The sequence below is a fragment of the Microlunatus parietis genome, assembly GCF_013407955.1.
Lineage (GTDB): Bacteria > Actinomycetota > Actinomycetes > Propionibacteriales > Propionibacteriaceae > Microlunatus > Microlunatus parietis.
The window spans coordinates 4,067,819-4,516,862 of sequence record NZ_JACCBU010000001.1 but is presented as its reverse complement, the minus strand read 5'-3'; the positions used below and the strand labels follow the sequence as shown (position 1 = coordinate 4,516,862).

Below are 449,044 nucleotides of genomic sequence, written 5' to 3'. Positions count from 1 at the left end.
AGATGTCCCTCCAGCGAGTCGCCGGCGATGTGCGGCGTGAGTAGCACGTCCGGTGCGGCGAGCAGCTCCGGCGACAGCCGGGCCGGCTCGGGATCGTAGACGTCCAAGGCGATCCGGAGCCTTCCGGACAAGGCCTCGCGCTCCAGCGCGACCGGGTCGACGGCGCCGGCCCGAGCCGAGTTGATCAAGACCGAACCGTCCGGGATCCGGGCCAGCAGGTCGGCGGTGATCATGCCCTTGGTGGCCGGCAGGTCCGGTACGTGAATCGAGACGACATCGGCGTTCATGGCGGCCGGCAGGTCGACCGGGGTGACGTCCAGCTCGCGGGCCCGCTCCCGATCAAGGTACGGGTCGTACACCAGCACCGTGACGCTGAACGGCGCCAGCAGGCTCCGGAACGCCCGTGCCGTCGACGAGGCGCCGATCAGCGAGACCGTACGCCCGCGCAACTCCCGGCCCCGGAACTCCCCGCCCGGCTTCCAGCCGCCGGCCCGGGTCCGGGCGTCGTAGGACGGCAGCCGGCGGTGCAGCGTGAGGCAGGCGGCCAGACAGTATTCGCCGACCGACCAGGCGATCCGGGTGGCGGCGGAGAAGACGGTCACCCGGTCGCCGACCAGCGCCGCCGGCACCAGCCGCTTCACGCTCCCGGCGGCGTGCCCGACGATCCGCGGCCCGTTGTCGCCGAACAGCTCCGCCGGCAGGGTCGGCGTGCCCCAGCTGGTGATCATGATCTCGGCCCCGTCGGCCAGCCGGGCCACTTCGGCCTGGTCCAGTTGATCACCGGCCCAGCGCACCTCGAACCGCTCCTCGAGCAGGGCTCGCGTCTCGTCGTCGCAGACGTCGGCGGCGCGGGTCGGGGTCATGGCCATGGCCAGAGTGGTCATGCCGGTCAAGGTACGGGTCGACAGCGATACTCGTCCAAGTCAAATTGAGCATCACCCGATACCGTCACGACATGGCGCACTGGAGGTAGCATCCGCGCCGTGGATGCCAAGCCCTCGCCGCGCGGCCCGCGCCAGCGCCTCGGCGAAGATCAACGACGGCAGCAGCTCATGGCAGCAGCCGTCCTCGAGGTCGTCGACCGCGGCTACGAGGGCGCGACGCTGACCCGGATCGCCGCCCGGGCCGACGTCGCCAAGGGCCTGGTCTGGCGCTACTTCTCCGGCAAGGACGACCTGATGGAGGCCACCGCGAAGGCGACGCTGGTGATCATGCGGGAGGCCATCGTCGAGGTGCTCGACCTGGACCAGCCCGTACCGGACATCGTCCGGGCCGCCCTGCGGCTGGCCGCCGCCCAGCTCCGGACCCGCCGCAACGAACTGATCGCCCTGAACCGCATCCTGCCCAACCTGCCCGGCCCCGACGGCACCGAACGCGTGATCACGGACTTCTACGAGGAGTCCTACCAGGGCCAGGAGGCGCTGTTCCGGCGCGGTCAGGAGGAGGGCAGCCTGGGCGACTTCGATCCCAGGGTCATGGCCGTCACGTACCAGGGATCGATCGACGCGATGCTCGCGTACCTCGAATCCCATCCGGAGGTCGATTCGCAGGACTACGCCGACCGGCTCGCCGAGATCCTGCTCGGCGGCATGCAGGCCAGGGCCTGACCGAACCCACCCGACGTTGGATTATTGACCATGCGGTCATTACTATTGACCACATGGTCATTAAAACGGCAACCACGGACCGCGTGCCGAACCCGCAACGCGAGGTCGCCCTGAGCCTTGTCGTCAACGCCGCGGTCCCGATCGCGGTGTTCTACGGCCTGCGCGCACTCGGCGTCGACCCATGGACGGCGCTGCTGCTCGGCCTGGTCGGCCCCGCCGTCATGACGCTCCATTCGGTGATCACGAAGCGCCGGATCGACCAGCTGGCAGCGCTGGTCATGACGGCCCTGCTGCTGAGCGTCGCGCTGTCGTTCCTGACCGGCAGCCCGCGAACGCTGCTGGCGCGCGACGGCTGGGTCACTGCGGTGGTCGGCGGCTGGATCCTGCTCACCCTGCTGCGCACCCCGTACTACTTGTTCGCGCTGCGCACCTTCACCGGCGGCGCGCTGCGGGACGGGATCAACGCCGCCTGGCGGGACATCCCGGCCTTCCGGCGGGTGGTGCGCCGCTGCACGGTGATCTGGGGATCGGCGTTGCTGGCCGACGCGGCGAGCACGGTCGTCCTGGCGTACACGCTGCCGATCGACCTGGTTCCGGTCATCGGCGCGGTCAAGCTGGTCGTGCTGATCGTCCTCGCCGAGGGGTGCAGTCAGCTCTACTTCCGGCGGCGGGGTGTTCCGCTGCTCGGCGACGAACCGACGGAGGAGGACCGGTGACCGGGCGCAGGTACGTCGTCACCGGCTCGGCCTCGGGCATCGGCGCCGCGACCGCGAAGCTCCTCCGGGATCAGGGCGCCACGGTCCTCGGCTGCGACCTCGACGACGCCGACATCATCGCGGACCTGTCGACGCCCACCGGCCGCCGTTCCCTGGTCGACCAGGTGGCCCGCTGGGGACCGATCGACGCGGTGCTGGCGGTCGCCGGCGGCGGCCGGACCGGCCTGCTCGAGACGAACTATTTCGGTACGGTCGCCACGCTCGAGGGGCTCCGCCCGCTGCTGGCCCGCAGCCCGGCCCCGCGCGCCGTGGCCGTGTCCTCGACCTCGTCGCTCGCGCCTGCGGACGAGCGGGTCCTGCGGGCCTGCGCCGCCGGCGACGAGGCCACGGCGACCGCGCTCGTCGGGCGCGACCCGGAGCTCCAGCGCTCCGCGTACGGCCTCGCCAAGCGGGCCCTGAACGCCTGGATCCGGCGGACCGCCCCGACTCCGGAATGGGCCGGCGCCGGCATCCCGCTCAACGCGGTCGCGCCGGGCGTCGTCGACACCCCGGCCGCGGCCTGGATCCTCGCCGACGACGAGGTCCGGCAGGCCGTCGAGTCGGCCGCGCCGCAGCCGCTCGGCTTCCCCGGCCGGCCCGAGTGGATCGCCCATCTGATCGTCTGGCTCGCCGGACCCGAGAACCGGTTCGTCACCGGCCAGGTGATCTTCGCCGACGGCGGCGCCGAGGCGACCCTGGTCGGAGACCGGGCCTGGGCGGCCGGGTGACCAGCAGGGATACCGTCACGGCATGGACTATTCGCTGGCCCAGCTGCGCGGCTTCGTCACCGTGGCCGAGGAGCTCCACTTCGGCCGGGCCGCGGAACGCCTGGCGATGACCCAGCCGCCGCTGACCCGGCAGATCCAGGCGCTGGAGCGGGCGCTGCAGGTGCGGCTGTTCGACCGCGGGCCGCGCGGGGTGAGCCTGACCGCCGCCGGCCGGACCTTCCTGGCCGACGCCCGCCGGGTGCTCACCCTGGTCGAGGCGGCGCCCGAGTCGGCCCGCCGGGTCGCCACGGGTCAGGCCGGCACGCTGCGGCTCGGCTTCACCGCGATCGGGGCCTACGCGGTGCTCGGCGACGTGCTCACCCTGCTCACCCGGGTGCTGCCGGGCGTCAGCGTCGCGCTCGACGAGCAGACCAGCGAGATCCAGTTCCCGGCCCTGATCAGCGGCACCCTCGACCTCGGCCTGGTCCGGCCGCCGGTCCCCGATGAGCTCGCCTCGGTGCCGATCCACACCGAGCAACTCGTGATCGCTGTGCCCGAGGCTCATCCGCTGGCCGCCGTGGACGGGCCGGTCCGGCTGAGCGACGTCTCGGCGGACTACATCGGCTACAGCCCGGAGGGCTCGCGCTACCTGCACGACGTCTGCGCAGCGCTGGTCGGGATGCAGGACTTCCTGCGCGCCCAGATCGCCTCCCAGGTGCCGACCATGCTCGCCCTGGTCCGGGCAGGCCGCGGCTTCGCACTGGTGCCCCGGTCCTGTACGGCGATGCGGGTCGAGGGCGTCGTCTTCCGAGAGTTGGCGGAGGCCCGGACGGTCAGCCTGCACGCCTGCTGGAACCCCGACTCGACCAACCCGGTGCTGGAGCGGCTGCTGCCGCACCTGTGACCGAGATCCAGCGCACTTGGACCGGATCGGCCCAATGCGGCCCGGATCCGCGCGAGTGCGCTGGATTTCGGTCAGCGTCTCAGCTGTAGATGTGCGGGGCGAGGGTCCCGACGCTGCGCAGGTTGCGGTAGCGGCCGTCGAAGTCGAGGCCATAGCCGACGACGAATTCGTTCGGGATGTCGAAGCCGACGTAGGCGACGTCGACGGCGTTGCGGGCGGCCTCGGGCTTGCGGAACATCGTCATGATCCGCAGGCTGGCCGGGTCGCGCGACTGCAGGTTGCTGATCAGGTACGACAGCGTCAGGCCGGTGTCAATGATGTCCTCGACGACGAGCACGTGCTTGCCGCTGATGTCGGTGTTGAGGTCCTTGAGGATCCGCACTACGCCGGACGACTGGGTCCCCGACCCGTACGAGGAGATCGCCATCCAGTCCATCGTGCAGTGACTCCGCAGGGCCCGGGACAGGTCCGCCATCACCATCACGGCCCCGTTCAGCACGCCGACCAGGACCAGCCCCTTGTCGGCGTAGTCGGCGTCGATCTTGGCGCCGAGTTCGGCGATCCGCTCGGCGATGTCCTCGGGCGTGTACAGGACATTCGTCAGGTCGCCGATGATGTCGGTGTCATCCACGATCGCCAAGCCTGCCACACGTGATCAGCCGTCCCTCGCGTCGGGTGACGGTCACCCCGGGCAGGTCGATCCCGGCCTGGCCGTGCCAGTCGGTGACCAGCCGGGTCACCTCCGCCAACCGCTCCGCGGACACCTCCCGGGCGCCCCGTTCCTGCAGCCAGGAGCGCAGCACCCGAGCCCGCAGCGCCGCCGGCAAGGCGAGCGTCCCGGCACACTCCAACCCGTCGCCGGTACGGACCTCGGCCGCCGCCCGCTCGGCCAGCTCGTCCAGCAGGTCGGCGTCGTCGCGGGCCAGCCGGGCGGTCCGGGCCAGCGCGGCCGCGATCCCCGGGCCGAGTTCGGTCTCCAGGACCGGCAGCACCCGGTCGCGGACCCGGACCCGGGCATAGGCCGGGTCGGCGTTGTGCGGGTCCCGCCACGGCGTCAGCCCGGCCTCGGCGCAGGCCTGTTCGGTGGTCGCCCGGGGCAGCTCGAGCAGCGGCCGGACCAGCCTTCCGGATCTCGACGCCATCCCGGCCAGCGACCGGGTGCCGGAGCCGCGGGCCAGGCCGAGCAGCACGGTCTCGGCCTGGTCGTCCCGGGTGTGCCCGAGCAGGATCGTGGTCGCGCCGAGCCGGTCCGCGGCCTCGTCCAGAGCCCGGTAGCGGGCGGTCCGGGCGGCCGCCTCCGGCCCGTCGCCGGAGTCGCGCGCCACCTCGACCTTGATCACCTCGACGGCGGAGAGCCCGTACCCACTGAGTTGATCATGAACGCGCTCGGCGACCTGACCGGAACCGTCCTGCAGCCCGTGATCGATGATCACCGCGGTCAGCGGCCGGCCGGTCCGGCGGGCCACCTGGTGCGCGCCGACGGAGAGGGCGAGCGAGTCCGGACCGCCGGAGCAGGCGACCAGCAGACCATGATCGACGTCGGTCAGCGCCCGGGTGATCGCCTGCACCACCTCGAGCTGCGCCGGCCCGAGCGCCTTCACGGCCATCCGGATCCAGGTCAGGCCGGGGTGCCGTGCACCCGGTTCAGCCACAGGTCGGGGAACGCGATCTCGTCCTTGCTGGGCAGGGTTTCCGGCGAGATCCAGACCTGGTTGAGGCCGTTCATGCCGACCCGGTCCAGCACCCGACGGCAGAACGCCGCGCCGTCGCGGTACTGCCTGATCTTGGCGTCCAGCCCGAGCAGCCGACGGATGATCTTGTCGAACCCGTGGCCCTCGCGGCGGACGTTGAACTTGCGCCGGATCTCGGTGATCGTGCCGATCACGTCGGGGCCGACGCTGTCCATGACGACGTCGGCATGCCCCTCGAGCAGCGACATCACGGCGGTCATGGCGTCCACCGTCTCCCGCTGCTCCGGCGTCTGCACCAGGTCGATGATCGAGATCTCCTCGTCGCCGCGGAGCCCGTCGCCGATCTTGCGCGCGGCGTTCTTGATCATGTCGCCCATCACGCCGGCGTCCAGGTCAGCCGAGGCGACCAGCTTCTCGATCAGGCCGTTCAGGTGGTCCCGCAACCAGGGCACCGCGGTGAACTGGACCCGGTGGGTCTCCTCGTGCAGGCAGACCCAGAGCCGGAAGTCGGCCGGGTCGAGTTGCAGTTCCCGCTCCACGTGCACGATGTTCGGCGCGACCAGCAGCAGCCGGCCGCCCGGCTCGCCGTCGGTCCCCGGATGGAACGGGTCGAACTGGCCGAGCACCTTCGGCGACAGGTAGCTGAGCAGCGCACCGATCTCGACCCCGGTCACCCGGGCGCCGACCTGCGCCATCGTCTGCTGCACCTGGGACGGGTTCTCGGCGAGCCGGTGATCGAACTTGGCCGACAGCGGGGCGACGATGTGCCGGAAACCGTCCAGGTTGGCCTGGATCCAGCCGGGCCGGTCGACCACCAGCACCGGCGCGGTCGGCCCGGGCACCCGGAGGCCGGTCACCTCCGCGACGTACGCCTCCGCCCGCACGGCCGCCTCGCGGAGGGCGGCGACGGCCGACCGGGCACCGGCCCGGGAGATCTCGGGTCCCGGCTTCACCAGCCGGCGTGCGGTCTGGGTCGCGACGTTCCAGTCGACCATCGTGGTAGCCATGCCACGATGCTATGCGCAACCGCAGCGCGCCAGGGCGGTCGAGGCCTTGGCCACCCATTCCCGGGCCAGCCACGGATCCTTCGGCTCGTTGATCACGAAGGCGTACGCCAGCAGGGCGCCGTCCTCGGTGCGCACGATGCCGGCCAGCGAGGAGACCCCGGTCAGGGTCCCGGTCTTGCCGCGCACGACGCCGATCCCGTCCTCCGCCGCCGGGTCGGTGAACCGGCTCCGCAACGTACCCTCGGCACCGGCGACCGGCAGCCCGGTCAGCACCGCCCGGAGTTCCGGATGATCATCGGAGGCGGCGGCCCGGAGCACGGCCACCAGTACCTCGGCCGGCACCCGGTTCTGCCGGGACAGCCCGCTGCCGTCGTACACCTCGGACTCCTTGTCCCAGGCCTTCAGCTCGGTGAGGCTCTCCTCGAGCTGCTGCTGCGCCTCGTCGATCGACCCGGGCCGGTCCGCCGCGACGGCGAGGTGCCGGAACAGCACCTCGGCGCCGTCGTTGTCGCTGGTCAGCAGCACCTGCTCGACGATCCGTTCCAGCGGCATCGACGACACCGAGGCCAGCGGCTTGGCCTTCGCCGCCGCCTTCTGCTCGGTGATCTTGGTGACGGAGATCTTCTGCTGCTTCAACGCCTTGGCGAACGCCGCGGCGGCCGCCTTGGCGGGATCGGTGTCCCGCGGCGCGCCCTGGTGCCGTCCCTCGTTGACCCACAGCGCCGAGGTCGGCGTGACCTGGTCGCGGTAGTTGCCGGGCCAGGTCGCGTTCCAGGCCCGGCCGGTGAACAGGCTCTCGTCGTAGCCGAGCCTGATCGTGGTCTGCCCGCTCTTGCGGAGCTGGCGGGCGGTCTGCGCGGCCAGGACGTCGAGCGAGCCGCGGGCCGGATAGCTGTCCGGGACCGTTGTGTCGGTCAGGTACGGGTCGCCGCCGCCGACCAGGATCACCTGGCCCTTCGCGCCGGCCACCACCTTCGTGCTGAACTCGTGGTCCGGGCCGAGCGCGGCCAGTGCCGCCGCTGAGGTGAGCAGCTTCACCGTCGAGGCGGGCAGCACCGGATCGTCGCCGTTGCGGTCGTACAACGTCTTGCCGGTGAACACCTCCTCGACCACGGCCCCGAGCTCGGCCTTGGGCGAGCCGACCCGCTCGATCGCGCGCTTCACCCGGTCCGGATCCGGGACCGGACCCTTGCCGACCGGCTTCAGGACGGGTGCCGGTGCGGCGGCCGGCTCGGCCGCAACGGTCGGGGTCGGCGTCGGCGGCGCGGTGCTGGCGGGCGGCGGCGTCTGGTCGGTGGCCGAGACCTGCGGGAACGGGCTGCACGCGGAGCCGAGCCCGAGCAGCGCCAAGCCGATCCCGAAGCCGGCGATCGCCGGTCGTCGGCGGCGCCGATCCGTCCGCGACACCCGCATTCGTTCCTCCCGTGGGCCCCCCGCCGGCCTTGGAAGGCGGCTGCGATCAGCCACTATGCTCGGCGTGCCCGGGCCATCCTAATCGGGCGTGCGTGGAGGAGGAGCAGTGAGCGACCGGCTAACGTTCGATGTGACCGTCGAGATCCCGAAGGGACAGAAGAACAAGTACGAAGTCGATCACCAGACCGGCCGGATCCGACTGGACCGGACCCTGTTCACCTCGACCGCCTATCCGGCCGACTACGGCTTCATCGAGGGCACCCTGGGCCAGGACGGCGACCCGCTGGACGCGCTGGTGCTGCTGCCCGAGCCGACGTTCCCCGGCTGCCTGATCGAGTGTCGGGCGGTCGCGATGTTCCGGATGAAGGACGAGGCCGGCGGCGACGACAAGGTGCTGTGCGTGCCGGCCGGCGACGCGCGCAACGACGCGATCTCCGACATTGCGGACATCTCCGACTACCTGCTGCTCGAGGTGGAGCACTTCTTCACCGTCTACAAGGACCTGGAGCCCGGCAAGTCCGTCGAGGGCGCCACCTGGACCGGCGTCGAGGAGGCCGAGAAGGAGGTCCGAGCCTCCTTCGAGCGGGCCAAGGAGCAGCACTTCTGACTCGACGGGTCGGAAGCCGGGAGCTCGGCAGATCGGAAGTGAAAGCCTCGGCAGATCTAAGGTTTCGGGATCGGCAGATCTATGATTCGCGAGTCGGCAGATCTAAAGTGATAGATTCGGCAGATCTCACCCGACAGTCCGCCAGATGGGTGGCCCGTGAGCCAGAACGACAACCGAGGTCTCGTCACCCGCTTCGCCTCCGCGCAACTGCAGGAGTTCACCGAGGCATTCCGTGTCGTCATCGTCAACGGTCCTCGCCAGGCGGGCAAGACCACGCTCCTGCACGAGCACCAGCGGCACCGCGGCGGAGAATACCGAACCCTCGATCTGCCTGCCGTCCGCCGCGTGGCAGAGACCGACCCGGCCACGTTCGCCCAGCCTTCGGAAACGCCACTCATCATCGATGAGGTCCAGCTCGGCGGCGACCGACTGGTTCGGACGATCAAGCAGATCGTCGACTCGAATCGGCAGCCTGGACAGTTCATCCTCTCGGGATCGACCCGGTTCCTCACCACACCGGGGATTTCAGAGTCCCTGGCGGGCCGCGCGGTATTCATCGACCTCTGGCCACTGAGCATGGCCGAGCGGTCGGCGGGGCAGGTGCCGCACCTGATTCAACGCGCACTGGCTGAACCGAGGTCGCTCATCGGACATCACTCGCGGTGGACCAGGGACGCATACCTCGAGGCCATCTGCACCGGCGGATACCCTGAGGCGATTCGGCTTCGCTCGGACCGCCTGCGCGGCAGTTGGTACTCCTCCTACGTTCAGACGATCATTTCCCGGGACATCGACGCCTTCGCCTCGATCCGGGACGTTCGCCTACTGGAGCGGCTGCTGGGCCTGATTGCCGCACGATCAGCAGGCCTTCTGGTCTACAGCGACCTGGCCAGGGAGCTGGACGTTTCGATCCCGACCGCTCAGACCTACCTGGCCCATCTCGACACGGTCTTTCTCACCGCAACTGTTCCGGCGTGGTCGACCAATGCCACGTCCCGACTCACGAAATCGCCGAAGGTGTTCCTGACCGACACCGGCCTGTTGGCGCAGCAGTTGGGTGCGACGCCGGTTTCCCTGCGGAGGCCCGGCGCCCCGGCTCTCGGCGGATTGGTCGAGTCCTTCGTCCTGACCGAGTTGCTCAAGTCGGATGCGGTCGCGGAGGACGTGAGGCTCAGCCACTTCCGAGATCGGGACGGGCGAGAGATCGACTTCATCTGTGAGGGAAGGGACGGACGGATTGTCGCGATCGAGGTCAAAGCCTCGTTGTCACCCCGAGCCGACGCCGACCGACACCTTCGATGGCTGCGCGGCAAACTCGGGGATCGGTTCGCGGCTGGCATCGTGTTCTACCTGGGAGAGCAGGGCTTCTCCATGGGGGATGACATCTACCTGCTTCCGATCTCATCGCTCTGGAACCACGGGATGGTGCGAACGTGACCGAGTACGTGATCTTGCTGGCCCCGTCGGCCAATCGGGTGTACGCCGACCAGGCGGCCCGGCTGGTCGGCGCCGAGCTGGCGATCCTGTTGCACCAGGACGCCGCGCTGGACCGGGTCACCCTGGCCGGCGTCGAGTATCTGGCGGTCCGGGTGGCCGACCCGGCCGAGCTGGCACCGCTGGGCTTCGGCTCGGCGACGCTGGCGCTGTATCGCAAGGACGATGATCATCTGCTGCCGGTCCGGCTGGACCGGCCGGACGAGTTCGACGACGACCTGGTCACGATCCCGAAGTACTCCGGCAAGACCAACGAGCAGTTCACCCGGTTGTTGATCAACGTCACGCTGGCCGCCCGGCCGGCGGCGCGGGCGGACCGGCCGCGGCGCCCGTCGATCCTCGATCCGCTGTGCGGGCGCGGCACCACGCTGAGCACCGGGCTGACGCTCGGCTACGACGTGAACGGCGTCGAGCTGGACCCGGCCGCCTTCGAGGCGTACGCGGCGTTCCTGCGCACCTACCTGCGGCGGAAGCGGATCAAGCACACGCTGACGGTCAACCCGGTCCGCCGGGACGGCCGGCACCTGGGCAGCCGGCTGGAGGCGACGATCGCGCCGCGGCCGGACCGGCAGTTCAAGATCACCGTGTTCACCGGCGACACCCGGCAGTCGGCCGCGCTCTACGGCCAGCGCCGGTTCGACGCGGTGATCACCGACGCGCCGTACGGGGTCGCCCACGGCAGCCACGGTGCCGGCCGCAAGGCGAGCGGACGGGACCGGTCGGCGGCGAACCTGCTGGCCGAGGCGGTGCCGGTCTGGGCCGAGCAGCTGCGCCCCGGCGGCGCGCTCGGGGTCGCCTGGAACACGTACGGGCTGAGCCGGACCGACTTCGCCTCGATCGCCACCCGGGCCGGGTTGATCATGGTCGACGGCGGGCCGTACGCCGAACTCGGCCACCGCGTCGACTCCTCGATCAACCGCGACATCCTGGTCGCGATCAAGCCCCAGTAATCACCCTTCGACAGGCTCAGGGCGCGCGGAACAGCTCGCCGAACCAGTCGAGTTGGGCCGCCGTCTGGTAGATCCCGCCGCCCTCGTGCTCGTTGTGCGAGTAGACGTTGATCGACTTCGTGACGTCCGCGTCGCCGCCGTAGAAGTTGTACGCGGCGTAGACGGTGGACGGCGGGCAGACCGGGTCCATCAGTCCGACCGAGAACAGCGTCGCGGCCCGGGCCCGCCTGCCGAGGTTGACCCCGTCGAAGTAGCTCAGCGTCCGGTAGGCCACGTCGACCCGGTCCCGCCAGCCGGCCAGGTAGTTGGTGATCTCCCCGTACGGGTTCCGGCCGGTGATCTGCAGCGCGCGCTGGAAATGGCACAGGAACGGGACGTCCGGCGCCGCGCCGAGCAGCTCGATGCCGGCCGCGGGGGCCAGCCCGGCCGCGGCGATGGTGATGCCGCCACCCTGGCTGCCGCCGGTGACGATGATCTTGGACGGGTCGGTGGTCGCGTGCCCGCGGACCGCGTCGAGCAGCCGCACCGCGTCCAGGTAGACCCGGCGGTAGTAGTAGTGCTTCGGGTCCTCCAGGCCGGAGGTCATGAAGCCCGGCACGTGGTTGATCCCGGCCTCCGGCGCCAGGTCGGGCGTCTCGGAGTTGCCGCCCGAGGACCAGCCCTGGCCCCGGGTGTCCATCACCCAGTGCGCCCAGCCGGCCTGCGCCCACTGGGTGAACGAGTGCGGGAAGCCGCGGCCGCCGGAGTAGCCGTGGTACTGCACCACGGTCGGCAGCGGGCCGGTCGCGCCGACCGGCAGGTGCAGCCAGGCCTTGACCGGAGTCCCCCCGAAACCCGGGAACGTCACGTCGTAGGTGTCGATCACGGCCAGCTTGTTGTCGATCCTGGTCACCTCGACTCCGGCGGCGGAGCCGGCGGCCCGAGCCTCCTCGATGGATGCGGACCAGAAATCGTCGAAGTCCTCTGGTTCGGACACCTGCGGCCGGTAGTCGCGCAACTCGTCCAGGGACAGATCGAACATCGCCATGGACGGTCATCCTAAACGGGCCGGCCGGCCGCATCGGGTGCGGCCCCGGGCTCGGTTGTTTCCATTCACCGTAATTCCCGAGAAGGTAAAGTGGCCTTACTGACCGGCTATGGAATTCCGGAATTGTCGACGAGGTTCCACGATTGCTCCGATTCCGGTGAATTGTTTCCCTACGTCTAGCGCTTTCCCGAACGGAGGGTATCCTGAGAGTATCCCCAGCCAGGTTGTTCGCAGAGTCGCGAACTGTCGACCGGGGTGCCCTGAGGGAGATCCTCAACGAATCGGGGGAATTTTGCAGCCGAGCTCACAGCGTTTCGGCACCATCTGAACGTTTGCACTGACCGGCTTCGGGGCAGCCGGCAGAGGCAGCAAGCTTCGACGGATTCACGGACCGCGTACGGCGGTCGACGACCATCGCCGGGCATCGAGATCAGCCCCCATCGGTGCCCCGAGCGTCGTCGTCCTCGGGCCTCGACTGCAGCGAGGCCGGCCGTCGTACGCCCTCGAGACCCGCCACCAGACAGGGATTCCGGGTCTTTCGGCCCTGGTCGGGCAGGGCCGAAGCCATCCGTCACAAGCGCGTCGCCACGAATTCACCGGTTCTGCTGGCGGAGCCCCGAAACAGGGGTTACGCTCCAGCTACCTTGAGTCACGGGGGGAGAAATTCGCTCGAGGGGATTGTAGGCGTTCTGCGTCGCGTACCACGCCGCCTACCTATCCTCGGCCAAACCCACGGAGTCTTGGTTATCGACGTGCGCCGTCACGGGGGGTGACGGGCGGTTCTGGGAAAGCCGGGGGCACATGGGGATCGTCAGGAACCTATTTTTGCGTGCGCGAATCAGGGCGCACGAGTTCTACCGGGGCGGCGTCTGATGGCTGCCGTTTCGACGAGGCCGGACAATGTCGCCGGCTCGGCGGCCTACGTCCATCCGAGTGGTCTGTGTGACAGCGACGAGGTGGGCGCCGGGACCCGGGTCTGGGCCTTCGCACACGTCATGGCCGGGGCCCGGGTCGGCCGGGACTGCAACATCGGCGGCGGCGCGTTCGTCGAGCAGGGTGCCGTGATCGGCGACCGGGTCACCGTGAAGAACCAGGTGATGATCTTCGACGGCGTCACCGTCGAGGACGACGTCTTCCTCGGCCCGGGAACGATCTTCACCAACGACCTGCGGCCGCGGGCCCGGATCCGGCGGGACTGGCCGGAGCTGCGGCCGACCCTGGTCCGGACCGGAGCGACCCTCGGCGCTGGCGTGATCGTGGTCTGCGGCATCACCGTGGGCCGCAACGCGTTCGCCGCCGCGGGCGCCGTGCTGACCCGGGACGTCGATGATCATGCGCTGCTGGCCGGCAACCCGGCCCGGCGGATCGGCTGGGTCTGCGGCTGCGGCGAGCGGCTCGATCCGACCCTGGTCTGCCCGGCCTGCGGGACCCGGCACGCGCAGACCGGCGCCGGGCTCGCCGTCGCGGCCGAACCGCGGGTGAGCTAGATGTACGTCACGCTGCGCGAGAACCGGGACCGGCGCACCGCCGCGCCGCCCGCCGAGGTGCCGCGCCGGATCCCGGCGACGGTGCTCGGGCTCGGCATCGTCAGCCTGCTCACCGACATCTCGTCCGAATCGGTGACCGCCGTGCTGCCGCTCTACCTCACCGTGGTGCTCGGCTTCGGCCCGCTGGCGTACGGGTTCGTGGACGGGATCAACCAGGCGGTGTCGGCACTGGTCCGACTGGCCGGCGGCTGGTGGGCGGACACCACCCGGCGGCCCAAACGGATCGCCGTCCTCGGCTACGGCGGCTCGGCGCTGTCTCGGGTCGGTTTCCTGCTGGTGCAGGGGTTCTGGCCGCTCACCGCCATGATCACCCTGGACCGGCTGGGCAAGGGCCTGCGCACCGGCCCGCGGGACGCCATGATCGCCGCCGCCTCCGATCCGCGGGCCCTCGGCCGGAACTTCGGCGTGCACCGGGCCCTGGACACGACCGGTGCCTTGATCGGCCCGCTGCTCGCGTTCGCGATCCTCTTCGCCGTCCCGTACGGCCTCGGCGGCTACCGTTCCGTGTTCGCCGTGTCGGCGGCCTTCGCCGTGATCGGCGTCGCCGTGCTGCTGCTGGCCGTGCCGGCCACCCGGTTCCGCCCGGCCACCGCCCCCGCCCTCACACCCGCCCCCGCCGAGCCTGCCGTTGATCATCGTCCGGCCGGGCGGAGCCGGCGGCTGCCGGTGCCGGGCACGCTGCTGGTCGCCGCCGGCCTGCTCGGCCTGGTCACGATCGGCGACGGGTTCCTCTATCTCGCGCTGTCCGAGGCCGGCTCGGTGCCGCCGCAGTTGTTCCCGCTGCTGTTCGTCGGGACCAGCGTGACCTACCTCGCGCTGGCGGTCCCGTTCGGTCGGCTGGCCGACCGGTTCGGCCGCTGGAAGCTCTTCCTGGCGGGCCATCTGGTGCTGCTCGTCGGTTACCTGACCACCGCGGCCGGTCCGGCCGGGCTGCCCGCCGTGATCGCGGTGGTCGGCCTGCTCGGGGTCTATTACGCGGCCACCGACGGAGTGCTCAGCGCGCTCGCTGCGCAGCTGTCGCCGGAGTCCCGGCGGGCCAGCGGCATCTCCGCCGCCCAGACCGTCGTCGCGGTGTCGCGGTTCGGCAGCGCGGTCGGCTTCGGCCTGCTCTGGCAGCTGACCGACCAGCAGCTCGCGCTGTTCGTCGTCGCCGGCGCGCTCCTGCTCATGGTGCCGGTGGCCGGGCGGCTGCTGGCCACGTCGGTCCGGCGCGGGAGCGTGACGGCATGATCACGACCGGAGCCCGGATCGGTGCCTTGATCGGGATCAGTGTGCTGCTGCTCGGAGCGGCCGGCATCTACCTGGTCCGCAACAGCCTCGGCGCGCCCGTGCCGAGCCGAGCCGGGCCGGCGGGCACCGATCCCGCCGGCCTGCTCGGCGCGCCGCACATCGTGTTCCGCTCCGCCGCCCTCGGCACCGACTACGGCCGGCTCGCCGTGGTCGCGGTCACCGACCCGGGCGGACCAAGGGCCGTGCTGGACGTCGACTGCGAACGGGTCTACGTCACGGCCACGGCCGGCACCTGCGTCGCCGCCCGCCGCGGCATCCCGCCCCGCTACGCACTGGTCCGGCTCGATGATCAACTCCGGCCGGTCGCGGAGCAGGAGCTGGCCGGCCTGCCCAGCCGGGCCCGGATGTCCCGCGACGGCACCCTGGCCGCCACCACCACGTTCGTCACCGGCCATTCCTACGCCGGGTCGTCGTTCTCCACCGAGACCGTGATCTGGCGGGGGGCGCAGCGGATCGGCAATCTGGAGGAGTTCCGGACGACCGTCGACGGACGCCCGCTGACCGCTATCAACCGCAACTTCTGGGGCGTCACGTTCGCCGACGACGGCGACACGTTCTACGCGACCGCGGCCGTCGGCGGCCAGACCTGGCTGGTCCGCGGCTCGCTCTCGGAGCGGACGCTGACCGGGCTCCGCCAGAACGTCGAGTGCCCGTCGCTGTCGCCCGACGGCCGCGCGATCGCGTACAAGAAGCGGCTGTCCTCGACCGGCACCCCGGTCTGGCGGATCGCCGTTCTTGATCTTGCCTCCGGCACCGAGACCATGATCGCCGACGAACGGTCGGTCGATGATCAGGTCGAGTGGCTGGACGACGACCACCTGTTGTACGCGATCTCGCGGCCGGGCGACGAGGCCACGGTCACCGACGTCTGGGTCACCCCGGCCGACGGCAGCGGCATGCCGCGGATCGCCATCCCCGAAGCCGGATCACCGGCTGTGGTACGAGGAGGAACTCGATGACGACCCCGACCCGCACGGACTCGCCGGCCCGCCCGGCCGAGCCCCCGGACGCCCCCGGCCAGCACATCTTGATCATCGTGCAGAACCTGCCGGTCCCGCTGGATCGCCGGGTCTGGCTCGAGTGCCAGGCCCTGGTGGCCGCCGGCTACCGGGTCAGCGTGATCTGCCCGAAGGGTCCCGACGACCCGCCCGAGCAGTGGCTGGACGGGGTGCACCTGTACAAGTACCGGCCGGCGCCGGAGGCCCGCGGCCTGGCCGGTTTCCTGCTGGAGTTCAGCTACAGCTGGCTGCGCACGGCCTGGCTGTCCCGGACCGTCTGGCGGCGGCACCGGTTCACCGCGATCCAGGCGTGCAACCCGCCGGACACGTACTGGCTGCTGGCCTGGTTGTGGCGCCATCGGGGCGTCCGGTTCGTGTTCGACCAGCACGATCTCAATCCCGAGCTCTTCCTGTCCCGCTTCGGGGTTCCGCGATCGGCCCGGGAACGGGCCGAGCTGGCCGGACTCCGTTGGCTGGAACGGATGACGTACAAGATCGCCGACCGGGTGATCGCGACCAACGAGTCGTATCGCAGGATCGCGATCGACCGCGGCCGCCGGCAGTCGTCCGACGTCACGGTGGTCCGCAGCGGACCGGACACCCGGGTGATGCGCCCGGTCTATCCGACCGGCCGCCGCCGGACCCGGTTCAACCTGGTCTACCTCGGCATCATGGGGCCGCAGGACGGCACCGAGTTGATCATCGACGTGATGGACGACCTGGTCCACCGGCGCGGCCGGCAGGACATCCACGCCACTCTGCTCGGCTTCGGCGACTGCCTGGCCGCCCTGCGCCGGCGCACCACCGAGCTGGGGCTGGACGACTATGTGACATTCACCGGCCGGGCCGACCGGTCCATGATCGCCGAGCATCTCAGCGCCGCCGACGTCGGCCTCAGCCCCGACCTCAAGACGCCCCTGAACGACGTCTCGACGATGAACAAGACGATGGAGTACATGGCGTACGCACTCCCGTCGGTCGCCTTCGACCTGGTCGAGACCCGGGTCTCCGGCGGCGAATCGGTGCGCTACGTCGAGTCCGGCGACGGCAAGGCCTTCGCCGACCAGATCCTCGTCCTGCTGGACGATCCGGAGCTCCGCGCCGACCTCGGGGTACGGGCCCGGCGGCGGGTCTCGGCCGCGCTGGACTGGCGGCCGCAGTCGCTCGCGTACGTCGGCGTCTACGACCGGCTGTTCGGCGTCAGCCGGCCGGCCGACGAGGTCCGGGACGAGATCCATCCAGCCCCCTCCTTCGACGAACTGGGCCGGCGTTACGTCGATCTGACCGACGAGACGGAGCTGCGTCGCTTCGTCCGGGAACGGACCGCACCATGATCAACTTCGACGGAGCCGACGACGATCTGGTCCTGTCCGTGATCGGCTGCGGCTACCTGGGTGCCGTGCACGCGGCCTCGATGGTGGCGCTCGGCCACACCGTGGTCGGCATCGACGTCGACCGGGCCAAGATCACCGGGCTCGGCCGGGCCCGGCCGCCGCTGTACGAGCCGCGGCTGGCCGAGTTGCTGTCCGACGGCCTCGGCTCCGGCCGGCTGCGCTTCACCACCGACCCGGCTGCGGCGCACGGCGCGACCGTGCACTTCCTCTGCGTCGGGACGCCGCAGCAGCCGGGCGGCGCGGCGGCCGACCTGCGTCATCTGGACGCTGCGGTCACCGCCCTGCTGCCGTACCTGAAGCCGGGCGATCTCGTGGTGGGCAAGTCGACCGTGCCGGTCGGCACCGCGGCCCGGTTGCGGGCCCGGATCCGGTCGGTCGAGCCGGCCGCCGAACTGGCCTGGAATCCCGAGTTCCTCCGCGAGGGCCATGCGGTGGCCGACACCCTGGCGCCGGACCGGATCGTCTACGGCGTGCCCGGCGGCCCGGCCGGAATCGCCGCCGCGGACCTGCTGAACCGGATCTACGCCAAGGCCGTCGCCGACGGCACGCCGGTGATCAGCACCGACTACGCGACCGCCGAACTGACCAAGGCCGCGGCCAACGCGTTCCTGGCGACCAAGATCAGCTTCATCAACGCGATGGCCGACCTCTGCGACGCGACCGGCGGCGACGTGGTGCGGCTGGCCGACGCGCTCGGCCACGACCGGCGGATCGGCCGCCAGTTCCTCGGCGCCGGTCTCGGGTTCGGCGGCGGCTGCCTGCCCAAGGACATCCGGGCCTTCCTGGCCCGCGCCGAGGAGCTGGGCGCCGGAGCCTCGCTGGCGTTCCTGCGCGAGGTCGACGCGATCAACCTGCACCGCCGGGCCAGGCTGGTCGAGCTCGCCCTGGCGGCCTGCGGCGGGGCGCCGGCGGGCAAGCGGATCGCGGTGCTCGGGGCGGCGTTCAAGCCGGGCAGCGACGACATCCGCGACTCGCCCGCCCTGGAGGTCGCGGAACGGCTGGCGTCGGTCGGCGCGGACGTGGTGATCACCGACCCGCGAGCGTTGGACCGGGTGGTCGAAACCAGACCGCACCTCGCGGTGGCCTGCACCCTCGACGAGGCGATCGGCGGCGCGGAGTTGATCTTGCTGCTGACCGAATGGCCGGAGTACGTCGAGTTGGACCCGGTCGCCTTGCGCGAGGTCGTCGACCGGGCCGTGATCATCGACGGCCGCAACGCACTCGACCCGGCCCGCTGGCGAGCCGCCGGTTGGAGCTACCGCGCGCTCGGCCGGGGTGGATCATGATCACCGGGCTGCCGCTGACCCGGCTGCACCACCTGGTCGAGCACACCGCCGCCGCGCTGCCGGACCGGCCGGCGCTGACGTACGGCGAGGAGACGCAGGCCTACGCCGAGCTGTGGCGGCGGATCGCCGCGGCCGGCGACCTGCTGACCCGGCTCGGCCTGCAGCCCGGCGACCGGGTGGCGGTGTTCGCCGAGAAGCGGCTCGAGACGGTGACGGCGATCTTCGGCTGTTCGGTGGCCGGCGGCGTCTTCGTACCCGTCAATCCGGTGCTCCGCCCGGCCCAGGTCGGGCACATCCTGACCGACTGCGAGGCCCGCTTCCTGATCACCACCGCCGAGCGGCTCGGCACCCTGTGGCCGACGCTCACCTCGTCAACGGTGGAGCACGTGATCGTCATCGGCGCCTCGGCGGCCGAGCCGGCCGAGACCGGCGGGCCGCAGCGGCACGACTGGGCCGCGTCCATGATCACGGATCCGCCGGCCGGACCGACCGGCCACGGTGTCGATCTTGATCCGGCGGCGATCCTCTATACGTCCGGCAGCACCGGCCGGCCGAAGGGGGTGGTGCTGAGCCACCGCAACCTGATCGCCGGCGCGGAGAGCGTCGCCGGCTATCTCGGAAATGATCACCACGACGTGATCCTGGCCGTGCTGCCACTCGGCTTCGACGCCGGCTTCAGCCAGCTGACCACGGCGTTCCGGTCCGGGGCCCGGGTGGTGCTGCTGAACTACCTGCTGCCCCGAGACGTGCCGCGGCTCTGCGAACGGCACGGCGTCACCGGGCTGACCTGCGTGCCGCCGCTCTGGCTGCAGTTGGCCGGGCTCGACTGGCCGGACGCCGCCCGGCAGCGGCTGCGCTACTTCGCCAACACCGGCGGCCGGCTGCCGCGCAGCACGCTGGCGCGGTTGCGCGAGTTGTTCCCGGCGGCGCACCCCTATCTCATGTACGGACTGACGGAGGCCTTCCGCTCCACGTACCTCGATCCGGCTCAGGTGGATCTCCGCCCGGATTCGATCGGGAAGGCCATTCCGAACGCGGAGATCCTCGTGGTCCGTCCGGACGGGTCCCGTTGCGGTCCCGGCGAAGAGGGTGAGCTGGTGCATCGGGGGAGCCTGGTCGCCCTCGGGTACTGGAACGATCCCGTCCGGACGAGTGAACGGTTCCGCCCGGTCCCGGGCCCGACGGCGAGCTGGCGGCAGCCGGAACTCGCGGTCTGGTCCGGGGACCGGGTGGTCGCCGACGCCGACGGCTATCTCTACTTCGTCGGGCGGACCGACGAAATGATCAAGACCTCCGGCTACCGGGTCAGTCCGACCGAGGTCGAGGAGGCCGCGTACGCCACCGGGATGGTCCGGGACGCGGTCGCGCTCGGCGTGCCGGACGACCGGCTCGGTCAACGGATCGTGTTGCTGGCCACGGAGAACGGCCACCCGCTGACGACCTCGGCGCTGCTCGCCGAACTGCGCCGGGAGCTGCCGCACTTCCAGGTGCCGTCCGAGGTGATCGTCCGGGCCGAGCTGCCGCGCTCGGCGAACGGCAAGTACGACCGGGCCCTGCTGCGGACGGAACTCGGATGACCGCGAGTGAGTTGATCATCGGGTCCGGACCGGCCGACTTCGGTACGGTTGCCGGTGAGCTCGCGATCGGCGGGATCGGCCTGTCCCGGCTGGCCGCCCGGATCGGCAGCACGCCGTTCTTCGCCTACGACCGCTCCTTGATCACCGAACGGGTGCAGCTGTTGCGGCAGACGCTGCCGCCGGCGATCCGGCTGCACTACGCGGTCAAGGCGAACCCGATGCCGGCCGTGGTGCAGCACCTGGCCGGGCTGGTCGACGGCCTCGACGTCGCCTCCGCCGGCGAGCTGGCGGTGGCCCTGGACACCGGGATCCGGCCGGACCGGATCGGCTTCGCCGGGCCGGGCAAGGCACCGGCCGAGATCGGGCGGGCGGTGGCCGCCGGGATCACCCTCGAGTTGGAGTCCGAGACTGAGGCGCGCCGGGTCGCCGAGGCCGGGGTCCGGCTGGGCATCCGGCCGCGGGTCGCGATCCGGGTCAATCCCGACTTCGCCGTCCGCGGCTCGGGCATGCGGATGGGCGGCGGCCCGCAACAGTTCGGCGTCGACGCGGAACGGGTGCCGGACCTGCTCCGGCTGATCACCGCCCTCGACCTCGACCTGATCGGCTTCCACGTGTTCGCCGGTTCGCAGAACCTCAACGCCGACATCCTCGGTGAGGCGCAGCGACGTACGGTCGAGTTGATCATCGCCCTGGCCGAGCTCAGCAGCACGCCGGTCCGCTATCTCAATCTGGGCGGGGGTTTCGGGATTCCGTACAGCGAACGGGACCGGCCGCTCGACCTCACTCGAGTCGCCGCGAACCTCGCGGAGTTGATCGACGGGCCGATCGCCAACCGGCTGCCGGAGGCCCGCCCGGTGCTCGAACTGGGCCGCTACCTGGTCGGCGAGAGCGGCGTGTACGTGACCCGGGTGCTGGACCGCAAGCTGTCCCGCGGCGAGCAGTTCCTGGTCGTCGACGGCGGGATGCACCACCAGCTGGCCGCCTCCGGCAACCTGGGCCAGGTGATTCGGCGGAACTACCCGGTCGCGGTCGGGAACAAGATCACCGAGCCGCCGGCCGAGGTGAGCACGGTCGTCGGCCGGCTCTGCACCCCGCTCGACCTGCTGGCCGACAAGGTCGTGCTACCGACCACGGCGGTCGACGACCTGATCGTGATCTTCCAGGCCGGCGCGTACGGCCTGACCGCGAGCCCGACCGCGTTCCTGGGCCACCCGGCCCCGGCCGAAGCCCTGATCTGAAAGGACACCATGACCATCACGTCGACCACCCTGCCCCGGGTCCAGGCGATCATCGCCGAGACGCTCGGCCTGCCCGACGGCGGGCGTGCGCTCACCCCGGGCACCCCGCTCTACGGCGCCTTGCCGGAACTCGACTCGCTCGCCGTCCTCGACCTGTTGGCCGGACTGGAATCCGAGTTCGGTTTCATGATCGATGATCATGAATTCGGCAGTGACTTGTTCGCCTCGGTAGGAACCCTGGTCGCGTTCGTGGACGGCAAGCTCGCCGATGCTGCTTGAAGCCGGGCGCCGTCCATGATCGAGAAAGGCCCGGCCAGGCGCAGACTCGCCGTCGCGGGGATCGTGGCGGCGCTGCTGGCGTCCGCGGGAATCGGCTACGGCGTGGGCCGGCTGCAGTCCGCGATGTCGAGCGCCTTCGAGACGCCCAGCCCCGCGGACAGGTCACCTGCACCCACGGCGACGCCGACCCAGCCGACCGAACCGTCGACCGGTGCCGGCGGGCCTCCGGACGGGCTGCCGAACGAGGACACCACCGGTGTGCCGGCGGGAACGAAGCTCACGGCCTATACGGGACCGGAGACGATCACCGAGAACGGGACGGTGATCGACGGCAAGACCGTCGACGGCGCCTTGATCATCAGAGCCGCGAACGTCACCGTACGCAACTCGATCATCAACGGTTCGATCACCACCGACGAGGATTCGACCGGCTTCTCGTTCACGATCGTCGACTCCGAAGTGCGGATCGGCAACAACGAAGGCACCGGGATCGGTGCCGTCAATTTCACGGTGTTGCGGGTCGAGGTGACCGGCGGGAACCGTTCGATGAACTGCTGGAAGAACTGCGACATCCGCGATTCCTATGTCCACGGCCAGTTCCGGGACGAGACCGGTGTCGCCCACGAGTCCGGTATCCGGATGGGCGCCGGCGGCAAGATCATCGGCAACACGATCATCTGTGACGCCCCCGACGTCCCGCCCGACGCCGGCTGCTCGGCCAGCCTCACCGGGTACGGAGACTTCGCCGCCGTCCGCGACATGGAGATCCGCGGCAACCTGATCGGCGCCACCACCGGCGGCTTCTGCGCCTACGGCGGCAGCTCGGGCGGCAAACCGTTCTCCGACGGCGCCCGGGACATCCGGTTCATCGACAACATCTTCGAACGCGGCCCGGGCGGAAAGTGCGGCTTCTGGGGCGCGATCACCGACTTCGACTCGAACGCTCCCGGCAACATCTGGGAGGGCAACCGCTGGGACGACGGAACCCCCCTCCCACCCGACAACTGACGACCATGATCATCCGGACGGCGGCACCATGAAGGCTCTTCTCGCAGTGACGCTCAGCTCCGACCCCGGCGGGCCGGCGATCGACGAGCGGTCCTTGGCCCAGGCGGTCGGCTGCCTGAACGATTCCCTGCCGGCCGAACCGACGCTCCGGCGTACCGACGACGGCTGGATTGCCTTCGCCGGAACGGATCCCGGCGACCTGACCGACCCGGCCGGCGGGTTCACGGTGCGGCTCGGCCGGGCCGCGCGTACCCGGACTCGTGATGTCGCCACGACCGAACTGCCCGCGATGATCGCCAACGGCGCCGCCCTGACGGACCTACTGCCGCCGTTCGCCGCGGCCCACCGCCCGGCGCCCGGCGCGCCGATCATGATCGCCGGTGACTGGCTGGGCTTCCATCAGCTCTATTGGTGGCGCGGGCCGGGCGTGTCCGCCGTGTCCACCAGCGCCCGCGCCCTGTCGATCCTGGCCGGCGGCGCGCTCGACCCGGCCGGCCTCGGAGCGCAGGCGCTGATCGGCTGGCAGATCGGCGACGCCACCCTGTTCGCCGGCGTACACACGTTCGGCCCGGCGACGATCGCGACGCTGCACCGGGGCGGGCTGGACCTGCGCCGGTACGCCGAGCCGCCGGCCCGACCCGCAACCGCGCCGCAACTCGACGAGGCCGTCGAGGCGATGGCCGCCATCCTGGTCCAGTGGCAGACGGCTTACCTCGATGATCATCCGGACGCCATGCTGCAGCTCACGGGTGGCCACGACTCGCGGATCCTGCTGGCGGCGATCCCGGAGCAGCGTCGGGCCGGGATCCGTGCCCTGACCCTCGGCAACCCGGACAGTCCGGACGTCATGATCGCCGCCCAGCTGGTCGAAAGGTTCGGGATGGCGCACCAGGTGTACCGACTCGACGAACAGCGTCGGCCCACGCCCGCCGAGACCCACGCCCTGGCGCTGGCCGCGGCCCGGGAGCTGGAGTGCGCGGCGAGCCCACTGGCCCTGGCGCCGCTGCTGCTCGCCGAATCCCATCTGGAGCAGGGCCATCGGCTCGGCGGGCTGGGCGGCGAGGTCGCCCGCGGCTTCTACTACGCCGGCCAGCCGGCCCACGCCACCACCTCGCCGCACCTGGTCGATCGGCTGGCTCGCTGGCGACTCTTCAGCAACGAGGCCGTCGAGGCCGACGCCTTCGAGCCGGCCTTCCTCGACCACGCTCGCGCGACCACGCTCGGCACGCTGCACGGGCTCTTCGGGCCCGGCGACTGGCTTCGGTCCACCGACGACTTCTACCTGATGCAGCGGATGCACCGCTGGGCCGGCGTACACGGCACCGTCGCCGCGATCCGGCGGCACTACATCAACCCGATGTTCGACCGGACCTTCGTCGAACTGGCGCTCGCGGTCGCCCCCGGAGACAAGCGCGACTCGATGCTGCTCGGCCGGTTGATGCGGCGGCTCGACCCGGAACTGGCCCGGGTCCCGCTCGACTCCGGTCTGGTGCCGGCCCGGCTCGGCACCCGCTCGGTGTTCACCCGGCTGTCGACCGGCACGGTGACCGCGCGCAAGATGGTACGTAAGGTGCACCAGCGCGTGACCCGGGGCCGGCGGGCCCAACTCGGTGCGGCCGATGCCGCCGCGCTGGTGCTGGAACACTGGCGGGCCGAGCCCGCAGCCTGCGAAGCGCTCTACGGCGTTCCGCTGCTGCGGGCCGGCTGGCTGGACCGGGTGCTCTCCGGGAGCACGCCGGCCCAGCCAACCACCGTGGCCTTCCTGATCAACCTGCTGGCGGCCACGGACCGAACCGCCAGGGCGCCGGTCAGTTCGACGGCTTGACCGGTGTTCCGTCGTCCCAGACGTTGCCCTGCCAGACGTTGCCCGGAGCACCCGAGTCGAAGTCGGTGATCGGGCCCCAGAAGCCGCACTGGCCGGTCTTGCCGCGCTGGAAGGTGTTGTCGATGAACCGGATGTCCCGGGCGCCGTCGGAGTACGGTTTGCCGCCGGAGCTGCCGCCGTAGGCGCAGAAGCCGCCGGTGGTGGCGCCGATCAGGTTGCCGCGGATCTCCATGTCCTGGACGGCGGCGAAGTCTCCGTACCCGGTGAGGCTGGCCGAGCAGCCGGCGTCGGGCGGGACGTCGGGGGCGTCACAGATGATCGTGTTGCCGATGATCTTGCCGCCGGCGCCCATCCGGATGCCCGATTCGTGGGCGACACCGGTCTCGTCCCGGAACTGGCCGTGGACATAGGAATCGCGGATGTCGCAGTTCTTCCAGCAGTTCATCGAACGGTTCCCGCCGGTCACCTCGACCCGCAACACCGTGAAATTGACGGCACCGATCCCGGTCCCCTCCCGGTCCCCGACCCTGACTTCGGAGTCGACGATCGTGAACGAATAGCCGGTGGAGTTCTCGTCGGTGGCGATCGTGCCGTTGATCACCGAGTTGCGTACGGTGACGTTCGCGGCCCGGATGATCAAGGAACCGTTGACGGTCTTGCCGTCGATCACCGTACCGTCCTGCGTGATCGTCTTCGGGCCGGTGTAGGGCTGCAGGTTCGTCCCGGCCGGCACGCCGGTGTTGCCCGCGTTCGGAAACTCCCCGTCGTCGACCGGCGGCTCGGACGGCGCCGGCGTCGGAGTGGGGGTGGGCTTCGGCGTCGGAGCGGGTTCCGGAGTCGGTGTCGGCGTCGGTGTCGGCTTCGGTGACGGAGCCGGGTTCGGCGGCGTCGGCTTCGCGGCGCGGATCAGCGGCTGCACGCCGGACTCGGTCCGGTCGGAGCCGACCGTGCGCCAGTCGCCGCGAAGGCGCAGCACGGCGGCCGCGTTCTCGAGCTTGCCGGTGTCCAGCCGACCATGATCGAACAGCGCCATGACGGCGCTCCGTTCCGCGTCGGTACGGAAGCCGGCGCGGATCGTGGCCAGGAAGGTCTGGCCGGCCCGGACCTTGACGGCCCGGTCGAATTTCGCGTACTGCCAGCCGGACCCGGCGCCGCGGAACTCGACCCGGGCCAGCGGCTTGCCGGACTGGTCGCGGAGGGTGCCGTGCCTGGTCGCGCTCTCCTCGCCGCGGAGGTAGCGCAACCCGACGATCGAGCCGTCGGCCGACACGGTGAACCGGAGTCCGAGATCGAGGTGAGCGAGGCGGCGGCCCGAGCGGTCCCGGTCGGAATGCGACCACTCGGAACGGTCCTGGCCGGCACTCGGCCGTTCGGTCCGCCTGTGGTCCGGCGCCGGCTGGTCGGACTGGTTCCGGTCCGTGTTGCCGGGCAGTCGGTACGGCGGGCGTTCACCCGAGGCGGCATCCGCGACAGCGGGTTCGGCGGCCCGGTCGGCCGGAACGGCCGCGACGGTGCTGGTGATGACGAGACCCGTACTGGCGCCGAACAGAGCGGCGATCGCCAGCAGGGATCGGACGGAGCGACGTTTCCTGACGAAGCGTGCAGATCGAATCTGCATGAGGCCTTCCCCTTCTCGACAGCATGCAGCATCGCCCGGGCGACCCCGGGATCGACACTGAAACTGTCAGTTGTGAAGCCCCCACAACTGCATCTACGAGCCCCGGCGCCGAACGGCTCGTACGCTCAGCACCGGAATATAACGGCACGATAACGGTCCGCGGTGAGCTTGGCAACCGCGGCTCACCACGGCACGCAGGTCAACTCGCTGTAGAGGTAGTCGACCTGCTCCGCGGTCAGGTGGTCCGACCGGAACATCTTGCGCCGGGTCGCCGGCAGATCGACCGCTCCCGGTGGCCGGCCGACCAGGCGCACCTCGGCCAGGGTCGCGATCAGCCGGTCCCGCCGGAGGAAATAGGCACGCAGGTCGGGCAGCGCCCGTCGGAGCAGGTCCGGCCGGCTCGCGTACAGGATCGAGGCGAAGGCGGAGATCCCCTTCCGCCGATCCCGCCGGTAGACGACCAGGCAGTTCTCGCCGCCGTGCGTGATCAGGACCTGCCGGGCGGCGAGGCAATCACGGTGGTCGCGGTAGTAGCGGAGTTCGTCCCCGGTCAGCGCGGCGGTCAGGGCGACCGGCTCGGCGGTGATCGCGATCGAGCGGTTCGCCCGCCACGGAAGGTTGGGCAGCAGCACCGACCGGGTGTCGAACTCGGTGAACTTCAGCCGCTGGTTCACCGCGATCACCGAACCGCTCGGTGACAGGTCGGTGAACGTGTAGCCCGGCTGGGCCAGGGCCGAGCGGAGCAGCCGTACCCCGTGCAGGCGGTAGTCGTCCAGGACGCACCAGGCGGCGAGGTTGCAGAACCGTTCGGCCCGGCCCATGATCATCCGCTCGGAGTAGATCGCGAGCTGGACGCCGACCACCCGCCCCGAGTCGGCCAGCAGGAAGCCGTGATTCGGTGCGGTGACCGGCCAGGGCGGCACGATCGCCGCGGCCCAGGTCTCGGCGGAGAGCCGACTGTTGAGCTCCGCGGCGAGGAACCGTGCGACCTGGTCGACATCCTCCGCGGTGATCGGCCGGACCTCGAGTCCGGTGCCCTCGGCCACGGTTCGACGATACGTCGATCGTCCAGTCCTGGCAGGGATTCCGTGATTTTCGACCGCGCCGCCGAGGACGGCACTATCGTGGTCTCGACGGTGCGTCGCGCTACTCGGGGGGAGGGCCGATGACGACCACGGAGACCTTGATCAGCATCATCGTCGCGGCCCACGACGAGGCGTCGGTGATCGACGCCTGCCTGGCCGCCATCGAGGCGCAGCAGGACGCCCCGCCGTACGAGATCATCGTCGCGGCGAACGGCTGCCACGACGACACCGCCGAGGTCGCCCGCCGCCACCGCGGCGTGACCGTGCTCGACCTGCCGCAGCCCGGCAAGACCGGCGCCCTGAACGCCGCCGACCGGGCGGCCCGCGGCTTCCGCCGGGTCTATCTCGACGCCGACATCCTGCTGCCGCCGGACTACCTGGCACAGCTGGACCGGGCGCTGCCGCCGCAGGGCCCGCCGCGCGCGGCGGTGCCGCACCGGCGGCTCGAGCTGACCGGCCGGCCGTGGCCGGTCCGGTCCTACTTCGCCATCAATCAAAGACTTCCGGTCTACCACCGCGGGCTCTTCGGGCGCGGTGTGATCGCGCTGTCCGGACGAGGCCGGACTCGGTTCGAGCGCTTCCCGGACGTGATCGCCGACGACCTGTTCCTCGATTCGATCTTCGACGACAGCGAGAAGGTGCGGCTCGACACCGTCGTCGAGGTCGCCACCCCGCTGCGGACCGGCCAACTGATCCGGCGGCTGTCCCGGGTCCGCCGCGGCAACAGCGAGCTGCGGCAGTCGGGTCACGATGATCAACTGCCGGTGACGGTACGGCCGGCGGACCGCTGGGCCTGGCTGCGCGAGGTGGTGTTGCCCGAACCGCGGCTGGCCCCGGCCGGCGCGGTCTACGCGGCCGTCACGGTGATCGCCGCCGTGCTCGCCCGGCGCGCCGCGCACGGCACCGCCTGGGACAGCGGGAACGCCCGGTCATGATCATCAACGTGTGCTTCCACGGGATCGGCAACCCGCAACGCGAGCTGGAGCCTGACGAGGCCGGCTACTGGATCGAACCGGAGTTGTACGAGGACGTCCTTGATCGTTTCGGCTCCCGGCCAGATGTGCGGCTCAGCTTCGACGACGGCAACGCCTCCGACCTCGAACTCGGTCTGCCCGGGCTGCTCCGCCGCGGGCTCACCGCCGCGTTCTTCCCGCTGGCCGGTCGGCTCGGCCGGCCGGGCAGCCTGAGCGCGGCCGACGTGGACGCGCTCGGACGGGCCGGAATGATCATCGGCAGTCACGGCCTGACCCATCGCCCGTGGCGGGATCTCGATGATCATGATCTTGATCGGGAGTTGATCGACGCGAGGGAGCTGCTGTCCGACGCCTGCGGCCGCCCGGTGAACGAAGCCGCTCTGCCGCTGGGCCGCTACGACCGGCGGGTGCTCGGCCGACTCCGTACCCTCGGCTATCGCCGGGTCTTCACCAGCGACCGGGCCCCGGCGAGCGCGGGCTCCTGGTTGCAGCCGCGCTACAGCGTGCGGTCCGACGACACCGTCGCCTCCCTGAACCGGGAACTCCTCGGCCCGCGGTCGCTGACCCGGCGAGCACGAAGCCGCGCCGTGACGTTCTACAAGAGCATCCGGCCCGCGCCGCGTTGACCAGGACCGCTAGGCGGCCTCGCCGAGGTCCTGTTGGAGATCGAACAGGACTCGGGCTGCGGCATCAAGATCGAAGCGTTCGCCGTACTGCTTGGGCCTGATCACCAGCGCGTCCGGATGGTCGAGTCGGTCGACATGATCAACGTCGTGCACCCTGGCCAGCCGATAGGTGAGATCCTGCGCCGAGGGCACGGGCCAGTTCGGCCGGTCGACGCGTTCGCCGTTCGGCATCGTGAACAGCCAGGCCGGCGCGCCGGTTGTTGCCCCGGCGAAGGGAACGTCGCCGTTGCGAGTGATCGCGATCCCGCCTTCGTGGACGCACAGGTGGTGGAAGCGGCAGAGCAGGATCAGGTTCTCCAGGTCGGTCGGTCCGCCCCGGGACCAACTGATCACGTGGTGAGCCTGCAGGTGCCGGGTCTGGCTGCACCCGGGGAACTGACACGCCTGATCGCGCAACATGAGCGCCCGCCGCTGCGCCTTCGAGACCAGTCTCCGGCTGCTGCCGAGGGCGAGGACATCGCCTTTCCGATCGATCACGGCACCCAGAAGGCTGCCGGTGCAGCTGAGCCGGCGCGCCGTTTCCGGTTCGATTCCGCCATTTCCGCGGATCGTGCAGGTCTCGGACGCCGCCGGAGGCGTTCCCGCGGGAACGTCTCCCGGCTCCGACGCCGGCTCGATGAGCTGCTCGGCCGCCACCTCGACGACGACGATGCTCCGGTCCTCCCCGGACTCGTCGTCCGCTCCAGCCGTCTCCAGGTAGTGCCGGCAGATGTCCAGAAACCCGTCGACGTCGCGGTAGCGGGGCGTTCCCGCTCCGTCGCCCGCCGGGTCGGAGGGCGGCGGCGCGTTCAGGTCGCGGGCGCGGATCAGTGCGGCACTCACGATCGCCGCTTCCTCGGCGGGCAGGCGACCGGACACGGCCGTCATGCCGTCGCCGGTCCACTGAGCCAGCCGGAACCGCCGCAGCTCCTCCTGCCTGATCCGGGTGCCGCTGGCGGTCCGGTAGGAGGAGATCGTCCGGGCCAGTTGCGAGGCCGATGTCGCCTTGGCCAGCTCACACAGGCCGGCTCGTCGACCAGCCCAACCACTCGGGTCACCTCGCGCATCTTCGAGTACGACAGCTCACCGGCCCGAAACGCCGCCGTGATCGTCGGCATGCGCCGCATGGCCCGGGCGACCCGGACGTGTTCCCGAGCCGCCCCGGGGGACATCGAGCAGGAGAAGGCGACCCAGTGCGCCACCGACTTCACACCGGACATCCAGCCGACGCCACCGCCGGCGTCGAACTCGCCGATCAGTTCGAGCAGCTGGCACGACGCCACCGCCTGCTCCGCCGCCCGCGCGCAGATCCGGCCCGCCAACGCCTCGGCCGCGGCTCGATCCAGCCGCTCCGCCTCATGATCAACAACCGTCATGGTTTCACCCCCGTAGTCAACCGACAACGAGGACCCTAGAAGGCACCACTGACACTGCCGCCCGACCTGCCGCTGCGCCTGTTCTCCCGAATTGTCCGGATACCGCAGATGACGGGAATTTCGGGGTTAGGCTCCGCCTATGGGGGGAGATCGGGGGTATCTGCCGCCGCTCGATGGGATCCGGGCTTTCGCCGTGGTCGCGGTCGTACTGTTCCACACGGTCGTGCCGTGGTTTCCCGGCGGCGGCGTCGGCGTCGACGTGTTCTTCGTCCTGAGCGGATTTCTCATTACCCGGATTCTCGTGGCCGAACTCGACCGCACCGGCCGGATTTCCTTCGGCAGGTTCTATCTGCGTCGGGCCCTCCGGTTGCTTCCCGCACTCTTCGCCCTCGCCATCACGCTGACCGCCGCCTACCTGGTGCTGCAGGACGGGGCGGAGCAGCGGGAAAGCCTGTTCGCGGTGTTCGCCGCGTTGACCTATATCGCCTCGCCCGTGCTGGCCTCGGGACATCACCTCGGGCCGCTCACCCACACCTGGTCGCTGTCGGTCGAGGAGTACTTCTACGTCGTCTGGCCCCTGGTGCTGCTGCTGGTGACCGTCCGGGCCAGGCGGCTCCGGCTTCCGATCATCGCCGCCCTGGCCGCGCTCGCCGTGGTCTATCGGCTCGTGGTGACCCTGGCCGGCTGGCCGGTCGAGCGGGTCCACTACGCCGCGGACACGCGAGCCTCGGATCTCCTGATCGGTTGCGCGCTCGCGCTGGTGCTGGCTCGGCATCGGCTGCCGCTGCGGGATGTCCACGCGGTGCCGGCGGCGTTGTTCCTGGTCGCGTTCGTGGTGCTGCCGGACCCGGTGACCTCGCCGTTCTATCGGTACGGCGGGTTCCTGGCCGTGGCCGTCGCGGCGGCCGTCTTGATCGCGATCGTGGTGCAGAGCCGGCAAGGACCGACCGCCAAGCTGCTCGGCTCCGCGCCGCTGGTCTGGATCGGGAAGCGCTCGTACGGCATCTATCTCTGGAATCCGCCCTTGTCCGCCTTCGCCGGCTTTGCGTTACCCCAAGGGATGCCGGTCGTTGCGGTGGTGCTCGTCCTGAGTTTCGTGGTGCCCGCACTCTCCTATCGCATCGTCGAACAGCCGTTTCTGCGGCTCAAGACGACGCTGGCCGAGAGGACGAAGATTTCACAGCGATGATCGACTTGGTCAGTCCCGCGACGCGCTCGTGCAGAATCTCCGAATCCGGAAGGTAGTGCCGCAATTCCGTGATGCCGATCAGTTCGGTCCACATGACCGAGGATCGCGCGTCGGCGACGGACGTCGACCGCGTGTGGGTGAACGGCCACCAGAGTTCGATCTTGGTCTTGGCGGCGACCGGCAGGAATTGCATGCCGGGGAACAACCAGTGCGGCTCCAACGGGAAATAGCGATAGGGCGTCTGCACCCAGTGGTACGGAGCGAGCTCGCGCACGGCGTCGGCGAGCCGCTGCCGGTTGGCGTGCCCACCGACGTGCTCGATCAGCGAGTTGGAGAACACAAGATCGAATCGCGTGGGACCGACCGCATCCTCGAGCACCCGTACGGCATCGCAGGCGTCGCCGGTCACCGCGGAGATCCGGTCGCTGCTCTCGCCCGGCTCGGACAGGTTCACGACCGTGACGTGGGCGGGTTGGACGGGTGAGCGGAGCCAAGACTCGGCGGTCCCGCCGAGGTCGACCACGTGCATCTCCTCGATCGCGGGGAACCGTTGCCGGAAGAGCTCCCAGCGCCGTTTCCGGGCCCTGGCCCCGAGCGAGGTCGGCGCGTCGACGAACGCGTTGCGCAGCATGCTGGCGACGGACATGATCAGACCTCTCCCAGCATCCGCGGGACAGACCGCGGATCGATCAATCGGCGTACGGCGGCCCGGCTCGTCCGCCGGCCCAGGACGGCGCGGCTAGCCTCCCGGAGCAGGATCGCCAGCCAGAACAGGACCGCCCGGGGCAGCCCGTTGCGGCGACGGAACAGCCGCACCCGGTTCAGCACCAGCAGCGACCACAGCGCCGGCGTCTGCCCGGATCCGCCCTCCAGATGAACGGCCCGCGCGGCCGGGACGTAGCGAACCGCGAAACCATGATCACCGGCGCGAAGATCGAAGTCGGTCTCCTCGGAGTAGAGGAAGAACGACTCGTCCCAGGGACCGCAGCTGCGAAGACACTCGGCACTGATCAACTGGGTCGACCCCTCGGCCCAGTCGAGGTCGGCCTCCCCCTGGTAGCGGGCCGGATCGCTGACCACCTCACCGAACCGCACCGTACGCCCTGCTCGTTCGGCACCGACCAGGGCATCGGCGAAGGCCCGGGCCAGGGTCGGCTCCCGGCGCTGGGACAAGATCAACTTCCCGGCCGCGTCGATCAGCCGCGGCACGGCGATCCCGACTCCGGGCGCCCGCAAGGCCGTCACCAGCGTCGCCAGGCAGCCCGGCTCCAGCCGTACGTCCGGGTTCAGCACCAGCGCGGCGGTGTACGGGGCGGCGGCCGCGAGGGCGGCGTTCACACCGGCCGCATAGCCAGCGTTGCGGCCGAGCTGAACCAGCGTGGCTTCCGGCGCCAGCCGCCGCACCGTCGCCACCGAGTCGTCGGAGGAGGCGTTGTCGGCGACGACGAGGTGCCAGGCCACGCCGCTCGCCCCGGCGGGAAGCGAAGCGAGCAAGCCCGGCAACTGATCCGCACTGTTGTAGCTGACGACGCAGATCGCCACTCGTTCGACGGCATGATCGGTCATGTCCTGGTTCCCACTTCCGTGCCGCGTGGTGACGTCGTGATCACCGTCGGTTCGACCGCCGGATCAGCCCGGCGCCTGGTCAGATTGGCCGCAGCTCCCGCGAGGCCGAAGAGGAGGAAACTGAGCCCGGCGGCGATCGGGAAGCCGAAGGCATCGAAGGTCGCATAGCTCAGGACGACCCCGCAGATCGCGCCGGCCACGGCCAGGGCCAGGTGCCGCAGCGCCGGGTCCGCGGTTCGCCGCCGGGCCAGCAGCGCGCCGCCGAACGCCGAGCCGAAGGCGATCACCAGGGCCAGCAACCCGAACAGACCCAGCTCGATCAAGATCATCAGCAGCTGGTTGTCCAGGATGCGGTAGTACCGCGGCACGAACGTGAACAGGCCGCGCCCGAACCACGGGTTCTCCGCGTACAGCGCCAGCACCACGGCGTAGTCGTCGGTCCGACCCGAGACGCTCGGATCGTTCTGCAGGTTGGCGAACAGCGATCGGATGGTCCCCACCAGGCCCGGGGCGAGCAGTCGCATCCCGACCACAACGAACGGCAAGATCAACAGCGCCCGGATCCGCCACCGCCAGGGCCAGCCGATCAGCAGCACCAGCCCGGCCACCGCGGCGGCCAGGATCGCCGACCGGGACACCGACATCGGCATCGCCGTCCCGATCAGGATCGTCGGCAGCCAGGGGAGGATCCGGCGGCGGCTCGTCTTCCGGGGGAACAGGCTCTGGTGTACGGCGAGCGGCAGCAGTCCCGCCATCACCACGCCGAACTCGATCGGGTGCGTCGCAGTGCCGACCACCCGGTTCAGCACCGATCGGGAGTCGACCGCACCGAACTCGGAGTTCGCGCTCAGCCCGGGCAGCTGGAACAGGCCGGCGATGTTGAACCCGGTGAAGTACTGGATGATCCCGAGCACCGCGATGACCGCACCGAACCGCACCAGCCATCGGATCACCAGATCCAGGTCGTCCCGCGATCGAAGTCCTTCCGCAGTGATCAACAGGATCCCGAGCCAGCCCGCGAAGGCCAGCAGGCCACGGTCGGCGGCGGACATCATCGTCGCGGTCACCTCAGCGACGGTGGACGGCAACAGGGTCCAGAACTCGTCGGTGGACTGGCGGATGCTCGGCGGCGCGTACCAGCCGGTGAGGTGCCCCGCGGCATAGCCGGCCAGTACGGCCAGCGTCAGCAGGCCGAAGCCCAGGCGCAGTCCGGTCAGGCCCCGGACCGGATTGTGCCCGCGCAGCGTGATCAGGATCCACCAGAGCAGCGCGCCCAGACCCCACAGGGATGCCGGAGCGCCGACCGCGCCGAGCGGGCGGATCACCAGTTGTGCCGGGATGCACAGCAGCAGCGCGGCGTAGCCGATGACGAAGATCACCGCCGGCAGAGAGTGGCCGGGGGTGCGGATCTGGACCAGCCAGGTCCGGATCCGGTCGAAGGCCCGCGCGATCATGATCATCAGTGGCGTCCGGCCGGCTCCGGTTCGGCGGGCTCCGGCCGTGCGGCGACGGTCGTCTCGGCGGACCTGCTCGGGCTCGGTCCCGGGACGGGCTCCGGGCGCGGCGGTTCCGCCGATTCGGTTTCGGCAGCCTTCTTCGAGCGTGCCGCGCGGGGCCGGGCCCGGCGGCGGGACGCCATCCGGTCCCAGATCACGACGACCAGCAAGACCGTCAGCAGGCCCGCCGCGGCGACGGCCGCGACCGCCTTGATGCGGTCGCCGGTGAGCACCTCGGCCCCGTTGAACGTGCTGTTGGTCCGGGTGTGGATGAACTGGCGTTTGGGCGCATCCTCCTCCGTCTGGATCCGCTTCAACTCCTCCTGCAGGCGGCGTATCACTTCGTCCCGGGTACCGATCGCCTGTTGCGGGTCCCGGGCCTCGGTGGTGATCACCAGCAGCGGCCCAGTGTCCGGGCTCAACGCGATCGAGTACTCGGCCAGGTAGCCGGCCGACTCCACCGCCCGCTGCGACTCCGGCGCGTTCAGCGTCGAGGCGATCAGGGCGGCCGTGGTGGCCAGACCCGAATCGAGGTTGAGGTACGGATTGATCGGCTGATCACCTCCGGCGGCCTGCGGCGGCAGCAGCAACAGCAATTGGCCGGTGGCCTGGTAGTTGAGCGGCGCCTTCAGGTAGGCCGCGCCGGTCCCGCCCGCGACCAGCAGCAGTCCGACCAGGACCACGTACCAGCGTCGCCGCAGCATGCCCAGTACGTCGCTCAGGTAGATCCCCGTCGCCGGTCGATCAGGTGTCGCCGCACGTTCAGGAGACGAGTTGCCGTCCATAGACTTCCTCCTCCACCACTCGGACCAGATCGGCCTGGGCCGGCCCCCAACCGCGGCGGACCGACGCCGCAGCGGCGGCCGGGCGGTCGGGATCACTGTCGGTGACGATCAGGGACAGGGCATCCGCGATCGCGGCAGGTGTCGGGCTGGACCACCGGGCATGATCATTGACCAGGTCGGCCCGAGCCCGCGGGCTGTCGTTGATCACCGGGATCGTGCCGGCGGCCAGCATCTCCTCGGCCACCAGCGAGATGTTGGTGAAGGACAGCGCCAGACCCGCGATGCAGCTGTTGTACAGCGAGTTCAGCTCGTCCGGGGTGAGCCGGCCGTGCCGGATCGCCTGGAACGGCAGCGAGCGCGGTGTGTCGCCGTAGACGTGGATCGGCACCTCCCGATGCCGGCGCTGGAACTCCGCCAGGGCGAGGCTGCCGAGCCAGAAGCCGCGCCGTGGCGCGCCGGGCCGGGCGTACCAGACGATCCCGGTCCGCGGACCGCTCGGCGCCAGCCGGTAGACGTCGGTATCGCAGCCGAACTGCGTCACGTCGGGCTCGATCCCGACCTCGGTCCGCAGCGCGTCGGCCACCATGTCGCCCAGCGCGATGCACCGGAAGCCGAAGCGGTACGAGTCCTCGGCCAGGGCGTACTCCGGCCCGTGCGCGAAGAAGAACGGCTCGTAGTCCTGGACGAAATAGAGCCGACGCATCGGCCCAGCCCCGTGCCGAGCCAGAGCGTGGGCGGACTCCCACCCGGTCGCGATCGCCGCGTCGACCCCGGTGATGCCGTCCGCGGCGTGGCGGACCTCGGCCTGGACGGTCGGCCAGCCCTGCCGGATGATCGTCCGCTGCTGGTCCAGGTCGCCGCCCCAGCGGTCGTAGAGGAACAGCGTGCAGCGATGCCCGGCCGCCTCCAGGGCGGCGACCATTCGGAACATCGTGGTGTGTCCGCCCGATCCGAGGGCCGGCGGATCTGCCACCCACCCGACGTGGAGGGCACGCCCCCGCGCGGGCGGAGTCGTCGGCACCGGCAGCCGCAGAGTCCGAGAGTCGGCGATGTCGTCGGTGAGCAAGGGCGGGTCACCGGCCCCGATCTGCCGGTACGCGAAGCGCACCATCCGGTCGGCCGCGGCGGAGACGCCGCCGCGACGGACGGCTCGCACCCCCTTGCCGGCGAGCATGATCATCCGCTGGGCGGCGCCGGGCAACCGCGGACCGGTCATCGAAGTGCCTTGATCAGCACGTCGACCACCCGTTCCTGCTGGCCGGCGGTGATGCCGGGGAAGATCGGCAGCGACAGGATCCGCTCGGCCGCCGCCTCCGCCTCCGGGTAGCGCTCGCCGAGAAACCGGTCGGCAAAGGCCTTGATCCGGTGGATCGGCGCCGGGTAGTGGATCCCGGCCCCGATCCCGGCGGCACCCAGCTCGGCCAGCACCCGGTCCCGGTCCGGCACCTTGATCACGAACAAGTGCCAGACATGATCATTGCCGGGCGCGATCTCAGGCAGCTCGATCGCCGGGTGCTCGGACAGCAGCTCCCGGTACCGGGCGGCGGCAGCCTGCCGAGAATCGTTCCAGCCGCGCAGCCGGCGCAACTTGACCGACAGCACGGCCGCCTGGATCGAGTCGAGCCGGGAGTTCCGGCCGAGTTGATCATGCTGGTAGCGCTCGACCCCGCCGTGGTTGCGCAAGGCCCGGAGGTTCGCGGCCAGGTCGGAGCTGTTGGTGGTGACGGCTCCGGCGTCGCCGAACGCACCGAGGTTCTTGCCCGGATAGAAGCTCGTGGCGGCCGCGACTCCGAAGGATCCGGCCGGCCGGCCGAGCCGGGCCGCGCCCTGCGACTGGGCGCCGTCCTCGAACAGCAGCACGTCGTCCGGCACGGCCGCCCGCAGCGTGCCGAAGTCGGCCACCTGGCCGTACAGGTCGACGCCGATCAGGGCCCGGGTGCGCCGGGTCAGCCGGGTCACCACCTGGTACGGATCGATCAGGTGATCACTCCGGCAATCGACGAGCACGATCGTCGCCCCGACCTGGACCACCGCCTCGGCGGTCGCCACGAACGTGTTGGCCGGAATGATCACCTCGTCGCCCGGCCCGATGCCGGCGGCGCGGAGCGCCAGTTCGATCGCGTCGGTCCCGTTGCCGACGCCGACACAGTGCCCGGTGCCGCAGAACGCCGCGTACTCCTCCTCGAACCGGGCCACCTCCGGACCGAGCACGAAGGCGTTGCCGGCCATGATCGCCGCCAGCCGGTCACCGACCTCGGCGACGATCTCGGCGTGGGTCAGGCTCAGGTCGAGGAACGGCACCGGCTGGGCCGGATCGAGGTCCACCGCCGGATCGTCGAGCGGAATGTCCAGAGTCATGAGCGAACGCCTTCCAAGGTACGGATCCGCCGCAGCCACCAGCGGTGCAGCGGTACGACATAGAGCCCGGCGGCAACGGCGAGGCCGAGCGCGAGAACGGCCAGGTCCGGCAGGCCGAGCCCGGCCAGGCCGAGCAGCGCGGCGGCCGTCGGGATGATCACCAACAGCGGGATCAGACAGGACCGCAGAATCGCGGCCGGCCGTACCCCGACCCGGTGCAGACAGACCAGGTAGGCCGGCAGCACGAAGCCCAGCCCGATCACCAGGTGGGCCAGCCCGGCGCCGGCCAGGCCGAGCCAGGAGACGCCCGCGATCATGCCGGGCACCATGATCAGCAGCCAGCCGATCTGGACCAGCAGCACCGGCCGGGTCGCACCGAGCGAGATCAGATAGGTCGCGAACAGATCGAACAGCACCCGGGCCGCGCCGAACAGGGCCAGGCCGGCCAGCGCCGCGGCGGCGGGCCGCCAGCGATCCCCGTACAGCAGGCCGATGGCGGGCTGCGCCAGTGTCGCCAGGCCGACGCCGACCAGCAGCGCGACGGCCCAGACCGGTCCGGTCGCAGCGGTCAGCGCCCGGCCCTGTTCGGCCCGGGTCTCGAGCCTGGCGAACGCGGGCAGCGCCACCACCCGGATCGACTGGCCGATCGCGGTCATCGGCCAGGACGAGACGTTGAACGCGAGCACGTACAGGCCGAGTTCGAACGGGCTGAGCACCCGCGCCACGATCAGGTTGTCCAGGGTGATCAACAACCAGGACAACAGGTTGGCGGACGCCAGGGGCAGGCAGAACGCGGCCGACTCGGCGGCGATCCGGCGGTCGAAGCCGAACCGCGGCCGCAGCCGGGTGGCGAGATACAGCCCGAGTACGGTCACCACCTGCGTGGTCACCTGGCCGATCGCCAGCGCCATCGGCCCGTGGCCGAGCAGGGCGAGCAGGGTCAGGGTCACCGAGGAACAGACCAGGGCGATCCCGTTGATCAGGAACAGAGTGCCCTGCCGGATCGCCCGCTGCAGCATCGCCGCCGGTACGATCCCGAGGCCGAACACGGCCAGCGCCGCCGCCATCACCATGATCACTGGAGCCGAGTCCGGCGACTCGAACGCCGCGGCGAGCGGGCCGGCCAACAGGGCCATTCCGGCGGCCAGGCCACCGCTGGTGAGCAGGCCCATGGTGGCGACGGTCGGAATTCGGCGTTCCGGGTCTCGGGCCCGGACCAGGTCCGAGCCGAGCCCGAACTCGGCCAGCGTGCCGAGCACGCTCCACACCGTGAGCGCCACCGCGAACACGCCGAACTGTTCCGGCGCGATCAATCGGGCCATGATCAAACTCACCGCGAAGTTGCCGACCCGGAGCACCAGATTGCCGGCAGTGCTCCAGCCGAGCCCGCGGCCGATCACGCCGGCCGGTCTGACGTCGGTCTTCAGAGTCGCCATCAGCCGCCCCGCCCCCTGGCCCGCAGCCCGGTGGCCCGCAGCCGACCGACGACGGCCCGGCCGCCGGGACCGGCCAGTTCAGCGGCGGTGCGGTGCAGTGTGGTCCGCAGGACCGCACGGAACCGGTCACCGGGGCCGGCCGCGACCGCGTCCCGGCAGGCCTCCTCCAGCCGGTCGGTGGCCACCCGCAGCCCGTACTCGTCCATGATCATCCGGCGCGACCAGGTGCCGAGTTCGCGGCGCCGGCCGGGGTCGGCGATCAGGCCGGCCAGTTCCTCGGCCAGCGGCCGAGCCTGGTCGAGGCCGACCCCGTAGAAGCCTTGTCGCCGGAAAAGCTCGGCCGATTCCGGCTCGCACAACCGGGCGAAGCCGCGGGTGCCGAGTACCACGAGCGGCTTCGCGTACGCCATGCCGCGCAGTGCCGAGCCGCCCATGCCGAGCAGGAGATCGGCGCCGGCGTAGCAGGGCCGGGGATCGGTCCGGACGCCCACCATGATCACTGCCCCGCGGCCGAGCCGGGCGTTCGCCGCCTCCGCGTGTTCCCGCAGGGTGGCCGCCGACGGGCCGGTCCCGACGATCGCGAGGATCAGCCGGGGGTCGTCGAGTGCGACGACCGCGTCGATCGAACGCCGGATGCCCTCCTCCTTCATGTCGGGTTCCAGCCGGGACACGATCGCGGCCAGAACGCCGCCCGGGCCGGCGCCGCACTCGGACCGGAACGACGCGCCGTCGACGACCGCCGGATCGTCCTGATCGAGATCGACCGGCGGAACGATCAAGGTCGATCGCAGGCCGTACGACCGGGCGACCTCGTGCAGCTCGGCGGTGCCGACGATCACCGGCGCGTTGCGGGGCAGCCAGCGCGGCACACCCATCCCGTACACCGTGCCGAGCACGGGAACTCCGAGCCGGAGACCCGGGCCGTGGGCCGCGTCCAAGATCATCGACCACTCGTACCCGTGCACCAGGTCGGGCCGGAACGCCCTGGCGGCCCGCACCATGGCCCGCCGCACCCGACCCCGGTACGGCGCGGTCGGCGGCACCGCCACGTGATCGTCCTCGACCAGGACCAGCTCCAGGCCTCGCCGCCGGACCAGGTCGGCGACCGGCCCGACCGCCCCGTCGTGGTTCGCGAAGATCAACACCCGATGGCCGCGGCGGGTCAGTTCGGTGGCGAAGTCGACCGCGTTCAACTGGCTGCCGCCGAGCTCCAGATGGTGCAGCGCCACCATGATCCGCAGCCCGTTCCGCCGCGGCGCCGCCGGCACCCCGACCCAGGTCTCGCCGGCCGGCACCTCCCTCAGGACCGCGGCCGACATCCCGACCGTCGCGTCGGGGCCGATGATCACCCGCTCCCGGACCGCCGCGTTCGTGCCGAGATAGGCGCCGGCACCGACCCGCACGCCGCCCGCCAGCGCGACCCCGGCACAGAGCGTCGCGAAGTCATCGACCACGTCGTCGTGGGTCAGCGTGACGTTGGGCATGATCACGACGTGCCGGCCGATCCGGACGTCCGAGGTGAGCACGGTGCCGGCCAGCACGATGCTGCCGGGACCGACCGTGCAGGACTCCGGAACGTCGACTGTCGGGTCGATGATCGTCAGGTAGCGGTCGTCGCCGACGCCGACGTCGGCCAGCTGCTCGACGATCGCCCGCCGGGAACGACCACGCCCGGCCGCCACCACGAGGCCGGCGTCGGGGAAGGCCTTCACTTCCGAGACCGCCCCCAGCACCGGCACCCCGTGGATCGACGTACCGGTGAGCGCCGGGTCGTCGTCCAGGATCCCGTACGGACGGAAGCGGTCGGACCGGCGCAACTGCATGATCACCTCGCGGGCGAGCCCGCCGCCGGCGACGATGATCACGTCCACGGGCGCCGGATCGGTCATCGTGACCTCACCGGCTCGATCAGCGCGCCGATCACCCGATCCTGCTCGGCCTCGGTCAGCCGGTGATACAGCGGCAGGATCAGCGTATTGTCGGTCAGTCGCTCGGTGACCGGCAGCGGGCCGGTGATCAACTCCCGGTGCGGCGGCTGCCGGTGGGCCGCCATGATGCCGCGCCGGGCCGAGATCCCGCGTTCGGCCAGCTTGATCAACACCTCGTCCCGGCTGAGCGGGAAGCCCGGCCCCACCTCGACCCAGTACGACTGGAAGTTGCTGGTCCCCCACTCCGGGTCGGTCACCGGCCGCAGCCCGTCGATCCCGGCCAGCGCGGCGGCGTAACGGGCGGCCAACGCACGGCGGCGCGCGATCAGGTTGTCCAGCCGGCCCAGCTGGACCAGACCGACCGCGGCCTGCAGGTCGGTCATCCGGAAGTTGAAGCCGACGTCGACGTAGCTCTCGGCCGGCGCCAGCACGGACGCATGCCGATCGGCGGCGGACACGTCCATGGCGTGTTCCCTGAGCCGGCGGGCCCGGTCGGCCCAGTCCCGCCGGGGCGTGCTGAGCATGCCACCCTCGCCGGTGGTGATGATCTTGCGCGGATGGAACGACCAGGCGGCGACGACGGCCGACGCACCGACCGGTGCCCCGCGGTAGGTCGAGCCGGCCGCACACGCGGCGTCCTCGACGATGACGATGCCGCGCGGCTCGCAGAGATCGCGGAGTTGATCAAGATCGACGGGAACTCCGCCCTGGTCGACCGCGATGACGGCTCGGGTCCGCGGCGTCAGCACGCGCTCGACCGTCTCCGCGGTGACGTTTCCGGTCCCGGCGTCGACGTCAGCGAAGACCGGCCGGGCGCCGACATAGCGGGGCGCGTTGGTCGTCGCGATGAACGAGAACGACGGCACCACGACGTCGTCGTCCGGACCGATCCCGGCGACGACCAGAGCCAGCTGGAGGGCCGTGGTGCAGGATGACGTGGCCACCGCATGGCTGGCCGAGAACCGTTCCACGAAGGCGTTCTCGAACGCGGCGACCCGTGGGCCCTGGGCCACCCAGCCGGAGTTGATCACGTCGGTGACGGCGTCGATCTCGGCCTGTCCCAGCTCCGGCTGCATGACGTTGATCCGGGACAGCGCGGTCTGCGTCATCTCAGCTCACCGGCACCGGATCGGCGGAGTCGATCTTGGCCTGGTCGGCCCGCCACCAGGCGACCAGCCGGCGGAGGCCGTCGGCCAGGCCGACCTGAGCGCCGAAGCCGAGGTCCTGTGCGGCGGCGACCGTGCTGGCCAGCCGGCGGCGGACGCCGTTCACGGTCCGCTGCGGACCGAACTCGAGTTGCAGGTCCGACCCCATCGCGACCAGCAGCGCCGTCGCCAGGTCCCGCAGCGACGTCTCCGACCCGCTGGCGATGTTGTAGACGCCGGCGTCCACGTCGCTGATCGCCGCCAGCACGTTGGCCCGGGCGATGTCGGTGGTGTAGACGAAGTCCATCGTCTGGCTGCCGTCGCCGAAGATCATCGGCGGCTGACCGGCCTCGATCCGTTCCATCCACCGGACCAGGACCTCCGTGTAGAGACCGTGTACGTCCATCCGCGGGCCGTACACGTTGAAGTAGCGCAGCGCGACGAAGGGCAGCCCGGTCATCGCGTGGTAGCTGCGCAGCAGCCCTTCGTTGTACGTCTTCGCGGCGCCGTACAGCGTGTCGTTGTGGTACGGGTGCTGCGCCTCCGTGGTCGGGAACTCGTCGGCCAGCCCGTAGACCGAGGCCGACGACGCGGCGATGATCTTGCGCACCCGGTGCCGGGCGGCCGCCTCGACCACGTTGAAGGTGCCGTCGACGAGCACCTGGTGGGCCAGCCTCGGCTCCTCGGCGCACTGGGTGATCCGGATCGCCGCCTGGTGGAAGATCAGGTCGCAGCCCCGGGTCGCCGCGTCCACGCAGTCCAGGTCCCGGATGTCGCCGATGATCATGGTCAGTCGAGGGTCCGCCGCCGCGTCGGCGAGGTTGTCCTCGCGCCCGCGGACCAGGTTGTCCAGCACCCGCACCTCGGCCGCGCCCGCCGCCAGCAGCTGGTCCACCAGGGTCGACCCGATCGTCCCGGCGCCGCCGGTGACCAGGGCGACCGATCCCTCGAGCTGGTTGGGGTTGCTCATGCATACTCCTTGATCATCGACGCTGAGTGGTCCTGCACCGGCGCTGGTGCGCCGGCCGCGGCAAGGCTCGCCGACGTCGCCTCCAAGATCGACAACACCCGCAGCCCGGCGGTGCCGTCGGTGCTCGGCTCGCGCCGCTCGGTGATCGCGGCGGCGAACTCGGCCACCATCGCGGCCAGCGCCTCCCGTTCGCCGAGGGCGGGGGCCACCATGTCCCCCATCCGGTACGACACTGCGCGGGCCGTGCGCTCGCCGACGTCGGCCGCCGGCCCGGTCAGGTCGACGCCGCGGTCGTACACGGAGATCCGTTGCTGCGGGTTGAGGTCGTCCCAGATCAGGGTGCGCCGGCTGCCCCCGATCACCACCTGCCTGATCTTGGTCGGGGACAGCCAGTTGACGTTGACGTGGGCCGAACCGCCGGACGGCAGCGGCATCGTCAGATAACCGATGCAGGCCCGGCCGGTGCCCAACGGATCCGCGCCGACCGCGGACACGGCAGCCGGCCGCAGCCCACCCGGCAGCACGAAGTCCAAGATCGACAGGTCGTGCGGGGCGAGGTCCCAGAACACGTCGACGTCGGGCTGGACCAGGCCGAGGTTGATCCGGGTCGAGTCGACGTACAGCACGTCGCCGAGGTCGCCGGCCTCGATCGTGTCCCTGATGTACCGCGCGGCCGGCGTGAAGCAGTACGTGTGATCGATCATCAGCACCCGGCCGGCCCGGCGCGCGCTGTCGATCATGAGTTCCGCGTCCGCCGCGCTCTCGGCCAGCGGCTTCTCCACCAGCACATGCTTTCCGGCCGCGAACGCCGATAGTGCCAGCGAGGCGTGGGTCCGGGCCGGGGTGGCGATGGCGACCGCGTCCAGGTCGGGCCGGGCGAGCAGCCGGTCCACCGAGGTCTCGACGTCGACGGCAGTCCGGTTGCCGATCACCCGGCGGGCCCGTGCCTCGTCGAGATCACAGACGGCGACCAGGTCCCAGTCCGGCGAGGCGAGGAAGTTTCGGATCAGGTTCGGCCCCCAGTAGCCGGCGCCGACGACGGCGACCCTTGGTACGACCCCCGTCATTGCGGGACCACCATGATCACGTCGACCCAGTAGTTCGTGTTCGTGGTCGTGCCCGGGAAGCCGCTGGGATAGCGGTACCCGCCGCCGCCCGCGGGCACGGACAACGGGCCGGACGTGTGGCCGCCGCTGAACTGACCGCCGGTGACTGCATAGCGTCCGACCGCGGCCCGATAGCTGGCGACGTAGAGGGTGTTCGCGGTGATCGGCACCGCCGTGTCGAGCTCGACCTCCCGCCACCCGGTGGTGGTCGTCGCGGTGGCCGTACCCGTCGCGAGCGGCGTGCCGTTGGCCGCCCACAGGGTGACCGTGCTCCCGGTGTTGCCCGGACCGGCATAGAACTTGATCTTGGTCACGACGCCGGCCACCGTGGAGCGGAACCAGACGCCGACCTCGACCGAGTCGGTGTCGTCCCAGGCCGGGGTCTCCGGCGTCGCCGACGCCGGGAACAGGCTCACCTCCTCGCCGGTCGGTGGCGCCGAGGTCGTGCTGAACTTCCAGACGTACGGCGAGGTCATGGCCACGCCGGCCGCGCTGCTCGCGGTGACCGTGGCCGTGTAGGACGTCGCATACGCGAGCGCGGTGGCCGGCCGGAATGTCGCGGTCCGGGTTTCGGCGTCGTACGTCGTCTGGCCGCTCACCGCCGCTCCGCCGGTGGCCGCGAGACCGAAGCGCAGTGTCGCCGGGTCGATCGCACGCCGGAACCGCGCTGTGACCGCGGTGTTGATCTTCGCCGTGGACGAGTCGGCCGCCGGGGCCACGCTGGTCACGGCCGGGCCGGACGTGTCGTCCGTCCGGAACACGACATCGACGAAGTAGTGGCTGTTCTGCCAACTCTCGGACGGGAACCGGTCGGAATCGTACCCGTACACCCCGCCGCCACCGACCGACTCGAGCGGCGGATTGATCACCGGCTGGTCGAAGTAACCGAGGGCAACCGCATAGTGTCCGTTCGGCGCGAAGTAGCTCGCCACGTATTCATCGCCGGCCGTGATCTCCACGCTCGTGTCGAACGAGGCGGTCTGCCAGCCCGGTGGCCCCTCGGCGAACGTGACCGACGCCAGCCGCGCCCCGTCGGCGGTCCAGAGCGATCCGCGGTGGTCGCCGGTGTTGGCCGCCGACCGGTAGTACCGCAGCCCGGACACGTAGCCGTCGACCGTCGCCGTGAACCGCAGCCCGAGGCTGACCGCCCGATCGTCGCCGCTGTCGTCGATCACCGGCACCGTACTGGTGTCGATCAAGGAACAGGGACACGCGCCGGCACCGGAGGTGGTGAACGTCGACGTGTACGACGCAGCCATCGGGACCCCGGACAGGCTGCGGGCTCCGCTCACCGTCACCGTGTAACCGGTACCGGGCTGCAGCGGATCGCTCGGCGTGAACGTCGCCGCCGAGTTCGAGGTCTCGCCCGCCACCGTGCCGGGGACCGTCTGGCCGCCGGCCGTCGTCAGCGTGATCACCGCCGAACCGGGTTGGATCAGGCTCTCGAAGTTCACGGTGACGCGCGTGGTCGTCGGCACGGACCGAGCCTCATCCCCGGGTGCGACCGACTGCACCACCGGCTTGGCGGTCGGATCCGTGGTGAACACCGGATCCACGTAGTAATTGGCGTCCGACGGCGACAGCGGTGCCGCATCGCCATAGTGGAACCGGCCGGCGCGCTCGTCGGAGCGCAACGGTTCTCGGACCCGTGGGGCGGCGAGCCCGTCGGTCTGAGCCGAGTAGACCCCGTTCGGCGACGTGTACGACGCGAGATAGGTGACGTTCTTGGTGACCGGCACCGGGTTGGCGAAGTTCGCCTGCTGCCAGCCGGCCGTGCTCTCGTTCGTGACCACGGCGGTCGCCAGCTTGCTGCCGGTTGCGCTCCACAACGAGACCTGGTGCTGCCCGGCGTTCCCGGGGGCCTTGTAGAACCGCACCCCGGTGATCACGCCGGAAATCGAAGAACGGAAGGCGATGCCGAGCTCCAGCAGTTGCCGATCATTCACCGGCCCGTCGGCCGGCCGGTCGGTGTCGGCGAACAGTGTGCACGGGCAGCTGCCCGTCGGCGGCGGTGCCTGGGCCGTGGTGAAGACCCACTGGTACGGCGCCGGGATCGGTTGTCCGTCCGTGGTCGTGGCGATCACCGACGCCGTCAGCCGGGTGGCCGGCGCCAGGTTCTGCGTTGGCTTGAAGGCGAACCGGCGCGCCGTCTCCCGGGTGACCGTGCCGGTGATCTGACGGTTCTCGCCGTCGAGCAGCGTCACCCGGACCGAGTCGGCGGCGACGTCACGCGAGAAGTCGATCACCAGCGACGTGTCGTACGGTACCGAGGTCTCACCGTCCACCGGCGAGCTGGAGGTGACCCCCAGCGGCGTCGTGTCCGTCGGCGAGAAGATCGCGTCGACGTAGTAGTTCGTCTGCAGATAGCTCTCCCGCGGGAAGCCCTCGCCGCCGACGAATACGCCGTTGGGCGAGTCCGGCCCGCCGGGCGCCGTCATCACCCCCGACGTGTGACCCCGGTAGGAGAAGAAGCGGGTGTCCGCGGCGTAGCCGCCGTTCGGCGCCAGGTACGCGGCGACCAGTTCCTGCCCGGCGGTGACCGGCACCGCGGACGAGAAGAGCACCGTCTGCCAGCCGGTCTGACTTTCGTTCTTGAACGTCGCCGTGGCGAGCACGGCGCCCGCCTTGTCGTACAGCGTGCCGGTGTGGGTGCCGGTGTTGCGCTGCCCCTTGTAGAACCGGATCCCGGTGATGAAGCCGCCCTGGTTGACGGTGAACCGGGTGCCCAGCGTGACCGGGGTGGCGTCCTCGGTGCTCGGCGTGGTCGGGGTCAGGGCGCCGAACAGCGTGCAGGGGCAATCCGATCGCACCGTGATCTTGGTCGGCGTGGCCTGCAGGTTGCCCGAGTCGTCGACGGCGCGGACCTGAACCGCCCCGGCGCCGCGTCCGATCAGGATCCCGGAATAGCTGTAATCCTCCCGACCCTCGGCCGGGTGCCAGGTGGCGCCGCCGTCCACCGAGACCTCGACACCGCCGATCCGGCCGCCCACGTCGGACGCCTTGCCCTTGACGGTGATCATGGTCCCGGACGGGATCGAGGCGTTGTCGGCGGGCGCCGTGATCGTGCTGGTCGGCTTGGTCGTGTCGGTCGACTTGGTGGACCGGACCAGATCGGGAGCGATCGTCCCAGCCAGGGCACCCATGTCGGCCAGGATGTTCACGGTCGCCTGCCGGATCCGCTGATCGGGTGGCTCGACCTGGCCGTCGTGATTCTCGTCGAGGCCCCAGGCCCACTGGATGGAGCCGGCGGAGAAAACGAGGGCGCCGCTCGGGGCCCGGTATTGGGTCAGATGATGCGTCGTGGTTCCGGGAGTTACGACATTTCCGAAATCCTGTAGGAGTTCCGGTGTCGGGCCGACCGTGGTCGACATCCGGATCAATCCGGTAGGTCGATATCCGTTGTCCCGGTCTTCGTTCGACTCGTAACCCACGGTGTGTGGCGCGAGCTCGACCTGGCTGCCGCTGGGCAGACTGCCCAGCGTCGTATTCCGCCAGAGTCGCAATTTTCCTTCCTGCGCATTCACGGTGATCGGCAGGTCGACCGAATTCGCCTGATAAAGCGTTCCGGTGAGTTCGTTCTCCGGCCCGTGGCCGAGGTCACCGAAGCGCGGATCACGCCAGGTCGGCGTGGCCTGCACCGGGTCGATCGGGCCGTTGGCCCAGGTGTCCTTGTAACAGGTCAGCGTCCGGTTCGGCGTGTTCGTGCCGTCCTGCGACGGCTCCCACCGGGTCTTCCAATAGACCTCGTTGCCGGAGAAGAAGGCGAGGTTGGTGCCGGCGTCCCGGGCCGCCTTGACGTGGTCGCGCTGGGCCTCGGACCAGTACTCGTCGTGCCCGACCGAGAGGAACACCTTGTGCTTGGTGATCAAGGCCGGGTCGAGGTGCGTGTCCAGTCCGGAGACGTAGGAGACGTCGTACCCGTTCGACTCCAGGAACCTGATCATCGGGTACTCGTTCGCGAACAGGAAGTCCCGCCCGTTCACCACTCCCCTGGTGCTGAAGGGACGGTTGTAGCTGAGCTTGTAAGCGCGCCCATTGTCCTTGCCCTGATAGAAATTCGAGCCGCCGTACGTGTTGTACGCCTGCCAGGTGGTGTCCGCTGTCTGGAACAGCACGTCGGACGTGTTGCCGTCCCGCCGGACGATGAACGGGATGTGCGAATCACCCAACGTGTCGGACCGGATCAGCCGCGCGATGTAGACCCCGGAGACGGCGTCGGCGGGCACGTCCCAGGATGCCGAGATGGCCCAGGTGCCGCAGTCGTAGATCTCCGTCGCCGGGTCGGTGGCACAGGCGGGCTGGCGCTGCGGCAGCGCCGCCCGCAGCGTTCCCGACCCGACCTCGCGGGCGCCGTCGCCACCGTAGTAGCCGAGCCGATAGATCTCGACCTTGTAGTTGCGGGCGTCGGTGTCGATCTTGAAGTCGATCCGACTCCCGGCATTGACGCTGATCTTGGTCGCAAAGCCCTGAATGGACTCGTCACCAACCCCGCTGATATCCCATTCGGTGCGCGGCGTGCCTTCTTTCTGGTTCTCGCACACGACCGCATTTCCGGTGCACACGGCCGCCGCCGGTGGCGCGGTGGCGACCAGCATCGACATTCCGAGCACCACAACAAGTGCGAGCACCCAGAATCGGCGAACCGAATTCGGGCGTGCGCGCAGCACGGGTCGTGCCATGAGAACTTCCCCCGATATCCCCCATCGGTCCGTCGCACGGACCAGATTTCCCCCCCCGTCGACGGCGATGCATGACACCTCGGCCGTCGAGCAAATGCAATCTAACCCCGCACCCTCAGGACCTGCTTGACCGTGACCAAAACGTGATCTTTGCTTTCTTGCCGCGTTCATCGCCGGCCCGGTGAAGCGTTCACCTCTCCCGATTTTCGCCCGCGATCTCGAATCCGTGCTTATGATCTTGATCAGGTGTGCGCCGGGCCGGTCAGGGGGGCCGGCTCGGCGCGGCGCCGGAGGAGCACCCACCATGGCCTCGCGCAGGCTGTCGTTCATGATCATCTTCGTCCTGCTGACCGTCGTCGGCTGCAGCCAACCGCAACCCGTGGTGCCGGGGCCAGCCCCGGGTAGCCCGATCCCGTCGGTCTCGCAGACCACCGAGCCGCCGGCGGAGAAGAAGAAGGAGACCGCGGTCCGCAACGACCTCAGGTCGGGCAAGCTCAGCCACCGGCTGGAGACGGACGATCTCGAGCTGCGGGTCGAGTATCGGACCACACTGCCGACCCGGGAGTGGACCGCCGGAGCGATCAAACCGTTCCGCGTCACCGCGTCCGCCTCGACGCCGAAGGCGGAAAGCCAGCCCAAGATCTATCTGTCCAAGCTGACCATCGGCATGAACGCGCGCGACGACACCGAGCCGGTGGAAGCACCCGATCCCGAGGTCGACGAGGCTCCGATCGTGCCCGGCTTCCTGATCTCGACGCCGGCTTCGTACGGCCAGGAGTTCTTCCTGCCCGCGTTGCCGCCGGGCACCAGGACGCTCACCCTCCGACTTCGCTACGAATTGCTGCTCGCGTCGACCGGATCCTCGTCGCAGGAGGAGCGGGACTATTCGCGCCGGACCGTCACCGACCTCCTGGTGGTGCCGATCGCCGCCCCCTGAGGCCGCCGAGATCGATAACGAAAAGGTTGCGGTCACCGGATTGCCGATCCGGTTGGGGTCTGCGTACGATGAGCCAGCAAGGCCCGGGAACCGCGTGCGATGACGGTCGTACAAGGCGATCGGGCCGAGTTGTGAGTCGGTGGCTTGCCGCCGGTTCGCATGGAGACTCGGGGGACTATCCATGGTGAGCGCGTCCGTTCGACGTGTTCCCTTCTGCTGCCCTGTTCATGCTCCGCCGCCCTGGCGTGGCCTGGATGAGGTGCCGGGAAAGCTCGACGAGTCCGCAGGCTGCGTACGGTGGTCGGGCTGAGACCGCGGGGCAATCCGTAGACGCCCCCACCCCGTCCGGATGCCCGACGGATCATGCCGTGGGCCTTCAGCGCCCGGGCTGCCCGACCGCCGTACGCTCTCCTGAAACAGGCCGGCTTCCCCGTTCTGCGGGAATTCCGCCGAACGTCTCGACCGCGCTCCGATTCCGGGTTACGCTGCATTCGCCTGGAGATTCGGGGGATTCGCTCAGGCGTTCCTCAGCTTTTCGGCGCCGCGCCGTGCGCGCCCGAGACGGCTGAACCATCGAACGTCCGCACCTCCTGGCACGCATGATTCTGACCCGTCGGGGGACGGGGGGCTTTCGGGGGAAAGTTGGGGGGACATGACTGTAGTCGAGCGCGTTTTCGCGCCCGAACGGACGAAGGACGGGGCTGGGGGGCACAAGCCTGAACCAGGTCGAGAACCGCGGCGGGGGCCGCGATTCCAGGTCTGGAGCCGGCGCTACCTCGCGGCGTTGATCTTGGTCGACACCGTGGTCGGCGTGGCCAGTCTGCTGATCGGGCATGCCGTCACGGGCGCACATTACGAGCAACGGCCCGAGTTGCTGCCGCTGGCGCTGGCCGCTGCGGTGGCCTGGCCGATGGCGATCGCGCTGAACCGGGGTTACCTGCGCCACAACATCGGCGTCGGCAGCGACGAGATGCAGGCGACCGCCCGCGCCGGCATCGCCGTCGTCGTGCTGGCCGCGGTCGTCGCCGAACTGCGCAGCGCCCACGGGGTGCTCGGCATGGTGCTGGTCGCCGTGCCGGTCGGCATCGTGCTGACCGTGATCGCCAGGTTCGCCGCCCGCAAGGTGCTGCACCGGCGGCAGCGGGCCGGCCGCAACGTGAAGGCTGCCCTGTTGATCGGCCACACCGGATCGGTCCATTCGCTTTCCGAGGTCCTGCAGCGGGAAGCGCACGCCGGCCTGCGCATGGTCGGTGTCTGCGTCCCGGCCGAGGAGGTGCCGCTGGCCCGCGATCTCGGGCTGCCGGTCTTCGGTGATCTTGATCAGGCGGCCCGGCTGGCTCGCGATCTCGACTGCGAGGCCGTCGCCGTGACCACCGGGGAACAGACCAGCCGGGATTATCTGCGCCGGCTCGCCTGGTCGCTCGAGGGCGCCCGGATCGAGCTGCTGGTGCACCCGGGACTGGTCGAGGTGGCCGGCCCGCGGATGCACATCCGGCCGCATGTCGGGCTGCCGCTGCTCAAGATCGAACAGCCGCACTTCACCGGCTGGCGACGGCTGGTCAAGCGCGGCGCCGATCTGATCATGACCGGAGCCGGCCTGGTGATCATCAGTCCGCTGATGATCGCGATCGCGCTGGCGATCAAGCTCTCCGACCGCGGGCCGGTCTTCTTCCGGCAGACCCGGGTCGGGCTGGACGGCAGCACGTTCACCATGTGGAAGTTCCGGTCGATGCACGTCGACGCCGAGGAGCGGCTGGCCGCGCTGCGCGCCAACCACCCCGAAGTCGGCCTGATGTTCAAGCTGCACGACGATCCGCGGATCACCCGGGTCGGCCGGTTCCTGCGCCGCTACTCGCTGGACGAGCTGCCGCAGCTGTTCAACGTGCTGACCGGTTCGATGTCCCTGGTGGGTCCGCGGCCGCCGTTGCAGTCCGAGGTCGACGCGTACGAACACCACGCGCACCGACGGCTGCTCGTCACGCCGGGCCTGACCGGGCTGTGGCAGGTCAGCGGACGTTCCCTGCTCAGCTGGGAGGAGACGGTGCGCCTCGACCTGCGCTACGTCGAGAACTGGACCCTGACGCTCGATCTGTTGATCTTGTGGAAGACGTTCTTCGCCGTCGTGGCGAAGCGCGGCGCCTTCTGATCATCAGGCTTGCGGCGGGCCGATCAGCCGGGTCCCCGCGGGTACGCCGAGCGCCGCCGCCACCGCGTCCGGCAGGGCGACCGCCGAGCCGGCCAGCCGGTCCAGCTCGGCGGCGTCCGGCCGGGCGCTGCCGGTGATCAGGTTGGTCCAGGCGGGGTTCTTGGCCGCGGCCAGGGCGCTCGGCGTCCGGTAGACGGTGATCGTCTCGTTGTCGTCGCCGCCCCAGGCCGCCATCCGTTCGGACTCCAGGCCGCCCGGCGCGCTGAACAGGTTCCCGTCGACGGTGACGTTCATCGCGTCCAGCGGGACCCGGGTCCGCTTGTCCAGCCCGTAGAACTGGAAGCCGGTGTTGTCACCGCCCGTCTCGCCGGCGAACACGTTGTTGATCACCGTCAGGTCCTGCAGCTGCCAGGGGCAGGTCGGGTCCGGCACCGGGTGCCGCGGGTCCCGGCCCACCGGATGGGTGGCCTGGCGCCGCTCGTCCTGGGTCAGCCCGATGTCCCAGACCGTCGTGTGCCGGATCAGGTTGTTGGCGATCACCACCCGGCCGGTGTTGTAGAGGGTGATGCCCTCCTTCGGCCCGCTGATGTCGTTGCCGGCGATCACGCCGGTGTCGGACAGCTCGGCAACGATCCCGGTCGGCCCGTCGTCGGTACGGATCGTGTTGCGGGCCAGGGTGAACCCGACGACGCTCTCGTCCAGCCAGATCCCGTTGACACCGAGGTTGCCCTCGAGCCGGGACCCGGTCACCGTGACCCCGCGGCTCCGGCCGATCTTGATCCCGGCCGCGGCCGGCGCCGCGTTGAAGTGCTCCGTGTTGTTGCCGGTGATCAGCGAGTCCTTGATCAACAGCCCGTCGGCGTACGCCGCGTGGACGCCGACCATGCCGTTGTCGCGGGAGGTGACCCGGTCGATCAGGACGTTGCCGGTGCCGACCGAGATGCCCTGGGTCGCGTTGTCCTCGACGACCAGCTGCTCCAGCACGCTGCCCCCGGTGCTGCCACCGAGATAGATGGTGCCCATCTGCGGCAGCGACGTCGCGTACCGCCGGATGCCGAGGCCGCGCAGCGTCACCTGGCCGGAGACGACGACCGCCCGGCCGAGCACGCTGGCCCGTACCTCCCGGCCGCCCGGGTCGGTGCCGATGATGATCAGGTCGGCGGCGTAGTCGGCGGCGAACTGGCCTGGCCCCGGGGTGGTCCCGGCCGCGACCTGGACCAGCGGCTCACCATCGACGAACACCTGGTCCGGGTGCGCCGCCATCGGGTACCGCGGATTGACGAAGCCGCCCTCGTTGGAGCCTTCGGTGTGGCTGGCCCAGGACGAGAACTCGGCGGGCAGCGGCGCGGTCCAGGTGGTGCCGGCCGGGGTCCAGTGGGTCAGTGGTGCGCTGCCGTCGAGCCAGACCGCCTCGCCCGGATAGGGCTGGATGGTCAATCGCTTCGAGGACGGGACGTGGATCTGTTCGGTGTAGCTGCCGGCGCGCAGCACGATCGTGGCCTCGGCCGGCGCCAGAGCGATCGCCCGGCCGAGCGAGCCCAGCGGCGCGGCCTCCGAACCGTCGGCCGCGTCGGAACCGTGCGGTGCCACGAAGATCGCGCCGGCCGGCACCGGATAGGCGGCGGCCCCGACCGGCAGCGCCCCGACCTGCCCCGACGCGGCGGCCCCCGGAGCCGGGGCGGCCGACCGGGACAGTTCCGCCCCGGCCAACCGGTGCAGCCGTACGGTGGCCGGCCCGGAATCCCGGGCCAGGTAGCCGCGGAACCCGACCGCGCCGGCGGTACGGATCCGGTCGGCGTCACCGTCCTGCCGGACCAGCCAGCGGCCGGGCAGCCGATCGGCCGGCTGGACCCGGATGCCGACCTCGACCGGCTGATCACCGGCCACGTACGCGGCCAGGGCGAGCCGCTGGCCGGCGGCGACCCGGACCCCGCTGTCGGCCGCCGTGCCGATCCGGGTCTCGCTGCCGCGGGAACGCCGGCTGACGCCGAGCGAGACCGTACCGTCGGGAGAGACCGTGGCCGTGGCGAGATAGCCGCCGTCGCCCTGCTGCCGGAGCAGCAGGCTCACCGAGGCGCCGTGGCCGTCGGCCGGCAGGGCGGGCAGTTCGATCACCGCGGAGAGCCGTTGGTCGGCCGTCCGGACGTCCGGCAGCCGGGCGGCGACCGCCGAGCCAGGCCGGTTCAGCCGCAGTTCCGCGTACCCCTCCGTGGCGTCACCGCCGACCGTCACAGCGCCACCCTCGACGACGTACCGGCCGCCCTGCGCCGCCGAGCCGAGGCCCTTGGCGGGCGCCCGATCGAAATCATCGGCGAGGTTGGCGGCCTCCGCGAAGCCCGGGATCTCGGCCGTCGCCGCGGGCGGTCCGACGAGCACCAACCCCGTAGCGAGGATGGCCGTGGCCACTGGAACAATCGCCGCATGCAGACGGAATCGGGGCCAACGGATGCGGGGGAACTGAGGGCGCGCGCCGGTGGATGACGCCTTCACCCTTCTCATGGTGTGCACGGCCAATCGCTGTCGATCGCCCATGGCTGAGCATATCTTGCGATCCCGGCTGGCGGAGTCGCCGCTGAACTGGCGGATCTCATCCGCGGGCACGCACGCTGTCGAGCACACGGAGATCATGCCGAACGCGGCCAAGATCCTGGACCGGATGGGCATCGACACGGCCGGATTCCGCAGCCGCCGGGTGAATCGGCAGCTGATCGGCGAGGCGGATCTGATCTTGACCGCCGAGCAGCGGCAGCGCGAGTTGATCGCGGCTGTCGAGCCGGCGGCGCGGCGGCGCACCTTCACCCTGCTGCAGTTCGCCCGGTTCGTCGACGACCCGGACCGCGACGGTGAGCTGCGGACCGGCCGGGAACTGCTGCATCTGGCGCTGGAGATGCAGGGGGCCAGCCAGCCGCCGGCGCACTCCGAGGACCTCGCCGATCCGGTCGGCGGGCCGCGGCGCGGCTATCGGGTCTGCGCGGACCTGATCGAGACCGCGATCGATTCGATCCTCGGCTACACGGACTGGCGGCCGGCCTAGGCTTCGCGGGCGGACGGCGGCGGGGTCACCGGGGACAGCGCCGGAATCGTCCTGTCCTCGTCCGGAACGATCGCAGGAGTCTCTTCGGTCGCGGCGTTGTCCGCCGCCGGCCCGGGTTCGGTCCGGATCGACTCCTCCGGCGGCCGCGGCGTCTCGCCGGCCCTGCGTACCTCAGTCGGCTGGCGTACCTCAGCCGGCCTGCGCACCTCGGTCGGCCGGCGCACCTCGGCGAGCTGACGTGTCTCGATGGGCTGACGTGTCTCGATGGGCTGACCGGCCTCGGCCTGCCGCAGCCGGTTGACCAGATCCGGCTGCTCGATGGTGTCGTTCTGGTCGATGTCCTCGAGCCGGGTGACCGCGGCCGGCGGCTGGGCCCGCGCGGGCCGCGGTTCGACCGGTTCCTGGTCCAAGTCGTCGTTGAAATCGTCCGGTTCGGCCGAACTCAGACCGGCGCTGCGGCGGGCCTTGAACGTGGCCACCTGGTACGAGTCGCCACCGTACGTCCGCTGCTCGCGCCGGCTCGACTTGCGCATGTTCAGCACGCCGCCGATGATCCGCGCACCGACCGCGTCCAGCGTCTTCCGCGCCGCCGTCAGCTGGGTCCGGGTGGTGTGCCCGTCACGGACCACCACGACGACGCCGTCGACCAGCGCCGACGCGACCGCCGCATCGGTCACCGGCAGCAGCGGCGGCGCGTCCACGATGATCTTGTCGAACCGGCCCCGGAGCCGTTCCATCAGCTCGGCCATCCGCTCGCCGCCGAGCAGCTCGGACGGGTTGGGTGGCAGCGATCCGCTGCCGATGTAGAAGAGTTGGCTGTTGCCCCACTGCTGGATCGCGTCGTTCAGCTGGGTCTGGCCGACCAGCAGCCCGGTCAGGCCGTTCGACTCGGACAGCGTGAGCAGCGAGCCGAGCCGCGGCCGGCGCAGGTCGGCACTGATCAACAACACCCGGTCGCCGAACTCGACGAAGCTCAGCGCCAGGTTCACCGAGGTCGTCGTCTTGCCCTCGTTGGGCACCGCCGACGTGATCAACAGGACCTGGGTCGCGGCGGCCGCGTCGACGAACTGCAGGCTGGTCCGCAGATGACGGTACGACTCCGACCGCGCCGACGCGGCCTGCTCGCCGATGATCAACGGCAGCCGCTTCGTCGTCGGATCGAAGTTGATCGTGCCCAGCGCCGGTGCGCCGAGGACCTCGCTGAGCGTTTCCTGGCTGCGGATGCTCGTGTTCAGGAGTTCCCGGAGCAGCGCAGCGAACACACCGAGAATCAGCCCGCCGCCGATCCCGATCGCGCCGTAGATCCGCAGGCTCGGCGCCACCACGATCGGCGGGGTGGGTCCGGAGACCGTGGTCAGGACGACGACGGCCGAGCCCGACTTGCCCTTGTTGTCCAGCTCGTCGACCATCTCCGGAAACTTGTCCGAGACGGCTTCCGCGATGGCGAACGCGCGGCCCGGGTCGGCGTCGCTGATCGTCGCGGTGACCAGCACCGTGTTCAGTTCGGCCGAGCCGGTGATCATGTCCTCGTGGCTGCCCGGCGGCGCCTCGAAGCCGACCTCCTGGGCGACCTCCTGGGCCAGCTTGTCGCTGGACAGCAGCTCGACATACGAATTGACCCGGGTCACCGCGAACTGGCCGGACGACTGCGGATTGCTGCCGTCGGAGATCGGGGTGCTGACATAGAACGTGACGCGGCTGGCGTACGTGTTCGGGGTGAGCACCAGGGCCGCCACCGCGATCGCCGTACCGGCGGCGGAGATGACGAGGACCAGCCACCAGTTCTTGCGCAGTGCACTGAGGTAGCTGCGTAGGTCCATGCCCCGGTTCACCTCCTCCAACGTCAGCCGCCGGTAGTCTATGCGGCGAGTCGTCAGGGGGTGCCGTGTTACGCAAGGTCATGCGCATCGGACGACCAGTGGTCGAACGGGCGGCGGCCCTGGTGGGTTCCGTCATTGCGGTACGGACCCGGGCGCCCGAGATCGTCCTGACCTTCGACGACGGCCCGGACCCGGTCGGCACCGAGCAGGTCATGACTGCCCTCGCCGACCGCAACGCCACCGCCACCTTCTTCGTCCTGGGGACCCGCAGCCGCCGCCACCCGTCGCTGCTCGCCGAGATCGTCGCGGCCGGCCACGAGATCGGCCTGCACGGCCCGGACCACCAGCCCCTGCCTCGCTTCGATGCTTCCGCCACCGAGCGCCGTACCGCCGATGCGGCGAAGGAACTGGCCGACCTGACCGGCCGCGAACTCCGCTGGTTCCGCCCCCCGTACGGCCGGCAGACCCTCCCCAACTGGCGCGGCATCCGAGCCGCCGGCCTGATGCCCGTCTTCTGGGGCCCCACCACCTGGGACTGGCGCGACCTCCCGCAGCAGGAACGCGTCGCGAAGGCTCAGCAGGGCGCCCGCCCCGGCGCCATCCTGCTCGGCCACGACGGCTTCGCCGGCACTCTCGACGGCGCCCTCGAAGAGGTCACCCACACCCTCGACCGGCACGACCTGATCGGCCAGATCCTGGACCGCTACACCGCGAAAGGCTGGCGAACCGTCTCCCTCGGCCACGCCCTGGAGAAGGGCCGCCCGATCATCGCCGCCCGCTTCTCCCGCTGATCCCCCGCCGGAGTTGTCGCAAAACCTCCACCGGCCGAGCGGTACGCCCACGTACAACGTTGCACGACCACGCCGGTGGAGGAATCCCGACACCAGCAGCCGCGACCGAAGACCTTCCGCGTCCCACCCGGCCCCTGCCCTCGACACCACCTCACCGACGTTCCCGCGGGAACGCCTCCGTCCCGAACCAACGGCCGCGTCTGAAGCCTTGGTTCCGGCCCGTTCGGCCAACCACCAGCCCGGATCCGCCCTTTGTCCCCGCACCCCGCCGCACTCGACCCGCGCCGCCGCGAGCCCGCGGCCCGCGACCATCCCGGCACATTCCGCGCAACCGCGACCGTCCCTCGCACCCGCGACCGTTGCAACAGTCGCGGACCGGTGCAACGGTCGCGGCTGGAAGGCACAGATGGGGATCTCGGTCAGATCCTCAGCCAGCAAGGGATTCCCGCCGCCACAGACCGGCGCGGCCGCGGTGAACCTGCCGCCGCAGTGGGCAGCCAGGGTCCAGGTGCCGGAGCCGCCCATGCTGGGGCCCGTCACCATGATCGCCCTCGGGTTGATCGGGTACCGCGCCATGGTCTCGTCCACCACGGCGCCCACCTCGTCCGGGAACTCGGACCAACTGTCTCGATTGGGATGCGGCGGATTCGGACAATGCGGGGCGGCGACGACGCACGGCGGGGCGAAGCCTTGCTCGATCTGCTTCGGGAGCCCGCCCCGTGCGGCGTTCGACGGATGACCTCCGGTCTCCGCACCTCCGTGCAGGAAGATGATCAAGGGCCATCCATGATCACCGGGCTCACCCTCCGGCTCCCAGATCAGGTAGTCCAGGCCGGCCTCGCTCGCGCACTTGATCTTGAGCCGATGCAGCTCGATCGGCTCGCCCGGACCGATGCCTGCTCTACGCAGCAGTGACTCCTCAGCGATCGGCGGTTGCCCGCAAGCCAGCTCCCAGGTGCGCTTCCACCATCGCCCGCACTCGGCGCACCGCCAGAGTCGCTCCGCTGCAGCCGCCACGTCCGTCCAGGGCACCGCGCAGGCATGCGTCGGATCGAGTTGGAGGCGATAGTCGGGCGCCGGGGCGCCGGCCTCGATCCCGAAGCGCCCGGTTCTGTGAGTCATCACCCGATCCTGTGCCTTCAGCCCGCTCGAAGGTCAACCCCGCCGAGCGGACTGGTTGACCCGGTTCGGGGGCCGATATCGGGGGTCAACCCGTCCGCTCGGTATAGCTGATCCGCTCCGGGCGGGACCGTCCCGCAAACACTCCGGCGCACGCACTGTGCCCGCACCCGCGGCTCCCGCACCGCGACCGATCCTCGCAGCCGCGACCCCTGCAACAGTCGCGGCCGGGTCCAACGGTCGCGGATGGGAACCCGTCGCCTGCCCGTCGACGCCGCGCACGTCGTCCCCTCCCCGCACCCACGACGCGCACCGCACCCGCGCCCGGAACTCCCCGCACCCCGCCACCGATCCTCGCAGCCGCGACCGCTGCAACAGTCGCGGCCGGATCCAACGTCACCGCTGAGGTGTGACTGCTGCCGAGGGCGGCGGATCGACGTGGTTACGCTCCAGCCAGCCCTTTGATCATGGACCGCCACCGGGCAGCCGGACCGCATCGACGCCCGTCGCGATCACCGCGATCACTCCGATCACCGGGGTGCCGTGACGGAACTCGCTGCCAAGCGCCGAGGGGTCACAGTGGTCGACCCGGCGTCGCGGTGATCATCAAGCTCGTCCGCCGAACCTCGGCCCTCGACACGACCGGCCCGGCGCGCCCTATCCCCCGGGGCCGCGCCGACCGGTCACTTCTGCAGCGACACGCCGTCAGAATCGCTGCTTTTGTGACTGGTCGGCGGAGGTTTTTGGGGGGTGAGGGTGAGGGCCAGGATGAGGATCAGGGTGGGGGTGGCGGAGATCAGGGGGCTGAAGAGGAGGTTCCAGCCGGTCCAGCAGGCCAGGAAGAGCAGCAGGGCGCTGGCGGTGCCGTGCGCGACGTGGCGGACGATGCCGATGATCACGATGACGGCGATCATGATCGCCAGCGCGATGCCGGGCAGGCCGGTCTGGGCCCACAGGTCGCCGGTCACCGAGTGCAGTTCGATGCCGGAGCCGAACATGAAGCGTTCGACGTAGCCGTTCTCCGCGTCGTAGCCGGTCGCGGTCATGCCGGCCTTCGCCGCGTTGACGCCGGCCAGGTCCAGGACCGCGCCGAAGCCGAACCCGATCGGCCGGTACGCCAGCAGGGCCAGGAAAGCGCCGAGCTCGGGGCGGCCGCCGAGGATCAGGTTGCCGGCGGTGTCCAGCTGGGACAGCGTGCGCTGCTGGGCCTCGGTGCCGAGCACGCCGCCGACCAGCAGTTCGGTGCCGAGGAGATAGACGGCGGCGCCGGCGGCGACCAGCAGGATCGCGGTGCGCGCCACGGTGCCGCGCTGGCTCAGCTTCCGCGGCTTCAGCTGCCACACGACCAGGATCCCGGCCAGCAGGAAGGTCGCCATGTAAGAGCGGGAGTCGAAGATCACCGACACCCCGGCGAGCATGATCAACACGACCAGCTCGACGATCCGGGACCGGGACGCCGACGCCACGCCGAGCAGCAGCATCGCGACCGGCACGGCGAGCGCGAACTTCCACGGGTTGCCGGAACCGAGGCCGTCGCCGAACCCGGCGCTGATCAAGGAACCGAGCCCGAAGATGATCGCGATCGTTGCCGGTTCCAGCTTGGTCCGGGCCCACAGCAGCGCCGCGACCGAGAGGAAGAGGCCGGCGTAGAAGGTGATCGAATACAGCTGGTTGCCCGTGTCGATCCGGTACGCCCCCGGAGCCAGCACCGACAGCCCGACGCCGCCGACCAGTGCCACCCCGGCCAGCACGAACAGCGGCACGGCCAGCCGGAACCGTGGCAGCACGGCCAGCAGTAGCGGCGCCAGCACCACGGCCAGGCCGATCCCGGGCGTGAGCGCGGAGAACAGGTAGAACCGGACCGCGACCGCGAACACCAGCCCGGCCGCGAGCAGCTTCTCGGTCGCCACCCAGCGCTCATCGACCGGTGCGGCGGGGGTGACCCGCGGGACGACGGGAGCCACGACCACCTCCGACCGGGGAGTCTCCACTCTGCTACGTCGGCCCACGATAGCCCGCGGTGCGTCGCTCACCGGAAACCCAGCCGGGCCGAGCGGACCACCGAGGCGACGTCCCGGCGCACCGACGGTACGGCCAGCGAGGCGGCCGCGACCACCACCGCCACCCCGACGGCCGCACCGAGCCGGGCCCAGTCGCCGGCGCCGGCCAGCTGTTGACTGACCAGCCAGGTCGCCGCGGCGATGGCCAGGCTGACCGCGACGATCCGCAGCCCGTTGATGATCAACGGGACCACGTCGAGGCCGGAGCTGCGCCGCAGCCAGGCGAACGACAGCGGCCAGGAGGCGACCTCAGCCAGCGCGAAGCCGGCCGCGACGCCCTCGACGCCCCACAGACTGCCGATCGAGATGCCGATGATCTTGAGCGCGGTGGACATGATCGTGAAGTGGAGCAGCTTCCGGACCAGGCCCTTCGACACGTACGTCCAGTAGCCGACGAACGCCAGTGTCTCGAAGATGCCGCACAGGGCCAGCCAGCGCATGATCGGCGCCACACCGGTCCACTGGTCGCCGAGGAAGATCGCGACCACCGGATCGACCGCGCCGATCACCAGGCCGAGGCCGAGGACCAGCGTGTAGCCCATCGCGCGCTGCCCGATCCGGAGGTACTCGCCGTACCGGCGCTCGTCGTCGGTCAGCCGGGACAGCACCGGCAGCGCGACCGAAGTGAGCGGCGCCCGGAGCTGGCCGAGCGGGCGCATCAGCAGCTGGAAACCGCGGTTGTAGAGGCCGAGCGGGTTCGCCCCGAACCGGGCGCCGATCAGCAGCGCGTCGAAGTTCGCGCCCAGGTAGTGGATCAGCTGGCCGCCGGCGAGGTTGCCGCCGAAGGCGAGGAACGGGCGCACCGGCGCATCCCGGCGCCACCACCGCGGCAGCCAGCCGGCGGCGATCACGACCATGATCAGGTTCGCCAGGAACTGGACCACCTGCTGCCCGACCAGCGCCCAGTAGCCGGCCCCGCCGAGGGCCAGGCCGATCGCCACCCCCAGGGCGACCAAGGGGGACCCGACGTCGGCGACGGTCAGCCGGGTGAACAGCAGCCGGCGCTGCAGATCAGCCCGGTACTGGGTGGCCAGACCGCTGAACAGGAAGGAGAATCCGACCACCGCGCTGATCATGGTCAGCTCCGGCTGCCGGTAGAACAGGGCCAGCAACGGGCCGGCGGCGATGATCACCACCAGCAGGATCAGCCCGGTCAGCGTGTTCACCCAGAACAGGTTGTCCCGCTGCGCCCGGGAGAGCTGCTTGGCCTGCACCGCGGCCGATGACAGGCCGAAGTCGCGGAACACGTCGGCCACACCGACCACGGCCATCACCATCGCCAGCAGCCCGTAGTCGTACGGGGTCAGCAGCCGGGCCAGGATGATCACCGAGACCAGCTGAATGATGATCTTGGCCAGCTGCCCGGTCATCGTCACGACCGCGCTCCGGGCAGCGATCCCGCCCAGCCCGCGGCCGGACGTCTCGGTCCGTTCCTCGGCCGTGGCCTCCGGACCGTCGTCCTGGGCGGTCATCCCAGCGCGGCCCGGGCCAGAGCGGCCAGCTCGCGCCGGTAGCGGCCCGGTGCGTGCGCCGCCCGGACCCCGGCCGCGGCCCGGGCCGCCGCCGCCGACACCGCCTCCCAGTCCTTGATCAACTCGGCCAGCGCGTCGGCCAGTTCGTCCGGCCGGTCCGGGGTCACCACCCGTACCGACGGGAGCTCGCCGACCGCCTCGATCAGGCCCGGCTGATCGGTGATCACCACCGGGCGTCCCGCGGCCGCCGCCTCCACCGCCGCGTTCCCGTACGACTCGTCGCCGATCGACGGGACCACGACGAGGTCGGCGTCGGCCAGCCAGGCCGTCGGGTCGGCGTGGAAGCCGCGGAACCGCACCCGTTCGCCCAGCGGCGCGGCCAGCTCCCGCAGTTCCGCCTCGAAGCCCTCCTGGCCGGTCACCGGCGCGCCGAGCAGCTCCAGCCGCACGTCCAGATCGCGTTCCGCCAGCAGCCGGACCGCGGCGATCGCCGTCTGTGGCCCCTTGCGCCGGGACAGTCGACCGCAGTAGACCAATCGCACCGGACCGGTCAGCGCCGGCCGCGGCGGCTGCGGCTCCGGCAGCTCAAGTCCGTTGTGGACAACGGAATTCCGGGTCCCTGCCGCGGCCGACGCCACGCCCAGCACCTCGGCGGTGAACTGGCTGTTCGTGATCACCCGGTGGGCCAGTCCGAGCGGTGCGGTGAGCACCCGCCGGACCACGGGCGACAGCCGGCGTTCCGCCTCGTGCACGTGGCAGACCACCCGCCGGCCGGTCAGCCGGCCCAAGATCATCCAGCCGGGCCCGACCAGTGTGTTCACATAGACCAGGTCGGTGCCGGCTTCGCGGATCAGCCGCACCGCCGCGCCCGCGTACCGTACGGAATCGATCATGAACCGGGCCAGCCCGGCCGGCGTCAGCATCGCCTTGCGCAGCGCCGGCAGGCCGCAGGTCCTGACATCGAAGCCGCGCTCGTCGAGCACCTCCAACAGCGGCCCCTGGTACGGCAGCACGACGGTCACCCGCCAGCCGTCGCCGCGCAACGCCTCTGCCGACTCCAGCAGCATCCGGTCCGACCCGTACAGGTCCGCGCTCGGATGCGCCAGCAGCACCCGCGGTGCCGCCGGCCGACGCCGGCGGCGTCTCCGCGGCCGGAGCAGCAGGAACAGCCCGGCCAGCGTCCCGCGGAGCGCCGCCAGCAGGCCGGCCGGGTGGCTGAGCAACTGCCGTCGCCCGCCGCGCAGATAGATCTGCCAGCTCTGCGCCGGCGTCGCGGCCAGCCAGCGCAGCCGCTGCCGGCGGCCCAGCAACCGGCGGGCGAACAGCAGCCGGTTGCGGCAGTTGTAGCGGTAGTAGAGGTCCGACTTGGCCGGGCCGATCGAGCGCTGGGTGCCGCCCTCGTCGTGCGCCGCCACAAGATCATTCCGCAGCACCAGCCGGGCCCCGGCCCGGGCGCACCGAACGCTGAAGTCGACATCCTCCCAGTACAGGAAGTAGTCCTCGGCCAGCCCGCCGGAGCGCTGCCACAGCTCGACCGACACCGCCAGGCAGGCCGCGGTCAGCCAACCGAACCGGTCGGCCAGCGACGGCAGTACGAGTTCGTCGGCGAAGCCTTCCTCCGGCGAGGAACGCCAGTTCCGGATCGCACCGGTGGCCAGCTCGACGAACGCGCCGGAGAAGTACGGCTTCCCGGCCGAGTCGACCAGCCGCGGGCTGACCAGGTCGTCCGGGCGGTCGCGGCAGTGTTGGTGCAGCGCGTCGGCCGTCGCCGGAGCGAGCACCGCGTCGGGATTGAGCAAGATCACGGTTTCGGCACCGAGCTCGCTCGCCCGCCGGACGCCCGCGTTCACTCCCGCACCGAAGCCGCGGTTGTCCGGCAGCGGCACCAGGCACCAGCCGCGCTCGGCCGTCAGCCGCTGCACCGCGGCCCGTTCCTCGGAGCCGGAGTGGTTGTCGACGACGATGATCAACCGGCCCGGCTGCGCGAGCACGTTCGCCGGGTCGGCGGCGGCCGCGGCGAGCAGCCGGTGTGAGCCGAAGTTGACGATGACGATCGCGGAGCCCGCATCGCTCCCGCCCACGTGATTCACCCGAGCGGGCCCTCGAACCTGACGACCGGCAGGTCACCGGTGACCGTGACCGCGAGCGAGATCTTGTCCCGCTGCTTCTCGTCGATCACGAAGACGTACCGGCCCTTGGCTGACCGGCCCGGCTCCAGCACGCCCTCGAACGGTTCCGCCGGATCGCTGCTGATCCGGTTCACCGGCGCACCGGTCTCGTCGGTGCACTCGACCACGACGGCGACCAGGTCGATCGGCTTCGAGGTGTCGTTCTCGATCACCAGATCGAACCGGACCCCCGGACCGGCGACCTCACCGGGCAGGGTGGCCTTCGCCTTGATCGACTTCGTCCGTTCGATCCGGACCGTGATGCCGTCGGCCACCTGGGCGGACTTGTTCAGCGGCACCGGCTTGCGGGCGGTGATCGACTTCTCCTTCACCTTGTCCCGGATGTCCCCGCTGCCCTGGGACGGCGGCGGCACCGGCTTCTCGACCGGCGGCCGGGCCGCGGACGGGGTCGCGGCCGGCGGCAACGCCTCCCGGCCGGGCGTCGCGCAGCCGGAGAGCCCGACGCCGACCACGAGGGCGCCGGCGGCGGCCAGAGCGGCGAGACCGCCGCGGAACTTGATCATGGTGCGATCACTTTCAGGTTGTCCACGGTGAGCCGGATCGGCGCGTTGCCGACGTTGCCGGACAGGTAGCCGAGGTAGCCGATCGAGCCGGCCGTCTGCAGCGACGGCGTGCCGTCGGTCCGGGTGATCTGGGCCGACGCCGGCTCGGTGCCGCCGACCGGCCAGACCTTCCCGGACAGCGTCGTCGTCCCGGTGCCGGAGATCGTGAACGAGACCCGCAGCGCCTGGCCTGCCTGGTAGGTCACGCTCGGCACGTTGACCTCGCCGAGGATCGTCTCCGAGCCGTTCACCGCCGCTGCCAGGACCAGGTGAGTCTCGCCGCTCGGCAGGAACCGCACCTTGAGCCGGTAGTCGGAGTTGCCCACCACCCGGCCCTGCAGGCTGATCGCGAGCCCGTTCCCGGTCAGCACCTTGTCCACCGCGAGATCGGTGATCATGGTCAGGTCGGCCGCCGACGGCTCGCTCAGCGAGGCCGCGAGCAGCGTCCCGGGCGCGGCGAAGTCGATCCGCCCGGTCCCGCCGGACGTGGCGAAGGCGCTGCCGCCGGAGGTGCTCCAGGCGCCGCCGACGTCGGCACTGCCCCAGCCGGTCGCGACCGTCCGGCCGAACGCGTCCCTGGCGACGACACCCGCACCGGCCGCGGTGACCCGCTTGGTCACCTGGCTCGTCATGCCGTCGTCGTCGGTGACGGTCAGCGTGACGTCGTAGCCGCCGATCGCCGGGTAGCTGTGCTGGACGGTCTCGCCGCTCCCGGTCGTACCGTCCCCGAAATCCCAGTGGTAGGAGACGATCTGGCCGCCCGCGTCGGTCGAGTCCCCGGCGTCGAAGGACAGGTCAAGATCATCGGCGGTCCAGCTGAACTCCGCCACCGGCGGCGTGTTGGTGCTCTGCCGGCCGGACGCCGCGTAGTGCAGCGCCACCTCTTCGGCGCTGAGCGGCCCCGGGTAGACGGCGACCTCGTCGATCCTTCCGTTGAGGAAGTTGCTGGCGGGCCGGTTCGGCCAGCCGCTGAGGTTGTCGCCGCCGATCCGCCAGTAGCCGTTGTAGGTCGGGCCGGTGGTCACCGCGGGATCGACCGCGACCCGGTCGCCGTCGACGTACAGCTCGAGGCCGGCCGAGGACAGCTGGCCCACCACGTGGTGCCAGGCGCCGTCGTTGTACGCCTTCGCCGACCGGACCGTCTTCGCCGAGCCGACGCCGAACGTGATCCGGCCGCCGGAGTCGAGATAGACGTGCCGGTCGTAGCTGCTGGAGGTGCCGGTCTGGCTGTTGCCGTACCCGATGATCTTGCCGCCGCTGCTCGACGTCGAGGAGAACCAGCCTTCGACGGCGAACGTGCTCGGTGCCGGCGCCTGAGTCAGCGAACCGGCCCGGCTGAGCGAGGATCCGCTGAACACCGCGGCGCCGTCGTTGTGGTTCAGCAGGGCACCGGACGAGGTCCGGCTGACGCTGTTGGTGCGCAGGTCGTCGCCGCCGGTCAGGTCCGGCGAGGTGCCCGACGTGAAGCTGTTCAACCGCCAATAGCGGCTCGGTTGATCACCGAGCACACCGATCGCGTACGTGCCGAGCGACGTGTTGGCCGGCATCGTGATGTCCACGTAGTCGCCGGTGGCCCGATTGCCGTCCGGGTCGATCGCCACGATCCGGTAGCGGTACGTCTTCCCCGGCTCGGCGGTGCTGTCGACGAAGGACAGCTTGGGCCGGTTCCAGAACTGCGAGACGCCCTTGACCGTGCCCAGCGGGGTGCCGACCTTGTCGGACCGGACCACCTGATAGCTGAGATCTTGATCATCCTGGTCCCAGTTGGAGGTCCAGGTGATCTTGGCTGCGTGCCCGTCCATCGCGCTCACGGTCGGCTTGAACAGCGCGCCGCTGTCCACCGGACCACGCTTCTTCGGCGCCTTACTGGAGGTGGCGAACCGGACCAGACCCTGCTGGCCGGCGCCGTTGACCTTGGTGAACTCGCCACCGGCGACCAGATAGTCGCTGTTGCCGGTAAGGCTCCAGGCGGCCTGCCACTGGCCGGTGAAGTTGGCCGCGGTCAGGGTCGGGAAGTAGTTGATGATCGACGGCGCCGGCTGGCCCTCGAAGTTGCCGTAGCCCGAGCCGGTCTGGCCGTTCTTGGCCACCGTCCCGGTGGCGTCCTTCGTGTACGCCATCAGGTAGTGGTGCTGCCGCGGACTGGTGTCCGGGTAGCCGCCGATGTTCCTGCAGTAGTGCGGATGCCCGGCTCCGTAGACGACGCCGTTGGCGCTGAACGCCGAGTACGTGTCGCCGTGGCAGTCGTCCAGCCACTTGATCGCGCCGCTGGTCGGGTTGGCCGCCCAGACGCCCTCGAAGTTGCCGGTGCCGAAGTTGAAACTGGTCCCGTAGACCGTGTCCCCGTCCCGGGTCAGGTAGTAGGTGCCCGCGGTGTCGCCGGCGTTGCGCACGACCGTGTTGATCGAGAACGGCAGCAGCGAACCGTTGGAGGCGTTCAACGACGCGATGCCGTACGCGGCCGCACCGTTGACGTTCTTGAACTTGCCGCCGATGATCACCTTGCTGTTGTCCGGGGTCAGCGTCATTGCCTGGATGTCGGCGTCGGCCGTGGGCGCCCAGCCCAGCAGCGACCCGTCGGCGGCGCTGAACGCGGCGAGCCGGGTCCGCGCCACGCCGTTGGCCTGGGAGAACCAGCCGCCCACGTACACCACCGTGTTGGTCACCGCGATCGCCGCGATGGTCGCATTGGTGGACGGGGCGAAGCTGCTGATCAACGCGCCGGTCGCCGTGTCGTAGGCCGCGATCCGGTAGCGGTTCTGCCCGTTGGCCGTGGTGAACGAGCCGGCGACGTAGAGCCGCTTGCCGTCCGGCGAGACCTTGACGTCCTTGACCGTGGCGTTCAGCGACGGGTTGAACGAGGTGATCAGCGCACCGGTGGTGACGTCGAAGGCGAGCAGGTTCTGCCGCGTCGTCTCGTTCTGGCCGGCCGGCGAGCCGGCGGGCCGGGCCTTGGTGAACTGGCCGCCCGCGTAGACCGTGTTGCCGTTGATCGCCTGGGTCCAGACCACCCCGTTGATCTGCACGGTCGGCAGGGCGTCGGCGGTCACCATCCCGGCCGGGCGCTGCTTGATCGGTCCCGGCGCCGCGGCGGCCTGCTGCACCGGCAGCATCGCCAGCAGGGCAACCGCGAGCAGGATGGCCAGAGCGCGACTCGGTGCGCGCCTGGCAGGCATGAAGCTGCGCATTGACTTCCCCGACAATTTCGTGACTGACGCGGCCCCCACCGCCGCAGACACTCCCCCTGAATCGCCGACCGATGGCCGACCAAGGGAATGCTAACCGATCGCCGTGCGCTTTTCACCCGCTTCGGGAAAACTCCCTGAGACACTGGGCCGGTGCCACGCCTCACCGTGCTGCAGTCGTTTCCGACGCCGCGGCCGACCACGAATCCGTACCTGATCATGCTCGCCGAACGGCTGGAACGGACCGGGCAGGTCCGGGTGCTGACGTTCGGTTATCGGACCGCGCTGCTCGGGCGGTACGACGTGTTCCAGGTGCACTGGCCGGAGATCCTGCTGCACGGTTCGAGTCCGCTGAAGAAGCTGGCCCGGCAGCTGCTGGCGTTCGCGTTCATGATCAGGTTGGCGATCACCCGGACGCCGGTGGTCCGGACCGTGCACAACGTCGAGCGACCGGAAGGGCTGACCCGGCTCGACCACCGGCTGCTGGATCTGATGGACCGGTTGACGACGCTGCGGATCCGGTTGAACCGGCACACCCCGGTACCGGCCGGAGCGCCGTCCATGATCATCCCGCACGGCCACTACCGGGACTGGTTCGCCGGCCACGCCACGGAATCCCTTGTTCCGGGGCGAATCGGCTATGTCGGCCTGATCCGCCGCTACAAGGGGGTCGAGCGGCTGTTGGAGACCTTCGCGGGTACGGACGCCGACGTCACGCTGATGATCGGCGGCCAGCCGTCGACCGCGGAGCTGGCCGAGGCGATCACCGCTGCGGCGGCGGCCGATGCCCGGATCACCGTGGTTCCGCGCTTCCTGGACGACGCCGAGCTGGTCTCGATCGTGACCGGCTCGGAGTTGATCGTGCTGCCGTACCGGCTGATGCACAACTCCGGCGGCACCCTCGCGGCGCTGTCATTGAACCGGCCGGTGCTGGTCCCGGACAACGAGGTCAACCGGGACCTGGCCGACGAGACCGGGCCGGGTTGGGTCCACCTGTTCGACGGTGAGCTCCGGGCCGAGGACCTGATCACCACCCTCGATCGGGTACGCCAGCCACGCACCGCCGAACCGCGGCTGGTCGGCCGCGACTGGCCGGAGCTGGCGGCCGCGCACCTGGCCGGCTACCGCCAGGCGATCGCGATCCGGCGGGCCGGCGGATGAAGATCACAGTCGGCATCCTGACCTTCCGTCGCCCGGAGTCGCTGGCCCGGTCGCTGCCGGTCGTGCTGGATCAACTGGGCCGGAACCCGGACCTCGACGCCGAGGTGCTGGTCGTCGACAACGACCCGGCCGGTTCCGCCCGGGCCATCACGGAATCCGTTCCGGGCAAGGCACTCCGCTATCTGGTCGAGCCCGAGCCCGGGATCGCCGCCGCCCGCAACCGGGTCCTCGCCGAGACGACCGGCTCCCGGTTGTTGATCTTCCTGGACGACGACGAGGTGCCGGAGCCGGGCTGGTTCGACGCCCTGCTGCGGACCTGGCGAGCCGCCGGCCGACCGGCCGCGGTAATGGGCCGGGTGCAGTCGGTCTTCGATCATGACGTCGACCCCTGGGTCGCGGCCGGCGAGTTCTTCCGCCGGCGGCGGATGCCGAGCGGCACCGAACTCGACGCGGCGGCCGCCGGCAATCTGCTGCTCGATCTTGATCAGGTCCGCCGGACCGGCGTCCGGTTCGATCCGGGCCTCGGGCTGGGCGGCGGCGAGGACACCCTGTTCACCCGGCAGCTGCACGCCGCCGGCGGCCGGATCGTCTGGTGCGACGAGTCGGTCGCGGTGGACACGGTGCCGGCGGGCCGGACCACCCGGCGCTGGGTGAAGGCCCGCTCCTGGAGCCAGGGCAACAACCAGGTCGCCGTGGAGCTCCGGCTCGCCCGCGGCCCGCTCGGCCGGGCGTTGGTCCGGGCCCGTGCGGTGCTCGGCGGAGCGGTCCGGGTCAGCGGCGGCATGGCCCGCGCGTTCGCCGGAGTGATGACGAGGTCGTTGCGGCACCGGGCCCGCGGGATCCGGACCGCCTGCCGCGGCGGCGGCATGATCGCCGGCGCACTCGGCGCCCGCTACCGGGAGTACGCCCGCGATGCGTAGCGGCTACCGTGAGATCCCGATGATCACCGAGGAGGACCATGACCGAGCCGATCGTCAAGCGCGGCATCAAGATCACCGGCGAGAATCCGATGATCGTGCTCTATCGAGAGGGCACCGAGGACGACGTCGTGGCACTGGTCAGTCTGTGGACGGCGACCTATTCCCCGGTCGGGACCGGCCGGGCGTTGCTGATCTGGGTGGATCCCGACTACTCCGGCCTCGGCGCCGACGCGCCGGTCGGCATCTACACGGACAACGCCGCGCTCGCCGACTACGTCTGGCAGAACTTCTACCGTGACTACCCGCGGATCCGAGGTCGCGGCATCGAGACCGCTCCACCGATCCCCGCGCTGTTCACCGAGACCTCGGGTGGGGACCGGTTCCATCGGATCACCTGCGCGACCGGCCCGACCATGATCGAACTGGAGTGGCGCGACGTGCTCGACTGCAAGCAGGTGATCACCTACCCGCCAGGCTTCGAGTGCAGCGTGGTGGTCTGCCCGTGCGCCCACGGCGAGATCCGGGTCAACGGAGTGGCCGCGCGGGGCGAGGTGCACCAGCCCGAGGAGTGGGCCGGCAGTTCGGCCACCCTCGCCTTCGCCGAGACCTGGCGCGAGATCTAGCCGGCTAGGCGTATCGCGGCGTGGCGCCGGCGGTAGGCCGAGGGCGGGACGCCGCAGTCGGCGGTGAAGGCCTCGTAGAAGCGGGACAGTGAGCCGAAACCCGAGCGATGCCCGACTTCGGCGACCGAGGCGTCGGTGGTCAGCAGGATCCTTTGCGCCACAGCGATACGGGAGCTGGTGAGGTAGCTGTTGATGGTCCGGCCGAGGGCCTGTTTGAAGATCATCATCGCGTGGTGCGGATGCACGTGGATGGCGTCGGCGACATCCTTCACCCGCAGCGGTTCGTGGCAGTGCAGGGCGATGAAGTTCGCCATCTCGGCGGCCTGGGAGAGTACGGACCGGACCGGCGAGCCGGTGCGCTCCGGGCTCGCGGCCGGCGACTGCAGGACACGGGTGATGAAGGCCCGGAGTTCGAGGGCGACGAGCTCGCGGACGTCGGCGTCGGGTGCGGCCAGGTCCCGTTCCCACTGCCGCAGATGCGCGGCCGAATAGAGCGCGCTGACATCGCGGGTGCCGATGATCACTTCACCGTCCAGCAGTCGCCGGACCTGATCGGCAGCCAGTCGCCAGGTGAGGAACTGCGCGAGCGGCACGGTCAGCCAGGTCATCTGAACCAGCGGTCCCTGCACCAGAAGCTGATGCGGCTGCGCGGCCCAGAACACGGCCGCCTGCCCAGGCCGCAGCGTCAGCGGGCGGCCGCCGATCAGGTACTGCAGTGGGTCGCGGGCGTAGTTCAGCTCGATGTCGTTGTGCTGATGGGCCTGGACCATCGTCGGCGACCAGAGATTCTGGCACGCCAAGCCGTAGGTCGCCGGTTCGGTGATCGTCACCAGGGTCCTCCGTCGGCCGCGGTGTTGATCTGAGGATACCGGAAGTCTGGCGGGCAAGACCGGAGGAACCTCCCGCCTTCGGTGAATATCGTCGCGCCATGAACCCGATCAGACGACGATCACTGCTCGGTGCCGGGACCGCGACGGCCGCGCTGGCCGCATCGGGTTGGCTGGCCGGCTGCACGGGCGAGCAGGGCGGCGGAGGCGACCGGCCGAAGTCGTTGCAGGACGTACCGATCAAGGAACTCGGGCCCGAGACGCCGGGCGTCAACTATCCCGAGGGCTACGTCGGCGCACGGGCCACGGTGGTCGAACCGTTCGGGGACGGCAGCACCGAGTTCCGGGTCGTCGTACCCCAGGACGCCGAGGTGGTCGGCGACTGGAACAAGAACACCATGACGTCCTGGTTCGAGAAGCGCACCGGGGTCAAGATCAAGTTCACGTCCGTGCTCGCCGCCGCGACCGACGGCTCGCCGGACCTGACCAAGGTCAACGCCATGCTGTCGTCCGGTGATCTTCCGGACGCGTTCCTCGGCCTGCCCTTCTCCAACGACCAGGTCTCGTTGTACGGCCAGCAGGGGCTCTTCGTCGCCCTGGACGAGTACATCGACGTCTACGCACCGCACATGCGGCAACTGCGGTCCGATTATCCCGGCCATCAGGCGCTGACGCAGGCGACGGACGGGAAGGTCTACCAGTTCGCCGGCATCAACGACTGCTACCACTGCGCCTCCAGCCCCGGCCGGGCCTGGATCAACCAGCGCTATCTGGACCAGGTCGGTGCGGAGCTGCCGACCACGACCGAGGAACTGCGCGAGGTCCTGAAGCTGTTGCAGGAAAAGGATCCGACGCCGAAGGGCAACCTGATCCCGTTCGCCGCGAGTGTGGAGAATCCGGTCGACACGTTCATCATGAACGCGTTCCTCTACAACCCCGGCGGCAGCGCCAGCGGCGGCTGGCTGGCATTGGCCGACGGCCGGGTCGAGTTCGTCGCGACCAAACCCGAATGGCGCGAGGCGCTGCGCTTCCTGCGCACCCTGCACGACGACGGGACGCTGGGCCGGGACGCGTTCACGATGACCGACGCCGCGCTGCTGCAGGCCGGCAACCAGGGCCGGCTGGGCTTCGTCCGGGCCTATTACTGGGGATCCTTCAGCGACATCGAGTACCAGCCGGGCGCACTGTGGAAGGACTACGTGGCGGTGCCGCCGCTGCGCGGACCGGCCGGCGTGCAGTACGCGCGCTGGGACCACTTCGGCTACAAGACATCGCCGCTGGTGATCACCTCGGCCTGCAAGCAGCCCGAGATCCTGGTCCAGTGGGCCGACGCGCAGATGGAACTGGAGGCGTTCCAGCACCACGTCGCCGGCAACCAGGGCGAGAACTGGGACTGGTCGAAGAAGGGCGCGAAGGGCATCAACGGCAAGCAGGCCCTGTACGAGTTGAAGGCGTACCCGCCGCCGGCCGGGACCTCCTGGAACCAGTTCGGCGCGATGTACAACTCCAACGACGCCCGGCTCGGCATCCAGATCAACGAGGCGAACCCGAACTTCGAGGCCGAGCTGTACCGGGCCGCGCAGTCCTATCAGCCGTTCGCGGAACCGGAGACGATGCAGGTCCCGCCGTTGATCTTCGACGACACCGACGCCGCGACGAAGGCCGACACGGCGGCCACGATCTACAACCGGGTCCGGACGGCGCTGGCGTCGTTCGCGATCGGCGAGACCGACATCAACGACGACCGGGCTTGGGACGACTACGTCGCCTCGTTCGACGAGATCGGCATCAAGGCCTATCTCGAGCTCTACCAGCGGGCCTACGACAAGCGGCCGAAGTGACGGTGCTGACGTGACTGAGCCGAGGGTACGCCGACTCGGCGTGATCGGGCTGGGCGAGGGACGCAGCATGCTGTCGGCCGCACGCTCGTCGGACCGGTGGCAGGTCGCCGGGGTCTGTGATCTTGACGAATCCCTGATCCGGCAGCGGCTGCGGGAATTCGATCTTGATCGCTGGACGACGAACTACGACGACCTGTTGGCCGATCCGCGGATCGACGCGATCGCGATCTACACGCCTGATCATCTGCATCGTGATCATTGTGTCCGTGCCCTCGAGGCCGGCAAGCACGTGATCTGCACGAAGCCGCTGCTGGACTCCCTGGCCGGTGCCGACCAACTCCTGGACGCGGCGCGCCGGTCGCCGGGGCGGTTGATGGTGGGCCAGAGCACGCGGTTCTTCGAGCCCATGATCAGGCAGCGGCGCGACGTCGAGGCCGGCCGGCACGGCGACGTCGTCGCGGTGGACGCGCACTACCGCTCCGACTCCCGCTGGTTCCTGAGCCGGGACTGGAGCACCGGCACGGCGTTCTCCTGGCTGTGGAACTTCCTGATCCACGCGGTCGACCTGGTCCGCTGGTACCTGCCGGACGTGGACGAGGTCACCGGCTTCGGCACCGCGAGCCCGAACACGCTCGGCGCGGGCCTCGACCGGCCCGATTCGCTGCGCTTCGTGCTGCGCGATCCGGCCGGCCGGATCGCCACCGTGTCCGGCGACTACACGCTGCCGAAGATCGACCAGCGACTCGAGCCGGCGATCGGTTGCCAGGTCCGCGGCACGGACGGATCCAGCCGGGCCGACTACCCGGGGCTCACGTACCACACGCGCTTCGCCGGCGAATCCCCGCAAACGAAGGATTTCGGCCACCTGGCCGGGCACTACTTCCGGTTCGGCGGGACCAGTCACCACGCCGGCGAGTACCAGAACTATCTGGACTACTTCGCGACCTGCCTCGACGACGGGATCGACCCGGCGCCGGGACCCGCCGAGGCCATCGGCACGCTTGCCCTGCTGGAGGCGATGGAACGCAGCATGGACAGCGGCGGCCGACCGGTCCGAGCCTCACAGCTCCTGGCCGACCGCAACCTGATCACCCAGTGACGCCCGGGCCCAGACGTACGGCAACGGCAGCGCCAGCAGGATGACGACGGGGAAGGCGGCGTGGCCGCTGGCCAGCACGAAGATCACGAAGGCGGCGACCGTCCCGAGGGCCGCAACCGGCCGGATCATGATCACCCTCAGTGCCTCCCGGTAGGCGGCGACCGCAGCGCAGCGGGTCCGGAGCGCGTACGGCAGGGCCGTGATCATCAGCAGGCCGCCGATCCCGGCCAGCGCGACCGAGACGCCGGCGGAGAGCAGCATCCAGGACTGGCGGCTGATGTCGTAGGCCGTGATCGCCGTCGACGCGAGCCCGAGCGCAGCCAGGCCCGGCCAGCCGATCCGCACGGTCGCCACCCAGGCGCCGGGAAGCGTACGCAGAATGGCGCCGAGACGGTGCTGCTCACCGGTCAGCAGCATCTCGCAGGCCCGGGTCCAGGCGAGCAGGGTGGGCAGCACCAGCAACGTCACCGCGGCGATCGTCACGAGTGGAGAGCGCGGCAGCACCCGCGGCAGGCACCAGCCGGCCGCGCAGAGCACCCCGCCGACCAGCAGGATCGGCAGGTTCTCCCAGACGAAGCGCACACTCGCCGGCCACCGCACGGGCGGTCACCCCCGGATCCCGACCGTGGCGATGGACTCGATGAACTGGCGCTGGAACGCCAGGAACAAGATCAACATCGGCAGCACCACCAACACGATCCCGGCGAAGATCACCGTCGCCTGGCCACCACCCTGCTCGGCCGCGAGGAACACGAGGCCGACCGGCAGCGTCATGTTCTCCGGCGAGCTGAGGAAGATCAGCGGTCCGAAGTAGTTGTTCCAGGACGCCTCGAAGCCGAGGATCGCCAGGGCGGACAGGGCCGGGCCGGACAGCGGCAGCAGGATCTGGAACAGGATCCGTGCGTGCCCGGCCCCGTCGATCCGGGCGGCTTCGTCGAGCTCCCTCGGGATGGAGTTGAAATACTGCCGGAGGAAGAAGATCGCGAACACGTTGATCAAGCCGGGCAGCCACAGGGCGACCAGGCTGTCGAACAGGCCGAGCGTGCGCATCATGATGAACACCGGGATGATCGTGAGCTGCCCGGGCACCATCAGCGCGGTGAGCAGGCCGACGAAGATGATGTTGCGGCCGCGGAACTCGATCCGGGAGAACGCATACGCGGCGAGCGACGAGGTGAGCAGCGACCCGCCGACGATCATCACGGTGACCAGCACGCTGTTCAGGGCCATCCGGAGGATCGGGACGGCGTGGAACACCTCACCGAAGTTGGTCAGGGTGACCTCGGGCGGGATCCAGGTCGGCGGAAGCTGGAACGCCGCTGTCGGCACGGTCAGGCTGGACGAGATGAGCCAGACCAGCGGAGAGATCATCAGGACGCCGAACGCGATCAGCAGCAGGCTGACGATCAGGCGGGCGACCACGTTGCGGCGCACCGGACGCCGGCGCCGGATGGTCCGGGTGGACTCGGTCATGCGTTGTGCACCCACTTCCGCGAGCCGACGAACTGGACGACGGTGACGAGCATGATCACCACGAAGATCACCAGGGACACGGTCGAGGCGTAGCCGATCTGGAACGACTCGAAACCGATCTGATACAGGTACATGACGGCCGAGATCGTGGCGTTGTCCGGCCCGCCCTTGGTGATGATCTGGATCGGATCGAAGATCTGGAACGCGCCGATGAACGTCACGACGGTGGCGAAGAACAGGCTCGGCGTCATCAGCGGCACCGTGATGTGGAAGAACCGGCTGACCGCTCCTGCGCCGTCGACGCGGGCCGCCTCGTGCAGCTCCTTGGGTACGGTCTGCAGCCCGGCGAGCATGATCAGGAACGTGTAGCCGATCGTGTGCCAGAAGTCGATGCCGATGATCGACGGCAGCGCCCACGCCGGATCGGTCAGCCAGATCGGCGGGGTGATGCCGATCTGGCCGAGATAGTACGAGACGTACCCGAACGTCGGGTCCAGGACGTACCGCCAGAGCAGCGCGACGGCGGCCCAGGAGATCAGGAACGGGAAGAACGTCGCCACCCTGACGAAGTAGGACAGGATCTTGCTGATCCCGGCGTTGACGGCGACCGCGAGCAGCAGCCCGACCGGCAGATGGGTGATCATCGAGCCGAGCGCGAACAGGAACGTGTTGCGCAGCGACCGGGCCAGCAGCTCGTCGGAGAACAGCCGGGCGAAGTTGTCCAGGCCGGTGAACTCCGCCGGCGTCAACAGGTCGTAGGAGAACAGGCTGAGTGTCAGCGCGGCGATGAACGGCCCGAGCACGAAGATCGCGAAGAGCAGCATGGCGGGGCCGATGAACAGCCAGCCCGCGATGTTTCGCCGGCGCCGCTGCACCGCCCGGCCCGGTCGGGACGGGCTCGCGGTCACGACCGGCGTCTGGATGTCGATCATCGGGGCTGCAGGAGTTCTTGAAGCTTCGCGTGGGCTTCGCCGAGCGCCGCCTCCGGGGTCTTGTTGCCGGTGATGCCTTGCAGCCAGGCCTCCTCGATCACCTTCTGGCATTCGGTGGCCCGTTCCGGCGACGGAACGGGCGTGGCGAACTCGAGCTGCTCGTAGAGCAGTTCGGAGTTCTTCGGCGCCTTGGCCAGGAAGTCCTTGCCGGTCGCGTCGGAGATGCGGGCCGGCACCGAGGTGGACTGGCTCTTGGTGAACGCGTCCCCGAACGGCTCCGACATCAGAAACTTGATGAACGACCAGGCGGCGTCCTTGTTCTTCGAGTTCTTCAGGATGGGGATGCCCTCCCAGCCCACGGGCGCGCCGGCCGCCTTGTTCTTGGGCCAGCGGTAGAGCTGCACCCGCTCGGCGACCTTGAGCCGTTGCAGGTCGGGCGTGGGCCACCGTCCGCCGCCGAGGCAGGCGAGCTTGCCCCGGGACAGCTGGGTGCCCGCGTCGAACGTCCCGCCCGGCTTCGGCGAGAGCCCGTCGACGATCAGGGACCGGACGAACGTGAGAGCCTCGATGGCCTCCGGGCTGCCGAACGTCGATTGGGTCCAGGTCGGGTCCATGGTGCTGGTGCCGTTGGTGACCAGCCAGGGCATGACGTTGACGAAGTAGCCCGACCCGCTCGGCATCAGGAAGGCGCCCGTCTTGTCCTTGATCGTCCGGCCGGCCTGCCGGAAGTCGTCCCAGGTCCACTCCTCATCGGGGAGGTCGAGGCCGGCGGCCTTGAACACGTCCAGCGCGACATACATCGCCATCGTGTTGTACGCCAGCGGCATGTAATAGGTCTTGCCGTCCGGCGACGCGAACTCCTTCAGCCACGTGATCAACTGCGGCGGCGTGTCCTGATACAGCTCGTCGACGAACGCCTGATCCTTGGCCAGGTAGTCGTCGAGCGGTTCGAGCAGGCCCTTGGACGCGAACAGACGCTGACCTTCGGTGGCCACCAGGACGGTGTCGATCTGCTGACCGCCGGCGAGTCTGGTCGAGATCGTGTTGAGGAAGTCGGCCCAGGTCGCTGCCGGGACGCCTTGGGCCTTGATCGCGATGTCCGGATTGGCCTGGGTGAAGGCGTTGAAGAGCGCCTGGTACTCCTTCTGCCGGTCAGCGTCGCCGTAGAAGACGAACGTGACCGTGGACTTGCCCGGTGCGCCGCCGCTGCTTCCGCCGCACGAGGTCAGGGTGAAGGTGCCGCCGGCGCTGAGTGCGGCGGCGCCGAGGCCGAGGGCTGCCCGCCGGCCGATCCGGCGGGTGCTCGGCGTGATGATCTTGGTCTCCATGACAATCTCCAGTGATTGAAGTGACCGGGAGCTAACGACGTTGGCTCTCCGGGAAGCTGTTCCAGCCGCCGTCGGTCAAGGTCCACGGGCCGGTCCGGTCCGGGACCCTGTCGATCGTCCCGGCGTTGTACGCCAGCGGGAGATCGAGGTGGCAGATGGTGAGGGAGTGCGGCGGAAGGCTGGTCCGCCCGTCGGTGAACTGAATCTTGGTCTCGACCGGGGCAACCGGCGTCGAACCGATCTCGTTGGAGGAATCGGGGCTCGGGCCGGTCAGGACGGTCGCGGGCAGCCGGCCGGTGATCGGCCGCCCGGCGATCTGCACGTCGCAGTCGACGGCGTCGGCCGGGTCGCGGTTGATCAACGCCAAGCTGATCTTGGTGCCGGCCGCGTCGATGGTGGCGAGTTGATCAACGACCGGCACCTCGGCACCGGCGAGCTGTGCGCCGCTGCCGACGCTGTGCAGGACCCGTTCGCCGAGCAGCTTCGCGTACAGGGCGAAGACGTGGAACGTGGTCCGACGGACGACTCCGTCGGCGTGCACGAAGAGCGGGCCGCGCGTGTTGATGCTGGGCGCGATATTGGCCATTGAGACCACGTCGGCCTTGCGCAGGCACGTGTTCAGGAAGCTCGCCGTGAACAGGGCGTCGGCCATCGTGTACGTACTGTTGTCGTCGTTGCGGTCCCGAGCCGCGATCGCCTCGCTGCTCGTACCGGAGGGATGGTGCCAGCCGCGCAGATTCCATTCGTCGAACGCGATCGAGATCTTGCCGGCGAAACCCGCGGCCTCGATGATCGACTCCGTCCGGACGATGTCCTGCTGCGGCTTCAGCGACTGGCCCACCGCCGTCAGATAGTCACTCGGATGATCTTGCTCGGCCAGGCCGTCCCAATAGCCGTGGACCGCCACCGCGTCCAGGTACGGTCCGGCCGCCGCGAGCAGCGGCAGGGTCCAGTCGAGATCCGCCCGGGCCGCGGTGATCAGGTGCGCCGACTCGTCCACCCGACGGATCATCTTGGCGGTCTCGCGAACCAGGGCCGCCCATTCGGGAGCCTGCTTCGCGCCGATCTCCCAGCTGCCGTAGTTCTCGTTGCCGATGCTCCAGAACGGCACGGCGAACGGTGCGACGTTGCCGTGTTCGGCGCGGAGGTTGCTCCAGCGACTCGCCCCGCCGGGCAGATTGCAGTACTCGACCCAGTCGCTCATCTCCTCGGCCGTGCCGGTGCCGGCGTTGAGACAGATGTACGGATCGGCGCCGATCGCCCCGCACCACCGGACGAACTCCCGGGTGCCGAAGGTGTTCGGGTCGGTGACCCGCCAGGCCTTGTCGTAGTGCGGGGTCCGCGTCGGCCCCACGCCGTCCAGCCAGTGGTAGCTCGACACGAAGCACCCGCCGGGCCAGCGCACCACGGGCGGGGCCAGCTCGCGCATGGCGTCGATCACGTCCTCGCGGAAGCCGTCGCCATTGCTGAGCCGCGAGCCGGGGTCGTACAGACCGCCGTACACCTGACGGTGGAAGTGCTCGATGAAGTGGCCGAAGATGTTGCGCGAATAGGGGGTGGCGGGTCGCGTCAGAACGACGTCGATCGTGGCGGATGGCTTCACCGGCCAGGCCTTCCTGCAGAGGGATGAGATGTGGTGAGGAACGAGAACAAGAACGAGATTAGAACTGATTCGTTGTTCTTTGCAATACTCTGATCTTGTTCTGATTTTGTTCTTGTTCGATAGGCTGCGCTCCAGCCGTGGCGGAGGGTGAGAGACCATGACGAACGCGCAGTCAGCAGCGACCAGCAAGCCGGCCACCATGCGCGATGTCGCCGAGGCCGCCGGCGCGCCGCTCTCCGCCGTGTCGCTGGTCCTGAACGGCAAGTCCGGTGTCTCGCACAGCCGCCGCCAGAAGATCCTCGAAGCCGCCGAGCAGCTCGGCTACGCGCCGCCGGCCCGCTCCACCGAGAGGACCCGGACCCCGGTGATCGGGCTCGTCATGGAGGCCTTGTCCCCCAAGGCCGCCGAGGACGGGTTCATGGCCAGTGTGGTCTCGGGAGTCGAGGCGGGCCTTCGGCACTTCGGTATCCAGATGCTGCTGCACCTCTACCGTCCCGATGGCGACCCGTTGGCGACGTTCCGGTCGATGGTCGGCCGGGACGTGGACGGAGTGATCGCGGCGAACGGCGGCGACATCGACGCCGACGCGATCGAACGCATCGCCGCAGCCGGCACGCCCCTCGTGCTGGTCGAGAACTATCTCGAAACAGACCCCCGCATCCCCGCCGTGGTCGCCGACAACTTCACCGCCGGCCACCAGTGCACCCAGCACCTGATCGAGCTCGGGCACGAACGCATCGGCATGCTGCTCGGCTCGACCAGGTACGTCAGCCTGACCGACCGGCGCCGCGGCTACGAGATCGCGCTGCTGGAACACGGCCTGGTCCCCTCGGCCGAGCTGATGCCGCCGCAGACCAGCGGCGAACTCGTCAAGGGTTACGCCCAGATGAAGCAACTGCTCGGCCTGCGCAAGCCGCCGACCGCGGTCTACGCCGTCAGCGACAAGAGCGCGTTCGGCGCCTACCAGGCGATCACCGAGGCCGGCCTCCGGGTGCCCGACGACATCTCCGTCGTGGGCACCGACGACGTCCAGCAGAGCGCGGCAACGTCCCCGGCCCTGACCACCTTCGGCGTCCCGACCTTCGAGCTCGGCCGCACCGCCGCCCAGGCCATGCAGGCGCTCCTGACCAACCCCGGCAGCGCTCCGACCCGGACCGTCCTGCTCGGCCAACTCGCGGTCCGGCAGTCGACCGCCCCGCCGCGGCGGCGGTCCCGCCGCTAATCCGCCCAGTTGCCCAGGGCGAACTGGATCGTGTTGTAGATCAAGATCAGCAGGCCGATGATCATGATCGGCCAGAACCGGAAGACTCGTGGCCGCGACACGGTCAGGGAGGCGAGCAGGATGAACAGCGGGAAGACGGTCAGGGTGTTCCGGGCCAGCGAGAGATAGGTGTTGCTGGTCATGAGCGACAGCGCGGTCAGGCCGGCCAGCAGGGCGGCCGGCCAGTCCCGCCGGCGCAGCAGCAGGATCACCGCGAGGCACAGGCCGATCGCGAAGATCAACTCCAGCACGCTCTGCACCCGCCAGTCCGGCAGGGGCTCCGCGATCACGTGGATCAGTTGCTGGCGCAGGGTCTGCCAGGGCCACTGGGTGATCCGGTTCCAGCCGTCCCGCTGGGCGTCGAACCAGACCGTCAGACTGCCGGTCCGCCACCACAGCCAGCCCAGGTAGAGCGCGGCGCCGAGCCCGCTGGCCGCGACCATGATCAACCGGTGCGGCCGGAAGCTGCCCGGATTCCGGCGGACGTCGACCAGGTAGAGCGCGATCAGGGCGGGCACCAGGAACAGTCCGCTGACCCGGGTCGCGGTCGCGATCATGCCGAACGCCGCGGTGAGCAGGTAGCGGCGGCGCAGGCAGCACCACCAGGCCGCGGTGGCGCCGAGCAGGTAGAGAGCTTCCGAGTACGAGACGACGAGGAACAGCGCGTACGGCCCGGCCAGGAAGAAGATCACCGCCCGCCGGGCCACGGTCGTCCCGTGCCAGTGCTCGGCGATCCGGTAGACCAGGATCCCGGCACCGAGCGAGCACAGCGCCGGCACCAGCCAGAGCGCGAAGGTGCCCGCCGCCGCCCCCGAATCCCCGAGCGGCACCGTGCCGAGACCGAACAGCCAGCCCAGGCCGCGGGCCAGCAGCGGATAGCCGGGGAAGAAGGCGACCCGCTCGATCGTCGTCCCGTCGGCGCAGGCGGGGCCGAAGTAGCCGGCCTCGAGGATGCAGGCGAAGTAGCCGGAATCCCAGTTGAAGAAGGTGCCGAACGGTCCGGGCCGCGCATGCTCGGGCACCCCGGCGACGGCGACGACGATCCAGCCGAGGCCCTGGATCAGGGCACGGGCGGCCAGCCAGGCGAAGACCGGAAACCGGACCCACTCCGGGATCCGCACCAGCCGCTGCCGGACCGCGGCCGCGACCGTCGTCATGATCGGGACCGCCCGCTCAGCGAGGATTCGGCGACCGGGCGGCCAGCCGGTGGCAGAGCTGCTCGTAGCCGTCCGTCACGTCGTCCCAGTCGTAGCGCCGGATCGCCGCCTGCAGGGCCGCGCCGGCCACCCGGACCCGGTCCGGTTCCCGTTCCGCGGCCATGATCTCCGCGGTCACGTCGGCCGGCTCGGTGAAGTAGCCGCCGTGGTGTCCGATCACCTCGCGGTTGAAGATCACGTCGTACGCGATCGGGTATGCCCCCGCACCGGCCGCCCGGAGCAGCGACGGATTCGTACCGCCGACGGAATGGCCGTGCAGGTAGGTCCGGCAGTGCCGGTACAGCTGGTCGAGTTGATCTTGGTCCCAGATCGCTCCGAGCAGTAGGACCCGGTCGTCGGCGGCCGCCTCGACCCGGGCCGTGTAGGCCTCCGCGTACGGCGCCGAGCCCACCACGACCAGCGGCAGCCGGGCACCGCTTGCCGCGTAGCCGGCGACGATCTCGCGGACGTGGTTCTCCGGCTCGAACCGGGCCACCACCAGGTGGTAGCCGTCCGGTTCCAGGCCGAGCGGGGCCAGCCGGTCGGCCAGCGGCGAGTGATTGATCGGCGCCCCGTACGCGATCATGGTCGTCGCCGCGTCGAACTCGCTGCGGTAGTAGTCAGCGATCCCGCGGGCGTCGGCGATCAGGTCGTCCGACCAGCGCACCGCGAGCCGCTCGGCCAGCCGGTAGTACCGACGACCCAGCGCGCCCCACTTGCCCCGCTGCCATTCCAGGCCGTCGACGTGGGTGGCGACCGGGATCCGGCGAGCCCGGATCACCGGCAGCAGCAGCGCATTGGCCGCATTGAACACCAGGGCCACCTGGACGTCCCGCAGCGCCGGATTGATCACCGACAGCGCCGTGTGCGCCAGCGTCTCCAGGGACCGCTTCCGGACGATCGGCAACTCGACCCGGCGCATCCCGAGATGCTCCTCGCCGGGCCCGTCCGGGTCCGGCCGGCAGAACACCGTGACGTCGTGACCGCGCTTGGCGAGCCGGCTGCCGACCTCCTCGACCGCGGTCTCGAAGCCGCCGTACCGGGCCGGTACGCCGCGGGTCCCGATCATCGCGATCCGCAACGTCGCGCCGGCCATGTCAGGCCCGCCCGGTGACGGTCGTGCGCAGAACGGTGCTCGAGGTGTGCGCCGTGTAAGGGAAGTAGCGCACGATCACCCCGACCGACGCCATCGCCTGCTCCAGCCGGTCGCCCTTCGGCGTGCCCCGCCAGTCGTCCCCCTTGAAGATCACGTCGAAGCCGTAGCGGCGCCAGGCGTCCAGCTTGTCGCTGGCGTGATCGACGACGACCTCGTCGACCAGGTCGAGCGCGCCGACCACCTCGAGTCGCTCCACCAACGGCACCACCGGCCGCTTGCCCTTGGCCGACTCCAGCACCTCGTCGGTGACCACGCCGACGATCAGCCGGTCGCAGTGCGCCCGGGCCCGCTGCAGAATATTGAGGTGTCCGATGTGGAACATGTCCCAGGCCCCCGGCACGTAACCCACCAGGGCTCGACGCGACCCGCTCACGGAGCGACCCGGCTCAGCGCCAGCACGTCGGAACGCCATTTGATCACCACCAGAAGGAGATAGCCGGCGGTCGCGACCGCCATCAGCGTGTAGCCGATCCCGAACACCCAGGGAACGCCCCAGAACAGGAAGAGCAGACAGAGCAGCCCGTAGTCGGTCGGCAGCTTGAGCAGAGTCTTGATCAAAGAGGCGGCCTGCGGCTGCGGCGGCGGCTCACCGCGCTCGGCCCGGGCCAGCCGGCCCATCAGGTCGACCAAGATCATTCCGAAGAAGTGCACGCTGGACACCAGCGCGAAGCCGAGCGGGACCAGCAACAGGGGCTCCGGCACGGCCGGCACGAACCGGTCGGCGTAGCGGAACCAGGCGATCAGCACGACCAGGTGGACGGCGACCACCTTCACCGCGTCGATCATGTGGTCCAGCCACTCGCCGTCCGGGCTGCCGCCGCCGCGCAGCCGGGCCAACTGGCCGTCGGCCGAGTCGAGGGCGTACCCGATCATCAGGCCGGCGCCGACCGGCAAACCGAGCCACCAGACCGGCGGAGCCAGCGCGAGCACGGTGATCGACGCGAACGTGAAGACGGCGCTCAGCCCGGTGACCTGGTTCGGCGTCAGCCCGAGTCGGTACGCCGACGCGGCGAACACCCGGCCGACCGGTCGGTTGACGAACAGCGAGTACGGCGGCGCCCCCTTGGCCGACTTCTGCGCGGAGCGCAGCTCACCCAGCGAGGACCGGAAGGTCGGCCGCGCACCCCGCATGCCCATCAGGGCCCTCCATGATCATTCAGGCCGGTATCGGCACGGCACCATCGTGTTCCGCGCGTGGGGCGCGTTCGGAACGCAAGGCCGCCTGCAGAGCCGGGCTCGCCGTCGACCGCCGCGGAGTCAGGTCGATCTCCCGGACGCCGAACGGCCGCGAGCGATCAACCGAGTCTCCATCGATCAGCAGCAGCGTCGCCGCTGCGGCCGATCCAGGCACGGCATCGTGCACGACGACCTCGTCGACGCCGCGCACATGGCCGACCAACGCCGTTCGCTCGGCCAGCGGAACCACCGGTGGCCGACCGTCGGCGCGCTCGATCGCCTCGTCGGTGTAGACGCCTACGATCAGCCGATCGCACAGGCTGCGAGCCTGGGCGATCAGGTCGAGGTGACCGACGTTGAGCAGGTCGAACGAGCAGGCCAAATAGCCCAAACTCATACAAACCCCCGAAAGCACATTTCCCCCACGCATAAGGCCTCCCCCGAGACCTGAGGAGAACCTTAACCCGCCGGGGCCGCAGAACCAAGACCTTCGTCACACTCCGGTGCACGGCCCGAGAATGTGCTGTACGGTAGGTGAGGCTCGCCTAAGCTCGCCACGTCATCCAAGGGGATTCAGTCCGTGACCGTGATCGAAACCGCACCGGCTGCGCCGGTCGACACCCGGCCCTACACCTCCTTCCTCGGCAGCGTCTCCCGAGTCGTCGAGCTCTCCTCGTCGATGATCCGGATCACCTGCACCGGCCCCGAGTTCGAGAACTTCGGGCCGAGCCGCTATGACCAGCGGATCAAGTTGATCTTGCCCGTGCCGGGCCGTGGCTTCGCCGACTTCCCGACCGGCGCGGACTGGTACGAGCAGTGGCGGCTGCAGCCGCCGGAGCAGCAGAACCCGATCCGCACCTACACCGTGCGTGCGTTCCGCAGCGATCCCGCGGAGCTGGACATCGACCTGGTCCGGCACGGCATCAACGGGCCGGCGTCGGCCTGGGCCAGCCAGGTCGCCGAGGGTGATCCGGTCGCCGTGCTCGGCCCGAATCGCCGCTACGACGGCGATCCGGGCGGCGTCGAGTTCGTACCGCCGCCGGCCGGGACGCCGATGCTGCTGGCGGGCGACGAGACCGCGCTGCCGGCGATCGCCGCCATCCTGGAACAGGTCCCGCACGACGTCCGCGGGAAGGCGATCATCGAGGTGCCGCACGCCGACGACCGGCTGGAGTTGATCAAGCCCGGCGGCGTCCGCGTCGAGTGGCTGGTCCGCGACGGCGCCCCGGTCGGCCGGCCCATGATCGACTGCTTCGCCGACCACGCGGCCGAACTGTTCGGTGGCCAGGCCGGCAGCGGGACCGTCGTCGCGACGGACGACGAGGATCCCGACGTCGAGCCGTGGGACGTTGCCGAGCAGGGCAACTACGCCTGGATCGCCGGCGAGGCGGCCATGATCCGCACCCTCCGGCGCATGCTCGTGAACGACCTCGGCGTGCCCAAGGCGTCCGTCGCCTTCATGGGTTACTGGCGTCTCTGAGCACCCTCGGGCCGGCGGGTAGCCTGCCCGGGTGAACGACGAGAACGCGCGGCTGCTGGCCGCCTACGACCGGCAGTTGCGGACCAGCGCCGAGGCCCAGGGCGCGCTGGCCCTGAACCGGCTCGGTCCGCTGTGGCTGGTGAAGAACGCGGGCGGCCGCGGGTTCATCACGTATCGCGATCTTGATGGCGCCGACGCCGACGGGGTACGGAAGCTCGTCGCGGCCGCGGTCGACCACTACCGCGCCGACCCCGCGATCACCACGGTCGAGTGGAAGACCCGGGGCCATGATCACGCACCGGAACTGCACGAATCCCTGCTGGAGCACGGCTTCACGCCGGAGGAGCCGGAGTCGATCATGATCGGCGACGCGGCGGCACTGGCGGTCGACGTGCCGCTGCCCGACGGCGTCGCCCTGCACCGGGTCGAGGACGAGGCCGGACTGCGGAAGTTCTGCGAGCTCGAGGCGGTCGTGTTCGGGATCGACGCCGAGCCGCTGCGACAGGCCCTGCAGGAGCGTCTCGCCCAGGACGACCTGCTGGAGGTCTGGATCGCCGAGGCCGACGGCGTCGCGGTCAGCGGCGGCCGCCTGGAACCCGTACCGGGCACCGAATTCGCCGGCATCTGGGGCGGCGCGACCCGGCCCGGCTGGCGCGGCCGCGGGATCTACCGTGCCCTGACCGCCGCCCGCGCCCGTTCGGCGATCCGGCTCGGCCGGACCATGATCAACAGCGATTCGACGGAGGGCTCCCGGCCGATCCTGGAACGCTACGGGTTCATCAAGGTCTCGACCACGACGCCGTACCAGCTGACGGTCAACGCGGCCGGATGATCTTGCGCAGGGTGTCCAGGCAGTGCGTGGTCGCCGCGTGCCGGTTCATCGTGCCGGCCCGGACCTGGGCCCAGGCCGTGAACAGTAGCGACCAGAGCAGCCCGGACAGCCAGTCGGGCGACATCGCGTCGTCGATCGACCCCTCGCGGTGGCCGCGCATGATCAACTCCGCCAGCGCCTCTTCGGCGGGGCCGCCCTCCTCGGTCCAGAACTCCTCGTTGTCCGGCTGGATGGACTGGGTGAACATCAGGGTCAGCCAGTCGCCGAGTTCGAAGTACTCCTGACAGAGCCGGACCAGCACCTGGTCGGCCGCGCCGTCGCTCAGCCGGGCCCGTTCGGTGGCCTCCTCGACGCGGCGATCGGCCTCCTCGGTCAGCGCGGTGATCAACTCCGACCGCTCCGCGAAGTAGCGGTGCACGGTGGTGCGGCCGACGCCCGCCTCGACGGCGACGTCGGACATCGAGGCGCCCGGGTTGCGGGCCAGCAGGGCGACGGCGGCGTCGATGATGGCGCGCCGGGTGCGTGCCCGGGTGCCGGACTCGGCCGCGGAGGTTTCGGTCACATCGCCCCTTTCTTCGCGAACACGGTACACGTATGGAACATCGCTACCCTATACGGAAATTCGGTTGTCGTAATGGAACAGTGCTGTACCATTCCTGACCATGGAGACCCACAAGCCTTCCTTCGCCCGCCTCCGGGTGCTCTGGTCGTTCGCCTATCCGCACCGCCGCCGGCTGCTGCTCGGACTGGTCCTCGGCCTGGTCGTGTCCGCGGCCGGGCTGGCCACGCCGATGGTGACCAAGTGGGTGCTCGACACCCTGGCTGCCGGCGGTTCGCTGGCCACACCGGTGCTCGGCCTGCTGGTTCTGCTGGTCGTCGGCGCCGCGGTCTCGCTCTGGCAGTGGATCCTGCTCGGCACGCTGGGTGAGCAGGTGGTCCGGGACGCCCGCCGTTCGGTCGTCGGGCGGCTGCTCCGGGCCAAGCTGCCCCAGGTCACGGTGCGACAGCCGGGCGAGCTGGTCACCCGGGTCACCTCCGACACCGTGCTGCTCCGGGAAGCGGCGGCCTCGAGCGTGATCGGCCTGGTCAACGGCGCGATCATGCTGGTCGGGACGCTGGCACTGATGGCCGTGCTCGACCTGGTGCTGCTCGGCACCACGGTGATCGCGGTGGTCGTGGTGGCGGCCCTGTTCGGCCTGCTGATGCCGCGGCTGGCCAAGGCCCAGGAGGCCGCCCAGGAGCAGGTCGGCCGGCTCGGCGCGCTGCTGGAGGGGACCATGCGCGCGATCCGTACCGTCAAGGCGAGCCGGGCCGAGGACCGGCAGGACGCCGCGATCGGTGCCGCTGCCGAGCAGTCGGCCGCTCACAGCATCCGGGCCGTGCGGCTCGAGGCGACGGCCTGGACCATCTCGTTCTCCGGGATCAATCTGGCCATCATCGCGATCCTCGGCTTCGGTGCCTGGCGGGTGGCCACCGGCGATCTGGCGGTGTCCAGCCTGGTCGCCTTCCTGCTGTACGCGTTCGGGCTGATGGGTCCGATCACCGAACTCAGCCAGAACGTCACCGCCCTGCAGTCCGGGATCGCCGCGGCCGGCCGGATCCGCGAGGTCGAGGCGCTCGAACCCGAGGCAGCGACGTCCGAGGTCCGGCCGCTGCCGGTCGCCGAGGAAGGGCCGCTGGTGCGCTTCGAACGGGTCGGCTTCGGCTATCGGCCGGACCGGCCGGTGGTGTCGGAGATCGAATTGGACCTCCCCCGCCGTGGACAGCTGGCGATCGTCGGCCCGTCGGGCGCCGGCAAGACCACGCTGGTGTCGCTGCTGTTGCGATTCGTCGAGCCCGAGCAGGGCCGGCTGCTGCTCGACTCGCGGCCGTACCAGGACTTCACGCCGACCGAGGTACGGTCCCGGATCGCTTATGTGGAACAGGAAACGCCGGTGCTGCCCGGAACGATCCGGGAGAACGTCGCCTTCACCCATCCCGACGCCACCGAGGCGGAGATCTGGGCCGCGCTGGCCAAGGTGCAGCTCACCGAGTTGATCAACGAGCTGCCGGACGGGCTGGACAGCCAGCTCAACGGGTCGACGATCTCCGGCGGCCAGCGGCAGCGGATCGCGCTGGCCCGGGCGATCCTGCGCTCACCGGATCTGTTGATCTTGGACGAGGCGACGGCGCAGATCGACGCGCTGACCGAGGCTGCGGTCACCGCGTGTGTCACCGAGCTCGCCCGCGATCATGCCGTGCTGACCATCGCGCACCGGCTGTCCACGGTGCTGGACGCCGACCGGATCGTCGTCCTCAACGAGGGCAAGATTCGGGCGATCGGTGATCATCGGCAGCTGCTCGCCACCGACGAGCTGTACCGAGAACTCGTCGCCGCGCTGCGGATCGCGGAGCGGACCGAACCGGAGTCTGAGACGGCAGTGGCCGGAGTATGACCCGAGGTCGACTTCGGACCTTGGCCAACTCGTTAGTCTTGGCGGGTGCCAATCGACTTCGACCTGATCGCCGACTGGGCCGTCCAGCTGATGGAGCGGCTGGGCGCCCCCGGCGCCGGGATCGCCATCGCCCTGGAGAACCTGTTTCCACCGATTCCCAGCGAGGTGATCCTGCCGCTGGCCGGCTTCGCGGCCAGCCGCGGCATCTTCCCGATCTGGCAGGCGATCCTGTTCACGACGCTGGGTTCGCTGGTCGGAGCGATGGCCCTGTACGGCATCGGCGCGGCGCTCGGCCGGGATCGGATGCGCAAGATCGCGGTCAAGCTTCCGTTGATCAAGGTCGCCGACGTCGACCGTACCGAGGCCTGGTTCTCCAAGCACGGCGCGAAGACGGTGTTCTTCGGCCGGATGATCCCGATCTTCCGCAGCCTGATCTCGATCCCCGCCGGGATCGAACGGTTCCCTATCCCGCTGTTCCTGTTGCTGTCCGGCGCCGGCAGCCTGATCTGGAATTCGATCTTCGTCACCGCCGGCTACCTGCTGGGCGAGAACTGGCATCTCGTCGATCAATACGCCGGTATCTTCTCCAAGCTGGTGATCGTCCTCGTCGTCGCCGCGGTGGTGATCTTCATCGTGCTCCGGGTCCGGGAACGGCTGCGGGAGCGGAAGGCCACCTCGGCCAACGGAACTTGAGCCGGGTGACGTGACCGAGCACCTGGTCGAGCCGGACCCTGCGGCGGCCGAGCTGGCCGCCGCCCGGGCGGGTGACGCGGCAGCCTTCGACCGGCTGGTCGCACCACTGCGCCGTGAGTTGCATGCGCACGGTTACCGGATGCTCGGCTCGGCCCACGACGCCGACGACGCCGTCCAGGACGGGCTGCTGCGGGCCTGGCGCGGACTCGCCGGCTTCCGTGGCGAGCCGGCGGCGTTGCGGTCGTGGCTCTACACCGTGATCACCCGGGTCTGCCTGGACAGCATCAAGGCCCGCGGCCGGCGGGCGCTCCCGTACGACCTCGGACCGGCGAGTGATCGGGTTCATCTCGACCCGCCCGGGCGGACCGACCTCGCCTGGCTCGGGCCGTACCCGAGCGCAGCGGCCCCGGCGGACCGCTTCGAGCGGCGGGAGTCCCTGGAACTGGCCTATGTCGCGGCCTGCCAACGGCTGCCGGGCAACCAGCGGGCCGCCCTGGTGCTGTTCGACGTCGTCGGCTTCGACGTGGCCGAGATCGCGATGATCATGGACACCTCGACGACCGCGGTGAACTCGGCACTGGCGCGGGCCCGCCGGGCGCTGGCCGCGGCGGATCCCGGTGAACCGTGCGAGGGTCCCGACGACGAGCGGCTGCGAGCCGCCGCGACCGGCTTCGCGAATGCCCTCGAGCACGGCGATCTGGACGGGCTGGTGGCCCTGCTGGCCGCCGACGTGACCTGGTCGATGCCGCCGGTTTCCGTGTGGTACCAGGGAATCGAGCGGGTGGCCGAGTTCGCCGCGCGGGTTCCGCTGGCCTGCGGCACCTGGCGTTGCCGCATCGTCGAGGCGAACGGCCGCCCCGCGGTGGCCGGCTATCTGCGCCTGCACGGCGACACCGTGCACCGCGCCTGGTCCCTCACCCTGTTCGAGGTCCGGTCGGGCCGGATCACCGCGATCACGTCGTTCCTCGGCGAAGATCATTTCGCTCGGTTCGGACTGCCGGACACGCACTGAGCCGGACCCGGCGACGGTCCGGTCGTGGACAATGGGCTCACTGTGACCAAGCACGCGACGGTGCGGGAGTTCCTGCTCCAGCAGATCGAGCAGCGGTCGAAGGCCCACGACCGGCTGCCGACCGAGCGCGACCTCGGCGAGCAGCTGGGCGTCAGCCGGCTCACCGTTCGGCACGCACTCCGCGAACTCGAGTCCCAGGGCCTGATCTACCGGATCCAGGGATCGGGGACGTTCGTCGCCGAACCGCAGATCCGCAAGGGCACCGAGCTGACCTCGTTCTCCGAGGACATGCGGGCCCGCAACCTGCGGCCGGCGGCGCGGCTGCTGCAGGCGTCGACCGTCGCCGCCACGGCCGAGCAGAGCTGGCGACTCGGGGTGAGTCCCGGCACTGATCTGCACTACCTGTCCCGGATCCGGCTGGCCGATGATCAACCGATGTGCCTGGAGGACGTCTGGCTGGTGGCCTCGCTGGCGCCGGATCTGCTGGAGCACGACCTGCAGGGCTCGTTGTACGAGACGCTGGAACGGGACTACAAGATCATCATCGACCGGGCCGATCAGGAGGTCCGGGCCACCGTCCTCGACCCCGAGCAGGCCGCTCTGCTCGCGGTGCCGCCGTACACGCCCGCACTGGAGGTGGAACGAATCGGCTACACGCGCCGCGGCGCCGCCGTCGAGTTCGCCCGGTCCCGCTATCGCAGTGATCGTTACAGCATCGCCAGCAGCCTGCGCCGCCGCTGAAACGCGAACCGGCCCGGTCACCCCTTGCAGGGTGCCGGGCCGGTTCACGGCTGATGATCTTGCTCGGATCATGCTTCCTTGCCGGCACGGAGCTTGGCACCGAGTGCCTGGGCGGCCAGCACCAGGGCACCGCCGACCAAGATCAGGTCCTTGAACACATACTGGCCCTCAAGGGTCGGCAGTCCGCCCGGGAACAGCCGGTCGGTGAACAGGATCAGCGGCGACACGATGCCGGCCAGCGACATCCCGAGCACGACCACGCCGAACCGGTAGAACAGGCCGGTCAGCATGGTGAGGCCCACGATGCACTCGGCGACGGCCACGAACAGTACGGCCGGGTAGCCGCTGAGGATGCCGAAGGAGAGCTTCTCGATCGTCATCCCCGCCAGTTCCTCGGCCGGGCTCGCGCCGGGGAAGAACTTCAGCACGCCGAAGGCGAGGAACACGATGCCGAAGGTGCGCTGCAGGATCGAGACGCTGTGCCTGGACAGCAGGCCGGCCACGACCTCGATCGGATTGCGGACGGTGTTGGGCTGGGGCAGTGGTCGCGGTGCGGTCTGGGTTGACATCGGAGGACTCCAACTCTGTGGTGATCTTGAACGGGACGGCACAAGACTCCATCGAGAGGGCCTGTCGTCACATCCGATGCACAGCGACAGTTGGGTACGCGATCGCATGTAAGGGGGATGCCCCAGTCAACGTACGGGGATCCCCTTGCTTCGTTGGGGTTCTAGCTCCCCGAACGGCGGAGGACCCGCCGGAGCCGACGGGCGGCGACCCGCCAGGAAACGCTCAGCTCGCCCGCGTCCCGGTCGATCCTGAGCAGCTTCGGCTTGCGTCGCGGTCCGCTGGCGGCCCTGCGCTTCAGTGCGTACAGGCGCTCGGGGTCTGCCCCCATCAGGGTTTCCACCGGCGGCGGGAAATCCGCCGCGGCCAGCTCCGCGTCGAACCGCTCGGCGCTCTCACCGGGCCGGTAGACGTGCCGCAGTCGGTGCCGGTCCAGGAAGGCGGCGAAGGTCTCCCAGCGCTCGGCATGGCCGGCGTTGAGCGGTTCCCAGTCGGCCTCGGCGTAAAGCTCGGCGGCGTCCGGTCGCTCGGGCAGGTCGGTGATCTTGCGGTGCGGGATCCGGTGGTACTGGGCCAGCTCGAGCGTGCGCGAGTCGTGCGCCAGCACCAGGGCCGGCGTCCCGGCGAGCAGAGCGGCGATGTTGCCGTGGATCCGAGTCCCGAAGGAGAAGTCGTACTGCGCCAGATGCTCGAACCAGGTGCGCGGATCGAGGAAGAAGCGGACCCGGTTCTGCCGGATCAGCGGATGATCGAGGGTGACCGGGACTCCGGTCGTGAGCATCTTGGCGCCCTCGCGCATCGGGTAGGTCCCGTTGATCATCAGCTCCAGCGTCTGCCAGTTCTGGGCCTGGTAGATCAGGTTGGGGTAGCGCTCCGCGTGGTCGAGCGAGATCGGGCCGAGCGCGGCGACGTACGGCGAGATGTTCAACGCGATCGGCGACTCGGGAGTGAGGGCGTCGACCTTGCGGGTGATCTTGAGGTCGGGCCCGTACATGAACATCGACGGGCAGCCGATCACCTCGACCTCGTCGGCGCCGAAGCCCAGCGAGTTCAGATAGTCGAGCGTGAACTCGCCACGGACGCCGATCGTCGGCGACTTGCGCAGGGCGGCGCGGACGAACCGGCTGACCGCGCGGTCCAGCACCTCGGCATCGCGGCGCCGACCGCCCAGGGAGGCCTGGGCGCCGACGCCGACGACGGTGACCGGGATGGTCAGCTGCTCGAGCAGTTCGGACAGCCGGTCCAGCCGGTCCGCGTAGGTGGGCCGGAACGCGTTGGCCAGCGGGATCACCAGGTGATCGAAGTCGGCGTTGATCCGGTCCGGCGGGTGCCGGAAGATCCCGGTCGTGATCTGGGCCTGCTCGGTGGAGAGCAGGCGCCGTACGGACTGGCTGAAGACCAGGTTGCCGGTGTTGCCGCCGATCAGGTCCTGCCGCAGCGTCGCCTCGGCCGAGGCGACCCGGAGCGGGTCCTTGTGGGCCCGGAGCAGGATTCGGTACGGGTTCGCGTGGTCAGTCATGATGCTGCCCGCAGTCTAGCTTTCCCGGTCCGCCGCCGATGATTTCAGTCCTCGATCGGCCAGTCGTACCGGCGCAGCGCCGCGAGCACGTCCTGCTGGGAGACGTCGAGCTTCTTCCGGATCAGGTCGACGTCCTGCGGGTCGCGCAGCACCAGGTGGCCCTCGTCGAACAGCGCCGCGGCCACCTGGGAGCGGGCGAACCTGGTCTTGTCCGATCCCACCACGATGGTCAGGTCGCGGGCGGTGACCCGGAGCCCGACGAGGCCGCCGAGCATGACCAGTCCGAACACCGCTCCGGCGACCCCGCCGACGACGATCAGCACCCAGGCTCCCCAGGAGTTGATGACCCGCTGCAGCAACTCCATCGGTTTCTCGAACGGGAGGCCGCCGATGCCGAGCGCCCAGTTGATCACCAGGGGTGCGATCCAGCCCAGCAGCAGGCCGGCGACGACCGCCCCGGCGAACAGGATCGCCTGGTGTACGCCCTTCGTTCGCAGCTCGATCGCCTCGTCCGCAGTCTTCTCGCTCACGTGCCCAATGAAACATTGATGTGCCATTTTTGGCAAGCCAGGTGCCACAGCGGTACATTGCGTTCGTGCCAGCACAGACCCCGGGCCGGGCCGAGCCTCCCCCGCCGGCCGACTCGACGGACGCGGAGTCCCGGACGTCGGCGCGCACCCGGCGGGCGATCATCGAAGCGGCGATGGAGACCTGGGCGGGCGACCGGAACGCGACCCTGGCCGACATCTGTGCCACCGCAGGCATCGGCCGGTCCACCCTGCACCGCTACTACGCCGACCGGGCCGCGCTGTTGGCGGCGGTGAGCGAGGAGTGTCATCGCCAGTTCACCGTCGCCGCCATCCGGGCCCATCCCGACGACGGGCCCGGACTCGAGGCGATCCTGCGGCTCAGCGAGGAGCTGCTCCAGCTCGGCAGCGTGCTCTCGTTGATCTTCTCCGACAACGCGCTCGTCGACCCGGACACCTGGTCCGACGCCGAGGAGTCCGACCGCGGACTGACCGGCGTGATCCTGCGCGGTCAGCAGGACGGGTCGATCGACCCCGACCTACCGCCGGACTGGGTGTCACTGACCTTGTGGATGCTGCTGGCGGGCGCGTGGCAGCACGGGCTGCTCGGCCATTCGCGGCGCGAGACCGTACAACTGTTCGCCCGCAGCCTTTCCGGTGCCATCGGAAACCGGGTCTAGCGTGTGACCCACAGGACGACACCAAGGAGGGGCCATGACCTCGATTCTCAATCCGTACCTCAGCTTCGACGGCGAAGCGAAGGAGGCGATGGAGTTCTACCAGCGGGTGTTCGGCGGCGAACTGACCATGAACACGTTCGGCGAGTTCGGCGCCGAGGACGTCGCGATCAAGGACCGCATCATGCACGCCATGCTCAAGACGCCGAGCGGCTACACGCTGATGGGTTCGGACCTGATGCCCGGCATGGAGCACAAGCCGGGCACGACGGTGACGATCAGTCTCAGCGGCGACGAGGACGCCCTGCTGCGCGGCTATTTCGATCACCTCTCGGCCGGCGGCACCGTCGGAGTGCCCCTGGAGAAGCAGGCCTGGGGCGACGAGTACGGGCAGTGCACCGATCAGTTCGGCATCGCCTGGATGGTCGACATCCATCCGAAGGACGCCTGAGCTCGGGACAGACATGAGCTTCCGGCTGGCGGCGTACGCCATCGCGATCGGGGACGAAGCCGTGCTGCTCGTCCATCACGCGAGCGGCGCCTGGACGCTGCCGGGCGGGCGGGTCGAGCAGGGCGAGGATCCCTTCGAGACCGTGGTTCGCGAGGTGCGCGAGGAGACCGGGCACAGCGCCGTCGTTGAGCGGTTGCTGGGCGTCGACTCCCGAGTGATTCCCGCCGCCGAGAGCCGGGCCGGAGTCGAGCACCAGAACGTGGGCATCTTCTATCGGGTCCGGATCACCGGCGGGGAGCCTCGCCCGGAGCCGAACGGGGACACCACCGCGTTGGCCTGGACGCCGTTCGACGCCGTGGCCGCGTTGCCGAGATCGTCCCTGGTGGACGTCGGGCTGACCCTGGCCCGCGAACTCCCGCCGACCGGCCATGTCGCGGAGGTCCGGGTCGGCGGGTTGATCCAGCACTGACAACGGTCGCGCCATGGCTTCGAGACGGGGCCGACGCGACCCTGCACTGAGCAACGGAGAATCTGATCATGGATTCGGGCGATCCGATAATCCGGAGTTGACCAAGCGCTACTTCCGCGAGGTGCCGCCGCGGCCACGCACCCATGTCCATGTCCGTCGCGCCGGCAACTTCTCCGAGCAGCCAGGTTGACCGGCTCAGCGGGAGATCGCGGTCCAGAGGGTGTGGGCGACTGGCCCGTCACCAAGATCATGAGTGCCGGTACGGTTCGTCAGATACACGTTCCCGTGCGGTGACCGGAAGATCATCGTCGTCGGATCCGGTCTCCGCCTCCGCCACCCTCCATGCGTCACCGCACGAGTGCGCCGTGAGGCGCTTGTTGATCGAGTGGAGGTGAGAGGCCTGCACCGTGGTTCTGTCGCAGCAGGACTGCGAAGCTGAGGGCAGCCTGTCCCGGGAGGTGCCGGGATGGGTGGAAGCGGCCCTGACGATGCCGGGACGTGTCAGTACTGCCAGATGGTGCGGGTCCGGCTAGCGAGGACGGAAAGGTAGACGCGAGAAACCGGCGTATACGTCCCTCAATGACACACCGGCTCGAAACCTGGCGGATCAGGGCCGGATGCGACGCGCACCCGCTGTTGATCATCGATTGGTGATCTTGTGGGGAACTTCCTGGAGCTATTCGAGCGGCGATAGGAAGGCTGTGGTGAAGGTCTGTGGCGTAGCCACAGCGAGGTCGCAGGGTCCAAGTCGGCTGCCTCCTTCGTCGAGCGATCAACAAGTGAACACGGGAACCGTCCCCGGTCCGCCTCAGAACGCCACACAGCCGGTGTGAGCGTGGGGGCTGGGTTCACCGTCGACCGATCGGTCGGGGACGGGGCGGAGCCGTCGTAGTAGTCGCGGGAGTCACGACCCGCCATCGGAGTCCGGGAGAGCCGGTCACAGGGCGAAGGGCGGCAGTGGTATCGAGAAGAGAATTGGAGATTGTCATGCCGAAAGACGCTGCCCCGAACGGGGACGCCTCGCTGCCGATAGTGCCGGATGGTCCTCGGCGGCGGGTATCGGGGATTCAGGCCAAACTTCACCGTTGGGCGGTGGCCGATCCCGGCCGCCGGTTCGACGATCTGTTTAATCTCGTGCATGACCCGGCCACGCTGATCATGGCGTGGGATCGGGTCGCGGGCAATCGCGGAGCTGTGACGGCGGGTTCGGACGGGTGGACAGTCGCCCGGATCGAACGCGAGGTCGGAGTCACGCGGTTCCTGGACGATCTACGCTCCTTGATCAAGTCTGGGGAGTTTCGGCCGCAACCGGTGCGGGAACGCAAGATTCCCAAACCGGGCGGGGCCGGGAAGGTCCGCCGGTTGGGGATTCCGACGGTGATTGACCGGGTCGTCCAGGCCGCGTTGAAGCTGGTGCTGGAACCAATCTTCGAGGCCGACTTTCAGCCGGTCTCCTACGGGTTCCGGCCCGAACGGCGCGCACACGACGCAATCGCCGAGATCCACCAGTACGGCACCAACGGATACCGCTGGGTGCTCGATGCTGACATCGAGGCGTGTTTCGACCGGATCGACCACGCGGCCCTGATGGACCGGGTGCGGCTCCGGGTCAAAGACAAGCGCGTGTTGCGGCTGGTGAAGGCGTTCCTCAAAGCCGGGATCTTGACCGAACTCGGCGAGGTTGAGGACACCAACACCGGCACTCCGCAAGGCGGCATCCTGTCCCCGCTCCTGGCCAATATTGCGCTGTCAGTGCTCGACGAGCACGTCCAGCAGCCATGGCAGCCAGGCGGGTCGATGTCGACTCAGCAACGACGTAAAACACGGGTCCAGAAAGGTGAGCCGAACTGGCGGATCGTCCGCTACGCCGACGATTTCGTCGTTCTGGTCCACGGTGAACGGGCCCATGTCGAGGGCCTACACGAGAAGATCATTCAGGTGCTTGCACCGATCGGATTGACGCTGTCAGAGGCGAAAACCCAGATCGTGCACATGAGTGAGGGGTTCGACTTCCTCGGGTTCCACATCCAGTGGAAACGAAAACGAGGAACGCAGAGATGGTACGTCTACACCTTCGTCGCGAAACGACCGATCCGGTCGATCCGGGACAAGATTCGTGCCCTGACCCCCAGAACGTCACAGCAAGAGCTCAGGAACGTGCTGATCCGGATCAACCAGATCAGTCGCGGCTGGACCAACTATTTCAAGCACGCCGTCGCGAAACACACCTTCAGCCACCTCTATTGGTTTACCGGGTGGCGGATCGTGCACATGATGCGAACCCGGCACCGCTGGAAATGGAAGGACGTCCGACGCTGGCTCGTCACCCCCACCGGAAGATGGAGGCCGATCAGCGCGGACGGGATCGTACTGTTCAACCCGGCAGCGGAACCGATCACTCGCTACCGCTACCGCGGCTACAAGATCCCCAACCCCTGGACCCACACTGTCTGAACCAACCCACCGGCAGAACCATGGAGAGCCCGGTGCGTGGAAACACGCACGCCGGGTTCGGAGAGCGGCCTGGGGAAACGGACCGGGAGCAATCCCGACACCGCGCCCCAGGCCGACTCAACTGCTCGAACCTCGAGAACGGACAGAGCTTCTCCACCCGGGTCTGACCCGGCGGGCCGTTCGGCTGGTACGGGTCGGTGTGATCAAGATCGAGCCTCCGGGCCGCGGTCGACCACGGGAACGCACTGGCCGGTTGCCGCAAGAACGCGTGATCACGGTGGCGATAGGGAATCTCGTAGGCGTCCACGGGTGGTGGGGCATCGTTGAGATCAATCACCGGCCGCACCACCACCCGATCATGACCGAGCCACTCACCGACCACACTCTTCAGCACCGGACCGACCCCGGGCACCCGGCACACACCCTCGGACCCGGCGAGGTCTTCGGCGGAGATGTGCACCACTACGGTCGACGTCGGCATCAGCAGCTTGGGATCCAGTTCGGCGACGAGCCGTTCGACCGCCTCCGCGAAGATCATCTCCTCGACGTCCACCGACACTGACCGGTCCCGCAGAGCCGGATGGACCTCGGACTCCTCCACCACGGAATCGGGTTCGTCGTCCGGGGTCAGGGCCGCGACCGCGTCGGCGAGGTCGTCGTCGAACAGTTCCGGCTGCCGCCGCTTCGCCAGCAGCCTGGTCAGCGCGCCGACATCACCCAACAGGCCGAACGCCTCGGCGCGCCGCTCATCAGCAGTGCCCTCGGTCAGACAATCCGCCAGCTCCTGCACCCTGCCGAACAGGCGGGCCGCCGCCAACGGCTCCAACCGGCCGAAGACGCCCTTCAGACCGTTGTCGTCGGTCTGCGACAACCACACCCCGCGTTGCTTGCGCCGCCGCTGATACTCGGCCCGGGCCCGGTCACCGTCGACCCGCAAGATCGCCGCCTCGGCCACGTCCCGCAACTTCCCGAACGGCTGCCTCCCGGCACACTGCGCGACCGCCCGATCCACCTCCGCCGCCTGTCCCACCGTCAGGTGGTGGGTCAACCGGGCGATCTTGCAGGCCTGCCACTCCTCCACCTCACACCGCATCGCCCGCGCCCACAGCAGCGGCAACCGATGCCGCAGATCCAACACATCCCCGATGAACACCATCCCGGCGGCATGACTCTTGCCGATCTTGGTCACGAACTCCAGCATCGCCAGATCATTCACCGCCGGGGTCCCCTCACCACCGGGCCGGATCGCCTGGGCCATTCCAGGACCCGATTCCATGATCGACTCCGCCGGGTGCGCATCCGCCCAGGCCGCCGTCCACACCAGGAGTTCGTTCGCGGCCGCGATCCGGGCACGCTTCACCCCGCCCGCGGCCTTCAGGATGTCGTCGGCCCCATACCCGCAGCCCTCGACTCCAACGATTCGAACATGCATGTCATTCTACCGCACCGGACTGACAGAAACCCAACAAAACAAGGGATCTGTGGACAACTTCACCAGCTGCCGCCTCGTGCCGAACTGATCAGGCCGGTCACCGGGAGGGCCACGTCCTTGAGCCAGCTCCAGGGCAGCCGGCCATGCCTGGCGATGGTGGCCTCGTCCGCTTCGGCGAGGTTGGTGATCCAGGCTTGGCTCCTCCGCAGCGGCGCGAGTCGGAGCGCGTCGGCCATGATCATCCGCAGCTCGGGCAACGGAGCGTACTCCGTCCAGCTCTCCAGGTAGGCGTCGACGATCCGGTGCAGCACCGGGTAGTCGAGGTTGAGCGTGCCGGGAAGATCAGGAACGGACCAGCGGTAGTGGCACTCGATGATCATCATGATCAGCGACAGGAACGGATGAGTCCAGGCGGCGTCGCCGAAGTCGATCAGCCGGTAGTGGGGCCGACCGGGGCGGGGCGGCAGCGCGTTGCCCGGCCAGAGATCGCCGTGATCAAGACAGACCGGTAAGGGCGAGGCCGCCAGCCGTTCAGCGGCCCGATCGAGGTCTGCGGCGGCGGAGCGGATGTGGTGCAGCTGCTCAGCCGAAACGTGCCGGGGGTCCGAGGCCGGGAACTCGTGCAGCCGATCGGAGAGCTCCATTGCGCTCCGGCCGGCGACAGCGCAGTCCCAGAAGGGGATTCCCGCCTCGGCCGCCTGCCGGCCGCGGCCGACCGTGGCCTGCTGGAGTCCGGCATAATCCCGGAGCAGCGCGGTGATCGTCTCGACGTGGACCCCTCGATGATCAGGGTCGCCCTCGAAGAGAGTCGGGCCATCGTCGCGCAGCAGGTACCGAGCGGTGGACGGGTCGACGGCGAGCGGTTGATCAACAAGCTTCGGTTCGCAGTCGGCCGCGAAGGTCACCGCCAGCCCTTCGTGCCGATGAGCCGGCGTGGTCTGCTTGATCAACACCGGGCCCTCCAGGGTCGGCAGCCGCCAGACTGCCGACCAGGCCTGGACGGAGACCTCGGCCATTGGACCGGTCGGTTCCAGGCCCAGGTCCCCTAGTCGGTCCCGCGCCCATCGCTCGGCCGCTGCGCGCCAGGCCTCCGTGCCCCAGGAAGGCGTCACGTCCCGTCCCAGCCCGGCACGTGTGTCGCCCGCAGTTCCGCGCACCGGCGGTAGATCTCTGCGCAGGGAGCACCGCGAGCTCGGGCCCGTTCGACACAGAGCTCAAGGGACTGCCCGAGACGTACGGCGTCCGGGCCGGACAACCTCGACAGGTCGGCCCACGCCGCGATGTGCCGCAGGAAGTCCGCGGTCCGTTCGGGCCGGCCGCGCAGTTGATCCTTGACCGCGGCGATCCACATCTTGAAGATCTGCGGCCAGTGGTAGCGGCGACCAAGATCAGCATCGGCCTCGTGCAACGGGCCGGCGGACCCGATGTCGAGGTGCCAGAACAGCGGGTAGTCGGCGAGGTAGATCGTCCGGACATAGGTGTCGGGGAGTCGATCCAGTCCCCAACCAGTGATCAGTGGCCGACCGAGTGGCGCGAGATGATCAGGGATCTCCTGGGCGAACGTCAGGTCCGAGACGCCGTCGAGTTCGACGACAAGATCGATGTCGGAGTACGCGTCCGCGCGGCCCGAGGCCAGGCTCCCGAACGGCCGCACCCCGACCACTCCCGGCACGCCGGCGAGACGAGCGATCACCGCCTCGGCCAGCTCGGCGCGCCGAGCGACGTCGCGTACGTCCTCCGACCCCACCCGCTCAGCGTAAGAGCTGCGGACGGACTCCTGGATCCGGCCGGTTCACCCGTTCTGCCTGACGCCCTTCACGCCGGACTGAGTCTCGTCCACCCAGGCGAGCACGTCGCGGGCGATCTCGGTCGGGCTCGATCGGTCGGTACGGAACTCGCGCGGGATCAGCGCCTCGATCTCGGCGTGACCGGGATCTTCGAGGAACTCCGCGACCTCGGCCGCCGACCAGCCCCGGGCCAGCAACCGCTGCTCGCGCACCGCGCGGTCGCAGGCCAGCCGGGCCCAGTGGGCCGAGGAACCGAACGGCTCCCCAGCCGCCAGCACACTCGCCCGGGGAGTCGGGCAGAGGAAGATCACCGGGTGCCCAGCGCGACGGACAAGATCGACGACGCGCGTCCAGAGCCGGTCGTAGTCCGCGCCGATGTCCGGCGGGAGGTCCGGACCGATCCGGTGCCCCAGCAGAACCCCGTCGTCGAGCAACTCGTCCATGTCCAGCACGATCGGGCCCGCCGCGAGCCGCACCAGCTCCGGGCACAGCGTCGATTTGCCGGCCGCCTGACCACCGGCCAGCACGAACAGGGTTCCGCTCATGCCACGACTCTCGCATCCCCTTGACTCTCGGGTGGGCCGAGACCCCAGGATGGGATGGTGACGCAAGGGCTCGAAATGATCAACGCGGCCGCCCGGCAGGCGCCGCGGGAGCCCGGGATCTATCTCTTTCTCGGCGCGTCGGACGACATCCTGTACGTGGGCAGGGCGACCGACCTGCGGCAGCGGCTGCGCCAGCACGCGGCGGCGAGGCCGTCGGACTACTGGCTGGACCAGAAGTATGTCCTGGTCCGGAGGATCGTCTGGGAGGTCGCGAACGACGAGGTGGAGGCGTCCTGGCGCGAGGAGGAGTTGATCTTCGCGCTGCGGCCGGCGCACAACGCGCAGCGGCGCCGGGACGGCGACCCGGCCACTCTGCCGCGCTCGCCGTACCTCACGATCACCGAAGATCAGCACGACCGGGTCCGGTTCACCCTCTGCCCGGCCCGCCCGGGCACCGGTCGGAGCTACGGCTGTTTCCCGCACCTCGGCAAGGGCAAGGGCGCGCCGCTCGGGATCGCTTGCAGTGATGGCTATACGGCGCTGCTTCGGCTGCTCTGGGCCGCGTCCTCGACGGGCTCGCACACCCCGGCGGCGCTGACCCGGTCGGCGCCGGACACGTACGCGGTCCCGGTCGATCCGGCGCTGCGCGAACCGCTGCACCGGTTCCTCTCCGGCACCAGGGCCAAGCTGCCCGCCGATTTGCTCGAGCGGGCAGCCGGCCGGCCGGACTTCGTGCGGGCGGGGTTGCGCAAGGATCGCGCGCTGGCCGAACGGTTCTACCGCGCCGGCCCGCGCCGGCTCCGTGATCGCCGGCTGCGGCACGGGCTGCGGGCCGGGCCGATCGACGCCGATACTCTGCGCGCCCTGATTCGCGCGGAGATCACTCCGGTCCTGGGTCCGGTCGGCTAGATTCGCGGTGTGCGGATCGCGCTGGCGAAGGAGTCGGAACCGGGCGAGGCCCGGGTCGCGATGGTGCCCGAACTGGTCGGCGGCCTGATCACCGCAGGGTACGAATTCGCGGTGCAGCCCGGGGCCGGGCAGGGCGCGATGATCACCGACGAGGCGTACGCGGCGGCCGGCGCCACGATCACCGAGGACGCACTGCAGGGCGCGGAGTTGATCATCAGCGTGCAACCGCTGCCGCCCGAGCTGGTCGCCGACCTGCCGCCAGGGACCGCGACGCTGTCCTTCCTGCCCTACTCCCACGACCTCGAGGTGGTACGGATCCGTCGGGACGCCCGGGTCACCTCGTTCGCGATGGACCTGGTGCCGCGGATCTCGCGGGCCCAGTCGATGGACGCGCTGACCTCGCAGGCGATGGTCGCCGGCTACCGCGGCGCGATCGTCGCGGCCGGGATGCTGCGCCAGTTCTTCCCGATGAGCATGACCGCGGCCGGCACCATCCCGCCGGCCCAGGTGGTGGTGCTCGGTGCCGGTGTGGCCGGGCTGCAGGCGATCGCGACCGCCCGGCGGCTCGGTGCGGTGGTGAAGGGCTACGACGTCCGGCCGGCCGCCTCCGAGGAGATCGCGTCGATGGGCGCCATCGCGATCGAGCTTGACCTGCCGCCGCTGGACGGCGCCGGCGGTTACGCCCGGGAGATGTCCCCGGAACGGGCCCTGCTGCAGCAACAACGCCTCACCCCCTATCTGGCCGCGGCGGACGCGGTGATCACCACGGCCTCGGTGCCGAATCGCAGGCCGCCCATCCTGATCACCCGGACGATGACCGAACGGATGAAGCCGGACTCGGTGATCGTCGATCTCGCCGCGGACACCGGCGGCAACGTCGAGGACGTCCGGCCCGGGACCGTCACCAGGGTGGGCCAGGCCAGGGTGTGGGGCGGCGCGAACGTACCCAGCCAGCTGCCCGGCCCGGCCAGCAGGCTCTACGCCCAGAACGTCGCGAACGTGATCATGCTGATGACCGCCGACGGACGGTTCGCGCCGGACTACGGCGACGAGGTGGTCGCCGGCATGTGCCTGACCCGCGACGGCATGATCACTCACGGACCGGCCGCGTCCTTGATCGACACTGAGTTGATCAACGACGGGGTGGTGATTGCCGATGAGTGATCCGATGGTCTGGCTGATCTTCTTCGTGCTGGCCGTCTTCGTCGGCATCGAGGTGATCTCGAAGGTGTCCTCGACGCTGCACACTCCGCTGATGTCCGGGGCCAACGCGATCCACGGCGTGATCCTGGTCGGCGCGATCATCGCAGCCGGTACGGCGACCACGACGCCGGTCCTGGTGCTGGCCCTGATCGCGGTCGTCCTGGCCTCGATCAACCTGGCCGGCGGGTTCGTCGTCACGGATCGGATGCTGCGGATGTTCGCCGGCCGCAAGGAACTGCGCTCGCGCGGCCCTTCTACGGGTTCAGGGCGCGTTGAGGGGACGGGCTCGGCGCGCAAGGAAGTCGAATCGTGATCACGCCGACCTGGGTGCAGTTCGGCTATCTTGTCGTCGCGGTCTGCTTCATCCTTGCGCTGAAGGGATTGTCGTCGCCGAAGACGGCCCGGCGCGGCAACCTGATCGGTGCCGCCGGTGCCGTGGTCGCCGTCGTGATCGTCTTCTTCGCCGCGCCGCTGGACCACGTGCTGCCGATCCTGCTCGCGATCGCCGTCGGTACCGCGATCGGCGTGATCGGCGCGAACCGGGTGAAGATGACCGGGATGCCGCAGCTGGTCGCGTTGTTCAACGGCGTCGGTGGCGGCGCGGCGGCGATCATCGCCCTGGTCGAGTTGGGCGCGCTGGCCGACCATCACCCGCCGGCGTTCGATCTGATCGCCACCGCGTTCACGATCTTGGTCGGCTCGATCAGCTTCGCCGGGTCGATCGTCACGTTCCTCAAGCTGCAGGAGTGGATGACCACCCGCCCGGTCACGTTCCTCGGCTATCCGATCGCCTATGTCGCCTGTCTGGTCGCGGCGCTCGGCGCTGCGGTCGGCGTGGTGCTGGTCCCGTCGGTCGCGGTCGGCGGCCTGCTGACCCTGCTCGGCCTGGCCCTCGGCGTGCTGCTGGTGCTGCCCGTCGGCGGCGCCGACGTGCCGATCGTGATCTCACTGCTCAACGCGTTCACCGGCCTCAGTGTCGCCGCCACCGGCTACGTCTTCGAGAACCTGCTGCTCCTGGTCGCGGGCACCCTGGTCGGCGCGGCCGGCACCCTGTTGACGATCTTGATGGCCCGGGCGATGGGGCGTTCCCTGTTCAGCACCCTGTTCGGGGCGCTCCGCGGCGGCTCGACGCTCGGCGCGACCACGGCCAGCGACCGGCCGGTCCGCTCGGCCGGGCCGACCGATGTGGCGATCATGCTCGGGTACGCGAACCGGGTGATCATCGTCCCCGGGTACGGCCTCGCGGTCGCCCAGGCCCAGCACACGCTGCACCAACTGGTCGAGGTGCTGCAGCAGCGCGGCACCCGGGTCGACTACGCCATCCACCCGGTCGCCGGCCGGATGCCGGGGCACATGAACGTGCTGCTGGCCGAGGCGCAGGTCCCGTACCAGCAGCTCAAGGAGATGACCGAGATCAACGGCGAGTTCGGCCAGGCCGACGTGGTCCTCGTGGTCGGCGCCAACGACGTGGTCAATCCGGCCGCCGAGACCGATCCGAAGGCTCCGATCTACGGGATGCCGATCTTGAAGGTGAACCAGGCCCGGCAGGTGGTCTTCATGAAGCGGTCGATGCGGCCGGGGTTCGCCGGGATCGAGAACGAGCTGCTCTTCGCGCCGACCACCACGCTGCTGTTCGGCGACGCGAAGGACACGATGAGCAAGTTGCTGGCCGAGGTCAAGAGCCTGTGACGCCTCGCCGCGGTCGCCGAGCCGGTCAGGCCGTCGCCTTCCCCTGGTCCGCGCCGTGATCGAGCTGGGTCCGGTAGATCGCGATCTTGGTACGTAACGCCTGCAGGTTGGCCTGCAGCCGGACCAGCTGCTCGCGGATCTCGATCTCATGCTGCTCGAGCAGGTCCAGGCGTTCCCCGAGCGTCGTCTCGCCCTCGGCTCGCAGCCGCGCATAGTCGCGCATCCGCGCAATGCTCATGCCGGTCTGGCGGAGCCGCAGCAGGAACTGCACCCACTCGATGTCCGTACCGTGGTAGCGCCGTTGATTTCCTGGGGTGCGCTCGATCGAGTGGATCAGCCCCGCCCGCTCGTAGTAGCGCAGCGTATGCGCGCTCACGCCCGTGGCCTGGGCCATCTGGGCCACGGAAAGGCCCTCTGCCTCGTCGTCGCTTCCTTCGGTCGCCATGGCATCCAGCTAAGACTTCGAGCCAGGTCAAAGTCGAATCGCCGGTCCGGAGCCGTTGACTTCGAGCGCGCTCTCACCCGTACCGTCCACCAGGTCATATCCCTGAGGCCTGACGGAGTGAACCATGATGGAGTCGCCGACCCGACCGTGCGTCACCGAACGGCATAGGAAGGGGTGGACGCCGAGCTGGGCCGGGCGTCACCTGGTCGCTCCCGCGGTGGCCCTCCTCGTCGCTGCCACGGCGTGTACGGCCGCCGAACCCGCAGCACCGGCGACCACGCCCCGGTCCGAACCCGCGCCGGTGACGAATTCGCCGCCGCCCTCGGCGACCGGGAAGCCGCGGCCCACGTTGCCGCAGCAGCCAGGCCGGGCGCGGTGGGACGGCCTCGCGTCACCGGTCGGGATGGCGTTCGACGGCGACGGCACGCTCTACATCGCCAACTGGTCGGGCGGCACGATCGAGCGCTTCACCGCGGACGGCGAGCGCAGCACGTTCGCCGACGGACTCGGCGGCCCGTCGGGGCTGGCGGTCGCCGACGACGGGACGGTCTACGCCGCCTCGTACAGCGGCAATGTCGTGTGGCGGTTCAGCGAGGACGGCGAACCGACGGTCTTCGTCGACGGACTCGGCACGCCTGCCGGACTGTCCTTCAATTCCGCCGGCGAACTGCTGATCGCCAACCGGGCGACCGACGAGATCCTCGCTGCCGACGCCGACGGGAAGACCAGGGTCGTCGCCCACGGTCTGCAGACCCCGGTCGGCGCTGTGGAACTCGACAACGGTGATCTCATGATCAGCAACATCAACGGCGGTGTGTCCCTGGTCTCCGGCGGTCCCGAGGCCGTGACGGTCAACAACGAACTGGCCAGCCCAGGCCCCGGCATCGCCCCTGCCGGGGGTGACGCCGTCTACGTCGTGGACTACGGCGGTACGACCGTCGACCTGATCGAACCGGACGGCAGCCGGACCACCATCGCCGACGGTTTCGCCAACCCCACCAGCATCACCGTGGCGCCCGACGGCCGCCTCGCCGTCGCCGACTGGGGCACCGACTCGCTCTACTTCATCGAGTCCGTCCACTGATCGTCGACCCGACCGGCGGGGCTCAGTGGGCCGACCAGCTGGCCCACAAGGCGGCGTAGCGGCCGCCGGCCGCGACCAGTTCCTCGTGGCTGCCGGCCTCGACGATCTTGCCGTCGTCCAGTACGACGATCTTGTCGCACTCCCGGGCCTGGGTCAGCCGGTGCGCCACGACCAGGGCGGTCCGGTCCTTGATCAACGCCCGGCCGGCCGCCTCCAGCTGCCGTGCGCCGGCGCTGCCCGCCTCCGCGGTCGCCTCGTCCAGCACGACCAGCGGCGGGTTGCGGGCCAGCAGCCGGGCCAGCGCCAGTTGCTGCACGTGCGCCGCGCTGAGCACGGCCGTGTTCGGCCCGACCGGGGTGTCCAGGCCGTCCGGCAGCGCCCGTACCCAACCGTCGGCGACGACCCGTTCCAAGATCATCCAGATCTCGTCGTCGGTGATGCCGGGCCGGGCCAGGGTCAGCTCCTCGCGCAGGGTCCCGGTGAAGACGTACGTCTCCTGGGCCACGATGCCGACCCAGTCGCGCAGCTCGTCCTCGTCCACCACCGTGTCCGCGGACAAGATCAATTCCCGTTCGCCGTCGCTCAGCACGACCCGGCCCTGGGTCGGCGTGATCGCGCCGCCGATGATGCCGGCCAGGGTCGTCTTGCCGGCCCCGCTGGCGCCGACCAGGGCCACCGAACCGGCGGCCGGCAGTTCAAGATCAACGCGGTCCAGCACCAGCCGGCCCTCGACGTAGGCGTGATCAACACCCTCGGCCCGTACCGTCACCGGGCCGCGCGGCGCCGGCAGTGGGGCCGGCTCGGGATCCGGAATCCCTGCCACGCCGACCATTCGGGACAGCGCCGCGCCGGCCCGCTGGACATCGTCGACCGACATCAGCAGCCAGCCGAGCGGCCCGAACAGCCGGTGGAACAGCAGGGCCGCAGCGGTGACCGCGCCGACGCTGACCAGGTCGGCGTTGACCAGCAGGAACCCGGTCGCCAGCACCGCGCTCAGCCCGACCGCCTCTGCCCCGTTCAGGCACAGGCCGAACCGGGCCACCAGCCGGACCAGACCGACGGTGGCCTCCAACGCCGACGCCGACGCACTCCGCAGCCGGCCGGACTGCAGCTCCGCCATCTGGTACGCCTGCACGGTGGGCCGCCCGCGCAGCGAGGACAACAGCACCCGGGACCGTTCGGCGGCCAACCGGCGCTCGGCGGCATAGCGGGGACCGGCCTTCGGCAGATACCAGCGCAGTCCGATCACGTGCACCGGCAGTACGGCAGCGAACGCGAGGGCCAGCCGCCAGTCCAGGCTGACGAAGCCGATCGCCGCCACGACCACGGTGATCAACGACGCGGTCACCCCGGACAGCACCGGGATCGCCTCCATGAACAGCTCGACGTCGTCGGTCACCCGGGACGCGATGTCGCCGTGGCCGGCCCGCTCCAGCACCCGGGTGTCCAGCCGGAGCGCCCGCTCGACGACCCGTTCCCGGAGGTCGGCGCCGACCTGGGCGGCGAGCCGTTGCAGGGCCCGGCCGGCCGCGGCCGTCAGCACGACACCGGCCAGCATCACCAGCACCAGCGCGACGATCAGTGCGGCCAGCGGACCCGTGTCGCCGGTCCGCGCGACGATCGGGACCTGGTCGACCAGGGCGCCGAGCAAGATCGGCAACGCCACCGTGCCGGCACTGCTGGCCAGGCTCAGCAGCAAGGCCGGGATCCACTGCCGGGGATGCGCCAGCACCTGCCGCAGCACGGCGCGCGCCGTGACCCGCCCGGTCGCGATCGGCAGCAGTTCACCGGTCGTCGTGGTCATCGCAGCACCACCGCCGCATAGCCGGGATCGGCCAGCAGTTGATCATGGTCGGCGACCCTGGCCGGGCCGTCGGCCGGCAGCCAGGCCACCTGGTCGCACCGCGCCAGCAGGGCGGGCGAGGTGGTCAGCACGACGGTCGCGGCGCCGGGCGTGATCCGAGCTCGTGCGTCCCGGAGCCGGCCGGAGACCTGTTCCTCGGTGACCGCGTCGACGGCGGTCAGCGGGTCGTGCAGCACCAGCACCGGCCGGCCGGCGGCGAGGGCGCGGGCCAGGGCGACCCGCTGCCGCTGTCCGCCGGACAGGTTCGCGGCCTGGTCGAGCAAGATCATCCGATCCGGGTCGTCGTCGCCGGAGCCGTGGCTGAGGCTGATGATCACGTCGTCCGCCCCGGCCGCGGCCAGCGCCGCGGTCCGGATCGCCGGGTCCGCCGGACGTTCGTCGGTCCGCAGGGCCTCGCCGAGACTGCCGCCGAGCAGCTCTGTAGCGTGCGGTTCGGCGAGCAGGTTGCGGCGCAGTTCGGCGGCCGGCAGCGAGGCGGCCGGGTGGCCCGCCCAGGTCACCGATCCCTTCGTCGGTACGGATTCGCCGGTGATCACGCCGAGCAGCGCGGTCGCCGCGGCCGGGTCGGCGTACGCGATGCCGGTCAGGGTGCCCGGCCGGACGGTCAGCCCGAGTTCGCGGACCGGGCCCTCGCCGACGCCGTCCAAGATCAACGGGCCGGTCGCTGCCTCCGCGGCGGCGGCGCTGCCCGGCTCGCCGAGCAGCGGGGCCAGTCGGGCGGCGCTGGCCCGGGCCGCCGCCAGGCCCGCGATGCAGGAGGCGACGGTGCGGACCGGGTCGGCCAGGAAGGAGACCATCGCCACTACGGTGACCAGCTCGCCCACGGTGATCCGGCCGGCCAGCGCCATCATGACGGCCGCGATCGAGGTGCCGGCCATGATCAGCCCGGTGGCGAGCAGGCCGGAGCCGGTCACCACCGCGGAGGCCGTCGCGGCGGCCCGGGTCGCGTCGAGCGAGGCCCGGCTGGCGAACCCGTACCGCCGGATCGCCTCGCCGACGCCGCCGAACCCTCGCAGCGGACGCAACCCGGCGACCAGTTCGGCGGCGGTCGCGGCGGCGAGCCCGCCGGTCTGCTGCTGGGCGTGCAGCCGGCGTTCCAGCCACGGGCTGAGCCGGTCGACGCCCCACAGCAGCAGCGGTACGACGATCACCAGGGCCAGGCCGAGCACCAGGTCGACCCGGAGCAGGACGACGATCGCCACGATCATGCCGGCCGCGGCGGCGAACAGGACCGCCGCGTTGTTGTTCACCCGGGCCGTCGCCACCGCGTCCGAGGTGGCGATCGAGAGCAGTTCGCCCGTTCGCCGGTCGGCGGCGCGGGCCGGGTCGGCCAGCACGCCGTGGACGGCGTCGGAACGCAGCCGGTGCGCCTCCGTGTAGGCGGCCGTGTCCACCGTGCGATAGCCGTACGCCGCCGAGAAGGCCAGCACGGCGAACAGCCCGAGGACGCCGATCACGGCGATGATCATGGACGTCGGGTCGCCGGTCGACACCGCGAGATCGATGGTGAGGCCGATCGCCAACGGGACCAGGGCTTCGCAGACCTGGTGCGAGGTGACCAACAGGCCGCCGACGATGGTGCGGCGGCGCTGGTTGCGCAGCACCGTGCGCAGCAGGGCCCGGGCCGTTGCCCGGTCGGTCGTCATGGGCGGGCCCGTCAGCTGAACCTGGTCGGCCAGCCGGATGGCGGGCCGAGCCAGAGCAGGGTGCCGAAGATCACCACGACGGCGGCCAAGGCGATCGCGACCGCCGGCAGCGGATGACGCAGCACCCAGCCGGTCAGCCGGGCCAGCCGCCCGTCGCCCTCCCGCTGCCAGTCGCCGGAGAGCAGCCCGCGCCGCTCCGCCCAGCGTTCGAACGGGATCGTGGCCCACGGCACGATCGCGGAGCCGAGCCCGGCCAGAATGATCTTGGGTCGCCAGCCGAGGTTCAGGCCCGCGAAGACCGTCACCAGGACGTAGCAGAGGAACGCGAAGCCGTGCACGCCGCCGCCGATCCGGACGCCCAGCTCGGTGACGCCGGCCGCGCGCAGGATCAGGCCGATGATCAACAACGTCCAGGTGATCGCCTCGGCCGTCGCGACGATCCGGTAGAGCAGGCGCGGGGTCATGAAGGAGACCCTAACTCCCATCCGCACGCGGGTCCGTCCCGGCGTCCAGTCCAGCGGGCACCGCGCGGACCAGGTGGGCGTGACCGAACCGGTTGTCCGGGCCCTCGATCACCTGCGCGGTGAACTCGGTTTCCAGCACCGCGCGGACCGCGGCGGGGGCGGCGGCCTCGACCAGCACCTCCGGCACGCTGCGGGGTCCGGTGCCGGGCGTGACGACGATCCGCGGCGCCCGCAGGGCCTGGTCAGCGGTCGCGCCGCCGGCCAGCCGGGCCAGCAGCTGGGCCACGATCGCCGGTTGGCTCCGGCCGCCCATCGTGGCGACCGTCGTGTCCAGCCGGCCCTCGCGCCGGACCAGGCACGGCATCAGCGTGTGCGGCGGTCGGCGCCCGCCGGCCAGGACGCCCGGGCGGGCCGGGTCGAGGCTGAACCCGCTGGCCCGGTTGTGGCCCAGGATGCCGGTGGTCGGCTCAACGACGAGCGACCCGAACGTGCCCGCCACGCTCTGCAGCGAGCTGATCCAGAGCCCGGCGCCGTCCACCGCGGCGATCCCGATCGTGTCGCCGTCCAGGCGGATCCGGTCGGGCGCGGCTCGTCTGTCGGCCGAGCCCAGGGCGGCGGCGTCCCGGCGGACCGCGTCCGGGTCGAGCACCGCGGCCAGGTCGACCTCGACGGCCTCCGGGTCGGCGGACCGGGCGTCCCGCTGGGCCCCGGCGAGCTCGAACGCCCGCACGAACGCGGCGGCCTGGGCCGGGTCCAGCGGGTCGGTCAGGCCGAGCGCCTCCGCCAGCGCCAGCATCTTGAGCAGCGCGAAGCCCTGCGAGCTCGGCGGCGCGGTGATCACCTCGGCGTCCCGCCAGCGCAGGGTCAGCGGTGCCACCACGTCGGCCCGGTGCCGGGCCAGGTCGTCCCGGGTCATCGTGCCGCCGAGGGCCGCGAGACCAGCGGCGTAGGCGGCGCCGAGCTCGCCGCCGTACATGTCCGCGATGCCCTTCTCGGCCAGCGCTTCCAGGCTCCGAGCCAACGCGGGCTGCCGATAGCGGTCGCCCAAGGTCAACGCCGAGCCGTCCGCGTTCAGGAACAGGGCCCGCGCACCGGGGTCCTCGGCGAGCCGGTCGGCGTACTGGGCCAGGTCGCGGGCCAGGCTCGGCGCGACCTCGGCGCCGTCCCGGGCCAGCTCGATCGCCGGCGCCAGCAGCTCGGCGAGCGGCCTGGTCCCGTATCGCAGGTGCAGTTCGTGCCAGGCCGACGGCAGCCCGGGCACGCTGATGCTGTGCACGCCCGACCCCGGCATCGTCGTCTGCCCGAGCCCACGCAGGTGCTCCGGGGTGAGGCCCTGCGGGGCGCGGCCGGTGCCGTTGATCGCTTGTACGGCGCCATCGGCCGGGCCGGCCAGGGTCCAGCTGTCGCCGCCGATCGTCACCATGTGCGGCGACACGACGCAGAGCACGGCGGCGGTCGCGATCACCGCGTCGGCCGCGCTGCCGCCGTCGGCCAGCACCTGCTCGCCGGCTCGGGTGGCCCGCGCGTCCGGCGAAACGATCCGCCCCGTGAGTTCACCCGTCATGATCATCAATCTAGGCGATACGCTTTCCGTCGAGGCAGGGTGGGTGATGATCTTGATCAAGGCCGAACAGCTGCACGGGGTCCACGTCGCGCTGGCGACGCCGATCGACCCGGCGACGGGTGATCTTGATCCGGCCGGGTTGTCCCGCCTGTTGGACCGGGTGGTCGGCGGCGGGATCGATGCGATCTGCCCGACCGGTTCGACCGGCGAGGGGCCGCGGCTCACCCGGGCCCAGCGGCTGGCCGTCCTGCAGTCGGTACGGGAGCGAGTCGGACCCGGCCGGATCGTCGTCCCGGCCGCCTCCTCGCTGAACCTTCCGGACGCGGTCGCCGAGGTGGCCGCCCTCGCCGCGGCCGGCGCGAGCGCGGTGTTGCTGGCGCCGTCCCCGTACTATCCGCAGGCACCGGGCGAGGTGCTCGCCTGGTATCGGACCGTCGCCGAACGGACCGGCTGTCCGCTGGTGCTGTACAACATCCCGGCGATGACCAAGATCAGTATCGCGCCGGCTGCGGTGGCCGAGCTGGCCGCGTTGCCCAACGTGATCGGGATCAAGGACAGCAGCCGCGACGTGGAGTACCTGCAGCAGGTGCTGCACGCCACCGCCGGCGCCGACTTCGCGGTGCTCACCGGCAGCGACACCCTGCAGCTGGTGTCCCTGGTCGCCGGCGCGCACGGCATGATCGCTGCCGGGATGAACCTGGTGCCGCGGCTCGGCCGGGCCGTCCACGACGCGGTCGCCGCCGGTGATCTTGACACCGCCCGACGTGCGCAGCGGGAGCTCACGGCGATCGTCACGGCCTGCCGGGTCGGTCAGTCGCCGGCCGGCTGGAAGGCCGCGCTGGCCTGGGCCGGCCTCTGTTCCGACGCGCTGGTGCCGCCCGCCGCCGCGCTCTCGGCCGAGGTCCGGGCCGATCTCGGCGCGGCCCTCGACCGTCTGGTCCGGTCGGCGTAGGGTCGCGATCATGGCGACCGTCAAGGATGTCGAGAAGATCATCGCCGAGCTGCCCGAGGTGACCACCGGCGAGCGACACGGCCACCCGACCTGGTTCGTCGGCAAGCAGGCGTTCGCCTGGGACCGGCCGTTCAGCAAGGCCGACGTGAAGCGGTACGGCGACGAGACCCCGCCGAGCGGGCCGATCCTTGCGGTGAGCGTCGGCGACCTGGCCGAGAAGGAGGCCGTGCTGGCGGGGAGCTCCGCCGCCGTCTTCACCATCCCGCACTTCGACGGCTTCGCGGCGGTGCTGATCCAGCTCGAAACCGTCGGCCGCAAGGAGCTTCGCGAGTTGATCATCGACGCCTGGCTGGCCAAGGCACCGAAGGCGTTGGCCGACGCTTATCTGGCCGGCTGACTGCGGAACTTCTGTTGCAGCCAGACCGCCGACGGGTGGGCGACCCGGTGCAGATCGGCCAGCACCTCGTCCAGGTCGTAGTCGACCCGCCGCGGCTCGGCCGTGTGGCCGTGTTCGTCGGCGGTGAGCAGGGTCCAGCAGGCCCGGCGTTCGGCAGTCGCGGGCAGGCTGACACTGCCGGAGTTGATCACCCGGATCCCGTCGACGGTGCGGTCCAGCGGCTTGTGGGTGTGCCCGACGAAGATCAACTCGGCCTCGGCACCCGTGATCGCTGACCGTATCCCGTCATCGGTCAGCGTCGGGTCGATGCCCGACCCGTCGTCGGTGCCCGAAGCCGCGTGCACGAGCAGGACCCGGGTGCCGTCCGGCAGCGTCGTGCGGGCGTCCAGCGGCAGGGAGCTCAGCCAGGGCAGGAAGCCAGCCTCCGTGATCACGCCGCGGGTCCACGAGATCGCGGCCACGGTACGGAGCAGCACGCCGATCTCCTCCGGCGTCCGTACCGTCTCGACCGAGCCCGCCACCCGCGGATGATCACCGGTCGCCACGTAGCGGTCCGTGTTGCCCCGGATGATCTTGGTGCTCGGCAATCCGGTGAGCCGGCGCAGCACCTCGGCGGGACGGGGACCGTTCGCGGCATGATCACCGACGATCCAGAACTCGGTCACCCCGGCCGCGGCGGCGTCCGCGAGCACCGCCTCCAGCGCCGGGACATTGCCATGCACGTCGGAGAAGATCGCAATCCTGGACGCTGTCACGGGGCCAGCCTACGGGCGCTCGCGGTTGGGCTGTCGTCAAAGCTCTTCAACTCAGCAAGTTCAACGTTGTAGCGGCTTCCAGTGCTCGAGTTGAGGAGTTTTCGCGACAACATCGCTAGGCTCGCGAGCGTGAAGCTGTGGATCGTTCCGTACGGCGGGTTGATGACGGTCGACGGACTCGATCGGCGCCTATTCGCCGACTTCGGCTGACCCGTCAGCCGGGCGCGACCGGGCGAGCCGGAAGCCAAGATCATCCATTCGGAACGTCGGGTGACTCTTCCGCCGGCAGGAGGCCCGGCAGGCCTGCGGTTGATCATTCCAGCCGCCGCCGCGGAACACCCGGTACGGGCCGTAGAGGTCCGGGGCGAACAGGTCCCAGCACCACTCCCAGACGTTGCCGATCAGGTCCGACAGGCCCCAGGCGTTCGGCTCCTTCGTCCCGACCGGGTGCGGGGTGCCGCCGGAGTTTCCGGCGTGCCAGGCGATCTCGTCCAGGTCGCCGTAGCGGGCGCCGGTATCACCTGCCCGGCAGGCGTACTCCCATTCGGCCTCGGTCGGCAGCCGATAGCCGTCGGCGTCCCGGTCCCAGGTCGCGTCCAAACCGTCGCGATCTTCGGCGATCACGTAGCAGGGCCGCAGCCCGGCCGCTTCGGAGAGCCGGTTGCAGACGTCGAGGGCGTCCAGCCAGGAGAGTTCGGTCGCGGGGGCGTCCGGTTCACCCGGCCCGTCCGGCCAGTTCCCGTTCAGGCCGGCCAGGTCGGCCCGGGTGACCGGTCGCGCCGAGATCGCGTACGGCTCCAGGTCGACCGGCCAACGACGGCGGCTGCCCTCGTCGACCAGGCGGATCCAGCCCGCCGAGATGTCGATCATGGACTCGGCGATGTCCGGCTCGGTGCTGGTCACCGGCCCATCCTGCCGCAGGGCTCAACCTTGGGCGAGGCCAACCTGGTTGCCGTCCGGGTCGAGCAGCCCGGAGCTGCGCGGCATCCCTTCCGCATCGGACGGCGGATGCAGCTCCGTGGCGCCCGCCGCAAGGGCCCGGGCATGGACAGCGTCAAGATCATCGACCAGGAACGAGAAGGCGGCCCGGCCCGGCCGGTCGAACCGTTCGTGATCATCGATGAGGTGCAGCAGGAAGAAGCCGGGCTTGCCGTACTCGCCGAACGTGATCGCCGAGAAGTCGCCGTTTCCGGTGCGCCGCACGGTCTCGTACGGACCCCCGAAGACCGTTGTGTAGAAGGCGATGCTGCGATCGAGATTGTCGACGGCGAGCTTCAGCTGACACGGCGCCGGCGAGCCCGGCTGACCTTGATAGAGCCAGATCCAGTTGCCGCCGGCGTCCTTGATCGCGGAGCAGCGCGGCATCCCCTCCGGCGTGTGCGGGCAGGTGACCTCGACGGCTCCGGCGGCCAGCGCCGCGGCATGCGTGCCGTCGAGATCTTCGACGAGCAATCCGAACGTGGACGGCCCGGGCAGGTCGGCGCGCTGCGGATCGTCCAGCAGCCAGATCAGGAAGAAGTCCTCCTCCCCGTAGGTGCCGAACGTGAGCGCCGACGCGTTGCCGTGGCTGGTCCGCCGGGCAACCCCGTACGGCAGGCCGAGCGCGTCGCGATAGAGCGGCAGGGCCGCCTCGTGATCGTCGACCCTGAGCTTGAACTGGACCGGCCGGCAGCCGGTCTGCAGGGTGGGCATGGTGAGTCCCTTCTCCAGGAAGCGGTTGACATCGGCGATCCGGATGTCCAGGTGGCTTCGCTCCAACTGCAGCCGGCGGCGGTGCTCGAGCAGCACCCGCTCGGCCTCGGCCTCGTCGCTGTCCAGCACCTGCCGGACCGCCTCGATCGGCAGATCGAGTCCGCGCAGGGCCCGGATCAGTTTGGCCAGCCGGATCTGTTCGGGACGGTAGCGGCGATAGCTGGTGTCGCCGTCCACCTCGGCCGGCCGGAGCAGCCCGACCTCGTCGTAGTGGCGCAGCGCGTGCACGGAAACCCCGCTGAGCTTCGCAAAACGGCCGATCGCCATCAGTTCGTCGTCCACGCGTCCACTATCGGGTCTCGGGTCACCCGAGAGTCAAGACACCGATTGGCCACGTCGGCGCCACCGTCAGTTCCGTTTCTGCTCGGCAGGTTCGGGCAGAATGCTCGCCAAGGCTCTGCGACCAGATATCGGGGAATCATGATCATGAACCTTTTGGACCGGCGCCGGTTCCTGGTGCTGGCCGGCGGCGCTGCCGCGACCACGGTCGGCGCCCAGACGTTGTGGCAGGAAGCGGCGTCGGCGGCGACGCTGGACCCGGCACCCTTCACGCTCGGTGTCGCGTCGGCAGATCCGGACCCGTCCAGCGTCGCCCTGTGGACCCGGCTCGCCAACGATCCGGCGGCCGGGGGCGGGATGCCGGACCGGGTCATCCCGGTCCGCTGGGAGGTGTCCCGGGACGAGGGGTTCACCAAGATCGTCAAGACCGGCGTCGCGCAGGCCCGACCCGAGCGCGCGCACTCGGTCCAGGTCGTGGTCGACGGGCTCCGGCCGAACGCCTGGTACTGGTATCGGTTCACGGCCGACGGTGCGACCAGCCGGGTCGGCCGGACCCGGACCCTGCCGCTTCCGCAGGACCGTGCCGAGCATCTCCGGTTCGCGTTCGCGTCCTGCCAGGCCTGGGCCGGCGGCCGCTATGCCGCCTATCGTGATCTTGCCGAGCAGGATGTCGATCTTGTCGTCCACCTCGGCGACTACATCTACGAGACGGCGGCCGGCAGCCTGGCCGAGTTCCGCCGGCTGCACGCGCTCTACAAGTCATCGCCCGATCTCCGGGACGCCCACGCCCGGTTCCCGTTCGTCACGGTCTGGGACGATCATGACGTCCTGAACAACTGGGCCGATGATCATCAGGGCAGCCCGGACGGCACGCCCTGGGCACAGCGGCAGAGCAACGCGTTCCAGGCCTACTACGAGCACCTGCCGATGCGGACCGCACCACAGGGCCCGGACTGGCAGGTCTACCGGCGGTTCCGCTGGGGCCGGCTGGCCGAGTTCTCCGTGCTGGATACCCGGCAGTATCGCAGCGACCAGGCCTGCGGCGACGGGATGAACAAGCCGCCCTGCGACGAGGTGTACGAGGAGGACCGGACCATGACCGGGCCGGAGCAGGAGCGCTGGCTGCTGGACGGGCTGGCCACCTCGACCGCCCGCTGGAACGTGATCGCGCAGCAGACGATCTTCGCCAAGTTCGACTACGACCTCGGCCCGGGACTGTCGTACAACCTTGATCAGTGGGACGGCTATCCGGCCGCCCGGCAGCGGATCCTGGACGCCCTGCGGAAGCACCGGCCGTCGAACCCGGTGATCATCGGCGGCGACTGGCACTCGGCCTGGGTCAACGACGTGCTGGCCGACTTCGACGACCCGACCTCGGAGGTGCTGGCCAGCGAGTTCATCGCGACCTCGATCTCGTCCGGCATCGGCTGGGACGCCGCGGTGCGGCAGGGTCTGCCGGCCAATCCACACGTCAAGCTCTACGAGGGCGGCTATCGCGGGTACGTGCTGTGCGACGTGACGCCGGACCGCTGGCAGGCCGACCTGCGGATCGTGCTGGCGCCCGGCGACGGCGCCTCGCCGGCCTACACGCTGGCCCGGTTCGAGGTCCGCGACGGCGAACCCGGAGCCCGCCAGCTCGGCGCCGCGGACGGCATCGCGGGCGTGATCAGGTCCGGATCGTCGGGCTTGATCAACGCCGAGGTCCTGGTCCGCCGGCCGGACGGGTCGACCATGATCAGGACCTGGACCGACGCGAATGGGCGCTGGCACCTGTTCGTGCCACCGGGCAGCTACCGGCTCGAGGCACACGCCGTCGGGTACGGCTCCGCCGGCCGCGAGATCACCGTCGAGTCCGGCGGCACCGTCGACGGCGACTTCACCCTGGCCGCGATCAGCGAGCCGTTCGCGGCGGCCGGGCGCTATCTGCCCGGGCCGAACGCCGAGGGCACGGCGAAGGACCTGCTGATCGGCAACGACAGCGTGGCGATGACGGTGGCGGCCCAGTTCGCCGACCCGCAGCTGCCCGGAGCGACCCCCGGCAAGCCGATCAACCTGGCCGGCATCGGCCACCTTGATCAACTCGATTGGATCAACCTCGGCCTGGTCGCCACCAGCCGGCCGACCGGAACAGAGGCCTGGCAGCGCGGGCTGGTCCGCTGTGATCAGGTGGCCGCCGACGGAACCGAGGCCGTGATCACCACCAGCGGAGTCGCGGCCGAGGCGGCCGGGATCACCGTCGCCACCCGCTATGCCGCCGCGACTGACCCGTGGATCAGCGTCGAGACGACCCTGACCAACACGGGCGCGGCCCCGGTCACGCTCTGGGTCGGCGACGCCGTTGATCATGACGGCCCGGGCCAGCGCAGCGGCGTACCGGGCCACGGGACGATCTCGACGCCGTACGGAAGCCCGGCCGAGTACCGGCCCACCGGGCCGTGGATCGGGATGACCGGCAGCGATCGGCAGACGTACGGAATCGTCTACCAGGACTCGGAATTCACGGCGTACGGCAACGGTAACTGGATCATGAGCCTGCGCGAGATCACCCTGGCCGCCGGTCAGGATTGGACGCTGCGCCGGAGGATCACCGCCCTGGACAGCGGCGCCGGCACCGACCCGTGGACCGTGCTGGACTGGCTCGGCGCGGCGGACTGACCGGGTCCGGGCAGAATGGCCCGGATGCGAGGACCGGAGGCGGGTGGCGGTGCCGGGCAGCCGCGCCTCGGGACGGTCCTGACCGGTCTCTGCGTGACCGAGATCGTCAGCTGGGGTGTGCTCTATTACGCGTTCCCGGTGCTGGCACCGTCGATCCGGGCCCAGACCGGCTGGTCACCGTCGCTGACCACCGCCGCCTTCTCCGGGGCGCTGGTGGTCGCCGCCGTGGTCGGCATTCCGGTCGGCCGGCTGCTGGACCGGCATGGTCCGCGGGTGATCATGACGCTCGGTTCGGTCATCGCCGTGCTCGCCTGCGCCGTGATCGCCTGGTCACCGAACCTGGTGATCTTCGCGCTCGGCTGGCTGCTGGCCGGGGTGGCGATGGCGGGGGTGCTCTACCAGGCGGCGTTCGCCGCTTTGACCCGCTGGTACGGGACTCGACGGCTCCGCGCCCTGACCGCAGTCACCCTGGTCGCCGGGCTCGCCAGCACCGTCTTTGCCCCGCTCACCGAGGCGCTGAACTCGCTGCTGGGCTGGCGGGCCGCGTTCGCCATCCTGGCCGTCGGGCTGGCGGTGATCACGATCCCTGTGCACGCGATCGTGCTCCGGCGGCGCTGGCCCGCCGACCGGCAGCCGACACCGCACGTCGAGCTCGGCATCGATGATCATGTCCGGAGCGTGCTCGGCAGCCGCCAGTTCTGGTTCCTGACCGTCGGGTTGACGGTGGCCTCGCTGGCGATCTTCGCCGTCGTGATCAACCTGGTCGCGCTGCTGACGGAGCGCGGCATGAGCAGTGCCCTGGCCGCCTGGACGCTCGGTCTCGGTGGCGTCGGGCAGGTCGCCGGGCGGCTGTTCTATCCGGCGCTGGCCCGGCGCCTCGGGGTACGCTCTCGTACCTTGATCATCTTCGGACTGGCGGCGGTCAGCACGGCCGCCCTGGCCCTGGTGCCCGGCCCGGTCGGCGCCCTGATCGCGATCGCCATGATCGCCGGGGTCGCCCGCGGCATCGGCACACTGCTGCAGGCCACGGCAGTGCCGGACCGGTGGGGCGCGCTGGCGTACGGCAGGATCTCGGGGGTGCTCGCGGCCCCGGTCACCATCGCCTCCGCCCTGGCTCCATGGATCGGTGCCACGCTGGCGGTGCTGGTCGGTGGGTATCCCGCCATGTTCGGCATCCTGGCCGTGCTGGCCACCGGCGCGGTGATCTTGCTCGCGTTCAGCGTGCCACGGCGTTGATCACCGATCGTTCTTCCAGTTTCGGAAGGCCGAGAGCAGCGTCGACTCCGCGGCCGGATCCAGGTCGTCCGGTTCCAGCCGGCCGGCCAGCCCGATCGTCCGCCGGAACTGCTCCAGATAGGTCGTGCAGCCGTCGCAGCCGGTCAGGTGGCGATCGAACCGGCGGACTTCGGGCTCCGGCAGCGCGCCCTCCAGGTAGTCGGTGATCAGCCCGACCAGCTCCCGGCAGGTCAACTCCGCGGTCACGGCACCTCCTCCGCGAGATAGTCCTCGAGCGCGGCCCGGACCCGGGTTCGGGCCCGGTGCAGCAGCACCCGCTGATTGGTCTCGGTCAGCTCCAGAACGTTACACACCTCGGCCGAACCGAGGCCTTCCACGTCGCGCAGCGTGATCACGGCGCGCTGGCCGGCCGGGAGCCCGTCGATCGCCTGCTGCAGCCGCGCGGCCGTCTCGGCGCCGATCAGCCGGTCCTCCGGCCAGGGTTCCGGCAGCACCGCCCAATGGCCCGGCCAGTGCTCGTGATCATCGGGCAGGAACCGGTCCGGGTCCGGGCCGCGGTCGTCGGGCTCGAGGGCGGAGAACGGGATCGTCCGCTGGTCCCGGACGCCGCGCGTCTTCGCCGTGTTGGTGAGGATCCGGAAGATCCAGGTACGCAGCGACGCGCGTCCCTCGAACCTGTCCAGGCCGCGCAGCACCCCGAGCCAGGCCTCCTGCGCGACCTCCTCGGCGGTCTCGGCACTGCTCACGTACGCCCGCGCGATCCGTACCATCGACGCATGGTGCCGCCGCACCAGCGCCGCGAACGCCGCCTCGTCGCCCGACCGTAGCGCGGTGAGGACGGCCTGCTCGTCGTACCCGGCCGCGGACATGGCTGGACTGTAACGAATCCCGGCCGCCCGGGACTACCCGATCATGAACTCTCACGTCTCGCTGGCCCGCCGGCTGTTCCCGCTGCACGTCTCGGTGTTTCTGGCCGGCTTCGGGCTCTGGGTGCCGGTGGAGAAGCTGTTCCTCGGCGAGCTCGGCTTCCAGCCGTTCACGATCGGTGTCATGGCGGCAACGTATGCGGCCGTGGTGCCGGTGATCGAGGTGCCGTCCGGCATCCTGGCCGACCGGTGGAGCCGGCGCGGGGTCATGATCATCGGCACGGCCGCGCTGATGATCAGCGTGCTGCTCGGCGGTCTGAGCACCGGTGTCGGCGGCTATCTCGTCTGCGTCGCGGTGCTCGGCGTCTACTTCGCGCTGACCTCCGGGACGGTCGACGCGATGGTGTACGACACCGTGGTCGAGCACGCCGGGAGCGGAGCCGCGTTCGCCCGGCGGATCGGCCGGATCCGGCTGATCGAGAGCGTCGCCCTGGTCGGCAGCGGGCTGGCCGGCGGCTGGCTGGCCGCCCTGACCTCGACCCGGCTGACGTACCTGATCACGGTGCCCGTGGTCGCCTTGTCGATCATCGCGCTGCTCCGGTTCCGGGAGCCGCCGCGGCTGTCCGGCGAGCGCCGGGAACCGTTGCGGGCCCAGGTGTCGGCGACGTTCTCGACCATGATCGGCTCCCCGGCCGTCCGGCGGGCGGCCGCGCTCTCCGTGCTCAGTGCCGTCCTGTTGAACACCCTGTACGAGTTCGGCCCGCTCTGGCTGGTCGCCCTGTCGGCGGCGACGGTGTTCTTCGGGCCGGCCTGGGCCGGGCTGATGGCGACGATCGGGATCGGCGGCCTGGTCGCCGACCGGGTCCGGCTCGAGCGGCCGGTCCCGTACCTGATCACCGCGAGTGTCGCCCTGCTGGCAACCTTGATCATGATCATGAACCGGGACCTGCTGCTGGTGACCGTGGCGCAGATCGCGCTGGCTCTGGTGATCATGGTGATCAGCCTCCGGGCCACCACCCTGCTGCACGATGCGGTCCCGTCGGCGGTTCGGGCCGGTGTCGCCTCCGGGGTGAGTTCACTGTCCTGGCTGGCCTTCCTGCCGTTCTCCCTCCTGTTCGGCGTGATCAACCAGGTGGCCGGGGTGTTCGCCGCCGGGTGGCTGGTCGCCGTGATCGTGGCCGCGGCGCTGATCGTCGTGTCCCGCTGCGTCCTGGTCCACCGGGCGGATCGGGAGTCGTGCCACGCTCCCGTGCTGGCCGTGCGCCAGTAGAGTTTCGGCCATGTCCCTGCTCACCGAACGCCATTCCGCCGCGCCCTATCGCGACCTCGCTGTCGCCGCCGGTGCGCCGGCGGATGATCTTGATCGGGTGGTGGGCTTGTTGCCGCTGATGGCGACCGGCTTCGAGGCCTGTCGCTACGACCTCGTCTGGGCGCTCGCCTGCCTGTGCCCGCCCGGACCCGACCTCGAGGCGGCACGGCCGGTGCTGGACCGGCTCGGCTGGACCGACGCCCAACGAGACGAGCTCGCCGCCGGACTGGACCGACTGCTGGTCGATCCGCGCTATCCCGAGGAGTGGGTCGCCCACGACACCGTCGCGGCGGCCCGAGGGCTCGCCGAGGCGCGGTGGATCACGCCGATGGGCGTCCGGACCCAGGGAGAGCTGGCGCCGCCGGAGACCCCGAAGGCCGGGCTGCTTCCGGGCCGGGTGGGTCTGCTCGCCGAACTGGCCGACCGTGCGCTCGCGTACCGTCAAGATCATCCAGGGCCGCTGCGGATCGCCGTGGACGGCGGCACCGGTGCCGGGAAGTCGACCCTCGCGGACGAGCTCGCCGACGAGTTCCGGCGGCGCGGGATCTGGGCGGTCCGGGCCTGCGCCGACTTCTTCAAGGTCCCCGTCGAACTGCGCACGGCGGACGGCGTCGAGAGCATGTTCGATCGCCCGGCGCTGCGGCGGGAACTGCTGGAGCCGCTGCTGCCGGGCGGTGATCGCCTGGTCCGCACCGCCTCCTGGGACGGTTGGACCCAGCGGGATCTGTTGGACCGCCCGCAGCTCGCCGTGCCCGAGGACGGCGTTGCGGTGGTCGACGGGGTCATGATCACCACGGCCCCGGAACTGCGGGAGTTGTGGACGCTGCGGATCTGGGTCAGCGCCGGCACCGACACCCGGCGCGAGCGGATGGTCGTCCGGGACGCCCTGTGGTCCGACGATCCGTCACCGGAGGCGCTGCGGAAGCGGTTCGATCGGCGCTACCAACCGGATGAGGAGAAGTATCGGTTCGAGAGCGGCGTCGAGGCGATCGTCGACGCCGTGGTGGACAACGACGATCCCGGCCGACCGGTCCTGACGTTGGTCAGATCGCGATCCGGCCGAGCTTGATCAACGTCTGCTCGTCGGCGAAGTCGAACAGCCGCCGACCCGGCTGGAGCGGTTGCGGCTCGCCGACCAACTCGTGGCGGGTGACGCCGAAGTGGTCCTCCGGGTCGGCCCAGCGCGGCTCGAAACCGTACCGTCGGAAGGCTTGTTCGGCTTCGGCGTACAGCTCCGGCGCCGTCCGGTTCGCGGTCCAGATCACCTGAGCGTTGGCCTGGCAGAGCTGCGGCAGCCCGGCCACCAGGCGATCGATGTCGGTGTCGGTGAGGCTGCCGAAAACCCCGCACAACAGAAGGATCCGGGCCGGAACCGCGCCGGCGTAGGCATCGGTCAGCCCGGCATCGCCGTGACACACCTCGATGCCAGCCAGCCCGGCCTCGGCGACCTTCCGGCGGGCCTCCGCGACGTTGCGCTCGTCCCCCTCGACCAGCCGAGCCCGTACGGCAGCACGCCGCGGCGAGTCGCCCAGCGTGGCGACGACATCGTGCCCCTGGCCGGCGCAGACGCTGATGATCTTGATCGGACCCGGCGGCGCGTCGGCGATCACCCGCCGCAACTGATCTTGTACCCGAGCCAGGCGGATCAGCAACCCACCCCCGGGCCGGTATCCCTCGTGCCAGCGGTGCTAGTCCATCACCCGAGTCTAGGAGGGTGGTGACGCACGGTGACAGCGAAAGACCGCGACGAAGCCGCGGTCTTTGCTCGCCGGACCGGACGCCTGAGAACGGCCCGGCGGCCGGCCCGATCGTCGGGCCGGAGGTCCCGGAGTCGGCTGACGCGTCGCCCGAGGTTCGGTGCTGTAGTACCCAGATCGGTCGCCCTCGCACCGCAGCGACCCGCACCTCGGCTCCCCTCCCCAGGTCGCGGATGACGGGATCCTGTTCGTTCCTCAGCCGATCGCGGCTACGGTGTGATCAGAACCCGAGATCTCGGGGCGGCCGAACTCGGGCTGGAACGTTGCCTTGGTGAGACCGACGAATGTAGGCACGCCGCAGGGGCACAAGAAGGAGCCGGATGGGCACGGACAGTCTTGACGAGCAGTTCGCCGAGTTCGCCTGGCGGACCACTCAGAGCGATGCCGACCTGGTCTCGACCATGCTGGACATCACCGACACCGCCCGGAAGGTGATCGGCGCCGATGGTGCCGGGCTGACCGTGATCCGGGCCGGCGGCAGGCTGGAGAGCCTCAGCGACTCGGAGTTGATCAAGCGCAGCGACAAACTGCAGCACGAACTGCGGCAGGGACCGTGCGTGGAGGCCGCGACCGAGAACCACAACACCGTCTCCGGCGACCTGGCGGTCGACGAGCGCTGGCCGGTGTGGGGGCCGAAGGTCGTCGACCTCGGCTTCCGGAGCGTGATGTCGGTCAGCCTGCACACGGCAGGCCGCCGTCGGCTCGGCGCCCTGAACCTCTACGGCCACGCCCGGCAACAGTTCACCAGTCGGGACATGACCGTCCTCAGTCTGTACGCCGCGCACGCCACCGCCGCCCTCTGGTCGGCGGTCAACGCCCACAACCTGACCCAGGCCATCCAGACCCGAACCCAGATCGGCGAGGCGATCGGCATCCTCATGCAACGCTACGACCTGACCGAGGATCAGGCCGCGAGCGTGCTGAAGCGGTACTCGCAGAACACCAACACCAAGCTCCAGACCCTGGCCCGGGACGTCATCACCCGCCGCGAACTGCCCGCCGACGGCGTCGACCCGGTGTCAGGATCTTGAGGGCGGTTGCGGCGGCTGACTGCTCAACCGCCGCAACCTGAGCCGGCCGGCTCCCAGGACGCCGGGGATGGCCTGAGCTTCCTGTACCCGAAGGCACCCGGCCACACGCGCCGCAGCTCCGCCGAACCAGGCGCCGCCGCCGGCGCGCCGCCGGATCAGGGGACGTCCCCTCGCCAGGCGCCCGTTTCGGAGCCGCGCCCTTCGATGAACTCCTTGAACCGCTGGGCATCGCCGCGTACCTGCCGCTCATCGACGCCCGCGACGGAGCCGAGCTTCTCGACCGGGGTCTCGGGATCCCAGTCGAGCTGGATCATCACCTTCGACCGGTCATCGCCGAGCCGGTGGAACGTGACGACTCCGGCTTGCCGGACGTCGCCGCCGACGCTGTGCCAGGCGATCCGCTCGTCGGGATGCTGTTCGGTGATCTCGGTGTCGAACTCGCGGCGGACACCGCCGATCTTGGTGACCCAGTGGTTGTGGGTGTCGTCGAGCTGAGTGATCGACTCCACGCCGGCCATGAACTTGGGGAACGATTCGAACTGCGTCCACTGGTTGTAGGCAGTGGAGACATCGACGTCGACCTCGACGGATTCTTCGATGGCGCTCATCCGGTTTCCTTTCCTGGAGAACATCTGCGTCGGTCTCCAGGTACCCGGACGGCGGTCGGGTCAACCCTGCGCGGCTCAGGCCGGACCGCTGTCCCGCTCGCCCGTCGTACCCGCTTCGTAGAGGGCATGGTCGATCAGGTTTCCGTTGCAGCCTTGATCGTCGGGGTCGCGTTGGAACACCTCGGTCAGGATGCGGCCGCCGCGGTCGTCGACCCGGCCGGCGAACCCGACCCCGACGTCAATCGGGAGCCGGTCGAACCGGTCGGCCCGGTGCGCCAACTCGGCGGCCCGGTGCAGCGTCGGCCCGGCGTAGGCGAGGTTGCCGCCGGTCGCGGCCGGGTCGAGGTCGGTGTTGATCATGATCAGTCGGCCGTACTCGATGCCGATGCCGTAGCCGATCATGAGGTTCTCGTTGGGGTACTGAAGTTGCCGGTTGATCATCCACCGCACCGTGTTGGCCCGAGCGGCGAGGTCGAGGACGGCCGAGGCGTCGGCCCCGGTCGGGGTGTCGTAGATCGCCCACAACCGGTCCCCGTGGAAGGAGAGGTGGCGCACCTGCGGGCTGGTCAGGATCGCGGTCAGCTCCGAGGCCAGGGCTCGGTACAGCCGGGCCAGGTGGATGGCCGGGTACTTCCGGGCGAGCCCACTGGAATCCCGTACGTCAACGACGAGCACGGTCCCGGACACGACCGCGCCCGGGCCGTGCAGGCGTGGCGGCAGCGTCTCGGCGGACTCTTCGATCGGGTCCTCGTGCAAGATCACGCCGATCCTGGCGTAGCCGGCGTCCGGGTCGTACCGGCCCACCTCCGGCGCATCGTTGTTGATCATGATTCAGGCCTCCAAGTCAAGATCGGTCGGCACGTCGGCGGCGGTGAGGTCGGGCCGGAGCCGGAGATGCCGGAGCCGGTGCCGCCAGTGCCCGACCTCGCCGGCGGCGCCGTTGCTGGTCGCGACGTCGACCCGGATCTCGGCCACCACCTCCGGCTTCACCCGGTGGTACGGGCGCGGCTCCCGGTCATGCCACGACGGCGGCAACACCTCCGGCCACGGATGATCATCATCGACCGGCGTGATCACCGCGGCGATCTGTCCGGCCGCTGCGGGCGACAGCTCGGTCGTCCGGCCCGCGACGTGCAATTGTCCGTCCGTGGTGTGGATCCGGCCGACGACCAGCGACTCGGGCTGGTCGAGGGAACCGGTCACACCGCCGATGATCACCTCGGTCGTCGCGTAGCGCTTGATCTTCGACCAGCCCCGCGCACCCGGCCGGTAGCTGCCGGCGGCACGCTTGGCGATGATTCCCTCCACACCGACCTGGGCCAGCGCGTCCAGCCACACCTCGGCCGTACTGACATCGTCGGTCTGCAGGCCGAGCACGAGCTGGTCGCCGGGGTCCGGCTCGCCGAGCAGGCGCTCCAGCAGCGCGCGCCGCTCGGTCAGCGGCCGGCCGGTCAGGTCCTCTTCCTCGGCGCGCAGCAGATCGAAGATGATCAAGTGGCACGGCTCGGTTCTCGCGAGTTCACGGGCACCTCGGCCGGCCGAGCGGTTGCGCCGCTGCAGCGCCTCGAAGTCGAGCCGGCCGTCCGGCGCCCACCGTACGATCTCGCCGTCGACCACCGTGCCCGTGGGCAGCGCCCGGGCGACCGCGGCCGCGACCTCCGGGAACGCGTCCCTGAGGTCGGTGCCGCGGCGGGAGTGGAGCGACGCCGAACCCGGCTGATCGACGCTGGCGATCGCGCGGAACCCGTCCCACTTCGGCTCGAACAACCAGCCCGGACCGGTCGGCAGTCGATCGGTCAGGGTCGCCAGCATCGGCCGTAGCTCCATCGTCCTAGTGTCCAGCCGCGAGACCGACAACGGGTCGTCCGTGAACCATCACCCTCACCTTCCTCGGTGGCTCACGGGTGCTGTACCCAAACTTCGCGCAGCTTGATCGCCCCGGTTCAGTGGTGAGGTGGCGGACGGCCGGAACAAGGCCCTCGCGGCCGGGGTCAGCCGAGTTCGTCGCCCAGGGTCCGGACCGGCACGGCGAGGTCTTCGAGCAGCGCGATCACCCGGCGTCTGATCTCGTCCCGGATCGGCCGGACCGCCTCGATGCCCTGGCCGGCCGGGTCGTCCAGCACCCAGTCCTCGTAGCGCTTGCCCGGATAGAAGGGGCAGGTGTCGCCGCAGCCCATGGTGATCACCACGTCGGACGCCTTGACCGCAGCGTCGGTGAGGATCTTGGGCTGCTCGGCCGTGATGTCGATGCCCACCTCCGCCATTGCCTGGACGGCGACCGGATTGATCTGGTCCGCGGGCTCGGAGCCGGCGGACCGGACCTCGACCGCACCCTGGGCGAACCGGGTGAGGAAGCCGGCCGCCATCTGGGACCGGCCGGCGTTGTGGACACAGACGAACAGGACAGCGGGCTTGTCGGTCATGGCGTGGGCTCTTTCTCCAGGTCGGGGGCGAGGCCGAGTTCTCGGAGCAGACCGGTCACCCGGTCGGCGAGATCGTCACGAATGCTGCGGACCACCTCGATCGGCTGTCCGGCCGGATCGGCGACATCCCAGTCGAGGTAGCGCTTCCCAGGGTAGATCGGGCAGGCATCTCCGCAGCCCATGGTGACGATCACGTCGGCCGCCCGGACGACCTGGTCGGTGAGCGGCTTGGGGTAGGCCTCGGCGAGTTGGATGCCGCGTTCGGCGAGCGCCTCGATCGCCAGCGGGTTCACCACGCCGGTGGGCTGCGAACCCGCTGAGCGTACGTGGACCCGGCCGCCGGAGAGATGGTCGGCGAGCGCTGCGGCCAGCTGGGACCGGCCGGCGTTGTGGACGCAGACGAACAGCAGTTCCGGCACCTGCTTGGCGATCTTGCCCTCGGCCTGGGCCGCGGCGGTGAGTTGTTCCTTGGCGAACCGGGCGGTCAGGACCGGCAGGAAGGTGTGGATCTTGGCGTTCGGCTCGAGGGCCGCGCGGGCCGCCAGGACCGCGCGCTCGATGGCCGCCCTTTCGAAGACGCCCTCGTAGTCGTACGTGAGCTCGTCGACGATCCGGTTGTAGGTGGCCCTGTGCTCGTGATCGAAGCTGGTCATGTTCCGGCCTTCGTGTCGATGATGGATCTCGCGTTCTGGGGCGCCGATTCGGGGAACCGGCGGCGGAGGGCGAGGCTGACGTACACCAGGCCGACCAGCACCGGCACCTCGATCAGCGGCCCGACGACGCCGGCCAGGGCCTGGCCCGAGGTCGCGCCGAAGGTGGCGATGGCGACGGCGATCGCCAGCTCGAAGTTGTTCCCGGCGGCGGTGAACGCGAGCGTCGTGGTGCGCTCGTAGCTCAGCCCGAGCAGCCGGCCCAGCAGGTAGCCGCCGCCCCACATCAGCGCGAAGTACGCCAGCAGCGGCAGCGCGATCCGGGCCACGTCCAGCGGCCGGCCGGCGATCTGGTCGCCCTGCAGCGCGAACAAGATCACGATCGTGAACAGCAGCCCGTACAGGGCCCACGGGCCGAGCTTGGGCAGCAGCTTCTCCTCGTACCAGGTCCGGCCCTTGGCCCGTTCGCCGAGCAGCCGGGTCAGGAACCCGGCCACCAGCGGCACCCCGAGGAAGATCAACACCGACTGCGCGATCTGCCACGGGCTGATGTCCAGCCGGGCCTGCTGGAGGCCGAGCCAACCCGGCAGCACGCCGAGGTAGAACCAGCCCAGGATCGCGAACGCGATCACCTGGAACACCGAGTTGATCGCCACCAGCACCGCCGCCGCTTCGCGGTCGCCGCAGGCCAGGTCGTTCCAGATGATCACCATGGCGATGCACCGGGCGAGGCCCACGATGATCAGGCCGGTCCGGTACTCGGGCAGGTCGGGCAGGAACAGCCAGGCCAGTGCGAACATCAGCGCCGGGCCGACCAGCCAGTTCAGGAGCAGCGACGAGATCAGCAGCTTGCGGTCGCGGGTGACCGTGCCGATGCGGTCGTACCGGACCTTGGCCAGCACCGGATACATCATGATCAACAAGCCGAGCGCGATCGGCAGCGAGACGCCGTCGATCTCGACCGCGCTGAGCCAGCCGCCGAGACCGGGAACCAGCCGCCCGGCGAGGAGCCCGGCCACCATGGCGGCGATGATCCAGACCGGCAGCCAGCGATCCAGCGTCGAGAGGCCGCGCAACACCTGGGCGGATCCGCCCGTGGGCGGCGACGCGGCCATCAGCACTCCCGCCGTTCGTTCGCGGTGTCGCGGGCCCGTTCGGCGAGCCTGGCGACGTGTTCGGCCGCGGCGTCGAGCGAGGCCGGGACCAGCCGGTAGTACGTGTAGCGGCCGTGCGGCTCCGCCTCGACGACGCCCGCCTCGCGCAGCACCTTGAGGTGGTGCGAGACGGTCGGCTGCTTCAGCCCGGTCTCGTCCACCAGGTGGCAGGTGCACGCCGGACCGTTGGTCAGGCGCTCGATCAACAGCTCGCGCTGCGGATCGGCCAGCACCTTGATCACATCAACCGGTGTTGATATCAACATGTGTCGATGAAACACGGCCGCGGGTCCTGCTGTCAACTCCGGGGCCGGCTCGGCGCCGAGGCCGGGTTAATGGGTCTCGAGGTGCCCGGTCAGCACGCCTTCGAGTTCGTCGGCGTAGCCGAGCTGGCGCTCCAGTTTGGCGCGGCTCTCGCGGGTCCGCTCGAGGCAGCGCCTCAGGATCTGCACGGCACCGGCCCGGTCGGTGGCTCCGGCCGGGTCGTTGAGCGTGTCGAGAGCCGCGAGGAGTTCCCGCATCTCGTCCAGCGTGAAGCCGAGCGGCTTCATCCGGCGGATGGTGCGGAGTCGTTGCACATCGTCGTCGGTGTAGAGGCGGAAGCCGCCCTCGCTGCGCGCCGATGGCGGGACCAGGCCGACCTCGTCGTAGTGACGCAGGGTGACGATCGACAGCTCGGTCAGCTCGGCGACGACACCGATCTGCATGTGGTTGGGTTCCCGTGCAGTCACGGGATCAGTGTGACGCGCCGAGCCGGCCGCTGAGCCGGTGCCAGGCCGAGCTGGGCTCGTTGAGTCCGACGATCTGGACGTTCTTGCCCTTCTGCCGGTACTTCAGCTCGATGGCGTCCAGCGCTGCCACGGTCGAGGAGTCGTAGATCTGCGAGTCGGACAGGTCGATGATCACGTTCTCCGGATCCCCGGCGTAGTCGAACTGGTAGACCAGGTCGTTGCTGGAGGCGAAGAACAAGACGCCGCGCACGGCGTAGACCCGGGTCGATTCGTCCGGGTGGGCCACGTCGACGACCTCGGTGAAGTGAGCCACCCGCCGCGCGAACAGTACGATCGCGACGATCACGCCGAGGATGACACCGATGGCCAGGTTGTGCGTGATCACGGTGGCGACGACCGTGACGGCCATGATGAGGGTGGCACTGAACGGCATCTGGCGCAGGGTCGACGGCTTGACACTGTGCCAGTCCAGGGTGGCCACCGAGACCATGATCATGACCGCGACCAGGGCGGCCATCGGAATGACCGCGACGATGTCGCCGAGGACGACGACCAGGACCAGCAGGAACCCGCCGGCGAGGAACGTCGAGATCCGGGTCCGGGCACCGGAGGCCTTGACGTTGATCATGGTCTGGCCGATCATGGCGCAGCCGCCCATGCCGCCGAACAGTCCGGTGACCAGGTTGGCCACGCCCTGCCCCCAGCCCTCCCGGGTCTTGTCGGAGTGGCTGTCGGTGATGTCGTCGACCAGCTTGGCCGTCATCAGCGACTCCAGCAGTCCGACCACCGCCATGGCCAGCGCGTACGGCCCGATGATCTGCAAGGTCTCCAGCGTCAGCGGGACCTGCGGCAGCAACAGGGTCGGCAGACTGCGGGGCAGTTCGCCCTCGTCACCCACGGTCGGCACGTCCAGGCCGAGTACGACGACGACCACCGTGACCAGGACGATCGCGACCAGCGGCGCCGGTACCACCTTGGTCAGCTTCGGCAGGAGGACCATCACGACAATGCCCGCGGCCACCAGCGGATAGACCAGCCACGGGACCCCGATCAAGTGCGGCAGTTGCGCGGTGAAGATCAAGATCGCCAGTGCGTTGACGAAACCGACCATCACACTGCGCGGTATGAACCGCATGAGCTTCGCCACACCCAGCAGGGAGAGGACGATCTGCAGTACCCCGGCGAGCAGGACCGTGGCGATCAGGTAGTCGATGCCGTGTTCACGCGCGATCGGCGCGACGACCAGCGCGATCGCTCCGGTCGCGGCCGAGATCATGGCCGGCCGGCCACCGACGAACGCGATCGTCACCGCCATCGTGAACGACGCGAACAGGCCGACCCGGGGATCGACTCCGGCGATGATCGAGAACGAGATCGCCTCCGGGATCAGAGCCAGCGCCACCACCAGTCCGCCGAGGACCTCCGTCCGGAGCCGTCGCGGCGACCGCAGTGCCTGACGGACCGTGATCAGACGACCATCGGGACTTTCAACCGGCGCAGACGCAGGCGTGCCGAGACTCATGAATCCACTTGTTCCGTTCCGTGCAGACGGGCCACGAGCCCTGGGCGGGATGCTGCGCCGCACTGCGCAAACCGGACGACGTTCCTGAGCACTCCCCCTGAGGAGCGCCTGACCAACGATTCCTACTCTAACCTGAGGATAGGGTTTGCCCGAATCCACCGTCCGCGGGTTTGGTCGGGGCTCGCTCCGGGTACCGGCAGTGCTCTGGCACCTCTGTCGTGTGAGGCGAATCGATGATCATGGGTAACAAACGAGCTGGTGATGGCGGACTCGGCGTGATCGCGGTCGCGGCCATCGCCGTAGCGGCGGGCCTGATCGGCTGGATCCTGGGCGCTCGCGGCGGGAACAAGCAGTACGGGCAGCTGTTGGAGCAACTGAAGCAGATGCTGGACCAGGCTCAGGCCCGCGCGGCGGAAGCCCAACAGCAGATCCGGGAGAAGACCGCCGGGGTCACCGACGCCGTGAAGGATGCCGGCGAGGAGGCCCAACAGAAGATTCAGCAGGCGGCGAAGAAGGCTCAGTCCAAGTCCGAGTAGCCGCAAAGCCTCGGCGCCGTCGCTCAGTCGGTGAGCCGGAGGGTGCTGCGCAGGCTGCGGCTGAGCAGCGCGCTCGCCTGGGCCGGATCGAAGTCATGATCATTGACGTGCAGGATGATGCCGTCGATGGTCCAGACCACCCAGCGCGCGGCCTCGTCGGGAGTCAGCGACTTGTCCATCAGCCGCCGCCGCTGGAGGCGTTTGATCATTCCGGAGAGGAGATCGAGGACCAGCTTCTCGTGGTCTGCGAGGATCTTCTCCAGGTCCGGATCGGCGCTTCTCCGTTCCAGGATCGCGCCGACCAGGCCGGGCGCGTTCGGATCGGTGAAGTCACTCCGCAGGATGTCGACGGCGGACCAGAACGCGGTCGGTGCGCCGGCATCGATGGCCGCGAGCCGGTCCCACTGGTCGGCGCAGCCCGCTTCGATGATCGCGCGGAACATGCTGGCCTTGTCCGAGAAGTAATGGAACAGCGTGCCTGAACTGCAGCCGGTGGCACGCTGCAGTTCGGTGATCGTGGTGTTGGCGTAACCATGCTGGGCGAAGCTGTTCGCGGCCCCGGTCAGGATCTCTTCGACGCGTGCGGCGTGACGCTGCGGATTGACGGTCCTCACTCGTCAGAGCCTACGTTTCCGCATCACCCATGAGGATCACCGAATCTCAGGCCGTGTAGAAGCTGGTCAGCAGCGGACCGAGGACGTTCGGGTCGGGGACATGCCCGGGGACCTTGATCGTTTCCCGCCGCGCGCGTGGCAGGCAGGCCGCGGCCGCGTCGGCCGCGGCCCCGAAGAAGTCGACCGGGAGGCCGGCGGAATGCGGGTCGATGGTGACGCCGGTGGTCAGCAACACCGGTTGCCTCACCTGAGCCAGCCGCTCGGCCGGAGGACCACCGTCGCCGAGGCAGGCGGCGTCATAGCGGAGCGTCGGAGCGAGTGCCCGCAGTTTCGGCCACATCGGAGTCGCCTCGGCGCCGGCGATCTCCTCCTCGGCGGAGCCGGCGAGGCGCATGAAGAGTCGCAGCGCCTCGTCGCGGTCGTCGGAGTCGAGAGCCGCGGCAAGGTCGGACCGGTAGGCCTGCCAGGCGGCCAGCATGGCGTCGCCGATCAGGTACGGGACCTCGTGAACGGCGATCCGATCGACCGGAAGCCCGGCGGCGGCCGCCTCGAGGGCGAGCGCCCCGCCGGAGGATGCGCCGAACAGGTGTGCCCGGCCCCCGGTCGCGTTGATGACCGCTCCAAGATCATCGACCTCCCGCTGAACGGCGTACGGCTGCCGATCGCCGCTGTCGCCGCGGCCCCGTCGCCGGTAGGTGATCACGCTGAACCTGCGGGCCAGGTCCTCACCCAGCGGGATGTTCTCGGTGCCGTCGTCGAGTCCGCCGCTGACGAGCACCACGACCGGGCCGTCCTGGCTGAGCTGGTCGTACCCGATGGGCGTGCCATCGGACGAGGTCACCTGCGGCATGGCCGAAACTCCTTCGCGGATTCGGGTCTGACCTGGATCAGAGCGTCGACAACGCCCGGTCAAACATTACTAGATTGATCACTCTAGCATTCCAGCAGCATGATCATCGCGATCACCTCGGTTCTGCCCCGGTCGCCAGGAGTGCCTGATAGTGCTCGGCCAGTGCCGGGTATTGGTCCCAGACGTCCGCCCAGGACCGGCCGGCGAAGTAGCGGTCGAGGACGTCGAGAATGATGTGCCAGCCGACGGCGAAGTCGGTCGCCGGTTCGGTCGGCAGGTCGACATGGGTCAAGATCAACCGAGTCCCGACCTCGTGCGGTTCCAGGCGCCAGGTGACCTGGGAGGTCGGAATCGAGTCCCAATCCCAGGTGTGGACGAGTTCGGCCACCGGATCGGCCTCGCCGGCGGAACGAATCGCGGTGATCACGCCGGTCGCCGAACCCTCCTCGCCGAAGTCGAAGAACACCTCGCCACCCACCCGGGGATCGATCCGGCAGCCCTGCATCCAGGTGGCGAACTTGGCCGGATCGGTGAGCGCAGCCCAGACGGCCGGCAGCGGGTGTCGCAGGGTCCGGTCGAACCGGATTCGGCAGCGGCCGTCGCCGATCATTCCGAGGATTCCGGAGCCGGCCGGGGGATTCGTGGTCATATCTCTCCTTCGTCGAGGGCGCTCTCCAACGCGTCCAGTACCCGGGTCCAGCGAGAGGCCTGGGCCTGCAGCCAGTCACCGGCCTCGGTCAGCGAGGCGGGGTTGAGCCGGAAGTACCGCCGGGTCCCCGCACGCCTGACGTCCAGGACTCCGCCGTCGACCAGGATCGCCAGGTGCTGGGAAACGGCCGGCCGGCTGAAGTCGAAGTGCGCCGCGATCGCCGACGCGTTCAGCTCCCCACCGGACACCAGCTCCACGATGTGACGACGCGACGGGTCAGCCAGGACGTCCAACGCAGCCATACCACAAGCGTAAGCAAATCCTTACGCTCTGGCAATCACTGAAATAGTGGAGTGATCACTCTGACCAACGAGAAGATCGCCTGCGCGCACTATCGACTCACCGTCGATCTCACCGCCGCCGACGAACTCCACCCCCTGGGCCTCGACTGCCGAAAGGTCCCCGTCGCCTGCTGCGCCGAGTGCGCACGCAAGTGTGGCTGGACGACGCCGGCCTGGCCCGGTGATCACGGCGGAGCCGGCCGAATGGCAGTGCATCCTGATGGACGAAGGCTAGGTCCAGGATGACCGGTGGCGGCGGCGCTAGCCCGTTCGTACCCCATGGTGGTGGGGATGTTCGCCGGCGTCTCTGATCGCGTCGGCGAGGTCACCGGCCTTGTCCTTGATCAGGTGCGCGGCCTCGAGGGCTTGTTGCTGGGCCAGCGCTGCGGCCTCGTCCATCCGGGCTACGAACTCGCGGTAGCGCCGCTGCCCGGTACGGGTCCGCAGCCAGCGCGCCAGAATGATCACTGCCGCCGTCGCGAAACCACCCACCGCGACCGCACCCACTCCCCGATCCCGCCGATTCACCATGATCATCACCTCGTTCCGACGAAACCCTTCGACGGTCAGGTACCCCCGCCGGACGGGGCCAAACGACCCGCGCCGCCGGCATGCAGCCGTGGCGCCTCCATCGGGCGGCGCGCGTCGGATCAGGGATGATCGGTGCGGCGTTGCCGGGTGGACTGTTCGGTCCGGGTGGTGCGGAGCTGGTGGTTCTCGTCGCGGAGGTCGAGGACCATGGTGATGCCGGCCAGGTTGAGGCCCTGGTCGAGCAGGGCGGTGATCTGGCGGAGGCGGTCGATGTCGGCCTGGCTGTAAAGGCGGTTCCCGCCGGCGGTGCGTTGCGGGGTGACGAGGCCGGCCTTCTCGTAGGCGCGGAGGTTCTGTACGCCGGTGCCGACGAGGTCGGCGGCGACGCTGATCGCGTAGACACCGGTCGTCGGGTCCGGGGCTCCGTCCGGGGTGGTCACGATCGATCTCCTCCTTCACCATCTCCGCTCTGACTTCTCTGGTCCTGGGTTGAACTTGATTTCATTCTATGCTAGAAGAGATCTGTAGCAGTGACCATAGATAGTCGATGGTCGATGGGACATACGCACCCCGTCGGCTGGGGTGTCGGATTTCTGTGGAGGTGACTCATGGTGTTGATGCGAACCGATCCGTTCCGTGAGTTGGACCGACTCACTGAACGCGTGCTCGGTACGACGAGTAGGCCGGCGTTCATGCCAATGGACGCCTGGCGCGAGGGTGATCATTTCGTGGTCGAGTTCGACCTGCCGGGCGTGGACCCGGGATCGATCGACCTGGACGTCGAGCGCAACGTGCTGACGGTGCGCGCCGAACGCCGGCTGGCCGATCAGGACGTCGAGATCGTGGCGTCGGAACGGCCGCGCGGGCTGTTCTCGCGCCAGTTGATCTTGGGCGACAATCTGGACCTGGAACACATCACGGCCGCGTACAACGGTGGCGTGCTGCGACTGCAGGTTCCGGTTGCCGAGAAGGCGAAGCCGCGCAAGATCAGCATCCAGACCGACGGCCACGACCAGCAGACCGCGATCACGACCAACTGAAGAGATGTGCCGAGCAGCCTGGCGGCGGGACTCACGTGGGGACCGGCGAAGTCCGTAAGACCCGCATCCCCTTCCCTGCACAGGTACAAGAGGCCGGGCTACCCGTCCGCCCCACACCATTCCCCGCCGGGCTACGGGTGCCGGAACCTCGGGAGCCGCTGTGGACCCGGGGTTCCGGCGACCCACCCCCGAGCGCGGCTCCGGTTGAGAGGACTGCCACCGACACGTACGACCCAAGGAAGGAGGCCCGCCGATGGGCGAGACACCCGAGGCGGACTGGATCGAGCAGCACCAGCCCGTACGCGCGTTCGAGGTCGACGCCGACGGCGACATCCTGCCGCCCACCGAGACCGGCACGACGGAGGCCGATGAGGCGGACCGGGCGGATCAGGCAAGACCGGTCCCCCTCGACGACGATGACGATCCCGCAACTGGGTACAGAGTGACCTGATCCTCCCGGTGGCGGGAGAGACGGAAGGAAGGTTGCGTGATGGCTGACAAGAAGAAGGACACTGAAGCAGTCCCGGCCTGGTTGATCATCGGCATCATGGCCGCGCTCGCGGCTGCCGTGATCGGACTGGCCGGCCGCAACGCGAAGGGCCGCAAGCAGTATCAGCAGCTCGTCGACTCGATCCGCGAGATCGTCGAAGAAGGCCGAGCCCGAGCCGAGACCGCCGCCGAAGTCCTGACGGACACCGGTCACGACCTCGCCAAGGACGTCCAACGCCGCGCCCGGAAGGCCAAGCGCCGCCTCGGCTGATCTTCCACGGTTCCGTGCCGGCGGTCCGTCGCTAGCCCACCGGGTCGTCCTGTTCCGGGTCGCCCAGTTCCGGCCGACCCGGCTCGGGCTCGATGCGGTAGGAGTAGAAGCGTTCTCGATCGTCGGCGTGGGTGAAGATCATCCCGGCCGCCTCCATCACTCGCTGTGAGGCGACATTCTCCAGGTTCGCGCTGCCGTCGATCCGCCTGGCGCCGAGTCGACGGGCGAGTTCGAGCATGGCGCGCAGGGCTTCGGCCGCATAACCCTGTCCGCGTGCCGCCGGGATCAGCCCGAACCCGACGGTCGTGGTGCCGTGCTCGTCCAGCGGATGATTGAACCCGGCACCGCCGATCGGCTCACCGGTGCCGCGGAGCCGTACTTCATAGGCACCGAACGGCTGCGGATCGCCGCTCTCACGGCAATGCTTGACGAAGTCGACGGCCGCTTCGACGTCGGCCGGACTCGGATACTCCGGGCCGCCGTGGCCCGCCTCGATGATCGCTTCAGCCTCGGCCGCAGTCAGCGGATGGAGGATCAGCCGGCCGGTCAGGAGATCAGTCACGGTGTCAGAGTAGGGTCGCCCGGGTCGGACGACCGATCATGCGCCGCACTGCATGATCATCTTGGGACATGACAGCGTTATGGAATTGCACCCTTGACGGGTACCCGACACCGGTTTAGATTCGGATCAATCTCCCTTTTGGCGAAGTTATCTCCGGTATTCAGAAGATAGGCCTTTGTCCGGTATCGCACGTAATCGATTTCATGGCCTCCGCCGGCCCCGCATCCGAATGAGGTAGACCCATGAGCCGTTCCCTGGACCGCCGCGATTTCCTGAGGATGGGCTCGACCGCCGCAGCCGCCGCGACCCTGACCAGTTGCTCGGCGCTCGAGATCGACCCCGACACCGACACCGACAACACCGGCCCCGCGATCGACACGACCCAGAAGCAAGCGCCGATGCTGCAGAAGCTTGTCGACGAAGGAAAAATCCCCGACCTTGCCCAGCGGCTGCCGGCCAACCCGTTCGTGGTGCAGATGCAGGAATCGCTCGGGGTCTACGGCGGCACGATGCGCCGCGGCCAGGCCAATACCGGCGAGACCGGCAGCAACTACATGACCTTCGGCGGCCTGACCGAATGGAGCCCGACTACGCCCAGCCAGCCGCAGCCCGGCCTGGCCGACACGTGGACGATCAGCCCGGACGGCCGGGTGTATACGTTTACGCTCCGGCAGGGTCTGAAGTGGTCCGATGGCAAGCCGTTCACCACCGAAGACCTGATGTACGTCTACGAGAACGTCCTGAAGAACAAGGACCTGAACCCGGCCTTCCCGGCCTGGCTGACGGTCGCCGACGAGGAAGCGATCTTCGCCGCCCCGGACGAGATCACGCTCACCGTGAGCTTCGCCGCGCCCCACTCGCTGTTCCTCAAATACCTCTGCTTCGCGCCGTTCGGCGGCTCTGTGCTGCAGCCGAAGCACTACCTTTCCCAGTTCCACAAGGAGATCGCGAAGAAGAGCGATCTCGATGCGGAGATGAAGAAGGCCTCGGCCCCGACCTGGATGGATCTCTACTGGGCCAAGGCCAATCGCCACCTCAACCCCGACCGCCCGGTGCTTGGGCCCTGGCGGCTGGTCAAGACGGTCAACGCGACGAACACCACCGGCCGGATCGAACGCAATCCGTATTACTGGAAGGTGGATGACACCGGCCGTCAGCTGCCCTATATCGACGCCGCAGTCTTCCAGGTGCTGTCCCTGGAGGCGATCGGGCTCCGGGCAGCCAACGGCGAACTCGACCTCGCGCTGTGGGACCTGCCGCCGACCGCACTGCCGGTGTTGATCAAGAACCAGGACACCAAACCGTTCCAGGTGCTGCGCTGGCAACCCGACGCCCACACCGCGCTCGCACCGAATCAGAGCCACCAGGACCCGGTGATCGCCGAACTGTTCCAGAAGCTCGACTTCCGCGCCGGCATCAGCCACGCGATCAACCGCGCCGAGCTCAACGACGCGCTGCTCGCCGGCCAGGCCAAACCCGTCCATCCCTGCGGACAGGTCGGCGACCCCTACTTCGACGAGAGCTTCGGCCAGCGCTTCATCACCTACGACCCGGACGAGGCCGACCGGCGGCTGGACGCGGCCGGGCTGACCGAGCGCGACGAGAAGGGCATGCGGCTCCGCCCGGACGGCAAGCCGATGCGCTTCACCATGCTGACCTTCGCCGTCGGCATCGGGCTTGATCAGCTGACCGTCGTCGAGTACGCCAAGCGCCATCTGGCTGATGTCGGCCTCGACACGGTGATCAGAACGGTCAGTCAGGATCTCTGGTACACCGACGTCCCACGCGGCAACTACGACATCATCTGCTACTCGTTCGCCGGTTACCAGTGGGACATCGACCCGCTGTGGTACGTCCCGAACACCGAGTACTGCTATTGGGCTCCGCGGTTCGGCCGATGGAGTTACGACCCCGAGCACAAGGACTCCGCCGAGCCGCCGGAGGTGATCAAGAACCTGTTGACGCTCTACGAGCAGCTCAAGGTCGCCCCCAACGACGAGGAACGCCTCCGCCTCGGCCGGGAGATCCTGAGGCAGCACGACGAGAACGTCTGGATCATCGGCACCATGCCGATGCCGTACCAGCCGCTGGTGATCGCCGACGATCTGATGAACGTGCGCCCCGAGGCGGTGGCGAGCTTTCGGCAGCACTACGAAGGGGCGACCGACGTGGCCCAGTTGTACTTCGCCGAACCGGACCAGCATTCGTGATCTTGGTCATCACGCCCCAGGGGACGGATCACAGTCCCTGGGCGCGTACCCATTCCCTGGCGAGGGTCCAGGCTCGTTGCAGCCCGGCGGGATCGGCGAGGCTCGGTGCGTCGTCGTACCACGCAGTGACGGCTGGAACCAATGGCCGGGTCTCGGCCGGCAGGTCAAGATCGCCCACCGCTCGCGGTGGAATCCGAGGGCCCAGTCCGGAAGCGACCGCGGGCATGCTCAGCAGGTTCAAGGTCCGCTTCGCGAGCCGCCGGGTCTCCGCCCGGGTGAGCGCGGCCCGGGCCAGCAGGCGATCTCCGTCGTCGATGATCACCGGCGTCAGCAGGTTCGCCAGCCGCGGTGGCTCCGGCACCGAGTCCACCAGCTCCGCCGGATGCATACCCCGGATCAGCCTGCTGTCGTGAAGACTCGACACGCACCAGTACGCCCGCGTCGCCTCGTCCATCTGGTCGAGCCGCTGCCGGTCCAATCTCTGGAGCACCACGGCACTGCCGCCGGGAAGCCCTTGGAGGTCGACCTCGCCCTTCAGTTGATTGTCGGCGGCGGTCGGCCGGTCGAACCAGAGAACGAGATCCAGATCGGAAACGCCCCAGACCGCATCGCCGCGCGCCACCGACCCCCTGATGAAGATCGATTGCAGCCGCGGGCCCAGCTGGTCACCGAACCCGTCGGCGACCAGCTGCGCGAATCTCAGGTAGTCCTGGTTCATCTCACTCTCGGCCCACGTGGAGGCGCCACCAACCAGTCGGATGATTCGATCATGCACCAGAGATCATGACTGCCGGTCGAGCGATGAGGATTGTCCCATCGGCCTGATCCGTGTCAGTCAGGACTGGCGCACCTGCAACGGTCGGAGCGCCCGGTCGAGCAGGAGGCCCGTGACACTGGCGACCACGGTCCGGTGGGCGAGCCCGACGGCCTTCTCCAGGACCGGCTGGTCGCCCCGCGGCGTACGGTCGTCGTCGGCTGTCCCGAGCGCCCGATCCGCGCCCAGCCGGAGCACCGTGTGCGCGGCCGCCGCGACCGGGCCACGCAGGCCGGCGACGACCCAGATCCCCTGACCCGCGCCGAGCAGCGCACCGGTGCCGAACCGCGCCAGGTAGTTCCAGGCCGCGGGAACCTGCCCGTCTCGCGGCTCGCGGCCGAGCAGCTTGAGCAGTTTCCTTCCCGCCTGATCGGAGCCGGGCCGTCGGGTGATGGCCTGTTCGACCCTCTCGGTCACCAGCATCACCCCGGTTCCGGCGAGGCCGGCGACCGCCCCCCGACCGGCGGCTACCGCGAACCGGCCGAGACGCGATCCTGCAGTGGTGTTCTTCATGCCGGCTCCCTTCCGCCGTCCGTGGTGGTGCGGCCCAACACCAGGCCCAGGGCGATCATGCCGACACCGAGCACCACGTGCAGCACGTTGTCCGCGGTGTTGACCGGGATGAAGTTCGCCGCCGATTCCATCGGCACGACGAGGCCGTAGATGAACAACAGCAGATAGACGATGCCGCCGATGATCAGGAAGCCGCGCGCCGTCCGGAAGCCCCGGGCGGCGACGATGCCGACGATGCCGAAGGCCAGGTGCACGATGTTGTGCAGGATCGACACCTGGAACAGACCCAGCAGCAACGCCTCGGAGTGGTGCGAGGCGAAGCTCATGGTGTCGTAGTTGGTGGTGATGCCCGGGATGAATCCCAGGATCCCGACCAGCAGGAACAATGCGCCGACCACCAGGCTCGCGGTCTGAACGGGTGATCGCCGGAGCGTTCCCGCGGCCGGTCGGTTCGCGGGTGTTGCCATGTCGCTCTCCTTCAGTGACGGGCATCGTCGTTGGACGGCCCGGTTCGTGGTTGAGCCGTACCCGGTCCACCACAGCGGCAACCACGCGGCGAGCCGGACGCGCTGAATCGGCCGGCGACTCGACTGCCGGTCCGGTGATCGGTTTCACCGTGCCCGGAGTTGGTACGGGCGCGATCTGGCTGATCGGTGTTCGTCCGCGGCGGATCGAGGGGTGCCAGGTTGGCCGCCGACGGATCCGGGTACCTCCCGAGCATCATCAACACGAGTGGAGGAATTTCGGATGGGAACCGCAGTGGAAGATCGCCAGAAGGCCGCCCGGCTTCCCGAGGGTGATGTGATCGGTGTCCTGCTGAACCAGCACGCGCAGATCAAGGACCTGTTCGCTGAGGTGGAACAGGCCAGCGGTGATCAAAAACATGACGCGTTCGAGGAGCTTCGCGGGCTGCTGGTGACGCATGAGACAGCCGAGGAGATGATCCTCCGGCCGGTCACCGACGACGTCGCAGCCGAGGGAGTCGCCGAGGCACGGAACGCCGAGGAACAGGAAGCCAACGAGGTCTTGAAGCGGCTCGAATCGATCGACACCGACACCGCCGACTTCGATCGCGAACTGGCCGAGCTGAAGTCCGCCGTGGAAGAACACGCGGAGAAGGAGGAGACCGAGGAGTTCCCCGCTGTTCTGCAGCACTGCGACGCGGACCAGCGGGCCAAGCTGGGCCGTCGTGTCCTGGCCGCGGAACGGGTGGCGCCGACCAGGCCGCACCCCAGCACGGCGGGATCACCCGCCAAGCAGTGGACGGTCGGACCGTTCGCCTCGCTGATCGACCGCGCCCGGGACGCGATCGACAAGGCGACAGACTGAGCCGTAGGTCACCGCCATGCCGGCGTCGCGGAAGATCGTGGTCGATGGTCATCCGCTCCGCCTGACCAACCTCGACAAGGTGCTCTATCCCGAGACCGGCACCACCAAGGGCGACGTCCTGGCCTACTACGCCCGGGTCGCCGACCGGATGCTGCCGCTCCTGGCCGGTCGGGCCGTCACGAGGAAACGCTGGCCCGACGGCGTCGGCACGGCCGAGCGTCCCGAGCCGGCGTTCTTCACCAAGAGCCTCGACTCCGGCACCCCGGAATGGGTCACGCGCACGACCCTGACCCACAACGAGGAACCGAAGACCTACCCGCTCATCGATTCCACCGCGACGCTGCTGCTGATGGCGCAATATGCCGCCCTCGAACTGCATGTCCCGCAGTGGCGAGCAACTACCGGCGGCGAACGGGGCAGCCCGGATCGACTCGTGCTCGATCTCGACCCCGGCCCGGGCGCCGGCCTCGCCGAGTGCATCGAGATCGCCCGCCAGGCCCGTCACCTCCTCGACAGCATCGGCCTCAGCACCTGCCCCGTCACCAGCGGCAGCAAAGGCCTCCACCTCTATGCGCACCTGAACGGCGACCTGACCTCGGCCGATGCCAGCAACCTGGCGCGCGAACTGGCCCGCGGTCTGGAGAAGGCCAACCCGGACCTGGTCACCAGTCAGATGAGGAAGTCACTTCGGCCGGGCAAGGTGTTCGTCGACTGGAGCCAGAACAACGCCGCCAAGACCACCATCTGCCCGTACTCGCTGCGCGGCCAGCCACGGCCCATGGTGGCCGCACCGCGTACCTGGGACGAACTCGACACCCACCCGGACCAACTGGATGGTGACCAGGTCCTCAGCAGACTTGATCATGAGGATCCTCTCGCCGAGTTCGTCAGCTCCTGAGATCGTCTGCTTCGTCGGGTCGGTTGTTGATCATGGATCCAGACCGCGCCATCACAGCGACGGCCGGGTTGGCCCCCGCCACGGTCCGGGCCGACCCGGCGTCATCACGTACGCCTTCCTGTGGCCGGGGGTTCAGATCTGGCGCGGGTACCCCTGGTAGGTGTAACCGGGGGTCCAGAACGGTGCGTAGCCGTAATAGCCGTAGACGCCTTCGTAATAGTCGGGTTGCGGAGCCGGCACCAGATCCGGGTCATAGACCGGCGCCCCGGCGACCTGTTCGCGATCCTGATCGATCTTGACCCGACCATCGCCGACCTCGACGATGGCCTCGACCGGGATCAGCTGCTTCTTCTCGCCCAGTCCCAGGAAGCCGCCCGACCCGACCTGCAGGAATCGGACCTTGCGTTCCGCCTCATCGACCAGCAGGCCATCGACATCTCCGACCTCCGCACCGGAACGATCGACGACGTCCATCCCGCGGACGTCGACCTGATCATCGCCGACGACAAGGTCGGTGTCCTTGAGCCGTACCAGGGTTGCGCTGTGTGCGTTCTCCATCATGTCCTTTCATCCTTCGGCGGCCGATTCCCGAGTCGGGTGCCGCGATCGGGCAACCCGACACGGTGCGGGGCAGATTCGACTCGTACCGTCAAGCAGCCGATCTCAAACGCTGGCCGGACGGGACGAGACGAACTCGTTAGCCACGGACCCGACGGGCCCGGTCAGTCGACGAAAGGGGGGCGATCGCCCGCGGGCCGTCACGCGGACGGCATTCGGCGAACGCGCAACGGCGCTTTCCGCTCGGCGAGCACTCCTGTGGCCGCCCGTTGACGCCACGTTTCGGTCTCAGCCGAAAGGTTTCGCCGCGGTCAAACTCGTTCGCCGACCATCGCTGGATGACGTCGCGGAACACGATCGATCGGCTCGGCCTGCTCCTGGCTGCCCGTATCGCTGCCTTCCTGCTGGCCGGAGTCGGAATCCTGGGCGGGCTCGCCTGTTACCTGATTCCCTCGCCGGCCGGATCGATCGGCGGACGGGCGGTGGGATATCTGTTGGGGACGCCGGCGGCCGTGGAGCTTCCCGAGTCGTGCGAATCCGGGCCCGTGCGGCGTCGAAGCGGCGGGACCCGGAACGTCACCTGTAAGGGAGCGACCTGGACGATCGACGGCCGTGAGGAATCGGGCACGCTCTACGGTGAACTGGCGCAGGTCAGCGACGGCGGCTACCTCAAGCACGTGGTGGCCCGGGTGTACGAGAAGTCGGCATACCTGGCGCCGCCGGCACTGGAGTTCAGCGCCGGGATCGCGCCGCCGGTGCTGCTCGGGTTCGGCCTGCTGGCAGGCATCCTCAGCATCCCCTGCTGGCTCCATCCTGGCCTCCGGGAGACGCTGGCCGGCTGGGAGGTCGAGGATGTCATGCTCTGCGCACTCGTCGGGCTGGCGCTGGCCGCCTCGATCGGCGCGATCCCGGGCTTTCTGCTGGCCGATGACGATGAGAACCGGCTCACGGCAGTGGCGGTCGTGGTCGGCTCAGTCATCTGCGTGGGGCTGGGGATACGTCACCGACGCCGCCGGTACTGAGTGGCTGAGCCCACCGTGCACCTGCTATCTGGGAGTGGACGCGCCGGCCTCGATCGCCAGGTGTACCGCCTGCCGGGTCATCGGGCCGATCCGATCGGCCGGGGCGAAGCGGCGTCCGGAGTGGGTCCACAGCAGGAGCAGGCCCAGCGCGGCGTCCAGCCGCCAGCCGTCGAAATCGGACTCGAGCAGCAGTCGTCGCGTCTGCGGGGTGAGCCCGGCTCGAACATGAGCCGGATCGTCGGCGGTGACCCGGAAGCGCCGGTCGAACGCCTCGTCGTCGGTACGGAACCACTGTCCGGGTCGCCACCCGTCATGCGGCTGGCCCAGGCTGGCGGCCTGGACCCAGTACGGCACAGCGGGCAGCCGGACGGCCCACACGGTGTGCAGACGAGTGACCGACGCCCGACCGCTTCCGCTGCCCCGCCCGACCAGCCAGTCGAAGACCTGGATCCGGTGCTCGTCGACTTCGCCGTCCAAGACGTTGAGGATCCGGGAGCTCACGGCCAGGCGCGGCGGATCATCGTCCCGCATGATGCCGCTGAGGATCACGTCGCGCGCATGCCCGGTCGCCTCGGGCAGCCCTTGGACGAGCGCAACACGGTCCGGATCCTCCGTGGTGTACCGCCAGCCCTCGTTCCGGGCCAGCGCCGCCAGGCTCTTCCTCCGCACCTGAAGCGACCGCCGGCCACGGATCCGCGGCACCACCACCGCCACGATGATCAATACGAACACCGCGATGACCACGATCTTCGTCACCAGAGCATCCATGTGATCCTCTCGTCAGCCTCACCGGTTTCGTCCGGACCGGCCGGCCCGGCATCCGTATCATGATCAAGAACCACCGGAGCCGACCGCCAACTGTTTCGGATCCAGCCGAATCGTCGACGACCACGGTCACGGCACCGAGTGCCATGACAACCACGACCGTTAGGCGGCCGTACTGCTGGACGGACCCGTGGGATGCAGAAAAGGGGACGCAATGCTGCGGATCGCATTCACCCTGGCCGATGTGGGACGCGTCAGGATCGCCGACCACCTCGACCCGATGTGGGAGATCGTCCTGAGCTTGCACCAGCTCGGGGCACGGCAGGACCGGACATCGCCGTTCCGCAGCTGGGCCACCTGGATGCGGACCATCGCGCGTCAGCGGGTCGGGGCTGCCGCCGCCAGCCTGTATGACCTGGCGCCGCCCCGGCGCTACTTTCCGGACTTCCTCACGCCCGTCCCGACAACAGCCTGCCTTGACGAGGGCGTCGACGCCGTCCTGCACGTACCCCGCGCCCGTCTGAGCCGGGAACTGGCCAGAGCGATCGGCGATCCACACCGGTCGCCCTGGCCGGCCGGGATCGCCGCGGCGAAACCACGACACCTTCACCGACTCGGGGCCTCCCTGCACACGTACCACGCGAACGCGCTGGCACCGTTCCACGACCAGATCACTGCCCAGCTGGCTGCCCACCGGCGCCAGCTCACCCGGCGCCTTGCCGACGGCGGAGTCGACGCCGTCCTACGGAATCTGGCCCCGGGAATCCGCTGGGAGCCGCCGGTCCTCACCGCGCCGTATCCCGTAGATCTCGACCTGAACCTGGCGGGTCGTGGCATCACCCTGATCCCCTCCTTCTTCTGCCAGGGAAATCCGGTGACCCTGGCGGACCCGGACCTGGACCCCGTGCTCGTCTATCCGATCAACCCGCCGCAGCACTGGATGCAGCCGCAGACCGGCGCCGGTGACGGCATCGACCGACACTTGGGGCGCTGATCGGAACTCCGCGGGCCGCCCTACTGAAGGCCTTGGTGATGCCGCTCGACACCACCCAACTCGCCGCCCGCGCAGGAATCTCCCTCTCCTCGACCAGCGAGCACGGCGCGATCCTCCGCGACTGCGGTCTGGTGACGTCATACCGCGACGGCCGGCACATGATCCACAGCCTCACCCCGCTCGGCCGGCACGTGCTCACCGGAAACCACCGCTGGAGCCCAGCTGCGTCTCGAGCGCCGGAAACCCACCTTCCGTGAGCGGCTGGGTCCTCGGCGATGCTGGTCACTCAATAGATCGCGCAAGCTGAATGAGTTCGTGGCGCGGCGTGTCACGGCTGTGCCGATCGGGAGGACGAGATTCGATCTGCAGCCTGCACGAGCGTCGCGCCGCGGGAGGGACCCCGCTCGGGTGGTGAGTTAGGCGTCCGGGGTGGTTGGCGAGTGGACGAGACTCTGGGTCATGCGCCATACGTCGAGCGCCTTCCGGCGGCGCCTGATCTCGGCCGCGATCAGTCGCCGACGAACCGACAGAATCGCGACCTCGCGCATCGCCATGTTCCTGGTCCGGTTCCGACCGGCCCCGTCGGGCATGCTTACCGTGCGGATCGACTCGTCCACCTGGCGGAGCTGAGTCTCCAGGTCACTCAACGAACAACCGGACAAGTCGGAATCTTCATCAGCACCCGGCATCCCCGGTCGCGCTTCCGCCCAAACGGCACCCTGACGCACGCGTGTCGCAACCGCCGGATCACCTTCGTCCACGATCACGTCCTGGACCGCTTCGGCGAGTTCTTCCCAGTGCCGCACCCAGTCGCCTCTCCCAGCCGCGCGCGCCCGCTCAGCCTCCCGCAGCAGCTGGTCGCGCAACTCGTACAGACTCGGCGTCACTGCCTTCGTCCCGGCTGACCTCATCCTGGCTGCACCCCCTTGATCACCAGGTCCCATTCATCGGCTCACCCGCAGCCACCGCACGCACCAGGATTACCGACCGACCACCGGCAGCGTCAACCCTGTCCAAGGTCACCGACGCCGCAAGGTACCGCATTTCCGCTTGTATCTAAAGGGATGGTTGGGGGCGTGAGCGGCGGCATGCTGATTTCGGGAATTCGCGTCGATGGACTAGGTGCGGCCGGCGGGCCGGTCGTGGCGGCGCCGCTGTCTGGTACCCCAAACGGCGTTAGTCCCCACACAACCGGTAACCAGGAGCAATGCCGCCATCGTGAAGACGACCGCGACCGTGCGGTCGGCACCAGCAACTCGGCTCCTGCGAAACAGCGACTTGGAGCGATTGGTGTCTCGCATTGACACCTCGGGCTGCCCCGCCAGCTGGGCGCAGCCTTGGAGTGGTGGTCGGGTTTCAGGGCCCTCATTGCTCGGGCTCGGGCTGGTCTTCGAAGACGTCAGGCATGCCGTCGCGGTCTCGATCCTGCTCCTCGGCCTCGAGGATCCGGCGGTAGACCCGATTCCGGAGCTTCAGCATGACGGCCGCGATCGCGGCGGCCAGTACGGACCCGACCAGCACGCCGATCTTGACATGCTGATCCCGCACCGAAGCCGGCCCATAGGCGAGATCCCCGATCAGCAGCGACACGGTGAACCCGATCCCGGCCAGCATCGCCAGGCCCACGATGTCGATCCACCGCAGATCCGAGTCAAGCTCGGCACGAGTGAACCGCGCGACCAAGAAGGCAGCTCCGGCGATGCCGATCGTCTTGCCGACGACCAGTCCCAGGACGATCCCCAGCGTCACCGAGTCCGTCAGCGATACCGCTAGGCCCTCGATGCCGCCGATCGTGACTCCTGCTGCGAACAGTGCGAACACCGGCACCGCGAAACCGGTCGACACCGGGCGCAGCACGTGTTCGAACCGATGGGCCAGGCTCGGCTGCTGATCATCTCCGCTCCCCCTGCGGAGGACCGGAACCGTGATCGCCAGCAGCACACCCGCCACCGTGGCATGCACCCCCGAGGCGTGCACCAGGACCCACGTCGCCACGGCGAGCGGCACCAGGATCCACCAGGCAGCGATCCGCCGCTGCACCAGCAGCCCGAACAAGATCAACGGCAACAACGCCGCACCCAGATAGGCGAGTTCCAACTCGCGCGTGTAGAACACCGCGATGATCACGATCGCCAACAGATCGTCGACCACCGCGAGCGTCAGCAAGAAAGTCCGCAACGCCGCCGGGAGATGGGTATTGATCACCGCCAGTACGGCCAGCGCGAAGGCGATGTCGGTCGCTGTCGGAATCGCCCACCCAGCCAGCGCGTCACCGGCGCGCGCGTTCACCGCTACGAAGATCAGCGCCGGCACCGCCATCCCACCGATCGCAGCCGCCACCGGCAACGCCGCGACCCGTGGATTGCGCAGATCGCCGGCGACGAACTCCTGCTTCAGTTCCAGTCCCACCACGAAGAAGAAGATCGCCAACAGCCCGTCCGCGGCCCACGACCCGATACTCAGGTCCAGGTGCAAAAGATCCGGCCCCAGCCGGAGGTCCCGTACCGCGACGTACGACTCCGCCCAAGGAGAGTTCGCCCAGACCAGGGCCACCGCGGCCCCGACGAGCAGCAATCCGCCGCCGACGGTCTCCTGCCGCAGCAACGACCCGATACGAAGCGTCTCCCGCCATGACCCGCGCGCAAACAGGCGCCGCACTCGTGTGCCCACACTCCACCTCCCTGGTCGACAGCACCACCGCCGACCAGACTTCCCGGCACACCGCCAGCCACCCTATCCGCCGCGAACCCCAGACTGCGGAACACTCTTCGCGACGCACGACCCTCGATCGCGGCCTACACCTTTTCGTTGGCTGGCCGTAACCTTCGACGGCCAGGCTCGCTCAGGTGCCTGTGGGACGGCTGACGAACGTGGATCTGATGCGGGTGATCGTGTTCACCTTCGTCATCTCGGCGCACGTCGTCACCTACACGCTGGACCAGGAGGAATTGCCTGTCGCGGCCTGGGGCCTCACCGTCCATTTCGCCCGCTACGCCTTCGTCTTCGTCTCCGCGCTCGTGCTCTGCCACGGCTACCAGGACCGGAACCTGTCGGCCTGCCGGTTCTGGAGACGAAGGCTCGCAGCCGTCGTACCGCCCTACGTACTGTGGACCTTGATCTACTACGGGATCGACACCGCCCAGTACGGTTGGCCAGGCCTCGTCCCCTGGCTCCAGCTCCTGCTGCTCCATCTGGTGTGGGGAACCGAGTGGTACCACCTGTACTTCCTCCTGGTCGCCATCCAGCTCTACCTGGTACTTCCGGCGCTGCGCTGGATGACTGACCAGTGGCCCGCAGCTCACGGATTGATGATCGGGATCGCGGCCGTGATCCAACTCGGCTACATGACGCTGATCAACCTTGTCCCAGCCCCAGCAGGGCCCTGGGTGATCATCTGGGAACACGCCGAGAAGTCACTGCCGCTCTACGCCCTGTTCGCTGTCGGCGGCGCGGTAGCCGCACGCCATCTCGACCAGCTGGAAACCGGGCTCCTCCGGCACTGGCGCCTCCTCGTCCCCATCGGCGTGCTGAGCCTGCTCGGCACACTGGTCGCGTTCAACCTGCGCGCCGCCGGCACAGCAACCTGGTCCGCAGCCGCCGCCAGTTTTCCCTCCGTCTTGCCCTGGGCCGTCGCCGCAACACTGATCTGTCTCCTGGCGAGCACCGCCTGGACCCGACACCACGCAACACCCCGAGGGATCAACCACATCGTCCGCGCCGGCGCACGCCGTGCCTTCGGTGTCTTCCTGATCCACCCACTCTTACTCTGGATCATCGTCATCACCCCGAGCCCCTTGGACCAATTGCCCGGAACCCTCAGTCGAGTCTTGATCATCTTCATCCTCACCATCACCGGCTCACTCGCCGTCGTGGAACTCCTGCTCCACACCTCGCTCAGCAAACCGCTGCTGGGGCGATCCAGAACCACCCGACCATCACAGACCGAACTCCAACCAGGATGACGGGCGCACCCCACCTATCGGACGCAACCACCGGCGGCCGTCAGGGGCAGCGCCTGGTGTGACCGGCGTGAAGCACCGCGGCGCGGACGACGACACCACCAGCCTCCACCGGTCAACGGCGGTGATCTCGTCGACGCGGCCCGGCTCGGCGTCGACCCGCTCACGGCGAAGGTCAGCGGCCTGGCCGGACACCCTGGAGGAAATCGGTGGCCGGTCTCCTGAGTGAATCGCTAGCGTGCGCTGGATGACGAAGACCGCTGATCATCCTCCGGTGCCGGCCGAGGTCCTGGCCGCGTTCGGTCTGCGTTCGGAGCAGGGGTGGCGGCTCGATCATGTTCGAACCCTGCACAACACGGTGTTCAGCCTTCGTCACGAAGCTGATCCTGAACCGTCGTGGGCCCTACGAATGCACGGGATCGGATGGCGCACCGCGGACGAGGTCCGCGCGGAACTGGCGATGCTCGAGTTCCTTGACCAGGAGATGCCGCAGCCTTTCGCCGTTCCACGGCCGCGGCGAACGGAGGCCGGTGATCTGGTGACCGAGATCGACGGGTCGTTGTACTCCCTGTTGGGTTGGGTTCCCGGCCACGCTGCTCGTCCGGACACCGGGTTGGGCGTCGACGCCGTACGGCTGCTCGGCCGCGGTCTCGGCGCACTCCACACGGCCCTCGATCAATGGCCCGGCCCAGCCCCCGTGCATTGGGACGTCGACTCGTTACTCACCGACAACGCCCCCGGCCTGATGGGCAAGAAGTCCGCGATTCTCAACGACGTGCTGTCGGCGGCCGAGTTGGCGCTGTTCGACGAGGTCAAAGACTGCACCCGGCAGGTGTTCGACCGCTCCACGGACTGGGGCATCATTCACGCCGACTACATCCTCGGCAACTGCCACTGGTCCTCGGATGACGGCCATCAACGGCTCGGCATTCTCGACTTCGACGACTTCGGATTCGGGCCACGGTCGTACGATTTCGGGGCCGTTCTGGGAAACCTCCGCGACTTCACCGAAAGCTGGCCGGCCCATGCTGCAGCCTTCGTTGCCGGCTATCGAACAGTGCGTGAGTTGTCGGAATCCGTGGTCGCGACTCTTCCGATCATGATGGCGGCCCGCCACGCATCCATGTGCTTGTCGATCATCGGACACACCGATCTCGACCGTGATCACCTCAGGCTGCGCATGCAGCTGGCTCGTGACTGCCTGGCGGTCGATCCCGCCGCGGTCTTCGCCACCTAGGCGGCAGTCGGCCGGGGCCATCCAAGCAGACCTGATCGTGGCATAGCGGCAGCGCAGAAACGGCCGTTAGAGTCATTCCTGACCCCAGTCCAGCTGCTGGCCGAAGCGTCCGGACCGTCTCCCGAATGAACAGACGTGAGATTCGGCAGACAGCCGGACAGCCCGCTGGCCTACCTGGGTCCCGCCAAGCCCCAACCCGGTCAGGCCGCTCCGCTGTCGTGCCCGCAGACCGTGCCGGCTTCGTAGAGGGCGCCGTCACGTGAGGAGGGCTTCGGGAAAGGCCCGGCCCTGCTGCTTCAGCGCGGCCCGATAGCGCAGTGCCTTGTCGAGGTCGGCGGCTGTGCCGATGGCCGTTGAGCGTCGGCGGGCCGCACACAGCATCTCCTCGGCCGTCCGGGCCGCCGCGACGCTGTCGGCAGCGGACGGCAGATCGACCACCGCCCGGCCCTCGATGACGTCGGCGAACCGCTCGGCCAAGACGTCGAGCCGCTTGCCCTGGTACGGCCCGGCCCGCTGGACCGTGGACGACCGGCCGTGACACTCCACGATGACCTCGGCGAAATCGTGCCGCATCCGGACCACGCCGTGACTGCCGACGACCTCGAACTGACTGCGCGCCGCGACCTGCTCGGCCTGCTGTCCGTACCCGAACGTCTGGGCGATCCGGAACAGAGTCCCGTTCCTGAAATGGCCGTGGACATCGACCCACCAAGGGTCCGGCCAATCCCAGAGCCGGAGCCCGCGAGCGTCCCACTCGGCGAAGTCGCTGCCGGCGTACCAGCACACCAGATCGACGTAGTGCATGCCGCAGTCCCGAAACGGTGGTCCTTCGGGTTGATGGCCCTCGGTCGGCAACAGATCCGGAGTCAGGTGCACGGCCTCGATCGACACCAGCCGGCCCAGTTGGCCGGACCGGACGAAGTCGATCATGAACTGGTGGTACCAGGTGTTGCGATTGAACAGATTGACCACCACCAGGCGCCCACTGGACTCGATCCGTGCCAGAAGCCGCTCCTCCTGAGCGGCATCGGAGCCGAGCGGCTTCTCCGCCAGCACATGCAGACCTTCATCGAGAGCCCGCTCGATCAACCCGGGCCTGGCATCGGCCAACGTGAACACGCCTACAGCGTCGGTGCGCTCGCGCTCCTCCCGCATGAGTCGCAGCCCGTCGGTCCCGACCCGGAGGCCGGGAATCGACTGCTGAGCCCAGGCAAGGGAGTCAGGGTCCCGATCGCAAGCCCATGCCAACTGCCACCGAGGACTCGCCGCCAGTGCTGTGAAATGACGCCGACCCATCCGCCCCAAGCCGATCACACCAATCCGGTACTCCCCCACGATCAGGTCCTCGCCTCCGCATCACGACCCATGCCCAGACTCGCTGCTCGGTACCCAAACGGCGTCGCGCCGAACCAGAGCACGATGGCCTCCGCCTGAGCCTTGGTCACCGGCTCGGCACGCAGGAGCAGCGGGCAGGGGAACGGAATGCAGAGAAGGTCCAATCCCCGCTGAAGGACCCACGCCGGCGCCGCACGTACGGAACTTTCCGAGCTATGCACTTCCTACTCGCGTTCAGGCGGATGTCGCCCTTCGATGGGAACGGCGGGCTTGGGTTTCGTCTGCGGAGTAGGCACGGACGATGGTGGTGGCCGCGGCCTCGGCCACGCCCTGCGCACCGCGTGGGCGCGGTGACCCGCCGAGAAGGCCAGCGTCAAGCGAATCCCCGATGAGCATCCAGAGGAACTGCGAGGCCATGGTCCGAGGGTCGGCGTCGTCCATGATCATCCCGCGTCGTTGCAGCGCGACGAAGTAGTCCTTGAGGGATTCCGTCGTGGCGAGCGTGGTCGCGCGCCGCCAGGCCTCGGCCAAAGATGGATGGCGGGCCTGTTCCGCGATCAGCACCCGACGCATGGCCAGCACCTCCTTGCTGCGTACGGTCCTGACAAGATCAAGACCGATCGCAGTCAAGACCGCGTGAAGCTCGGACGGATCAATCCCCGGATCGAGGGCGGGGCCGCCGGCAGAACGTGAGGCGATCACCCACTCCATGACTCTCCTGAAGAGGTCCTCCTTCGAGCCGAAGTGGCTATAGATCGTCACCTTCGACACGTTGGCTTGCGCGGCGATATCGTCAACGTTCCCGGCCGCGAATCCGTCACGGAGGAACGCCTCCTTCGCGGCGCGCAGGATCGCATCGTGTTTCGCTCCGGAGGGACCGTTTGCACCTGACATGTACTCAAGAGTACAGTCATGGCGGAACTGAACCCGCGAGTACAGGGGAGGGATCGCATGAACGGCCAGTTCACTCGTGACGGATATGTGATCCACTTCGAGACAACGGGGACAGGCCCTCGGCTGATCTGGGTCGACCCCGCACTCGGGTCCAGTGCGATGCGCCCGATGGAAGCCGCGCTCGAGATGCTCACGTCGCGGTTCGAGGTTGTGACCTATGACAGACGAGGACGCGGGTTGAATCGGGAGGCCAGGCCATCGGCACGCGACGAGATCGACGATCTCGCCGGCCTCGTCGCCCACCTCGGTGGCGCGGATATCGTCACGGGATTCTCCTCGGGCGGCGCCCTTGTGCTGCGTGCGGCCAGGCACCTCCGACCAGCGACCATCGCGCTGGTAGAGCCGGCGGTCTCGGACGCCCGGGACGGCAGCGGCTTGCGGGAGCGCATCGATCAGGCCCTCGCTGCCGGCGCTCCCGAGACTGCCGTTCGGGCGTTCTATGACGCGACCGGGACGCCGGAGGAGATCATCCGAACCGTGGTCGAGTCGCCCGCCTGGAAGGATGTCGTCCGCTGCGCCTCGACGCTCCCCGCCGAGCTCGATCTCACCGAAGTCACCGCTGACACCTTGGCCGCCGTACCCACACCGATCCACGTGATCATCAGTGACGGCTCACCGCCGGAGATCACCGGAATGGGAGAGACGCTCGTCAGCCGTGCCGACGCCACGTTGTGGCGAGAACCCGGCAGCTGGCACGGCATCGATCCAACCGCGTTGACGAATCGCCTGACGTCGCTCAGCCAATCTGCAACCGAGAACGGTCCCAGTGGCCAGCCATGAGCATTGACATCCTCGCGGCCGCGCGTGAGCGTCACCTTCGCGCCCCATGACCGCGCCAGCACCGGACCCGCAGCAGCAACCCCGCTTCCCACAAGGGGCACCGTCCGGATTGCTCCGGTTCTCATCCCTTACGGGCATGAATCCCTTATTCTCAAGGGATTCAGCCAGTGGGCCCCGTGGGACTCGAACCCACAACCCGCGGATTAAAAGTCCGCTGCTCTGCCAATTGAGCTAGAGGCCCCGCGCGCGTACGTACTGTACCTGGCACCCTGCCCGGAGACCCAACGGAATCAGGGTCTCGCGACGACCGGGGCCGCCGCGTCAGTGTCTCGTCAGTGGGGAGATCCAGGATCAGGCATCAAGAGTGGATGGGCCGGGCGCGTGGTTAGGATCTGAGACCGAATGCAGGCAGGTGGAGGGAGACCCATGGGCTGGCCCAACCAACCCGGCCCGCCGCCACCGCCGGATCAGCCGCCGTGGGGCCGGCAGCCGTGGAGTTGGAACAAACCGTCCATGCCGCAGCCGGTTCGCCGGCCACCACGCCCTTGGGGACCTGCACCGCAGGCACCCCAGCCGTTGCCGCCCTACCAACAGGCACCGCAGGGCGGCTGGCCGCCGCAGCCACCGGTTCAGCCGCCGCCTCGCCGCAGTGGTGGCGGCATCGCCGCATTGGTGATTATCGGGGTCGTTCTGGTGCTCGTGCTCATCGGCGGAGTCGCCGGGGTCAATCTCTACTTCGATCGGCTGCAGGCGGCGTCCGATCGGCCCGGGCCGGTGTGGTCGCCCCGACCGACGGACGGACCTCGTACGACCAGGGCGCCGCGGCCGTCCGATCCCAAGCCGACGAAGGCGACCAAGGCGCCCCCGCACACGACGGCGCCGCCCCGGACGACCGCTCCGCCGAGGACCACGCGGCCGCCGACCAAGCCGGCCACGACCCGACCGCCGACCACCAGGAAGCCGCCGACGAAGAAGGCCGTGCCGGCACACCTCGAGCCTCAGCGCGGCTACGACGAGGTGCCGCTGCCGGGTTACGGTTCCTCGCTCGCGGAGGCGGCGGAGGTGGCCCGGAGCAATGCGCTGTACGGGCAGAAGGTGTCCAAGTCATCGTGCTCGAAGGTGCCGAGTCTCTACGATCGCCCGTACCCGCGGCTGTCCGAGAAGAGGATGCGCAAGGACCTGCAGAAGATGGCCGACTGCCTGGCGGCGATGTGGCGCAAACCGTTGGCACGGGCAGGATTCCAGGCGACCAAGGTCAAGATCAGCACCTATCTGGGCCGGGTCAAGTCGCCGTGTGGCACCAGCGGCGGGCGGGTGCCGGCGTTCTACTGTTCGGCCAACCAGCAGATCTACGTGGGCCGCGGACTGGGCCACGGCCGCAACGGCTCCGGGCTGCGCTGGTCGGCCTATTTCGACATGATGGGCCACGAGTACGGGCATCATCTGCAGGCCCGGACCGGCATCCTCCTCGCGGCCCACTGGCACGAGTCCACCACACCCCGGTCGGAGTCGTTGGTGATCAGGCGACGGATCGAACTTCAGGCCACCTGCTTCAGCGGCATGGCGATGAAGCAGACCGGGAAGATGAGCCGCTCCTTCCATCGGGAAGTGATCAGCCGCTACTACGGCGACGAGACCCACGGCACCACTGATCATGTCGTCGCCTGGGCGATCCAGGGCTACCGGCACCGGGACATCTATCAGTGCAACACGTTCCGCGCCTCGGCGAAGGACGTTCGTTAGAGCGGTTCCGGCTGGCCCGACTCGATGGACCGGTGTACGGCCTCGAGCAGGGCGATCACGTCGCGGGACGACTGCGGATCGACCAGCGGCCGGTGATCTTGGAGGATGCAGTCGATCATGTGCTGCTGGGCCGCGGTCACCGCACCGCCGCGACGCCCGTGCAGGTCGGCACCGATCGACAGCCGCGGATACTCGTGACCGTCGTCGGTGGTCAGCTGAAGTTGATCATCGACCCGGGGCAGTTGGATCACACCGCGTTCGCCGACCACCTCGATGAACGAGTCGGTCATGGTCGGGAACGCGTCCGGATAGATCCAGCACGACTCGAAGGTGGCCACCGCGCCGCCCTCGTACGTCACCTGGGCCTGGATCGCATCCGGAGTGTCGATCCCGCGGTCCCGCAGCACCCCGGAGACGGCGCTGGCGTACACCCGAACCGGGCGGGCGCCGAGGAACCAGCCAACCAGATCCATGTCGTGGCTGGACAGGAACCAAGCGCAGGTGGTCCGTTCCGACCAGGACAGCATCGTCGTGGGCACGTGGATCCGATCATTCTTCCGGGCGTACGCCAGCCGCGGCCGACCGATCCGGCCGGCCGTGATCTCCGCGTGCGCCTGCGCGTACGCCGGTATCCAGCGGTGGTTGAACGACACCATCAGGGTGCCGGCGGACTCCCGCTCGAGGGCCAGGATCCGGTCCGCCTCGGCGAGTGACGTGGTGAGCGGCTTCTCCACCAGCACGTGCTTGCCGGCAGCCAGCGCGGCCAGGCAGATCTCGGCGTGCAGGTGGTCCGGCGTGGCGACGATCACCAGGTCGATCGACGGATCCGCCAGCAGCTCGGTGTAGTCATCGGTCACGATCGCGATCCGGTACGTCTCCGCCAGCCGGACCGCCGTCTCCCTGGGCAGACCAGCGACCGCGCGCAACCGTACCCGAGGATCCCCGACCGCCGAGGCCGCGTGACTGCTGCCCATGATTCCGGCCCCGATGATGCCGACGCCGACGGTTCCCTGTCTTAAGTTCAAGATCAACTTCCTGCCGCGGGACACCACGTTCGGGACCCCGATTGCATCGAGGGTACGGATCGGCGATGATCAAGGTCAAGCGTGGAACGGGGTGTCTGCATGAAGATCGCCGTCGTCGGCCTCGGCGTGATGGGCCGCCTGCACGCCCGGGTGCTGCTCGGGGAACCGGCCGTGGAATCGGTGGTCGGCGTCGAGACCGATCCGGCCCGGGCCGCCGAGATCTCCGCCGAGCTCGGGGTGGCGGTCCGGGAGACGCTGGACGAGGTGCTGCCCGAGGTCGATGCGGTCTCGGTCACCCTTCCCGATGATCTTCACGTGGCCGCTGCGACCCTCGCCCTGACCGCCGGAAAGTACGTGCTGGTTGAGAAACCGCTGGCCACTTCGGCGGTCGACTGCGAGGCGATCCTGGCCGCCCAGCCGCTGCCGGGCCGGCTGATGGTCGGGCATCTGCTGCGGTTCGACGAACGGCTCCGCGAGCTCAAGCGACGGATCGACGCGGGCGAGTTGGGCCGGCTCCGCTACCTCCGGATCCACCGGGTGAACACCCGTACCACGGCCGACCGGATCGCCGCCCGGGCCTCGGTGACCGCCTTCCTCGGCGTCCACGATCTCGACCTGCTGCACTGGCTCACCGGGCAGGACATCACGTCGGCGGCCGCGGCCGGCCGGCGGGTGTTCGGCAGCTATTCGGACGTCACCGTCGCGACGCTCGATCTCGCGGACGGGACGCTGGCCCTGCTGGAGAACCACTGGCTGCTGCACCCGTCCTCGGCCCGGAGCTGCCTGGCGGGCGTCCAGGTGTTCGGCGACGACGGCTCGGCCCTGGTCGACCTGTCCACCGACGAGCTGGAGTTGATCACCGAGGCGGAGCGGCGGTCGGTACGGATCGACAGCCGCAACTGGACCCACGACCCGCAGGTCTCGGGCGGTTCCCTGCGCCGCGAACTGGCCTCGTTCGTCAACGCGGTCGCGACCCAGACGCCGGTCGAGGTCAGCGGCGAGGACGGGCTGCGCGCGGTTCGTGCGGTCGAACTGGTCGAGGCGGCGGCCACCGCGCCGGAGGGTGCCTGAGGCAGGTCAGGGCCGGACCGGGCGGCCTTCGGCCTCCCGACGAGCACGCCACGCCTCGACGATCGGATCGACCTCGAGGGTCGCGATCGTGATCTTGAGACCGTCCGTGCGGCGGCGCCGGGCGTCGACGATCCGGGTGTTGAGATCGGTCACGATCTCCCGGACCACCTTCTCCGACCGCTCTTCCGCGACGGTGTCGGCGATCTGCTCGATCTCCTTGCGCAGGGCCAGGGTCTCCGGCAGCGGCATGTCCAGCTTCTCCCGCTTCAGGTAGCCCTTGAGCCACCAGTTCGGGTCCTGCCGCCGGCCGAGACCGGGAATCGGCTTGCCGCTGCCAGGAAGATCGTCGAAGTCGCCGCGCTCCTCGGCCTTGCGGATCTGCGCGTCGATCCAGGATTCGCTCATCATGATCACCTCCGACGGGGATCGCCTCATTCTAGCCAATCCCGGAAAGGGATTGACGGGTGGGTCAGGATGGCGGCATGACCACCCGCGCGCTGACCTTCGGTGCCGATGCGGCCGGCTACGAGCGGCATCGGCCCGGCTACCCCGACTCGCTGATCGCCAAGATCATCGACTACGCCGCGCTGCCGATCCGGACCGCCCTCGAGGTGGGCGCCGGCACCGGCAAGGCGACCCGGGTGATGGCGGCGCACAAGATCACCGTGATCGCCAGCGAGCCGGACCCGCGGATGCTCGACATCCTTCGGGAACAGACGGCCGGGCTGCCGGTACGGACCATGGCCGGGGCGTTCGAGCAGCTGCCGGTGGACGAGCTGGCCGGCCAGGTCGAGCTGGTCTACGCAGCCGCCGCCTGGCACTGGACCGATCCGGCGACCCGGTGGGACAGGCTGGCCGCGATCCTGCCGGCCGGCGGAACGGCCGCGTTCTTCGGCGGCGAACTCGAGCTGGCCGATCCCGAGGTCCGGGCCCGGTTCCGGCAGGCGATCGGTGACGAGGCCGATCCGCACGCCGGCCCCCAGCTGAACCCGGTGGACCGGGTCGGCTGGGCCTGGCCGGCGAGCGAGATCGCCGAGGACCCCCGGTTCGGCGGGATCGAGGAGCACGCCATCCCGCGGCGGCTCTGGTTCGGCCGGGACGACTTCATCGGTCACATCGGGACCCAGTCCCGCTTCCTGATCATCGAACCGGAACAGCGGAAGTTGATCTTCGAGCGGGTCCGGGCCGTGATGCCGGACCGGATCGAGTTCGTCAGCGACCTGGTGCTCCACCTGGCTCGCCGGGCCGGCCCGGAATGAGCAGCACCTTCCCGGAGATCTCCCGCGCCTCGATCGCCCGGTGCGCCTCGGCCACCTGATCCAGCGGATAGGTCCGGCCGATGATCGGCCGGATCGTGCCGGCCGCGGCCAGCCGCTGCACGTCGGCGAAGCGGCGCGACCGCTCGGCCAGGAACGACTCCAGTTGCTCCATCCCGCGCAGCCGGATCCCTCGCCCGGACGCCTCGTCGGGGGTGACGAACGACTCGGCACCGCTGGCGTTGCCGTAGTTCGCGTACCGGCCGCCGGCCCGGACCGTGCCGAACGCCGCCCGACCAAGATCACCGCTGACTCCGTCGAAGACGACATCGACCGGTCCGGCCTGATCCGGCCAGCCGGGCTCGCCGTAGTCCACCGCCTGGTCGGCGCCGAGCTCCTTGATCACGGACAGCTTCGCCGAACCACGGGCGGCGCCGATCACCCGGGCACCGGCGATCACCGCGAGTTGCACCAGGACCGAGCCGAGCCCGCCGGCGGCCGGCAGCACCAGTACGGTCTCGCCCGCTTCGACCGGCGTCTCCTCGAGCAGCGCGGCGGCGGTGCTGCCGTCGTGCAACAGCGCCATGGCCTGCTCCAGGTCCAGATCGTCGCGAACCGGGAGGACGTCGTCGACGCCGGCCACGACTCGGCTCGCGTAACCACCGCCGGTCAGGCTGGCCACGACCCGACGCCCGAGCCACGCCGGGTCCACGCCGTCGCCCACCGCCGCGACCACACCGGCCGCCTCGAGGCCCGGCGCATAGGGCGGCGGGCCGGGCAGGAAGTCCGGCCACGCGCCGCGGCGCAGATAGCCGTCCAGCGACTGGACGCCGGCCACCGCGACGTCGATCAACAGCTGTCCCGGACCGGGCCGGGGATCGGGACTCTCCTTGATCGTCAAGACCTCGGGGCCGCCGAATTCGATCACTTCCACTTGTCTCATGCACCGAGTCTGCAACTTCAACCTTCGTTGAACTCAAGAGCCGGGCATGATCAAATCACGGAGTACGGATCACCAGGCCGGCGTAGGCGAACCCGCCGCCGAAGCCGAACAGCAGCGTCGGCGTGTCGGCCGGCAGCTCGCCGGCCTTGGCGAGCTTGGAGAACGCCAGCGGGATGCTCGCCGCGGACGTGTTCCCGGAGGCCGTGATGTCGGTCGCGACGATCGCATCGGTCAGGCCGAGCTGGCGGGCCAGCGGTTCGATGATCCGCAGGTTCGCCTGATGGCTGACGAAGACGCCGATCTCGGACAGCTCGTAGCCGGCGCGCCGGACGCTCTGCCGGGCCAGCCCCTCGGCCGCGGAGATCCCCCACTTGAAGACGGATTTCCCTTCCTGGGCGAACTTCTCGGCCGGCGGCTCGATCCGTACCGCACCGGCGAGCTCGGGCACCGAACCCCAGGTGACGTCGCTGACCGTCGGCCGGTCGGTGCGTTGCAAGATCATCGCGCCGGCGGCGTCGGCGACCAGGACGCAGGTGGTCCGATCGGTCCAGTCCGTGTAGGCCGACAGCTTCTCGGCACCGATCACCAGCGCCGTCGTCGCCGAGCCGGCCCGGATCGCCTGATCGGCGACGGCCAGGGCGTGGACGTATCCGGAACAGGCCACGTTGACGTCGATGATCGCCGGGCCGTTCAGCCCCAACCGCTGCGCCACCCGGCCGGCCGTGTTGGGCGAGCGTTGATCAGAGGTGCAGGAGGCGACGATCACAAGATCGATCTCGTCGGCCGTGACGTCGCCGGAGTCGAGCGCGTCCCGACCGGCGGCCTCGGCCAGATCGACCACCGTCTCGTCGTCGCGAGCGATCCGCCGGGTGGCGATGCCGGTGCGCAGCCTGATCCATTCGTCCGAGGTCTCGACGATGGTCGCCAACTCGTCGTTCGTCAGCACCCGGTCCGGCTGGTAGTGCCCCGTTGCCACGACCCTCGAACCGATGCGTGCCGTCTCGCTCATGATCAGACTGTAATCCAGCAGCGCTGTGGCAGGCTGAACGGTATGGATTCCTGGATCCTCGGTCTGATCGTCGTCGCAGTGATCGGCGTCGCCGTGATCGTCTACGGCGCCGTCTCCGACCGCCGGCGGCGACAGCATGCCCTGGACCAGCTCGCCTCGCCGCCGAAGCGGGACATCCCGAGGTTCTCGCCGGACTCGCCGGCCCCGCACTACCTGAACGACCTGGAGGCGCACCGCCCACCGGAGAACGCCCCGAGCACGGACCTGACCGAGGACCAGCGCACCGAGCTCGCCGCGTTGATCAAGGACCCGGCAACGATCACCCTGCCGGTGCGGCGGGCGTCCGCTCATTTCGTCACCGACAAGGCGAGCGGCTGGGCTGTGCTGGACACGCCGCGGGTGCTCCTCTGCGCCGACCCCCTGCACTCGGTACGGGAGCTGCTCGGCGTCCTGGAGCGGACGATCGCGGCCCGCGGATCGTTGGTGATCATGGCGCCCGAGTTCGCCGAGGACGTACGGAGGACGCTGGAGGTGAACCAGATCCGCCGGATGCTCGGCGTACTCGCCGTGATCGGGGACGCCGAGGCCCTCGCGGCCGCCGCCCAGGCCACCGGCGCGACCGTGACACCGGTCGGCGATCTGCGGGCCGGCTACGTCCCGGACGACGCGCTCGGCCGCTGTGCCCGGTGGATCGCCGAGGCGCGGGCGAGCCACGTCGTCCTCGCCTCCGCGGACTGAGCCCGGACGGCCACGACTAGGATCTCCAGCGTGACCGAACCGCCGTCCGGAGAACCGGACCGCCGTTGGCCGCGCCACGTCTACGGTGCCGGCACGGAGCCCGATCCGCGGTTCACGCTGGCCAACGAGCGCACCTTCCTGGCCTGGATCCGTACCGCGCTGGGATTTCTGGCCGGCGGCGTCGGCGTGATGGCGATCGCCGGGATCGGCGGGCCGGTCCAGCTCGAGGTGCGGGTCGCCGCGATCGCGCTGATCGCCTGCGGACTGGCCTGCGGCGTCGGCGGGCTGACCCGGTGGATCCGCAACGAACGGGCCCTTCGTCTGAAGCTGCCGCTGCCGTCGTCGCCGTTGCTCACCCTGATCGCCGTCGGGATCGCCGTGGTCGCCGTGGTCGCGGTCGTCGTCGTCCTCCAGTAGTCGATCATGCCGACGGACCCTGGGCTGCAGAACGAACGGACCACGCTGGCCTGGCAGCGCACCACCCTGTCCGGTCTCGCCTGCGCCTTGATCATCGCCCGCTTGGTCTTCGGCGAGTCACCGGCGATGGCGTTCATGGTCGCCGCCGTCGCGATCATCGCCGGCGGCGCGCTCGGCTGGCTGTCCGGGCTCCGCTACAAGATCAACAACGCCACCTGGCACACGAACCGACTGGCCACCGACGGCCGTACCGTCGCCGCGTTGACCCTGCTGGTCGTGATCATCGCGCTGGGGGCCACCAGCTACATCCTGCTCGGCTAGCGTCTCGGATCGATCAGGCGAACAGTCGGCCAAGAGTTTGCACAGGCCTTCCAGTGGGGGTAAGGATCTGCCAGGATCGTGAGGGTGATTCCATCGAAGCTTCTGCGGGGCTCGATCGTCGCCGCCGCCACCACAGTCCTGGCCGCCCTGCTCAGTTCGCTGGGCGTCACGCCCGCGCAGGCGGTCGCTCCCCAGTTCGTCGCCCTCGGCGACTCCTACTCGGCCGGCGTCGGCACCCGGGACAAGCAGGACGACTGCTACCGGTCCCCGTACGGCTATCCGGCCCTGCTGGCCGACGCGTACGGCCTCGCCCTGAGCTACCAGGCATGCAGCGGCGCCGTCACCGCCGACGTGGCCGCCAACCAGCTGCAGGCCCTGAGCAGCGGCACCGCGTACGTCTCGATGACGATCGGCGGCAACGACGCAGGCTTCGCCGACGTCCTCACCGAATGCGCCCAGCCGGGCTGGCTGAGCGACTGCGAGGAGGCCATCGCGGAGGGCAATGCGATCATCGCCAACCGACTTCCGGGCCGCTACGACTCCCTGTTCGGCGCCATCGCAGCCGCCGCACCGAATGCCGAGGTGGCGGTCGGCGGGTACCCGTGGCTGTTCAACGGCGAGGACTGCAATCTCGCCACCTTCTTCAGCCCCTCGGAGCAGTCGGCACTCAACGCCGGCTCCGACAACCTCGACACCCTGATCGCCGCCAAGGCCGCCGACCACGGCTTCACCTTCGTCGATCCGCGAGCCTCCTTCGACGGCCATGCGGTCTGCGACGACTCGGAGTGGATCAACGGCCTGAGCAACCCGATCGAGGAGTCCTACCACCCGAACCGGGACGGCAACGTCGGCTACGCGGCCCTGTTCGGCCCCGCGCTGACCGGGTCCCCGTTCGACCCGACCAGCCTGGCCCGCAAGGTCCTCAAAGCGCCCGCCCCCGAGAGCCGGGCCGCGGCTTTGCGGCGTGAGGCCGACGCCGTGCTGGCGCTCGACCTGGACACCCTGGCCAACCTGCGCGCCGCCCGGCAGCACGGCATCGCCCCGGCCGAGATCAAGCGCCTGGTCCGGAAACTCGGTTCGGACGACCCCGACTCGATCGCCGACGCCCTCGCCGAGCTCCGCCGCCTGGACCGCCAAGCCGACTGACCCGCCCGACCAGCGAGCTTGCACGACCCCGGACCGAACCGACCTCGGTGCCGCCCGAGCCCTGCGGGGAGGTCCTGCCGCAAATGAGCCTGTAGCGGATTCGCAGGCGACCTGCTGCGTCCGCGCCCTACACCCGAGGGCGCGGACCTGAGCCCTCAACGCGGGCAACGCCGGGGCCCGGTGCGTCCGACCTTCCCGCTCCGCCCGACTTGCCGCTCCGCCCGACCTTCGCGCTCCGCCCGGACCTCCCTGCGCGCCGCAGCCCGCACTGCGGTCCGCCCCCGCTCGCCGACCTCTCCCGCACCGGCCTACCACCCCTGTCCGGTAGGCTCACCCAGCTCGGCCGACCTTCGGCCCAGGCCAGCTGACCAACCATCCACCGACGCCAAGATCGACCGGTCAGTTCAGCAGCGACACGCCGTCAAAACCGCTGCTTTTGTGACTGGTCGGCGGAGTCTTTTTGGGTTAGGCGTAGCCGAGGGCGTGGAGGCGGTCGTCGTCGATGCCGAAGTGGTGGGCGATCTCGTGGACGACGGTGATGTGGACCTCCTCGACGACGTCGTCGAGGGTGTCGCAGATGGCCAGGGTGGGGCGCCGGTAGATGAAGATCCGGTCCGGCAGCACGCCGGCGTAATCGGTGCCGCGCTCGGTCAGCGGGATGCCGTCGTAGAGGCCCAGTAGGTCCGGCTCGTCCGGCGGCGGATCGTCCTCCACCAGGATCACGCAGTTGTCGATCAGCGCGGCCAGCTCGGGCGGGATCTCGTCGAGGGCGAGCGCGACCAGTTCCTCGAACCGCTCGGTCGACAGGTCGATCGCCACGCCCCACCTCTCGCGTTCCCGTACTTCTTCTCAGGCTTCTGCCGCCGGTTCGAGTTGTCCCTGAGGGTTCCGGCGCACCCGTACGGAGATCGTAACCATCCCGCAGAGCGGTTCCGCCGCTGGTCAGAGCGGAATAACACGGGTGTGATTTTTGACCCGCTCACGGCGTGTCGACTTGAAATCAACCTTAGATCCCTACTCAAACACTTGCCGTGACGGATGTTACGAGATTAAAGTCCTGCGCAGCTTGGGGTTGTTGTTACTGGCGTGACGTGGGGGGCGCAGGTGACGGCGTCACCAGGGGAATCCGTTCAGACGGTCCGGGAAGGCCGCCTTAGGAGGAAGAGTCCGTGAGTATCACCATCCGCGCGGTCAAGACCGTGTCGGCCCTCGCCGTAACGGCGGGCGTGGTGGTCGGCCTGCTGGGGACGCAACCGGCCGAGGCCGGCTGGCAGGCCACCGCCACCGAAGGGGTCAACATCAGGTCCGGCCCGAGCACCTCGAAATCGATCATCGGCGGCCTGTACCGAGGCGGCACGATCACCGCCCTCGGCTCCAGCAACGGCTGGACCAAGGTCCGGTTCAACGGCAGCATCGCCTACATCTCCAGCAAGTACCTGGAGAAGGAATCCGACCTGCCGGCGCCCGGTGACATCAACACCGGCAGCGTCAAGATCACGACCACGGATCTCAACGTACGCAAGGGTCCTGGCCTCTCCTACGACCGCATCACCACCCTGCCCGAGGGCATGAAGGTGACGCTCACCGGCAAGACCTCCCGCGGCTTCGCCGAGGTCACGCTAAGCCAGGGCAAGGGCTGGGTCAGCACCCAGTACCTGGCCAGCTCCAACGGCCTGCCCAAGATCACCGGCACTCGCACCGCGACCGCCGATCTCTTGATCAGGACCACGTCGGACGACGACTTCGGCATCATCACCGAGGTCAAGAAGGGCACCAAGCTCAAGATCACCGGCGCCACACAGAACGGCCGGGCCCAGATCATCTACGGCGACGCCGTCCGCTGGGTCACCGCGAAGTACCTGTCCAACACCAAGGTCAACACGCCGGTGGTGCCGGAGCTGCCCAAGGTGGTCGGCACCCGGTACGCGACCACGGAGCTCATGATCAGGTCGAGCAGCTCGGACAACTTCAAGGATCTCGGCGACGTCCCGAAGGGCACCAAGCTCAAGATCACCGGCGTGATCAAGGACGGCCGCGCCCAGATCATCTACGACAACGCCGTTCGCTGGGTCACCGCCAAGTACCTGTCCACGTCGAAGCCGAAGAGCGACGACGCGGACGACGCGGACGACTCGGGCAACGACGACGGTCCGTCGTTGGACGCCGGCGACTACGCGGTCGAGAGGGGCCTGCAGGCGAACTCGATCAAGGTCCACCGCGCGATCCTGGAGAAGTTCCCGCAGGTCAAGACCTTCTACGGGGTCCGGGCCGACTCCTGGAACGCGGAACACCGGGACGGTCGTGCGATCGACATCATGATCCCGAAGTACGGCACCTCCGCAGGCAAGGCGCTCGGTGACGAGATCGCCTCGTACCTGAAGAAGAACCACAAGAAGTACGGGATCAACTACCTGATCTGGCAGCAGCGGATCTGGAACATCGAGCGGGACAGCGAGGGCTGGCGCTGGATGGCCGGCCGCGGCAACGACTCGGCGAACCACTACGACCACGTGCACGTCACCACCTACTCCTCCGGCCACCCGTCGGCGGGCGGCTCGGGGACGGTGGACAAGTCCGGCGACGACGACAAGGCGAAGAAGGGCACCTGCAAGGCCTCGTACTACGACGAGCCCCAGGTGACCGCGACCGGCGGCTGGTTCGACCCGTCGAAGCTCAGCACGGCGCACAAGTCGCTGCCGTTCGGCACCAAAGTCAAGGTGACCAACCTCAACAACGGCAAGACGGTGACGGTCCCGGTGACCGACCGCGGACCGTACATCGAGGGCCGTTGCCTCGATCTCTCCACCGCGGCCATGAAGGTCATCGGCGGCATCAACGCCGGTGTCGTCCCGGTCAGGTACGAGGTGCTGTAGACCCGGACCCGGGTTCACCGCCTCCCACGGACCATCCGGCCCGTAGCTCACACCGAGCTGCGGGTCGGATTCCGTTCCCGGCCATAATGAGGGCGTGACCGCACGCATCCTCGACGGAACCGCCACCGCACAAGCCCTGCTCGACGAGACCGCCGAACGCGCGGCCAAGCTGACCGAGCAGCTGGGTCGCAAGCCGTGCCTGGTGACGGTGCTGGTCGGCGAGGACCCGGCCTCCGTGACGTACGTGAAGATGAAGGGCAACCGGGCCAGGAAGTACGGGCTCGAGTCGCGCCGGATCGTGCTGCCGGAGACGAGCACCACGGCCGAGGTCGTGGCCCAGGTCGAGGCGCTCGCCGCGGACAACACGGTCGACGGCATCCTGGTCCAGCACCCGGTGCCGAGCCAGGTCGACGAGCCGGCCGTCTTCGAGGCGATCGGCGCGGCCAAGGACGTGGACGGCGTCACGATGGCCTCGTTCGCCGCGATGGGACTGGGCCGCCCCGGCTTCCAGTCCTGCACCCCGGGCGGCATCATCCGGCTCCTCGACGCGTACGAGGTGCCGCTGGCCGGGCAGCACGCCGTCGTCGTCGGCCGCAGCCCGATCCTCGGCAAGCCGGTCGGCCTGCTGCTGCTGGAGCGCAACGCCACGGTCACCTACTGCCATTCCAAGACGCGCGACCTGGCCGAGGTGGTCAAGACCGCGGACATCGTGGTCGCGGCGGTCGGCAAGCCGGAACTGATCCGGGGCGACTGGATCAAGGAGGGCGCCGTGGTCGTGGACGGCGGCTACAACCCGGGCAACGTGGGCGACGTGGAGTACGCCGCAGCGGCGGAACGGGCCAGCTGGATCACCCCGGTGCCGGGCGGCGTCGGGCCGATGACGATCGCCACCCTGCTCGCCCAGACCGTCGACGCGGCCGCGGCGCGGGTCGGCTGAACCGAGGCCCTTCGACAGGATCAGGTCAGGCGGCCAGCAGCATCGCCAGCGCGGCCGTGTCGGCGTCGGTGTTCGGATCAAGATCACCACGGCTGACCAGGTGCGTCACCGTGCCCTCGATGTCGGCCTCGACCCAGGCCGCCCGATGATCAAGACCGAGGTACGGCAAGCCGGGCAGGAACACGCAGCCCGAAGCGACCTCATGATCACGCACGGTCGGGATGGTCTGCGCCGGCGGATGCAGCACGAAGAGCCCGGGCGGTTGTTCGTCGCCGGCGAACTGGCCGGGCTGCAGCGCACCGTCGCCGATCAGTGAGCCTTCGGCGACGACCAGCCCGACGGCGGTCGGCGTCAGGTCCGGTTTGTCCTCGCGGACCCGGTAGACCGTGGTCGTCGGCACCAGGCCGGGCACTGCGGCCAGTTGAACGGCCAAGATCAGCACCTTGGACCACTCGACCATGTCCTCGGGCCACCGGCCCGAGACGACGAACCCGTACAGAGATCCCTGGGACTGCAACGGAGCGATCTCGATCGAGCCGGAACGTTGATCGTCCATGATGACCCCCTCCCGACGAGGCGCCCGACCTACAGGCCTTCATTTCATGATCATCGATCAGGGTGTTAGCAGACAAGGGAGCGGGAGTGCCAACCGTGTAACAACAATGCCGGAGCGGGGCACGGCCGGGTGGAACCGGTTTGGGTTGCGGGCGCGGTTCCGGCTACAGTTTTCCGGTCCGAGTCCCCATCGTCTAGTGGCCTAGGACACCGCCCTTTCAAGGCGGCAACGCGGGTTCGAATCCCGTTGGGGATGCCAGTGAGAAGTGGCCCTGGCCAGGCAGAACGCCTGGTCGGGGCCGTTCGGCTCCGGCCGGAAACGGTTGCCGCGGGCTGCTGCGCGACCTGACGCCGAACGCCGGGTTCCGGGCCGAAAACCCTTTGCCGACGACCGACCGGGCACTGTTACGTTGCAGGTCCAAGGTCAGATCCGGGGCGCTCCCCCGGAGCACTCGACCACAGCGACTCTCAGCGAGCCGCGTGGTGTGGCGTGCTCCGGGTTGCTGTTCCCGGAGTCGGGTCGCTTCCGCGTCGTTCGCGTGGAAGGACCACATGATGTTTGCCCTTGATCCCGGCCGATCGATGCGAGAGGCGGCTGGAGGATGAACGAGCCGACCCCGAAGACACTCGAACCACGCCGGTACTCCGAGCGGCTCGGCATGATCGACGGCGCCCAACTCCAGGCCGTCGCCGACGAGTTCGGCCTGGGCCGCCTCATCGCCGCCGAGCCGGCCCTCGCGGGCCTGTTCGGCCAGATCCTGCTCCTCAAGACGACCGGCGGCGAGTACGCGCTGCGCGGACACCCGCACGGTCACGGCCAGCTCACCAAGGAGCGCTGCGTCGCGCAGCTCATCCACGAACGGTCGTCGCTGCCGGCCCCGTGGCCCTACACGATCAGCGAGAACACCGAACGGTTCGGGTGGACGTACGCCGTCATGCCCAGACTGCCCGGTGCGAACGGCTCCACCGTCTGGGATTCGGTCGACGATCACCATCGGGTGGCGATCGCGGCGACCTGTGGGGATGCCTTGGGCCGGCTGCACGAGTCGGCTGCGCCGTTCTGCGGGCCGTACGACTTCCGGCTGGACAGGTTCACCGCGGTGGACGACTATCCGCGGTGGGTCCTGCAACGCCTCGAACAGTGCCGGGCCGCGTGTCGTGAGGTCGACGCGCTGACGCCCGCGGCCGAGGACTTCGTCGACCGTCTGATCGAGGAAAGCGTCGAGTCGTTGGCCGAGCCGTTCGAGCCGGTCCTCGTCCATCACGACTTCCGGCCGGGCAACCTCAATCTCGAACAGTCCGGCCGTCACTTCGTCGTCACCGGCGTCTTCGACCTGTTCGAGGCCTACTTCGGGAACGGCGAGGAAGACCTGGTCCGGATGCTCAGGACCGTCCAGACGGGCGAGCAGCGCCGGGCGTTCGTCGAGGCGTACACGGCTCACCGTCCACTGCGTCCGGGCGCCGCCCAGCGACTTGCGCTCTTCGCCCTCGCCGACTGGCTGATCGTGTGGGGGTACGGCAAACGCCATCGTGTCTGGTTCGAGGACGACGCCTCCTTCCTCGGCCTGGTCGGCCCGATCATCGACGCGGTCCGGGAGATCGCCCCGCCGTGACGGCCCGGGCCTTGGGCGGCAGCGACGCGGCGTAGGCGACACCGATGCCGACCCACTTCGCCAGCTCGGCCTCGTCGGCGACCAGGGTCTCCGGGACCAGCAGCCAGCCGTCCAGTTCCCGGCCGCGCATCACCATCCGCTCGGCGCCGGCGGCGACCTGCTGGTCGGTCTCGGCCGGGTCGCAGCGCAGCATCAGGCCGCCCTTCGTGGCGGCCGCCGCCATCCGCCCGCGGAGCAGGAACGCCAGGCCGCCGAACATCCGCTGCTCGGTCACATCGCCCGCGTGCTCCGGATACTCCGCCAGCGCCGCGCCGATCCGCCGGGCCAGTTCCTCGTCGTAGGCCATGCCGCCACCGTAAACGCCGGGTCCGACAATCATCGGCGCGCACCGTGAATTCTCGCCGGGTACGACCGGGAGTGAATTTCAGCCGGTCAGTCGCGGCGGAAATCCACAGCGGTCGGGTCGTGAGGTGGACGCCAGCAGCAGATCGGGTGAGTGGCACGAATTTGCACTTGCTGTACGGAGAGACGGCCGACTCGCCTCGTACGCCTTGCGCTCCTCGCGGCTCAGGGCTCGATCGGGCGGATCCGGCTCCCGTAGGCGGCGAGCCGGGCCGCGTTGGCCCGGTCACCGTCGGGCAGGTTCATCGAGCGGTAGACCGGTGGGGTGACGCCGGCGGCGAGCATCCGGCGGGCGACGCCCTCGGTGAGCAGCTGGACGATGACGACGCCGACCAGATTGGACAGGGCGCCGACCCGGGTGCCGTCGGGCAGCTCGAGCGCCGCGTCGCCGGGCGGTGCGCCGTTGTCGATCACGAGGTCGGCCAGGTCCGGCAGCCGGAGGCCGCTCGGGTGCCGGCTCGGCACCGTACGGCTGTGGGCGAGTGAGCAGACGGCGATCACGGGATGGCCGGCCTCGCGGACCAGCCGAGCCAGCTCGACGACGGAGCCGTTGATGCCGGAGTTGGACGCGATCAGCCACGGGTCGCCCGGCCGCGGCGCGGCCAGCTCCAGCACCTCGGCGGCCAGGCCGGGGTCCCGTTCCAGGGTCGGGTCCAGGATGCTGGCCGGGGAGCGGTCGCCGAAGAAGACCACGTCCTGGAGCCGGACCAGGTTGACCGGTATCAGCCCGCCGGCCCGGCCGGCCAACTCGTGCACGATCAGCCGCGCGTGCCCGGTACCGAACGCCTGCAGCACGCCGTCGTCCAGCAGCGCCGCCGCGACCAGGTCGGCGGCGGCGTCGACGGACTTCAGCTGATCCTTCAGCAGCCGGTCGATGGCGGTCTTGGCCAGGCCGGGATAGTCATAGGTCATGGGGTGCCTGTCGATGGAGGGTGGTCAGCAGGGTCACCGCGCCGGCGACGACGGCCTCGGCCCCGGCCTCGTCGAACAGGCTGCTCAGCGCCTCGTAGCTGCCGTTCGCGATCGCCTCGGCGTCGGGCAGGTAGCCGAAGTAGCCGTCCGTGTAGCCGATCACCCTGGTCCGCCGGTACGGGCTCGCCCGCTTGATCCGCAGACCCAGGGACGCGAACGGCTCGACCGGGAGATGGATCCAGGCCAGGTCGCCGAGTGCCACGGCCGTGATCGGCAGCGTCCACCGGTCCGGCAGGTCGGCCGCGGCCAGCTCGGCCAGCACCCGGGCACCGTCCAGCCTGGTCTGGGCGATCCGCGTCGGACCATGATCGACTTCGGCCGGCAGGGCGGCCAGCGCGGCGTCCGCCTCGGCCACCGCGACGCGCGCCTGATCATGATCGGGAACCACCCGGCCGGGCACGAGCAGCCCACTCCGGATGATCATCGGCGCACCGTCGACCGACCGGGCGCCAAGGCTCGCCTCGAGCACCTGATCGGCCAGCCGGGCGCCGATCCGGTCCGCCTCCGCGAACGTCTGACCGGACCTGACGAAGCGGGTGCTGATGTCGCCGGCGGCTCCCTGCAGGAACAGCACCGGCGGCTCGCCCGGCAGCGCGGCGGAGATCCGGCGCCGGCAGGCGCCCGGCCAGTCCGCCGTGTGCTGGAGATTGGCGGCCGGCAACACCGTGGGATGACAGCCGTGGTCGATGATCACGGCCGCCGGCTTGTCGTCCGAGATCCGTTGCAGGGTGAGGATCCCCACCGTCGGGTCGTACGGGCCGCCCGGGTGCAGCCGGTTGCTGCCGACCCCGGCGACCGGCCGTTCGGCGAACGTGGGCCGTACCTCGACGGCGGATTGATCATGAACCGCGGCGAACAGCCCGGACAGCCGCTCGCCCAGCTCCGCGACCGCGACCGGGTCGACGTCGGCCGGATGCCCGGGATGAATCGACCCGACCCAACCGGACGGGGCCGCATGGGTGTGGGACGCGGCGATGATCAACTCCGGGACCCGGTCGAAGACCATCGCCAGCCGCCGGCGGCAGACGTCCCGCAGCGTCGGCGTCACCCCGATCACGTCGAGGGCGAGCCAGATCAGCCCGGCATCATCCGGGCCGGACCGCAGCCAGACAGCGCCGGCCGCAAGATCATCGTGGGTGCCCGTGCTCACGGCTCCGGCGCGCGCCGCGTAGCCGGCCAGCGGCCCTGGGCGTGCGGGCGTGATCATCGTCGTGGCCGCACTGGCCAGCAGCGCGGTGGCACGCACCGGCACGCCGGCGTCGTCCCGGTCGATCACGCGGACCCGCTTCTCATGACGCCAAGTTGACCCGATCCAGTACCGGATCGACCAGCGACGTCCGGCGATCGGACTAGACCACTGCCGGCCGGCTCCGGTACGAAATCCACGACTGGACGCAGATCCGACGGTCCAGGCGGCCGAACTTGGTCTATTCCGGGCCGGGACCGACGATGCCGGCCCAGCCGAGCCGGACACCGAATGCGCCGATCCCGGTGGCGGCGCGGCGGGATCGGTGCCTACCATCAGGCAGTGCAGCGATTCGGGGCCCGTTTGACGATCACCGACGGCGATTCGGACCGGACCGCGCCAGCCGAGGAGACGCCGCGAAGTTGACCACCCCGACCGAGGACGACACGCCCCCGGCGCGACCGACCGCCCGGCCGGCTCGCGAACTGGAGGCCCCGGACCTGGACGCCCCGCACCTGGCCGCCCAGAACCCCGCCGCCGCACCACGACGCGGCAGCAAGGCCTGGCTGATCCCCCTGCTCACGCTGCTGCTCGGCCTGGCCGTCGGCGCCGGGATCGGGCTCGGCTGGGGCCGCTGGTGGCAGCCGCAACCCACCGTGATCGCGTCCGCCCCGCTGCAGGCGACCGCGGACTGGCCGACCGCGAGCGGCAACGTCACCGTCGAGGTGACCCCGCAGGGCGAGCGGTACGTGATCGCGCAGATCTCCACCCCGCCGCCCCGGGACGGCTACCGACAGATCTGGCTGGTCAGCGAGGACGGCCAGGGCTACTACCCGCTCGGCGCCATGGTCGGCGACGAACGCCGGTTCCCGCTGCCGCCGGGCGTCGACCTCAGCGCCTATCCGACCGTCGAGGTCAGCTACCAACTGGTCAACGGCCGCCCTGGTCCCTCCGGCGACACGATGCTCCGTGGCACACTGGGCTGAGTGCCTCGCCCGGCGTCTCAGAACGCATTTGGCGAACCCGGGCAGGCGTGCGTTATAGTTTCGCGGGCACCGAGTTTGAGGGTGCTCCTCCAGGCCCCGTGGCGCAGTTGGTTAGCGCGTCGCCCTGTCACGGCGAAGGTCGCGGGTTCGAGTCCCGTCGGGGTCGCGAGGGTGGTGCTGCCGGAAACGGCAGCACCTCCAACGGCTGGCGGCCGGCTTTGGCGCCGGCCATGGCCAGGTAGCTCAGTTGGTAGCAGCGTTCGCCTGAAAAGTGAAAGGTCGCCGGTTCGACCCCGGCCCTGGCCACCCGAGCCTTCGGGCTGTTCAGTTGGGCTTCGCCCGACTTTCCCGGGTCTCGGGTTCGTTTCTGTACGGGGGCCGAGCCCCCGTAGGCCCCCACGTTCCGACCGGGTTGAGGTTTCGTTGTGGTGTGGTGTGGGCGAGCCCGGACGCGGCTAGTCCTGCAGACCAGCTCCGTAGTGCCAGGTATCGTCCTTCTCGATGATCTTGGCTCCGCACTTCCGGAAACAGTGGCCTGAGGCTCCTCACGACTTCTTCGCCGTGGAGGCGGCTGGGCTTCGGTGGTTGGCTTCGGCCGGGGCCGCGGCCGTGGTCTCCGTGCTGGACGTCGGGGCGACCGAGATCACGGTGGCTCGGCTCGATCAGGCACCACCCACGCGGGCCGCGGCCGAAGCCTTCGGTACGGCGCTCGCGGGGACGCATCGGGCCGGGGCCGACGCCTTCGGGGCTCCGCCGGACGGTTGGGACGGGGACGGGTACATCGGGCGGCAACGACTCTCGTTCCGGCCGGAGCGGCAGTGGGGGCGCTTCTACGCCGAGCAGCGGATGCTGCCGTACGCCCGGACGGCTCGGGACCTCGGCCATCTCACGGCCCAGCAGCTGCGGGTGATCGAGCGGATCGCCGAGCGGATCGCGGCGGGTGAGTTCGACGACGCTCGGCGGCCGGCCCGGATCCACGGCGACCTCTGGTCGGGCAACCTGATCAGCACGGCCGACGGGATGGTGTTGATCGACCCGGCGGCGCACGGCGGGCACGGGATCACCGATCTGGCCATGCTCGCGCTGTTCGGCGCACCGCACCTGGACATCATCCTCGCGGCGTACGCGGAGGCCGCCGAACTGCCGCTCGGCTGGCGGACGCTGATCGGGCTGCACCAGCTGCACCCCCTGCTCGTCCACGCCGTCTCGCACGGGCCGTCGTACGGCTCCGAGGCGGCCGCGATCGCCCTGCACTACCTCTGACCCGACGCGTGACAGGCCCGGCCAGGGCGATGTCAGGTCAGTGTCAGCCCGGTGACAGGCGGTGCCGGAAATCTAGGGGTCACGGAGGCGGAACACCCGCCACCACCACCCCGAAGAGAACGGCAGACGATCATGACCACGACCCTCGCAGAGTTCACCACCAAGATCATCGGCGACAAGCGGCGCTGGCGGGCCTACCAGGCCCGGACCCGGCAGCTGCCGGAGCCGTACCGCAAGACGATCAAGGCGCTGGAGCGCTACCTGCTCCGGTTCGGGCCGGCGGACGCCGACCAGGCGGCCACCGCGTTCGAGGACCTCGCCACCCGGTTCGAGCAGGCGGCGGCCGCGGGCACCCCGGTCCGCGAGATCGTCGGCGACAACCCGGTGGACTTCGCCAAGGCCTACGTTCGGCAGTACGCCGACGCCGGCCTGTCCGCCCCGCAGCGGGAGCGCCTGATCGCCGAGATCGCCGGTGACAACCCCGCCGTGTTCGACGCGTTCCTGCTGGACTACGCCCGGGGCGGCTGGGTCGCCCGCGAGCGGCAGCGCCTGACCAAGGCCGTCGACCGCGCCGACGCACCGGCCGGCCACCGATGAGCACGACCACCACCCGGCCGGAGGGCGGGGCAGTCGCCCCCGCCCTCCGGGTCCAGGGCATCACGAAGTCCTTCAAGGACCTGCAGGTGCTCCGCGGCGTCGACTTCGAGGTCGCACCCGGCAGCATCCTCGCGCTGCTCGGCTCCAACGGCGCCGGCAAGACCACGCTGGTCCGGATCCTGTCCACGCTGCTGAAGGCCGACGGCGGCAGCGCCACCGTCTACGGCCACGATGTCGCGACCAACCCTGCCGCGGTCCGCGAGTCGATCAGCCTGACCGGCCAGTTCGCGGCCGTCGACGAGGTGCTCACCGGACGGGAGAACCTCGTCCTGATCGCCAAGCTGCGCCACCTGAGGAACCCGGGCGCGGTGGCCGACGACCTGCTGGCACGGTTCTCGCTGACCGACGCGGGTCAGCGCAGGGCGGCCACCTACTCGGGCGGCATGCGGCGCCGGCTCGACATCGCGATGAGCCTGATCGGCGACCCGCCGATCATCTTCCTCGACGAGCCGACCACCGGGCTGGACCCGCAGGGCCGGATCGAGGTCTGGCAGACCGTCCAGCAGCTCGCCGACAACGGCACCACCGTGCTGCTGACCACCCAGTACCTCGACGAGGCCGAGCAGCTCGCCGACCGGATCGCCATCCTGCACGAGGGAACGATCATCCAGAACGGCACCCTCGCCGAACTCAAACAACTCCTGCCGCCCGCCAAGGTCGAGTACGTCGAGAAGCAGCCCTCGCTCGAGGACGTCTTCCTGACCCTGGTCGGCTCTTCCTCCGAGAAGGAATCCCGATGACCACCCACGTCCTCGCCGACACCGGCGTCCTGACCAGCCGCTCGCTGCGCCACATCCTGCGCAGCCCGGACACGATCATCACCACCGCCGTCACGCCGATCGCCCTGATGCTGCTGTTCGTGTTCGTGCTCGGCGGCGCGATCAACACCGGGACCGACACGGCCTACGTCAACTACCTGCTGCCCGGGATCTTGCTGATCACGATCTCGTCCGGCATCGCCTACACCGCGTACCGGCTGTTCCTGGACCTGCAGGGCGGCATCTTCGAACGCTTCCAGTCGATGCCGATCGCCCGGTCCAGCGCGCTCTGGGCGCACGTGCTCACCTCGCTGGCCGCGAACCTGGTCTCGGTCGCGCTGGTGATCGGCGTGGCGTTGATCATGGGCTTCCGTACCGGAGCCTCGCCGCTGGCCTGGCTCGCCGTCACCGGCATCCTGATCCTGTTCACGCTGACCCTGACCTGGATCGCCGTGATCGCCGGCCTGTCGGCGAAGTCCATCGACGGCGCCACCGCGTTCAGCTACCCGTTGATCTTCCTGCCGTTCATCAGCTCGGCGTTCGTCCCCACCTCGTCGATGCCCGGCCCGGTCGCCTGGTTCGCCGAGCACCAGCCGGTCACCGCGGTCGTGAACACCATCCGGGCCCTGTTCGAGCAGCAACCGATCGGCGGCGAGATCTGGATCGCGCTGGCCTGGCTGGTCGGCATCCTCGCCGTCGCGTACGGCTTCGCGATCGTCATCTACCGACGCAAGATCAACTGAGCGTGTTTGCACTTCGACAGGCTCAGTGCACGTTCGGAGCTAGTGTCGTGCGTCCCTAGCCGAACAGGCGGCCGAGCAGGCCCGGCCGGGGAGCGGCGGCCGGGCCGGTGCCCGGCAGCCGCTTCGTCCAGTCCAGCGGAGCGATGTCGATCTTGCTCCGCTGGTCTCCGTTCCAGCTGGCCGGCAATTCCTCCGCGATCAGCCGGCTGAGCACCTTCGGCATCATCCGGGCGATCCCGGCGTCACAGGCGGCGGCGTCCGGCCCGACCGCGAAGTAGCCGAGCCGCAGCACCCGGGTGTCCAGTGCTGTCTCGATGTCCTGCTCGGTGTAGTAGACGCCGCCGAGGATGCCGGCCCGGGAACCGCCCCGCTCCTTGCATTCGGCCGCCACCAGCTCCATCGCCTGGTCGCGGGTGTAGCCGGCGTTGTGCACCGCCACCACCTGATCGGTCCGGTTCAGCCGGGCGAAGGCCCGGTCCAGCCGCTCGAACGCCGTCGGCCCGGTCCAGTCGCGCTGCCTGAGCTCGGCCTCGGCCACCCGCCGGTCGATCTCGGCACCGATCGTGACCCGCTCCTCGTCGGTGACGTTGCCGTCCAGATACTCGTCGAACAGAGCCGTCCGGATCTCGCTCGGGGTCAGGAATCCACCGTCGATCAGATGGTCGAGAACGCGATCGTCATCGTCGTCCAGCGGTGCCATGCGGGCAGCCTACCCGGCGATCGGTCAGGTGAAATCAGGGAGATCCCGGGGCTCAGGAGCCCTCGATCGCCTTCTTCCGGGCCGGCGTGTCGAGCACGTCGCCGACGATCGTCCCGGACCGCTTCGGGCCGCCGTACCGGGAGATCAAGTTGATCATGGTCTGGAGCCGGTTCCGGTTGCCCAGCAGGGAAACGATGTGGACGGCGATCCAGACCAGCCAGGCGATCAGGCCGCGGCCCTTGATCCCGATCGGCAGCTGCATCACCGCGTCGGCCCGACCGATCGTGGCCATGGTGCCCTTGTCCCGGTACGCGAACGGCTCCGGCTGTTCGTGCCGGTGCAGCCGCGCGATCTGGCGGGCCGCGTGCTTGCCCTCCTGGATCGCCGGCTGGGCCAGCTGGGCCTGCGGATCGCGCACGATCAGGGCGATGTCGCCGGCCGCGAAGATCCGCTCCTGGCCGATCACCCGGAGATCCGGCTCGACCTCGATCCGGCCGCCCTTGCCGAGCGGCAGGCTCCAGTCGGCCAGCCCCTCGTCGCCGGCCACCCCGGCCGCCCAGATCACCAGGTCGACCGCCATCGAGGTGCCGTCGGCGAAGTCCACCCGGTCCGCGTGCACCTCGGTGATCGCCGTCTTCAGCCGTACGTCCACGCCGCGCTTGATCAACTCGCGGAGGGCGTACTGCCGCAGCGAGTCGTCGAACGGCGGCAGCACAGCGTCGCCCATCTCGACCAGGACCACGTGCACCATGGCCGGGTCCAGCTCCGGGTAGACGGACCGGACCGCGTTGTCGCGCAGTTCGGCGAGCGCCCCGGCCATCTCGACGCCGGTCGCGCCGCCGCCGACCACGACGACGGTGAACCGGCCCGGACCGACGGCCGGGTCGGTGTGGCTGGCGATCGTCTCCAGGCCGCCGAAGATCGTGTCCCGGACCCGGAGCGCCTCGGCGCGGGTGTACATCGACATCGAGAACTCGGCGGCACCCGGGATCCCGAAGTGGTTCGTGGTCACCCCGGTCGCGACGATCAGATAGTCGTACGGGATCCGCAGGTCGTCCGCGCAGAGCAGGGCCCGATGATCATGATCGATCCCGGTCACCGTGGTCCGCCGGAACCGTACCCCGCGGCGGCGGGCCGCGAAGAAGCGCAGCGAGTAAGTGACGTCGCCCGGGTTCAGCCCGCCGGTGGCCACCTGGTAGAGCAACGGCTGGAACGTGTTGTACGGGTGGTGGTCGACCAGGGTCACCCGGAATCCCGACTTCGCCAGCTCGGCGGTCGCCGATATTCCTGCGAATCCTGCCCCCAGCACCACGACATGAGGCATCTCGGTCACGTTCCTAGTCAACCAGTCCGGGCCGGGCCGGATTCCCGGGCCACCCTGTGGCGTCGCTCTCGCGGCGTGCCGGTCGCCGGTCCGTACGCGCCGAGCCAGTGGCCCAGCTCGTCCAGCACGGTGGTCCGGACCGGCTCGGCGGACAGCAGCAGGTCGTGGATCCCGCCGTCGAACCGCAGCACGGTCACCTGCCGGCCGAGCTTCGGCGCCCGGGCGACGATCTGGTCGACGTCGAGGATGATGTCGGCCTCCAGGAACGTCTCCTTCCAGCGCAGTCCGAAGTCGCTCCGGCCGGCCGCCATCACCAGGATCGGCTGGGTCAGCGCGAGCCCGGCCGCGATCCGCTGGTGGCCGCGCAGGATCGCCCGCAGCCAGCCCACCCGGACCGGCGGCGACGGCGACTGCTTCCAGGTCTGGTCGTAGTCCCATTCGCCGCCGAAGCCGCGGTGCAACGTCCGGGCGTAGTAGCCGCGGTCAGGCGGCAGCGGCAGGGTGGCGGTGGGCCGCCGGCCGCCGATCGCGTCGATCACCGGCGAGCCGAGCGCCCGGACCACCCAGGAGCCCTGCAGGTCCAGCCAGGGCGAGTTGAGCACCAGCGCGGACAGCCGGTCCGGGTGCCGGTCCGCCCAAAGGCTCGCCACCAGCCCGCCGGTCGAGTGGCCCATCAGCACCAGGTGGTCGTGCTCGGCCAGCACTTCCGCACTCGCGGCGTCCAGCTCGGCGTCGTAATGGTCGAGGTCGGAAACGAAGCCGGCCAGCTGCCCGGGTCGCAGGCTGCGCCCGTACCGCCGCAGTTCGACGGCGTAGAAGTCGTAGCCGAGGGCGATCAGCGCGTCGGCCAGATGGGTCTGGAAGAAGTAGTCGTTCCACCCGTGCACGTAGAGGACGGCCACCCGGGTCCGCGGACCGGGCCGCAGCCGGCGCACCAGCGTGCCGACCAGTTCGGTGTCCGGCTCCTCGCCGATCGCCACCTCGGCGCCCGGCAGCTCCAGATCCCGTCGTTGATAGCCGTCCAGGATGTCTTCCCGCCAGCCCGTCATTGCGCGGGTCCCATCTACCGCACGATCCGCAGATTCACCGGATAACGGTACAGCTCGCCGCGATGGGCGGCCATGGCCGCGAGGATGCAGACGATCACCGCGGCGATTCCGACCAGCGGCACCAGCACCACGCCGATCAGGATCACGACGAGCAACGTGGAGACGACCTGCGCGATCGTGTACAGGATCGCGAAGTTCAGCGCCTCCGCCATCGACTCCCGCAGCCAGGCACTGCGGCGCGCGAACCCGAACCACACGATGGTCGGGCCGACGAACCCGAAGACCGGGATCGAGAGATGCGCGAGCGTCGCCCACAGCCGTTCGTCGCCCTGGGAGAGCGGCGGAGTCTGGGCCACCCCGAAGGGAACAGTGCCGGGATGACCAGGCCACTGAGGACCTTGACGGTACGGGTCGGCGCCGCCCGGGCCGGGCCGAGGGTCGTGGCTCATGGGCTCAACGTAGACCGGCACCGCCGGTCGTCCGCGGGATCATCCGGACTTGCGGAGATCCCCGTAGCCGTCCGAATCGGAGTCGGAGCCCTGGTCGTACTCGGCTGCCAGATCTTCATAGGCCGGGGGTACGTGCTGGCCCCCGTCGCCTCGAAGCTCCTGCTCCAGCGACGAAATATCCATATCCATCGGACGATATTTCAGTTCGCGGGCAACCTTGGTCTGCTTCGCCTTCGCACGGCCGCGTCCCATATTGGGTCGACCCCCTCGCATGTGTCTGCCGGCGGAGTAAGCCGCGGGCTCAAGTCGGTCATGTCGTGACAGACAGGCTACCCAATGGTCGGGACACCGCCAACCTGAGGGCTGTTGTCCCGCGCGCCGGAATCGGAGTCCGGACACCGCTTACCTCCGGGGGTGATTCCCGGCGAGAGAAACCCGTTCCGCGGTGTCGGACGGGTCCGCGGCCACGGCTTCCCCGCAAACCCAGGCCTGGACACCCCGATCGGCGAGTACGGCGAGCGAGGCGTCGGCCGCCTCGGCCGGAACGACGGCGATCATGCCGACGCCGAGATTGAGCGTCGCCTCGAGATCGGGCACCGAAATGTCGCCGATCTCACGGATGAGATCGAAGACCGGCTGCGGCGTCCAGGTCGACCGGTCCACCGTGACCCGGACCTGGTCCGGGATCACCCGGGCCAGGTTGGCCGCCAGGCCGCCGCCGGTCACGTGGGCGAACGTGTGCACCTCGACCGCGTTCAGCAGGGCCAGGCAGTCGAGGGCGTACACCTTGGTCGGAGTGAGCAGTTCCTCGCCCAGGGTCCGGCCGAGCTCGGGCACGTCGCGGTCGAGCGCCCAGCCGGCGTCGGTCAGCAGCACCTTGCGGGCCAGCGAGTAGCCGTTGGAGTGCAGGCCGGAGGAGGCCATCGCGATCACCGCGTCGCCCGGGCGGACCCGGTCCGGGCCGAGGATCTTCGAGCGCTCGACGACGCCGGTGGAGGCGCCGGCCACGTCGTACGCATCGGGTTCGAGCAGGCCCGGGTGCTCGGCGATCTCGCCGCCGACCAGGGCACAGCCGGCCGCGACACAGGCCTCGGCGATGCCCTTGACGATCGCCTCGATCCGCTCCGGTACGACCTTGCCGCAGGCGATGTAGTCGGTCATGAACAGCGGTTCGGCACCGCACGCGACGAGGTCGTCGACCACCATGCCGACCAGGTCGAACCCGATCGTGTGGTGCACGTCCATCGCCTGCGCGATCGCGACCTTGGTGCCGACGCCGTCGGTCGAGGTGGCCAGCACCGGGTGGTCGTACCGCTTCAGCGCGGAGGCGTCGAACAACCCGGCGAACCCGCCGAGGCCGCCGATCACCTCGGACCGGGCCGTCTTGCCGACCCATTCCTTGATCAGGTCGATGGACCGGTCGGCGGCGTCGATGTCCACGCCGGCGGCGGCGTAGGCCGACTTCTCTTCGGTGGTCATGGTGATCCTCAGGGGCGGGACAGCGCGTCGGCGGCGCCGAGGCCGGCGGTCAGGGTGGGGACACCGTCGAGGTCGGTCCGCCGTTCGGTGTCCAGGACCTGTTTGCCGAGCCGTTCGGCCAGCGGCAGCTCGACCGGGTAGACGCCGTCGAAGCAGGCCCGGCAGAGGTCGTTCTTCGGCACCGTGGTGGCCTGGATCAGGCCGTCCAGGCTGACGTAGCCGAGCGAGTCGGCGCCGATCGAGCGGCAGATCTCGTCGGTGCTCAGGCCGTTGGCGATCAGCTCGGCCCTCGTGGCGAAGTCGATGCCGTAGAAGCAGGGCCATTTCACGGGTGGCGACGAGATCCGTACGTGCACCTCGGCGGCGCCGGCCTCGCGGAGCATCCGGACCAGGGCGCGCTGGGTGTTGCCGCGGACGATCGTGTCGTCGACGACCACCAGCCGCTTGCCCTCGATCACGTCCCGGAGCGGGTTGAGCTTGAGCCGGATGCCGAGCTGGCGGATGGTCTGGCTCGGCTGGATGAACGTCCGGCCGACGTAGGAGTTCTTGACCAGCCCGACGCCGTACGGGATGCCGGACTGCTCCGCGTACCCGATCGCGGCCGGGGTCCCGGACTCGGGCACCGGGATCACCAGGTCGGCCGTGGTCGGGTGCTGCCGGGCCAGGATCCGGCCGATCTCGACCCGGGTCGAATGCACCCGGCGGCCGGAGATCGTGGTGTCCGGCCGGGCCAGATAGATGTGCTCGAACAGGCAGCCCTTCGGCTCGGCCGCGGCGAACCGGCGGGACCTGAGGCCGGCGGAGTCGATGGTGATCAACTCGCCCGGCTCGACCTCGCGGATGAACGAGGCACCGACGATGTCCAGTGCGGCGGTCTCGCTGGCGACCACCCAGCCGGACTCGAGCCGGCCCAGCACCAGCGGGTGGATGCCCTGCGGATCCCGGGCCGCGTACAGGGCCTCCTCGTCCATGAAGACCAGGCAGTACGCGCCGCGCAGGCGAGGCAGCACCTCGGCGGCGGCGTCCTCGGTGTTGAGGTCGGGGTAGGTGGCGATCAGGGCCGTCACCAGCGAGGTGTCGTTGACCGCCTCGCCGCTCAGCGCGCCCGGCACCAGCGAGCCGCCGGAACGGTCCCGCTCGGCCAGCCAGTCGGCCAGCTCGACGGTGTTGGTCAGGTTGCCGTTGTGCCCCAGCGCGATGCCGCCGGTGGCGGTCGGCCGGAACGTCGGCTGGGCGTTGGCCCAGACGCTGGCGCCGGTCGTCGAATAGCGGGTGTGGCCGACCGCGACGTGGCCGCGGAGTGACTCCAGCGAGCGCTCGTCGAACACCTGGGAGACCAGCCCCATGTCCTTGAAGACCATGATCTGGGACCCGTTGCTGACCGCGATCCCGGCCGACTCCTGGCCGCGGTGCTGCAGCGCGTAGAGGCCGAAGTAGCTCAGCTTGGCGACTTCCTCGCCGGGCGCCCAGACGCCGAACACACCGCAGGCATCGCGCGGGGCGTCAGCGTTGCTGGGGGTGTCGGAGGAGTCGCAGAGGTGGGCCGGTCGGTGCTCAGCGGGTACCACCGCTTCATCGTAGCGTGACCTGCTGTTCCGGCCGCATTTCCGCATCGGGCACGCTCGGTGTCGGGTCCCCGCCGGTACGGGCCAGGCGGAGCCAGCTGGCGACCGCGACGGCGGCCAGGACGACCGTGCCGAGCACCGCGACCGCGACCAGGCCGTGGGTGAACGCCTGCCGGGCGGTCGCGGCCAGGACCTCGCCCTGACCGGACGGGAGTGTGGCGGCGACGGCCAGCGCCTTGGAGATGCCGGCGTTGACCTCCGGGCCGGCGGCGGCGCCGAGCGAGGCCCGGTAGACCAGCGTGCCGACGCTGCCGAGCAGGGCGATGCCGAGCCCGATGCCGAGTTCGTTGCCGGTCTCCGAGATCGCGGACGCGGCACCGGCCTGGTCGGGCGGCGCCGAGCCGACCACGAGGTCGGTGGCCAGCGCGGTCGCGCCGCCGATCCCGCCACACGCGACGGTGAAGCCGATCACCGGGATCAGCGGGCCGCCGGTCGCGGAGGTCAGGGCGAGGATCGCGAAGCCGATCATGGTGACGGCGATCCCGACGAAGATCAACAGGCCACGGCGCACCCAGCGCAGCAGCACCGGCGCAGCCAGGCTGGAGATGATCATGACCACCATCTGCGGCAGCAACCAGATCCCGGCCTGGATCGGGGTCAGCTGGGCCACCGTCTGCAGGTAGAGCGACAGCAGCAGGAAGGTGCCGCCCATCAGCGAGGCCGACACGACCATGATCACGATCACGGTACGGAAGGTCGGCTCGGCGAACAGCCGAAGCTGGAGCAGCGGGTCGGTCAGCCGGCGTTGCCGCCGGACGAAGATCACCGCAGAGGTGACGCCGACGATCACCGGCAGCAGGCTCAGCCAGAGCGGGGCGCCGCGGGCGAATTCCTTGACCCCGAAGACGAACGGGAGGATCGCGGCCAGCGACAGCGCGACGCTGGGCAGGTCGATCCGGCCCGCCTTCGGTGCCCGGAACTCGGGCAGCAGGAACGGCCCGGCGACGAGCAGGATGATCATCACCGGTACGGCGATCAGGAACACCGAGCCCCACCAGAAGTGCTCCAGCAGCAGCCCGCCGACCAGCGGCCCGACCGCGTTCCCACCCATGAAGCAGCACATCCAGGCCCCGATCGCGATCGCCCGCTGCCGCTCGTCGGTGAACAGGTTGCTGATCAACGCCAGGGTCGACGGGGCGACCGTGGCACCGGCGATCCCGAGCAGGGCACGGGCGGCGATCAGCACCTCGATCGTCGGGGCGAACGCGGCGATCACGGAAGCGATGCCGAAGATCACCGCGCCGATCAGCAGCAGGCGCCGCCGGCCGATGCGATCGCCAAGGTTGCCCATCGTGATCAACAGGCCGGCCACCACGAGGCCGTACACGTCGGTGACCCACAACTGCTCCGTCTGCCCGGCCCCGAGGTCCGTACTCAGCCGCGGTAGGGCCAGGTACAGCACGCTCATGTCCAGCGACAACAGAACGGTCGGCAGACCGAGCACGACGAGCCCGAGCCAGCGCTTCAACGACCCCGCTTCCTTTGGCATGCATCGCAGCATACGTCATTCTGATTGCAGAGTGCAATCAGTTCTTTCGAAGGGGCGGTGAGATGGCGCGCGAGGGCTGGGGTCTGGGGTGTCAGGCCACCGCGGAACCACGGCGAACGGGGATTCCTCGGGCGGCAGTTCGAGTGGTGAGAAATCGACGTGAAATTCGCGCGGAGGACGTCGTTAAGTCTCCACTCGAATGGGACTGCTGGACGCGTGATCAACCCGCGACCCTGATCAGCCCTCGACCCTGCATTCCTCAACGAGCCAAGGGAAGGCGCCCGCCGCCAACTTCAGTCGGCGCTCCCGTGGGTCCCGACCAAGCGCTCGGTCTGGCAGTCGCGGAGACCAGAGCTCGACCGGCTCGGGACCGAGAACCACGACCCGTGGGCACCAAGGGACGTGGGAGGTCTGGGGGTCTGTGCGCGGGCGTGGATGGGACTGCCGTCGCGCGCACACCCAGGCCGCGGCAGCGGCACCAAACCGCCGCGCGCGACTGGTTGCCCGCGCACAGGCCCCCAGACCTCCCGCGCCATGATCCTCTCCCCTCCCGAAGGCCCAGGGCACGAAGATGATCAAGACGGCGGGCACATGATCAACACAGCGCCGCAGGCGCTCCCGGGTCAACCGCCGGTGATCACGCCGATCGCGATGCCGAGGGTCGCGGTGTTGTAGAGGAACGACAGCACGGCGTGCGCCAGGAGCTGGGCCCGGATCGGCGTCGATCGCGTCTCGACGTCGGAGACCGCGAAGGAAACTCCTACGGTGAAGGCGAAGTAGGCGAACTCGACCAGGGTCGGGTCGGGCTGCTCGGGGAAGTCCAGGATCCGTTGCGGCAGCGCGTCCTGGTAGAGGTGCGCGTAACGCTCGGCGTACCCGAAATGGAGGATCGCCCAGGAGATGATCACGGCCGGTACGGCGAACAGTTTCGCCGCGTCCGGCGGCAGCCCGCCGAACATGGCCTCGCCGAACCGGTCCCCGATCACGATGGACAGGCCGGCGCCGATCCCGGTGAGGCTGATCAACAACGTGAACACGTAACCGAGCCGGCGCGGCATCAGGGCGTCGCGCCAGTCGGGATCGCGGCCGAGCCGGACCCGGCGGACCCTTCGGATCCGGATCAGCAGATAGCCGATCGCGGCGGCGGTCCAGGCCAGCAGGACCAGGAGATCGTCGAGGAACACCAGGGTGAAACTGAGCCCGATCAGTGCGATGTCGAGGATCAGGGCGGGCAGGTATTTGAGCTTCCGCATCCCCACTCCCTCCGCAGCCGATGGGCCCGACCGTAGCAGTGGGCGGCCTTGGTCAGAGACGACCCGCCTTCATCTCGGTGATCAAGTAGTCGGCCTGGCGGATCGCCAGCGCGACGATCGTCAGGGTCGGGTTGGCGGCGGCCCCGGTGGTCATCACCGACCCGTCGCTGATGAAGAGGTTCGGTACCGTGTGCGCCCGGCCCCACCGGTCCACCACGCCGTCCTCGGCGCGCTCCGACATCCGGCAGGTGCCGAGGTTGTGGGTCGACGGGTACGGCGGCGTGTGGTGCACGCTGAGCGCCCCGACCGCACCGTAGATCGCATCGGCGGCCGCATAGGCGTGCTCGCGCATCGCCACGTCGTTCGGATGATCATCGAAATGGACGTTCGCCACCGGAACCCCGTGTCGATCATGGACCTCGTCGTTCAGGGTGACCCGGTTGGTCGGCTGCGGCAGGTCCTCGCCGACGATCCACAGCCCTGCCGTGCGGACGTAGGCCTCCAGCTTCTCGGTGAACGGCCGGCCCCACTCGCCGGGCTCGATGAAGCTGGCCAGGAAGGCCGGGCCGAGCGAGAGCGTTTCGAGGTAGTAGCCGCCGGCGAAGCCGCGGCCGGGATCGTGCCTGGCCTCGTCGGCGATCACGCCGGCCATCGTCTCGCCGCGGTACATCCGGACCGGCTGCTCGAAGATCGCGTACGCCGAGCCGGTGGTGTGCCGCAGGTAGTTCCGGCCGACCTGGCCGGACGCGTTGGCCAGCCCGTCCGGGTGCAGGGTGCTCGCGCTGAGCAGCAGCAGCCGCGGTGTCTCGATCGAATTCCCTGCCACACAGACGATCCGGGCCGCCTGCCGGTGCAGCCGGCCGGCCGCGTCGACGTACTCCACCGCGTCGACCTTGCCGGCCGCGTTGTGGCTGATCTTGGTCGCCTGGCACTCCGGGCGCAGGTCGAGCCGGCCGGTCGCCAGCGCCCGCGGGATCTCCCGGACCAGGGTGGACCACTTCGAGGTGTTCTTGTCGCCCTGGAAGTTGAACCCGTCCTGGATCGACGCCGGGCGGCCGTCGTAGGGCTCGGCGTTCGTCGCGTACGGGCCGGTCGCGTAGAACTTGTAACCGACCCGCTCGGCCCCGTTCGCGAACACGAAGTAGTTGTTGTTGGCCGGCAGCGGCGGCCGGCCGTGCCGATGGGTGGAGCCCAGCGCGATCTCCGCCTTGTCGTACCAGGGCGCGAGTTCCTCGAGCGTGATCGGCCAGTCCAGCAGGGCGGCGCCGTCGATGTCGCCGTAGGTGCTGCGGGTGCGGAACTCGTGCGCCATGGACCGCGGCGTCGCGCCGGACCAGTGGGTGGTCGAACCGCCGACCGCCTTGACGGTCCAGGCCGGCAGGTTCGGGAAGTCCTGGGCTATCCGCCAGGAGCCGCTGGTGGTCCGCGGATCCAGCCAGGACAGCTGCTGGAACGCCCGCCACTCGTCGTTCTCGTAGTCGTCGTTGGTCAGGTGCGGCCCGGCCTCCAGCAGCACGCAGGGCACGCCCGCCCCGGTGAGTTCGTACGCCAGCGTGCCGCCCCCGGCGCCGGACCCGATGATCACCACCACCGGCTCGGCGGCGTCGATGGCGGCCATCAGTGATCACCGCCGGCGGGCGGGACGACCTCGGCCCGCTGCTCCGCGGTGTATTCCTCGATCCGCGGCCGGGGCAGCCAGTCAAGATCATCGAAGCCGCGGTCCAGGTAGCCGCCCTTGTCGAAGGACGGCCCTTCGTAGCCGAGCAGCTCCCACATTTCATGATCATCGTAGAGCGCGACGATCACCGTCCCGTGGACCAGACCGAAGAAGTCCGAGTCGGCGATCCGCTCCACCACGGCGGTCGCCTCGTCGTCACCGAGCTCGATGAAGGAGCCGCCGGCCTCGGCATCGAGTTGATCAAGACCCTCGGCGAGGGGTCCGACGGCGTCCTGGACCGCCTCCGCCGCTCGCTGGTACGGGCCGTCCGGGAAGTCCGGGTGCGGATAGGCGAGGCGGATCAGCCGGACCAGGGTGCGGCGTTGCGCCTCGGTCAGCGGCTCCGGTTCATGATCAGGTTCGCTCGTGGTGTCCTGGCGCAGTCCGCCCGGTGCGAGTTGATCTTCGACCGAGGATTCGTCCGGCATCAGTGCCCCCTTGTCCCGCGCCGCAGCGGGATAGCAGGAGGCTAGTCCCGCCGAAGTTCCTTGACCACAACGATTCTCACTCGTCGAGAGGCGATCGATCAGGTCTCGGAGCCCCGCAGACAGGCGCCGACGCGGGACGCGACCTGCCGCAGCCGGGCCGCCACCCGCTGTTCGACTCCGGTCAGCCGCTCGGGTTGGGCGGACACCGCGACGGCGCCGAGCAGCGCCGAGTCGCCGCCGCGGACCGGTACCGCCGCGCACGCCCAACCCGGGAGGAATTCCTCGTGCTCCCAGGAGATCCCGCGCCGGGCGACCTCCTCCAGCTCGGCGTCCAGCGTGATCCGTTCGGTGATCGTGTTCGCGGTCAGGGCTCGCAGCGGGTGCCGGGCCAGGAACAGATCGCGGCCGGCCGGGTCCAGGTCGGCCAGCAGGATCTTGCCGAACGCGGTGCTGTGCGGCACCTCGTGGAAACCGAACCGCAGCGGCTTCAGCCGCGGGCAGTCCGGCGAGTCGACGACGTGCACCAGGACCAGTTCGCCGCCGCGGTAGAGCGCGAGATAGGCGGCGAACCCGGTCGACTCGTGGAGCGCGGCGATCTCCCGGGCGACCGGGCGGGACAGGCCGAGCTGGCGGTGCAGCGCCAGGCCGAGCCGGTGCAGCTTGTAGCCGAGCTCGTACCGGCCCTCGCTGCGGATGTGCACCAGGTAGTCGCTGTCCACCAGGTCCTTGGTCAGCCGGTAGACGGTCGGCAGTGGGAGGCCGAGGGCGTTCGCGACCTCGCGCGCGCCCGCTCCTCCTCGCTCGGCGACGAGTTCGAGGATCGCCAGCGTGCGCTCCACCGGGCCGGACCTGCTTTGATCAGGCGACCGCGCCTGCTCGACCATGGGTCCATGGTGCACCACCGAGCCCCGCCGCGTGGCCGATTCGGTGCCATGATGGCCGCAACCCGTACCCCTGAGAGCGGAGGCGCCGATGCACTTCATCGTGGTCAAGTTCACCACCAAGCCGGACTGGTCGGAGCGCTGGATGGACCTGGTCGCCGGCTTCACCGCGGCGACCCGCGCCGAGCCCGGCAACCTCTGGTTCGACTGGTCCCGCAGCGTCGAGAATCCCGCCGAGTTCGTGCTGGTCGAGGCGTTCACCGACGACGGCGCCGGGCCGCACGTCAACAGTGATCATTTCAAGAAGGCGATGCAGGACCTGCCGCAGGCGCTGGCCTCGACGCCCAAGATCATCAGCCGCTCGATCGACGGCGACGACTGGGACGTCATGGGGGAACTCACCGTCGAGTGAGCCGCCCGCCCCGGGTGAGGTCGCGCACGTAGTCCGCCACCGCCTCGGCCGACTCGGAGCCGTGGAACGGCCCGAGATAGTGGGTACGGAGCTCGGCCCGCCGGCCGGCCAGCGGGTCGGCGCCGAGCAGTTCGTCCAGCACCCCGTCCAGCTCGGCCAGTTCGCGGTCGATCACGTACCCCGACCGGCCGATCGGGAACGCGGCCCGGAACGCGTCGGGGTCCGGCTCGGCCATCGCCGTCATCGCGTACGGCCGGCCGGAGGCGAGGAAGTCGGTCACCACGCCCGACACGTCGGAGATCAGCGCGTCGGCGGCGTTGATGCAGTCGGCCAGTGACCGGTCCAGTTCCGCCGCGGCACCCCACAGGTGCTTTCGGCCACTCTGGTCGCGGTCCTCGGCGAGCATCATGTGTGCCTCGGCGATCGCCGTCCGGTCCTCGGCGTGCCGGCCGCTGAACGGGTGGCCGCGGAAGATCACGGTCAGCTCGCGGTCCAGCAGGGCCTCGATCAGCCGCGGCGCCAGCGGCAGCGACGTGTGATCATCGCGGGGATCGACGCCCCGCCAGGTCGGAGCGTAGAGCACCGTGGTCGGGCTGCCGGCGGGCCGCGGGCCGTCCGCGATGTCGCCGGCCTGGGGCCGGCCCAGCACGTCGAACCGGTTCCGCGGGATCTGGACGCCGTGGGCGGCGTACCGCTCGATCCCGGCCTCGCCGCAGGTCACGACCCGGTCGTACTCGGCGTGTCGCTCGTTGGCGTTGGCCCGCTTGTCGGAGTCGCCGTGGTTGAGCCAGACGTGGGTCATCCGATCCAGCTCGAGGAAGGCCCGGTTCCGCTTGCTGTTCTGAACATAGAAGGCGGCCCGGACGGTTTTCGGCAGCACCAGGTCGAGGTCGTCCGGCGTCGGGTCGGCGATCAGCAGCAGCGGCGCCCGGGTCACCTGACGGATCAGGTCGGCGGCGCCGGGGTCCGTGGTGATCATGAGGTACGGCTCGCCGGAGGCGGCCAGGTACGGCTCCCACATCTGGCACTGGTAGCGGGCGCCCCAGTGTCCCGCGTACGGCATCGCGAAGGTCGGCCGCAGCGAGCGCAGGGCCCGCGCCAGCCGGGCCCGGTCGGACCGGCCGATCCGCGGATCGGCGGACGTGGCTGCCGGTGCCCCGGGCAGATTCCAACTCGTGATCACCGGCAACGGCTCGCCGCTCGCCGTGCCGTCGCCCCGTCGCCGCGGCAGCAGCCGACCGATCGCTGCCCGCACGTCACGCTCCATCTGCCCCGCCATCTCCCGGAAAGAGCTTGCCTCCTCGCCGAGGTCCCACCGTACTGGGCGCGGATAGCGACCGCGCCCGGGTACGAAGGTCTACGCTGACCCGATGATCGCTCTCCGGGCGCGACTCGGGAAGCTTCGTCGCCTCCCGACCGACCCCTTCTGGCACGGCCTGATCAACCTCGGCGCGATCGCCGCCGTCTGTCTGCTGCTGGCCGGCGGCGGCACCGTGCCGGTGATCATCGGCATCGGCTGCGGCCTGATCAGCCTGGTCCTGCTGGTCCGGCGACTACGCCGTCCGCTACTCCGTCCCGCGGGCGCCCGGGCCGAGGTCGCGACGGTCGCGGCTCGGGCCTTGCTGGTCCTGGCGGTCGCCGCCGGTGCCGTACTGCGCCGCCCCGAGGATGCCGGCTGGTGGTATCTGGCGGCCGGCATCGCGATGCTCACGGTGCTCACCGAACCTTCGGTACGGACCCTGCTGGCGGCCCGTGGCCAGCGGACCGTGCAGCTTCCCAGCGCTCCGGCGATCCCCGAGCCGCGGCTGCCGTCCGGGATCCAGGTGCAGGCCTGGCTGGCGGTGATCGTGATCGGCGTGATCCTCGCGGCGGTCGGTGCGCCCGGCTGGGTCTGGCTGGTGGTCGCGCTGCTCGCCGTACCACTGCAGGCCGTGGTCGGGTTCGACGCGCTCCGGGCCCGGCTGGCCGAGCGCCGTGCCGTCGACGGTGTCCCGGCCGCGCTGGCCAAGTATCGGCCCGAGTTCGCGGTCTACTACGCGGCCAGTTCGGGCGTGAAGTACCAGCTGGGCATGTGGCTGCCGTACCTGGAGCGGCTGGGGCGGCCGTACTTCGTGATCACGCGGGATGCGTCGACCGTGCCCGCGATCGCGGAGCTCACCCCGGCGCCGATCCTGGTCCCGGACCCGGCCGACGTGTCCCGCTGCCTGGACCGGATGGTGGTGCCGACGCTGCGGGCCGCGTTCTACGTCCAGGGCAGCCCGGCCAACCAGACGTTCCAGCGGTTCCGCAACCTCACCCACATCTGGCTGAACCACGGCGACTCCGACAAGCCGGCCAACTTCCATCCGCGGCACGCGAGCTACGACCGGCTGTTCGTCGCCGGGAAACTCGCGATCGAGCGGTACGCCACCCACGGCATCACGGTGCCGGAGGAGAAGTTCGTCCTGATCGGCCGGCCTCAGATCGAGCGGATCGCCGTGGCCGACGACGTTCCGCCCGGCGAGCCGCGGACCGTGTTCTACGCGCCGACCTGGCGCGGCGGGAGGGAGAGCACGAACTACTGCTCACTGGCCTGGGGCGCGGAACTCGTCCGGGCCCTGCTCGACCGCGGCGCGATTGTGATCTTCCGGCCGCACCCGCTGAGCCACCGCGATCCCACCGACGCCGGCCGGATCGCCGAGATCCACCGACTGCTCGCCGATGATCATGAACGGTCGGGCCGGCCGCACCGCTGGGGCGCGGCGGCCGAGGTGGAGGCCGAGGTGGCCGACTGCTGCAACGCCGCCGACGCCTTGATCACCGACGTCTCGTCGGTCGCCTCGGACTTCCTGGCCTCCGGCAAGCCGTTCGCCATGATCACGACGAAGCTCGACGCGGACGCCTTCCGGGCCGAGTTCAAGGTCGCCGGAGCCGCGTACGTGATCGGACCGGACCTGGCCGGGCTGGCGCCGAACCTTGATCAACTTCTCGGGCCGGACGAGTTGCGGCAGACCCGGCTCGCCTTCCGGACCCACTGTCTCGGGGAGCGGCTCGGGCCAGACGCGGCCGAGCCGTTCCGGGAGGCGGTCATCGCGATCCTGGACCGGACCAGCGATACTCCACCTCAGGCCGCCCCGGCCCGCCGTAGCGAGAGTCCCGCTCGGCCAGCCTAGCCACGGCCAGATGCTCGAGGTAGCGTCGCGCGGTGACCCGGGAGACACCCACCGCCGCCGCCACCTCGGCCGCCGACGCGGGCCCCTGCCGAAGCAGCGCCGTGACCCGCTCCAGGGTCTCCGGGCTGAGGCCCTTGGGCAGTTCCTCGTGGCCGGGCGGCGGCCGGAGCAGCCCGATCATCGCGTCGAGGCCGGACTGGTTGACCACCTCCGGGCCCGCGGCCAGCTGCTGCCGGTAGGCGGCATAGGACTCGAGCTTGGCCCGGAAACCGGCGAACGTGAACGGTTTCAGCAGGTACGACACCACGCCCTGCGCCACCGCCTGCCGGATCAGGGTGACCTCCCGGGCCGAGGTCACCGCGATCACGTCGCAGGGCCGGCCGGTGCCGCGGACCAGCCGGAGCAGTTCCAGGCCGTGGGTGTCCGGCAGGTTCATGTCGAGCAGGATCAGGTCCAGCCCGGAGTCGGCGTTCAGCACCCGGACCGCCTCGGCCGCCGAATGGGCCACGCCGGCCAAGGCGAAACCGGACAGCCGGCGCAGGTACTCCGCCGCGGCCTCCGCGGCGATCGGCTCGTCCTCGACGACCAGCACCCGGAAGGTCATGATCGGGCACCTTCCGGCGCCGGCTCGACCATGATCACGAACTCGGCACCGCCCAGGTCGCTCCGGCCGACGTCGAGCCGGCCGGACAGCCGCCGGACGGTCTGCACCACCAGGGCCAGGCCGATGCCGCGGCCGTGCGCCCCGGCCGGTTTGCTGGACCAGCCGCGGTCGAACGCGTGCAGCCGGGCGGCGGCACTGAGCCCGGGACCGCTGTCCCCCACCACGATCCGCAACGACTCGCCGCACAGCGTGATCTCGACCCTGACCTGCCGGATCCCGTCCGGCCGCGAGGCCGCGGCGTCCACCGCGTTGTCGATCAGGTTGCCGATCATGGTGATCAGGTCCCGGGACTGGAACCGGTGATCACCGACCACGTCCGCCGCTCCGATGATCAACTCGATGCCGCGCTCAGCGGCCTGTTCGGCCTTGCCGAGCAGCAGCGCCGCGACCACCGGGTCGTCCACCTGCCCGACCACCCGGTCGGTCAGCCGCTGGGCCAGCTCCAGCTCGGCCGTCGCGAACGCGATCGCCTCGTCGGCCCGGCCCATCTCGATCAAGGACACCACCGTGTGCAGCCGGTTCGCCGCCTCGTGGCTCTGCGCCCGCAGCGAATCGGCCATCCCGCGCACCGCGTCCAGTTCGGTCGCGATCGCCTGCAGCTCCGTGTGATCGCGGACCGTGACGACGAACCCGAGACTCCGGCCCTCGATGGTGGTCGGCCTCCGGTTCAGCACCAGCAGCCGGTCGCCGACCAGCTGCACCTCGTCGAGGACCTGATCATCGCCCATCAGGGACTCGGTCAGGGTCTCCGGCAGGCCCAGCTCACCGATCGGGCGGCCGCTGACGTCGCCGGACAGCCCGAACAGGCGCAGCGCCTCGTCGTTGGCCAGCCGGACCCGGCCGGTCCCGTCGAGCAGGATCAGCCCCTCCCGGATCGAGTGCAGCACAGCGTCGTAGTACTCGTACATCCGGCTCAGTTCGGCCGGACCGAGCCCGTGCGTCTGGCGGCGCAGCCGGCGGCCGATCGCGGCCGCGCCGATCACGCCGATCAGCAGCGCAATCCCCATCGCGCCGGCCAGCGCGGGCAGGCTGCGCAGGACGGCGGCGTCGATCCGCGCGATGGTGATCCCGACCGAGACCAGGGCGACGACCCGGTCGTCGGCGGTCACCGGGACGACCGCCCGCATCGACGGCCCGAGCGTGCCGGCATATTGCTCGACGTGGCTGCGGCCCTGCCGGGCCGGTTCGATCGTGCCGAGGAAGCGCTGCCCGATGTTGGCCGGATTCGGATGTGTGTAACGGATCCCGTCCGGAGTCATGATCACGACGAAGTCGGTCTCGGTGTCCCGCCGGACCCTTTCCGCGTACGGCTGCAGGGTCGCCGGCGGGTCCTCGGCGTCGATGGCCCGGACGATCTCCGGCGAATCGGCCACGCTGCGGGCGATCGCGAGCGCGCGGTCGCCGGCCGACTGCTCGGCGTCCAGCCGGGCGTCGACGTACCCGAAACCGGCGGCCAGCCCGATCACCACCAGCGCTGCCGCCAGCTGCAGCACCATGATCTGGCCGGCGACGGTCGGACCCCGTGACCTCGTTGCCACCTGCTCTCCCTTCGGGAAGAACTCTATGTACGAAAGCCCGCCGGGGACGCAGACCTGCCGCACCGTAAGAGCACCGTCCGGAAGAACAGCGTCGTCCGAGGAGTCACCATGTCATCCGTTGGCAGCGAAACCGTAACCCCGCCACCCCTTCCTGGTCCCAGGCGCAAGCGCGACAAGACCCATTTCCTCTATCTCGCGGTGATCGCGGCCGTCCTGCTGGGCATCCTGGTCGGGCTGGTCGCCCCGGACGTCGGCAAGGCCATGAAGCCCCTCGGCGCCGGCTTCGTCGACCTGATCCGGATGATGATCACGCCGGTGATCTTCTGCACCCTGGTGCTCGGCATCGGCTCGGTCCGCAGTGCCGCTCAGGTGGGCCGGGTCGGCAGCATCGCGCTGGTCTACTTCATCGGGATGTCGACGGTCGCGCTGGCGATCGGCCTGCTGGTCGGCAATGTGCTGCATCCCGGCGAGGGACTGCGGCTGTCCGACGAGGTCGCCGAGCAGGGGCAGCAGCAGGCCGAGGGCGGCGAGGAGACCACGGTCGACTTCGTCCTCAACATCATCCCGGACACGCTGTTCTCGGCGCTGACCACCGAGACGGTGCTGCAGACGCTGCTGGTCGCCCTCCTGGTCGGCTTCGCGCTGCAGGCCATGGGCAAGTCCGGTGAGCCGATCCTGCGCGGCATCGGCCACCTGCAGAAGCTGGTCTTCCGGGTGCTGGCGATGATCATGTGGGTCGCCCCAGTCGGTGCCTTCGGCGCGATCGCCGCCGTGGTCGGCGCGACCGGCGTCGACGCGCTGCGCAGTATGGCGGTGATCATGGTCGGGTTCTATGCCACCTGCATCGCCTTCGTCTTCGGCGTCCTCGGCCTGCTGCTGAAGATCTTCACCGGACTCAACATCTTCAAGGTGCTGCGCTATCTGGCCCGGGAGTTCCTGTTGATCGTCTCCACCTCGTCGTCGGAGTCGGCGCTGCCCCGGCTGATCGCGAAGATGGAGCATCTCGGTGTGTCCCGGTCCACCGTCGGCGTGGTGGTGCCGACCGGCTACTCGTTCAACCTCGACGGTACGGCGATCTACCTGACCATGGCATCGCTCTTCATCGCCTCGGCGATGGGCGACCCGCTGCAACTGCCGGAGCAGATCTCGTTGCTGATCTTCATGATGATCGCCTCCAAGGGCGCGGCCGGGGTCACCGGCGCCGGCCTGGCCACGCTGGCCGGCGGCCTGAACTCGCACCGGCCGGACCTGGTCGACGGCGTCGGCCTGATCGTCGGCATCGACCGGTTCATGTCGGAGGCGCGGGCGCTGACCAACTTCGCCGGCAACTCCGTCGCGACGCTGCTGGTCGGCACCTGGACCAGGACGATCGACCGCGACCAGGTGAACCGGGTGCTCGCCGGCCAGGATCCGTTCGACGAGACGACCATGGTCGACGATGATCATGAGCCGGTACGCGAGCCCGCCAAGGAACCCGCGAACGCCTGACTGAATCCACAACGCTCCCTGAGCCCGAATCCGCCGAACCCCGACCGAAGCGGCTGGGCCGAAGTCGCGGCAGTCGCGGCCAGGTGCGGGCGCGCAGCTCGCCGAGCGGACGATCTGACCTCGATTCCGGCGAGGTTTCCCGGTGTCCTGACTTGTGTTCGACCGGACAGTTATGTCTCGGGTTCGTCCGGACAGTTCGGACGAACGCATGCTGGCGTTCATGGCAGACAGGGTGGTCTCGGTGGACATTCGTGTTCAGATCGCGTTCTGGCCCGAGGACGCGCCGCGGGGCGCGGTCTCTCGGTTCTGTGAGCGGCACAAGCTGTCGCGGTCCTGGTTCTACGAACTCCGGGCTCGTGCTCGAGCGGAGGATCCGGCGGCGGCGGTCCAGCCACGTTCGCGGTCGTGGCCGCAGGGGCATCCGCTCGCGGTCGGGCTGGAGATCGAGGAGTTGGCGGTCCGGCTCCGGAAGGAGCTGAGGGATCAGGGCTGTGACTACGGACCGGTCTCGGTCCGGTTCCGGATGGACCGGCTGGGTGTGACGCCGCCGGCCGCGTCGACGCTGGCCCGGATCTTCTCCCGTCGCGGGATGGTGGTCCCGCAACCGCAGAAACGACCGCGGTCGGCGGTGCGACGGTTCGTGTTCGCGCTGGTGCATGAGTGCTGGCAGCTCGACGCGTTCGACTGGGTGCTGGCCGCTGACCGTGCGTGTGTGATCTTCCAGCTCGTGGATGATCATTCCCGGTTCATGATCGCCTCGCTCGCGGCGTGGGGTGAAACGGTGGAGGCGGCGATCCTGGTGGTCGACAGGGGTATCGCTGCGTTCCAGGTGCCGTGTCTGCTGCTCACCGATAACGGCAGCGCGTTGAATCAGACCCGGATCGGCCGGCGGAGCCGTCTGGTTGATCATCTGACCGGACTGGGGTGTCGTCCGATCACCGGCCGGCCGGGGCATCCGCAGACCCAGGGCAAGGACGAACGGGTTCATCAGACCGTGCAACGCTGGCTGAGAGCCCGGCCGAGGGCGACCTCGTTGGCCGAGTTGCAAGCACAGCTGGATCAGTTCGACCGCTACTACAACCACGACCGTGGCCATCAAGCCCTCGGCCTGCGCACACCGGCCGAGGTCATGGCCGCTGGGCCGGTCGCGGTCCCGCCGGTCCCGGCCCCACCGGCACCGGCACCGGCACGGCCGGCACGGTCGAAACAGCCCAGAGTCGCCGCGAACGGCAGCGTGCGGGTCGACGGTGTCCGGATCCAGCTCGGCCGTGAACATGCCAAGACCACCGTCACCACGATCAGCACCGGTCAGACCGTGACGATCTTCGATGGCCGAGGCCGCCACCTCCGGACCCAGGTCCTCGAACCCGGCAAGACCTACTACAGCAACGGACGGCCCCGCGGCGGCCGGCTGCCCCTGCTGATCCACCAACAACGACAACGCAAGGAACAACCATGATCAACAACGATCGTGAACCAGACGCCGCTGAACCAGACGAGACCAAGATCGACCTCCGCGACATCCACGGTCCAGGCTTCACCCAAGATCAATACCGGGCAGCCCTGGAAGCCGGCTACGAAACCGGCTGGTGGGACGACACCGGCCGGCCCGCACCCTGGCCCGACGACTTCCTCGACGAATCCAGCGGCTGGCAACCAGAACACGGCAGCCGCGACGCCACCGAGCGGTCCCAACCCTTCTAGCGGCTTCGGCCCAAACCCGCCACGCTGAAGCTGACCGCGAATCGGCAGGCGCCCGGAGACGAGGTCAAGGCTTGGCCGAAGGCCAACCCGAAGGGCCCCGGCCTTGACCACGACGAGGACGACGCCACCCTCCTCGCAGCTCCCGCGCGGCCCCGACCCTTGACCAACCACACCACCATCTGTCCACACTGACCTCGGACATACTGTCCGGACGAACCCGAGACATGACAGGCGAGGTTTCCCGGTCAAGCAGTCCGCTCGGTGACGCAGGGGCTCCGATCGTGAAGCGACGGGCGTGGTGAGGGGTCGTAGTGCGCGCACGGCCGGGCCGGGCCCGCGATGTCGCGATTTCTCTTCGCATTGGAGTTGTGCAACGTTGCACGGAGCAGTTGCGGTCGATGCCAAGAGAAATCGCGACATCAGGCTCGGGGCACGGTCTGGCTTGGCACGACAGGCTCAGGGCGAGTGGGAGGCCGACCAGCAATGATCGCAATCGGTTGCATCGGATCGCGGTGCACGACAAGCTTGTCCGCAAACCCGCCGTGGACAAGGAATCCCCATGAGCACAGCGCCAGCACCCGCCCGGACCGGACTGCGCGGCCGGCTCGGCCCGGCGTTCATCACCGCCGCCCTGGTCTTCGGGCCCGGCAGCATCACCACGGCGAGTTCGCTGGGCGCCGGGTTCTCGTACCAGCTGGTCTGGGTGCCGGTGATCGCGACGCTGCTGATGCTCTGCTTCGTCGATCTTGCGGTCCGGATCGGGCTGAGCACGGACACCGGCCCGGTGGCCACGATCGAGCGCCGGCTCGGCCGGGTGGTCGCGGCGGGCGTCGGGATCGGCGGATTCCTGGTCACGGCGTCGTTCCAGGCCGGCAACTCCGCCGGCACCGGCGCTGCCGGCTCGGTCCTGTTCGGCGGCGGTACGGCGGTCTTCGCGGCCGTCTTCACGCTGGTGGCGATCGGGTTCCTGTGGCTGCCGTCGTTCTACCGGTATCTCGAGCGCACCATGGTCGTGATCATCCTGGCCATGCTGCTGATCTTCGTGATCACCGCGGTCGTGTCCCGGCCCGATCCGCTGGCGGTGCTGGGCGGGCTGGTGCCGTCGCTGCCCACCGGCTCCTCGGCGCTGGTGGTCGGCGCGACGGCGACCACGTTCTCGGTCGTCGGTGCGCTCTACCAGATCCAGCTGGTCCGCGAGAAGGGCTGGGGCCCGGCGGACTACCGCTCCGCCCGCCGGGACGCCGTCGTCGGCAGCCTGATCCTCGGCGCGCTGTCGCTGGTGATCATGGTCGCCGCGGCCGCGGTGCTGCACCCGGCCGGGGTCAAGGTGACCGCCCCGACCGACATGGCGACGATCCTCACGCCGACCGTCGGGCGGTGGGCCACCGTCCTGTTCGCGCTGGGTCTGTGGGCGGCCGCGTTCTCGTCGCTGATCGGCAACAGCACGATCGGCGGCGGACTGCTGGCCGGCACGTTCAAGATCGACCGCGGCGGGCTGCAGTCGGTGCCGGTCAAGGCGTGCATCACCGCGGTGATGGTCCTCGGCGGCGTGGTCGCGATCACCTTCGGCCGGGTGCCGGTGCAGTTGATCATCACGGCCCAGGCCGTCACCATCCTGGTCGCCCCGCTGATCGGGATCGTGATGCTCGTGCTGGCCCGGCACCGTGATCGCGGCGCGCTGCGGATCGGCCTCCCGCAACTCGTGCTGGCCCTGGTCGGCCTGGCCTTCCTGTTCCTGCTCGCCGCGAACTACGTCCGCAACCTGCTTCCCTGACCCGCCGCCGGGACGGCCTCGATCAGGCGGTCGCCAGCCGCTCCAGGAACAGCGCCTCGGCCAGGCAGGCGGCCCGGAAGTCCCCGAGGTGCAGTGATTCGTCGATCCCGTGCGCCCGGCACTGCGGGTCGCCGACCGCGGTCAGGAAGATCGCCGCCTCCGGGTAGGCGATCGCGAACTCGGCCGCCATCGGGATCGAGCCGCCCTGCCCCACCAGCACCGGCTCGACGCCCCAGGCCTCCGTGATCGCCCCGCCCAGCGCCGCGGCGATCGGGCCCTCGAACGGGATCCGGGACGGACCGCCGAGATCACCGGGCGTGACCGTCACCTGGGCACCCCAGGGCGCGTTGGCGGTCAGGTGCTCGGTCAGGTTGCGGAGGGCCCTCGGCGCGTCGTCGCCGGGGGCCAGCCGCATGCTGATCTTGGCCCGCGCCGTCGCGTGCAGGGTGTTGGACGCCTTGGCCACCGGCGTCGCGTCCAGCGCGATCACCGCGATGGCCGCCTTCTCCCAGAGCCGCTGCCCGACCGATCCCTCGCCGAGAGTCCGTACCGAATCGAGCATGCCGGACTCGGCCCGGAACCGTTCCTCGGGATAGTCGAGGTCGGGGCCGGCACCGGAGACCAGCCCCGGTACGGCGACATTTCCTTGATCATCGTGCAGCGTGGCGAGCAGCCGGCAGAGGGCGGTCAGCGCGTCCGGGGCGACCCCGCCGAACGAGCCGGAGTGGATCGCGTGATCAAGGGTGCGCACCTCGACGACGCAGTCGGCCAGGCCGCGCAACGTCGTGGTCAAGGCGGGCCGGCCGGCCTCCCAGTTCCCCGAGTCGGCGATCACGAACGCGTCCGCGACCAGCGCCTCGCGGTGCGCCGACAGCAGCTTGCCGAGGCCCGGCGACCCGATCTCCTCCTCGCCCTCGATGAACAGCTTCACCCCGACCGGAGGGCGGCCGTCGAAGGCCCGCAGCGCCGCCAGGTGCACGGCCAGGCCGCCCTTGTCGTCCGCCGTGCCGCGGCCGTACAGCCGGCCGTCCCGTTCGGTGGCCTGGAACGGCGGCGTGGTCCACTGCGCCGCGTCGCCCTCGGGCTGCACGTCGTGGTGCGCGTACAGACAGACGGTCGGGGCTCCCGGCGGGGCCGGGAACGACGCGATCACCGCCGGCTGGCTGGCCTCGGTGGCGATCTCCACCGTGGCGGCCCCGGCGTCCCGGATCAGGCCCGCCGCCAGCTCCGCGCTGGCCAGCACCTGGTCGGCGCGGGCCGGGTCGGCGCTCACCGATTCGACCGCGACCAGCCGCTTGAGATCGTCCAGGACTCCGGGCAGCACCCGCTCCACCGCTTCACGTACAGTCATACGGCACACCCTACGAAATGCGAGCAGCCATGCGTCCGATCATCCAGAGCCGCAAGCTTCGCGGAGTCCGCTACGACGTCCGCGGCCCGATCCTCACCGAGGCGGAGCGGCTCGAGGCCGAGGGCCACAAGATCCTCAAGCTCAACATCGGCAACCTGGCCCTGTTCGGCTTCGACGCCCCGGAGGCGATCGTCGCCGACATGGTGCACCACCTGCCGAATTCGCAGGGGTACGGGGATTCCCGCGGGCTCTACTCGGCCCGGACCGCGGTCGCCCACCACTACCAGTCCCGGGGCCTCACCGAGACCACCGTCGGCGACGTGTTCATCGGCAACGGGGTGTCGGAGTTGATCACGATGGTGCTGCAGGCGTTCGTGGACGACGGGAACGAGATCCTGGTGCCGGCCCCGGACTACCCGCTCTGGACCGGTGCGGTGACCCTGGCCGGCGGCACCCCGGTGCACTACCGCTGCGACGAGGAGAACGGCTGGGACCCGGACCTGGCCGACATCGAGTCCAAGATCACCGAGAACACGCACGCGATCGTGATCATCAACCCGAACAACCCGACCGGCGCCGTCTACACCGAGGAGACCGTACGCCAACTGGTCGACATCGCGCGCCGGCACGACCTGGTGATCTTCTCCGACGAGATCTACGAGAAGATCATCTTCGACGACGCCGTACATCACCACACGGCCAAGTTCGCCGGCGACGACGTGCTGTGTCTGACCTTCTCCGGCCTGTCCAAGGCCTACCGGGTCTGCGGCTACCGGGCCGGCTGGGTGATGATCTCCGGTCCGCGCCATCTGGCCGGCGACTTCCTGGAGGGCCTCACCCTGCTGGCCAACATGCGGATGTGCCCGAACGTGCCGGCCCAGCACGCGATCCAGACCGCGCTCGGCGGCTACCAGTCGATCAACGAGTTCATCGAGCCGGGCGGTCGGTTCTACGAGCAGAGCAAGCTCGCCTGGCGGCTGCTGAACGAGATCGACGGGGTCAGCTGCGTCGAGCCGCGCGGCGCCCTCTACTGCTTCCCGAAGCTGGACACCGAACGGTTCGGCATCGACGACGACGAGAAGTTCGTACTGGACCTGCTGCGCGCGAAGAAGCTGCTGGTCACCCACGGCAGCGGCTTCAACTGGCCCGCCCCGGACCACTTCCGGCTGGTCACGTTGCCCGACACCGAGGTGCTCACCGAGGCCATCGAACGGATCGCCGACTTCCTGGACTCGATCCGTCGTTGATCAGGCGGACAGCCCGCCGAGGATCGCCAACGCGTCCGCGGAACTGGCGTCGTCCGGGGTGTAGAACTCCAGCCGGTGGTCCGGGCTGTCCGGCTGCAGCCAGACCTGGTACGTGACGTCCACCGGGCCGACCGTCGGATGCTGCAGCTTCATGGCGCCGACGGTGCAGTCGGCGACCTCCCCGGTCGCCCACAGCGCCGCGAACTCGTCGCTGCCCATGGTGAGCTCGCCGATCAGCTCGGCCAGCCGCGCATCGGTCGGGTAGCGGCCGGCGGTGAGCCGCAAATAGGCCACGTGGATCCGGGCCAGTTCGGCCCAGTTGCGGTGCAGGTCCCGGGTGAGCGGGTCCAGGAAGACCATCCGCGGGATCGACGGGCGATGGCGTGGCGAGGCCGGTGCGTCGAAGTCGAGATGCTCGGCGAACAGCGCGTGGCCGGTGCGGTTCCAGGCCAGCACGTCGCCGCGCCGGCCGAGCAAGATCACCGGAGTCGCGTCGCCGAGGGACTCCAGCAGCGCGAGCGCACGAGGGTGCGGCTGCTCGGGCGGCGGCTCGGCCAGCCCGTGCCGCGCCGTCTGGCGGGCCAGATTGTGCAGATGCAGGGTCTCCACGTCGTCGAGGCGCAGCACCCGGGCCAGCGCGTCGAGCACCTGCGCGGACGCGGTCTCGGCCTGGCCCTGTTCCAGCCGGGTGTAGTAGCCGGCGCTGACTCCGGCCAGCTGGGCCAGCTCCTCCCGCCGCAGCCCGGGCACCCGGCGGGCGGTCCCGTACGTCCGCAGCCCGATCCCGGCCGGCGTGACCCGGTCGCGCCGGCTCTTCAGGAACGCTCCCAGACTCTCCACACCGTCGAGGCTAGCCGCGCCGGGCCGCGCCAGGGTGCACCTGTCGGGTCTACCCATGGCACGGGGATGGCTGTCCGGTGCGGCAGGCCCGAGCGTGGACCTCATGTCGCCACACCTCACTCGCACGGTCCGCTCCGGGCCGCAGCTGCGCGCCGTGCTCGGCCTCCTGATCGTCCTCGGTCCGATCCTGCTCGTCTCGATGGACGGGTCGATCCTGTTCCTGGCCATGCCGCGGATCAGTCAGGCGCTGGCCCCGAGTGCCGACCAGGCGCTCTGGATCCTCGACGGGTACGGGTTCGCGGTCGGGTCGTTGTTGATCACGTTCGGCAACCTCGGCGACCGCTACGGCCGGCTCCGGCTGCTCATGATCGGCGTGACGATCTTCGGCATCGGGTCGGCGGCGGCCGCACTCGCGCCGAGCCCGGAGCTACTGATCGCGGCCCGGGCCCTGATGGGGGTCGCCGGCGCGACGCTGCTGCCGTCCGCGCTGGCCGTGCTGAGCGAGCTGTTCACCGATCCGCGGCAACGGGCCCGGGCCATCGGCGTGTTCGCCGCGACGTTCTCCGCCGGGTTCGCGATCGGTCCCGTGATCGGCGGGGTGTTGCTGGAGCGGTTCTGGTGGGGCTCGGTCTTCTTGATCAATCTCCCCGTGGTCGTCCTGTTCGTGATCTTCGCCCCGGTCCTGCTCCGCGAGGTCCGGTCCACCCGGCCGGGCCGCATCGACCCGCTCAGCGTGATCACCTCCGCCGCCGGCCTGCTGCTCGTGATCTTCGCGATCAAGCACGCCGCGACTGAGGGGGTCTCGGCCGCCGTCATGATCACCGGTCCGGCCGGGATCGCCCTGCTCGCCTGGTTCGGGATCCGGCAGCGCCGACTCGAGACCCCCTTGATCGACTTCTCGCTGTTCCGTGATCGCGTCTTCACCGTCGCGATCGTCACCGGCCTGCTGCCGCTGGCCGCGTGGTCCGCCACGGCGTACCTGTCCGGCGTCTACCTGCAGTCCGTACTGGGAATTCCGGTGCTGCAGGCCGCGCTGCTCGCGCTGCCGGGAGCGGCCGTGCTGATCGCCACCTGCGTCCTCACCCCGCTCGTCGCGGACCGCCTCGGCAAGCGCACCGTGCTGCAGCTGTGCCACTTCACGGTCGCCGCCGGCCTGCTGCTCCTGCTGCCGGCCGCCGCGACCGGCACCGCCGGCCTCAGCTGGTACGTCGCCTCGACCATGATCGCCGGTGTCGGGTACGGCCTCTCGTTCTCCGTCGTCGCCGACACCGCGGTGGGCGCGGTCCCGCCCGAACGGGCCGGCTCGGCCGGGGCGATCGCCGAGACCAGCAACGAGCTCGGCAACGCGCTGGGGATCGCCCTGCTCGGCTCACTCGCCGCGTTCCTGTTCCGGCTGTCCGGGCCCGGCCTGGCCCCGACGCTCGCCGAGACCCTGGAACTCCCCGGCCTGCCCGCCATGATCATCGGCGAGGCGAAGTCCGCGTTCGTCCTCGGGCTGCAAGCGGCCGCCCTAGTTGCCGTACTGCTCCACCTGGCGCTCGGCCTGCTCAGTGCTCGCTGGCTGCCCCGCCCCGACCCGGCGCAAGATCCCGACGGCGGACGTTTCTCATCAATTGAGCGATAACGGCCCCGGCCACCCAGCCTTCCCCGTGCGTCTTCCATCAGCTGATGGACAACGACCCCAAACCCGGCCATGACAGCGTGCGTCATCGCTCAGGTGATGGGAAACGACGCCGGCGGTGGCCGAGTCAGCCGACGGTTGAGGCGACCCCGAGCGCCGCGGGTACGGGAGCGGTCCAGGTCTCCCGGATCCGGTCCAGCGGCAGCGTGAACTGATCTTGGACGACCAGATCACCCGACGCGGTGACCTCGCCGAGCTTGGTTCGCGGGACGCCGTGGGTGGCGCACAGACCGAGGAACTCGGCGCGCGACTCCGGGCGGACCGAGACCAGCACCCGGCCCGAGCTCTCCGAGAACAAGGACACGAACGGTGTCGGCCCGGCCGGCAACTCGACCCGGGCCCCGAGGTTGTGCCGCAATGTCGTCTCCACCAGCGCCTGGGCCAGGCCGCCGTCGGACAGATCGTGCGCGCTGGCCAGGATGCCGCGTCGCGAGCCGGTGATCAACAACTCGGCCAGCCGCCGCTCGTGATCAAGATCGAGCTCCGGCGGCCGGCCGCCGAGATGATCATGGACGACGCTCGCCCAGACCGAACCGGCGAGTTCGTCGGTGGTCCGGCCGAGCAGGAAGATCACGTCGCCGGCCTGCTGGAAGCCGGACGGGGTCCGCTTGGTCACGTCGTCGATCACACCGAGCACGCCGACCACCGGCGTCGGCAGGATCGCCACCTCGCCGGTCTGGTTGTAAAAGCTCACGTTGCCGCCGGTGACCGGCGTGCCGAGCTCGCCGCAGGCGTCGACCAGGCCGCGGATGGCCTCGGAGAACTGCCACATCACGGCGGGTTCCTCGGGCGAGCCGAAGTTCAGGCAGTCGCTCACCGCGACCGGGCGGGCACCCGACACGGCGACGTTGCGGTAGGCCTCGGCGAGCGCCAGTTGTGCGCCCTGGTACGGATCCAGGTAGCAGAACCGGCCGTTGCAGTCGGTCGCCAGCGCGACGCCGAGCCCGGTCTGCTCGTCGATCCTGATCATGCCCGCGTTCTCGGGCTGGGCCAGCACCGAGTTGCCGCGCACGTAGCGGTCGTACTGATCGGTGACCCAGGAACGATCACACAGCGCGGACGAACCGGCCAGCTTCAGCAGCGTGTCGGCCAGCTCCTCGCCGGTCTCCGGCCGAGCAAGATCATCGACGCCGCGGGCCTGCACCTCGTCCTGCCAGGCCGGCCGGGCCAGCGGGCGTTCGTACACCGGTCCCTCGTGCGCGACCGTACGCGGATCGACGTCGACGATGGTCTCGCCGTGCCAGTCGATCACCAGCCGCTTGTCGCCGGTCACCTCGCCGACCACGGTCGCCTGCACGTCCCACTTGGCGCAGATCTCCATGAACCTCTCGACGTCGGCCGGCGCGACGACCGCCATCATCCGTTCCTGGGACTCGCTCATCAGGATCTCTTCCGGCGCCAGCGTCGGGTCCCGCAGCGGCACCAGGTCGAGCTCGACATGCATCCCGCCGTCGCCGGCCGCCGCCAGTTCCGAGGTGGCGCAGGAGATCCCGGCCGCGCCGAAGTCCTGGATGCCGTTGATCACGCCGGCCGCGAACAGCTCCAGCGTGCACTCGATCAGCAGCTTCTCCATGAACGGGTCGCCGACCTGGACACTGGGCCGCTTCGCCGTACTGCCGTCCTCGAAGGATTCCGAGGCCAGGATCGATGCGCCGCCGATGCCGTCGCCGCCGGTCGAGGCGCCGTACAAGATCACCTTGTTGCCGGTCCCGGTGGCGTGCGCCAGGTGCAGGTCCTCGTGCCGCAGCACGCCGACGCACAAAGCGTTGACCAGCGGATTGCCGAGATAGGTGGGATCGAAGGCGACCTCGCCGCCGACGTTGGGCAGGCCGAGGCAGTTGCCGTACTGGCCGACGCCGGCGACCACACCGGGCAGCACCCGCGCGGTGTCCGGGGCGTCCAGCGGGCCGAACCGGAGCGAGTCCATCACGCCGATCGGCCGGGCACCCATCGCCAGGATGTCGCGGACGATGCCGCCGACGCCCGTCGCCGCACCCTGGAACGGCTCCACGTAGCTCGGGTGGTTGTGCGATTCGATCTTGAACGTGACCGCGTAGCCCTGGCCGACGTCGATCACGCCGGCGTTCTCGCCGATCCCGGCCAGCATCTTGCCGACCGGCGTCTCCTGGGTCAGCTCGCCGAACCGGCGCAGGTGCACCTTGGACGACTTGTACGAGCAGTGCTCCGACCACATCACCGAATACATGGCCAGCTCGGCCGAGGTCGGCCGGCGGCCCAGGATCTCCCGGATCCGCTCGTACTCGTCGGCCTTCAGGCCGAGGTCGCCCCAGGGCTGTTTCTGGTCGGGCGTCTTGGTCGCGTTCTCAACGGTGTCGGCCACGTGAACAATTCCTAGGTACGGGGCCGTCAGGCCCGGGCGGCGAGGAAACTCAGGACGCTCTCGAAGAACGGCCGGCCGTCGGTGGTCGGTCCGGTGAGGGTCTCGACGTTGTGCTCCGGGTGCGGCATCAGGCCGACCACGTTGCCGCGTTCGTTGCAGATGCCGGCGATGTCGCGGTACGAACCGTTGGGGTTGCCGTTCAGGTAGCGGAACACGACCTGGCCCTCGCCCTCGAGCCGATCCAGGGTCGCCTCGTCCGCAACGTACCCGCCCTCACCGTTCTTGAGCACGATGGTGATCTCCTGGCCGGGCTGGAACGCCGACGTCCAGGTGGTGTCGGTCGACTCGACCCGCAGCCGCTGGTCCCGGCAGACGAACGTCCGGACGTCGTTGCGGACCAGCGCGCCGGGCAGCAGATGCGCCTCACAGAGGATCTGGAAGCCGTTGCAGATGCCGAGCACCGGCATCCCGGCCTCGGCCGCGCCGATCACCTCGGTCATGATCGGGGCGAATCGGGCGATCGCGCCGCAGCGCAGATAGTCGCCGTACGAGAAGCCGCCGGGCAGGATCACCGCGTCGACCCCGTCCAGCGAATCGCTGCCGTGCCACAGCGGGACCGGCTCCGCGCCGGTCAGCCGGATCGCCCGCAGGGCATCGTGATCATCGAGCGAACCGGGGAAGGTGACGACACCGATGCGAGGCATCAGGCCTTGACCTCGGCCGCGGCCGGCTCGTCCGCTTCGACCCGGACCGTGAACGTCTCGATCACGGTGTTCGCCAGCAACGTCTCGGCCGCCTTCTCCACCTCGGCCAGTCGTTCCGGGGTCGCCTCGCCCTCCAGTTCGAGTTCGAACCGCTTGCCCTGCCGGACCGAGATCCCCGAGAAGCCGAGTCGACCGAGTGCGCCGGTGACGGCCTTGCCCTGCGGATCGAGAATTTCCGGCTTCGGCATCACATCCACCACTACGCGCGCCATGCTCGGAATCCTATCGGCAGTGCCCCCGTCACTCGACATCGCGGCGGATGGTGAGCAGGGTCCCGATCACGCCGGGAACCAGACACCAGCCGATCAGCACCAGCATGGCCAGTCCGGGCGGGAATGGGTTCGCGCTGAGCATCATCAGCGGACTGTGGCTCTGCACCATCGCGGCGGTGGCGCCGCTGGGCAGCAGATTCTGCACCAGGGTCCAGCCCTGCTGTGCGAAGATCGCGGCGAGCGTCGGGTCGACCAGGAAGCAGAACCCGAGCACCACGGCGAGGGTGATCACGACGTCGCGGATCAGCACGCCGGCGGCGCAGCCGATCAGCGACCAGATGGCGATCGACAGCACCCCGAGCAGCAGTGCGCCCCAGGTCCCGCCCTGGTCGAGGAACAGCGAGCCGCCGGCGGCGATCACGAATCCGATCGCGACGACCAGGCCGATCACGACGCTGATCAGCCCGATGATCAGGCCGACCAGGAGCTGGGCGCCCGCCTTGGCGCCGATCACGCTGTAGCGGTTCGGGGTGGAGAGGTACGTCTGCGCCAGCGTCTTGTGGCTGTACTCCCGGCACATCGCCATCACGCCCGAGACGACGGCCAGGATCCGGGTCATCGGGATCGCCCCGTTGAGGATCGCGATCACCGCGCCGGGCTCCCGGGTGAGCACCGTGACCGGCTGCCCCGCGGCCAACTCCGGTTGGATCACCAGCAGCCCGGTCAGGACCGCCGACCCCAGGCCGAGCAACAGGCCCAGCAACACCAGCACCCGGCTCGGCCGGTCGGCCCGGACCTTGAGGAGTTCGGCGCGGAGGACACCGATCATCCGGGGTCCCCGCGGCGTAGTTCGGTGGAGCGCAGCGGAGGAGAAGTACGTCGTGGGGTGGTCATGCAGCGCCCTCGAGCGCGCTGAAGAACAGCTGCTCCAGGTCCAGTTCCTCGCGGACGAGTTCGTACACGATGACGTCGGAGCGGTAGAGGCGGAAGCCGATCTCGTTCACGTCCTGGCTTCGTACGCGAAGGAAGCGGCCCTCCTCGTCACCGCAGACGATCGTCTCGGCCAGGTCGGCCAGGGCGGTCCGGGCCGCGCTCAGGTCGTCCACCCGGACCCGGGTGGTGCCGCCGCCCGCGGCCAACTCGGCCATGTCGATCGTGTCGAGCAGCCGGCCGTCCCGGATCACCACGACGTCGTCGACGATCTGCTGGGCGTCCTTGAGCAGGTGGGACGAGATCAGCACCACCCGGCCGGTCGCCGCGAACGAGCGCAGGAACCCGCGCAGCCAGCGGATGCCCTCCGGGTCCAGCCCGATCGCCGGCTCGTCGAGGATCAGGTAGTCCGGCTCGCCGAGCAGGGCGCCGGCGATCGCCAGCCGCTGCTGCATGCCGAGGGAGTACGTCTCCGCGGGCCGGGCCGCCGCGTCGGCCAGGCCGACCAGGTAGAGCAGGTCGTCCACCTGCTCGTCGCTGACCCCGGCCGTCGCGGCCGCCACCCGAAGGTGGTCCCGGCCGCTGTGCCGCGGGTGGAAGTTGCGGCCGAGCACCGTGCCGACCCGGCGCTGCGGGTGCCGGAGGCTGGCGTACGCGTAATCACCGAAGGTCGCCGTACCGGAGGCCGGTCGGGTCAGCCCGACCAGCATCCGCAGCGTCGTCGTCTTGCCGGCGCCGGTCGGCCCGAGCAGACCGGTGACCCTGCCCGGCCTGGCGGTGAAGGACAGGTCGCGGACCGCCCAGCGGTCGTCGAACTGCTTGCTCAGCCCGTCGATCAGGATCGGCTCGACATCGACCGCGGACATCAGCTTCGCGTCGACCTGGAGCGCCCCGCTGCGGGCACCGGAGCGCCGGCCCCGGCCGCGGGACTCCGGCTCCGGGCGGGACCGCGGCTGCGGCCTCGGCTCGGGACGGGCGGCCGGCTCGGGTCGGTCTCGCCGCTCCGGCCGGGTCCGCGGGTCCGGCTTGCCCCGCGTCTCGGGAGCGAGCCACGAACTGGGGTCGATCCGCCGTTCGGTCCCGAGTCCCGGCTCCGACCTGTCCCGCGCCGCCGGTGGCGGCGCATCGGCGGCGAACCGCGACACGCGAGGCGAGGATTCGGCCGGGCTGGCCTGGGACGAACTGGACCGAACCGGACCAGGCTGAGCCGGACCGGACGGTGCCGGAACCGACGGTGCCGAAACCGACGGGGCCGGAATTGGCGGGGCTGGAACCGACGAGGCCGGAACCGACGCGGCTCGGGACTCCGCCCGGCGGCTGGTCCGCGGGGTCGGCACCGGGGCGCCGGAGATCAGGGCTTCGAACGAGCGCTCGCTCAGGTACGCGTTGCCGACCCGCTCGGGTTCGCGACGCTCGGGTTCGGGACGCTCGGGTTCGGGACGCGCGGGTTCGGGACGCGGCGGTTCGGGCTCGCGGGTCGGCGTCGGGTCGGAGCGAGCGGCCGGAACGGTGGACTCCCGCGCCGACACCTCCCGTGCGGCCGGGGACACCTCGACCGGACGGGACGCCGCCCGGGAGGGTGCCCGTTCGGCCTCCACCGAACGGGGCGGCGGCTCCGCGGTACGCGTCGGTTGCGGCGACCGGAACAGGTCGGTGGCGGACGACGCCTCCGACCAGTACGAACTGTCGACCGTCATCGGCGACGGCAACGACTGCGATGCCGACCCGGCGGACCGCGCCGGCGCTGGATCGGCCGACCGCGGCGTCGGGATCGGGTCCGCCGAACGAGACAACGGAACCCCGGAACGTGGCGAGGCGACCGGGTCGGCGGGCCGAGTCGACCGGCCCGGATCGGCGGACCGGTTCGACGGGCCCGGATCAGCGGACCGGGTCGGCCGGCCCGGATCGGCGGACCGGGTCGGCCGGGCCGGGTCGAACGAGCGTGAGGGCTCGGCGGCCCGCGACGCCGGGGGTTGCGGTTCGGCGGACCGAGATGACGGAGTGTGGGTCCGGAGGGAGTGATCCGAGCGAGCCGGTCGGTCGTGCCGCTCCCGAGACGGCACCTCCGTGCGCGACGGGCGACCCGGCTCCGGGGCGGGCAACCGCTCCCTCGCGGCCGGTCGGTCCGCGACCTGATAGCGCTCCGCCGGCTGCGACTCCGGCGCCGCCTGCCGCTCCGGCGCCGCCTGCCGCTCTGGCGTCGGTCGCCGTTCCGGCGCGATCGAGCGGTCCGGCGCGGACGGGTGCTCCGCTGCGGACGGGCGCTCCGGAACGGACGGGCGTTGCGGCGATCGATAGGGCTCCGGGGCCACCGAACGAGCGGGACGCCAGGAGTCCGCCGACGCGCGGCCCGGATCGGGTGCGGCGTCGCGACCAGGCTCCGAATAGGCCCGCGACGGTCGGTCCGTCCGGCTCCCGGCCGAGCCCGGATCCACGGCCCGGCGACTGGCGGACGCTGGAGCGGACGACTCGGCGGCTCGGGATCGGGCACCCGCAGCGGGTTCGGGCGGAGCGGCCCGGCGGCTCGGGCCCGCTTCCGCATGCTCCTGTCGCGACGGCGTGGCGGCCGACCGGGCGGGTCCAGCGGAACGGGACGACCGGGGTGACTCGCCGTAGCGGCCGGGATCCGCGGCCCGGCCGGGCTGGACCGGGCGGCTGGGATCGGCACCGGCCGAACGGCCCGGTGCCGCCGGACGCCCCGGCTCTGCGGTCCGGCCGGGAGCGGCGGACCGTCCGGCCTGGTCGCCGTACCCACGAGAAGTCGGTGCAGCGGCACGACCCGGGTCGGCGCGGCGGCTGCCGGCGGGGTCGCCGGGGCCGGAGCGTCTTGGCGTGGGCCTGGGTTCCGGCGGGATCACCGGGTGCTCGTCGGTGTCGTCGGCCTGCCGCGGCGGCCGAGCTCGTTGCTGTGTCGGGGTCTGGGGTACCGCCGCCCGCCCTGCCGCCGCTCGGCGCGAAGGATCGCGCTCCTGCTCGGTCACCGGGGCCGATTCCCGTACCGGAAGGGTTGTCGGCGCAGCATCATCCGCGTCGTCAACGACCGCTCGGCGCGGATGAACCACGTTCGCCTACCTCGTCCGGAGAAAGGTACATCGCAGCAACCCCCGAAGCCGCCCAGGTTCAGGCCACGGGTTAGCGGAGTGAGTCACCGAGGCCTGAGGGCTAACCTACAGCGCTCGGCGGCGCCCCGGAGGCAGGGTCGCCGAACGTGTCCACATCCGGGGACATCCGTCGTCTCGGGGTGTCACCCATCGGGTCCCTGAGCGACTCCCGGAGGATGCCTGCACAAGGGCCTTCAGGCGGGTACGGATACGGCAGAGTGGGGCACATCGAACGAAACACCGATCCAGTCCAGGAGGACACCATGGCTTCCCTCGCTCGACCGCGCAACGACCGGATGATCGCAGGGGTGTGTTCGGCCATCGGACGCCGCTTCGGCATCTCCGCCAACGTGGTGCGCGTCATCTTCGTCCTGTCGATGCTGCTGCCCGGCCCGCAGATCCTGATCTACATCGGCGGCTGGCTGCTGATCCCGGAAGAGGGCTCCTCCCGGCTGTGAACCGGGTCACCCTGCGGAACCTGGCCCGGTCGCCGAGACGTTGCTCCGATACCGGCCGACGCTGTCAGACGTCAGGTGTTCAGTAGCGGCCACAGTCCTGAAGGAGACAAGAATCATGAAGGAGATCACTCTTCCCAAACCCACCGCGGCCGATTACCTGGCCGAGGAAATCCAGGCTCGCGGCTGGGGGGTCGCCGGGTTCGCCGCCCGATCGGGGATCGCGCTCGAACTGTTGAAGGACATTCTCAGCGGCGCCAGTTCGATCAATCTGCAGACCGCACGCCGGCTCGCCGTCGCGACCGGCACCACCATCTGGACCTGGCTCCGGGTCGGCGACGAGGACTTCGCCTTCGCCTGATCGGGGGTCAGGACGCGACCTGACCGTGGTAGAGAGTCCGGACGATCTCCTCGATCGCCGGCTCCTCCAGGGTCAGGTCGACCACCTCGGCCTGCGCCGAGACCTCCGCCAGCACCCGCGCCGCCGTCGTCTGTTCCGGCGAGAACGCGAGCCGCTGCCGCTGTCCGTCCAGCTCGGTGCCGATGTTCTCGGCCCCGGCCACCCGGAGCGGCGCGTGCGCCTCGGTCAGGTCGACCACCAGCACCCGCTGCAGCGCCACCCGTTCGGCCAGCCCGTTCAGAGTTCCGTCGTACGCCAGCCGTCCGTGGTCGACCACCAGCACCCGTTCACAGAGCCGCTCGATGTCGCCCATGTCGTGGGTGGTCAGCAGCAGCGTCGTACCCTGCTGGGCCCGCTCGGCCTGGAGGAAGTTGCGCAGCCGTTCCTTGCTGATCATGTCCAGGCCGATCGTCGGCTCGTCCAGCACCAGCAGCCGCGGCCGGTGCACCAGCGCGGCCGCCACCTCACCCCGCATCCGCTCGCCGAGCGACAGCTGGCGTACCGGGGTGTCGAGGAGGTCGCCGAGTGCCAGGTCGGCGATCAGCTGGTCGATCCGCGGCCGCGCGTCCGCGGCCCGGATCCGGTGGATCGCGGCCAGGATCCGGAACGACTCCCGCAGCGGCAGGTCCCACCAGAGCTGACTGCGCTGGCCGAACACGACGCCGATCTCGCGGGCCAGCCGGCGCCGATTCGCCACCGGCTCCATCCCGCAGGTCCGCACCGTGCCGGCCGACGGCACCAGGATCCCGGTGATCATCTTGATCGTGGTCGACTTGCCGGCCCCGTTGGCGCCGATGTAGCCGCACGCCTCGCCCGGCTGGATCGTGACACTGATCCCGTCGACGGCGTGCACCTCGCGCTTGGCCCGGCGCAGCAGGCCGGCCTTGGTCCGGACCACGAAGGTCCGGCGCAGGTCGGTGAACTCGATGATCGGTTCGGACATCGCTCTAGCCTCCGGCTCCGGTGAATTTGCGGACTCCCGACCGCCAGGCGAACCCCGCCAGCAGCCAGGCCCAGATCGCGAACAGCGGGGCGAACCAGCCGAGCCAGCTCGGCAACAGCTCCGGGCCGGGCTCCCCCAAGATCAACAGCGCCGGCAGGTACGCGGTCACGGTGGCCGGGATGACGAACGTGAACAGCACCCGGACCGGCATCAGCAACACGCTGCCGGGCAGCTGGCCGGCGTAGCCGCCGCCGTACACGAACGCGTTGGTGAACTCGGCCCCGTCGATCACGTAGAACTGGATCCCGCCGGCCAGCGTGAACATCGCGCCGTAGATCGCGGCGCCGGTGATCGGCGTGATGATCAAGAGATAGAGCGTGCCCGGTGTCATCGGCAGGCCGAGCAAGGCCCAGGCGATGATCAGGATGACCAACCCGACCAGGGCCCGGCCCAGCCGGCGCAGCTGGAGGTCGGACGTGATCATCTGGGTCATCAGCGGCATCGGCCGGACCAGGAAGGACTCCAGCTTGCCCAGCCGGAGGTACTGCGGGATCGAGTCCAGCTGGCCGAAGATCATGTCGGCGATCGAGAAGCCGAGGTTGGCCAACGCGAACACCAGCGCCGCCTGGGCCAGGGTGAGCCCGCCGAGCTGCGGCACGTTGGCCAGCAGGACGTAGATCTCGGCAAACTCGACGATTCCGACCAAGATCGAATTGAAGGTCTCGACGGTGAAGCTCAGCCGGTACGAGGCCTGGGCTCGGATCCGCGAGGCGACAACGGTCCGGTAGGAGTCGATCAAGGACAGTTCAGCCACCCTGCACCACCAATCGTCGCGACGCCCGGTGCTGCACCAGCCGAGCCAGGGCGAAGGTCCCGGCCAGCCAGCCCGCCTGGACGCCGATCACCTGCAGCGCCTCCAGACCGGAGGCGCGACCGGAGAAGACGTCGATCGGGAACTGCAGGATGGACGGGAACGGCGTCGCGTACGCGATCGTCTTGAGCCAGTCCGGGAACAGGTGCACCGGGACGAACAGGCCGCAGAAGAAGCTGCTGACCACGACCGAGACCCCGACCAGGCCGCGGATGTCGATCACCCAGAACGCGGCCAGATTGATCAGGAACTTCAGCGTGAAGCTGATCGACACGGCCAGCACCATGCTGACCACCCCGATCAGGTACGACAGCGGAGTCGGCGGCAGAGCGACGCCCATGACCAGCGCGCCGACCAGGAACGGCGGCAGCCCGCGCGCCGGCAGCGTGAACGCGGCCCGGCCGAGATCCCTGGCCCACCAGGAGAAGTAGAGGTCCACCGGACGCGCCAGGTCAACGGCGATGTCGCCGTTCTTGACCCGGTCGGCGATCTCCGACCAGCCCCAGATGGCCACCGAGGCGAGCAGCGCCTGCCCCAGCCAGACATAGCTGGACGCCTGCTCCCTGGTGTAGCCACCAAGATCACCACCGGCGCTGTCCACCGCCCCCAACAGCACGCTGGCTCGGATGAATCCGAAGACCGAGTTGGTGAACACGCCCGCAACGACCGCCATCCGATAGCTGCTGAACCTCCGGAACTCCGCTCGGGCGAGTTCTGCGAAGGTATGCACAATCGCGGGACTCTAGGAACCCTCGGGCCCGCCGGTCAACGGGGCAAGGTGTGTCGCCGACCCGGGTCGGCGTGTCGGCTCGGGCTTCGGTTCAGCTCTCGGCGTTGGCCTTGAGCGCCTCCGCGAAGGCGCGGCCCGGGGCCGGGTCGACGCCGAACGCCGCGGCGTAGCGCTCGTGCGTCTCCGCCCAGTCCTGATGGGCGACCTCTTCGGTGACTGGCTCGCCGGACAGGTGCGGCTCCAGCCGGGACAGGTAGGTGTGCCAGCCGGCCGCGGTCTGCGCCAGCGGCATCCCGTCGCCGACCACGTGGATGAAGACCAGCTTGGTGCCGTTGCCCTCCTCGATGAGGTCGAAGCTGTGCAGCTGGCCGGCGTAGGTCCAGGCCAGCCGGTGCGGCGGGTCGACCTCGGTCACCTCGCCGACCGCGCCGCCGGCCTCGAAGGTCTCGCCGACCGCCGGTGTCCAGTCGGCTGCGGCCGGGAACCAGCTGCCCAGCTCGGCCGGGACGCTGACCGCCCGCCAGACCCGTTCCACCGGGTAGGGCAGCACCCGCTCGAAGCGCAGGGCCGGCCGGCCGTCGATCGTTTCCAGGGTCCCGTCGCGTGGCGTGCTGTTCATGGGTTCTCCTCAAGATGTCGTTCCAGGGCGTCGAGTCGTCTCGACCAGTGCGCGCGGTACGGCTCCAGCCAGCGGTCCACCTCGGCCAGCGGCTCCGGCCGCAACGCGTAGAGCCGCTGCTTCCCTTCCGCCCGTACCACGACGAGCCCGGCCTCCCGCAGCACCTTGAGGTGCTTGGACACGCCCGGCTGGCTGAGATCGAGCCGCTGCACCAGCTCCCCCGCAGCCCGTTCCCCGTCACGCAGCAGATCCAGGATCTGCCGGCGATGCGGCTCGGCCAGGGCGGCGTACGCGCTCATGCGGAACATATTACCGATCGGAAATATGAAGTCAAGGGAGGGACCGGGGAGTCTGGTGCCGCGACTACCCGGCCTGGATCGCCCCAGTAGCGAGAGTCGGACAGTCCCGGCACCGCAGAATGGAACCTGGCCAGCCTCGCTGGGCCAGCACCGTGGCGACCTGGGCAGCAACGTCGCAGGGCCGCTCGGCGACGTCCGACCAGCCGTAGCGAAGCGTGACCAGGCCGTCGGCGAGAGCGCCGTTGTCTCGCCGAAAGTCGCGGAACCTGTCCTCGCCCGCGTGGCCCCGCAAACCATCCAGTTCGACCAGCACACCGAACTCCGGGTAGCCGATGTCGTGCCGTCCCGCGCGCTGGTGCCGCCGGGCCTGGCGAATCCCCTGCGGCAGGGCGTGCGGTCGCGCCACGCGATGGAGATAGCGATGTTCGAGCGGCGACTCGACTCCGGCCCGGGTCTCGGCGACCAGGTCCGCGAGCAGGGCTCGTTCGGACTGCCGGGACCGGTGTCGCAGCGCGGTCGCCAGCCGGGCGGGCGTCGTGCGACGACGCTGCACCGCGGCCGTGACCCAGTGCACAGCCGAACGAGAGTCGGTGCAGAGGTCGAGCACCGTGTCCTCCACGGTCAGCCGGGGCGGAGTGCCGGGCGACCGGTCCGACCTGACACCGACGCGTTCACGTTGGAAGATCAATGGCCAGCGGTCGGCGACCCTGCGCCGGTGCGGAACCATGATCAGGATCTGGCCCGGTTCCGCATCGGTCAGGCCGTGCAGGAAGGCGGCAGCCTCACCACCGACGCGCGACTCGGGCCCGCCCGAGAGCACCCCGGCCCAGGCCTGCGCCAGCCAGGGCGGTTGATCGCGGTGCACGAAGAGGAGCCCGGTCCCGAGCCGCCGCCATTGTCCGGCTGTCACGAGCCGTGCCACGCTGTGCCGGCCGAGTCCGGTGCGGGCCGCCTGCTCGACGGTCACGACGCCGGCCTGCGCGTCGGCCAGGTCGAGCAGCTCCGCTGAAGGGTCGATTCGAGGGTTCACGCCCGTGACTCTGCGCAGAACCCTAGGAATCAGCCGCCCAGAAGAAAATCTGTGGACAACCGAATTCGCCTCACCCCGTCTGTGGGTAACTTCCGGCCGCGAACGCCCGGCCAGATCCACCCCACTCCGGGTCAACGGCCGGAGGACCGGCGGAACAGTTCCACGAGCAGGTTGGCGTAGCCGAGGGCGTCGTCGATGGCACGGTGGGTGTGCGGCACGTCGCCGAACCAGTCCGGCGGCAGCGTCTCCGGTCCGGCGTCGGCGACCGGCAGGCCCGTCACCGCCGCCGCGTAACTGCGCAGGCAGAGGCCGGGCCCGTCGAAGAGCCGCTCCGCCTCGTACGGTCCCTGGGCCAGGCCGTAGCTGGTGTAGCGGCGCAGGTAGTAGTCGAACCAGGTGCCGTCGAACGCGATCGGGCAGGCGGCGAACATGCGCCGGCCGGGCAGACCACCGACCCAGGCCGTGAAGTCGGCCAGCACCTCGGGAATCGGCCGCTGGCCGGTGGTCGCGGCCGCCCAGGCATCGCCCTGGGTCTGGAACCAGGCCAGCGTGTCCGGGTTCGGTGCCGCCCCGGGCAGCGGTTCCAGCACCGCCTCGAAGACTCCGAGTTGCTCGCCGACAGCGGTGACCGCGACGGAGGCGAAGGATCGCATCGAGTTCGGACCGGGCCACGGCCCGTCGGTCTCGATGTCGGTGACGACGTAGGTCCAGTCGTCGCTCGTGATCATGGACCGGCTACAGGGTTGGGCCGGGGGTGTAGCCGGCGGCCTCGGGGTGGGCGCCGGTGATCTCGGTGATGCGGGCGGCGAGGGCCTGGACCTGTTGCGGGGCGACGCCGGCCAGGTCGAGCGGGTCGGCGGCCAGGGCGTCCAGGTCCGCTCGGGTCAGGCCGAGCCGCGGGTCGGCGGCGAGGCGGTCGTAAAGATCATTCCCGGGGCGGCCGGATTGGCGTTGATCAAGAGCGACGGCGACCGCGTGTTCCTTGATCGCCTCGTGCGCAGCTTCCCGGCCGACGCCCCGCCGGACCGCGGCCATCAAGATCTTGGTCGTGGTCAGGTACGGCAGGTAGCGGCGCAGCTCGGCGTCGATCACGGCCGGGTAGGCACCGAAGTCGTCCAGTACGGTGAGGAACGTCTCGAACAGTCCGTCCAGCGCATAGAACGCGTCCGGCAGCGCGACCCGGCGGACCACCGAGCAGGACACGTCGCCCTCGTTCCATTGATCACCGGCGAGCTCGCCGATCATGGAGACGTAGCCGCGGATGATCACCGACAGACCGTTCACCCGTTCGCAGGAACGCGTGTTCATCTTGTGCGGCATGGCACTGGACCCGACCTGGCCGGGCCGGAAGCCCTCGGTGACCAGCTCGTGCCCGGCCATCAGCCGGATGCTGGTGGCCACGTTGGACGGTGCGGCCGCGGCCTGGGCCAGCGCGGTGACCACCTCGTAGTCCAGCGAGCGCGGGTAGACCTGGCCGGTGCTGGTCAGCACCGCGTCGAAGCCGAGATGCTCGGCGACCCGCTGCTCCAGCTGGGCCAGTTTGTCGGCGTCGCCGCCAAGCAGGTCGAGCATGTCCTGGCCGGTGCCGACCGGGCCCTTGATTCCCCGTAGTGGATAGCGGGTGATCAACTCCTCGATCCGGCGGTAGGCGATGATCAACTCGTCGGACGCGGTCGCGAATCGCTTGCCCAGCGTGGTGATCTGGGCCGCCACGTTGTGCGACCGGCCGGCCATCGCCAGCTCCCCGTACTCGACGGCGAGCCGACCGAGCCGGGCCAGCACGGCGACGATCCGGTCCCGGACCAGCCGCAGCGAAGCCAGCTGCTGCAGCTGTTCCACGTTCTCGGTGAGGTCCCGGCTGGTCATGCCCTTGTGGACGTGCTCGAAACCGGCCAGGTCGCTGAACTCCTCGATCCGCGCCTTGACGTCGTGCCGGGTGATCCGTTCCCGCTCCGCGATCGAGGCGAGGTCGACCTGCTCGACGACCTTCGTGTACGCGTCGATGACGGTCGCCGGGTCGTCGCCGCCGAAGTCGACACCAAGATCACGTTGCGCGGCGAGCACGGCCAGCCAGAGCCGGCGCTCGGCGATGATCTTCTGCTCCGGCGACCAGATCGCGCGCATCGCCTCGGAGGCATAGCGCGAGGCCAGCACGTTCGGCACGACCATGATCAACTCCCTACCGTGGCGGCAGCGGCCGCTGTACCGATGTCACGCCGATAGAACGACCCGTCCAGCCCGATCCGCTCGATTCCCCGGTACGCCAGCTCCCGCGCGGCCCCGAGATCGGCACCGGAGCCGACGACGGCGAGGACCCGGCCGCCGGCGCTGACCAGCCGACCTTGATCATCGAGCGCCGTACCCGCGTGGACGGCGTGCACGCCCTGGGGCAGTTCCGGGATGATCAACGGATCGCCGCTGCGCGGTGATTCCGGATAGCCCTGGCTGGCCAGCACCACCGTCACCGCGGCACCGTCGGCCCACTCCAGTTCGGGCTGTCCGGCCAGTGTTCCGGCCGCGGCGGCGGCGAGCAGCGTGGCCAGCGGCGTCCGCAGCAAGGGCAGCAGGGCCTGGGTCTCCGGGTCGCCGAACCTGGCGTTGAACTCGACCACCCGGATGCCCCGAGCGGTCAGTGCCAGGCCGGCGTAGAGCAGCCCGACGAACGGGGTGCCGCGCCGGCGCAGCTCGTCCACGGTCGGCTGCAGCACGGTCGCCAGCACCTCGGTCACAAGATCATCCGGCGCCCACGGCAGCGGCGTGTAGGCGCCCATCCCGCCGGTGTTCGGGCCGGCGTCGTCGTCGTACGCCCGCTTGAAGTCCTGCGCCGGGCGCAGCGGCCGTACCTCCGTCCCGTCGCAGATCGCGAACAGGCTCACCTCGGGCCCGTCCAGGAACTCCTCGATCACCACCGGCGCGCAGCGCAGCGCGTGCTCCAGCGCGAGCGACCGGTCGTCGGTCACCACGACGCCCTTGCCCGCGGCCAGCCCGTCGTCCTTGACCACGTAGGTCGGCCCGAACTCGTCGAGCGCGGCCTCGATCTCGGCCTGGGTCGAGCAGTTCCGCGACTGCGCGGTCGGCACGCCGGCGGCGGCCATGACCTCCTTGGCGAACGCCTTGCTGCCCTCGATCCGGGCGGCCGCACCGGACGGCCCGAAGACGGCGATGCCCGCTTCCCGTACCGCATCGGCAACACCGGCCACCAGCGGCGCCTCGGGACCCACCACGACCAGATCGGCCGCGAGGCCGGCGGCCAGCGTGGCCACCGCGGCGCCGTCCAGCTGATCGATCGGGTGCAGGGTCGCGATCTCGGCGATCCCCGGGTTGCCGGGGGCGACGTGGACCTCGTCCACCGCCGGGTCTGCAGCGATCGCGAGGGCGAGCGCGTGCTCGCGCCCGCCGGAACCGATGATCAGGACGCGCATGCCGGCCAGCCTAATGGGCGGGCCTGGCGCGGGAATAACCGGCGGCGGAGCGGGCTTGCAGCCGGATGTGACCGATTTCGAGCCCCGCGACCTGCTCGCGGCGAGCACCCTCGGCGTCCTGGCGACGATCAAGGCCAACGGCCTGCCGCAACTGTCCCCGGTGACCCCGTTCTACGACCGGGAGAACGAGACGATCCTGGTCTCGATCACCGACGGCCGCGCCAAGACGGCGAACCTGCGCCGGGACCCACGCGCCGCCCTGGAGGTGACCAGCGCCGACGGCTGGGCCTGGGCCACCGCCGAAGGTCCGGCGACGCTGATCGGCCCGGGCACCGACCCGGCCGGCCCCGAGGTCGAGGCCCTGGTCGACTATTACCGCAAGGCCGCCGGCGAGCATCCCGACTGGGACGAGTACCGCTCCGTGATGGTCTCGGACCGGCGCGTGCTGCTGGTGCTGAAGGTCGCGCACGTCTACGGCGCGAAGATCCGCTGATCAGCGCCGGGCGATGCCGTCCAGCCGCAACTCGGTCGACGGATCCCGATGCGCACCCGTACTGCCCACATGCTTGTCGCTGATCGTCGCCCCGTCCTTGATCACCTTGTACAGCGCCATCGCATGCCCACGTCCGACGCCGTACTCCGAGGCCAGCCAGTCGACCACCACCTGGGCCTTGGCCGTCGACGTGATGCCCCGCTCCTGCGCCTCCGCGAGCAGCTCCGCCGGAGTCCGGCCGGTCTTCTTCTCGAGATTGTCCAGGTAGGCCTGAAAGCTCATGGATTGCTCCCCCTGCTTCGATAGGTGACGTTGCCCTGGATCAGACTGCCTCCGGCGACCGAACTCATCGGGTACGTCAGCAGCGACTCCGGTGGCCGATCAGAGCCGACCGGCCGCGGCGGCGACGAACGCGTCGAGCGCCGGATCCGGTTCGACGTCGCTGCCGGTCCAGGAGATGACGTCCGTGAGATCCCAGTACGGGTGGTAGTCGGCCGTTCCGGACACCGTCTGCCAGAGGCCCAAGAACCGGTCGGCGACATCAAGATCGAACTGGCGCGCCAGGTTGGCCCGGCAGTGCCCGACGTCCGCCTCGGCGGCGCCGACACACGCGCTGGGCCAGTCCACGATGCCGCTGACGTGATCTTGTGACCACAACACGTTGCCGGGATGGTAGTCGCGGTGCAGGAAGACCTGCGGCACGTCCGGCTGCGGCCCCTCGAAGAGCTCGACCGCGCGCCGCCAGGCGTCCGGGTGCCGTGACCAGGACGGCGGCAGCGGCCGCTCCGGCGGATAGGGAGCGAACCCGCGCAGCCGGCCGTCGACCGGCACGGCATGGATGGTCGGCAGGGCCTCGGCCAGCCGCCGCAGCCAACTCTCGAGGTCGCGCGGCCGCCAGTCCACCCGGCCAGGCAACCACGACATCACGACGGTCGGCGCACCGGAGACGGCGCCGTCAAGATCGGCCGCAAGCAGCCGCGGGGCCGCGACCGGGCTGTCGGCCAGCAAGCCGAGGACGTGGGCCTCGTTGCCCGGAGTCCACGGCTCCTCGGCAAGCCAGTCCAGGACGTAGCGACGGAGGATGACGGGAAGCATCGTGCCGTTGCGGCTGCCGAGCAGCACCTTGTGCACGGCTGAGGACGTACCGCCGGGGAGTGCTTCCACCTCGACGATCTTGGTCGCACCGAGCTGGTCGAGGAGCCAGTTCAGCACTGCGGCGGGCGGCCGTCCGCGCAAGGTGCGGTGCAGTTCGGGTTCGAGCTCGTAGCCGTGCGGGGTTGGCTGAGCGAAGGACATGTGGTGACTCCTGGAGTTGATCGAGGACAAAGGAACCGGGCACGCGGACTCCAGGTGGTCCACGCGCCGCAGGCCGTCCTCGCCCAGGCTGATCAGCCCGGGGCGATCAAAGGGTCAGCATCACGCCAGACATTCTCGCAGACGGTTCATCAGCTGGCTGCGGGCAGGCTGATCTTCGGCGCGGCACACTGCGCACGACCGCAGTGAATTTCAGCCGGTCAGTCGCGGCGGAAATCCACATCGATCGTGGCCGGGGTGATACTTCACGGACACCGGAGCAACCTTCTGACCTTCTGCAGGAGTCAGTCGGCCGGAAGGGTGGTGTCAGATGGTCCAGCCCGAAACGAGCAGCCCCGGCACGGCGACCTTCGAGGAGTACGCCGGCGGCGCCTGGCCGGCGCTCTATCGCTCGGCGTACCTTCTCACCGGCAACCATGCCGACGCCGAGGACGTCGCTCAGCAGACGCTGGAGAAGGCCTACCAGTCCTGGTCGCGCGTGGTCGCCGCGGCCGTACCTGAGGCCTATCTGCGGCACATGCTCACCAACACGTTCCTGTCCGGTCGGCGCTCGAAGCGGCACCGTCTGGAACTCTTGACCGACTGCTGGTCCGGGCACGAGCAACCGCACCCGCGGCCGGGGCCGGAGGACCAGCTGATGCTCTGGCCGCACCTGAGATCACTGCCGCCCCGGCAACGGGCCGTGATCGTGCTGCGCTACTTCGAGGACCTCAGCGAGGAGCAGATCGCCGAGGCTCTCGGCTGCTCACGGGGCAACGTGAAGTCCACCGCACACCGTGCGCTCAAGGCACTGCGAGCGGCGCTCGGAGCGGCGGATCTCGGCCGCAGGAAGGGAGAAGTGAGATGAACGAGCAACTGGAAAATGCCCTGCGCCGCGAACTCCGCGAGGTGGCCGATCAGCTGCCGATTCCACCGCGGCCCGCGCTGCGGCAAGCCCCGGCCCGAGCCGTCCGACGCTGGCGCCCGTTGCTGGTCGCCGCCACGGTCGGGCTGATCGTCGGCATGGTCGCCGCCTTGGCGGTGGTGTTCGGGACCGGCCGGTCGATGCAGCCGGCACTCCCGCCGACCCCGACGATCGGGACACCGATCCCGACCGGGGAGACCGCACCGCACGACGGTTTCACCCTGTACGTGTCCGCCGCACCGCCCCACGTCCTGATCGCGACCCGTTCCGATCTCCCGGTCTACGACCCGTCGGGCGAAACCTGGTCCGGACGTCTGCTGTACAACGACGACTGCGAGTGCTTCGTCCTGCTCGAGGACGGAGCCGACGGCGCCGTGACCATCGTGGCGTGGCTGCCTGCCACCGAGGGCTACACCGAGGGCAAGAAACGCGGAGTCGCGCAGTACCACGGCGCTCGAATCCTGGAGGGGACGCACGTCACGGGAACGGGAGTCCGCGTACCGGACTGCGAGGACACACCGCTCAGACTGCCCGCCTCGGTCCGGCGCCTGGGTCCGGAGTGCCTGGTGGTCCTGGGAGTCGACTTCTAGCTCTCGTTGGCGATCTCGTCCATCTTCGCGGCGACCTCGGCAACCGGGGTCTTGTTCAGGAACAGGTCGGAGGCGGCCTTGTTGATCTCCGGGTCCTTGGCGACCCAGTCCTCGCCGACCGGCATGTTGAACGTGGTGCCGGCGGCCGATTCCAGGTACGGGGTGACGTCGATCCCCTTGCCCTTCCAGTACGCCACGTAGCCGTCGCTCGCGCCGTTCAGGGCCGGGATGACGTAGCCGGCGTCGCCCATGATCTTCTGCGCCTTCTCCGAGCCGAGGAACATGATCAACTTCATGGTCTGCTCCGGGTGCTTCGAGGCGGCATAGGCGACCTCGCCCAAGCCGTTGATCATCACGGAGCGACCGGCCGGGCCCTTCGGGATCGGGGCGACGCCGATCTCGAACTTCACCTCCGGCAGGGCGAACGGCAGCAGGGCGTTGTTGGCGTCGAACATGGCCACCTCGCCGCGGTAGAACATCTCGGTGGCCTGGCCGGTCGGCGGGTTGGTCCGGGTGCCGTCCGGGGACACGTGCCATGTGAAGATCAGGTCCCGGGCCCACTGCAGCGCCTCGACGGACTTCGGCGACGCGTACGCGAACGTGCCGGTGGCCGGGTCCTTCACCTGGCCGCCGTTGCCGGCGATCCAGTTCAGCCAGGTGGTCTGGCCGTGGTTCCAGGACAGGAAGCCCCATTGTTTGATCTTGGCCGGGTCGAAGCCCGCCTCGCCGGCCGTCCTGCCCGCCTTGTCGACGGTCAGCTTCCGGGCCAGCTCCTCGAACGAGCCGGAGCCGTCCGGCTTCCACTCCAGATCGCCCGGCTCGTCCACTCCGGCCTTCTTGATCAGGTCCTTGTTGTAGAGCATGCCGACGACGCCGAGGTCCTTCGGCATCCCGTACTGTTGATCTTCATACTTGTACGAGTTCACGACGTTCGGGTGATAGTTGGCCAGGTCGATCCCGGCCTCGGCCAGTTGATCTTGGATCGGCGCCAGCACCCCCTTCGAGGCCAGGTCCGGGAACCGGTCGACGGTCAGCCAGAACACGTCCGGGCCGTTGCCGGAGGCCAGTTCGGCGGTGAGCTTGGTCCAGTACTGGTCCCAGGGCAGCAGTTCCATCCGAACCGTGATGTCCGGGTTCTCGGCGGTGAACGCTTCGAACACGTCCTGGTAGCCGACCTCCTGCTGCTCGTCCCAGAGCCGGTAGACCAGCTCGACCTTCTCCCCGGGCGCGCTGGGCGTGGGCTCCTGGTTGCCGCAGGCCGACAGGGCCACCGTCCCGGCGGCGCTGATCAGCAACGTGCGTCGTGGAAAGGTGCGTGACATGAGAGTGCCTCCTGATTGTTGCCGGCCTACTTGAGGCCGGTGACCGCGACGGAGCGGACGATGAATCGTTGGAAGAAGACGAACAGGATGAGCAGCGGCGCCAGCGCGATCAGGCTGCCGGCCATCACCGCGTTGTAGTCGACGCCGACTTCGCCCTTGAACAAGGCGATCCCGACCGAGAGCAGCCGTTTCTCCTGGCTGCTGGTGATGATCAACGGCCAGAGGAAGCTGTTCCAACTGCCGACCACGGCGAGCGTGGTCACCGTGACCAGGATCGGCTTGGACAGTGGCAGGATGATCGACACCAGCGTCCGGACCGTGCCGGCGCCGTCGATCCGGGCCGCGTCCTCGAGGTCGGCCGGGATGGTCCGGAAGAACTGGCGGAGCAGGAAGATCGCGTACGGCGTGCCGAACATCGTCGGCAGCACCAGCCCGGCCCAGCTGTCGATCAGGCCGAGCCGCTGCATCATCAGATAGAGCGGGATCATCGTGACGACGGCCGGCACCATCATCGTGGACAGGTAGATCCAGAACAGCACGTCCCGGCCGGGGAACGCGATCCGGGCGAACGAGTACGCGGCCAGCGTGCCGAAGATCAACTGGCCGGCGACGATGATCACCGTGACGACGACGGTGTTGAGCAGATAGCCGCCGAACCCGGACTCGAACAGCCGGTCGAACGCGGCCAGGCTCGGCGGCCAGGACGGTTGCCAGGGCAGCGTGGCGAACAGTTCGCCCGGCCCCTTGAACGCGGTGAGCACCGTGATCAGGTACGGGAACACGGCGAACACGGCGCCGATCACCAGGATCGCGTACGCCGCGATGCTGGCCGGAATCGATGATCGTGACATGCCGGACTCCTCAGGAGACGTCGTACGTCGTGCGACGCTCGAAGTAGGCGAACTGGGCCAGGCTGACCGCGAGGATGATCACGAACAGCGCGACCGAGATCGTCGAGCTGTAGCCGAAGTCGAACCTCTCGAACGCCTGGTGGTAGATGTGGTACGTGATCACCTCGGTGCTGTCGCCGGGCCCGCCCTCGGTCATCACGTAGATCGTGTCGAACGCCTGGAACGAACCGATCACGTTGGTGATCAGCACGAACAGCAGCGTCGGCCGGAGCAGCGGCAGCGTGATCGTGAAGAAGTGCCGCACCGCCGACGCGCCGTCCAGGGCGGACGCCTCGCGCAGGCTCTCCGGGATGTTCTGCAGCCCGGCCAGGAAGAACAGCATGTTGTAGCCGGCGAACTGCCAGACGTGCACGGCCGCGACCGACGGCAGCGCCAGCTCCGGCGTCGAGAGCCAGGACGGACCGGCGATGCCGACCAGGCCGAGGAACGAGTTGATCGCGCCGCGGGCCGGGTCGAAGATCCAGCCCCAGACCAGGCCGAGCGCGACCGGTGCGGCCATCCACGGGATCACCAGCAGCGCCCGGAAGTACTTCATACCCTTGAGTTTCCGGTTCACCAGGGTGGCCAGCAGCAGGGACAGGATCGTGGTGCCGGGCACGCAGATCAGCACGTATCCGACGGTCACCAGCAGCGAGTGGCCGACGCCCTCGTCGCCGAACAGCTTGGCGTAGTTCTTCAGTCCGACGAACCGCGGCGTGCCGAGCAGCTTCCAGTCGAACAGGCTGACGATGATCACGATCAGCACCGGTGCGAGCAGGAAGCCGAGGATCCCGATCATGCTCGGCGCCAGCATGGCGTAGCCGGTCAGCCCGCGCCGAAGCGTCTGCCGGCTGCGGGTGTGGCGGGCGGTCGGTCTAAGCATCGACCGGGTCCGATGAGCTGGCGATCAACAGTTCCCTGGTGCGGGCCAGGCCCCAGTCGTCCAGGGCGGCGATCGGGTCGCTGGCCAGCCGCAGACCGGGCGAGCGTTCGATGTGGTCGGCCCACGCCTCGCGATCTTGAACTCCCGGGCGGACGATCAGGCAGTCCGGGTCGTTGGCCCAGAACCGGCCGTGCAGGAAGTCCCGGGCCTGCGAGGTCACCCGGGCGCCGTGCTGGCCGGGCTGGCTGATGTCGCCGCTCGGCGGCTCGACCAGCGGGTCCGTGTCCGGCGACACCCGCATCAGGTCGACCAGGCCGATGCTGGGCAGGATCGGGGCGCCGCAGCCGTGCAGGATCCGGTTCTCCCCGACCGCGTTCCTGATCAAGGACATGCCGAGCCGGTACGCCTCGATGCCGTCGACCTGATCATGGCGGCGGCCCTCGATCGCCCCGGCGTAGACGAAGTCGAGCTTGAAGTGGTCGTAGCCCTGCCGGCACAGCTCGGTGAACACGTCGGTCAGGTGCGCGGCCGCGCCCGGATGGGTCACATCCAAGATCAACTGCTGTTGTTTCCAGTTGTGCCCGGCCGTCGCGCCGCCGACCAGCCACTCCGGATGCCGCCGGGCGATCTCGCTCTTCGCGCCGACCAGGAACGGCGCCACCCAGATGCCGGCCCGCCGGCCCGACGACCGGATGTCGTGCGCGAGCCGTACCGTGGAACCGAAGTCGTCCCGGGTGGTCAGCCAGTCACCGATCTCGGACTGGTAGCCCTCGTCGAGCAAGATCAGGTCGACGCTCAGGTCATGATCATCGATGGCCCGGACGTCGGTCATCACGTCCCGCTCGGTGACCTTGCCCCAGTAGGCGTACCAGCTGCACCAGCCTGGGCCGAAGACCTGCGGGTCGACGGTGCCGTGCCGAACTGCGAACTCAGCGGCCCAGTCGGCCAGCGCCTGGTCGGGATCCCGGTACGCCTTCGTCCGGTGCTCCACGTCACCGTCCGCGGTGATCACCACGGAGCCCGCCCGCACCTCGCAGCGCAGCGTCGGCACCCGGTCCGGCGTCGGCGCAGCGAAGACCGCCACCTGATCGTCGTACGCGACCGCCAGTAGACCCTCGCCCTGGAACCAACCCAGCGGCAGCGGCTCGACCGGGCGGTTCACCTCCGGCCGGTACGCCATCACGAGGTGGTTCGGCGCCGTCGGCCGGGGCGGCTGTTCGCCCGGCCGGTACCAGCCGCTCGGGCTCCAGGACTGCCAGCCGTGCTCGAAGATCTGCACGGTACGGGGATCGCAGGAGATCTCGGCGACCGGTTCGAAGGGCATGGACGAAAGGACCTTCCACTAGCAGGATGTTGCTCGACACTAGGGTGAGATCCAGGGGGATGACCATGAACGAGGCTGCTGAGATCGAGCACGATCTTGCTACGCAGCTGCTGATCGAGCTCTACAGCGAGACCCCGCCGCCGAGCCGGCTGGTGACCGGGCACTTCCACAGCGGGCCGGACTACCGGGTGGTCCGGCCGGACGGCGTCGGCAGCTGGTACCTCGTCTACACCGTCGCCGGCGCGGGCCGGTTCCGGGTCGGCGACAACACGGTCGCGCTCCGGCACGGCGACCTGGCGCTGGTCCGGCCGGGCACCGAGCACGACTACGCGACCGTCGGCGCGCACTGGGACAACTGGTGGGCGCATTTCCAGCCCCGCCGGGACTGGCACTCCTGGTTCGCGCTGCCGGAGGCCCTGCCCGGGGTCCATCACGTCCGGCTGCAGCGGCCGTCGGAGACCGACCGGGTGCTGTCCGCCTTCACCCGGCTGCACCTGGACGCGCAGCGGGCCGGCCTGTCACCGACCGGCGACACCTACCTGCATCTGCTTGATCAAACTCTGGCCACCCAACTCGCGTTGAACGGCATCGAGGAGGTGCTGCTGGTCGCGATCAGCAGCCTGCGCCAGGGCACCCGGCAGCTCGACTCCCGGGTCCAGCTGGTGCTCGACGCGATCACCACCGATCCCGCGAAGGCGCACACGTTGACCCAGCTGGCCGGGATGGCCCAGGTCTCGGTCTCCCGGCTGGCCCACCTGTTCAAGGAGCAGGTCGGCGATTCGATCATGAACGTCGTGCTCGGGCTGCGGCTGCAGCGCGCCGCCGAGTTGCTCGCCGCGACCGACCTCTCGATCGCCCAGATCTCCCGCGCCGTCGGCTTCGACGCGCCGCACTACTTCAGCCGCCAGTTCGCCCGCCGCCACGGCCAGTCCCCCTCCGGCTACCGGGCTGCCAGCGCGTCGCCCGGGCCGACGCCAGAGATGTGAACTGCATCACGTCACCTGACAGAGTCGGCAGTGGAGCCGTCAGAGAAATGACGGCAGGGCAGGAGACGCGGTGCGCACGGGGGTGGATGGCCACGATCATGCGGGTCGGTTCGGGCCGAGCCCTTCGCTGCGGCGACCTCGGCCGTGATCACCGCCCGATCAGGCGGACCCGTCCCGTACCCGAAACGATCAAGGAGTCGAGTTGTCCCCCTCTTCAACCCGTGCCCTCTCGGCGGCGGCCGCCGACACGTCCGCCGCCAACCTGCGGACCGGCGGGATCCGGCACTGCGTCCGTACCCTGCTCTTCTGGGCCGCCACGTTGGCGATCGGGTACGAACTGGCCTCCGGGGCGGTGTGGAACCTGCTGACGATCGACTGGATCGAGGCGCAGCTGCGGCACCTGGGCTACCCCGACTATCTGGCGTACGTTCTCGGCGTCTGGCAGGCCGGCGCCGCGGTCGTGATCATGGTACCCGGGCTGCCGTTGATCAAGGAGTGGGCGTACGTCGGGGCATTCTTCCTGTGGTCCGGTGCCGTCGTGTCGCACCTGGTCCTCGGCGGCGGGTTCGATCTCTGGGGAGTTCCGCTGATCTTCGCCCTGCTGGCGATCGTGTCGTGGGCGTTGCGTCCGGCCGACCGCCGGCTCGTCGGGCGGTCGGCCGGACCCCGTACCCACAGCAGTGATCATCGCGCCTGGCTGGTGACGTTGGGCCTCGTCGTCCTCCTGTACGCCGTCTAGTTCCTCACCCTGCCCGCCATCGACGCGTCGATGCGCACGCGAGCCGTCGAGCTCGGCTGGATCCGCGAGTAGCGACCCGCCCGAAGCCGTCAGGCCCCGATTCGCCGCCAGGTAGATCCCCTCGACGCGATCGATGGCCGGACGGTCTCGCCAGGTCCGGCCCGGCAGGTCCAGGGCACCGGTACGTCCCTTCGCAGTGGCGGTCCGGCGGAAGGTGGTGCGGTCGGCCCGGATCCCGCACCGAGGAGCGCGCCGTGAGCAGGGCCTCGCCAACCCCCAGCCTCGCGACGGACCGACCCGACCCTCGGCGGTCGCCCCGCACCGGCCTACCCTCGCCGACCGGTCAGTTCTGCAGCGACACGCCGCCCAAACCGCTGCTTTGGTGACCGGTCGGCGGGTTGGTCAGGGGGTGAGGGCGATGTTGAGTTCGCTGGCGGCGGCGTAGTCGGCGCCGCCGGCCACGCCGACCAGGCGGACGTAGCGGGCCTGGGTGCCGGCCGGGAACCGGGCGATCTTGGCGTCGATGGTGCCGTCCCAGGTGCCCGTAGTGATCGTGGTGAAGGCCTGGCCGTCGGCACTGCCCTCGATCCGGTACTCCGAGATCCGGCCGTTCGGCACGGCGGCGTCCTGGCGGGGTGTGTAGACCAGGGCCTCGATCGCTCGGGACTGACCAAGATCAAGAGTGATCGACTGCGGCAGCGGGGCGTGCGGGGCCCAGGCCGAGTGCCACATGGTGGAGCACTTGCCGTCGATCGCCGAGGCCGGGCCGTGCGCGGCGTTGCCCTGGCTGGTGGCGGTGGCCTTGATCTCCTTCTGGGGAAGGAATTCCAGCGGACCGAACGGGCCGTCGACCGGAGGCGGAGTCCCGGGCACCTTGGTCACCCGGCCCAGCCCGGGATCACTGACCCGGGCGTGGGCCCGCAGGTAGTTCAGGAGCACCTCCTGGCCCATCCGCGGCGCGCGCACCATGTCCTCGTGCTGCTCCTCGACGGTCGGGTAGCCGTACTGCCGACCGTGCAGCAGGAGGACCGCGGTGGTCGCCACCCGATAGGTCCGCAGCTCGCGCAGCGGCTGCCCGTTGATCAGTACGTTCGCCGGGTCGATCCGCTGGCCGGGCGGCTTGCCCTCGTCATAGCTGTACGAGACGTTGCCGGACACCGCGAGCGCGGTCGACCGGCTGCAGCCGTAGGCCGGCGGCAGCCACTGCTCCTCCAGCACTTGATCGAGTTCGGCGCCGGTCAGGCTGACGGTGGTGATCGGGGAGATGCCGACCACCGGCCAGGCCTCGCCGTAGAGCACCCGCCCGGGCGCGTCCGCCGGCGAGGTGCCCGGTGCGTAGGCCAGGCCCTGCGGCACCACGTCGACCCCGATGTCCGGCGGCACCAGCGCCAGGTCGGCGTTGCCGTGCCGCCGGTGCTTCGCCTCGGCCAGGTAGAGATCCGCGGCCAGATTCATGATCCGGCTCTCCTGGGTGGTGGAGAACTCAAGATCACGCGTGATGCTGCTCAGCGGCTCGTCCTGCCGGGCCCGCCACTTGGCCAGCCAGTAGTCGACGATCTTGGTGATCTTGGGATCCGGCGTGACGTCCTTGGTCACCGGATGGTTGGTCGCCCTGGTGGCGTCCCGGATCACGTCACCGGTCGCCGGGTCGATCGACAGTTGCACCTCCCCGATCAGCTTGGCGTTGTCGCCGGCCTCGATCACCGGCCGCGGGTCGCCGTTGGGATCGGGGATCATGCAGTTGAACTGGGTGTGCCAGTGGCCGCCGAAGATCGCGTCGATCGCGGGCGACATCTTCCGGGCCGCGTCGAACAGCGAGCCGTTCGGGTTCTCGCACTCGTTGTAGAGGCCGCTGTGCTGGCCGCCGTCGTGGGCGGAGACGACGATCGTCTCGACGCCCTTGGCCTGCAGCTGTTCGGCGGCCCGGTTCGCGCCGGTGACCAGGTCCTCGAACTCGAAGCCGCTGCCCCCGATGGACAGCGACTCCTCCGGCGTGCCGGGCAGGGTCACGCCGATGAAGCCGATCGGAATGATCTTGCCGCCGGGGCCGCGGACCTCGCTGATCCAGTACGGCGGCAGCGCGCTGCGGTTCGTCTTCGGGTCGATGATGTTGGCCGAGTGATAGCCGTAGTCGGCACCGGCGAACGGCTGCCCGGTGGAATCAGGGAAACAACTGTCGAAGCCCGGCTTGCCGTAGCATTCGCCCGACATCATCCGCTTCAGGAACGGGAACTCGCGGTCGAACTCGTGGTTGCCGGCGACGTCGAAGTCCATCCCGAGCGCGTTCAGCACCTCGATCGTCGGCTCGTTGGCGAAGGCCTGGGTGTAGTCCGGCCAGCCGCTGAACTGATCACCGGAGCCGATCAGGAACGAGTTCGGCTGATCCGCCCGAAGTCGATCAAGGTGCGCCTTCAGGTACGCGGCGCCGCCCACGTCGATCGCCCCGGTCGGCCCGGTCACCCGCTGGTTGTGCGCCGGATCCAGATAGCCGTGCAGGTCGGTGATGCCGAGCACCTGGACGGTGATCGGCTCGTCTTCGGCCTGCGCCGGCAGTGGGATCAACACCAACAGGGCGGCGGCCAGCACCGCGATCAAGGTCTTCGTCGATGCCTTCACGAGCGGCACGCTAGCCCGCGCCGCCCCGCTCCGGAACGCAGAATCCTGCTGAGCTCGTACACGATCCTCTTGAGTACGGGCCCCGGGTGAACGGCCCGTGACGGGATGCGGAATTCGGCTGGACCACGGCCCGCACGGCAGCTACGGTCGTGGCATGTTGCCACACCGATGAACCTTGGCCCGGACGGTCTACGCGCTGTCCGCGCTGCGCGACGCGATCCCGCTCTACCCGGTCTATGCGTTGTTGTTCGCGGCCAGCGGGCTGTCGGCCGCGCAGATCTCGTCGCTGTTGATCATCTGGTCGGCCGTCGCCTTCGCGCTGGAGATCCCGTCCGGCGCGCTGGCCGACCGGGTGTCCCGGCGTCGCCTGTTGATCATCGCCGCCCTGATCCGCGCCGCCGCCTTCGCGCTGTGGGTGACCGTGCCGTCGTACCCGGTGTTCGCGCTCGGCTTCGTCCTCTGGGGTGCCTCCAGCGCGGTCCGGTCGGGCACCTTCGAAGCCCTCGTGTACGACGAACTCGCCGCGACCGGTGCCGCGACCCGCTACGGGCCGATCATCGGGACGGCCGGCACGGTGAAGCTGCTCGCGAACGTCGGCGCGACCCTGGCCGCCACCCCGCTGTTGATCATCGGCGGCTTCCCGCTGGTCGGCTGGGTCAGCGCGGCGGTCTGCGTCGCCGAAGCCGTCCTGTCCTGGACCCTGCCCGAGCGGCCGCGGACCGGCCGGGTCGGCGGCGGATTCCGCGGCTATCTGGGCACCCTGCGCAGCGGGCTGCTCGAGGCACGCCGCAACCGGACCGTGTTCGCGCTGTTGATCGTGCTCGTCGGCCTCGGGCTCGGCGCATTCGACGAGTACGTACCGCTGCTGCTGGACGGGCACGGCGTGCCGACCGAGCTGATCCCGATCCTGCTGGCGGGCCAAGGAGCCCTGTCCGCCGCCGCGAGCTGGGCCGCCGGGCGCTGGTCGACGACCGGCCGGCTGGTCCCGACCACGGTGTTGATCATCGGCGCGGCGGCGCTGGCCGCCGGTGCCCTGGCCGATCACCCGGCGGGCTTCGCCGGGCTGGCCGTCGCGCTGACCGCGACGACGTTCGTCACCGTGCACGCCCAGATCCGGCTGCAGCACGCGATCACGGGGGAGGCCCGGGCCACCGTGACCTCCGTGGCCGGCTTCGGTGGCGAGTGCACGGCCTTGATCACGTTCGGCGCGATCGCCGGGTTGTCGGTCGGCCTGCCGATCACCGTGGCCGTGGCCGCGATGGCGATCCCGATGCTCGCCCTCGCCGTCGCCCTACCGGCCTTGCTCCGCCCGCGCCCGAACGCTCCCTGAGCTTGATCGTCGGGCCGACCACCTCTGGCTTGGCCCTTCGACAGGCTCAGGGCGCGGTTGGGAGAATTCCGGGCATGAACCAGCCCGACCCGTCCTTCCCCAGCCTGCACATCCGGCCGCGGCGCGGCTGGCTCAACGACCCGAACGGGGTGTGCCGGATCGACGGGCGGTATCACGTGTTCTTCCAGTACAACCCGGCGGCGCCGGTGCACGCCGACGTGGTCTGGGGGCACGCCAGCTCGACCGACCTGCTGCACTGGACCGAACACCCGGTGGCCCTGGAACGGCGGCCGGGAACGATCACCGAGGTCGGCTGCTGGACCGGTTGCGTCGTCGACGACGACGGGGTGCCGACCGCTGTCTACACCGCGGTCCATGATCGAGCCGGCAACGCCCAGGTGGCGCTGGCCCGCAGCGACCGCACCATGATCACCTGGACCCAGGATGATCATGGCGTGATGGGGATGCCGGATCCGGCGTTCACCGATGTCCGGGACCCGTTCGTGTTCACCGTCGACGGCCGCCGGTACGCCATCCAGGGCGCCGGAAAGCCCGGGGGTGAGCCGGCCGTCCTGCTCTACGGCTGTGACCGGCTGGACGACTGGACCGAGCTGGGCCGACTGGTCGATCATGCCGATCCGATCGCAGCCGAGCACGCGCCTGGCGACATCTGGGAGTGCCCGAACCTGGCCCTGATCGACGGCCGCTGGGTGTTGATCATCTCGCTGATCCAGACCGCGGGCCGTGACGCTCCGTCCGATGTCGCCTATCTGGTCGGTGATCTTGTCCCGGACGGCGATGGGTTGCGCTTCGTGGCAACGTCCGGCGGTGGGCTGGACACCGGCACCACGTTCTACGCGCCGCAGCTGGTCGCGCTGCCGGATCGGACGCTGCTCTGGGGTTGGGCGAGGGAGACCGGGCGGGCGGCCGAGGACATCCTGGCGGCCGGTTGGGCCGGAGTGCTGACGTACCCGCGGGAACTGAGGGTTGTCGACGGGGTCCTGGTTAGCAGCCCCGCCGCAGAGCTGACCGGGCTGCGCCGCGCCGAGCTGGACCCGCGGACCAAGATCACCGAGTCGGCGTTCGAGATCACCGGCCGGTTCCGCGGTCGGTTCACGCTCGCCACGACGGCGCCGGTGGTCGACCTGACCGCGGAGACGGACACCGAACTCCGGGTGCTGGTCGACGGCAGCCTGATCGAGGCGTTCGTCGACGGCCGCCAGCCGATCACCGTCCGTGCCTATTCGACGGCCGGCACCGCCTGGCGGGTCGAGTCCGGCGACGCCGACCTCAGGGCTTGGCGGCTGGGCCTGCCGGAGACCAGCTGAGCAGCGCGTCGGCGAGTTCGGCGGGACGGCTCAAGGCGTTCAGGTGGCCGCCCGGAATCACCGTGAGTTGATCAAGGCCGAGGCGGTCCCGGACCACCCGGCGCTGGAAGTCGAGCGGGAAGAACCGGTCGTCAGCTCCCTGGATCACCTGGGTCGGCACCGCCGGCCAGGACCGCAGCGGCCAGGGCTGGGCGAAGACACCGCCCAGCTCGGCCACCTCGGCATCGGCGAACGCCTGTTCGGTGATCTCCGGCGGGACGTCGTGGAAGAAGTCCCGGACCAGCTCGAACCCGGCCGGGCGCCCATCCCGAGCCGCCGCCTCGGCGCTGGCCGGTCCCTGCCCGGTGTGCTCCCACCAGTCGCCGGCGGTCTCCCCCGGACTGGGAATCATCGGGTTCACCAGCGCCAGCCGCTCGACCGGCAACCGGGTGCAGAGCAGCGGAGCCGTGAAGGCCCCGAGCGACTGGGCGACCACGATCCACGGCCCGTCGCCCGCGGCTGCCGCGGCCGCCGCGTCGGCGTAGTCGTCCAGCGTCGAGTCGGCCGACTTCGGCAGGTCGGCCGCCACGGCCCGGCACCCACGGCGGTCCAGTTCGGCGACCAGCCGATGCCAGAACCAGGGCCGGCCGTCGGCGCCGGGAATCAGCAGCAGGTCGCCCTGCCTCGCGTCGGTGATTGCCATACTCCTAGATTAGGAGTGATCACTCCTGAATAGCAAGAGTCTTGGTTAGGCTGGTGGCATGAAGGTCTTCAACGATCCCTGCGGCACCGCCCGAGCACTGGACACCATCGGTGATCGCTGGGCGCTGCTGGTGGTCCGGGAGTTGCTGTACGGGCCGAAGCGGTTCGTCGACCTGGCCCGCGGCCTGGCGCCGATCAGTCAGAACGTCCTGTCCCAGCGGCTGCACAAGCTGACCGACGCCGGGGTGGTACGGCGACGGACGCTGGGTCCGCCGGTCGGCGGGCCGGCCTACCAGCTGACCGAGATGGGTGAGGAACTCCATTCGGTGCTGGTCGTTCTCGGCCGCTGGGGCAGCCGGCTGCCGCTCGATCCGGGCGTCACCGCGGACCTCAGCGTCGATGCCCTGACCCTGGCCCTGGAGACCACCTTCGATCCCGGAATCGCCGGCACACTGGCAACGTCGGTCCTGTTGCGGCTGGGCCACGACAGCTTCCTGGCCACAGTGACAGCGGGCGAGTTCACCATCCGGCGCAGCGAGTCCGCCGACGCCGAGATCATGATCATCACCGAACCGGGCGACCTGCAGCGCCTGGTGTTCGCCCGGACCGACCTGGCTCAGGCCGTCCGGGACGGGACCGTCATGATCACCGGCGACCGGCGGAAGGCACGACGCTTCCTGCGCTGCTTCCCGGTGCCGCCGCCCTTTCCGGACGCGCTCCGGCCGGGAGGTGCAGACCGCTGACGTACGGTCAGCCGAGCAGGTCGTTGATCACGATCACTTGCTCCCGGCTCGGCCCGACCCCGATGCCGGAGATCCGGGCGCCGCACAGCTCCTCCAGCCGCCGCACGTAGGCCTGGGTGGCCTTCGGCAGGTCGCGGAAGAACCGGCAGCCCGAGATGTCCTCGGACCAGCCGTCCAGGAACTCATAGACCGGCTTCGCGTGGTGGAAGTCGGACTGCGAGACCGGCATCGTGTCGTGCTTCTCGCCGTCGACCTCGTACCCGACGCAGACGGGCACCTTGTCCCAGCCGGTCAGGATGTCGAGCTTGGTCAGGAAGATGTCGGTGAACGCGTTCGCATTCGTCGCGGACTCGACCACCAGCGCGTCGAACCAGCCGCAGCGGCGCTTACGGCCCGTGGTGGTGCCGAACTCGGCCCCCACCTCGCGCAGCCGGTCGCCGTCGGCGTCGAACAGCTCGGTCGGCATCGGGCCCTCACCGACCCGCGTCGTGTACGCCTTCGCGATGCCGACCACCCGGTCGATCCGAGTCGGGCCGACCCCGGCACCGACACAGGCACCGGCCGCGATCGGGTTCGACGACGTGACGTAGGGGTAGGTGCCGTGATCGACGTCGAGGTGATGCGCCTGGGCGCCCTCGAAGAGCACCACCCGGCGCTGGTCCAGCGCGTCGTTGAGCACCCGGCTGACATCGGCGACGTGCGGCCGGATCCGTTCGGCGTGGGAGAGCAGGTGCTCGGTGACCTGGACCGGGTCGAGCGCCCGCCGGTTGTAGACCTTCACCAGCAGGTGGTTCTTCTGCTCCAGCGACGCCTCGACCTTCTGGCGCAGGATGGAGGCGTCGAATAGGTCCTGGATCCGCAGGCCGATCCGGTTCACCTTGTCCGCGTAGGCGGGGCCGACGCCGCGACCGGTGGTGCCGATCTTGGCCTTGCCGAGGAAGCGCTCGGTGACCTTGTCGATGGTCTGGTGGTACGAAGCGATGATGTGCGCGTTGGCCGAGACCATCAACCTGGACGCGTCCACGCCGCGGGCGGCCAGCCCGTCCATCTCCTGGAACAGGACGTCCAGGTCGACCACGACGCCGTTGCCGATCACGGGGATGCAGTTCTCGTTGAGAATGCCGGACGGCAGCAGATGCAGCGCGTACCGTTCCCCGTTGACCACGATCGTGTGTCCGGCGTTGTTGCCACCCGAGTACCGGACGCAGTAGTCGACGCGGTCGCCGAGCTGGTCCGTCGCCTTGCCCTTGCCCTCGTCGCCCCACTGGGCTCCGACGACAACGATGCCAGGCATCTGATCACCGCCTTCACAACCGAAGAAAGCCCCCTTCACGCCAGGCCGCGGGCCTGGACACAAGCGGGCTCGTGCGCGGTCACTCTACCGAATCCCGCCGCCCGGCACCGTCGAACCACCTCGTCGGGCGACCGATGACGGTGCCCGCGAGCCGGCGCTTCAGCGGCTCGTCAGTGCTGCCTGATCGTGCGACGGCTCGGTTCCGGCCGCGCGCCGCGGGCGAAGACCACGGCCGCAACGGGGGCGGCGGCGAGTTGGTAGCACAGCCACAGGGTCCAGGCGCCGGTCGCGCCGAGGGCGGTGATCAGCAGCACGCTCGCCACGGACGCCAGCACCCATCCGGCGTCATAGGCGACGAGATACTTCGTGTGCGACCCGGCCCCGCTGTGGATTCCGAACGCGATCTCGGCCGCTGCGCTGGCCAGGACAGCGACGGCGGTCAGGCCGAGCAACCACCCGGGGGCGTCGGCCGAGCTGATCAGCCACGGCAGCAAGGCCAGCATCGCCGCCCCGACCAGCGCCTTCCAGACGCCGTCCGCGACGAATCCGAACCTCAGCACACGCCACTCCTCCGGGTAGTCAAGTTGTACTAGTATCCCATGCCGCGGGAGACGACCGGAGGGAGTCCCATGTCAGCCACCAGGCTGCTCGTCCTCGGCGCGGTGATCGATCGGGAGGTCGCGCACGGTTATCAGGTACGCAAGGACCTCGCCGCCTGGCGCGTCGACCTCTGGGGAGGCATCGGGCAGGGCTCGATCTACCACGCCCTGCGCCGGCTGGCCGCCGAGGGACTGCTGGAGAGCATCGACGACGAGACGAGGTCGGCCGGCCCGGCCCGCAGGCGGTACCGCCCGACGAGCAGGGGCCGGAGCGCGTTCGTCGACCTGCTCGAGCGCACGCTCCTCAGCGAGGAGAACGCCCCCGGCGAGACGATGGCCGCGATCGGGTTCATCGACGCGCTGACCCGGCCGCGGGCGATCGAACTGCTCGAACAACGAGTCGACACCTACCGGGCGAAGCGTGATCGCGTCGCCCGGGAATACGACCAGGACCCGGAGGCCGAATGGAGGCACCACCTTGAGGCCGTCCGCTACTGGACCCAGGTCGCCGATGCGGAGATCGGCTGGACCGAGCAACTCCTCGAACGGCTCCGCGCCGGACATCACGAACTGGCCGAGACCGGACCGCGATCGGCCACCCGCCGAAGGCAACAGCGGTAGTCTTAGTGATCTTGTCGGTCGACCCAGCGGGGGTACGTGAGCGAACTCGAGCCGCACCGCACCGACGCCGACGGCCAGGAGATCCGGGCCGACGGCCCGGTGATCGTCGTCACGGCGATGAGCCTGACCGCCGAGGCCCGGGACGCCCTGGCCGCCCAGTTGGGTCCAGGCCACGTGGTCCGAGACATCCGAGACGCCGGCAGCACGGCCGACCTGGTCCTGGTGCCGCCGGTCAGCCGCCGGCTCATCGGCGGCCTGAAGGCCCTGTTCCCCGGCGCCCGGGTGCTGATCGCCGAGTTCTCCGATCCGCGCTTCGGCGCCGACTTCGCCGGCCCGGTGGCCCGCAGCGTCGCCGCCGGCGCCGACGGCTACTTCGTCGCCCCGTCGCTCGACGAACTGGCCTCGATCACGTACGAGGCAGCCCAGGGTCGGCCGATCGCCGGGGTGCTGACTGGAGGACCGGAAGAGCAAGCCCACGAGCTCCCGGCAGCAGGGCCGCCGGACGCCGGCCCGGGCTCGCCGGTGATCATGATCGATCTGACCGCCTGGCCGGACGACGAGGTCTTCCGCCGGTTCGCCGGGACGATTGTCGATCAGCTTCGTGATCAAGGAATCGCCGTCGTGCTGCGTACCGCCGAGCAGGACTGATGATCACGAGACGTAGCTTGAAGCGTGATCGGATGATGGCCAGGACCAGCACGTCTACGTCAAGATCGAGTGCGAATGCGCCTGGGATCCGGAACACGGCCTGATGCTGGTGTTCCGGGACGGGCTGCAGGTGTCCGAGGTCGGTCGGACCCCACGAGTGAAAGGGCGATGATCATGGCCGACGACGCGGTGCAGAAGTTGATCACGTCGTTCTGGAACCAGGTCGCACCCGGGTACGACGAGCCCGCCAACGTCGCGGCACCGGGCACGGCCGCCTACGCGGACTGGCGGGAGGCCATCGGGTCCGTCCTGCCGGGGTCGCCGGCTGAGGTGCTGGACGTCGGCACCGGAACCGGGTTCGTGGCCCGGATCGCGGCCGAGCTCGGGCACCGGGTGACCGGAATCGACCTGTCGGAAGGGATGCTGGCCCGGGCCCGGGCGGCGACCGGTGCCGAGGCGTCGGTGGCGTACCGGGTCGGTGACGCGGTCGCGCCGCCGTTTCCGGCGACGAGCTTCGACGCCGTGATCTCCCGCAGCGTGCTGTGGACCCTGCGCAAGCCCGGCCAGGCCTTCCGCAACTGGTTCACCCTGCTCCGGCAGGCCGGCCAGGTCGCCGTGATCTACGGGCTCGCCGACCGCCCGCCGCCGCAGTCTGCCGCGCCGGAGCAGCGGGCCGGCCTGTTCCAGCGGACCTACACCGACGAGACCCGGGCGGCGCTGACCGCCATGTACCTCGATGATCATGGTCCGCTGATCGAGCTCGCCGAGGCCGCCGGCTTCGCCGACGTGACCGTACGGCCACTCACCCGGCTCACCGGCTGGGAGAACTCGCCGGGCTCCGCGCTGCCGTACGCGCTGGTCGGCTACCGGCCCGTCGAGCCGGGGACCGCGCGCGGCTGACCGGTCGGCCCGGCCTCCGGCCCTACACTGCCGACATGGTCGCCGGCAGCCGCAGGGTCCGAGCCGCCAGGCGCCGGCAGCGGCGACTGGCGCGGGGCACGCATGACCTCACCGAGGTTCAGTGGACCGCCCTGCTGTCCGCCTGGGGCGGCTGCGCGTACTGCGGCTCCGACGACGCCGCGCTGCAGCGTGACTGTGTCCTCCCGATCTCGCGCGGCGGCACGTACACGCTGGACAACGTCGTTCCGGCCTGTCGCTCCTGCAACGCCAGCAAGTGCAACTTCGAGGTCACCGGCTGGCTGCGGCGCAAGCAACTCGACGAGCAGGACTTCCTGCTGCGCCACGCCGAGATCCGGTCCTCGCTCCGCCGAGCCGCCGATGACCTGCCGAGTTGAATCATGCGGCTGACCGGAACCCCCGAGGCACTGGCCGATCTGGCGTCGGCCGAGGTCGATCCGCGGCTGCGGCGGCTGGTCGAGGTGCTGCTTCGTGATCATGTGCTGGACGTGCGGCGAGTACGGACCGGGCACCCGATGGGGCCGGTGACGCCGGGCGGGCGGGACAATGATCACTACTTCTACCGCGCCGTCGATCTTGCCGCGGTCGACGGCCGACCGGTCGCCGGGCGGCCGATCGCGGAGCCGGTCGTCTCCCTCGGCCGGACCCTGCTCACCCTGCCGACCGAGCTGCGACCGACCAGCGTGCTCGGGCCGGCCGAGTGGCATGCCGCGCTCGGCGGCGGCCAACGGACCGGCTTCCGTGACGTGCCGGCGGTCAACGCACGACACCATGATCATCTTCATCTCGGCTACGGGGCTCCGGCCCGGACGACGTACGTGCGCCGATCGGCCCGGGTCGTGCTCGTCGATCCGGGCGGCGCGGTGCTGCTCGTCCGATCGCGGTTCCGGTCCGAGATCCCCGGCTCGGAACTGGCCTGGTTCGTCCCCGGCGGCGGACTCGAGGCGGGCGAGACGCCGGAGGCGGCGGCCGTCCGGGAGATCCGTGAGGAGACCGGCATCGAGCTGACCGGGATCCCGCTGGTGCCACTCGCCTACGCCGAGGGGGACGGAACGCTGGGTGAGCTGTCCGGGCCGATGCGGGACGACTTCTTCCTGGCCGAGGTGCCCCGGACCGAGGTCTCCACCACCGCCCTCGAGGCGTACGAGCGCGAGGCCCTGGACCGCTATCGCTGGTGGCCGCTCGCCGAGCTCCGCCGGACCACCGAACCCGTCGTGCCTTCCGGCCTCCCCCAACTGCTGCACGCCTACCAACAATCCGACACCTGGCCCGAGCCGCGCCGGCTCGACTGGTGACGAGGTCATCGCGATGCCTGGTGTGAATTTCAGCCGGTCAGTGAGCGTGTTGCGGATTCGGCGTCGTCGGGCGACCCCGCGGAAGATCTTGTTAGTGCGCTGACTTCGTCGAGCGGACGCTTTGACCGGCAGCTCGGGCCGGAATGGCGGTCAGGGCGTCCGCTCAGTGAGTGGGAATGCTCGCCGGGAGGTGACCGTGTTGTGGATTCGGCTCCGTTCATCTCACGCCACGACCGCTGTGGATTTCCGCCGCGACTGACCGGCTGAATCTCACTCCGGTCGCGTGCCGCGAGGATGAGCAGGACCGCAACATCTTCGGCGATGGTTCCAAACGACCGATCTCTGTAACACCCTCCCGTCCCGGCCGGATCTCGCCCGGATCCGGAGCCCACCACCCGGCGTGAGGTGGGATTGTCGACAACCCTACGTCGTCGACCGCCTGCAACGTGGGACTGTCGACAACCCCACGCTCCCTGAAACGCACGAGGTCGGAAGGGGGGAACACCTCCAGCCTCGCGACGGCAGCTCCATGCGGAATCTCGCCGGTCAGTGAGCGTGTTGCGGACTCGGCGCCGTCGGGCGACCCCGCGGAAGATCTTGTTAGTGCGCTGACTTCGTCGAGCGGACGCTTTGACCGGCAGCTCGGGCCGGAATGGCGGTCAGGGCGTCCGCTCAGTGAGTGGGAATGCTCGCCGGGAGGTGACCGTGTTGTGGATTCGGCTCCGTTCATCTCACGCCACGACCGCTGTGGATTTCCGCCGCGACTGACCGGCTGAAATTCACTCCGATCGTGGGCATTGAGTACGGGCCGGACCGCAAGATCTTCGGCGATGGTTCCTACCGACCGAGCTCTGCAACACCTCCAGTCGCGGCGGAAATTCACTCGAAGCGAGGCAGGGCCGCGCGGAGACCCAGGCAGAACGGGACGTCGTCGCCGCGGTCGGGTTCGATCACACGCTCGACGGTCAGGCCGCTGTTGATCATGGCGTTCCAGAAGTCGGCCAGGGTGAGGTGGCGCATGCCGAACCGGGACCGGATGCCACCCTTGCTCCACCAGGGCGAGGAGTGGTGCCAGCCGGTCTCGCGGTAGGTCGGGTGCACGATCCGGACCGTGCCCTCCGTCTGCACGTGCGGGCCGTTGAAGCAGGGGTGGACACCGTAGTTGATCAAGATCCCGCCCGGCCGCAGGATCCGGGCGATCTCGCGCAGGACCGCACCGAAATCGTCGACGTCGGTGGAGATCCAGGCGGCCAGGACCGCGTCGAGCGAGTCGTCGGCGAAGGGCAGCCGCTGCGCGTCGCCGAGGACCACGCCGCCCTCGTAGCGAGACCGGGCGTGCCGAAGTTGATCAGCGGTGACGTCGAGGCCGACCGGAGTCCGGCCGGATTCCTTGATCACGTCGGCGTACGCTCCGGTACCGCAACCAAGATCAAGACAGCGCCCGGTCCCGGTGCCGAGCAGGTCGCGGAGCGGTTGCAGGTTGCGGCTGGCCGGGTCGCTGTTGATCGACTCGTACCAGTCCGCCTGACCGTCGTACCGCGCCATCCACAGAGGTTAGCCTGACGGCATGACGCGCGACGAGGTGCTGGAGCTGTGTCTGTCCCTGCCCGGCGCGGTGGAGGACTATCCGTTCGGCGACGACCTCGCGGTGATCAAGGTCGGCGGCAAGATCTTCGCGCTGCTGCCGCTGGGTGGCGAGCCCGGCACGGTGAGCCTGAAGTGCAACCCGGCGCTCGCCCTCGAGCTGCGCGACCGGCATCCGGGGGTCGTGCCGGGCTATCACCTGAACAAGCGGCACTGGAACACGATCATCCTGGACGGCAGCGTGCCCGGCGACGAGGTAGCCGAGCTGATCGAGCATTCGTACGAGCTCGTCGTCGCCAGCCTGACCCGCGCCGTGCGGGCGACGCTGCCCGACACCTCCAGGTGATCCCCGCGGCCCGATTCGTACGCCATCGGCAGACACCCATTGACCGCGCTCCGTCGGTACGGGTTCGCTGGGGACCGTGATCTCCCAGTGGCGGGTCCTGGCCGCGCATGCCGACTTCCGCCGCCTCTTCGCGGGCGGCTCGGTGTCGCAGCTCGGCTCGACCGTCACCTCGGTGGCGCTGCCGCTGACCGCGGTGCTGCTGCTGGACGCGTCGCCGCTGCAGATGGGGCTGCTCGGCGCGGCCGGGTTCCTGCCGCATCTGGTGCTCGGGCTGCCGGCGGGCGTCTGGGTGGATCGCTGGCCGTACCGCAGAGTGCTGGTGCTGACCGACCTGATCCGGGCGGTCGCCCTCGCCGCCGTGCCGGTCCTGGCCGCGCTGGGACTGCTGCAGATCTGGCAGCTCGCCGTGATCGCCGTCGTGACGGGCACCTGCTCGGTCTTCTCGGCGATCGCCGAGGGGTCGTTCCTGCCCGACCTGGTGCCGCGCGGGGAACTGCTCGCCGCCAACAGCGCGATCGCGATCCGGAACTCGGTGGCCAGCACCAGCGGCACCGCTCTCGGCGGGCTGCTGGTGCAGTTGCTGACGGCCCCGGTGGCGATCATCCTCGACGCGGTGTCGTACCTGGGCTCGGCCGTCTGCGTGGCCCGGATCAGGGTCCCGGGTCACCGGTCGGCTCCGGCCCGGGAACGCCGGTTCCTGCGCGACATCGGGGAGGGCATCCGGGTGGTCTTCGGCCGGCCGGAACTGCGGGCGTTGACCACGTCCGCAACCATCGGGGCGCTGGCCGGCCAGCTCCAGGCGGTCGTGGTGATGTTGTTCCTGGTCCGGGACCTGCAGCTGGCGCCCGCCCTGATCGGCATCCTGCTCGCGGTCTCCGGAGTTGCCGGCATAGCCGGGGCAGCGGTCGGCGTGCCGATCACCCGCAGGCTCGGCCACGGGCCCGCGTACATCGCTGGAACGCTCGTGTCCAGCCTGGCCGGGGTGGTGCTGGCGCTCGCCGGCGGGCCGCTGCCGCTGGTGCTGGCGGTCGTCGTGACGGCGCGGCTGCTGCAGGGCTGGGGCCCGACGCTGTACGGGATCAATCAGCAGACGCTGCGGCAGACCCTGATCCCGACCGACCTGCTGCCCCGGGCGCAGGCGACCTGGCGGTTCCTGGTCTTCGGGATGCAGCCGGTCGGCGCCCTGCTCGGCGGCGTGCTCGGCTCGTTCGTCGGGCTGCGCGGCACCCTGGTCGCGGGCAGCGTGATCATGCTGGCCGGCACGGTGGTGGCCTGGCTCAGCCCGCTGCGTTCGCTACGAGAACTGCCCGATCAGCCGGCATCGGCGGCGGGGGCCTCGGACCTGGACACCAGCGGTACGGACTCGGGCGCCACCGGCCCCGGAGTCACCGGTTCGGGAGTCACCGGTTCGGGAGTCACCGGTTCGGGAGTCACCGGTTCGGGAGTCACCGGTTCGGGAGTCACGGGCTCCGGTTTGGCCGCCGACGGGAGGGCCAGCTCCGTGTAGGCGGTCTCGGACGAATCGCGGAGGAACTGGGCGCACCGCTCGTACTCCTCGGCCTCGCCGATCCGCCGCGCCGCCTGGGCCAACGCCCACAGCGCGCGCAGGAAACCACGATTGGGTACGTGCTCCCACGGGATCGGGCCGGCGCCCTTCCAGCCGGCCCGACGCAACGCGTCCAGCCCGCGGTGGTAGCCGGTCCGGGCGTACGCGTACGCGGCGACGTCGCCCTCGCGGGACCCGATCCGCAGCGAGCCTTCGGCGAGCAGGGCCCAGCACAGGCTCGAGGCCGGGTGCGCGGCGACGATCTCCATGAACCGTTCCCGGCCCCGCTCGGCGATCAGAGCGACGGCCGGGTCGGCCGGAAGCTCGGTCGGCGCCGGACCTGCGCCGGGTGCGGCAAGCAGGTTCTGGTGCGTGTGATCCTGACTCATCCGGATAAATGTAGCCCAACCGTTGCGAAGGTCCACGGCGCCTCACCCCTGCCCGATCAGCCTCGCCCGCAGCCGCCGGCCCTCGAGGAACGCCGTCTTCCCCACACTTCTTGGCGCTTTACTCGAGATACTTCTCGCGGGAAGCGCCAGTTTTTCACGTAACGTGAAAAACTTGTGACCAGAGTGACGGCCGGCGCCGACATCAGATCCAGTTGTGGCGGCGGAACAGGATGAACAGCACGGCCGCTGCGGCGACCATGATCACCAGGTAGAGCCAGAATCCCCACTGGGTGCCGTCCCCGGGGAAGGCCACGTTCATCCCGACGAACCCGGTGACCAGGGTCGGCACCGCGATGATCGCGGCCCAGCCGGTGAGCCGCTTCACGTCGGTGTTCATCCGCTGGCTGGCCAGCGCCAGGCTCGTGTCGAACACGGAGGCGAGCGCGTCCGCGACCGCCTCGGTCGCCCGGACCACCCGGTCCTGCCGCTCCGCCAGCAGCGTCCAGTGCCGGGCCTGGAGTTGATCATGGACCTCGGTGTCCTGGCTGAGGTCGGTCAGCACGTCGAGGGTCGGCTGGGCGATCCGGCGCAGTTCGGTCAGGGCCCGGCGCAGCCGGAAGGCGCGCAGCTGCTCGTCCCGGGACAGCGGGCGTTCCTGGAACAGGGCACCGGCCAGCTCGTCGCTCGCCGACTCCAGCCACTCGACCGCGTCGGCCTGGCTCTGCACGGCGCATTTCACCAGCACCTGCAGGGCGTCCGCCACCCCGCCGTCGGCCAGCCGATCGCCGTCGTCGACCAGCGCCCGGGCCGGCCGTACGGTCGCCGGGCCGGGCCCGGCCAGGCAGATCAGCACCCGGTCGGTGATCACCATCGCCAGCGGGTCGGCGGTCAGCTCGGCGGCGTCGCGGTCGACGGTGATCACGCTGGTGATCAACAACCGGGTGCCGCCGAACGTCTCGTACTTCGCCCGGCGGTCGGTGGCCAGCAGGTCGTGGATCGCCCCGGCATCAAGATCGAGTTCCTGGGCCAGCGGGCGCAGCCGCAGTTCGAGACCGGGCTCGCGCGGCACCACCCACCAGGCCACCGAGCCCGAATGCAGCTCGAGCACGTCGCCGAGGTCGTCGCCGTCCAGGTCCTCGGCGATCACCGCCTGCCCGGTCCAGACCCGGCTCATCGGCGTCACGCGCACGCCGCTCGTCCGTGGGGTGCTCACCCCGGTGAGCCTACTCACCTGGCCAGGTAGATCTCCGTCTCGATGATCCGGGAGTAGTCGCCGTTGTTGTTGCCCCAGCAGAGGATCCGTACCGCGCTGGTGGTCTCGGCCGGGAACGTCGAGGTGACCACGCCCTGTTTGTTGCCGCGCACCTCGGCGACGGTGGCCCAGTCGCCGTCCCGCCAGACCTGGACGTCCCAGTCAGACAGCCCGTACCGGCTGGCCGGCTCGGCCGCCGAGTCCAGCGTGTAGAGGACCACCCGGTCGATCTCGGTCGGCTCCACCAATTGGTACGAGACCCAGTCCGGCCAGGCTCGGGAGGTGGCGTCGTTCCAGCCGGTGAACGTGGCCCAGTGGTTGCTGTCGGTGTCGCCGTCGTTGGTGCCGCAGACCGAGAACCGGCCGTGTCGCGACGACATCGCCGGGGTGGCGGACAGGGCGACGTTGCCGTTGTCCGGCGGCGGTACGACCTCGACGGACACCTCGGCCGACGAGCTGCTGCCCGCCGTCAGCTTGATCGGGTAGGAGGCGGGATCGGTCCCGTACGGCACGGTGACCGTGATCGGCGCCTCCAGCGTGAACCCGGCCGGCAAGTAGCTCGACACCAGCTTCCGGGACAGCTGCAGCGGCCCGTCCTCGGCCAGCCAGGCGTCGCCGTAGACCGCCTGCCGCGTCGGGTTGTGCAGCCGCAACGTGAACCGGGCCGTGGCACAGTCCAGCGCGGCCAGGTCGACCGACTCCAGATCAGCGCTCACCTGCAGCCGGTCCACCGGTGCCGCGGCGGCCGGCGGCGCGGTGATCATGAACCCACCGATCACCAGCGCCATGACCGACAAGGCCCCTACGAGAGATCGCGAGATCATGATCATTTCCCCCTCAAGATCAACAAGCGTCAGGCGGAGTCGAGGATCAGCTCCGGCTTTCCGGATTCGACGACGATCCGTTGCCGGACCGAGATCGGGGCGTCCCGCCGGGTGACGTACGGAACGATCTTGAAGTCCGTGCTGAGCAGCTCGGGCGTGACCGTGCAGAGCAGGTAGCCGCGCTGCTGGTTGGCGAACTTCAGGTGCGGGTTCTCCACCAGCCGGGTCTGCAGCGCCGGCGTCGTGTCGGCGCCGTCCCGGTCGCTGCAGATCGAGGTGCCGACCAGTTCGACGCCGACCGGCTGCGACTCGAGGTTGTCGAAGTCCGCCAGCAGTTCCAGCGCGTAGTTGGTGTGCGCGTCGCCGGTGAGCACCACGAAGTTCTCCGTGCCGGATTCCCGTACCGCATCGAGAATCCGTTGCCGGGCTGGGAGATAGCCGTCCCAGGCGTCCATGTTGAGCGACAGCCCGGAGCCGCCGGCGCTGTCCAGCTGGGCCATCGGGATCTGCTGCGGCACGAGTTTCCAGCGGGCCGGCGAGTTGGTCAGCCCGTTCAGCAGCCACCGCTCCTGTTGATCACCGAGCACCGTCCGGGACGGGTCCCGGCGGACCGCCGAGTCGCCCGAGCCCGGTGCTTGATCATCGCGGTACTGCCGGGTGTCGATCACGTCGAGCTGGGCCAGCTTGCCGTACCGGAATCGCCGGTAGAGCTTGAGATCCGGGCCGTCCGGCTCCGGCAGCCGCAGCGGCAGATGCTCCCAGTACGCCCGGTAGGCGTTGGCCCGCTGCACCGCGAAGTCGATCGGCTGGTTCCAGCTGTCGGAGTCCAGGCTGACGTAGTTCGAAGTGACTTCATGATCATCCCAGGTGGCGATCCAGGGCGCGCTCTGGTGTGCGGCGATCAGATCCGGCTCGGACTTGTAGAGCGAGTATTGGAGCCGGTAACGCTCCAGCGTGATCGCGTCCGAGGCGAACTCCGGCGGCAGCGGCTCCGGCACCTCGTGCAGGCCGCCCTCGGAGTTGATCCCCGACTCGTAGATGTAATCGCCGAGAAACAGGACGGCGTCCAGGTCCTCGTCGGCGATGTGCCGCAGCGCTGTGTAGTAGCCGTCCGGGAAGGACTGGCAGGAGGCCACCGCGAACTTCAGCCGGTCCGGGTTGGCGTCCTCGGCCGGCGCCGTCTTGGTCCGGCCGGTCTCGCTGACCTGGCCGCCCGCCTTGAACCGGTAGAAGTACTCCCGGCCCGGCCGCAGCCCGCGGACGTCGACGTGCACCGAGTGGTAGTACTCCGGATGGGCGAGCGTCCGCCCGCGCAGCACCCGGCGGCTGAAGTCCGGGTCCTCGGCCATCTCCCACTCGACGCGCCAGCTGGCCTGCGGCATGCCGCCGTACGGTTCCAGCGGCTTGGGCGCCAGCCGGGTCCAGATCACCACCGCGTCCGGCAGCGGATCGCCGGACGCGACCCCCATCGTGTACGGGTACGGCAGCGCATCCTCGACGATCTTGGCCTCGCTGCGCTGGGGCGTGCCGACGCTGAAGGCCAGCGCCGCCGCGGCCGTGGTCGCGGTCAGGAACCGGCGCCGGTCCCATCCCGCTGCGACCGCGGCCGGGAAGTCTGCCGTATCGATCCGTTCTGGCCGTCCCATGGTTCCCCCGTTCTCCGCGGCCGCATCGCCATGATCAGGCCGGTCGTTCCTTCAGCGCGGTCTCCAGCTCCGTCCGGATCTGGTCACCGCCCTGGCTCCGCCATTGGTTCAGGAACTCCTTCAGATCGGTCATCGGCCGCTCACCGACGACGATCCGGTTGACGAAGTCCTGCTGCAGCAGCTTGAGCTGCGGATCCCGGCGCTCCTGGGTCTCCGAGGTCAGGCCCTGGGTCGGGTCCGGCTCGGCGGTCGCAGCCATCTGCTCGTTGATCTTGATGCACTCGTCGACGCCCTCGAAGATCCACGCCTGCGGGCCGAGCCCGTAGTTGAGCGCGCCGCGGTCGGTCTCGAGCGTGGTGCCCTCGATCATCTTCGGTTCGCCGTCCGTGCCCGCCGGGCGCGGCTCGTAGTAATCGCCCGGAGCGCCGTACTTGAGGTAGTACCACTCCTCGCTGCCGAACGGAGCCCGCCGGTAGTTGAACACCCGCAGGATCTCGGCCAGCCGTTCCTTGTCCTCGGCCACCTTGGCCGAGATCGCGTTGATCCCGTACGAACCTGAGGACCGGACGAACTGCGGTTCCACCGAACCATCGTGGCCGGGCGGGATGAACGGCGAGAGACCACCACCGCTCGCCTTGACGGCCTCGGAGTAAGCGTTCGGGAAATACCAGTTCTGGGCCGAGATCGAGCAGAGGCCGACCTGGCCGGTCGTGATCAACTCCAGATCCTTGGCGGAGTTGGCGCCCAGGGCCAGCGTGTCCGGGTGCAGCCCGCCGGCCTTGAACAGGTTCGCCGCCCAGGTGACGGCCTGCTCGTACTCCGGCGTCTCGTAGGCGTGGATCAGTTTCTCGCCCTCCAGCCGCCAGTTGTTCGGCACCCGGAACATCGCGTTCGCGACCGTACCGATCGTGCTGGTGAAGCTGTACCCGCCGCCGCCGAACACCTTGCGGCCGGGCTCGGGGTTGCCCTTCGACATGGCCGCGAGCACCTCGGCCAGTTCCTCGGCGTTCTTCGGATCCTCGTTGAAGCCGAGCTTCTCGGCCCAGTCCCGGCGCAGCCGGTACTGGGTCTGGACGGCCGGGATGTCGATCGGCACGCCGTAGATCCGGCCGTCGATCGCGCTCGCCTTCCACTGGTCCGGGCGGATGTTGGAGAGATTCTTGTACTCCAGGATCCCGTCGCCGCCGAGCACGTCGCTGAGGTCGGCGAACGCGCCCTGCCGGCAGGCCTTGGCGCAGGCCGCCAGGTTCATCAACTGCACCACGTCGGGCAGGTCGCCGCCGGCCAGCAGGGTGGCGAACTTCGCCTCGTACTCCGCGTACGGGATCGTGGTCATCTGGAAGTCGACGTTGAGCCGCTCGTTCAGCCCGCGCCACCACGGATTCCGGTCCAGCGGCGGCACCGGGGCGCCCCAGGTGACGTGCACATGGGTCATCGGGCCGCCGGTGCCGGGCGGCGCGTCGACGGTCTTGATCAACTCCGCGGGCAGGGTCTCGTACCCGATCGGGACGCCCGCCTCCTTGGAGACGATCGCACCCTCCAGCCGCGGCGTTTCGGTATGGGCCGGCGAGGTGAACGGCGGCTTCTTCTCCGGGCCGGCTCCGCCGCCCGGGTTGGTACCGCAGCCGGCCGCCGCGATCGCCGCGGCGCCGAGCCCGAGTCCCAGGAATCCCCGGCGACCGAGGACGCTGGATTCGATCATGATCAAACTCCTCAACCCTTGATGGCGCCGGTCAGGACGCCCTTGGTGAAGTACTTCTGCACGAACGGATAGACGATGAGGATCGGCAGCGTCGCCACCACGACGATGGCCATCTGGACCGACTGCGGCGCGACCGCACCGATGTCGGGGTTCTCCATCTGGCTCATCGGCGAGCCCTGGAGGACGTACTGGTTGAGCACCAACTGGATCGGCCACTTCGCCGGATCGTTGAGATAGATCAGCGGATTGAAGTACGCATTCCAGTAGCCGACCGCATAGAACAGGCCGATCACCGCGAGCACCGCCTTGGACAGCGGCAGCACCAGCGAGGTGAAGATCCGCCACTCCCCCGCGCCGTCCACCCGGGCCGCGTCGAACAGCTCGCTCGGCAACTGCATGAAGAAGTTGCGCATCACGATCATGTTGAACGCCGAGATCAGCACCGGGAAGATCAACGCCGCGTACGTGTCGATCAGGCCGAGGGACTTGACCAGCAGGTAGTTCGGGATGATCCCGGCGCTGAACAGCATGGTCAGCAGGATCATGATCAACGCTGCCCGGGCGAACGGCACCTGCCGGGTCCGGGTCAGCCCGTACGCGAGCATGGCGGTGAAGCCGACCGACAGCACGGTGCCGACCAGCGTGACGCCGGCGGACACCAACAGGGACCGGGTGACGATGCCGCCGGTGAAGATCGTCTTGTACGCGTTCGTGGTCCACTCCGACGGGAACAATCCGAACTGCCGCTGGGCCGTCGGGGCGCCGAACGAGGAGAGGATCACGTACACGAACGGGTAGAGCATGATCAGCACGATGCCCGCGATGACGAGGCCCTTGATCACCCGGATCGCCAGCGGCGGCTTGCCGAGCCAGACCGGCCGGTTCGAGCCGGTGGGCGGGGTGACCCGGACCGAGTCCAGTGCGGTGGCCATCAGATCAGCCCCTCGTTGCCGGTCCGCTTGGCCACCAGGTTGGCGACGATGATCAACGCGGTGCCGACCACACCCTTGATCAACCCGGCCGCGGCGCCGATGCCCCAGTCGCCGCCCTGCACGCCGCGGAAGTAGACGAAGGTGTCCAGCACCTGCGCCGCCGCGACGCCCACTGACGGCTGCTGCAGCAGGATCTGCTCGAACCCGACGCTGAGCACGTCGCCCAGTCGCAAGATCAACAGCAGCACGATCACCGGCAGGATCCCGGGCAGCGTGATGTGCCAGATCCGCCGCAGCGAACCGGCCCCGTCAGCGGCGGCGGATTCGTACAGCTCGGTGGGAATGGCAGTGATCGCGGCGAAGAAGATGATCGTGCCCCAGCCGATGTCCTTCCAGATCACCTGCGACGTGAGCAGGATCTTGAACGTCTCGGCGTTGGCCATGATGTTCACCGACCCGCCGCCCAGCTGCGCGATCAGGTCGGCCACCGGGCCGGCGCCGCCGAGCACCTGCTGCCAGATCGAGATGACGATCACCCAGGAGATGAAGTGCGGCAGGTAGACGATCGACTGGACCATCCGCTTCACCCGCTCCGACAGCAGCGAGTTGAGCAGCAGTGCGAGCAGGATCGGCGCCGGGAACGCGAACAGGATCTGCAGGCCGGAGATCACCAGCGTGTTGCTGACCGTGGTCCAGAACTCGATGTCGCCGACCAGCCGGGTGAAGTTCTCCATCCCGACCCAGGTCGAGCCGGCGAAGCCGAGGAACGGCGAGTAGTCCTGGAAGGCGATCACGATGCCGCCGAGCGGCAGGTAGTGGAAGATCACGAAGAACAGCACGCCGGGCACGATGAACGTGTACATCCAGCGTTCCCGCCAGATCCGCTGGCCGAGGGACAGCCGCCGGATCGGCGGCACGCGCGGGGACGGACCGGCATCATCCGCCCGCACCCTGGTGACGGTCGAGACATTTCCCACGTCGTCGGCCACGGGCTTAAGTTAACACGCGCGATTGCGAAGTTAACATACGTTCCGGTAACCGTGATCCGAACGTTCCCGTAACCCTGTCCCTGGGCAGGCTGCCAGTTTTTCACGTAACGTGAAAAACTGTCGCTTTACCAGGGAAGCTTCTGTGGTAAAGCGACAGGAAACCTGGTGAAGTGGAGCCGGCGGGCGCGGTCAGGCGCCGACCTTCACCGTCTCCACCCGGCCGCCGGAGTCCCGGACCGCGGACAGGAACTCGGGGTCGGAGCTCTCGTCGACGACGATCAGATCGAAGTCCTTGGTCGGCGCGATCGAGTGCAGCGCGGTCCGGCCCAGCTTGCTGTGGTCCATCAGCAGCACGCGCTTGGTGGCCGAGCGCATCATGGCCCGTTTGATCAGCACGATGTCCGGCTCCTGGTGGAACACCTCGCCGGCGGTCATCGCCGACGTGGAGGCGATCAGGATGTCGGCCCGCAGCGTGTCGATCATCTCGTTGCACATCATGCCCAGATAGGAATCGTGGGTCTCGGAGTATTCGCCGCCCAGCACGATCAGCCGGTGATCGCCGTCCTGCCGTACGATCTCGGCGACCGGCCGGGAGTTCGTGATGACAGTCAGCGGGCTGACGTCCTCCAGTTGCCGGGCCAGCTCGAGCGTGGTCGTGGAGTCGTCCAGCAGGACCGCCATGCCGGGCTCGATCAGGGTCCGGGCGTACGTGGCCAGGGCGACCTTGATCTCCCGGTTGACCTGCATCCGGTAGCGGATGTTGGCCTCGAACACGTTCGACGGCTGGGCGCTGACGCCGCCGCGGAACTTCCGCACGACGCCCTGCCGAGCCAGCTCGTCCAGGTCGCGGTGCACCGTCATCAGGCTGACCTCGAACCGCTCGGCCAACTGGTTGGCGGAGATCGAGCCCTCCGCCACCACCAGGTCCGCGATCCGGTGCAACCGGGACGCCCGGCGAGTGGCCGGCTCCACGCTGCCGGTCACCGGATGCTCGTGAGATCTGGAAGTGAAGCAGGTCGAGTTATCACGAAATCATGTTATCTTCACTTTCGCGGGGGCCATAGCGTCCCGGGTGGACCGGCTCAGATCCGTGTCCCTGCGGGCCTGGGACGCTTGGCACGCACCTGTCGCGTCGCGCAGAGGAGAACCATGGGGCTCGTGCTGACCGCTCACCGGGGATCTCCGGACCGGGCACCCGAGAACACGCTGCCGGCGTTCGCGGCCGCGATCGCCGACGGGGCCGACGAGCTCGAGCTCGACCTCCAGGTGACCACCGACGACCAGCTGGTCGTCTTCCATGATCAGACCGTGGACCGGATCACCGACGGCACCGGCCCGCTGGCCGACTTCTCGCTGGCCGAGCTGCGCGAGCTGTCGGTGTCCGGTGAGCGGATCGCCACGTTCGACGAGGTGCTGGACACCGTCGCCGGGCACCCGCTGCAGGTCGAGCTGAAGGCACCGAAGGCCGCGCCGCGGCTGGCCGCCCTGTTGCGGGAGCGGCCCGAGCTCGAAGATCAATTCCGGGTCAACACCGGCGAGACCACCTGGCTGGCCGACCTGCACCGGCTGCGGCCGTCGGCCAGGCTGGCGTACAGCGCCGAGGGTGCGTCGACCTCCCTGGTCGACCGGGCGGTGGGCCTGGGCGCCGAGGCGGTCTATCTCAGCCTGCCCGACCTGACCCCGGAGATCGTCGAGTACGCCCACGGCCGCGGCCTGCGGATCACCGGCTGGCTGGCCAACACCCAGGCCGACATCGAACGAGCCCTCACCCTCGGCCTGGACGGCGTCACCACCGACTACGTCAGCGTGGTCCGCCCCGTGATCGACCGGCTGCTCCCCGTCTGAGCCCCAGCTCGCCGACCGGTCACAAAAGCAGGCGTTCTGACGGCGTGTCGCTGCTGTTGTGCCCGGTCGGCAGTTGGGTCGGCCGCACTCCGGGCGTAGGCCGCAACTGATCGTGGGGCCAAGCCCGAGCCCCCCGCGGTCCCGAGGTTCTGCATGGAGCTGGACCCTGGTGCAGAGTTGCCTGATGCAGCGCTCTCCGCTGTGTGGTCCAGCCAGGGCCCGAGAAGGTCCCGCGCCGCCGCGGCAGTGCCGCGGCCCATCTTCCGACCCATCGCCTTGGACCTCGATGTCACCCGGTCTCCTACCGAACGCTCAATTCATCGCCGACCGACCCTGGTTGGGTCGTTCTCCATCAACCGAGCGACATCGTGCCCGTCGCGTTCCCCGCTGACCGGGCACAAGTGCAGCGCCACGCCGTCAGAACGGCTGCTTTGGTGACCGGTCAGCGGATTCGATGGGCTCAGGACAGGTCGCGGCGGAGCGGGACCAGGACGGCGACGGCGGCCGACACCGCCGCGTAGCCGAGCAGGATCAGGGCGCCGCCGACCGGGGACAGCAGGGCCGGCAGGCCGAGGCCGGCCTCGTTCGTGATCACGTCGGTGAGGAACGTGAAGTTGATCAAGGCCGAGGTCGCGCCGCCGGGCAGGACCGGGTAGATGGCGTTCAGGCCCGGGATGATCATGAGGACGTACTCGAGGAAGTAGAAGTAGCCGAGCACGACCGCGATCGCCACGATCTGGTTCCTGGCCAGGGCACCGATCGCGACGCCGAGCACCATGTAGACGGCGGCCGCGACGGTCAGCTGGCCGAGCATGATCAACAACGTTCCCGGGCCGATACCGAGCGCGACGCCGCGGACCGCGGCCGCGACCAGCACCGCCAGCCCCGAACTCGCGGCCGCGATGCAGCCGTAGCCGAGGCCGAACAGGGCGTACACGACGAGCTTCGCACCGAGCACCCGGCCGCGCCGGGGCGCCGCCAGGAAGGTGCCGCCGATCGTGCGGTGCCGGTACTCGCCGGTGATCGCGATGGTGCCGATCAGCGCCGGGACGAAGAGCACCAGGCCGCTCAGCCCGACCGCGGTACCGACGCCTTCCGCGGTGTCCAGACCGGGCAGCGGCGGGGTCGCATTCTCGGGCCCGATCAGGCCCAGCACGAGGGTCAGCGCGCCGCCGCAGACGACGGCCACGATCGCAGCCACCCAGGGCAGCCGGGTCGAGAAGAGCCGCGTCAGTTCGCCCTTGATCGTGGTGATCATCGTAGGGCTCCTTCCTGGGTGATCGAGAGGAACGTCTCCTCGAGGGTGCCGCCGGCCGCCGTGACCTCGGTCAGCGGCCCGGCCCAGGCGATCCGGCCGTTGTTGATCAACACCACGTCGTCCACGCTGTGCTGTACCTCGGTCAGCAGATGGCTGGAGATCAACACCGTCCGGCCGGCCGCGGCGAAGTCGCGCAGGAAGTTCCGCAGCCAGACGATGCCGGCCGGGTCCAGGCCGTTGGACGGCTCGTCAAGGACCAGCACCCGCGGCTCGCCGAGCAGCGCGGTGGCCAGGGCCAGCCGCTGCTTCATCCCGGTCGAGTAGCCGCCGACCCGGCGGTCGGCGAAACCGTCGATGCCGGTGGTCGTGATCACCTCCGCGACCCGGGTCGCCGGGTGCCCACCGAGGGCGGCATACGTCCGCAGATGGCCGCGGGCGGTCGTCGCCGGGTGTGCCGCCGCCAGGTCGACGACTGCGCCGACGGTAGCGGTGGCGTTCGGCAGGTCGCGGTAGGCCCGGCCGTTGAACCGGGCGGTGCCGGCGTCGGGCCGGACCAGGCCGAGCAGCATCCGCAGGGTGGTGGACTTGCCGGCGCCGTTCGGGCCGAGGAAGCCGGTGATCCGGCCCGGTTCGGCCGAGAACGTCACGTCGTCGACCGCGCGCACGGAGCCGTACACCTTGGTCAGTCCGTCGACCCGGATCGCGATCCCCGTCATCGGGCGACCTCGGCACGCAGCGCGTCGGCGATCGCCTCGGCGTCCGGAGTGCTGACCAGCAGCTCGTCGAAGCCGGTCGTCTCGCGCCGGACCCGGACCCGGAGCAGCGGCAGGCCGCGCTTCATCGAGACCAGCCGCCTGGTCCCGTCCGGATGGGTGAACGTGCCGAGCTTGCGAAACCCGGAGATGACCAGGCCGGACCGGGCCCCGAGCACCTCGTACGACCAGCCCGCCGACGCCTGGGCGCCGAGGACCGAGGCAGCCGGCACCGCCAGCGCGGACCGGCCGGCCATGAGCGCCTCCCAGCCCGGGAAGTCGATCCGGAGTTCGTCGTGGTGGTGGCGTACCTGAGTCATCGAGGCCCTCATTCCTTCGCGATAGCATCGTTCTAGTTGCAAGAATATTATCACGATGAGAATGGTGTAGCAGAATGGCTTCCTCCGCGATGTCGATCGCCGAGATCGTGACGCACCCGGTGCGGGTGCGGATCATCCAGCAACTGGGCGGGCGGGAGCTGACCACCGCACAATTACGGGCGGCGCTGCCGGACGTGTCCCAGCCGACGCTGTATCGCCAGGTCGCGATCCTGGTCGAGGCCGGCGTGCTCACGATCGTGGCCGAGCGGCGGGTGCGTGGCGCGGTCGAACGGACGCTCGCCCTCGGCGAACGGCTGGCCCATATCGATCACGAGGGCCTGCGGGCGATGAGCGACGCGCAGTTGCGCAGCGCCTTCCTGAGCTTCCTCGGCCAGGTCGGCCGAACCTTCGACCTGTTCCTGGACGCCGGCGACCCGCAGCTGCGCGAGTTCCTCGGCTTCGGGACCGGTTCGCTGTACGTCAACGCCGATGATCTTGCGACGATCCAGGCGGGGCTGACGAAGGTCCTCGCCCCGTACCAGGTCGACCAGGGTGGCGGCCGCCGCCGCGTCGACCTCTCCACGATCTTGATCCCCGAGGCCGTACCGCCCGCCGACCCGGAGCCCTGAGGCGTCAGCGCTCGCGGCGCCGCCGGCTCAGCAGGGCGGCACCGCAGAGTGTGGTGAGCAGCGCCGCCGCGGCGGTGATCGAGAGCGGACCGGACCCGGTGTCGGGCAACTCCTTGCCGTCGGCATCCTGATCACTGACACCGGCTCCGCTGTCGGAGTCCGCGTCACTGGCCGAATCCGTATCGCTAGTGTCGCGCGTCCGGAGCGACCCCCGCCAGGCGTTGCACGCTGGGTGCCATGACTGCCTCACGTTTTGGGCGAGCGACGGCGAGCACCGTCGCCCGGAGTCTGAAACAAATCCCGGACCTCGGAGAACCACAGTGTCCTGATCCGCCCGCGCTGTTCGTGAGTAGGTTGAAGGCGGGATCAGCCCGCCAGCAGTGGATGAAGGAGTCCCGCATGAACCAGTACCTGCTGTCGGTGTACGAGGTGGAGGGCAAGGTCGAGGGTTCACCCGCGAGCCAGGAGGAGATGCAGTCCTTCATGGCCCGGGTGGTCGCGCTGGAGGACGAGATGGACGCGGCGGGTGTCTTCGTGTTCGGAGGCGCGCTGCACGGCCCGGATGCGGCCACAGTGGTGAGCGGTGGAACCGGCCTGGACAAGGTGACCACCGACGGGCCGTTCACCGAGGCGAAGGAGCACATCGGCGGCTTCTACGTGATCAACGCCGAGGACCTGGACTCCGCGCTCTCGTGGGCCGGCAAGGTCGTCGAGGCGACCAACCACGCCATCGAGGTGCGGCCGTTCCGCGCCACTGGCCGCGTCCGGGACCACTAGCGGAGCGCACGAGGAGCAAGGTGGGCAGGTATGGAGGAGGTCGAGCGCGCGTTCCGCGAAGCACACGGGGCGGCTGTGGCCTCCCTGGTCCGGCTGTTCGGCGACATCACGCTCGCTGAGGACGCCGTGCAGGACGCTTTCGTGGCAGCGATGCACCACTGGCCGCGAAGCGGGATCCCGCCGAACCCGGCGGGTTGGATCGTGATCACCGCCCGACACCGGGCCATCGACCTCAAGCGGCGTGCCGACCGGGGACGCGAGTTGTACGGGAAGCTCGCGGCCGCCCGGTCCGAGCCTGCCGAACACCCCTGGGAGGCGGTTCCTGAAGGGGACCCGGATCTGATGCGCGATGATCAGCTGCGGCTCATCTTCACCTGCTGCCACCCGGCCTTGAGGGTGGAGCATCAAGTAGCGCTCACATTGCGGCTGATCGGCGGCCTGTCACCCCAGGAGGTCGCGCGGGCGTTCCTGGTCAGCGAGGCCACCATGGCCAAGCGGCTGGTGCGGGCCAAGTTCAAGATCAGCGCGGCCGGGATCCCGTTCCGGGTGCCCGCTGCCGCCGAACTCCCGGCCCGCCTGCGCGTTGTGCTCACCGTGCTCTACCTGATCTACAACGCTGGCGCCGACAACCGCAAGGGGCGTGGCGACCTACGCCGCGAAGCGATCCGGCTCGCCAGGTTGCTGGTGGCCGTGATGCCCGACGAACCCGAAGCGCTCGGCCTGCTCGCGCTCATGCTGCTGTGCGAATCCCGGACACCGGCACGCGGCACCGACGCCATCGTTCTCCTGCGCGACCAGGACCGGTCACAGTGGGACCGCGGGCTGATCACCGAAGGCCACAATCTTGTGCTGCGCTGTCTCCGGCGCGGCAGGATGGGCCCGTTCCAGCTCCAGGCCGCCATCCACGCTGTGCATGGCGACGCGCCCACGTACCACGCCACCGACTGGGCGGCGATCGTCAGGTTCTACGACCGGCTGCTCGTGGCCATGCCCACGCCGATGGTGGCGCTGAACCGCGCGATTGCGGTGGCCGAGACCCAGGGACCCGCCGCCGCCCTGGACCTCGTGGACGCCGTCGCAGCGGAACTCGACGGCTACCACCTCCTGCACGCGACCCGCGGGGCCCTCCTGAGCCAACTCGGACGGTCCGCCGACGCCGCAGTCGCTTACAGCCGGGCAACCCAATTGGCCCCGACCGAGCCCGAGGTCCAGCTTCTTACCGAGCGACTCGCCGAAGTCATCGCGCCCGGACAAACCAGTGGCGGCAAGGAGCAGTCGGGACCGGCGGACTGCGATTGACCGGACCCGTACCTGCTACGCGATCCAGGCCGCTACCAGGTGACCTCGTCGAGCGCCGGCCAGGGTGGACCGTCCCGCAGAGCGCTGAGAAAGGCAACTCCGGATTCCCTGCCGCTCGGGTGCCGGTCGTCGCGACGCCACCGGTACGCAGTGACCATCGCCACGACGAGGCCGCGGCACCCGTCCAGCAACCCCTGGTCGACGCCTGGATAGTGATCGCCCACTGCTCTGGGTACCCAGCCGAGGTCGTACTCGACGGGTCCCCGGGCGGTGTTCTCGAAGTCGATGAAGAGCGGCCCGGTCTTGGCGTTGATCACGTTCGCCGGGTGCGGCTCGCCGTGGAGCAGTTGCTCAGGAGCGTGCCAGGTGGTGACGGACCGCCTCAGCTCATACAGCGTGTCAGCGAGAAACGTTCGGTCGGCATCCGCAAGGTCTGGCGTGATGTCACGGCTGGCAACGTCGTGTTGTACGGCGGCGACGCGAGCCATGACATGCGGCGTAGCGATCTCCAGTTGCCGCAGGCCGGCATGAAGACGCCGAAGTACGTGCGCGTAGTCGGCCGCAGTCGGTGGGGCCTGGATCGGCTCGTAGTGGGTCCACAAGGTGATCTTGAAACCGTCACGCACGTAGATCCGCGGTTCGACCCGATCGTCCAGCGTGGCAACGGGGCTGTCCGTCTGCGCCAGCCGGTACACCAGTTCCACCTCGCGTTCCGGGCTCGCTTGATGGCCTGCGTGGTGAGTCATGGGTGTGACTCGCGCGACCGTGTCGCAGGGCGTCAGGCGGACGACCAGGCGGTTGGATTCGTTGAGGACGACGGCGTCGTCGACCGCCAAGTCAAGCGTTGCGGCCGTCGCCATCGCTGCAGCCACGGCCTGCTGGGCGACGGCACGGTGATCATCATCGGATTCGGCAAGGGACATGCTGAAGTGGCCTCCCAAAGAGAAGGGACAAGGGGCGCGGATGATCGCGCTGACCGCTTCGGTGAGCGACCGGCCGAAAAAGAAGCAGGTGGCAGGCACGCCAACTGGCGCAGGGTCAGCGCGTGCCCGTGACACCGGGAGAACACGTCACACCGCCGACTCTAGCAAGCCGCTCCGTTGCGAAGCCTGGGGATTACTCGGGCCAGCACCAGACCTCGGCGTCTGCGATCGCGGCGGAGGAGTAGAGCGGATCGGTGGTGATCTTGAGCTCGCCCTCGACCGGTTCGCCGTTGATCTTGATCGTGCCGATCCGGCAGGGCATCCAGACGGTCGACAGGATGTTGGTCACCTCGCCCAGCTGGTACGCGTCGTTGCGGCCGAGCTGGCGATCGATCGGGTCGGCGACCTCGACCTCAAGATCATCGGCCTTGGCGCGCAGGCCGGTGGCGAGGTCCAGGTGCCAGTCCACCGGGGCCTTGATCAACTCCGGTTCGTGCCAGGGCAGTCCGGCGCAGACGTCTTGGAAATAACGGTTGTACGACTCCGCGAGCCAGAGCCCGAGGTCCGGATCCGGGCCGATCACCCGGACCCGTTCGGCGTCTCCGTACACCAGCGCATGGCCGGCGCCCCGCTCGGACCAGTCGACCCGCCAGACGGAGGCGTAGGCGACCGGCGCGCCGTCCCGATACAAGGTCAGGAACGGATTCGCGCCGATCAGCCGTACCCTCATCCGGGCCTCAGGCGTTCAACGAGGTGCCGGTGCTGCGCAGGTGCTCGCAGGCCTCGACGACGCGCTTGGCCATGCCGGCCTCGGCCAGCTTGCCCCAGGCGCGCGGGTCGTAGGCCTTCTTGTTGCCGACCTCGCCGTCCACCTTGAGGACACCGTCGTAGTTGGTGAACATGTGCGCGGCGGCCGGCCGAGTGAACGCGTACTGGGTGTCGGTGTCGATGTTCATCTTCACGACGCCGTAGTCGACCGCGGCCCGGATCTCCTCCAGGGTCGAGCCGGAACCACCGTGGAAGACCAGGTCGAACGGGCGCTCCTTGCCGATCTTGGCGCCGACCTCGTCCTGGATCTCCTTCAGCACCTCGGGCCGCAGTTTCACCGCGCCGGGCTTGTAGACGCCGTGCACGTTGCCGAAGGTGAGGGCGGTGATGTACTGCCCCTTCTCACCGGCGCCGAGCACCTCGACGGTGCGCAGCCCGTCCTCGACGGTGGTGTAGAGCTTCTCGTTGATCTCGTGGCTGACGCCGTCCTCCTCGCCGCCGACGACACCGACCTCGATCTCCAAGATGATCTTGGCCTTGCTGGTCCGCTCGAGCAGCTCGGCGGCGATCGAGAGGTTCTCCTCGACCGGCACCGCGGAGCCGTCCCACATGTGCGACTGGAACAGCGGGTTCTCGCCGCGCGCGACGCGCTCCTCGGAGATCGCCAGCAGCGGCCGGACGAAGCCGTCCAGCTTGTCCTTCGGGCAGTGGTCGGTGTGCACGGCCACATTGATCGGGTAGTTCTTCGCCACCTCATGGGCGTACGCCGCGAGGGCCACGGCACCGGTCACCATGTTCTTGATCGTCGGACCGGAGGCGTACTCGCCGCCGCCGGTGGAGACCTGAATGATGCCGTCCGAGCCCGCCTCGGCGAATCCCTGCAACGCGGCGTTCAGGGTCTGGGATGAGCTGATGTTGATCGCCGGGTACGCGAAGGCGTTCTGCTTCGCCTTCTGCAGCATCTCGGCGTACACCTCGGGGGATGCGATGGGCATCGGTCACCACTTTCTTGCTGTACGTGTGCTAACAGCCGCAGTCTGTCAGAGCCGCCCCGGCGGATTGTAGACCGGGTTCCCCGGTGGTTTCTGCGGACGAGCCCGAACCGGAAGCAATTCGTCCGGAACCTCTCGTACGGTGCGGTCATGACGACGAAACCCGTACTGGATCTGATCATCCTGGACTGCCCGGACGCCCTCGAACTCGGCCGGTTCTACGCCGACCTGCTCGGCTGGACCATGCCGGAGGACGCCGACAAGGACTGGGTCACGCTGGAGCCGCCCGGCGGCGGCGTCTCACCGGACAACCCGGAGGGTCGGCCGTCGCTGGCGTTCCAGCGGATCGACGACTGGGTGGCGCCGACCTGGCCGGGCGGCACTCATCCGCAGCAGTTCCATCTCGACTTCAGCGTCGGCGACATCGACGCGGCCGAACCCGGCGTGCTCGCCCTCGGTGCCCGCCGGCACGAGCACCAGCCGTCGACGAACGGCGGCTTCCGGGTCTACCTCGACCCGGCCGGGCACCCGTTCTGCCTGATCAGGTGATCAGCTGTCCAGCTCGGACAGGTCGACGCCGTGCCGGCCGGCGGAATAGGCCCGCGCGGTCTGGTCGATCGTCGCCGGCTTGACCGCCATCGCCTCCAGCGCCACCGACACCGGCTCACCATCGGTGCGACGGAGCTGGAGCCGCTCGGCGCGCAGGAAGCCGCCCTTGATCACGACCAGCCCGGCGACCTGCGGCCAGCCGACGAACGTCCCGGCCAGTTCGACGCCGGTCCGGTCGATCCGCAGCGCCAGCCCCTGGCCGACCTCGGCGAGCTCCTGCCGGGCCAGCCGGAGGCCGACCCAGCAGACCACGATCCAGGCCAGCGCGATCACGATCACCGCGGCGTAGATCGCGATCACCCACGGCCCGGTCAGGTCGTCCCGGCGCCAGACGTAGAACACGGTCATGATCACCAGCGTGATGACGAGGCTGATCAACCGCGCCCGGAGCTGCTGCTTGCGCCGGGTCACCCGGTTCTCCGCGGCCGTCGGGTCGTACGGAACGGCGAGCGCCTCGACACTGCGATCGGTCATGCCAGACATTCTCACAGCGACCCAACTGCAACACGGACCGATCCGACCCGAATCCTTCATCTACTCGAACATGTATGACATACTAGAATCATGGCAGAGATCCGGATCACCGCGACCGCCAGGAAGCACCGCATCGCGCAGAGTCGGATCATCGCCGCATTGAACAATGCAGTCCACACCGGATCGATCGGCGATCAGGAGCACTTCCTCGGAGTCGATAGCCTGGGTGTTGAGCTGGAGTTGATCATCGTCCCCGACGACAAGCGATCCGGTGAGTATGCCTGCATCCACGCGATGCCGACCCGCTACCGCAACCAGCAGCAGGAGGAGGAGTGATGGCGACTTTCAAGGACATGCATGGTGAGGCGACCTTGTCCACGAGCGAGGAGCCGTTCATCTACCACGGCGAGGAACTGACCGAATCACGCGCAGAGCAGATCGCACAGGAATCCCTGGCCGAAGCACGGCGACGCAACCTCGTGCCGGGCGGCAAGTCGATGTCCGGGGGACGGAAGCACTCGCCGGTCGTCCAGTTCCGCGTTCCCGAGTCGATGGAACAGGCGCTTGAGGCTCAAGCGGAGCGGGAGGGCGTGACTCGGTCCCGCCTGGCTCGGAAGGCACTGGACGAGTATCTCGAACGGCACGCCGGTTAGCGGCACTACTGGCACTGCGTTTGCTCAGGCCACCGTGGCCGTGCCGAAGAAGGCTCGGCACTGGTTCTCGGCGAAGTCGGTGGCGATCTCCAGGATCTCGCCGCGGCCGACGGGGAGCAGGGTCGAGGAGTAGTTCGGGCAGGGGTGCCGGAACGGATCCGGCACCGCGACCGGGGCGGTCACCTCGCGCCAGGGCTTGGCGGGGTGGCCGTCGGAGACGAACAGCGTGCTGCCGTTGCCCGCGGCCGGCGTGCCGTCCGGGTTCTTCAGCTGCTGGCCGACCAAGATCAGCCGGCCGTCCCGGGTGCCGTCCGGAGCCCAGGTGAAGGTCGGCGCGGCGACGAAGTAGTTGCCGCTCTCGGCGACGACGCGGCGATGCCCGCCGAGCGGATCGCCCCAGTGGATGCCGTCCCGGGAGGACCGGGTGTAGACGGCGCAGTCGTACTGACTGCCGGGGACGCCGCAGATCTCGTACACCATCAGGTACGAGCCGTTCGGCAGCCGCCGCACGTTGGGCATCCCCGGTCGGCCGGCGCCGGGCTCACTGTCGACGACGTAGCGCTTGTCGGTCCAGGTGACGCCGTCGTCGGTGGTCATCCGGGCCAGCCGCTGGTCCCGCGGCGCGGTCGCGGTCTCCTCGGCGAAGTAGACGGCCAGCCGCCCCTTCCGGTCGACCGAGAACTCGGGCTCCCAGGTGCCGCCGTCGTGCGGCGAGGTCATGATCGTGCCGAGCCGGCGCCAGGTGCTGCCGGCGTCGTCGCTGCGCCAGACGTCGAGACCGGTCCGCATCGGCCGCGCCTCCTGGCCCATCGTCCCGGCCCAGAGCACGGTGCCGGCCGGCATCCCGGCGGCGTCCTGCGGCAACTCGTAGATCGAGCCGCAGCACAGGCCCGGCTTGCCGAAGCCCTGCGCGGCCGGGATCAGCGTGACGTGCTGGAAGCTCTTGCCGTCGTCCGTGCTGCGGAAGATCGCCACCTCGCCGCCACGCTCGGTGAAGGTGGTCGCGCTGGCCAGGATCTGGCCCTTCGCGTCGCCGTGCTGCAGCCGGATGACGCGCGGATACATGCTGGTCGAGTCGTACAGCGGTTCACCGGTGGTGGGTACGGCAGCGGCGGGAACGCTCGGCGTCAGGCCGATCCCCAGCACCACGGACAGCAGAATGATCAAGGTCAAGCGGGGTGTCATCGTCGGCATCCTCTCTTGGCACGTCATCGGGCTGCCAGAAGGTTACAACGTTAAGACCCCGCGTGGGCAGGGGTTGTCCAGGCGCGTTCGAACGGCCTGCCCTGCGACAGGCTCAGGGCCTTGGGCGCCTAGTTCTCGCGGGCGCCGCGCGGGGTGATCGCCATGTGGATCCGGTACCGGTCAGCCCGGTACCAGGACGTGGAGAGCTCGATCACCCGGTCACCGGCGTGGGTGACCCGTTCCTGCACCAGCAGCGGCGCGCGGCGGGCGATGCCGAGGATCCGGGCCTGGTGGGCGTCGGCGGACTCGGCGCGGACGGTCTGTTCGCCGCTGGTCACGACGACGCCGTACTCGCTGGCGAAGATGTCGTAGAGGGTGCCGAGCTCGCGCTGCAGCAGGCCCGGGAACAGGGCGGCCGGGTAGTAGCCGACCTCGTACGCCATCGGCGTGCCGTCGGCGGTGCGCAGGCGCTCGACCCGGATCACCGGCTGGCCGGGCCTGATCCGCAGTGCGTACGCGACGTCGTCGCCGGCCGGTTCGTCGGTGGCCGACAACACCACGGTCGCCGGGATCAGGCCGCGGTCGCGCATCTCCCGGGAGAACGAGGTCAGGTGCAGCCGCGAGTCCACCTGCGGCCCGGTAACGTAGGTGCCCTTGCCGTGCACGCGTTCCAGCACCCCGGCCTCGACCAGGTCCGCGATCGCCTGCCGTACGGTGACCCGGCTGACCCCGAGCCGGACCACCAGCGCCCGCTCGGACGGGATGGCGTCGCCGGGATGGAGCTCGGCGTCGATCAGGCGTTCCAGGATGTCGCGGACTTGGGCCCGCTTCGTGGTCGCCGCGCCGATCGGCCGGTCGATCCGGTAGCGACCGATGTCCATGGCCGCGGTCAACGTCGCTGGCTCGAGCTGAGGTGTGGAGCTGGGAGGCATGGGGCTCGTCACGTCCATGCTCGGGTCGTTCGCATCGCGCTCCTGAAGGTAGACCAGTCAATACCAGTAATTTACGGACATGTTTCGGCCACGACAAGCAGGTCCGGCTCAGGTGCGCCCAAGGTTCACGTCAGCGTCACTCCCTGACGCCGAAAAGTCGACCACAGATCGCCGCGGCACAACGACCGGAGATCGCTGACTGGGCACCTCTGCAGCGACGCACCGACAGATCGGCTGCCTTGTGCCCAGTCAGCGGAGGTGGGAGACGGGGCGGCTCAGCCTGGCTCGGCCAGCCGGGCCCGGAGCAGTTCCTGCTCGATCGGGTTCGCGGCCAGCTCCAGCGCCCGCCGGTCCGCGGCCCGGCCCTCGTCGTGGCGGCCGACCCGGTGCAACAGCCGGGCCCGTACGGCGTGCAGCAGGTAGTAGCCGTCCAGCCGCTCGGCCAGCGGCTCCACCTCGACCAGCGCCGCCGCCGGCCCGGCCAGCTCGGCCACCGCCACGGCCCGGTTGAGCCTGATCACGGGCGACGGGTCATGGCGCAGCAGCAGGTCGTAGAGCGTGACGATCTGCAGCCAGTCGGTGTCCGTCCAGGACGGTGCGGCGGCGTGGCAGGCGGCGATCGCCGCCTGCAGCTGGAACCGGCCGGGCGCGCGGGCTTGCGCGGCCAGCTCGAGGAACCGGTCGGCCCGGTTGATCATGGCCAGGTCCCAGCGTTCGCGATCTTGATCCGCCAGTAACACCAGCCGGCCGTCGGTGCCGAGCCGGGCTCCTGCCCGAGCCTGTTGCAGGGTGAGCAGGGCGAGCAGGCCCCATGCCTCCGGCTGGTCCGGCAACTGCCGGGCCACGAGTTCGGCCAGCCAGAGCATGTCGCCGGCCAGCTGTTGATCATCGGCGTCGAGATAGCCGGTGTTGTACGCGACCGTGATCACCGACAGCACGTCGTCCAACCGCGCCGGAAGTTGATCTTCGTCGGGAAGCGCGAAGGAGATCCCGGCCGCGGTGATCTTGCGCTTGGCCCGGACCAGGCGCTGCGCCATCGTCGCAGTCGGGGTGAGGAACGCCCTGGCGATCTGCTCGGTGGTCAGGCCGACCACGGCCCGCAGGGTCAGCGGCAGCCGGGTCTCCGCCGCAAGCGCCGGATGGCAACAGGCGAACAGCATCGGCAGCCGTTCGTCCAACTCCCGCCCGGACCCGGTCGCCGCCGGCTCCCGTACCGCCGGCTCGTCGACACCTTGATCATCGAGCCGCCGGAGCTCCCGGGACTGGCGACGGAGCAGGTCGATTGCGCGCCGGCGGGCGGTGGTGGACAGCCAGCCGCCCGGATTCGGCGGCGGGCCGTCCCGCCGCCAGACCCGGAGCGCGTCGGTGATCGCCAGCTGCACCGCCTCCTCGGCGACGTCGAAGTCACCGAGCCGGCGGTGCAGGTGCGCGACGATCAAACCCGCTTCGGCCCGGACGATCCGTGCCAACTCTGCGTCGGCATGATCGGCCGGAGGTGCGGTCACATCGCCGCGTGGTCGACGATCGGCCGGATCTCGACAGCCACCCCGGGCAGGGCCAGCGACGGCCAGCTCTTGGCCAGGGCGATCGCCGCGTCGAGGTCCGGGACGTCGATAATGCTGAAGCCGCCGATCGACTCCTTGCCCTCGATGAACGGCCCGTCGACCACGACCGGGTCACCGCCGCCGTCGCCGGACTTGACGGTGGTCGCGGTCTCCTGGCCCTGCAACTCGGCACCGGAGTCGGTGATCGCCGCGCCGTTCTGCTGGAACCAGCCGAAGATGGCCTGGTAGACCTCCTGCTGCCGCTCCGCGGGCACGGCCGCGTCGAGGTCGGGCCGGCTGGTGAACATCAAGACGTACTTCATCGGATTGTCCTTCCGTCGATCGATTCTGACACCGGATCCACGACGGCCGGCGACAGAAATCGACAGTTCACCGGAAGGAATTCTTCAGGCCCAGCGTAAAGCCCAGTGATACATGGCGATCGCCGCGGCCGCGCCGGCGTTGATCGAGCGGGTGGACCCGTACTGCGTGATCGCGACCAGGTCCCGGCAGGCGGCGACCAGCTCGTCGGTGAGCCCCGGTCCCTCCGAGCCGAAGACCAGGCAGCAGCGCTGCGGCAGCTCGGTGCGTTCCAGCGGCAGGCTGCCGGGCAGGTTGTCGACACCGATCATGATCGTGTCCAGCTCGGCCATCCGGTCCGCGAGGTCGGCGACGGTCGGATGGTGTTCCACCTGCAGATAGCGGTCGGTGACCATCGCGCCGCGCCGGTTCCAGCGCCGCCGGCCGACGATGTGCACCCCGGCGACGTTGTACGCGTTCGCCGTGCGCACGATCGAGCCGATGTTGAAGTCGTGCTCCCAGTTCTGGATCGCGACCCGGAGCGGGTGCCGTTGTCGATCAAGGTCCGCGACGATCGCGTCCAGCCGCCAGTACCGGTAGCGGTCGATCACGTTGCGCCGGTCGCCGGCCGCGAGCAGTTCCGGGTCCAGCCGCGGGTCGTCGGGCCACGGCTCGGGGTGCGGGCCGACGCCGGGCTGGTCGAAGGGCTCGCTGCCGTCGGGGTCGGTCACCGGAGCATTCTGTCTCAGCGCGCGGTCCCGGCCGATTCGTTGCCCGGTACGGGATCGAAGGCGAACCGGTAGTCGTTGCGCAGCACCGAGAGCCCGGCGGCGACGGTGAGCGTGGGGCTGACCACGCCGGTGTTCTGCACGGTGCCGGCCCCGGCGAGTGCACCGGCGCCGGCCAGCCGGCCCGAGTTCATCAGGGTCGCTCCGGCCGGGACCAGCAGGGTGCCGGAGTCGATCGTCACCGTGCCGGCGTTGCTCAGCGAGCCGAACCCGGTCGAGCCGGCGCCGGCTCCGATCGCCGAGCCGGTCACCGAGGAGGCGGTGACATCCGCGCCGGCGCCGATGATCACGGTGCCGCCGGCGGCCAGATCGCCGCCGCCGATCCCGGCGCCGCGCTGGGCCGTGGCCCGGACCGTGCCGCCGTTGATCGTGATCGTCCCGGCGGTACCGCCGGTCCCGTTGCCGCCGCCGATCCCGGCCGCGAAGTCGGCGCCGTCCGCGGTGACCGTACCGCCGGTGATCATGGTCGTGCCGCCGGCGCCCTCGGTGCCGCCACCGATGCCGGCCCCGGTCCGGCCGCCCATGGCCGCGATCGTGCCGCCGGCGATGGTCACCTCGCCCCCGGCACCGTTCCAGCCGCCGCCGATCCCGGCGGACTCGGCGCCTCCGGTGGCCGTGACGGTACCGTCGTTGATCATGATCCGGCCCCCCGGATTCTCTATCCCGCCGCCGATTCCGGCGCCGGCGGGCCCGCCGGTCGCGGTCACGGCGCCGCCGTTGATCATGATCGCGCCTGCCGGCGTCGCGACGTTGCCGCCGAGACCCGCGGCCCGGTTGCCGCCGCGGGCGCCGACCGTTCCACCGTTGATCGTGATCATGCCGCTGGCCCCACCCTGGCCGCCGCCGATTCCGGCACCGTACTCGCCACCGGCCGCCGAGACCGTACCGCCGGTGATCATGATCGTGCCGCCGCCGCCGAGATAACCGCCGCCGATCGCCGCGCCCGAGGTGCCGCCGGTCGCCGAGACCGTACCGCTCTCGACGGTGATCTTGCCGGCACCGGCGTTGTCCCCGCCGCCGATTCCGGCACCGCCGGGCGCGCCTTGGGCGGTGAGCGTTCCGCCGCCGGCCGAGTCGCGGATGATCAAGGACGCCCGCTCCGGTACGCCGAGCCCGGCGCCGCGGTCCCGGCCGGTGATCGTCAGCGCATGCCCGGTCAGATCGAGGACGGCTTCCCGCCCGGCCGGCACCATGATCGCTTCGTCGGTCGCGGTCACCGTGATGTCCGCGGTCAACCGGACTACGCCGTCGCCGTTCGCCTTGCCGAACGCGGCCGCCAGTTCGCCGGGCGTACCGACCTCGGTGGTTGCCGCGATCACGGGCGAGGCCGGCAGGATGATCCAGGCGGCGGTGAGCAGCGCCGCGGCCAGCACCGGCCAGAGTTTCCGAAGGGTCAGCGGCCTCCCGAGCCGCCCCCGCAGTTCCTGCATCCCGCACCACTCCGCTCGCCCTCAACAAACCCGGGCAAGCAAGCAGGCCCGAGATTCCCCGAGAACCGCTATTGATCGTCCCGCATCTGAACGGTTTTGACCAGATGGACGAGTCGATCTTGTTGAAGCGAAGTGGCGCCAGAACAATTCGACCTGTCGGCTGTCCCCGCTTCAGAGGGAGTACGCAATGACCAGACTCGGAAAATCCACCCTGCTCACATCAGCCCTGGCCTTGGTGCTGATCGTTACCGCATCGCTGGCCACGGGGCCGATCGCGGCGAACGCCGCCACCCCCTCGTCGACGTTCCCACTCGCCGATCCCAACACGGTGCTGGCCAAGGACGGCACCTACGTCACCTACGGAACGAACGTCGGCTCCGGAGCGGGCCCACGCTGCGGCGCCCCGACGGGCGTGAAGCTGTACGTACCCTTCCTCAATCACGGATCAGGCGACACGGTGGGCATGTCCAACTGCGCCGCAGGCGATGCACTGCCCTCAGGCCCTGGCCCCTGGGCGGATGAACTCGACGAGAACAAGCTCAAAGAGGTCTGGGCGCCGGGAGTGGTCGAATTCAACGGCACCTACTTCATGTACTACACGGCAACGAAGAAGGGCACCAGTCAGAAGTGCATCGGGCTGGCCACGTCCGGCGGTGCCAAGTCGCCGTTCACCGATCGGGGCGAGTGGGCGTGCCCAGGCGGCGGCCGGTGGGCCATCGACGCTGATCCCTTCGTCGCTGATGGCAAGCTCTACGTCGTCTACCGGGACGACGCGATCACCTCGTGGCCGCAGACCGGGATCTCCGTCGTGCAGGTCGGCTCCAACGGGTTCGCGCTCTGGAACACCCGTCGGGACCTGTTGAAGAGCACGGACCTCGTCTGGGAATCCACGAACATGTCCGGGACGACCCACGTGATCGAGAATCCGTCGATCTTCGTCGGCGGCGCCGGCCACTACTACCTCATGTTCTCCGGCAACAACTGGCGCAGCGCCCGCTACTCGACCGGCATCGCCGACTGCGGCACCAGCCCGCTGCCGTCCAGCCGTTGCCGACTGTTGCAGGACGGCGCGAACCAGCCGTACTTCGGCTACACCGGTGCCGGCGGGCTCGGCCCCTACCGCGGCCTGCCCGGCAACCACGCCGGCCCCGGCGGGATGGACGTCTTCTACACCTCCGGAAACCGCCGCTGCGTCGTCTGGCACTGGTACGACACCGCCGCCGACCGGCGCCACCCGATCATCGGTGAGCTCAAGCTCAACTCCGGCGGCTTCTACGTCGACTGACCGTCCCGGGCAACCGTGACGCCAGGAGCCGGGCTGGGCCACCCAGCCCGGCTCCGTCCTTTTGTCAGTACGGTCTGGGAGGCTCACCGCCATGATCGGCTACGACGTCAACCTGGTGTTCGACTGCCGCGACCCGCACGGCCTCGCGCTGTTCTGGCTGACCGCCCTCGAGGGGTACGACTTCCCGGGCAGCGACCCGGACCGGCCGGCCGGGGCACCGCCGCCCGGGTTCGACAGCTGGGACGGCTGGGCCGACGAGCAGGGATTCCCGGCCGAGGGCCGCAACCGGGCCCGGACGATCATCGACCTCTCGGGACGGGACCGGCCGGACATCTTCTTCCTCGCCGTGCCCGAGGACAAGACCGCCAAGAACCGGCTGCACCTCGACCTCAAGGTGTCCAAGGGGCTTCCGGCCGAGCAGGTCCGGCAGCGACAGGACGACGAGGCCGCCCGGCTGGTCGCGGCGGGCGCAACCGTACTGCGCCGGGTCGACGACGACGACGGCTCGCACATGATCCTGGCCGACCCGGAGGGCAACGAGTTCTGCGTGATCTAGAGGCGACGCAGGGCCCGGGCGGGGTCCGGTTTCAGACCGGCTCCCGGTAGCGACGGACGGTGTCGGCGTAGACGCCGGCGCTGGGCTTCGGGGTGCGCCGGAACGTCTCCCGGTCGACCTCGACGAGACCGAGCTTTGCTCCGTAGCCGAAGATCCACTCGAAGTTGTCCATCAACGTCCAATGGCAGTAGCCGAGGATCGGCGTACCGCGCTCGACCTCGATCGCGAGCTCCGCGAGCGAGGCCGGGATGAAGTCGGCCCGCACGGCGTCGTCGTCGGTCTGGATCCCGTGTTCGCTCACCAGCACCGGGACACCCGAGACCTCGTACGCGTAGCGCGCGGCGCCGGCGACCGAGGCGTAGGAGATGACGGTGCCCATGCCGTTGCGGGGCCCGTCGGGGAACACCTCGCCGTCGGGCCCGTGCCACACCCGCTCGTAGTTCTGCACGCCGATGAAGTCGTCGTTCCGCGCCTCGTGCAGCCAGAAGTCGTACACCTGCTCGCGCCGGGCGTCGCGCCGGGCCTCACCGCCCGCGACCGCGACATCGTCGCCGATCGCGACGGAGACGCCAACCGGAAGGTCGGAGCGTCGTGCCTTGATCGCCGCCTTGCCGGCCCGGTGGGCCCGGAGGAACCCGTCGCGCAGCGCGAACTGATCGTCCGCCGGGATGACGTTGGCGGCGTAGTACCGCTCGGTTCCGGCATTGCGCGCCGCCGCGGCCAGCATCGCGCGCTTGGCCTCCTCGGCCTCGGGCGGCAGGTGCCCGAGCGCCTGCAGCAGTTGCTCGAGGTTCGGCTCGTTGAGCGTGATGCCGGCGCCGATCCGGTCGCCGACCCGCGCCATCACGCGGTCGCAGTGGTCGCCGAACAGCTGCGGCGCGTCGGGGCCGAGCCACGATCCCGACGCCGCGAACCAGTGCGGTGCGGCGAAGTGGCAGAACGTGATCAACGGCGTGATGCCGCGCTCGAGCGCGCCGTCGACGACCTGCTCGTAGTGGTCCAGCGCGGCGGCGTCGACGGTTCCGCGGGCCGGCTCGATCCGGGCCCACTCGACGCTGAAGCGGTACGCGTTCAGACCCAGGTCGCGAACGATGTCGAGGTCGGTCTCCCACAACTCGTACGCGCGGCAGGCGGGCCCGCTCGGCTCGCGGAAGATCGTCGGCTCGGTGTGCTCGAGGGTCCAGATGTCGCTGTGGACGTTGTCTCCCTCGTTCTGATGCCCGGCGCTGGCCACGCCCCCAGGAGAAGTCGGTCGGGAACGTCATGGCACTCCTTCGATCAGGCGTCGACCCGGAGGTCGGCCAGGGCCTTTCGGGCCGGCGCGACCAGTTCTGGGGTGGTGTTCGGGATCGAGGCGTAGAACAGGCCGCCCTCGCCGTCGCCCACGTCGACGACGACCACGATCAGTAGTTCGCCCTTGGTCTTGATCCCCGGCACGTCGAAGGACAGGTTGGATTCGATAAGCCAGGCGTCATGCCCGTCCACGGTCGTAGCCTGGTTCTTCACGTCGTCCCTGGCCACGGTCGCGTTGCCGTAGAAGACGCCGAGGATGCAGGTCACCACGAGGTCTGCGCCCTGCTGCGGGCCGTAGAACCCGTCGCCGGCCAGCAGCCGCGCGATCAGCACGCCGGCCAGCCAGGAGGTCCTGCCGTCGGCGCTCACCTCGACCGGTGCGTCCTGGCTCTGCACGTCCCGGCCGAACGGCACCCGCGGGTCGTACCGCGGTGCCTGGAACGGCGGACCGAGCCGCGGTACGGACAGCCGGCCGCTGACCACCCGGTCGCCGGACTGCGGCGGAGCGGACCCTTCGACCGCGCTCGCGGTCTGGCAGAGGTCACCCGACGGCTGGCCGCCCGGATCCGCACCCGGGCTGGCGATTCCGGTGCCCCGGACCACCAGGACCACCACCACGACCAGCACGACCACTCCGACCACGAACAGCCCGAGCAGCCAGCCGGCGGACGATCTCCGGGCCGGCTGTCCAGGCCGGATTGGCTGGCTCGGCTGGCTCGGCTGGCTCGGCGGCGGGGTGGCCGGCTGCGTCGTGGTCGCGGCCGACCAGGCACGCCCGTCCCAGTAGCGGAAGTGGCCGGCGCGGCCGCCCGGATCGGGATACCAGCCCGGCGGGGAACTCATACCCGCAGCGTAGGCGGTGCCTCGGGCGGTGCGGTCGGCCCCGCCTGCGAGGAACGGCCGGGGCGCTCGCCGCTGGTCCGGACCGTCTGGCGGGCCGAGCCTCTCCAGCCGAAAGGGCACCGAGCGGACCGCTTGACCGGCAGAACCCGCCGAAACCGAGGTCACATCGTCTCAATGAACTGCGCCCGCACGTCCGGCCACGCGGGGCGCGGTTCGTCGGGCCGGCGCCAGCTGCGGCAGCTGCCGGTCCAAGATCGCCGCGCTGCTGGAGCAGGCTTGGGAGCCCCGTGCCAGGACTTGGGTCGCTCCACGATCACTGGGCCGGTCGGAGAGCCAGGCCGAGTTCAGCAAGCGTGCGGAGCGTTCGAGGGTTACCTGGGCGAGCGTGAGTGGGGCGTCGAGCTGGCGGCGCACGTGGCCATTCCGGACGTCCCGAAGGTCCTGGGCGAGACGGTGCCGCTGCCGGTCGCCGACGGCATGATCCGCTTCGTCACCGAGGTTGGTCGACGCCGTCGACCGGCCCGAGACGCGCGATCGACGACGACGGCCTGCTGCTGCTCGCCGAACTCCAGCCCGGCGACTCGACGATCATGATCGCCGAACGGAAGCCGGCTGGCCGTCCTCCCCGCCCTGCTCCAGGTGTACGTCGCGGAGGCCGCCTGCCAGCGGGCTGAGTCCCTCGGCGCGGAGACCGTGGCCTGTCCAACCGCGTTTTCGGCGAGGCCTTCTCTCGAATTCTCGATCCCTGGCACAACCTCTGGTGGGTCTACCGCGCCGGCGCCGATCCCGAAGCGGCGGCGACTGACTGGGCGGCAGAGGACGTCGGCCAGAAGAGCTGGCAACCGACCCCGGAGCTGACCTACATCCAGGACACCCTGATCGAGGTGATCCCGCGGCTCCGGGACCCGCCCGCCCGGCGCCCGCCTCCACGGTGTCGCGATTTCTCTTGGCATGGACCAGTGGACGCCCGGTGCAACGTTGAACCAGCTGGTGTCAAGAGAAATCGCGACATCGGTACTCCCTCCCCGTCGACCCCGATTCCTCGCGCCGTCCCGACTCCTCCGTCGACCCGGGCGGCGCCCAAGTGCTCGGTCCCGGCCACGGCTGGTGGGCCCAGACGCTCCATATGACGACCCGGCTCGCCGGTCCTCCCGCCGCCCCGGATCATCCCGCCGGATCCAGAATCTGCGCCCGAAGTCCGGGCTGAGCCGGCCCCGACTCCCTCCCCGCCGACCCGACTCCCTCCGCCGACTCGACTCCCCCTTCGACCCGACTCCTCCGCCGACCCGACTCCTTTCCGCCGACCCGATCGGCGCCAGCCGGCCGCGACCCCCTCCCCGCGACCGACTCCTCCCGCCGACCCGCACACCTGCGCGCCCGCCCGACCCCGACTCCTTCCGCCGACTGGGCACAAGTGCAGCGACACGCCGCCAGAACGGCTGCTTTTGTGACCGGTCAGCGGGATTGGGGGGTGGGGGTGGTGAGGGTGTCGAGTTCGGCGAGGTCCTCGTCGGTGGGTTGCCAGAGGCCTGCGGCGACGTTGGCGGCGATCTGGTCGACCTTGGTCGCGCCGGCGATGACGGAGGCGACGGTCGGCATCGCGGCGAGACCGCCGATCGCGACGTCGAGAAGGGTGATGCCGCGCTGGTCGGCGAAGGCCTGCAGGGCCTCGATGGTGTCGAAGTCGGCGCCCTGCAGGCGGTCCGGCTGCTTGGCCAGCCGGCTGCCGTCGGGTGCCGCCTCGCCGCGCCGGTACTTGCCGGTCAGCAGGCCGGCCGCCAGCGGGAAGAACGGCAGCAGGCCCTGGCCGGTGTGATCAAGGGCCGGCACCAGTTCGGTCTCGATGTCGCGCTTCAGCCAGGAGTAGTTGTTCTGCGCCGAGACGAACGGCTCGTAGCCGCCGGACCGGGCCGTCCAGTCGGCGTCGATCACCTGCCAGCCGGCGAAGTTGGAGCTGCCGAGATAGCGCACCTTGCCCTCGGCGACCAGGTCCGACAGCACCGCGAGGGTCTCCTCGATCGGCGTGTGCGGGTCCGGTCGATGCATCTGATAGAGGTCGATCCAGTCGGTGTTGAGCCGGCGCAGGCTGTTCTCGACGGCGATCCGGATGTAGCGCCGGGAGCCGCGGACACCCCAGTCCGGCCCGTTCGCGCCGCCCATGTCCATGCCGAACTTCGTCGCGATGATCACCTGATCCCGGCGAGCGCCGAGCGCCTGGCCCAGCAGGGTCTCCGAGCCGCCCTGGTTGCCGTACACGTCGGCGGTGTCGAACAGCGTGATGCCATGATCAATGGCCGCCGCGACCACCTCGGGCACCTGATCATCGGCCATTCGCCCGCCGAAGTTGTTGCAGCCGAGGCCGACGGTGGACACGGTCAGGCCGGATCCGCCGAGCTGGCGGTACGTCATCTCAGAGATGGTCACCCCGGCATTGTTTCAACGCCGGGATGATCACTCACTGCTGGGTCGGCGGCTGTTGCGGCGGGTAGCCCTGCTGCTGTTGCGGCGGGTAGCCCTGCTGCGGCGGCTGCTGGTACTGCTGCGGCTGCTGGTCGTACTGCGGCTGTTGATACTGCTGCTGCTGGGCCTGCGGATTCGGCAGCTGGTTCGGATCCGGATACGGCTGCCCGGACTGCTGCTGCGGCAGCTGGCCCTGCTGCTGCTGTTGTTGATCACCGCGGTACGCGATCTCGCCGAAGCTGACGTCCGGCGCCTGCCGTACCGCCGGGTCGTTGACCTCGAAGTAGGTGGCCTTCTCGAACTTGAACATGTTCGCGATGATGTTGCTCGGCACCGAGTCGACCTTGGTGTTGTACGCCCGCACGTTGGCGTTGTAGAAGCGGCGGCCGGCGGCGATCCGGTCCTCGGTCTCGGCCAGCTGGCGCTGCAGCTCGAGGAAGTTCTGGTTGCTCTTCAGATCCGGGTACGCCTCGACGCTGACCATCAGGCTGTGCACGGCGCCGGACAGAGCCTCCTCGACCTGGGCCCGCTGCTGGCTCGGCAAGGCGCCCTCGGACTGGGACAGCTGCTGCGCCTGGCCGCGGAGCCGGGTGATGTCCTCCAGCGTGTTCCGCTCGTGCGCCGCGTAGGCCCGTACCGTCTCGACCAGGTTGGGGACGAGTTCGTACCGCCGGTTCAGTTCGACGTCGACCTGGCGCCAGGACTCCTGGATCAGGTTCCGCGCCTTGACGAACCCGTTGTAGGACCCGATCCCGACCAGCGCCACGATGGCGACGATGACCAGGATGATGACGATCACGGCGATGGCTGTTCCCATCGGGAATCTCCCTTGCGGTTGGACCGGGCTTCACCCGAAACACTAGTGGGTGCGCGGTGCCCCGTCCGTCAGACCTGCAGGTCGGTCACCGGGATCGCGAAGCGGTACGGCAGCCCGGCCGCCTCGATCCGTTCCCGGGCGCCGGTGTCCCGGTCCACGATCACGGCCACACCGACCACCTCGGCGCCCGCCTCGCGCAGCGCGTCGACCGCGGTCATCACCGAACCGCCGGTGGTCGAGGTGTCCTCGACGGCCAGCACCCGCCGGCCCTTCACCTCGGTGCCCTCGATCCGCCGCTGCAGGCCGTGCGCCTTCTCCGCCTTGCGGACCACGAATGCGTCCAGCCGGTCACCCTGCGCGGCCGCGGAGTGCAGCATCGCGGTGGCCACCGGGTCGGCCCCGAGGGTCAGCCCGCCGACCGCCTCGAAGTCCCAGTCCGCGACCAGGTCGCGGAGCACCCGGCCGACCAGCGGCGCAGCCGCCCCGTCCAGGGTCACCCGGCGCAGGTCGATGTAGTAGTCGGCCTTCTTCCCGGACGACAGGGTGACCTCGCCGCGTACCACGGCGAGCCGGTTGATGGCCTCGATCAGGGCCGTACGATCCTCGGACACGGCGGCAAGCCTACTGACGGGTCAGCTGGCTTTGGACTTGCGCTCCGTGTCGATCAGGTGACCGAAGCCGATCGAGCGGTCCGGCGAGTGGAACAGGTCCTCGCAGGTGATCAAGGTGAGCGCTGCCTTGCTCGCCTTCTTGCTCTTGGTGCCGGGCACCGGATCGGTCACCCAGGTCTCGTTCGCCTTCACGGTCAGGTCGCTCGGCGGGGTGTCGAGCGCGTACGTGTAGATGGCGTCCCGGGTCTCGATGACGATCTCGTCACCGGCCTTCAACTCCAGCAGCCGGGCGAACGGCTGGCCGTGGGTGACCCGGTGGCCGGCGATGACGAAGTTGCCGAGTTGGCCGGGATCGGCCGTCTTGTCGTAGTGGCCGATGCCGCGGGACAGCGTCTTCTCGTCGGTGCCGGCCAGGATCGGGACCTCGTAGTCCTTGCCGAGAGCCGGGATTCGGAGCAGCGCGATCGCCTTGCCCGGGATCACCGACCCCTTCGTCTCCTTCTTGTCCTCCTTGGAGCCCTGGTCCGGCTGCTGGTCCCACTCCTCGCGGAGCTGACTCTTCTCGTCCTTGAAGGCCTGCTCGGCGGCCGCGTTGGTGCCGAAATACTGGTACGCGACCCAGCCGAGACTGGCCAGGCCGGCGATCAGCAGCAACAGTCCGACCGCGGTGAACGGCGACATGCCCCGCTTGGGCCGCCGCGACGGCGGGCCGGCAGCCCGGCGCGGTCTCGTGTCCCCTTGTCGCCCGCGGTCGTTCGGGTCATCATCATGACCGAACTCATCCATCAAGGTGCTCACTTCGGCCATTCTGCCTCGTTCCGGGTGCTCGGTGCCAGGCGCGTGTCGCGGCGTAGGCTCTGGCCGTGCCCTCCGCCTGGAAAGCAGCCCGAGTCGCATCCTCGGCGCCGACGATCTTCGCCGAGATGTCGGCGCTCGCCGTCCGCACCGGGTCGATCAACCTCGGCCAGGGCTTTCCCGACACCGACGGCCCCGACTTCATGCTGGCCGAGGCGCGGCAGGCGATCGCGGACGGACTGAACCAGTATCCGCCGGGTCGCGGCATCGAGCCGCTGCGCCGGGCGGTCGCCGATCACGCCCGGCGGCACTACGGCCTCGACTACGACCCGGAGACGGAGGTGCTGATCACGACCGGGGCGACCGAGGCGCTGGCGGCGGCGATCCTGGCCTTCGTCGATCCGGGCGACGAAGTGATCGCGCTGGAACCGTTCTACGACTCCTACGCTGCGGCGATCGAACTGGCCGGCGGCGTCCGGGTCGGCGTCGGCGTGTTCGGCCCGGACTTCCGGCTGGACACCGAGCGGCTGCGGGCGGCGGTCGGGCCGCGGACCAAGGCGTTGTTGATCAACTCGCCGCACAACCCGACCGGTGTCGTGCTGACCCGGGCCGAGCTGGAGTTGATCACCCGGCTGGCGATCGAACACGACCTGATCGTGATCACCGACGAGGTGTACGAGCATCTGATCTTCGACGACGCCGAGCACCTGCCGCTGGCCACCTGGCCCGGCATGCGCGAGCGGACGGTCCGGATCTCGTCGTCCGGCAAGACGTTCTCGGCGACCGGATGGAAGATCGGCTGGGCGATGGCGCCGGCGGAGTTGATCACCGAGGTGACCGCGGTGAAGCAGTTCCTCACCTACGTGTCCGGGGCGCCGTTCCAGCCCGCGATCGCGCGCGCCCTGAACGAGGGCGACGCCTGGGTGGCCGGGCTGCGCAAGGAATTGCAGGGCAAACGGGACCGGCTGGCCGAGGGTCTGCGGGCGATCGGGCTGGACCCGGTGATCCCGCGCGGTACGTACTTCATGACCACCGATGTCCGGCCGCTCGGCTATGACGACGGGATCGCGTTCTGCCGGGACCTGCCCGGCCGCTGCGGCGTCGTCGCGATCCCGCACCAGGTGTTCTACGACGACGTCGAGGCCGGCCGGCCGTACGTACGCTGGGCCTTCTGCAAGTCCGACGCCGTGATCGACGAGGCCGTGGCGCGGCTGCGTCAGCGGTCCGCGGGCTGAGCCACCGACGCCTTCGGGTCCGGGTCCGGGTTCGTGGGCTCGGGCGGGTCGCCCTCGACGATCTCCTCCCGGCCGGGGCGGAACCTGAACAGCAAGATCACCACGATCACGGCAGCGACGAAGACGATCAAGGACGTGTAGTTGTTCAGGCGGAACCCGCCGACCTCGTTCACCGGGTCGATCCGCAGCGCCTCGATCCAGAACCGGCCCGCCGTGTAGAGCGCGACATAGAGGGCGAACACCTTGCCCCGGCCCAGCTTCAGCCGGCGGTCGATCATGATCAACACCGCCGCCGCGGCAAGGCACCAGAGCAGCTCGTACAGGAACGTCGGGTGGAACGTCTCGTACTGTTCGTAGCCGGCCGGTCGGTGCTGCGGATCGATCACCAGGCCCAGGGCAGCACCGTCGGCGTACCGAAGAGTTCCTGGTTGAACCAGTTGCCGAGCCGCCCGATCGCTTGTGCCACGAGGATTCCGGGCGCGGCCGCATCGGCCAGCGCGGCGAACTTGATCTTGCGCTTCCGGGCCACCAGCCAGGCACCGAACGCGCCGAGCGCGACGCCGCCCCAGATGCCGAGCCCGCCCTGCCAGATCTTCAGTGCGTCCAGCGGGTCGCGGCCCGGGCCGAAGTAGAGCTGATAGTCGGTGATCACGTGGTAGATCCGGGTGCCGACGATCCCGAACGGCACCGCCACGGCACAGACCAGTTCCATCGAGTCCGCCCGGCCACCGCGCGCCCGCCAGCGCCGGTTCGCGATCAGGAACCCCACCAGAATGCCGGCGATGATGCAGAGCGCGTACGCCCGCAACTCGAACCCGCCGAGGTTCCACGACGACACCGGCGGGCTGGGGATGCTGAGCACCGGAATCCCGATCACGCGGATGAGCCTCTCACGCGCAGCCCGACAGCACTATCCTCCTTCTAGTAGGATTGCGCCATGAGTTCCTCGGGCGCGCTGGAGAAGCACTCCATCACGATGCCGGCGGCGACGTCGGAGGGCGTACGCGCTCGCGCCGGAGCCCGCGGATTCTCCTCCTATGTCGCCGAGGCGGTTGCCCGGCAACTCGAACGCGATGCGCTGGACGACGTCCTGGCCCGGATGGAGGCCGAACACGGTCCGGTCGACGAGGACGAGGTGTCCGAGATTCTGGGTCGACTTGCCCGGTGATCATCCGCCCGCATTCGATCCTGCTCGACGCCGAGGCCCTGTCCGCCCTGGCCGCCGGCACCAGGACCATGCAGGCCTGGGCGACGGCCGCGCGCCGGAGTGACTCGATCCTGCACGCCTCCGCCGTGACCCTGGCCGAGGTCACCGACGGGACGGCACGCGATGCGGACGTCCGCCGCATCAGCAAGGCCCTCCGGATCGTGCCGGTCAGCGAGGAGATCGGCTACACCGCCGGTCGACTGCGCGCCGGCGCGGCGAGCACCCGACGGAAGCCGCGGGACCTGGCGGTGGACGCGATCGTCGCCGCCACGGCCTTGGTCCTGCCGCCTCCGGTCGCCGTACTCACCGGGGATGTGAGCGATCTGCGCCATCTCCTCGCCGACACCGAGGTCAGAATCGAAGGCCTCCGGTAACCGGACAGCGCCGCTTCCGGGGCCGAGTGACACCAGGGCCGCGACAGCCACCGAACGAATGTTGTGAAGATACAACATCGCGTTGTATCCTCACAACATGGTGGGGCGCCATCCGAAGAAGGAGATCGCAGAGGTCATCCGTTGGCTTCCTGACCACCTGATCGCAGTGCAGACTGATGCCGGGCATCGGTGGGGTTATGTCGAATGCATCCGGTGTGGAGAGCGAGTCAGCATCTGGTCGACGCCCAGAAGCGCAGGCAACCACGCCAAGGACCTTGCGAGGTTCGCACTGCGGCACGAACACCTGGAGAAGCGGGACGATCGGGTCAAGGAGGGGAGATCGACATGACGACCTACGAGTTCACGGCGGTGCTGGACCGACCGGTCGAGACCGATGCCGACCATGATCGACTGTTCGAGGCCGGGCTGGACGACACCACTCCGGAAGGACGGCAACTTCGGGTCCACCGGGAGGCGGACCGGCTTCTGGACGCGATCCGCACGGTGATCATCGACAGCCGCAGGGCCGGATTCGAGGTGGTGGGTCTCGACTACGAGGATCTGGTGACCATCGAGACCATCGCCGGGCGACTCGGACGCACCTACGAATCGGTTCGCTTGTGGAAGGCAGGGAAACGCGGACCGGGCGGATTCCCGGAGCCGGTCAACTCCGGCGGATTCAACCTCTACAGCTGGACGGCGGTCCGGATCTGGCTGGCCGAGCACGAGTTCGAGGTCGATGGACTTCCTGCCGCCGAGGACGAGCTGCTGCTCGCTGCGGCCGACCACCTGCTGCGCGCCCGTTCACTGGCAGGTGATGCCTGGGCGGCCCTGGCCAAACTGGCCGCGTGACTCCGATCAGGGAGCCGAGCGGTACCAGCGACCGACGCCGGGGAGCCACAGGATCAGGCAGGCGACGCCGATGTAGACGGCCGGGGCGATCCACCAGAGCAGCGACACCGGGTAGAGCCACCAGGCGGACCAGCCGAGCGCGGCGACGCCGACCGCGGTGTGCACGATCCGGGCCCAGGAGCGGCGGACCAGCACGATGAAGCCGGTGATGAACGACGCGGTCGGGAACAGATAGAGCGGCCAGGCGAGGCCGTCGATCAACCCGTAACTGAACCGCTGCAGGGCGTGGTAGACGCCGCCGTCCAGCCCGTCGGTGCCGAGGCTCTGCGCACCGACGGCGGCCATCAGCCAGGCGAAGGTGAGGCAGCAGATCCATTGCAGCGATGCGGTGACGGCCATCGTCGCCGCCATCGCGATCACGGCCGGCCGCTGCACCGGCAACGGGCCCGGCACCGGACCGGTCGGGTAGGTCATCGGGCCGGCCGTCAGCGGCGGCTGGCCGGCGGGCATGGGCGGCGGCAGCGGTGGTCCGACATAGGGGTCGATCCGGGCCGGCGGGGCCTGCGGATCCGACGGGGACTGGCCGTACTGCTGCAGGGAGCCGCCGTACCCTCCGTACGGTCCCCCGGTCTGCGTCATGCCCACCACTGTATTTCAGCCGCGGGGAGCGAATCCCGGTGACGGTGCCGTGATACCGCGCTGATGCCGCCGTGAAACCGGACCGGCCGAGCATCGGGGCCATGAACACTTCTGCTCCGTCACTCGCCGTGAACGCCGAGGGTCTGGTCAAGGCCTTCGGCAGCCATCGCGCCGTGGACGGGATCGACCTGGCGGTCCACCCCGGGGAGATCTTCGGCGTCCTCGGACCGAACGGCGCCGGCAAGACCACCGTGCTGCGGATGCTCGCCACGCTGCTCACGATCGACGCCGGCCAGGCCGAGATCTTCGGGTACGACGTCCGCCGGCAATCCCATCAGGTACGCCAGCTGCTCGGCGTCACCGGCCAGTACGCCTCCGTGGACGAGAAACTGACCGGCCGGGAGAACCTCTGGATGTTCGCCCGGCTGCAGCGGATCTCCTCCGCCGAAGCCCGCAAGATCGCCGACCGGCTGCTCGAACAGTTCGGCCTGACCGAGGCCGCGAACCGCCCGCTGGACCAGTTCTCCGGCGGCATGCGGCGCCGGCTGGACCTGGCCGCCAGCCTGATCACCCGGCCGCCGTTGATCTTCCTCGACGAGCCGACCACCGGCCTCGACCCGCGCACCCGCGGCCAGATGTGGGACACCATCCGGGAACTGGTGGCGAGCGGCTGCACGCTGCTGCTGACCACACAGTACCTGGACGAGGCCGACCAGCTGGCCGACCGGATCGCGGTGATCGACCGCGGCGTGAAGGTCGCCCAGGGCACGCCGGACGAACTCAAGTCCTCGGTCGGCAACTCGACCCTGCAGCTGCGGCTGACCGACCCGGCCGCTCTCGGCACGGCCGTTCCGGTGATCACCCGGACCACCGGCGCCGAGCCGGTCCTCACTCCGGAGGTCGGCGCGCTCAACGTGGCCCTGGCCGATGCCGACCGGGCCGCGGCGATCTTGATCGCCCTCCGCGACGCGGGCGTCTCGATCGCCTCGGTCTCCGTACGGAAACCCACCTTGGACGAGGTCTTCCTCGCCATCACCGGGCACGAGGCGACGACCGCCGAGCCCGACGACACCGACGAACTTCTGGAGTTGGCACGATGACCACCCTCGATCTTCCCGCGGCCACGATCACGCCGCCCCGGGCCCACCTCGACCCGGCCGACACGGTCAGCCAGACGCTGACGATGGCCTGGCGCGCGTTGAAGCGGATGCGCCGCAACCCGGAGCAGTTCTTCGACGTGACCATCCAGCCACTGCTGTTCACGGCGATGTTCGCGTTCATCTTCGGCGGCGCGATCTCGGGCGACGTGCAGTCCTACCTGCCGCTGCTGATCCCCGGCATCCTGGCCCAGACGGCGCTGACCGCCTGCATGGCGACCGGCGTCCAGCTCCGCGAGGACATGGAGAAGGGCGTGTTCGACCGGTTCAAGTCGCTGCCGATCGCCCGGATCGCGCCGCTGGCCGGGCCGATGGTGGCCGACCTGGTCCGCTACGCGATCGCCTCCACCCTCACCTTCGCCGTCGGCATCGCGATGGGTTACCGGCCCGGCGGCGGCGTCGCCGGGGTCGCCGGCGCCATCCTGCTGGTGATCATCGGCAGCTGGTCGCTGGCCTGGGCGTTCACGTTCGTCGGCACCGTAGCCCGGTCCGCCCAGGCGGTGCAGGGTATCTCGATGATGATCATGTTCCCACTGACGTTCCTGTCCAACGCGTTCGTACCGGTGGAGACGCTGCCGGGCTGGCTGCAGTGGTTCGTCAACCTGAACCCGGTCTCGCACATCGTGTCGGCGGCTCGTGATCTTGCGAACTCCGGTGCGGTGACGATCGAGGTGCTGGTCGCCGTGATCGGCTTCGCCGTGGTGATCGCGATCTTCGCCCCGCTGTCGGTCTGGTCCTACAAGCGGAAGCTCTGATCATGGTCCGTGGTCAGCCGACCAGGCTCAGGTCGTGGCTGGTGATCCAGGCGTCCAGGTCGTGCCAGCCGACCTCCGGGTAGTTCCGGCGGAGTGCCGCGAGGTCGACGGTGTAACCGCCGTTGCGGAAGAACCTGATCATCCGCAACCCGTCGTCACCCAGCTGATCAGCGATGGCCGCCTCCGGGATCTCCTGGTACCTGATCGGCCGGCCCAGTCCGGCCGAGAGCCGCTCGGCGACCTGGCTTCCGGTGGCCTCGATCGAGGCGAGCTCGATCCGGTCGCCGGCGAACCGGTCCGGGTCCTCGATCACCAGCGCCGCGAAGGCGGCCAGGTCGGCCAGCACGATCTGCTGCAGCGAGACGTCGGCCGGCAGCGCGAAGGCGTACGTCCCCGCTCGGAGACTCTCCTGATACCAGGGCGACGTGAGGTCGCCGAGGAACGCGGCCGGCGCGACCACCGTGTGCGGGATTCGCCCGGCGGTGAGGTGCCGCTCCACCTCCGCCTTGCTCTCGAAGTGCGGGATGCCGGTGCCGTCCAGGGCGCTGGCGACCGAGGCGTAGACCAGGTGCGGCACGCCGACCGAGCCGATCGCGTCGGCGGCGGCGATCGACTGCCGCGTCTCGGTCGCCGGATCGACCTCGAACGGCGTACCCATGAGATAGGCGGCGTCGGCACCGCGAGCCGCGGTGGCCAGCGAGGCCGGGTCCTCGAAGTCGCCCTGCCGGAGCTCGGCACCGAGGCCGGCCAGCGCCGTCGCGGCGGCCGAATCCGGGCGCCGGGTCAGGGCCCGGACGGAATGCCCGCGGCGCAGCAGTTCCCGGGCGACGGCGCCGCCCTGGTTTCCGGTGGCGCCGGTGACCAGCACCGTACGAGGCTCGCTCATGATCATCTTTTCCTTGTCTCGGCAATACTTGTCTAGGCAAACATTGACTGATCAAGAGTTATTCCCGGTCTACGATGCGGATCATGAGAGAGCAGCCGGACCGGGAGCTGGCCTGGCTCGAACTGCAGCAGGCGACGTCGCGACTGCGGTCGGCCCTGAGCCGTCGGGTCGCCGAACACGCGGGCATGTCGGCGACCGAGCACGACGTGCTGTGGCAGCTGGCCAACGACGTCGACCGCCGGCTGACCATGTCCGATCTCGCCGAGCGGGCCATGATCACGCCGAGCGGCGCTACCCGGCTGGTGGCCCGGCTGGAGCGGGAGGGCTGGGTCCGGCGCGAGACCGACCCGGACAACCGGCGGATCGTCTACGCGGTCCTCACCCCGGCCGGCGCCCGAGCCACCCGGACCGGCCTGAAGCCGATCCACCAGGCCCGACAGGAACTCTTCGACGACAGGCTCACCGACACCGACGTCGCCGACCTCCGCCGAGTCCTCGGCAAGCTGCTCCGGCGGCTACCCACGGTCGACTGACCGCACCCTGAACCTGTCGAAGGGCCAAGCCGGAGGTGGCCTTGCCCTTCGACAGGCCCATGGAGCGTTGTGGCTTGGCTCAGGCAAGACCGCCGATGTAGGCGTGGTTGTCGGCGACGTGGTTGTTGGTGCCAAGGTTCTGCACCGGCGCCGGCGCGGTCCCGGAGTCGACCTGGCTGAGGTTCGAGTGGGCCACGCAGCCGCGCGTGGTCGCGGCGAGGTGGACCACCCCGCCGCTGGCCGCGCCGGTGTTCCGGCCGATGTTGTGGGAGACCATGCAGGCGACCGAGTTGTGGAGCTCGAAGCCGTTCTTGCACGAGTTCGCCTGGTTGTGCAGCAGGGTGATCAGGTTGCTGTCGCGTACCTCGATCGGCACCTCGCGCTCCGCCAGGCCCGATGTGTCGAACAGCTGGTTGCCGGTGATCCTGCTGTTGTTGCAGTCGACCACCCGGACCCCGGCCCAGTCCTCGCTGCTGCCGGCCAGCTTGTAGATCAGGTTGTCGCAGACCCACGAGTCACCGGTGCCGCGCAGCTCGACACCGGCCACAGCGGTGTTGAAGTGACTGTCCCGGACGGTGGTCCACGGCCCCTTTCGGCCGTTGTCGCCGACCTGCGTCTGGACTCCGATCTTCCCGCCGACGGCCACGGCGTTGTAGATCACCGTGCCCTCGTTCAGCGGCCCGATCCGGATCCCGACGCCGGCGCTGGACAGGTGCGGGTTGCTGATCAAGCTGTCCACGCAGCGGCCCTGCAGGTCGATGCCGATTCCCGAACCGTTGCTGCGGTAGTTGATCGTGTCGATCATGGACTTCCAGCCGTCCTGCAGCGCGATGCCGGTAGCCCAGTGCCCGGTGGTGCCGGACAGGTCATGATCAAGTTCGAGGTTCCTGATATTGCAGTGCGGGTACTGCCCGGTCGGCTTGCTCCACACCGCGCGGATCGCACTCCGGCCGTCCGGGTTGCGGGTCAGGACGGAGAGGTCACGTACGTTCAGGTAGTCGAAGTCCCGGGTGGCGTCGTCGCTGACCAGGCTCAGGTCGAAGCCGTGGCCGGCTACGGTGAAGATCACCCGCGTCACGCCGATGCCCGAGCCGATGATCGAGAGCGAACGGGCCTGACTGGTGATCGTCCGGTCGCAGCGGTACGTGCCCGGCGGGAAGAAGATCGCGCTCAGCTTCCCGGACTGATCGATCGCCTGTTGGATCGCGGGCGCGTCGTCGGTCACGCCGTCGCCGGTGGCGCCGAAGTCCTTGACGTTCTGCCAGTCACCGCTCGCCTCGGCGTGCGCCGGCCCCGCACCGGCCACGACGGCCACCGTTCCGATCGCGGCACCGACGGCGCCCAGACCGAGAAAATGCTTGCGGCTGATCGACTCGGACATCCTCGTCCTCCTGGGTCGGGCCGGAGACGGCCATCGTGAATCGATTCATTGAAACGATTTACGGGGGACTCTAGTGGCGACGAATCGGCCCGGTCAAGGGCCGGGCGCCCGGATCAGAGGAGTTCTTTGATCAAGCCTCGGACCTGATCGCGGAGGTCGCGCGGCAGCCGTCCGGCCAATTGGGCGCCGAGCTGGTCGAGCTCGCCGGGGCAGGCCTGCTCGATCTCTGCGAGGACGAGCTCGGCCCCGGTCGACGGGAGGGTACGGACGACCGTGAAGGCCTTCGCGTACGCCAGCAGCCGGACCGCCTGGTCGGGCCGGTGCGACGACAGCCAGGCGCCGAGGGCGAAGACGACGGTGCCGACGATCGGGAAGTCGGTGAACGCCGCGTCCGGGCCGAGATAGCTGTCCAGCTTGCCGAGCAGGACCCGGTACAGGGCCTCGGCGTCGTCCGGCGCGCCGAACCGGTGGAAGGCGCACAGCGCCGCCGACTCGGTGAAGAGCAGCCAGGGTGCGTGCTCGGTGATCATGGAATCGGGCAGCCGGAACTCGCGCATCCGGGGCAGCGCCTCGCGGTACTCCTGCAGGCCGGCAGCGATGTCGCCGCGGGCGAAGGCGAGTTCGGCGTCCAGGGTGGCCAGCACCGTGTCGCCGCCGTTCAGGTAGGACCTGATCTGGCGGGCCCGCAGCCGTTCGATCTGCTCCTCGGCCCGGTTCAGCCGGCCGGCCCAGATCGCGGTCAGCGCCAGCAGGCCCTGCAGGTGGGCGGCGTCGTCAGTCGCGTGCAGCCGTTCCATGATCGGGAACGCCTCGGCCGCGTACCGTTCGCCGGTTCGCCAGTCGCCGAGTTGCAGGTGCAGCTCGGACAGGCCGTTGAGCAGGACGGCCCGCATCCACGGCCCGTCGGCCGGCCGGCACAGCTCCAGGCCGCGTTCGCCGGCCGCGATCGCGGCCTGCGGGGCGCCCTCGTTCTCGGCCAGGTGCATCAACCACTGACTGGCCTGCAGGGCAAGGTCGCGGTCGCCGGACCGGGTGACCTCGTCGAGTCGGTCGATCCGGGCCTGCAGGGTCTCGTCGTCACCGAGCATCAGCATGGTGCGGGTCAGGCCGGCGATCCGCGGGTCCGCGGTTCCCGGACCGAGTCGCTGCAGCAGTGCGAGGCCGGTATCGACGGAGTTCTCGCCGTAGTAGATCACGGTGTTCACCAGGACGGTGACGATCGCGGCGCGGGTCGCGTCGGCAAGATCATCAGGTGGGTCATAGCCGGTCAGCGCACGCTCGACGCCGGACACCAGCCCGACGATCCGCTGATGATCACCGATGATCCACCAGAAGCCGCCCATCGTGGCCAGGATCGCCACGATCGCGTCGGTGTCGACGTCCGCGACCGCCTGCCGCAGGGCTTCGTTGAGGTTGCCCTCCTCGATCACCAGGCGGTCGACGGTCTCGTACTGGCCGGGGCCGTGGAGCGACCCGTACTGCTGCCGGCACAGGTCCACTGCCCAGCGCCGGACGGCGCGCTCCACCGCCGCGGTCTGGCCGAGCCGGCGCTGCTGCAACAGCCCGTACTCGCGGACGGTCTCCAGCATCCGATAGCGAACCGCGGCACCCTCCTCGACGGTGATCAAGGACTGATCGGCGAGTTCCTCCAGCAGGCGCACCGGATCGCCACCGACGACGGCCGCCGCGCCGGCCAGGCCGAAGCCGTCCCGGAACGCGGCCAGCCGCCGGAGCGCGTATCGTCCCTCCTGATCGAGCAGGTTCGCCGACCAGTCGATCACCGCCTCGAGCGTGCGGTGCCGGTCCGGAGCCAGCGGGTCCCGGCTGCGCAGCAGTCCGAACCGGTCGGCCAGCCGCTCGGTGATCTCCGCGACCGACATCACCCGGATCCGGGCGGCGGCCAGTTCCACGGCGAGCGGCAATCCGTCCAGCCGGTCGACCAGGACACCGATCTGATCATCGTCCAGGACCGCGTCCGGCCGGGCCGCGGTCGCGCGGCGCCGGAACAGCGCCACCGCATCGGACCGGCTCAGCTGCGGCAACGGATAGGTCCGCTCGGCCGCGAGGCCCAGCGGCGCCCGTGACGTGGTCAGCACAGTCAGTTCGGGCAGGTTGGCCACCAGCGGCGCGACCAGCCGAGCCACGCCGTTGATCACGTGCTCACAGTTGTCGATGATCAACAGGGTCGGCGCCCCGGCCAACTTCTGGGCCAGCCGGGACCGCAGATCGGCCCGCTGCTCCGGGGTCAGCGCGCGCCGCGACGCCACCGAGTCGCGGACGCCGAGCGCCGACGCGACCTCGGTGATCACCTCGTCGTCGCCGGTGATGCCGACTAGTTCGACCATGTGCACGATCGGCTGCGGCGCCGACCGGCCGACCGCGTGGGCCAGTCTGGTCTTGCCGAGCCCGCCGGGGCCGATGATCGACACCAGCCGGGCCGTCGTGATCAAGCCGACGACGGCCCGGGTGTCGCCGGCCCGGCCGATCAACTGGTCCGGCTCGAACTGGACGCCGGCCCGGACCGGCCGATCCAGCGCCAGCAGATGGGACTGGACCCGCTGCAACTCCGGGCCCGGGTCGGTGCCGGTCCGCGCGGCCAGGTCGCGCCGGTGCTCCTCGAACCGCTCCAAGGCGGCGGCCGGACCGCGCACCGCCGCCTCGCTGCGCAACAGTGCCGCGAGTACGGACTCGTCGACCGGGCCGCGTTCGACCAGTGGGGTGAGGGTGGCCAGCGCCGCCGGATGATCACCGCTGCGGCTCTGGGCCAGGCCGAGCAGCGTGGTCAGCGCGGCCCGGTGCCGGTGTCCGGCCGCGCGCAGGTCGGCGATTGGCTCCGGCAGGTTCGGGTCCGGGGCGGCAACCGGGATCGCGAGTGCCTGCTCGGCCAGCCGGCGAGCCTCGGCGGTCGTTCCCGACGCCAGCGCGGCCCGGGTCTGCGCGACCGCCCCGGCCAGCGCCCGCGCGTCCACGTCGATGCCCGCGTTCAGCCGGTAGCCGGTCTGCGTGCGCGTGATCAACTCCGCCGAACAGGCCGCCCTGGTCCGCGACACCAGCACCTGAAGCGCCTTGGTCGGATCAGCCGGCGGATCGTCGCCCCAGACCTCCTCGATCAACCGGGCGTCGCCGACCGGCGTCCCGTCCGCCCTGGCCAGCGCGGCCAGCAGTGTCTGCGGCCGAGTCCCGGATACGGGTTCGCCCTGCCAGCGGACACCGTCGAGGACGGTCAGGGCGTACTGCACGGGTGCCAGCATAGGAGTGCGCTGCCGGTACGGTTGGACGATGGCGTACGAGAGCGTCGAAGTCGACACGAGTCTGACCGTTGATCAGATCGCGAAGGTGTTCCGGCGCGCGATCAAGACGGCCGACCCCGACGCCGGCTTCGGGCCGATCGAGATCGCCGAGGGACAGCCCGACGTGTACGGCGCGTACGCCTCCGGCAAGAACCTGATCATCCGCTGGTGCATCCAGATCTTCGTCCGCGAGGACGGCGATTCGCGCCGGGTGCAGTTGATCATCCTCGGCTCGTCGATGCTCGGCGCGGCCTGGAAGGGCACCCGGAACTCGTACTCGGCATCGATGGGGCGGAGTCGGGCCGAATTCGTCGTGGAGGCGCTGCGCGAGGTGGAGAAGCAGCTCAGTTGAAGTGGCTGAGGCCCTCCGGCGGGGCCGGCGACTCCTCCGCGTCGGCGTCGGTGTAGGGCTCCGCCCCGCCGGCCAACTGGTCCAGCCGGGCTCCGTGCACCACCCGGTACGGGAATGCGGCGCTGCCGGCCCGCTCGGCCAGCCGGTTCACCGGCAGCGGCACGGCCGAACCCATGATCAGGATGTTGCCGAACCGACGCCCCTTGAGCGTCGCCGACTCGGCAACGAACACGGTGTCGGCGAACGTGGCGCGCAGCCCGGCCAGCACCCGGCGGGCGTACGTGAGCGGAGCCCGGTCGGTGATGTTGATCATGAGCGTGCCGTCCTCGGCCAGCACCCGGGCCGCGTCGGCGAAGAACTCCACACTGCCGAGGGCGGCCGGTACCCGGGCCCCGACGAACGCGTCGACGATGATCACATCGGCGTAGTCGTCGCGCAGCCCGGCCAGCCCGGCCCGTCCATCCTCCGGCCGCACCTTGATCCCGCTCCGCTTGTCCAGCGGCAGGTGCTGACGGACGAACGCGGTCAGCTCGGCGTCCGGCTCGAAGACGAGTTGGGCCGAGGTCGGCCGGGTCGCCGCGACGTAGCGCGGCAGGGTCATCGCGGCGCCGCCGACGTGCACCACCCGGAGCCGGCGGCCGGGCACGGCGTGCGCGTCGACGGCGTCCGCGATCCGTTGCACGTAGTCGAATTCGAGGCGATGCGGGTCGTCCAGGTCGACATAGGACTGGTCGGTGAAGCCCATCCGCAGCGTGTACGCCCGCGGGTAGGCGAGGTCGCGGATCAGCCGCACGCCGCCGGGACCGGGGCGCAGTTCGAGATCGGTCATGAATGCGGTGCGTCCCGCTCGATGATCTTGCGCGCGGTGCCGAGGTCGGTGATCAACACGTCGATCCAGCCGCCGGCCGCGGCGGCCCGGATCGCGTCCACCTTGCGGTCACCGCCGGCGATGCCGATCACCCGGGGCACCTTCCGAAGTTGATCACTGCCGATGCCGACCACCCGCTCGTTCAACGGCGTGGTGATCAAGGTGCCCCACGCGTCGAAGAAGCGCAGACAGATGTCGCCGACCGCGCCGGCGGTCCGCAGCGCGGCCAGTTCGGCGTCGGGGACCGCGTTGCCGGACTCGCGGAGCAGTGGCGAGGGGCTGAGACTCCCGATGCCGGCCAGCAGCACGGTCAGGGCGTCCCATTCCCGGGTCAGTTCCGCGATGAACGGGTCCTCCATCAGCGCGTCCCGGACCGCCCGGGACTGCACGATGCCCGGCGCCGCGAGGAACTTCGGCGCACCGCCGGTGACCCGGGCGAACTGGTCGGTGAGCCGGGTCGCGTTGACCTGGACCCGCGGGTCGCCGACGCCGCCGAGCACCTGGACCACGTCGGTCGCGGTCGAGATCGTGCTCGGCCGCATCGCCTCGGCGGTGGCCAGCAGCGTCGCCGACCAGGAGCTGATCCCGATCCGGTCCGAGCCGGTCAGGGTGGTCTCCAGATAGGCGGCGCCGGCCGCGCCGAGTGCCAGCAGCAGGGTCGATTCGGCGTCCCCGTCGTAGTCGGCGACGACGACGTCGGTCAGCCCGTACCGCTGCCGCAGTTCGTCCTCCAGGTCGGTGTGAACGCCGGTCGGCGCCACGACGACGGTACGGACGATGCCGAGTTGGGCCGCCTCCTTGAGGAACCGGGACACCCGGCTCTGCGACATGCTGAGCCGAGTCGCGATCTCCGGCTGACGCACCCCCTGCTCGTGGTACATCCGCGCGATCTTGGTCAGCAACGCGAGCCGGTCGGTGCTCAACCGGGTACGCGGGGTCGCGGGTCGATCGAGCATGCTGCTCAGCGTAACCTGACACCGCCGCACCACGGTCCCGCCCGCGAGGTGCCGAGAACTACCGCTGCCGACCGATCGCCGTACTGCGGCCGAACAGGACCAGGGCCCAGCCCAGGCAGACGGTGGCCAGCACCGTGGCGACCGCCCGGACGTGGTTGAGCACGGTCCAGGTCTGTTCCTGGAACGCGGCCCGGACCGCGCCCGGATCGGCCAGCTGGTACGGATCGCCGGCGTACCGGATCGCCTGGTTGAGCGGCTCGTTCGCCGCCATCGTGATCATGATCCCGGCCAGGTCGAGCACCAGCGCGGTGATCAGCCAGGGCCACAGGTTCCGCCGCCCGGTGCCGGCCAGCGCGGCCCAGGCGATGCCGGTCAGCAGCAACGATCCCGCGATGCCGTAGCCCATGAAGAACGGCCCGAAGATCGCACTGTCCAGCCGCTGCTCCACGATCACGAACGTCCGGTCGTCGGTCCCGGCGAGCGCCGGCATGATCGTCTCCGACCAGTGCAGGTAGACCGCGGCGACGAGTCCCATGGCCAGGGTCGCCGCCAGCAGGACAGCCGCCCGCAACCGGTCCGCAGCCGTCATCCGCGGGACCGCATCGGTCGAGCGCGGGAGGTTCGGAGCAGAGTACGAGTGCGTCATGCCGATCAGTCAACCGGCGGTCGGCCCGACGGGCCATGTCCGAGCGGCTCACCCCCATATCCATCCGTCCTCCAAGCCATCGAGTGTGACGTTACGGCCTGGCGAGATTTCAGTGGTTCTTTCGTCACACTCGATGCCCGGAAGCCTCAAGGTGGTCGGGTCCGTTCTCCTGGTCGGGAGACAGTGGGCTGCTCGGTCTCACTCCGAGGCGATTCCCGGCAGCCGCTCGCCCTTGCCCCGTGCGCCACGCGGGATCGACCGGTCACAAGTGCAGCGACACGCCGCCAAAACGCCTGCTTTTGTGACCGGTCGGCGGGTTTTCTTGGGGGTTCTAGTTCATGAACATGCCGCCGTCGATGTTGATCGCCTGGCCGGTGATGTAGACCGCTGCGTCCGAGGCCAGGAAGAGGAGCAGGTTGGCGACGTCGTCGACCTCGGCGGGGCGGCCGAGCGGGATGTCGTCGATCCATTCCTCGATCAGCTCGCCCGGCCGGTAGTCGCCGAGGCGGCGGCCCCACTCGCGGTCGTTGTAGGCCCACATCTCGGTCCGGACGATGCCCGGGCAATAACAGTTGACCCGGATGTTGGCCGGCGCCAGTTCCTTGGCCAGCGACTGGCTCATCCCGACGATGCCGAACTTGCTGGCCGCGTACGCGGGCGTGTAGATGAAGCCCTGCCGGGCCTGGCCGGAGGCGGCGTTCAAGATCACGCCGCCGTCGCCCTGGCGGAGCAGCGGCAGGGCGGCGCGGGCGGTCAGGAAGGCCGCGGTGGTGTTCACCGCGAGCACTCGGTTGAAATCGTCCAGGCTGGTGTGCTCGAGCTCGTTGATCGTGATCACGCCGGCGTTGTTGATCAAGACATCGAGCCGGCCGGTCAGCTCGGCCACCCGGTCGAAGACGGCGGCGACGTCGGACTCGCGGGTCACGTCGGCCGGCACAGCGGTGAGCCGCAACCCTGCGGCCCGGCCGTCCTCCGCCGCCTGGCGTACCTGATCGTCCCGGTCCACCATGATCACGTCGGCACCGGCGCCGGCGAATGCCGTCGCGATGCCGAGCCCGATACCCCGTGCGGCGCCGGTCACGACGACCGTCCGCCCGGCGAAATGATCACGGAACAGGCCCGCGTCAGCCATGGTCGAGCACCTCCCGTGCCGCGGCGGCGACGCCGTCCGCGGTGAGTCCGAAATGGTCGAGCAGGAACGCCGTGCTGCCGGTCGGCGCGAACTCGCGCAGCCCCAGCATCCGGACCGGAACCCGGCGCGCCCGGTCCAGCCGGACCACCTCGGCCGCGACCGCGGCACCGAGGCCGCCGGCCAGGTTGGCCTCCTCCGCGGTGACGATGCCGCGCGTCTCACCGGCCGCCGCTTCGATCGCCGCGACATCCAGCGGAGCGAGGTAGGCGGCGTTCAGCACGCGAGCCGCGATCCCCTCCGCGGCAAGGATCTCGGCCGCCGCGACGGCCCGGGAGACCAGCGTCCCGGTGCCGATCAGGGTCACGTCGCCGCCGTCGCGGAGCTGCTGGAATCGGCCGCGTTCCAGGGCGACGCCGTCCGGGGTCACGTCGGGCACCGCGAACCGGCCGACCCGGATGAACGTCGGCCGCGGGCGTGCGGCGGCCTGCCGGATCGCCTCGGCGGTCTGCCGGCGGTCGGCCGGGACCACGAGGTCGAGGCCGGGCAGCGCACGCAGCCAGGACAGGTCCTCCGGGGAGTGGTGGGTCGGGCCCAGTTCCCCGTACGCGAGGCCGGGACTCATCCCGCACAAGATCACGTTCTGCGCGCTGTAGGCGACGTCGGCCTTGATCTGCTCCAGCGACCGGCCGGTGAGGAACGGCGACGCGGCGCAGACGAACGGGATCAGCCCGGCATTGGCCAAGCCGGCGCCGACGCCGACCAGGTTCTGCTCGGCGATGCCGACATTGATCAACCGGTCCGGGAACCGGTCCCGGAAACCGGTCAGGCTGCTGGAACCGACCGAGTCGTTGGAGACCGCGACGATCCGGCGGTCCTGCTCGGCGAGTTCGATCAAGGTCTCGGCGAACGCGGTCCGGTTGTCGTACGTGGGAGCCGCGGTGATCATGAGGCCACCCCCGCGGGCTCCTCGATGATCAACTCGGCCAGGGCCAGTTCCACCTGCTCGGCGCTCGGCACCTTGTGGTGCCACTCCACCCGGTCCTCGATGAACGAGACCCCCTTGCCCTTCACGGTGTTCGCGATCACGGCGACCGGACGGTCGGTGCCGGCCGAGGTGAGCGTGTCCAGCAGCGCGAGATGATCATGGCCGTCGACGATCCGTACCTCGCAGCCGAAGGCGGCCAGCCGCTGGTCCAGCGGATCGAGCCGGTTGGTCTCCTCGGTCCGTGCCCCCTGCTGCAGCCGGTTCCGGTCGACGATGATCATGAGGTTGGTCAGCCCGTGGTGGCTGGCCGACATCAGCGCCTCCCAGTTGCTGCCCTCCTGCAGTTCGCCGTCGCCGAGGACGACGAAGACCCGCGAGTCGCGGCCGGCCAGCCGGACCCCGAGCGCGGTGCCGAGCGCGACCGGCAGGCCGTGGCCGAGCGGTCCCGTGTTGGTCTCCACGCCGGGCACCTTGGTCCGGTTCGGATGCCCGTTCAGCGGGCTGAGCGGCGCCATGAACGTGGTCAGCTCGGCCGGCGGGAAGTAGCCGGCGGCGGCAAGCGTCGCGTACAGGGCCGCGGCGCAGTGGCCCTTGCTCAGGATGACGTGATCACGGTCCGGCCGATCCGGCCGCGCGGGGTCGATCCGCAGCACGCCATGGAAGAGCACGGTGAGCAGGTCGGTCACCGAGAAGTCGCCGCCGATGTGCCCGGCCTGGGCCGCCGTGATCATCTCGACCACCCGCCGCCTGGTCAGCGTCGCCGCCGCAGCCAGCACGTGCCGCCGCTCCGCCGCGTCGCCGGCCCGCACCCGGCGGCACCGCTCCGCCCAGTCCCGCCCGGCGGCGGCGTCGAACTCAAGCGTCGACATATCTATTCACTACTGACGAGTCGCCCACATGCGTCATCATCCCTTCCCGGCGCGGCCACGGTCAACCCCGGGCCCGAAGAGGACACCAGACGTCCGGTACGACTGTCAGGATGAGGTGTCATGACCGAATAGGCCGCGGTGGACTGGCTGCTGGAGTCCGACGAGCCCGGCATCCGCGACCGGACCCATCGCGAACTGCTGGACACCCCAGGCGACGAGAGTCCGAGCAGGATCCTGGCCGGACCTCGCGTGTCGGCCCTGCTCGCCGAGCAACAGCCCGACGGTGCCCTTGGCCCGGACCTCGCCAGGGTCGGCCGCTATCGGGGCTCCAGTCGCAGCCCGGAGAATCTGCGCACCGTCGAGACCGTCAGGCGCAGCCCGAGTCGTCGCTGGTCGACCACGCTGTGGCGGCTGGCCAGCCTGATCGACCTGGCCGCGCCGGCCGACGATCCACGGATCGCCGCCGCCGTCGAGTACGTGCTCGACCACGCCGTCGACCTGCCCCGGCACCGGCACGGGCCGACCATGATCAACGGACTGGCCCGGGTCTGCGCCGGCGGTGAGGGTTCGGTGCTGCGGATCGCCTGCTGGGCCGGGCTGGCCGACGATCCCCGTACCCACCGAATGGCCAAGGCGCTGCTGGACTGGCAATGGCCGGACGGCGGCTGGAACTGCCACCGCAACGCCTCCGGCCGCCGGTCCAGCTTCGACGAGTCACTGCTGCCGGCCTGGGGCCTGCACGAGTACGCGACCGCGATCGGCGACAGCAGCGCGGCCGAGGCCGTCGACCGGGCCGCCGAACTGTTCCTCGATCACCGCCTGCTGTACAGCCTCGGCAGCGGGATCCCCAGCCGCTGGCGACCCAAGCCGCCGCCGGCCGGCCAGATGATCAACTCGCGCTGGGCCAAACTCAGTTACCCGTCGACCTGGCACTACGACCTGCTCTCCGTGCTGCGCTTCCTGGCCCGGACCGGCCGGATCGACGATCGGCGCGGCCGCGACGGGCTGGATCTGCTGATCCGGAAGCGCCGCCGGGACGGGCTGTGGGCGGCGGACGCGCAGTGGGGGAGGTCGCCCGACAACCGGGCCCCGCACCCGGCGCCGGACTGGGGCGCACCGAAGGAACCTAACCCGATGATCACCCTGCTCACCCTCGGCGTCCTCCGCGCCGCTGCAGCTGCGGGCAGCGGTGCTGCATCAAGGTGACCTGCGCCGACGACCGTCGAGTACGGCGAGCGGTCGAGGCCGGGCTGATCCCGTTGATCATGAGCCTGGTCGCGCCGGGCGAGACGATCTGCGCGGCCGACTGAGCCTGCCGAAGGGCAGCACGATCCGGCCACCCTTCGACAAGCCCAGGGAACGCTAGGCCACGGGGACCTGAGCCACGACGACCAAGCCGTCGCTGGCGTCGTCGACGTCGAACGTGATGGTGTCGCCGTCGCCGATCTCGCCGGCCAGGACCCGCCTCGCCAGTTGATCTTCGATCGTCGACTGGATCAGCCGGCGCAGCGGCCGGGCACCGTAGACCGGGTCGAAGCCGGTCAGGGCCAGCCAGTCCTTCGCGCCCGGCGTCACCTCGACGGCGATCCGGCGGTCGGCCAACCGCTGGTTCAGCCGGTGCAGGTTGATCTCGACGATCTTGGCCAGGTCCTCGGTGCCGAGGGCGTCGAACAGGACGACCTCGTCGAGCCGGTTCAGGAACTCGGGCTTGAACGACCCGCGGACGATGCCCATCACGGCGTTCCGCTTGGACTCCGCGTCCAGCGTCTGGTCGGCCAGGAACTGCGACCCCAGGTTCGAGGTCAAGATCATGATCACGTTCCGGAAGTCGACGGTACGGCCTTGGCCGTCGGTCAGCCGGCCGTCGTCGAGCACCTGCAGCAGGATGTCGAAGACCTCGGCGTGCGCCTTCTCGACCTCGTCGAGCAAGATCACCGAGTACGGCCGCCGGCGGACCGCCTCGGTCAGCTGGCCGCCCTCCTCGTACCCGACATAGCCCGGGGGCGCACCGACCAGGCGAGCCACCGAGTGCTTCTCGGAGTACTCGCTCATGTCGATCCTGATCATGGCCTGCTCGTCGTCGAAGAGGAACTCCGCCAGCGACTTGGCCAGCTCGGTCTTGCCGACGCCGGTCGGGCCGAGGAACAGGAACGATCCGGTCGGCCGGTTCGGATCGGAGATGCCGGCCCGCGAGCGCCGTACCGCATCGGAGACGGCACGCACCGCGGTCCGCTGCCCGATCAGCCGTTCGCCCAGCCGCTCCTCCATGCTGAGCAGCTTCTCGCTCTCGCCCTCCAGCAGCCGGCCGACCGGGATCCCGGTCCAACTGGACACGACCTCGGCCACATCGGAGGCACCGACCTCCTCCGAGACCATCGGCTTGGTCTGCTTCTCCGCCTCGCTGGCGACCGCCAACTCCTGTTCCAGGGCAGGGATCTCGCCGTAGTTGATCTCGCTGGCGCGCACCAGGTCACCGTCGCGGAGGGCCCGGTCGGCGGCGCCGCGCAACTCGTCGATCTTCTCCTTCAGCTCGCCGACCCGGTTCAGGCCCTGCTTCTCCGCCTGCCAACGGGTCTCCAGGCCGCGCAGGTTCTCCTCGGTGTCGGCCAACTCCTCGCGCAGCCGGGCCAGCCGCTCGGCGCTGCCGGGGTCGGTCTCCTTCTCCAGCGCGAACTGCTGCATCTTCATCCGCTCGACGCTGCGCCGAAGTTGATCAATCTCCTCCGGCGAGGAGTCGATCTCCATCCGCAGCCGCGAGGCGGCCTCGTCGATCAGGTCGATCGCCTTGTCCGGCAGCTGCCGCGAGGTGATGTAGCGGTGCGACAGCGAGGCCGCGGCGACCAGGGCGGAGTCGGTGATCGCGACCTTGTGGTGCGCCTCGTACCGTTCCCGCAAGCCGCGCAGGATCGCGATCGTGTCCTCAACGCTCGGCTCGCCGACGAACACCTGCTGGAACCGCCGCTCCAGGGCGGGATCCTTCTCGATCCGCTCCCGGAACTCGTCCAGCGTGGTGGCGCCGATCATCCGCAGCTCACCGCGGGCCAACATCGGCTTCAGCATGTTGCCGGCATCCATCGAGGAGTCGCCGCTGGCGCCCGCGCCGACCACGGTGTGCAGCTCGTCGATGAAGGTGATGATCTGGCCCTCGGCGTCGCGGATCTCGTTCAGGACCGCCTTCAGCCGCTCCTCGAACTCGCCGCGGTACTTCGCGCCGGCGACCATCGACGACAGGTCGAGCGAGACCAGCCGGCGGCCCTTCAGCGAATCCGGTACGTCACCGGCGACCAGCCGCTGCGCCAGGCCCTCGACGACGGCGGTCTTGCCGACGCCCGGCTCGCCGATCAGCACCGGGTTGTTCTTGGTCCGGCGGGCCAGCACCTGGACCACGCGCCGGATCTCGGCGTCCCGGCCGATCACCGGGTCGAGCCGCCCCTCTCGGGCCTGTTCGGTGAGGTCGACGCCGTACTGGTCCAGCGCGGAGGAGGTGCCCTCGGCCTCGGCGCTGGTCACCCGCTTGCTGCCCCGGCTCTCGTTGAACGCGGTGGTCAGCTTCTCGGCGGTCGCACCGAGATCGGTCAGGATCTTCTTGGCCTCGGAGTCGATCGCGGCCAGCGAGATCAGCAGGTGCTCGGTGGCGACGAAGGAGTCGCCGAGCTGCTCGGCCCGGTTCTCCGCGTCAGCCAGCACCCGGGCCAGGGAGCCGGACAGCTGCGGCTGGCTCACCGACGAACCGCTGGCCGACGGCAGCTTCGCGATCGCGCCGCGGGCGGCAGCGTCGACCACCTGGGGATCGGCGCCGACCGAGCCGAGCAGCGGCCCGACCGTGTTGTCGGGCACCATCAGCAGCCCGTGCAGCAGGTGCTGCGGCTCGGCGCTCGGGTTGCCCGAGGTCAGCGCGTTGCGCAACGCGGCCGAGACCGCGTCGCGACTTTTGGTGGTGAGCTTGTTGGTGTCCATACCTTGGCTGTACTCCTGTACGACGACCTAGTTGAGTCTTCTGGGCTCAACTTTACGGTGATGGGCGCGCTGGATCAACAAGGTTGAGTGTGATCCACTCAACCTTGCCGTCACCCCTGGCCAGAGGCCCGATCGCCGGGTCGGGGCGGAGCGGCCGTCCCCCGACGGCGAGCCAGCAGGACGAGCAGCACCACGATGGCGACGGTCGGCAGCGTCGCGATGGTGATGATGACCAGTTCGGTCGGTCCGGGAAACGCCAGTGGAACCACGACAGGACTCCTCAGTTCGGGGACGACGTCCATTGTCGCCGACGGACGGCGCGCAGCCTGGGCCCTCGCCGCACCTCGAGCCGGCGGAGCCGACCGAGCACGAACGAGGCCGGGCGCCGGCTCAGCGCCGAGGCGGCCCGGCGGATTTTCTGACCAGGACGTGAAGAGCAGGTAAAAATCCTGCCCAGTTCCGACAGGTCTCGACAATTGGTGACCAGCCTGGCAGGATCGGCAGCGGATCACGGATCCGTAACGGGGGTTCTCGGGGATCAGTTCATCGATCAACGACGACCAGGAGGTCCGATGTTCTCCGAACGCCGTGTCAACTTCCGCTTCCGCTCTCTCGCCGTCGCCGGCGCCTTCGTGCTGGCCCTGATCGGCACCGCTCTCGCGGCTCCGGCCGCAACCGCCCAACCGCGCGAGGTCCCGGCCGCGGCCGCCGGCGTGATCCGGGCCAACGAGGAAGTCGCCTTCAACTACTTCGTCGGCAAGGGGCTCACGCCGATCCAGGCTGCCGGCGTCGTCGGCAACCTCGACCAGGAGTCCTACATGGACCCGACGATCCACCAGATCGGCGGCGGGCCGGGCCGCGGGCTGGCCCAGTGGAGCGCGGGCGGCCGCTGGGACACCTACCCGGGCGACAACCTGGTCGAGTTCGCCAACAACGCGGGCGTCGATCGTTACGGCCTACAGGTTCAGCTCGACTTCATCTGGTACGAGCTGACCGAGTTCTCCTACTACGGGCTGGCCCAGCTGCGGGCGGCGACCACGATCGAGGCTGCGGTGATCGCGTTCCAGGACAAGTTCGAGGGCTGCGGGACCTGCCACACCGATCGCCGGATCGCCTACGCCCAGGACGCGTACAACCTCTACACCTGACCCCGGGATCAGGGGCTGGCCGAGATGAGCGAGTCCCCGGCGGCGGTACGGACGTGCAGCGTGCGCCGGCCGGTCCGATGGGTCCGGACCAGGCCGGCGGCGCGCAGCGCGGTGAGGTGCTCCGAGGCCGTACTCACCGAGAGCTCGACCCGGGCCGCGGCTTCGGTGGTCGAGAGCGGCGCCTGGAGTACGGCAAGCAGCCGGGCCTTCGACCGGCCGAGCACCTCCTCCAGCGCCCCGGGCGGGCCCGACTCGTCCGCTTCCCACAGCGTGCCGATGCCGCGGCACGGGAACGCCAGCTGGGCGGTCTGCTCGTCGGCGACGACCAGCACCGTCGGCCAGACGAAGACGCTCGGCACCAGGCACAGTCCGCCGCCTTCGAGGTCGCGGGCGCCGAGACATCGGGTGCCGGACACGGTGAGCTGGCGACCGTCCCAGCCGACCCGTTCGTGCAGATCATTGAGCAGGGCCGAGGTCCCGTCGGCGGCCTGCTGCCGGGCCCGGTGAAACACCTCGGCGTCGGCGACCGCCGACACCCGTGACCAGTCCGGGGCCAGCGCCACCTCCCAATAGGAGGCCACGACGTCGGCCAGCCGAGCCAACCAGCCGGCCGGGTCGTCGGCCATCGCCTGCAGCCGCGGCGTCCACCGATCCCTCAGGTACGCCAGCTGGCTGCGGACCACCTCGGCCGGGGTGCCGGCCAGCTGTTCGAGCTCCGCGGCCAGGGACGGCTCCAGCGAAACCGGCGGCGGGGTCAGCAGGTCCGGCATGTAGTGCCCCAGCGCACCGGACCCGACCAGGTCGCCGAGCAGCGCGAACGCCGCACCGGTCCGCTCCGGGACCCGGGCCAGCAGCCGGTCCAGCTCCGGCCGGACCCGGCGGACCCACGGCCGGTGGACGCCGTGACCGGCCGGGTGGCGCAGCACCCGGATGCTGGCGACCGTCTCCCACAGACAGGACCGGCCGAACCGCACCCGGGCCGCGTCCTGGGCGGTGAAGCCGATGGTGCGGGACACGGGCGATCCTCGAGTTCGGGAATTTCCGAATCATTATCGGCCCCCGCCGGCCGCGGCCATAGTGATCAAGGTGACGAGCACTCAGCAACGGCAGGCCGAGGAGTTCCACCGCCTGCACGACGACCTCCTGATCCTGCCCAACGCCTGGGACCCGCCCAGCGCGCGGATGGTCGAGGCGGCCGGAGCGGCCGCGGTCGCGACCACCAGCGCCGGGGTCGCCTGGAGCCGCGGCGTCGCGGACGGCGGCGGGCTGGACCGGGCGACCGCGCTCGACGCCGCCGCCCGGGTGATCGGCGCCGTCACGATCCCGGTCACGGTCGATCTCGAGGGCGGCTATCCCGGCGAGCCCGGCGGCGTCGAGACCGCCGTCGAGCAAGTGATCGAGGCCGGCGCCGTCGGGATCAACCTCGAGGACTCGGCCGGCGGCGCGTTGCTGCCGCTCGCGGCCCAGGCCGAAACCCTGCGCCGGGTACGGAAGCTGGTCGATTCGACCCCGGTCAGGTTGTTCGTGAACGCGCGGATCGACACGTTCCTGCTGGCCCCGGCCGGCAGCACCGGTCCAGACCTGGTGGCGGCGACGATCGAGCGGGCCCGGACGTTCGTCAAGGCCGGCGCCGACGGCGTCTTCGTCCCCGGCGTCACCGATCCCGCCCTGGTCCGGGACCTGGTCGCCGGCGTGCCCGCGCCGCTCAACCTCATGGTCGGCCGGGGCGCTCCGCCGCTGGCGCGCTACGCCGAGCTCGGAGTGCGCCGGATCAGCGCCGGCCCGACGCTCACCCTGAGCGCGTACCGGCAGGTGCGGGACTGGGCCGGCGCGATGCTGGCCGGGTCGCTCGAGGACGTACCGGAAGGGATGGAGCCGGGACCGCTCCAGGCCGGCCCGGTCCGCTGATCGTCAACCCAGGGCGACCAGGGCGGTGTTGACGATCGTCAACAGATACATCCGGTCGCCGCGGTTGCGGGCGACCTCGCAAGCGAAGTGCAGATCGCTGGTCTGGATCCGGTCCCAGGCCAGGCCGTGGCCGGACTCGGCGAGCAGCTGGGCGAAGAACTCCCGCTGGGTGCGGCCGTTGCCCTCCCGGAACGGGTGCGCGTAGTTCAGCTGGTCGTAGAGTTCCGCGATCTCCCGGGTCAGGTGCGGCGGCGGCAGCTGCCGGAGCCGGTCGGTCCGGGCGATCCGCTGCGCGACCCGGGCCACCAAAGTCGGGATCTCCCGCGGCGCCAGGAACGGATGGCCGACGCCCTTGGTGAGGCCGACGGTACGCAGATCGCCGGCCCACGCGTACACGTCCTGGAAGAGTTGCCGGTGCAGGGTCCGGAGATGATCAAGGTCGTACGTGCGCGGGACCAGGGCCGGATTCTCGCGGAGCTCGGCGAACCGGTACTCCAGCAGGTCGTTCTCCGCGGCCCGGAGCTCCTCGTCGCCGGCCGCCCCGACCAGGTTGCGCAACACGGAGTGGTCCGGCGGGATCAGATAGCCGTTCCAGCGTTCCTCGTCGTCACCGACGGTCCACGGATCGGGTCGGTTCAACCGAGGCCGTAGCGGGCCCGGACGCGCTCACCGAGCTCATCGATGTCGATCTCCCCGCGTACGTAAGCATCCTGGTCGGCCCGGGTCTCGTCGGTGCTGCGCGAACCCTCCAGTTCGGAGGTACGGCGCGCCTCCGCGATCGCCCGCCGCCGGCGGGTGGTGTCCAGTTTCGCCCTGAGCACGGCGACTCTCCCTTCGCTGATCCCAGATTACCGCCGCCGGCCTCCGCTGTCAGGGAACGGCCGGACCTGCGGCGGGTGCGATGTTGTGGTTCAGGTGGAACACGTTGTCCGGGTCCCAGGTGGCCTTGAGCGCCTGGAGCTTGGCCAGCTTCGCGGCACCGTACGCCTGCCGGACCCCACCGGCACCCTCGTCGGTGAGCGCGTTGACGTAGGCGCCGCTGGCGAACGGGGCCATCGCGGCGCCGTAGCGGCGGGCGGCGGCGATCCGGTCCTCGTCCTCGGCCGGGTCGGTCCAGCGAGCGGCACCGACGAACTCGACGAACGCGTCCCGCTGGCTGAACGCGGTCGCCTCGTCGGGCACGTCGGCGATCGCTCCGCCGTACACCTGGAAACTCGCGTACGGCAGCCCGGCGCCGGTGCCGTCGGCGGTGCCGCGCCGGATGAACGCCTCGATCGCCTCGTCGGACAACTCGGTGCAGTACTGGCCCTTCCAGTAGCGGCGCTGGGACGGGGCCTCCAGGTCGTAGTCGTCCTGCTGCTGCAGTTCCAGGTACGACTTCCGCTGCACCTGCTCGGCCAGCGGCCGGCCGATCGATCTGAGGTCGGCGAGCAGCTCGTCGTACCCGGTCAGGGCGCCCACCCAGACGAACCCGAGCACGACCTGCGGGACGCCGTCGACGTCGCCGACCCAGGCGGTCGGAGTGGCCTGCCGAGGCGCGGTCAGCGCCAGCTCGCGCCAACCGCGGAACGCGTCGACGGCCCGGTCCAGCGGGAAGGTCAGCAGCACCTGCACGGTCTGGTCGGGGACCGGGTGCAGCTGGAACTCGAACGTGGTGACGACGCCGAAGTTGCCGCCGCCGCCACGCAGACCCCAGTAGAGGTCGGGATGCTCGGTCTCGCTGGCCCGCACGATCCGGCCGTCGGCGGTGATCACCTCGAAGGAGATCACGTTGTCGCAGGTCAGCCCGTGCTGCCGGGCCAGCCAGCCCATCCCGCCGCCGAGGGTGAGGCCGCCGACGCCGGTGTGCGAGACGTTGCCGGCGGTGGTGGCCAGGCCATGCGGCTCGCCGGCCCGGTCCAACGCGCCGAGCAGCGCACCGCCCTCGACCCAGGCCCGGCGCCGGGCCGGGTCCACGGTCACCTCGTTCATCGGGGTCAGGTCCACGACCAGCCCGCCCTCGGGGATCGCGTGGCCGACGATGCTGTGGCCGCCGCAGCGGATGCCGAGTTCGAGATCGTGCTCGCGGGCGTACCGAATCGCGGTCTCCACGTCCGCCGGATTGGCGCAGCGGACGATCAGCCGGGGCCGACGGTCCACCATCGCGTTCCAGACCGTACGGGCCCGGTCGTAGCCCGGGGTCTCGGGCGTCAGCACCATCCCGTCGAGCTGATCCTGGAGCTTGGTCACGGTCGGCGAGAGGGACATCGGCGGATCCTTCCGGAGCGTCCTTGGTCGGGCAGTCGTTACGGTAATCGCGCCGCCGACCCGCCGCACGGCGTAGCGAGAATCAGTTCCGTCGGGTTGCGATGATCGCCACCGGGTGGAGGAGGGATCTTGCGGTGCTGCGCTCGACCGGAGTGAATTTCGGCCGGTCAGACGCGGCGAAAATCCACAGCGGTCGGGTCGTGAGGTGGGCGCCATCAGCGGATCGGCGGGATCTGTCGGTCACATCGTCCGCTCGACGAGAGTCACCGCGCCGCGCGAGCCCGCTCGATCCGGTTCAGCGGCCGGGGAGCGCGCGGGGTGGGCGGCGTCCGGTGCGGCCGAGGTGGACCCCGCCGATCGGGTCGGCGGTGAACACCCGGCGCGCAGTCGAGCTGGCCCGGTCCGAGGCGAGCAGCGCGGCGAGCTCGTTCACCCGCGCGCGCAACTCCTCGACCTCGTTCTCCAGCTCGAGGATCCGCCGGATCCCCTCGAGGTTGATCCCCTCGTCCTGGCTGAGTCGTTGGATCAGCCGCAACTTGGCGATGTCGCGGGCCGAGTACCGGCGGCCCCGGCCCGCCGTGCGGCGCGGCGAGACGAGGCCCATCCGGTCATAACTGCGCAGGGTCTGCGGATGCATCCCGGCCAGGCCGGCGGCCACCGAGATTACGAACACCGGTGCGTCGTTGTCGATCCGCTGGGGAAGGTTCACGCCCATCGTCGATCACCCGCCCGCCCCGGCGGCCTCGGCGAGCAGCCGGGCCCTGGGGTTGGCCGGGCCCAGTGCGCTGGCGTACGACTCGAGGGCCTGGCGGGCCGCGTCGTCGAGCTGGTCCGGGACCACGACCTCGACGGTGACCAGCAGGTCCCCCTTGGTGCCGTCCCGCTTGCTCGACCCGCGGCCGCGGACCCGGAACGTGCGCCCGTTCGGCGTACCGGCCGGGATCTTCAGCCGGACCGGCGCCGCGCCCAGGGTCGGCACCTCGATCTCGGCGCCCAGCGCCGCCTCCGGGAACGTGACCGGAGCCGTCAGGGTGAGGTTGTCGCCGCTGCGCCCGAAGATCGGGTGCGGCCGGACGTGGACCACGACGTAGAGATCGCCGGCGGCGCCACCGTTCTCGCCGGCCCCGCCGCGGCCCTTCAGCCGGATCCGCTGGCCGTCGGTGACGCCCGCCGGAATCCGTACCTGCATCGACTTGGTCGACTTGCCGCGACCGGAACCGTGGCAGACCGGGCACGGGTCGTCGACCACCATGCCCCGGCCCCGGCAGTCCCGGCACGGCTCGGTCACCGCGAAGACACCGCCCGACGTGGAGGTCTGCATGCCGCTGCCCTCACAGGTCGGGCAGACCCGCGGCACGGTGCCGGCCTTCGCGCCGGTGCCGTGACAGGCACCGCACGCCGCGTCGGACACCATCTGCATGGCGACCGTCACGCCGTCCACCGACTCGGTGAAGTCGATCGTCACCTCGCCCTCGACGTCGCTGCCCCGGCGCGGACCACGGCTGGTCGTGGTCCGGGTCCGGGTGGCGTTGCCGCCGAACAGCCCGCCGAACAGGTCGCCGATCCCGCCGTCGCCGCCGGCGTTGCGGAACAGGTCGTCCACCGACGGCCCGCCCGGACCGCCGCTGCGCGGGAACCGGAAGCCGCCGTTGCCGAACAGCCGGCGCGCGTCGTCGTACTCCTTGCGCTTGGCCGAGTCGGACAGCACGTCGTTGGCCTCGGAGACCTCCTTGAACTTGCGTTCGGCCTCGGCGTTGCCGGGGTTGGCGTCGGGGTGGTTCTCCCGGGCCAGCTTCCGGTACGCCTTCTTGATCTCCTCGGGCTTCGCGTCGGAGGAGACGCCGAGGACCTTGTAATAGTCCTTTTCGAGCCAGTCCTTCGTGCTCACCGACGACCCCCTCCTCCGCTGTTGTCTTCCATGATCATCCCGCGGCGCAAGGAAGGATCAGGCATCCGGTTGCTGATCTTGAACCGGTTGATCTTGAACCTGTTGATCCTGACCGGGAGCCTCGGCCGCCGCGTCGCCGTCCGGCGGATCGGCCACCGCGACCCGGGCCGGCCGGATCACCCGGTCGCCGATCTTGTAACCCGGCTGCAGGATCTCCACGCAGACCGGGCCGGTCGCGGCCTCCGCCGTGACGCCCGGCTGCGCCGGTACGTGCATCAGGGCCTCGTGGACGTGCGGGTCGAACGGGTCGCCCTTCGCGCCGAACGGTTCGAGCCCGTACTTGCCGGCGACCCGCTGCACCTCCTCGGCGACCGCCTTGAAGCCGCCGGTGAGTTCCTCGTGCTCGCGCGCCGAACGGATGTCGTCCAGTACGCCGAGCAGGTCGCGGAACACGTTCTCGACCGCCAGCGCCCGGACCAGGTCACGGTCCCGGTCCACCCGGCGCTTGTAGTTGATGTACTCGGCCTGGAGTCGCTGCAGGTCGGCGGTGCGCTCGGCCAGCGCGGTCTTCAGTTCGGTCACTTCACCATTCTGCTCGGTGGCCGCCGGCTGGTCCGTGGGGGCGGCGGCCCCGACGGGCTGACCGGGCTGACCGGCCGGCTCGGACCCGCCGGGGGCCGAAGTCTCCTTCGGCTCTCGTACCTCATAGGTCTCCGGGTCGATCCGGCGCTTGTCCCGGATCACCGGGCCGTCGGGCTCGCCTTCTTCGCGAGGATCGGCTGGACTCACTTGGCATCACTCGCGTCGTTCGGCTTCTCCTCGTCGACGATCTCGGCGTCCACCACGTCGTCCTCGCCCGCGTTCGAGGTGCCGGACTGACCGTCCGTCGGGGCACCGTCGGCCGGCGCACCCTCGGCCTGCTGCTGCGCCTGGGCGGCCTTGTACATGGCCTCACCCAGCGCGGCGCTGGTCTGGTTCAGCTTGTCGACGGCGGCCTTGACCCGGTCGTTGTCCTCGCCCTCGAGCGCGGACTTCACCTCGGTGATGGCCTCCTCGACCGGCTTCTTGGTGTCGTCGTCGATCTTGTCGGCGTTCTCGCTGAGCAGCTTCTCGGTCCGGAAGACCAGCGCGTCGGCCTCGTTGCGCAGCTCGACCGCCTCGCGCCGCTTGCGGTCCTCCTCCGCGTGCGACTCGGCCTCCTTGACCATCTTGTCGATCTCGTCCTTGCCCAGCGCGGAACCGCCGGTGACCGTCATCGACTGTTCCTTGCCGGTGGCCAGGTCCTTCGCGTGGACGTGCACGATGCCGTTGGCGTCGATGTCGAAGGCGACCTCGATCTGCGGCACGCCGCGCGGGGCCGGCGGCAGGCCGGTCAGCTCGAAGTTGCCGAGCGACTTGTTGTCCCGGGCGAAGTCACGCTCGCCCTGGTAGACCTGGATCATCACCGACGGCTGGTTGTCGTCGGCCGTGGTGAACACCTCGGACCGCTTGGTCGGGATCGTCGTGTTGCGCTCGATGATCTTGGTCATCACGCCGCCCTTGGTCTCGATGCCGAGGCTCAGCGGGGTGACGTCGAGCAGCAGGACGTCCTTGACCTCGCCCTTCAGCACACCGGCCTGCAGGCTGGCGCCGAGCGCGACGACCTCGTCCGGGTTGACACCCTTGTGCGGCTCCTTGCCGCCGGTCAGTTCCTTGACAAGATCAACAACGGCGGGCATCCGGGTCGAGCCGCCGACCAAGATCACGTGATCGATCTTGCCGATCGAGATCCCGGCGTCCTCGATCACCGCGTTGAACGGCGCGCGGCAGCGATCCAGCAGATCCTGGGTCAGCCGCTGGAACTCGGCCCGGGTCAGCTTCTCCTCCAGGTGCAGCGGACCGGACTCGCCCAACGTGATGTACGGCAGGTTGATCTGGGTCTCGCTGGCCGAGGACAACTCGATCTTGGCCTTCTCCGCGGCCTCCTGCAGCCGCTGCCGGGCGATCTTGTCCTGGGACAGGTCGGTGCCGTTCTTGTTCTTGAACTGCTTCACCAGCCAGTCGACGACCCGGCTGTCCCAGTCGTCGCCGCCGAGCCGGTTGTCGCCCTTGGTGGCCTTCACCTCGAAGACGCCGTCGCCGATCTCCAGCAGGGACACGTCGAACGTGCCGCCACCGAGGTCGAAGACCAGGATGGTCTGCTCGGTGTCGCCCTTGTCCAGGCCGTACGCCAGCGCCGCGGCGGTCGGCTCGTTGATGATCCGGTCGACCGTCAGGCCCGCGATCTCGCCCGCCTCCTTGGTCGCCTGCCGCTCGGCGTCGGAGAAGTAGGCCGGGACGGTGATCACCGCGTTGGTGACCTGCTCGCCCAGGTAGGCCTCGGCGTCCCGCTTCAGCTTCTGCAGCACGAACGCGCTGATCTGCTGCGGCTTGTAGTTCTTGTCGTCGATCTGCGTGCTCCAGTCGGTGCCCATGTGGCGCTTGACCGAGCGGATCGTACGGTCGACGTTGGTGACGGCCTGGCGCTTGGCGACCTCGCCGACCAGCACCTCTCCGCCCTTGGCGAAGGCGACGACCGACGGCGTCGTACGCGAGCCCTCGGCGTTGGGGATGACGGTGGGTTCGCCACCTTCGAGAACCGCGACGACCGAGTTGGTCGTCCCGAGGTCGATACCGACTGCACGAGCCATGGTTGTTTCCTCCGTATGAACTGCTGCAACGCTTGAGTCTTCGGCACTCAACTTAGTGGTTGAGTCTGCCGCACTCAACTATGCAACCCAGTGGCGTCGAACACAAATCGGTTGAGCCGAGAAGACTCAACCCTATGTCCGGTGACCTGGAATGGGTGCACATCGTGCCCGGGCGGAGTGCCGCAGGGGCTCGGTCAGCGGCGGCGAGGAATGAACAGCAGATCGGCGGGTCACGAACGGCGACGCGGCCGAGTCGAACACGGCGCGGGACAGGTAGGCCAGCCGGCGGCAAGGGAAGGCCAGCAGACCGGCGGGCCAGGAACGGCGACGCGGCCGACCCGAGTACGGCGCGGAACAGCTCGGCCAGCCGGCGGCGAGGGACGGGCAGAAATCGGCGGGTTCGCGGACGGGCAACAATCCGCGGATTCGGGGACGGCGAAACTGTCGGTTGGGGCGACGCCGGAAGTGCCATTCGGTTCGCGGCGGCGAGCCGGAGGCCGGCGAGGTCCGGGTACGGCGAAGCGGCCAGGTCGGGGCGGTGCGGGATGGGCGGTTGGGCCAACAACGTGAAAGGCGAGCAGCAAGATCGCAGCAAAGAAGGACCTCGGGCAACGGCACACACAAAGCCAGGCGACTGTCCACGTCATCCCGCCGCCGTCAACCCGCGTTCGCACCACTGCGCGCCCGCGGCGCCCTCCCAAGTCGTCGAGTGTGACGTTACGACCCTGTGAAATCGATTTCGAGCGTCCGTTTCGACACACTCGGCGAGCTTGGCCGGGTCGGCACGGCACGACGGGACCTGGCTGCGAACGGGTCCGCAGACGGAGGCGGTCGCTGCCAGTCAAGGGCACGCGGGTCGGCCCGGACGGGCTGCCTGTCGGGCCAGCCGAACCGCGTGTGGTTGTCGACATTCCTACCTCGAAATTGCCGAAAGTCGTGGCATTGTCGACAACCGCACGCTTCCTGCGGGATCGGGGCGCTGCCGACCTCGATGTCACCCGGTCGACGACGCGGTGGACACCGCAATCGCGCGGCGGCGGGCTCCGTACCCGACCAACCGCGCGTCCGGGACTTGCCGCTCACGCGGCGGCGTCCCCTCCCACCGAGTCGGCCAGTCCGGTATCGAGTGGACGATTGTGGCAACCAGATCGCGTTTGGAGATGCCAAACGAGTCCAGTCAGTGCACTCGCGGGCCTCGGAGCGCGGGGTGTCGACTTTCCCACCTCGAAACGCGCGAAAGCCGCGGGATTGTCGACAAACCCACGGTTCGCAGGTTCGGGGGGGTCGCGGAGGAGGTCCGGCCGGACGTCAGGGGCCTGGGCCGGGCGTCGGCTGCATGGGCTTCGGCCGACCGCGGAAGAGGTGCAGCCGGACGTCGGAAGAGTTGGGGTCGAGCGCCGGGAGTGCGCGGGGGCGGGCCAGCCGCTAGAGGGGCCTGCCAGCGCCGAGGTGTCGGGCTCGGGATCACGGGATGCGGCGGTCCGGGTTGGGCTGCTGCGGGATCGCCGCCCGAGTCGGCTGCCTGCGGGATGCCGGCCGGGTCGGGCTGACTGCGGGGTGGCTGGTCGGGTTCTGGCCGGGCCGACCGCGGAGGAGGTCCGGCAGGACGGCAGGGACGTGGGCCGGCGTCAGAAGAGGTGCCGAGCGCCGGGAGTGCGGGGGCGGGCCAGCCGCTGCCAGCGCCGAGGTGTCAGGCTCGGATCACGGATGCGGCGGTCCGGGTTGGGCTGCTGCGGGATCGCCGCCCGAGTCGGCTGTCTGCGGATGCCGGCCGGGTCGGCTGCCTGCCGGGTGGCTGGTCGAGTTCTGGGCCGGGGCCGACCGCGGAGCCGGTCCGGCCGGACGTCAGAGGCGTGGGCCGGGCGTCGGCTGCGTGGGCTTGGACCGACCGCCGAAGAGGTGCAGTCGGACGTCGGAAGAGTTGGGGCCGAGCGCCGGGAGGTGCGGGGCGGGCCAGCCGCTATGGGCGCCCGCCAGCGCCGACGTGTCAGGCACGGATCACGGGACGCGGCGGTCCGGGTTGGGCTGCTGCGGGGATCGCCGGCGGGTCAGCCGGGCGGGCCGAAGCCGGAAGGTCCCCCTCGCGCGACCTCGTGGCGGGGCGGACCCCGCGCGACCTCCTGGCGGGGCCGGCCCGCGCCGGCTGGTGGCGCGGGGCCGGGCGGGCCGGAGCCGGAAGGTCCCCCTCGCGCGACCTCGTGGCGGGGCGGACCGCGCGCGACCTCGTGCGGGTTCGGCCCTCGCCAGCTCGTGGCGCGGGGCCGGGCGGGCCGGAGCGGGGGGTTGCCCTCGCGCACGACTTCGTGGCGCGGGGCCGGGGTGACGGAGTCGGGCAGGGGGTCCGCTCGGGTGCGCGTGGCAGGCGCCCTCGATGGCAGTTCATCTGCGCTTCGGAGCAGCGCCTAGGATGCGGCCGGTACGAGGGAGGGTGATGAGCGAGGCGGATCGGCGAAACGCGGACCCTGTCGGCGACGCTTCCGTTCCGCGGGGATCGGACGCCACGATGGGCGGTATCGGCAGCGACGCCTTCGCTCCCCGTACAGGCTCCGGAGCGGTGGAGCCAACCGGCGACCGGCTGCCGCCGCAAGAGCCTTCCGTCGCAACGAACCGGATGCCGCGGCTGCGGTCGGAGTGGGCCCGGATCGGGCTGGCCCTGCTCGTGGCCGGGGTCGGAGTGACGGCGGCGTTCCTGATCGGAGCGATGGCCGGGGTGCGGCAGGGGACGTTCACGGTCGAGCAGGTCACCGGGCCGGCGGGGGTCGCGGTGCTCTACCTGGCGTTCTGGATCGGCTACAGCGTGATCTACCTCGCTACGACGCTGGTGACGTTCGGCCGCGCGGACGGCGCGACGTTGGCGCTCTGGTTCCGGGAGAGCCCGGAGGGCCGGGAGCGGCGCCGGGTGCTGGAGCTGCTGTTGCTGGCCAGCGGTCCGGCCGGTTCCGTGAGCCTCTGCATCGCCTCCCTCGTCGCGGTGGTCGTGTTCGCGATGTCGGAGGAACTGCACGGCAACCTGCCGGTGGTCGGGCTGACGTTCGGCGTGGTGCTCTGCTCCTGGCTGGTCATCGCGATCACGTACGCCGAGCACTACGCCCGGGAGAACAGCAACGACCGGCAGCTGGTCTTCCCCGGCGAGGAGCGGGACGGGCCGCCGGAGTTCTCCGACTACATCTACCTGGCCGTGCAGGTCGGCACCACGTTCGCGACCTCCGACGTCGCGATCGAGCGCCGTTCGATGCGCCGTACGGTGACCGTGCACAGCGTCGTCACGTTCGCGTACAACACCGTGGTGGTCGCCCTGATCGTCTCGCTGTTCCTCGGCGCGGCCGGCTGACCCTGCGACCCGGATCACATCAGCCAGGCGACGAATTCCCGCCCGGTCCCGCGGTCCGGTGAGACATGATCAAGCCATCGATGACCACCGACGAACTCTGGCGTGCCGTGACCGCGGAGCGGCTGGCGCTCGCCGACGACCTCGCCGCGCTCAGCGAGGCGCAGTGGCAGCAGCCGACCCTGTGCCGACGCTGGACGGTGGCCGAGGTGGTCGCCCACCTGACCGCGGGCGCCGTCACCACGCCGTTCCGCTGGATCCGCAGCGTCGTCGCGGCCGGGTTCGACTTCGCGCGGCACAACGACGCAAGGCTCGCCGAACAGCTCGGCGGCACTCCGGCCGAGACGTTGGCGTGGTTCCGGGCGGCGGCCGATCGGAAGGGCCCACGGCTCGGGCCGCCCGCGGAGGGCACGCTCGGCGAGGTGATCATCCACGCCCAGGACATCCGGCGGCCGCTCGGCATCCCGACCACCCCGCCGATCGAGACCACGACCGTGCTGGCCGTGTTCCTGGCCCGGACCGATTTCACGGTGCCGAGCCGGAAGACGATCACGGGGCTCCGGCTGACCGCGACGGACGGGCCGTTCGAGGCCGGCGCCGGTCCGCTCGTCTCCGGGCCGACGCTCGCGCTCGCGCTGGTGATGGGCGGTCGTCCCTCGTACGCCGACGAACTGAGCGGGCCCGGCCTGGACCGGCTCCGGGCTCAGTGCCGGGCGGCCAACAAGATCACGGAGTGACCGGGCGGACCTTGTCGGTGAGCAGCTTCACGGCCAGCAGGCCGAGCACCGTACCCATCAGATAGCGCTGCAGCCGCAGCCAGGTCGGCCGCCGGCCGAGGAAGCCCGCGATCGAACCGGCGGCGAGCACGATCAGCCCGTTCACGGTGACCGCGATCGCCACCTGGATCCCACCCAGCGCGAGGCTCTGCAGCCAGAGCGGGCCGCCGGCCGGATCGATGAACTGCGGGATCACCGCGAGGTAGAGGATCGCGATCTTGGGGTTGAGCAGATTGGTCACCAGGCCCATCAGGAACAGCCGGCGCGGCGGGTCGGCGGGCAGCTCGCTCGGCTGGAAGACCGACCGCCCGCCCGGCCGGAACGCGGTCCAGGCCAGGTAGCCCAGATAGGCGGCGCCGCCGAGCTTCAGCACCAGATACAGCTGCGGTACGACAGCGAACACGGCCGCCAGGCCGAGGGTCGCCGCGGTCAGATAGACCGCGAACCCGGCCGCCACCCCGGCCAGCGAGAGCAGCCCGGCGCGGCGGCCCTGGGTGACGCTGCGGGAGACGAGATAGATCATGTTCGGGCCCGGCGTGAGGACCAGTCCGAGCGCGACGACGGTCACGCCGAGGACGGCGGCAACAGTGATCATGAGCTCGAGTCAAGCCTCACGCGCGCGGCCCGGGCCAGGGCCAATCCGTGATCTGTGGCCCGGTCGTGACCTGCATCGCGTACCAAGTCACTAAGGTCTGCGGGAGGGAGTTCACGCGAACGGAGCTCAGTCATGGCCAAGACCCTGCAGGTGTTGCGCGACATCGTCTTGTTGATCACCCGGATCGGCCTCGGCGCGATCCTGATCGTGCACGGCTGGCGGCGCTGGCAGGTGGTCGGGCCGCAGAGCCAGATCGACTACCTGGCACAGTTCAGCACGCCCTATCCGCAGGTGGTCGTCTGGGGCACGATCATCCTCGAGCTGGTCGGCGGGCTGTTCCTGATCGTCGGCGCCCTGACTCCGCTGGTCGCGGCCGCGGTGCTCGCCCAGCAGGTGCTGATCATCTGCTACACCAACTGGTACGGCTATCAGTTCCTGGCCGCCAACGTGCCCGAGTTCTCGGTCTCGGAGCGGATGATGAACAATCTCACGCTCGGCCTGCTGGCGCTGATCTTCCTCGTCTTCGGGGCCGGCCGGGCCTCGATCGACCGGCTGTTCCGGCGGGAGAAGGTGGAGGAACCCGAGCAGCAACAGCAGCAGTACGACTACGACGACACCCAGCCGCTGGGCTGAGCCACACAGGTTTCCCACAGGTCGGACATAGCTGGCACTCGGTCTGCCGTGCAACGCTTGAGCGCATGGCAGCTACCGATACCGGGCGTGAGGCACTGGTCCACGCCGACGGATCGCCGATCCGGATCCTTGCCGTCGACGACGAACCCAGCCTGACCGAACTGCTCTCCATGGCCATGCGGTACGAGGGCTGGCAGGTCGCCACGGCCGCGTCCGGGTCGGAGGCGGTCCGCGTCGCCCGGGAGACCAGGCCGGACGCGATCGTGCTGGACATCATGCTGCCCGACTTCGACGGGCTGGAGGTGATGCGCCGGATCCGTACCGACCTGCCGGACGTGCCGGTGATCTTCCTGACCGCGAAGGACGCCGTGAACGACCGGATCAGCGGGCTGACGGCCGGCGGTGACGACTACGTGACGAAGCCGTTCAGCCTGGAGGAGGTGATCGCCCGGCTGCGTGGGCTGCTGCGCCGGTCCGGCGCCGCCCAGTCCCGGAACGACTCGCTGCTCGTGGTCGGCGACCTGACCCTGGACGAGGACAGCCACGAGGTGACCCGGGGCGGCGACGCGATCCATCTGACGGCCACCGAGTTCGAGCTGCTGCGGTACCTGATGCGCAATCCGCGCCGGGTGCTCAGCAAGGCGCAGATCCTGGACCGGGTCTGGAACTATGACTTCGGCGGCCAGGCGAACGTGGTCGAGCTCTACATCTCCTACCTGCGGAAGAAGATCGATGCCAACCGGGACCCGATGATCCACACCATGCGCGGCGCCGGGTACGTGCTGCGACCAGCAACGTCATGACTTGTTGATCATGGCCGACATGATCAAGACTGCGGAACCGCCCGGTCCCCATCAGGGGCCGGGACCGTTCGCCCGGGGCACCCTCGGACGGCGGCTCGTCCTGCGTGTCGTGGCACTCGTGGCCGGCGTAGCGATCGCGCTGGGCGTGATCACGACCCTCGCAACGCGACAGCTGCTGCTGGGCACGTTGGACGAGCAATTGCGGGACGTGGCCGGGATGCTGCGTCCTGGCCCGAGCAACTCGCTGGGCGATCCGGGTGGGCAGCCGGACGGCACCATGTATGTGGTGCTGGATCAGGACGGCGCATTTGTCGATGGCCAGGTGCTGTCCGGTCGCAAGACCCACCGGCTTTCCGCGCAGATCGGGGACGCTCTGAGTGGAATCCCTGCCGGCCCACCCCGGTCGGTGACAGTGCCGAAGTTCGGCAGCTACCGGATTGTCGGGCTCGAGGTGACGATCGTGCCCGGCGGCCGAGGCACCCTGGTTGTCGGCGTTCCGGCGGACGAGGTGGACTCTACGCTGGCTCAGCTGATCATCGTCGAGGCTGGCCTCGCACTGTTGGCCACTGGGGGAGCCTTCCTTGTTGCACGTCCCCTGATCGAGCGCAGCCTGCGTCCGTTGAACCGTGTGGCAGGTGTTGCTCAGCAAGTGTCCCAGTTCCGGCTGGATCGCGGTGATGTCGCCGTTGAGGTACGGGTCTCGGACGCTGATGCCGATCCCACGTCCGAGGTGGGCCGGGTCGGGCAGGCGCTGAACCACCTGCTGGCTAACGTCGACGGCGCCCTCGCCGCCCGGCAGGCCAGCGAGACCAGGGTGCGCCGGTTCGTTGCGGACGCCTCCCACGAGTTACGCAACCCGCTGGCGGCGATCCGCGGCTACGCTGAGCTGACCCGGCGCGACCGTGATCAACTCGAGCCGGACACCTCCTACGCCCTGGACCGGATCGACGCCGAAGCCGGCCGGATGTCCGTGCTGGTGGAAGATCTGCTGCTGCTCGCCCGGCTGGACGACCGGCCCGAGCTCGATCTCAAGCCCACCGATCTGTCCGAGCTGGTGATCAACGCGGTCAGCGACGCCCGGGTGGCCGGCCCTGATCATCAGTGGGAGCTCGACCTGCCGCCCGAGCCCGTCCAGGCAGAAGTTGATCATCACCGGGTGCACCAGGTCCTGGTCAACCTGCTCGCCAACGCCCGTACCCACACCCCGGCCGGCAGCACCGTGCTGACCCGGCTCACCGAAGCCGACGACAAGATCACGATCATGGTCCGGGACGACGGACCGGGCGTCCCGCCGGACATCGTCGACCACGTCTTCGAACGCTTCACCCGCGCCGAGGCCAGCCGGGCCCGCGCCGCCGGCGCCGCGAAGGGCGCCAGCACCGGCCTCGGCCTGGCCATCGTCGCCGCCGTCGTCGAGGCCCACCACGGCACCGTCTCGGTCGCCAGCCGCCCCGGCCTGACCGAGTTCACCGTCACGCTGCCGAAGGGGCCAAGCCCGAACGCTCGCTGAGCCCGAATCCACCGAACCCCAACCGAAGCGGCTGGGCCGGAGTCGCGGCTTGTCGCGGCCACGTGCGGGCGCGCAACTCGCCGAGCGGACGATCTGACCTCGATTCCGGCGACGTTTCCCGGTCAAGCAGTCCGCTCGGTGATGCAGGGGCTGCTGTCGTGACGCAACGGGCGCGCGGGCTGTGAGGGTCGAGGTGCGCGCACGGCCGGGCCGGAGTGTCGCGATTTCTCTTCGCATCGGAGAATGCAACGTTGCACGGAGCGGTTGCGGTCGATGCCAAGAGAAATCGCGACATCAGGCTCAGGGCACGGTCTGGCTTGGCCCTTCGACAGGCTCAGGGCACGTCCTGGCTTGGCACGTTGCTGGTCAGGTTGAGGAGCGCAGGACCAGATTGGGGGTCGGGCCGACCTCACGCCGTTCCCGACCGGCCAGCGCGTCGACCAGGCAGCGGGCCAGGCCGCGGCCGAGGTCCTCGACGTGGTGGTCGAGGGCGGATACCGGAGGATCGGCGCGCAGGCAGGCCAGCGAGTCGTCCCAGGAGACCAGGGACACGTCGCCCGGCACCGAGTGGCCGAGGCGGCGTAGCACCTCGAGGCTGACCGTCGCCAGGTGGCCGCCGTCCAGGACGAAGGCCGTCGGCGGCCGTTCCCGCTTCATCGCCGCCCGCACCAGGTCGCGACAGCGATCCTCGTCGTACTCGGCCGGGCTCATGACGCCGTCGATCAGCCCAGCCTCGACGTACTCGGCGAAGGCCAGCTGTCGACTGTGGGTCTGCCATTGGGACGGCGGCCCGGTGAGCCAGTCGATTCGCCGATGCCCGGCCGCTCGCAGATGATCAAGCACCGCGCGCAGGGCCCCGGCGTTGTCGACCAGGACGGCGTTCGCGGCGATCGGCTGGTGTGAGTCGCCGAGCACCGCGTACCGCAGACCGAGCCGGTGCAGTTCGTCCTCGATCCCCTCGTCGAGGGTGATGTCCTTGCACACCACGGCATCGACCGGACCGGTCTCGGCCCACCGGACGAACGTGGCGCGTTCCTCGTCCCGGTCGGCCACCAGCTTGACGATCATGGCGTGGCCCTGCCGGAGCAGCTCCTCCTCCAGGCCGACCAGCAACCGGTTGTAGAAGTGCTCGCTGCGCGGAGTCCAGCCACGTCGCTGCACGGTCATCCCGAAAGTCGGCACAGTCATAGTGTGTATCCGCTCCGCGGCCAGGCCGCGATCGGACCCTGCCTATCACGTGTGATTCGGCATCGGTACGCCCCGCCGCGCGGCCTCGGCCAGGAACCGGCTGCTGGTCGCCGGCTCCGGCGAGGCGTTCCGCAGCGCCCGGGTGAACTCCGCCTGCGGGTTCAAGATCACCTCGTCGGCCGGGCCGCGCTCGACCACCTCACCGCGATACATGACCAGGATCTCGTCGGAGAAGTGCCGGGCGGTCGCCAGGTCGTGCGTGATGTAGAGCATCGCCAGCCGCTCCTCCTGCTGCAGCTTGGCCAGCAGATTGAGTACGCCGAGCCGGATGGACACGTCCAGCATCGAGACCGGCTCGTCGGCGATCAGCACCTTCGGCCTCGGCGCCAGCGCCCGGGCGATCGCGACCCGCTGCCGCTGCCCGCCGCTCAGTTCATGCGGCCGGCGGTCGACGAACGTCTCGGCCGGCGTCAGATTGACCCGCTCCAGGAGCTCCAGCACGGCCGGGCGCACCGCCGCCCTCGACCGCACCCGGCCGCTGATCATCAGCGGACGTTCCAGGTGATGCCCGATGGTGTGGAACGGGTTCAAGGACGCGAACGGGTCCTGGAACACCATCTGCACCTCGGCCCGATACGTCCGCAGGGCCGCGCCGCGCCGACCGACCGGCCGGTCGCTGAGCAGGATCTCGCCCCGGGTCGGCCGTTCCAGTTGCGCGATCATCCGGGCCACCGTCGACTTGCCCGACCCGGACTGCCCGACCAGCGCGACGGTCCGGCCCCGGTTCAGGTCGAACGAGACGTCCTGGACGGCGCGCAGGGTGCTGACCCGCAGCCCGTCGCGCAGCCGGTAGTCCTTGCCCAGTTCCCGTACCGAGAGCACACCGGACTGTTCCTTGATCACGGTCATCGGCGCTCCTGGTAGCCGGCTCGGACGAAGTCCCCGGCGTCGCCGGTCAGTGACGGGAACGACGACAACAGGGTCGCCGTGTAGTCGTGCTGCGGGTCGAAGTACAGGTCCTCGGCCGTGGCCAGCTCGACCAGTTCACCGCGCCGCATCACCGCGATCCGGTCCGAGATCTCCAACAGCAGCGGCAGATCGTGAGTGATGAAGATGACCGCGAAGCCGAGCTCCTGGCGCAACCGGAGGATCTCGTCCAGGATCTCCCGCTGCACCACGACGTCGAGCGCCGTGGTCGGCTCGTCCATGATCATCAGCTGCGGATCCAGGGCCAGCGCCATCGCGATCATGACACGCTGCCGCATCCCGCCGGACAACTCGTGCGGGAACGCGGAGATCCGGCGCCGGTCCACGCCGACCAGCTCCAGCAGCTCCTCGCTGCGCCGGAGCCGTTGCTCGCGGCTCAGGTCCGGCGCGTGGGAGGCGAACACGTCGGCCAGCTGCGCCCGGATGCTGATCACCGGGTTGAGCGAGTTCATCGCGCCCTGGAAGACCATCGAGACCTTGGCCCAGCGGAAGCGGCGCAACTTTTCCCCGGCCAGCGCCAGTACGTCGACCGCCCGGCCGGTCTCCGCGTCGTGGAAGATCACCGAGCCGCCGGTGATCGCGGCGGGTGGCTTGTGCAGTTGATTGAGCCCGTACGCCAGCGTCGTCTTGCCGCAGCCCGATTCGCCGGCCAGACCGAGGATCTCGCCCCGGAACAGGTCGAACGACACCGACTGCACCGCCCGGACCGGCTCGGCGACCAGGTAGTCGATGCTCAGGTCGCGAACGGTCAGCACGGCCTGCTGGGACTCGCTCATGCCACCACCTCCCGCCGGCTCGACTTGATCAACTTCTTGGCCCGGTGCAGGTGCTGGGTCCGCAGCCGGGGATTGATCACCTCGTCGATGGCGAAGTTGATCAAGGCAAGACCCATGCCCAGCAGCGCGATCATGGCACCGGGCGGGCCGAACCACCACCAACCGCCGAGCGTCAGGGCCTGCCCGTTCTGCGCGTACGCGAGCATCGAACCCCAGGTCTGGGTGCCCACCACACCGAGCCCGATGAAGGCCAGCCCGGCTTCGCCGAGGATGGCCCAGATCATCGCGAAGACGAAGCTGGACGACATCACCGGCAGCAGGTTGGGCAGGATCTCCACCGTGATGATCCGGACCGGGTTCTCGCCGGCCACCCGCGCGGCCAGCACGTAGTCGCGGTTGCGCAGCGACAACGTCTGGGCCCGGAGCACCCGGGCGTTGGCCGCCCAGGAGGTGACCGCGAGGACGAGCGAGATCAGCAGGATCCCCTTCTGCTGCACGTACGAACCGATGACGATCATCAACGGCAGGCCGGGCAGGATCAGCACCACGTTGGTGAACAGCGAGAACACCTCGTCCAGCCAGCCGCCGGCATAGCCGCCCAGGACGCCGAACAGGAAGGAGAGGAAGAGGGCCATCGCGCCCACCAGCAGGCCGATGATCAAGGACCCGCGGGTGGCGTACGCCAGCTGCGCGAAGACGTCCTGACCGGTCTGCGTGGTGCCGAGCAGGTGCTGCGGGCTCGGCGGCGCCATGCCCAGGTTGTCGATCGCCAGCGGGTCCTGGACGAAGAACGGCCCGACGATGCCGAACAGGAAGATCAACACGACGACCGCGAAGCCGACGACCGACTTGCGGTTGAGGTAGCTGCGGAACATGACCCTCCCCGTCAGTGCCCGGCCCGGGTGCGCGGGTCGAGGAACCCGTACATCAGGTCGACCAGAAGATTGGCGCAGAGCACCGAGAGCGTGATCACCAGGAACAGGCCCTGCATCAGTGCGTAGTCGTTGTTCTGCACGGCCTGCAGCATGGTGAAGCCGATCCCCGGGTAGCTGAAGACGGTCTCCACCACGATCGAGCCGGACACCACGAAGCCGAGCGAGATCGCGAACCCGCTCAGGCTCGGCAGGACGGCGTTCCGGGCCGCGTAGGTGATCATGGTCCGGACCGGGGACAGCCCCTTGGCCTCCGCCGTGAGCACGTAGTCCTCACTCAACGTCGACACCATCATGTTGCGCATGCCGAGCAGCCAACCGCCGATCGAGGACAGCACGATCGTCAGCGCCGGCAGCAGGGCGTAATAGGTGGCATTGGCGATGAACGGGTAGTCCCAGGCCGGCCGGACCAGATTGACGTCGTAGCCGCCGCTGATCGGGAACCAGCCGAGGTTGACCGCGAACAGGTAGACGAAGATCAACGCCAGCCAGAAGTACGGGATCGACTGCAGCACCGCCGTCGACGGGATCAGCGCGTCCAGCCAGGTGCCCCGGCGCCACCCGGCCACGGCGCCGATGCCGACACCGAGCACGAAGGTGATCACCGTGGACAGCCCGACCAGCCACAGGGTCCACGGCAGCGAGTCGACGATCACCTGCGACACCTGGCCCGGGAAGAACGTCACGCTCACGCCGAGATCACCGCGGAACAGGCCCGCCAGGTAGTCCAGATACTGGCCCGCGAGCGACTGGTCCGTGTCGGTCCCGAGCATCTTCTCGATCGACGTCCTGGTCTCGTCGGTGACCGGCCCGCGGAGCGCCAGCTTGGCCAGCATCGCGTCCACCGGACTGCCCGGCAACGCCCGCGGGATGAGGAAGTTCAGGGTGATCGCGGCCCAGGCGGCGACGAGATAGAAGCCGAGCTTCCTGATCACGTACACGACGGGGGTCCCTCCCGGCCCGGCTCAGGGCGCCGGGGTCAGGTTGACCAGCACCTGGGCGTTGTCCGGCGCCGCCCAGGCCGCCGGGAACGCGTACAGGTTGTCCTCGGTCGGGAAGCCGGTCACCTTGCTCGTGTTGAACTCGGTCAGGGTCGAGCCGATCAGCAGCGGCACGTAGGGCAGGTCGGCCGAGATGATCTTCTGGATCTCGAAGTAGGCAGCGCGCTTGATCTCGATGTCGTTGCTGCCGGCGGCCCGGGTCAGCGCCGCGTCGACGGCCGGGTCGGAGAACCGGGACGTGTTGCGGTACGGGTTCGCGTTGCCGCCGACCTTGTCGGTCGCCTCGGTGCTGAAGAAGTTGTTGTAGACGTAGTACGGGTCCGGCGCCGGCCCCTGGCCCAGCGAGTCGATCACCAGCTGGAACTTGCCGGTGGACTTGGCGCTGTTCCACTCGTTGACGCTGACCTGCTGCGGGACAATCTCGATGCCGATCGCGGCGAACTGCTGCTTCAGCGTGTCCACCGCGGTGATGAAGTCGGTCCAGCCGGAGACGACCTTGATCGACAACCGGAGCGGCTTGCCGTCCTTGGCGTAGACACCGTCGGCCAGCTGGTAGCCGGCGTCCTCGAGGGCCTTCTTCGCCGCCGCGACGTCGGCCGTCCAGGGGGCGTCGGCGATGCTCGGCTCGATGAACGCACGGTCCCGTTCCGGCAGGGCGAAGGCGGGCGAGACCGGCTTGCCGAGCTTGTAGAACGCGAGGTTGGACAGTTGCTCCCGGTCCATCCCGAGATACAGCGCGCGGCGCACGGCCGGGTCGGTCTGCGGTCCCTCGCAGCCGAGTTCGGCGTTGGCACAGGTGAACAGCGCGGCCTGCGCGGTGCCGGTGTTGAGGTAGGTCAGCTCCGGCTTGTTCTTGATCAGTTGATCAAGGTTCGGGATCGCGGCGCTCTGGTAGTCGATCTCGCCGGCCAGGTACTTGTCGGTCGCGGCCTGGTTGCCGGACAGCGTGATCACCCGGACGCCGCCGATGCCAGGCTTGCCCTCCTGCCAGTATTCGGGGTTCCGAGTCAGCGCGTACGACTGCTGGGTGAAGCTGTCCATCATGAACGCGCCGGTGCCGACCGGCTTCTTGTTCGGCTCGGTGACCGGGTCCTTGATCTTGGACCAGAGATGCTCCGGCACGATGTAGGTGCGGCCGAGCACGTTCGGGCCCTCGGCGAAGGACGGCCGGTCGAAGGTGAGCTCGACCGTACTGTCGTCGATCAGCTTGGACTTCGGCGAATGTCCGCTGGTGTTGAGCTCCTCGGTCTTCTGGATCAGGTCGAACGTGAAGGCCACGTCCTTCGCCGTCATCGGGGTGCCGTCGCTCCACTGCACGCCGGTCCGGACCTTGATCGTCAGGACCGTACCGTCGTCGTTCCAGGTGTACTCGGTGCCGAGCAGCGGGATCGGCGCCTGATCGATCGGCTTGAGCTGGTTGAAGTAGAACAGCGGCTCGTAGATCACGCCGTGCACCAGCGTCATCACGTTGGGCGAGAACGGGTTGAAGTTCTCCGCGAACGGGCCGGCGCCGCCACCGACCGTGATCACCGGCAGTTCGGTGCTGCCTGGTGACGAGGATGACCCGGGCGAACTTCCCTGGTCGAGGTTGGAGCCGGCGTTGCAGCCGGCGAGGGCCAAGGCGACCGTCGCGGCAAGCACGGTCAGCCCCTTCGTGAAGCGGGCACGGCGTGACATCAGGTCTCCCCCAGGTGCATCGGCGAACCAGGACGTCCTCAGCATCGAGGACACTTCCTTAAGTCATTTAATAAACTTGCGCTAGTGTGCATCCCGCCGGCCGCTGCTGTCAACGGCCCCGTCCAGCGGTGGCCGGGTCACCGCCGAGACGCCGCAGCCTCGGCGTACTGTGCCCTCGTAGCGCGGAGCGCCCGAGGCACCCGGCGCTGCGGAAGGACGTGGCCCGAAGGGAGGCGTGCATGAGCCGGAGCCGCCGCCACCTGGACGGCGCGGTGCTCGACCTGACCCGCCGGCGCGGCGTCGTCACGCGGCTCGAACTGGCCGAGGACCTCGAGGTCACGCCGGCCACGATCACGAACGTCGTCAAGCGGCTGCTGGCCGACGACCTGTTGATCGAGACCGGCTACTCGGCCTCGACCGGAGGCAAGCGGCGCACGCTGCTGCGGCTGAACCCGGCCTCCCGGTACGCGGTCGGGCTCAGCCTCGACCCGACCCGACTGATGCTCGCCCTCACCGACTTCGCCGGCACCCTGGTCGGCCGCGCCGTGACGCCGATGCCGGCCGCGGGCGACCTCGAGGACGTCATCGACGAGCGGCTCTCGCTCACCCTGCGCGCGGTCGGGGTGGCCCCCGAAGCGGTCGCCGGCTTCGGCATCGTCTCCACCCCGAACCGGCCGGACCCGTGGCTGCCGTCCGATCCCGCGACCGCCGACCTCGCGAGTCAGGCGGCGCAGCGGCTCCGGACCGCCGCCGGCCGGCCGGTGATCGTCGGCGACGAGGCGTCCTGCGCCGCGATGGGCGAGCTGTGGGCCCGGTCGGCCGGCACCGAGCGCCGGTTCGCCACGGTCTACATGTCGGACCAGCTGAGTGCCGGGATCGCGCTGCACGGCCGGGTCAACGACGCCGTACCGCGGGGCAACTTCGGGCACATGTCGATCGACCGGAACGGGCCGCCGTGTCCGTGCGGCTCCCGTGGCTGCATCGACGTCCTGGCCTCCCCGGCCGCCGTGGTCGCCCAGGTGCTGACCAACCCGGCCCATGCCGTCCGGCTCGGCCTGTCCGGAACGCCGGCCGGCCTGGTCGCCGACTTCAGCCGGATCGCCCGCGGCGCGATGCAGGGCGACCGGACCTGTGCCGCCGCCATCACCGACGCCGCGAGCGCCCTCGCCGTCGGGATCGCCAACCTGGTCACCGTGCTCGGGCTGGAGCAGGTCATCCTGTCCGGACCGGGATTCGTCGAGGCCGGCGGGCTGTACGAGCGGGTGATCGGGGAGCGGCTGAACCAGTTGCGCCGGGTCGGCAGTCCCGCCGCGGCGGTCACCCTGTCCGCGCTCGACCTCGGCCTGGAGGCGGCGACGATCGGGGCGGCCGCGCTGGTCCTGCAGGCGAGCGTCGCGGACTGATCCGGCCGGGCTTAGTTCATTTCGTGAAAGATGGAGGACGCTGATGACCGAGCGAACCGCGCTGCTGACCGCCGTCGCCGAGACGATCGTCGGGACCGGCCCTTCGACAGGCTCAGGGCACGATTCGACAGGCTCAGGGAACGGCGGCTGGGATGCGGCAGAGTTCCTCGACGAGGCCGGCGCCGAACTGGCGGACCTGGGCCCCGCGGTCGAGTCCCTGCTGGACCGGGTGACCGGCGAAGCGCCGGACTTCAGCACGCTCGATCACGATCGGCGGCAGGCCGTGCTGGACCGGATCGCGGTGCCGCCGCGGCTGGTCCGGTTGGTCAACGCCCACTACTACACGACGCCACGGGCCTGGGCCGAGGTGCGCTGGTCGCCGGCGCCGGCCGACGCCTGGCCGGACCCGCTGCCCACGATCTCGTACGGACAACAGGGCTGGATCACGCCCGATCAACTCCTGGACCGCTACGACGCGATCGTCGTCGGGGCCGGCGCGGGCGGCGGCGCGGCGGCCCAGGTGCTGGCCGAGTCCGGTCGGCGGGTGTTGATCATCGAGGCCGGTACGGCTCCGAGCGCCGCCGAGCTGAGTCGTGATCATCTGCGGAACCCCAGGGTCAACTTCGGCCTGGACCGTCTGACCGACCTGCGCGGCGGCGGCTGGCCCCGGACCATCGAAACCCCGGACGGCGGCGAGGCCGTCGTCGGCCCCGGCGACCCGGGCTGGGGCGGTAACGCGCACACGCTCGGCGGCGGCACCCGGGTGTTCGGCGCGCAGGCCTGGCGGTTCGCGCCGGACGACTTCCGGATGGCCAGCCGGTACGGGGTTCCGGACGGCAGCGCGCTGGCCGACTGGCCGATCACGTACGACGACCTGGAACCCTTCTATGACGAGGCGGAGCGGCGGTTCGGGGTGAGCGGCGCGGCGGGCGGCGATCCGTGGGCCGGGCCGCGCAGCCGGGACTACCCGATGCCGCCGATCGCCGGCAACCGGCCCGCCGAGCGGCTCGCCGCCGGGGCGGCCAGGCTCGGCTGGTCGACCGTGCCGGTGCCGTTGTTGATCAACTCCGAGCCCTACCAGGGTCGGCTCGGCTGCCGGCGCTGCCCGCAGTGCGTCGGGTTCGCCTGCCCGGTCGAGGCGAAGTCGGGCACCCACAACACCGCGATCCCGGCGGCCGTCGCAACCGGCAACGCCAGCGTCCTGCTCGGCAGCACGGTCGAGAAGTTGATCACCGACCCGAACGGCCGGGTGATCAAGGTCGCCGTCGTCGGCGATCATGGTGGCGGAGTCTGGCGGCGCGAGGTCGCGGCCACGGAGTTCCTGCTCGGCGCCGGCGCGATCGAGACGGCCCGGCTGCTGCTCAACTCCGCCCATGATCAGGAGCCGGACGGGCTCGGCAACCTCCATGATCAGGTCGGCCGCTACCTGCAGGCACACCCGTACGGCGGCGCGACCGGACTGTTCGACGAGGAGGTCACCGACCTGGTCGGTCCCGGCCCGGCGATCGCCACCTGCGACTTCCGGCACGGCAACGACGGCCTGGTCGGCGGCGGCATGATCGCCGAGGAGTTCGTCCCGACGCCGGCGAGCACGTACGCCTATCTCACCGACGCCGGCCTCATCCCGCGGCACGGCCGGGCCGCCCACGACGGGATGCGGCACTGGCTGCGCCGGATGCTGCGCGTGGTCGGTCCGTACCAGGAGATCAGCACCGCCGACTCCAGGGTCCGGCTCGATCCGAAGCTCACCGACCGGTACGGCATCAGGGTCGCCCGGCTCACCGGCACCCTGCACCCGGAGGACGTCCGCGGCCGCGACTACCTGAGCGAGCGGGCCGCCGAGTGGCTGACCGCGGCCGGCGCCGCCCGGGTCGTCACCGCGCCGCGCGGAGGCCGGCCCGGCGGGCCGAACGGCGGCCAGCACCAGGCCGGCAGCTGCCGGATGGGCGACGACCCGACGCGCTCGGTGACCGACCCGGTCGGCCGGGTCTGGGGCCACGAGAACGTACGGATCGTCGACGGTTCGACGCACGTCACGAACGGCGGCGTGAACCCGGTGCTGACGATCCTGGCCAACTCACTCCGGATCACCGGCGACCTGGTGCGCTGAGCAGGATCTGCCAGACTGACGATCATGGACCGCGCCACCGCTCCGGCCACCGAGCTCACCTTCCGCGACGCGACCGTCGCCGACGTCGCAGCTTTGGTCGCGCTGGTCGAGTCCGCCTACCGTGGCGACGCGAGCCGGGCCGGTTGGACCACCGAGGCTGACCTGCTGGACGGCCAGCGGACTGACCCCGACGGCGTCCGGGCCGTGATCGAGTCCCCGGACAGCCGGATGATCATCGCCGAGCGGGAGGGCGTGATCGTGGCCTGCTGTCAGCTGGAGCACCGCGGCGCCGCCGCCTATTTCGGCATGTTCGCGGTCTCGCCGGCCCAGCAGGGCGGCGGGCTCGGCAAGGCGGTCCTGGCGCAGGCGGAGTTGATCGCCGCCCGGGACTGGGCGGCACGCACGATGGAGATGACCGTGATCACCGCCCGTGAGGATCTGATCGCCTGGTACGAACGCCGCGGCTACCGGCGGACCGGCGAGCTGTCGCCGTTCCCGTACGGGGACGAGCGGTTCGGCATCCCCCGCCGGGACGACCTGCGGTTCGAGTTGTTGATCAAGGACCTGGGCGGCGGCTCGCGCTGACGCCGGCGGTCGAGGTCAGCGGTACGAAGCCGCGCAGTGTGTCCAGATCCGCGTTCACCTGTCCGAGATCGATCGATCCGTCAGGGCGTACCGAACTCGACTCCAGGCACAACCGGATGCTGCTCGATGACGAAGCCGCCGCCTCGGCGACTGCGGCCAGGTCGAGCCGGCCCTGCCCGGGATGGAGATAGCGGCGCCGGCCTTGCCGATCGACGAACTCGCCGTCGTAGTCCTTGACGTGGATGATCTTGGTGCCGGCGAACAGGTCGGCATCGGCCAAGGCAAGATCAAGTTCGTCGTGCAGGGCGAGGAACTCGGTGTCCAGGGTCCACCGGCAGCGCGGATCCCGCCGTTGCAGTTCGCTCAGCCGGGCAAGCGGGGTGGCCTCCAGGCACGGGATGGTCTCGATCCCGAGCGTGACGCCGAACCGCTCGGCATGATCAAGACAGTCCGAGACCGCCGCGAGGTTCGACGGAAACCGCCGGTCCGAGTCGGGCATGCCCCACAGGTGCAGCACAGCGATCTCGACCCCGAGCGCCGTGGCCAGGCGAAGATCGGCATCGAGGAGAGCGAGCGCTCGTCGACGGTCGTCCGCCGTACCGGAACTCAGCAGCGGCCCGATCGCCTTGCCGGCGTGCACCGACGTCCACGGCAGCCCGGAACGGCTGAAGATGCTCGTGGAGTCCTTCGGGTCGTCGGCGAACGCCGGATAGGAGAGCAACTCGAAGCCGTCGGCGTCGACCCGACGGGCGGCCGCGACGATCCCCGCCGCATCGACGACGTCCGGATCGCGCGAGAAGGCCCCCGTCGAACACGTCACGGCGATGATCACAAGAGGGCAGCCTACGGGTTCGACGGGCGCCGACTGAGGGCTCCTGGGGTGTCGCCGAAGGCGCGGCGGAATTCGGTGATGAAGGCGCTCGGCGAGGACCAGCCGCAGGCGGCGGCGACCTGGGAGACGGTACGGCCCTCGGCGAGCAGCAGTGCCGCCCGGTGCAGTCGGAGCTGGGTGCGCCACTGCGGGAAGGTCATCCCGAGCTCGGACCGGAACAGTCGGGAGAGGGTACGGGCGCTGCAGCCGATGCGGCGGCCGAGCCGGTCCAGCGATTCGGGCTGGGACAGCTCACGTTCGACCAGCTCGGCGACGGCGCGCAGTCGGTCGTCGGCCAGCCGCGGCAGCATCGTCGGCGGGCCGGGGGCCAGCACAAGTTGATCACGCAGCACGCCGAGCAGCCGCCGGCTCGCCGCGGTGTCCCCCGCACCGTCGGTCGCCGCCATGATCAACTCGCGGAGCAGCGGGGTGATCTGGAGCAGTCCGGGTCGCCGGCCCGGCAGCGGCGATCGGCCGGGCAGGCCGACCAGGTGCACGGTGGAACTGCCGTGCACCAGCCACCGGTGCACGACGCCGGCCGGCACCCAGATCGCGCGGTTGGGCGGCGTGAACCAGGTCCCGTCGGCCGCGGTCACCTCCAGGACGCCGGCGCTCGCGTACACGAGTTGCGGCTCGTCGTGGCGGTGCTCGTCCACCTCGGCGCCGGCGGGCAGCCACCTGGTCTCGGTCGGCGCCCGGGGGACGTGGCGGATTTCTGACATGATTCGGCAGATTACTGGAAGCCGGACAGGCCGGGGTGCGACCAGGATCGACTCATGCACCAGCCCAGGCCCGCCCGCCACCGCCTCACCGCGCTCCTGCTCGCCGTCGGTCACGGCGGGGTCGACTGCTACCAGGGCATGGTGGCCGCGCTGGTTCCGGTCTTCGTGCTGGAGCGCGGTTACAGCCTCCCGGCGGCCGGCGGCCTGGTGTTCGCCGCCTCGCTGACCTCGTCCGTCGTGCAGCCGCTGTTCGGGCTGCTCGGCGACCGGCGGCCGGCCCGCTGGATCGTGCCGGTCAGCGTCCTGGTCACCGGTGCCGGCATCGGCGCGCTCGGCCTGGTCGGCGAGCCCTGGCTGGTCTTCCTGCTGGTCGCCCTGTCCGGCATCGGGATCGCCGCGTTCCACCCGGCGGCCGCCCGGCTGGCCCGCGAGCTCAGCGGCGGTGATCACGTGCAGATGAGTTGGTTCGCGCTCGGCGGCAACATCGGGTTCGCCGTCGCGCCGTTCCTGGTCGCCGGTACGGTCGGGGCGCTGGGGCTGGCCGCCAGCCCGTTGTTGATCATGCCCGCGGCGGTCGCGTTGATCATGGTTCTGGGCTGCCTGCGCACCCACCGCGCCGCCACGTCCGGCACGCCGTTGACGCGGACCGCGGCCAGCCTCGCGGCCGAGGATCGCCGGTCGTTCGGTCGGCTGACCGTGGCGATCATGGCCCGGTCGATCATCTTCGTCGGCCTCGGTTCCTTCATCGCGCTGTACGCCCAGCAGGATCCGGCGCTCGGCCCGGCCGGCGGAACGGGGGCCCTGTTCGTGCTGTACCTCGGTGGCGCCTTCGGCACGGTGCTCGGCGGCCGGTTGGCCCGGCGTTGGCCGCGGACCCGGATCCTGCGCTGGTCGTACCTGCTCACGGCACCGGCCATGGTCGGCCTCGTGCTCGCGCCCGGGGCGATTCGGCTGATCTTCGTCGCGGTCGTCTCGTTCCTGCTGTACGTGCCCTTCTCGCTCCACCTGACCCTGGCGCAGGACTACCTGCCGCGGCACGTCGGCACGGCGAGCGGGGTGACGCTCGGGCTCGCGGTGAGCGTCGGCGGACTGGCCTCGCCGGCTCTTGGTGTTCTGGCCGAGCAGATCGGGTTGACCGGCGCGTTGCTGTCCTTGATCATCGTCGCGGGGTTGGCCTGGCTCGCCCTCCGGCGGCTGCCCGAGCCGCAACCCTTGACCTCGCCCCTGGGGCAAGGAACATCATGAGCGCAGGCGTTTGGAGGTGGCGATGGAGTTGCTGGAACCGCCGCGGGTGGTCGAACTGCCGCTCCGGCACAGTCTCGGGATCAGGGTGATCACGCCGTTCCGCGGCATGCTGGGCGAGCGCGACCGGTTGCTCACCGAACTGGCGGGCTGGCTCGACGAGCACGACGTCGGCGAGGTCGGGCCGTTCTTCCTGCGCCTGCACGTGATCGACATGGAGGGCCCGATGGACCTCGCGGTCGGCGTGATCATGCCCGACCCGATCGAGGGCGACGACCGGGTGCTGCCGGACGGGCTGCCGGCCGGGCGGTACGCGACGCTGACGTACCGGGATCATGCGCTGCGGGCGAACCGCGCCCTGATCGAATGGTCCCGCGAGCAGGGGCTTCCGTTCGACCGGGAGGACGTCGCCGAGGGCGACCGGTTCGGCTGCCGGTACGAGGCGTACCGCACCGATCCGCGGACGGAGCGGCGGAAGACCCGCTGGGAGGTGGAGCTCGCCATCCGGCTGGCCGACTGACCTGGCAGGATCGGGCCATGAACGATGATCATGGACTTCCGCCGATCGTGTCCCGTGCGGAGTGGCAGGCCGCCCGGGATGCCCTGCTGCTGCAGGAGAAGGCGCTGACCCGGCTGAAGGACGCGGTCAGCGCGCAACGCCGCCGGCTGCCGATGGTCGAGGTGACCACACCGTACGAGTTCGACGGCCCGGACGGGCCGGTGACGCTGCTCGAACTGTTCGACGGTCGGCCGCAGTTGATCATGCAGCACTTCATGTTCGGTACGGACTGGGAGGAGGGCTGTGACGGCTGCTCGATGATGGCCGACCACATCGGTCCGCTGTCCCACCTGCACGCCCGGCGGACCTCGTTCGTCATGGTGTCCCGGGCGCCGGTGCCGAAGCTGACCGCGTTCGCGCAGCGGATGGGCTGGTCCCTTCCCTGGTACTCATCCGGCCGGTCGACGTTCAACGAGGACTTCGGCGCCACCGTCGACGGCGAGGAACGGCAGGCGATCAGTGTGTTCCTCCGTGATCAGGACCGGATCTTCCACACCTGGTCCACGTTCGCCCGTGGCGAGGAACCGTTCATGCTCGTCTTCGACCTGCTCGACCTGACGCCGTACGGGCGTCAGGAGAGCTGGGAGCTGACGCCGCCCGGCCGCCCGCAGGATCCGCCGTACGCGTGGATGCGGCTGCACGACAGTTACTCCGACTAGCAGCCGCTCTCCTGCCCGGCATCGCCTGCTGCGGTGAATTTCCGCCGGGTGTTCGCGGCGGAAATTCACTCAGGAACTCGGCGATCGATCCGCGGCCTCCCGGATCCTGTCGGGCAGCGTGCGGAACGGGCGGGCCGGGATCGCGGGCAACCCGTGCGCGGCCGCCTCGGTCCGCAGCCATTCGCCGTAGCGCCGGCTGACCTCCGCCCGCATGGCCTGCGGACCTTCATCCGGTTCACGATCAAGGAAATTGGCGATCAGCTGGTCCTCGTCCGGCTCGTAGACGAAGACCGCCCGGACCTGGGGACCGGACAGGGCGGCGGCTGACGACGGCAACAGGTAGTCGCCTTCCATGATCACCGGCGGGCCGTGGTCGAGGTGGGCGTTGACCACGGCGGCGACGGCCGGTGCGAGGGCGGTCACGGTGGCAAGGGTGACGTCGACGATCTCTTCGGCGGTCCAGGTCCGTTCGGTGGCGTGGGTCGACCAGTAGTGCAGCGCGGGCTGCTGGTCCGGCGTCGTCATCGCGACGACGGCCGCGTTCAGGTCGTCCAGCTCGGCGGTCCCGATCCCGTACTCGCGCATCAGGGTGGCACAGGCCGTGCTCTTGCCGGTCCCGGAGGGCCCGGCGACGAGCAGGACGTGCCAATCGCGTTCCGCCACGAGCCGATCCTGCCGCCCGGATCCCTCGCGCGCCAGCGGATTTCAGACCGACGGCACCACCGGCTCCGGCGACACCGGGGAGGCCGCGAACTGGGTCGCGTGGAGCTCCGCGTAGCGTCCGCCGGCGGCGAGCAGGTCCTCGTGCCGGCCGCGTTCGACGACCCGGCCGCCCTCGAGCACGACGATCTGGTCGGCGTTGCGTACGGTGGACAGGCGGTGCGCGATGACGATCGCGGTGCGGCCCTCCAGCGCGTTCTCCAGGGCGGCCTGGACGGCGGCCTCGGAGGTCGAGTCCAGGTGGGCGGTGGCCTCGTCCAAGATCACCACGCGCGGGCCGGTGAGTAGCAACCGGGCGATGGTCAGCCGCTGCCGTTCGCCGCCGGACAGCCGATAGCCGCGTTCGCCGACCACCGTGTCCAGCCCGTCCGGCAGCGACTCGACGAGCGGCCGCAGCCGGGCCCGTTCCAGGGCGCTCCAGATCTCGTCGTCGGACGCTTCGGGCTTGGCCAGCTGCAGGTTCTGCCGGATCGACTCGTGGAACAGGTGGCCGTCCTGGGTGACCAGGCCGACGGTCGAGCGGAGCGCGGCGAAGGAGAGGTCCCGGACGTCGACGCCGGACAGCCGGATGGCGCCGCCGTCGGTGTCGTACAGCCGAGTGATCAACTGCGCGATGGTCGACTTGCCCGCACCGGACGAGCCGACCAGCGCGATCATCTGACCCGGTTCGGCCCGGAACGACACCTCGTGCAGCACCTGCGCACCGGCCCGCGGGTCGAGCACCGCGACCTCCTCCAGCGAGGCCAGCGACACCTTGTCCGCGGACGGGTACCCGAAGTCGACCCGGTCCAGTTCCACCGAGACCGGACCCTCCGGCGCGGGCTTCGGCTGCTCGGCCTCGGTGATCAACGGCTTCAGGTCCAGCACCTCGAACACCCGGTCGAAGCTGACCAGCGCGCTCATCACCTCGACCCGGGCGCTGGCCAGCGCGGTCAGCGGCGCGTACAGCCGGGTCAGCAGCAGCGCCAGCGACACCACGTCGCCGGCCGGCAGGGTCCCGGCCAGGACGAAGAACCCGCCGAGGCCGTACGTCAGCGCCAGGGCCAACGCCGCGACCAGGGTCAGGGCGGTCACGAAGATCACCTGCACCATCGCCGTCCGGACCCCGATGTCGCGCACCCGCGCGGCCCGGGCGCCGAACTCGGCGGACTCCCGCTCCGGCCGCGCGAACAGCTTCACCAGTGTCGCCCCGGGTGCCGAGAACCGCTCTGTCATCTGGGTGCTCATCACCGAGTTGTGGTTGGCCGCCTCCCGTTCCAGCCGGGCCAGCCGGGCGCCCATCCGGCGCGCCGGCAGGACGAAGATCGGCAACAGGATCAATGCGCACAGGGTGATCTGCCAGGACAGGCCGAGCATCACGACCAGGGTCAAGATCACCGCGACGACGTTGCCGATCACGCCGGACAGGGTCTCCGAGAACGCCCGTTGGGCGCCGATCACGTCGTTGTTGAGCCGGCTCACCAGGGCGCCGGTCCTGGTCCGGGTGAAGAACGCGATCGGCATCGTCTGGACGTGGTCGTAGACGGCCTGCCGCAGGTCCAAGATCAATCCCTCGCCGATCCGGGCCGACAGCAGCCGGGTGATGATCCCGACCGCGGCCTCGGCGATCGCGATCACCGCGATGATGATCGCCAGCCGCAGCACGACCTCGAAGGCGGTGCCGGCGAACAGCGCGTTCACCACCTGCCCGGCCAGCAGCGGCGTCGCCACCGCGAGCACGGCGGTGACCACGCTGAGGACGACGAACCCGATCAGCTGCCAGCGCCGGTCCCGGACGAAGCCGAAGATCCGGCGCAGCGTGGCGCGCGAGAACGGGCGCCGGTCCTGGGCGGCGTGCATCGCGTTGTACAACGAGTTCCAGGCAACGATCTCCATGCTCACGCCGGACAATCTAGAACCTCAACGAAGGTTGAGGTCAATGCCGTGCCAGGTTATGCGTTGTACGGCATCACCGGCCACCACCAGTGACCCAGCCGGCTGCCCAGCCGGAGCACCCAGTAGACCAGGAAGAATGTGCCGGCCAGGATGAACGCACCGGCGGAGAATCGGGCGGCGCGGCCCGGCTCACGGGTGAGCCAGCGCTGGAACCCGCCCCGGGACACCACCATGATCACCACGAAGATGAGGGCGACGCCGAGGACGTTCCCGATCGACTGCAGAGCGAGGGTCGCGAAGCCGAGCAGCGGGTTGTGCGTCGAGACCGCGTACTCGAGCAGGTTACGGAAGGGGCCGAACGGCCGGCCGATCAGGAACGCGCCGATCAGCGCGCCGAAGAAGATCAGTTCACTCCCGGGGTGCCGCCGGAACAGCCCCTCCAGCGGGTTCTTGACGAGGCCGAGGTACGCCAGCCCGCGCCACACCATGATGACGCCGATCAGCCCGAACACGATGCCGGACTGCACCGACCGCAGCGGCACCCCGGTCACCGGATCGCCGATCCTGACGGTGGAGAGCTGCGGCAGGTTGGCGCCGAACAGCACCACGATGACGCCGTAGATCCCGGAGACCACGATCGCGCCGGCCAGCAGCAGGCCGAGCGCCCGCAGCATCGTCACGGCCTGGCTGCGGGCCGACTCCCGGTGGGCCGTCATCGGCGCCAGTGCGCTGAAGACGGCCACGTTGCAGGCGGTGAACATGCCGGCGGCGCCGGTCACGAAGGCGAACACCGCGGCCATCCCGGCGCCGGTGATCGCCACCTCGCTGATGTCGCCGCCGAACAGCGGGTTGGCGATCCCGCCGGCGATGACCTTGTCCACCAGGCGTGGCGACCACAGCACCGCCATGATCACTCCGGCGAGCCCGCAAAGCAGGACGAGCCGCCAGGGCCGCTCCCTCCGTTCGGCGGGCTGCTCGACCGGCATCACCGACGTGTCCGTCATAGCGTTCCTCTCAGAGTGAGGCCGAGCGGGAGATCGAGGTCCAGGAGGCCGTCGAACAGGCCCTTCCGCTCGGCGGGCGTGGTCTGCCCGTTGAAGTACTGCTGCGCCTTCTCCCACACGACCGCACCGACCTCGCGGCCCAGGCGGCGCCCGTCCAGATCGCCGGCGCGGAAGTGGATGCCGCCGTAACGGCGCGACAGGCCGCACTGGGCGGCCGCCTCGGAGAACGTCGGGCAGCCGAGGACGACGTCCGTGTCCGGCCCGATCCCGGGCTCGACGAGCGACTTCCCGGCCAGGAACGTCGACGAGTAGCCGAACCGGTCACTCCCGGTGAACCGCTGCAGCACCTCGGCCGCGGCCGAGCTGAATGTGCTGTGCCCGGACGGGTACTCGCCGAACGGCGGGGTGGGGAACCAGGTCGGCTGGTACGGCAGCCACTGGCCCCCGTCGATGACGCCGTTCCAGGTCTTCACCTTCAGCCCGCGACACATCAGCCGGATCGCGGTGATCGGCCGGACCGAGTCGTATTCCCGTTTCAGGCCCCAGCAGGCGATCGAGGCGTCGAACAGGGCGTTGGCCGTCAGGAAGAACAGCTTGACGTCCTGATCGAGACTGTTCCGGTCCCGGCGGGACACGAACTGCGTGAACTTCAGCCAGTGGCCCGGCGGAGCCTCCGTCATCGGGCCGTCGGCGTAGTACTCGGCGATGGCCTTCTGCCGCGGGGTGAGGCGCGCCGTGAGGTCCATCAGTTCCTGGCACTGCCGGGTGAACTCCGCGGTCCCCCAGCGGGCCGGGCCCGGCAGCTCACGGCCGTAGCCGACCGGAGGCTTGGCGAAGGGTTCGACCTGGAACCAGTGCGGCGCGGCCCACGGCGGCGTCTTCAGCCGGCCCGCGCGGTCCGGATAGGTCAGCGGCTGCCATCGGTTCCTGTCGATCACCGAGTCGGGATCGATCTCCTTCGCCGCGACCATCGGCGCGTTCGCGGGCCGATAGCCGGTCGTGTCCGCGTAGTCGTTCAGCTGGTTCGACCCGTCGCCGTGGCGATACTCCAGCAGTGCCACGGCGGCGCGCCGGCCGATGCCGGCCGGCGACGAGTCGGCGGGGTGGTGCTCCGGGTCGTACCCGAGCTCGCGCAGGAAGGCGTCGAACCGCGGCGCGTGCCAACCGAACAGGTCGACCGCGGCGGTGTGGGCGGCGTAGCTGATGGCCGCGACCACATGGCTCTCGGTGCGCTCGGCGATCGGCCGCCTCAGCTCGCCGCCGTACCGGGTGCCATGGGCGACGGCGTCGTAGGCGGCCCAGGCGTCGTAGATGGCCGTGTGCACCAGGGCGAACGCCCTCGCCAGGACGGGCGGCCCGAGGGTGCCCCGGCGGGCCGCCTCGAGCAGCAGGTCGTTCCACTTCCGCACCAGGCCGGCCGAGTTCGGTGCGGCTTCGGCCGTACGGGTGCCGGCGATCGCGGTTCCGGCGGCGGCTGCGCCGGCCAGGAACAGGCGCCGGCTGACTCGGCCCGCAGTACCGCGGGCCCGATGGTTCTCGCTCTTCACGTCCTCAGACCCAACTCGAACGTTCGCTTGCCCGAATTCGCATGACTTGGGGCGCAAGGCGGGCCGTTCAGCAACTTCCCTCGTTCGAACGGCCCGCCCTGCGATTCCCGATTCAACTGATCCTTGGGTGAGGGCACGTCCCTCGCCTGCCGCGTGCCCTCACGTCAAGGATTCGCGGTTCGCCTCAGTTGAAGAGGCCCCCGCCGAACAGCCCCGAGAGGCCGTCCAGGGGTGATCCCGAACCGCTGTTCTCGGCGCCCGGCAGCGGATTGGTCTCCGCGGTCACGCCACCCAGCAGCGAGCCCGGATCGAGCAGCCCGCCGAGGCCGGACGTCCCTTCACCCTCGGCCTGCCCACCGGCGTAGCTCAGGGTGTAGGTGCTGATGCACTCGCCCTTGTCCCCGTGCTTGCCGGAGAAGGCGATCTCGAACTTCTGCTCGCCCGTCTTGGGCGTGAAGACGAGGGTGCAGGTGGCCGACTCGCCCGAGGCGAGCTGCGCGGCCGAGCAGTTCACGGTGCCGCCACCGGTCGTCGTCGCCGTCACCTCGGTGATGGTCGTGTCGCCGGTGTTGGTCAGCGTGAACTCGATCGTCGCCTCCTGGCCCGCCGGAAGCACGGCCGGCTTGGTCCAGTCGAACGGCTCGCCGTTCAGCGACTCGACCTTGGCCGTCAGGACCAGGTCCTCGTCGCCCGCGCCCGGTCCATCAGCGTCGGCGTCACCCTGCGCATCGGACCCGTCGGCGTCGGCGTCAGACCCATCTGCGTCCGCGTCCGACCCATCAGCGTCCGCGTCGGAACCATCAGCGTCGGCGTCAGACCCATCAGCATCGGCATCGGAACCATCAGCGTCGGCGTCAGACCCATCAGCATCGGCGTCAGACCCATCAGCATCGGCGTCAGACCCGTCGGCGGCCGCGTCGGCGTCGCCCGGATCGCCCGTGATGCCGACAACGCCGGCGTTCCAGTTCAGATCGGCCTCGCCGCGCGACAGCGTGATCCGATCGGTCCTACCGGTCTTCGGGCTCGGGTTGGAGGTGTTCTCGTGGGTGCTGTCCGCGACGTGCTTCGTGGTGAAGCTCGCCCCCTCGGGCAGCGAAGCCGTGTCGAACACCAGGTGGTAGCTCTGCGGATCCGTGGTCGGGCGCAGGTTCTCGAACACGTAACGGCCGGCATCGTCGGTCGTCTTGGTTCCATGATCATTCCCGTTGACGTCGGTCAGGGCGACGTCAACGCCCGGGACCGGAGCCTCGCCCTGATCGCGAACGCCGTTCTCGTTGGCGTCGTGCCACACCATGCCGCCGAGCTGGGTCGTCTGCACCGGCTTGTCCGAAGCCAGCGGGGTCAGCACCGTGGTGACGTTGTACTCGAGGTTCTTGACGCTCCAGTCGAACGGGATGCTCAGGATGCGGCCCGGGTTGGACAGCAGGTAGGTCGCATTCTGCAGTTGGCCGGAGATCACGCCGCCCGGGTTGGACAGCAGCTCACCCGGCATCATCGCGGTCTTGCCCACGAACATGATCGCGTAGTTGGCGGCCTTGCCCTCGGTGCCGTTCTCGATGTACGTGATCAGATCGCGCGGGTCGGAGCTGGGGATGGCTTCCTTGCCCAGCATGTAGCCCAGGAACTGACCGGTCTCAAGATCAACAACGGCGAAACCGCCACTGGCTTTGTCCAGCACCGGCCCTAACGGCCCCGACAGCACCTTCTGCGCAACGTCCGTCAGCGGCTTGGCGCTCTGGCCGAGCTTGTTGGTCGCGGGGCACAGGTCTGCCGCGTTGCCGGACAGCAGGGCGGCGACGCCCTCCGACGGAGTGCTGTTCACCTCACACGAGGTCAGCGCATCCTTCGGGTGCTCGCCGTCGCCCTTGGTGGCGGTCAGCTTGATGTTGTCCAGGTCCACGTTGCCCCAGTTCAGGGCGGTCTCGGCGTGAACGACATCGACCATGACCGAAAGGCGGTAGTTCTTGCCGTAGATCAACTTCGACCCATCGAAGCTCGCCGACTTGTGCTTCCACTCGTTCAGCGGCACGGTGCCTTCCGGCCCGTACGCGGTGGTCACCACTCGCCCGGCCTCGTCCAGGATCTGAACGTTGAAGGTCGAGTGCCCGTCGCCGACGAGCAGCGTGGTCTGCCGGACGTCCATGTCGATCGTCCAGCTGTCCGCGTTGGCGGTGTTGTACGTGAAGAGCGGGGAGACCCAGCGCGCCACGCCGTTCTGCGCGGTGCACGGCGCGACCCCGAGGGAGGTCCCGTTCGTCCGGATGAACGCGTCGCCCTCGCCCTTCGGCCCGTCGGTGGGCATGTGCTCGAAGTTCCAGTTCACGCAGGTCACGCCGCGCGCGAAGCACAACGGCGAGTACTCCTGATAGGCGGACCAGCCGCCGGCGTCCGCTGAGCTGAAGTCCTGGGCCTCCGGCTGCGCCGGGTAGACGGTGGTCCCGTCCTCCCGTACGTCACCCGGGGTCGCCTCGGCGTCCATGGTCCCGAAATAGGTGGGGCCGTCCGGCTTGCTGACCGGGGCACCCGGCGTGGAATTGTTCGGCGACTCGCCGCCCGAAACGCCGCCGGGGTCTCCGGGCAGCCCACGAATGAGCGAATCCTCGACCGGTATCAACTCAGCCGAGGCCACGCCCGTCATCCCGGCGCCCAAAACCACGGCGACCGATGCGACGGTCACCGTGCGCAGGGCATTACGCACCGCACCCTTGAAACGTCGGCGAATTGAACCACCGTGAACTGCATCAGCGCGACAGCGCTGCGCAGTAGGTGTTCTACTCATGCTTTCAGTCCGTCCTTCTGGAGATGGTGAGTCGAGTAATCGGATCTGCCGGCCACTCCGCGATTCGGTCCCACCGAAGAAGAGACTGTTTACGTAGCGGTCGACAATCCCCCGGTTACGCAATCCCCCGGTTACGCCCATGACACATGGACATGACGTGCCGTACACGTCGGACCACCTGCCACGTCTCAGAGACGCTTCCGCCGCTACGGTCTCGGGCATGCTTCGTCAAGGCGAACCATCGCGAATACGAGGCTGACCTCACGAGCCTGAGAAACGTGCGGGGGAGGCTCTGGGCCGTACGCTCCCGTGATTGCAGGGCACTTGTCAAGGCGACGTGTTGATCATCAGAAAGAAAAGTTCCCAGCAATTGTCTTCATGATCATGACGGCCGATGTCGAATCTTGACGCACGCCCGAATTCGCAAAGTGCAAAGAGTGCAGATTTGGTGCAATCACTGATCCGGGCCAGGTATCCCGGTGGCCGCCGCAGTGCCGATCCCCTAGCTTGTGGAACCGCATCATCGTCACCATCCGAGATCCCGAAAGGATCATTCTGAATGGCTTTTCTCCGTAGGATCGCTGCCACCGTCGGCGCCGCGGCGATCATTTCTGTCGGCTGTGCGTCCGTCGCCAGCGCCGAAGTCCCGGTGATCGGTGGGCTGCCCGACGGCGGGCTCCCGGTAGTCGGCGGGCTGCCGACCGGTGGCCTTCCCGGACTCGGCGACCTGCCGACCGGCGGACTTCCCGGACTCGGCGGGCTGCCCGGCCTGGGCGGGCTTCCACTGCTCGGCGGCGAGGACTCGTCGGAGCGCACCATCGCCCCGAACGAGGACCTGCGCTGGTACGGAGTCAAGAAGACCGGCGGTCTGGTCGAGATCACCGACAACAACCTCGGCCCGTTCCAGGCCTGTAACAACGACGTGCCGATCAACGCCGTCGGCGGAGCGCTGGACGCGTCCAGCCTGTTCGCCATCCTCGGTTCGGACGGCAACTCGCTGACCGAGATCCGTAACTGCGATCAGTCGAACGCCCAGTTCAACGGCGACTCCGGCATCGTGCCGCTCTGGTACCAGATGCAGGGCGACGGCTCGCTGGTCCAGGTCGAGGACAACAACCTCGGGCCGATCCAGGCCTGCAACAACGACCTGCCGATCAGCGCCGTCGGCGGCGCCGGCGTGGTCAGCGGCCTGTTCGGCGTCCTGTCCGACGGCAACTCCGCCGAGTTCGTTCGCGGCTGCTACCAGGAGTCCACTCAGGACAACTGAGTTCGCCTCCGCCCCACGACAGCCCCACTTCGTGCCGGGGACAGACCTGCAGCGGGACCCGGCACGGGGTCAGGGGTGATCAGGAAAAGGGTTGCGACCGACGTCGCGCCGGCCCGGCACCAACTCACAAACTCACTCCTTGCCGAGTCGGCCTCGTCGGTCGCAACCTTTCTGCACCTTCCCTCCGGTGCAGGCGGGTCTGGGCTACCGTGGTCTTCCGAGGGGAACCGCAGGTCAGGGAACGGGGAGGACGACGCATGCCGATCGGGGGCGCCGGGGACGATGCCGGTGATCTTGTGCTCGCCGAGGTCTTGATCCATCGCGGCTGGAGTTCGATCATCGACGGCCAGGTCTGGGAATGGCGCGGCAGCCGCCCGGCCGCCGGAGCCTTCGCGCCCGGAGCGTGCGTCCTGGTCGATGACGACCTCGGCGGGTACGTCGTCGAGGGCCCCTCGCAGCGCGACGAGCCGACCGACATCCTGCGCTATCGGTCGCGGCGCGACCTGCTCACCCGGCTCCGCGTGATCGAGAACTGGACGCTGCCCCTCACCGCGGGCGAAGTCGACGCCGAGCACGCCGAGGCCAGCTGAGGCCGACGCGCGGCTGGGCCTAGTGTCGTGCGTCCCTAGTTCCTTAACAGTTGGCGACGCCCAGGCACGCACCTCGCGGCGTTCTCCTCAGTCGATATATGACCCGATATGTCTTCCTCGTCGGCCTAGCGATGCACGCACCTGGACGCCGCCACCTGTCAAGGACCTAGGGACGCACGACACTAGGAGCGGCGGTCGGCGATCCAGGGCGGCGGGTTGCGCAGGATGAGCGCGGTCAACTCCGACTTGCTGGTCACGCCGGCGAGTTCGTACAGGGCCTTCAGCCGGTTGGCGACGGTGCGGCGGGAGATGTAGCCGTCCCGGGCCAGTTGCTCATGAGTGAGGCCGGCCGCCACGCCGGTCAGCAGCGACCGGTCGCGCTCCCGGACCACGCGCCGCCACGGATCGTCCGACCGCTGCGGTACGACGACCTGCGGTTGCGGCCGGACCAGCCCGTCGACGTGGCGGACCCACCCGGACAGTCCCAGGTGACTCATCAGCTCGCGGCCGTCCCCGAGCCAGGGCTGCGCTGCGGCGACCTCGCCGGTCATGAGCAAGGCCCGCCCGGTCGCGATCAGCGTCCGGGCCCGGTCGAGGTCCGGCACCGCCTCCGTACACAGGTCGAGCGCGCGCTCGCCTGCCGCCGCGACCGCGTCGTGGTCCGCGGTCAGCGCGTGACAACGAGCCATGAGTGCCGCGGTTCGCGGGCAGTCCCGCTCCGCCGCGCGATCGGCCGCCCGCCGCACGGCCGCGGCGGCCTGGCCGGGCCGGCCCAGCGCGACCAGCGCCTCGACGAGGTCGGCCAGCACATCGGCCCGGCCCTGATGCAGCGGCTGACCGGCCCGTAGGGCCGCATCGAGACAGATCGCGGCGGACTCGTAGCGGCCGGCGACCAGGTGGCCGAACCCCAGGTCGGCGTCGAACGAGGCCACCGCCGGCGTTCCGGACAGCCGGGGCCGCAGCTTCGCGGCCTGAGTCGGCTGGTACGGCCGGTCGAGCGCCGCCCGGATTCGTACGTTCGGCCCGACGAATGGAGCCAGCCCGGCACTGGCCGGGTAGCTGCGTTCCAGTTCCTGAAGCCGGCGCTCCGCCACCTGGTAGTTGCCTTCCCACAGGTCGATCGCGAGGAGGGCGGAGGTGAGGTGGACGACCGTCAGCACGGTGTGCCGGTTCGGATCCGCCAGCACCTGGCCGACCAGCCGGCGCGCGGTCTTCACCCGGCCGCCCGCGACCAGGAGGCCGGCGATCCCGGCGGTCAGCGACGCCGAGGCCCGCCGGCCCGGTTCCGCCGGCGCTGCCGCCAGCCGGCTGAGATCGGCCGGGTCGAGAGACGTACCGCCGGTGATCAACTCGGCGACGATCCGCCGCAGCGCGGCCAGTTCGGCGGTCGCGGTGGGCGGAACGTCGGCTCGACCGAGCACCAGCCGGGCTTCCCTGGTCGCGCCGGTCAGGGCCAGCAGGTGGGCCGCGTGCAGCGCCAGCCAGGCGTGCTCCTCGGCCGGTTCGGCGTAGCGCGGCGGGATGTCGTCGGCGGTCAGGAAGGTCGGTTCGTCGACGCCGGCGAGCACCGCCGCCGCCAGGCCGGTGACCCGGAGCCAGAGCTCCGACCGCGGGTCGGGGCCGGCCCGCAACCCGGCGGCGGCTTCGGCCAGCGCGGCCCGGGCGTAGCCCTGCTCCAGCAGCACCCGGGCCCGCAGCGCCCGGAACCCGGGCGACTCGGCGCACCGCGGCTGGTCGAGGGCCCGAGCCAGCAGCCGTGCTGCCCGGTCCAGGTCGCCGCGTCCGTACCGGGCGACGGCGAGCATGATCAGCCGGTCGGCGGTCTCGGGCGGCAGCGGCCCGAGCCGGCAGCGGTGCAGGAGGGCGGCCGGTTCGTCGCCGATCGCCGCGAAGCCCGCCTCGGCCCGCCGGTGCAGCAGGTCCCGTTCCGCTCCGGACAGCCGGGCCATCGCCGCCGGCGGCAGTACGGGCTCGGCGGGCCGCCAGTGATCACGCTCGGCCCGGATCAGGCCGCGCCGACACAGCCGGGCGACCGCCTCCGGAGCGTCGGCGAGCCGGTCCAGCACCTGCGCCGGGATCCGCTCGTGATCATCGAAGGCGGCCAGCGGAATCAGTTCGCCGGGCGCCAGGTCGTGGACCAGGTCCAGGGTCCGGGCGACGAACTCGGCCGGCGGGTCGAAGCGCCGCGGCAGCGGTGCGGCACCGGCCAGCTGGTCCGGCGTCAGCCGCCGGGCGTGGTGGCGGAGCAGGCCCGGATTCCCGTGGCAGGCCCGGGCCAGCCGGTCCGCGACGCCGGTCGCGACCGGCACCTCCACGGTCTCCCGGAGCAGCGCAGCCGTCGCAGCCGGATCGAGCCCCGTCAGCTGCACCGTCGGGTGCCGGGCCAACCGGCCCGCCGCGGCGGAGTCGACGACCACCACGTGGGACCACGGCCACAGCGTGGCCCGCCGGAGGAACTCGGCGCACAGCTCGAGACTGGCGGGATCGCAGAGTTCGACATCCTCGTGGACGATCACCGCCGGCCGGATCAGGTCACGGCACTCCGCGAGCCGGTCGGCCAGCCGGTCGACGATTCTGCCGATGCGCGCGGCCAGGTCGTCGTCGGCTGGCGCCGCGAGCTGGTCGGCCAGCTCGTCCAGGAACGGCAGCCCGGCCCGGCCATGGATCAGGTCGAGGGCCGTACGGAAGGGTTCCCGGCCCGGGGTGTACCGAAGCTTGATCACCGGCGTCCGAGCGAACTCGGCCAGCACGGCATCGACCAGGGTCGACTTGCCGATCCCGTGCGGCCCGCTGACCACCAGGACGCTCGGACTGGGGTCGTCCAGGAGATCAGTCAGGATCTGCACTTCGCGGCGACGACCGGTCAGGGAAGGCGATGTCCGGCCCGCAGCCAGCATGGTTTGGTGGTTCTCCCCACTCGATGCCCGGTGGTCTGTACGGGAGCCCAACCTAGGGCTCCGGCCGTTTTCCGTACAGGGGCGACCGCTGGATCCGGGCGGCATTCACCGGGCCGGCTGCGCCAGATCTGCACTAATTGCACCGTCCGCCCGGGCGTCGTCGGCCGGTTCGGAGGGGATTTCCCCACCCCCGTTCGGCCGGACAGCAGGATGGTTCCGGCACCGCCGCGGCGGCAGGGTTGAGGTCATGACGAACATCGGCAGCGAGCTCGAGTTCAGCCAGGGTGCGGAGCTCGGCGCCACCCCTCAGAATGGACCCGACATGAGCGACCTCACCCAGCCCTCCCCCATCGACAGCGGCAACGCGCTCGCCCGTACGATCCGGCAGGCCGGGCGGGACCTCGGCTGTGTCGCCGGTGGCTTCTTCATCGCGCTGTTCGGCTTCATCGTCTGTGTGCCGCTGTTCAGCCTCGGCGTCGGCACCGCGGTCACGGTGTTCGGCCTGTTCGTGCTGACCGCGGCCCTGGTCGTGGCCGGCGGCTTCGCCCAGTTCCACCGCAATCTGCTGGCCGGTGCCGGGTACGAGCTCCGCCGCCCGGTCTATCCGCGCGGCAGGATGCGGTTCTGGGGCCGGATGCGGCGGCTGCGGTCCGCGCAGGGCTGGCGGGACCTGCTGCACATCCCGATCGCGTTCGTGGTGAACACGGCCAGCTTCTGCATCGCCATCCCGTGGGTGGTCGCCGGTCCGGGCGGGCTGACGTACTGGTTCTGGAGCCAGTACCTGCCGGACGAGGACCGGACCGGCCTGGCCTGGCTGCTCGGCTTTCCCGGCGTCGTCGCCGATGTCATCCTGACCACCATGCTCGGCGCGTTCTTCCTGATCACCGCGCCGTTCGTGCTGCGTGGCCTGGTCATGCTGCAGGCGGCGATCGCGAAGGGTTTGCTGGTCGACGAGGCGTCCCATCTGCGGCAGCAGGTCAGCGAGCTGACGCACAGCCGGGCCGCGGCCGGCGAGGCCGAGGCGCACACGCTGCGACGGCTGGAGCGGGACCTGCACGACGGCCCGCAGCAGCGGCTGGTCCGACTCGGCATGGACCTCGGCGCGGTGGAGCGCCGGCTGGACACCGACCCGGACACCGCCAAGCAGATCCTGCGCCAGGCGATGGAGCAGTCCCAGGAGGCGCTGGCCGAGATCCGGACCCTGTCCCGCGGCATCGCGCCGCCGATCCTGACCGAACGTGGGCTGCGGGCCGCCGTGACCGCGCTCGCCGCGCGGGGCGTCATCCCGACCACCGTGGACATCGACGAGGACCTGGACCAGGCCCGGTCGCTGTCCGACGCGGCCCAGAACGCGGTCTACTTCGTGGTCGCGGAAACACTGGCCAACAAGGAGAAGTACAGCCAGGCCTCGACCTGCGCCGTGGAGGTGCGGCGGCTCGGCGGGGTGGTCGTGATCACGATCACCGACGACGGCGTCGGCGGCGCCAGTGTCGCCAAGGGGCACGGGCTGGTCGGGCTGACCGACCGGCTGGCCGGGGTGGACGGCAACCTGCACGTCTCCTCACCGGTGGGCGGTCCGACCATGATCACCGCGACGGTGCCGGTCAACGCGATGCCGCAAGCCGCTCCAGGAATGCGCTGATCGCTGCGAGCGCGCGGTCGGTGGCCGGGTTGCCGAGGGCGTACACGAAACCGTGCTTGGTTTCGGGTACGACCTCGGTCTCGGTCCACCCGCCGTGCGTTTCGATGATCTTGGCCAGCTCCCGTACGTGATCATGGGGGAACAGGTGCTCGTACTCGGCGAGCAGGAAGAGGAACGGTGGGCAACCGTCCCGGACCTGGCGGTCGGGTGAGATCTCCTCGGCCGTGGTGCCGTCCTGCAGCAGCCAGTTGATCTTGGTCGCGATGTTGGCGTCCTGGTCCGGCCAGGGCACCATCGTGCCGGGTCCGTTGACCGAGACGCAGCCGGCGATCTCGGCCGAGCCGAGCGCGATCATGGTCGCCAGGTGGGCGCCGGCCGAACTGCCGAGCACGACGATCCGGTCCACCTCCGGAGCCTCCTCGGCGAGCCTGGCCCGGAAGCGGTCCAGCCCGGCCGTGACGTCGGTCAGCTTGTCCCGGTAGCCGGTCTGCTCGTCGATCCGGTAGCCGGTGGCAGCCGCGGCGTAACCGAGGCCGGCGAAGTGCTCGACGTGGCCGTGGAAGTCGGCCCGCTGCCCGGCGTACCAGCCGCCGCCGTGGATGTAGAAGAGCCCGATCGGCCGGAGCGGCCGGTCCGGCAGCCGAAGATCAACGACCTGCCGCTCGTCCTCGCCGAACCGCAGTTCCTCGGATCGCATTGATGATCATCCCCCACTCGAGTCCCGTCAAACGCTACCGGTGCCGTCGGGCGGCCTGCGATGGGGCACAGTTAAGGCATGCGCGTGGTACTCGCCGATGACTCCGTCCTGCTCCGGGAAGGGCTGATCCGACTGCTCGACGAGGTCGGTTGCGACATCGTGGCCGCCGTCGACGACGCACCGTCGTTGATCGCGGCGGCGGCCGAGCACAAGCCCGATGTCGCCATCGTCGACGTACGGATGCCGCCGACGATGACCGACGACGGGCTGAAGGCCGCGGTCACGGCGCGGCTGCAGAACCCGGCGCTCGGCGTGCTGATGCTGTCGGCCTACATCGAGCTGTCCTACGCCGATGTGCTGCTCTCCGACGGTCGCGGCGGCGTCGGCTATCTGCTCAAGGACCGGGTTACCTCGCTGAACACGCTGGCCGAGGCGCTGCAGACGATCAAGGGCGGCGGCACCGTGCTGGACCCCGAGGTGGTCGCCCAGCTGCTGGTCGCCCGCCGCTCCGATCCGCTGGCCGCGCTGACCGCCCGAGAACGGGAGGTGCTCGCCCTGATGGCCGAGGGCCGCAGCAACTCGGCGATCGCGGGCCAGCTGTTCATCACCGGCGGCGCGGTGGAGAAGCACATCTCGAACATCTTCAGCAAGATCAATCTTCCCGACGTCGGCTCGGACAACCGCCGGGTGCTCGCCGTGCTGGCCTGGCTCAAGTCGCGCTGACCGTGACCATGGAACGCGGCTGATCATGGAAACGGTACGGATCGGGGTGCTCGGTGCGGCGCGGATCGCGCCCGCCGCCCTGATCGAGCCGGCTCGGACCGTGCCCGGCGCCGAGGTCGTCGCCGTCGCCGCGCGGGACCTGAGCCGGGCGGAGGATTTCGCGCGACGGCACGGGATTCGCACGGCTTACCGCGACTACCGGGCCCTGCTCGATGATCAACGGATCGATGCGATCTACAACCCGCTGCCGAACGGGTTGCACGGCCGCTGGACCCTGGCGGCGCTCGAGGCCGGCAAGCACGTGCTCTGCGAGAAGCCGTTCACGGCGAACGCCGAGGAGGCCCGCACCGTCGCGGCGGCCGCGAAGGCCAGCGGGCTGGTCGTCATGGAGGCGTTCCACTACCGCTATCATCCGCTGGCCCGGCGGCTGCGGGAGTTGATCTTGTCCGGCGAGCTGGGCACCTTGCGGCATGTGGAGACCGCGATGTGCTTCCCGCTGCCGGTGTTCTCCGACATCCGGTACGACTACGGGTTGGCCGGCGGGGCCTTGATGGACGCCGGCTGTTACGCGGTCCACCTGGCCCGGCTGCTCGGCGGTGAGCCGGAGGTGATCAGCGCCGTGGCGAAGCTGCGGGACCCGAGGGTCGACCGCGCGATGACGGCGGAACTGCGGTTCCCGGGCGGTCACACCGGAACGGTCCGCTGCTCGATGTGGTCCCGCGACGTGTTGCGGATGTCGGCCCGCGTCGTCGGTGATCGGGGCGAACTGCGGGTGATCAATCCGTACGCCCCGCAGTACGGGCACCGGCTCTCGGTCCGGATCGGTGATCATCGCCGGGTGGAGCGCTTCTCCCGCCGCCCGACCTATGCGTACCAGTTGTCGGCGTTCGTCGCCGCGGTCCTCGACGGCGTACCGCCACTGACCCCGCCGGAGGACTCGATCGCCTCCATGACCGTGATCGACGCGATCTACCGGGCCGCCGGCCTGCCCCTCCGCCAACCGTCCTGAGAATCATCGGGCCTGCCCTAGCCAACGCGCCCTGGGCCTGTCGAAGGGCCGAGCCACGTGATCATCATCGGGTTATCCCCAGTCCGGATCCGCCGGGCGACCCCATCGACCCCGCCCGCCGCGGCGACGATGCTGATGATCATGAAGAACGCAACGAGACTGGGGCGTGCCTGCACGCTGCTGACGCTGGCGGTGCTGGCCGGCGTCGCGGAGATGATCATCGGACTGCTGAGCTTCGCGGCGGCCGGCGAGCCGCCGCCGGGACTGGCCTTCCTCGTCGGCGCCCGGGTCGCCGTCTACGCGACCGCCTTCGTCCTGATCGGCCTGACCTGGCGCGGCAACCGAGTCGCCCGCTGGCTGGTGTTGATCATGCTCGGCGGCGTCGGCACCGCCTGGTCGTTCCGTTGATCACCGAGCTGGCGGCCGGCGCGGACCTGGCCGAGGCGTTGGGCGGCGCGACGTCGCCGTACTTCCCGGCTGTCCGCGCCGCCCATCTCCTGTTCGTCGTCGCCGGCTCCGTGCTGCTGCTCGCGGCCCGCCCGGTGCCGAGGCTCAGAGCGCGCGGTGCCGTTGGTTGATCCCCGGCTGCCCGTACGGGTAGTCGTCGACGATCGGCTGGCTCGCCTCGGTGAGCAGCTTCGTCTCGTCCTCGGAGAGGTGCAGTCCCGCGGCGCCGAGGTTGTCGTCCAACTGCTCGACGGTCCGGGCGCCCAAGATCACCGACGTCACCGCCGGGCGGTCGTTGAGCCAGGCCAGCGCGACCTGGGCCATCGAGATCCCACGGTCCTTGGCGACCTGCTCGACGGCGCCGATCACCCGCCAGGTGCGCTCCTCGGCGTTGCGGCGGGCGTACGCCTCCATCCCACGACCGGGGTCCTCGCCGAGCCGGCTGGCGCCGGTCGGTGTGGTGTCGCGCTGGTACTTGCCGGTCAGCCAGCCGCCGGCCAGCGGCGACCAGGGCAGGATGCCGATGTTCTCGTTCTCGCAGACCTGGGTCAGCTCCAGCTCGATGCTGCGCTGCAGCAGGTTGTACTGCGGTTGCAGGGTGACGATCTTGGGCAGGCCGCGGAACTCGGCCACCAGGGTCGCCTTCTGCAGCTGCCAGCCGGTGAAGTTGCTGACCCCGACGTAGTTGATCTTGCCGGCCCGGACGGCGTCGTCGTAGAAGCGCAGCGTCTCCGCGATCGGCGTCAGCGCGTCCCAGGCGTGCGCCTGGTAGAGATCGATCCGGTCGACCTGCAGCCGCTTCAGGCTGGCGTCCAGCGCGCGGGACAGGTTGGTCCGGGACAGACCAAGATCATTCCTGCCGTCGCCCATCGGGAACCGGCCCTTGGTCGCGATCACCAGCTGATCACGAACGGCGCTGCCTCGGTCGGCCAGCCAGCGGCCGATGATCTCCTCCGAGACGCCGCGGCCGTACACGTTGGCGGTATCGACGAAATTGCCTCCCTGCTCGACGAACCGGTCGAGTTGGGCGTGCGAGACGGCCTCGTCGCTCTCCTGGCCGAACGTCATCGTGCCGAGGCAGAGGGTCGAGACGACCGTGCCGGTGCCGCCGAGGGTGCGGTACTCCATGGATGTTGTGCCTTCCGTAGAACTGATGGCACCCACTCTGCGCCGCCACGTTTATCCTGTCCAACAGAAGAATCCGATTCCACTGATCACCGATACGGATGACCCATGGAACTCCGCCACCTCACGTACTTCATCGCCGTCGCCGAGGAACGCCACTTCACCCGGGCCGCCCAGCGGGTGCACGTCGCCCAGTCCGGCCTGTCCACCGCGATCCGTTCCCTGGAACGGGAACTGGGCGCCGAGTTGTTCATCCGGAACACCCGCAGCGTCGAGCTGACCGACGCCGGCCGGGCCCTCCTGGCCGAGGCCCGGCACACGGTCGGCGCGGCCGAGGCGGCCCGGGATGCGGTCGCCGCGGTGCAGGGTGTGGTCACCGGACGGCTCGCGATCGGCACCCTGCAGTGCCTCGGCGGGCTGAACGTCTCGGCACTGCTGACCCGGTTCCACCGGGCCCATCCCGGCGTCGAGATCCGGCTCCGCCAGTCCGGGTCGACCGAGCTGCTGGGTCTGGTCCACGGCGGCGACCTGGACGCAGCCTTCGTGTCGGTGCCGTTCGTCGAGCAGCCCGGGATCACGCTGCGGCCGCTGTCCGCCGAGCCGCTGCTGCTGGCCTGTGCGCCCGATCACCCGCTGGCGGCCGAACGGCAGATCGGGGTGCTGGACCTGAAGGACGAGACGTTCGTCGACTTCCATCCCGGCTGGATCACCCGGGACCTGACTGACCGGGTGCTGGCCGCGGCGTGCATCGAGCGGCGGGTCGCGCTGGAGGCCAATGATGTCCACTTCCTGCTCGACCTGGTCGCCGGCGGGCTCGGCGTGGCCGTGGTCCCGGACAGTTTCCGGCACAAGCGGACCACGGCGAAGTTCGTCCCGCTGGCCGACGAGGTGCCCCACTGGGAGCTGGCCGTCGCCACCCCCACCGGCCGCCGGCTCAGCGCCGCAGCCCGAGCCTTCCTGTCCGACCCCGCCCTGACGCCCTAGCGGAGCACTTCCCCACACTTCTTGTCGCAATACCAGAGTTACTTCTCGCGTAAGTGCCAGTTTTTCACGTTACGTGAAAAACTTGAGGCCAGAGTGACGCGCGGGACTCAGAGGTGGGCCAGCAGGTCGGCGGCGGTAGTGCGAAGGGCGTCGCGGACCTCGGCGGAGGCCTCCAGCTCGTACGGGACGGCCGGGATGATCAACGCCAGCACGACCCGGACCACGCCACCGAGGTCGTCGTCGCCGAACTCGACCCGCCGGCGTCCGTCGTCCAACTGCCGGATCCGGCTCGGCAACAGGTAGCCGACCCGGGCCCGGATCTCCTCCTCGGTCGCCGCCAGCGTGATCACCGCCCGGTAGCGGTACGGGGTCGAGGCCAGCGATCGATTCAGATACGCCCGCGCCCCGCCCGGCGGCTCCCGGTCACCGAATCGCTGCCCGGTGCCCTCCGGGGCGGCGATCCGGTCCAGCCGGAACGTCCGCCAGTCCGTGCGACCGAGGTCGTACGCGACGAGATACCACCAGCCGTAGCCGGTCACCACGCGGTGCGGCTCGACCCGGCGCCGGGACAGCCGGCCGGCCCGGTCCCGGTACCCGAACCCGATCACCTCGCGGTCCCGCGCCGCCAAGGCCAGCCGGGCCAGCACCTCGCCGTCGATCGGCGCCTGCCCGCGCGGTCCGGCGCCGGCCAGCGGCTCCGAGCCGGACACCGCGGCGATCGCGGCGACCCGGTCCCGGAGCCGGCGCGGCAGCACCTGGCCGAGCTTGCCCAGGGCCCGGGCGGCCGTCTCGCCGACTCCCTCGATCGGGTTCGTCTCGGCATGCCCGAGCAGGGCGGCGATCGCCACGGCCTCGTCGTCGTCGAAGACCAGCGGCGGCAGCCGGGTGCCGGCGGCCAGCCGGTAACCGCCCGCGGTCCCGGTGGTGCTGTCGATCCGATAGCCGATCGTCCGCAGCCGGGCGACATCGCGGCGCAGCGTCCTGGGCGTGATCCCGAGCCGGTCGGTCAGCTCGGCTCCGGTCCAGGAGGATCGGGCCGCGAGCAGCCCGAGCAGCGCCAGCGACCGGTCCGTGACATCCGTCATGAGTTCAGGTTCTTCTCCGTTGAGGACACGATCCGTCCTCAAGCGTCCCTAGTATCGCAGCCATGACCACAGAGACCATCGACCTGATCCGGCCCGGTGATCCCGACTACGACCAGCGCCGGACCGGATTCCAGACCTTCAACCCGCTCCGGCCCGACCTGATCGCCACGCCCGCCGACACCGACGAACTCACTGCCGCCGTCCGGTACGCCAAGGCCCAGGGGCTGCCGATCGCGGTCCAGGCCACCGGCCACGGCTCGCCCGGCCGGACCGACGGCGGCCTCTTGATCAACACCTCCCGGCTCACCGGCGTCACGATCGACCCGGAACGCCGGACCGCCTGGGTCGCCGCCGGCACCCGCTGGGACCAGGTCGTCGCCGCGGCCGCCGAGCACGGACTGGCCGGACTGGCCGGCAACGCCCGCTCGGTCGGCACTGTCTCGTACACGGTCGGTGGCGGGATCGGCCCGCTGGCCCGGCGGTACGGGTTCGCCGCCGATCATGTGAACCGGGTGGAGTTGATCACCGCCGACGGCGAGCGCACCATGATCACCGCCGACAGCGACCCCGACCTGTTCTGGGCGGTCCGCGGCGGCGGCGGGAACTTCGGCGTCGTCGCCGGAATCGAGATCGGGCTGTTCCCGCAACGGGAGCTGTACGGCGGCTCGCTGTTCTTCGACACCCCCTTGATCGGATCCGGGCTGGCGGCCTGGTACGACTGGCTGCAGACGCTGCCGGACGAGGTGACCTCGACCGCCGTCGTCGTCCCGCTGCCCGATCTGCCGGTGTTGCCACCGCCGCTGCGCGGAAAACACGTCCTGTCGATCCGGGCCACCTCGACCGGCCCGGCGGATCAGGCCGAGGAACTGTTCCGCGGACTCGGCGCGATCGGCGACCCGCTGCTGGGCGGGTTCCGGACGCTGCCGTACGCGGAGATCGCGACGATCAACAACGACCCGACCGACCCGTCGCCGCACCGCACCCGCGGCACCCTGCTGGACGGCCTCGACCAGGGCACGATCGAGAAGTTGATCAAGGCCGCCGGACCGGGTAGCGAACGCCCGCCGGTCCTGGAGTTGCGGCACCTGGGCGGAGCCCTGGCCCGGCCACCTGCCGTACCGAACGCGGTCGGCAACCGCGACGCCGCGTTCACCGCGTCCATGATCATCGGACTCTCGTCGGCCGAGCCGGAGCAGACCGAGCTGGACCGGGTGACCGCCACCCAGGAACGGGTCCTCGAGGCGCTGTCCGCTCACGACACGGGCGGCCGGCACTTCACCTTCCTCGGCGCCGGCGCCACCGAGGCCGACGTCCGGGCCACCTTCGAGCCGGACGCCTGGGACCGGCTGACCAAGATCAAGTCCCGGGTCGATCCGGACAACGTGTTCCGCTACAACGCGAACATCCCGCCCGCCTGAGGATCAGTGCATGTAGAGGCCGCCGTCGACGTTCAAGGTCTGCCCGGAGACGTAGCCCGCGTCGTCAGAGATCAGGTACGCGACGGCGGCTGCCACATCACGGGTCTGCCCGATCCGGTTCACCACAAGATCATCGGCCAGCTCGCGCTTCCGTTCCGGGCTCAGCGGTCCGCCCATGATGTCGGTGTCGATCGGCCCGGGGGCGATCGCGTTCACCGTGATGTCGTACGGTCCGAGCTCGCGGGCCAGGGACCGGGTCAGCCCGATCAGCCCGGCCTTGGCCACCGAGTACGGCGTCTTGCTGAACGTGCCGCCGCCGCGCTGCGCGGACACCGAGGCCAGGCTGATGATCCGGCCGCCGCGCCGGTTCCGGACCATCGTCTCGGCCACCCGCCGGGTCACGTAGTGGGCACCGGTCAGGTTGATCCCGATCACCCGGTGCCACTCGTCCGAGCTGACGTCGAAGTAGTCGAGCGGCGAGCTGACGCCGGCCGAGTTCAACAGCCCGAGGATCGGCGGCAGGGCGGCCTCCATGGCATCGATCGCGGCCCGCGCCTGCTGCTCGTCCGACACGTCGGCGGCCGCGCCGTAGGCCGCCACGCCGTGCCGCGCGGTGAGTTCACCGGCCAGTTCGTCGCAGGCCGCTTGATCAAGATCCAGCACACCGATGCTCCAGCCCTGCGCCGCCAGCACGTCGGCGGTCGCCCGGCCGATGCCACGGGTCGAGGTCGCGCCGGTGATCACTGCCGTTCGCTGACCGCTCTGCTCCATGATCAACCACTCCTACTTCGAGTACGCGTAGTCGGCGCCCGGTTTCCAGTCCGGGAAGGCATAGTCGTCCAGCGCGACCTCGGCACCGTCCGCCTTGGCCGCCGCGATCGCCTTCTCCCGCTCGGTTTCGTTGGCGTCGCTGAGCGTCTTCAACGCGGCCCGGAGGTCGGGGACGTCACCTCCGAGGTAGCCCTGCACGATCGCACCGAGACCGGGCGTGACGGGCTTGCGGCGGGCCTCGGCGAGCGAGACGTCCGGGTTCCGGACCACCGCCTGCGGCCCCTGGAACACCTGCTCCTTCAGCATCGTCACCGCCTTCTTGTAGGGATCCGTCACGTCCGCAGTGGCCACAAGATCGAGATCGATCGGCGGCGCGTCCATCGCCTCGGTGATCTTGACCAGGTAGTCCTCGCCGGTGAACGACTCGACCAGCTTCGAGGCCGCCTCCGGATCTTTCGTGCTGCCGGAGATCACGAAGGTCGGGCCGCTGAGGTTGCGATACAGGGCGACCGGGGCTCCGGCCTCCGGCGTCACCACCTGGCCGACGCCCATCTTGGGTAGGAAGTCCGGCTGCAGGACCCGTGATCCGCCGGGCGACCAGGCGCCGTCGATGAAGATCGCGACGCCGCCCGAGGCGTACCGGGTCCTGGCGTTGACCACGCTGAACGTGTTCGTACCGCTCAGCATCAGGCCGCCGGTGAAGAGCTCCTTCCAGAACTCGATCGCGTTCACGTACGTGTCGTCGTGGAACCCGTACTCCCCGGTGGCGTAACGGACTCCGCCGAGACCGGGGAAGCCGGCGACCTGGGCCATGTCGTTGATCTGATCACCGGCCCGGCCGCCGTCGGCGCCGAGCGCGATGGTCATCGGCGCGACCCCGGCCGCCTTCAGCTTCTGGCAGGTCGCCCGGAAGCTGTCGTAGTCACCCGGAATGTCCGCCGGGTCGAGGCCGGCCTTGGCGAACAGCTCGACGTTGGTCCAGGTGAAGCTCGGATGGGAGCGGAACGACTGCAGCGGGACGCCGTAGAGCTTCCCGTCGATCTTGGTCACCCCCTCGACCAGGATCTCCTTCGGCAGCCGCTTCAACGTGTCGTCCGACAACTCGACCTCGCGGATCCATTTGTCGGCGACGAGCGCGGCCAGCGGCAGGCCGACGACGTTGGAGAACACGTCCGGCAGCTTCTTCGCCTGGTTGGCCAGGCGCAGCGATTCGCCGGCCTTGGACGCCTCGTAATAGGTGTAGGTGACCGGCACGCCGAGCTGCTCGGACTGGCCCTTGGCCCATTCCTTCTGGAGATCCTGGTAGGCGCTGAAGTGGTCCCACCACTGGAGCCCTCCGCTCGACGTACCGGAACTGCCGCCGGAACACCCGGCGACGGCCGCTCCGATTCCCAGGGCCGTGATCCCACTGAGGAATCCACGGCGATTCATGGTCGGTCTCATGCCGACACCCCTTCCTCGCTTGGCGAGAGTTGGCTAGGACTTCACTGCTCCGGCGATGCCTTCGACGAAGTAGCGCTGCAGGAAGAAGAACAGGAGGACCACGGGGACGATCGAGATGATCCCGGCGGCCGTCATGCCGGACCAGTCCACGGCGTCCTGGCCGATGAAGGCCTGCATCCCGACACTCAGCGTGCGCAGTTCCGGACGGCTGAACGTGAACACCAGTGGCAGGAAGAACGCGTTCCAGGTGCCCAGGAAGGTCAGCAGGGCCACCGTCGCGGTGACCGGCATCGCCAGCGGGAACATGATCGACAGGAACGTGCGCAGGAACCCGGCGCCGTCGACGATCGCCGCCTCCTCGAGTTCTCGCGGCAGCTGCCGGAAGTAGCCGGCGTAGATCAGGATCGAGGCAACGTTCGCGCCGCCGCTGAGCGCCAAGATCATTCCGGCCAGCGAGTCGATCAAGCCGAGCTGCAGCGACACCTGGACGACCGGGATGATCGTGTAACCGGTCGGGACGAAGATCGTCGCGACCAGAATCCCGACGATCAGGCGGGAGCCGCGGAACCGGTAACGGCCGATCACGTAGCCGGCGGCGGCGCAGCGCAGCGTCACGATGATCACCGTGATCACGGTGACCAGCACCGTGTTGAACAGGTACCGGCCGAACTGCGCGTCCTCCCAGGCCCGGCCGTAGTTCTCCCAGACCAGCATCTCCGGGATGAGGTTCAGACCGGCCGCGAAGACCTCCGTGTTGTCCTTCAGGGACGCCGACAGCATCCAGACGAACGGGAAGATCCACAGCAGCACGGCACCGATCAGGAACACCGTCGCGATCCACCACGGCAGCCTTCTGATCAGCCGGCGCACCCGCGGGGCGGTCATCATGCCCCCGCCCGCAGCCGGCGCGCAGCCCAGACGCCCCAGAGCTGGATCAGTCCGACCACGAAGACGAACAGGCCGAAGAGGACGGCCGCCGCCGACGCGAACCCGAGTTGCGGGATCGGCGCGGTGAAAGCCCGCTGGTAGATGTAGATCTCGATCACCTCGGTGGCGAAGTACGGGCCGCCGCCGGTCAGCGTCTGCATCAGGTCGAAGGCCCGGAACGAGTCCTCGATGGTGAGCAGCGAGATGATGATCAAGAACGGCTTGAGCAGCGGTACGGTGATCTGGGTGAACAGCTGGACCGCCCCGGCGCCGTCGATCCGCGCCGCCTCGTACAGCTCGGACGGGATCGTCTGCAGCGCAGCCAGCCAGTAGACCAGCGTGATGCCGAAGAACTTCCAGACGTAGACCACGGACGCGGTGATCAACGCGGTCTGCGAGTCGCCGAGGAAGCTGATCCCGCCGCCGTGGCCGAGGGCTTGCAGCAGGCTGTTCAGCGGGCCGCTGGCGGGATCGAGCACGAACTGCATCACCACGCCGACGATCGCCGTGGTCGTCACCACCGGCAGGAAGAAGGCGGTCCGGAACAGCCGGGCCAACGGCAGTTTCGGCGAGTTGAGCACGATCGCCAGCAGGAAGCTCAGGATCACCCGGGCCGGAGCCACCAGCAGCATGAAGATCAACGTGATCTTGAACGAGCTCCAGAACATCGGGTCGGCGAACACCGCCTGGTAGTTGGCCAGGCCGACGAACCGCTGCTCCGATTCGAAGCCGTTCCACTCGACCAGGGAGTACCAGTAGCTCGCCACGATCGGGTACAGCGTGTAGAGGCCGTACAGGATCGCGGTCGGCAGCAGGAAGAGCCAGACCCAGAGGGTCAGCCGGCCCCGCTGGCCGCGTCGCGCAGGCCGTTCGGCCCGCTTGTCCTCGGGCCGCACTCCTCGCATCGCTAATGTCGTCATTGACGTCAACCTTCGAGAGTCGGATCAGTCGGACGCGAGGTCCGGGATCGGGCGGAGCTGGCTGGCGGCGAAGGTCTGTGGATCGTTGCCGGTTCGGTGGCCGGCCTCCAGCCCGTTGATCTTGGTCACCTCCTCACCGGACAGCGCGAAGTCGAACACGTCGGCGTTGGCTCGGATGCGTTCCGGCGTCGCCGATTTCGGGATCACGATGTGGCCGCGCTGCAGGTGCCACCGGAGCAGCACCTGCGCCGGCGTCCGACCATGATCAGCGGCGATGGCGTGCACCGTCGGATGGCCGAGATCGGCACCGCGGCCGAGCGGGGAGTACGCCTCGACGGCGATCCCGCGCTCGGCGCAGTGGCGCACCACGTCGGCCTGCTGGTACGTCGGGTGCAGTTCGAGCTGGTTCACCGCCGGAGTCTGCTCGCACTCCTTCGCGAGCCGCTCCAGGTGTTCGGGCAGGAAGTTCGACACCCCGATCGAGCCGACCCGCTGCTCCGCGGCCAGCCGTTCCAGCGCCCGCCAACTGTCGACGTAACGTTCGGCGGCCGGGTTCGGCCAGTGGATCAGGTACAGATCCACCCGGTCCAGGCCGAGCCGGCGGCAGCTGTCGTCGTAGGCCCGCAGCGCGGACTCGTACCCTTGATCACCGTTGCGCAGCTTGGTCGTCACGAAGACCTCGTCGCGCGGCAGCCCGCTGGCCCGGATGGCGGCGCCGACCCCGGCCTCGTTGACGTACGCGGCCGCCGTGTCCAGGTGCCGGTAGCCGGCCTCCAGCGCCACCTCGACGACGCTCTGGACCTCCGTCGGCGGGATCTCGAAGACGCCCAGGCCGAGCTGCGGCACCGCGGCCCCGTCGCGCAACGTGATCATGGTCGACCCGGACATCTCAACCGCCGGGGGTCAAGATCAACAGCGACACCGCCGGTAGCGGCAGCGTGACCTCGATCGAGAGCGTGCCGGACGCGTCAGCCGCGAGGGCGCGGGCCGGCTCGAGCTCCTCCAGCCCTTGCCGGGCCTGGATCTTCGCGATCTCGTCCGGGCCGGGATCGAACGGCGCGCCGAGCGACGTCCAGACCGTGTGCGCGTTGCTGTGATCATGATCGATCCGGAAGTGGGTCAGCCGGTAGGCGGTCCGGTCGAGCCCGGACAGCGCGAGCCGCACCGTCGTCTCGGCCTCGGCGCGCTGGTACTGGTCGTCGGTGTGCCGCCAGACCAGGATCGCCAGGGTGCCGTCGGCGTCGGTGGTGGCGAGGGCGTCGACTTCCTCGGGCATGCTGCTGCCATCCGGATCGTCGAGAGCCTCGATCGACCAGGCCCGGTCGGACCGGGCGGCGATCCGCCGGCCGCCGAGCCGGCCGAACATCCGGTAGGCGTTGAGCAGCGGCTTCTCGGTGCCGTCCGCGGTGAGGAAGGAGCGAGTCCCCTCGAACCAGCGCTCGGCCTCGAAGTAGAAACTCCACGAGGTCGCCTGGTTCACCGAGACCGGGCCGGCGGCGTTGAGGTCAAGGATCTTCTTGAACAGTTTCGCCTGGAACACCGGATAATATTCGGTGTTCTGGAACTCGTAATTGGCGTTGTCGTAGCGCCCGAAATGCGCCGGCACCGCGGCGTCGCACTCGTCGACCAGGATCTCGAGTTCACGATATTCGGGGTAGTCGGCGATGATGCGATTGCACCGTACGATGTCGTACAACATCTTCGTCGAGGAAGGGCTCGCCTGTTCGGTCGCGGGTGCGCCGATCGGCCGATAGTCCCGGGTCGGGAAATGGCAGCCCTTCGTGTGATACGAGATGAAATCGAGCGGTTCGCCCCTCGAACTCGTGTAATCGAGGAATTCCTTGAGGAACTCGAGGCCGCCGCTGGTCACCGACGGCCCGCCGACCTTCGCGCCGGGGATCGCGGCACGGACGGCCCGCGCGGTCACGGTGTAGAGCTCGTTGTACTGCTGGACCGTGCCGCCCCAGTAGAAGATGTCGGGCTCGTTCCAGAGTTCCCACAGCCATTGGCTGACCTCGTCCATCCCGTAGCGCTCCGCGCAGTGCCGGGCATGCGCCTCGACCAGACCGCCCCAGCGCTCGTAGTCGCGCGGCGGGAAGCGCCAGGCGCCCGCTTCGTACGCGCCGTACAGCGTCGGGCTCGACGGCACCGTGAATTCCACATCGGGCACCAGGTCTCGCGGGGTGAAGCCCAACTCGACCAGCACATGGTGCCCGGCGCCGACAATGGCGTCATAGGCCTGGTCGACGAGCGTGAAATCGTAATAGGGATTCCCCTGCTCGTCCTCGTGATAGACGTTTCCGGAACTCCAGTGCGGAATTCCGAAGCCGCTGCCCGAGCAGAAGACGTAATGCGGCCGGACGTGGTAACTGTCGCCGCTGATCTCGCCGAACGTGCGCAACAGGCGCTTCCCGGTTCGGGTATAGGTCCAATTGAATTCGTCGTAGCCGATGCTGCGCCAGACCGGCTCGATCGGGCCGAGGTCGGCGGCGGCATCGATCTCGACCAGCGCCTGGTCGACGTGCGGTGCATCCGGGTCGCTGGGCGCCGCCGGCGGGAACGGGCTGCGGGCCCGGCGGCTGACATGGGGGTTCTGGGTCTCGGTGCTCACGGGGGTGGCCCCTCGCTCTCACTGCGTCGTGTGACGGGCGGCGACGCGACTCGCCGCGTCCGGTGATCAACTCCTCCATCGAGTTTCACGACCCGAACCCCATATTGTCAACGATATATTGTTAATGATTTGTAGTTCGTGACATGATCCGGGGACACGGCCAGGAAGGAGGCGCGCGTGCTTCCCCAGGGAATCCAGCGACCGATGCAGGTCCAGCCCGCGCTCGGCACGATGGTCGCCAACCTGCTCCGCGAGATGATCACCAACGGCCAGTTCGAGCCGGGCGAGCACCTCAAGGAGGCCGCGATCGCGGAAGCCATGTCGGTCAGCCGCGGGCCGGTCCGCGAGGCGTTCACCCAGCTGGAGGCGGAGGGGTACGTCGAGCTGCGCCGGCACCGCGGCGCCTACGTGGCCGCGCTGACCCGGGTCGACGTGGAGGAGGTGCACACGCTGCGCGGGGCCATCGAGCGGCTGGCCGCCGAGCGGGCCTGCACCCGGATGGGCGCGGCCGAGTTCGCCGAGATGGACGAGGTCCTGGAACGGATGAAGGCCGTCGACACGACCATCGATCCGGACAGCGCGGTCGTTCTTGATCTTGCCTTCCACGACATCGTCTACGCGTCCTGTGATCACGCACGCGTGCAGCGGGTCTGGGAGTCGATCCGCGGTCAGGTCCGCCTGTTCCTGCGAGCCCGCAACATCAACTTCCCCGACTTCTCAGAGGTCGGCTACCCCGAGCATCGCGAGCTGCGCGACGCGCTGGCCGAGGCCGACCCGGAGCTCGCCCGGGCCGCCGTCGACAAGCACATCCTCGGTGCGTACGAACGCCTGAAGCGGCTCGACCTCCCCTGATCAGGCCGGGTGTCGACTACGTCCGCTGAGCCTGACGAAGCATGCCCTGCCCAGGACGCCGCCTCCTCAGGCGGTGACCCGCAGCCCGCGCTCAACCCCAGGTGAGCCTCGCCCGGGTGGGATCAGGAAGGGTCAACCAGAAGCTGGCGAACCCGCAGTCGGTCGACCTCAAGATCGCCGATCTTGAGGGTACGAATTGTGGCCCGCCGGATCACCAGCCGCCCGATCGCGATCACGCCGAACGCCAGTGCACCCCCGGCCAGCGCGCCGACCGCGAGCCCGGCCAGGCTCAGCCCGCCGATCGCGCTCGCCCCGCCCGCCCGCGCCCCGGGCAGCGGCGCGCCGGTCGAGCTGCGGCCGGCCGGCTCGTCGATCGGGGTGGGATCCGGTCCATGATCAGCACTCATGAAATCCACAGTGGCACAGATCGTCGACCGCGGTCACGAGATCAACCTGCAGCGCAGGCACGGCTACTGCTTCCACGCAGCGAGTTCGTCCTCTGGCAGCGGTTCGAAGAAGCTGTCCGGGACTCGGTAGCCGACGAAGCCCATCTCCCGCCGCGAACCGTCCTGCATGGCCACCAGCCGTGCCACCGGTCTACCGCCGCGAGCGATGATCACCTCTTCGCCCGCCTCGACCGCGACCAGCAAGGCAGCCAGACGCGCGTTCGCTTCCTGCACGTCGACGAGCTGCGTCATGCCTCAAGCCTGGGCTGACCAACCTGTCTGGTCAACGGGTTCGAGGGATTCCTCCGACGTCTCGAGCTCTGCTGCGATGTCCGCGGCCGGCTCGGTCTCGGCGTAGCTGGTCACGGTGGCCAGGTCCAGGGCGAGGTCGATCTCGAAGTCGCCGAACATCAGGCGGGTGGCGGTGTGGGCGGCTTCCCGTACCGAATGTTCGGCCTGATCGGCGAGCCGGTCCGGCGTGTGCACGATGATCTCGTCGTGCAGGAAGTAGACCAGGTAGGGCCGATCGTCGGGCGGGCCGAGCGTGGCGAGCCGGTTGCGCAGGTCGGCCATCCAGCACAGCGCCCACTCCGCGGCGGTGCCCTGGACGACGAAGTTGCGGGTGAACCGGCCCCAGTCGCGGGCCTGTTGCCGGGCCCGGCGCTGCTCGGTCGGCCCGGCCTCCGGCTGGCTCGCCGCGTTCTGGCCCTCGTACCACCACGGCCCGGGCCGCGGTGAGCTCCGGCCCAGCCAGGTGGTCACCACCTCGCCCCGTTCGCCGGCCCGGGCCGCGTCCTCGACCAGCCCGGTGGCCCGCGGGTAGGCCTTGATCAACCGCGGCATCAGCTGCCCGGACTCGCCGGTCGTCGCTCCGTACAGGGCGCCGAGCATCGCCACCTTCGCCTTCGCGCGGGTCTCCACCACTCCCTCGTCGACCAGGCCCTGATAGAGGTCGCCGCCGCGCGCGGCCCGGGCCAGGCGATGATCACTGGCCATCGCAGCCAGCACGCGCGGTTCCAGCTGGGCGGCGTCGGCCACCACCAGCCGCCAGCCCGGTTCCGCGGTCACCGCACCGCGGAGCAGCTTGGGGATCTGCAGCGCGCCGCCGCCGCGGGTGGCCCAGCGACCGGTGACCACGCCGGCCGGCACGTACTCGGGGCGGAACCGGCCGTCCCTAACCCACTGATCGGCCCAGCCCCAGCCGTTGGCGGACAGCAGCCGGGACAGTTTCTTGTACGTGAGCAGCGGCGCGATCGCCGGATGATCAAGCTTGCTGAGCTCCCACTGCCGGGTGCTGGTGGCGTCCAGCCCGACCGTGTGCAGGGCGCGGAGCAGTTCGGGCGGCGAGTCGGGATTGAGGCCGGGCTGCCCGAGCGCCGTACGGATCTCGCCGAGCAGCCCCTCCAGCACCGCCGGCCGGCCACCGAATCGCGGCTTCGGGCCGAGCAGCTCGGTCAGTTGTCGATCATGGACCGCGACGTCGAACGGCAGCCCGTGGTGGTGCAGTTCGGCCGCGATCAAGGCACCGGCCGACTCGGCGGCGAGCAGCAACCGGAGCCGGTGCCGGTGCGGCGAGTCGGCGACCGCCGCGGTCTGCAGCCGGTGCTCGGCGACCACCTGATCCAGGTCGGCGCGCTCCATCGGCCGGGCCAGCAGCGTCGGCTGCTCGTCCTCCAGCAGTTCGGCCGGCGACCGGTCCCAGAACGTGTCGGAGCTTTGCAGCGGCTCGGCCAGATAGGTCGAGGCGGCCAGGATCGCGTGGCAGAGGCGAAGATCGACGCAGCGTTCGAGCCGGACGCCGGCGCGGAGCAACTCCGGATAGAGCTCCCGGGTGTCCGCCCACACCCACCGTGCGCCGGCGCGCTCCAGTTCACCGAGCCGGACCGGTGCCGCGGACCGGTCGATCGTCTCGTCGCTGGCGCCGCCCAGCGATCGCAGCACGACCAGGTCGTCCGCGACCGCGACGGCGATCTCCTCCACGGTCGCCGACTCTACGGAGGGGCTCCGACAGTCAGTCCAGCGACGGTCACCGGGGGAAGGCACGCATCTCCCACATCTCGTCGGGGACATTCCCGCGGGAACGTCCCCGACCTGTTCGGTCGGGGGCCGGCGGTGGCCGCGTCAGACCCGGGTCGCGGGGGAAGATCCGGCGCGGCGAAGTGAGCCTGGTGCAGATTCGCATGGCGAAGTGCACTGGGCTGAAGCCTTGCTTCGGGTGTGGCTCACGGCGAAGCGGCGGACGCGCGGTTCGCGCCGGGCCTCGCGATCGCGAGCTAACAAGCCGAGAACGGTGGCGGGACGCGTTGCCTCGCAGATTGTGTTCCTGGCCCGGGACCGGAACGAGGCCGCCCGCAGGCGGTCCGACTGGCCCGCTCCCGGTTGAACAGCCTTGCGCCTGGTCGGGTCCCGTGTCTCGGGCCGCGGCGTTCACACCGAAGGTCTTGCGGTCTGGCCTGCCGGATCGCTCCTGTCATGACCCCGGACCCGCAACCGCCCCACGCACAGTTCCGCCGCTGGCGCCGGCCCGGGGGAACCCTCCCCGCTGGAATCGGTACTCAAGGCGGTCTGATCCGCGTCGGCGGACTCGGGCGGGTGTCAGCTGCGTTCCCGCGGGAACGTCGGTGACGGTTGTTACCGTCCGGGCATGACCACGGTCGATCAGCTCGCCCATCGGTTCGGCATCGTCCTGGACCCGGACTCCGTATCCGGAGGCCTGTCCGGCTCGGCGGTCCGGCGGGGGACCCGGGCCGACGGGACGCCTGCGGTAGTCAAGATCAGGTTCGCCGAATCGGGCTTCGACCGCGTCGCCGCCGAACGCGAGCTCACCTTCTATCGGGAGCTGGCCGGCGATCTCGGGATCAAGACGCCCGAGTTGCTCGCTCACCATCAGTCCGACGACTGCGTGGCGATCCTGCTGTCCGCGCCGGGGACGATCCGGCCGGCCCCGGACTGGACCCATGATCACTGGCTCGCGCTGGCCGGCGATCTGGCCGCGCTGCACGAGACGCCGGTGCCGGACGGCGGCCTGTGGCGGCACGCGCCGGACGGGGAGGTGCCCGGCTCCGATCCGGACCGGTGGCGGAGCTACTGGGACCGGCCCGGCGAGGCGGAGCTGTTTGCGCCGATCTTCGACGATCCCGGTGCCCTGACCGCTGCCGTACGGGCGCAGCCGTTCTGTTTCAACCACGGCGACTGCCACACCGACAACATCCTGATCACCGAGGCCGGCCTGGTCTGGGCCGACTGGCAGGTCGCCGGATTCGGCCGTCCGGCGGGCGAACTCGCCTTCGCCGCCGGCCGCGCCGCGCCGTCCGGAGCGACGCCGCCGCTGGCGGAGATAATCAAGCTCTACGCCGACCGACGCGGCCTCGACGCCGCCGAACTCGCCCGTTCGGTCCTGGCCGCCGAGCTGTCGACCGCCCTCTTCGCCTGGCCCGCCTACGCCGGTTACAACTCCTCGGCCGGCATCGATCGGGTCCATGGCCGGGCGGTGGACCTGGCCAGACGCTGGCTAACCGAGGTCTGACGAGAGCCAGTGCTCCGGCCTCATGAAGATGCCGGAGTGCTCGCCCATCTGGGTCAGCTCGAATTCCACGTAGCCGGCCACCCGGTCCGGCGGCAGGTAACGCGCGGCCATCTGCTGGGTCCTGTCCCGGCTGCCAGGCTCGATCCTGGTCACCGGTCCCTCGACCGACACGTACCGGATCGTCGGCACGACCCGCTGCACCATCAGGCTGAACCGTCCGGCGGCGCGGATCGCACGACCCTTCCGGGACTCCAGTTCGGTGTTGACCCAGAGCTCTCCACCGGGGGTGTAGCCGTACCAGATCGGCACGACCAGCGGGGCGCGGCCCTCACCCTCGGACACGGCCAGGGCACCGATGTGCGGCTGGGCCAGAAACTCTTCGCGTTCGGTTTGGGACAAAGGCATGGCCCCGAACCTAGCCGCAGCCACCGACACTGCCGTACACTCACTGCCCGACCATGTAAGCAGCCCCAACTGTAGGCGGCCGTTCGGCCGGTGGAGTGGTCGCGTTCCGCGCAGGCGCTTCGGCGCCGGTGATAGACAACAAGTGGGCGCGTGGGCACAGGACACGGAGGCATCCGCAATGCGCCGTTCGCCGCTGCCCACCCAACAACGATTCTCACTGACCCGGCTGCTCGGGTTGCCGTCGATCCGCGGCCACCTGCCGCTGGTGCTCGCGCTCTGCATCGACGCGATCGGGACCGGCCTGGCCGGGCCGCTCGTGCTGCTCTACCTGACCACCGTCGTCGGACTGCCCGTCGCGACCGCCGGCCTGGTGGTCACCGGCTCCGGTGTGCTCTCGCTCGCCGTGCCGGCCGTCGCGGCCGCCGTCGCCGGTCGGTTCACGCCGCGGACGATCGTGATCTTCGCCCTGATCCTGCAGTCGATCGGCATGGCCGGCCTGCTGCTCGCCGTGCTGCCGGCCGGCCGCGCGCTGCCGATCCTGGTCTCCTGTTGCCTGCTCACCGCGGTCGGCGGGCGGGCGTTCTGGTCGTCGATCTTCGCGCTGATCGCCGACGCCGCCGACGCCGCCGGGTCCGCCGGCAAGGAGTCCTGGTTCGCGCTGTCCGGGATGACCCAGGGCGTCGGCTTCGCCGTCGGGGCGCTGATCGCCGGCGCGTTGTTGATCATCCCTGGTTCGCTGCCGTACGTCATCGCCCTGGCGGCCAACTCGGTGAGCATGATCGCTGCCGCCGTCCTGTTGGCCCGCGACCCCGGCCACGCCCGCCGGCCCGCCCCGGCGACCGGTGATGATCATGAGAGCGGCCGGGTGCACCGGGACGGCCCGTACCTGCTGCTGATCGGGGCGAACACCCTGTTCGCCTTCTGCAGCACGATTCTGGCCGTCGGTCTTCCGCTGTACGTGGTGCACGGCCTGGACGCGCCGGCCTGGCTGATCGGACCGCTGCTGGCCATGAACACGGTGATCGGGGCGACCTGTCAGGGCCTGGCGGTGCGTGCGACGAGCCGCTTCCGGAGGATCCGGGTGCTGGTCGTGGCCGGCCTGATCTGGGCGGCCTGGGGCGTGGTCACCGCGGTGCTCGGACTGGCGCCGGTCTGGCTGGTGATTCCCGGCTTGATCATCTCCGTCCTGGTCTATTCGATCGCCGAGCTGATCCACGCCCCGGTGTCGATGGGGCTGGCCTCGGACGCGGCGCCGCAGGCGTCGCGGGCCGGTTATCTGTCCTGGTTCCAATACTCGTTCGCCCTGGCCACGATCGCGGCGCCGGGCGCGTTCGCGGTCGCCTTCGCCGCCGCTCCGGAGCTGCCCTGGCTGATCACGTCCCTCATCGGGCTGCTCGGTTGTGCGGCGATCTTGGTCGCTGGTCGCGGCTTGGCCCCGCGACTGCGGCGCTGATTGTTAAGGTCAAGGCATGGTGGAGCGCGTCGAACTCGAGGTCGGCGACCGGGTCGTCAAGATCAGCAACCCGGACCGGGTCTACTTCTCCGCGCGCGGAGAGACGAAGCTCGACCTGGCGAAGTATTACCTCTCGGTCGCGGACGGCGTCGTCAACGCGCTGCACCACCGGCCCTGCATGCTGCACCGGTTCCCGGACGGCGTCGACGGCGAGAAGGTGCACCAGAAGCGGCTGCCGCACGGCGCGCCGCCGTGGATCCAGACCGTCCGGGTCGACTTCCCGTCCGGCCGGCACGCGTACGAACTCTGTGTTGATCATCCCGCCGACGTGATCTGGGCGGTCCAGATGTCGACGGTGGAGTTCCATCCGTGGAACTCCCGCAGCGAGCACGTCGAGCAGCCCGACGAGTGGCGGATCGATCTTGATCCCGGGCCGCAGGCGAGCTACGAGGACGTGCGCCGGGTCGCCGCGGTCACCCGCGAGGTACTGGACGAGCTGGGCGCCACCGGCTTCCCAAAGACCTCGGGCAGCAAGGGGATCCACATCTATGTCCGGGTCGCGCCGGTGTACGAGTTTCCCGACGTGCGGCGAGCCGCCTGGGCCTTCGCCCGGGAGGTCGAGCGGCGGGCCGGCGGCCTGGTCGACCTGACCTGGTGGCGCAAGGACCGGGACCCGGCGACGGTGTTCGTCGACTACAACCAGAACGCCCGTGATCACACCGTCGCCTGCGCCTATTCGGTACGGGGAACGCCGGAGGGCCTCGTGTCCGCCCCGGTGACCTGGGACGAACTGCCCGAGGCGGATCCGCGCGACTTCACGATCGCCACCATGCCCGCCCGGTACGCCGAGCTGGGCGACCTGCACGCGGGCATCGACGACGAGATCTACAGCCTTGATCAACTTCTGGAATGGGCCGAGCGGGACGAGAAGGACGACGCACCCCCGCCCGACGAAACCTGACCCGCCTTGTCGCCCTGGCCCTGTCGTCACCCTCCGGTCGGTTTTTCACGTTACGTGAAAAACTGTCGCTCTACCACAGAAGCTTCCCTGGTATAGCGACAAGAACCTTGGTGAGGTGGGACGGGGGTGACCCTTGGGATCTCCCGGGCGGACTCACCGGCCGGTGTGATCGCCTCAGCTTGATCTTGTGACGTAGGTCAGATGCCCGGGACCGGAACGGCTGGCACGATCGGCTCGTGATCAACCCACCCACGTCGCCGACGCTGCCGGCCCGGATCGGCTGGGCGGCGCATCTGCTGCTTCGGATCGGTCTGGCCGGCTACCTGTTCGTCTACGGCTGGGCGAAGGTGTTCCTGGCCCAGATGGGCCGGGCCGACTTCGGCGACGCCCTGGTGGCGTACGGAGAGATGAGCCCGATGGGGTTGCTCTGGCGGATGATCGGCTATTCGGTCCCGTTCCAGTTCCTGTCCGGCGTCGCCGAGGTGCTGGCCGCCGGCCTGCTGCTGTGGCGCCGGACCGCCGGCGCCGGCGCCGCGATCGCGGCGTTCGACATGTACTTCGTGTTCCTGCTCAATCTGTCCTACGACGTGCCGGTGAAGCAGCTGTCGCTGGCTCTGGCGATCGGCGCGACGATCGCCGCGATCCCTTATGCGACAAGGTTTCTGCGGTCCCTGTTCACCTCCGGCCCGCTCCCGCACGGGCCGCTGCCGACGATCATCACCGGTCGAGCCGGCAAGATCATCAACGTCGCCGGGGCGGTGCTCGCGGTGCTGGCCGTGATCACCTCCGGGGTGCTGTTTCGGCTGACCTTCCCGGCACCGCAGGAGGGGCAGGCGCTGGCCGGGGTCTACCGAGTGGTGGACGACACCGCGAAGCCTGCCGCACAGTTGGCCGATGATCAACGATGGCAGCAGGTCGCCTTCGGTCAGTGGGTCGTCCATGGCAAGTCACGGTGGTCGATCCGGCAGGCCAACGGTGATCTCCGCACCGGCTCCTTCTCCGAGGCCGGACCGAACCTGATCATGGCCGAACTCAAGGCCGCCCAGCGCGGACCGGTCCGGACCACCGAACCGGTCACGACGAGACTCGAACTGCGTTGGGAGCGCCTGGCCGACGGCCGGCTCCGGCTGACCGGCGGCGGCCAGGATCTCACCCTGGCATCCGATCCGGAGTTCCGCTTCCTTTTCGACCGCGACTTCTCCTGGGACGCGCGCCCGCCGGTGAATCGCTAGTGAGCCGGCGGCTGGGCCGGCACCAGGTCGACCAGAGCAGGGCGGCCTTGCTGCTGGTCGCGGCGAAGGCGGCGGGCGTGTGCAGCAGTAGTTGCTCGCCCACGGTCGATCGACTGGCCTCGGCGCGCGTCGCGGTCGGGGGTAGCCGCCCGGTTCACGATCGGCGAGAGCCACACTCGGATAGCGGCCGAGCGCGTCGGCGATGCGATCGGGACGGGACGCCGATCCGTCCGGACCGTTCGTCACGGGTCTCCGCGGCGATCCCAAGCTGCTTCTCCCGCTGATCCAGCGCAGCGATGGCGGAAAACCTCCTCAGTCCAAGCGGTATGGGGGAGTGCGACGTTGCACCGCCGCGCGTGTGGAGGAATCCCGACACGCCGGCCGCGACCGGCTCAAGGACGGGTCGGCACCATCGCCGCATCGGCATCACCGAATGGACGGTTGACCGGCAAAGCCCGAATCGAGGTCAGACCGTCCGCTCAGCGGCGTCCGCCACCCGCCCGGCCCGGCGCGCGCTCGGGCACGGTGACTACCCGAGGCCGCGGGCGGACAGCCAAGCGGCGGCGACCTTGTCCACCGGCTCACCGCTGCCGACCTGGCTCTTCAGCACCGTGAGTTCCTGGGTGGTGAGTGCAGCATGGACGGCCTCGATCGCCCCCAGCGCGGTCGGGTTCGCCTTGATCGCGGCGCCGCCGACGGCGGTGACGTTCTCCGGTAGCACCATCGCCTCGGGGTCCTCCAGCCGGACGAAGCTGTCCCCGGCGAGGACCGGATCGGTGCCGCTGAACGCGCCGACCGAGACCGTACCGGCGCCAAGGTCACGAGCCAGGGCGGCCGAGTCGGGGTACGGCCTGAAGGAGGCGAACCTCGCCCCGTAGATCGCGGTCAGCGCCTCGGGGCCGTACTTCTGCCGGGGCAGGTCGGCCGGGCCGCCGAGCACCGTACCGTCGGAGATCTTGGCCAGGTCGTCGAGCGTAGCCACCTGCTTCGCGTCGGCGGTGGCCTTGGTGATCACGAAGCTGACCTTGGCCGAGGCGGACGCCGGCTTGACCACGACCAGGTCCGGGCCGGCCGCTTCCGGAAGCTGATCTTCGACCTCGGAGGCCGTGCTGGCGGCCTGGGCCGGGTTGAGTTCGGTGAGCAGGGCGCCGGTGTGGTCCGGGACCAACGCCAGTCTGCCCTCCCGCAATCGCTGCAGGTAGTCGGCTCGCTCGCCGACCGGCTCGGTGCCGGCCGAGAGGCCCTTGGCCTGCAGGGCGCCGACGTACAGCTGGGCGAGCAGGGCACCCTCCGCCGATTCGGGGGCGCCGACCACGAAGTCCGGCGCGGCCGAAGCCTGGCCGCTGCTACGCAGCGGATCGGCATCGAGCGTACAGCCGGCCATGATCATCACCAGCAGGATGATCATGGCCGGACCGGCGAGACGGCGTCGCATCGGCGTCAGGCGACGCGCCGCCGGGCGGCCCAGCCGAGCCCGGCGAACGTCAGGTAGAACAGCCAACCGAGACCGATCAGCAGCACCGCGCCGGCGAACACCTGCGGGTAGCCGGAGTCGAAGCCGGTCTTGATCACGCCGCCGAGGCCCGGGGCGCCGATCATGCCGGCCACAGCGAGCGCGGTCACCGTACCGGCGCCGACCCGGGCCAGCGTGCGCAGCACCGGCGGCAGCACCAGCGGGATCCGGTAGCCGAAGAACAGGCCCGCCCGGGACAGGCCCATCGCCCGGCCCGATTCGATCACCGCGGGATCGCCGGCCCGGAGTTCGCGCGCGGTCACACCGGCGACGGAGAGCATGATCAACAACAGCAGGCAGCCGGCCAGCACCGGCAGTCCGGCGCCGAAGATGATCACGCCGACCGCGAGCAGGCCGAGCACCGGTACGCCGGTGCCGAGCCAGGAGACCAGGCGGACCACCGGCCGGCTGCCCCGGAAGGCACCGAACAGGCAGCCGAGACCGAGGCCGAGCAGACCGCCGACGACCAGCAGCACCAGCGTGCTCAACGCGTGGACCGCGAGCGCGATCAGCAGCGGGCTGCTCCAGGTCCAGTTGGCCGCGTCGAACAGGTATCCGGTCAGATTCATGCTGCCACCTCCTCGATCGGCTCGGCCGCCGCGAGACGGCGGAGGCCACGGAAGATCAGGTCGACCATGATCGCCAGCGCGACCACCAGGACGATGCCGCTCAGCGCCTGGGTCAGGTCCCGGGTGTCCAGGCCGCGCCAGATCAGGCCGCCGAGCTCACCGCCGGGACCGAACGCCGCGGAAACGATCACCCCGCCCAGCGTGGTCAGGACGACCGTCGCCACGGCGACCCGGCCGACGGTGCCGAGCACCCGCGGCGCGAGGTAGGCCAGGTCGAGCCGGAACCGGGTCGCGGCGCCGAGACCGGCCACCTTCAGGTACGCATACGGGGCGGCAGGGCGCCTCCGGTGCGCCACCAGCACCGACCGGCAGATGCGCAGGACGGCAAGAGTCCCGAAGGCCAGGATCAGGTTGAGCCGGTCGTCGATCGCCGTACCGCGGACCAGCGGGGCGATCAGCAACAACCCCAGCGACGAGGCGTACGAGAGCAGGTCGAGGACCGGCGCCAGGACCGGGCCGACGCGCAGCTTCGCCAACAGGTAGCCGAGCGGGATCCCGATCACCACGCCGGCGGCCAGCGACAGCCCGAGTACGATCGCGTGCCCGGCGAGCAGGGTGCCCAGATAGCCGCTGTTCTGGACGACCCAGTCCCAGTTCACCGCCGGCCCCCGGCCGCGACCGGCTGCCGGGCGCTGTCCGCCGCTTCCGGGTCGGTCTGGACCTTGCCCGGACGTACCTTGTCCACGCCACCGGCCTGAGCCCGGCGCGCGACTGCGGTGCCCGGCTTGGCTTCCGCCGCCTCGTCGGTCTCGGCGTCGTTCTCCTCGGCCTCGTCGGCGACCCGGATCGTCGTCTCCTGGTCGGCCTCGTCGACCGGGCGGACCGTGGTCTCCTGCTCCGCCTCGTTGATCACGACCTCCGGTGAACGGGGGCTCGTTGCGGCCGGCTGGTTCGGGGTGGTCTCGGCCGCCTCGATCCCGGCCCGGACGGCCGTGGTCCGCTGCTCGACCGCGGCGGCGACGATCTCGGCCGCGCTGAGGACGCCGGCATACCGCCCGGTGCCGCGGGTGACCGCGACCGCGAGCCCGACCGGCGAGGTGAGCGAGGCGTTCAGCGCGTCCTGCAGGGAGCCACTGCCCGGATCGAACACGTCGCCGAGCGGCAGCACCGTGCCGGTGCGCTCCGGGTCCACCCAGCCGAGCGGCACCGCGTCGTTGTCGACCAGCAGCGTCGCGCCCGCGTCGGGGTCGGCCGAGGCCGGATCGCGGACCACCGGGACCCGCTGCAGCGGCAGCCCGATCGTCGTCGCGTACGCCAGCGCGCGGTAACCCCGTTCGGCGCCGACGATCTCGGCGACCAGAGAGTTCTGCGCGTCCAGGACGGCCACCGGGGGGCCGGCGTCGATCACCCTACCGTTGGCGAAAACGACCAGCCGGTCGGCGATCGCGAGCGCTTCGTCGACGTCGTCGGTGGCGACGATCGCGGTGAACTCACGCTCGGCGTGCAGCCGACGCAGTAGGTCCTGCATGGCGGTCCGGTCGCCCGGCTCCAGGTCGCCGAACGGATGGTCGAGCAGCACCAGGGTCGGGTCGCCGGCGATCGCCCGGGCCAGGCAGACTCGCTGCCGCTGAGCGGCGGTCAGCCGGGACGGCTTGAGCCGGCCGGTGGCGCGATCCAGCCCGACCTCACGGAGCAGGTCGTTGGCCTCGGTCAGCGCCTTGCCGCGGCCGGTCGCGCGGACCCGCGGCACCGTGGCGATGTTCTCCGCCGCGTCCCGGTGCGGGAACAGCCCGCCCTCCCGCAGCAGGAAGCCCTGGCCGCGCCGCAAAGCCTTGCGGCGAAGGGTTCTCAGCGGTTTGCCGTTGATCATGATGCGGCCGTCGGCCGGTTCGATCAGGCGGTTGATCATGCGCAGCACGGTGCTGGTCCCGGAGCCGGGTTCACCAAGCAGCACCGTGATCTGGTTCTGGTGGGCGGCGAAGGTGACGTCGGTCACCGCGGACGAGCCGCGTCGAGAAGCCCGACTCACCGATTCGAACTCGATCACAGGGATCACCAACTACTCTGCCCAACCGTTCGGGGAAGTTTTCTGTGGCCACGGGGGCAGACTTAGCCACGAATCCGAGGCTAGAGGGAGGTTGCCGCCATAGCACGGAACCGCCCCGGCGCGCCCCCACTTTCACGCCCCACAACCCGCCGCCGACCAGCCCGGCCACCCCGATCCCGCGCCCCTTCATCCGCGACCGTTCCTTTCGTTCGCGACCGTTGCAACAGTCGCGGACGCGAGGAACGATCGCGGCTGCGAGGAGATGGCTTGGGTCCGAGCGAGCGCAGATCGGCCTCTCGTCAATCGATGCGCATCAGCGACCGTTCCGCTCACCCGCGACCGTTGCAACAGTCGCGGCTGCGAGGAACGATCGCGGCTGCGAGGAGATGGCTTGGGTCCGAGCGGGCGCAGATCGGCCCCTCGTCAATCGACGCGCAGCCGCGACCATTCCGCTCACTCGCGACCGTTGCAACAGTCGCGGCTGCGGGGAACGGTCGCGGCTGCGAGGAGATGAGCTAGGGGCGGGGGCGCGCGGTCAGGTCGCGACGAGGTCGGCGGCGAAGTGGCAGGCGGAGCGGCGGCCGGGGGCGACCTCGAGGACCGGGGGCGGCGGATCCGTACGGCAGACATCCTGGGCCCGAGCGCAACGCGGATGGAACGGGCAGCCGGCGGGGATCCGGGTCAGCTCGGGCGGCCGGCCGGCGATCACCTCGAGTTCCTGGCCCTTCCGGTCCACCCGCGGGATGGACCGCAACAGAGCCTCCGTGTACGGATGCGCCGGCGCCGCGAAGAGCTCGTGCACGCCGGCCTGCTCGACGGCCCGACCGGCGTACATCACGGTGATCTCGTCCGCGACGTCGGCCACCACCCCAAGATCATGAGTGATCAGGATCAGGCCCATGTCCCGTTCGGCCTGGATCTCGGCCAATAGCCGCATGATCTGGGCCTGCACCGTGACGTCCAGCGCGGTGGTCGGCTCGTCGGCGATCAGCACCTCGGGTTCCATGGCCAGGGCCATCGCGATCATGACCCGCTGCCGCATCCCGCCGGAGAACTCGTGCGGGTAGTCCCGGACCCGCTGCGCGGAGTTCGGCACCTGGACCAGGTCGAGCAGTTCGACCGCCCGGGCCCGGGCCGCACGCCGGGACATCCCGCGCCGTGCCACGAGTGCCTCGCCGAGCTGGAAGCCGACGCTGTACACGGGATTCAGGGCGGCCAGCGCGTCCTGGAACACCATGGCGATGTGCTCGCCGCAGACGGCCCGGTGTTCCCGCCGCGGCATGGTCAACAGGTCGACCCCGCGGAACTTGATCGTGCCGCCGGTGATCTTGGCCGGCGGCGTCTGTAGCAGGCCGAGCACGGCCTGGGCGGTGACGCTCTTGCCACTGCCGGACTCGCCAACGATGGCCAGGGTCCGGCCGGCCTCGACCGCGAACGAGACGCCGTTGACGGCCCGGACCACCCCGTCATCGGTACGGAACTCGACGGCGAGTTGATCAACCTCGAGCAGCGGCCGGTCACCGCCGGGCTCGTCGAACGGGTCCATGATCACCTCAGCTTCGGGTCCAGGGCGTCCCGCAGGTTGTCGCCGATCACCACGAAGGACAGGATCGTGGCCAGCAGACAGCCGAGCGGGAACAACAGCAGGTGCGGGAAGCCGCCGGTGAACCACTCGGCGCCGTCGGAGATCATGATCCCCCAGCTGACAGCCGGCGGCCGGACGCCGATGCCGAGGAACGCCAGTACGGCCTCGGTCGCGATCACGCCGGCGATCGAGGTCGGCACCAGCGCGGTGACCGGGCCGATCGCGTTCGGCAGGATGTGCGAGAACATCAGCCGCAGGTCCGACGCGCCGAGCGACCGCGCGGCGGCGACATAGTCGAGGTTCTTCGTCTCCAGCACGCTGGCCCGGACGTAGCGCGTGTAGCCCATCCAACTGAACAAGATCAACACGATCGCCGGTTGCACGATCGAAGCCAGCTGACCGCCGCCGAAGTCGACGTTGCGGAACAGCGACAGCAACAGCAGCGCGGCCAGCAGGAACGGGATCACCAGGAAGATCTCCAGCACCCGGGAGGTGACCGCGTCCACCCAGCCGAGGTAGTAGCCGGAGACGGTGCCGAGCACCAGCCCGATGATCAAGGACGCGCCGACCACGGTGAACGCCAGCACCAGCGACGGCCGGGCGCCGTGCACCAACTGGGCCAGCACGTCGCAGCCGTGCAGGTTGGTGCCGAACGGATGCTCGCCGCCGAGACCCGTCGGCGGCAGCCGGGACTCGGAGATGTCGCAGCGCTGCGGGTCGGTGGCCGTGAACAGGGTCGGGAAGAGGGCCACGACCACGAAGAACAGGCTGATCACGGTCGCGATGATCACGTCCGGTCGGCGCCGCATCCGGCGGAACACGTCGGACCAGAGCGACCGCGCGGCCTGGTCGACCCGGCCGCCCGGTTCGGTCTCGGCCGCGATCGCCGCCTGGGTGGTGGGATCAGTCATCGTGAAACGCCTCAGTCATAGCGGATCCGGGGATCGAGGACCGCGTACAGAAGATCGACGAGCAGCATCACCGCGATCGTGATCACGGCCAGGATGGTCACGACGCCGATCACCACCGACACCTCGCTGCCCCGTACGGCATCCCAGAGCACGCCGCCCATCCCGTAGATGTTCATCATGCCCTCGGTGATCACGGCCCCGGCGAGCGCCTCGGCGAAGACGAAGCCGACGGCGGTGATCACCGGGATCGCGGAGTTGCGGACGATGTGGTAGGCCGCGACGTGGGTGTCGCCGAGCCCCTTCGCGCGCGCGGTCCGGACATGATCGGCGTTGTAGTTCTCCAGCTGGCTGGCCCGGACCAGGCGGAGGAACGGCGCCGCCCCGGCCAGGCCGAGCAGCAGCCCGGGAATGATCACGGTCGCCCACGGATGCTCGGGCGAGAACGACGGTTTGAACAGCAGAGCCGGCAGGCTGTCGTCGCCGAACCGGTCACTCATCCAGTTGCTCACCGGCACCGTGATGATGAACTTGTAGACCAGCAGCATCACGAACACCGGGAACGCGTCAATCAGGATGCTGATGAACCGGATCGAGTGATCGGGAGCCCGGCCGCGGAACCGCGCCGCCACCGACCCCAGCAGCATGCCGGCGATCATCCAGGTGAGCGTGACGATCACGAACAGGCGCAGCGTGTTCGGCGCCGCCGTGGCCACGATGTCGGCCACCTCGCGGCCCCGGTGGTTGGTCCCGAAGTCGCCGGTCAGGTAGTCGCCCATCCGCTTCACGAACGGTCCCAGGCAGGGATTGCCGAGCTGGTCGTAGCAGGGATCGGCGAGCCCGAACCGTTCCTCCACCGCTGCCAGCTGGGACTTCGACGGCACCCGGTCGCCGAAGAAGGCCAGCGCCGGGTTGCCGTTCAGCTGGATCGCAGCCGTCATCAGCAGATGCAGGAGCAGCATCACGCCGACCAGTGAGCCGACGCCCTGCAGCAGCCGCCGGACGATGTAGCTACCCAATGATCTTGCCTACCACCGAACTCGGACTGATCAACCGACGTACTTCAGCAGGCGCAACTTGGTCGCGCCGCTGAACGGATCGAGGACGACGTTCTCGACCCGGTCGCTGTGGAACGTGACCGCGAGCGCGAAGCTGAGCGGGACCGTCGGGAAGTCCTGGGCCAGCACCTTCTCCGCCTCGGCGTACTTCGCGACGGCCTCCTCGACGCTCTTCGACTGATCACCCTCGGCGATCAACTTCTCGAAGTCCGCGTTGTAGTAGCCGAAGTTCGTGTTGCCCTTCTTCGCGTCGCCGCTGGCGTACACCGGGGCCAGGTAGTTCTCGTTCAGCGGGTAGTCCGGGAACCAGTTGTTGCGGAACGCACCGTCGAAGTCGCGGGCCCCGCGCCGGGCGAAGAAGTCCGGGGTCGGGTCGAGCTCGTACTCGATGCCGAGGTTGAGCTTGATCTGATCACCGATGGCGCGGAAGTACTGCTCCTGGGTCTCGTTCTGGCCGAGCGAGATGGTCAGCTTCTTGCCCTCCGGCCAGCCGCCGGCCTTGGCCAGCGCCGCCTTCGCCGCGTCCGGATCGAACGTGCACCACTCGCAGGTACCGGCCTCGCCGCCGGGAACCCCGCCGGGCACCACCCAACTGTCGGCCGGGACGGCCTGGCCGGGCAGCACCTGCTCGATGATCGTCTTCCGGTCGATCGCCATCGAGATCGCCTTGCGGAACTCGATGTTGTTCCACGGAGCGCCCTTGTACAGCGGGAATCCGAGGTACGTCAGCCCGGCGCCGGGACGCTCGACCTTGCGCGCGGTCAGCTCCGGATCGTTGTTGGCCGACTGCCACTCGGCCGGCGGCGGCGCCCCGGTGTCCAGGTCGCCGGCCTGGAAGTCCGGCCAGGACGACGAACCGGAGTACTCGGTCCACTCGATCCGGTCGTAGTTGGGCGTCTCCTCACCCTTGTAGTCGGCCCACCTGTCGGCGGTCAGCTTGACGCCCTGCTCCCACTCCTCGACCTGGAACGGGCCGTTGCCGATCGGCTTCACGGCGCACGCCTTGACGTCGTCGATACAGGCCTTGGCGACCGGAAAGAAGCCGGTGTAGCCGAGCATCGTGGAGAAGCCGACGAACGGCGCGTTGAGGGTGACCTTCAGGGTGCTCGGATCGACCACCTCGACGCCGGACAACTCCTTGGTCGTCGGCTCCTTGGTGACCGTGACGTTGCCCTCGTCGTCCTCCTCGTACTCGCCCTGCATCTCCTCGTAGCCCTTGATCCGCTCGAAGAAGTAGTTGTTCTCCACGGCGTTCGGGCCGTACGCGGCGTAGTTCCAGGCCCGGGCGAAGGCCTCGGCGTCCACCGGCTCACCGTTGTGGAAGGTGAAACCGTCCTTGATCGTGATCGTCCAGACCGTGTTGTCCGGCGAGCTGATCTCGGAAGCGATGTAGTTGTACGGCTCGGTGGTCTCCGGCCGGTAACGGACCAGGCCGTCGTAGATCACGTCCAGTACCGCGATGTTGTCGTTGACGTTGGAGTCCATCGGCAGCAGCGTCTCGACGTCCTGGGTGAGCGCCAGCCGGACCGTCTTCGGCCCCTCCGGCTGCTCGCCGCCGGGAGAACTCCCGCCTCCGCAGCCGGACAGCGCCAGCACCGACGCGGCCAGCAGCGCGAGGGCCGCCGTCACCTTCGGCTTGATGATCGACATCGATTTCCTCCCGGTCGGCCGAGCTCAGGGTGAAACGGATCATGCCACGATCCGCCGCAACAGGTGCCCACGGTGCACATTTGTTACACCGCCGTAGCTGGGCGACGGGTCGGTGACAGGTGCGGATCATGGCGGACCGCACTGGTTACCGGCCAGTAAGGTGTGCTCTGTCGGCGTGCCACGGGCCACCATCGGGCGCGCCGCTGACCCCATCTGGCCCCGGGAGTGTGCGTGAGGATCATCGCCATCGTGGTGGCGCTCGCCGTATCGGTCGTCGGCGTCGCCCTCTTCGCTCGTGCCATCGCCGGCATCGCCGGCGTGGTCCGGCTCGGCCGGCCGGTCGCGGGCCGGCGATCCGACGCGCCCGCCGAGCGCTGGAAGCACCTGCTCGCCGAGTCGCTCGGCCACACCCGGATGCTGCAGTGGACCAAGATCGGGATCGCCCACTGGTTCGTCTTCGTCGGCTTCGGGCTGCTGTTCTTCACCCTGGTCACCGCGTACGGGCAACTGTTCGACCCGCGCTTCGCCCTGCCCCTGATCGGGCACTGGGTGGTCTACGAGTGGGCCAGCGAGATCATCAGCTGGGTCATGATCATCAGCATCCTCTTCCTGATGATCATCCGCTTCCTGCAACGCGACAAGGGCCGCGGATCGCGCTTCTTCGGCTCCCGGACCTGGCAGGCCGTCTACGTCGAGCTGACCATCCTGGCCATCGGGCTCTGCATCGTCGTCCTGCGCGGGCTGGAGTACCGGCTGCTCGACGCCGAAACCTCGGCGATCCACTTCCCGCTGACCAACTTCCTGTTCCCGGCAGGGATCCCGGAGGAGACCCTGGCCACGGCGATCGTGGTCGTCGCTGCGCTCAAGATCATCGTCTCGATGGCCTGGATGATCACGATCAGCCTGAACCTGACGATGGGCGTGGCCTGGCACCGGTTCACCGCCTGGCCGAACCTCTGGTTCAAGCGCGAATCCTCCGGACGCCCGGCGCTCGGCGAACTGCAGCCGATCATGGTCGACGGCAAGCCGCTCGACTTCGAGCAGATCGAGGACCTCGACCCGGAGGCGACGCCGCTCGGGGTCGGCAAGGTGGAGGACTTCACCTGGAAGGGCCTGCTCGACTTCACCAGCTGCACCGAGTGCGGCCGCTGCCAGTCCCAGTGCCCGGCCTGGCACACCGAGAAGCCGCTCTCGCCGAAGTTGTTGATCATGGATCTGCGGGAGCACGCGTACGCCAAGGCTCCGTACCTGCAGGCGGCCGAGGCGGCCCGGGAGAACCTGCCGGACGAGCTGCGCAACGAGGCGGCCCGGCCGCTGGTCGGGCCGATCCAGGTGACCGACGGCCTGGCCGGCGTGATCGACCCGGACGTGCTCTGGTCCTGCACCAGCTGCGGCGCCTGCGTGCAGCAGTGCCCGGTCGACATCGAGCACGTCGACCACATCATGGATCTGCGGCGGCATCAGGTGCTGCTGGAGGAGGAGTTCCCGGCCGAGCTGAACGGGCTGTTCAAGGGGCTGGAGAGCAAGGGCAATCCGTGGAACCAGAGCCCGCGGAAGCGGATGGACTGGGCCAAGGGCCTGGAGTTCGACGTGCCGGTGGTCGGCGCGGACGTGGAGGACCTGACCGGCGTCGAGTACCTGTTCTGGGTCGGCTGCGCCGGCGCGTACGAGGACCGAGCGATCAAGACCACGCGCGCGGTCGCGGAGCTGTTGCACCGGGCCGGGGTTTCGTACGCGGTGCTCGGCAACGGCGAGACCTGCACCGGCGACCCGGCGCGGCGGGCCGGCAACGAGTTCGTCTTCCAGCAGCTGGCCCTGGAGAACGCGGCCACCCTGACCGAGGCGAAGGCGAGCAAGGTCGTCACCACCTGTGCGCACTGCCTGAACACCTTGAAGAACGAGTATCCGCAGGTAGGCGTCGAGCTCGAGGTGGTGCACCACAGCCAGCTGTTGAACCGGTTGGTCCGGGACGGCAAGCTGACCCCGGTCGCGCCGCCCGAGGGTTCGGTGGCCGGGCGGACGATCACGTACCACGATCCTTGTTATCTGGGCCGGCACAACGAGATCTATGAGGCGCCGCGGGAACTGCTGGAGGCGCTGCCCGGGTCGACGGTGGCCGAGATGCCGCGGAACCGGCAGCGGTCGTTCTGCTGCGGGGCCGGTGGCGCGCGGATGTGGATGGAGGAGACCCTCGGCACCCGGATCAACGCGAACCGTACGGACGAGGCCGTCGCCACTCTGGCCGCCACGAACGGTCAGCAGAAGGGCGCGATTGCGACCGGCTGCCCGTTCTGCCGGGTGATGCTGACCGACGGGCTGGCCGCGAAGCAGGCCGACGGGACCGCGCCGGAATCGGTCGAGGTGGTCGACGTCGCGCAGCTGCTGCTGGAGTCCGTACAGCGGTCCGAGCACTAGCCGAGCGGAACTTTTCGAAGAAAGTCGCCACCGGCTGTCCATTTCGCGGGGCTCGTTCGACGGAGGGGTGTCCACACCGACAGCGAGACAGAAGGGTGGCCCACCATGGCCCAGTACGCAGTCCTCATCTACAACGGCGATTCCGCCCATCGGCCGAACCGCACCGCCCAGGACACCGAGACCTGCGACCGGCACGCCGAGGAGTTGGAGCGGACCGGCGCCATGGTCGCGGCGTGGGCCTTCACCCCGCGGGACCTGGCGACCTCGGTCCGCGGCGACACCATCGTCGACGGGCCCTACCTCGGCGACCGCGACATCGTGGCGGGCATCTACCTCCTCGAGGCGCCCGACCTCGACGCGGCGCTGGCGATCGCCCGGCTCAACCCCGCCTGCCAGGAAGGCGGCGGCGTCGAGGTCCGGCCGGTGGCCGGCGGCGGGGTCGTCCAGCCCTGACCCGACCCCGAAGGGATCAAGATCATGACTCTGTACGCGGTACTGATCTACAACAGGGACTCGGCCCACCGGCCGGACCGGACGGCCGAGGACACCGAGGCCCATGATCAGTACGCGGAACTGCTGGAGCGATCGGGTGCCCTGGTGGCGGCCTGCGCCCTGGCTCCCCGCGATCAGGCGAAGGCGGTCCGCGGTGACCTGGTGACCGACGGCCCGTTCGTCGACGCCAAGGAGATCGTGGCCGGCTTCTATGTCCTCGAGGCGCCCGACCTGGACGCCGCGCTGGCGCTCGCCCGGCTCAACCCGGCCTGCCGGGAGGGCGGCGGCGTCGAGGTGCGGCCGATCGCGGACGGCGGGGTGGTCCCGGAGACCGGTGCATGACCGACCGGTCCGCCGTCGAGGCCGCGATCACCGAGGCGCATCGAGACGCCTGGGGCCTCGTCCTGGCCGCGACCGCACGGACCACGGGTGAGCTCGAACTGGCCGAGGAGTGCGTGCAGGAGGCGTACGCAGCCGCGTTGCAGAGCTGGATTCGCGACGGGATCCCGCGGAACCCGGCCGCCTGGCTCACCACGACGGCCAAGCGACGCGCGGTCGACACGGTCCGGCGTCGGCACACGCTGCGCTCGAAGTTGCCGCTGCTGGTGGAGCCGGCGGCCGGCGTCGCGGACCCGACGCCGGACCGGGCAATGATCATCGACGAGGACCCCGACGAGGCCGTACCCGACGAGCGGCTGCGGTTGATCTTCACCTGCTGCCATCCGGCGCTGGCGCAGGACGCCCAGGTGGCGCTCACGTTGCGGCTGGTCTGCGGGGTTTCGACGCCGGACATCGCCCGCGCCTTCCTGGTGCCGGAATCCACCATGGCGAAGCGGATCAGCCGGGCCAAGAGGAAGATCACCGAGGCACGGATCCCGTACCGGATCCCCGGAGCGGCCGAGCTGCCGGATCGGCTGCGGTCGGTGCTGACCGTGATTCATCTGGTGTTCACCACCGGGCACACCGCTCCTTCCGGGGCTGCCTTGGTGCGCGTCGAGCTGGTCGAACGGGCCGTCCAGTTGACCCGGGTGCTGGCTGCCCTGATGCCCGACGAGCCGGAGGTGCAGGGGCTGCTGGCGCTGATCCTGGTCACCGACGCACGTCGCGAGACTCGGGTGGACGCGGCCGGCCGGCTGCTCCGGCTGGAGGAGCAGGACCGGTCGCGCTGGGACCGGGCGGCGCTGGCCGAGGGCCACGAGTTGATCATGAAGCTGCTCCGCGGCGGGCGGGCCGGGCGCTACGTCGTGCAGGCGGCGATCGCGTCGCTGTACTCGCGGGCCGAGACCTACGACCGGACCGATTGGCCGCAGATCCTTACGCTGTACGACCGGCTGCTGGAGCTCTGGCCGTCACCGGTCGTCGCGCTGAACCGGGCCGTGCCGTTGGCGATGGTCGCCGGCCCGGCCGCCGCCCTGTCCGCGGTGGAGGAGATCGAGGCGGCGGGCGACCTCGCCGAGTATCCGTACCTGTTCGCGGTCAAGGCGGACCTGCTGCACCGGCTCGGCCGGCGGTCCGAGGCGACAGCGGCCTACCGCCAGGCCCTCGATCTCACCGACAACGACGCCGAACGCGCCTTCCTGTCCCCGCGCCTGGTGGACGACAGCGGGGAGGATCCCGCCGCGAACTCCCGGCCGAATCCGCCCCGCTGATCATCGGCTGCGGACCTGATCAGCCGAACATGCCCGGTTGGTAGTCGCCGGCGGGCTGCTGGACCATCACGTTGACCCGGTTGTAGGCGTTGATGATCGCGATCTGGACCACCAGCGCGGCCAACTGCTCCTCGTCGAAGTGCTTGGCGGCCCGCTGCCACACCTCGTCCGGGACGCCGCCGGCCGCGTCCGCGATCCGGGTGCCCTGCTCGGCCAGCTCGAGGGCGGCCCGCTCGGCCTCCGTGAGGACCTTCGCCTCCCGCCAGGTGGCGACCAGGTTGAGCCGCTGCTGGGTCTCCCCGGCCGCGGCCGCGTCCTTGGTGTGCATGTCGGTGCAGAACCCGCAGCCGTTGATCTGACTGGCCCGGATCTTCACCAGTTCGGCCGTGGTCTGCGGCACGATCCCGGACTCGGCGGCCTTGCTCGCCGAGGTGATGTACTTCAGGACCTTGCCGCCGACCGCGCTGCCCATCAGGTTCAGTCGAGCTTCCATCGTGCGCTCCTTATGCCGTGTGTGCTGACACCTCTTTGACAGCACGGCATCGCTCTGTGTGACAGCGCTCGACGTGATCCGACCCACACCCGGGCTGAGCCTGGATCCAGGGTCAGAGCCCGTACGTCTCCAGCAGCCGGAGCCAGACCTCGCTGATCGTCGGATACGACGGCACCGCGTGCCAGAGCCGGTCGATCGTGACCTCGCCGGCGATCGCGATCGTCGCGGAGTGGGTCAGCTCGGCGATCCCCGGCCCGACGAACGTGGCGCCGACGACGGTCCGCCGGTCCTCGTCGACCACCAGCTTCGCCGTGCCGGTGTAGCCGTCGGCGAACAGCGAGGCGCCCGCCACGTTGCCGATCTCGTACGTCACCGCACGGACCCGCAAACCGTCGGCCCTGGCCTGCTCCTCGGTACGGCCGACGGCGCCGACCTGGGGCACGGTGAAGATCACGCTCGGCGTGGCGTCGTGATCGGCCGTCGCGACCGCCGTACCCCAGGCCTGATCGTCGATCTTGTCGCCGGCGGACCGCTGCACGATCGCCGTACCGCACATCCGGGCCTGGTACTTGCCCATGTGGGTGAGCAGGTTGCGGCCGTTGGCGTCGCCGACCGCGTAGAGCCAGCCGTCCGCGACCCCGGTGACCCGGCAGGTGTCGTCGACGTCCAGGTAGCGGCCGGGTTCCAGGCCGACCGTGTCCAGCCCGAGATCGCCGGTCGCCGGGGTCCGGCCGGCCGCGACCAGGACCTGTTCCGCGGTGATGGTCTCACCGCCGGCGGTGAGCCGCACCTGGCCGTCCTCGCGCCGGGCCGCGTCGACCGAGACGCCGGTCCGGACCTCGACGCCGGACTCGCGCAGCGTCGCGGCGACCTGCTCACCGGCGAACGGCTCCAGCCGGTCCAGCAGCCGCTCCCCGCGGACGAGCATGATCACCTTCGTGCCGAGCGCGTTCCAGGCCGTCGCCATCTCGCAGGCCACCACGCCGCCGCCGATGATCGCCAAGGAGGCCGGCGGTTGCTGCGCCGACGTGGCGTTGCGGCTGGTCCACGGGTCGGCGTCCGTCAGCCCGTCGATCGGCGGGATCGAGGCCACCGAGCCGGTCGCCAGCACGACCGCCTGCCGCGCGGTCAGCGTCGTGCTGCCGCCGTCCGGCCCCTCGACCGTGACCTGGCGCGGACCGGACAGCCGGCCCCGGCCGCGGCGCAGCGTGATGCCCGCACCGTCCAGCCACTGCACCTGGCCGTCGTCCTTCCAGTTCGAGGTGAACGAGTCCCGCCGGGCCAGCGTCGCCGCCACGTCCTGGCCTCCGGTGACCGCGGCCGCAGCTCCGGAGACCGCCTTCGCGTCGACCAGCGCCTCGGTGCCGCGCAGCAGCGCCTTGCTCGGCATGCAGGCCCAGTACGAACACTCGCCGCCGACCAGCTCCGCCTCCACGATGGCCGCCGTCAGCCCGCCGTCCACCACTCGTCCCGCAACGTTCTCGCCCGGCGGTCCCGCACCGATCACCACGACGTCGTATTCGAGTTGCTCAGTCATGCTGGCCATCCTCGCCCCTCCCCGTGAGCACGACTATCCTGGCTCACGGTGACACTTGAAGTGACGCCATGATGGTGTCATGATGGCGTCATGGATCTCTCACCGTATTTGGCCTCGGTCCGCGAGGGCGTCACGAACGCCGCCGCGCTGGCCGACGAGAACACGCAACAAGTCGCGCAGCGCCTCGGCACTGCGATCGACTCCTCCACCCGGCTGGCGATGATCCGGGCCCTCTCCGACGCGGCGAGCACGATCAGTGCTGACCTCGCCCCGGCCTCCGTCGAGGTACGGATCGTCGGCGGAGACCCCGAGTTCGCCGTGTCGGTCCCGACCGCCCCGAGCGAGCCGACCATGATCGCGCCCGCCGCCGAGGAACCGGCCGAGCCCGAGGAGCCGGAAGTCGGCGCCGAGGACGAGCCGATCGCCCGGATCAGCCTCCGGCTGCCCGCCTCGGTCAAGACCAAGGTGGACGAGCTGGCCGATGCCGACGGCATCTCGACCAACGCCTGGCTGCAGCGCGCCATCCTGGACGCGATCAACGAACGCCGCCGGCCGCCGCACATCCCGCATCCGCCGACCCCGCCAGGCCCGCCGGGCGGAGTGTTCGGTCCGGACGGACCGTTCGGCCCGAACGGCATCTTCGGTCCGGGCGGCGTCTTCGGCCACGGCGGCCCGGCCGGCAAGAACCGCAATCGCGAGGGCCGCGGCCGGTCGCATCCCGGCGGCCAGAGTGTCCAGGGGTGGGTCAAGTGAGCCTCTTCGAGCAGGTCTATCGCGGCATCTCCTCGGTGTCGGTGAACCTGCCCGGCGAGGGCGACGTGTTGATCAACTCCGGTTCGGAGCCGGACCAGGTCCGCTGCACGATCGACGACTGGGACGGAGGAGACCCGTACGCCCTCCGCGTGGAACAGCGCGACGACCGGCTGATGATCTCCGCCGACCGGATCTGGGGCCGCGGCTCCAGCTCGGACGTGTTCCTCGAGATCCCGGCCGGCCTGGACGTCGAGGTGACCACTCAGTCCGGTGACGTCGTGATCAACGCCGACCTCGGCTCCAGCCGGATCACCACCGGCTCCGGTGACATCGCCGTCGGCACCGCCCGGGCCCTGTCGGCCAAGTCGGGCTCCGGCGACATCGCCGCGGGTACGGTCACCGAGGCCGCCGAGGTCAGCACCGGCTCCGGCGACATCGTGGTCCGCGAGGCCACCGGCCCGGTCACGGCGAAGTCCGGCTCCGGCGACGTGCAGTTGGCCCGACTGAAGGCGGCCACGCTCAGCGTGTCCACCGGTTCGGGCGACATCAGCGCCGCGTCCACCACCGGCTCGGTGGATCTCCGCTCCGCCTCCGGTTCGATCGAGGTCGGCGTCGCCGACGGGCTGCCGGCCTGGCTCGACCTGAACACGGTGAACGGCGACATCCGGATCGATCTCGACGCGAGTCAGCAGCCGGAGGACGGCCAGCCGTACGTCACCGTCCGCTGCCGTACCGCCTCGGGCGAGATCGACATCCACCGCGCCCGGGACTGACCCCGTTGGGCCGGGTGCCGGTGCGGGTCAGCGCGGCTGGGCGGCGGCCGCTTCGGCGAGTGCCTCTGCCGAATCCCGGACCGCCGCCTCCAGTTCGAGCGCCAACTTCTCCAGAGCCGCCGTGTCGGGCTTGCCGCCGGCCGCCTCGATCAGGGCCTCGGCCCTGGCCCGGGCCTGCGCGACCTCGGCCAGTCGGATGCCCTTCTCGACCCGCGCCAGTAACTCCCGCGACGGCTCGTACATCTCGATGTCCCCGCGAGCGATCTGGAGCTGGTCGGCGTAGGCGTCCAGCCGGATCTGGGCGGCGGACCGGGGCGGGCACGGCTGTGCCGTGTCGTCCCGGCCGGTCGACTCGCAGTAGACGGAGGCGACCGCCTGGCTCGACGCCGCCGTGTTGGTGGCCAGGCCGACCACCCCGACGCCGGCGGCCAGCACGGCCGCCGCTCCCGCGATCGCGAGCACGGTCCGCCGCCGCCGTCCGGGCTCGGACTTGACCGGAACCGGAACCGGAACCGGGGCCGGCGGGTCGGCGGGAGCAGGCGGTGTCAGGTCCGCCGTCAGGGCAGCCAGCGCGCTGGGCGTCCTCGCCTGCAGCGCGAGCCCCACCCGATCATCGAGATCGTCCTGGGTCAGCCGGCCCAGCGCATACTGCCGCTGGATCTGTTCGATGCACGCCTCGCGTACGGCTTCGATCATGGGCTCGAGCTGTTCCGGCATGGCAGTCCTCCTCGGTCGACATCGGGAAGGATGTCGGCTCCGAGTCTGCCCCAGCCCGCCCCGCCACCCCCCGCTGCCGCGCCGGAATCTCAGGCGTTGAGTGGGGGCGTCGAGCGGACGGAAAGGGCAGCGATTCTTGGCTCAGCGCTGCCCCTTGGGTCCAGTCGGCGCAACGACGGACTGCGCCGTGACCAGTGGTCAGGTGGACGGAGGTGGGTCAGGGGATGTCGGTGCGGTGGAAGTTCAGGTGCGATCGGCTCGGGGTGGGGCCGCGCTGGCCCTGGTAGTGCGAGCCGTACCGCTCCGAACCGTACGCGTGCTCGGCCGGCGAGCTGAGCCGGAAGAAGCAGAGCTGGCCGATCTTCATCCCGGGCCAGAGCTTGATCGGCAGCGTCGCGACGTTGGACAACTCCAGCGTCACGTGGCCGGAGAAGCCGGGATCGATGAAGCCGGCGGTCGCATGGGTCAGCAGGCCGAGCCGGCCCAGCGACGACTTGCCCTCGACCCGCGCCGCGACATCGTCCGGCAGCGAGACCGACTCGTAGAGCGAGCCCAGGGCGAACTCGCCCGGATGCAGGATGAACGGATCCGCATCGGTCACCTCGACCGGCCGGGTCAGCTCCGACTGCTCCTCCGCGGGATCGATGTGCGGGTAGCGGTGGTTCTCGAAGACCCGGAAGTGCCGGTCCAGCCGGACATCGATGCTGGACGGCTGAATCAGCCCGGCCTCGTACGGCTCGAGCACGATCCTGCCCGCTTCGATCTCCGCGCTGATGTCGCGGTCCGAAAGCAACATAGGCAGACCCTATCGACGACGGGCCGCCGGAGCCCGGTCAGGGGCGCTTGACCTCGAGCCAGTGGTCGCCGAACGACACGATCGTGCCGACGTCGACCTGCACCACGTCACCCGGCGCGCAGGGCCTGGTCTGCCCCTCCGCGTCGGTGGCCGTGGAGCCGTTGGTCGAGCCGCGATCCATGACGTACATCCCGCCGGCGTCCACGCCCAGCGCCAGGTGGGTCTTGGAGACGGTACGGGTCTCGTCCGAGATCTTGATCAACTGGGCGTCGTCCTCGTTGGGCCGAGCCTGCGGGTTGCGACCCAGCAGCACCAGACCGGTCACCGCGATCTCCCGGCCGTCGTCCAGCGACGCCCGCCAGCCCTGGTCCAGCGGCCGCGGGTCGGCCTCCCGGTAGTCGGCCGATCCGGCGCTGCTGCCGGACACCGGCGGCGGCGCGGCGGCCGGGAACTGGGTGGCACCGGGGATCGGGGCTGCGACCGGGCCCGAGCCGTAGCCCTGGTCCTGGCCGTATTGATCTTGGTACTGGTCGCCGTAGCCCTGCTGGTACGCGTCCTGCCGCTGACCGTATTGATCTTGACCGTACTGATCTTGCTGACCGTACTGATCTTGCTGCTGGCCGTACGGGTCCTGCCCGTACTGGTCCTGCTGGTAGGCGTCCTGCTGCGGGTACTGGGTCGGCTGGCCGTATTGATCTTGCTGGTACTGGTCCTGCCCGTATTGATCTTGCTGATACTGGTCCGGCTGCGCGTACTGGCCCTGCTGCTGGCCGTACTGGTCCTGCTGGTACTGGTCCTGCCCCTGCTGCGGGTACGGACTCGGCTGCGACTGCGGCCCGTGATCGGCGGCCGACGCGCCGTACTGATCGCGGCCGTAGCGGTCCGTCTGGCCGTACCGGACCGGCGTCTGCACGCCGTGCTCCTGCTGCGGGAACAGGCCGCGGTCGCCGGGGCCGGCCGGGCCGGGGGCGTACTGCGGTTGCTGGTGGTCCTGCGGCAGCTGCTTCGGCGCCAGCGCGCGCGCCTGGATCACGACGGCGTCGGCGATCTGGTCCGGCCAGGTCTGCCGGCGCGGGTTCTGCAGCATGAAGACGAGCAGCAGGATTGCGCCGATGCCGGTGCCGGCGATCACGCCGAGCAGCAGCCAGCGCAGGATGACCCGGCCCCAGCTGAGCGGCCGACCGTCGGAGTACCCGACCAACTGCAGCCCCATCAGCTTCATCCCGGGCCCGGCGGCCTGGCTCACGTAGCTCCACCAGACAAAGACGACCCAGCCGATCAGGGCGATGAACGATACGACGCCGAGAACCAGGGAGAGCACGGCGCTCTGGGCGAGCACCCCGATCAGGGACAGCAGCCACACCACGATGGCCGGCGCGGCCCACTCGATCAGGTAGGCCGCGATCCGCTTCCCGACATCACCCGGCTGCACACCCGGCGGCAGGCCCGTGCCGGGCGCCGGTCCTGGCTGCGGCGATTCCATCTGTGGCTCCTATCCGGACGGCGATCGATCCCCCGTAACGACAACTTATGCGTCACGACAACCTTCTACGGTTCAGGCCACAACCTATTGGCTCTGCCGTCAACCTGTGCCGATTATCAGCCCTAGGGAAATGTAACTTGGCATCCGGTATCCGAAATTCAGACTCAGGGGGCCGGGTCGACGGCGATGCTGACGCCGTCGCCGAGCTCGAGGATGCTGCCCAGCGGCACCACCATCGACTCGCCCGGCGCGAGCCGGCGGCGGACGATGTCGGGCCCGCCGAGGACCACCGCGGTGCCGTTCGTCGAGTGCAGGTCGGTGACCACGATCTCCCAGCCCTCGGCCTCCACCTGCGCGTGGGTACGGCTGATGTCGTGGCCCGGGCTGAGTACCGTCATCAGGCTCGGGTTCTCCGCCGTGCTCCGGTCCGCGTTCGGGGCCCGGCCGATCACGACCGCCCCGTCCAGCTCGGCGGTGACCCCGTCCGGGCCGTGCAGCATGGCCAGCGACGGCCGGGTGACCAGCCGCGGGTTCTGCGGCGGGATCTGGTCCCCGCAGACCCGGCAGCTGATGCTCTCCGGAGGGTTGCTGTGCTGCCGTACGCAGAGGACGGCCATGATGAGCGACTCGCCCGCCATCAGCTCCGCGTCCGGTGCCGCCCGGCGTCCGCGCGGCTCCTCGGCGTAGATGCCCGCGGCGTCGGCGGCCGAGACGTACGGCTCCTGATACTCCTCGCGGACCCGCTGGGTCGGCTCGACGTCCTCCTCGGCCCAGCCCTGCTGGTCGTCGTACTGGTCGTCGAAACCGTGCTCTTCGACGGCGTAGGGGGCGGCAGCCTGGCCGTACTGGCCCGCGTTCGGGTCGTACGAGTAGTCGGCGTCGGCCGACATCAGTTCGGTGTCGGCGTTCTCGGTCTCCAGTTGCGCGGCCGACACCGGTCCGCCGGCCTGCGGCGAGACGACCCGCGCGTCCACGCCGGCCTCCAGCGTGATCGACGAGGCGGTCACCACACCGACCACCAGCGGCAACTCGAGCAGCGTCTGGTTGCCGTTGCTGGCCAGGTCGACCCGGACCTGCTCGACCGACTCCAGCCCGACCTCCCGCCAGGTCTGCATCCCCTCGCCGTCGGCGACGATCTTGCCGTCGGCCAGATTCATCACGGTGATCCCGCCGCGGATCAGGGAACGCATCCCGTCCGGCGACCAGAAGAACGCCGCGAAACTCGCCATCTCGTCGATCCGGTAGTGGGCCAGCCGTTCGGCGACCTCGGGCAACGACGAGGACCCCATCACCTCGGCCCACAGCGTGTTGATCAGCGAACTGTGCCCCATCGACGACGGCTCCAGCACCACCAGCGACGTCGGCCCGGACAGGACCACCCACTCGCCGGGGGTATAGGCCGCCCGCCAGCGGCTCACTTCCCCGCTGCCTCGAACGGACTCGGCTGTGTTCGTCACGCACACTCCCATCGTTTGCCCCGTTCACCGGCAGGCCTGCGCCTCAGCCAACGCGCCACACCGGATCCCCCGACGCCGCCCAACCTTCGAAGCCCCCGCCACCGGCTCCGACCGGGCATGATCGTGCCTATTGTCCATGCGATGGGTGACGATGGAAAGCCCGCGACGGGCGAGCGGGCGGCCCGGGCGACGGAACGGAACCGTCAGCCGACCAGGGCCTCCCGTTCGGAAGCCTCCATCTCGGCGACGAACTGACCCTTCGTCGACTGCCACTTGTCCTCGGTGTAGTCGGTCCGCCAGTAGCCCGAGATGGAGGCCAGCGAGCGGTCCAGCTTGGCCTCGACGAACAGGAACCTGCGCAGATCGCGGACCAGGTAGGCGTTGCCGTGGACGAACGCCTGGACCCGGCCCTGGGGCAGCCCGGTCGTGCGGACCGCCTGGGCGAGCGCGACGCCGTAGTCGGTGCCGGTGTCGTCGCGGTGCACCCAGGTGATGGTGGTGTTGTCGGTCCGCCGCAGCGGGAGTTCCTCGTCGGCGTTGGCCACCTCGAGGAAGACGTACGCCTTCGCCTGCGGATCGAGCCGTTCCAGCGCGGCCGCAATCGCCGGGATCGCCGCCTCGTCGCCGACCAGCAGGTGGGCGTCCGCCTCGGGATCCGGGGCGTAGGCGCCGCCCGGGCCGTAGAAGCCGAGCTGGTCGCCCGGTTGCGCGCGCGCCGCCCACGGACCGGCCAGGCCGGAGTCGCCGTGCACGACGAAGTCGATCGCCAGTTCGTTGCTCTCCGGGTCGTAGGACCGGATCGTGTACGTCCTCGTCACCGGCCACCGCTCCGCCGGCTCGGTCTCGCGCAGCTCGTCCGGGTCGAACGGCCACCGGTAGCCGGCGCCCTCCGGCGGGAAGATCAGCTTCACGTAGTGGTCGGTGAACGTCAGCTCGGGAAGCTGGCGCAGGTCGTCGCCGGTGAAGATCACCCGCACCATCGAGGGCGCCAGCCACTCGGTCCGCACGACCTCGGCGGTCCTGGCAACCCGCTTGCGCCGCTGCTTCTCCTGGCTCGGCGCCTGCTGCTGATTCAAGGGTCCTCCCCCAAGAGATGTGGTTAGGTCGACCTTACCTGACCGGGAACGGCTACCGTCAGGGCATGGTCCACGCCGCGGAATCCGCAGTCCGGGAGTACTTCGACCGGATCTTCGGCCGGCGGGACCTGACCGCCTGCCAGGACCTGCTCGCGGAGAACTATGTTGATCATGATGCTCCGGCCGGGACGCCCGCGGGGCCGGCAGCCACCAGGGCCTTCCTGGAGACCTTCCTGCGCGAGCACGATCCGCTCGAGTTCGAGCTGGTCGAGCTGGTCGCCGGCGGCGACTCGGTGGCGGTCCGGGCCAGGTGGCGCGGCCGACGAACGGACACCGGAGCTCCGCTGCAGCAGGACGGGTTGTTGTTGATCAAGATCGATCCGGCCGGCCGGCTGGCCGAGCGGTGGTCGGCGTACCGAGAGGAATGATGGGGACATGTCCGATCTGACCAGCTTCATCGCCGGCCTGCCGAAGGCCGAGCTGCACGTCCATCACGTCGGTTCGGCGTCGCCGCGGATCGTCGCCGAGCTCGCTGCCCGGCATCCGGGCGTGGTGCCGGTCGACCCGGCGGAGCTGGTCGACTACTTCACCTTCACCGATTTCGGCCACTTCATCGAGGTCTACCTGTCCGTCGTCGACCTGATCAAGACCGCCGAGGACGTCCGGATGCTGACCTACGAGGTGGCCGCGGATCTCGCCGCCCAGCAGGTCCGGTACGCCGAACTGACCGTGACCCCGGACTCCTCGATGATCCGCGGGATTCCGGGCCAGGCGTTCGTCGAGGCGATCGAGGACGCCCGGGTCGGCGCCGAACGTGATCATGGAATCCGGCTGCAGTGGATCTTCGACATCCCGGGCGAGCGCGGCCTGGCGGCGGCCGAGTCGACCCTGGCCCTGGCCCTGGAGCACGGGCCGTCGTCCTTGATCGGATTCGGCCTCGGCGGCCCGGAGGTGGGCGTGCCGCGGCCCCAGTTCAAGCCGTACTTCGACCGGGCCCGGGCGGCCGGCCTGCACTCGCTGCCGCACGCCGGCGAGGTGACCGGCCCGGAGACGATCTGGGACGCGCTGCTCGAACTCAAGGCGGAGCGGATCGGGCACGGCACCTCCTGTGTCCGCGACGAACGGCTGCTTGATCATCTGGCCGAGCACCGGATCCCGCTCGAGGTCTGCCCGACCTCCAACTACGCGACAGGTGCGGTGGCCGGGACCGATGTCCACCCGGTGGTACGGATGGTGGAGCGCGGATTGGTGGTGACGATCAACAGCGACGACCCGCCGATGTTCGGCACCACCCTGAACACCGAGTACGGCATCGCCGCCGACCTGCTCGGACTGGACCGGCAGGGCCTGGCCGAGCTGGCCCGGACCGCCGTCCGGTGCAGCTATCTTGACCCGGCCGGGCAGGCCGCGCTGCTGACCGAGATCGATGATCATCTCGCCGAGACCGATGATCAACTGGCCGTACCCCGATGATCATGGGCGATCAGGTGAGCCGGGTGATCATGGCCGAGGTCGACCGGCTGGACCTCCCGGCGCCGCGCCGAGTGGCGGTGCTCGATGATCACGACGGTTCACTGCTGCTGGCCGCGGCCGAGCGGTGGCCGGACGCCGAACTCGCGCTCTGCTGCGACGATCTGGCCGACGAACGAGACGGCCGCGCGCAGGCCGAGCAGGCCGGCCTCCGGATCGAGGTTGATCGTGATCTTGACCAAGCCGCCCGCGGAGCGCAGCTCTGCCTGGCCCGGCTGCCGAAGAGCCTGGACGCCCTCGACGACCTCGCCGCCACCGTGGCCCGGCACGCCGCTGCGGAGGTCGTCCTGCTCGCCAGCGGCCGGGTGAAGCACCTGACCCGCTCGATGAACACGACCCTGGAGCGGCACTTCGGCGAGGTGCGCGGTTCGCTCGGCCTCGGCAAGGCGCGCGCCCTGGTCGCCGCGGCGCCGCGGCCGGACGGTCCGGAGCCCGAGCCGCGCCGGGCGGCCGTGGCCGGGCTGGAGGTGGTCGCGTACGGCGGCGTCTTCGCCGGCGCCGCCCTCGACCCGGGCACCCGGCTGCTGCTGGCGCAGGCCGACCGGTTTCCGACCGCGGCGACCGCGATCGACCTCGGCTGCGGCACCGGTCTGATCGCCTGCACGCTGGCCCGGGACCTTCCGGACGCAACGGTGATCGGGATCGACAGCTCCCTCGCTGCTGTTCGGTCGGCGCAGGCGACCGCGGCGGCCAACGGCCTCGCCGAGCGGATCGACGTACGCCGAAGTGACGGGCTGACCGAGGTTGGTGATCATGCGGTCGACCTGATCGTCTGCAATCCGCCGTTCCACCGCGGTACGGCGAAGGACAGCTCCACCGCGCTGACCATGATCACGGACGCGGCCCGCGTGCTCCGCCCCGGCGGCGAACTCTGGCTGGTCTACAACACCCACCTGCCCTACCGTTCCACGCTGCGCGCCATGATCGGCCGGACCGAGTTGATCACTCAGGACCAGGGCTATCTGGTCACCCGCTCCCGTCGCCCCGACTGAGGAACGCGACGAGAGCAAACCTCAGCCGGGACGACGGCTGCGCATGATCAACGCGGCCACGTGATAGCTGCACTCTGCGGCGGTGCGATTGGCATACCCGTGTGGCACGTCGGCCGCGAAGTAGACCGAGTCACCGGCCTTCAGTTCGTACCGGTCGTCGCCGATGGTCAGCGTCAGGGTGCCGGTATCGACGACGACGTACTCGTGCGACCCGGGTGCGTAAGCGGGAAAGGTGCCGGCGTCGCAGCCGGGCGGCAGGGTGGACCGGATCCACTCGAAGTTCACCCCCGGCACCACCGGCGTCAGAATGGTGCGCCGCCAGCCGCCCGGCTCGTCGGCGACGTCCTGCTCGGCGGCCCGGCGCACGATCACCCGGCCGTCGGACTGGCCGGCCAGCAGCTCCGCGATCGGGGTGGCCAGGCCCTGCGCGATCTTGTCCAGCACCACCACCGTCGCCGCCTTGTCACCGCGCTCGACCGAGGACAGCATGCTGACGCTGACCTCGCACTGGTCGGCCAGCTGCTGCAGTGTCAGGCCGCGCTCGAGGCGCAGCCCGCGGAGCCGTTCGCCCAGCACCCTAAGATCCATGTCCGCTATAATATTCACGTGTTCCGCTATAGCGAAATCACGGCACCTTCGGTGTCCGTCCGGGATGCGGTTCCGAGTGATCTCGACGCCGTGACCGAGATCTATGCGCACTACGTGGAGCGAACGGCGGCGACCTTCGAGCTCACGCCGCCGAACCGGCGGGACTGGTCCCAGCGCTACTGGACCGCCGCGGCGGCTGGGCTCCCGTTCCTGGTCGCCGAACTGAACGGGACGGTGGCCGGCTATGCCCACGGTGCCCGGTGGAAGCCGCGTGCCGCGTACCGGCGGACGGTCGAGGACTCGGTCTACGTCGCGCCGACCGCCACCGGACTCGGCGTCGGTGGCGCCCTGCTGGCCGCGCTGATCAAGGCCTGCGCCACCGCGGACGTCCGCGAGCTGATCGCGGTCGTCGTCGACACCGGCGACCCCGCCTCGCTCACCCTGCACCGACGGCACGGCTTCCGCGAGATCGGCCGACTCACGGCGGTCGGCTTCAAGCACGGGCGGTGGTGGGACACCGTCCTGCTGCAGCGCAGCCTTCGCTAGTTCTCGGCTGCGACGCGGAGCCGGCGGCGACCGAAGTCGCGCAGGGCTCGGACGAAGTCGAGTTCGCGGAAGCCGGGCCACAGGGTGTCGCAGAAGGAGAACTCGGCGCCGGCGCTTTGCCAGAGCAGGAAGTTGGACAGCCGCAGCTCGCCGCTGGTCCGGATGATCAGATCGACCCCGCTCATCGTCGGCGCGTAGAGCCGGCTGGCCAGGTCGGCCACCTCCACCCGTCCGGCCAGGTCGGCCAGGTTGCCGCCGGCCCGCCGCTCGTCCCAGAGCAGCTCCCGTACGGCATCGACGATCTCCTGCCGGCCGCCGTAGCCGATCGCCAGCGCCAGCCGGCCGCCGGTCAGGTCGGCGGTGGCCTCGGCGGCCCGCTTCAGCGCGTGCCGGGTGCCGTCCGGGAGCACGTCGAGCCGGCCCATCAGCTCGATCTTCCAGCGGTTGCCCGGCCGGCCGGCGCGCTCGGTGACGACGCGCTCCATCGCGCCGAGCAGGAAGTCGACCTCCTCGGCCGGCCGGCGGTGCAGGTTCTCGGTGGAGCAGACGAAGATCGTCACCTCGTCGATGCCGTACCGGGTGCACCAACCGAGCAGCGTGTCCACATGGTCGGCGCCGTGGGCGTGCCCGACGCTGGGGTTGTCGAAGCCCTGCTGCTTGGCCCAGCGCCGGTTGCCGTCCATCACCAGCGCGACGTGCCGCGGCCGGGCCAGCCGGCGCAACTCGCGGCGCAGCCCGGCCAGATAGACCCGCCGCAGCAGGTCGCCGATCAGGCTCATCAGGCGTACGGCTTCGCGGCCTGGACCAGGGCGTCGCCGGCCAGCCGGTGCACGGTCCATTCCTCCATCGGGACGGCGCCGAGGCTGTGGTAGAAGTCGAGCGCCGGCTGGTTCCAGTCCAGCACCGCCCACTCGAACCGGCCGTAGTCGCGGGCCGCGGCGATCGCGGCCAGGGACTGCAGCAGCGCCTTGCCGAGACCGCTGCCGCGGCTCTCCGGGCTGACGTAGAGATCCTCCAGGTAGATGCCCAGTTTTCCTTCCCAGGTTGAGAAGTTGAGGAAGTAGATCGCCATCCCGGCCACCCGCTGTTGATCTTCGGCGACCAGCGCGTAGACCCGGGGATCGGGGCCGAACAGCAGCGCCGTGAGCTGCTCCTCGGTGATCTTGACCGCGTCCGGTTCGCGCTCGTACGTGGCGAGTTCCTTGATCAGGCCGATCAGGGCCGGCACGTCGGCCTCGGCGGCCGGGCGGATGGCGGGATGGAGCTCGGGCATCGGAAGAGTCACCCGACCAATATGACCGATTCGACCCGCGCGGTGCTTGTCCGGGTGATGTTAATGAGATTAACATGGCGGTCATGGACAGACGCCGACAGCGCATGGCACTCCGGACGCTGCACCTCGTGCTGGCCGTCGCGCTCGGCTGTTACGTGTACCTGCCGCCCGCCTGGACCGGCGGGCTGCGGACCGCGCTGATGATCATCGGCGTCCCCCTCACCGTGATCACCGGCCTGGCCCTCTGGCAACACGCCCGGGTACGGCGCTGGTTACGCAGCCGCCGGACCGTCGCCGACCGGGGCCGATGATCATGACCGACGCCTGGCCGACTCGGACGCCGTCCGCGGCTGGTACCGGCAACTGCAGGAGCAGCAGACCTTCGGCTGGATGGTCGGCACCGTGTCCCGGCTGGTGAGCCGGCGGCATCCGGCAGCCGCTACGGTGTTGCGCCGGGCGGCACCGTGGGTCGCGCTCGCGGCGGTGTCCCGGGTGAAGCTCGGTGCCATGATCGCGGTGGGCGTCGCGGTGCCGGGCTTCGCCCTGGTGGCGTACGTCTTGGGTGGAGGTGGTCGCGATGGAGGCGAAGGTGCCGTACCACCACGGCTCGCTGCGCCGGACCCTGATCGACGTCGCCGTTGAGCTGATCGCGAGCCACGGCGTCGACGGCTTCACGCTCGCCGAGGCCGCCAAGCGGGCCGGGGTGAGCGCCGCGGCGCCGTACCGACACTTCGCCGGCAAGGCCGACCTGCTCGGCGCGATCGCGGACGACGGCTTCGAGCGGCTCGCCGCCGATCTTCGCGAGGCCGTCTCGGAGCAGGCACCGGACGGTGGGCTGGTCGACCTGGCCCTGGCCTACGTCGACTTCTCGGTACGGGAGCCGGCCCGGTTCACCGTCATGTTCGACGCCGGCGGCCGGGCTCCGCGGAGCAACGCCGGCCTGGCCGCGCTGGGCGTCCTGGGCGGTGTCCTCGAATCCCTGCACGCGCGAGGCCGGTTGGCGATGCCGGTCGACACCGCGCTGCGGGCCACCTGGTCGCTCGCCCACGGCATGGCCGTGCTGCGCCTCGGCGGCATGCGTACGATCGCGGAGGAGGACTCGCCGCAGCTGCGTCGCCAGGTGTTCACCGCGATGCTCGCCGGCGTCCTGCGACCCGACTGAAATCCCCTGCCTGGTGGAGGCTTCCGATGGCGTACGACCCGACCAGTTACCGCGGTGCCGCGATCCACTATCGACCGGGCCGGCCGCCGTACGCGCCAGAGCTGGAGGCCATGCTGACCAGGGAGGCGGGCCTGGACGGCACCGGCCGGCTGCTCGACGCCGGCTGCGGGCCGGGCATCCTCACCGTCCGGCTGGCGCCGCTGTTCGCCGAGGCGGTCGGGCTCGATCCCGATCCGGACATGTTGGCCGAGGGCCGCAGGGCCGCGGAGGCGAGCGGGCTGGACATCCGGTGGGTCCGGGCGGTCGCCGAGGAGCTGCCGGAGGCGGCACCGGGCCCGTACCGGATGGTGACGTTCGGACAGTCCTTCTTCTGGACCGACGAGTCGCGGGTCGCCGAACTCGTCTACGACCTGCTCGAGCCCGGCGGCACTCTGGCGCTGATCGGGCATGCGGTCGAGGGCCGGCCGAAGCCGCCGAACCCCGGATCGCCGCCGATCCCGCACGACGAGCTGACGGCCCTGGTGCGGCGCTATCTCGGTCCGGACCAGCGGCTCGGGCAGGGGGTGGCCTCGACCCGGCCCCGCCCTCGGTTCGAGGAGGTTCTTGCCGGGACCCGGTTCGGCGTCCCGCGCACGGTCTTCGTACCTGGGATCCCGAACCTCCGGCGCGACACCGAGAGTGTGCTGTCCGGCTACTTCTCGCTGTCGTCCTCGGCGCCGCACCTGTTCGGCGACCGCGCCGACGACTTCGCCCGCGACGTCCGCGCGCTGCTCGCCGAGCACGCCCCGGACGGCCTGTTCTGGGACTGGCCCGGCGACACCCAGGTCGTGCTGGCCCGCAAGCCGACCTGACCGACTAGATCGGGTACGCACCAGCGAGCGGTGCACCGATCCGGACGGTGATCGGCACCGGGCCGCCGACCGGCGGGATCGGGGCGGCGTCCACGGCGAGCACGGTGCCCTCGACGATGCCGAGGTAGTCCTGCCGGGCCTTACGGGCTTCCTCGATCTTTGCACCGACCGCCGACCGGACGGCCGGGCTGAGGAACGTGAGCCCGCGCGGGAAGACCTCGGCGAGCGTCTCGTCCCCCGCGACGACGAAGTCGGCCGTGATGATCCGGTCGCCGCGCAGCGAGACCCGGAACTCCTGGAACTCCCGGCGACAGTAGACCTGCGGCGGATAGAAGCACTCGAAGCCGGAGTCCTGGAGATCGCCGACGGCCACGCTCATCCGGCTAGCGTAGTGGGCCGCGTCCGACGGCCACCGCTCGACCTCGACGTCCCGGGCTTCCATGATCAGCCCGTCGACACTGGACATCGTGTAGTCGGCATGATCATCTCGCCAGCTGCGGGTGAACGCACCCTCGACCGAGCGACCGCGTTCGATCAGGTCGCGATGATCATGGTCGTACCGGGTCAGCTCGTCGCCGAACCGGTCGGCGGTCTCCGGCCACAGCGCGCCGAGGCTCGGTCCGGCCAGCCCGGCCAGCCGCTCGGGATCCGAAGCCCGGTTGGGATCCGGCTCCTCGGGTTGCGGCTGGCTCGGGAACCAGGCCCAGGCCAGTCGGTCTTGATCATCGAGCAGGAACTGGGCCACCCAGGGATCGTCGGCGTCCCGGTGCCGGCACCACAGGGCCCGGCCGTGGGCGTTGCTGCGGACCTGAGCACAGAAGGCGCCGGCCGCGACCAGCGGGGCGGTGATCGTCTCGGCCGTCCCCGGCGGCACCGGGCGGGCGACGCTGTCCTCGCCGACCGGATCCTGCGGCCGGTACGTGTCCGGCGGCGGCAGTTGCACCCGCGGCGGCTCGACCGTGCACGCCGCGGACATGATCACCGACAACACCATGATCACGAGCGCGCCGATCAAGCCCGCCGGTCCGCGCATCCGTACCTCGATCCCTGGTGTCGACGCGATTCAGGATAGCCGCGAACGCACACCCCTCCAGCCGGCCTGTGCGGCGGCTTTCACGGCCCGGAGACCGCGCCGTAACACGGCCGGAACCCGACGCTCTTACCGTCGGCCAACAACGCCCGTCGCACGCATGCCCTTCAGCCCGGGGAGGCTCCAGCCCATGTCGTACGTCAATCCCACCGAACTCGCGCACCAGATGATCAGCGCCGGCGCGGCCAAGGTGCAGTTGAGCACCCGCGACACGCTGATCCGGGCCTTCATGGCCGGTGCGATCCTCGCCCTGGCCGCCGCGTTCGCCGTCACCATCTCGACCAGGACCGGCCAGCCGCTGGTCGGGGCGATCCTGTTCCCGATCGGGTTCTGCCTGCTCGTCCTGCTGGGCTTCGACCTGCTGACCGGCGTGTTCACGCTGGCGCCGCTCGCCTGGCTGGACCGCCGCCCCGGCATCACCGTCCGGGCGGTGCTCCGCAACTGGGGCCTGGTCTTCCTCGGCAACTTCGCCGGCGCGCTGACCGTCGCGCTGATGATGGCCGTCTACTTCACGTACGGCTTCACGCAGGCACCGGACGCCGTCGGCGAGGCGATCGGCCAGATCGGCACCAGCCGGACGGTCGGGTACGCCGACCACGGCGCCGCCGGGATGCTGACCCTGTTCCTCCGCGGCGTGATGTGCAACTGGATGGTCTCGACCGGCGTGATCGGCGCCATGATCTCCAAGAGTGTGCCCGGCAAGATCCTCTGCATGTGGCTGCCGGTGCTGGTCTTCTTCTACATGGGCTTCGAGCACTCGATCGTCAACATGTTCCTGTTCCCGTCCGGGCTGCTGCTGGGCGGCGAGTTCACCGTCGTCGACTACCTGCTCTGGAACGAGATCCCGACCGTGCTGGGCAACCTCGTCGGCGGCCTCACCTTCGTCGGACTGCCGATCTTCCTCACCCACGCCCGCACCCAGCGCGCCCGGACCGTCGTACCCGATGCCGTGGTGACCGAGGCCAAGCCGACCGCCCCCGACCGGGTCCCGGCCGTCGCCGGCGCCGAGGGCTGATCATGGAAGAGTCGATCATGGACGCGTCGATCATGGACCGGGCGACCGCGGCGAGCCTGATCACCTCGGCCAGGATCCGCCGCGGAATCAGCTGGGAGAAACTGGCCACGGCCGTCGACGCCCCGCTGGTCTGGACCACCGCCGCCCTGCTCGGTGCGCATCCGATGTCGGCCGAGCAGGCGACCGCAGCCTGTGCCCTGCTCGGGCTCGACGACCGGGTCGCGGAGAGCCTGCAGCAGCAGCCCATGCGTGGCCCGGATCCCCGGCTGGCCGCGGACCCGACGGTCTACCGGTTCACCGAGGCCCTCGCCGTGTACGGGCCGGCGCTGAAGGAGCTGATCCACGAGGAGTTCGGCGACGGCATCATGAGCGCGATCAACTTCAAGATCGACTTCGCCCGCCGGCCCGATCCGGACGGCGACCGGGTGGTCGTGACGTTCGACGGGAAGTTCCTCGACTACCGCTGGTGATCAACTCTTCCGTGGCACACTGCGGCGATGGACGAGCTGACCGGGTATCGCGGCACGGACTTCTACTGCGACGTGGCGCTCCGGCGCACCGGTGAGCTCGACGTCGTCGCGGAGACGGATCAGGTGTTGGCGTTCCGGCACACCCGGCCGTACTGGCGTGATCATGTCGTCGTCATCCCCAAGGTCCATCTGGCCTCGCTGATCACGGTGACCGAGGCCGACGAGCCGGTGCTGCGGGAGCTGTTCGCGGTGGTCCGCCGGGTCGCCGCCGAGCTCACGGCCGACCGCGGCGCGGCGCGCGTGCTCACGAATCTCGGCGACTACCAGGACTCCAAGCACCTGCACGTGCACGTGTCGAGCGGCCCCGTACTGCGCTGACCTACGTCCGGCGGCGCAGGGCCCGGTCCAGCACCACCAGACCGACGCAGCCGATCAAGGTCAGCCCGGCCGGCAGCAGGTACACCCGGGGCAGACCGAACGTGCCGACGGCGATCCCGCCGATCAGGCCGCCGACGGCGCCGGCCACCGGGATCGTGCTCATGAACAGGCCGGAGGCCGTGGCGACCCGCTCCGGATAGAGGTCCTGGGCGATCGTTACGCCCAGCGCGCCGATGCAGGCCCAGAGCAGGGCGATCTGCAGCTGCCCGGCGAACAGCCCGACGGCGTCGCTGGAGAACGCGAACGTGAGGTTGCCGGTGACGCCGAATGCGACGCCGACCGGCAGCACCCGGAGCGCGCCGAACCGGTCGGCCAGCCGCGCCGCAAGCGGCATCAGGGCGAACTCGAGCAGCGGCTGGACCCCGATCACCGCGCCGCGCAGCAACGGCGACAGCTGCAGTTGCTGCTCCATGTAGATCGGCAGGTAGCCGAACTTCATCGTGTCGCCCGCCATCGCCAGCACGATCATCGCCATGAAGATCAACAACGGCAGCATCCGGCGGCCGCCCGGATCCGGCGCCGGCCCCGGATCCCCGGGCCGATGGAAGCGCGGCACCCGCTGCCGGCCGAGCGGCAGGATCTGCAGCAGGACCAGGGCCGCGGTCGCGAACACCATCGGACGCAGGCCGGCGACGCTGCCGTACCAACTGCCGAGGACGGGCCCGAGCACCCAGCCGGCGGTGAACGCCATCCGGACCAGCGCGATCACCTGGTTGTCCACCGTGGTCGGGTGCCGGCTCAACTCGTCGCGGCAGGCGGCGAACAGCTGACCCATCGCGGCGCCGCCGATGCTCAGCGCGAGGATGCTGATCACGAACGGGACCCAGATCGCCTGGGCCAACCCGATCACGACCCAGCCCGCCGCGCCGACCACCGCACAGACCCGGAACATCGCGAGCCGATCGGTGGACCGGTCCGACCTGCGCCCGACCAGGTAGCCGGCCACCGGCGCGGCCAGGTTGGTCAGGTAGTACAGCCCGGCGACCGGCAGCGACGCGTGCAGTTCCTCGACCAGGAACAGGGTCAGTTGCGGCGTCACCGACGAGACCCCGAGGCCGGAGCAGAACAAGGCGATCACGGCGGCCCGGAGGAACCGGGAGCGGGCGATCACACCGATCGCCGAGTCGCCCGCCTGCATCGCTCCGTACGCCTCCCCGCGGGCCCGATCGGGCCGGCCATTCACACGGTACGGTCAGCGGCTCCGTCCGGCTGCGGCGGGTGGCCGGGGTCAGGCCGCCGGGACCGCGAAGCGGATCGGCATCAGCCGGTTCGGCTCGCGGGTCAGGAACTCGCCGACCAGGGCGATCGCCTCGTCCGGTCGTTCCCACAGCAGCAGGTGGCTGGTGCCGGGCAGGATCGCCAGCTGGGCGTCCCGGATCGCCTGGTAGACCTCGACCGTGTGGGCCAGGCTGACGATGTCGTCGTCGGCGCCGAGCACCAGCGTCGGGCAGTCGACGCCGGCCGGATCCAGCGCCGGCCCCTGCTCCATGCCGGCGAACTTCCGTACCACTTCGGGAAAATGATCACGCCCGTCCGGCGACACCTCCGCGTACGCATCCACCACCACGGCCGGGAATTCTCCGTCCGGGTCGGGATGGACGAGCCAACCGTCCGGGCTTGCGGCGGTGTTGATCAAGATCAGCCGGCGCACCAGGTCGGGCCGCCGGAGCGCCGTGGCGAGCGCGACGACGCCGCCCGAGCTGTAGCCGGCCACGGCAGCCGGCCCGCCGACGACGTCGGAGAGGAACGCCGCCGCGTCGTCGGCCAACTGGTCCAGCGTGACCGGGCCGGGGACGTCCGGCGTCCGGCCGTGCGCCCGCCGGTCTAACCGGTAGACGGTGAACCGGTCGGCGAGCCGGGCCAGGTTGTCGTCGAAGTCACGCGAGTCGGAGAAGCCGCCGTGCAGCAGCACCAGCGGTTCGCCGCTGCCCCGGACGTCGTACCAGGCAGGGTGGCCGTTCAGGGTCAGATTGCCGGTCATGGAGATCCTTTCGTTGTTCGCACTCACATTCCGGTTGTACGAACCGTGACCCTGAAACTCATCGGAACTCAGCAACCAGCAGCTCGACCGGCAGGCCGAACCGGGCGAAGTCGCCGGCGGCGTCCAGGAACGTGGTCATCCCGACGATCCGCCCGTCCGCGAGGTCCAGCACGTCCAGCGCGAAGGGCCGGTAGCGGTCGCCGTGCGGGTGGTACTGCCCGAACGCCGGCGACCCGTTGACCGCGACCGGCAGCAGCCGGGCCCCGTGGCAGGTCCCGTCCGAATGTTCCAGGGCGGTACGGATCGCGGCCCGGCCCCGCAGCCACCAGGGATAGGGCGGCATCGACATCGTCGCGTCCTCGTGCAGCAACGCCGTCAGCGCCTCGATGTCGAACCGTTGGAAGGCGTCGACATACCGGTCCAGCAGCGACCGGTGCGCGGCGTCCAGCGGTGCCGCCGGGGCCGGCCGCCGCAGCGTGGCCCTGGCCCGCTGCAGCGCGCTGTTCACCGAGGCGACCGAGGAGTCCAGCAGCGTCGCAACCTCCGCGGCGGGCCAACCGAGCACCTCGCGCAGGATCAGCACCGCCCGCTGCTTCGGCGGCAGCTGCTGCAGAGCCGCGACGAAGGCGAGCCGGACCGACTCCCGCTGCGCCGCCAACTCGGCCGGGTCGTCCGGCAGCACCCGGGCATCCGGCATCGGCCGGATCCAGCGGTCGTCCGGCAACGGAAGTCCCAGCTCGGGGCCGTTCGCGGCCGGACCCAGGTCGGTCGCGATCGTCCGGCGAGCCGCACCGCGGAGCAGGTCCAGGCAGAGATTGGCGGCGATCCGGTAGAGCCAGGTGCTGAACGCGCCCCGGCCCGGATCGTAGGAGCCGGCCGCCCGCCAGGCCCGCAGCATCGTCTCCTGCACCGCATCCTCGGCCTCGGCCGCGCCACCGAGCATCCGGTAGCAGAACCCGGTCAGCCCGATTCGGTGAGCTTCCAGTTGCTCGGCGGAGAAGGGCGTCACGTGCGCGAGGGGTGCCAGGCCGGGAGGTTCTCGGGGCTGCGCGGGTACGCCTCTTGATCATCTTCCAGCATCACGTCGACATAGTCGCCGTTGTACGGCGGGTTGTCGTAGTCGAAGTCGGTTTCCAACTGCCCATCCGGCGTCAGGGTGAAAGTTGCGTTGTACCAGGTGCCGACTCCCTCGGCGTACATCGCTGCGCGGAGATCGCCGATCGCGAAATGGCCATCGGCGCTGATGCCCTGCGACCGATCGACATTGCCGTCGCCTTTCTCGATCGCCAACTTGGTCTGGTTGCCGGAGGCCACAGCCGACGCGAAGAGTTGGATGCGTGACCAGCCCTTCGGCGCGGGCTCCACCATGGCTGAGGCAATTCTCTTCAGGGTTTCTGGGTCGGGGGTCATGTTGTCTCCGTGTCGTTGGGGCGTGGAGTGTTGTAGATGAATCGCTCGTCTCTCTCACCGTCGATCCACCAGGTCAACTGAAGGGCATCTGGACGCGGCGTGTCCGTGGCATAGACGAGGGAGATGTCGACCTTGACGTCACGACCAGCTTCGACGGCTCGCCGCCAGGCGTTCTCAGCGCTCTTGAACTGTCCGAGGTTGACCTTGTTCGCTTCCATCGCCGTGAGGTTGATCGTCTCTCCGGGGCCTTGGAAGATCCTGGCGAACAGGTGCCCGGCATGATCACCGGGGAGCTTCCCGATCAACTGCGCCTGGGCCGACTTGTCCCGCGGATGATCAAGGTCGACGACTTCCAGCTTCGCCGAGGCGTGGACGACGCGACCCAGGTGATCGGTGCGGTAGGTGAAGCGCTCGTCGACCACCACGGTGCTGTCCGGCGGCGGTTGGTTCAGCAACTCCTTGTGTTCGGGGTCCGCGGTCGACAGTCGCAGCGATCGGTCTTTCGGTTCGTCGGCGTGCCCGTACTGCTCGTGCAATTCGGTGTCGACCAGCCACACCGTCCGCCCGTCGCCCGACTTGTGCCAGGTCTTGCCCTCCGGGGTGCTCTCCCAGCCGAAGATCAGGTTGGCCCGATCGTCCACCTCGGCGTGCTCCGGCCGGTCGAAACCGTTCCGCAACTCGACGGTCTTGCTCGCGTACCGACCAAGATCAGGATGCCCGCGCTCCGAGAACTCGACCCCCGCCGGATAACGCTCCCGAAGCGGTTCGGCGACCGGCTGGATGCTGCCGGCAAGATCAATCCGCCCACCGGGCAACCGGAAGGACTCCGCCCCACGCTCACGCTCGGATGCCTCGTACCGCTTGTACACCAGCTCGTCCCGGCGGCCCAGATCGCCCGCCGGAAACGTCGGATCCCTACGGGTCCACTCCGTCACCGGAAACACTCGTCGCCGATCCGGGTCGAGCGGCGTGTTCTCGGGTCCCTCGATCGGCGCGGTCCGGAAGTGCTCCAGCGCCCGGTCCTGCCGCTCGTACGGCTCCCGCCGCTGCGCCTCGTGCGTCTCGGGCGGCCCCCAGAGAGCCGGACTGCTGATCTTACGGCGCGACTCCTGCAACTCCTCGGCCTGCCGGGCATCCTCGTAGGCGACTTCCTCCTTCGCCACGAACTCCTCGCGGGAGACGCCCCGCTCGGCCGCCTCGGCGATCCGGGCCTCCCGTGCCTCGTGCCGCCGCCGGGCATACTCCAGCCGCAACTCGTCCATCGCGCGCTCCGCCCGGCGCCAGTCCTCCTCGGACCGGCCCGACCGCTGCGACTCCGGAAGATCACGCCCGTCCGGTGCCTCCCGCTCGCCCTCGGCCCGACCCAACTCCCGCACCGCCATCACCTCCCGCCGCTCCGCCGAGGCTAACCGACCGCGCCGGCCGGGAACACGGCCACACCCACGGCGCTGTCGACCTTTCCGCGGTCCGGGTCGTGACGCGACCGGTGTGATGTCCGCCGGTTACTCAGGGTGCTGCAGCATTCGATCCGTAGGCACCGTCGCCGACGAACTCGCGGCCCTCCCCGTACTCGAGGCACACGACCGGAGTGAATTTCAGCCGGTCAGACGCGGCGGAAATCCACAGCGGTCGGGTCGTGAGGTGGACGCCAGCAGCGGACCGGCGAGTGGCACGATCTTGCACTTTGCTGCACGGGCCGACTCCCCGGCCGTCGGGGGGCAGCAAAGGGCAAACGGCAAGATGCGCTGCCGGGCCACCTTTACTGAGCGGACGCCTTGACCTCCATTTCGGCGCGGATTCGCCGGTCAGGGCGTCCGCTCGACGACGTCACCCACCAACAAGATCTTCCGCGAGGTCACACGACTATGCCGAATCCACAACACGCGCTACTCGCGGCGGTCAATCACGGAGTCGGCTGGGGTCGCGTTCCGGCGGGAACGTGACCGGGCGGGCCCGGTGGTAGGGCGGCCCGCGGTACCGACTCGATCGTGCCGCCATCGAGCGGACGCTGAGGGCAACCAAACGTGCCCGGGACCTGCCCGTTAGGTCCACTCGGTGAGGTCGGGCTGTGCAATGCGATCCTGGGCCCAGCGGGTCACACCCTCCGTTCGCAGCAGCGCGGCTCCACGCCCGGCCGATTCTCGCTCGCGAAGCCCGGTCCCCTCCCAGCCCGACCGCGGCATGGTCGACACTCCCCCACCTTTCGCGACCCACCCGCGGAATCATCGAGAAAACCCCGCATCCTTGGCGGCCCGGAGCGTGGCGTTGTCGACATTCCTGCGCATTTCGGGACCCAACCCGTGGCGTTGTCGACAAGCCCGCACTCCCGCGGCCCGAACCGCGGCCAGGTTGACATTCCCGTGGGCTTCGGACCGCCCAGCTCGGACGGCCCGCCGTCACGAAGGCCTGCCCGTGACGGCGACCCGCCGGCCGGTCAGGGCGTCCGGTAGTCGATCGCGACCTGGCCTCGTTCGGGCAACCGGGCAAAGACCCGGGCGCCTGCCGGGGTTTCGATCCTGAGCCGGTTGGTGGCGGCCGTGGTGACCGGGCCGCGGCGCACCAGGTGACCCCGGAGGTCGAGCGCGGTGTCAGGGCCGAGCGGCAGCACGCCGTCGCTGAAGTTCTCGTTGTCACGACCCAGCTTCTCCTCCGCCCGACGATCGAAACGTGGGTACTGAAGCCGGTGGTGGCGCCCCAATGCCTCACGACAACGACCGCGGCCCGGTCCTCCTCGAGAGCCGCCACCCGGACCGCTCGCGCGGGTCCGGACCGGCGCCGCACCCTGCCCCGCCGAATATGCCGAACAAGATCAGCAACAGGTCTCCGCGGTCGCGGGACACCATGAGGCGGGATTCGCCGAACCGGGCCCCTTGCGGAACGTGTAACCGATCGGTTACGCTTTCGGGCATGGACGGAGCACGAGCGATCGCGGACCCGGTTCGCCGGGAGATCCTCGAACTGCTGCATGCCTCCCCGCTGCCGGCCGGCCGGATCGCGGAGCACTTTCCGATCAGTCGGCCCGCGGTCAGCAAGCATCTGCGGATCCTGATCGAGTGCGGGGTGGTCGAGGCCGAACTGGTCGGGCGGCAGCGGATCTATCGGCTGCGGCCGGAGCCGTTGGCCGAGGTCGCGGCGTATCTGAACCGACTGCTCGGGCCGTCGCTGCCGAGCCGACTCGATGCGCTGGTCACCGAGGTCGCCCGAGCCCGCCGCGATCGCCGTACCGAAGCGAACAACCCGAAGGAGCAATCAGCATGACCACACCGACCCCCACCGGACGCCTGGTCCCGAACGCCGACGGCGTCGACCTCGTCCTCACCCGGACCCTGCCCGGTTCGATCGACGACGCCTGGGCCAGCATCACCGAACCTGACCGCACGGCCCGCTGGATCGGCCGCTGGGAAGGCGAAGGCGCCGTCGGCTCGACGGTCAGGATGCAACTCGGCTTCGAGGACGACACGCCGTGGGCCGACGTCAAGATCACCGAGTGCGCGGCACCGCGGCGACTGCGGGTGCTAACCATCGATGATCAGGGCAGTTGGGACGTGAGCCTCGAACTGAGCGGAGCCGGTGATCACGCCGAGTTGCGATTCGTCATGCACCGGGTCGACCCAGCCGCTGTCGGCGAGATCGGCCCCGGCTGGGAGTACTACCTTGATCAACTCGTGGCCTCGGTCACGGACGCACCGACGCCGAACTTCGACGACTACTTCCCGGCCCTGCGTTCTCACTTCGAGGCTCAGGTTTCCTGATCATGAACGGGCCGTGCTAGAACACGAGGTATGGCCTTCCCCTCCTTGATCGTCGTCAGTGGTCCGCCCGGTTCCGGCAAGACCACGCTGGCCCACCTGATCGCGCAGGGCGTCGGTTGCCCGGCCATCTGCCGGGACGAGCTCAAGGAAGGCATGGTCCACGCCCACCCGGGTTTCGTGCCCGGCCCGGTCGACGAGTTGAACCTGCGCACACTGCCGGCGTTCTTCGGGGTTGTCGAATACCTGCTGCGGGCCGGGATCACGGTGGTCGCCGAGGCCGCGTACCAGGACAAGCTGTGGCGTCCCGGCCTGACTCCGCTGCTCGGGCTGGCCGCGGTCCGCCTGGTCCGCTGCCGGGTCGATCCCGACACGGTCGCGGCCAGGATCCGCCGCCGGTACGAGGAGAACGGGCTCCGCGCCGCCGCCCACGGCGATCTTGATCATCTGGCCGAGGTCCGCGAACGCACCCTGAACTTCGACCCGATCACTCTCGACGTCCCCACCGTCGACGTCGACACCACCGAAGGCTACTCGCCGACGCTGCCCGAGTTGATCACGTTCGCTGGGGAGCGAGCCAGTCGATGATCGTCTGGCGGTAGACGTCGAACCAGTCGCCGCCGGCCATCAGTTCGTAGTGCAGCGCGTCCACCCGCTGGATGGCGCGATAGCAGGCGAGGGTCCGGGATAGTTCGGCTTCCAGCTCGAGCCCGTACCCCTCCAGGGCCGGCCGGAAGATCGCATCCTCGGCCACCGAAAGCCGGGCCAGGTCGTAGCGGGGATCGCCGTAGGACGTGTCGCCCCAGTCGATGATCGAGGACAGCCGCCCGTCGGCGACGAAAAGGTGGGCCGGCTTCAGGTCGCAGTGCAGCAGGACGCCCTCGCCGTCGTACGCGATCGCGTCGGCATGATCATCCACGGCCGCCCGGAACCCGTCGGCGAGCTCGGCGGTGATCACGCCGTGCCGGACCAGCGGCTCGGTCTTCGCCACGATGTCGGCGAGCCGCTCGGCCCAACTGCCGAACCGGCCGCGAGCTGCCCCGGCCTCGACGTCGGCCAGCCCGTAGCCCGGCCCGCCGACCTCGTGGTAGCGCCGGATGGCCCGACCGGCCTCGACCAGCGCCTCGGTGTCGGCGACCGTCGCCGGACCGCCCGGAACCCAGCCGGTGATCATGAACCCGCGGTCGCCGCCCAGTTCGCCGGCCGCGGCGACCCGAGGCACCGGAACCCCGGCCTCGGCCGCCCGTTCCAGTCCCCAGCGCTCGCCGGCGAGTTCGCTCTCCGCGGCGAGCTTGATCGAGAACCGCCCCCGCTCGGTGTCCAACCGGAGATTCTGGTTGCCGACCGACCCGGCCAGCGGCGCCGTCGCGGACACGGGGACGCCCAGGGCCCGCTCGGCGAGGGCGCGGATCTCGGCCTCGGCGAGCTGAGGAGTGGGTACGGGTTCACTCTTTCCGGGGTCCCCGCGGAGTTGTTCGGGGGAGCGAAGCGGAGGAGAAGAACTCCGTGGGGTGGTGTTCACGAGCCGTCAGCCTAGGCACGGGCTCGCTTAGGGCGCGACCGGATTTCAGGCGACCGGAGCCCGTCTCGTACCCTCGACCGAGTGAGTCCCGTCGAGATCCTGCTGATCCTGCTCGCCGGAGTCGGCGCCGGCACGATCAACGCGGTGGTCGGTTCCGGCACCATGATCACCTTCCCGACCTTGATCACCTTCGGGTACGAGCCCGTCGTGGCCACCATGTCCAACGCGATCGGCCAGGTGCCCGGCAGCGCGTCCGGATCCTGGGGCTACCGCCGCGAGCTCAAGGGCCAGGGCCGCCGGCTGCTGCAGCTGCTGCCCGCCTCGCTGCTCGGCGCGGTCTGCGGCGCCTGGCTGCTGCTGCACCTGCCGCCGACGGTGTTCCGGGTGATCGTCCCGGTGCTGCTCGGGCTGGCGGTACTGCTGGTCGTGCTGCAGCCCAGGATCCAGGCCTGGGCCCGGCGCCGGGCCGAGGCGGCCGGCGAGGACGGCGAGACGCTGTCCCGCGGCAAGACGGTCTTGTTGATCTTCCTGGTCTTCCTGATCGGCATCTACGGCGGCTACTTCACTGCCGCGCAAGGCATTCTGCTGGTCGGCGCGATGGGCGCGCTGATGCCGGAGAGCATGCAGCGGCTGAACGCGCTGAAGAACGTGCTGGCGCTCGGGGTCAACATCGTCGCCGCGCTCGCGTACACGATCGTGGCGTTCGACCGGATCAGTTGGCCCGCGGCGGGTCTGATCGCCGCCGGCAGCCTGATCGGCGGCTTCATCGGCGCGAGCGTCGGCCGCCGGCTGCCGCCGATCGCGCTGCGGACGATCATCGTCATCCTCGGCGTGATCGCGATCGCCCGGCTGCTGCTCGGGTGATCACCGGAACCGGCCGGCCAGGAAGCTAGGCCGGGCCCGGCCTGGATCCGCAGGTACGGCGCCACGTCCTCCTCCCGGCCTGAGAGCCACGCCCCGCCGTGGATCCGGACGACGACCGGCAGCGAGCTGGCGACGCCGGCCGCGCCCCGCCACCTAGTTGTGAAATCGATACCAATCTGGTTGTGAAATCGATTACAATCACCTATCGTCAGGCCGACGGATTCCGAGGCCGAGGAGGGTCAGTTGGCCACCGCAACACCGAGCCCGCCGGGCACCGCCGCACCGCCGCGGCCGGCCCGCACCGCCGCACCCCGCCGGACCGGTCGGCTGCACCGCTCGAACCTGATCGCCTACCTGATGCTGGCGCCGCTGATGGTGCTGCTGGCGATCTTCGTGATCATCCCGTTCTTCCAGGCGGCGTCGCTGTCGTTCTTCGACTTCTCGTTCTACCTGCCGTCGACGTTCATCGGCTTCGACAACTACCGCAACGTGCTCAGCGACCCGATCTTCACCCAGTCGATCGTCCGCGGCCTGCTGTTCATGGTGCTGGTGGTGCCGATCGGGCTGGTCCTCGCGTTCGTCTTCGCCTCGGTGGTGAAGGGGATGGGCCGCCGACTGGCGTCCTTCGTCAAGACGTCGATCTATCTGCCGACGATCGTGTCCGGCGTGATCGCGTCGATCGTCTTCATCCTGATCTTCGACTACTACGGCGGCATCCTGAACTGGTTCCTCGACCTGTTGGTCAGCCCGTTCCGCGAGTTCGAGCCGATCCCGTGGCTCGGCGACCCGGCCACCGCGCTGCCGTCGCTCGCCGTCCCGGCGGTCTGGATCGGTTTCGGCGTCACCGCGTTGATCATGCTCGCCGGCATGCTGGACATCCCGGACTCCTACTACGAGTCGGCGTCGCTGGACGGCGCGACCTGGTGGCAGCAGACGATCCACATCACGATCCCGATGCTGAAGAACGTGCTGATCTACCTGCTGATCGCGGGCTGCACCGGCGCCATCCAGCAGTTCGAACTGCCGTTGATCATGACCGGCGGCGGCCCGCTGAACTCGACGATGATGCCGAACCTCTACATCTTCCAGCACTTCACCCAAGATCAACGGCAGGGCCAGCCGCTGGCCGCCGCGCTGATGCTGTTCGTGGTGCTGGGCCTGGTGTCGGCGTTGATCTTCCGGTTCATCAACTCCGAGAAGACCCAGGAGGGCTGAGGCGTGGCCAAGAGTCCTGCTCCGGTCCGGTTCGGCCGGACGGTCGTCGCGCTGCTGTTCGCCGCCGTCGCCCTGTTCCCGCTGCTCTGGATGGCCCTCTCCGGCTTCAAGCCCAACAGCGAGGTCACCGCGACCCCGTTCAAGCTGCTGCCGACCGAGTGGATGGTGTCGAACTACGTCACCATCGCGACCGACCCGGCCTTCCAGCGCGCGATGGTGATCACCTTCGTCGGCGCGGCGATCTTCACCGTCGGCACGTTGGCGGTGAACTCGATGGCCGCGTACGTCTTCGCCCGCCTGGAGTTCTCCTTCAAGCCGCTGCTCTGGGTGCTGGCGATCGGCACCATGTTCGTTCCGTCGATGGCGATCCTGCTCACCTCGTTCATCATGGTGACCCGGCTCTACATGCTGGACACGCTGACCGTGTTGATCTTGCCGGGGATCGCCTCGGCCGGTCAGATGTTCTTCATCCGGCAGTTCTACCTGTCGATCCCGACTGCCCTCGAGGAGGCGGCCATGATCGACGGCGCCGGGCGGTGGCGGATCTACACCCGGATCTTCCTGCCGCTGTCCCAGCCGGCCTTCGTCGTGGTCGGCGTGGTCTCGTTCCTCGCGTACTGGAACTCCTACATCTGGCCGATCATGACGATCACCAGCCCGGAGCTGTTCCAGATCCAGCAGTACCTGGCGAACTTCCGCTCCGAGCGGTCGCCTGAGCGCGGACTGCTGATGGCCGGGTCGTTCCTGGCCGCCCTCCCGGTGATCTTGCTGGTGATGATCTTCCAGCGCCGGATCATCAGCAACATCAAGATCGCCGGCTTGAAGTAGACCCGAATTCACGAAGGAGTGTGCCATGACCTCACCCGCCCGGCGGCTGCTCAGCCGCCGCAACCTGCTCGCCACCAGCGCGGTGGCCGGCACCGGAGCCCTGCTCGCCGGCTGCGGCTCCGGGACGCCCGGCCAGTCCGCCTCCGAGGCGCAGAAACCGCAATCACCCGGAACGACCATCACGGTGCAGTTCTGGCAGACCAAGCTGACCAACGGCGAGGACGCCTGGTACAAGAAGATGGTCGAGCAGTTCAACGCGGCCCAGTCCGAGGTCAAGGTGGTCCTCACCCAGGTCCCCGGTGACGCCTGGGAGCAGAAGATCAAGGCCGCGCAGGCGGCCGGCAAGGCGCCCGACATGTACATCGGCGTCGGCAACAACGTCTGGGTGCAGGTGGAGAACGGCGAGCTGGCCGATCTCACCGACGTGCTGCCCAAGGAGTCCTGGGACGACCTGACCGACACCGCGCGCGAACTGGTCACGGTGAACGGCAGGCACTACGCCTACCCGATGCTATTCGAGCCGCAGACCGTCCTCTACTACCGGAAGGACTTCTTCGAGGCCGCCGGACTGGACCCGGAGACGCCGCCGAAGAGCTGGGCCGAGCTGGTCGACTTCGGCAGCAAGACCAAGGCCGACGGCCGGTTCGGGCTGGTCATGGGTGTGACCGGCGGCGACTTCGGCTGGCAGTCCTGGCCCTGGCAGCGCAACGTCGCCGGGCATCTGCCGATCAGCGACGACTGGTCGACCGCGCAGGCCAACGATCCCGCGTACCACAAGCTCGCCCAGCTCTACCGTGATCTGTTCGACGCCCAGGCGATCCCGAAGCAGTCGCTCGGCCCGGCCAACGACTCGACGCCGTTCGGCCAGAACAAGGCCGCGATGATGATCAACGGCTCCTGGGCGATCAGCCAGATCCTGGACGAGTTCGAGGGCCTGCGCGACAAGGTCGGCGTCGCGCCGATCCCGACCCACGACGGGACCGGGGCGGCACCGGCGACCAACGGCAACATGAAGTGGATGATCGACGCCAAGTCCAAGCACATCGAGGCCGTCGGGAAGTTCTTCCTGTGGGCGCTGGCCGGACCGGATCCGGCGATCATGCTCGACTACTTCACGGTGACCGGGTTCTCGAAGTTCCCGACCCGCAAGTCACTGGTCGACGCGGTCGCCCAGGCGCCGGACGCGGACACGCTGAACCCGTGGCGCAAGGTCATTCAAGATCAGGTGCTGCCGTCGGCCGCCCTCGAGCCGCAGTACGACTGGACCGTCGCCGAGGCGTTCGGCCAGGCGATGGAGAAGGCCATGCGCGGCGCCGACATCCCGAAGACCATGGAGGCGGCGAACAGCCAGATCCAGGACATCATCACCAAGCTGAAGCTGGCCGGGAAGGCACCCAACAGCTGAAACCTACGGTTGCGGCAGAATATCGTCCATGAGTGACGAAGCCTCGAGTGATCATCCACAGTCGCCCACTGACGATCTTGTGGTCACGACCCATCAGATCGGCAGTGGGCGGTCCAAGCTCAACTACACGGCGACGACCGGCCGGGTGGTGCTTCGGGAAGAGGTGATCACCGACGGCAAGTTCACCGGACATCAGCCGCGGGCCCAGATCTTCCACACCAGTTACGTTCTCGACGACGCCGACCCGGCCACGCGTCCGGTGACGTTCGCGTTCAACGGCGGGCCCGGCTCGTCCTCGGTCTGGCTGCACCTGGGGCTGCTCGGCCCGCGCCGGGTGATCATGGGCGATGCCGGTGAGTTGGCGCCGCCGCCGTACAAGATCGAGGACAACCTCGAGTCGCTGCTCGCCGTGTCCGACCTGGTCTTCATCGATCCGGTCACCACCGGCTTCTCCCGGACCACCGAGGGACACCAGGCCGACGACTTCCACGGTTACGGCCGCGACATCGAGTCGGTCAGCGAGTTCGTCCGGCTCTGGACGTCGCGGAACGGCCGCTGGCTGTCCCCGAAGTACCTGGCCGGCGAGTCGTACGGCACGACGCGGGCCGCGGCCCTGGCCGCCCGCCTGGCCGAGAACGACGGCCTGTACGTGAACGGGCTGATGTTGATCTCGTCGGTGCTGGACCTCGGGTCGGTGCACTACAGCGAGGGAAATGATCTTCCGTACGCGCTCTACTTCCCCACCTTCACCGCCACCGCGCACTACCACGGCAAGGTCTCCGGCCGGCTGCGCACACGGGTCGCCGAGGCCGAGCAGTTCGCGGCCGGTGATCTCTGGGTCGGGCTGGGCCGGGGCAACCGGCTCTCGGTGACCGAGCGCAGCGATCTGGTGCAGCGCTACTCGGCGCTGACCGGGCTCGATCCCGAGTACGTCGACCGCGCCGACCTCCGGGTCACGCTGCACGCGTTCGCCGCCGAGCTGCTCCGTGATCGCGGCCAGGTGATCGGCCGGCTGGACATGCGGTTCGCCGGCTGGCCGACCGACCACAACGGTGATCACATGGAGTACGACCCGTCGCACGCGGCGATCACCGGGCCCTACTCGGCCGCGCTCAACTCCTACGTGCGCTCCGAGCTCGGCTACTCGACCGATGTCGCCTACAACATCCTGACGCCGAAGGTGCAGCCCTGGTCGTACAAGGAGTTCGAGGGCGAGTCGGTCGAGGTGGCGACGTCGCTGACCAAGGCGATGCGGGCGAACCCGCACCTGCGCGTGCACGTGGCCTGCGGGTACTACGACGGCGCGACGCCGCACTTCGCCGCCGAGCACGTGTTCGCCCACCTCAAGCTGCCGGAGCAGGCCCGGGACCGGATCGAATGGGCCTACTACGAGGCCGGCCACATGATGTACGTGCACGAACCGAGCCGGCTGCAGCAGTCGGCCGATCTGGCCAAGTTCGTCACGGAAACCTCCGCACGATCCTGACCGGACCATGAGACTGGACGAGGCCACCTGCCGACGCCTGGTCGAGGGCGCCGCGGTGGCCCGGCTGGCCACCACCGGGGCGGACCAGCAGCCGCACCTGGTGCCGGTCACGTTCGCGATCACCGGCGACACGGTGATCATCGGGATCGACCAGAAGCCGAAGTCCACCACGAACCTGCGCCGGCTGCGCAACCTGGCCGAGAACCCCCGGGCCGCGCTGCTCTGCGATCACTACGAGGACGACTGGACCCGGCTCTGGTGGGTACGGCTGGACGGCAGCGCCTCGGTGATCACCGACGGCCCGGATCGGGTGGCTCCGGTCGCCGCCCTGGTCCGGAAGTACCCGCAGTACCGGGACAACCCGCCGGCCGGTCCGGTGATCATGATCACCGTCGACCGCTGGACCGGCTGGTCCGGCGAACCCGGCTGACCAGCGACCAGAAGATCATCCGGACCAGCGCCGCCGGCCGGTAGCGGACACCGCGCCGGTACGGCTCGTCGCCGCGCAGGATCACGTCGGCACCACCGTCGACGAAGATCAACTGGCCGGCCATGAACGAGTTCTCCGCGCCGACGGTCCAGGCGACCGCAGCGGCCGCGGCCGCCACCGGACCGGGGAAGCCGAGCGGTTGCGGCAGCGCCTCGGCCAGCACCCGGGCCTGAGCCGGGTTGCCGAGCATGGTGCTCCGCGCGGTCTCGGTATCCACGATCCCGGGCACCACGACGTTGAGCGGGATCCCGCTGCCGGCCCAGTCCGGGCCGCCCGCGTGGCGGCGAACCCAGCGGTTGATCGCGATCTTGGTCGACCGGTAGATCACCGTGCCCCGGCCGCCGGCGATGGCCCGCTCGGCGGCGCGGTCGGCCGCCGCCTCGTCACCACGCAGGCAGGCGTGGATCAGGTCGGCGGCGCCGGCGGAGAGTGACGAGGCCGACGAGACCAGCACGGCCCGCGGTGCCGCAGACCGCAGCAGCAGCGGCCGCAGCGAGTGGAGCACGGCCAGGGTGCCGAAGTAGTTCAGCCGTACGGTTCGCGGCGACGGCTCGGCGATGCCGGCGACCAGGGCAACGCCGTCGAGCCCGGCCGGGGCCAGCCGCTCCGCCTCGGCGGCCAGCCTGGTTGCCTCCGCGGGGTCGGACAGGTCGGCCCGGATCTCCAGGCCGGGACCGATTCCGCAGCGGATCACCGTACCGCCGGCTTCGGTCAGCCGTTCCGCGACCAGCGCACCGATCCCGCTGTCCGCCCCGGTCACCAGATACGTACGATTTCGATGCACATGTGCAATATTACACTTGTGCAACCAAAGGGTTTGCGGGAGCGAAAGCGGCAGGCGACCCGCCGGGCTTTGGTCGAGGCGGCGACCACGCTGTTCCTGCGGGACGGCTTCGACGAGACGTCGGTCGCCGCGATCGCCCGGCTGGCCGGGGTGTCGCCGCGGACCTTCTTCGTCCATTTCACGGCGAAGGAGGACATCCTGTTCCATCACGTCGAGCGCTACGCGGAGCTCGCCGTCGCCGCGGTCGACGCACTGCCCGACGACGCGACACCCTGGCAGGCCGTCCACGCGGCCATGATCGCGATGATCGATGCCGCCGACCCGATCGGCGACGAGGCCGACCGTCTCGCCCCGGTCCGGGCCGAACTGGCCCGCCGCGGCCACGGCGCGCCGGCCTCCCTGGTCCGCCGGCTGCAGGGTCTGCAACTCGCCGTCCTGGAAGCGGTCCGGGCACGATTCGGGCCCCAGACGCCGGGCGCCAACCGGGCCGCCATCCAACTCGGCGCCGCCATCGGCGCGGTCACCGCAGCCGCCGTCCATGATCAAACTCCCGACCGGACCCGGCTCGCACGGCGCCGCGCCATGCACCGCGCCCTGCGCCTGGCCGAGGCCGGCTTCGCACCCTCCTAGTTCGGTGCAGGCGAACCCGCGCCACCGTTACCCGCCACAAGCCGACCCCGAACCACCGGCCGCTGTTCCTGCCGAGCGATGTCGCGAAACCTCTTGGGGTCGACCGCAACGGGTAGGTGCAACGTTGCGACCCTTGACGCGAAGAGAAATCGCGACACGCCCCGACGTCCGCACACGCGACCGCCCCCCGGCATACCGGGACCGTTGCCTCACCAGCGCAGCTTCGCCATCACCGAACGGACCGCTTGACCGGCAGTACCCGCGAAAGCTGACCTGGCCTGGCACGCTCAGTGCGCGTTCGACCCAGCTAGCGCGGGACGACGACGTGGTGGGTGCCGTGCGGCAGCGGGATCCGCTGGACCGGTTGCAGACCCCGGTCACCGGGCAGCACCCGATAGACCTGGACGCCCGAGCCGGGCCCGTCCGGGCGGGCGGGTTCGTACACGGTGGCCAGGAACCAGCGGCCGGTCGGGTCGAACGTCCCGCCCTCCGGCAGCCGGCCGTCCAGCGGATAGTCGCCCACCTTGCTGAATCGCCCGGTCCGCGAGTCGAACCGGAGCAGCGACACGGTCGCCTGTTGATCATGCTCGGGGCTGTCCGCGGGCAGGGCGGTGCCGCCATGTTCACACGAGCCGCCCGTCCGGGCTGATCGCGAGCCCCTCGGACGACCGGTCGGTGTCCGCCTCCGGACCGGGCCGGTGCCGGGCCCGCGGGTCCCCGGGCGCCGCCAGCTTGATCGCCTGTACGGTCGACGGCACGTCGGGCAGCCGGCCCTCGATGTCCGGCGCTTCAAGATCACGGCCCCAGTTCGCGGTCAGGTAGTGCCGGCCGTCGGGCGTGAACCGGCCGACGAACGGATCCGTACCGGTGATCACCGGCGCGCCCCACGGGACGACATCACCATCGCGTTCCACCTCGAAGAAGCCGACCCGGTTCTGATCGGTGACGTTGATCGCCAGATAGCGGCCGGACGGGTGCCACTGCACCTGGGTGACAAGATCACCGCCCGCCGGATCGGTCAGGCCGAGCCCCGCGAGATCGTACGTGCGCGGCGAACCGGGCCGCCCGTCGGCGCCGACCGGCAGCAGCTGGAGCACCGACCGCTCGGAATCGTTCGCAACCAGGGCGACGGTCCGGCCGTCCGGGTTGACCGCGAGGGCCTCCGGCGTCGACGCCACGGCGGTGCCGCCGATGATCTTGGGCGCTGCGGGGTCGGTCAGGTCGATCGCGGTCAGCGTCCGACCGGCCGGGAGCTGGCTGGCCAGGGTGTCGCCCGGGCTCCGGCCGCCCAGCCGTTCGAGCACGTACGCGATCCGGCCGCCGGGACTCAGCGCCAGCACTTCCGGTGGCGCGGTCACCGAGTTGGACGCGGCGACCGACGCCGACCGCACCTCGCCGCGGATCAGCCGGGAGACCGTGAGCAGGTCGCGGTGACCGGCCGTCTCCGGGGTGAGCACGCCGTCGACGTGCTCGCCGCATGCTCCGCGTCGGCGACCGTGACGAACATCGGGATGGTCGGCGCCGGACCATGATCACGTTCCGCCGCCGCGACGGTCCCGGGCAGGGCGAGGGCGGGCAGCGTGATCAGGACGGCCGCGACGCGCGGCAGGGAACGGGACATGACGACTCCACCTCGTTCGGTCGGACGATTCACTACCGCCCAGCCGACCAGCGCCGTGTTCGCCGAACAATCGGAATCCGGCCAACGGTGATCGGAGATGCCGATCACCGACGTAGCCTCGCTGCCATGGACACCCGTGCCGTGGAAGGTTTCGTCGCGGTCGCCGAGCGGCTGCACTTCGGGCAGGCGGCGACCGAGCTGCACCTGAGCCAGCCGGCGCTGAGCGGCCGGATCGCTGCCCTGGAACGCGAAGTGGGTGCGCGGCTGCTCGACCGCAACCGGCGCCAGGTCGCGCTGACCGAGGCGGGCCGCACGTTCCTACCGTTGGCCCGGGCGATGCTCGAGGCCGCTCGGACCGGCGTGACGCTGGCCCGCCGGGCGGTCACCGGCGAGGCCGGCCGGCTGCGGCTCGGGTTCACGGTGATCGCGGGCTTCACCGAGCTTCCGCGCCGGGTGCAGGAGTTCCGTCGCCGCCATCCCGACGTCGTCCTCGAGCTGACCGAGGTGGACAGCCCGAGCGTCGAACGGGCCCTGGCCGAGGGCCGGATCGACCTGGGCGTGCTGCATCCGCCGGTCAGCGGTCCCCGGCTGGCCGTGGCCGACTGGCGCAGCGAGCCGCTGCTGCTTGCGCTGCCGGACGGCCACCCGCTGCTCGCCCAGGAGCGGCTCACGTTCGCCGACCTCGCCGGTGAGCCGTGGCTGGTCGGACCGCGGGTGATCGGCCCGGTGATCTACGACCGGCTGATCGCCGGGTTCAGCCGAGCCGGAGTGCGGCCCGAGATCGTCCAGGAGGTCTATCCGATGCCGGTCCTGGTCAGCCTCGTCGCCGCCGGTGCCGGCGTCGGCTTCGTCACCGCCGGGATCGCCTCCGCCGGCCGGCCCGGCGTTGCCTACCGCCCGGTCGTCGACGCTCCCGACTTGCCGGTCGCCGCGGCCTGGCTCGGCGACCGCCCGATCCCTACGGCTGTCCGGTTCCTCGAGACCTGCGGCATCCGTACCGACGATCCCTGAGCCCACACCCGAACCGAAACAGCTGAGTCGAGTCCCCGAACCGCGGCCGGCGTGGCCGAGGTGTGGGCGCAGTCGCGGATGCGGTGGAGCCGTGTCGCGATTTCTCTTCGCATCGACGGCTGCAACGTTGTACCGGCCCGTTGCGGTCGACACCAAGAGGTTTCGCGACTTCACCCGGGCAAGCCACATCGACCCTCGCCCTTCGACAGGCTCGGGGCACAAGGGTGATCAGACCTGGAACAGCTGCCGTTCCATCCAGTCCGCCGCGACCTGCAGCGCGCCACTGCGCAGGCAGTCGGCGCCGAGGTCGGAGTAGATGATCTTGGTGTCTCCGTAGAGGTACGGCTTCAGGGCGGCCCGGAACGGGTCGAGGAAGACGTCGCCGGCCTCGACGATCTCGCCGCCGACGACGATCACCGGAGGATCGAGCACCAGCAGCGAGCCGACCCGCTCGGCGATCTCTCCGGCGTAGCGGGCGACCAGGGTCCGGGCCCGCCCGGGCTTCAGCCGGGCCGTCCGGAAGATCGCGGCGAACGACTGATCACGTTGCTTCGCGTAGTCGCGGATCGCCCGGTTCGTCGCCGTCCAGGACCGGGAGGTGTCCTCGCCGAAGAACTCGCCGGCCGCGCCGTGGGCACCGCGGTAGAGCTCGCCGTTCAGCACCAGCCCGCAGCCGAGGCCCTCCCCGATCAGCAGGCCGACCACGTTGTCCGGCCCGGCCAGATTGCGGTGCTCGGCCAGGGTGGCCAGGTTCGCGTCGTTCTCGATCAGGACCGGGCAGTCGAACGCCTCGGTCAGCCGCCGGTGCGCGTCCTCGCCGACCAGCGACGGCAGCTCGCCGGAGACCTCGACCACCCCGGTCGCGGAGACGATCCCGCGCACCCCGATCACGGCGATCCGCAGCCCCGCCGGCGACTGGGCACACTCATTCAGCGCATGATCAACAGCGGCCTTGATGCACCCCGGCGGGTCCGGTTCCGCGTTCAGGTCGTCGAACCTGAACCGCCGCTCACCGATCACCTGATCACGCAGATCGGCGATCACCACCAGCAGTTCGTGGTTCGTCACGGTCACCGCAGCAAGGCAGCCCGCCCAGGCGTCGAACCGGAACTCGCGGGCCGGCCGGCCGCCGCGCGGTGAACTGACGGTCTGGGTCGTCTCCAGCACCAGACCCCGATCGGCCAGGTCCCGCAACGCAAGATCAACGGTCGGCCTGGACAGCTCGGTCTCCCGGGCGACCGCCGAGATGCCGTGCGCCTCGCCGGAGGTGCGCAGAAACCGCAGCACCTCGTTGCGGTTGAGGTGTCGCAGCAGCGACGTCTCGGCCCCGTAGACATCGATCGCATCCTTGAGCGTCAGCGTCGGTCTGCCGGACCGCTCCTGCATCTGGCCAACCCCTTCCGCTCCGCTCGACGATCAGTCGATCCCACGATATGCGGTTATTCGTATCACCGAGCCCGGTTCGCCAGACCCGTCAGGGCCGGCGGCTCTGCAGGATCGACAGGTACGCGATCGCGGCGATGAACAGGTTGTCCCAGTCGCTGTCGATGATCAACTTCAGGTAGCGGCCGGGCAGCTCCGGGAAGCGTACGGACTGGGCCGGCTGCTCGTTGGCCAACGTCCCGGACCAGGCCTCGTGCCAGCTGTGCCGGTCCGTGCTCACCTCGATCCGGATCGCCCGCGGCCGCGCCTTCGTGTGGTGGAAGTCCTCGACGATCTTGCCGTCCTGGCGCGGCCACACCTCGACGCCGGCCAGCGGCCGCACTTCGCCCGTGTCGATCACGACCTGGTGCGGCGTGATCATCAGGTCGTTGCGGTACTGCGTGACCCATTGGGTCTGCGGGTTCGGATCGAGCAGGTGCTGCGCGGACCCGTCCTCGTCCTTGACCTCCTCGCTGCTCACCTCGACGACCCGGCAGTCCCGGACCGGGACGGCTGTACGTTCGTCGTCGGCCGCACCGATCGCGTCGGCGCGGGCGTAGAAGTCGGTGGCCGACGCGGCGGCCGGGCCGCCCCAGGTCCGGTCGGCCAGCACCTGCAGCGGCCGGTGCGAGAAGAAGTGCACCCAGGAGGTCGAGCGGGCCTCAGCCTTGTCCATCCACCGGCCGAGCCGGTGTCCCTCCAGCAGATCGTCGCTGGGATAGTCGTCGTCGGCGTAGATCCGCTCGGCCGGCATGTGGCCCTCCCACCCCTGCGGCGAGGTGCCGGTCGGCGTGGTGCTGTAGCCGGGGGTGACGTAGTTGCCGCCCCAGTTCACGCCGACCGTCCGGTAACCGCGCCTGGTCAGGTCCGCCGGGTCACCGTCCAGCCACTTGCTGATCCGGATCTCCGGGTGGGGTTCGATGCTGGCGGGCTGATCACCGTAGGTCCACCACTCCCAGAGCTCGGTGCGCTTGCCGTGCTCGCGCAGCGTGGCGGCAAGATCATTGGCGAAGTCGATCAAGGCGTCGCCGGAGTAGCGGAACCCCTTGGATTGCGCGTACGCCAGCAGCTCGGGATCCTGCTTCTCCGCCGTCTGCAAGGGAATCTCGTCGCCGCCGATGTGGACGTACTCGCCCCGGAAGACGCCGGCCAGCTCGATGATCAACGTCCGGACGAAGTCGCGGGCGAACTCCGAGGTGAGGTCGAGGGTCCAGCCGCCGCCGAGGCCGCCCGGCCAGCCGGCGTAGTCCATCGCGGGTGATCGCAGCCGGAGCCGAGGCTCGTAGCGGGTCAGCCAGACGGCGTGGCCGGGCAGGTCGATCTCGGGCACGATCGTGACGCCCCACTGTGCGGCGTAGGCGTCCAGGTCGCGCAGCTCGGCCTGGGTGTAGTGGTCGGCCGAGGCCAGGCCGGGGAACTCGAGGCTCTCGAACCGGAAGCCGTTCCATTCGGTCAGGTGCAACTGCAGGCTGTTCAGCTTCAGCCAGGCCATCCGGCGGATCTCCGACCGCAGGTACGTCAACGGCAGGAACTTCCGGCCGACGTCGATCATCTGACCCCGCACGGCGCAGAGCGGCCGGTCCACCGCCCAGCCGCGCGGCAGGGCCCGTCGCTGCTGATCCTGCTTGATCAACTGGCCGATCGTCTGGGAACCGTAGAGCAGGCCGGAACGCCCGGCCGCCACGACCTGGACCGTGTCGCCGATGTCCAGCCGGTAGCCCTCGGCACCAAGCTCATCGAGGCGGCCCGGGTCCAAGATCAGCCGGATCTCCGCGCTCGCCGGATCGGCGACGATCACCGGCCGCGCGCCGCGGAACAGCAGCAGGTCGTCGGCCAGCAGCTCGGCCACCTCGGCCGCCGCACCGCCGGAGTGGCCGATCGCGCCGGGACTGCCGAGCAGCAGCCGCCCGTCGCCGGGCGTCCACTCGCGCAGCGCCGGCACGGTCGCCGGGATGGTCGCCGAAGTCTTCGAACTCATCGCGTCGCCTCCACTGTGGCCGGTCTGGTGATCAGGTGTGTCCCGCCGCCGACCCGTTGTCGATGCCCGTCCGGGGTCTCGATCAGGCAGGCCGAACCGTCCGGGATCGCTGCCTGCAGCCGGAACGCGTCGCCGTCGATCCGCCACTCGACGGCGAAGTTCCCGCGCTCGGTGCGGTAGCTGGCGCGAGCCCAGTCGATGCCGCCGCACGGCCGCGGCCGGATGATCAACTCCCGGAAGCCGACATCACCCGGCGCCTGCTGCAGCCCGGCCAGGTGGGCGAAGAACCAGTCGTCGATGGCGCCGAGCATGAAGTGGTTCTGGCTGATTCCGTAGGTCGGGCCGTCCCAGGTCTCGGTCAGCGAGGTCGCGCCGTGCCGCAGCTGGAAGCCGTAGCCGGGCCGCTCCTCCTGCCGCGCGAACCGGAAGATCGTCTCGTGGCGATCATGCTCGGCCAGCAGTTCCAGCAGCGCCGGCAGGCCGACCTCGCCCACATCGGCCACATAGCCGTCGTCGATGATCCGCCGCTCCAGCCGGTCCACCACATCGGCGACCCGGCCCGGCGGCACGATCCCGTACCGGGCGGCGATGGCGAGCTCGCCGAGGGTGTCGCCGCCAACGGTCAGGTCATGATCATTCCAGAACTCGGAGCGCACCCGTTCGGTCACCAGCCGGGCCTCGTTGCGCCACAACGCCGCGTCCGCGAGCCGGCCGAGCCGGTCCAGGGCGTCGGCGAGCACGCCGAGCAGTCTGGCCAGGGTCGCCGTGCTGACCAGGGGTACGGCACGGAACTCCCGGCCGTCCCAGTCCCCGTACCGGATCAGCCCGTCGACCCGGCTGTCCAGCAGGTGCCGGGCGTACCGGCCCATGGCCTCCTCGTTGTCCCGCAGTACGGACTCGTCGGCGTAGGCCCGGTGCAGCAGCCAGGGCAGCATGATCACCGCGCCGCCCCAGTTCACGTCGCCGCGCCAGGGATCCGGGAACGGGTCCCACTCCGGCACGTACAGCGGCAGGTGACCGTCCTGGCCCTGCGCCTCCCGGATCAACCGCAGCGTGTTGGCCAGGATCGCCAGCACGTCGTAGTTCCACCGCAACACGGGGAAGGCGAGGTGCAGTTCCTCGAGGAAGTTGAGCTTCTCCCGGTGCGGGCAGTCGGTGAACACCGAGAACATGTTGGACGTGACGGCGCGGCGGATGATCGTGTGCAGCGCGGTGATCTTGTCGTCGGAGCAGGCGAAGTCGCCGGCCGACCGGGCGTCGGCGGAGATCACCAGGCCGCGGACGTTCTCGGCCCCGAGCGGGCTGTCGAGGCCGCTGATCTCCAGGTAGCGCAGGCCGTTGTAGCAGAACCGCGGATGCCAGGTCAGCGGCCGCGCGCCGGCGGCGACCGTGTGATAGACGGGATCCCAGCCCTCGGTCCGCGGATCGATCGTGCCGTCCGGGTGCAGCAGTTCGGCGGGCCGCAGCTTCACCCGGGCGCCGGGCGGAAGATCGACTTCGGCCCAGCCGGCGAAGTTGACCCCGAAGTCGATCACCTGGGCCCCCGGTGCGACCGTACGCAGCTCAACGGGGTCGAGCACCTCGCGGACCCGGAGCGGCGGCGTGGTCTTGGCGCTAAGCCGCAGCCGGGGCGGCACGGCCGCGATGACGGCGCGGGGCCAGCCCGGGATCCCGTCGACCGACGCGTCCAACGGCAGCCCGGCGTCGAAGTCCTCGCCACCGGTCCAGTTGGAGGACCGGGTCTGGCCGACCGTCGCGCCCCAGTCGATCCCGGTGATCACCGTCGTCGCCGGACGGTCCTGGTACTCGAGGGTCAGCGACGCACAGGCCGCCAGCTCACCGTACTCGGTCTTGATCTTGGTCCAGCGGTCGTCCAGCCGCTGCGAACGATACAGCCCGGGCCCGAGTTCGATCATGATCACGTTGTCGCCGGGCGTGATCAGGTGGGTCACGTCGTAGCGGCAGAACTCGGCCCGCTGGGCATAGTCGGTGTAGCCCGGCTCCAAAAGGTCAGCCGAAGCGGCGCCGTCGTTGATCGACGCCGAGAACACCCCGAGCCCGGCGATCCGCAGCACCGCCGACACCGGCGTCGCCGCACAGTGGAACACGGTGCCGAGCACCGGCAGCGGACCGGCCGGATCGGCGCGCCAGGCCGGCGCGGTGATCCAGTGCGCGCCGTGCGCCGGCGGGTCGTCGCGCTGTTCCTCGGGATCGGAGTTGATCATGCCAGGCCGGCCTCGAACTCTTTCCGGATCGTGTCGCCGCCGCGGCTGCGCCAGCGCTCCCGCCACTCGGCCAGCTGGCTGATCGGCCGCCGGCCGGTGATGATCCCGAAGAGATAGTCGTCAGTGAGCTGACCGAGCGCGGCGGACTGCCGGATGTCGGTCTCCGAGATCAGGCTGCGGACCGGGTTCTCGATCGACAGCGGCACGGCCTTGGCGATCGCCTGCTGCGCCTCGGTCGCGGCCTTGTCGTCGCCGGGAAAGAAGAACACCGCCTCCAGCGGCTGCACCAGGAACGACGGACCGGCCACCTCGGTCAACGGCCGGTCACCGTCGACGGCGATCGGGGTGCCGCGGTCGTCATAGGTGAAGTGCCGGCCCTCGATCCCGTAGTTGATGAACGTGTGCTCCTCGCTGCCGAACGGGGCGCACCAGTAGTTGATCACGCGCAGCAACTCCGCCAGCCGCGCCTGATCCTTGCCGACCTCGGACGGGATCGCGGCGATGCCGAAGTAGCCGCCGCCCTGGTGGACGACCGGGTCGCCGCCGTCATGCCCCGGCGGACTGACCGCCACCACCTCGGCCGACGGGTCGTTCTTCCGCAGCGTCGGCACCATACTGCGGTAGTGCGGCGCGATCCCGGCCGGCATCAGCCCGATCCGCCCGCTCATGAACAGGTCCTGCGAATCCAGTGTCGGCAGGGTCGCGGCGTCCGGATGGAACGCGCCGGCCTTCCACAGCTCGACCAGCCAGTTGATCGCGGCCTCGTACTCGTCGGTCTCGATCACGTTGGTCAGCGTGCCGTCGTCGTTCAACCGCCAGTCGTTCGGCACCCGGAACATCTCCATCGCCCAGCTGACCCCGTTGCCTAGGGTGGCCAGCCCCCAACAGTCCCCCTTGGACTTGCCGCGATGATCACCCTTGGTGAACCCGACCAGCAGCTCCTTCACCTCCTCGGCGTTCTTCGGCGGCTCGGCGAGGCCGAGGTCGGCCGCCCAGTCCGCGCGGTACATCGTCACGCCGTTCACCAGCGGCAGCGCCCGCGGGACGCCGAGGATGCGGCCGTTGATGCTGGAGTTCTTCCAGGCATAGGTGGGCAACCGGGCCAGGTTGGGGTACGCGTCGATGCCGGACCCGGCCAGCAGCTCGCTGAGATCGGTGAACGCGCCCTGCTGCATCGGCTTCACCACCGACGGCGCGGCGCTGCGTTCCACGAAACAGATGTCCGGAAGATCACCGCTGGCCATCAGCGTCTGGACCTTCTGGCCGTACGCGTCGCCGGCGCCGAAGGTCGCGTTGATCTTGGCCCCGAGCCGCCGTTCGAACTCGGTCAGCCACGGGTTGTTCGTCGGCGGCGGGGCCTGGAACAGCACCTGGAACGTGGACACCTCGGCGCCACTGCCGGGCGTCTCGGTGACCGATTTCGCTTGTTCGCTTGGATACTGGCTGTAGGCGGGGGAGACGCCGTCGATGTCGCTGATCATGGCGCCGGGCACCTGGTCCGGCGGCACATAGTTCGGTGCGACGAACCTGGCGGTCGGCTCGGAGCCCGGGGCCGGATCCTTCGGCTGGGTACGGCAGCCGGCCAACGCGGCCAGTCCGGCGCCGAGGCCCAACACGCCGCGGCGGGACAGTCGGCTCTGCGGCAACGATTCGTTGATCATGGAAAACTCCTTGTCTGGTCAGCCCTTGACCGCGCCGGTGAGGACGCCCTTGGTGAAGAACCGCTGGAGGAAGGGATAGACGACGAGGATGGGCACGGTGGCCAGCACGACCACGGCCATCTGGACCGACTTCGCCGGCGGTGGCGGTGCGGCCGGGTTCTGCAGCTGGGTCAGCGGGGTGCCCTGGAGGACGTACTGGTTGAGCACGAGTTGCACCGGCCACTTGGCCGTGTCGTTGAGATAGATCATCGCGCTGAAGAAGTCGTTCCAGTACGCGACGCCGTAGAACAGCGCGATCACCGCGATCACACCCTTGGACAGCGGCACCATGATCATGGACAGGATCTGCCAGTCGTTCGCGCCGTCGATCCGGGCGCACTCGATCAGTTCCGCCGGGATGCCCTGGAAGAAGTTGCGCACCACGACCATGTTGAACGCGCTGATCGCACCGGGCAGGATCAGCGAGGCGTACGTGTCGAGCAGCCCGAGTTCCTTGACCAGCAGGTAGTTCGGGATGATCCCCGCCCCGAACAGCATGGTGAACAGGACCAGGTACAAGATCACCCGGCCGCCCGGGACCTCGCGGGTGTTCATCAGGCCGTACGCGAGCAGGATGGTCAGCACCACGCTGAGCAGGGTGCCGACCACGGTGACGCCGATGCTGACCAGCAGGGCCCGGACCACGATGCCGCCGGACAGCACCGACAGGTAGGCGTCGAGCGACGGGCCGCTCTCCCCGGGCGGTGCGGCGAAGCTCTGCGCGATCACGTACAGGAAGGGATAGATCATCACCACGACGGTGACCGCCAGCACGACGGCCTTGAGCACCGTGGAGGTGAGGGTCGGCTGATTCCAGCGCGGCCGGACCGCGACGGCGACGCTCATCAGAACGCCCCCTCGCCGCCGAGCCGCTTGGCCAGCCAGTTGGCACCGAGCACCAGGACGGTGCCGACCAGGCCCTTGACCAGCCCGGCCGCCGTGGCCAGGCCCCAGTCACCGCCGAGGACACCCCGGTAGTAGACGAACGTGTCCAGCACCTGCGCCACGTCGGCGCCGACCGCGTCCTGCTGCAGGATGATCTGCTCGAAGCCGACCGTCAGCACCGAGCCGAGCCGCAAGATCAACAACAGCACGATCACCGGCGTGATCCCGGGCAGCGTGATGTGCCACATCCGGCGCCAGCCGCCGGCACCGTCCACCGCGGCCGCCTCGTACCGCTCCACCGGGACCAGGGCCATCGCGGCCAGGAAGATGATCGTTCCCCAGCCGATCTCCTTCCAGATCACCTGGGAGGTGATCAACAGCGCGAACGTGTCCGGGTTGGTCATCAGATTCACCGGGCGGTCGAGCAGCCCGGACAGCACCTCACTGATCGCCCCGGTGCCGCCGAACAGGGCCTGCCAGATCGAGACCACGATCACCCAGCCGATGAAGTGCGGCAGGTAGACCACCGACTGGACGAACCGCTTGATCTTGTCGCTGATGATGCTGTTCAGCAGCAGCGCCAGCAGCAGCGGGGCCGGGAACGCGAACACGATCTGGAGCAGGCTCAGCACCAGCGTGTTGATCAAGGCGTCGGCGACCTCGGGGTCGGTGATCAGCCGCTCGAAGTTGTCCCAGGCGACCCACGGGCTGCCGGCGACGCCGAGGTAGGGGCTGTAGTCCTGCCAGGCCACGGCGTTGCCGAGCAGCGGAACGTACCGGAAGATCACGAAGTAGATCAGCCCGGGCAGGATGAACAGGTAGCACCAGCGCGCCTGCCAGAGTCGACGCTTCAACGTCCGCCGCCTGGCGACGCGTCGGTGATCAGCGGTGGGTGGCCGGTCACCGGGCGCGTCGGACGACGCCCGCGAAGTCTCCCGTGACAGCGTCAGCCGGTCCAACTCTCCGCCTCCCTCGCGAGTGCCCTCATCAAAACCGACCGCGACGGAGTTAGTCAAGATGGTTACATATCCTGTCTTCGTTTCTGGGATCGTCCTCGGCCCGTTAGGGTCTGCGCATGATCGACCATCGGAGTTCGGGGCCGACCGAGGTATTGATCGTCGGCATGGCCCACCTGACCGCCGACGTACCCGATGCGGCGATCGCCGCCGGCCGGGACCGGCTGCTGGCCTGGCGCCCCGACCTGATCGCGATCGAGAACCTGCCCGGTCACCTCGTCGTCGAGTACGAGGAGCGCGGCGGCGCCTTCGCCGACTTCCCGGTCGGCGGCGCCGCCATCGCCCGTGCCTGCGCCGCCACCGTGTCCGGGCTCCGACCCTGGTCGGTGTGGCGGGCGCGGCGGGTCGCGCTCGACGTCGATGCATCCTTGACCGACCGGGTGATCGGCTGGCTGCTCGCCCGTGAACCCGAGAACGCACTGCTGTTGCCGTGGCGGGAGGCGGACCTGCCGGTGGCGGCCGTCGAGGCGCTGGCCGAGCTGGAGCAGGCGCCGTCGGAACGGATTCGGGTCGGCGTCGCGATCGCGCGCGAGCTGGGCCACCCGTACCTGGTTCACTTCGATGATCACGCCGGCGTCGAGCTGCTGGAGCACTGCCCGGACGGCTGGGACGACACCGAGGAGGCGTACTACCGCACGATCCGGGAGGGGACCCGGCTCCCCGCAGGCTCGACGGACCATGATCATTGGCGCAAGTGGGTGGACGTCGGGACGAGCCCGTACGCGGACTACTGGGAACATCTGGAGAGCGGTGGTCGAGCCGGCTACCCGGATCCGAGCGGTGTGGTCCGGGTCCGGTTGGCCCAATGGCGGACCCGGAATCTCGCGATGGCGGCCCGGTTACGGGAGGCGACCGGCCTCGTCCCTGGCGGCCGAGTGCTGGCTGTCGTCGGCAGCGCGCACGCCCGGCCGCTGCGGGCCGCGCTGGCGACCGATCAACATGACCTGAAGCTGCTCGTACCGGGCGATCTGGAGAATCTCGAACCGGCCCGATGAGTTTCCGAGACCGCCCCGGTCTCAACCAGCACAAGCAAGGACAAAGGGAAATCTCAAGGAGAAATGATCATGGGCAAGATCCGCGTGCACGAGTTCGTCAGCCTCGACGGAAGCTACGAGGACCCGAGCTTCACCTTCGACTTCGGCTGGACCGACGCGATGTTCGAGCGGATGGGCGCCGTCACCAGCAGCAGTGACGCCATCCTGCTCGGCAAGAACACCTTCGAGGGCTTCGCCCCGGCCTGGAAGGACCGCACCCCGGAGGACGACCCGGGCGCGCCGTTCTTCAACAACAGCCCCAAGTACGTCGTGTCCTCGACCCTGGAGAACCCCGAGGAACAGTGGCAGAACTCGTCGGTGATCGGTGGCTACGACGCGGACAGGATCCGTGAACTGAAGGACCAGCACGAAGGCATCTACATCAGCGGCAGCGGCACGCTGGTCCGCGCCCTGCTCGCCGATGGCCTGGTCGACGAACTGCATCTGCTGACCTACCCGGTCGTCCTCGGCACCGGCGCCCGGCTGTTCCCCGACGGCTCCGACAAGCTCACCCTGTCGCTGGTCGAGTCGACCACCTACGACAACGGCGTCGTGCACCTGGTCTACGGCCCGAAAGCCGCCTGAAGGACAAATGCACCCTGAGCCTGTCGAAGGGCCAAGTTGATCAAGTCCTTCGACAGGCTCAGTGCTACCGTCACGGTGGTGATCGAGGCGCAGCGGGTCGAGGTCTACCGCGGTGGCCACAAGGACGACCCGGGCGATCTGTTCGGACCATTGCCCGGGATGCGCCGCGGCGACGTGCTGGCGTACGAGATGCGGGCGCCGGATCGCTTCGAACCGTGGCCGGGCCGATCCCGGGTGGAGCGGATCTACGTGCTGCTCGATCTCGGGATCAGCCTCAGCATCCCCAGCTGGAGGCGGGCGCTGCTCCGGGACGGGACCCGGATCGAGATCCCGGCGACCGAAGAGGAGACCTGGTACATCGATCTGATCACGGTGGACCAACCCGAACCGGGAACGTTCCTGTTGCGCGACCTCTTCATCGACGTGATGGTGCCCTCCGATAGCCGGCACTACCGGATGCTGGATCTGGACGAGTTCGGCGACGCGATCGAGGCTGGCAAGATCAGCATCAGTGACGCAGCGGACGGGCTGCGGCGCTGGCAACGGTTCCTTGATCGGCACCTGCACCACGATCGGTTTCCGCAGGCCGGCTGGACCGACTTCCCGCCCGCCGCCCTCCGACCCCTGAGGGAACTCCCGGGCCTCTTCGGTCCCGCGGTCACCTGGCCCGACTGACCGAAATCCAGCGCACTCCGGCCGATTCGGCCCGATTCTGGCCCGGATGAGCAGAGTGCGCTGGATTCCGGTCATCACCTACGGTCGGGGCATGTACAACCACGAGCCGGCCGGCTACGACTGCCCGTTCTGCCGCGAGGACCCGGCGCTGGCCACCCGCCCGATGGAGGTCCTGCACCGCTACGAGCGAGTCACGGTCCGGCTCAACCCGAAGTGGTGGCCGAACAACCCGGGCGCCGCGCTGGTCGTACCGCATGATCATTTCGAGAACGTCTACGACCTGCCGCCGGAGCTCGGAACCCCTTTGCAGCGAGCGATCCGGGACACCGCGCTGGCACTCAAGACCGCGTTCGACTGCCCCGGAGTCTCGACCCGGCAGCACAACGAGCCGGCCGGCAACCAGGACGTCTGGCACTACCACGTGCACGTCTTCCCGCGATTCGTCGACGACCGCCTGTACGGTTCGCTGGGCGACTGGGTCGACGCGGACCGGATGCGCCGCTACGCGGACCGGATGCGTGCCGCCTGGCCGCGATCATGATCAGACGTGCAACCGCATCAGACGTGTAATCGCATCAGGACGCCGGTCTCGCCGTCCCGTCCGGCCACGGTGAAGCCGAGGCGCTCGAACATCGACATCAGGCCCCGGTGTGGCGCGGTCCGCACGCCCGCCTCGGCGGCCCGCACCCAGCCGACCCGGGGCACGTTCTGGACCGGCCAGACCTCGAGGTGTCCGGCGACCTCGCGGGACCGCGGCCCAAACTCCCGGCGGGCCTTGCCGAGCTCGGGATCGTAATGACAATGGACCACCGGCCGGGCCTCGATCCAGCCGCCGCCCTGCCGCCGGATCGACTGCACGGCCACGGCCAGCGCGAGCGTGGCGACTCCCTGGCGCCGGAACGGCAGCAGGGTGAGGAAGCAGGTGATCCGCCAGTCGGAGGTCGGGTGGGCGGCGACCATCCAGTCCGGAGTGCTGCTGGTCCGCGTGATCGGCAGATCCTCGACCCGGCCGTACTGGCACCAGCCGATCACCTGGCCGGCGCCGTACACCAGGATGCCGCGCGCCCGGCCCTGCTTGATCAACGCCCGCATCTCGTCGAGGTTCTGGTCCCGGCGAAGATCACGGCTCGGCAGCTCCTTGCCGACCGCGGGTTCGGCGGTGGCCGGCGGTCGCCCGTACGGATAGCGCATACAGCCGCAGCTGCCGCGTCCGTTGACCCGGAAGAACCGCTCGTAATCGCGCCAGGTCTTCGTCGAGAGTTCCTGCGTCGTGAACTGACTGACTTCCATCCATCGCCCCCAAGCATCGACGGTGAACACCACACACCCTGGAGCCCCGCCGGACCCGGCGTCAACGCTAAAAGCCCTGGCCAGACGGCAACCCGGTGTGACTTGATGGTGCCATGGCGCCCTCCGAATTCCTGGTTGATCTGCATCGGCGCTTCGCGACCCCGCGTGTCGCGGTGACGGATTTCGTGCGCCGTACGACCGGCGCCGAGGCCCTCGAGTTGGACCGGATCGCGCGCGGGTACGACAACGAGGTGTACCGGGTGACGCTGGCCACCGGGGCCTGCGTCTTCGTACGGATCAGGCGCAGGGAGGACGGTTTCACGAACGAACTGTGGGCCATGGACCAGGCGCGTGATCACGGAATCCCGGTCCCGGAGGTCCTCGGAGTCGACACGATCTCCGGTGATCAACGGGAGCAGTCGGCCATGGTGATCACGCCTGCTCCGGGACATCAGTTCCTGCAGGTCGCCGAGGAACTGCCGGATAACGAGCGCAGGGCGACCCTCGCCGACCTCGGCCGCGTCGTGACCCGGCTGCACGAGGTCAGGACGCCCGGCATCTGGCGCCCTGACGACGAGGGCCGATGGCCTGATCCGTCCGAACTGCGGGAAGGATACGTTCAGGAGCGAAGAGCCGAGCATGATCGACTCGTGACCGCGGGACTGTCGGCGGCCGAGATCGAGGCGACGTTCGCGGCCCTGGAGGCCTCGCCGGAGCCGCCGGCCGCCGGATTCGTCCTCTGTCACGGCGATCTCAGCCCCGAGCACGTCTTCGTCGAGGACGGCCGGGTGAGCTGCTTGATCGACTGGGGCATGTGGCACGGCGGCTCACGGCTCGGCGAGCTGACGTACCTCTACAACACCTTCGAGGACGAGGATTTCGCCGCGATCCTCGCCGGCTACGGCCGCCCACTGGACGACGAGTTGCGCCGCGACCTCGCGACGGTGACCCTCTCCCAGCGGATCGGCCACGTCGCGCACCATGTGGCTATCGGCGACCGGGCCGCGACCGAGCGCAACGTGTCCCTGATGCGCCGCGCGCTCCGCGAACTCAGGACACTGGGTCCGGCCAGCTGACCTCGGCCAAGCGCCGCTCGGCGAGTCGCTGCCGGTCCGGATCGCCGGAGGCCAGCTCTGCCTCCTGGTAGTCGCGGTAGAGCATCTCGTCGGCCACCTCGCGGCGATACAGGTCGGCGCAGGCCGCCTTGTCGCGAACATAGAGGCCGGTGCGCAGCGCGATGATCGCCGTCGCGGTCCAGCCGACGGTCGCCACCAACAGCTTGGTGCTCGGGCGCTCGATCCCGTCCGGTCCCGGCATCGCCCACTGCTCGAAGCCGAAGAACGCGCCGGCCGGATCGAGGTGCTCGAGCGGGTACGTGAGCGCACCGGCATCGCCGCGCTGACTGGGAAAGCGGTAACTGTTGAACGGCGTGTGGATCACGGACCGCCGGTAGCTGTCCGGCTCGAACTCCGGCAGACCCGGGCGGACGTCCGTCCCGTACACCAGTCTCGTGCCGAGCTTGAAGTCCAAGGCCGTACTGACCGCCTCCGGGAGCCGGAGGACTCGCTCACCGATCACGATGATCTCCAGCAGGACCGGGCTCAGTCGAGCGCAGTGATCAGCCAGCGCCCGCGCCCGGTCGAATTCGGCCCGATCGACGAACTGATCATGGAACAGGACGTACAGATCAAGATCACTGCCGTCGATGCTCGCGCCGCTGGCATGACTCCCGCGGAGGTAGACGCCCAGAACCCTGTCTGGGAAGGCGATCTCGAAGATTCCGATCAGACCCTGAGTGATCAGGTCGCACCGGCGATCACCGGTCGACTCGATCAGCTCAGGGCCCATCGATCGATACTACGGGGTGTTGTTCGCGAGCGCCCGGAGCCGGGCGTCGCTGCCGTTGAACACGTTCCGGTCCACCGCTCCGGAGATGCCGGAGACGGAGCCGGAGTCGGTCCACTGCCAGAACGTGTAGGTGCTGAAGCCGGTCGGCATGGTCGGGCTGGACGCCGACGTCCAGCTGGCCACCCAGAGCGGCGTCAGCGGGGCGAATTGGCTCGTGCCGCCGGTGCAGGCGTTCCACCAGCTGCGCGAGGTGTAGATGACGACGTCCCGACCGGTCCGCGCCTTGTAGGTGTCGTAGAAGCTCTTGATCCAGGTCCGCGTCGCGGACTGGCTCAGCGTGCACGAGCCCTCCAGGTCGAGGGCACCGGGCAGCGTCAGGTTGTCGGCGCTCCAAGCACCGCCGTTGGACGCGAAGTAGTTCGCTTCGGCGCGGCCGTCGGTGACCGGGTCACCGTTCGGCCGGGCGAAGTGGTAGGCGCCGCGGATGACCCCAGCGGCGTGTGCGCTCGGATAGTTGTAGTTGAACCGCGGATCCTTGTAGGTCGTGGACTCCGTCGCCTTGATGTAGGCGAACTTGATGCCCGCGTTTTTGACCGAGGTCCAGTTGATCGAGCCCTGCCAGTGTGAGACGTCGATGCCGGGCAGCCCGGCCGGTGCCGCCTGGGCAGGTTGCACGAACGTGAATGCGAGTGAGACCGCAGTAAGAGCGACGGCCGCAGACCGCGCCAGACGGCGCAGGTGAACACTTCCCATCATGCCCACTCCTTCGGTAGAGATTTGCCACCCCCCCAGGACAGGAACCTACGGCACCGAAGTGGACTTGCCTAGACCCGGAAGTGAACCAAGTCACACCCTTGGTTAACGGATGGCGGAGTGACTGCTCCGCAAGATGTTCCCGGCCACACCGTGCACCATCCGGTGAAACCGCTCTACTGTATGACCCATGCCGGGGGACATCTGGACGTTGCTGTTGCAGACCCAAGCGCCGTGGTTGGTCGGTCCGCTTGGTGTCCTCGTCGGCGTGATCCTCGGCCTGATCGGCGCGGCCTGGGCGGCCGCGGCGCAGCGGAAGGCGGATCTGGTCCGGGCCGCTCAGGATCGGGCTCAGACCGCGACGCTCAGCGAGATCGAGCGCGTCCGGGAGGTCTGCACGTCACTGTTCCGCGATCTGCAGGACTACTCCCGGCAGGCGCTGTTGCTGCGGACCGACGCCAACCTCGGCCGGAAGGCCAGCTTCGAGGTGACGCTGGCGATCACCGAGTCGCAGGCGTCGGTGATGGAGACGTACGCGACCGCACGGCTGAGCTCGCCCGGCCCGGTCAGCGACGCCACGGCCCGGATCGTCAGGGCGGTCGGCGATTGCCCGATCCTGGAGAGCCAGGAGGAGTTCGACATCTGGTCCGAGTCGTGCCGGAAGCTGTCCGGGTTCCTGCTGGAGGTCGGCGAGCAGCGGATCAAGGAGTTGTCCGGCGGGACCGTACCGAAGAATTGGTACGAGAGCCTCGTCCGCACCGAGCTCGGCGGGGAATCGGCGCCGGCGGCCACCCTGCGCGGACCGAAGCGAGGAGCCTCGACCAACGGCCGCAGCTACGCCCGGTCCAAGTCCAACTAGGTCCCGCGGACCGGGTGGGCCACCATGGTGGCCATGTCCGCCGAACCGTACGAGAGCTTCGCGCTGCCGCATTACGCGGACCGCGACCCGGCCCATAACGCGGACCACATCCGCCGGATCCTGCGGCGGCTGCCCGATCTGTCCCGCGGCGTCGAGCCGGAACCGCAGCCGCGTCTGCTGTACTTCCTGGCCTGCTTCCACGGCCTCGCTGACCGGATCCGCCGAGACGAGGCGTTCCGGGCCGAGACCGAGGCCTTCCTGATCATGAACGGCTGGACTGCCGAGCAGGTGGCCGAGGGCTTCGTCGCCCTCGGCCGGCACCACGTGATGCCGATGACGTCGGCGGAGAAGATCGTCCATGACGCGAACCACCTCGAGCGGCTCGGCGCGTTCGGGGTCGCGAAGGCGTTCACGCGTGGTGGCGCGGACGGGCAGAGCTACGAGAAGACGTTGGCGATCTTCGAACGGAACCTCAGGATGACCCGGTTCCTGACCCCGCGCGGTCGGGCGCTGGCGATCGATGGGCTCGCGTACTGCCGGGACTTCATCACCCGGCTGCGGCTGGAACTTTGATCTTGAGATGTCAGGCGCCGAGGACGGTGCCTGCCCGGTCGACCCATGATCGCCAAGCCGTGCCGAACGGCTCGAACCCGTCTCGAGCCGCGATCAGCACCTCGTCCGCGGTCGCCCGAGTTCTTGCCACCAACTCCTCCGGATAGCCGTACCGAACGATGTGCGCGGCGAACTCATCCTCATCTTCATCCACGTCCGCCCCTCCACCCCGCGAACGACGTCGAGGTCCAGGTCGACGGCGGTGAGGGTCCACCCGGAGCCACGATCGCCGAACTCCGGCAAGGTCGTGATGTCGGCATACATCGCCGTGCGATTCGGGGCGCGTCCCACTTGCGCTGCCGAAGAGTCACCTCAGCGCCGATCACCGGCTCGATCTCTTTCATCCGCACTCCCCGGAACCACCGATTGTCGGGAACGCCGCTTGGTCTTGACCCGATTGTGCCCGCCTGACACCGTGAGTCGCATGCCTGAGGAGCCGAGACCGCTCGCGGTGTCCGAGGTCATGCGCCGCCGGCTCAGGGCCCAGCCGGTACTCCGGTTGCGCGAACTCTGGAATCCGGGCGACCCCGACTCTGGGGCCGGGCAGGCGCTGGGCCGAGTGTTCGAGGAAATGGCGCGACAAGGCCTGACCCAGGCTGGCACCGTCTCCATCTGCACCTGGCCTGCCACGGAGGCTGGGCTCATCCCCGGTGAGGCCGCCGTGCCGGTGGACCGGCCCGGCCGATCCGCAGGGGAGGTCGAGGCGCTGACCCTGCCGGCCGGGACCGCCCTCTCGATTCTCTACCGCGACGACATCCACCTGACCTCCAGCGAACCCGTCGTTGATCAACTGCGCACGTACGCCGACGCCCAGGGGCTTGCCTTGACCGATGCCCCGCGCTGGATCTACCACACCGCACCAGACTGGAACCTGGAGCCGGATGATCACCTCATCGAGGCCCTCTGGCCGATCCGCGACGAGGAGTGATCACGATGGTGCGACGCGAGGTGCCACCGTTCGGCGACGAGAAGACGAGCCTGGTCGCGAGCCTTGATCGACACCGGGACGCCGTCCTGTGGAAGTTGGACGGTCTCGACGATGATCAACTACGCCGCCCGCTGGTGCCTTCGGGAACCAATCCGCTCGGCCTGGTGAAGCACCTGGCCTCGATCCAGTTCGGCTGGTTCTGCGAACCGTACGGACGGCCGTCGGAATGGATCGCCTGGGACCCGGAGGACTGCGACGCCGACGCCCGGATCCGGCCCGACGAGACCACGGCCGACATCCTGGCCTACTACGCCCGGGCCCGCGAGGCCGCCGACTCGGTGATCATGGACTTCCCGCTCGATGATCAACGCGCGACGCCGCCCGGCCTCGGGACCGGCGAGCCGGTCTCCCTCCGCTGGATCATCCTGCACGTCCTCGAGGACACCATCCGCCACGCCGGCCACCTGGACATCCTCCGCGAACTGATCGACGGCCGCACCGGCACCTTCCCTAGCTGACCGGCTTGTCCGAGAATCAGTTCGCGCTCCAGACGAGATAGCGATCCGCCGAACCGAACCCGGCACCACGATGTTCCGGAAGTACGAAGAGCCGCCCGAGGTAGGCCAGCTGCCCGGCGTCCCGACCCGGAGTCGGCATCCGCGGGATCGCGAACATGGTCAGCAATCCGACCGCCTTCGGACCGACCTCGGCGAGCCAGGAGAAGGACCAGCCCTCCGTGCGCCGGAACCATTCGTCGAACCGCTCCTCGAAGCCGGGATCGGAATCGGGAGCGAGGGCGCGGCGTTCCGCCCCGTAGTCTCGACGCAACGACGCCAGCCGGTCCGCATCGGCCGCAGCGGCCCGACGAATCACCGGAGCTGACGCAAGCGGTGTCGCAAATTTGACCATAGTTCGCAAACTAGCGGGTTTCCAACGATGGAACGGAAACTATCGTCAGTTCTGCGACAGCCATGCCGAGCCGAGGAGTCCGGATGACCGACCTCAAGGATGAGCTGTGGGCAGCCCTGCGGGCCGCCCGGTCCAAGATCATCGGACGGCTCGACGGGCTCTCGGAGTACGATCTCCGCCGGCCGCTGACCCCGACCGGCACCAACCTGCTCGGCCTGGTCAAGCATCTCGCCGGCGAGGAGTACGGGTATCTCGGCGAGTCGTTCGGCCGCCCGCCGGTGGAGCGGCCGACCTGGTTCCGCGACGACCCGTACACGGAGATCGATCTGTGGGCCACCCCCGACGAGACCAGCGACTACATCCTGGACGCCTACCGAAAGGCCTGCGCCCACGCCGACTCGACCATCGCCGAACTCGCCCTGGACAGCCGGGGCCGGGTCGCGCACTGGAACCAACAGGAGACGACCCTGGCCGCCCTCATGATCAGGATGATCAGCGAGACCGCAGCACACGGCGGGCACGCCGACATCGTCCGCGAGCTGATCGACGGCCGAGTGGGTGACCACGACTCAGCCGGCGCCGAACACTGGCAGAGTAGGCATGCCGAGATCCAGACTGCAGCTGAGAGGTTCCGCGACGATGATCACTGACCCGATCCTGGCCAAGATCGGCGAGGCCGCCGCACTGAATCATCATCAGGGACAACGCGAGGCGGCCCGCGACCTGCTCACCGAACTCTGGGACGAGATCGGCGGCGAGGAAGGCGATCCGCTGCACGTCTGCGTACTCGCCCACACGATGGCCGACGCCCAGGACGACCCGCACCAGGAGCTGACCTGGGACCTCAAAGCCCTGGCCGCCGCTGACCGGATCGAGGAGGACCGAGCCCAGGAAGCCGGCGTCGCCCTGCCGGTGGCCGGCCTGTATCCGTCCCTCCACCTCAACCTCGCCGACTGCTACCGCAGGCTCGATGATCTTGATCGTGCCCGTGATCATCTTCGGCAGGCACGGGAGTCGATCGGCGAGCTCGGCGACGACGACTACGGCCGGTTGATCAGGGACAGCCTGGACCGGCTGACGATTCAGCTGAGCCAGCACTGGTCATCGCCTTAGGGTTGCCCCGTGGAGTGCGTGTTCTGTGACATCGTCGCCGGCCGAGCGAGGGCGAGCATCGTCTGCGAGGACGCGACCACCATGGCGTTCGTGGATCGACGACAGCCGAGCTGGCCGCACGGCGGGCACATCCTGGTGGTGCCGAAGCCGCATGTCGAGTTCCTCTACGACCTGCCGGATGAACTCTCGGCCGCCGTGATGAGAACCGTGGTCCGGGTCTCGGGGAGCCTGCGGACGACGGTGGCAGCGGAGGGCATCAGCGTCTGGTCGTCGAACGGGCCCGGCGCCGATCAAGAAGTGCCGCACGTCCACCTGCACGTCATGGCGCGCTATGCCGAGGACGGGGTGCTGCGCATCTACCGGGATCGACCGCACTACCCGTCGCCGGACGAACTGGACGCTCTTGCCGGGTTGCTCAGCCGCCCCATTCGTTGACGCCAAGGGCGAAGTCCCAGTGGCCCACCCCGTTGCCGGCGAGCCCCATCGTGACGAGGCCCATACCTTCCAGCCAGTGCGCCATCTTCAGGCCGCCGACGTCCAGCGGGCGCAGCCCGATGCTCTCGATGAAGGCCTTCACGCTCGCCTTGGCCTGCGTACCGTCGCCGGCGAGGAAGACGGCGGGCCGGCCCTTCTCCAGAACATTGCGGAAGACGGTGTTGAAGGCCTTCACCACGCTGGCGCCGGCCGGGGCCACCTTGGCGACCTCCTGCGCGATCGAGGTCTCCTCGCCGTGGGCCAGCCCGTCGATCGTGGCGTTGAAGGGGTTGCTGATGTCGACGATGATCTTGTCCGCGAGGGCGTCACCGTACTCGACGACAACCGGGACGACACCGTCGGCCAGCAGGGCCGTGATGACGATGTCCCCGACCGGAGCTGCGGCCCACTTTCCCGTCGCCGCGCCGCGGCCGAGAGCCTCGACCAGGTCGTCGACCTTGGACTGATCGCGGCCCATGACCTCGACGGTGTTGCCGCCCGCGATCGCCAGCGTGCCGATGGCGCGGGCCATGTTCCCCGTACCGATGATGCTGATGCTTCCCATGAGCTGTGCTCGCTTCCTGATCTTGGTCTTCGGGTGGGTGGTCAGATCGCGGTGGTGCCGCCGTCGGCGACCAGTTCCAGGCCGTTGACGTAGCTGGAATCGTCGGAGGCGAGGAACAGAGCGACGGTGGCGATTTCTTCGGGGCGGCCCATCTTTCCGCGGGGGATCAGCGACTCGAAAGCTGATCTTGAGGCCTCGTCGAACAGCTCTTCCTGTTTGGCGGTGGCGACCTGGCCGGGGGTCAGCACGTTGACCCGGATCTTGCGGTCCCGCAATTCGTTGAGCCAGACGCGGGCCCAGGCCTGCTGGACGGCTTTGCTTCCGGCATAAAGGCTCCAGCCGGGGAAGGCGCCGAGTGCGGCGTTGGATCCGGTCATGAAGATCGAGCCGTTGTCGTTGATCAGCGGCAGCGCCTTCTGCACAGTGAACAGGGTGCCGCGCGCGTTGAGCGAGAAGGCCCGGTTGAACTGTTCCTCGGTGATCTCGCCGAGGACGGCCGGTTCGCCCATCCCGGCACTGGCCCACAGCACGTCGATCGAGCCCTTCTCCCGCTTGACGGTGTCGTACAGCCGGTCCAGGTCGTCCAGGTCGGCGGCGTCGCCCTGCACGGCGGTGACGTTGCGACCGATCAGCTTGACGGCTTCGTCCAGGGCAACCTGGCGCCGGGCCTGGATGAAGACGTACGCCCCTTCCTCGACGAACAGCTTGGCTCCGGCCAGCGCCATGCCGGTCGATCCGCCGGTGATCACCGCGACCTTGCCATCGAGCTTTCCCACGGTCACTCCTCTTGGATTCGGGTGTTCGGGACAGTCGGCAAGTTATGTACACCGTGCTGTTTGCATAACGTACCGGAGCCCCGCACTGCGGCGCAAGCTATGTACACCGATTCGTACCCAAGCGGTTTACACTGAGCCCATGACGGAGTTGGAGAAGGGCCCCCAGGGCCGGCGCCGCGGGCGCGGCGCGCGCGAGCGCATCCTCAGCGCGTCACAGCAACTGTTCCGTGCTCAGGGCATCAACCGCACCGGCATGGACCAACTCTGCGCGGTGGCCCAGGTGTCCAAGCGCACGGCCTACCAGCACTTCACCAGCAAGGACGAACTCGTCGCCGAATACCTGCGTCGATTCGATCCCGACGTCATGCCCGGGGTGTTCGACCGCACCGACCTGACACCCCGCGAACGACTCCTCGCCGCCTTCGACCTGCCCGAGTCCACGCCCCTGTGCCCCTACATCGCGGCCGCCGTCGAACTCCACGATCCCGAACATCCCGCGTCCCAGTACGCCCGCGACTACAAGACCGCCCTCGCCGCGAAGTTCACCGAAACCGCCCGCGAAGCGGGCGCCAGCGACCCCGAGCAACTCGGCGAACAATTGGCGCTCCTGCTCGACGGTGCCTCGGCCCGCACCCGAGTCCTCAACCGTGAATCCTTCTCCACCGCCGCCGCCATCGCTGCCGTCCTCATCGACAACGCCATCCCTCAGTGATCAAGGTGATCGCAGAGTCGCTGAAGGCCATGCCTGCCACAAAGGGCTGCGATCTTGGAGCGAATGACGAGAATCGAACTCGCATTCTCAGCTTGGGAACCGGCCCAGGGCTGACGGTCCGATCCGGATCCGGCGAGTCGATCATGGGCGCTGCTGGCCTGGAGTGACCTCGTCGGACCCGGCTAATGGCACGGGAATGGCACGCCGAACACCTGCTGTTCGAATCCTCGGCCCACACCAGCCGCGTCCCCTCGTAGGCGCCAATCGTAGGGCTCCGGGCCGTGCGTCAAGGGTGAAATCCGAAGGACGCGCAGCGCCCTTGACACGCGGACCGGAGACCGGAGACTGGTCCGGAGAGGGGACGCGGACGTAACTTCTTCTGGCTTAGTCAACTTCAACGGGTCCGTATTTCTCGGTTGCACGCCTGCATTCGGCGAGAAAGCGATCTAGCCCGGTAGCGAGGCCAACCATTACGTCTGTCCACGATGAGCCTTTGAGACCATCGACCTGCTCAGGAAGGGTAAGTATCGTTAGCCTGCCATCGATCGGCTGCGGCCCACGCGCTTCATAGCTCACAAGGAGGTCA

General features: G+C 69.8%; 447 protein-coding genes, 4 tRNA genes and 3 pseudogenes (2 of these 454 cut by a window edge). 197 read left to right on the top strand and 257 right to left on the bottom strand.

Going from position 1 to position 449,044, the window contains the following annotated elements; genetic code table 11:
* A protein-coding gene (locus BKA15_RS21690; RefSeq protein WP_179754282.1) for a hydroxyacid dehydrogenase crosses the window boundary here: on the bottom strand, positions 1-884 show its 5' portion. The gene continues 103 nt to the left of window position 1, outside the view; only the first 884 of its 987 coding nucleotides appear in the window; its start codon is at positions 882-884; its stop codon lies beyond the left edge, outside the window.
* Between the two features lie 99 nt (positions 885-983).
* Here BKA15_RS21690 and BKA15_RS21685 point away from each other — a divergent pair, with 99 nt between their 5' ends.
* Genes BKA15_RS21685 through BKA15_RS21675 form a run of 4 tightly spaced genes read left to right on the top strand, consistent with a single transcriptional unit; the run spans position 984 to position 3,973 of the window.
* Complete coding sequence (locus tag BKA15_RS21685) at positions 984-1,607, top strand: TetR/AcrR family transcriptional regulator (protein WP_179754280.1); 624 nt, start codon at positions 984-986, stop codon at positions 1,605-1,607.
* Positions 1,608-1,660: 53 nt separating this feature from the next.
* Positions 1,661-2,323 (top strand): VC0807 family protein, encoded by a 663-nt coding sequence (locus tag BKA15_RS34950; protein ID WP_218871515.1) that lies wholly within the window; start codon positions 1,661-1,663, stop codon positions 2,321-2,323.
* Positions 2,320-3,090 carry an SDR family oxidoreductase gene (locus tag BKA15_RS34945; protein WP_218871514.1) on the top strand — a complete coding sequence of 257 codons (771 nt, stop codon included), beginning with the start codon at positions 2,320-2,322 and terminating at the stop codon, positions 3,088-3,090. The genes BKA15_RS34950 and BKA15_RS34945 overlap by 4 nt, the downstream gene beginning before the upstream one ends.
* A 22-nt stretch (positions 3,091-3,112) precedes the next feature.
* Complete coding sequence (locus tag BKA15_RS21675; RefSeq protein WP_179754276.1) at positions 3,113-3,973, top strand: LysR substrate-binding domain-containing protein; 861 nt, start codon at positions 3,113-3,115, stop codon at positions 3,971-3,973.
* Positions 3,974-4,052: 79 nt separating this feature from the next.
* Here the strand turns inward: BKA15_RS21675 and hpt are convergent, their stop codons facing one another.
* The 4 genes from hpt to dacB are packed head-to-tail and all read right to left on the bottom strand — an operon-like array spanning position 4,053 to position 8,078.
* A complete protein-coding gene (gene hpt / locus BKA15_RS21670; protein WP_179754273.1) occupies positions 4,053-4,604 on the bottom strand; it encodes a hypoxanthine phosphoribosyltransferase in 552 nt (183 codons plus the stop codon).
* A complete protein-coding gene (gene tilS, locus BKA15_RS21665) occupies positions 4,597-5,580 on the bottom strand; it encodes a tRNA lysidine(34) synthetase TilS (protein WP_179754271.1) in 984 nt (327 codons plus the stop codon). Before tilS ends, hpt begins: the two co-directional genes overlap by 8 nt.
* An 11-nt stretch (positions 5,581-5,591) precedes the next feature.
* On the bottom strand, positions 5,592-6,671 hold the full coding sequence (locus BKA15_RS21660; RefSeq protein WP_246322399.1) for an Rv3626c family coenzyme F420 biosynthesis-associated protein: 1,080 nt from the start codon (positions 6,669-6,671) through the stop codon (positions 5,592-5,594).
* A 9-nt stretch (positions 6,672-6,680) separates the two neighbouring features.
* Positions 6,681-8,078 (bottom strand): D-alanyl-D-alanine carboxypeptidase/D-alanyl-D-alanine endopeptidase, encoded by a 1,398-nt coding sequence (gene dacB, locus BKA15_RS21655; RefSeq protein WP_179754270.1) that lies wholly within the window; start codon positions 8,076-8,078, stop codon positions 6,681-6,683.
* A gap of 94 nt (positions 8,079-8,172) precedes the next feature.
* On the opposite strand from dacB, the gene BKA15_RS21650 reads away from it, so the two are divergent.
* The 3 genes from BKA15_RS21650 to BKA15_RS21640 all read left to right on the top strand — a co-directional run bounded on the left by BKA15_RS21650 (position 8,173) and on the right by BKA15_RS21640 (position 11,135).
* Positions 8,173-8,691 (top strand): inorganic diphosphatase, encoded by a 519-nt coding sequence (locus BKA15_RS21650; RefSeq protein ID WP_179754268.1) that lies wholly within the window; start codon positions 8,173-8,175, stop codon positions 8,689-8,691.
* Between the two features lie 156 nt (positions 8,692-8,847).
* On the top strand, positions 8,848-10,128 hold the full coding sequence (locus BKA15_RS21645) for an ATP-binding protein (RefSeq protein ID WP_179754266.1): 1,281 nt from the start codon (positions 8,848-8,850) through the stop codon (positions 10,126-10,128).
* Positions 10,125-11,135 carry a TRM11 family SAM-dependent methyltransferase gene (locus tag BKA15_RS21640; RefSeq protein ID WP_179754264.1) on the top strand — a complete coding sequence of 337 codons (1,011 nt, stop codon included), beginning with the start codon at positions 10,125-10,127 and terminating at the stop codon, positions 11,133-11,135. Before BKA15_RS21645 ends, BKA15_RS21640 begins: the two co-directional genes overlap by 4 nt.
* A 16-nt stretch (positions 11,136-11,151) precedes the next feature.
* Here BKA15_RS21640 and BKA15_RS21635 read toward each other — a convergent pair whose 3' ends face one another.
* Positions 11,152-12,162 (bottom strand): acetylxylan esterase, encoded by a 1,011-nt coding sequence (locus tag BKA15_RS21635; protein WP_179754262.1) that lies wholly within the window; start codon positions 12,160-12,162, stop codon positions 11,152-11,154.
* Between the two features lie 872 nt (positions 12,163-13,034).
* Here BKA15_RS21635 and BKA15_RS21630 point away from each other — a divergent pair.
* The 10 genes from BKA15_RS21630 to BKA15_RS21585 are packed head-to-tail and all read left to right on the top strand — an operon-like array spanning position 13,035 to position 24,604.
* The gene (locus BKA15_RS21630; RefSeq protein ID WP_179754253.1) at positions 13,035-13,649 is read left to right on the top strand and encodes an acyltransferase; all 615 of its coding nucleotides are present in this window, start codon (positions 13,035-13,037) and stop codon (positions 13,647-13,649) included.
* Complete coding sequence (locus tag BKA15_RS21625) at positions 13,650-14,939, top strand: MFS transporter (protein ID WP_179754251.1); 1,290 nt, start codon at positions 13,650-13,652, stop codon at positions 14,937-14,939.
* Entirely contained in the window at positions 14,936-15,958 is a 1,023-nt protein-coding gene (locus BKA15_RS21620) for a TolB family protein (RefSeq protein ID WP_179754249.1), read from the top strand. The genes BKA15_RS21625 and BKA15_RS21620 overlap by 4 nt, the downstream gene beginning before the upstream one ends.
* Entirely contained in the window at positions 15,955-17,331 is a 1,377-nt protein-coding gene (locus BKA15_RS21615; RefSeq protein ID WP_179754247.1) for a glycosyltransferase family 4 protein, read from the top strand. Before BKA15_RS21620 ends, BKA15_RS21615 begins: the two co-directional genes overlap by 4 nt.
* Positions 17,328-18,677, top strand: coding sequence for a UDP-glucose dehydrogenase family protein (locus tag BKA15_RS21610; protein ID WP_218871512.1), 1,350 nt, complete (start codon positions 17,328-17,330; stop codon positions 18,675-18,677). Before BKA15_RS21615 ends, BKA15_RS21610 begins: the two co-directional genes overlap by 4 nt.
* Positions 18,674-20,254 (top strand): acyl-CoA ligase (AMP-forming), exosortase A system-associated, encoded by a 1,581-nt coding sequence (locus BKA15_RS21605; RefSeq protein ID WP_179754244.1) that lies wholly within the window; start codon positions 18,674-18,676, stop codon positions 20,252-20,254. The genes BKA15_RS21610 and BKA15_RS21605 overlap by 4 nt, the downstream gene beginning before the upstream one ends.
* Positions 20,251-21,492, top strand: a complete 1,242-nt coding sequence (locus BKA15_RS21600) for a pyridoxal-dependent decarboxylase, exosortase A system-associated (protein ID WP_179754242.1) — start codon at positions 20,251-20,253, stop codon at positions 21,490-21,492. Before BKA15_RS21605 ends, BKA15_RS21600 begins: the two co-directional genes overlap by 4 nt.
* Before the next feature lie 9 nt (positions 21,493-21,501).
* Positions 21,502-21,771 carry an acyl carrier protein gene (locus BKA15_RS21595; RefSeq protein WP_218871511.1) on the top strand — a complete coding sequence of 90 codons (270 nt, stop codon included), beginning with the start codon at positions 21,502-21,504 and terminating at the stop codon, positions 21,769-21,771.
* A 15-nt stretch (positions 21,772-21,786) separates the two neighbouring features.
* The gene (locus tag BKA15_RS21590) at positions 21,787-22,779 is read left to right on the top strand and encodes a right-handed parallel beta-helix repeat-containing protein (protein WP_179754240.1); all 993 of its coding nucleotides are present in this window, start codon (positions 21,787-21,789) and stop codon (positions 22,777-22,779) included.
* A gap of 28 nt (positions 22,780-22,807) precedes the next feature.
* Positions 22,808-24,604, top strand: coding sequence for a hemophore-related protein (locus tag BKA15_RS21585; RefSeq protein ID WP_179754238.1), 1,797 nt, complete (start codon positions 22,808-22,810; stop codon positions 24,602-24,604).
* Here BKA15_RS21585 and BKA15_RS21580 read toward each other — a convergent pair.
* Both BKA15_RS21580 and BKA15_RS21575 read right to left on the bottom strand, forming a co-directional pair.
* The gene (locus tag BKA15_RS21580) at positions 24,588-26,222 is read right to left on the bottom strand and encodes a DUF4082 domain-containing protein (RefSeq protein WP_179754236.1); all 1,635 of its coding nucleotides are present in this window, start codon (positions 26,220-26,222) and stop codon (positions 24,588-24,590) included. The genes BKA15_RS21585 and BKA15_RS21580 overlap by 17 nt on opposite strands.
* Before the next feature lie 182 nt (positions 26,223-26,404).
* Complete coding sequence (locus tag BKA15_RS21575) at positions 26,405-27,268, bottom strand: hypothetical protein (protein ID WP_179754234.1); 864 nt, start codon at positions 27,266-27,268, stop codon at positions 26,405-26,407.
* Between the two features lie 119 nt (positions 27,269-27,387).
* On the opposite strand from BKA15_RS21575, the gene BKA15_RS21570 reads away from it, so the two are divergent.
* Positions 27,388-28,242 (top strand): glycosyltransferase family 2 protein, encoded by an 855-nt coding sequence (locus BKA15_RS21570; RefSeq protein ID WP_218871510.1) that lies wholly within the window; start codon positions 27,388-27,390, stop codon positions 28,240-28,242.
* Positions 28,239-28,907, top strand: coding sequence for a polysaccharide deacetylase family protein (locus BKA15_RS21565; protein WP_179754233.1), 669 nt, complete (start codon positions 28,239-28,241; stop codon positions 28,905-28,907). Before BKA15_RS21570 ends, BKA15_RS21565 begins: the two co-directional genes overlap by 4 nt.
* A 9-nt stretch (positions 28,908-28,916) precedes the next feature.
* On the opposite strand, the gene BKA15_RS36500 is transcribed toward BKA15_RS21565, so the two are convergent.
* Together BKA15_RS36500 and BKA15_RS36495 are read right to left on the bottom strand one after the other, a co-directional pair.
* A complete protein-coding gene (locus tag BKA15_RS36500) occupies positions 28,917-29,858 on the bottom strand; it encodes an HNH endonuclease signature motif containing protein (protein WP_376766838.1) in 942 nt (313 codons plus the stop codon).
* Positions 29,831-30,322: a DUF222 domain-containing protein gene (locus tag BKA15_RS36495; protein WP_179754229.1), complete on the bottom strand. Its 492-nt coding sequence runs from the start codon at positions 30,320-30,322 to the stop codon at positions 29,831-29,833. The genes BKA15_RS36500 and BKA15_RS36495 overlap by 28 nt, the downstream gene beginning before the upstream one ends.
* Positions 30,323-30,461: 139 nt before the next feature.
* Between BKA15_RS36495 and BKA15_RS21550 the strand changes: the two genes are divergently transcribed.
* Entirely contained in the window at positions 30,462-31,511 is a 1,050-nt protein-coding gene (locus BKA15_RS21550; RefSeq protein ID WP_179754227.1) for an acyltransferase family protein, read from the top strand.
* On the opposite strand, the gene BKA15_RS21545 is transcribed toward BKA15_RS21550, so the two are convergent.
* The 12 genes from BKA15_RS21545 to BKA15_RS21490 are packed head-to-tail and all read right to left on the bottom strand — an operon-like array spanning position 31,468 to position 48,980.
* Complete coding sequence (locus BKA15_RS21545; RefSeq protein ID WP_179754226.1) at positions 31,468-32,157, bottom strand: class I SAM-dependent methyltransferase; 690 nt, start codon at positions 32,155-32,157, stop codon at positions 31,468-31,470. The genes BKA15_RS21550 and BKA15_RS21545 overlap by 44 nt on opposite strands.
* Before the next feature lie 2 nt (positions 32,158-32,159).
* Positions 32,160-33,077 (bottom strand): glycosyltransferase family 2 protein, encoded by a 918-nt coding sequence (locus BKA15_RS21540; protein ID WP_179754224.1) that lies wholly within the window; start codon positions 33,075-33,077, stop codon positions 32,160-32,162.
* The gene (locus BKA15_RS21535; protein ID WP_179754222.1) at positions 33,074-34,537 is read right to left on the bottom strand and encodes an O-antigen ligase family protein; all 1,464 of its coding nucleotides are present in this window, start codon (positions 34,535-34,537) and stop codon (positions 33,074-33,076) included. Before BKA15_RS21535 ends, BKA15_RS21540 begins: the two co-directional genes overlap by 4 nt.
* The gene (locus BKA15_RS21530; RefSeq protein WP_179754220.1) at positions 34,537-35,358 is read right to left on the bottom strand and encodes a hypothetical protein; all 822 of its coding nucleotides are present in this window, start codon (positions 35,356-35,358) and stop codon (positions 34,537-34,539) included. The genes BKA15_RS21535 and BKA15_RS21530 overlap by 1 nt, the downstream gene beginning before the upstream one ends.
* On the bottom strand, positions 35,336-36,574 hold the full coding sequence (locus BKA15_RS21525; RefSeq protein WP_179754218.1) for a rhamnosyltransferase WsaF family glycosyltransferase: 1,239 nt from the start codon (positions 36,572-36,574) through the stop codon (positions 35,336-35,338). The genes BKA15_RS21530 and BKA15_RS21525 overlap by 23 nt, the downstream gene beginning before the upstream one ends.
* A complete protein-coding gene (locus tag BKA15_RS21520; RefSeq protein ID WP_179754216.1) occupies positions 36,571-37,716 on the bottom strand; it encodes a DegT/DnrJ/EryC1/StrS family aminotransferase in 1,146 nt (381 codons plus the stop codon). The genes BKA15_RS21525 and BKA15_RS21520 overlap by 4 nt, the downstream gene beginning before the upstream one ends.
* Positions 37,713-39,152, bottom strand: a complete 1,440-nt coding sequence (locus tag BKA15_RS21515) for an oligosaccharide flippase family protein (RefSeq protein ID WP_179754214.1) — start codon at positions 39,150-39,152, stop codon at positions 37,713-37,715. Before BKA15_RS21515 ends, BKA15_RS21520 begins: the two co-directional genes overlap by 4 nt.
* Positions 39,152-41,041 (bottom strand): NeuD/PglB/VioB family sugar acetyltransferase, encoded by a 1,890-nt coding sequence (locus BKA15_RS21510; protein WP_179754212.1) that lies wholly within the window; start codon positions 41,039-41,041, stop codon positions 39,152-39,154. Before BKA15_RS21510 ends, BKA15_RS21515 begins: the two co-directional genes overlap by 1 nt.
* Positions 41,038-42,189, bottom strand: a complete 1,152-nt coding sequence (locus tag BKA15_RS21505; RefSeq protein WP_179754204.1) for a DegT/DnrJ/EryC1/StrS family aminotransferase — start codon at positions 42,187-42,189, stop codon at positions 41,038-41,040. The genes BKA15_RS21510 and BKA15_RS21505 overlap by 4 nt, the downstream gene beginning before the upstream one ends.
* A gap of 1 nt (position 42,190) precedes the next feature.
* Positions 42,191-43,195 carry an NAD-dependent epimerase/dehydratase family protein gene (locus BKA15_RS21500; RefSeq protein WP_179754203.1) on the bottom strand — a complete coding sequence of 335 codons (1,005 nt, stop codon included), beginning with the start codon at positions 43,193-43,195 and terminating at the stop codon, positions 42,191-42,193.
* Positions 43,192-44,262, bottom strand: coding sequence for a Gfo/Idh/MocA family protein (locus tag BKA15_RS21495; protein ID WP_179754201.1), 1,071 nt, complete (start codon positions 44,260-44,262; stop codon positions 43,192-43,194). Before BKA15_RS21495 ends, BKA15_RS21500 begins: the two co-directional genes overlap by 4 nt.
* On the bottom strand, positions 44,259-48,980 hold the full coding sequence (locus BKA15_RS21490; RefSeq protein ID WP_179754199.1) for a DUF4082 domain-containing protein: 4,722 nt from the start codon (positions 48,978-48,980) through the stop codon (positions 44,259-44,261). The genes BKA15_RS21495 and BKA15_RS21490 overlap by 4 nt, the downstream gene beginning before the upstream one ends.
* A gap of 304 nt (positions 48,981-49,284) precedes the next feature.
* Here BKA15_RS21490 and BKA15_RS21485 point away from each other — a divergent pair, with 304 nt between their 5' ends.
* Positions 49,285-49,917 carry a hypothetical protein gene (locus tag BKA15_RS21485; RefSeq protein ID WP_179754197.1) on the top strand — a complete coding sequence of 211 codons (633 nt, stop codon included), beginning with the start codon at positions 49,285-49,287 and terminating at the stop codon, positions 49,915-49,917.
* A 652-nt stretch (positions 49,918-50,569) separates the two neighbouring features.
* Positions 50,570-52,063: a sugar transferase gene (locus BKA15_RS21480; RefSeq protein ID WP_179754195.1), complete on the top strand. Its 1,494-nt coding sequence runs from the start codon at positions 50,570-50,572 to the stop codon at positions 52,061-52,063.
* 3 nt (positions 52,064-52,066) lie between these two features.
* On the opposite strand, the gene BKA15_RS36970 is transcribed toward BKA15_RS21480, so the two are convergent.
* Positions 52,067-54,469 carry a right-handed parallel beta-helix repeat-containing protein gene (locus BKA15_RS36970; RefSeq protein WP_179754193.1) on the bottom strand — a complete coding sequence of 801 codons (2,403 nt, stop codon included), beginning with the start codon at positions 54,467-54,469 and terminating at the stop codon, positions 52,067-52,069.
* 91 nt (positions 54,470-54,560) lie between these two features.
* Here BKA15_RS36970 and BKA15_RS21470 point away from each other — a divergent pair, with 91 nt between their 5' ends.
* Entirely contained in the window at positions 54,561-55,097 is a 537-nt protein-coding gene (locus BKA15_RS21470) for an arsenate reductase/protein-tyrosine-phosphatase family protein (protein WP_281385532.1), read from the top strand.
* Here the strand turns inward: BKA15_RS21470 and BKA15_RS21465 are convergent.
* Positions 55,094-56,917 carry a tyrosine-protein kinase domain-containing protein gene (locus BKA15_RS21465; protein ID WP_179754189.1) on the bottom strand — a complete coding sequence of 608 codons (1,824 nt, stop codon included), beginning with the start codon at positions 56,915-56,917 and terminating at the stop codon, positions 55,094-55,096. The two genes, BKA15_RS21470 and BKA15_RS21465, sit on opposite strands and share 4 nt — an antisense overlap.
* An 80-nt stretch (positions 56,918-56,997) precedes the next feature.
* Between BKA15_RS21465 and BKA15_RS21460 the strand changes: the two genes are divergently transcribed.
* The gene (locus BKA15_RS21460; RefSeq protein ID WP_179754187.1) at positions 56,998-57,708 is read left to right on the top strand and encodes a polysaccharide deacetylase family protein; all 711 of its coding nucleotides are present in this window, start codon (positions 56,998-57,000) and stop codon (positions 57,706-57,708) included.
* Positions 57,709-58,443: 735 nt separating this feature from the next.
* Positions 58,444-58,623, top strand: a complete 180-nt coding sequence (locus tag BKA15_RS21455) for a hypothetical protein (RefSeq protein WP_179754186.1) — start codon at positions 58,444-58,446, stop codon at positions 58,621-58,623.
* An 887-nt stretch (positions 58,624-59,510) separates the two neighbouring features.
* Here BKA15_RS21455 and BKA15_RS21450 read toward each other — a convergent pair.
* The 5 genes from BKA15_RS21450 to BKA15_RS21430 all read right to left on the bottom strand — a co-directional run bounded on the left by BKA15_RS21450 (position 59,511) and on the right by BKA15_RS21430 (position 68,266).
* The gene (locus BKA15_RS21450) at positions 59,511-60,791 is read right to left on the bottom strand and encodes a hypothetical protein (protein ID WP_179754185.1); all 1,281 of its coding nucleotides are present in this window, start codon (positions 60,789-60,791) and stop codon (positions 59,511-59,513) included.
* Between the two features lie 65 nt (positions 60,792-60,856).
* Positions 60,857-62,359 carry a lipopolysaccharide biosynthesis protein gene (locus BKA15_RS21445; protein WP_179754184.1) on the bottom strand — a complete coding sequence of 501 codons (1,503 nt, stop codon included), beginning with the start codon at positions 62,357-62,359 and terminating at the stop codon, positions 60,857-60,859.
* Complete coding sequence (locus BKA15_RS21440) at positions 62,356-64,440, bottom strand: glycosyltransferase (protein WP_179754182.1); 2,085 nt, start codon at positions 64,438-64,440, stop codon at positions 62,356-62,358. The genes BKA15_RS21445 and BKA15_RS21440 overlap by 4 nt, the downstream gene beginning before the upstream one ends.
* Before the next feature lie 5 nt (positions 64,441-64,445).
* Positions 64,446-65,051, bottom strand: a complete 606-nt coding sequence (locus tag BKA15_RS21435; RefSeq protein ID WP_179754180.1) for a hypothetical protein — start codon at positions 65,049-65,051, stop codon at positions 64,446-64,448.
* Positions 65,048-68,266, bottom strand: coding sequence for a LamG-like jellyroll fold domain-containing protein (locus tag BKA15_RS21430; RefSeq protein ID WP_179754178.1), 3,219 nt, complete (start codon positions 68,264-68,266; stop codon positions 65,048-65,050). The genes BKA15_RS21435 and BKA15_RS21430 overlap by 4 nt, the downstream gene beginning before the upstream one ends.
* A gap of 162 nt (positions 68,267-68,428) precedes the next feature.
* Between BKA15_RS21430 and BKA15_RS21425 the strand changes: the two genes are divergently transcribed.
* Genes BKA15_RS21425 through BKA15_RS21415 form a run of 3 tightly spaced genes read left to right on the top strand, consistent with a single transcriptional unit; the run spans position 68,429 to position 70,979 of the window.
* A complete protein-coding gene (locus tag BKA15_RS21425) occupies positions 68,429-69,436 on the top strand; it encodes a glycosyltransferase family protein (protein WP_179754176.1) in 1,008 nt (335 codons plus the stop codon).
* Positions 69,433-70,356: a glycosyltransferase family 2 protein gene (locus BKA15_RS21420; protein ID WP_179754174.1), complete on the top strand. Its 924-nt coding sequence runs from the start codon at positions 69,433-69,435 to the stop codon at positions 70,354-70,356. Before BKA15_RS21425 ends, BKA15_RS21420 begins: the two co-directional genes overlap by 4 nt.
* 38 nt (positions 70,357-70,394) lie before the next feature.
* A complete protein-coding gene (locus BKA15_RS21415) occupies positions 70,395-70,979 on the top strand; it encodes a hypothetical protein (protein WP_179754171.1) in 585 nt (194 codons plus the stop codon).
* Here the strand turns inward: BKA15_RS21415 and BKA15_RS36965 are convergent.
* A complete protein-coding gene (locus tag BKA15_RS36965) occupies positions 70,976-71,809 on the bottom strand; it encodes a helix-turn-helix domain-containing protein (RefSeq protein ID WP_179754170.1) in 834 nt (277 codons plus the stop codon). The two genes, BKA15_RS21415 and BKA15_RS36965, sit on opposite strands and share 4 nt — an antisense overlap.
* Positions 71,810-71,907: 98 nt before the next feature.
* On the opposite strand from BKA15_RS36965, the gene BKA15_RS21405 reads away from it, so the two are divergent.
* Both BKA15_RS21405 and BKA15_RS36960 read left to right on the top strand, forming a co-directional pair.
* Positions 71,908-73,647, top strand: coding sequence for a type 2 periplasmic-binding domain-containing protein (locus BKA15_RS21405; RefSeq protein WP_179754167.1), 1,740 nt, complete (start codon positions 71,908-71,910; stop codon positions 73,645-73,647).
* A gap of 10 nt (positions 73,648-73,657) precedes the next feature.
* Positions 73,658-74,746, top strand: a complete 1,089-nt coding sequence (locus tag BKA15_RS36960; protein ID WP_218871509.1) for a Gfo/Idh/MocA family protein — start codon at positions 73,658-73,660, stop codon at positions 74,744-74,746.
* Here the strand turns inward: BKA15_RS36960 and BKA15_RS21395 are convergent.
* The 5 genes from BKA15_RS21395 to BKA15_RS36955 are packed head-to-tail and all read right to left on the bottom strand — an operon-like array spanning position 74,708 to position 80,082.
* Positions 74,708-75,346, bottom strand: a complete 639-nt coding sequence (locus tag BKA15_RS21395; RefSeq protein ID WP_179754165.1) for a hypothetical protein — start codon at positions 75,344-75,346, stop codon at positions 74,708-74,710. The genes BKA15_RS36960 and BKA15_RS21395 overlap by 39 nt on opposite strands.
* Positions 75,347-75,352: 6 nt before the next feature.
* Positions 75,353-76,219: a carbohydrate ABC transporter permease gene (locus BKA15_RS21390; protein ID WP_179754164.1), complete on the bottom strand. Its 867-nt coding sequence runs from the start codon at positions 76,217-76,219 to the stop codon at positions 75,353-75,355.
* On the bottom strand, positions 76,216-77,151 hold the full coding sequence (locus tag BKA15_RS21385; RefSeq protein WP_179754162.1) for a carbohydrate ABC transporter permease: 936 nt from the start codon (positions 77,149-77,151) through the stop codon (positions 76,216-76,218). Before BKA15_RS21385 ends, BKA15_RS21390 begins: the two co-directional genes overlap by 4 nt.
* Positions 77,148-78,479, bottom strand: coding sequence for an ABC transporter substrate-binding protein (locus BKA15_RS21380; RefSeq protein ID WP_179754161.1), 1,332 nt, complete (start codon positions 78,477-78,479; stop codon positions 77,148-77,150). The genes BKA15_RS21385 and BKA15_RS21380 overlap by 4 nt, the downstream gene beginning before the upstream one ends.
* A 31-nt stretch (positions 78,480-78,510) precedes the next feature.
* Positions 78,511-80,082, bottom strand: a complete 1,572-nt coding sequence (locus tag BKA15_RS36955) for an alpha-L-arabinofuranosidase C-terminal domain-containing protein (RefSeq protein WP_218871508.1) — start codon at positions 80,080-80,082, stop codon at positions 78,511-78,513.
* Between the two features lie 157 nt (positions 80,083-80,239).
* Here BKA15_RS36955 and BKA15_RS21370 point away from each other — a divergent pair, with 157 nt between their 5' ends.
* On the top strand, positions 80,240-81,304 hold the full coding sequence (locus BKA15_RS21370; protein WP_179754157.1) for a LacI family DNA-binding transcriptional regulator: 1,065 nt from the start codon (positions 80,240-80,242) through the stop codon (positions 81,302-81,304).
* On the opposite strand, the gene BKA15_RS21365 is transcribed toward BKA15_RS21370, so the two are convergent.
* The 5 genes from BKA15_RS21365 to BKA15_RS21345 are packed head-to-tail and all read right to left on the bottom strand — an operon-like array spanning position 81,301 to position 85,268.
* A complete protein-coding gene (locus BKA15_RS21365) occupies positions 81,301-82,500 on the bottom strand; it encodes a mannosyltransferase family protein (protein WP_179754155.1) in 1,200 nt (399 codons plus the stop codon). The genes BKA15_RS21370 and BKA15_RS21365 overlap by 4 nt on opposite strands.
* A gap of 16 nt (positions 82,501-82,516) precedes the next feature.
* Positions 82,517-83,635, bottom strand: coding sequence for a DUF1972 domain-containing protein (locus BKA15_RS21360; protein ID WP_179754153.1), 1,119 nt, complete (start codon positions 83,633-83,635; stop codon positions 82,517-82,519).
* 1 nt (position 83,636) lies between these two features.
* Positions 83,637-84,068, bottom strand: coding sequence for an FAD synthase family protein (locus BKA15_RS21355; protein WP_312879183.1), 432 nt, complete (start codon positions 84,066-84,068; stop codon positions 83,637-83,639).
* Entirely contained in the window at positions 84,065-84,832 is a 768-nt protein-coding gene (locus BKA15_RS21350) for a CDP-alcohol phosphatidyltransferase family protein (protein WP_179754149.1), read from the bottom strand. Before BKA15_RS21350 ends, BKA15_RS21355 begins: the two co-directional genes overlap by 4 nt.
* A 19-nt stretch (positions 84,833-84,851) precedes the next feature.
* Positions 84,852-85,268 (bottom strand): adenylyltransferase/cytidyltransferase family protein, encoded by a 417-nt coding sequence (locus BKA15_RS21345; RefSeq protein ID WP_179754147.1) that lies wholly within the window; start codon positions 85,266-85,268, stop codon positions 84,852-84,854.
* A gap of 183 nt (positions 85,269-85,451) precedes the next feature.
* Between BKA15_RS21345 and BKA15_RS36950 the strand changes: the two genes are divergently transcribed.
* Positions 85,452-86,351: a siderophore-interacting protein gene (locus BKA15_RS36950; RefSeq protein WP_218871507.1), complete on the top strand. Its 900-nt coding sequence runs from the start codon at positions 85,452-85,454 to the stop codon at positions 86,349-86,351.
* A gap of 31 nt (positions 86,352-86,382) precedes the next feature.
* Positions 86,383-87,183, top strand: a complete 801-nt coding sequence (locus BKA15_RS21335) for a GNAT family N-acetyltransferase (RefSeq protein ID WP_312879182.1) — start codon at positions 86,383-86,385, stop codon at positions 87,181-87,183.
* Here the strand turns inward: BKA15_RS21335 and BKA15_RS21330 are convergent.
* Positions 87,167-87,745, bottom strand: coding sequence for a TetR/AcrR family transcriptional regulator (locus tag BKA15_RS21330; RefSeq protein ID WP_179754145.1), 579 nt, complete (start codon positions 87,743-87,745; stop codon positions 87,167-87,169). The genes BKA15_RS21335 and BKA15_RS21330 overlap by 17 nt on opposite strands.
* A gap of 100 nt (positions 87,746-87,845) precedes the next feature.
* Here BKA15_RS21330 and BKA15_RS21325 point away from each other — a divergent pair, with 100 nt between their 5' ends.
* The 4 genes from BKA15_RS21325 to BKA15_RS36945 are packed head-to-tail and all read left to right on the top strand — an operon-like array spanning position 87,846 to position 92,064.
* The gene (locus BKA15_RS21325; protein WP_179754143.1) at positions 87,846-89,618 is read left to right on the top strand and encodes an ABC transporter ATP-binding protein; all 1,773 of its coding nucleotides are present in this window, start codon (positions 87,846-87,848) and stop codon (positions 89,616-89,618) included.
* Between the two features lie 45 nt (positions 89,619-89,663).
* Positions 89,664-90,311 (top strand): DedA family protein, encoded by a 648-nt coding sequence (locus BKA15_RS21320; RefSeq protein ID WP_312879181.1) that lies wholly within the window; start codon positions 89,664-89,666, stop codon positions 90,309-90,311.
* 10 nt (positions 90,312-90,321) lie between these two features.
* Positions 90,322-91,323 carry an RNA polymerase subunit sigma-70 gene (locus BKA15_RS21315; RefSeq protein WP_312879180.1) on the top strand — a complete coding sequence of 334 codons (1,002 nt, stop codon included), beginning with the start codon at positions 90,322-90,324 and terminating at the stop codon, positions 91,321-91,323.
* A gap of 24 nt (positions 91,324-91,347) precedes the next feature.
* Positions 91,348-92,064 carry a GntR family transcriptional regulator gene (locus BKA15_RS36945; protein ID WP_179754141.1) on the top strand — a complete coding sequence of 239 codons (717 nt, stop codon included), beginning with the start codon at positions 91,348-91,350 and terminating at the stop codon, positions 92,062-92,064.
* 68 nt (positions 92,065-92,132) lie between these two features.
* Here the strand turns inward: BKA15_RS36945 and BKA15_RS21305 are convergent, their stop codons facing one another.
* The 3 genes from BKA15_RS21305 to BKA15_RS21295 all read right to left on the bottom strand — a co-directional run bounded on the left by BKA15_RS21305 (position 92,133) and on the right by BKA15_RS21295 (position 94,680).
* Positions 92,133-92,633 carry a DoxX family membrane protein gene (locus BKA15_RS21305; RefSeq protein ID WP_179754139.1) on the bottom strand — a complete coding sequence of 167 codons (501 nt, stop codon included), beginning with the start codon at positions 92,631-92,633 and terminating at the stop codon, positions 92,133-92,135.
* Positions 92,634-92,794: 161 nt separating this feature from the next.
* A complete protein-coding gene (locus BKA15_RS21300; RefSeq protein WP_179754137.1) occupies positions 92,795-94,150 on the bottom strand; it encodes a polysaccharide pyruvyl transferase family protein in 1,356 nt (451 codons plus the stop codon).
* A gap of 44 nt (positions 94,151-94,194) precedes the next feature.
* A complete protein-coding gene (locus BKA15_RS21295) occupies positions 94,195-94,680 on the bottom strand; it encodes a YqeB family protein (RefSeq protein ID WP_179754135.1) in 486 nt (161 codons plus the stop codon).
* Positions 94,681-94,745: 65 nt separating this feature from the next.
* Here BKA15_RS21295 and BKA15_RS21290 point away from each other — a divergent pair, with 65 nt between their 5' ends.
* From BKA15_RS21290 to ltrA, 4 genes are all read left to right on the top strand, one after another.
* Positions 94,746-95,357, top strand: coding sequence for a TetR/AcrR family transcriptional regulator (locus BKA15_RS21290; RefSeq protein WP_179754133.1), 612 nt, complete (start codon positions 94,746-94,748; stop codon positions 95,355-95,357).
* Between the two features lie 34 nt (positions 95,358-95,391).
* Positions 95,392-95,805, top strand: coding sequence for a VOC family protein (locus BKA15_RS21285; protein ID WP_179754131.1), 414 nt, complete (start codon positions 95,392-95,394; stop codon positions 95,803-95,805).
* A 13-nt stretch (positions 95,806-95,818) separates the two neighbouring features.
* On the top strand, positions 95,819-96,274 hold the full coding sequence (locus tag BKA15_RS21280) for an NUDIX hydrolase (RefSeq protein WP_179754129.1): 456 nt from the start codon (positions 95,819-95,821) through the stop codon (positions 96,272-96,274).
* Between the two features lie 1,092 nt (positions 96,275-97,366).
* Positions 97,367-98,728, top strand: coding sequence for a group II intron reverse transcriptase/maturase (gene ltrA / locus BKA15_RS21275; RefSeq protein ID WP_312878799.1), 1,362 nt, complete (start codon positions 97,367-97,369; stop codon positions 98,726-98,728).
* On the opposite strand, the gene BKA15_RS21270 is transcribed toward ltrA, so the two are convergent.
* The 4 genes from BKA15_RS21270 to BKA15_RS21255 form a co-directional block, all read right to left on the bottom strand.
* Positions 98,670-100,160, bottom strand: coding sequence for a 13E12 repeat family protein (locus BKA15_RS21270; RefSeq protein WP_179754127.1), 1,491 nt, complete (start codon positions 100,158-100,160; stop codon positions 98,670-98,672). The two genes, ltrA and BKA15_RS21270, sit on opposite strands and share 59 nt — an antisense overlap.
* 59 nt (positions 100,161-100,219) lie before the next feature.
* A complete protein-coding gene (locus BKA15_RS21265) occupies positions 100,220-101,176 on the bottom strand; it encodes a phosphotransferase family protein (RefSeq protein ID WP_179754125.1) in 957 nt (318 codons plus the stop codon).
* A 92-nt stretch (positions 101,177-101,268) separates the two neighbouring features.
* Positions 101,269-101,907: a nucleotidyltransferase family protein gene (locus tag BKA15_RS21260; RefSeq protein ID WP_179754123.1), complete on the bottom strand. Its 639-nt coding sequence runs from the start codon at positions 101,905-101,907 to the stop codon at positions 101,269-101,271.
* A gap of 45 nt (positions 101,908-101,952) precedes the next feature.
* Positions 101,953-102,492, bottom strand: a complete 540-nt coding sequence (locus BKA15_RS21255; RefSeq protein WP_179754121.1) for a P-loop nucleotide/nucleoside kinase family protein — start codon at positions 102,490-102,492, stop codon at positions 101,953-101,955.
* Between the two features lie 75 nt (positions 102,493-102,567).
* Between BKA15_RS21255 and BKA15_RS21250 the strand changes: the two genes are divergently transcribed.
* The 4 genes from BKA15_RS21250 to BKA15_RS21235 are packed head-to-tail and all read left to right on the top strand — an operon-like array spanning position 102,568 to position 106,293.
* Complete coding sequence (locus BKA15_RS21250) at positions 102,568-103,401, top strand: GIY-YIG nuclease family protein (RefSeq protein WP_179754119.1); 834 nt, start codon at positions 102,568-102,570, stop codon at positions 103,399-103,401.
* A 9-nt stretch (positions 103,402-103,410) separates the two neighbouring features.
* Positions 103,411-104,565, top strand: a complete 1,155-nt coding sequence (locus BKA15_RS21245) for an NAD(P) transhydrogenase subunit alpha (protein WP_179754117.1) — start codon at positions 103,411-103,413, stop codon at positions 104,563-104,565.
* Entirely contained in the window at positions 104,558-104,917 is a 360-nt protein-coding gene (locus BKA15_RS21240) for an NAD(P) transhydrogenase subunit alpha part 2 (protein ID WP_179754115.1), read from the top strand. Before BKA15_RS21245 ends, BKA15_RS21240 begins: the two co-directional genes overlap by 8 nt.
* Positions 104,914-106,293, top strand: coding sequence for an NAD(P)(+) transhydrogenase (Re/Si-specific) subunit beta (locus tag BKA15_RS21235; protein WP_312879177.1), 1,380 nt, complete (start codon positions 104,914-104,916; stop codon positions 106,291-106,293). The genes BKA15_RS21240 and BKA15_RS21235 overlap by 4 nt, the downstream gene beginning before the upstream one ends.
* Positions 106,294-106,318: 25 nt before the next feature.
* Here the strand turns inward: BKA15_RS21235 and BKA15_RS21230 are convergent, their stop codons facing one another.
* Positions 106,319-106,738 (bottom strand): MerR family transcriptional regulator, encoded by a 420-nt coding sequence (locus tag BKA15_RS21230; protein ID WP_179754113.1) that lies wholly within the window; start codon positions 106,736-106,738, stop codon positions 106,319-106,321.
* A 124-nt stretch (positions 106,739-106,862) separates the two neighbouring features.
* Between BKA15_RS21230 and BKA15_RS21225 the strand changes: the two genes are divergently transcribed.
* On the top strand, positions 106,863-107,822 hold the full coding sequence (locus tag BKA15_RS21225; protein WP_179754111.1) for an NHL repeat-containing protein: 960 nt from the start codon (positions 106,863-106,865) through the stop codon (positions 107,820-107,822).
* A gap of 22 nt (positions 107,823-107,844) precedes the next feature.
* Here BKA15_RS21225 and BKA15_RS21220 read toward each other — a convergent pair whose 3' ends face one another.
* From BKA15_RS21220 to BKA15_RS21205, 4 genes are read right to left on the bottom strand one after another with little or no spacing between them, the layout of a single operon-like run.
* Positions 107,845-109,626, bottom strand: coding sequence for an ABC transporter ATP-binding protein (locus BKA15_RS21220; RefSeq protein WP_179754109.1), 1,782 nt, complete (start codon positions 109,624-109,626; stop codon positions 107,845-107,847).
* Positions 109,623-111,332, bottom strand: coding sequence for an ABC transporter transmembrane domain-containing protein (locus BKA15_RS21215; RefSeq protein ID WP_179754107.1), 1,710 nt, complete (start codon positions 111,330-111,332; stop codon positions 109,623-109,625). Before BKA15_RS21215 ends, BKA15_RS21220 begins: the two co-directional genes overlap by 4 nt.
* An 11-nt stretch (positions 111,333-111,343) precedes the next feature.
* On the bottom strand, positions 111,344-111,796 hold the full coding sequence (locus BKA15_RS21210) for a DUF3817 domain-containing protein (RefSeq protein WP_179754106.1): 453 nt from the start codon (positions 111,794-111,796) through the stop codon (positions 111,344-111,346).
* A 10-nt stretch (positions 111,797-111,806) separates the two neighbouring features.
* Entirely contained in the window at positions 111,807-113,360 is a 1,554-nt protein-coding gene (locus BKA15_RS21205) for a gamma-glutamyltransferase family protein (protein WP_179754105.1), read from the bottom strand.
* Between BKA15_RS21205 and BKA15_RS21200 the strand changes: the two genes are divergently transcribed.
* Positions 113,344-114,312 (top strand): dihydrodipicolinate synthase family protein, encoded by a 969-nt coding sequence (locus BKA15_RS21200; RefSeq protein WP_179754104.1) that lies wholly within the window; start codon positions 113,344-113,346, stop codon positions 114,310-114,312. The two genes, BKA15_RS21205 and BKA15_RS21200, sit on opposite strands and share 17 nt — an antisense overlap.
* A 10-nt stretch (positions 114,313-114,322) precedes the next feature.
* Complete coding sequence (locus BKA15_RS21195; protein ID WP_179754102.1) at positions 114,323-114,709, top strand: MmcQ/YjbR family DNA-binding protein; 387 nt, start codon at positions 114,323-114,325, stop codon at positions 114,707-114,709.
* Here the strand turns inward: BKA15_RS21195 and BKA15_RS21190 are convergent.
* The 3 genes from BKA15_RS21190 to BKA15_RS21180 form a co-directional block, all read right to left on the bottom strand.
* Positions 114,694-115,464: a metallophosphoesterase family protein gene (locus tag BKA15_RS21190; RefSeq protein ID WP_179754100.1), complete on the bottom strand. Its 771-nt coding sequence runs from the start codon at positions 115,462-115,464 to the stop codon at positions 114,694-114,696. The two genes, BKA15_RS21195 and BKA15_RS21190, sit on opposite strands and share 16 nt — an antisense overlap.
* Positions 115,465-115,653: 189 nt before the next feature.
* The gene (locus BKA15_RS21185; RefSeq protein WP_312879176.1) at positions 115,654-116,367 is read right to left on the bottom strand and encodes a formylglycine-generating enzyme family protein; all 714 of its coding nucleotides are present in this window, start codon (positions 116,365-116,367) and stop codon (positions 115,654-115,656) included.
* Positions 116,368-116,388: 21 nt separating this feature from the next.
* The gene (locus BKA15_RS21180) at positions 116,389-117,498 is read right to left on the bottom strand and encodes a VOC family protein (protein ID WP_179754098.1); all 1,110 of its coding nucleotides are present in this window, start codon (positions 117,496-117,498) and stop codon (positions 116,389-116,391) included.
* A 138-nt stretch (positions 117,499-117,636) separates the two neighbouring features.
* Between BKA15_RS21180 and BKA15_RS21175 the strand changes: the two genes are divergently transcribed.
* Complete coding sequence (locus BKA15_RS21175; RefSeq protein WP_179754096.1) at positions 117,637-120,150, top strand: alkaline phosphatase D family protein; 2,514 nt, start codon at positions 117,637-117,639, stop codon at positions 120,148-120,150.
* 24 nt (positions 120,151-120,174) lie between these two features.
* Complete coding sequence (locus tag BKA15_RS21170) at positions 120,175-121,386, top strand: MFS transporter (protein WP_179754094.1); 1,212 nt, start codon at positions 120,175-120,177, stop codon at positions 121,384-121,386.
* Here BKA15_RS21170 and BKA15_RS21165 read toward each other — a convergent pair whose 3' ends face one another.
* Positions 121,387-121,632 carry an anti-sigma factor family protein gene (locus BKA15_RS21165; protein WP_179754092.1) on the bottom strand — a complete coding sequence of 82 codons (246 nt, stop codon included), beginning with the start codon at positions 121,630-121,632 and terminating at the stop codon, positions 121,387-121,389.
* A complete protein-coding gene (locus BKA15_RS21160; RefSeq protein ID WP_179754090.1) occupies positions 121,629-122,255 on the bottom strand; it encodes an RNA polymerase sigma factor in 627 nt (208 codons plus the stop codon). Before BKA15_RS21160 ends, BKA15_RS21165 begins: the two co-directional genes overlap by 4 nt.
* A 43-nt stretch (positions 122,256-122,298) precedes the next feature.
* Here BKA15_RS21160 and BKA15_RS21155 point away from each other — a divergent pair, with 43 nt between their 5' ends.
* Entirely contained in the window at positions 122,299-123,522 is a 1,224-nt protein-coding gene (locus BKA15_RS21155) for an MFS transporter (RefSeq protein ID WP_179754088.1), read from the top strand.
* Positions 123,523-123,532: 10 nt separating this feature from the next.
* The gene (locus BKA15_RS21150; protein ID WP_179754086.1) at positions 123,533-124,630 is read left to right on the top strand and encodes a nucleoside/nucleotide kinase family protein; all 1,098 of its coding nucleotides are present in this window, start codon (positions 123,533-123,535) and stop codon (positions 124,628-124,630) included.
* Here the strand turns inward: BKA15_RS21150 and BKA15_RS21145 are convergent.
* Entirely contained in the window at positions 124,605-125,213 is a 609-nt protein-coding gene (locus tag BKA15_RS21145; protein ID WP_179754084.1) for a class I SAM-dependent methyltransferase family protein, read from the bottom strand. The genes BKA15_RS21150 and BKA15_RS21145 overlap by 26 nt on opposite strands.
* A 425-nt stretch (positions 125,214-125,638) precedes the next feature.
* Between BKA15_RS21145 and BKA15_RS21140 the strand changes: the two genes are divergently transcribed.
* Positions 125,639-126,349 carry a GAF and ANTAR domain-containing protein gene (locus BKA15_RS21140; protein WP_179754082.1) on the top strand — a complete coding sequence of 237 codons (711 nt, stop codon included), beginning with the start codon at positions 125,639-125,641 and terminating at the stop codon, positions 126,347-126,349.
* A gap of 155 nt (positions 126,350-126,504) precedes the next feature.
* Here the strand turns inward: BKA15_RS21140 and BKA15_RS21135 are convergent, their stop codons facing one another.
* The 9 genes from BKA15_RS21135 to BKA15_RS21095 all read right to left on the bottom strand — a co-directional run bounded on the left by BKA15_RS21135 (position 126,505) and on the right by BKA15_RS21095 (position 133,437).
* The gene (locus tag BKA15_RS21135) at positions 126,505-126,957 is read right to left on the bottom strand and encodes an SRPBCC family protein (RefSeq protein ID WP_179754080.1); all 453 of its coding nucleotides are present in this window, start codon (positions 126,955-126,957) and stop codon (positions 126,505-126,507) included.
* 75 nt (positions 126,958-127,032) lie between these two features.
* Positions 127,033-127,785 (bottom strand): adenylate/guanylate cyclase domain-containing protein, encoded by a 753-nt coding sequence (locus BKA15_RS21130; RefSeq protein ID WP_179754078.1) that lies wholly within the window; start codon positions 127,783-127,785, stop codon positions 127,033-127,035.
* Between the two features lie 3 nt (positions 127,786-127,788).
* Entirely contained in the window at positions 127,789-128,784 is a 996-nt protein-coding gene (locus BKA15_RS21125; protein WP_218871506.1) for an ATP-dependent DNA ligase, read from the bottom strand.
* 164 nt (positions 128,785-128,948) lie between these two features.
* Complete coding sequence (locus BKA15_RS21120) at positions 128,949-129,380, bottom strand: arsenate reductase ArsC (protein WP_179754076.1); 432 nt, start codon at positions 129,378-129,380, stop codon at positions 128,949-128,951.
* Positions 129,377-130,033 (bottom strand): arsenate reductase ArsC, encoded by a 657-nt coding sequence (locus BKA15_RS21115; protein ID WP_179754074.1) that lies wholly within the window; start codon positions 130,031-130,033, stop codon positions 129,377-129,379. The genes BKA15_RS21120 and BKA15_RS21115 overlap by 4 nt, the downstream gene beginning before the upstream one ends.
* Positions 130,030-131,145 (bottom strand): ACR3 family arsenite efflux transporter, encoded by a 1,116-nt coding sequence (gene arsB / locus BKA15_RS21110; RefSeq protein WP_179754072.1) that lies wholly within the window; start codon positions 131,143-131,145, stop codon positions 130,030-130,032. Before arsB ends, BKA15_RS21115 begins: the two co-directional genes overlap by 4 nt.
* Positions 131,145-131,450 carry an ArsR/SmtB family transcription factor gene (locus BKA15_RS21105; RefSeq protein WP_179754070.1) on the bottom strand — a complete coding sequence of 102 codons (306 nt, stop codon included), beginning with the start codon at positions 131,448-131,450 and terminating at the stop codon, positions 131,145-131,147. The genes arsB and BKA15_RS21105 overlap by 1 nt, the downstream gene beginning before the upstream one ends.
* A gap of 66 nt (positions 131,451-131,516) precedes the next feature.
* Positions 131,517-131,915: a MerR family transcriptional regulator gene (locus BKA15_RS21100; protein WP_218871505.1), complete on the bottom strand. Its 399-nt coding sequence runs from the start codon at positions 131,913-131,915 to the stop codon at positions 131,517-131,519.
* A 4-nt stretch (positions 131,916-131,919) separates the two neighbouring features.
* Positions 131,920-133,437, bottom strand: a complete 1,518-nt coding sequence (locus BKA15_RS21095; protein WP_179754069.1) for a SulP family inorganic anion transporter — start codon at positions 133,435-133,437, stop codon at positions 131,920-131,922.
* A gap of 275 nt (positions 133,438-133,712) precedes the next feature.
* Here BKA15_RS21095 and BKA15_RS21090 point away from each other — a divergent pair, with 275 nt between their 5' ends.
* Positions 133,713-133,973: a hypothetical protein gene (locus BKA15_RS21090; RefSeq protein WP_179754067.1), complete on the top strand. Its 261-nt coding sequence runs from the start codon at positions 133,713-133,715 to the stop codon at positions 133,971-133,973.
* Positions 133,974-133,996: 23 nt separating this feature from the next.
* Here the strand turns inward: BKA15_RS21090 and BKA15_RS21085 are convergent, their stop codons facing one another.
* The 6 genes from BKA15_RS21085 to BKA15_RS21060 form a co-directional block, all read right to left on the bottom strand.
* A complete protein-coding gene (locus tag BKA15_RS21085; RefSeq protein ID WP_179754065.1) occupies positions 133,997-134,587 on the bottom strand; it encodes a TetR/AcrR family transcriptional regulator in 591 nt (196 codons plus the stop codon).
* A 46-nt stretch (positions 134,588-134,633) separates the two neighbouring features.
* Positions 134,634-135,437 carry an alpha/beta fold hydrolase gene (locus BKA15_RS21080; RefSeq protein ID WP_179754063.1) on the bottom strand — a complete coding sequence of 268 codons (804 nt, stop codon included), beginning with the start codon at positions 135,435-135,437 and terminating at the stop codon, positions 134,634-134,636.
* A 112-nt stretch (positions 135,438-135,549) separates the two neighbouring features.
* Complete coding sequence (locus tag BKA15_RS21075) at positions 135,550-136,086, bottom strand: SRPBCC family protein (RefSeq protein WP_179754061.1); 537 nt, start codon at positions 136,084-136,086, stop codon at positions 135,550-135,552.
* Positions 136,083-136,388, bottom strand: a complete 306-nt coding sequence (locus tag BKA15_RS21070) for an ArsR/SmtB family transcription factor (protein WP_179754059.1) — start codon at positions 136,386-136,388, stop codon at positions 136,083-136,085. Before BKA15_RS21070 ends, BKA15_RS21075 begins: the two co-directional genes overlap by 4 nt.
* Positions 136,389-136,688: 300 nt before the next feature.
* A complete protein-coding gene (locus tag BKA15_RS21065) occupies positions 136,689-136,958 on the bottom strand; it encodes a hypothetical protein (protein ID WP_179754057.1) in 270 nt (89 codons plus the stop codon).
* Positions 136,959-137,077: 119 nt separating this feature from the next.
* Entirely contained in the window at positions 137,078-137,398 is a 321-nt protein-coding gene (locus tag BKA15_RS21060; protein ID WP_179754056.1) for a MerR family transcriptional regulator, read from the bottom strand.
* A gap of 252 nt (positions 137,399-137,650) precedes the next feature.
* Here BKA15_RS21060 and BKA15_RS21055 point away from each other — a divergent pair, with 252 nt between their 5' ends.
* From BKA15_RS21055 to BKA15_RS21045, 3 genes are all read left to right on the top strand, one after another.
* A complete protein-coding gene (locus BKA15_RS21055; RefSeq protein ID WP_376766810.1) occupies positions 137,651-137,998 on the top strand; it encodes an Hsp20/alpha crystallin family protein in 348 nt (115 codons plus the stop codon).
* Between the two features lie 253 nt (positions 137,999-138,251).
* A complete protein-coding gene (locus BKA15_RS21050; protein WP_179754054.1) occupies positions 138,252-138,449 on the top strand; it encodes an Rv3202a family protein in 198 nt (65 codons plus the stop codon).
* 39 nt (positions 138,450-138,488) lie between these two features.
* Entirely contained in the window at positions 138,489-138,758 is a 270-nt protein-coding gene (locus BKA15_RS21045) for a hypothetical protein (RefSeq protein WP_179754052.1), read from the top strand.
* Positions 138,759-138,789: 31 nt separating this feature from the next.
* On the opposite strand, the gene BKA15_RS21040 is transcribed toward BKA15_RS21045, so the two are convergent.
* Positions 138,790-139,320: a GNAT family N-acetyltransferase gene (locus tag BKA15_RS21040; RefSeq protein ID WP_179754050.1), complete on the bottom strand. Its 531-nt coding sequence runs from the start codon at positions 139,318-139,320 to the stop codon at positions 138,790-138,792.
* Positions 139,321-139,562: 242 nt separating this feature from the next.
* Between BKA15_RS21040 and BKA15_RS21035 the strand changes: the two genes are divergently transcribed.
* Complete coding sequence (locus BKA15_RS21035; RefSeq protein WP_179754048.1) at positions 139,563-141,530, top strand: ABC transporter substrate-binding protein; 1,968 nt, start codon at positions 139,563-139,565, stop codon at positions 141,528-141,530.
* Between the two features lie 28 nt (positions 141,531-141,558).
* On the opposite strand, the gene BKA15_RS21030 is transcribed toward BKA15_RS21035, so the two are convergent.
* From BKA15_RS21030 to BKA15_RS21020, 3 genes are all read right to left on the bottom strand, one after another.
* The gene (locus BKA15_RS21030; protein WP_179754046.1) at positions 141,559-142,248 is read right to left on the bottom strand and encodes a nucleotidyltransferase family protein; all 690 of its coding nucleotides are present in this window, start codon (positions 142,246-142,248) and stop codon (positions 141,559-141,561) included.
* A 117-nt stretch (positions 142,249-142,365) separates the two neighbouring features.
* Entirely contained in the window at positions 142,366-142,857 is a 492-nt protein-coding gene (locus BKA15_RS21025) for a hypothetical protein (RefSeq protein WP_179754044.1), read from the bottom strand.
* Positions 142,854-143,324 carry a DUF4383 domain-containing protein gene (locus BKA15_RS21020; protein WP_179754042.1) on the bottom strand — a complete coding sequence of 157 codons (471 nt, stop codon included), beginning with the start codon at positions 143,322-143,324 and terminating at the stop codon, positions 142,854-142,856. The genes BKA15_RS21025 and BKA15_RS21020 overlap by 4 nt, the downstream gene beginning before the upstream one ends.
* Positions 143,325-143,604: 280 nt before the next feature.
* Here BKA15_RS21020 and BKA15_RS21015 point away from each other — a divergent pair, with 280 nt between their 5' ends.
* Positions 143,605-144,186 (top strand): hemerythrin domain-containing protein, encoded by a 582-nt coding sequence (locus tag BKA15_RS21015; RefSeq protein ID WP_179754040.1) that lies wholly within the window; start codon positions 143,605-143,607, stop codon positions 144,184-144,186.
* A gap of 16 nt (positions 144,187-144,202) precedes the next feature.
* The gene (gene ligD, locus BKA15_RS21010; protein WP_179754038.1) at positions 144,203-145,084 is read left to right on the top strand and encodes a non-homologous end-joining DNA ligase; all 882 of its coding nucleotides are present in this window, start codon (positions 144,203-144,205) and stop codon (positions 145,082-145,084) included.
* Positions 145,085-145,216: 132 nt separating this feature from the next.
* Here ligD (BKA15_RS21010) and BKA15_RS21005 read toward each other — a convergent pair whose 3' ends face one another.
* Positions 145,217-145,645 carry a PRC-barrel domain-containing protein gene (locus tag BKA15_RS21005; RefSeq protein ID WP_218871503.1) on the bottom strand — a complete coding sequence of 143 codons (429 nt, stop codon included), beginning with the start codon at positions 145,643-145,645 and terminating at the stop codon, positions 145,217-145,219.
* 335 nt (positions 145,646-145,980) lie between these two features.
* Between BKA15_RS21005 and BKA15_RS21000 the strand changes: the two genes are divergently transcribed.
* A complete protein-coding gene (locus BKA15_RS21000) occupies positions 145,981-146,664 on the top strand; it encodes a hypothetical protein (protein WP_179754036.1) in 684 nt (227 codons plus the stop codon).
* A gap of 24 nt (positions 146,665-146,688) precedes the next feature.
* Here BKA15_RS21000 and BKA15_RS20995 read toward each other — a convergent pair whose 3' ends face one another.
* Positions 146,689-147,420: a hypothetical protein gene (locus tag BKA15_RS20995; protein WP_179754034.1), complete on the bottom strand. Its 732-nt coding sequence runs from the start codon at positions 147,418-147,420 to the stop codon at positions 146,689-146,691.
* Positions 147,421-147,643: 223 nt separating this feature from the next.
* Between BKA15_RS20995 and BKA15_RS20990 the strand changes: the two genes are divergently transcribed.
* Both BKA15_RS20990 and BKA15_RS20985 read left to right on the top strand, forming a co-directional pair.
* A complete protein-coding gene (locus BKA15_RS20990) occupies positions 147,644-148,423 on the top strand; it encodes a hypothetical protein (protein WP_179754032.1) in 780 nt (259 codons plus the stop codon).
* A gap of 38 nt (positions 148,424-148,461) precedes the next feature.
* Entirely contained in the window at positions 148,462-148,680 is a 219-nt protein-coding gene (locus BKA15_RS20985; RefSeq protein WP_179754030.1) for an ArsR/SmtB family transcription factor, read from the top strand.
* Positions 148,681-148,839: 159 nt separating this feature from the next.
* Here the strand turns inward: BKA15_RS20985 and BKA15_RS20980 are convergent, their stop codons facing one another.
* The gene (locus BKA15_RS20980; protein WP_179754028.1) at positions 148,840-149,289 is read right to left on the bottom strand and encodes a hypothetical protein; all 450 of its coding nucleotides are present in this window, start codon (positions 149,287-149,289) and stop codon (positions 148,840-148,842) included.
* Between the two features lie 499 nt (positions 149,290-149,788).
* The gene (nhaA, locus tag BKA15_RS20975) at positions 149,789-151,093 is read right to left on the bottom strand and encodes a Na+/H+ antiporter NhaA (RefSeq protein WP_179754026.1); all 1,305 of its coding nucleotides are present in this window, start codon (positions 151,091-151,093) and stop codon (positions 149,789-149,791) included.
* A 176-nt stretch (positions 151,094-151,269) separates the two neighbouring features.
* Between nhaA and BKA15_RS20970 the strand changes: the two genes are divergently transcribed.
* Positions 151,270-152,385, top strand: a complete 1,116-nt coding sequence (locus BKA15_RS20970) for an acyltransferase (protein ID WP_179754024.1) — start codon at positions 151,270-151,272, stop codon at positions 152,383-152,385.
* A gap of 271 nt (positions 152,386-152,656) precedes the next feature.
* Positions 152,657-153,619: a phosphotransferase enzyme family protein gene (locus tag BKA15_RS20965; RefSeq protein ID WP_179754022.1), complete on the top strand. Its 963-nt coding sequence runs from the start codon at positions 152,657-152,659 to the stop codon at positions 153,617-153,619.
* Between the two features lie 255 nt (positions 153,620-153,874).
* Here the strand turns inward: BKA15_RS20965 and BKA15_RS20960 are convergent, their stop codons facing one another.
* Positions 153,875-154,933 (bottom strand): Gfo/Idh/MocA family protein, encoded by a 1,059-nt coding sequence (locus BKA15_RS20960; RefSeq protein ID WP_312879699.1) that lies wholly within the window; start codon positions 154,931-154,933, stop codon positions 153,875-153,877.
* Between the two features lie 255 nt (positions 154,934-155,188).
* Positions 155,189-155,848: a TetR/AcrR family transcriptional regulator gene (locus BKA15_RS20955; protein WP_179754018.1), complete on the bottom strand. Its 660-nt coding sequence runs from the start codon at positions 155,846-155,848 to the stop codon at positions 155,189-155,191.
* Between the two features lie 18 nt (positions 155,849-155,866).
* Here BKA15_RS20955 and BKA15_RS20950 point away from each other — a divergent pair, with 18 nt between their 5' ends.
* Entirely contained in the window at positions 155,867-156,688 is an 822-nt protein-coding gene (locus tag BKA15_RS20950) for an alpha/beta fold hydrolase (RefSeq protein ID WP_179754016.1), read from the top strand.
* Positions 156,689-156,856: 168 nt separating this feature from the next.
* Here BKA15_RS20950 and BKA15_RS20945 read toward each other — a convergent pair.
* Positions 156,857-156,929: transfer RNA gene (locus BKA15_RS20945), tRNA-Lys, on the bottom strand.
* Between the two features lie 452 nt (positions 156,930-157,381).
* Between BKA15_RS20945 and BKA15_RS36940 the strand changes: the two genes are divergently transcribed.
* Positions 157,382-158,431 (top strand): neutral zinc metallopeptidase, encoded by a 1,050-nt coding sequence (locus BKA15_RS36940; RefSeq protein WP_179754014.1) that lies wholly within the window; start codon positions 157,382-157,384, stop codon positions 158,429-158,431.
* On the opposite strand, the gene BKA15_RS20935 is transcribed toward BKA15_RS36940, so the two are convergent.
* Positions 158,428-159,456 carry a Gfo/Idh/MocA family protein gene (locus BKA15_RS20935; RefSeq protein WP_246322396.1) on the bottom strand — a complete coding sequence of 343 codons (1,029 nt, stop codon included), beginning with the start codon at positions 159,454-159,456 and terminating at the stop codon, positions 158,428-158,430. The two genes, BKA15_RS36940 and BKA15_RS20935, sit on opposite strands and share 4 nt — an antisense overlap.
* A 99-nt stretch (positions 159,457-159,555) precedes the next feature.
* On the opposite strand from BKA15_RS20935, the gene BKA15_RS20930 reads away from it, so the two are divergent.
* Entirely contained in the window at positions 159,556-160,527 is a 972-nt protein-coding gene (locus BKA15_RS20930; RefSeq protein ID WP_179754013.1) for a Gfo/Idh/MocA family protein, read from the top strand.
* A 6-nt stretch (positions 160,528-160,533) separates the two neighbouring features.
* Here BKA15_RS20930 and BKA15_RS20925 read toward each other — a convergent pair whose 3' ends face one another.
* Positions 160,534-160,962, bottom strand: coding sequence for a DnaJ family domain-containing protein (locus BKA15_RS20925; RefSeq protein ID WP_218871502.1), 429 nt, complete (start codon positions 160,960-160,962; stop codon positions 160,534-160,536).
* A 47-nt stretch (positions 160,963-161,009) separates the two neighbouring features.
* Between BKA15_RS20925 and BKA15_RS20920 the strand changes: the two genes are divergently transcribed.
* Positions 161,010-161,786 (top strand): class I SAM-dependent methyltransferase, encoded by a 777-nt coding sequence (locus BKA15_RS20920; protein WP_179754010.1) that lies wholly within the window; start codon positions 161,010-161,012, stop codon positions 161,784-161,786.
* On the opposite strand, the gene BKA15_RS20915 is transcribed toward BKA15_RS20920, so the two are convergent.
* A complete protein-coding gene (locus tag BKA15_RS20915; RefSeq protein ID WP_179754008.1) occupies positions 161,740-162,726 on the bottom strand; it encodes a zinc-binding dehydrogenase in 987 nt (328 codons plus the stop codon). The genes BKA15_RS20920 and BKA15_RS20915 overlap by 47 nt on opposite strands.
* A 55-nt stretch (positions 162,727-162,781) precedes the next feature.
* Positions 162,782-163,735, bottom strand: coding sequence for a beta-ketoacyl-ACP synthase 3 (locus tag BKA15_RS20910; protein ID WP_179754006.1), 954 nt, complete (start codon positions 163,733-163,735; stop codon positions 162,782-162,784).
* Between the two features lie 42 nt (positions 163,736-163,777).
* Here BKA15_RS20910 and BKA15_RS20905 point away from each other — a divergent pair, with 42 nt between their 5' ends.
* From BKA15_RS20905 to BKA15_RS20890, 4 genes are all read left to right on the top strand, one after another.
* Positions 163,778-164,473, top strand: coding sequence for a hypothetical protein (locus BKA15_RS20905; RefSeq protein ID WP_179754004.1), 696 nt, complete (start codon positions 163,778-163,780; stop codon positions 164,471-164,473).
* A gap of 30 nt (positions 164,474-164,503) precedes the next feature.
* On the top strand, positions 164,504-164,890 hold the full coding sequence (locus BKA15_RS20900) for a YidH family protein (protein WP_179754002.1): 387 nt from the start codon (positions 164,504-164,506) through the stop codon (positions 164,888-164,890).
* Between the two features lie 6 nt (positions 164,891-164,896).
* Positions 164,897-165,211, top strand: coding sequence for a DUF202 domain-containing protein (locus tag BKA15_RS20895; RefSeq protein WP_179753999.1), 315 nt, complete (start codon positions 164,897-164,899; stop codon positions 165,209-165,211).
* 84 nt (positions 165,212-165,295) lie between these two features.
* Positions 165,296-166,357: an SGNH/GDSL hydrolase family protein gene (locus BKA15_RS20890; protein ID WP_312879173.1), complete on the top strand. Its 1,062-nt coding sequence runs from the start codon at positions 165,296-165,298 to the stop codon at positions 166,355-166,357.
* 465 nt (positions 166,358-166,822) lie between these two features.
* Here BKA15_RS20890 and BKA15_RS20885 read toward each other — a convergent pair whose 3' ends face one another.
* The gene (locus tag BKA15_RS20885) at positions 166,823-167,176 is read right to left on the bottom strand and encodes a metallopeptidase family protein (RefSeq protein ID WP_179753998.1); all 354 of its coding nucleotides are present in this window, start codon (positions 167,174-167,176) and stop codon (positions 166,823-166,825) included.
* 350 nt (positions 167,177-167,526) lie between these two features.
* Here BKA15_RS20885 and BKA15_RS20880 point away from each other — a divergent pair, with 350 nt between their 5' ends.
* Positions 167,527-169,230, top strand: a complete 1,704-nt coding sequence (locus BKA15_RS20880; RefSeq protein ID WP_179753996.1) for an SH3 domain-containing protein — start codon at positions 167,527-167,529, stop codon at positions 169,228-169,230.
* Positions 169,231-169,324: 94 nt separating this feature from the next.
* On the top strand, positions 169,325-170,167 hold the full coding sequence (locus tag BKA15_RS36935) for a bifunctional 5,10-methylenetetrahydrofolate dehydrogenase/5,10-methenyltetrahydrofolate cyclohydrolase (protein WP_179753994.1): 843 nt from the start codon (positions 169,325-169,327) through the stop codon (positions 170,165-170,167).
* A 25-nt stretch (positions 170,168-170,192) separates the two neighbouring features.
* Here BKA15_RS36935 and BKA15_RS20870 read toward each other — a convergent pair whose 3' ends face one another.
* Positions 170,193-170,723 carry a peptidase gene (locus BKA15_RS20870; protein ID WP_179753992.1) on the bottom strand — a complete coding sequence of 177 codons (531 nt, stop codon included), beginning with the start codon at positions 170,721-170,723 and terminating at the stop codon, positions 170,193-170,195.
* A gap of 182 nt (positions 170,724-170,905) precedes the next feature.
* Here BKA15_RS20870 and BKA15_RS20865 point away from each other — a divergent pair.
* Together BKA15_RS20865 and BKA15_RS20860 are read left to right on the top strand one after the other, a co-directional pair.
* Positions 170,906-170,981 (top strand) — tRNA-Glu (locus tag BKA15_RS20865).
* Positions 170,982-171,324: 343 nt separating this feature from the next.
* Positions 171,325-172,335 (top strand): phosphotransferase family protein, encoded by a 1,011-nt coding sequence (locus tag BKA15_RS20860; RefSeq protein WP_179753990.1) that lies wholly within the window; start codon positions 171,325-171,327, stop codon positions 172,333-172,335.
* Here the strand turns inward: BKA15_RS20860 and BKA15_RS20855 are convergent.
* The 3 genes from BKA15_RS20855 to BKA15_RS20845 form a co-directional block, all read right to left on the bottom strand.
* Positions 172,301-172,681, bottom strand: coding sequence for a TfoX/Sxy family protein (locus tag BKA15_RS20855; protein ID WP_179753988.1), 381 nt, complete (start codon positions 172,679-172,681; stop codon positions 172,301-172,303). The two genes, BKA15_RS20860 and BKA15_RS20855, sit on opposite strands and share 35 nt — an antisense overlap.
* 221 nt (positions 172,682-172,902) lie before the next feature.
* A complete protein-coding gene (locus tag BKA15_RS20850) occupies positions 172,903-173,649 on the bottom strand; it encodes a sugar isomerase domain-containing protein (RefSeq protein ID WP_179753986.1) in 747 nt (248 codons plus the stop codon).
* On the bottom strand, positions 173,639-174,985 hold the full coding sequence (locus tag BKA15_RS20845; protein ID WP_179753984.1) for a hypothetical protein: 1,347 nt from the start codon (positions 174,983-174,985) through the stop codon (positions 173,639-173,641). The genes BKA15_RS20850 and BKA15_RS20845 overlap by 11 nt, the downstream gene beginning before the upstream one ends.
* Positions 174,986-175,317: 332 nt before the next feature.
* On the opposite strand from BKA15_RS20845, the gene BKA15_RS20840 reads away from it, so the two are divergent.
* The 7 genes from BKA15_RS20840 (at position 175,318) to BKA15_RS20810 (ending at position 179,302) form a co-directional block, all read left to right on the top strand.
* Positions 175,318-175,881, top strand: a complete 564-nt coding sequence (locus BKA15_RS20840) for an anti-sigma factor (RefSeq protein ID WP_179753982.1) — start codon at positions 175,318-175,320, stop codon at positions 175,879-175,881.
* A gap of 92 nt (positions 175,882-175,973) precedes the next feature.
* Positions 175,974-176,047, top strand: a tRNA-Asp gene (locus BKA15_RS20835).
* Positions 176,048-176,113: 66 nt separating this feature from the next.
* A tRNA-Phe gene (locus BKA15_RS20830) sits at positions 176,114-176,187 on the top strand.
* Positions 176,188-176,382: 195 nt separating this feature from the next.
* Positions 176,383-177,144 (top strand): fructosamine kinase family protein, encoded by a 762-nt coding sequence (locus tag BKA15_RS20825; protein ID WP_179753980.1) that lies wholly within the window; start codon positions 176,383-176,385, stop codon positions 177,142-177,144.
* Between the two features lie 132 nt (positions 177,145-177,276).
* Positions 177,277-177,741 (top strand): DUF1048 domain-containing protein, encoded by a 465-nt coding sequence (locus BKA15_RS20820; protein WP_179753977.1) that lies wholly within the window; start codon positions 177,277-177,279, stop codon positions 177,739-177,741.
* Positions 177,738-178,541, top strand: coding sequence for an ABC transporter ATP-binding protein (locus BKA15_RS20815; RefSeq protein WP_179753974.1), 804 nt, complete (start codon positions 177,738-177,740; stop codon positions 178,539-178,541). The genes BKA15_RS20820 and BKA15_RS20815 overlap by 4 nt, the downstream gene beginning before the upstream one ends.
* Positions 178,538-179,302 carry an ABC transporter permease gene (locus BKA15_RS20810; protein ID WP_179753972.1) on the top strand — a complete coding sequence of 255 codons (765 nt, stop codon included), beginning with the start codon at positions 178,538-178,540 and terminating at the stop codon, positions 179,300-179,302. Before BKA15_RS20815 ends, BKA15_RS20810 begins: the two co-directional genes overlap by 4 nt.
* Positions 179,303-179,357: 55 nt before the next feature.
* On the opposite strand, the gene BKA15_RS20805 is transcribed toward BKA15_RS20810, so the two are convergent.
* From BKA15_RS20805 to BKA15_RS20750, 12 genes are all read right to left on the bottom strand, one after another.
* Positions 179,358-180,002, bottom strand: coding sequence for a DUF6891 domain-containing protein (locus BKA15_RS20805; RefSeq protein WP_179753970.1), 645 nt, complete (start codon positions 180,000-180,002; stop codon positions 179,358-179,360).
* A 52-nt stretch (positions 180,003-180,054) separates the two neighbouring features.
* Entirely contained in the window at positions 180,055-181,326 is a 1,272-nt protein-coding gene (locus BKA15_RS20800) for an NAD(P)/FAD-dependent oxidoreductase (RefSeq protein ID WP_218872234.1), read from the bottom strand.
* Positions 181,327-181,343: 17 nt separating this feature from the next.
* Positions 181,344-182,375 (bottom strand): alpha/beta hydrolase, encoded by a 1,032-nt coding sequence (locus tag BKA15_RS20795; protein WP_179753966.1) that lies wholly within the window; start codon positions 182,373-182,375, stop codon positions 181,344-181,346.
* 14 nt (positions 182,376-182,389) lie between these two features.
* Positions 182,390-182,824: a DUF4870 domain-containing protein gene (locus BKA15_RS20790; RefSeq protein ID WP_179753964.1), complete on the bottom strand. Its 435-nt coding sequence runs from the start codon at positions 182,822-182,824 to the stop codon at positions 182,390-182,392.
* Positions 182,825-182,863: 39 nt separating this feature from the next.
* Positions 182,864-183,076: a DUF3073 domain-containing protein gene (locus BKA15_RS20785; protein ID WP_179753962.1), complete on the bottom strand. Its 213-nt coding sequence runs from the start codon at positions 183,074-183,076 to the stop codon at positions 182,864-182,866.
* Between the two features lie 150 nt (positions 183,077-183,226).
* On the bottom strand, positions 183,227-184,303 hold the full coding sequence (gene purM / locus BKA15_RS20780) for a phosphoribosylformylglycinamidine cyclo-ligase (RefSeq protein WP_179753960.1): 1,077 nt from the start codon (positions 184,301-184,303) through the stop codon (positions 183,227-183,229).
* An 8-nt stretch (positions 184,304-184,311) separates the two neighbouring features.
* Entirely contained in the window at positions 184,312-185,784 is a 1,473-nt protein-coding gene (purF, locus tag BKA15_RS20775) for an amidophosphoribosyltransferase (protein ID WP_376766837.1), read from the bottom strand.
* A gap of 91 nt (positions 185,785-185,875) precedes the next feature.
* Entirely contained in the window at positions 185,876-187,417 is a 1,542-nt protein-coding gene (locus tag BKA15_RS20770; protein ID WP_179753955.1) for an MFS transporter, read from the bottom strand.
* Positions 187,418-188,040: 623 nt separating this feature from the next.
* On the bottom strand, positions 188,041-188,670 hold the full coding sequence (locus BKA15_RS20765) for a DUF1345 domain-containing protein (RefSeq protein ID WP_179753953.1): 630 nt from the start codon (positions 188,668-188,670) through the stop codon (positions 188,041-188,043).
* A 52-nt stretch (positions 188,671-188,722) separates the two neighbouring features.
* On the bottom strand, positions 188,723-190,288 hold the full coding sequence (locus BKA15_RS20760; protein ID WP_179753951.1) for a GMC family oxidoreductase: 1,566 nt from the start codon (positions 190,286-190,288) through the stop codon (positions 188,723-188,725).
* Positions 190,288-190,815, bottom strand: a complete 528-nt coding sequence (locus BKA15_RS20755) for a hypothetical protein (protein WP_218871500.1) — start codon at positions 190,813-190,815, stop codon at positions 190,288-190,290. Before BKA15_RS20755 ends, BKA15_RS20760 begins: the two co-directional genes overlap by 1 nt.
* 98 nt (positions 190,816-190,913) lie before the next feature.
* Positions 190,914-191,699: an IclR family transcriptional regulator gene (locus tag BKA15_RS20750; RefSeq protein ID WP_179753949.1), complete on the bottom strand. Its 786-nt coding sequence runs from the start codon at positions 191,697-191,699 to the stop codon at positions 190,914-190,916.
* Positions 191,700-191,787: 88 nt separating this feature from the next.
* Here BKA15_RS20750 and BKA15_RS20745 point away from each other — a divergent pair, with 88 nt between their 5' ends.
* On the top strand, positions 191,788-192,108 hold the full coding sequence (locus BKA15_RS20745; protein ID WP_179753947.1) for a putative quinol monooxygenase: 321 nt from the start codon (positions 191,788-191,790) through the stop codon (positions 192,106-192,108).
* Here BKA15_RS20745 and BKA15_RS20740 read toward each other — a convergent pair.
* The gene (locus tag BKA15_RS20740; RefSeq protein ID WP_179753945.1) at positions 192,095-193,375 is read right to left on the bottom strand and encodes a CDP-glycerol glycerophosphotransferase family protein; all 1,281 of its coding nucleotides are present in this window, start codon (positions 193,373-193,375) and stop codon (positions 192,095-192,097) included. The two genes, BKA15_RS20745 and BKA15_RS20740, sit on opposite strands and share 14 nt — an antisense overlap.
* 103 nt (positions 193,376-193,478) lie before the next feature.
* Here BKA15_RS20740 and BKA15_RS20735 point away from each other — a divergent pair, with 103 nt between their 5' ends.
* Positions 193,479-195,260 (top strand): CDP-glycerol glycerophosphotransferase family protein, encoded by a 1,782-nt coding sequence (locus tag BKA15_RS20735; protein ID WP_179753943.1) that lies wholly within the window; start codon positions 193,479-193,481, stop codon positions 195,258-195,260.
* Here the strand turns inward: BKA15_RS20735 and BKA15_RS20730 are convergent.
* Positions 195,175-195,864: a response regulator gene (locus BKA15_RS20730; RefSeq protein WP_179753941.1), complete on the bottom strand. Its 690-nt coding sequence runs from the start codon at positions 195,862-195,864 to the stop codon at positions 195,175-195,177. The two genes, BKA15_RS20735 and BKA15_RS20730, sit on opposite strands and share 86 nt — an antisense overlap.
* Positions 195,861-197,462 carry an ATP-binding protein gene (locus BKA15_RS20725; protein WP_218871499.1) on the bottom strand — a complete coding sequence of 534 codons (1,602 nt, stop codon included), beginning with the start codon at positions 197,460-197,462 and terminating at the stop codon, positions 195,861-195,863. Before BKA15_RS20725 ends, BKA15_RS20730 begins: the two co-directional genes overlap by 4 nt.
* 108 nt (positions 197,463-197,570) lie before the next feature.
* Between BKA15_RS20725 and BKA15_RS20720 the strand changes: the two genes are divergently transcribed.
* The 4 genes from BKA15_RS20720 (at position 197,571) to BKA15_RS20705 (ending at position 202,428) form a co-directional block, all read left to right on the top strand.
* Positions 197,571-198,950, top strand: coding sequence for a cation:dicarboxylate symporter family transporter (locus tag BKA15_RS20720; RefSeq protein WP_179753939.1), 1,380 nt, complete (start codon positions 197,571-197,573; stop codon positions 198,948-198,950).
* A gap of 220 nt (positions 198,951-199,170) precedes the next feature.
* Positions 199,171-200,409, top strand: coding sequence for an integrase core domain-containing protein (locus BKA15_RS20715; RefSeq protein WP_179753937.1), 1,239 nt, complete (start codon positions 199,171-199,173; stop codon positions 200,407-200,409).
* Entirely contained in the window at positions 200,406-200,654 is a 249-nt protein-coding gene (locus BKA15_RS20710) for a hypothetical protein (protein WP_179753172.1), read from the top strand. The genes BKA15_RS20715 and BKA15_RS20710 overlap by 4 nt, the downstream gene beginning before the upstream one ends.
* 559 nt (positions 200,655-201,213) lie before the next feature.
* Positions 201,214-202,428 carry an Nramp family divalent metal transporter gene (locus tag BKA15_RS20705; RefSeq protein WP_179753935.1) on the top strand — a complete coding sequence of 405 codons (1,215 nt, stop codon included), beginning with the start codon at positions 201,214-201,216 and terminating at the stop codon, positions 202,426-202,428.
* 22 nt (positions 202,429-202,450) lie between these two features.
* Here BKA15_RS20705 and BKA15_RS20700 read toward each other — a convergent pair whose 3' ends face one another.
* Positions 202,451-203,779 (bottom strand): dipeptidase, encoded by a 1,329-nt coding sequence (locus BKA15_RS20700; protein WP_179753933.1) that lies wholly within the window; start codon positions 203,777-203,779, stop codon positions 202,451-202,453.
* A gap of 29 nt (positions 203,780-203,808) precedes the next feature.
* On the opposite strand from BKA15_RS20700, the gene BKA15_RS20695 reads away from it, so the two are divergent.
* A complete protein-coding gene (locus BKA15_RS20695) occupies positions 203,809-205,026 on the top strand; it encodes a pyridoxal phosphate-dependent aminotransferase (protein WP_179753931.1) in 1,218 nt (405 codons plus the stop codon).
* Here BKA15_RS20695 and BKA15_RS20690 read toward each other — a convergent pair whose 3' ends face one another.
* Positions 205,027-205,866 carry a helix-turn-helix transcriptional regulator gene (locus tag BKA15_RS20690; protein ID WP_179753929.1) on the bottom strand — a complete coding sequence of 280 codons (840 nt, stop codon included), beginning with the start codon at positions 205,864-205,866 and terminating at the stop codon, positions 205,027-205,029. It lies immediately after the preceding gene.
* A gap of 55 nt (positions 205,867-205,921) precedes the next feature.
* Here BKA15_RS20690 and BKA15_RS20685 point away from each other — a divergent pair, with 55 nt between their 5' ends.
* Positions 205,922-207,490, top strand: coding sequence for an MFS transporter (locus BKA15_RS20685; RefSeq protein WP_179753927.1), 1,569 nt, complete (start codon positions 205,922-205,924; stop codon positions 207,488-207,490).
* A 124-nt stretch (positions 207,491-207,614) separates the two neighbouring features.
* Here BKA15_RS20685 and purL read toward each other — a convergent pair whose 3' ends face one another.
* The 5 genes from purL to BKA15_RS20660 form a co-directional block, all read right to left on the bottom strand.
* Positions 207,615-209,888 (bottom strand): phosphoribosylformylglycinamidine synthase subunit PurL, encoded by a 2,274-nt coding sequence (gene purL, locus BKA15_RS20680; RefSeq protein WP_179753925.1) that lies wholly within the window; start codon positions 209,886-209,888, stop codon positions 207,615-207,617.
* Positions 209,889-209,914: 26 nt separating this feature from the next.
* On the bottom strand, positions 209,915-210,592 hold the full coding sequence (purQ, locus tag BKA15_RS20675; RefSeq protein WP_179753923.1) for a phosphoribosylformylglycinamidine synthase subunit PurQ: 678 nt from the start codon (positions 210,590-210,592) through the stop codon (positions 209,915-209,917).
* Positions 210,592-210,864: a phosphoribosylformylglycinamidine synthase subunit PurS gene (purS, locus tag BKA15_RS20670; RefSeq protein WP_179753921.1), complete on the bottom strand. Its 273-nt coding sequence runs from the start codon at positions 210,862-210,864 to the stop codon at positions 210,592-210,594. Before purS ends, purQ begins: the two co-directional genes overlap by 1 nt.
* A 28-nt stretch (positions 210,865-210,892) precedes the next feature.
* Positions 210,893-211,693, bottom strand: a complete 801-nt coding sequence (locus BKA15_RS20665) for an ABC transporter permease (protein WP_179753919.1) — start codon at positions 211,691-211,693, stop codon at positions 210,893-210,895.
* Between the two features lie 61 nt (positions 211,694-211,754).
* Complete coding sequence (locus BKA15_RS20660; protein ID WP_218871497.1) at positions 211,755-212,939, bottom strand: ATP-binding cassette domain-containing protein; 1,185 nt, start codon at positions 212,937-212,939, stop codon at positions 211,755-211,757.
* Between the two features lie 364 nt (positions 212,940-213,303).
* Between BKA15_RS20660 and BKA15_RS20655 the strand changes: the two genes are divergently transcribed.
* From BKA15_RS20655 to BKA15_RS20645, 3 genes are all read left to right on the top strand, one after another.
* Positions 213,304-213,816, top strand: coding sequence for a hypothetical protein (locus BKA15_RS20655; RefSeq protein WP_179753917.1), 513 nt, complete (start codon positions 213,304-213,306; stop codon positions 213,814-213,816).
* A 1,297-nt stretch (positions 213,817-215,113) separates the two neighbouring features.
* A complete protein-coding gene (locus BKA15_RS20650; protein ID WP_312879165.1) occupies positions 215,114-215,353 on the top strand; it encodes a PspC domain-containing protein in 240 nt (79 codons plus the stop codon).
* A gap of 115 nt (positions 215,354-215,468) precedes the next feature.
* On the top strand, positions 215,469-215,711 hold the full coding sequence (locus BKA15_RS20645) for a helix-turn-helix transcriptional regulator (protein WP_179753915.1): 243 nt from the start codon (positions 215,469-215,471) through the stop codon (positions 215,709-215,711).
* A 7-nt stretch (positions 215,712-215,718) separates the two neighbouring features.
* Here BKA15_RS20645 and BKA15_RS20640 read toward each other — a convergent pair whose 3' ends face one another.
* The 9 genes from BKA15_RS20640 to purD form a co-directional block, all read right to left on the bottom strand.
* On the bottom strand, positions 215,719-216,693 hold the full coding sequence (locus BKA15_RS20640) for an ABC transporter ATP-binding protein (RefSeq protein WP_179753913.1): 975 nt from the start codon (positions 216,691-216,693) through the stop codon (positions 215,719-215,721).
* A 4-nt stretch (positions 216,694-216,697) separates the two neighbouring features.
* Positions 216,698-217,507: an ABC transporter permease gene (locus tag BKA15_RS20635; protein ID WP_312879162.1), complete on the bottom strand. Its 810-nt coding sequence runs from the start codon at positions 217,505-217,507 to the stop codon at positions 216,698-216,700.
* Complete coding sequence (locus tag BKA15_RS20630; RefSeq protein WP_218871496.1) at positions 217,500-218,237, bottom strand: ABC transporter permease; 738 nt, start codon at positions 218,235-218,237, stop codon at positions 217,500-217,502. Before BKA15_RS20630 ends, BKA15_RS20635 begins: the two co-directional genes overlap by 8 nt.
* A 148-nt stretch (positions 218,238-218,385) precedes the next feature.
* Complete coding sequence (locus BKA15_RS20625; protein WP_179753909.1) at positions 218,386-218,913, bottom strand: SRPBCC domain-containing protein; 528 nt, start codon at positions 218,911-218,913, stop codon at positions 218,386-218,388.
* Positions 218,910-219,212 carry an ArsR/SmtB family transcription factor gene (locus BKA15_RS20620; RefSeq protein WP_179753907.1) on the bottom strand — a complete coding sequence of 101 codons (303 nt, stop codon included), beginning with the start codon at positions 219,210-219,212 and terminating at the stop codon, positions 218,910-218,912. Before BKA15_RS20620 ends, BKA15_RS20625 begins: the two co-directional genes overlap by 4 nt.
* 64 nt (positions 219,213-219,276) lie before the next feature.
* Positions 219,277-220,242, bottom strand: a complete 966-nt coding sequence (locus BKA15_RS20615) for a type IV toxin-antitoxin system AbiEi family antitoxin domain-containing protein (RefSeq protein WP_179753905.1) — start codon at positions 220,240-220,242, stop codon at positions 219,277-219,279.
* A gap of 131 nt (positions 220,243-220,373) precedes the next feature.
* On the bottom strand, positions 220,374-220,970 hold the full coding sequence (locus BKA15_RS20610; protein ID WP_179753903.1) for a 3'-5' exonuclease family protein: 597 nt from the start codon (positions 220,968-220,970) through the stop codon (positions 220,374-220,376).
* Between the two features lie 7 nt (positions 220,971-220,977).
* The gene (gene purB / locus BKA15_RS20605) at positions 220,978-222,411 is read right to left on the bottom strand and encodes an adenylosuccinate lyase (RefSeq protein ID WP_179753901.1); all 1,434 of its coding nucleotides are present in this window, start codon (positions 222,409-222,411) and stop codon (positions 220,978-220,980) included.
* Positions 222,412-222,413: 2 nt separating this feature from the next.
* Positions 222,414-223,664, bottom strand: a complete 1,251-nt coding sequence (gene purD, locus BKA15_RS20600) for a phosphoribosylamine--glycine ligase (protein ID WP_179753899.1) — start codon at positions 223,662-223,664, stop codon at positions 222,414-222,416.
* Positions 223,665-223,719: 55 nt separating this feature from the next.
* Between purD and BKA15_RS20595 the strand changes: the two genes are divergently transcribed.
* On the top strand, positions 223,720-224,157 hold the full coding sequence (locus BKA15_RS20595) for a PPOX class F420-dependent oxidoreductase (RefSeq protein WP_246322395.1): 438 nt from the start codon (positions 223,720-223,722) through the stop codon (positions 224,155-224,157).
* Here BKA15_RS20595 and BKA15_RS20590 read toward each other — a convergent pair whose 3' ends face one another.
* Both BKA15_RS20590 and BKA15_RS20585 read right to left on the bottom strand, forming a co-directional pair.
* Positions 224,158-224,439, bottom strand: a complete 282-nt coding sequence (locus BKA15_RS20590) for a DUF4287 domain-containing protein (protein ID WP_179753896.1) — start codon at positions 224,437-224,439, stop codon at positions 224,158-224,160.
* A 99-nt stretch (positions 224,440-224,538) separates the two neighbouring features.
* Positions 224,539-225,453, bottom strand: a complete 915-nt coding sequence (locus BKA15_RS20585) for a phosphotransferase family protein (protein WP_179753894.1) — start codon at positions 225,451-225,453, stop codon at positions 224,539-224,541.
* Positions 225,454-225,781: 328 nt separating this feature from the next.
* On the opposite strand from BKA15_RS20585, the gene BKA15_RS20580 reads away from it, so the two are divergent.
* Together BKA15_RS20580 and BKA15_RS20575 are read left to right on the top strand one after the other, a co-directional pair.
* Positions 225,782-226,318: a SigE family RNA polymerase sigma factor gene (locus BKA15_RS20580; RefSeq protein WP_179753892.1), complete on the top strand. Its 537-nt coding sequence runs from the start codon at positions 225,782-225,784 to the stop codon at positions 226,316-226,318.
* Positions 226,315-226,965, top strand: coding sequence for a hypothetical protein (locus tag BKA15_RS20575; protein ID WP_179753891.1), 651 nt, complete (start codon positions 226,315-226,317; stop codon positions 226,963-226,965). Before BKA15_RS20580 ends, BKA15_RS20575 begins: the two co-directional genes overlap by 4 nt.
* On the opposite strand, the gene BKA15_RS20570 is transcribed toward BKA15_RS20575, so the two are convergent.
* From BKA15_RS20570 to BKA15_RS20555, 4 genes are read right to left on the bottom strand one after another with little or no spacing between them, the layout of a single operon-like run.
* Entirely contained in the window at positions 226,962-228,287 is a 1,326-nt protein-coding gene (locus tag BKA15_RS20570) for an ABC transporter substrate-binding protein (protein WP_246322394.1), read from the bottom strand. The two genes, BKA15_RS20575 and BKA15_RS20570, sit on opposite strands and share 4 nt — an antisense overlap.
* A 26-nt stretch (positions 228,288-228,313) precedes the next feature.
* A complete protein-coding gene (locus BKA15_RS20565) occupies positions 228,314-229,138 on the bottom strand; it encodes a carbohydrate ABC transporter permease (RefSeq protein ID WP_179753889.1) in 825 nt (274 codons plus the stop codon).
* Positions 229,139-229,148: 10 nt separating this feature from the next.
* Positions 229,149-230,060 carry a carbohydrate ABC transporter permease gene (locus BKA15_RS20560; protein ID WP_246322393.1) on the bottom strand — a complete coding sequence of 304 codons (912 nt, stop codon included), beginning with the start codon at positions 230,058-230,060 and terminating at the stop codon, positions 229,149-229,151.
* A complete protein-coding gene (locus BKA15_RS20555; protein WP_179753886.1) occupies positions 230,053-231,384 on the bottom strand; it encodes a glycoside hydrolase family 36 protein in 1,332 nt (443 codons plus the stop codon). The genes BKA15_RS20560 and BKA15_RS20555 overlap by 8 nt, the downstream gene beginning before the upstream one ends.
* Positions 231,385-231,443: 59 nt before the next feature.
* Between BKA15_RS20555 and BKA15_RS20550 the strand changes: the two genes are divergently transcribed.
* Both BKA15_RS20550 and BKA15_RS20545 read left to right on the top strand, forming a co-directional pair.
* The gene (locus tag BKA15_RS20550) at positions 231,444-232,370 is read left to right on the top strand and encodes a helix-turn-helix domain-containing protein (protein ID WP_179753885.1); all 927 of its coding nucleotides are present in this window, start codon (positions 231,444-231,446) and stop codon (positions 232,368-232,370) included.
* A gap of 202 nt (positions 232,371-232,572) precedes the next feature.
* Complete coding sequence (locus BKA15_RS20545; RefSeq protein ID WP_179753883.1) at positions 232,573-233,109, top strand: DoxX family protein; 537 nt, start codon at positions 232,573-232,575, stop codon at positions 233,107-233,109.
* 402 nt (positions 233,110-233,511) lie between these two features.
* Here the strand turns inward: BKA15_RS20545 and BKA15_RS20540 are convergent, their stop codons facing one another.
* On the bottom strand, positions 233,512-235,725 hold the full coding sequence (locus BKA15_RS20540) for a discoidin domain-containing protein (protein ID WP_179753881.1): 2,214 nt from the start codon (positions 235,723-235,725) through the stop codon (positions 233,512-233,514).
* A gap of 175 nt (positions 235,726-235,900) precedes the next feature.
* Between BKA15_RS20540 and BKA15_RS20535 the strand changes: the two genes are divergently transcribed.
* Positions 235,901-237,055, top strand: a complete 1,155-nt coding sequence (locus BKA15_RS20535; protein ID WP_179753879.1) for an MFS transporter — start codon at positions 235,901-235,903, stop codon at positions 237,053-237,055.
* A 74-nt stretch (positions 237,056-237,129) separates the two neighbouring features.
* On the top strand, positions 237,130-238,383 hold the full coding sequence (locus BKA15_RS20530) for a glycoside hydrolase family 32 protein (RefSeq protein WP_179753877.1): 1,254 nt from the start codon (positions 237,130-237,132) through the stop codon (positions 238,381-238,383).
* On the opposite strand, the gene BKA15_RS20525 is transcribed toward BKA15_RS20530, so the two are convergent.
* On the bottom strand, positions 238,346-239,065 hold the full coding sequence (locus BKA15_RS20525) for an alpha/beta fold hydrolase (protein WP_179753875.1): 720 nt from the start codon (positions 239,063-239,065) through the stop codon (positions 238,346-238,348). The two genes, BKA15_RS20530 and BKA15_RS20525, sit on opposite strands and share 38 nt — an antisense overlap.
* 58 nt (positions 239,066-239,123) lie before the next feature.
* Here BKA15_RS20525 and BKA15_RS20520 point away from each other — a divergent pair, with 58 nt between their 5' ends.
* Entirely contained in the window at positions 239,124-239,807 is a 684-nt protein-coding gene (locus BKA15_RS20520) for a winged helix-turn-helix transcriptional regulator (protein WP_179753873.1), read from the top strand.
* 7 nt (positions 239,808-239,814) lie between these two features.
* Here the strand turns inward: BKA15_RS20520 and BKA15_RS20515 are convergent, their stop codons facing one another.
* Both BKA15_RS20515 and BKA15_RS20510 read right to left on the bottom strand, forming a co-directional pair.
* The gene (locus BKA15_RS20515) at positions 239,815-241,101 is read right to left on the bottom strand and encodes an adenylosuccinate synthase (RefSeq protein WP_179753871.1); all 1,287 of its coding nucleotides are present in this window, start codon (positions 241,099-241,101) and stop codon (positions 239,815-239,817) included.
* A gap of 170 nt (positions 241,102-241,271) precedes the next feature.
* The gene (locus BKA15_RS20510) at positions 241,272-241,661 is read right to left on the bottom strand and encodes a hypothetical protein (RefSeq protein WP_179753869.1); all 390 of its coding nucleotides are present in this window, start codon (positions 241,659-241,661) and stop codon (positions 241,272-241,274) included.
* A gap of 69 nt (positions 241,662-241,730) precedes the next feature.
* Between BKA15_RS20510 and BKA15_RS20505 the strand changes: the two genes are divergently transcribed.
* The 6 genes and pseudogenes from BKA15_RS20505 to BKA15_RS20485 all read left to right on the top strand — a co-directional run bounded on the left by BKA15_RS20505 (position 241,731) and on the right by BKA15_RS20485 (position 245,182).
* On the top strand, positions 241,731-242,321 hold the full coding sequence (locus BKA15_RS20505) for a PadR family transcriptional regulator (RefSeq protein ID WP_179753867.1): 591 nt from the start codon (positions 241,731-241,733) through the stop codon (positions 242,319-242,321).
* 36 nt (positions 242,322-242,357) lie between these two features.
* Entirely contained in the window at positions 242,358-242,969 is a 612-nt protein-coding gene (locus BKA15_RS20500) for a hypothetical protein (RefSeq protein WP_179753865.1), read from the top strand.
* A 46-nt stretch (positions 242,970-243,015) separates the two neighbouring features.
* A pseudogene (locus BKA15_RS37335) lies at positions 243,016-243,141 on the top strand (DUF6985 domain-containing protein); the annotation flags it as partial.
* On the top strand, positions 243,138-243,869 hold the full coding sequence (locus BKA15_RS20495; protein WP_179753863.1) for a class I SAM-dependent methyltransferase: 732 nt from the start codon (positions 243,138-243,140) through the stop codon (positions 243,867-243,869). The pseudogene BKA15_RS37335 and the gene BKA15_RS20495, both read left to right, overlap by 4 nt.
* A 35-nt stretch (positions 243,870-243,904) precedes the next feature.
* A complete protein-coding gene (locus tag BKA15_RS20490) occupies positions 243,905-244,264 on the top strand; it encodes an HNH endonuclease (RefSeq protein WP_179753861.1) in 360 nt (119 codons plus the stop codon).
* Positions 244,265-244,267: 3 nt separating this feature from the next.
* On the top strand, positions 244,268-245,182 hold the full coding sequence (locus BKA15_RS20485) for an NUDIX hydrolase (RefSeq protein WP_179753859.1): 915 nt from the start codon (positions 244,268-244,270) through the stop codon (positions 245,180-245,182).
* An 879-nt stretch (positions 245,183-246,061) separates the two neighbouring features.
* Here BKA15_RS20485 and BKA15_RS20480 read toward each other — a convergent pair.
* On the bottom strand, positions 246,062-246,727 hold the full coding sequence (locus tag BKA15_RS20480; RefSeq protein WP_179753857.1) for a class I SAM-dependent methyltransferase: 666 nt from the start codon (positions 246,725-246,727) through the stop codon (positions 246,062-246,064).
* Between the two features lie 22 nt (positions 246,728-246,749).
* On the opposite strand from BKA15_RS20480, the gene BKA15_RS20475 reads away from it, so the two are divergent.
* Together BKA15_RS20475 and BKA15_RS35705 are read left to right on the top strand one after the other, a co-directional pair.
* Positions 246,750-247,112, top strand: coding sequence for an MmcQ/YjbR family DNA-binding protein (locus BKA15_RS20475; protein WP_179753855.1), 363 nt, complete (start codon positions 246,750-246,752; stop codon positions 247,110-247,112).
* Between the two features lie 76 nt (positions 247,113-247,188).
* Positions 247,189-248,412, top strand: a pseudogene (locus BKA15_RS35705) (MFS transporter); the annotation flags it as partial.
* An 11-nt stretch (positions 248,413-248,423) separates the two neighbouring features.
* On the opposite strand, the gene BKA15_RS20465 reads toward BKA15_RS35705, so the two are convergent.
* The 8 genes from BKA15_RS20465 to BKA15_RS20430 all read right to left on the bottom strand — a co-directional run bounded on the left by BKA15_RS20465 (position 248,424) and on the right by BKA15_RS20430 (position 257,376).
* A complete protein-coding gene (locus BKA15_RS20465; RefSeq protein ID WP_218871495.1) occupies positions 248,424-249,047 on the bottom strand; it encodes a DUF3151 domain-containing protein in 624 nt (207 codons plus the stop codon).
* Between the two features lie 202 nt (positions 249,048-249,249).
* Positions 249,250-250,260, bottom strand: a complete 1,011-nt coding sequence (locus BKA15_RS20460) for a magnesium transporter CorA family protein (RefSeq protein ID WP_179753851.1) — start codon at positions 250,258-250,260, stop codon at positions 249,250-249,252.
* Positions 250,261-250,274: 14 nt separating this feature from the next.
* The gene (locus BKA15_RS20455; RefSeq protein WP_179753850.1) at positions 250,275-251,123 is read right to left on the bottom strand and encodes a galactose-binding domain-containing protein; all 849 of its coding nucleotides are present in this window, start codon (positions 251,121-251,123) and stop codon (positions 250,275-250,277) included.
* A 29-nt stretch (positions 251,124-251,152) separates the two neighbouring features.
* Positions 251,153-252,769 (bottom strand): alkaline phosphatase D family protein, encoded by a 1,617-nt coding sequence (locus BKA15_RS20450; protein ID WP_179753848.1) that lies wholly within the window; start codon positions 252,767-252,769, stop codon positions 251,153-251,155.
* 34 nt (positions 252,770-252,803) lie between these two features.
* Positions 252,804-254,471 (bottom strand): extracellular solute-binding protein, encoded by a 1,668-nt coding sequence (locus tag BKA15_RS20445; protein ID WP_179753846.1) that lies wholly within the window; start codon positions 254,469-254,471, stop codon positions 252,804-252,806.
* Between the two features lie 11 nt (positions 254,472-254,482).
* Positions 254,483-255,403, bottom strand: a complete 921-nt coding sequence (locus BKA15_RS20440) for a carbohydrate ABC transporter permease (RefSeq protein WP_179753844.1) — start codon at positions 255,401-255,403, stop codon at positions 254,483-254,485.
* Positions 255,403-256,392, bottom strand: a complete 990-nt coding sequence (locus BKA15_RS20435; RefSeq protein ID WP_312879159.1) for an ABC transporter permease — start codon at positions 256,390-256,392, stop codon at positions 255,403-255,405. The genes BKA15_RS20440 and BKA15_RS20435 overlap by 1 nt, the downstream gene beginning before the upstream one ends.
* A gap of 189 nt (positions 256,393-256,581) precedes the next feature.
* On the bottom strand, positions 256,582-257,376 hold the full coding sequence (locus BKA15_RS20430; RefSeq protein ID WP_312879158.1) for a DeoR/GlpR family DNA-binding transcription regulator: 795 nt from the start codon (positions 257,374-257,376) through the stop codon (positions 256,582-256,584).
* Between the two features lie 165 nt (positions 257,377-257,541).
* On the opposite strand from BKA15_RS20430, the gene BKA15_RS20425 reads away from it, so the two are divergent.
* Positions 257,542-258,237, top strand: a complete 696-nt coding sequence (locus tag BKA15_RS20425; protein ID WP_179753842.1) for a glycerophosphodiester phosphodiesterase — start codon at positions 257,542-257,544, stop codon at positions 258,235-258,237.
* A gap of 460 nt (positions 258,238-258,697) precedes the next feature.
* On the opposite strand, the gene BKA15_RS20420 is transcribed toward BKA15_RS20425, so the two are convergent.
* From BKA15_RS20420 to BKA15_RS20410, 3 genes are read right to left on the bottom strand one after another with little or no spacing between them, the layout of a single operon-like run.
* Positions 258,698-259,495, bottom strand: coding sequence for an ABC transporter permease (locus tag BKA15_RS20420; RefSeq protein ID WP_179753840.1), 798 nt, complete (start codon positions 259,493-259,495; stop codon positions 258,698-258,700).
* A complete protein-coding gene (locus BKA15_RS20415) occupies positions 259,492-260,211 on the bottom strand; it encodes an ABC transporter ATP-binding protein (RefSeq protein WP_179753838.1) in 720 nt (239 codons plus the stop codon). Before BKA15_RS20415 ends, BKA15_RS20420 begins: the two co-directional genes overlap by 4 nt.
* Positions 260,208-260,567 (bottom strand): hypothetical protein, encoded by a 360-nt coding sequence (locus tag BKA15_RS20410; protein WP_179753836.1) that lies wholly within the window; start codon positions 260,565-260,567, stop codon positions 260,208-260,210. Before BKA15_RS20410 ends, BKA15_RS20415 begins: the two co-directional genes overlap by 4 nt.
* Positions 260,568-260,641: 74 nt before the next feature.
* On the opposite strand from BKA15_RS20410, the gene BKA15_RS20405 reads away from it, so the two are divergent.
* On the top strand, positions 260,642-261,196 hold the full coding sequence (locus BKA15_RS20405; protein ID WP_218871494.1) for a helix-turn-helix domain-containing protein: 555 nt from the start codon (positions 260,642-260,644) through the stop codon (positions 261,194-261,196).
* 4 nt (positions 261,197-261,200) lie between these two features.
* On the opposite strand, the gene BKA15_RS20400 is transcribed toward BKA15_RS20405, so the two are convergent.
* Positions 261,201-261,305 (bottom strand): LPXTG cell wall anchor domain-containing protein, encoded by a 105-nt coding sequence (locus tag BKA15_RS20400; RefSeq protein WP_179753834.1) that lies wholly within the window; start codon positions 261,303-261,305, stop codon positions 261,201-261,203.
* Positions 261,306-261,595: 290 nt separating this feature from the next.
* Here BKA15_RS20400 and BKA15_RS20395 point away from each other — a divergent pair, with 290 nt between their 5' ends.
* Both BKA15_RS20395 and BKA15_RS20390 read left to right on the top strand, forming a co-directional pair.
* On the top strand, positions 261,596-261,973 hold the full coding sequence (locus BKA15_RS20395; protein WP_179753832.1) for a YciI family protein: 378 nt from the start codon (positions 261,596-261,598) through the stop codon (positions 261,971-261,973).
* Between the two features lie 30 nt (positions 261,974-262,003).
* Entirely contained in the window at positions 262,004-263,272 is a 1,269-nt protein-coding gene (locus BKA15_RS20390; protein WP_179753830.1) for an RNA polymerase sigma factor, read from the top strand.
* Positions 263,273-263,304: 32 nt separating this feature from the next.
* On the opposite strand, the gene BKA15_RS20385 is transcribed toward BKA15_RS20390, so the two are convergent.
* The 3 genes from BKA15_RS20385 to fbaA all read right to left on the bottom strand — a co-directional run bounded on the left by BKA15_RS20385 (position 263,305) and on the right by fbaA (position 265,958).
* The gene (locus BKA15_RS20385) at positions 263,305-264,195 is read right to left on the bottom strand and encodes a phosphotransferase (RefSeq protein ID WP_179753828.1); all 891 of its coding nucleotides are present in this window, start codon (positions 264,193-264,195) and stop codon (positions 263,305-263,307) included.
* Between the two features lie 193 nt (positions 264,196-264,388).
* Complete coding sequence (locus BKA15_RS20380; protein ID WP_179753826.1) at positions 264,389-264,925, bottom strand: hypothetical protein; 537 nt, start codon at positions 264,923-264,925, stop codon at positions 264,389-264,391.
* Positions 264,926-264,932: 7 nt separating this feature from the next.
* Positions 264,933-265,958: a class II fructose-bisphosphate aldolase gene (gene fbaA / locus BKA15_RS20375; protein ID WP_179753824.1), complete on the bottom strand. Its 1,026-nt coding sequence runs from the start codon at positions 265,956-265,958 to the stop codon at positions 264,933-264,935.
* Positions 265,959-266,105: 147 nt separating this feature from the next.
* On the opposite strand from fbaA, the gene BKA15_RS20370 reads away from it, so the two are divergent.
* The gene (locus tag BKA15_RS20370) at positions 266,106-266,504 is read left to right on the top strand and encodes a VOC family protein (protein ID WP_179753822.1); all 399 of its coding nucleotides are present in this window, start codon (positions 266,106-266,108) and stop codon (positions 266,502-266,504) included.
* Here the strand turns inward: BKA15_RS20370 and BKA15_RS20365 are convergent, their stop codons facing one another.
* Positions 266,505-267,038, bottom strand: coding sequence for a hypothetical protein (locus tag BKA15_RS20365; RefSeq protein ID WP_179753819.1), 534 nt, complete (start codon positions 267,036-267,038; stop codon positions 266,505-266,507).
* 90 nt (positions 267,039-267,128) lie between these two features.
* Between BKA15_RS20365 and BKA15_RS20360 the strand changes: the two genes are divergently transcribed.
* Positions 267,129-267,374 (top strand): hypothetical protein, encoded by a 246-nt coding sequence (locus BKA15_RS20360; protein ID WP_179753817.1) that lies wholly within the window; start codon positions 267,129-267,131, stop codon positions 267,372-267,374.
* Complete coding sequence (locus BKA15_RS20355) at positions 267,374-267,691, top strand: YlcI/YnfO family protein (RefSeq protein WP_179753815.1); 318 nt, start codon at positions 267,374-267,376, stop codon at positions 267,689-267,691. The genes BKA15_RS20360 and BKA15_RS20355 overlap by 1 nt, the downstream gene beginning before the upstream one ends.
* Positions 267,692-267,715: 24 nt before the next feature.
* Here BKA15_RS20355 and BKA15_RS20350 read toward each other — a convergent pair whose 3' ends face one another.
* The 6 genes from BKA15_RS20350 to BKA15_RS20325 all read right to left on the bottom strand — a co-directional run bounded on the left by BKA15_RS20350 (position 267,716) and on the right by BKA15_RS20325 (position 273,870).
* The gene (locus BKA15_RS20350; protein ID WP_179753813.1) at positions 267,716-268,876 is read right to left on the bottom strand and encodes a sialidase family protein; all 1,161 of its coding nucleotides are present in this window, start codon (positions 268,874-268,876) and stop codon (positions 267,716-267,718) included.
* Between the two features lie 128 nt (positions 268,877-269,004).
* Complete coding sequence (locus tag BKA15_RS20345; protein WP_179753811.1) at positions 269,005-269,757, bottom strand: GntR family transcriptional regulator; 753 nt, start codon at positions 269,755-269,757, stop codon at positions 269,005-269,007.
* 326 nt (positions 269,758-270,083) lie between these two features.
* On the bottom strand, positions 270,084-271,313 hold the full coding sequence (locus BKA15_RS20340; RefSeq protein WP_179753809.1) for an RNA polymerase sigma factor: 1,230 nt from the start codon (positions 271,311-271,313) through the stop codon (positions 270,084-270,086).
* Positions 271,310-271,675, bottom strand: a complete 366-nt coding sequence (locus BKA15_RS20335; RefSeq protein WP_179753807.1) for a YciI family protein — start codon at positions 271,673-271,675, stop codon at positions 271,310-271,312. The genes BKA15_RS20340 and BKA15_RS20335 overlap by 4 nt, the downstream gene beginning before the upstream one ends.
* 84 nt (positions 271,676-271,759) lie before the next feature.
* Positions 271,760-272,383 carry a TrmH family RNA methyltransferase gene (locus BKA15_RS20330; protein WP_179753805.1) on the bottom strand — a complete coding sequence of 208 codons (624 nt, stop codon included), beginning with the start codon at positions 272,381-272,383 and terminating at the stop codon, positions 271,760-271,762.
* A gap of 14 nt (positions 272,384-272,397) precedes the next feature.
* Complete coding sequence (locus tag BKA15_RS20325; protein WP_179753803.1) at positions 272,398-273,870, bottom strand: hypothetical protein; 1,473 nt, start codon at positions 273,868-273,870, stop codon at positions 272,398-272,400.
* Positions 273,871-274,057: 187 nt separating this feature from the next.
* Here BKA15_RS20325 and BKA15_RS20320 point away from each other — a divergent pair, with 187 nt between their 5' ends.
* Together BKA15_RS20320 and BKA15_RS20315 are read left to right on the top strand one after the other, a co-directional pair.
* On the top strand, positions 274,058-275,155 hold the full coding sequence (locus BKA15_RS20320; protein ID WP_179753801.1) for a family 43 glycosylhydrolase: 1,098 nt from the start codon (positions 274,058-274,060) through the stop codon (positions 275,153-275,155).
* A 91-nt stretch (positions 275,156-275,246) separates the two neighbouring features.
* Positions 275,247-275,711, top strand: a complete 465-nt coding sequence (locus BKA15_RS20315; protein WP_179753799.1) for a VOC family protein — start codon at positions 275,247-275,249, stop codon at positions 275,709-275,711.
* A 31-nt stretch (positions 275,712-275,742) separates the two neighbouring features.
* Here the strand turns inward: BKA15_RS20315 and BKA15_RS36930 are convergent, their stop codons facing one another.
* The 6 genes from BKA15_RS36930 to BKA15_RS20285 form a co-directional block, all read right to left on the bottom strand.
* Positions 275,743-276,945, bottom strand: a complete 1,203-nt coding sequence (locus tag BKA15_RS36930; protein WP_218871493.1) for a family 1 glycosylhydrolase — start codon at positions 276,943-276,945, stop codon at positions 275,743-275,745.
* 44 nt (positions 276,946-276,989) lie between these two features.
* A complete protein-coding gene (locus tag BKA15_RS20305; RefSeq protein WP_179753797.1) occupies positions 276,990-277,847 on the bottom strand; it encodes a DUF2510 domain-containing protein in 858 nt (285 codons plus the stop codon).
* A gap of 1,455 nt (positions 277,848-279,302) precedes the next feature.
* Positions 279,303-280,271: an aldo/keto reductase gene (locus BKA15_RS20300; RefSeq protein ID WP_312879152.1), complete on the bottom strand. Its 969-nt coding sequence runs from the start codon at positions 280,269-280,271 to the stop codon at positions 279,303-279,305.
* 31 nt (positions 280,272-280,302) lie between these two features.
* On the bottom strand, positions 280,303-281,124 hold the full coding sequence (locus tag BKA15_RS20295; RefSeq protein ID WP_179753795.1) for a LemA family protein: 822 nt from the start codon (positions 281,122-281,124) through the stop codon (positions 280,303-280,305).
* A 68-nt stretch (positions 281,125-281,192) separates the two neighbouring features.
* Positions 281,193-281,735: an orotate phosphoribosyltransferase gene (gene pyrE / locus BKA15_RS20290; RefSeq protein ID WP_179753793.1), complete on the bottom strand. Its 543-nt coding sequence runs from the start codon at positions 281,733-281,735 to the stop codon at positions 281,193-281,195.
* A gap of 21 nt (positions 281,736-281,756) precedes the next feature.
* Complete coding sequence (locus tag BKA15_RS20285; protein WP_312879151.1) at positions 281,757-282,533, bottom strand: class E sortase; 777 nt, start codon at positions 282,531-282,533, stop codon at positions 281,757-281,759.
* A 65-nt stretch (positions 282,534-282,598) separates the two neighbouring features.
* Between BKA15_RS20285 and BKA15_RS20280 the strand changes: the two genes are divergently transcribed.
* Positions 282,599-283,765 carry a pyridoxal phosphate-dependent aminotransferase gene (locus tag BKA15_RS20280; protein WP_446685531.1) on the top strand — a complete coding sequence of 389 codons (1,167 nt, stop codon included), beginning with the start codon at positions 282,599-282,601 and terminating at the stop codon, positions 283,763-283,765.
* On the opposite strand, the pseudogene lgt reads toward BKA15_RS20280, so the two are convergent.
* Positions 283,747-284,633, bottom strand: a pseudogene (gene lgt / locus BKA15_RS20275) (prolipoprotein diacylglyceryl transferase). The gene BKA15_RS20280 and the pseudogene lgt sit on opposite strands and share 19 nt — an antisense overlap.
* A 69-nt stretch (positions 284,634-284,702) precedes the next feature.
* On the opposite strand from lgt, the gene BKA15_RS20270 reads away from it, so the two are divergent.
* From BKA15_RS20270 to BKA15_RS20260, 3 genes are all read left to right on the top strand, one after another.
* Positions 284,703-284,933: a CopG family transcriptional regulator gene (locus BKA15_RS20270; protein WP_179753791.1), complete on the top strand. Its 231-nt coding sequence runs from the start codon at positions 284,703-284,705 to the stop codon at positions 284,931-284,933.
* The gene (locus BKA15_RS20265) at positions 284,930-285,346 is read left to right on the top strand and encodes a type II toxin-antitoxin system VapC family toxin (protein WP_218871492.1); all 417 of its coding nucleotides are present in this window, start codon (positions 284,930-284,932) and stop codon (positions 285,344-285,346) included. Before BKA15_RS20270 ends, BKA15_RS20265 begins: the two co-directional genes overlap by 4 nt.
* Positions 285,347-285,691: 345 nt before the next feature.
* Entirely contained in the window at positions 285,692-286,198 is a 507-nt protein-coding gene (locus tag BKA15_RS20260; protein WP_179753788.1) for a hypothetical protein, read from the top strand.
* 6 nt (positions 286,199-286,204) lie between these two features.
* Here the strand turns inward: BKA15_RS20260 and BKA15_RS20255 are convergent, their stop codons facing one another.
* Positions 286,205-286,837 carry a hypothetical protein gene (locus BKA15_RS20255; protein WP_179753787.1) on the bottom strand — a complete coding sequence of 211 codons (633 nt, stop codon included), beginning with the start codon at positions 286,835-286,837 and terminating at the stop codon, positions 286,205-286,207.
* Positions 286,838-286,938: 101 nt separating this feature from the next.
* Between BKA15_RS20255 and BKA15_RS20250 the strand changes: the two genes are divergently transcribed.
* Together BKA15_RS20250 and BKA15_RS20245 are read left to right on the top strand one after the other, a co-directional pair.
* Positions 286,939-287,937 (top strand): ATP-binding cassette domain-containing protein, encoded by a 999-nt coding sequence (locus tag BKA15_RS20250; RefSeq protein ID WP_179753785.1) that lies wholly within the window; start codon positions 286,939-286,941, stop codon positions 287,935-287,937.
* Complete coding sequence (locus BKA15_RS20245) at positions 287,934-288,749, top strand: ABC transporter permease (RefSeq protein WP_179753783.1); 816 nt, start codon at positions 287,934-287,936, stop codon at positions 288,747-288,749. Before BKA15_RS20250 ends, BKA15_RS20245 begins: the two co-directional genes overlap by 4 nt.
* Before the next feature lie 13 nt (positions 288,750-288,762).
* On the opposite strand, the gene BKA15_RS20240 is transcribed toward BKA15_RS20245, so the two are convergent.
* A complete protein-coding gene (locus BKA15_RS20240) occupies positions 288,763-289,635 on the bottom strand; it encodes an NmrA family NAD(P)-binding protein (protein WP_179753781.1) in 873 nt (290 codons plus the stop codon).
* An 83-nt stretch (positions 289,636-289,718) separates the two neighbouring features.
* Here BKA15_RS20240 and BKA15_RS20235 point away from each other — a divergent pair, with 83 nt between their 5' ends.
* Positions 289,719-290,168 carry a MarR family winged helix-turn-helix transcriptional regulator gene (locus BKA15_RS20235; RefSeq protein WP_179753778.1) on the top strand — a complete coding sequence of 150 codons (450 nt, stop codon included), beginning with the start codon at positions 289,719-289,721 and terminating at the stop codon, positions 290,166-290,168.
* 79 nt (positions 290,169-290,247) lie between these two features.
* Here the strand turns inward: BKA15_RS20235 and BKA15_RS20230 are convergent, their stop codons facing one another.
* On the bottom strand, positions 290,248-291,549 hold the full coding sequence (locus tag BKA15_RS20230) for a glycosyl hydrolase family 28-related protein (RefSeq protein WP_179753777.1): 1,302 nt from the start codon (positions 291,547-291,549) through the stop codon (positions 290,248-290,250).
* Between the two features lie 113 nt (positions 291,550-291,662).
* Positions 291,663-294,788 carry an AfsR/SARP family transcriptional regulator gene (locus BKA15_RS20225; protein WP_179753775.1) on the bottom strand — a complete coding sequence of 1,042 codons (3,126 nt, stop codon included), beginning with the start codon at positions 294,786-294,788 and terminating at the stop codon, positions 291,663-291,665.
* Positions 294,789-294,828: 40 nt separating this feature from the next.
* Here BKA15_RS20225 and BKA15_RS20220 point away from each other — a divergent pair, with 40 nt between their 5' ends.
* A complete protein-coding gene (locus BKA15_RS20220) occupies positions 294,829-295,191 on the top strand; it encodes a hypothetical protein (RefSeq protein ID WP_179753773.1) in 363 nt (120 codons plus the stop codon).
* Here the strand turns inward: BKA15_RS20220 and BKA15_RS20215 are convergent.
* The 6 genes from BKA15_RS20215 to BKA15_RS20190 all read right to left on the bottom strand — a co-directional run bounded on the left by BKA15_RS20215 (position 295,184) and on the right by BKA15_RS20190 (position 300,647).
* A complete protein-coding gene (locus BKA15_RS20215; protein WP_179753771.1) occupies positions 295,184-296,020 on the bottom strand; it encodes a spermidine synthase in 837 nt (278 codons plus the stop codon). The genes BKA15_RS20220 and BKA15_RS20215 overlap by 8 nt on opposite strands.
* Positions 296,017-297,015 (bottom strand): sugar-binding transcriptional regulator, encoded by a 999-nt coding sequence (locus BKA15_RS20210; protein ID WP_179753769.1) that lies wholly within the window; start codon positions 297,013-297,015, stop codon positions 296,017-296,019. Before BKA15_RS20210 ends, BKA15_RS20215 begins: the two co-directional genes overlap by 4 nt.
* A 58-nt stretch (positions 297,016-297,073) precedes the next feature.
* Positions 297,074-297,661, bottom strand: coding sequence for an anthrone oxygenase family protein (locus BKA15_RS20205; protein WP_179753767.1), 588 nt, complete (start codon positions 297,659-297,661; stop codon positions 297,074-297,076).
* A 331-nt stretch (positions 297,662-297,992) separates the two neighbouring features.
* Complete coding sequence (locus BKA15_RS20200) at positions 297,993-298,793, bottom strand: SDR family NAD(P)-dependent oxidoreductase (protein WP_179753765.1); 801 nt, start codon at positions 298,791-298,793, stop codon at positions 297,993-297,995.
* Complete coding sequence (locus BKA15_RS20195; protein WP_179753763.1) at positions 298,786-299,739, bottom strand: transketolase family protein; 954 nt, start codon at positions 299,737-299,739, stop codon at positions 298,786-298,788. Before BKA15_RS20195 ends, BKA15_RS20200 begins: the two co-directional genes overlap by 8 nt.
* Positions 299,736-300,647 (bottom strand): transketolase, encoded by a 912-nt coding sequence (locus BKA15_RS20190; protein WP_179753761.1) that lies wholly within the window; start codon positions 300,645-300,647, stop codon positions 299,736-299,738. The genes BKA15_RS20195 and BKA15_RS20190 overlap by 4 nt, the downstream gene beginning before the upstream one ends.
* A gap of 138 nt (positions 300,648-300,785) precedes the next feature.
* On the opposite strand from BKA15_RS20190, the gene BKA15_RS20185 reads away from it, so the two are divergent.
* On the top strand, positions 300,786-301,853 hold the full coding sequence (locus BKA15_RS20185) for a hypothetical protein (protein ID WP_179753759.1): 1,068 nt from the start codon (positions 300,786-300,788) through the stop codon (positions 301,851-301,853).
* 156 nt (positions 301,854-302,009) lie between these two features.
* Here the strand turns inward: BKA15_RS20185 and clpB are convergent, their stop codons facing one another.
* Both clpB and BKA15_RS20175 read right to left on the bottom strand, forming a co-directional pair.
* Entirely contained in the window at positions 302,010-304,604 is a 2,595-nt protein-coding gene (clpB, locus tag BKA15_RS20180) for an ATP-dependent chaperone ClpB (RefSeq protein ID WP_179753757.1), read from the bottom strand.
* A gap of 110 nt (positions 304,605-304,714) precedes the next feature.
* Positions 304,715-304,873: a hypothetical protein gene (locus BKA15_RS20175; RefSeq protein WP_179753754.1), complete on the bottom strand. Its 159-nt coding sequence runs from the start codon at positions 304,871-304,873 to the stop codon at positions 304,715-304,717.
* A gap of 303 nt (positions 304,874-305,176) precedes the next feature.
* On the opposite strand from BKA15_RS20175, the gene BKA15_RS20170 reads away from it, so the two are divergent.
* Positions 305,177-305,752, top strand: a complete 576-nt coding sequence (locus BKA15_RS20170; protein WP_179753752.1) for a phage tail tip lysozyme — start codon at positions 305,177-305,179, stop codon at positions 305,750-305,752.
* Between the two features lie 8 nt (positions 305,753-305,760).
* On the opposite strand, the gene BKA15_RS36925 is transcribed toward BKA15_RS20170, so the two are convergent.
* A complete protein-coding gene (locus BKA15_RS36925) occupies positions 305,761-306,768 on the bottom strand; it encodes a helix-turn-helix domain-containing protein (RefSeq protein ID WP_179753750.1) in 1,008 nt (335 codons plus the stop codon).
* A 70-nt stretch (positions 306,769-306,838) separates the two neighbouring features.
* Between BKA15_RS36925 and BKA15_RS20160 the strand changes: the two genes are divergently transcribed.
* Positions 306,839-307,660: an isocitrate lyase/PEP mutase family protein gene (locus BKA15_RS20160; protein ID WP_218871491.1), complete on the top strand. Its 822-nt coding sequence runs from the start codon at positions 306,839-306,841 to the stop codon at positions 307,658-307,660.
* A 3-nt stretch (positions 307,661-307,663) separates the two neighbouring features.
* Here BKA15_RS20160 and BKA15_RS20155 read toward each other — a convergent pair whose 3' ends face one another.
* The 7 genes from BKA15_RS20155 to dnaK all read right to left on the bottom strand — a co-directional run bounded on the left by BKA15_RS20155 (position 307,664) and on the right by dnaK (position 314,464).
* Entirely contained in the window at positions 307,664-308,299 is a 636-nt protein-coding gene (locus tag BKA15_RS20155; RefSeq protein WP_179753746.1) for a Fic/DOC family protein, read from the bottom strand.
* Positions 308,296-308,481 (bottom strand): antitoxin VbhA family protein, encoded by a 186-nt coding sequence (locus BKA15_RS20150; RefSeq protein WP_179753744.1) that lies wholly within the window; start codon positions 308,479-308,481, stop codon positions 308,296-308,298. Before BKA15_RS20150 ends, BKA15_RS20155 begins: the two co-directional genes overlap by 4 nt.
* Before the next feature lie 49 nt (positions 308,482-308,530).
* Positions 308,531-309,907, bottom strand: coding sequence for an FAD-binding oxidoreductase (locus BKA15_RS20145; protein WP_179753742.1), 1,377 nt, complete (start codon positions 309,905-309,907; stop codon positions 308,531-308,533).
* A 295-nt stretch (positions 309,908-310,202) separates the two neighbouring features.
* Complete coding sequence (locus BKA15_RS20140) at positions 310,203-310,622, bottom strand: heat shock protein transcriptional repressor HspR (RefSeq protein WP_179753740.1); 420 nt, start codon at positions 310,620-310,622, stop codon at positions 310,203-310,205.
* Positions 310,623-310,628: 6 nt separating this feature from the next.
* Complete coding sequence (gene dnaJ / locus BKA15_RS20135) at positions 310,629-311,795, bottom strand: molecular chaperone DnaJ (protein ID WP_179753738.1); 1,167 nt, start codon at positions 311,793-311,795, stop codon at positions 310,629-310,631.
* A gap of 57 nt (positions 311,796-311,852) precedes the next feature.
* A complete protein-coding gene (gene grpE, locus BKA15_RS20130) occupies positions 311,853-312,584 on the bottom strand; it encodes a nucleotide exchange factor GrpE (protein WP_179753737.1) in 732 nt (243 codons plus the stop codon).
* A complete protein-coding gene (dnaK, locus tag BKA15_RS20125) occupies positions 312,581-314,464 on the bottom strand; it encodes a molecular chaperone DnaK (RefSeq protein WP_179753736.1) in 1,884 nt (627 codons plus the stop codon). The genes grpE and dnaK overlap by 4 nt, the downstream gene beginning before the upstream one ends.
* Before the next feature lie 2,611 nt (positions 314,465-317,075).
* Here dnaK and BKA15_RS20120 point away from each other — a divergent pair.
* The gene (locus tag BKA15_RS20120; RefSeq protein ID WP_179753735.1) at positions 317,076-317,795 is read left to right on the top strand and encodes a DUF1345 domain-containing protein; all 720 of its coding nucleotides are present in this window, start codon (positions 317,076-317,078) and stop codon (positions 317,793-317,795) included.
* A gap of 65 nt (positions 317,796-317,860) precedes the next feature.
* The gene (locus BKA15_RS20115; RefSeq protein ID WP_179753734.1) at positions 317,861-318,529 is read left to right on the top strand and encodes a maleylpyruvate isomerase family mycothiol-dependent enzyme; all 669 of its coding nucleotides are present in this window, start codon (positions 317,861-317,863) and stop codon (positions 318,527-318,529) included.
* Here the strand turns inward: BKA15_RS20115 and BKA15_RS20110 are convergent.
* Entirely contained in the window at positions 318,519-319,163 is a 645-nt protein-coding gene (locus BKA15_RS20110) for a LysE family translocator (protein WP_179753733.1), read from the bottom strand. The two genes, BKA15_RS20115 and BKA15_RS20110, sit on opposite strands and share 11 nt — an antisense overlap.
* 132 nt (positions 319,164-319,295) lie before the next feature.
* Here BKA15_RS20110 and BKA15_RS20105 point away from each other — a divergent pair, with 132 nt between their 5' ends.
* The 3 genes from BKA15_RS20105 (at position 319,296) to BKA15_RS20095 (ending at position 322,109) form a co-directional block, all read left to right on the top strand.
* A complete protein-coding gene (locus tag BKA15_RS20105) occupies positions 319,296-319,796 on the top strand; it encodes a DoxX family protein (protein ID WP_179753732.1) in 501 nt (166 codons plus the stop codon).
* 65 nt (positions 319,797-319,861) lie between these two features.
* Positions 319,862-320,599: a response regulator transcription factor gene (locus BKA15_RS20100; RefSeq protein ID WP_246322392.1), complete on the top strand. Its 738-nt coding sequence runs from the start codon at positions 319,862-319,864 to the stop codon at positions 320,597-320,599.
* A 19-nt stretch (positions 320,600-320,618) separates the two neighbouring features.
* On the top strand, positions 320,619-322,109 hold the full coding sequence (locus tag BKA15_RS20095; RefSeq protein ID WP_179753731.1) for a sensor histidine kinase: 1,491 nt from the start codon (positions 320,619-320,621) through the stop codon (positions 322,107-322,109).
* 366 nt (positions 322,110-322,475) lie between these two features.
* On the opposite strand, the gene BKA15_RS20090 is transcribed toward BKA15_RS20095, so the two are convergent.
* From BKA15_RS20090 to BKA15_RS20065, 6 genes are read right to left on the bottom strand one after another with little or no spacing between them, the layout of a single operon-like run.
* Positions 322,476-323,297 carry a substrate-binding domain-containing protein gene (locus tag BKA15_RS20090; protein ID WP_179753730.1) on the bottom strand — a complete coding sequence of 274 codons (822 nt, stop codon included), beginning with the start codon at positions 323,295-323,297 and terminating at the stop codon, positions 322,476-322,478.
* 45 nt (positions 323,298-323,342) lie between these two features.
* Positions 323,343-324,206, bottom strand: coding sequence for an ABC transporter ATP-binding protein (locus tag BKA15_RS20085; protein ID WP_179753729.1), 864 nt, complete (start codon positions 324,204-324,206; stop codon positions 323,343-323,345).
* Positions 324,203-325,060 carry an ABC transporter ATP-binding protein gene (locus BKA15_RS20080; protein WP_179753728.1) on the bottom strand — a complete coding sequence of 286 codons (858 nt, stop codon included), beginning with the start codon at positions 325,058-325,060 and terminating at the stop codon, positions 324,203-324,205. The genes BKA15_RS20085 and BKA15_RS20080 overlap by 4 nt, the downstream gene beginning before the upstream one ends.
* The gene (locus BKA15_RS20075; RefSeq protein WP_179753727.1) at positions 325,057-325,935 is read right to left on the bottom strand and encodes an ABC transporter permease; all 879 of its coding nucleotides are present in this window, start codon (positions 325,933-325,935) and stop codon (positions 325,057-325,059) included. The genes BKA15_RS20080 and BKA15_RS20075 overlap by 4 nt, the downstream gene beginning before the upstream one ends.
* Before the next feature lie 11 nt (positions 325,936-325,946).
* Positions 325,947-326,933 carry an ABC transporter permease gene (locus BKA15_RS20070; RefSeq protein WP_179753726.1) on the bottom strand — a complete coding sequence of 329 codons (987 nt, stop codon included), beginning with the start codon at positions 326,931-326,933 and terminating at the stop codon, positions 325,947-325,949.
* A gap of 24 nt (positions 326,934-326,957) precedes the next feature.
* Positions 326,958-328,670, bottom strand: a complete 1,713-nt coding sequence (locus BKA15_RS20065; RefSeq protein ID WP_246322391.1) for an ABC transporter substrate-binding protein — start codon at positions 328,668-328,670, stop codon at positions 326,958-326,960.
* Between the two features lie 239 nt (positions 328,671-328,909).
* Here BKA15_RS20065 and BKA15_RS20060 point away from each other — a divergent pair, with 239 nt between their 5' ends.
* Genes BKA15_RS20060 through BKA15_RS20050 form a run of 3 tightly spaced genes read left to right on the top strand, consistent with a single transcriptional unit; the run spans position 328,910 to position 332,768 of the window.
* The gene (locus BKA15_RS20060; RefSeq protein ID WP_179753725.1) at positions 328,910-330,073 is read left to right on the top strand and encodes an ROK family transcriptional regulator; all 1,164 of its coding nucleotides are present in this window, start codon (positions 328,910-328,912) and stop codon (positions 330,071-330,073) included.
* A 43-nt stretch (positions 330,074-330,116) separates the two neighbouring features.
* Positions 330,117-332,183 carry a GMC oxidoreductase gene (locus BKA15_RS20055; protein WP_179753724.1) on the top strand — a complete coding sequence of 689 codons (2,067 nt, stop codon included), beginning with the start codon at positions 330,117-330,119 and terminating at the stop codon, positions 332,181-332,183.
* A 24-nt stretch (positions 332,184-332,207) separates the two neighbouring features.
* Positions 332,208-332,768 carry a GNAT family N-acetyltransferase gene (locus BKA15_RS20050; RefSeq protein ID WP_179753722.1) on the top strand — a complete coding sequence of 187 codons (561 nt, stop codon included), beginning with the start codon at positions 332,208-332,210 and terminating at the stop codon, positions 332,766-332,768.
* Here the strand turns inward: BKA15_RS20050 and BKA15_RS20045 are convergent.
* Positions 332,740-333,600 carry a TIM barrel protein gene (locus tag BKA15_RS20045; protein ID WP_179753720.1) on the bottom strand — a complete coding sequence of 287 codons (861 nt, stop codon included), beginning with the start codon at positions 333,598-333,600 and terminating at the stop codon, positions 332,740-332,742. The two genes, BKA15_RS20050 and BKA15_RS20045, sit on opposite strands and share 29 nt — an antisense overlap.
* An 11-nt stretch (positions 333,601-333,611) precedes the next feature.
* Entirely contained in the window at positions 333,612-334,361 is a 750-nt protein-coding gene (locus BKA15_RS20040; RefSeq protein ID WP_179753718.1) for an AraC family transcriptional regulator, read from the bottom strand.
* 54 nt (positions 334,362-334,415) lie between these two features.
* On the opposite strand from BKA15_RS20040, the gene BKA15_RS20035 reads away from it, so the two are divergent.
* From BKA15_RS20035 to BKA15_RS20025, 3 genes are read left to right on the top strand one after another with little or no spacing between them, the layout of a single operon-like run.
* Positions 334,416-335,606, top strand: coding sequence for an MFS transporter (locus BKA15_RS20035; protein ID WP_179753716.1), 1,191 nt, complete (start codon positions 334,416-334,418; stop codon positions 335,604-335,606).
* Positions 335,607-335,628: 22 nt separating this feature from the next.
* Complete coding sequence (locus BKA15_RS20030) at positions 335,629-336,123, top strand: GyrI-like domain-containing protein (protein ID WP_179753714.1); 495 nt, start codon at positions 335,629-335,631, stop codon at positions 336,121-336,123.
* A gap of 17 nt (positions 336,124-336,140) precedes the next feature.
* Positions 336,141-336,821, top strand: a complete 681-nt coding sequence (locus BKA15_RS20025) for a DUF899 domain-containing protein (protein WP_179753712.1) — start codon at positions 336,141-336,143, stop codon at positions 336,819-336,821.
* Positions 336,822-336,890: 69 nt separating this feature from the next.
* Here the strand turns inward: BKA15_RS20025 and BKA15_RS20020 are convergent, their stop codons facing one another.
* From BKA15_RS20020 to BKA15_RS20000, 5 genes are all read right to left on the bottom strand, one after another.
* A complete protein-coding gene (locus BKA15_RS20020; RefSeq protein WP_179753710.1) occupies positions 336,891-337,484 on the bottom strand; it encodes a hypothetical protein in 594 nt (197 codons plus the stop codon).
* A 42-nt stretch (positions 337,485-337,526) separates the two neighbouring features.
* Complete coding sequence (locus BKA15_RS20015) at positions 337,527-339,416, bottom strand: ABC transporter ATP-binding protein (protein ID WP_218872220.1); 1,890 nt, start codon at positions 339,414-339,416, stop codon at positions 337,527-337,529.
* Positions 339,417-339,472: 56 nt separating this feature from the next.
* The gene (locus tag BKA15_RS20010; protein WP_179753706.1) at positions 339,473-340,420 is read right to left on the bottom strand and encodes a hypothetical protein; all 948 of its coding nucleotides are present in this window, start codon (positions 340,418-340,420) and stop codon (positions 339,473-339,475) included.
* Complete coding sequence (locus BKA15_RS20005) at positions 340,417-341,967, bottom strand: vanadium-dependent haloperoxidase (RefSeq protein ID WP_179753704.1); 1,551 nt, start codon at positions 341,965-341,967, stop codon at positions 340,417-340,419. The genes BKA15_RS20010 and BKA15_RS20005 overlap by 4 nt, the downstream gene beginning before the upstream one ends.
* 184 nt (positions 341,968-342,151) lie before the next feature.
* Positions 342,152-344,746, bottom strand: coding sequence for an SdrD B-like domain-containing protein (locus BKA15_RS20000; protein WP_179753702.1), 2,595 nt, complete (start codon positions 344,744-344,746; stop codon positions 342,152-342,154).
* A gap of 559 nt (positions 344,747-345,305) precedes the next feature.
* Here BKA15_RS20000 and BKA15_RS19995 point away from each other — a divergent pair.
* Both BKA15_RS19995 and BKA15_RS19990 read left to right on the top strand, forming a co-directional pair.
* Positions 345,306-346,013 carry a hypothetical protein gene (locus BKA15_RS19995; protein WP_179753700.1) on the top strand — a complete coding sequence of 236 codons (708 nt, stop codon included), beginning with the start codon at positions 345,306-345,308 and terminating at the stop codon, positions 346,011-346,013.
* 257 nt (positions 346,014-346,270) lie between these two features.
* Positions 346,271-346,603: a hypothetical protein gene (locus tag BKA15_RS19990; RefSeq protein WP_179753698.1), complete on the top strand. Its 333-nt coding sequence runs from the start codon at positions 346,271-346,273 to the stop codon at positions 346,601-346,603.
* A gap of 182 nt (positions 346,604-346,785) precedes the next feature.
* Here BKA15_RS19990 and BKA15_RS19985 read toward each other — a convergent pair whose 3' ends face one another.
* Positions 346,786-349,500, bottom strand: coding sequence for an AAA family ATPase (locus BKA15_RS19985; RefSeq protein ID WP_281385298.1), 2,715 nt, complete (start codon positions 349,498-349,500; stop codon positions 346,786-346,788).
* Positions 349,501-349,747: 247 nt separating this feature from the next.
* Between BKA15_RS19985 and BKA15_RS19980 the strand changes: the two genes are divergently transcribed.
* Positions 349,748-351,142, top strand: coding sequence for a sensor histidine kinase (locus BKA15_RS19980; protein WP_179753694.1), 1,395 nt, complete (start codon positions 349,748-349,750; stop codon positions 351,140-351,142).
* On the opposite strand, the gene BKA15_RS19975 is transcribed toward BKA15_RS19980, so the two are convergent.
* Positions 351,105-351,839, bottom strand: a complete 735-nt coding sequence (locus BKA15_RS19975) for an alpha/beta hydrolase (protein ID WP_179753692.1) — start codon at positions 351,837-351,839, stop codon at positions 351,105-351,107. The genes BKA15_RS19980 and BKA15_RS19975 overlap by 38 nt on opposite strands.
* A gap of 78 nt (positions 351,840-351,917) precedes the next feature.
* Here BKA15_RS19975 and BKA15_RS19970 point away from each other — a divergent pair, with 78 nt between their 5' ends.
* From BKA15_RS19970 to BKA15_RS19955, 4 genes are all read left to right on the top strand, one after another.
* Complete coding sequence (locus tag BKA15_RS19970; RefSeq protein WP_179753690.1) at positions 351,918-352,562, top strand: LuxR C-terminal-related transcriptional regulator; 645 nt, start codon at positions 351,918-351,920, stop codon at positions 352,560-352,562.
* Between the two features lie 25 nt (positions 352,563-352,587).
* Positions 352,588-353,571 (top strand): Gfo/Idh/MocA family protein, encoded by a 984-nt coding sequence (locus tag BKA15_RS19965; RefSeq protein WP_179753688.1) that lies wholly within the window; start codon positions 352,588-352,590, stop codon positions 353,569-353,571.
* Between the two features lie 141 nt (positions 353,572-353,712).
* Positions 353,713-353,979, top strand: coding sequence for a hypothetical protein (locus tag BKA15_RS19960; RefSeq protein WP_179753686.1), 267 nt, complete (start codon positions 353,713-353,715; stop codon positions 353,977-353,979).
* Positions 353,976-354,149 (top strand): hypothetical protein, encoded by a 174-nt coding sequence (locus tag BKA15_RS19955; protein WP_179753684.1) that lies wholly within the window; start codon positions 353,976-353,978, stop codon positions 354,147-354,149. The genes BKA15_RS19960 and BKA15_RS19955 overlap by 4 nt, the downstream gene beginning before the upstream one ends.
* On the opposite strand, the gene BKA15_RS19950 is transcribed toward BKA15_RS19955, so the two are convergent.
* Positions 354,124-355,146 (bottom strand): aldo/keto reductase, encoded by a 1,023-nt coding sequence (locus BKA15_RS19950; RefSeq protein WP_179753682.1) that lies wholly within the window; start codon positions 355,144-355,146, stop codon positions 354,124-354,126. The genes BKA15_RS19955 and BKA15_RS19950 overlap by 26 nt on opposite strands.
* A 105-nt stretch (positions 355,147-355,251) precedes the next feature.
* Between BKA15_RS19950 and BKA15_RS19945 the strand changes: the two genes are divergently transcribed.
* The gene (locus BKA15_RS19945; protein WP_179753680.1) at positions 355,252-356,127 is read left to right on the top strand and encodes a LysR family transcriptional regulator; all 876 of its coding nucleotides are present in this window, start codon (positions 355,252-355,254) and stop codon (positions 356,125-356,127) included.
* A 107-nt stretch (positions 356,128-356,234) separates the two neighbouring features.
* On the opposite strand, the gene BKA15_RS19940 is transcribed toward BKA15_RS19945, so the two are convergent.
* Entirely contained in the window at positions 356,235-357,212 is a 978-nt protein-coding gene (locus tag BKA15_RS19940) for a helix-turn-helix transcriptional regulator (protein ID WP_179753678.1), read from the bottom strand.
* A 62-nt stretch (positions 357,213-357,274) separates the two neighbouring features.
* On the opposite strand from BKA15_RS19940, the gene BKA15_RS19935 reads away from it, so the two are divergent.
* Positions 357,275-358,630, top strand: coding sequence for an FAD-binding oxidoreductase (locus BKA15_RS19935; RefSeq protein ID WP_179753676.1), 1,356 nt, complete (start codon positions 357,275-357,277; stop codon positions 358,628-358,630).
* Between the two features lie 3 nt (positions 358,631-358,633).
* On the opposite strand, the gene BKA15_RS19930 is transcribed toward BKA15_RS19935, so the two are convergent.
* From BKA15_RS19930 to BKA15_RS19905, 6 genes are read right to left on the bottom strand one after another with little or no spacing between them, the layout of a single operon-like run.
* Positions 358,634-359,401, bottom strand: a complete 768-nt coding sequence (locus BKA15_RS19930) for an SDR family NAD(P)-dependent oxidoreductase (RefSeq protein ID WP_179758579.1) — start codon at positions 359,399-359,401, stop codon at positions 358,634-358,636.
* A 12-nt stretch (positions 359,402-359,413) separates the two neighbouring features.
* Complete coding sequence (locus BKA15_RS19925; RefSeq protein ID WP_179753674.1) at positions 359,414-360,844, bottom strand: ABC transporter substrate-binding protein; 1,431 nt, start codon at positions 360,842-360,844, stop codon at positions 359,414-359,416.
* A gap of 33 nt (positions 360,845-360,877) precedes the next feature.
* Positions 360,878-361,732, bottom strand: a complete 855-nt coding sequence (locus BKA15_RS19920; protein WP_246322390.1) for a carbohydrate ABC transporter permease — start codon at positions 361,730-361,732, stop codon at positions 360,878-360,880.
* Positions 361,729-362,691 (bottom strand): carbohydrate ABC transporter permease, encoded by a 963-nt coding sequence (locus tag BKA15_RS19915; RefSeq protein WP_218871489.1) that lies wholly within the window; start codon positions 362,689-362,691, stop codon positions 361,729-361,731. Before BKA15_RS19915 ends, BKA15_RS19920 begins: the two co-directional genes overlap by 4 nt.
* A gap of 24 nt (positions 362,692-362,715) precedes the next feature.
* On the bottom strand, positions 362,716-363,564 hold the full coding sequence (locus BKA15_RS19910; protein ID WP_246322389.1) for an aldo/keto reductase: 849 nt from the start codon (positions 363,562-363,564) through the stop codon (positions 362,716-362,718).
* Between the two features lie 16 nt (positions 363,565-363,580).
* On the bottom strand, positions 363,581-365,302 hold the full coding sequence (locus BKA15_RS19905) for a GH39 family glycosyl hydrolase (RefSeq protein ID WP_179753670.1): 1,722 nt from the start codon (positions 365,300-365,302) through the stop codon (positions 363,581-363,583).
* Between the two features lie 177 nt (positions 365,303-365,479).
* Here BKA15_RS19905 and BKA15_RS19900 point away from each other — a divergent pair, with 177 nt between their 5' ends.
* Entirely contained in the window at positions 365,480-366,154 is a 675-nt protein-coding gene (locus BKA15_RS19900; RefSeq protein ID WP_218871488.1) for a GntR family transcriptional regulator, read from the top strand.
* Between the two features lie 122 nt (positions 366,155-366,276).
* On the opposite strand, the gene BKA15_RS19895 is transcribed toward BKA15_RS19900, so the two are convergent.
* The 3 genes from BKA15_RS19895 to BKA15_RS19885 form a co-directional block, all read right to left on the bottom strand.
* Positions 366,277-366,561 (bottom strand): hypothetical protein, encoded by a 285-nt coding sequence (locus BKA15_RS19895; protein WP_179753668.1) that lies wholly within the window; start codon positions 366,559-366,561, stop codon positions 366,277-366,279.
* A gap of 63 nt (positions 366,562-366,624) precedes the next feature.
* On the bottom strand, positions 366,625-366,852 hold the full coding sequence (locus BKA15_RS19890; protein WP_179753666.1) for a type II toxin-antitoxin system Phd/YefM family antitoxin: 228 nt from the start codon (positions 366,850-366,852) through the stop codon (positions 366,625-366,627).
* 3 nt (positions 366,853-366,855) lie between these two features.
* Positions 366,856-368,580 carry a bifunctional 3'-5' exonuclease/DNA polymerase gene (locus BKA15_RS19885; protein ID WP_218871487.1) on the bottom strand — a complete coding sequence of 575 codons (1,725 nt, stop codon included), beginning with the start codon at positions 368,578-368,580 and terminating at the stop codon, positions 366,856-366,858.
* Positions 368,581-369,244: 664 nt separating this feature from the next.
* Between BKA15_RS19885 and BKA15_RS19880 the strand changes: the two genes are divergently transcribed.
* Entirely contained in the window at positions 369,245-370,126 is an 882-nt protein-coding gene (locus BKA15_RS19880; RefSeq protein WP_179753663.1) for an aminoglycoside phosphotransferase family protein, read from the top strand.
* Here the strand turns inward: BKA15_RS19880 and BKA15_RS19875 are convergent.
* Complete coding sequence (locus tag BKA15_RS19875; protein WP_179753662.1) at positions 370,112-370,531, bottom strand: pyridoxamine 5'-phosphate oxidase family protein; 420 nt, start codon at positions 370,529-370,531, stop codon at positions 370,112-370,114. The two genes, BKA15_RS19880 and BKA15_RS19875, sit on opposite strands and share 15 nt — an antisense overlap.
* A 178-nt stretch (positions 370,532-370,709) precedes the next feature.
* Here BKA15_RS19875 and BKA15_RS19870 point away from each other — a divergent pair, with 178 nt between their 5' ends.
* The 3 genes from BKA15_RS19870 (at position 370,710) to BKA15_RS19860 (ending at position 374,177) form a co-directional block, all read left to right on the top strand.
* Positions 370,710-371,984 (top strand): MFS transporter, encoded by a 1,275-nt coding sequence (locus tag BKA15_RS19870; protein WP_179753661.1) that lies wholly within the window; start codon positions 370,710-370,712, stop codon positions 371,982-371,984.
* A gap of 16 nt (positions 371,985-372,000) precedes the next feature.
* The gene (gene ligD / locus BKA15_RS19865; RefSeq protein WP_179753660.1) at positions 372,001-372,945 is read left to right on the top strand and encodes a non-homologous end-joining DNA ligase; all 945 of its coding nucleotides are present in this window, start codon (positions 372,001-372,003) and stop codon (positions 372,943-372,945) included.
* 236 nt (positions 372,946-373,181) lie between these two features.
* A complete protein-coding gene (locus BKA15_RS19860) occupies positions 373,182-374,177 on the top strand; it encodes a DoxX family protein (protein ID WP_179753659.1) in 996 nt (331 codons plus the stop codon).
* 529 nt (positions 374,178-374,706) lie between these two features.
* Here BKA15_RS19860 and BKA15_RS19855 read toward each other — a convergent pair.
* The 8 genes from BKA15_RS19855 to BKA15_RS19820 form a co-directional block, all read right to left on the bottom strand.
* Entirely contained in the window at positions 374,707-375,612 is a 906-nt protein-coding gene (locus BKA15_RS19855; protein WP_179753658.1) for a glycine betaine ABC transporter substrate-binding protein, read from the bottom strand.
* 5 nt (positions 375,613-375,617) lie between these two features.
* Entirely contained in the window at positions 375,618-376,259 is a 642-nt protein-coding gene (locus BKA15_RS19850) for an ABC transporter permease subunit (RefSeq protein WP_179753656.1), read from the bottom strand.
* Positions 376,256-376,918: a hypothetical protein gene (locus tag BKA15_RS19845; RefSeq protein ID WP_179753654.1), complete on the bottom strand. Its 663-nt coding sequence runs from the start codon at positions 376,916-376,918 to the stop codon at positions 376,256-376,258. The genes BKA15_RS19850 and BKA15_RS19845 overlap by 4 nt, the downstream gene beginning before the upstream one ends.
* Positions 376,915-378,255: an ATP-binding cassette domain-containing protein gene (locus tag BKA15_RS19840; RefSeq protein ID WP_179753652.1), complete on the bottom strand. Its 1,341-nt coding sequence runs from the start codon at positions 378,253-378,255 to the stop codon at positions 376,915-376,917. Before BKA15_RS19840 ends, BKA15_RS19845 begins: the two co-directional genes overlap by 4 nt.
* Before the next feature lie 586 nt (positions 378,256-378,841).
* Positions 378,842-379,852 carry an ABC transporter ATP-binding protein gene (locus tag BKA15_RS19835; protein ID WP_179753649.1) on the bottom strand — a complete coding sequence of 337 codons (1,011 nt, stop codon included), beginning with the start codon at positions 379,850-379,852 and terminating at the stop codon, positions 378,842-378,844.
* 2 nt (positions 379,853-379,854) lie between these two features.
* Positions 379,855-380,802, bottom strand: a complete 948-nt coding sequence (locus BKA15_RS19830) for an ABC transporter permease (RefSeq protein ID WP_179753647.1) — start codon at positions 380,800-380,802, stop codon at positions 379,855-379,857.
* An 11-nt stretch (positions 380,803-380,813) separates the two neighbouring features.
* Positions 380,814-381,818, bottom strand: coding sequence for an ABC transporter permease (locus tag BKA15_RS19825; RefSeq protein WP_179753645.1), 1,005 nt, complete (start codon positions 381,816-381,818; stop codon positions 380,814-380,816).
* Between the two features lie 30 nt (positions 381,819-381,848).
* Positions 381,849-383,507, bottom strand: a complete 1,659-nt coding sequence (locus BKA15_RS19820; RefSeq protein ID WP_179753643.1) for a peptide ABC transporter substrate-binding protein — start codon at positions 383,505-383,507, stop codon at positions 381,849-381,851.
* 231 nt (positions 383,508-383,738) lie between these two features.
* Between BKA15_RS19820 and BKA15_RS19815 the strand changes: the two genes are divergently transcribed.
* The 4 genes from BKA15_RS19815 to BKA15_RS19800 all read left to right on the top strand — a co-directional run bounded on the left by BKA15_RS19815 (position 383,739) and on the right by BKA15_RS19800 (position 388,063).
* A complete protein-coding gene (locus BKA15_RS19815; RefSeq protein ID WP_179753641.1) occupies positions 383,739-385,922 on the top strand; it encodes a (Fe-S)-binding protein in 2,184 nt (727 codons plus the stop codon).
* 105 nt (positions 385,923-386,027) lie between these two features.
* The gene (locus tag BKA15_RS19810; protein ID WP_179753639.1) at positions 386,028-386,375 is read left to right on the top strand and encodes a YciI family protein; all 348 of its coding nucleotides are present in this window, start codon (positions 386,028-386,030) and stop codon (positions 386,373-386,375) included.
* Positions 386,376-386,399: 24 nt separating this feature from the next.
* A complete protein-coding gene (locus BKA15_RS19805; protein ID WP_179753637.1) occupies positions 386,400-386,756 on the top strand; it encodes a YciI family protein in 357 nt (118 codons plus the stop codon).
* The gene (locus tag BKA15_RS19800; protein ID WP_179753635.1) at positions 386,753-388,063 is read left to right on the top strand and encodes an RNA polymerase sigma factor; all 1,311 of its coding nucleotides are present in this window, start codon (positions 386,753-386,755) and stop codon (positions 388,061-388,063) included. Before BKA15_RS19805 ends, BKA15_RS19800 begins: the two co-directional genes overlap by 4 nt.
* A gap of 19 nt (positions 388,064-388,082) precedes the next feature.
* Here BKA15_RS19800 and BKA15_RS19795 read toward each other — a convergent pair whose 3' ends face one another.
* Together BKA15_RS19795 and BKA15_RS19790 are read right to left on the bottom strand one after the other, a co-directional pair.
* The gene (locus BKA15_RS19795; RefSeq protein ID WP_179753633.1) at positions 388,083-388,556 is read right to left on the bottom strand and encodes a carboxymuconolactone decarboxylase family protein; all 474 of its coding nucleotides are present in this window, start codon (positions 388,554-388,556) and stop codon (positions 388,083-388,085) included.
* A gap of 112 nt (positions 388,557-388,668) precedes the next feature.
* The gene (locus BKA15_RS19790; RefSeq protein WP_179753631.1) at positions 388,669-390,093 is read right to left on the bottom strand and encodes a dihydrolipoyl dehydrogenase family protein; all 1,425 of its coding nucleotides are present in this window, start codon (positions 390,091-390,093) and stop codon (positions 388,669-388,671) included.
* 90 nt (positions 390,094-390,183) lie between these two features.
* On the opposite strand from BKA15_RS19790, the gene BKA15_RS19785 reads away from it, so the two are divergent.
* Both BKA15_RS19785 and BKA15_RS19780 read left to right on the top strand, forming a co-directional pair.
* Positions 390,184-390,846, top strand: a complete 663-nt coding sequence (locus BKA15_RS19785) for a hypothetical protein (RefSeq protein WP_179753629.1) — start codon at positions 390,184-390,186, stop codon at positions 390,844-390,846.
* Positions 390,843-391,619, top strand: a complete 777-nt coding sequence (locus tag BKA15_RS19780) for a DUF4097 family beta strand repeat-containing protein (protein WP_179753627.1) — start codon at positions 390,843-390,845, stop codon at positions 391,617-391,619. Before BKA15_RS19785 ends, BKA15_RS19780 begins: the two co-directional genes overlap by 4 nt.
* Positions 391,620-391,646: 27 nt before the next feature.
* Here BKA15_RS19780 and BKA15_RS19775 read toward each other — a convergent pair whose 3' ends face one another.
* The 5 genes from BKA15_RS19775 to BKA15_RS19755 form a co-directional block, all read right to left on the bottom strand.
* Positions 391,647-392,336, bottom strand: a complete 690-nt coding sequence (locus tag BKA15_RS19775) for a DUF1707 SHOCT-like domain-containing protein (protein ID WP_179753625.1) — start codon at positions 392,334-392,336, stop codon at positions 391,647-391,649.
* 217 nt (positions 392,337-392,553) lie between these two features.
* On the bottom strand, positions 392,554-393,132 hold the full coding sequence (gene dcd, locus BKA15_RS19770; RefSeq protein ID WP_179753623.1) for a dCTP deaminase: 579 nt from the start codon (positions 393,130-393,132) through the stop codon (positions 392,554-392,556).
* Positions 393,133-393,169: 37 nt separating this feature from the next.
* Positions 393,170-394,615 carry an RDD family protein gene (locus tag BKA15_RS19765; protein WP_179753621.1) on the bottom strand — a complete coding sequence of 482 codons (1,446 nt, stop codon included), beginning with the start codon at positions 394,613-394,615 and terminating at the stop codon, positions 393,170-393,172.
* A 164-nt stretch (positions 394,616-394,779) separates the two neighbouring features.
* Positions 394,780-396,033, bottom strand: coding sequence for an FHA domain-containing protein (locus BKA15_RS36920; RefSeq protein WP_179753619.1), 1,254 nt, complete (start codon positions 396,031-396,033; stop codon positions 394,780-394,782).
* Between the two features lie 242 nt (positions 396,034-396,275).
* Positions 396,276-397,148 (bottom strand): siderophore-interacting protein, encoded by an 873-nt coding sequence (locus BKA15_RS19755; RefSeq protein ID WP_246322387.1) that lies wholly within the window; start codon positions 397,146-397,148, stop codon positions 396,276-396,278.
* 65 nt (positions 397,149-397,213) lie between these two features.
* On the opposite strand from BKA15_RS19755, the gene BKA15_RS19750 reads away from it, so the two are divergent.
* Genes BKA15_RS19750 through BKA15_RS19740 form a run of 3 tightly spaced genes read left to right on the top strand, consistent with a single transcriptional unit; the run spans position 397,214 to position 399,670 of the window.
* A complete protein-coding gene (locus BKA15_RS19750) occupies positions 397,214-397,576 on the top strand; it encodes an ester cyclase (protein WP_179753617.1) in 363 nt (120 codons plus the stop codon).
* 7 nt (positions 397,577-397,583) lie between these two features.
* Positions 397,584-398,621 carry an adenosine deaminase gene (locus tag BKA15_RS19745; protein WP_179753615.1) on the top strand — a complete coding sequence of 346 codons (1,038 nt, stop codon included), beginning with the start codon at positions 397,584-397,586 and terminating at the stop codon, positions 398,619-398,621.
* 2 nt (positions 398,622-398,623) lie between these two features.
* On the top strand, positions 398,624-399,670 hold the full coding sequence (locus tag BKA15_RS19740) for a class I SAM-dependent methyltransferase (protein WP_179753613.1): 1,047 nt from the start codon (positions 398,624-398,626) through the stop codon (positions 399,668-399,670).
* A 21-nt stretch (positions 399,671-399,691) separates the two neighbouring features.
* On the opposite strand, the gene BKA15_RS19735 is transcribed toward BKA15_RS19740, so the two are convergent.
* Complete coding sequence (locus BKA15_RS19735; protein WP_179753611.1) at positions 399,692-400,258, bottom strand: helix-turn-helix domain-containing protein; 567 nt, start codon at positions 400,256-400,258, stop codon at positions 399,692-399,694.
* Between the two features lie 18 nt (positions 400,259-400,276).
* On the opposite strand from BKA15_RS19735, the gene BKA15_RS19730 reads away from it, so the two are divergent.
* A complete protein-coding gene (locus BKA15_RS19730) occupies positions 400,277-400,804 on the top strand; it encodes a GNAT family N-acetyltransferase (RefSeq protein WP_312879144.1) in 528 nt (175 codons plus the stop codon).
* Here the strand turns inward: BKA15_RS19730 and uppS are convergent.
* Positions 400,801-401,583 carry a polyprenyl diphosphate synthase gene (gene uppS, locus BKA15_RS19725; protein ID WP_179753609.1) on the bottom strand — a complete coding sequence of 261 codons (783 nt, stop codon included), beginning with the start codon at positions 401,581-401,583 and terminating at the stop codon, positions 400,801-400,803. The genes BKA15_RS19730 and uppS overlap by 4 nt on opposite strands.
* Complete coding sequence (locus BKA15_RS19720) at positions 401,583-402,089, bottom strand: GNAT family N-acetyltransferase (protein WP_312879143.1); 507 nt, start codon at positions 402,087-402,089, stop codon at positions 401,583-401,585. The genes uppS and BKA15_RS19720 overlap by 1 nt, the downstream gene beginning before the upstream one ends.
* A 71-nt stretch (positions 402,090-402,160) precedes the next feature.
* Here BKA15_RS19720 and BKA15_RS19715 point away from each other — a divergent pair, with 71 nt between their 5' ends.
* The 4 genes from BKA15_RS19715 to BKA15_RS19700 all read left to right on the top strand — a co-directional run bounded on the left by BKA15_RS19715 (position 402,161) and on the right by BKA15_RS19700 (position 404,090).
* Positions 402,161-402,388, top strand: a complete 228-nt coding sequence (locus tag BKA15_RS19715) for a hypothetical protein (protein ID WP_179753608.1) — start codon at positions 402,161-402,163, stop codon at positions 402,386-402,388.
* Positions 402,389-402,467: 79 nt separating this feature from the next.
* Complete coding sequence (locus BKA15_RS19710) at positions 402,468-402,719, top strand: hypothetical protein (RefSeq protein ID WP_179753606.1); 252 nt, start codon at positions 402,468-402,470, stop codon at positions 402,717-402,719.
* On the top strand, positions 402,655-403,239 hold the full coding sequence (locus BKA15_RS19705; protein ID WP_179753604.1) for a TetR/AcrR family transcriptional regulator: 585 nt from the start codon (positions 402,655-402,657) through the stop codon (positions 403,237-403,239). The genes BKA15_RS19710 and BKA15_RS19705 overlap by 65 nt, the downstream gene beginning before the upstream one ends.
* Before the next feature lie 26 nt (positions 403,240-403,265).
* Positions 403,266-404,090, top strand: coding sequence for a class I SAM-dependent methyltransferase (locus BKA15_RS19700; protein ID WP_179753602.1), 825 nt, complete (start codon positions 403,266-403,268; stop codon positions 404,088-404,090).
* Positions 404,091-404,094: 4 nt separating this feature from the next.
* Here the strand turns inward: BKA15_RS19700 and BKA15_RS19695 are convergent, their stop codons facing one another.
* Positions 404,095-405,123, bottom strand: coding sequence for a hypothetical protein (locus BKA15_RS19695; RefSeq protein WP_179753600.1), 1,029 nt, complete (start codon positions 405,121-405,123; stop codon positions 404,095-404,097).
* A gap of 187 nt (positions 405,124-405,310) precedes the next feature.
* On the opposite strand from BKA15_RS19695, the gene BKA15_RS19690 reads away from it, so the two are divergent.
* The 3 genes from BKA15_RS19690 to BKA15_RS19680 are packed head-to-tail and all read left to right on the top strand — an operon-like array spanning position 405,311 to position 407,043.
* On the top strand, positions 405,311-406,195 hold the full coding sequence (locus tag BKA15_RS19690) for a formate/nitrite transporter family protein (protein WP_179753598.1): 885 nt from the start codon (positions 405,311-405,313) through the stop codon (positions 406,193-406,195).
* A 2-nt stretch (positions 406,196-406,197) separates the two neighbouring features.
* On the top strand, positions 406,198-406,665 hold the full coding sequence (cynS, locus tag BKA15_RS19685; protein WP_218871485.1) for a cyanase: 468 nt from the start codon (positions 406,198-406,200) through the stop codon (positions 406,663-406,665).
* A gap of 27 nt (positions 406,666-406,692) precedes the next feature.
* Positions 406,693-407,043: an HIT family protein gene (locus BKA15_RS19680; RefSeq protein WP_179753597.1), complete on the top strand. Its 351-nt coding sequence runs from the start codon at positions 406,693-406,695 to the stop codon at positions 407,041-407,043.
* Position 407,044: 1 nt separating this feature from the next.
* Here BKA15_RS19680 and BKA15_RS19675 read toward each other — a convergent pair whose 3' ends face one another.
* The 6 genes from BKA15_RS19675 to BKA15_RS19650 all read right to left on the bottom strand — a co-directional run bounded on the left by BKA15_RS19675 (position 407,045) and on the right by BKA15_RS19650 (position 413,192).
* The gene (locus BKA15_RS19675; RefSeq protein ID WP_179753595.1) at positions 407,045-408,286 is read right to left on the bottom strand and encodes an MFS transporter; all 1,242 of its coding nucleotides are present in this window, start codon (positions 408,284-408,286) and stop codon (positions 407,045-407,047) included.
* A gap of 45 nt (positions 408,287-408,331) precedes the next feature.
* Entirely contained in the window at positions 408,332-409,084 is a 753-nt protein-coding gene (locus BKA15_RS19670; RefSeq protein WP_179753593.1) for an alpha/beta fold hydrolase, read from the bottom strand.
* A 58-nt stretch (positions 409,085-409,142) separates the two neighbouring features.
* Positions 409,143-410,093, bottom strand: coding sequence for a sigma-70 family RNA polymerase sigma factor (locus BKA15_RS19665; RefSeq protein ID WP_179753592.1), 951 nt, complete (start codon positions 410,091-410,093; stop codon positions 409,143-409,145).
* Positions 410,090-410,494 carry an antitoxin YezG family protein gene (locus tag BKA15_RS19660; protein WP_179753590.1) on the bottom strand — a complete coding sequence of 135 codons (405 nt, stop codon included), beginning with the start codon at positions 410,492-410,494 and terminating at the stop codon, positions 410,090-410,092. Before BKA15_RS19660 ends, BKA15_RS19665 begins: the two co-directional genes overlap by 4 nt.
* Positions 410,491-411,870 carry a DNA/RNA non-specific endonuclease gene (locus BKA15_RS19655; protein WP_179753588.1) on the bottom strand — a complete coding sequence of 460 codons (1,380 nt, stop codon included), beginning with the start codon at positions 411,868-411,870 and terminating at the stop codon, positions 410,491-410,493. The genes BKA15_RS19660 and BKA15_RS19655 overlap by 4 nt, the downstream gene beginning before the upstream one ends.
* Positions 411,871-412,928: 1,058 nt before the next feature.
* The gene (locus BKA15_RS19650; RefSeq protein WP_179753586.1) at positions 412,929-413,192 is read right to left on the bottom strand and encodes a hypothetical protein; all 264 of its coding nucleotides are present in this window, start codon (positions 413,190-413,192) and stop codon (positions 412,929-412,931) included.
* A gap of 209 nt (positions 413,193-413,401) precedes the next feature.
* Between BKA15_RS19650 and BKA15_RS19645 the strand changes: the two genes are divergently transcribed.
* From BKA15_RS19645 to BKA15_RS19635, 3 genes are read left to right on the top strand one after another with little or no spacing between them, the layout of a single operon-like run.
* Positions 413,402-413,752, top strand: a complete 351-nt coding sequence (locus tag BKA15_RS19645) for an ArsR/SmtB family transcription factor (protein WP_179753584.1) — start codon at positions 413,402-413,404, stop codon at positions 413,750-413,752.
* Positions 413,749-414,246, top strand: a complete 498-nt coding sequence (locus tag BKA15_RS19640; RefSeq protein ID WP_179753582.1) for an SRPBCC family protein — start codon at positions 413,749-413,751, stop codon at positions 414,244-414,246. The genes BKA15_RS19645 and BKA15_RS19640 overlap by 4 nt, the downstream gene beginning before the upstream one ends.
* Before the next feature lie 30 nt (positions 414,247-414,276).
* Positions 414,277-414,831 carry a P-loop nucleotide/nucleoside kinase family protein gene (locus BKA15_RS19635; RefSeq protein WP_179753580.1) on the top strand — a complete coding sequence of 185 codons (555 nt, stop codon included), beginning with the start codon at positions 414,277-414,279 and terminating at the stop codon, positions 414,829-414,831.
* Here the strand turns inward: BKA15_RS19635 and BKA15_RS19630 are convergent.
* A complete protein-coding gene (locus tag BKA15_RS19630) occupies positions 414,800-415,765 on the bottom strand; it encodes a phosphotransferase family protein (protein ID WP_179753578.1) in 966 nt (321 codons plus the stop codon). The two genes, BKA15_RS19635 and BKA15_RS19630, sit on opposite strands and share 32 nt — an antisense overlap.
* 81 nt (positions 415,766-415,846) lie before the next feature.
* Here BKA15_RS19630 and BKA15_RS19625 point away from each other — a divergent pair, with 81 nt between their 5' ends.
* The 6 genes from BKA15_RS19625 (at position 415,847) to BKA15_RS19600 (ending at position 421,993) form a co-directional block, all read left to right on the top strand.
* Positions 415,847-416,629, top strand: a complete 783-nt coding sequence (locus BKA15_RS19625) for a sulfite exporter TauE/SafE family protein (protein ID WP_179753576.1) — start codon at positions 415,847-415,849, stop codon at positions 416,627-416,629.
* 243 nt (positions 416,630-416,872) lie between these two features.
* Complete coding sequence (locus tag BKA15_RS19620) at positions 416,873-417,844, top strand: carbohydrate ABC transporter permease (protein WP_218871484.1); 972 nt, start codon at positions 416,873-416,875, stop codon at positions 417,842-417,844.
* Between the two features lie 3 nt (positions 417,845-417,847).
* Positions 417,848-418,672 carry a carbohydrate ABC transporter permease gene (locus BKA15_RS19615; RefSeq protein WP_312879142.1) on the top strand — a complete coding sequence of 275 codons (825 nt, stop codon included), beginning with the start codon at positions 417,848-417,850 and terminating at the stop codon, positions 418,670-418,672.
* A gap of 25 nt (positions 418,673-418,697) precedes the next feature.
* On the top strand, positions 418,698-420,077 hold the full coding sequence (locus BKA15_RS19610) for an extracellular solute-binding protein (RefSeq protein ID WP_179753574.1): 1,380 nt from the start codon (positions 418,698-418,700) through the stop codon (positions 420,075-420,077).
* Positions 420,078-420,105: 28 nt separating this feature from the next.
* A complete protein-coding gene (locus tag BKA15_RS19605; protein ID WP_179753571.1) occupies positions 420,106-421,563 on the top strand; it encodes a S10 family peptidase in 1,458 nt (485 codons plus the stop codon).
* A 7-nt stretch (positions 421,564-421,570) separates the two neighbouring features.
* Positions 421,571-421,993 (top strand): TIGR03668 family PPOX class F420-dependent oxidoreductase, encoded by a 423-nt coding sequence (locus BKA15_RS19600; RefSeq protein ID WP_179753569.1) that lies wholly within the window; start codon positions 421,571-421,573, stop codon positions 421,991-421,993.
* On the opposite strand, the gene BKA15_RS19595 is transcribed toward BKA15_RS19600, so the two are convergent.
* A complete protein-coding gene (locus tag BKA15_RS19595) occupies positions 421,950-422,837 on the bottom strand; it encodes an SDR family oxidoreductase (protein ID WP_179753567.1) in 888 nt (295 codons plus the stop codon). The two genes, BKA15_RS19600 and BKA15_RS19595, sit on opposite strands and share 44 nt — an antisense overlap.
* A 33-nt stretch (positions 422,838-422,870) precedes the next feature.
* On the opposite strand from BKA15_RS19595, the gene BKA15_RS19590 reads away from it, so the two are divergent.
* Positions 422,871-423,467 carry a TetR/AcrR family transcriptional regulator gene (locus BKA15_RS19590; RefSeq protein WP_179753565.1) on the top strand — a complete coding sequence of 199 codons (597 nt, stop codon included), beginning with the start codon at positions 422,871-422,873 and terminating at the stop codon, positions 423,465-423,467.
* A gap of 307 nt (positions 423,468-423,774) precedes the next feature.
* Here the strand turns inward: BKA15_RS19590 and BKA15_RS19585 are convergent, their stop codons facing one another.
* Genes BKA15_RS19585 through BKA15_RS19575 form a run of 3 tightly spaced genes read right to left on the bottom strand, consistent with a single transcriptional unit; the run spans position 423,775 to position 425,088 of the window.
* On the bottom strand, positions 423,775-424,035 hold the full coding sequence (locus tag BKA15_RS19585) for a hypothetical protein (RefSeq protein ID WP_179753563.1): 261 nt from the start codon (positions 424,033-424,035) through the stop codon (positions 423,775-423,777).
* A 55-nt stretch (positions 424,036-424,090) separates the two neighbouring features.
* Positions 424,091-424,924 (bottom strand): lactonase family protein, encoded by an 834-nt coding sequence (locus tag BKA15_RS19580; RefSeq protein ID WP_179753561.1) that lies wholly within the window; start codon positions 424,922-424,924, stop codon positions 424,091-424,093.
* Entirely contained in the window at positions 424,870-425,088 is a 219-nt protein-coding gene (locus tag BKA15_RS19575; protein WP_179753559.1) for a hypothetical protein, read from the bottom strand. Before BKA15_RS19575 ends, BKA15_RS19580 begins: the two co-directional genes overlap by 55 nt.
* Before the next feature lie 126 nt (positions 425,089-425,214).
* Here BKA15_RS19575 and BKA15_RS19570 point away from each other — a divergent pair, with 126 nt between their 5' ends.
* Positions 425,215-426,099, top strand: coding sequence for a LysR family transcriptional regulator (locus tag BKA15_RS19570; RefSeq protein ID WP_179753557.1), 885 nt, complete (start codon positions 425,215-425,217; stop codon positions 426,097-426,099).
* 228 nt (positions 426,100-426,327) lie between these two features.
* Here the strand turns inward: BKA15_RS19570 and BKA15_RS19565 are convergent, their stop codons facing one another.
* The 6 genes from BKA15_RS19565 to BKA15_RS35690 all read right to left on the bottom strand — a co-directional run bounded on the left by BKA15_RS19565 (position 426,328) and on the right by BKA15_RS35690 (position 435,163).
* The gene (locus BKA15_RS19565; RefSeq protein WP_179753555.1) at positions 426,328-427,485 is read right to left on the bottom strand and encodes an ROK family transcriptional regulator; all 1,158 of its coding nucleotides are present in this window, start codon (positions 427,483-427,485) and stop codon (positions 426,328-426,330) included.
* 88 nt (positions 427,486-427,573) lie between these two features.
* Positions 427,574-429,499, bottom strand: a complete 1,926-nt coding sequence (locus BKA15_RS19560) for a family 20 glycosylhydrolase (RefSeq protein ID WP_179753553.1) — start codon at positions 429,497-429,499, stop codon at positions 427,574-427,576.
* Positions 429,496-431,724 (bottom strand): family 78 glycoside hydrolase catalytic domain, encoded by a 2,229-nt coding sequence (locus tag BKA15_RS19555; RefSeq protein ID WP_179753551.1) that lies wholly within the window; start codon positions 431,722-431,724, stop codon positions 429,496-429,498. The genes BKA15_RS19560 and BKA15_RS19555 overlap by 4 nt, the downstream gene beginning before the upstream one ends.
* Positions 431,721-433,385 (bottom strand): extracellular solute-binding protein, encoded by a 1,665-nt coding sequence (locus BKA15_RS19550; protein WP_179753549.1) that lies wholly within the window; start codon positions 433,383-433,385, stop codon positions 431,721-431,723. The genes BKA15_RS19555 and BKA15_RS19550 overlap by 4 nt, the downstream gene beginning before the upstream one ends.
* Before the next feature lie 18 nt (positions 433,386-433,403).
* The gene (locus BKA15_RS19545) at positions 433,404-434,270 is read right to left on the bottom strand and encodes a carbohydrate ABC transporter permease (RefSeq protein ID WP_179753547.1); all 867 of its coding nucleotides are present in this window, start codon (positions 434,268-434,270) and stop codon (positions 433,404-433,406) included.
* Complete coding sequence (locus BKA15_RS35690; protein WP_246322385.1) at positions 434,270-435,163, bottom strand: ABC transporter permease; 894 nt, start codon at positions 435,161-435,163, stop codon at positions 434,270-434,272. Before BKA15_RS35690 ends, BKA15_RS19545 begins: the two co-directional genes overlap by 1 nt.
* A 221-nt stretch (positions 435,164-435,384) precedes the next feature.
* On the opposite strand from BKA15_RS35690, the gene BKA15_RS19535 reads away from it, so the two are divergent.
* The 4 genes from BKA15_RS19535 to BKA15_RS19520 all read left to right on the top strand — a co-directional run bounded on the left by BKA15_RS19535 (position 435,385) and on the right by BKA15_RS19520 (position 438,160).
* Positions 435,385-436,320 carry a hypothetical protein gene (locus tag BKA15_RS19535; protein WP_246322384.1) on the top strand — a complete coding sequence of 312 codons (936 nt, stop codon included), beginning with the start codon at positions 435,385-435,387 and terminating at the stop codon, positions 436,318-436,320.
* A 69-nt stretch (positions 436,321-436,389) separates the two neighbouring features.
* A complete protein-coding gene (locus BKA15_RS19530) occupies positions 436,390-436,944 on the top strand; it encodes a dihydrofolate reductase family protein (RefSeq protein ID WP_179753542.1) in 555 nt (184 codons plus the stop codon).
* A 78-nt stretch (positions 436,945-437,022) separates the two neighbouring features.
* Positions 437,023-437,619 carry a ribonuclease FAU-1 family protein gene (locus BKA15_RS19525; RefSeq protein ID WP_179753540.1) on the top strand — a complete coding sequence of 199 codons (597 nt, stop codon included), beginning with the start codon at positions 437,023-437,025 and terminating at the stop codon, positions 437,617-437,619.
* A 91-nt stretch (positions 437,620-437,710) separates the two neighbouring features.
* Entirely contained in the window at positions 437,711-438,160 is a 450-nt protein-coding gene (locus tag BKA15_RS19520; protein ID WP_179753538.1) for an HIT family protein, read from the top strand.
* Between the two features lie 17 nt (positions 438,161-438,177).
* Here the strand turns inward: BKA15_RS19520 and BKA15_RS19515 are convergent, their stop codons facing one another.
* Entirely contained in the window at positions 438,178-438,909 is a 732-nt protein-coding gene (locus BKA15_RS19515) for a hypothetical protein (protein ID WP_179753536.1), read from the bottom strand.
* Positions 438,910-439,022: 113 nt separating this feature from the next.
* On the opposite strand from BKA15_RS19515, the gene BKA15_RS19510 reads away from it, so the two are divergent.
* Positions 439,023-439,985, top strand: a complete 963-nt coding sequence (locus tag BKA15_RS19510; protein WP_179753534.1) for a phosphotransferase family protein — start codon at positions 439,023-439,025, stop codon at positions 439,983-439,985.
* Here the strand turns inward: BKA15_RS19510 and BKA15_RS19505 are convergent.
* A complete protein-coding gene (locus BKA15_RS19505) occupies positions 439,960-440,757 on the bottom strand; it encodes a nucleotidyltransferase domain-containing protein (protein WP_179753532.1) in 798 nt (265 codons plus the stop codon). The genes BKA15_RS19510 and BKA15_RS19505 overlap by 26 nt on opposite strands.
* Positions 440,758-440,766: 9 nt before the next feature.
* Complete coding sequence (locus BKA15_RS19500; RefSeq protein WP_179753530.1) at positions 440,767-441,513, bottom strand: GH25 family lysozyme; 747 nt, start codon at positions 441,511-441,513, stop codon at positions 440,767-440,769.
* A gap of 187 nt (positions 441,514-441,700) precedes the next feature.
* On the opposite strand from BKA15_RS19500, the gene BKA15_RS19495 reads away from it, so the two are divergent.
* Together BKA15_RS19495 and BKA15_RS19490 are read left to right on the top strand one after the other, a co-directional pair.
* A complete protein-coding gene (locus tag BKA15_RS19495; protein WP_179753529.1) occupies positions 441,701-442,369 on the top strand; it encodes a hypothetical protein in 669 nt (222 codons plus the stop codon).
* Between the two features lie 33 nt (positions 442,370-442,402).
* Positions 442,403-442,942 (top strand): HD domain-containing protein, encoded by a 540-nt coding sequence (locus BKA15_RS19490; protein WP_179753526.1) that lies wholly within the window; start codon positions 442,403-442,405, stop codon positions 442,940-442,942.
* Positions 442,943-442,952: 10 nt separating this feature from the next.
* On the opposite strand, the gene BKA15_RS19485 is transcribed toward BKA15_RS19490, so the two are convergent.
* Complete coding sequence (locus BKA15_RS19485; protein WP_179753524.1) at positions 442,953-443,135, bottom strand: hypothetical protein; 183 nt, start codon at positions 443,133-443,135, stop codon at positions 442,953-442,955.
* A gap of 270 nt (positions 443,136-443,405) precedes the next feature.
* On the opposite strand from BKA15_RS19485, the gene BKA15_RS19480 reads away from it, so the two are divergent.
* The gene (locus BKA15_RS19480; protein WP_179753522.1) at positions 443,406-443,909 is read left to right on the top strand and encodes a GyrI-like domain-containing protein; all 504 of its coding nucleotides are present in this window, start codon (positions 443,406-443,408) and stop codon (positions 443,907-443,909) included.
* A 5-nt stretch (positions 443,910-443,914) separates the two neighbouring features.
* Positions 443,915-444,427 (top strand): DinB family protein, encoded by a 513-nt coding sequence (locus BKA15_RS19475; RefSeq protein ID WP_179753520.1) that lies wholly within the window; start codon positions 443,915-443,917, stop codon positions 444,425-444,427.
* A gap of 16 nt (positions 444,428-444,443) precedes the next feature.
* Here the strand turns inward: BKA15_RS19475 and BKA15_RS19470 are convergent, their stop codons facing one another.
* Positions 444,444-444,782 carry a GNAT family N-acetyltransferase gene (locus BKA15_RS19470; RefSeq protein WP_179753519.1) on the bottom strand — a complete coding sequence of 113 codons (339 nt, stop codon included), beginning with the start codon at positions 444,780-444,782 and terminating at the stop codon, positions 444,444-444,446.
* Between the two features lie 119 nt (positions 444,783-444,901).
* Here BKA15_RS19470 and BKA15_RS19465 point away from each other — a divergent pair, with 119 nt between their 5' ends.
* Genes BKA15_RS19465 through BKA15_RS19455 form a run of 3 tightly spaced genes read left to right on the top strand, consistent with a single transcriptional unit; the run spans position 444,902 to position 446,366 of the window.
* Positions 444,902-445,468 (top strand): DinB family protein, encoded by a 567-nt coding sequence (locus BKA15_RS19465; RefSeq protein ID WP_179753517.1) that lies wholly within the window; start codon positions 444,902-444,904, stop codon positions 445,466-445,468.
* Complete coding sequence (locus tag BKA15_RS19460; protein ID WP_179753515.1) at positions 445,458-445,931, top strand: hypothetical protein; 474 nt, start codon at positions 445,458-445,460, stop codon at positions 445,929-445,931. Before BKA15_RS19465 ends, BKA15_RS19460 begins: the two co-directional genes overlap by 11 nt.
* Before the next feature lie 9 nt (positions 445,932-445,940).
* Positions 445,941-446,366 carry an HIT family protein gene (locus BKA15_RS19455; RefSeq protein WP_179753513.1) on the top strand — a complete coding sequence of 142 codons (426 nt, stop codon included), beginning with the start codon at positions 445,941-445,943 and terminating at the stop codon, positions 446,364-446,366.
* On the opposite strand, the gene BKA15_RS19450 is transcribed toward BKA15_RS19455, so the two are convergent.
* Complete coding sequence (locus tag BKA15_RS19450; RefSeq protein WP_179753511.1) at positions 446,347-446,970, bottom strand: NADPH-dependent F420 reductase; 624 nt, start codon at positions 446,968-446,970, stop codon at positions 446,347-446,349. The two genes, BKA15_RS19455 and BKA15_RS19450, sit on opposite strands and share 20 nt — an antisense overlap.
* Before the next feature lie 41 nt (positions 446,971-447,011).
* On the bottom strand, positions 447,012-447,746 hold the full coding sequence (locus tag BKA15_RS19445) for an SDR family NAD(P)-dependent oxidoreductase (RefSeq protein ID WP_179753509.1): 735 nt from the start codon (positions 447,744-447,746) through the stop codon (positions 447,012-447,014).
* A 139-nt stretch (positions 447,747-447,885) separates the two neighbouring features.
* Here BKA15_RS19445 and BKA15_RS19440 point away from each other — a divergent pair, with 139 nt between their 5' ends.
* Complete coding sequence (locus tag BKA15_RS19440) at positions 447,886-448,458, top strand: TetR/AcrR family transcriptional regulator (protein WP_179753507.1); 573 nt, start codon at positions 447,886-447,888, stop codon at positions 448,456-448,458.
* Positions 448,459-448,842: 384 nt separating this feature from the next.
* Here the strand turns inward: BKA15_RS19440 and BKA15_RS19435 are convergent, their stop codons facing one another.
* Positions 448,843-449,044: the 3' end of a hypothetical protein gene (locus tag BKA15_RS19435; protein WP_179753505.1), read on the bottom strand. 713 nt of this gene lie beyond the right edge of the window; 202 of the gene's 915 nt are visible here — the last part of the coding sequence; its start codon lies off the right edge, out of view; the stop codon is at positions 448,843-448,845.

Coding starts and splice junctions, on each gene's coding strand:
- BKA15_RS34950 (WP_218871515.1), top strand. CDS start 1,661: ATGGTCATTAAAACGGCAACCACGGACCGCGTGCCGAACCCGCAACGC.
- BKA15_RS21675 (WP_179754276.1), top strand. CDS start 3,113: ATGGACTATTCGCTGGCCCAGCTGCGCGGCTTCGTCACCGTGGCCGAG.
- tilS (WP_179754271.1), bottom strand. CDS start 5,580: ATGGCCGTGAAGGCGCTCGGGCCGGCGCAGCTCGAGGTGGTGCAGGCG.
- BKA15_RS21660 (WP_246322399.1), bottom strand. CDS start 6,671: ATGGCTACCACGATGGTCGACTGGAACGTCGCGACCCAGACCGCACGC.
- BKA15_RS21635 (WP_179754262.1), bottom strand. CDS start 12,162: ATGGCGATGTTCGATCTGTCCCTGGACGAGTTGCGCGACTACCGGCCG.
- BKA15_RS21630 (WP_179754253.1), top strand. CDS start 13,035: ATGGCTGCCGTTTCGACGAGGCCGGACAATGTCGCCGGCTCGGCGGCC.
- BKA15_RS21625 (WP_179754251.1), top strand. CDS start 13,650: ATGTACGTCACGCTGCGCGAGAACCGGGACCGGCGCACCGCCGCGCCG.
- BKA15_RS21620 (WP_179754249.1), top strand. CDS start 14,936: ATGATCACGACCGGAGCCCGGATCGGTGCCTTGATCGGGATCAGTGTG.
- BKA15_RS21615 (WP_179754247.1), top strand. CDS start 15,955: ATGACGACCCCGACCCGCACGGACTCGCCGGCCCGCCCGGCCGAGCCC.
- BKA15_RS21610 (WP_218871512.1), top strand. CDS start 17,328: ATGATCAACTTCGACGGAGCCGACGACGATCTGGTCCTGTCCGTGATC.
- BKA15_RS21605 (WP_179754244.1), top strand. CDS start 18,674: ATGATCACCGGGCTGCCGCTGACCCGGCTGCACCACCTGGTCGAGCAC.
- BKA15_RS21600 (WP_179754242.1), top strand. CDS start 20,251: ATGACCGCGAGTGAGTTGATCATCGGGTCCGGACCGGCCGACTTCGGT.
- BKA15_RS21595 (WP_218871511.1), top strand. CDS start 21,502: ATGACCATCACGTCGACCACCCTGCCCCGGGTCCAGGCGATCATCGCC.
- BKA15_RS21590 (WP_179754240.1), top strand. CDS start 21,787: ATGATCGAGAAAGGCCCGGCCAGGCGCAGACTCGCCGTCGCGGGGATC.
- BKA15_RS21585 (WP_179754238.1), top strand. CDS start 22,808: ATGAAGGCTCTTCTCGCAGTGACGCTCAGCTCCGACCCCGGCGGGCCG.
- BKA15_RS21580 (WP_179754236.1), bottom strand. CDS start 26,222: ATGCAGATTCGATCTGCACGCTTCGTCAGGAAACGTCGCTCCGTCCGA.
- BKA15_RS21570 (WP_218871510.1), top strand. CDS start 27,388: ATGACGACCACGGAGACCTTGATCAGCATCATCGTCGCGGCCCACGAC.
- BKA15_RS21565 (WP_179754233.1), top strand. CDS start 28,239: ATGATCATCAACGTGTGCTTCCACGGGATCGGCAACCCGCAACGCGAG.
- BKA15_RS36495 (WP_179754229.1), bottom strand. CDS start 30,322: ATGACGGTTGTTGATCATGAGGCGGAGCGGCTGGATCGAGCCGCGGCC.
- BKA15_RS21550 (WP_179754227.1), top strand. CDS start 30,462: ATGGGGGGAGATCGGGGGTATCTGCCGCCGCTCGATGGGATCCGGGCT.
- BKA15_RS21545 (WP_179754226.1), bottom strand. CDS start 32,157: ATGTCCGTCGCCAGCATGCTGCGCAACGCGTTCGTCGACGCGCCGACC.
- BKA15_RS21540 (WP_179754224.1), bottom strand. CDS start 33,077: ATGACCGATCATGCCGTCGAACGAGTGGCGATCTGCGTCGTCAGCTAC.
- BKA15_RS21535 (WP_179754222.1), bottom strand. CDS start 34,537: ATGATCATGATCGCGCGGGCCTTCGACCGGATCCGGACCTGGCTGGTC.
- BKA15_RS21530 (WP_179754220.1), bottom strand. CDS start 35,358: ATGGACGGCAACTCGTCTCCTGAACGTGCGGCGACACCTGATCGACCG.
- BKA15_RS21525 (WP_179754218.1), bottom strand. CDS start 36,574: ATGACCGGTCCGCGGTTGCCCGGCGCCGCCCAGCGGATGATCATGCTC.
- BKA15_RS21520 (WP_179754216.1), bottom strand. CDS start 37,716: ATGACTCTGGACATTCCGCTCGACGATCCGGCGGTGGACCTCGATCCG.
- BKA15_RS21515 (WP_179754214.1), bottom strand. CDS start 39,152: ATGGCGACTCTGAAGACCGACGTCAGACCGGCCGGCGTGATCGGCCGC.
- BKA15_RS21510 (WP_179754212.1), bottom strand. CDS start 41,041: ATGACCGATCCGGCGCCCGTGGACGTGATCATCGTCGCCGGCGGCGGG.
- BKA15_RS21505 (WP_179754204.1), bottom strand. CDS start 42,189: ATGACGCAGACCGCGCTGTCCCGGATCAACGTCATGCAGCCGGAGCTG.
- BKA15_RS21500 (WP_179754203.1), bottom strand. CDS start 43,195: ATGAGCAACCCCAACCAGCTCGAGGGATCGGTCGCCCTGGTCACCGGC.
- BKA15_RS21495 (WP_179754201.1), bottom strand. CDS start 44,262: ATGACGGGGGTCGTACCAAGGGTCGCCGTCGTCGGCGCCGGCTACTGG.
- BKA15_RS21490 (WP_179754199.1), bottom strand. CDS start 48,980: ATGGCACGACCCGTGCTGCGCGCACGCCCGAATTCGGTTCGCCGATTC.
- BKA15_RS21485 (WP_179754197.1), top strand. CDS start 49,285: ATGGCCTCGCGCAGGCTGTCGTTCATGATCATCTTCGTCCTGCTGACC.
- BKA15_RS21480 (WP_179754195.1), top strand. CDS start 50,570: ATGACTGTAGTCGAGCGCGTTTTCGCGCCCGAACGGACGAAGGACGGG.
- BKA15_RS21470 (WP_281385532.1), top strand. CDS start 54,561: ATGGTGTGCACGGCCAATCGCTGTCGATCGCCCATGGCTGAGCATATC.
- BKA15_RS21465 (WP_179754189.1), bottom strand. CDS start 56,917: ATGGACCTACGCAGCTACCTCAGTGCACTGCGCAAGAACTGGTGGCTG.
- BKA15_RS21460 (WP_179754187.1), top strand. CDS start 56,998: ATGCGCATCGGACGACCAGTGGTCGAACGGGCGGCGGCCCTGGTGGGT.
- BKA15_RS21455 (WP_179754186.1), top strand. CDS start 58,444: ATGACCTCCGGTCTCCGCACCTCCGTGCAGGAAGATGATCAAGGGCCA.
- BKA15_RS21445 (WP_179754184.1), bottom strand. CDS start 62,359: ATGACCGCCCAGGACGACGGTCCGGAGGCCACGGCCGAGGAACGGACC.
- BKA15_RS21435 (WP_179754180.1), bottom strand. CDS start 65,051: ATGATCAAGTTCCGCGGCGGTCTCGCCGCTCTGGCCGCCGCCGGCGCC.
- BKA15_RS21430 (WP_179754178.1), bottom strand. CDS start 68,266: ATGCCTGCCAGGCGCGCACCGAGTCGCGCTCTGGCCATCCTGCTCGCG.
- BKA15_RS21420 (WP_179754174.1), top strand. CDS start 69,433: ATGAAGATCACAGTCGGCATCCTGACCTTCCGTCGCCCGGAGTCGCTG.
- BKA15_RS21415 (WP_179754171.1), top strand. CDS start 70,395: ATGACCGAGCCGATCGTCAAGCGCGGCATCAAGATCACCGGCGAGAAT.
- BKA15_RS21405 (WP_179754167.1), top strand. CDS start 71,908: ATGAACCCGATCAGACGACGATCACTGCTCGGTGCCGGGACCGCGACG.
- BKA15_RS21390 (WP_179754164.1), bottom strand. CDS start 76,219: ATGACCGAGTCCACCCGGACCATCCGGCGCCGGCGTCCGGTGCGCCGC.
- BKA15_RS21385 (WP_179754162.1), bottom strand. CDS start 77,151: ATGATCGACATCCAGACGCCGGTCGTGACCGCGAGCCCGTCCCGACCG.
- BKA15_RS21380 (WP_179754161.1), bottom strand. CDS start 78,479: ATGGAGACCAAGATCATCACGCCGAGCACCCGCCGGATCGGCCGGCGG.
- BKA15_RS21370 (WP_179754157.1), top strand. CDS start 80,240: ATGACGAACGCGCAGTCAGCAGCGACCAGCAAGCCGGCCACCATGCGC.
- BKA15_RS21365 (WP_179754155.1), bottom strand. CDS start 82,500: ATGACGACGGTCGCGGCCGCGGTCCGGCAGCGGCTGGTGCGGATCCCG.
- BKA15_RS21360 (WP_179754153.1), bottom strand. CDS start 83,635: ATGGCCGGCGCGACGTTGCGGATCGCGATGATCGGGACCCGCGGCGTA.
- BKA15_RS21350 (WP_179754149.1), bottom strand. CDS start 84,832: ATGGGCATGCGGGGTGCGCGGCCGACCTTCCGGTCCTCGCTGGGTGAG.
- BKA15_RS21345 (WP_179754147.1), bottom strand. CDS start 85,268: ATGAGTTTGGGCTATTTGGCCTGCTCGTTCGACCTGCTCAACGTCGGT.
- BKA15_RS21325 (WP_179754143.1), top strand. CDS start 87,846: ATGGAGACCCACAAGCCTTCCTTCGCCCGCCTCCGGGTGCTCTGGTCG.
- BKA15_RS21305 (WP_179754139.1), bottom strand. CDS start 92,633: ATGTCAACCCAGACCGCACCGCGACCACTGCCCCAGCCCAACACCGTC.
- BKA15_RS21300 (WP_179754137.1), bottom strand. CDS start 94,150: ATGACTGACCACGCGAACCCGTACCGAATCCTGCTCCGGGCCCACAAG.
- BKA15_RS21285 (WP_179754131.1), top strand. CDS start 95,392: ATGACCTCGATTCTCAATCCGTACCTCAGCTTCGACGGCGAAGCGAAG.
- BKA15_RS21280 (WP_179754129.1), top strand. CDS start 95,819: ATGAGCTTCCGGCTGGCGGCGTACGCCATCGCGATCGGGGACGAAGCC.
- BKA15_RS21270 (WP_179754127.1), bottom strand. CDS start 100,160: ATGCATGTTCGAATCGTTGGAGTCGAGGGCTGCGGGTATGGGGCCGAC.
- BKA15_RS21265 (WP_179754125.1), bottom strand. CDS start 101,176: ATGGCCGAGGTCTCCGTCCAGGCCTGGTCGGCAGTCTGGCGGCTGCCG.
- BKA15_RS21255 (WP_179754121.1), bottom strand. CDS start 102,492: ATGAGCGGAACCCTGTTCGTGCTGGCCGGTGGTCAGGCGGCCGGCAAA.
- BKA15_RS21250 (WP_179754119.1), top strand. CDS start 102,568: ATGATCAACGCGGCCGCCCGGCAGGCGCCGCGGGAGCCCGGGATCTAT.
- BKA15_RS21240 (WP_179754115.1), top strand. CDS start 104,558: ATGAGTGATCCGATGGTCTGGCTGATCTTCTTCGTGCTGGCCGTCTTC.
- BKA15_RS21230 (WP_179754113.1), bottom strand. CDS start 106,738: ATGGCGACCGAAGGAAGCGACGACGAGGCAGAGGGCCTTTCCGTGGCC.
- BKA15_RS21225 (WP_179754111.1), top strand. CDS start 106,863: ATGATGGAGTCGCCGACCCGACCGTGCGTCACCGAACGGCATAGGAAG.
- BKA15_RS21220 (WP_179754109.1), bottom strand. CDS start 109,626: ATGACCACGACGACCGGTGAACTGCTGCCGATCGCGACCGGGCGGGTC.
- BKA15_RS21215 (WP_179754107.1), bottom strand. CDS start 111,332: ATGACGACCGACCGGGCAACGGCCCGGGCCCTGCTGCGCACGGTGCTG.
- BKA15_RS21210 (WP_179754106.1), bottom strand. CDS start 111,796: ATGACCCCGCGCCTGCTCTACCGGATCGTCGCGACGGCCGAGGCGATC.
- BKA15_RS21205 (WP_179754105.1), bottom strand. CDS start 113,360: ATGACGGGTGAACTCACGGGGCGGATCGTTTCGCCGGACGCGCGGGCC.
- BKA15_RS21195 (WP_179754102.1), top strand. CDS start 114,323: ATGGCGACCGTCAAGGATGTCGAGAAGATCATCGCCGAGCTGCCCGAG.
- BKA15_RS21175 (WP_179754096.1), top strand. CDS start 117,637: ATGATCATGAACCTTTTGGACCGGCGCCGGTTCCTGGTGCTGGCCGGC.
- BKA15_RS21170 (WP_179754094.1), top strand. CDS start 120,175: ATGCGAGGACCGGAGGCGGGTGGCGGTGCCGGGCAGCCGCGCCTCGGG.
- BKA15_RS21160 (WP_179754090.1), bottom strand. CDS start 122,255: ATGTCCGCGGCCGGGTACGACGAGCAGGCCGTCCTCACCGCGCTACGG.
- BKA15_RS21155 (WP_179754088.1), top strand. CDS start 122,299: ATGAACTCTCACGTCTCGCTGGCCCGCCGGCTGTTCCCGCTGCACGTC.
- BKA15_RS21150 (WP_179754086.1), top strand. CDS start 123,533: ATGTCCCTGCTCACCGAACGCCATTCCGCCGCGCCCTATCGCGACCTC.
- BKA15_RS21140 (WP_179754082.1), top strand. CDS start 125,639: ATGGGCACGGACAGTCTTGACGAGCAGTTCGCCGAGTTCGCCTGGCGG.
- BKA15_RS21135 (WP_179754080.1), bottom strand. CDS start 126,957: ATGAGCGCCATCGAAGAATCCGTCGAGGTCGACGTCGATGTCTCCACT.
- BKA15_RS21130 (WP_179754078.1), bottom strand. CDS start 127,785: ATGATCAACAACGATGCGCCGGAGGTGGGCCGGTACGACCCGGACGCC.
- BKA15_RS21125 (WP_218871506.1), bottom strand. CDS start 128,784: ATGGAGCTACGGCCGATGCTGGCGACCCTGACCGATCGACTGCCGACC.
- BKA15_RS21120 (WP_179754076.1), bottom strand. CDS start 129,380: ATGACCGACAAGCCCGCTGTCCTGTTCGTCTGTGTCCACAACGCCGGC.
- BKA15_RS21115 (WP_179754074.1), bottom strand. CDS start 130,033: ATGACCAGCTTCGATCACGAGCACAGGGCCACCTACAACCGGATCGTC.
- arsB (WP_179754072.1), bottom strand. CDS start 131,145: ATGGCCGCGTCGCCGCCCACGGGCGGATCCGCCCAGGTGTTGCGCGGC.
- BKA15_RS21105 (WP_179754070.1), bottom strand. CDS start 131,450: ATGTTGATATCAACACCGGTTGATGTGATCAAGGTGCTGGCCGATCCG.
- BKA15_RS21095 (WP_179754069.1), bottom strand. CDS start 133,437: ATGAGTCTCGGCACGCCTGCGTCTGCGCCGGTTGAAAGTCCCGATGGT.
- BKA15_RS21080 (WP_179754063.1), bottom strand. CDS start 135,437: ATGCCGCAGGTGACCTCGTCCGATGGCACGCCCATCGGGTACGACCAG.
- BKA15_RS21075 (WP_179754061.1), bottom strand. CDS start 136,086: ATGACCACGAATCCCCCGGCCGGCTCCGGAATCCTCGGAATGATCGGC.
- BKA15_RS21070 (WP_179754059.1), bottom strand. CDS start 136,388: ATGGCTGCGTTGGACGTCCTGGCTGACCCGTCGCGTCGTCACATCGTG.
- BKA15_RS21065 (WP_179754057.1), bottom strand. CDS start 136,958: ATGGTGAATCGGCGGGATCGGGGAGTGGGTGCGGTCGCGGTGGGTGGT.
- BKA15_RS21055 (WP_376766810.1), top strand. CDS start 137,651: ATGCCAATGGACGCCTGGCGCGAGGGTGATCATTTCGTGGTCGAGTTC.
- BKA15_RS21050 (WP_179754054.1), top strand. CDS start 138,252: ATGGGCGAGACACCCGAGGCGGACTGGATCGAGCAGCACCAGCCCGTA.
- BKA15_RS21045 (WP_179754052.1), top strand. CDS start 138,489: ATGGCTGACAAGAAGAAGGACACTGAAGCAGTCCCGGCCTGGTTGATC.
- BKA15_RS21035 (WP_179754048.1), top strand. CDS start 139,563: ATGAGCCGTTCCCTGGACCGCCGCGATTTCCTGAGGATGGGCTCGACC.
- BKA15_RS21030 (WP_179754046.1), bottom strand. CDS start 142,248: ATGAACCAGGACTACCTGAGATTCGCGCAGCTGGTCGCCGACGGGTTC.
- BKA15_RS21025 (WP_179754044.1), bottom strand. CDS start 142,857: ATGAAGAACACCACTGCAGGATCGCGTCTCGGCCGGTTCGCGGTAGCC.
- BKA15_RS21020 (WP_179754042.1), bottom strand. CDS start 143,324: ATGGCAACACCCGCGAACCGACCGGCCGCGGGAACGCTCCGGCGATCA.
- BKA15_RS21015 (WP_179754040.1), top strand. CDS start 143,605: ATGGGAACCGCAGTGGAAGATCGCCAGAAGGCCGCCCGGCTTCCCGAG.
- ligD (WP_179754038.1), top strand. CDS start 144,203: ATGCCGGCGTCGCGGAAGATCGTGGTCGATGGTCATCCGCTCCGCCTG.
- BKA15_RS21005 (WP_218871503.1), bottom strand. CDS start 145,645: ATGATGGAGAACGCACACAGCGCAACCCTGGTACGGCTCAAGGACACC.
- BKA15_RS21000 (WP_179754036.1), top strand. CDS start 145,981: ATGACGTCGCGGAACACGATCGATCGGCTCGGCCTGCTCCTGGCTGCC.
- BKA15_RS20990 (WP_179754032.1), top strand. CDS start 147,644: ATGCTGCGGATCGCATTCACCCTGGCCGATGTGGGACGCGTCAGGATC.
- BKA15_RS20985 (WP_179754030.1), top strand. CDS start 148,462: ATGCCGCTCGACACCACCCAACTCGCCGCCCGCGCAGGAATCTCCCTC.
- BKA15_RS20955 (WP_179754018.1), bottom strand. CDS start 155,848: ATGTCAGGTGCAAACGGTCCCTCCGGAGCGAAACACGATGCGATCCTG.
- BKA15_RS20950 (WP_179754016.1), top strand. CDS start 155,867: ATGGCGGAACTGAACCCGCGAGTACAGGGGAGGGATCGCATGAACGGC.
- BKA15_RS20930 (WP_179754013.1), top strand. CDS start 159,556: ATGAAGATCGCCGTCGTCGGCCTCGGCGTGATGGGCCGCCTGCACGCC.
- BKA15_RS20925 (WP_218871502.1), bottom strand. CDS start 160,962: ATGAGGCGATCCCCGTCGGAGGTGATCATGATGAGCGAATCCTGGATC.
- BKA15_RS20920 (WP_179754010.1), top strand. CDS start 161,010: ATGACCACCCGCGCGCTGACCTTCGGTGCCGATGCGGCCGGCTACGAG.
- BKA15_RS20915 (WP_179754008.1), bottom strand. CDS start 162,726: ATGAGACAAGTGGAAGTGATCGAATTCGGCGGCCCCGAGGTCTTGACG.
- BKA15_RS20910 (WP_179754006.1), bottom strand. CDS start 163,735: ATGAGCGAGACGGCACGCATCGGTTCGAGGGTCGTGGCAACGGGGCAC.
- BKA15_RS20905 (WP_179754004.1), top strand. CDS start 163,778: ATGGATTCCTGGATCCTCGGTCTGATCGTCGTCGCAGTGATCGGCGTC.
- BKA15_RS20895 (WP_179753999.1), top strand. CDS start 164,897: ATGCCGACGGACCCTGGGCTGCAGAACGAACGGACCACGCTGGCCTGG.
- BKA15_RS20870 (WP_179753992.1), bottom strand. CDS start 170,723: ATGGACGATCAACGTTCCGGCTCGATCGAGATCGCTCCGTTGCAGTCC.
- BKA15_RS20860 (WP_179753990.1), top strand. CDS start 171,325: ATGAACGAGCCGACCCCGAAGACACTCGAACCACGCCGGTACTCCGAG.
- BKA15_RS20855 (WP_179753988.1), bottom strand. CDS start 172,681: ATGGCCTACGACGAGGAACTGGCCCGGCGGATCGGCGCGGCGCTGGCG.
- BKA15_RS20850 (WP_179753986.1), bottom strand. CDS start 173,649: ATGACCTATGACTATCCCGGCCTGGCCAAGACCGCCATCGACCGGCTG.
- BKA15_RS20825 (WP_179753980.1), top strand. CDS start 176,383: ATGATCTTGGCTCCGCACTTCCGGAAACAGTGGCCTGAGGCTCCTCAC.
- BKA15_RS20820 (WP_179753977.1), top strand. CDS start 177,277: ATGACCACGACCCTCGCAGAGTTCACCACCAAGATCATCGGCGACAAG.
- BKA15_RS20815 (WP_179753974.1), top strand. CDS start 177,738: ATGAGCACGACCACCACCCGGCCGGAGGGCGGGGCAGTCGCCCCCGCC.
- BKA15_RS20810 (WP_179753972.1), top strand. CDS start 178,538: ATGACCACCCACGTCCTCGCCGACACCGGCGTCCTGACCAGCCGCTCG.
- BKA15_RS20805 (WP_179753970.1), bottom strand. CDS start 180,002: ATGGCACCGCTGGACGACGATGACGATCGCGTTCTCGACCATCTGATC.
- BKA15_RS20800 (WP_218872234.1), bottom strand. CDS start 181,326: ATGCCTCATGTCGTGGTGCTGGGGGCAGGATTCGCAGGAATATCGGCG.
- BKA15_RS20795 (WP_179753966.1), bottom strand. CDS start 182,375: ATGACGGGCTGGCGGGAAGACATCCTGGACGGCTATCAACGACGGGAT.
- BKA15_RS20790 (WP_179753964.1), bottom strand. CDS start 182,824: ATGAGCCACGACCCTCGGCCCGGCCCGGGCGGCGCCGACCCGTACCGT.
- BKA15_RS20785 (WP_179753962.1), bottom strand. CDS start 183,076: ATGGGACGCGGCCGTGCGAAGGCGAAGCAGACCAAGGTTGCCCGCGAA.
- purM (WP_179753960.1), bottom strand. CDS start 184,303: ATGACCACCGAAGAGAAGTCGGCCTACGCCGCCGCCGGCGTGGACATC.
- BKA15_RS20770 (WP_179753955.1), bottom strand. CDS start 187,417: ATGCCAAAGGAAGCGGGGTCGTTGAAGCGCTGGCTCGGGCTCGTCGTG.
- BKA15_RS20765 (WP_179753953.1), bottom strand. CDS start 188,670: ATGCGGAAGCTCAAATACCTGCCCGCCCTGATCCTCGACATCGCACTG.
- BKA15_RS20760 (WP_179753951.1), bottom strand. CDS start 190,288: ATGGCCGCCATCGACGCCGCCGAGCCGGTGGTGGTGATCATCGGGTCC.
- BKA15_RS20755 (WP_218871500.1), bottom strand. CDS start 190,815: ATGCCGGACGAATCCTCGGTCGAAGATCAACTCGCACCGGGCGGACTG.
- BKA15_RS20750 (WP_179753949.1), bottom strand. CDS start 191,699: ATGGTCGAGCAGGCGCGGTCGCCTGATCAAAGCAGGTCCGGCCCGGTG.
- BKA15_RS20745 (WP_179753947.1), top strand. CDS start 191,788: ATGCACTTCATCGTGGTCAAGTTCACCACCAAGCCGGACTGGTCGGAG.
- BKA15_RS20740 (WP_179753945.1), bottom strand. CDS start 193,375: ATGGAGCGTGACGTGCGGGCAGCGATCGGTCGGCTGCTGCCGCGGCGA.
- BKA15_RS20735 (WP_179753943.1), top strand. CDS start 193,479: ATGATCGCTCTCCGGGCGCGACTCGGGAAGCTTCGTCGCCTCCCGACC.
- BKA15_RS20730 (WP_179753941.1), bottom strand. CDS start 195,864: ATGACCTTCCGGGTGCTGGTCGTCGAGGACGAGCCGATCGCCGCGGAG.
- BKA15_RS20720 (WP_179753939.1), top strand. CDS start 197,571: ATGTCATCCGTTGGCAGCGAAACCGTAACCCCGCCACCCCTTCCTGGT.
- BKA15_RS20715 (WP_179753937.1), top strand. CDS start 199,171: ATGGCAGACAGGGTGGTCTCGGTGGACATTCGTGTTCAGATCGCGTTC.
- BKA15_RS20710 (WP_179753172.1), top strand. CDS start 200,406: ATGATCAACAACGATCGTGAACCAGACGCCGCTGAACCAGACGAGACC.
- BKA15_RS20705 (WP_179753935.1), top strand. CDS start 201,214: ATGAGCACAGCGCCAGCACCCGCCCGGACCGGACTGCGCGGCCGGCTC.
- BKA15_RS20700 (WP_179753933.1), bottom strand. CDS start 203,779: ATGACTGTACGTGAAGCGGTGGAGCGGGTGCTGCCCGGAGTCCTGGAC.
- BKA15_RS20695 (WP_179753931.1), top strand. CDS start 203,809: ATGCGTCCGATCATCCAGAGCCGCAAGCTTCGCGGAGTCCGCTACGAC.
- BKA15_RS20685 (WP_179753927.1), top strand. CDS start 205,922: ATGGCACGGGGATGGCTGTCCGGTGCGGCAGGCCCGAGCGTGGACCTC.
- purQ (WP_179753923.1), bottom strand. CDS start 210,592: ATGCCTCGCATCGGTGTCGTCACCTTCCCCGGTTCGCTCGATGATCAC.
- purS (WP_179753921.1), bottom strand. CDS start 210,864: ATGGCGCGCGTAGTGGTGGATGTGATGCCGAAGCCGGAAATTCTCGAT.
- BKA15_RS20665 (WP_179753919.1), bottom strand. CDS start 211,693: ATGATCGGTGTCCTCCGCGCCGAACTCCTCAAGGTCCGGGCCGACCGG.
- BKA15_RS20645 (WP_179753915.1), top strand. CDS start 215,469: ATGAAGGAGATCACTCTTCCCAAACCCACCGCGGCCGATTACCTGGCC.
- BKA15_RS20640 (WP_179753913.1), bottom strand. CDS start 216,693: ATGTCCGAACCGATCATCGAGTTCACCGACCTGCGCCGGACCTTCGTG.
- BKA15_RS20630 (WP_218871496.1), bottom strand. CDS start 218,237: ATGGCGGTCGTTGCGGGCGTGTTCACCAACTCGGTCTTCGGATTCATC.
- BKA15_RS20625 (WP_179753909.1), bottom strand. CDS start 218,913: ATGAACAGCACGCCACGCGACGGGACCCTGGAAACGATCGACGGCCGG.
- BKA15_RS20620 (WP_179753907.1), bottom strand. CDS start 219,212: ATGAGCGCGTACGCCGCCCTGGCCGAGCCGCATCGCCGGCAGATCCTG.
- BKA15_RS20610 (WP_179753903.1), bottom strand. CDS start 220,970: ATGATCACGAGCGACGACTGGACCTACGTCGTCACCGACATCGAGACC.
- purB (WP_179753901.1), bottom strand. CDS start 222,411: ATGGTCGTGCCGAACGTGCTGGCCTCGCGCTATGCCTCCGAGGCGATG.
- purD (WP_179753899.1), bottom strand. CDS start 223,664: ATGCGCGTCCTGATCATCGGTTCCGGCGGGCGCGAGCACGCGCTCGCC.
- BKA15_RS20590 (WP_179753896.1), bottom strand. CDS start 224,439: ATGAGCTTTCAGGCCTACCTGGACAATCTCGAGAAGAAGACCGGCCGG.
- BKA15_RS20585 (WP_179753894.1), bottom strand. CDS start 225,453: ATGTCCTTCGCTCAGCCAACCCCGCACGGCTACGAGCTCGAACCCGAA.
- BKA15_RS20580 (WP_179753892.1), top strand. CDS start 225,782: ATGGTCCAGCCCGAAACGAGCAGCCCCGGCACGGCGACCTTCGAGGAG.
- BKA15_RS20575 (WP_179753891.1), top strand. CDS start 226,315: ATGAACGAGCAACTGGAAAATGCCCTGCGCCGCGAACTCCGCGAGGTG.
- BKA15_RS20570 (WP_246322394.1), bottom strand. CDS start 228,287: ATGTCACGCACCTTTCCACGACGCACGTTGCTGATCAGCGCCGCCGGG.
- BKA15_RS20565 (WP_179753889.1), bottom strand. CDS start 229,138: ATGTCACGATCATCGATTCCGGCCAGCATCGCGGCGTACGCGATCCTG.
- BKA15_RS20560 (WP_246322393.1), bottom strand. CDS start 230,060: ATGCTTAGACCGACCGCCCGCCACACCCGCAGCCGGCAGACGCTTCGG.
- BKA15_RS20555 (WP_179753886.1), bottom strand. CDS start 231,384: ATGCCCTTCGAACCGGTCGCCGAGATCTCCTGCGATCCCCGTACCGTG.
- BKA15_RS20550 (WP_179753885.1), top strand. CDS start 231,444: ATGACCATGAACGAGGCTGCTGAGATCGAGCACGATCTTGCTACGCAG.
- BKA15_RS20530 (WP_179753877.1), top strand. CDS start 237,130: ATGAACCAGCCCGACCCGTCCTTCCCCAGCCTGCACATCCGGCCGCGG.
- BKA15_RS20525 (WP_179753875.1), bottom strand. CDS start 239,065: ATGGCAATCACCGACGCGAGGCAGGGCGACCTGCTGCTGATTCCCGGC.
- BKA15_RS20520 (WP_179753873.1), top strand. CDS start 239,124: ATGAAGGTCTTCAACGATCCCTGCGGCACCGCCCGAGCACTGGACACC.
- BKA15_RS20515 (WP_179753871.1), bottom strand. CDS start 241,101: ATGCCTGGCATCGTTGTCGTCGGAGCCCAGTGGGGCGACGAGGGCAAG.
- BKA15_RS20505 (WP_179753867.1), top strand. CDS start 241,731: ATGTCAGCCACCAGGCTGCTCGTCCTCGGCGCGGTGATCGATCGGGAG.
- BKA15_RS20495 (WP_179753863.1), top strand. CDS start 243,138: ATGATCATGGCCGACGACGCGGTGCAGAAGTTGATCACGTCGTTCTGG.
- BKA15_RS20490 (WP_179753861.1), top strand. CDS start 243,905: ATGGTCGCCGGCAGCCGCAGGGTCCGAGCCGCCAGGCGCCGGCAGCGG.
- BKA15_RS20485 (WP_179753859.1), top strand. CDS start 244,268: ATGCGGCTGACCGGAACCCCCGAGGCACTGGCCGATCTGGCGTCGGCC.
- BKA15_RS20480 (WP_179753857.1), bottom strand. CDS start 246,727: ATGGCGCGGTACGACGGTCAGGCGGACTGGTACGAGTCGATCAACAGC.
- BKA15_RS20475 (WP_179753855.1), top strand. CDS start 246,750: ATGACGCGCGACGAGGTGCTGGAGCTGTGTCTGTCCCTGCCCGGCGCG.
- BKA15_RS20465 (WP_218871495.1), bottom strand. CDS start 249,047: ATGAGTCAGGATCACACGCACCAGAACCTGCTTGCCGCACCCGGCGCA.
- BKA15_RS20455 (WP_179753850.1), bottom strand. CDS start 251,123: ATGATCTCGCGATCTCTCGTAGGGGCCTTGTCGGTCATGGCGCTGGTG.
- BKA15_RS20450 (WP_179753848.1), bottom strand. CDS start 252,769: ATGGGACGGCCAGAACGGATCGATACGGCAGACTTCCCGGCCGCGGTC.
- BKA15_RS20445 (WP_179753846.1), bottom strand. CDS start 254,471: ATGATCGAATCCAGCGTCCTCGGTCGCCGGGGATTCCTGGGACTCGGG.
- BKA15_RS20440 (WP_179753844.1), bottom strand. CDS start 255,403: ATGGCCACCGCACTGGACTCGGTCCGGGTCACCCCGCCCACCGGCTCG.
- BKA15_RS20425 (WP_179753842.1), top strand. CDS start 257,542: ATGGGGCTCGTGCTGACCGCTCACCGGGGATCTCCGGACCGGGCACCC.
- BKA15_RS20420 (WP_179753840.1), bottom strand. CDS start 259,495: ATGATCACCACGATCAAGGGCGAACTGACGCGGCTCTTCTCGACCCGG.
- BKA15_RS20415 (WP_179753838.1), bottom strand. CDS start 260,211: ATGACGGGGATCGCGATCCGGGTCGACGGACTGACCAAGGTGTACGGC.
- BKA15_RS20410 (WP_179753836.1), bottom strand. CDS start 260,567: ATGACTCAGGTACGCCACCACCACGACGAACTCCGGATCGACTTCCCG.
- BKA15_RS20405 (WP_218871494.1), top strand. CDS start 260,642: ATGGCTTCCTCCGCGATGTCGATCGCCGAGATCGTGACGCACCCGGTG.
- BKA15_RS20395 (WP_179753832.1), top strand. CDS start 261,596: ATGAACCAGTACCTGCTGTCGGTGTACGAGGTGGAGGGCAAGGTCGAG.
- BKA15_RS20390 (WP_179753830.1), top strand. CDS start 262,004: ATGGAGGAGGTCGAGCGCGCGTTCCGCGAAGCACACGGGGCGGCTGTG.
- BKA15_RS20385 (WP_179753828.1), bottom strand. CDS start 264,195: ATGTCCCTTGCCGAATCCGATGATGATCACCGTGCCGTCGCCCAGCAG.
- BKA15_RS20380 (WP_179753826.1), bottom strand. CDS start 264,925: ATGAGGGTACGGCTGATCGGCGCGAATCCGTTCCTGACCTTGTATCGG.
- fbaA (WP_179753824.1), bottom strand. CDS start 265,958: ATGCCCATCGCATCCCCCGAGGTGTACGCCGAGATGCTGCAGAAGGCG.
- BKA15_RS20370 (WP_179753822.1), top strand. CDS start 266,106: ATGACGACGAAACCCGTACTGGATCTGATCATCCTGGACTGCCCGGAC.
- BKA15_RS20365 (WP_179753819.1), bottom strand. CDS start 267,038: ATGACCGATCGCAGTGTCGAGGCGCTCGCCGTTCCGTACGACCCGACG.
- BKA15_RS20360 (WP_179753817.1), top strand. CDS start 267,129: ATGGCAGAGATCCGGATCACCGCGACCGCCAGGAAGCACCGCATCGCG.
- BKA15_RS20355 (WP_179753815.1), top strand. CDS start 267,374: ATGGCGACTTTCAAGGACATGCATGGTGAGGCGACCTTGTCCACGAGC.
- BKA15_RS20350 (WP_179753813.1), bottom strand. CDS start 268,876: ATGACACCCCGCTTGACCTTGATCATTCTGCTGTCCGTGGTGCTGGGG.
- BKA15_RS20345 (WP_179753811.1), bottom strand. CDS start 269,757: ATGGACATCGGTCGCTACCGGATCGACCGGCCGATCGGCGCGGCGACC.
- BKA15_RS20335 (WP_179753807.1), bottom strand. CDS start 271,675: ATGAAGTACGTCTTGATGTTCACCAGCCGGCCCGACCTCGACGCGGCC.
- BKA15_RS20325 (WP_179753803.1), bottom strand. CDS start 273,870: ATGCAGGAACTGCGGGGGCGGCTCGGGAGGCCGCTGACCCTTCGGAAA.
- BKA15_RS20320 (WP_179753801.1), top strand. CDS start 274,058: ATGACCAGACTCGGAAAATCCACCCTGCTCACATCAGCCCTGGCCTTG.
- BKA15_RS20315 (WP_179753799.1), top strand. CDS start 275,247: ATGATCGGCTACGACGTCAACCTGGTGTTCGACTGCCGCGACCCGCAC.
- BKA15_RS20305 (WP_179753797.1), bottom strand. CDS start 277,847: ATGAGTTCCCCGCCGGGCTGGTATCCCGATCCGGGCGGCCGCGCCGGC.
- BKA15_RS20295 (WP_179753795.1), bottom strand. CDS start 281,124: ATGGGAACAGCCATCGCCGTGATCGTCATCATCCTGGTCATCGTCGCC.
- BKA15_RS20270 (WP_179753791.1), top strand. CDS start 284,703: ATGAGTTCCTCGGGCGCGCTGGAGAAGCACTCCATCACGATGCCGGCG.
- BKA15_RS20260 (WP_179753788.1), top strand. CDS start 285,692: ATGACGACCTACGAGTTCACGGCGGTGCTGGACCGACCGGTCGAGACC.
- BKA15_RS20255 (WP_179753787.1), bottom strand. CDS start 286,837: ATGACGCAGACCGGGGGACCGTACGGAGGGTACGGCGGCTCCCTGCAG.
- BKA15_RS20250 (WP_179753785.1), top strand. CDS start 286,939: ATGAACACTTCTGCTCCGTCACTCGCCGTGAACGCCGAGGGTCTGGTC.
- BKA15_RS20245 (WP_179753783.1), top strand. CDS start 287,934: ATGACCACCCTCGATCTTCCCGCGGCCACGATCACGCCGCCCCGGGCC.
- BKA15_RS20240 (WP_179753781.1), bottom strand. CDS start 289,635: ATGAGCGAGCCTCGTACGGTGCTGGTCACCGGCGCCACCGGAAACCAG.
- BKA15_RS20235 (WP_179753778.1), top strand. CDS start 289,719: ATGAGAGAGCAGCCGGACCGGGAGCTGGCCTGGCTCGAACTGCAGCAG.
- BKA15_RS20230 (WP_179753777.1), bottom strand. CDS start 291,549: ATGTCCGAGTCGATCAGCCGCAAGCATTTTCTCGGTCTGGGCGCCGTC.
- BKA15_RS20220 (WP_179753773.1), top strand. CDS start 294,829: ATGGCGTACGAGAGCGTCGAAGTCGACACGAGTCTGACCGTTGATCAG.
- BKA15_RS20215 (WP_179753771.1), bottom strand. CDS start 296,020: ATGACCGATCTCGAACTGCGCCCCGGTCCCGGCGGCGTGCGGCTGATC.
- BKA15_RS20210 (WP_179753769.1), bottom strand. CDS start 297,015: ATGCTCGATCGACCCGCGACCCCGCGTACCCGGTTGAGCACCGACCGG.
- BKA15_RS20205 (WP_179753767.1), bottom strand. CDS start 297,661: ATGACGCACTCGTACTCTGCTCCGAACCTCCCGCGCTCGACCGATGCG.
- BKA15_RS20200 (WP_179753765.1), bottom strand. CDS start 298,793: ATGGCTGACGCGGGCCTGTTCCGTGATCATTTCGCCGGGCGGACGGTC.
- BKA15_RS20195 (WP_179753763.1), bottom strand. CDS start 299,739: ATGATCACCGCGGCTCCCACGTACGACAACCGGACCGCGTTCGCCGAG.
- BKA15_RS20190 (WP_179753761.1), bottom strand. CDS start 300,647: ATGTCGACGCTTGAGTTCGACGCCGCCGCCGGGCGGGACTGGGCGGAG.
- clpB (WP_179753757.1), bottom strand. CDS start 304,604: ATGGACACCAACAAGCTCACCACCAAAAGTCGCGACGCGGTCTCGGCC.
- BKA15_RS20170 (WP_179753752.1), top strand. CDS start 305,177: ATGTTCTCCGAACGCCGTGTCAACTTCCGCTTCCGCTCTCTCGCCGTC.
- BKA15_RS20145 (WP_179753742.1), bottom strand. CDS start 309,907: ATGTCCCTCTCGCCGACCGTGACCAAGCTCCAGGATCAGCTCGACGGG.
- BKA15_RS20140 (WP_179753740.1), bottom strand. CDS start 310,622: ATGGGCGTGAACCTTCCCCAGCGGATCGACAACGACGCACCGGTGTTC.
- dnaK (WP_179753736.1), bottom strand. CDS start 314,464: ATGGCTCGTGCAGTCGGTATCGACCTCGGGACGACCAACTCGGTCGTC.
- BKA15_RS20120 (WP_179753735.1), top strand. CDS start 317,076: ATGCCGCGGCTGCGGTCGGAGTGGGCCCGGATCGGGCTGGCCCTGCTC.
- BKA15_RS20115 (WP_179753734.1), top strand. CDS start 317,861: ATGATCAAGCCATCGATGACCACCGACGAACTCTGGCGTGCCGTGACC.
- BKA15_RS20110 (WP_179753733.1), bottom strand. CDS start 319,163: ATGATCACTGTTGCCGCCGTCCTCGGCGTGACCGTCGTCGCGCTCGGA.
- BKA15_RS20105 (WP_179753732.1), top strand. CDS start 319,296: ATGGCCAAGACCCTGCAGGTGTTGCGCGACATCGTCTTGTTGATCACC.
- BKA15_RS20100 (WP_246322392.1), top strand. CDS start 319,862: ATGGCAGCTACCGATACCGGGCGTGAGGCACTGGTCCACGCCGACGGA.
- BKA15_RS20095 (WP_179753731.1), top strand. CDS start 320,619: ATGATCAAGACTGCGGAACCGCCCGGTCCCCATCAGGGGCCGGGACCG.
- BKA15_RS20090 (WP_179753730.1), bottom strand. CDS start 323,297: ATGACTGTGCCGACTTTCGGGATGACCGTGCAGCGACGTGGCTGGACT.
- BKA15_RS20085 (WP_179753729.1), bottom strand. CDS start 324,206: ATGACCGTGATCAAGGAACAGTCCGGTGTGCTCTCGGTACGGGAACTG.
- BKA15_RS20080 (WP_179753728.1), bottom strand. CDS start 325,060: ATGAGCGAGTCCCAGCAGGCCGTGCTGACCGTTCGCGACCTGAGCATC.
- BKA15_RS20075 (WP_179753727.1), bottom strand. CDS start 325,935: ATGTTCCGCAGCTACCTCAACCGCAAGTCGGTCGTCGGCTTCGCGGTC.
- BKA15_RS20065 (WP_246322391.1), bottom strand. CDS start 328,670: ATGTCACGCCGTGCCCGCTTCACGAAGGGGCTGACCGTGCTTGCCGCG.
- BKA15_RS20060 (WP_179753725.1), top strand. CDS start 328,910: ATGAGCCGGAGCCGCCGCCACCTGGACGGCGCGGTGCTCGACCTGACC.
- BKA15_RS20055 (WP_179753724.1), top strand. CDS start 330,117: ATGACCGAGCGAACCGCGCTGCTGACCGCCGTCGCCGAGACGATCGTC.
- BKA15_RS20050 (WP_179753722.1), top strand. CDS start 332,208: ATGGACCGCGCCACCGCTCCGGCCACCGAGCTCACCTTCCGCGACGCG.
- BKA15_RS20040 (WP_179753718.1), bottom strand. CDS start 334,361: ATGTCAGAAATCCGCCACGTCCCCCGGGCGCCGACCGAGACCAGGTGG.
- BKA15_RS20035 (WP_179753716.1), top strand. CDS start 334,416: ATGCACCAGCCCAGGCCCGCCCGCCACCGCCTCACCGCGCTCCTGCTC.
- BKA15_RS20030 (WP_179753714.1), top strand. CDS start 335,629: ATGGAGTTGCTGGAACCGCCGCGGGTGGTCGAACTGCCGCTCCGGCAC.
- BKA15_RS20025 (WP_179753712.1), top strand. CDS start 336,141: ATGAACGATGATCATGGACTTCCGCCGATCGTGTCCCGTGCGGAGTGG.
- BKA15_RS20015 (WP_218872220.1), bottom strand. CDS start 339,416: ATGGAGATCGTTGCCTGGAACTCGTTGTACAACGCGATGCACGCCGCC.
- BKA15_RS20010 (WP_179753706.1), bottom strand. CDS start 340,420: ATGACGGACACGTCGGTGATGCCGGTCGAGCAGCCCGCCGAACGGAGG.
- BKA15_RS20000 (WP_179753702.1), bottom strand. CDS start 344,746: ATGAGTAGAACACCTACTGCGCAGCGCTGTCGCGCTGATGCAGTTCAC.
- BKA15_RS19995 (WP_179753700.1), top strand. CDS start 345,306: ATGGCTTTTCTCCGTAGGATCGCTGCCACCGTCGGCGCCGCGGCGATC.
- BKA15_RS19990 (WP_179753698.1), top strand. CDS start 346,271: ATGCCGATCGGGGGCGCCGGGGACGATGCCGGTGATCTTGTGCTCGCC.
- BKA15_RS19985 (WP_281385298.1), bottom strand. CDS start 349,500: ATGCTGGCTGCGGGCCGGACATCGCCTTCCCTGACCGGTCGTCGCCGC.
- BKA15_RS19980 (WP_179753694.1), top strand. CDS start 349,748: ATGACGAACATCGGCAGCGAGCTCGAGTTCAGCCAGGGTGCGGAGCTC.
- BKA15_RS19975 (WP_179753692.1), bottom strand. CDS start 351,839: ATGCGATCCGAGGAACTGCGGTTCGGCGAGGACGAGCGGCAGGTCGTT.
- BKA15_RS19970 (WP_179753690.1), top strand. CDS start 351,918: ATGCGCGTGGTACTCGCCGATGACTCCGTCCTGCTCCGGGAAGGGCTG.
- BKA15_RS19965 (WP_179753688.1), top strand. CDS start 352,588: ATGGAAACGGTACGGATCGGGGTGCTCGGTGCGGCGCGGATCGCGCCC.
- BKA15_RS19960 (WP_179753686.1), top strand. CDS start 353,713: ATGAAGAACGCAACGAGACTGGGGCGTGCCTGCACGCTGCTGACGCTG.
- BKA15_RS19950 (WP_179753682.1), bottom strand. CDS start 355,146: ATGGAGTACCGCACCCTCGGCGGCACCGGCACGGTCGTCTCGACCCTC.
- BKA15_RS19945 (WP_179753680.1), top strand. CDS start 355,252: ATGGAACTCCGCCACCTCACGTACTTCATCGCCGTCGCCGAGGAACGC.
- BKA15_RS19940 (WP_179753678.1), bottom strand. CDS start 357,212: ATGACGGATGTCACGGACCGGTCGCTGGCGCTGCTCGGGCTGCTCGCG.
- BKA15_RS19935 (WP_179753676.1), top strand. CDS start 357,275: ATGACCACAGAGACCATCGACCTGATCCGGCCCGGTGATCCCGACTAC.
- BKA15_RS19930 (WP_179758579.1), bottom strand. CDS start 359,401: ATGGAGCAGAGCGGTCAGCGAACGGCAGTGATCACCGGCGCGACCTCG.
- BKA15_RS19925 (WP_179753674.1), bottom strand. CDS start 360,844: ATGAGACCGACCATGAATCGCCGTGGATTCCTCAGTGGGATCACGGCC.
- BKA15_RS19920 (WP_246322390.1), bottom strand. CDS start 361,732: ATGATGACCGCCCCGCGGGTGCGCCGGCTGATCAGAAGGCTGCCGTGG.
- BKA15_RS19915 (WP_218871489.1), bottom strand. CDS start 362,691: ATGACGACATTAGCGATGCGAGGAGTGCGGCCCGAGGACAAGCGGGCC.
- BKA15_RS19910 (WP_246322389.1), bottom strand. CDS start 363,564: ATGATCACGTTGCGCGACGGGGCCGCGGTGCCGCAGCTCGGCCTGGGC.
- BKA15_RS19895 (WP_179753668.1), bottom strand. CDS start 366,561: ATGAGTGCTGATCATGGACCGGATCCCACCCCGATCGACGAGCCGGCC.
- BKA15_RS19890 (WP_179753666.1), bottom strand. CDS start 366,852: ATGACGCAGCTCGTCGACGTGCAGGAAGCGAACGCGCGTCTGGCTGCC.
- BKA15_RS19880 (WP_179753663.1), top strand. CDS start 369,245: ATGACCACGGTCGATCAGCTCGCCCATCGGTTCGGCATCGTCCTGGAC.
- BKA15_RS19875 (WP_179753662.1), bottom strand. CDS start 370,531: ATGCCTTTGTCCCAAACCGAACGCGAAGAGTTTCTGGCCCAGCCGCAC.
- BKA15_RS19870 (WP_179753661.1), top strand. CDS start 370,710: ATGCGCCGTTCGCCGCTGCCCACCCAACAACGATTCTCACTGACCCGG.
- ligD (WP_179753660.1), top strand. CDS start 372,001: ATGGTGGAGCGCGTCGAACTCGAGGTCGGCGACCGGGTCGTCAAGATC.
- BKA15_RS19855 (WP_179753658.1), bottom strand. CDS start 375,612: ATGCGACGCCGTCTCGCCGGTCCGGCCATGATCATCCTGCTGGTGATG.
- BKA15_RS19850 (WP_179753656.1), bottom strand. CDS start 376,259: ATGAATCTGACCGGATACCTGTTCGACGCGGCCAACTGGACCTGGAGC.
- BKA15_RS19835 (WP_179753649.1), bottom strand. CDS start 379,852: ATGGACCCGTTCGACGAGCCCGGCGGTGACCGGCCGCTGCTCGAGGTT.
- BKA15_RS19830 (WP_179753647.1), bottom strand. CDS start 380,802: ATGACTGATCCCACCACCCAGGCGGCGATCGCGGCCGAGACCGAACCG.
- BKA15_RS19820 (WP_179753643.1), bottom strand. CDS start 383,507: ATGTCGATCATCAAGCCGAAGGTGACGGCGGCCCTCGCGCTGCTGGCC.
- BKA15_RS19810 (WP_179753639.1), top strand. CDS start 386,028: ATGGCCCAGTACGCAGTCCTCATCTACAACGGCGATTCCGCCCATCGG.
- BKA15_RS19805 (WP_179753637.1), top strand. CDS start 386,400: ATGACTCTGTACGCGGTACTGATCTACAACAGGGACTCGGCCCACCGG.
- BKA15_RS19800 (WP_179753635.1), top strand. CDS start 386,753: ATGACCGACCGGTCCGCCGTCGAGGCCGCGATCACCGAGGCGCATCGA.
- BKA15_RS19795 (WP_179753633.1), bottom strand. CDS start 388,556: ATGGAAGCTCGACTGAACCTGATGGGCAGCGCGGTCGGCGGCAAGGTC.
- BKA15_RS19790 (WP_179753631.1), bottom strand. CDS start 390,093: ATGACTGAGCAACTCGAATACGACGTCGTGGTGATCGGTGCGGGACCG.
- BKA15_RS19785 (WP_179753629.1), top strand. CDS start 390,184: ATGGATCTCTCACCGTATTTGGCCTCGGTCCGCGAGGGCGTCACGAAC.
- BKA15_RS19775 (WP_179753625.1), bottom strand. CDS start 392,336: ATGCCGGAACAGCTCGAGCCCATGATCGAAGCCGTACGCGAGGCGTGC.
- dcd (WP_179753623.1), bottom strand. CDS start 393,132: ATGTTGCTTTCGGACCGCGACATCAGCGCGGAGATCGAAGCGGGCAGG.
- BKA15_RS19765 (WP_179753621.1), bottom strand. CDS start 394,615: ATGGAATCGCCGCAGCCAGGACCGGCGCCCGGCACGGGCCTGCCGCCG.
- BKA15_RS19750 (WP_179753617.1), top strand. CDS start 397,214: ATGGTCCACGCCGCGGAATCCGCAGTCCGGGAGTACTTCGACCGGATC.
- BKA15_RS19745 (WP_179753615.1), top strand. CDS start 397,584: ATGTCCGATCTGACCAGCTTCATCGCCGGCCTGCCGAAGGCCGAGCTG.
- BKA15_RS19740 (WP_179753613.1), top strand. CDS start 398,624: ATGGGCGATCAGGTGAGCCGGGTGATCATGGCCGAGGTCGACCGGCTG.
- BKA15_RS19735 (WP_179753611.1), bottom strand. CDS start 400,258: ATGGATCTTAGGGTGCTGGGCGAACGGCTCCGCGGGCTGCGCCTCGAG.
- uppS (WP_179753609.1), bottom strand. CDS start 401,583: ATGAGCCTGATCGGCGACCTGCTGCGGCGGGTCTATCTGGCCGGGCTG.
- BKA15_RS19715 (WP_179753608.1), top strand. CDS start 402,161: ATGGACAGACGCCGACAGCGCATGGCACTCCGGACGCTGCACCTCGTG.
- BKA15_RS19710 (WP_179753606.1), top strand. CDS start 402,468: ATGGTCGGCACCGTGTCCCGGCTGGTGAGCCGGCGGCATCCGGCAGCC.
- BKA15_RS19705 (WP_179753604.1), top strand. CDS start 402,655: ATGGAGGCGAAGGTGCCGTACCACCACGGCTCGCTGCGCCGGACCCTG.
- BKA15_RS19700 (WP_179753602.1), top strand. CDS start 403,266: ATGGCGTACGACCCGACCAGTTACCGCGGTGCCGCGATCCACTATCGA.
- BKA15_RS19695 (WP_179753600.1), bottom strand. CDS start 405,123: ATGCGCGGACCGGCGGGCTTGATCGGCGCGCTCGTGATCATGGTGTTG.
- BKA15_RS19690 (WP_179753598.1), top strand. CDS start 405,311: ATGTCGTACGTCAATCCCACCGAACTCGCGCACCAGATGATCAGCGCC.
- cynS (WP_218871485.1), top strand. CDS start 406,198: ATGGAAGAGTCGATCATGGACGCGTCGATCATGGACCGGGCGACCGCG.
- BKA15_RS19680 (WP_179753597.1), top strand. CDS start 406,693: ATGGACGAGCTGACCGGGTATCGCGGCACGGACTTCTACTGCGACGTG.
- BKA15_RS19670 (WP_179753593.1), bottom strand. CDS start 409,084: ATGACCGGCAATCTGACCCTGAACGGCCACCCTGCCTGGTACGACGTC.
- BKA15_RS19660 (WP_179753590.1), bottom strand. CDS start 410,494: ATGACCCCCGACCCAGAAACCCTGAAGAGAATTGCCTCAGCCATGGTG.
- BKA15_RS19645 (WP_179753584.1), top strand. CDS start 413,402: ATGGACGGAGCACGAGCGATCGCGGACCCGGTTCGCCGGGAGATCCTC.
- BKA15_RS19640 (WP_179753582.1), top strand. CDS start 413,749: ATGACCACACCGACCCCCACCGGACGCCTGGTCCCGAACGCCGACGGC.
- BKA15_RS19635 (WP_179753580.1), top strand. CDS start 414,277: ATGGCCTTCCCCTCCTTGATCGTCGTCAGTGGTCCGCCCGGTTCCGGC.
- BKA15_RS19610 (WP_179753574.1), top strand. CDS start 418,698: ATGACCTCACCCGCCCGGCGGCTGCTCAGCCGCCGCAACCTGCTCGCC.
- BKA15_RS19605 (WP_179753571.1), top strand. CDS start 420,106: ATGAGTGACGAAGCCTCGAGTGATCATCCACAGTCGCCCACTGACGAT.
- BKA15_RS19600 (WP_179753569.1), top strand. CDS start 421,571: ATGAGACTGGACGAGGCCACCTGCCGACGCCTGGTCGAGGGCGCCGCG.
- BKA15_RS19575 (WP_179753559.1), bottom strand. CDS start 425,088: ATGTCCCGTTCCCTGCCGCGCGTCGCGGCCGTCCTGATCACGCTGCCC.
- BKA15_RS19570 (WP_179753557.1), top strand. CDS start 425,215: ATGGACACCCGTGCCGTGGAAGGTTTCGTCGCGGTCGCCGAGCGGCTG.
- BKA15_RS19565 (WP_179753555.1), bottom strand. CDS start 427,485: ATGCAGGAGCGGTCCGGCAGACCGACGCTGACGCTCAAGGATGCGATC.
- BKA15_RS19560 (WP_179753553.1), bottom strand. CDS start 429,499: ATGAGTTCGAAGACTTCGGCGACCATCCCGGCGACCGTGCCGGCGCTG.
- BKA15_RS19555 (WP_179753551.1), bottom strand. CDS start 431,724: ATGATCAACTCCGATCCCGAGGAACAGCGCGACGACCCGCCGGCGCAC.
- BKA15_RS19550 (WP_179753549.1), bottom strand. CDS start 433,385: ATGATCAACGAATCGTTGCCGCAGAGCCGACTGTCCCGCCGCGGCGTG.
- BKA15_RS19545 (WP_179753547.1), bottom strand. CDS start 434,270: ATGAGCGTCGCCGTCGCGGTCCGGCCGCGCTGGAATCAGCCGACCCTC.
- BKA15_RS19535 (WP_246322384.1), top strand. CDS start 435,385: ATGATCGACCATCGGAGTTCGGGGCCGACCGAGGTATTGATCGTCGGC.
- BKA15_RS19530 (WP_179753542.1), top strand. CDS start 436,390: ATGGGCAAGATCCGCGTGCACGAGTTCGTCAGCCTCGACGGAAGCTAC.
- BKA15_RS19520 (WP_179753538.1), top strand. CDS start 437,711: ATGTACAACCACGAGCCGGCCGGCTACGACTGCCCGTTCTGCCGCGAG.
- BKA15_RS19515 (WP_179753536.1), bottom strand. CDS start 438,909: ATGGAAGTCAGTCAGTTCACGACGCAGGAACTCTCGACGAAGACCTGG.
- BKA15_RS19510 (WP_179753534.1), top strand. CDS start 439,023: ATGGCGCCCTCCGAATTCCTGGTTGATCTGCATCGGCGCTTCGCGACC.
- BKA15_RS19505 (WP_179753532.1), bottom strand. CDS start 440,757: ATGGGCCCTGAGCTGATCGAGTCGACCGGTGATCGCCGGTGCGACCTG.
- BKA15_RS19500 (WP_179753530.1), bottom strand. CDS start 441,513: ATGATGGGAAGTGTTCACCTGCGCCGTCTGGCGCGGTCTGCGGCCGTC.
- BKA15_RS19495 (WP_179753529.1), top strand. CDS start 441,701: ATGCCGGGGGACATCTGGACGTTGCTGTTGCAGACCCAAGCGCCGTGG.
- BKA15_RS19490 (WP_179753526.1), top strand. CDS start 442,403: ATGTCCGCCGAACCGTACGAGAGCTTCGCGCTGCCGCATTACGCGGAC.
- BKA15_RS19480 (WP_179753522.1), top strand. CDS start 443,406: ATGCCTGAGGAGCCGAGACCGCTCGCGGTGTCCGAGGTCATGCGCCGC.
- BKA15_RS19475 (WP_179753520.1), top strand. CDS start 443,915: ATGGTGCGACGCGAGGTGCCACCGTTCGGCGACGAGAAGACGAGCCTG.
- BKA15_RS19465 (WP_179753517.1), top strand. CDS start 444,902: ATGACCGACCTCAAGGATGAGCTGTGGGCAGCCCTGCGGGCCGCCCGG.
- BKA15_RS19460 (WP_179753515.1), top strand. CDS start 445,458: ATGATCACTGACCCGATCCTGGCCAAGATCGGCGAGGCCGCCGCACTG.
- BKA15_RS19450 (WP_179753511.1), bottom strand. CDS start 446,970: ATGGGAAGCATCAGCATCATCGGTACGGGGAACATGGCCCGCGCCATC.
- BKA15_RS19440 (WP_179753507.1), top strand. CDS start 447,886: ATGACGGAGTTGGAGAAGGGCCCCCAGGGCCGGCGCCGCGGGCGCGGC.